General features: G+C 70.5%; 421 protein-coding genes, 5 tRNA genes, 3 rRNA genes, 1 pseudogene and 2 riboswitches (2 of these 432 only partly in view). Of the genes and pseudogenes, 122 read left to right on the top strand and 308 right to left on the bottom strand.

Translation table 11 applies throughout. The features are described 5' to 3' along the window. On the bottom strand, positions 1-1,164 hold the 5' portion of the coding sequence (locus ACYVC6_RS18695; protein ID WP_460715964.1) for a UDP-N-acetylglucosamine 1-carboxyvinyltransferase. It extends 408 nt beyond the left edge of the window; the window shows 1,164 of its 1,572 coding nt (coding positions 1-1,164); it begins with the start codon at positions 1,162-1,164; its stop codon lies beyond the left edge, outside the window. A 114-nt stretch (positions 1,165-1,278) separates the two neighbouring features. Here ACYVC6_RS18695 and ACYVC6_RS18690 point away from each other — a divergent pair, with 114 nt between their 5' ends. Further along, positions 1,279-2,295 (top strand): zinc-dependent alcohol dehydrogenase family protein, encoded by a 1,017-nt coding sequence (locus tag ACYVC6_RS18690; protein ID WP_460715963.1) that lies wholly within the window; start codon positions 1,279-1,281, stop codon positions 2,293-2,295. 31 nt (positions 2,296-2,326) lie between these two features. On the opposite strand, the gene ACYVC6_RS18685 is transcribed toward ACYVC6_RS18690, so the two are convergent. Beyond that, on the bottom strand, positions 2,327-2,482 hold the full coding sequence (locus ACYVC6_RS18685) for a hypothetical protein (protein WP_460715962.1): 156 nt from the start codon (positions 2,480-2,482) through the stop codon (positions 2,327-2,329). Positions 2,483-2,778: 296 nt separating this feature from the next. Here ACYVC6_RS18685 and ACYVC6_RS18680 point away from each other — a divergent pair. From ACYVC6_RS18680 to ACYVC6_RS18655, 6 genes and pseudogenes are all read left to right on the top strand, one after another. Then, positions 2,779-3,456, top strand: a pseudogene (locus ACYVC6_RS18680) (phosphatase PAP2 family protein); the annotation flags it as partial. A gap of 79 nt (positions 3,457-3,535) precedes the next feature. Further along, positions 3,536-3,934, top strand: coding sequence for a helix-turn-helix transcriptional regulator (locus ACYVC6_RS18675; RefSeq protein WP_460716515.1), 399 nt, complete (start codon positions 3,536-3,538; stop codon positions 3,932-3,934). A 10-nt stretch (positions 3,935-3,944) separates the two neighbouring features. Beyond that, positions 3,945-4,355 carry a VOC family protein gene (locus ACYVC6_RS18670; RefSeq protein WP_460715961.1) on the top strand — a complete coding sequence of 137 codons (411 nt, stop codon included), beginning with the start codon at positions 3,945-3,947 and terminating at the stop codon, positions 4,353-4,355. A gap of 1 nt (position 4,356) precedes the next feature. Then, positions 4,357-4,671 carry a hypothetical protein gene (locus ACYVC6_RS18665; RefSeq protein ID WP_460715960.1) on the top strand — a complete coding sequence of 105 codons (315 nt, stop codon included), beginning with the start codon at positions 4,357-4,359 and terminating at the stop codon, positions 4,669-4,671. A gap of 69 nt (positions 4,672-4,740) precedes the next feature. Continuing rightward, positions 4,741-7,113: an ATP-binding cassette domain-containing protein gene (locus ACYVC6_RS18660; protein ID WP_460715959.1), complete on the top strand. Its 2,373-nt coding sequence runs from the start codon at positions 4,741-4,743 to the stop codon at positions 7,111-7,113. A 10-nt stretch (positions 7,114-7,123) separates the two neighbouring features. Next, the gene (locus ACYVC6_RS18655; protein ID WP_460715958.1) at positions 7,124-7,258 is read left to right on the top strand and encodes a hypothetical protein; all 135 of its coding nucleotides are present in this window, start codon (positions 7,124-7,126) and stop codon (positions 7,256-7,258) included. Here ACYVC6_RS18655 and ACYVC6_RS18650 read toward each other — a convergent pair. From ACYVC6_RS18650 to ACYVC6_RS18640, 3 genes are all read right to left on the bottom strand, one after another. Continuing rightward, positions 7,255-7,707: an SRPBCC family protein gene (locus ACYVC6_RS18650; RefSeq protein WP_460715957.1), complete on the bottom strand. Its 453-nt coding sequence runs from the start codon at positions 7,705-7,707 to the stop codon at positions 7,255-7,257. The two genes, ACYVC6_RS18655 and ACYVC6_RS18650, sit on opposite strands and share 4 nt — an antisense overlap. Before the next feature lie 92 nt (positions 7,708-7,799). Beyond that, entirely contained in the window at positions 7,800-8,159 is a 360-nt protein-coding gene (locus ACYVC6_RS18645; protein ID WP_460715956.1) for an ArsR/SmtB family transcription factor, read from the bottom strand. Next, positions 8,156-8,602 carry an SRPBCC domain-containing protein gene (locus tag ACYVC6_RS18640; protein WP_460715955.1) on the bottom strand — a complete coding sequence of 149 codons (447 nt, stop codon included), beginning with the start codon at positions 8,600-8,602 and terminating at the stop codon, positions 8,156-8,158. The genes ACYVC6_RS18645 and ACYVC6_RS18640 overlap by 4 nt, the downstream gene beginning before the upstream one ends. 219 nt (positions 8,603-8,821) lie before the next feature. On the opposite strand from ACYVC6_RS18640, the gene ACYVC6_RS18635 reads away from it, so the two are divergent. Beyond that, complete coding sequence (locus tag ACYVC6_RS18635; protein ID WP_460715954.1) at positions 8,822-9,427, top strand: dihydrofolate reductase family protein; 606 nt, start codon at positions 8,822-8,824, stop codon at positions 9,425-9,427. 110 nt (positions 9,428-9,537) lie between these two features. On the opposite strand, the gene ACYVC6_RS18630 is transcribed toward ACYVC6_RS18635, so the two are convergent. The 4 genes from ACYVC6_RS18630 to ACYVC6_RS18615 all read right to left on the bottom strand — a co-directional run bounded on the left by ACYVC6_RS18630 (position 9,538) and on the right by ACYVC6_RS18615 (position 12,038). Next, entirely contained in the window at positions 9,538-9,849 is a 312-nt protein-coding gene (locus tag ACYVC6_RS18630; protein ID WP_460715953.1) for a type II toxin-antitoxin system PemK/MazF family toxin, read from the bottom strand. Next, on the bottom strand, positions 9,849-10,067 hold the full coding sequence (locus ACYVC6_RS18625; protein ID WP_460715952.1) for a YlcI/YnfO family protein: 219 nt from the start codon (positions 10,065-10,067) through the stop codon (positions 9,849-9,851). The genes ACYVC6_RS18630 and ACYVC6_RS18625 overlap by 1 nt, the downstream gene beginning before the upstream one ends. Before the next feature lie 62 nt (positions 10,068-10,129). Continuing rightward, positions 10,130-11,230, bottom strand: a complete 1,101-nt coding sequence (locus ACYVC6_RS18620) for an exonuclease/endonuclease/phosphatase family protein (RefSeq protein ID WP_460715950.1) — start codon at positions 11,228-11,230, stop codon at positions 10,130-10,132. 76 nt (positions 11,231-11,306) lie between these two features. Next, positions 11,307-12,038 carry a sortase domain-containing protein gene (locus ACYVC6_RS18615; RefSeq protein ID WP_460715949.1) on the bottom strand — a complete coding sequence of 244 codons (732 nt, stop codon included), beginning with the start codon at positions 12,036-12,038 and terminating at the stop codon, positions 11,307-11,309. 107 nt (positions 12,039-12,145) lie between these two features. Between ACYVC6_RS18615 and ACYVC6_RS18610 the strand changes: the two genes are divergently transcribed. Both ACYVC6_RS18610 and ACYVC6_RS18605 read left to right on the top strand, forming a co-directional pair. Then, positions 12,146-13,201, top strand: a complete 1,056-nt coding sequence (locus ACYVC6_RS18610; RefSeq protein WP_460715947.1) for an alanine racemase — start codon at positions 12,146-12,148, stop codon at positions 13,199-13,201. A gap of 25 nt (positions 13,202-13,226) precedes the next feature. Then, positions 13,227-13,919, top strand: a complete 693-nt coding sequence (locus ACYVC6_RS18605) for a peptidylprolyl isomerase (protein WP_460715946.1) — start codon at positions 13,227-13,229, stop codon at positions 13,917-13,919. A 6-nt stretch (positions 13,920-13,925) separates the two neighbouring features. Here ACYVC6_RS18605 and ACYVC6_RS18600 read toward each other — a convergent pair whose 3' ends face one another. The 4 genes from ACYVC6_RS18600 to ACYVC6_RS18585 all read right to left on the bottom strand — a co-directional run bounded on the left by ACYVC6_RS18600 (position 13,926) and on the right by ACYVC6_RS18585 (position 17,391). Then, positions 13,926-14,804, bottom strand: coding sequence for an oxidoreductase (locus ACYVC6_RS18600; RefSeq protein WP_460715945.1), 879 nt, complete (start codon positions 14,802-14,804; stop codon positions 13,926-13,928). Further along, on the bottom strand, positions 14,804-15,250 hold the full coding sequence (locus tag ACYVC6_RS18595) for an OsmC family protein (protein ID WP_460715944.1): 447 nt from the start codon (positions 15,248-15,250) through the stop codon (positions 14,804-14,806). The genes ACYVC6_RS18600 and ACYVC6_RS18595 overlap by 1 nt, the downstream gene beginning before the upstream one ends. Positions 15,251-15,291: 41 nt before the next feature. Further along, on the bottom strand, positions 15,292-15,435 hold the full coding sequence (locus ACYVC6_RS18590; RefSeq protein WP_460715943.1) for a hypothetical protein: 144 nt from the start codon (positions 15,433-15,435) through the stop codon (positions 15,292-15,294). Between the two features lie 147 nt (positions 15,436-15,582). After that, on the bottom strand, positions 15,583-17,391 hold the full coding sequence (locus tag ACYVC6_RS18585; protein ID WP_460715942.1) for a SpoIVB peptidase S55 domain-containing protein: 1,809 nt from the start codon (positions 17,389-17,391) through the stop codon (positions 15,583-15,585). 193 nt (positions 17,392-17,584) lie between these two features. Here ACYVC6_RS18585 and pepN (ACYVC6_RS18580) point away from each other — a divergent pair, with 193 nt between their 5' ends. From pepN (ACYVC6_RS18580) to ACYVC6_RS18570, 3 genes are read left to right on the top strand one after another with little or no spacing between them, the layout of a single operon-like run. Then, positions 17,585-20,056 carry an aminopeptidase N gene (gene pepN / locus ACYVC6_RS18580; RefSeq protein WP_460715941.1) on the top strand — a complete coding sequence of 824 codons (2,472 nt, stop codon included), beginning with the start codon at positions 17,585-17,587 and terminating at the stop codon, positions 20,054-20,056. Positions 20,057-20,062: 6 nt separating this feature from the next. Next, complete coding sequence (locus tag ACYVC6_RS18575; protein ID WP_460715940.1) at positions 20,063-20,875, top strand: formate dehydrogenase accessory sulfurtransferase FdhD; 813 nt, start codon at positions 20,063-20,065, stop codon at positions 20,873-20,875. A gap of 14 nt (positions 20,876-20,889) precedes the next feature. Continuing rightward, positions 20,890-21,852: a hypothetical protein gene (locus tag ACYVC6_RS18570; protein WP_460715939.1), complete on the top strand. Its 963-nt coding sequence runs from the start codon at positions 20,890-20,892 to the stop codon at positions 21,850-21,852. Here ACYVC6_RS18570 and ACYVC6_RS18565 read toward each other — a convergent pair. Next, the gene (locus ACYVC6_RS18565) at positions 21,825-23,279 is read right to left on the bottom strand and encodes a DUF222 domain-containing protein (RefSeq protein ID WP_460715938.1); all 1,455 of its coding nucleotides are present in this window, start codon (positions 23,277-23,279) and stop codon (positions 21,825-21,827) included. The genes ACYVC6_RS18570 and ACYVC6_RS18565 overlap by 28 nt on opposite strands. Positions 23,280-23,488: 209 nt before the next feature. Between ACYVC6_RS18565 and ACYVC6_RS18560 the strand changes: the two genes are divergently transcribed. Next, on the top strand, positions 23,489-24,274 hold the full coding sequence (locus tag ACYVC6_RS18560; RefSeq protein WP_460715937.1) for a DinB family protein: 786 nt from the start codon (positions 23,489-23,491) through the stop codon (positions 24,272-24,274). Here ACYVC6_RS18560 and mraY read toward each other — a convergent pair. Next, positions 24,224-25,309, bottom strand: a complete 1,086-nt coding sequence (gene mraY / locus ACYVC6_RS18555; RefSeq protein WP_460715936.1) for a phospho-N-acetylmuramoyl-pentapeptide-transferase — start codon at positions 25,307-25,309, stop codon at positions 24,224-24,226. The genes ACYVC6_RS18560 and mraY overlap by 51 nt on opposite strands. A 157-nt stretch (positions 25,310-25,466) precedes the next feature. On the opposite strand from mraY, the gene ACYVC6_RS18550 reads away from it, so the two are divergent. After that, complete coding sequence (locus tag ACYVC6_RS18550) at positions 25,467-26,906, top strand: DNA recombination protein RmuC (protein ID WP_460715935.1); 1,440 nt, start codon at positions 25,467-25,469, stop codon at positions 26,904-26,906. A gap of 1 nt (position 26,907) precedes the next feature. Further along, a complete protein-coding gene (locus ACYVC6_RS18545; protein ID WP_460715934.1) occupies positions 26,908-27,669 on the top strand; it encodes a class I SAM-dependent methyltransferase in 762 nt (253 codons plus the stop codon). Here the strand turns inward: ACYVC6_RS18545 and ACYVC6_RS18540 are convergent. Then, the gene (locus tag ACYVC6_RS18540) at positions 27,644-28,348 is read right to left on the bottom strand and encodes a sulfotransferase (protein ID WP_460715933.1); all 705 of its coding nucleotides are present in this window, start codon (positions 28,346-28,348) and stop codon (positions 27,644-27,646) included. The genes ACYVC6_RS18545 and ACYVC6_RS18540 overlap by 26 nt on opposite strands. Before the next feature lie 56 nt (positions 28,349-28,404). Here ACYVC6_RS18540 and ACYVC6_RS18535 point away from each other — a divergent pair, with 56 nt between their 5' ends. The 3 genes from ACYVC6_RS18535 to ACYVC6_RS18525 are packed head-to-tail and all read left to right on the top strand — an operon-like array spanning position 28,405 to position 32,065. Further along, on the top strand, positions 28,405-29,925 hold the full coding sequence (locus ACYVC6_RS18535) for a TldD/PmbA family protein (RefSeq protein WP_460715932.1): 1,521 nt from the start codon (positions 28,405-28,407) through the stop codon (positions 29,923-29,925). Next, the gene (locus tag ACYVC6_RS18530) at positions 29,922-31,343 is read left to right on the top strand and encodes a metallopeptidase TldD-related protein (protein WP_460715931.1); all 1,422 of its coding nucleotides are present in this window, start codon (positions 29,922-29,924) and stop codon (positions 31,341-31,343) included. Before ACYVC6_RS18535 ends, ACYVC6_RS18530 begins: the two co-directional genes overlap by 4 nt. A 17-nt stretch (positions 31,344-31,360) precedes the next feature. Then, a complete protein-coding gene (locus tag ACYVC6_RS18525) occupies positions 31,361-32,065 on the top strand; it encodes an Ig-like domain-containing protein (RefSeq protein WP_460715930.1) in 705 nt (234 codons plus the stop codon). A 12-nt stretch (positions 32,066-32,077) separates the two neighbouring features. Here ACYVC6_RS18525 and ACYVC6_RS18520 read toward each other — a convergent pair whose 3' ends face one another. The 14 genes from ACYVC6_RS18520 to ACYVC6_RS18455 form a co-directional block, all read right to left on the bottom strand. Next, complete coding sequence (locus tag ACYVC6_RS18520) at positions 32,078-32,980, bottom strand: CHAD domain-containing protein (protein ID WP_460715929.1); 903 nt, start codon at positions 32,978-32,980, stop codon at positions 32,078-32,080. Between the two features lie 6 nt (positions 32,981-32,986). Further along, entirely contained in the window at positions 32,987-35,821 is a 2,835-nt protein-coding gene (gene gcvP / locus ACYVC6_RS18515; protein WP_460715928.1) for an aminomethyl-transferring glycine dehydrogenase, read from the bottom strand. Positions 35,822-35,888: 67 nt separating this feature from the next. Then, positions 35,889-35,987, bottom strand: a riboswitch (glycine riboswitch). Positions 35,988-36,014: 27 nt separating this feature from the next. Next, the gene (locus tag ACYVC6_RS18510; protein WP_460716514.1) at positions 36,015-36,566 is read right to left on the bottom strand and encodes a MerR family transcriptional regulator; all 552 of its coding nucleotides are present in this window, start codon (positions 36,564-36,566) and stop codon (positions 36,015-36,017) included. A gap of 292 nt (positions 36,567-36,858) precedes the next feature. Further along, on the bottom strand, positions 36,859-37,326 hold the full coding sequence (locus ACYVC6_RS18505; RefSeq protein ID WP_460715927.1) for a bifunctional nuclease family protein: 468 nt from the start codon (positions 37,324-37,326) through the stop codon (positions 36,859-36,861). A gap of 30 nt (positions 37,327-37,356) precedes the next feature. Continuing rightward, the gene (gene ftsR, locus ACYVC6_RS18500) at positions 37,357-38,106 is read right to left on the bottom strand and encodes a transcriptional regulator FtsR (protein WP_460715926.1); all 750 of its coding nucleotides are present in this window, start codon (positions 38,104-38,106) and stop codon (positions 37,357-37,359) included. Continuing rightward, positions 38,103-38,627 carry an FHA domain-containing protein gene (locus tag ACYVC6_RS18495; protein WP_460716512.1) on the bottom strand — a complete coding sequence of 175 codons (525 nt, stop codon included), beginning with the start codon at positions 38,625-38,627 and terminating at the stop codon, positions 38,103-38,105. The genes ftsR and ACYVC6_RS18495 overlap by 4 nt, the downstream gene beginning before the upstream one ends. Positions 38,628-38,761: 134 nt before the next feature. After that, positions 38,762-39,148, bottom strand: a complete 387-nt coding sequence (gene gcvH / locus ACYVC6_RS18490) for a glycine cleavage system protein GcvH (protein WP_460715925.1) — start codon at positions 39,146-39,148, stop codon at positions 38,762-38,764. Positions 39,149-39,158: 10 nt separating this feature from the next. Next, on the bottom strand, positions 39,159-39,917 hold the full coding sequence (locus ACYVC6_RS18485) for a DUF881 domain-containing protein (RefSeq protein ID WP_460715924.1): 759 nt from the start codon (positions 39,915-39,917) through the stop codon (positions 39,159-39,161). Further along, the gene (locus ACYVC6_RS18480) at positions 39,910-40,242 is read right to left on the bottom strand and encodes a small basic family protein (RefSeq protein WP_460715923.1); all 333 of its coding nucleotides are present in this window, start codon (positions 40,240-40,242) and stop codon (positions 39,910-39,912) included. Before ACYVC6_RS18480 ends, ACYVC6_RS18485 begins: the two co-directional genes overlap by 8 nt. Continuing rightward, positions 40,239-41,102, bottom strand: coding sequence for a DUF881 domain-containing protein (locus ACYVC6_RS18475; protein ID WP_460715921.1), 864 nt, complete (start codon positions 41,100-41,102; stop codon positions 40,239-40,241). Before ACYVC6_RS18475 ends, ACYVC6_RS18480 begins: the two co-directional genes overlap by 4 nt. After that, entirely contained in the window at positions 41,095-41,766 is a 672-nt protein-coding gene (locus tag ACYVC6_RS18470; RefSeq protein WP_460715920.1) for a CDP-alcohol phosphatidyltransferase family protein, read from the bottom strand. Before ACYVC6_RS18470 ends, ACYVC6_RS18475 begins: the two co-directional genes overlap by 8 nt. Beyond that, positions 41,747-42,823 (bottom strand): hemolysin family protein, encoded by a 1,077-nt coding sequence (locus ACYVC6_RS18465; protein WP_460715919.1) that lies wholly within the window; start codon positions 42,821-42,823, stop codon positions 41,747-41,749. Before ACYVC6_RS18465 ends, ACYVC6_RS18470 begins: the two co-directional genes overlap by 20 nt. A gap of 8 nt (positions 42,824-42,831) precedes the next feature. Beyond that, a complete protein-coding gene (locus tag ACYVC6_RS18460; RefSeq protein WP_460715918.1) occupies positions 42,832-44,184 on the bottom strand; it encodes a hemolysin family protein in 1,353 nt (450 codons plus the stop codon). Between the two features lie 116 nt (positions 44,185-44,300). After that, positions 44,301-44,753, bottom strand: coding sequence for a hypothetical protein (locus ACYVC6_RS18455; protein ID WP_460715917.1), 453 nt, complete (start codon positions 44,751-44,753; stop codon positions 44,301-44,303). A gap of 140 nt (positions 44,754-44,893) precedes the next feature. Here ACYVC6_RS18455 and ACYVC6_RS18450 point away from each other — a divergent pair, with 140 nt between their 5' ends. The 7 genes from ACYVC6_RS18450 (at position 44,894) to ACYVC6_RS18420 (ending at position 51,752) form a co-directional block, all read left to right on the top strand. Beyond that, complete coding sequence (locus tag ACYVC6_RS18450) at positions 44,894-45,223, top strand: hypothetical protein (protein ID WP_460715915.1); 330 nt, start codon at positions 44,894-44,896, stop codon at positions 45,221-45,223. A 9-nt stretch (positions 45,224-45,232) separates the two neighbouring features. After that, positions 45,233-45,355 (top strand): hypothetical protein, encoded by a 123-nt coding sequence (locus tag ACYVC6_RS18445; RefSeq protein WP_460715913.1) that lies wholly within the window; start codon positions 45,233-45,235, stop codon positions 45,353-45,355. A gap of 95 nt (positions 45,356-45,450) precedes the next feature. Next, entirely contained in the window at positions 45,451-47,094 is a 1,644-nt protein-coding gene (locus tag ACYVC6_RS18440; protein WP_460715912.1) for a DUF1800 domain-containing protein, read from the top strand. 5 nt (positions 47,095-47,099) lie between these two features. Further along, a complete protein-coding gene (locus ACYVC6_RS18435; RefSeq protein WP_460715911.1) occupies positions 47,100-48,392 on the top strand; it encodes a DUF1501 domain-containing protein in 1,293 nt (430 codons plus the stop codon). Positions 48,393-48,418: 26 nt separating this feature from the next. Then, positions 48,419-49,090 (top strand): acyltransferase, encoded by a 672-nt coding sequence (locus ACYVC6_RS18430; RefSeq protein ID WP_460715910.1) that lies wholly within the window; start codon positions 48,419-48,421, stop codon positions 49,088-49,090. 72 nt (positions 49,091-49,162) lie between these two features. Next, the gene (locus ACYVC6_RS18425) at positions 49,163-49,777 is read left to right on the top strand and encodes a response regulator transcription factor (RefSeq protein ID WP_460715909.1); all 615 of its coding nucleotides are present in this window, start codon (positions 49,163-49,165) and stop codon (positions 49,775-49,777) included. Positions 49,778-49,790: 13 nt separating this feature from the next. Continuing rightward, the gene (locus ACYVC6_RS18420) at positions 49,791-51,752 is read left to right on the top strand and encodes an oxidoreductase (protein ID WP_460715908.1); all 1,962 of its coding nucleotides are present in this window, start codon (positions 49,791-49,793) and stop codon (positions 51,750-51,752) included. 24 nt (positions 51,753-51,776) lie between these two features. On the opposite strand, the gene ACYVC6_RS18415 is transcribed toward ACYVC6_RS18420, so the two are convergent. Further along, the gene (locus tag ACYVC6_RS18415) at positions 51,777-54,173 is read right to left on the bottom strand and encodes a hypothetical protein (protein ID WP_460716531.1); all 2,397 of its coding nucleotides are present in this window, start codon (positions 54,171-54,173) and stop codon (positions 51,777-51,779) included. A 236-nt stretch (positions 54,174-54,409) separates the two neighbouring features. Here ACYVC6_RS18415 and ACYVC6_RS18410 point away from each other — a divergent pair, with 236 nt between their 5' ends. After that, on the top strand, positions 54,410-56,203 hold the full coding sequence (locus tag ACYVC6_RS18410; protein WP_460715907.1) for a sigma-70 family RNA polymerase sigma factor: 1,794 nt from the start codon (positions 54,410-54,412) through the stop codon (positions 56,201-56,203). A 16-nt stretch (positions 56,204-56,219) separates the two neighbouring features. On the opposite strand, the gene ACYVC6_RS18405 is transcribed toward ACYVC6_RS18410, so the two are convergent. After that, on the bottom strand, positions 56,220-56,975 hold the full coding sequence (locus ACYVC6_RS18405; RefSeq protein WP_460715906.1) for a PIG-L deacetylase family protein: 756 nt from the start codon (positions 56,973-56,975) through the stop codon (positions 56,220-56,222). Between the two features lie 44 nt (positions 56,976-57,019). Between ACYVC6_RS18405 and ACYVC6_RS18400 the strand changes: the two genes are divergently transcribed. Together ACYVC6_RS18400 and ACYVC6_RS18395 are read left to right on the top strand one after the other, a co-directional pair. Further along, entirely contained in the window at positions 57,020-57,466 is a 447-nt protein-coding gene (locus ACYVC6_RS18400; RefSeq protein WP_460715905.1) for an SRPBCC family protein, read from the top strand. Further along, positions 57,463-58,101, top strand: a complete 639-nt coding sequence (locus tag ACYVC6_RS18395; protein ID WP_460715904.1) for a methyltransferase — start codon at positions 57,463-57,465, stop codon at positions 58,099-58,101. Before ACYVC6_RS18400 ends, ACYVC6_RS18395 begins: the two co-directional genes overlap by 4 nt. Here ACYVC6_RS18395 and ACYVC6_RS18390 read toward each other — a convergent pair. The 3 genes from ACYVC6_RS18390 to ACYVC6_RS18380 are packed head-to-tail and all read right to left on the bottom strand — an operon-like array spanning position 58,098 to position 60,693. Further along, positions 58,098-58,304, bottom strand: a complete 207-nt coding sequence (locus ACYVC6_RS18390) for a CDGSH iron-sulfur domain-containing protein (RefSeq protein ID WP_460715903.1) — start codon at positions 58,302-58,304, stop codon at positions 58,098-58,100. The two genes, ACYVC6_RS18395 and ACYVC6_RS18390, sit on opposite strands and share 4 nt — an antisense overlap. Then, entirely contained in the window at positions 58,301-59,251 is a 951-nt protein-coding gene (locus ACYVC6_RS18385) for an iron-containing redox enzyme family protein (protein WP_460715902.1), read from the bottom strand. The genes ACYVC6_RS18390 and ACYVC6_RS18385 overlap by 4 nt, the downstream gene beginning before the upstream one ends. Continuing rightward, positions 59,248-60,693 carry an FAD-dependent oxidoreductase gene (locus tag ACYVC6_RS18380; protein ID WP_460715901.1) on the bottom strand — a complete coding sequence of 482 codons (1,446 nt, stop codon included), beginning with the start codon at positions 60,691-60,693 and terminating at the stop codon, positions 59,248-59,250. The genes ACYVC6_RS18385 and ACYVC6_RS18380 overlap by 4 nt, the downstream gene beginning before the upstream one ends. 112 nt (positions 60,694-60,805) lie before the next feature. Here ACYVC6_RS18380 and ACYVC6_RS18375 point away from each other — a divergent pair, with 112 nt between their 5' ends. Continuing rightward, on the top strand, positions 60,806-61,756 hold the full coding sequence (locus tag ACYVC6_RS18375; RefSeq protein ID WP_460715900.1) for a TIGR03557 family F420-dependent LLM class oxidoreductase: 951 nt from the start codon (positions 60,806-60,808) through the stop codon (positions 61,754-61,756). Between the two features lie 291 nt (positions 61,757-62,047). Continuing rightward, positions 62,048-62,362: a hypothetical protein gene (locus ACYVC6_RS18370; protein ID WP_460715899.1), complete on the top strand. Its 315-nt coding sequence runs from the start codon at positions 62,048-62,050 to the stop codon at positions 62,360-62,362. A gap of 64 nt (positions 62,363-62,426) precedes the next feature. Here the strand turns inward: ACYVC6_RS18370 and ACYVC6_RS18365 are convergent, their stop codons facing one another. The 3 genes from ACYVC6_RS18365 to adhP form a co-directional block, all read right to left on the bottom strand. Continuing rightward, entirely contained in the window at positions 62,427-64,280 is a 1,854-nt protein-coding gene (locus ACYVC6_RS18365) for a bifunctional metallophosphatase/5'-nucleotidase (RefSeq protein WP_460715898.1), read from the bottom strand. Positions 64,281-64,384: 104 nt separating this feature from the next. Beyond that, positions 64,385-64,906: a protein-tyrosine phosphatase family protein gene (locus ACYVC6_RS18360; protein ID WP_460715897.1), complete on the bottom strand. Its 522-nt coding sequence runs from the start codon at positions 64,904-64,906 to the stop codon at positions 64,385-64,387. Between the two features lie 47 nt (positions 64,907-64,953). Continuing rightward, positions 64,954-65,970 (bottom strand): alcohol dehydrogenase AdhP, encoded by a 1,017-nt coding sequence (gene adhP, locus ACYVC6_RS18355; RefSeq protein WP_460715896.1) that lies wholly within the window; start codon positions 65,968-65,970, stop codon positions 64,954-64,956. A 140-nt stretch (positions 65,971-66,110) separates the two neighbouring features. On the opposite strand from adhP, the gene ACYVC6_RS18350 reads away from it, so the two are divergent. Further along, on the top strand, positions 66,111-67,442 hold the full coding sequence (locus ACYVC6_RS18350) for an acyltransferase family protein (RefSeq protein WP_460715895.1): 1,332 nt from the start codon (positions 66,111-66,113) through the stop codon (positions 67,440-67,442). A 1-nt stretch (position 67,443) separates the two neighbouring features. Here the strand turns inward: ACYVC6_RS18350 and ACYVC6_RS18345 are convergent, their stop codons facing one another. The 11 genes from ACYVC6_RS18345 to ACYVC6_RS18295 form a co-directional block, all read right to left on the bottom strand. Beyond that, positions 67,444-69,072 carry an NAD(P)-binding protein gene (locus ACYVC6_RS18345; RefSeq protein WP_460715894.1) on the bottom strand — a complete coding sequence of 543 codons (1,629 nt, stop codon included), beginning with the start codon at positions 69,070-69,072 and terminating at the stop codon, positions 67,444-67,446. Beyond that, positions 69,069-70,073: a thiamine pyrophosphate-dependent enzyme gene (locus ACYVC6_RS18340; RefSeq protein ID WP_460715893.1), complete on the bottom strand. Its 1,005-nt coding sequence runs from the start codon at positions 70,071-70,073 to the stop codon at positions 69,069-69,071. The genes ACYVC6_RS18345 and ACYVC6_RS18340 overlap by 4 nt, the downstream gene beginning before the upstream one ends. Then, complete coding sequence (locus tag ACYVC6_RS18335; protein WP_460715892.1) at positions 70,070-71,278, bottom strand: transketolase C-terminal domain-containing protein; 1,209 nt, start codon at positions 71,276-71,278, stop codon at positions 70,070-70,072. Before ACYVC6_RS18335 ends, ACYVC6_RS18340 begins: the two co-directional genes overlap by 4 nt. Continuing rightward, the gene (locus tag ACYVC6_RS18330; protein WP_460715891.1) at positions 71,271-71,858 is read right to left on the bottom strand and encodes a 2-oxoacid:acceptor oxidoreductase family protein; all 588 of its coding nucleotides are present in this window, start codon (positions 71,856-71,858) and stop codon (positions 71,271-71,273) included. The genes ACYVC6_RS18335 and ACYVC6_RS18330 overlap by 8 nt, the downstream gene beginning before the upstream one ends. Beyond that, positions 71,855-72,877, bottom strand: a complete 1,023-nt coding sequence (gap, locus tag ACYVC6_RS18325) for a type I glyceraldehyde-3-phosphate dehydrogenase (protein WP_460715890.1) — start codon at positions 72,875-72,877, stop codon at positions 71,855-71,857. The genes ACYVC6_RS18330 and gap overlap by 4 nt, the downstream gene beginning before the upstream one ends. A gap of 84 nt (positions 72,878-72,961) precedes the next feature. Further along, positions 72,962-74,257: a wax ester/triacylglycerol synthase domain-containing protein gene (locus tag ACYVC6_RS18320; RefSeq protein WP_460715889.1), complete on the bottom strand. Its 1,296-nt coding sequence runs from the start codon at positions 74,255-74,257 to the stop codon at positions 72,962-72,964. Positions 74,258-74,272: 15 nt separating this feature from the next. After that, entirely contained in the window at positions 74,273-75,253 is a 981-nt protein-coding gene (locus tag ACYVC6_RS18315) for a universal stress protein (protein WP_460715888.1), read from the bottom strand. Between the two features lie 98 nt (positions 75,254-75,351). Next, positions 75,352-76,221 (bottom strand): alpha/beta fold hydrolase, encoded by an 870-nt coding sequence (locus ACYVC6_RS18310; RefSeq protein WP_460715887.1) that lies wholly within the window; start codon positions 76,219-76,221, stop codon positions 75,352-75,354. Positions 76,222-76,224: 3 nt separating this feature from the next. Further along, positions 76,225-76,671 carry a pyridoxamine 5'-phosphate oxidase family protein gene (locus tag ACYVC6_RS18305; RefSeq protein WP_460715886.1) on the bottom strand — a complete coding sequence of 149 codons (447 nt, stop codon included), beginning with the start codon at positions 76,669-76,671 and terminating at the stop codon, positions 76,225-76,227. A gap of 114 nt (positions 76,672-76,785) precedes the next feature. After that, complete coding sequence (locus tag ACYVC6_RS18300; RefSeq protein ID WP_460715885.1) at positions 76,786-79,251, bottom strand: cation-translocating P-type ATPase; 2,466 nt, start codon at positions 79,249-79,251, stop codon at positions 76,786-76,788. Next, positions 79,248-80,189, bottom strand: a complete 942-nt coding sequence (locus tag ACYVC6_RS18295) for a universal stress protein (RefSeq protein ID WP_460715884.1) — start codon at positions 80,187-80,189, stop codon at positions 79,248-79,250. Before ACYVC6_RS18295 ends, ACYVC6_RS18300 begins: the two co-directional genes overlap by 4 nt. A 124-nt stretch (positions 80,190-80,313) precedes the next feature. Between ACYVC6_RS18295 and ACYVC6_RS18290 the strand changes: the two genes are divergently transcribed. The 4 genes from ACYVC6_RS18290 to ACYVC6_RS18275 are packed head-to-tail and all read left to right on the top strand — an operon-like array spanning position 80,314 to position 83,525. Further along, complete coding sequence (locus tag ACYVC6_RS18290; protein WP_460715883.1) at positions 80,314-81,219, top strand: universal stress protein; 906 nt, start codon at positions 80,314-80,316, stop codon at positions 81,217-81,219. Between the two features lie 34 nt (positions 81,220-81,253). Beyond that, positions 81,254-82,192 carry a universal stress protein gene (locus ACYVC6_RS18285; protein WP_460715882.1) on the top strand — a complete coding sequence of 313 codons (939 nt, stop codon included), beginning with the start codon at positions 81,254-81,256 and terminating at the stop codon, positions 82,190-82,192. 11 nt (positions 82,193-82,203) lie between these two features. Continuing rightward, a complete protein-coding gene (locus tag ACYVC6_RS18280) occupies positions 82,204-82,503 on the top strand; it encodes a dsRBD fold-containing protein (RefSeq protein WP_460715881.1) in 300 nt (99 codons plus the stop codon). 2 nt (positions 82,504-82,505) lie between these two features. Beyond that, positions 82,506-83,525, top strand: coding sequence for a class I fructose-bisphosphate aldolase (locus tag ACYVC6_RS18275; RefSeq protein ID WP_460715880.1), 1,020 nt, complete (start codon positions 82,506-82,508; stop codon positions 83,523-83,525). Positions 83,526-83,529: 4 nt separating this feature from the next. Here ACYVC6_RS18275 and ACYVC6_RS18270 read toward each other — a convergent pair whose 3' ends face one another. Continuing rightward, positions 83,530-84,912 carry an MBL fold metallo-hydrolase RNA specificity domain-containing protein gene (locus ACYVC6_RS18270; protein ID WP_460715879.1) on the bottom strand — a complete coding sequence of 461 codons (1,383 nt, stop codon included), beginning with the start codon at positions 84,910-84,912 and terminating at the stop codon, positions 83,530-83,532. An 84-nt stretch (positions 84,913-84,996) separates the two neighbouring features. Beyond that, on the bottom strand, positions 84,997-87,558 hold the full coding sequence (locus ACYVC6_RS18265) for a cation-translocating P-type ATPase (protein ID WP_460715878.1): 2,562 nt from the start codon (positions 87,556-87,558) through the stop codon (positions 84,997-84,999). A 150-nt stretch (positions 87,559-87,708) separates the two neighbouring features. On the opposite strand from ACYVC6_RS18265, the gene ACYVC6_RS18260 reads away from it, so the two are divergent. Next, positions 87,709-88,863, top strand: coding sequence for an alpha/beta hydrolase (locus tag ACYVC6_RS18260; protein ID WP_460715877.1), 1,155 nt, complete (start codon positions 87,709-87,711; stop codon positions 88,861-88,863). Here ACYVC6_RS18260 and ACYVC6_RS18255 read toward each other — a convergent pair. Beyond that, positions 88,845-88,918, bottom strand: a tRNA-Pro gene (locus tag ACYVC6_RS18255). The genes ACYVC6_RS18260 and ACYVC6_RS18255 overlap by 19 nt on opposite strands. A gap of 104 nt (positions 88,919-89,022) precedes the next feature. Between ACYVC6_RS18255 and ACYVC6_RS18250 the strand changes: the two genes are divergently transcribed. Beyond that, complete coding sequence (locus ACYVC6_RS18250) at positions 89,023-89,778, top strand: group I intron-associated PD-(D/E)XK endonuclease (protein ID WP_460715876.1); 756 nt, start codon at positions 89,023-89,025, stop codon at positions 89,776-89,778. On the opposite strand, the gene ACYVC6_RS18245 is transcribed toward ACYVC6_RS18250, so the two are convergent. From ACYVC6_RS18245 to ACYVC6_RS18170, 16 genes are all read right to left on the bottom strand, one after another. Further along, positions 89,766-90,749: a hypothetical protein gene (locus tag ACYVC6_RS18245; RefSeq protein ID WP_460715875.1), complete on the bottom strand. Its 984-nt coding sequence runs from the start codon at positions 90,747-90,749 to the stop codon at positions 89,766-89,768. The two genes, ACYVC6_RS18250 and ACYVC6_RS18245, sit on opposite strands and share 13 nt — an antisense overlap. A gap of 26 nt (positions 90,750-90,775) precedes the next feature. After that, entirely contained in the window at positions 90,776-92,134 is a 1,359-nt protein-coding gene (der, locus tag ACYVC6_RS18240) for a ribosome biogenesis GTPase Der (protein ID WP_460715874.1), read from the bottom strand. Further along, on the bottom strand, positions 92,131-92,880 hold the full coding sequence (locus ACYVC6_RS18235; protein ID WP_460715873.1) for a lysophospholipid acyltransferase family protein: 750 nt from the start codon (positions 92,878-92,880) through the stop codon (positions 92,131-92,133). The genes der and ACYVC6_RS18235 overlap by 4 nt, the downstream gene beginning before the upstream one ends. Then, positions 92,877-93,587, bottom strand: coding sequence for a (d)CMP kinase (gene cmk, locus ACYVC6_RS18230; protein ID WP_460715872.1), 711 nt, complete (start codon positions 93,585-93,587; stop codon positions 92,877-92,879). Before cmk ends, ACYVC6_RS18235 begins: the two co-directional genes overlap by 4 nt. Positions 93,588-93,598: 11 nt before the next feature. After that, positions 93,599-94,672 carry a prephenate dehydrogenase gene (locus tag ACYVC6_RS18225; protein WP_460715871.1) on the bottom strand — a complete coding sequence of 358 codons (1,074 nt, stop codon included), beginning with the start codon at positions 94,670-94,672 and terminating at the stop codon, positions 93,599-93,601. Beyond that, positions 94,665-95,048, bottom strand: a complete 384-nt coding sequence (gene aroH / locus ACYVC6_RS18220) for a chorismate mutase (RefSeq protein WP_460715870.1) — start codon at positions 95,046-95,048, stop codon at positions 94,665-94,667. Before aroH ends, ACYVC6_RS18225 begins: the two co-directional genes overlap by 8 nt. Before the next feature lie 27 nt (positions 95,049-95,075). Then, complete coding sequence (locus ACYVC6_RS18215) at positions 95,076-95,828, bottom strand: pseudouridine synthase (RefSeq protein WP_460715869.1); 753 nt, start codon at positions 95,826-95,828, stop codon at positions 95,076-95,078. Between the two features lie 70 nt (positions 95,829-95,898). Continuing rightward, entirely contained in the window at positions 95,899-96,549 is a 651-nt protein-coding gene (gene scpB, locus ACYVC6_RS18210; protein ID WP_460715868.1) for an SMC-Scp complex subunit ScpB, read from the bottom strand. Continuing rightward, positions 96,546-97,466, bottom strand: a complete 921-nt coding sequence (locus ACYVC6_RS18205; protein WP_460715867.1) for a segregation and condensation protein A — start codon at positions 97,464-97,466, stop codon at positions 96,546-96,548. The genes scpB and ACYVC6_RS18205 overlap by 4 nt, the downstream gene beginning before the upstream one ends. Next, entirely contained in the window at positions 97,463-97,801 is a 339-nt protein-coding gene (locus ACYVC6_RS18200) for a hypothetical protein (RefSeq protein WP_460716511.1), read from the bottom strand. Before ACYVC6_RS18200 ends, ACYVC6_RS18205 begins: the two co-directional genes overlap by 4 nt. Positions 97,802-97,811: 10 nt before the next feature. Further along, positions 97,812-98,927, bottom strand: coding sequence for a ParA family protein (locus tag ACYVC6_RS18195; RefSeq protein ID WP_460715866.1), 1,116 nt, complete (start codon positions 98,925-98,927; stop codon positions 97,812-97,814). A 263-nt stretch (positions 98,928-99,190) separates the two neighbouring features. Next, entirely contained in the window at positions 99,191-99,484 is a 294-nt protein-coding gene (locus ACYVC6_RS18190) for a GNAT family N-acetyltransferase (RefSeq protein WP_460715865.1), read from the bottom strand. 33 nt (positions 99,485-99,517) lie between these two features. Then, entirely contained in the window at positions 99,518-102,106 is a 2,589-nt protein-coding gene (locus tag ACYVC6_RS18185) for a DEAD/DEAH box helicase (RefSeq protein ID WP_460715864.1), read from the bottom strand. A 3-nt stretch (positions 102,107-102,109) separates the two neighbouring features. Then, positions 102,110-103,033 (bottom strand): site-specific tyrosine recombinase XerD, encoded by a 924-nt coding sequence (gene xerD / locus ACYVC6_RS18180; protein WP_460715863.1) that lies wholly within the window; start codon positions 103,031-103,033, stop codon positions 102,110-102,112. A gap of 18 nt (positions 103,034-103,051) precedes the next feature. After that, positions 103,052-104,167 carry an alanine dehydrogenase gene (gene ald / locus ACYVC6_RS18175; RefSeq protein ID WP_460715862.1) on the bottom strand — a complete coding sequence of 372 codons (1,116 nt, stop codon included), beginning with the start codon at positions 104,165-104,167 and terminating at the stop codon, positions 103,052-103,054. Positions 104,168-104,178: 11 nt separating this feature from the next. Continuing rightward, the gene (locus ACYVC6_RS18170) at positions 104,179-104,811 is read right to left on the bottom strand and encodes an NUDIX domain-containing protein (protein ID WP_460715861.1); all 633 of its coding nucleotides are present in this window, start codon (positions 104,809-104,811) and stop codon (positions 104,179-104,181) included. Between the two features lie 24 nt (positions 104,812-104,835). Here ACYVC6_RS18170 and pepN (ACYVC6_RS18165) point away from each other — a divergent pair, with 24 nt between their 5' ends. Then, complete coding sequence (gene pepN / locus ACYVC6_RS18165) at positions 104,836-107,319, top strand: aminopeptidase N (RefSeq protein WP_460715860.1); 2,484 nt, start codon at positions 104,836-104,838, stop codon at positions 107,317-107,319. A gap of 27 nt (positions 107,320-107,346) precedes the next feature. Here pepN (ACYVC6_RS18165) and ACYVC6_RS18160 read toward each other — a convergent pair whose 3' ends face one another. The 8 genes from ACYVC6_RS18160 to ACYVC6_RS18125 are packed head-to-tail and all read right to left on the bottom strand — an operon-like array spanning position 107,347 to position 115,893. Continuing rightward, on the bottom strand, positions 107,347-109,035 hold the full coding sequence (locus ACYVC6_RS18160; RefSeq protein ID WP_460715859.1) for a CTP synthase: 1,689 nt from the start codon (positions 109,033-109,035) through the stop codon (positions 107,347-107,349). A gap of 11 nt (positions 109,036-109,046) precedes the next feature. Next, the gene (locus ACYVC6_RS18155) at positions 109,047-110,006 is read right to left on the bottom strand and encodes a copper transporter (RefSeq protein ID WP_460715858.1); all 960 of its coding nucleotides are present in this window, start codon (positions 110,004-110,006) and stop codon (positions 109,047-109,049) included. Further along, positions 110,003-111,172, bottom strand: coding sequence for a putative cytokinetic ring protein SteA (gene steA / locus ACYVC6_RS18150; RefSeq protein ID WP_460715857.1), 1,170 nt, complete (start codon positions 111,170-111,172; stop codon positions 110,003-110,005). Before steA ends, ACYVC6_RS18155 begins: the two co-directional genes overlap by 4 nt. Before the next feature lie 54 nt (positions 111,173-111,226). Beyond that, positions 111,227-112,918, bottom strand: a complete 1,692-nt coding sequence (gene recN / locus ACYVC6_RS18145) for a DNA repair protein RecN (protein WP_460715856.1) — start codon at positions 112,916-112,918, stop codon at positions 111,227-111,229. Beyond that, complete coding sequence (locus tag ACYVC6_RS18140; protein WP_460715855.1) at positions 112,911-113,882, bottom strand: NAD kinase; 972 nt, start codon at positions 113,880-113,882, stop codon at positions 112,911-112,913. Before ACYVC6_RS18140 ends, recN begins: the two co-directional genes overlap by 8 nt. Continuing rightward, a complete protein-coding gene (locus tag ACYVC6_RS18135) occupies positions 113,879-114,718 on the bottom strand; it encodes a TlyA family RNA methyltransferase (protein WP_460715854.1) in 840 nt (279 codons plus the stop codon). Before ACYVC6_RS18135 ends, ACYVC6_RS18140 begins: the two co-directional genes overlap by 4 nt. Positions 114,719-114,720: 2 nt before the next feature. Then, positions 114,721-114,885: a hypothetical protein gene (locus ACYVC6_RS18130; RefSeq protein ID WP_460715853.1), complete on the bottom strand. Its 165-nt coding sequence runs from the start codon at positions 114,883-114,885 to the stop codon at positions 114,721-114,723. Positions 114,886-114,894: 9 nt separating this feature from the next. Beyond that, entirely contained in the window at positions 114,895-115,893 is a 999-nt protein-coding gene (locus ACYVC6_RS18125) for an HAD-IIA family hydrolase (protein ID WP_460715852.1), read from the bottom strand. A gap of 28 nt (positions 115,894-115,921) precedes the next feature. Here ACYVC6_RS18125 and ACYVC6_RS18120 point away from each other — a divergent pair, with 28 nt between their 5' ends. Beyond that, positions 115,922-117,046 (top strand): DUF1015 family protein, encoded by a 1,125-nt coding sequence (locus ACYVC6_RS18120; protein ID WP_460715851.1) that lies wholly within the window; start codon positions 115,922-115,924, stop codon positions 117,044-117,046. Here ACYVC6_RS18120 and ACYVC6_RS18115 read toward each other — a convergent pair. The 14 genes from ACYVC6_RS18115 to argC all read right to left on the bottom strand — a co-directional run bounded on the left by ACYVC6_RS18115 (position 117,021) and on the right by argC (position 133,027). Then, entirely contained in the window at positions 117,021-117,386 is a 366-nt protein-coding gene (locus ACYVC6_RS18115; RefSeq protein WP_460715850.1) for a single-stranded DNA-binding protein, read from the bottom strand. The two genes, ACYVC6_RS18120 and ACYVC6_RS18115, sit on opposite strands and share 26 nt — an antisense overlap. 182 nt (positions 117,387-117,568) lie before the next feature. Continuing rightward, positions 117,569-117,685, bottom strand: a 5S ribosomal RNA gene (gene rrf / locus ACYVC6_RS18110). Positions 117,686-117,803: 118 nt separating this feature from the next. Continuing rightward, positions 117,804-120,915 (bottom strand): 23S ribosomal RNA (locus tag ACYVC6_RS18105). 489 nt (positions 120,916-121,404) lie between these two features. Beyond that, positions 121,405-122,930, bottom strand: a 16S ribosomal RNA gene (locus ACYVC6_RS18100). Together the 16S, 23S and 5S rRNA genes form the textbook arrangement of a ribosomal RNA operon. A 427-nt stretch (positions 122,931-123,357) precedes the next feature. Continuing rightward, positions 123,358-123,963 (bottom strand): DNA-3-methyladenine glycosylase, encoded by a 606-nt coding sequence (locus ACYVC6_RS18095; protein WP_460715849.1) that lies wholly within the window; start codon positions 123,961-123,963, stop codon positions 123,358-123,360. Next, positions 123,956-125,392: an argininosuccinate lyase gene (argH, locus tag ACYVC6_RS18090; protein WP_460715848.1), complete on the bottom strand. Its 1,437-nt coding sequence runs from the start codon at positions 125,390-125,392 to the stop codon at positions 123,956-123,958. Before argH ends, ACYVC6_RS18095 begins: the two co-directional genes overlap by 8 nt. Beyond that, complete coding sequence (gene argG / locus ACYVC6_RS18085) at positions 125,392-126,837, bottom strand: argininosuccinate synthase (protein ID WP_460715847.1); 1,446 nt, start codon at positions 126,835-126,837, stop codon at positions 125,392-125,394. Before argG ends, argH begins: the two co-directional genes overlap by 1 nt. Continuing rightward, positions 126,837-127,370, bottom strand: a complete 534-nt coding sequence (locus ACYVC6_RS18080) for an arginine repressor (protein ID WP_460715845.1) — start codon at positions 127,368-127,370, stop codon at positions 126,837-126,839. Before ACYVC6_RS18080 ends, argG begins: the two co-directional genes overlap by 1 nt. Further along, a complete protein-coding gene (gene argF / locus ACYVC6_RS18075) occupies positions 127,367-128,317 on the bottom strand; it encodes an ornithine carbamoyltransferase (protein WP_460715844.1) in 951 nt (316 codons plus the stop codon). Before argF ends, ACYVC6_RS18080 begins: the two co-directional genes overlap by 4 nt. Beyond that, on the bottom strand, positions 128,314-129,495 hold the full coding sequence (locus ACYVC6_RS18070; RefSeq protein WP_460715843.1) for an acetylornithine transaminase: 1,182 nt from the start codon (positions 129,493-129,495) through the stop codon (positions 128,314-128,316). Before ACYVC6_RS18070 ends, argF begins: the two co-directional genes overlap by 4 nt. After that, complete coding sequence (argB, locus tag ACYVC6_RS18065; protein WP_460715841.1) at positions 129,492-130,409, bottom strand: acetylglutamate kinase; 918 nt, start codon at positions 130,407-130,409, stop codon at positions 129,492-129,494. Before argB ends, ACYVC6_RS18070 begins: the two co-directional genes overlap by 4 nt. Beyond that, positions 130,406-131,557, bottom strand: coding sequence for a bifunctional glutamate N-acetyltransferase/amino-acid acetyltransferase ArgJ (gene argJ / locus ACYVC6_RS18060; RefSeq protein ID WP_460715840.1), 1,152 nt, complete (start codon positions 131,555-131,557; stop codon positions 130,406-130,408). The genes argB and argJ overlap by 4 nt, the downstream gene beginning before the upstream one ends. Next, the gene (locus tag ACYVC6_RS18055) at positions 131,554-131,967 is read right to left on the bottom strand and encodes an ACT domain-containing protein (protein WP_460715839.1); all 414 of its coding nucleotides are present in this window, start codon (positions 131,965-131,967) and stop codon (positions 131,554-131,556) included. The genes argJ and ACYVC6_RS18055 overlap by 4 nt, the downstream gene beginning before the upstream one ends. Positions 131,968-131,977: 10 nt before the next feature. Then, entirely contained in the window at positions 131,978-133,027 is a 1,050-nt protein-coding gene (gene argC / locus ACYVC6_RS18050) for an N-acetyl-gamma-glutamyl-phosphate reductase (protein ID WP_460715838.1), read from the bottom strand. A gap of 78 nt (positions 133,028-133,105) precedes the next feature. Here argC and ACYVC6_RS18045 point away from each other — a divergent pair, with 78 nt between their 5' ends. Next, positions 133,106-133,906 carry a maleylpyruvate isomerase family mycothiol-dependent enzyme gene (locus tag ACYVC6_RS18045; protein ID WP_460715837.1) on the top strand — a complete coding sequence of 267 codons (801 nt, stop codon included), beginning with the start codon at positions 133,106-133,108 and terminating at the stop codon, positions 133,904-133,906. 1 nt (position 133,907) lies between these two features. Here the strand turns inward: ACYVC6_RS18045 and pheT are convergent, their stop codons facing one another. From pheT to infC, 7 genes are all read right to left on the bottom strand, one after another. Beyond that, a complete protein-coding gene (gene pheT / locus ACYVC6_RS18040) occupies positions 133,908-136,388 on the bottom strand; it encodes a phenylalanine--tRNA ligase subunit beta (RefSeq protein WP_460715835.1) in 2,481 nt (826 codons plus the stop codon). Further along, a complete protein-coding gene (pheS, locus tag ACYVC6_RS18035) occupies positions 136,385-137,494 on the bottom strand; it encodes a phenylalanine--tRNA ligase subunit alpha (RefSeq protein WP_460715834.1) in 1,110 nt (369 codons plus the stop codon). The genes pheT and pheS overlap by 4 nt, the downstream gene beginning before the upstream one ends. A gap of 61 nt (positions 137,495-137,555) precedes the next feature. Continuing rightward, on the bottom strand, positions 137,556-138,617 hold the full coding sequence (locus tag ACYVC6_RS18030) for a sensor histidine kinase (protein WP_460715833.1): 1,062 nt from the start codon (positions 138,615-138,617) through the stop codon (positions 137,556-137,558). A 27-nt stretch (positions 138,618-138,644) separates the two neighbouring features. Further along, a complete protein-coding gene (locus ACYVC6_RS18025; protein WP_460715832.1) occupies positions 138,645-139,439 on the bottom strand; it encodes a TrmH family RNA methyltransferase in 795 nt (264 codons plus the stop codon). A gap of 11 nt (positions 139,440-139,450) precedes the next feature. Beyond that, on the bottom strand, positions 139,451-139,843 hold the full coding sequence (gene rplT / locus ACYVC6_RS18020; RefSeq protein ID WP_460715831.1) for a 50S ribosomal protein L20: 393 nt from the start codon (positions 139,841-139,843) through the stop codon (positions 139,451-139,453). 54 nt (positions 139,844-139,897) lie between these two features. After that, positions 139,898-140,092 (bottom strand): 50S ribosomal protein L35, encoded by a 195-nt coding sequence (gene rpmI / locus ACYVC6_RS18015; RefSeq protein WP_460715830.1) that lies wholly within the window; start codon positions 140,090-140,092, stop codon positions 139,898-139,900. Between the two features lie 59 nt (positions 140,093-140,151). After that, a complete protein-coding gene (infC, locus tag ACYVC6_RS18010; protein WP_460716510.1) occupies positions 140,152-140,817 on the bottom strand; it encodes a translation initiation factor IF-3 in 666 nt (221 codons plus the stop codon). 362 nt (positions 140,818-141,179) lie between these two features. Here infC and ACYVC6_RS18005 point away from each other — a divergent pair, with 362 nt between their 5' ends. Genes ACYVC6_RS18005 through ACYVC6_RS17995 form a run of 3 tightly spaced genes read left to right on the top strand, consistent with a single transcriptional unit; the run spans position 141,180 to position 143,429 of the window. Continuing rightward, a complete protein-coding gene (locus ACYVC6_RS18005) occupies positions 141,180-141,635 on the top strand; it encodes a hypothetical protein (RefSeq protein WP_460715829.1) in 456 nt (151 codons plus the stop codon). Next, entirely contained in the window at positions 141,632-142,867 is a 1,236-nt protein-coding gene (locus ACYVC6_RS18000; protein WP_460715828.1) for an amino acid deaminase/aldolase, read from the top strand. The genes ACYVC6_RS18005 and ACYVC6_RS18000 overlap by 4 nt, the downstream gene beginning before the upstream one ends. After that, a complete protein-coding gene (locus ACYVC6_RS17995; RefSeq protein ID WP_460715827.1) occupies positions 142,845-143,429 on the top strand; it encodes a uridine kinase family protein in 585 nt (194 codons plus the stop codon). Before ACYVC6_RS18000 ends, ACYVC6_RS17995 begins: the two co-directional genes overlap by 23 nt. On the opposite strand, the gene ACYVC6_RS17990 is transcribed toward ACYVC6_RS17995, so the two are convergent. From ACYVC6_RS17990 to ACYVC6_RS17975, 4 genes are all read right to left on the bottom strand, one after another. Beyond that, a complete protein-coding gene (locus tag ACYVC6_RS17990; protein WP_460715826.1) occupies positions 143,426-144,520 on the bottom strand; it encodes a DEAD/DEAH box helicase family protein in 1,095 nt (364 codons plus the stop codon). The two genes, ACYVC6_RS17995 and ACYVC6_RS17990, sit on opposite strands and share 4 nt — an antisense overlap. Positions 144,521-144,953: 433 nt before the next feature. Beyond that, positions 144,954-145,430 (bottom strand): PH domain-containing protein, encoded by a 477-nt coding sequence (locus ACYVC6_RS17985; RefSeq protein WP_460715825.1) that lies wholly within the window; start codon positions 145,428-145,430, stop codon positions 144,954-144,956. Continuing rightward, positions 145,414-146,259 (bottom strand): ATP phosphoribosyltransferase, encoded by an 846-nt coding sequence (gene hisG / locus ACYVC6_RS17980; RefSeq protein ID WP_460715824.1) that lies wholly within the window; start codon positions 146,257-146,259, stop codon positions 145,414-145,416. Before hisG ends, ACYVC6_RS17985 begins: the two co-directional genes overlap by 17 nt. A 10-nt stretch (positions 146,260-146,269) precedes the next feature. Then, a complete protein-coding gene (locus tag ACYVC6_RS17975; RefSeq protein ID WP_460715823.1) occupies positions 146,270-146,533 on the bottom strand; it encodes a phosphoribosyl-ATP diphosphatase in 264 nt (87 codons plus the stop codon). 37 nt (positions 146,534-146,570) lie between these two features. On the opposite strand from ACYVC6_RS17975, the gene ACYVC6_RS17970 reads away from it, so the two are divergent. After that, complete coding sequence (locus tag ACYVC6_RS17970) at positions 146,571-147,146, top strand: GNAT family N-acetyltransferase (RefSeq protein WP_460715822.1); 576 nt, start codon at positions 146,571-146,573, stop codon at positions 147,144-147,146. Here ACYVC6_RS17970 and ribH read toward each other — a convergent pair. The 5 genes from ribH to ACYVC6_RS17945 all read right to left on the bottom strand — a co-directional run bounded on the left by ribH (position 147,133) and on the right by ACYVC6_RS17945 (position 151,823). Next, positions 147,133-147,612, bottom strand: a complete 480-nt coding sequence (ribH, locus tag ACYVC6_RS17965) for a 6,7-dimethyl-8-ribityllumazine synthase (RefSeq protein WP_460715821.1) — start codon at positions 147,610-147,612, stop codon at positions 147,133-147,135. The two genes, ACYVC6_RS17970 and ribH, sit on opposite strands and share 14 nt — an antisense overlap. Continuing rightward, complete coding sequence (locus tag ACYVC6_RS17960; RefSeq protein WP_460715820.1) at positions 147,609-148,874, bottom strand: bifunctional 3,4-dihydroxy-2-butanone-4-phosphate synthase/GTP cyclohydrolase II; 1,266 nt, start codon at positions 148,872-148,874, stop codon at positions 147,609-147,611. Before ACYVC6_RS17960 ends, ribH begins: the two co-directional genes overlap by 4 nt. Further along, a complete protein-coding gene (locus ACYVC6_RS17955; RefSeq protein ID WP_460715819.1) occupies positions 148,871-149,488 on the bottom strand; it encodes a riboflavin synthase in 618 nt (205 codons plus the stop codon). Before ACYVC6_RS17955 ends, ACYVC6_RS17960 begins: the two co-directional genes overlap by 4 nt. Beyond that, the gene (gene ribD / locus ACYVC6_RS17950) at positions 149,488-150,504 is read right to left on the bottom strand and encodes a bifunctional diaminohydroxyphosphoribosylaminopyrimidine deaminase/5-amino-6-(5-phosphoribosylamino)uracil reductase RibD (protein ID WP_460716509.1); all 1,017 of its coding nucleotides are present in this window, start codon (positions 150,502-150,504) and stop codon (positions 149,488-149,490) included. Before ribD ends, ACYVC6_RS17955 begins: the two co-directional genes overlap by 1 nt. A 133-nt stretch (positions 150,505-150,637) precedes the next feature. Further along, a riboswitch (FMN riboswitch) is annotated at positions 150,638-150,779 on the bottom strand. A gap of 117 nt (positions 150,780-150,896) precedes the next feature. Then, positions 150,897-151,823 carry a metallophosphoesterase gene (locus ACYVC6_RS17945; RefSeq protein ID WP_460715818.1) on the bottom strand — a complete coding sequence of 309 codons (927 nt, stop codon included), beginning with the start codon at positions 151,821-151,823 and terminating at the stop codon, positions 150,897-150,899. 37 nt (positions 151,824-151,860) lie between these two features. Between ACYVC6_RS17945 and ACYVC6_RS17940 the strand changes: the two genes are divergently transcribed. Continuing rightward, a complete protein-coding gene (locus ACYVC6_RS17940; RefSeq protein ID WP_460715817.1) occupies positions 151,861-152,574 on the top strand; it encodes a hypothetical protein in 714 nt (237 codons plus the stop codon). Here ACYVC6_RS17940 and rpe read toward each other — a convergent pair. Next, a complete protein-coding gene (rpe, locus tag ACYVC6_RS17935; protein WP_460715816.1) occupies positions 152,571-153,233 on the bottom strand; it encodes a ribulose-phosphate 3-epimerase in 663 nt (220 codons plus the stop codon). The two genes, ACYVC6_RS17940 and rpe, sit on opposite strands and share 4 nt — an antisense overlap. Before the next feature lie 9 nt (positions 153,234-153,242). After that, positions 153,243-153,806: a MarR family transcriptional regulator gene (locus ACYVC6_RS17930; RefSeq protein WP_460715815.1), complete on the bottom strand. Its 564-nt coding sequence runs from the start codon at positions 153,804-153,806 to the stop codon at positions 153,243-153,245. Between the two features lie 38 nt (positions 153,807-153,844). Here ACYVC6_RS17930 and ACYVC6_RS17925 point away from each other — a divergent pair, with 38 nt between their 5' ends. Further along, positions 153,845-154,291: an SRPBCC family protein gene (locus tag ACYVC6_RS17925; protein WP_460715814.1), complete on the top strand. Its 447-nt coding sequence runs from the start codon at positions 153,845-153,847 to the stop codon at positions 154,289-154,291. On the opposite strand, the gene ligD is transcribed toward ACYVC6_RS17925, so the two are convergent. Genes ligD through ACYVC6_RS17900 form a run of 5 tightly spaced genes read right to left on the bottom strand, consistent with a single transcriptional unit; the run spans position 154,288 to position 160,261 of the window. Further along, positions 154,288-155,250 (bottom strand): non-homologous end-joining DNA ligase, encoded by a 963-nt coding sequence (gene ligD / locus ACYVC6_RS17920; protein ID WP_460715812.1) that lies wholly within the window; start codon positions 155,248-155,250, stop codon positions 154,288-154,290. The two genes, ACYVC6_RS17925 and ligD, sit on opposite strands and share 4 nt — an antisense overlap. Positions 155,251-155,253: 3 nt before the next feature. Beyond that, positions 155,254-156,666: an RsmB/NOP family class I SAM-dependent RNA methyltransferase gene (locus ACYVC6_RS17915; RefSeq protein WP_460715811.1), complete on the bottom strand. Its 1,413-nt coding sequence runs from the start codon at positions 156,664-156,666 to the stop codon at positions 155,254-155,256. A 31-nt stretch (positions 156,667-156,697) separates the two neighbouring features. Beyond that, positions 156,698-157,618 (bottom strand): methionyl-tRNA formyltransferase, encoded by a 921-nt coding sequence (gene fmt, locus ACYVC6_RS17910; RefSeq protein WP_460715810.1) that lies wholly within the window; start codon positions 157,616-157,618, stop codon positions 156,698-156,700. Between the two features lie 10 nt (positions 157,619-157,628). Further along, positions 157,629-158,171: a peptide deformylase gene (gene def / locus ACYVC6_RS17905; RefSeq protein WP_460715809.1), complete on the bottom strand. Its 543-nt coding sequence runs from the start codon at positions 158,169-158,171 to the stop codon at positions 157,629-157,631. 20 nt (positions 158,172-158,191) lie between these two features. Then, entirely contained in the window at positions 158,192-160,261 is a 2,070-nt protein-coding gene (locus ACYVC6_RS17900; protein ID WP_460715808.1) for a primosomal protein N', read from the bottom strand. A gap of 273 nt (positions 160,262-160,534) precedes the next feature. Here ACYVC6_RS17900 and ACYVC6_RS17895 point away from each other — a divergent pair, with 273 nt between their 5' ends. Beyond that, positions 160,535-162,931, top strand: a complete 2,397-nt coding sequence (locus ACYVC6_RS17895; protein ID WP_460715807.1) for a M4 family metallopeptidase — start codon at positions 160,535-160,537, stop codon at positions 162,929-162,931. Between the two features lie 33 nt (positions 162,932-162,964). Here the strand turns inward: ACYVC6_RS17895 and metK are convergent, their stop codons facing one another. The 19 genes from metK to ACYVC6_RS17800 form a co-directional block, all read right to left on the bottom strand. Next, a complete protein-coding gene (metK, locus tag ACYVC6_RS17890) occupies positions 162,965-164,155 on the bottom strand; it encodes a methionine adenosyltransferase (protein WP_460715805.1) in 1,191 nt (396 codons plus the stop codon). A gap of 34 nt (positions 164,156-164,189) precedes the next feature. Beyond that, positions 164,190-165,431: a bifunctional phosphopantothenoylcysteine decarboxylase/phosphopantothenate--cysteine ligase CoaBC gene (gene coaBC / locus ACYVC6_RS17885; RefSeq protein ID WP_460715803.1), complete on the bottom strand. Its 1,242-nt coding sequence runs from the start codon at positions 165,429-165,431 to the stop codon at positions 164,190-164,192. Positions 165,432-165,434: 3 nt separating this feature from the next. Further along, positions 165,435-165,782: a DNA-directed RNA polymerase subunit omega gene (gene rpoZ / locus ACYVC6_RS17880; protein ID WP_460715802.1), complete on the bottom strand. Its 348-nt coding sequence runs from the start codon at positions 165,780-165,782 to the stop codon at positions 165,435-165,437. Positions 165,783-165,795: 13 nt separating this feature from the next. Next, positions 165,796-166,413, bottom strand: a complete 618-nt coding sequence (gene gmk / locus ACYVC6_RS17875; protein WP_460715801.1) for a guanylate kinase — start codon at positions 166,411-166,413, stop codon at positions 165,796-165,798. Further along, complete coding sequence (mihF, locus tag ACYVC6_RS17870; RefSeq protein WP_460715800.1) at positions 166,406-166,726, bottom strand: integration host factor, actinobacterial type; 321 nt, start codon at positions 166,724-166,726, stop codon at positions 166,406-166,408. The genes gmk and mihF overlap by 8 nt, the downstream gene beginning before the upstream one ends. A gap of 82 nt (positions 166,727-166,808) precedes the next feature. Next, positions 166,809-167,258, bottom strand: coding sequence for a hypothetical protein (locus tag ACYVC6_RS17865; protein WP_460715799.1), 450 nt, complete (start codon positions 167,256-167,258; stop codon positions 166,809-166,811). Further along, positions 167,255-168,088, bottom strand: a complete 834-nt coding sequence (gene pyrF / locus ACYVC6_RS17860) for an orotidine-5'-phosphate decarboxylase (RefSeq protein WP_460715798.1) — start codon at positions 168,086-168,088, stop codon at positions 167,255-167,257. The genes ACYVC6_RS17865 and pyrF overlap by 4 nt, the downstream gene beginning before the upstream one ends. Next, positions 168,085-169,149 carry a quinone-dependent dihydroorotate dehydrogenase gene (locus tag ACYVC6_RS17855; RefSeq protein WP_460715797.1) on the bottom strand — a complete coding sequence of 355 codons (1,065 nt, stop codon included), beginning with the start codon at positions 169,147-169,149 and terminating at the stop codon, positions 168,085-168,087. The genes pyrF and ACYVC6_RS17855 overlap by 4 nt, the downstream gene beginning before the upstream one ends. Positions 169,150-169,155: 6 nt before the next feature. Continuing rightward, positions 169,156-172,539 carry a carbamoyl-phosphate synthase large subunit gene (gene carB / locus ACYVC6_RS17850; protein WP_460715796.1) on the bottom strand — a complete coding sequence of 1,128 codons (3,384 nt, stop codon included), beginning with the start codon at positions 172,537-172,539 and terminating at the stop codon, positions 169,156-169,158. After that, complete coding sequence (gene carA, locus ACYVC6_RS17845; protein WP_460715795.1) at positions 172,532-173,668, bottom strand: glutamine-hydrolyzing carbamoyl-phosphate synthase small subunit; 1,137 nt, start codon at positions 173,666-173,668, stop codon at positions 172,532-172,534. Before carA ends, carB begins: the two co-directional genes overlap by 8 nt. Next, positions 173,665-174,954, bottom strand: a complete 1,290-nt coding sequence (locus tag ACYVC6_RS17840) for a dihydroorotase (RefSeq protein WP_460715794.1) — start codon at positions 174,952-174,954, stop codon at positions 173,665-173,667. The genes carA and ACYVC6_RS17840 overlap by 4 nt, the downstream gene beginning before the upstream one ends. Positions 174,955-174,956: 2 nt before the next feature. Next, positions 174,957-175,922 carry an aspartate carbamoyltransferase catalytic subunit gene (locus ACYVC6_RS17835; RefSeq protein ID WP_460715793.1) on the bottom strand — a complete coding sequence of 322 codons (966 nt, stop codon included), beginning with the start codon at positions 175,920-175,922 and terminating at the stop codon, positions 174,957-174,959. After that, positions 175,919-176,521, bottom strand: a complete 603-nt coding sequence (gene pyrR, locus ACYVC6_RS17830) for a bifunctional pyr operon transcriptional regulator/uracil phosphoribosyltransferase PyrR (protein ID WP_460715792.1) — start codon at positions 176,519-176,521, stop codon at positions 175,919-175,921. The genes ACYVC6_RS17835 and pyrR overlap by 4 nt, the downstream gene beginning before the upstream one ends. A 126-nt stretch (positions 176,522-176,647) precedes the next feature. After that, complete coding sequence (locus ACYVC6_RS17825; RefSeq protein WP_460715791.1) at positions 176,648-177,454, bottom strand: glucose 1-dehydrogenase; 807 nt, start codon at positions 177,452-177,454, stop codon at positions 176,648-176,650. Positions 177,455-177,461: 7 nt separating this feature from the next. Beyond that, positions 177,462-178,532, bottom strand: a complete 1,071-nt coding sequence (locus ACYVC6_RS17820; protein WP_460715790.1) for an NAD(P)H-dependent amine dehydrogenase family protein — start codon at positions 178,530-178,532, stop codon at positions 177,462-177,464. 68 nt (positions 178,533-178,600) lie between these two features. Then, complete coding sequence (locus ACYVC6_RS17815) at positions 178,601-179,881, bottom strand: MinD/ParA family ATP-binding protein (protein WP_460715789.1); 1,281 nt, start codon at positions 179,879-179,881, stop codon at positions 178,601-178,603. A gap of 45 nt (positions 179,882-179,926) precedes the next feature. After that, positions 179,927-181,321, bottom strand: a complete 1,395-nt coding sequence (locus tag ACYVC6_RS17810) for a dihydrolipoyl dehydrogenase family protein (protein ID WP_460715788.1) — start codon at positions 181,319-181,321, stop codon at positions 179,927-179,929. A gap of 279 nt (positions 181,322-181,600) precedes the next feature. Further along, the gene (locus ACYVC6_RS17805; protein WP_460715786.1) at positions 181,601-183,055 is read right to left on the bottom strand and encodes a phytoene desaturase family protein; all 1,455 of its coding nucleotides are present in this window, start codon (positions 183,053-183,055) and stop codon (positions 181,601-181,603) included. 4 nt (positions 183,056-183,059) lie between these two features. After that, positions 183,060-184,736, bottom strand: coding sequence for a DUF3556 domain-containing protein (locus ACYVC6_RS17800; protein ID WP_460715785.1), 1,677 nt, complete (start codon positions 184,734-184,736; stop codon positions 183,060-183,062). 54 nt (positions 184,737-184,790) lie between these two features. Here ACYVC6_RS17800 and ACYVC6_RS17795 point away from each other — a divergent pair, with 54 nt between their 5' ends. Together ACYVC6_RS17795 and ACYVC6_RS17790 are read left to right on the top strand one after the other, a co-directional pair. Further along, entirely contained in the window at positions 184,791-185,360 is a 570-nt protein-coding gene (locus ACYVC6_RS17795) for a TetR/AcrR family transcriptional regulator (protein ID WP_460715784.1), read from the top strand. 9 nt (positions 185,361-185,369) lie between these two features. After that, positions 185,370-186,221 (top strand): MOSC domain-containing protein, encoded by an 852-nt coding sequence (locus ACYVC6_RS17790; protein WP_460715783.1) that lies wholly within the window; start codon positions 185,370-185,372, stop codon positions 186,219-186,221. Here the strand turns inward: ACYVC6_RS17790 and nusB are convergent. The 22 genes from nusB to ACYVC6_RS17680 all read right to left on the bottom strand — a co-directional run bounded on the left by nusB (position 186,206) and on the right by ACYVC6_RS17680 (position 209,585). Beyond that, on the bottom strand, positions 186,206-186,607 hold the full coding sequence (gene nusB / locus ACYVC6_RS17785) for a transcription antitermination factor NusB (RefSeq protein WP_460715782.1): 402 nt from the start codon (positions 186,605-186,607) through the stop codon (positions 186,206-186,208). The two genes, ACYVC6_RS17790 and nusB, sit on opposite strands and share 16 nt — an antisense overlap. Continuing rightward, complete coding sequence (gene efp, locus ACYVC6_RS17780) at positions 186,604-187,167, bottom strand: elongation factor P (RefSeq protein ID WP_460715781.1); 564 nt, start codon at positions 187,165-187,167, stop codon at positions 186,604-186,606. Before efp ends, nusB begins: the two co-directional genes overlap by 4 nt. Positions 187,168-187,597: 430 nt before the next feature. Continuing rightward, entirely contained in the window at positions 187,598-188,026 is a 429-nt protein-coding gene (locus ACYVC6_RS17775; protein WP_460715780.1) for a type II 3-dehydroquinate dehydratase, read from the bottom strand. Further along, positions 188,023-189,168 carry a 3-dehydroquinate synthase gene (gene aroB, locus ACYVC6_RS17770; RefSeq protein ID WP_460715779.1) on the bottom strand — a complete coding sequence of 382 codons (1,146 nt, stop codon included), beginning with the start codon at positions 189,166-189,168 and terminating at the stop codon, positions 188,023-188,025. Before aroB ends, ACYVC6_RS17775 begins: the two co-directional genes overlap by 4 nt. Next, positions 189,165-189,635, bottom strand: a complete 471-nt coding sequence (locus ACYVC6_RS17765) for a shikimate kinase (RefSeq protein ID WP_460716508.1) — start codon at positions 189,633-189,635, stop codon at positions 189,165-189,167. The genes aroB and ACYVC6_RS17765 overlap by 4 nt, the downstream gene beginning before the upstream one ends. Before the next feature lie 37 nt (positions 189,636-189,672). Further along, positions 189,673-190,863 (bottom strand): chorismate synthase, encoded by a 1,191-nt coding sequence (gene aroC / locus ACYVC6_RS17760; RefSeq protein ID WP_460715778.1) that lies wholly within the window; start codon positions 190,861-190,863, stop codon positions 189,673-189,675. Between the two features lie 13 nt (positions 190,864-190,876). Beyond that, positions 190,877-191,626 carry a prepilin peptidase gene (locus tag ACYVC6_RS17755; protein WP_460715777.1) on the bottom strand — a complete coding sequence of 250 codons (750 nt, stop codon included), beginning with the start codon at positions 191,624-191,626 and terminating at the stop codon, positions 190,877-190,879. Beyond that, on the bottom strand, positions 191,623-192,459 hold the full coding sequence (locus ACYVC6_RS17750) for a shikimate dehydrogenase (RefSeq protein ID WP_460715776.1): 837 nt from the start codon (positions 192,457-192,459) through the stop codon (positions 191,623-191,625). Before ACYVC6_RS17750 ends, ACYVC6_RS17755 begins: the two co-directional genes overlap by 4 nt. A 13-nt stretch (positions 192,460-192,472) precedes the next feature. Then, complete coding sequence (gene mltG / locus ACYVC6_RS17745) at positions 192,473-193,654, bottom strand: endolytic transglycosylase MltG (protein ID WP_460715774.1); 1,182 nt, start codon at positions 193,652-193,654, stop codon at positions 192,473-192,475. Next, positions 193,651-194,130 (bottom strand): Holliday junction resolvase RuvX, encoded by a 480-nt coding sequence (gene ruvX / locus ACYVC6_RS17740; protein WP_460716507.1) that lies wholly within the window; start codon positions 194,128-194,130, stop codon positions 193,651-193,653. The genes mltG and ruvX overlap by 4 nt, the downstream gene beginning before the upstream one ends. Beyond that, on the bottom strand, positions 194,127-196,835 hold the full coding sequence (alaS, locus tag ACYVC6_RS17735) for an alanine--tRNA ligase (RefSeq protein WP_460715772.1): 2,709 nt from the start codon (positions 196,833-196,835) through the stop codon (positions 194,127-194,129). Before alaS ends, ruvX begins: the two co-directional genes overlap by 4 nt. An 11-nt stretch (positions 196,836-196,846) precedes the next feature. Further along, positions 196,847-197,092, bottom strand: a complete 246-nt coding sequence (locus tag ACYVC6_RS17730) for a DUF6167 family protein (RefSeq protein WP_460715770.1) — start codon at positions 197,090-197,092, stop codon at positions 196,847-196,849. A 10-nt stretch (positions 197,093-197,102) separates the two neighbouring features. Continuing rightward, the gene (locus ACYVC6_RS17725) at positions 197,103-197,642 is read right to left on the bottom strand and encodes a hypothetical protein (RefSeq protein ID WP_460715768.1); all 540 of its coding nucleotides are present in this window, start codon (positions 197,640-197,642) and stop codon (positions 197,103-197,105) included. Between the two features lie 11 nt (positions 197,643-197,653). Next, positions 197,654-199,039, bottom strand: coding sequence for a replication-associated recombination protein A (locus ACYVC6_RS17720; protein ID WP_460715766.1), 1,386 nt, complete (start codon positions 199,037-199,039; stop codon positions 197,654-197,656). Positions 199,040-199,136: 97 nt separating this feature from the next. Beyond that, on the bottom strand, positions 199,137-200,435 hold the full coding sequence (locus tag ACYVC6_RS17715) for an ABC transporter ATP-binding protein (RefSeq protein ID WP_460715764.1): 1,299 nt from the start codon (positions 200,433-200,435) through the stop codon (positions 199,137-199,139). Then, the gene (locus ACYVC6_RS17710) at positions 200,432-201,553 is read right to left on the bottom strand and encodes an ABC transporter ATP-binding protein (RefSeq protein WP_460715763.1); all 1,122 of its coding nucleotides are present in this window, start codon (positions 201,551-201,553) and stop codon (positions 200,432-200,434) included. Before ACYVC6_RS17710 ends, ACYVC6_RS17715 begins: the two co-directional genes overlap by 4 nt. 5 nt (positions 201,554-201,558) lie before the next feature. After that, the gene (locus tag ACYVC6_RS17705) at positions 201,559-202,560 is read right to left on the bottom strand and encodes an ABC transporter permease (RefSeq protein WP_460715762.1); all 1,002 of its coding nucleotides are present in this window, start codon (positions 202,558-202,560) and stop codon (positions 201,559-201,561) included. 156 nt (positions 202,561-202,716) lie between these two features. Beyond that, positions 202,717-204,471, bottom strand: coding sequence for an ABC transporter substrate-binding protein (locus ACYVC6_RS17700; protein ID WP_460715761.1), 1,755 nt, complete (start codon positions 204,469-204,471; stop codon positions 202,717-202,719). 71 nt (positions 204,472-204,542) lie between these two features. Then, a complete protein-coding gene (locus ACYVC6_RS17695) occupies positions 204,543-205,571 on the bottom strand; it encodes an ABC transporter permease (RefSeq protein WP_460715759.1) in 1,029 nt (342 codons plus the stop codon). A 206-nt stretch (positions 205,572-205,777) separates the two neighbouring features. After that, positions 205,778-207,550, bottom strand: a complete 1,773-nt coding sequence (aspS, locus tag ACYVC6_RS17690) for an aspartate--tRNA ligase (RefSeq protein ID WP_460715758.1) — start codon at positions 207,548-207,550, stop codon at positions 205,778-205,780. Then, positions 207,547-208,887, bottom strand: a complete 1,341-nt coding sequence (hisS, locus tag ACYVC6_RS17685; protein WP_460715757.1) for a histidine--tRNA ligase — start codon at positions 208,885-208,887, stop codon at positions 207,547-207,549. Before hisS ends, aspS begins: the two co-directional genes overlap by 4 nt. Next, positions 208,884-209,585, bottom strand: a complete 702-nt coding sequence (locus ACYVC6_RS17680) for an MBL fold metallo-hydrolase (protein ID WP_460715756.1) — start codon at positions 209,583-209,585, stop codon at positions 208,884-208,886. The genes hisS and ACYVC6_RS17680 overlap by 4 nt, the downstream gene beginning before the upstream one ends. A 140-nt stretch (positions 209,586-209,725) precedes the next feature. Between ACYVC6_RS17680 and ACYVC6_RS17675 the strand changes: the two genes are divergently transcribed. Next, positions 209,726-210,964 (top strand): DUF349 domain-containing protein, encoded by a 1,239-nt coding sequence (locus ACYVC6_RS17675; protein WP_460715755.1) that lies wholly within the window; start codon positions 209,726-209,728, stop codon positions 210,962-210,964. A 220-nt stretch (positions 210,965-211,184) separates the two neighbouring features. On the opposite strand, the gene ACYVC6_RS17670 is transcribed toward ACYVC6_RS17675, so the two are convergent. The 19 genes from ACYVC6_RS17670 to ACYVC6_RS17580 all read right to left on the bottom strand — a co-directional run bounded on the left by ACYVC6_RS17670 (position 211,185) and on the right by ACYVC6_RS17580 (position 232,840). Next, on the bottom strand, positions 211,185-213,428 hold the full coding sequence (locus ACYVC6_RS17670; protein ID WP_460716505.1) for a RelA/SpoT family protein: 2,244 nt from the start codon (positions 213,426-213,428) through the stop codon (positions 211,185-211,187). Between the two features lie 147 nt (positions 213,429-213,575). After that, a complete protein-coding gene (locus ACYVC6_RS17665) occupies positions 213,576-214,118 on the bottom strand; it encodes an adenine phosphoribosyltransferase (RefSeq protein WP_460715754.1) in 543 nt (180 codons plus the stop codon). Positions 214,119-214,123: 5 nt separating this feature from the next. Continuing rightward, positions 214,124-215,362, bottom strand: a complete 1,239-nt coding sequence (gene secF, locus ACYVC6_RS17660; RefSeq protein ID WP_460715753.1) for a protein translocase subunit SecF — start codon at positions 215,360-215,362, stop codon at positions 214,124-214,126. Next, a complete protein-coding gene (gene secD, locus ACYVC6_RS17655; protein WP_460715752.1) occupies positions 215,362-217,098 on the bottom strand; it encodes a protein translocase subunit SecD in 1,737 nt (578 codons plus the stop codon). The genes secF and secD overlap by 1 nt, the downstream gene beginning before the upstream one ends. Positions 217,099-217,101: 3 nt before the next feature. Beyond that, the gene (gene yajC / locus ACYVC6_RS17650) at positions 217,102-217,404 is read right to left on the bottom strand and encodes a preprotein translocase subunit YajC (RefSeq protein ID WP_460715751.1); all 303 of its coding nucleotides are present in this window, start codon (positions 217,402-217,404) and stop codon (positions 217,102-217,104) included. An 82-nt stretch (positions 217,405-217,486) separates the two neighbouring features. Further along, a complete protein-coding gene (gene ruvB / locus ACYVC6_RS17645) occupies positions 217,487-218,575 on the bottom strand; it encodes a Holliday junction branch migration DNA helicase RuvB (RefSeq protein ID WP_460715750.1) in 1,089 nt (362 codons plus the stop codon). A gap of 11 nt (positions 218,576-218,586) precedes the next feature. Then, complete coding sequence (gene ruvA, locus ACYVC6_RS17640; RefSeq protein WP_460715749.1) at positions 218,587-219,180, bottom strand: Holliday junction branch migration protein RuvA; 594 nt, start codon at positions 219,178-219,180, stop codon at positions 218,587-218,589. Next, positions 219,177-219,698: a crossover junction endodeoxyribonuclease RuvC gene (gene ruvC, locus ACYVC6_RS17635; protein WP_460715748.1), complete on the bottom strand. Its 522-nt coding sequence runs from the start codon at positions 219,696-219,698 to the stop codon at positions 219,177-219,179. Before ruvC ends, ruvA begins: the two co-directional genes overlap by 4 nt. Before the next feature lie 76 nt (positions 219,699-219,774). Then, positions 219,775-220,542 carry a YebC/PmpR family DNA-binding transcriptional regulator gene (locus tag ACYVC6_RS17630; protein WP_460715747.1) on the bottom strand — a complete coding sequence of 256 codons (768 nt, stop codon included), beginning with the start codon at positions 220,540-220,542 and terminating at the stop codon, positions 219,775-219,777. A 15-nt stretch (positions 220,543-220,557) separates the two neighbouring features. Next, positions 220,558-221,160: a pyridoxal 5'-phosphate synthase glutaminase subunit PdxT gene (pdxT, locus tag ACYVC6_RS17625; RefSeq protein WP_460715746.1), complete on the bottom strand. Its 603-nt coding sequence runs from the start codon at positions 221,158-221,160 to the stop codon at positions 220,558-220,560. Between the two features lie 30 nt (positions 221,161-221,190). Continuing rightward, positions 221,191-221,850, bottom strand: a complete 660-nt coding sequence (locus ACYVC6_RS17620) for a hypothetical protein (protein WP_460715745.1) — start codon at positions 221,848-221,850, stop codon at positions 221,191-221,193. A gap of 183 nt (positions 221,851-222,033) precedes the next feature. Further along, on the bottom strand, positions 222,034-227,313 hold the full coding sequence (locus tag ACYVC6_RS17615) for a LamG-like jellyroll fold domain-containing protein (protein WP_460715744.1): 5,280 nt from the start codon (positions 227,311-227,313) through the stop codon (positions 222,034-222,036). Beyond that, positions 227,310-227,804 carry a hypothetical protein gene (locus ACYVC6_RS17610; protein ID WP_460715743.1) on the bottom strand — a complete coding sequence of 165 codons (495 nt, stop codon included), beginning with the start codon at positions 227,802-227,804 and terminating at the stop codon, positions 227,310-227,312. The genes ACYVC6_RS17615 and ACYVC6_RS17610 overlap by 4 nt, the downstream gene beginning before the upstream one ends. Next, complete coding sequence (locus ACYVC6_RS17605) at positions 227,801-228,343, bottom strand: hypothetical protein (protein WP_460715742.1); 543 nt, start codon at positions 228,341-228,343, stop codon at positions 227,801-227,803. Before ACYVC6_RS17605 ends, ACYVC6_RS17610 begins: the two co-directional genes overlap by 4 nt. 78 nt (positions 228,344-228,421) lie before the next feature. Next, entirely contained in the window at positions 228,422-228,898 is a 477-nt protein-coding gene (locus ACYVC6_RS17600) for a hypothetical protein (RefSeq protein ID WP_460715741.1), read from the bottom strand. Positions 228,899-229,096: 198 nt separating this feature from the next. Continuing rightward, on the bottom strand, positions 229,097-230,614 hold the full coding sequence (locus tag ACYVC6_RS17595) for a carboxylesterase/lipase family protein (protein WP_460715740.1): 1,518 nt from the start codon (positions 230,612-230,614) through the stop codon (positions 229,097-229,099). After that, positions 230,615-231,520 carry a pyridoxal 5'-phosphate synthase lyase subunit PdxS gene (gene pdxS / locus ACYVC6_RS17590; RefSeq protein ID WP_460715739.1) on the bottom strand — a complete coding sequence of 302 codons (906 nt, stop codon included), beginning with the start codon at positions 231,518-231,520 and terminating at the stop codon, positions 230,615-230,617. A 9-nt stretch (positions 231,521-231,529) separates the two neighbouring features. Continuing rightward, complete coding sequence (pgsA, locus tag ACYVC6_RS17585) at positions 231,530-232,174, bottom strand: phosphatidylinositol phosphate synthase (RefSeq protein ID WP_460715738.1); 645 nt, start codon at positions 232,172-232,174, stop codon at positions 231,530-231,532. Between the two features lie 51 nt (positions 232,175-232,225). After that, positions 232,226-232,840 carry an antibiotic biosynthesis monooxygenase gene (locus ACYVC6_RS17580; protein ID WP_460715736.1) on the bottom strand — a complete coding sequence of 205 codons (615 nt, stop codon included), beginning with the start codon at positions 232,838-232,840 and terminating at the stop codon, positions 232,226-232,228. A gap of 169 nt (positions 232,841-233,009) precedes the next feature. Here ACYVC6_RS17580 and ACYVC6_RS17575 point away from each other — a divergent pair, with 169 nt between their 5' ends. Beyond that, entirely contained in the window at positions 233,010-233,150 is a 141-nt protein-coding gene (locus tag ACYVC6_RS17575; RefSeq protein WP_460715734.1) for a hypothetical protein, read from the top strand. 7 nt (positions 233,151-233,157) lie between these two features. Here the strand turns inward: ACYVC6_RS17575 and ACYVC6_RS17570 are convergent, their stop codons facing one another. Beyond that, complete coding sequence (locus ACYVC6_RS17570; RefSeq protein WP_460715733.1) at positions 233,158-233,697, bottom strand: HIT family protein; 540 nt, start codon at positions 233,695-233,697, stop codon at positions 233,158-233,160. 24 nt (positions 233,698-233,721) lie between these two features. On the opposite strand from ACYVC6_RS17570, the gene ACYVC6_RS17565 reads away from it, so the two are divergent. Further along, positions 233,722-234,201, top strand: coding sequence for a GNAT family N-acetyltransferase (locus ACYVC6_RS17565; RefSeq protein WP_460715732.1), 480 nt, complete (start codon positions 233,722-233,724; stop codon positions 234,199-234,201). Positions 234,202-234,235: 34 nt separating this feature from the next. Here ACYVC6_RS17565 and ACYVC6_RS17560 read toward each other — a convergent pair whose 3' ends face one another. Together ACYVC6_RS17560 and ACYVC6_RS17555 are read right to left on the bottom strand one after the other, a co-directional pair. Further along, positions 234,236-237,181 carry a BTAD domain-containing putative transcriptional regulator gene (locus tag ACYVC6_RS17560; RefSeq protein ID WP_460715731.1) on the bottom strand — a complete coding sequence of 982 codons (2,946 nt, stop codon included), beginning with the start codon at positions 237,179-237,181 and terminating at the stop codon, positions 234,236-234,238. 6 nt (positions 237,182-237,187) lie between these two features. After that, entirely contained in the window at positions 237,188-237,913 is a 726-nt protein-coding gene (locus tag ACYVC6_RS17555) for a PIG-L deacetylase family protein (RefSeq protein ID WP_460715730.1), read from the bottom strand. A 146-nt stretch (positions 237,914-238,059) separates the two neighbouring features. Here ACYVC6_RS17555 and ACYVC6_RS17550 point away from each other — a divergent pair, with 146 nt between their 5' ends. Then, the gene (locus ACYVC6_RS17550) at positions 238,060-239,187 is read left to right on the top strand and encodes a class I SAM-dependent methyltransferase (protein WP_460715729.1); all 1,128 of its coding nucleotides are present in this window, start codon (positions 238,060-238,062) and stop codon (positions 239,185-239,187) included. A gap of 21 nt (positions 239,188-239,208) precedes the next feature. Here the strand turns inward: ACYVC6_RS17550 and ACYVC6_RS17545 are convergent, their stop codons facing one another. Both ACYVC6_RS17545 and thrS read right to left on the bottom strand, forming a co-directional pair. Next, entirely contained in the window at positions 239,209-240,141 is a 933-nt protein-coding gene (locus ACYVC6_RS17545; RefSeq protein ID WP_460715728.1) for a hypothetical protein, read from the bottom strand. After that, positions 240,138-242,126 carry a threonine--tRNA ligase gene (thrS, locus tag ACYVC6_RS17540; protein WP_460715727.1) on the bottom strand — a complete coding sequence of 663 codons (1,989 nt, stop codon included), beginning with the start codon at positions 242,124-242,126 and terminating at the stop codon, positions 240,138-240,140. The genes ACYVC6_RS17545 and thrS overlap by 4 nt, the downstream gene beginning before the upstream one ends. 178 nt (positions 242,127-242,304) lie before the next feature. Between thrS and sqr the strand changes: the two genes are divergently transcribed. The 3 genes from sqr to ACYVC6_RS17525 are packed head-to-tail and all read left to right on the top strand — an operon-like array spanning position 242,305 to position 244,432. Continuing rightward, positions 242,305-243,582, top strand: a complete 1,278-nt coding sequence (gene sqr / locus ACYVC6_RS17535) for a type III sulfide quinone reductase, selenoprotein subtype (protein ID WP_460715726.1) — start codon at positions 242,305-242,307, stop codon at positions 243,580-243,582. Further along, a complete protein-coding gene (locus tag ACYVC6_RS17530) occupies positions 243,579-243,893 on the top strand; it encodes a TusE/DsrC/DsvC family sulfur relay protein (RefSeq protein WP_460715724.1) in 315 nt (104 codons plus the stop codon). The genes sqr and ACYVC6_RS17530 overlap by 4 nt, the downstream gene beginning before the upstream one ends. A 14-nt stretch (positions 243,894-243,907) precedes the next feature. After that, positions 243,908-244,432 (top strand): DsrE/DsrF/DrsH-like family protein, encoded by a 525-nt coding sequence (locus tag ACYVC6_RS17525; protein ID WP_460715723.1) that lies wholly within the window; start codon positions 243,908-243,910, stop codon positions 244,430-244,432. Positions 244,433-244,497: 65 nt separating this feature from the next. On the opposite strand, the gene ACYVC6_RS17520 is transcribed toward ACYVC6_RS17525, so the two are convergent. The 4 genes from ACYVC6_RS17520 to ACYVC6_RS17505 all read right to left on the bottom strand — a co-directional run bounded on the left by ACYVC6_RS17520 (position 244,498) and on the right by ACYVC6_RS17505 (position 246,950). After that, positions 244,498-244,806, bottom strand: coding sequence for a 2TM domain-containing protein (locus ACYVC6_RS17520; RefSeq protein ID WP_460715722.1), 309 nt, complete (start codon positions 244,804-244,806; stop codon positions 244,498-244,500). 37 nt (positions 244,807-244,843) lie between these two features. Further along, on the bottom strand, positions 244,844-245,797 hold the full coding sequence (locus tag ACYVC6_RS17515) for a DUF2157 domain-containing protein (RefSeq protein ID WP_460715721.1): 954 nt from the start codon (positions 245,795-245,797) through the stop codon (positions 244,844-244,846). Between the two features lie 223 nt (positions 245,798-246,020). Beyond that, positions 246,021-246,095 (bottom strand) — tRNA-Val (locus ACYVC6_RS17510). A gap of 30 nt (positions 246,096-246,125) precedes the next feature. Then, positions 246,126-246,950 (bottom strand): aminotransferase class IV, encoded by an 825-nt coding sequence (locus ACYVC6_RS17505; RefSeq protein WP_460715720.1) that lies wholly within the window; start codon positions 246,948-246,950, stop codon positions 246,126-246,128. A gap of 147 nt (positions 246,951-247,097) precedes the next feature. Here ACYVC6_RS17505 and ACYVC6_RS17500 point away from each other — a divergent pair. The 3 genes from ACYVC6_RS17500 (at position 247,098) to ACYVC6_RS17490 (ending at position 247,377) form a co-directional block, all read left to right on the top strand. Then, positions 247,098-247,170 (top strand) — tRNA-Gly (locus tag ACYVC6_RS17500). Positions 247,171-247,200: 30 nt separating this feature from the next. Beyond that, positions 247,201-247,274 (top strand) — tRNA-Cys (locus ACYVC6_RS17495). Between the two features lie 28 nt (positions 247,275-247,302). Next, a tRNA-Val gene (locus tag ACYVC6_RS17490) sits at positions 247,303-247,377 on the top strand. 143 nt (positions 247,378-247,520) lie between these two features. On the opposite strand, the gene ACYVC6_RS17485 is transcribed toward ACYVC6_RS17490, so the two are convergent. The 6 genes from ACYVC6_RS17485 to ACYVC6_RS17460 all read right to left on the bottom strand — a co-directional run bounded on the left by ACYVC6_RS17485 (position 247,521) and on the right by ACYVC6_RS17460 (position 255,224). Beyond that, a complete protein-coding gene (locus tag ACYVC6_RS17485; RefSeq protein WP_460715719.1) occupies positions 247,521-248,342 on the bottom strand; it encodes a nuclease-related domain-containing protein in 822 nt (273 codons plus the stop codon). A gap of 100 nt (positions 248,343-248,442) precedes the next feature. Then, positions 248,443-248,640, bottom strand: a complete 198-nt coding sequence (locus ACYVC6_RS17480) for a helix-turn-helix domain-containing protein (protein ID WP_395691508.1) — start codon at positions 248,638-248,640, stop codon at positions 248,443-248,445. 280 nt (positions 248,641-248,920) lie between these two features. Next, entirely contained in the window at positions 248,921-249,808 is an 888-nt protein-coding gene (locus ACYVC6_RS17475; RefSeq protein ID WP_460715718.1) for a DNA double-strand break repair nuclease NurA, read from the bottom strand. Between the two features lie 47 nt (positions 249,809-249,855). Beyond that, on the bottom strand, positions 249,856-252,300 hold the full coding sequence (locus ACYVC6_RS17470; protein WP_460715717.1) for an AAA family ATPase: 2,445 nt from the start codon (positions 252,298-252,300) through the stop codon (positions 249,856-249,858). Next, a complete protein-coding gene (locus ACYVC6_RS17465) occupies positions 252,300-253,460 on the bottom strand; it encodes an exonuclease SbcCD subunit D (RefSeq protein WP_460715716.1) in 1,161 nt (386 codons plus the stop codon). The genes ACYVC6_RS17470 and ACYVC6_RS17465 overlap by 1 nt, the downstream gene beginning before the upstream one ends. A gap of 18 nt (positions 253,461-253,478) precedes the next feature. After that, positions 253,479-255,224: an ATP-binding protein gene (locus ACYVC6_RS17460; RefSeq protein ID WP_460715715.1), complete on the bottom strand. Its 1,746-nt coding sequence runs from the start codon at positions 255,222-255,224 to the stop codon at positions 253,479-253,481. Positions 255,225-255,317: 93 nt separating this feature from the next. Between ACYVC6_RS17460 and ACYVC6_RS17455 the strand changes: the two genes are divergently transcribed. The 4 genes from ACYVC6_RS17455 (at position 255,318) to mobF (ending at position 262,863) form a co-directional block, all read left to right on the top strand. Then, positions 255,318-256,316 carry a DUF2510 domain-containing protein gene (locus ACYVC6_RS17455; RefSeq protein WP_460715714.1) on the top strand — a complete coding sequence of 333 codons (999 nt, stop codon included), beginning with the start codon at positions 255,318-255,320 and terminating at the stop codon, positions 256,314-256,316. Positions 256,317-256,401: 85 nt separating this feature from the next. Beyond that, the gene (locus ACYVC6_RS17450) at positions 256,402-258,009 is read left to right on the top strand and encodes an ATP-dependent nuclease (protein ID WP_460715713.1); all 1,608 of its coding nucleotides are present in this window, start codon (positions 256,402-256,404) and stop codon (positions 258,007-258,009) included. Then, positions 257,996-259,093: a UvrD-helicase domain-containing protein gene (locus tag ACYVC6_RS17445; protein ID WP_460715712.1), complete on the top strand. Its 1,098-nt coding sequence runs from the start codon at positions 257,996-257,998 to the stop codon at positions 259,091-259,093. Before ACYVC6_RS17450 ends, ACYVC6_RS17445 begins: the two co-directional genes overlap by 14 nt. A gap of 149 nt (positions 259,094-259,242) precedes the next feature. Beyond that, a complete protein-coding gene (gene mobF, locus ACYVC6_RS17440) occupies positions 259,243-262,863 on the top strand; it encodes a MobF family relaxase (RefSeq protein WP_460715711.1) in 3,621 nt (1,206 codons plus the stop codon). A gap of 44 nt (positions 262,864-262,907) precedes the next feature. Here the strand turns inward: mobF and ACYVC6_RS17435 are convergent, their stop codons facing one another. Both ACYVC6_RS17435 and ACYVC6_RS17430 read right to left on the bottom strand, forming a co-directional pair. Then, on the bottom strand, positions 262,908-263,267 hold the full coding sequence (locus tag ACYVC6_RS17435; RefSeq protein ID WP_460715710.1) for a hypothetical protein: 360 nt from the start codon (positions 263,265-263,267) through the stop codon (positions 262,908-262,910). A 125-nt stretch (positions 263,268-263,392) separates the two neighbouring features. Then, on the bottom strand, positions 263,393-264,343 hold the full coding sequence (locus tag ACYVC6_RS17430; RefSeq protein ID WP_460715709.1) for a hypothetical protein: 951 nt from the start codon (positions 264,341-264,343) through the stop codon (positions 263,393-263,395). Between the two features lie 98 nt (positions 264,344-264,441). Between ACYVC6_RS17430 and ACYVC6_RS17425 the strand changes: the two genes are divergently transcribed. The 4 genes from ACYVC6_RS17425 (at position 264,442) to ACYVC6_RS17410 (ending at position 266,875) form a co-directional block, all read left to right on the top strand. Next, positions 264,442-265,086: a helix-turn-helix transcriptional regulator gene (locus tag ACYVC6_RS17425; protein WP_460715708.1), complete on the top strand. Its 645-nt coding sequence runs from the start codon at positions 264,442-264,444 to the stop codon at positions 265,084-265,086. A gap of 197 nt (positions 265,087-265,283) precedes the next feature. Then, on the top strand, positions 265,284-266,063 hold the full coding sequence (locus ACYVC6_RS17420; protein WP_460715707.1) for an RNA polymerase sigma factor: 780 nt from the start codon (positions 265,284-265,286) through the stop codon (positions 266,061-266,063). 339 nt (positions 266,064-266,402) lie between these two features. Next, the gene (locus ACYVC6_RS17415) at positions 266,403-266,606 is read left to right on the top strand and encodes a hypothetical protein (RefSeq protein ID WP_460715706.1); all 204 of its coding nucleotides are present in this window, start codon (positions 266,403-266,405) and stop codon (positions 266,604-266,606) included. Positions 266,607-266,710: 104 nt separating this feature from the next. After that, complete coding sequence (locus ACYVC6_RS17410; RefSeq protein ID WP_460715705.1) at positions 266,711-266,875, top strand: zinc ribbon-containing protein; 165 nt, start codon at positions 266,711-266,713, stop codon at positions 266,873-266,875. 74 nt (positions 266,876-266,949) lie between these two features. Here ACYVC6_RS17410 and ACYVC6_RS17405 read toward each other — a convergent pair whose 3' ends face one another. Together ACYVC6_RS17405 and ACYVC6_RS17400 are read right to left on the bottom strand one after the other, a co-directional pair. Continuing rightward, complete coding sequence (locus ACYVC6_RS17405) at positions 266,950-267,552, bottom strand: hypothetical protein (RefSeq protein ID WP_460715704.1); 603 nt, start codon at positions 267,550-267,552, stop codon at positions 266,950-266,952. Positions 267,553-267,912: 360 nt separating this feature from the next. Beyond that, on the bottom strand, positions 267,913-268,788 hold the full coding sequence (locus ACYVC6_RS17400; RefSeq protein ID WP_460715703.1) for an NYN domain-containing protein: 876 nt from the start codon (positions 268,786-268,788) through the stop codon (positions 267,913-267,915). 234 nt (positions 268,789-269,022) lie between these two features. Here ACYVC6_RS17400 and ACYVC6_RS17395 point away from each other — a divergent pair, with 234 nt between their 5' ends. Next, positions 269,023-269,694 (top strand): hypothetical protein, encoded by a 672-nt coding sequence (locus ACYVC6_RS17395; RefSeq protein ID WP_460715702.1) that lies wholly within the window; start codon positions 269,023-269,025, stop codon positions 269,692-269,694. Here the strand turns inward: ACYVC6_RS17395 and ACYVC6_RS17390 are convergent. The 16 genes from ACYVC6_RS17390 to ACYVC6_RS17315 form a co-directional block, all read right to left on the bottom strand. Beyond that, entirely contained in the window at positions 269,684-270,025 is a 342-nt protein-coding gene (locus ACYVC6_RS17390) for a helix-turn-helix domain-containing protein (protein WP_460715701.1), read from the bottom strand. The two genes, ACYVC6_RS17395 and ACYVC6_RS17390, sit on opposite strands and share 11 nt — an antisense overlap. A 56-nt stretch (positions 270,026-270,081) precedes the next feature. Then, on the bottom strand, positions 270,082-270,786 hold the full coding sequence (locus ACYVC6_RS17385; RefSeq protein ID WP_460715700.1) for a nucleotidyl transferase AbiEii/AbiGii toxin family protein: 705 nt from the start codon (positions 270,784-270,786) through the stop codon (positions 270,082-270,084). A gap of 74 nt (positions 270,787-270,860) precedes the next feature. Continuing rightward, entirely contained in the window at positions 270,861-271,688 is an 828-nt protein-coding gene (locus ACYVC6_RS17380) for a type IV toxin-antitoxin system AbiEi family antitoxin domain-containing protein (RefSeq protein ID WP_460715698.1), read from the bottom strand. 523 nt (positions 271,689-272,211) lie between these two features. Beyond that, entirely contained in the window at positions 272,212-273,375 is a 1,164-nt protein-coding gene (locus ACYVC6_RS17375) for a tyrosine-type recombinase/integrase (protein ID WP_460715696.1), read from the bottom strand. A 732-nt stretch (positions 273,376-274,107) separates the two neighbouring features. Continuing rightward, entirely contained in the window at positions 274,108-274,644 is a 537-nt protein-coding gene (locus ACYVC6_RS17370) for a hypothetical protein (RefSeq protein ID WP_460715695.1), read from the bottom strand. A gap of 311 nt (positions 274,645-274,955) precedes the next feature. Next, positions 274,956-275,150, bottom strand: a complete 195-nt coding sequence (locus ACYVC6_RS17365) for a Flp family type IVb pilin (RefSeq protein ID WP_460715694.1) — start codon at positions 275,148-275,150, stop codon at positions 274,956-274,958. Between the two features lie 477 nt (positions 275,151-275,627). Then, positions 275,628-276,275, bottom strand: a complete 648-nt coding sequence (locus tag ACYVC6_RS17360; protein ID WP_460715693.1) for a response regulator — start codon at positions 276,273-276,275, stop codon at positions 275,628-275,630. Then, positions 276,247-277,857 (bottom strand): sensor histidine kinase, encoded by a 1,611-nt coding sequence (locus ACYVC6_RS17355; RefSeq protein ID WP_460715692.1) that lies wholly within the window; start codon positions 277,855-277,857, stop codon positions 276,247-276,249. The genes ACYVC6_RS17360 and ACYVC6_RS17355 overlap by 29 nt, the downstream gene beginning before the upstream one ends. Beyond that, entirely contained in the window at positions 277,857-278,786 is a 930-nt protein-coding gene (locus ACYVC6_RS17350) for a type II secretion system F family protein (protein ID WP_460715691.1), read from the bottom strand. Before ACYVC6_RS17350 ends, ACYVC6_RS17355 begins: the two co-directional genes overlap by 1 nt. A gap of 1 nt (position 278,787) precedes the next feature. Next, on the bottom strand, positions 278,788-280,671 hold the full coding sequence (locus ACYVC6_RS17345; RefSeq protein ID WP_460715690.1) for a type II secretion system F family protein: 1,884 nt from the start codon (positions 280,669-280,671) through the stop codon (positions 278,788-278,790). Next, the gene (locus tag ACYVC6_RS17340) at positions 280,668-282,065 is read right to left on the bottom strand and encodes a CpaF family protein (RefSeq protein WP_460715689.1); all 1,398 of its coding nucleotides are present in this window, start codon (positions 282,063-282,065) and stop codon (positions 280,668-280,670) included. Before ACYVC6_RS17340 ends, ACYVC6_RS17345 begins: the two co-directional genes overlap by 4 nt. 1 nt (position 282,066) lies before the next feature. Continuing rightward, positions 282,067-283,257 (bottom strand): AAA family ATPase, encoded by a 1,191-nt coding sequence (locus tag ACYVC6_RS17335; RefSeq protein WP_460715688.1) that lies wholly within the window; start codon positions 283,255-283,257, stop codon positions 282,067-282,069. Continuing rightward, complete coding sequence (gene cpaB, locus ACYVC6_RS17330; RefSeq protein WP_460715687.1) at positions 283,254-284,027, bottom strand: Flp pilus assembly protein CpaB; 774 nt, start codon at positions 284,025-284,027, stop codon at positions 283,254-283,256. Before cpaB ends, ACYVC6_RS17335 begins: the two co-directional genes overlap by 4 nt. A gap of 71 nt (positions 284,028-284,098) precedes the next feature. Then, positions 284,099-285,739: a TadE/TadG family type IV pilus assembly protein gene (locus tag ACYVC6_RS17325; RefSeq protein ID WP_460715686.1), complete on the bottom strand. Its 1,641-nt coding sequence runs from the start codon at positions 285,737-285,739 to the stop codon at positions 284,099-284,101. Between the two features lies 1 nt (position 285,740). Continuing rightward, a complete protein-coding gene (locus ACYVC6_RS17320) occupies positions 285,741-286,199 on the bottom strand; it encodes a TadE family protein (protein ID WP_460715685.1) in 459 nt (152 codons plus the stop codon). A 146-nt stretch (positions 286,200-286,345) separates the two neighbouring features. Then, complete coding sequence (locus ACYVC6_RS17315; protein ID WP_460715684.1) at positions 286,346-286,726, bottom strand: STAS domain-containing protein; 381 nt, start codon at positions 286,724-286,726, stop codon at positions 286,346-286,348. Positions 286,727-286,856: 130 nt separating this feature from the next. On the opposite strand from ACYVC6_RS17315, the gene ACYVC6_RS17310 reads away from it, so the two are divergent. After that, complete coding sequence (locus ACYVC6_RS17310) at positions 286,857-286,985, top strand: hypothetical protein (RefSeq protein WP_460715683.1); 129 nt, start codon at positions 286,857-286,859, stop codon at positions 286,983-286,985. 11 nt (positions 286,986-286,996) lie between these two features. Here ACYVC6_RS17310 and ACYVC6_RS17305 read toward each other — a convergent pair whose 3' ends face one another. Then, positions 286,997-287,230, bottom strand: a complete 234-nt coding sequence (locus tag ACYVC6_RS17305; protein ID WP_460715682.1) for a hypothetical protein — start codon at positions 287,228-287,230, stop codon at positions 286,997-286,999. 10 nt (positions 287,231-287,240) lie between these two features. Continuing rightward, positions 287,241-290,501: a tetratricopeptide repeat protein gene (locus tag ACYVC6_RS17300; RefSeq protein ID WP_460715681.1), complete on the bottom strand. Its 3,261-nt coding sequence runs from the start codon at positions 290,499-290,501 to the stop codon at positions 287,241-287,243. A 178-nt stretch (positions 290,502-290,679) separates the two neighbouring features. Between ACYVC6_RS17300 and ACYVC6_RS17295 the strand changes: the two genes are divergently transcribed. Further along, a complete protein-coding gene (locus ACYVC6_RS17295; RefSeq protein WP_460715680.1) occupies positions 290,680-290,907 on the top strand; it encodes a hypothetical protein in 228 nt (75 codons plus the stop codon). A gap of 2 nt (positions 290,908-290,909) precedes the next feature. Here the strand turns inward: ACYVC6_RS17295 and ACYVC6_RS17290 are convergent, their stop codons facing one another. The 3 genes from ACYVC6_RS17290 to ACYVC6_RS17280 form a co-directional block, all read right to left on the bottom strand. Then, complete coding sequence (locus ACYVC6_RS17290; protein WP_460715679.1) at positions 290,910-291,572, bottom strand: SDR family oxidoreductase; 663 nt, start codon at positions 291,570-291,572, stop codon at positions 290,910-290,912. A 104-nt stretch (positions 291,573-291,676) separates the two neighbouring features. Next, entirely contained in the window at positions 291,677-292,075 is a 399-nt protein-coding gene (locus ACYVC6_RS17285) for a response regulator (protein WP_460715678.1), read from the bottom strand. Between the two features lie 179 nt (positions 292,076-292,254). Next, complete coding sequence (locus tag ACYVC6_RS17280) at positions 292,255-293,088, bottom strand: glycosyltransferase family 2 protein (RefSeq protein WP_460715677.1); 834 nt, start codon at positions 293,086-293,088, stop codon at positions 292,255-292,257. Positions 293,089-293,313: 225 nt separating this feature from the next. Between ACYVC6_RS17280 and ACYVC6_RS17275 the strand changes: the two genes are divergently transcribed. Beyond that, the gene (locus tag ACYVC6_RS17275) at positions 293,314-293,559 is read left to right on the top strand and encodes a DUF3263 domain-containing protein (protein ID WP_460715676.1); all 246 of its coding nucleotides are present in this window, start codon (positions 293,314-293,316) and stop codon (positions 293,557-293,559) included. Between the two features lie 146 nt (positions 293,560-293,705). Here the strand turns inward: ACYVC6_RS17275 and ACYVC6_RS17270 are convergent, their stop codons facing one another. From ACYVC6_RS17270 to ACYVC6_RS17260, 3 genes are read right to left on the bottom strand one after another with little or no spacing between them, the layout of a single operon-like run. After that, positions 293,706-294,038, bottom strand: a complete 333-nt coding sequence (locus ACYVC6_RS17270) for a hypothetical protein (protein WP_460715675.1) — start codon at positions 294,036-294,038, stop codon at positions 293,706-293,708. Between the two features lie 39 nt (positions 294,039-294,077). After that, positions 294,078-295,175, bottom strand: coding sequence for a potassium channel family protein (locus ACYVC6_RS17265; RefSeq protein WP_460715674.1), 1,098 nt, complete (start codon positions 295,173-295,175; stop codon positions 294,078-294,080). Between the two features lie 9 nt (positions 295,176-295,184). Next, positions 295,185-296,042, bottom strand: a complete 858-nt coding sequence (locus ACYVC6_RS17260) for a YihY/virulence factor BrkB family protein (RefSeq protein ID WP_460715673.1) — start codon at positions 296,040-296,042, stop codon at positions 295,185-295,187. A gap of 202 nt (positions 296,043-296,244) precedes the next feature. On the opposite strand from ACYVC6_RS17260, the gene ACYVC6_RS17255 reads away from it, so the two are divergent. Next, the gene (locus tag ACYVC6_RS17255) at positions 296,245-297,909 is read left to right on the top strand and encodes an acyl-CoA dehydrogenase family protein (protein WP_460715672.1); all 1,665 of its coding nucleotides are present in this window, start codon (positions 296,245-296,247) and stop codon (positions 297,907-297,909) included. An 11-nt stretch (positions 297,910-297,920) separates the two neighbouring features. Here the strand turns inward: ACYVC6_RS17255 and ACYVC6_RS17250 are convergent, their stop codons facing one another. The 4 genes from ACYVC6_RS17250 to ACYVC6_RS17235 form a co-directional block, all read right to left on the bottom strand. Beyond that, complete coding sequence (locus ACYVC6_RS17250; RefSeq protein ID WP_460715671.1) at positions 297,921-298,628, bottom strand: hypothetical protein; 708 nt, start codon at positions 298,626-298,628, stop codon at positions 297,921-297,923. A 1-nt stretch (position 298,629) separates the two neighbouring features. Next, entirely contained in the window at positions 298,630-299,859 is a 1,230-nt protein-coding gene (locus ACYVC6_RS17245) for an NRAMP family divalent metal transporter (RefSeq protein WP_460715670.1), read from the bottom strand. Continuing rightward, positions 299,856-300,347 (bottom strand): hypothetical protein, encoded by a 492-nt coding sequence (locus ACYVC6_RS17240; protein ID WP_460715669.1) that lies wholly within the window; start codon positions 300,345-300,347, stop codon positions 299,856-299,858. Before ACYVC6_RS17240 ends, ACYVC6_RS17245 begins: the two co-directional genes overlap by 4 nt. Positions 300,348-300,533: 186 nt before the next feature. Beyond that, on the bottom strand, positions 300,534-301,922 hold the full coding sequence (locus tag ACYVC6_RS17235; RefSeq protein WP_460715668.1) for a cation:dicarboxylate symporter family transporter: 1,389 nt from the start codon (positions 301,920-301,922) through the stop codon (positions 300,534-300,536). Positions 301,923-302,035: 113 nt separating this feature from the next. On the opposite strand from ACYVC6_RS17235, the gene ACYVC6_RS17230 reads away from it, so the two are divergent. Together ACYVC6_RS17230 and ACYVC6_RS17225 are read left to right on the top strand one after the other, a co-directional pair. Beyond that, the gene (locus tag ACYVC6_RS17230; RefSeq protein ID WP_460715667.1) at positions 302,036-303,625 is read left to right on the top strand and encodes a sensor histidine kinase; all 1,590 of its coding nucleotides are present in this window, start codon (positions 302,036-302,038) and stop codon (positions 303,623-303,625) included. Further along, positions 303,622-304,296, top strand: a complete 675-nt coding sequence (locus ACYVC6_RS17225; RefSeq protein ID WP_460715666.1) for a response regulator — start codon at positions 303,622-303,624, stop codon at positions 304,294-304,296. Before ACYVC6_RS17230 ends, ACYVC6_RS17225 begins: the two co-directional genes overlap by 4 nt. Positions 304,297-304,315: 19 nt before the next feature. Here ACYVC6_RS17225 and ACYVC6_RS17220 read toward each other — a convergent pair whose 3' ends face one another. Further along, entirely contained in the window at positions 304,316-305,758 is a 1,443-nt protein-coding gene (locus ACYVC6_RS17220) for a glycine hydroxymethyltransferase (RefSeq protein ID WP_460715665.1), read from the bottom strand. A gap of 295 nt (positions 305,759-306,053) precedes the next feature. Between ACYVC6_RS17220 and ACYVC6_RS17215 the strand changes: the two genes are divergently transcribed. The 3 genes from ACYVC6_RS17215 to ACYVC6_RS17205 all read left to right on the top strand — a co-directional run bounded on the left by ACYVC6_RS17215 (position 306,054) and on the right by ACYVC6_RS17205 (position 309,523). Next, on the top strand, positions 306,054-307,799 hold the full coding sequence (locus ACYVC6_RS17215) for a nitrite/sulfite reductase (protein ID WP_460715664.1): 1,746 nt from the start codon (positions 306,054-306,056) through the stop codon (positions 307,797-307,799). Between the two features lie 172 nt (positions 307,800-307,971). Further along, complete coding sequence (locus ACYVC6_RS17210; protein WP_460715663.1) at positions 307,972-308,715, top strand: phosphoadenylyl-sulfate reductase; 744 nt, start codon at positions 307,972-307,974, stop codon at positions 308,713-308,715. Positions 308,716-308,779: 64 nt separating this feature from the next. Beyond that, positions 308,780-309,523 (top strand): sirohydrochlorin chelatase, encoded by a 744-nt coding sequence (locus ACYVC6_RS17205; protein WP_460715662.1) that lies wholly within the window; start codon positions 308,780-308,782, stop codon positions 309,521-309,523. A 115-nt stretch (positions 309,524-309,638) separates the two neighbouring features. On the opposite strand, the gene ACYVC6_RS17200 is transcribed toward ACYVC6_RS17205, so the two are convergent. From ACYVC6_RS17200 to ACYVC6_RS17145, 12 genes are all read right to left on the bottom strand, one after another. Further along, on the bottom strand, positions 309,639-310,028 hold the full coding sequence (locus tag ACYVC6_RS17200) for a DUF3037 domain-containing protein (protein WP_460715661.1): 390 nt from the start codon (positions 310,026-310,028) through the stop codon (positions 309,639-309,641). Next, positions 310,025-310,789: a HipA family kinase gene (locus tag ACYVC6_RS17195; RefSeq protein WP_460715660.1), complete on the bottom strand. Its 765-nt coding sequence runs from the start codon at positions 310,787-310,789 to the stop codon at positions 310,025-310,027. Before ACYVC6_RS17195 ends, ACYVC6_RS17200 begins: the two co-directional genes overlap by 4 nt. Positions 310,790-310,799: 10 nt before the next feature. Continuing rightward, positions 310,800-311,672, bottom strand: a complete 873-nt coding sequence (locus ACYVC6_RS17190) for a polyphosphate kinase 2 family protein (protein ID WP_460716503.1) — start codon at positions 311,670-311,672, stop codon at positions 310,800-310,802. Continuing rightward, positions 311,638-312,180, bottom strand: coding sequence for a regulatory protein RecX (locus ACYVC6_RS17185; protein ID WP_460715659.1), 543 nt, complete (start codon positions 312,178-312,180; stop codon positions 311,638-311,640). The genes ACYVC6_RS17190 and ACYVC6_RS17185 overlap by 35 nt, the downstream gene beginning before the upstream one ends. Then, positions 312,170-313,222 (bottom strand): recombinase RecA, encoded by a 1,053-nt coding sequence (recA, locus tag ACYVC6_RS17180; protein WP_460715658.1) that lies wholly within the window; start codon positions 313,220-313,222, stop codon positions 312,170-312,172. The genes ACYVC6_RS17185 and recA overlap by 11 nt, the downstream gene beginning before the upstream one ends. A gap of 176 nt (positions 313,223-313,398) precedes the next feature. Beyond that, positions 313,399-314,535, bottom strand: a complete 1,137-nt coding sequence (locus ACYVC6_RS17175; RefSeq protein WP_460715657.1) for a sensor histidine kinase — start codon at positions 314,533-314,535, stop codon at positions 313,399-313,401. Next, complete coding sequence (locus ACYVC6_RS17170) at positions 314,535-315,209, bottom strand: response regulator transcription factor (protein ID WP_460715656.1); 675 nt, start codon at positions 315,207-315,209, stop codon at positions 314,535-314,537. The genes ACYVC6_RS17175 and ACYVC6_RS17170 overlap by 1 nt, the downstream gene beginning before the upstream one ends. Positions 315,210-315,211: 2 nt before the next feature. Continuing rightward, entirely contained in the window at positions 315,212-315,622 is a 411-nt protein-coding gene (locus ACYVC6_RS17165) for a hypothetical protein (RefSeq protein ID WP_460715655.1), read from the bottom strand. After that, positions 315,622-316,779, bottom strand: a complete 1,158-nt coding sequence (locus ACYVC6_RS17160; RefSeq protein WP_460715654.1) for a molybdopterin-dependent oxidoreductase — start codon at positions 316,777-316,779, stop codon at positions 315,622-315,624. Before ACYVC6_RS17160 ends, ACYVC6_RS17165 begins: the two co-directional genes overlap by 1 nt. Further along, on the bottom strand, positions 316,776-317,366 hold the full coding sequence (locus ACYVC6_RS17155) for a class I SAM-dependent methyltransferase (RefSeq protein WP_460715653.1): 591 nt from the start codon (positions 317,364-317,366) through the stop codon (positions 316,776-316,778). Before ACYVC6_RS17155 ends, ACYVC6_RS17160 begins: the two co-directional genes overlap by 4 nt. After that, complete coding sequence (locus tag ACYVC6_RS17150) at positions 317,363-318,016, bottom strand: TIGR04282 family arsenosugar biosynthesis glycosyltransferase (RefSeq protein ID WP_460715652.1); 654 nt, start codon at positions 318,014-318,016, stop codon at positions 317,363-317,365. Before ACYVC6_RS17150 ends, ACYVC6_RS17155 begins: the two co-directional genes overlap by 4 nt. Continuing rightward, complete coding sequence (locus ACYVC6_RS17145; RefSeq protein ID WP_460715651.1) at positions 318,013-318,672, bottom strand: glycosyltransferase family 2 protein; 660 nt, start codon at positions 318,670-318,672, stop codon at positions 318,013-318,015. Before ACYVC6_RS17145 ends, ACYVC6_RS17150 begins: the two co-directional genes overlap by 4 nt. Positions 318,673-318,784: 112 nt before the next feature. Between ACYVC6_RS17145 and ACYVC6_RS17140 the strand changes: the two genes are divergently transcribed. Further along, positions 318,785-320,119, top strand: a complete 1,335-nt coding sequence (locus ACYVC6_RS17140; RefSeq protein WP_460715650.1) for a hypothetical protein — start codon at positions 318,785-318,787, stop codon at positions 320,117-320,119. Positions 320,120-320,750: 631 nt separating this feature from the next. Here ACYVC6_RS17140 and ACYVC6_RS17135 read toward each other — a convergent pair. The 9 genes from ACYVC6_RS17135 to ACYVC6_RS17095 form a co-directional block, all read right to left on the bottom strand. Then, positions 320,751-321,794 (bottom strand): NAD-dependent epimerase/dehydratase family protein, encoded by a 1,044-nt coding sequence (locus tag ACYVC6_RS17135; protein WP_460715649.1) that lies wholly within the window; start codon positions 321,792-321,794, stop codon positions 320,751-320,753. Next, the gene (locus ACYVC6_RS17130; protein ID WP_460715648.1) at positions 321,791-322,594 is read right to left on the bottom strand and encodes an S-methyl-5'-thioadenosine phosphorylase; all 804 of its coding nucleotides are present in this window, start codon (positions 322,592-322,594) and stop codon (positions 321,791-321,793) included. The genes ACYVC6_RS17135 and ACYVC6_RS17130 overlap by 4 nt, the downstream gene beginning before the upstream one ends. Continuing rightward, positions 322,591-323,895 (bottom strand): MFS transporter, encoded by a 1,305-nt coding sequence (locus ACYVC6_RS17125; protein WP_460715647.1) that lies wholly within the window; start codon positions 323,893-323,895, stop codon positions 322,591-322,593. The genes ACYVC6_RS17130 and ACYVC6_RS17125 overlap by 4 nt, the downstream gene beginning before the upstream one ends. Next, on the bottom strand, positions 323,892-324,086 hold the full coding sequence (locus tag ACYVC6_RS17120) for a DUF3046 domain-containing protein (protein WP_460715646.1): 195 nt from the start codon (positions 324,084-324,086) through the stop codon (positions 323,892-323,894). Before ACYVC6_RS17120 ends, ACYVC6_RS17125 begins: the two co-directional genes overlap by 4 nt. Positions 324,087-324,095: 9 nt before the next feature. Further along, a complete protein-coding gene (locus tag ACYVC6_RS17115; protein WP_460715645.1) occupies positions 324,096-325,226 on the bottom strand; it encodes a class I SAM-dependent methyltransferase in 1,131 nt (376 codons plus the stop codon). A gap of 62 nt (positions 325,227-325,288) precedes the next feature. Beyond that, positions 325,289-326,098, bottom strand: a complete 810-nt coding sequence (locus tag ACYVC6_RS17110; RefSeq protein WP_460715644.1) for an ABC transporter permease — start codon at positions 326,096-326,098, stop codon at positions 325,289-325,291. After that, positions 326,095-326,934: an ABC transporter permease gene (locus tag ACYVC6_RS17105; RefSeq protein WP_460715643.1), complete on the bottom strand. Its 840-nt coding sequence runs from the start codon at positions 326,932-326,934 to the stop codon at positions 326,095-326,097. Before ACYVC6_RS17105 ends, ACYVC6_RS17110 begins: the two co-directional genes overlap by 4 nt. Then, on the bottom strand, positions 326,934-327,896 hold the full coding sequence (locus ACYVC6_RS17100) for an ABC transporter ATP-binding protein (protein WP_460715642.1): 963 nt from the start codon (positions 327,894-327,896) through the stop codon (positions 326,934-326,936). The genes ACYVC6_RS17105 and ACYVC6_RS17100 overlap by 1 nt, the downstream gene beginning before the upstream one ends. A 55-nt stretch (positions 327,897-327,951) precedes the next feature. Then, the gene (locus ACYVC6_RS17095; RefSeq protein ID WP_460715641.1) at positions 327,952-328,563 is read right to left on the bottom strand and encodes a hypothetical protein; all 612 of its coding nucleotides are present in this window, start codon (positions 328,561-328,563) and stop codon (positions 327,952-327,954) included. A gap of 109 nt (positions 328,564-328,672) precedes the next feature. On the opposite strand from ACYVC6_RS17095, the gene ACYVC6_RS17090 reads away from it, so the two are divergent. Continuing rightward, positions 328,673-329,116, top strand: coding sequence for a VOC family protein (locus ACYVC6_RS17090; protein ID WP_460715640.1), 444 nt, complete (start codon positions 328,673-328,675; stop codon positions 329,114-329,116). Between the two features lie 206 nt (positions 329,117-329,322). Here the strand turns inward: ACYVC6_RS17090 and ACYVC6_RS17085 are convergent, their stop codons facing one another. The 10 genes from ACYVC6_RS17085 to ACYVC6_RS17040 are packed head-to-tail and all read right to left on the bottom strand — an operon-like array spanning position 329,323 to position 340,366. Then, the gene (locus ACYVC6_RS17085) at positions 329,323-329,499 is read right to left on the bottom strand and encodes a hypothetical protein (RefSeq protein WP_460715639.1); all 177 of its coding nucleotides are present in this window, start codon (positions 329,497-329,499) and stop codon (positions 329,323-329,325) included. Between the two features lie 9 nt (positions 329,500-329,508). Further along, positions 329,509-330,786: a guanine deaminase gene (locus tag ACYVC6_RS17080; protein ID WP_460715638.1), complete on the bottom strand. Its 1,278-nt coding sequence runs from the start codon at positions 330,784-330,786 to the stop codon at positions 329,509-329,511. A 10-nt stretch (positions 330,787-330,796) separates the two neighbouring features. Further along, positions 330,797-331,618, bottom strand: coding sequence for a xanthine dehydrogenase accessory protein XdhC (xdhC, locus tag ACYVC6_RS17075; protein WP_460715637.1), 822 nt, complete (start codon positions 331,616-331,618; stop codon positions 330,797-330,799). Next, positions 331,615-333,906: a xanthine dehydrogenase molybdopterin binding subunit gene (gene xdhB / locus ACYVC6_RS17070; RefSeq protein WP_460715636.1), complete on the bottom strand. Its 2,292-nt coding sequence runs from the start codon at positions 333,904-333,906 to the stop codon at positions 331,615-331,617. Before xdhB ends, xdhC begins: the two co-directional genes overlap by 4 nt. Continuing rightward, on the bottom strand, positions 333,903-335,396 hold the full coding sequence (locus tag ACYVC6_RS17065; RefSeq protein WP_460715635.1) for a xanthine dehydrogenase small subunit: 1,494 nt from the start codon (positions 335,394-335,396) through the stop codon (positions 333,903-333,905). Before ACYVC6_RS17065 ends, xdhB begins: the two co-directional genes overlap by 4 nt. A 9-nt stretch (positions 335,397-335,405) precedes the next feature. Further along, on the bottom strand, positions 335,406-336,227 hold the full coding sequence (locus tag ACYVC6_RS17060) for a bifunctional allantoicase/(S)-ureidoglycine aminohydrolase (protein WP_460715634.1): 822 nt from the start codon (positions 336,225-336,227) through the stop codon (positions 335,406-335,408). Next, positions 336,224-337,555 carry an allantoinase AllB gene (gene allB, locus ACYVC6_RS17055; protein WP_460715633.1) on the bottom strand — a complete coding sequence of 444 codons (1,332 nt, stop codon included), beginning with the start codon at positions 337,553-337,555 and terminating at the stop codon, positions 336,224-336,226. Before allB ends, ACYVC6_RS17060 begins: the two co-directional genes overlap by 4 nt. A gap of 2 nt (positions 337,556-337,557) precedes the next feature. Further along, positions 337,558-337,863 (bottom strand): hydroxyisourate hydrolase, encoded by a 306-nt coding sequence (gene uraH, locus ACYVC6_RS17050; RefSeq protein WP_460715632.1) that lies wholly within the window; start codon positions 337,861-337,863, stop codon positions 337,558-337,560. Continuing rightward, entirely contained in the window at positions 337,860-339,161 is a 1,302-nt protein-coding gene (pucL, locus tag ACYVC6_RS17045) for a factor-independent urate hydroxylase (RefSeq protein WP_460715631.1), read from the bottom strand. The genes uraH and pucL overlap by 4 nt, the downstream gene beginning before the upstream one ends. A gap of 20 nt (positions 339,162-339,181) precedes the next feature. Then, positions 339,182-340,366 carry a DUF6986 family protein gene (locus ACYVC6_RS17040; RefSeq protein WP_460715630.1) on the bottom strand — a complete coding sequence of 395 codons (1,185 nt, stop codon included), beginning with the start codon at positions 340,364-340,366 and terminating at the stop codon, positions 339,182-339,184. Positions 340,367-340,541: 175 nt separating this feature from the next. On the opposite strand from ACYVC6_RS17040, the gene ACYVC6_RS17035 reads away from it, so the two are divergent. Together ACYVC6_RS17035 and ACYVC6_RS17030 are read left to right on the top strand one after the other, a co-directional pair. After that, the gene (locus ACYVC6_RS17035) at positions 340,542-345,059 is read left to right on the top strand and encodes an ATP-dependent helicase (protein WP_460715629.1); all 4,518 of its coding nucleotides are present in this window, start codon (positions 340,542-340,544) and stop codon (positions 345,057-345,059) included. Further along, positions 345,052-345,861 carry a DNA-formamidopyrimidine glycosylase family protein gene (locus ACYVC6_RS17030; RefSeq protein WP_460715628.1) on the top strand — a complete coding sequence of 270 codons (810 nt, stop codon included), beginning with the start codon at positions 345,052-345,054 and terminating at the stop codon, positions 345,859-345,861. Before ACYVC6_RS17035 ends, ACYVC6_RS17030 begins: the two co-directional genes overlap by 8 nt. On the opposite strand, the gene ACYVC6_RS17025 is transcribed toward ACYVC6_RS17030, so the two are convergent. The 8 genes from ACYVC6_RS17025 to ACYVC6_RS16990 form a co-directional block, all read right to left on the bottom strand. Further along, positions 345,851-349,684, bottom strand: coding sequence for a M12 family metallo-peptidase (locus ACYVC6_RS17025; protein ID WP_460715626.1), 3,834 nt, complete (start codon positions 349,682-349,684; stop codon positions 345,851-345,853). The two genes, ACYVC6_RS17030 and ACYVC6_RS17025, sit on opposite strands and share 11 nt — an antisense overlap. Positions 349,685-349,713: 29 nt before the next feature. Further along, positions 349,714-350,046, bottom strand: coding sequence for a helix-turn-helix domain-containing protein (locus tag ACYVC6_RS17020; protein ID WP_460715625.1), 333 nt, complete (start codon positions 350,044-350,046; stop codon positions 349,714-349,716). A gap of 32 nt (positions 350,047-350,078) precedes the next feature. Further along, the gene (locus ACYVC6_RS17015) at positions 350,079-350,606 is read right to left on the bottom strand and encodes a CinA family protein (RefSeq protein WP_460715624.1); all 528 of its coding nucleotides are present in this window, start codon (positions 350,604-350,606) and stop codon (positions 350,079-350,081) included. Beyond that, positions 350,603-356,086 carry an ExeM/NucH family extracellular endonuclease gene (locus ACYVC6_RS17010; RefSeq protein ID WP_460715623.1) on the bottom strand — a complete coding sequence of 1,828 codons (5,484 nt, stop codon included), beginning with the start codon at positions 356,084-356,086 and terminating at the stop codon, positions 350,603-350,605. The genes ACYVC6_RS17015 and ACYVC6_RS17010 overlap by 4 nt, the downstream gene beginning before the upstream one ends. Positions 356,087-356,302: 216 nt before the next feature. Then, entirely contained in the window at positions 356,303-356,941 is a 639-nt protein-coding gene (gene pgsA / locus ACYVC6_RS17005) for a CDP-diacylglycerol--glycerol-3-phosphate 3-phosphatidyltransferase (protein ID WP_460715622.1), read from the bottom strand. After that, positions 356,938-358,305 (bottom strand): 30S ribosomal protein S12 methylthiotransferase RimO, encoded by a 1,368-nt coding sequence (gene rimO / locus ACYVC6_RS17000; RefSeq protein ID WP_460716502.1) that lies wholly within the window; start codon positions 358,303-358,305, stop codon positions 356,938-356,940. Before rimO ends, pgsA (ACYVC6_RS17005) begins: the two co-directional genes overlap by 4 nt. A 24-nt stretch (positions 358,306-358,329) precedes the next feature. Further along, the gene (locus ACYVC6_RS16995) at positions 358,330-359,772 is read right to left on the bottom strand and encodes a helix-turn-helix domain-containing protein (RefSeq protein ID WP_460715621.1); all 1,443 of its coding nucleotides are present in this window, start codon (positions 359,770-359,772) and stop codon (positions 358,330-358,332) included. After that, a complete protein-coding gene (locus ACYVC6_RS16990; protein ID WP_460715620.1) occupies positions 359,772-362,384 on the bottom strand; it encodes an FtsK/SpoIIIE family DNA translocase in 2,613 nt (870 codons plus the stop codon). Before ACYVC6_RS16990 ends, ACYVC6_RS16995 begins: the two co-directional genes overlap by 1 nt. A gap of 231 nt (positions 362,385-362,615) precedes the next feature. Here ACYVC6_RS16990 and ACYVC6_RS16985 point away from each other — a divergent pair, with 231 nt between their 5' ends. After that, positions 362,616-365,756, top strand: a complete 3,141-nt coding sequence (locus ACYVC6_RS16985) for a M4 family metallopeptidase (RefSeq protein ID WP_460715619.1) — start codon at positions 362,616-362,618, stop codon at positions 365,754-365,756. 304 nt (positions 365,757-366,060) lie between these two features. Here ACYVC6_RS16985 and ACYVC6_RS16980 read toward each other — a convergent pair whose 3' ends face one another. The 13 genes from ACYVC6_RS16980 to gcvT form a co-directional block, all read right to left on the bottom strand. Beyond that, the gene (locus tag ACYVC6_RS16980) at positions 366,061-367,740 is read right to left on the bottom strand and encodes a ribonuclease J (RefSeq protein ID WP_460715618.1); all 1,680 of its coding nucleotides are present in this window, start codon (positions 367,738-367,740) and stop codon (positions 366,061-366,063) included. A 21-nt stretch (positions 367,741-367,761) separates the two neighbouring features. Beyond that, positions 367,762-368,649: a 4-hydroxy-tetrahydrodipicolinate synthase gene (dapA, locus tag ACYVC6_RS16975; protein ID WP_460715617.1), complete on the bottom strand. Its 888-nt coding sequence runs from the start codon at positions 368,647-368,649 to the stop codon at positions 367,762-367,764. Continuing rightward, positions 368,646-369,596, bottom strand: a complete 951-nt coding sequence (locus tag ACYVC6_RS16970; RefSeq protein ID WP_460715615.1) for an LLM class F420-dependent oxidoreductase — start codon at positions 369,594-369,596, stop codon at positions 368,646-368,648. Before ACYVC6_RS16970 ends, dapA begins: the two co-directional genes overlap by 4 nt. Before the next feature lie 89 nt (positions 369,597-369,685). Continuing rightward, positions 369,686-370,144: a dihydrofolate reductase gene (locus ACYVC6_RS16965; RefSeq protein ID WP_460715614.1), complete on the bottom strand. Its 459-nt coding sequence runs from the start codon at positions 370,142-370,144 to the stop codon at positions 369,686-369,688. Continuing rightward, positions 370,141-370,950 (bottom strand): thymidylate synthase, encoded by an 810-nt coding sequence (locus ACYVC6_RS16960; RefSeq protein ID WP_460715613.1) that lies wholly within the window; start codon positions 370,948-370,950, stop codon positions 370,141-370,143. The genes ACYVC6_RS16965 and ACYVC6_RS16960 overlap by 4 nt, the downstream gene beginning before the upstream one ends. 47 nt (positions 370,951-370,997) lie before the next feature. Next, a complete protein-coding gene (locus ACYVC6_RS16955) occupies positions 370,998-371,738 on the bottom strand; it encodes an aminoglycoside phosphotransferase family protein (RefSeq protein ID WP_460715612.1) in 741 nt (246 codons plus the stop codon). 54 nt (positions 371,739-371,792) lie between these two features. Further along, on the bottom strand, positions 371,793-372,617 hold the full coding sequence (locus tag ACYVC6_RS16950; RefSeq protein ID WP_460715611.1) for a PhzF family phenazine biosynthesis protein: 825 nt from the start codon (positions 372,615-372,617) through the stop codon (positions 371,793-371,795). A gap of 15 nt (positions 372,618-372,632) precedes the next feature. Further along, on the bottom strand, positions 372,633-373,193 hold the full coding sequence (locus ACYVC6_RS16945) for a hypothetical protein (RefSeq protein ID WP_460715610.1): 561 nt from the start codon (positions 373,191-373,193) through the stop codon (positions 372,633-372,635). Beyond that, entirely contained in the window at positions 373,190-374,293 is a 1,104-nt protein-coding gene (locus ACYVC6_RS16940) for a hypothetical protein (RefSeq protein WP_460715609.1), read from the bottom strand. Before ACYVC6_RS16940 ends, ACYVC6_RS16945 begins: the two co-directional genes overlap by 4 nt. Further along, on the bottom strand, positions 374,290-374,919 hold the full coding sequence (locus ACYVC6_RS16935) for a hypothetical protein (RefSeq protein WP_460715608.1): 630 nt from the start codon (positions 374,917-374,919) through the stop codon (positions 374,290-374,292). The genes ACYVC6_RS16940 and ACYVC6_RS16935 overlap by 4 nt, the downstream gene beginning before the upstream one ends. Before the next feature lie 65 nt (positions 374,920-374,984). Continuing rightward, positions 374,985-376,517: a hypothetical protein gene (locus tag ACYVC6_RS16930; RefSeq protein WP_460715607.1), complete on the bottom strand. Its 1,533-nt coding sequence runs from the start codon at positions 376,515-376,517 to the stop codon at positions 374,985-374,987. A 10-nt stretch (positions 376,518-376,527) separates the two neighbouring features. Further along, positions 376,528-376,785 carry a hypothetical protein gene (locus ACYVC6_RS16925; protein WP_460715606.1) on the bottom strand — a complete coding sequence of 86 codons (258 nt, stop codon included), beginning with the start codon at positions 376,783-376,785 and terminating at the stop codon, positions 376,528-376,530. A 16-nt stretch (positions 376,786-376,801) separates the two neighbouring features. After that, positions 376,802-377,917: a glycine cleavage system aminomethyltransferase GcvT gene (gene gcvT, locus ACYVC6_RS16920; RefSeq protein WP_460715605.1), complete on the bottom strand. Its 1,116-nt coding sequence runs from the start codon at positions 377,915-377,917 to the stop codon at positions 376,802-376,804. 23 nt (positions 377,918-377,940) lie between these two features. On the opposite strand from gcvT, the gene ACYVC6_RS16915 reads away from it, so the two are divergent. Then, positions 377,941-379,473 (top strand): leucyl aminopeptidase, encoded by a 1,533-nt coding sequence (locus ACYVC6_RS16915; RefSeq protein WP_460715604.1) that lies wholly within the window; start codon positions 377,941-377,943, stop codon positions 379,471-379,473. 116 nt (positions 379,474-379,589) lie between these two features. Here the strand turns inward: ACYVC6_RS16915 and ACYVC6_RS16910 are convergent, their stop codons facing one another. After that, positions 379,590-379,955, bottom strand: coding sequence for a hypothetical protein (locus ACYVC6_RS16910; RefSeq protein WP_460715603.1), 366 nt, complete (start codon positions 379,953-379,955; stop codon positions 379,590-379,592). Between the two features lie 93 nt (positions 379,956-380,048). Here ACYVC6_RS16910 and lpdA point away from each other — a divergent pair, with 93 nt between their 5' ends. The 3 genes from lpdA (at position 380,049) to ACYVC6_RS16895 (ending at position 384,358) form a co-directional block, all read left to right on the top strand. Further along, positions 380,049-381,434, top strand: a complete 1,386-nt coding sequence (gene lpdA, locus ACYVC6_RS16905) for a dihydrolipoyl dehydrogenase (RefSeq protein WP_460715602.1) — start codon at positions 380,049-380,051, stop codon at positions 381,432-381,434. A 47-nt stretch (positions 381,435-381,481) separates the two neighbouring features. Continuing rightward, entirely contained in the window at positions 381,482-383,326 is a 1,845-nt protein-coding gene (gene sucB / locus ACYVC6_RS16900; protein ID WP_460715601.1) for a 2-oxoglutarate dehydrogenase, E2 component, dihydrolipoamide succinyltransferase, read from the top strand. Positions 383,327-383,455: 129 nt separating this feature from the next. Next, a complete protein-coding gene (locus ACYVC6_RS16895) occupies positions 383,456-384,358 on the top strand; it encodes a TIGR01777 family oxidoreductase (RefSeq protein ID WP_460715600.1) in 903 nt (300 codons plus the stop codon). Here ACYVC6_RS16895 and ACYVC6_RS16890 read toward each other — a convergent pair. Next, positions 384,347-384,871, bottom strand: coding sequence for a hypothetical protein (locus ACYVC6_RS16890; protein ID WP_460715599.1), 525 nt, complete (start codon positions 384,869-384,871; stop codon positions 384,347-384,349). The two genes, ACYVC6_RS16895 and ACYVC6_RS16890, sit on opposite strands and share 12 nt — an antisense overlap. A 63-nt stretch (positions 384,872-384,934) precedes the next feature. On the opposite strand from ACYVC6_RS16890, the gene ACYVC6_RS16885 reads away from it, so the two are divergent. Together ACYVC6_RS16885 and lipB are read left to right on the top strand one after the other, a co-directional pair. Then, positions 384,935-385,834, top strand: a complete 900-nt coding sequence (locus tag ACYVC6_RS16885; protein ID WP_460715598.1) for an alpha/beta hydrolase — start codon at positions 384,935-384,937, stop codon at positions 385,832-385,834. A gap of 10 nt (positions 385,835-385,844) precedes the next feature. Next, entirely contained in the window at positions 385,845-386,570 is a 726-nt protein-coding gene (gene lipB / locus ACYVC6_RS16880) for a lipoyl(octanoyl) transferase LipB (protein WP_460715597.1), read from the top strand. Between the two features lies 1 nt (position 386,571). On the opposite strand, the gene ACYVC6_RS16875 is transcribed toward lipB, so the two are convergent. Together ACYVC6_RS16875 and ACYVC6_RS16870 are read right to left on the bottom strand one after the other, a co-directional pair. Then, on the bottom strand, positions 386,572-387,081 hold the full coding sequence (locus ACYVC6_RS16875; protein ID WP_460715596.1) for an SRPBCC family protein: 510 nt from the start codon (positions 387,079-387,081) through the stop codon (positions 386,572-386,574). Next, positions 387,078-387,470, bottom strand: coding sequence for an ArsR/SmtB family transcription factor (locus ACYVC6_RS16870; protein WP_460715595.1), 393 nt, complete (start codon positions 387,468-387,470; stop codon positions 387,078-387,080). Before ACYVC6_RS16870 ends, ACYVC6_RS16875 begins: the two co-directional genes overlap by 4 nt. 47 nt (positions 387,471-387,517) lie before the next feature. On the opposite strand from ACYVC6_RS16870, the gene lipA reads away from it, so the two are divergent. Beyond that, entirely contained in the window at positions 387,518-388,471 is a 954-nt protein-coding gene (lipA, locus tag ACYVC6_RS16865) for a lipoyl synthase (RefSeq protein WP_460715594.1), read from the top strand. 44 nt (positions 388,472-388,515) lie between these two features. Continuing rightward, a complete protein-coding gene (locus ACYVC6_RS16860) occupies positions 388,516-389,265 on the top strand; it encodes a DUF4191 domain-containing protein (RefSeq protein WP_460715593.1) in 750 nt (249 codons plus the stop codon). A 209-nt stretch (positions 389,266-389,474) separates the two neighbouring features. On the opposite strand, the gene ACYVC6_RS16855 is transcribed toward ACYVC6_RS16860, so the two are convergent. Then, positions 389,475-389,912: an RDD family protein gene (locus tag ACYVC6_RS16855; RefSeq protein ID WP_460715592.1), complete on the bottom strand. Its 438-nt coding sequence runs from the start codon at positions 389,910-389,912 to the stop codon at positions 389,475-389,477. Between the two features lie 209 nt (positions 389,913-390,121). Here ACYVC6_RS16855 and glnA point away from each other — a divergent pair, with 209 nt between their 5' ends. After that, positions 390,122-391,540: a type I glutamate--ammonia ligase gene (gene glnA, locus ACYVC6_RS16850; RefSeq protein ID WP_460715591.1), complete on the top strand. Its 1,419-nt coding sequence runs from the start codon at positions 390,122-390,124 to the stop codon at positions 391,538-391,540. Between the two features lie 71 nt (positions 391,541-391,611). Here glnA and ACYVC6_RS16845 read toward each other — a convergent pair whose 3' ends face one another. Together ACYVC6_RS16845 and ACYVC6_RS16840 are read right to left on the bottom strand one after the other, a co-directional pair. Further along, positions 391,612-391,908, bottom strand: a complete 297-nt coding sequence (locus ACYVC6_RS16845) for a putative quinol monooxygenase (protein WP_460715590.1) — start codon at positions 391,906-391,908, stop codon at positions 391,612-391,614. A gap of 29 nt (positions 391,909-391,937) precedes the next feature. Further along, on the bottom strand, positions 391,938-392,204 hold the full coding sequence (locus tag ACYVC6_RS16840; protein ID WP_460715589.1) for a hypothetical protein: 267 nt from the start codon (positions 392,202-392,204) through the stop codon (positions 391,938-391,940). Between the two features lie 243 nt (positions 392,205-392,447). Here ACYVC6_RS16840 and ACYVC6_RS16835 point away from each other — a divergent pair, with 243 nt between their 5' ends. The 9 genes from ACYVC6_RS16835 to ACYVC6_RS16795 all read left to right on the top strand — a co-directional run bounded on the left by ACYVC6_RS16835 (position 392,448) and on the right by ACYVC6_RS16795 (position 405,120). Further along, positions 392,448-395,246 carry a helix-turn-helix transcriptional regulator gene (locus ACYVC6_RS16835; protein ID WP_460715588.1) on the top strand — a complete coding sequence of 933 codons (2,799 nt, stop codon included), beginning with the start codon at positions 392,448-392,450 and terminating at the stop codon, positions 395,244-395,246. A 96-nt stretch (positions 395,247-395,342) separates the two neighbouring features. Next, a complete protein-coding gene (locus ACYVC6_RS16830) occupies positions 395,343-395,744 on the top strand; it encodes an ester cyclase (RefSeq protein ID WP_460715586.1) in 402 nt (133 codons plus the stop codon). Between the two features lie 41 nt (positions 395,745-395,785). After that, positions 395,786-396,142 (top strand): hypothetical protein, encoded by a 357-nt coding sequence (locus tag ACYVC6_RS16825; protein ID WP_460715584.1) that lies wholly within the window; start codon positions 395,786-395,788, stop codon positions 396,140-396,142. Between the two features lie 640 nt (positions 396,143-396,782). Continuing rightward, the gene (locus tag ACYVC6_RS16820) at positions 396,783-397,496 is read left to right on the top strand and encodes a copper resistance CopC family protein (RefSeq protein ID WP_460715583.1); all 714 of its coding nucleotides are present in this window, start codon (positions 396,783-396,785) and stop codon (positions 397,494-397,496) included. Then, positions 397,493-398,500 (top strand): copper resistance D family protein, encoded by a 1,008-nt coding sequence (locus ACYVC6_RS16815; RefSeq protein WP_460715582.1) that lies wholly within the window; start codon positions 397,493-397,495, stop codon positions 398,498-398,500. The genes ACYVC6_RS16820 and ACYVC6_RS16815 overlap by 4 nt, the downstream gene beginning before the upstream one ends. 460 nt (positions 398,501-398,960) lie before the next feature. Continuing rightward, positions 398,961-401,147, top strand: coding sequence for a YncE family protein (locus ACYVC6_RS16810; protein WP_460715580.1), 2,187 nt, complete (start codon positions 398,961-398,963; stop codon positions 401,145-401,147). 155 nt (positions 401,148-401,302) lie between these two features. Next, on the top strand, positions 401,303-403,354 hold the full coding sequence (gene betT / locus ACYVC6_RS16805) for a choline BCCT transporter BetT (RefSeq protein ID WP_460715579.1): 2,052 nt from the start codon (positions 401,303-401,305) through the stop codon (positions 403,352-403,354). A gap of 90 nt (positions 403,355-403,444) precedes the next feature. Then, positions 403,445-404,995: a sodium-dependent transporter gene (locus tag ACYVC6_RS16800; RefSeq protein ID WP_460715578.1), complete on the top strand. Its 1,551-nt coding sequence runs from the start codon at positions 403,445-403,447 to the stop codon at positions 404,993-404,995. Next, a complete protein-coding gene (locus ACYVC6_RS16795; protein ID WP_460715577.1) occupies positions 404,992-405,120 on the top strand; it encodes a methionine/alanine import family NSS transporter small subunit in 129 nt (42 codons plus the stop codon). Before ACYVC6_RS16800 ends, ACYVC6_RS16795 begins: the two co-directional genes overlap by 4 nt. Before the next feature lies 1 nt (position 405,121). Here the strand turns inward: ACYVC6_RS16795 and ACYVC6_RS16790 are convergent, their stop codons facing one another. The 6 genes from ACYVC6_RS16790 to ACYVC6_RS16765 form a co-directional block, all read right to left on the bottom strand. After that, the gene (locus ACYVC6_RS16790) at positions 405,122-405,940 is read right to left on the bottom strand and encodes an ABC transporter ATP-binding protein (RefSeq protein WP_460715576.1); all 819 of its coding nucleotides are present in this window, start codon (positions 405,938-405,940) and stop codon (positions 405,122-405,124) included. Continuing rightward, positions 405,930-406,715, bottom strand: coding sequence for an ABC transporter permease (locus ACYVC6_RS16785; protein WP_460715575.1), 786 nt, complete (start codon positions 406,713-406,715; stop codon positions 405,930-405,932). The genes ACYVC6_RS16790 and ACYVC6_RS16785 overlap by 11 nt, the downstream gene beginning before the upstream one ends. Further along, positions 406,712-407,503, bottom strand: a complete 792-nt coding sequence (locus tag ACYVC6_RS16780; protein WP_460715574.1) for an ABC transporter permease — start codon at positions 407,501-407,503, stop codon at positions 406,712-406,714. The genes ACYVC6_RS16785 and ACYVC6_RS16780 overlap by 4 nt, the downstream gene beginning before the upstream one ends. Continuing rightward, complete coding sequence (locus ACYVC6_RS16775) at positions 407,503-407,958, bottom strand: MaoC family dehydratase (RefSeq protein WP_460715573.1); 456 nt, start codon at positions 407,956-407,958, stop codon at positions 407,503-407,505. Before ACYVC6_RS16775 ends, ACYVC6_RS16780 begins: the two co-directional genes overlap by 1 nt. Next, positions 407,955-408,896, bottom strand: coding sequence for an SDR family oxidoreductase (locus ACYVC6_RS16770; protein WP_460715572.1), 942 nt, complete (start codon positions 408,894-408,896; stop codon positions 407,955-407,957). The genes ACYVC6_RS16775 and ACYVC6_RS16770 overlap by 4 nt, the downstream gene beginning before the upstream one ends. Before the next feature lie 80 nt (positions 408,897-408,976). Next, the gene (locus ACYVC6_RS16765) at positions 408,977-409,432 is read right to left on the bottom strand and encodes a MarR family winged helix-turn-helix transcriptional regulator (protein ID WP_460715571.1); all 456 of its coding nucleotides are present in this window, start codon (positions 409,430-409,432) and stop codon (positions 408,977-408,979) included. Positions 409,433-409,613: 181 nt separating this feature from the next. On the opposite strand from ACYVC6_RS16765, the gene ACYVC6_RS16760 reads away from it, so the two are divergent. Both ACYVC6_RS16760 and ACYVC6_RS16755 read left to right on the top strand, forming a co-directional pair. Continuing rightward, positions 409,614-410,585 (top strand): ABC transporter substrate-binding protein, encoded by a 972-nt coding sequence (locus tag ACYVC6_RS16760; RefSeq protein ID WP_460715570.1) that lies wholly within the window; start codon positions 409,614-409,616, stop codon positions 410,583-410,585. A gap of 101 nt (positions 410,586-410,686) precedes the next feature. Beyond that, the gene (locus ACYVC6_RS16755; protein ID WP_460715569.1) at positions 410,687-412,387 is read left to right on the top strand and encodes a tannase/feruloyl esterase family alpha/beta hydrolase; all 1,701 of its coding nucleotides are present in this window, start codon (positions 410,687-410,689) and stop codon (positions 412,385-412,387) included. On the opposite strand, the gene ACYVC6_RS16750 is transcribed toward ACYVC6_RS16755, so the two are convergent. Both ACYVC6_RS16750 and ACYVC6_RS16745 read right to left on the bottom strand, forming a co-directional pair. After that, the gene (locus ACYVC6_RS16750; protein ID WP_460715568.1) at positions 412,348-413,016 is read right to left on the bottom strand and encodes a response regulator; all 669 of its coding nucleotides are present in this window, start codon (positions 413,014-413,016) and stop codon (positions 412,348-412,350) included. The genes ACYVC6_RS16755 and ACYVC6_RS16750 overlap by 40 nt on opposite strands. Beyond that, positions 413,013-414,179, bottom strand: coding sequence for a sensor histidine kinase (locus ACYVC6_RS16745; protein ID WP_460715567.1), 1,167 nt, complete (start codon positions 414,177-414,179; stop codon positions 413,013-413,015). The genes ACYVC6_RS16750 and ACYVC6_RS16745 overlap by 4 nt, the downstream gene beginning before the upstream one ends. A gap of 265 nt (positions 414,180-414,444) precedes the next feature. Here ACYVC6_RS16745 and ACYVC6_RS16740 point away from each other — a divergent pair, with 265 nt between their 5' ends. Then, the gene (locus ACYVC6_RS16740; RefSeq protein ID WP_460715566.1) at positions 414,445-415,164 is read left to right on the top strand and encodes an ABC transporter ATP-binding protein; all 720 of its coding nucleotides are present in this window, start codon (positions 414,445-414,447) and stop codon (positions 415,162-415,164) included. After that, the gene (locus ACYVC6_RS16735) at positions 415,161-415,901 is read left to right on the top strand and encodes an ABC transporter permease subunit (RefSeq protein WP_460715565.1); all 741 of its coding nucleotides are present in this window, start codon (positions 415,161-415,163) and stop codon (positions 415,899-415,901) included. Before ACYVC6_RS16740 ends, ACYVC6_RS16735 begins: the two co-directional genes overlap by 4 nt. 275 nt (positions 415,902-416,176) lie before the next feature. Here the strand turns inward: ACYVC6_RS16735 and ACYVC6_RS16730 are convergent, their stop codons facing one another. Together ACYVC6_RS16730 and ACYVC6_RS16725 are read right to left on the bottom strand one after the other, a co-directional pair. Further along, positions 416,177-418,288, bottom strand: coding sequence for a beta-galactosidase (locus tag ACYVC6_RS16730; RefSeq protein WP_460715564.1), 2,112 nt, complete (start codon positions 418,286-418,288; stop codon positions 416,177-416,179). A 74-nt stretch (positions 418,289-418,362) separates the two neighbouring features. Beyond that, the gene (locus tag ACYVC6_RS16725) at positions 418,363-419,118 is read right to left on the bottom strand and encodes a GntR family transcriptional regulator (protein WP_460715563.1); all 756 of its coding nucleotides are present in this window, start codon (positions 419,116-419,118) and stop codon (positions 418,363-418,365) included. A gap of 122 nt (positions 419,119-419,240) precedes the next feature. Here ACYVC6_RS16725 and ACYVC6_RS16720 point away from each other — a divergent pair, with 122 nt between their 5' ends. The 13 genes from ACYVC6_RS16720 to ACYVC6_RS16660 all read left to right on the top strand — a co-directional run bounded on the left by ACYVC6_RS16720 (position 419,241) and on the right by ACYVC6_RS16660 (position 432,959). Beyond that, the gene (locus ACYVC6_RS16720) at positions 419,241-420,353 is read left to right on the top strand and encodes an ABC transporter permease (protein ID WP_460715562.1); all 1,113 of its coding nucleotides are present in this window, start codon (positions 419,241-419,243) and stop codon (positions 420,351-420,353) included. Then, a complete protein-coding gene (locus ACYVC6_RS16715) occupies positions 420,350-421,147 on the top strand; it encodes an ATP-binding cassette domain-containing protein (RefSeq protein WP_460715561.1) in 798 nt (265 codons plus the stop codon). Before ACYVC6_RS16720 ends, ACYVC6_RS16715 begins: the two co-directional genes overlap by 4 nt. Before the next feature lie 59 nt (positions 421,148-421,206). Then, positions 421,207-422,181 (top strand): sugar ABC transporter substrate-binding protein, encoded by a 975-nt coding sequence (locus ACYVC6_RS16710; protein ID WP_460715560.1) that lies wholly within the window; start codon positions 421,207-421,209, stop codon positions 422,179-422,181. 154 nt (positions 422,182-422,335) lie between these two features. Continuing rightward, entirely contained in the window at positions 422,336-423,196 is an 861-nt protein-coding gene (locus ACYVC6_RS16705; protein WP_460715559.1) for an amidohydrolase family protein, read from the top strand. A 74-nt stretch (positions 423,197-423,270) separates the two neighbouring features. After that, positions 423,271-424,506, top strand: a complete 1,236-nt coding sequence (locus ACYVC6_RS16700; RefSeq protein WP_460715558.1) for an enolase C-terminal domain-like protein — start codon at positions 423,271-423,273, stop codon at positions 424,504-424,506. Positions 424,507-424,532: 26 nt separating this feature from the next. Further along, complete coding sequence (locus tag ACYVC6_RS16695) at positions 424,533-425,426, top strand: aldo/keto reductase (RefSeq protein WP_460715557.1); 894 nt, start codon at positions 424,533-424,535, stop codon at positions 425,424-425,426. A gap of 110 nt (positions 425,427-425,536) precedes the next feature. Continuing rightward, positions 425,537-427,792, top strand: a complete 2,256-nt coding sequence (locus ACYVC6_RS16690; protein WP_460715556.1) for a glycoside hydrolase family 3 N-terminal domain-containing protein — start codon at positions 425,537-425,539, stop codon at positions 427,790-427,792. Continuing rightward, on the top strand, positions 427,792-428,823 hold the full coding sequence (locus ACYVC6_RS16685) for a zinc-dependent alcohol dehydrogenase (protein WP_460715555.1): 1,032 nt from the start codon (positions 427,792-427,794) through the stop codon (positions 428,821-428,823). The genes ACYVC6_RS16690 and ACYVC6_RS16685 overlap by 1 nt, the downstream gene beginning before the upstream one ends. Beyond that, a complete protein-coding gene (locus ACYVC6_RS16680) occupies positions 428,820-429,605 on the top strand; it encodes an SDR family oxidoreductase (RefSeq protein WP_460715553.1) in 786 nt (261 codons plus the stop codon). The genes ACYVC6_RS16685 and ACYVC6_RS16680 overlap by 4 nt, the downstream gene beginning before the upstream one ends. Further along, positions 429,602-430,234 carry a bifunctional 4-hydroxy-2-oxoglutarate aldolase/2-dehydro-3-deoxy-phosphogluconate aldolase gene (locus ACYVC6_RS16675; RefSeq protein WP_460715552.1) on the top strand — a complete coding sequence of 211 codons (633 nt, stop codon included), beginning with the start codon at positions 429,602-429,604 and terminating at the stop codon, positions 430,232-430,234. The genes ACYVC6_RS16680 and ACYVC6_RS16675 overlap by 4 nt, the downstream gene beginning before the upstream one ends. Further along, entirely contained in the window at positions 430,231-431,331 is a 1,101-nt protein-coding gene (locus ACYVC6_RS16670) for a PfkB family carbohydrate kinase (RefSeq protein WP_460715550.1), read from the top strand. The genes ACYVC6_RS16675 and ACYVC6_RS16670 overlap by 4 nt, the downstream gene beginning before the upstream one ends. 30 nt (positions 431,332-431,361) lie before the next feature. Further along, positions 431,362-432,216 carry a fumarylacetoacetate hydrolase family protein gene (locus ACYVC6_RS16665; RefSeq protein ID WP_460715549.1) on the top strand — a complete coding sequence of 285 codons (855 nt, stop codon included), beginning with the start codon at positions 431,362-431,364 and terminating at the stop codon, positions 432,214-432,216. Further along, positions 432,213-432,959: an SDR family NAD(P)-dependent oxidoreductase gene (locus ACYVC6_RS16660; RefSeq protein WP_460715548.1), complete on the top strand. Its 747-nt coding sequence runs from the start codon at positions 432,213-432,215 to the stop codon at positions 432,957-432,959. The genes ACYVC6_RS16665 and ACYVC6_RS16660 overlap by 4 nt, the downstream gene beginning before the upstream one ends. A 12-nt stretch (positions 432,960-432,971) precedes the next feature. On the opposite strand, the gene ACYVC6_RS16655 is transcribed toward ACYVC6_RS16660, so the two are convergent. From ACYVC6_RS16655 to ACYVC6_RS16595, 13 genes are all read right to left on the bottom strand, one after another. Then, complete coding sequence (locus ACYVC6_RS16655) at positions 432,972-434,816, bottom strand: phosphoenolpyruvate carboxykinase (GTP) (protein WP_460715547.1); 1,845 nt, start codon at positions 434,814-434,816, stop codon at positions 432,972-432,974. A 178-nt stretch (positions 434,817-434,994) separates the two neighbouring features. Then, on the bottom strand, positions 434,995-436,518 hold the full coding sequence (locus ACYVC6_RS16650; RefSeq protein WP_460715546.1) for a hydrogenase large subunit: 1,524 nt from the start codon (positions 436,516-436,518) through the stop codon (positions 434,995-434,997). After that, positions 436,515-438,023: a proton-conducting transporter transmembrane domain-containing protein gene (locus ACYVC6_RS16645; RefSeq protein WP_460715545.1), complete on the bottom strand. Its 1,509-nt coding sequence runs from the start codon at positions 438,021-438,023 to the stop codon at positions 436,515-436,517. The genes ACYVC6_RS16650 and ACYVC6_RS16645 overlap by 4 nt, the downstream gene beginning before the upstream one ends. Next, positions 438,023-438,697: a hypothetical protein gene (locus ACYVC6_RS16640; protein ID WP_460715544.1), complete on the bottom strand. Its 675-nt coding sequence runs from the start codon at positions 438,695-438,697 to the stop codon at positions 438,023-438,025. The genes ACYVC6_RS16645 and ACYVC6_RS16640 overlap by 1 nt, the downstream gene beginning before the upstream one ends. Continuing rightward, positions 438,694-439,650 (bottom strand): respiratory chain complex I subunit 1 family protein, encoded by a 957-nt coding sequence (locus ACYVC6_RS16635; RefSeq protein WP_460715543.1) that lies wholly within the window; start codon positions 439,648-439,650, stop codon positions 438,694-438,696. Before ACYVC6_RS16635 ends, ACYVC6_RS16640 begins: the two co-directional genes overlap by 4 nt. Next, a complete protein-coding gene (locus tag ACYVC6_RS16630) occupies positions 439,647-441,719 on the bottom strand; it encodes a proton-conducting transporter transmembrane domain-containing protein (RefSeq protein ID WP_460715542.1) in 2,073 nt (690 codons plus the stop codon). Before ACYVC6_RS16630 ends, ACYVC6_RS16635 begins: the two co-directional genes overlap by 4 nt. Further along, positions 441,716-442,207: an NADH-quinone oxidoreductase subunit B family protein gene (locus ACYVC6_RS16625; RefSeq protein WP_460715540.1), complete on the bottom strand. Its 492-nt coding sequence runs from the start codon at positions 442,205-442,207 to the stop codon at positions 441,716-441,718. Before ACYVC6_RS16625 ends, ACYVC6_RS16630 begins: the two co-directional genes overlap by 4 nt. Further along, entirely contained in the window at positions 442,204-442,572 is a 369-nt protein-coding gene (locus ACYVC6_RS16620) for an ArsR/SmtB family transcription factor (RefSeq protein WP_460715539.1), read from the bottom strand. Before ACYVC6_RS16620 ends, ACYVC6_RS16625 begins: the two co-directional genes overlap by 4 nt. Positions 442,573-442,664: 92 nt before the next feature. Then, entirely contained in the window at positions 442,665-443,579 is a 915-nt protein-coding gene (locus ACYVC6_RS16615; RefSeq protein ID WP_460715538.1) for a patatin-like phospholipase family protein, read from the bottom strand. A 48-nt stretch (positions 443,580-443,627) separates the two neighbouring features. Beyond that, positions 443,628-445,163, bottom strand: a complete 1,536-nt coding sequence (gene mhpA, locus ACYVC6_RS16610; protein ID WP_460715537.1) for a bifunctional 3-(3-hydroxy-phenyl)propionate/3-hydroxycinnamic acid hydroxylase MhpA — start codon at positions 445,161-445,163, stop codon at positions 443,628-443,630. Further along, on the bottom strand, positions 445,160-445,513 hold the full coding sequence (locus ACYVC6_RS16605) for a DoxX family protein (RefSeq protein WP_460715536.1): 354 nt from the start codon (positions 445,511-445,513) through the stop codon (positions 445,160-445,162). Before ACYVC6_RS16605 ends, mhpA begins: the two co-directional genes overlap by 4 nt. Continuing rightward, complete coding sequence (locus ACYVC6_RS16600) at positions 445,510-446,466, bottom strand: fumarylacetoacetate hydrolase family protein (RefSeq protein ID WP_460715535.1); 957 nt, start codon at positions 446,464-446,466, stop codon at positions 445,510-445,512. The genes ACYVC6_RS16605 and ACYVC6_RS16600 overlap by 4 nt, the downstream gene beginning before the upstream one ends. Continuing rightward, positions 446,463-447,596 (bottom strand): VOC family protein, encoded by a 1,134-nt coding sequence (locus tag ACYVC6_RS16595; protein ID WP_460715534.1) that lies wholly within the window; start codon positions 447,594-447,596, stop codon positions 446,463-446,465. Before ACYVC6_RS16595 ends, ACYVC6_RS16600 begins: the two co-directional genes overlap by 4 nt. A gap of 141 nt (positions 447,597-447,737) precedes the next feature. On the opposite strand from ACYVC6_RS16595, the gene ACYVC6_RS16590 reads away from it, so the two are divergent. Further along, positions 447,738-448,406 (top strand): TetR/AcrR family transcriptional regulator, encoded by a 669-nt coding sequence (locus ACYVC6_RS16590; protein WP_460715533.1) that lies wholly within the window; start codon positions 447,738-447,740, stop codon positions 448,404-448,406. A gap of 6 nt (positions 448,407-448,412) precedes the next feature. Here the strand turns inward: ACYVC6_RS16590 and sulP are convergent, their stop codons facing one another. Then, a complete protein-coding gene (sulP, locus tag ACYVC6_RS16585; RefSeq protein WP_460715532.1) occupies positions 448,413-450,140 on the bottom strand; it encodes a sulfate permease in 1,728 nt (575 codons plus the stop codon). Positions 450,141-450,232: 92 nt separating this feature from the next. On the opposite strand from sulP, the gene ACYVC6_RS16580 reads away from it, so the two are divergent. Continuing rightward, positions 450,233-451,249 (top strand): zinc-dependent alcohol dehydrogenase family protein, encoded by a 1,017-nt coding sequence (locus ACYVC6_RS16580; protein ID WP_460715531.1) that lies wholly within the window; start codon positions 450,233-450,235, stop codon positions 451,247-451,249. A 7-nt stretch (positions 451,250-451,256) separates the two neighbouring features. On the opposite strand, the gene ACYVC6_RS16575 is transcribed toward ACYVC6_RS16580, so the two are convergent. From ACYVC6_RS16575 to ACYVC6_RS16560, 4 genes are all read right to left on the bottom strand, one after another. Then, positions 451,257-451,538: a hypothetical protein gene (locus tag ACYVC6_RS16575; protein ID WP_460715530.1), complete on the bottom strand. Its 282-nt coding sequence runs from the start codon at positions 451,536-451,538 to the stop codon at positions 451,257-451,259. 134 nt (positions 451,539-451,672) lie between these two features. Beyond that, entirely contained in the window at positions 451,673-452,482 is an 810-nt protein-coding gene (locus ACYVC6_RS16570) for a YwiC-like family protein (protein WP_460715529.1), read from the bottom strand. Beyond that, complete coding sequence (locus ACYVC6_RS16565; protein WP_460715528.1) at positions 452,479-453,600, bottom strand: HAMP domain-containing sensor histidine kinase; 1,122 nt, start codon at positions 453,598-453,600, stop codon at positions 452,479-452,481. The genes ACYVC6_RS16570 and ACYVC6_RS16565 overlap by 4 nt, the downstream gene beginning before the upstream one ends. Further along, a complete protein-coding gene (locus tag ACYVC6_RS16560; RefSeq protein ID WP_460715527.1) occupies positions 453,597-454,352 on the bottom strand; it encodes a response regulator in 756 nt (251 codons plus the stop codon). The genes ACYVC6_RS16565 and ACYVC6_RS16560 overlap by 4 nt, the downstream gene beginning before the upstream one ends. Positions 454,353-454,501: 149 nt before the next feature. On the opposite strand from ACYVC6_RS16560, the gene ACYVC6_RS16555 reads away from it, so the two are divergent. Continuing rightward, positions 454,502-454,759: an SHOCT domain-containing protein gene (locus tag ACYVC6_RS16555; protein ID WP_460715526.1), complete on the top strand. Its 258-nt coding sequence runs from the start codon at positions 454,502-454,504 to the stop codon at positions 454,757-454,759. 40 nt (positions 454,760-454,799) lie between these two features. Further along, positions 454,800-455,502, top strand: the start of a protein-coding gene (locus ACYVC6_RS16550) for a multicopper oxidase family protein (protein ID WP_460715525.1). The gene runs 821 nt beyond the window's last position; only the first 703 of its 1,524 coding nucleotides appear in the window; it begins with the start codon at positions 454,800-454,802; its stop codon lies off the right edge, out of view.

Genomic DNA, 455,502 nt, shown 5'->3' with positions numbered 1-455,502 from the left:
GTCCGATGGGTGGGTCGTGAGGTCGACCAGCCGGGTGCTGCCGTTGCGGGCGACGTACTCCTCGGAGAGGGAGTAGCGGAAGCCCATCTCGCTGAGGGTCGCCAGCTCGATCTCGAGGAACTCGATCGGCACCCGCCGAATGGTGATCTCCGAGCGGGTCACGATGGCTGCGGCGAGCAGCGACATCGCCTCGATGGGGTCCTCGCTCGGGGCGTAGTCGACGTCCACGTCGATCTCCTCCAGCCCGGTGATCGTCAGCGTCGTGGTGCCGATGCCGTCGACCTGGACGCCGAGCTTGAGCAGGTAGAAGCAGAGGTCCTGGACCATGTAGTTGGAGGACGCGTTGCGGATGATCGTGGTGCCCGGGTGGAGCGCCGCCGCCATCAGGGCGTTCTCGGTGACGGTGTCGCCGCGCTCGGTGAGCACGATCGGCACCTGCGGCTCGATGGCCCGGTTGACCTGTGCGTGGTAGGAACCGTCGGTGGCCTTGACCTCGAGCCCGAAGGGGCGGAGCGCGTACATGTGCGGCTCGACGGTCCGGGTGCCGAGGTTGCAGCCGCCGGCGTAGGGCAGCTCGAACACGTCCGCACGGTGCAGGAGCGGCCCGAGGAACATGATGATCGAGCGGGTGCGGCGAGCCGCCTCCTCGTCGATGTGGGCGAGGTCGAGCTCCTTCGGAGGGACGATCTCCAGGTCTTCCTTGTTGTCGGGGTCGTCGCCGATCCAGCGGGTCTGGACGCCCAGGCTGTTGAGCACCTCGAGCAGCCGGTTGACCTCCTCGATCCGGGCGACCTTGCGCAGCGTGGTGCGGCCGCGGTTGAGCAGCGAGGCGCAGAGCAGCGCCACCCCGGCGTTCTTGGAGGTCTTGACGTCGATGCTGCCGGACAGCGTCGTGGGGCCGGTGACCCGGAGGTGCGTGGGACCGGCGCCGAGCGCGACGATCTCGGAGTCCAGGGCGGCGCCGATCCTCGCGAGCATCTCGAGCGAGAGGTTCTGGTGACCCTTCTCGATCCGGTTGATGGCGCTCTGGCTGGTCGACAGCAGCTCGGCCAGCTGGGCCTGGGTCAGCCCGCGGTGCTTGCGGGCATCACGGATGATGTTGCCGATCCGGCCCTTGTAGTCGCCCGTGTAGCCGGCAACCGGTCCGAGTTGCGTGTCACTCATGACAGCCACGGTAACTCACATGTGAGATAGCGCAACTCCGCCCGGCCTCGGGCGAGTCGGGCACGCGGGAGGAGCGGGGGAGCGGGGGAACGCCGGGATGCAAGGATCGAGGACATGCGCGCCACGACCATCCACGGGATCCGTGACGTCCGCCTCTCCGAGGTCGCCGAGCCCACGATCGAGGCACCGACCGACGCGATCATCAAGGTGACGGCCGCCTGCATCTGCGGCTCGGACCTGTGGCCCTACCGCGGGGAGAACGACATCACCCCCGGCGACACCATCGGTCACGAGTGCATCGGCGTGGTGGAGGAGGTGGGCGCCGAGGTGCGGGACTTCGCCCCAGGCGACTTCGTCATTGTGCCGTTCTGCCACAGCGACAACACCTGCCCGCACTGCCTGGCCGGGTTCCACTCAGCCTGCACCCACGCCAGCATGACGAGCAGCGGCCAGGCGGAGTACGCGCGCGTCGGCCAGGCTGACGGCAGCCTGGTGCGGACCGACGGCGTGCCCGACCGCGACCTTTTCCCGTCGCTGCTGACCCTCAGCGATGTCATGGCCACCGGCTGGCATGCGGCGGTCGCGTCCGGAGTGCGCCAGGGCGGCACGGCGGTGGTCGTGGGCGACGGCGCCGTCGGGCTGTGCGGCGTCCTGGCCGCCTCCGTCATGGGGGCCGAGACGATCATCGCCATGTCCCACCACGAGCCCCGCCAGAAGATCGCGACCGAGTTCGGTGCGACCCACGTCGTCGCCGAACGGGGCAGGGAGGGCGGCCAGGAGGTCAAGGAGATCACCGGGGGAGTGGGGGCGGACGCCGTCTTGGAGTGCGTCGGTACCGGCGACGCGATGGACCTGGCGTTCGCGGTCGCGCGGCCGGGCGCCACCGTCGGCTTCGTCGGCGTACCCCACGGCGTCGAGCTGCCGCTGCGTCGGATGTTCGCAAAGAACATCGGGCTCGCCGGCGGGATCGCCCCCGTGCGCCGCTACCTGCCGGAGCTGCTGGACCTGGTGACCGCTGGGCGGATCGACCCGGGGAAGGTGTTCGACCTGACCCTGCCGCTGGACGAGGTGGCGGAGGGCTACCGGGCGATGGACGAGCGCCGGGCGATCAAGGTCATGCTGGAGCCCTGAGAGTCAGGGCTGAGCGATCTGGGCCGGGCGGTCAGGCGACCACGAGCTCCTTCTCGCCGGGCATCAGGGCCGGGGCGCAGCTGCAGTTGGCGTCGCACGTCAGGAACCTGTGCATGGCGTGGCCGCAGCGCGGGCAGGGCATGTCGTGTGACAGGTGCTCCCGGTGGGTCTCAACGGTGTCCCACATGATCATCGGCCTCCCTCATGGCCTCGAACCCGAGAAATCAACGGTTCGTACTCACGACGGTAACGAGACATGTCCTCCGGCGCGGGGGAACGGCCGAACCCGAGGGCATGTCTGACCGAACGTCTGCCGGGAGGATGGCCCGAACGGGCCATCTGATACCTGGGGACGGGTGACGACCGGCCCCGGGGACTCCGGGGCATCCCCGGGCCACCCCTGGGGCCGGCCCCTGATGCTTCGGGGCTCCGGGGGTGATGGCCCTGATTCCCGAAGGGCCGTGACGCTGGTCGGCTGGAGCCATGACGTTGCTGCTGCCCGCACCGGTCGTCCTGCGGTCCAGGTCGGTGGCGTTCGCCGCCCAGCAAGCGGTCCTGCTGGCGGCTGCTATGGCGACGTACTTCATGGTCCGGAGCCTCACCGCGGGCAGTGCCACGGTCGCCGAGGGAAACGCGGACCTGCTCGTCGAGCTGGAGCGGTCGCTGGGCGTGTTCGTGGAACGCGACGTGCAGCGGTGGATGCTCGACGTCGACGGGGCGGCGACCGTCCTCAACGCGATCTACATCTGGGGGCACTGGCCGGTCATCGCCGCGGTCCTCGGCTGGCTCGCGTGGCGTCGCCGCGACGCGTTCGTGGTCTATCGCAACGCGCTTCTGGTCTCGGGGCTGGTGGGGATGGTCATCGTGGCGACGTTCCCCGTCGCGCCGCCGCGGCTCATGGACTTCGGGTTCCTGGACACGGTCACGATGCACTCCGAGGCCTACCGCGTCCTGCAGCCCCCGTCGTTCACCAACCAGTACGCCGCCATGCCCAGCTTCCACGTCGGTTGGGACCTGCTCATGGGCATCGCCCTAGTGCGGGAAGGCGGCCGCGCGTCGCTGCGGGTCGTGGGCACCGCCCTGCCGCTCCTGATGCTGATCGCAGTCGTGGGGACCGGCAACCACTACCTGGTCGACGCAGTGGTCGGCGACGCCATCGTGCTGGCGTCCCTGCGACTGGCCACGTGGCACCATCGGACCCGTGACCGGGACACCGTCGGACCGCCTGCGCGACCTGGCGATGCTCCGGCGGGTCCGCGACCGGATGGACCGGGAGTACGCCCAGCCGCTCGACGTCGAGTCGCTGGCCCGCGGGGTGCACGTCTCGGCGGGGCACCTGAGCCGGGAGTTCAAGAAGGCGTACGGCGAGTCGCCGTACTCCTACCTGATGACCCGCCGGATCGAGCGGGCCATGACCCTGCTCCGGCGTGGCGACCTGAGCGTCACCGAGGTGTGCTTCGCGGTCGGCTGCCAGTCGCTCGGGACGTTCAGCACCCGGTTTACCGAGCTGGTAGGGACGTCACCGAGCGCATACCGGAAGCAGGCGACGGCCGAGCTGGGCGCCCTTCCGTCGTGCGAGACCAAGAAGGTCACCAGACCGATCAGGAATCGAGAAGCAACCTCTGTGAGCCGCCCCTAGCGTGATGGCCATGGACATCAGCATTCACACCACGTTCCTCCCGCACGACGACCCCGAGGCCGCGCTCGCCTTCTACCGGGACGTCCTCGGCTTCGAGCTGCGCAACGACGTCGGCTTCCAGGGCATGCGCTGGCTGACCGTCGGCCCGCCCGGCCAGCCCGAGGTCAACATCGTCCTGCACCCACCGGGCGCCGACCCGGGGATCACCGAGGAGGAGCGCCGGACCATCGCCGAGATGATGGCCAAGGGCACCTACGCCAGCATCATGCTCTCCACGCCCGACCTGGACGGCACCTTCGAGCAGCTCCAGGGCCAGGACGTCGACATCGTGCAGGAGCCGATCGAGCAGGACTGGGGGATGCGTGACTGCGCCGTCCGCGACCCCGCCGGCAACATGGTCCGCATCCAGGAGGTGAAGTGACATGGCCTCGACCGTGCACAGCAAGCCGACCAAGACCATGACCTGTGCCCAGCTCGGCGGCGTCTGCGACCTGCCCCTCACGGGCGAGAGCGCCGACGAGGTGATCAAGCTGCAGGACCGACACCTCCGCGAGGCCGTCCGGGCCGGCGACGCCGCGCACGAGCCCGCCCACGAGGACATGAAGAACCGCTGGCGGCACCCCTTCAAGAACCTCGGTTGGTACCGGGACACCAAGCGCGCCTTCGCTGCGCTTCCGGAGGACTGCCCCCGAGCGCGCACGCGATCGATGACTCGACGGGTCCGTCCGGGTCAGTAGGCTCGCCGGCCTGGACGGACCCGGCAGGCAGCTGCCCGTCCGCACTCCCACACGCCCGAGAAGGACACGATGCCCGGCAAGACCACCGCCCACGAGGCTGACCGCCACGACACCATCTCCGTCCAGGGGGCGCGCGAGAACAACCTCAAGGACATCAGCGTCGAGCTGCCAAAACGGCGGCTGACGGCCTTCACCGGCGTGTCCGGGTCCGGCAAGAGCTCGCTGGTCTTCGACACGATCGCCGCGGAGTCGCAGCGGCTGATCAACGAGACCTACAGCGCGTTCGTGCAGGGCTTCATGCCGTCCCTGGCGCGGCCCGACGTGGACCGTCTCGAGGGGCTCACCACAGCGATCATCGTCGACCAGGAGCGGATGGGCGCCAACCCGCGGTCGACGGTCGGCACTGCCACCGACGCCAATGCGATGCTCCGGATCCTCTACAGCCGCATCGGCAATCCGCACGTCGGTCCGCCGACGGCGTATTCGTTCAACGTGCCCACCCGCAAGGCCAGCGGGGTCATGTCCACCGAGAAGAGCGGTGGGCGCGTCGAGAAGAACGTGGTGAGCCAGGCCGTCTACCTCGGCGGCATGTGCCCGCGCTGCGAGGGCATGGGCAACGTCAGCGACATCGACCTCACCGCGCTCTACGACGAGACGAAGTCGCTCAGCGAGGGAGCGCTCACGATTCCCGGCTACTCGATGGACGGGTGGTACGGCCGGCTCTTCGAGGGCGTCGGGCTGCCGATGGACAAGCCCATCGCCGAGTTCACCAAGAAGCAACTCGACACGATGCTCTACGCCGAGCCGACCAAGATCAAGGTCGAGGGCATCAACCTCACCTTCGACGGGATCATCCCAAAGATCCAGAAGTCGATGCTGTCCAAGGACCCCGAGGCCATGCAGCCGCACGTGCGGCGGTTCGTCGAGCGCGCGGTGACCTTCCAGACCTGCCCCGATTGCGAGGGCACGAGGCTGACCAAGGAGGTGCTCGCGTCCAAGATCAAGGGCAAGAACATCGCCGAGGTCTGCCGCATGCAGATCACCGACCTCGCCGAGTGGCTGCGCGGGGTGAAGGAACCCGGCGTCGCGCCGCTCCTCGCCGGGCTGCAGCACCTGCTGGACTCGTTCGAGGCCATCGGCCTGGGCTACCTCTCGCTCGACCGGCCCGCCGGAACCCTGAGCGGGGGAGAGTCGCAGAGGACCAAGATGATCCGGCACCTCGGCTCGTCGCTCACCGACGTCACCTACGTCTTCGACGAGCCCACGATCGGGCTGCATCCGCACGACATCGAGCGGATGAACCAGCTGCTGCTGCAGCTGCGCGACAAGGGCAACACCGTGCTGGTCGTCGAACACAAGCCCGAGACGATCGCGATCGCCGACCACGTCGTCGACCTCGGTCCCGGCGCGGGGACCGCCGGCGGGGAGATCGTCTTCGAGGGATCGTTCGACGAGCTGCGCAGGAGCAAGACGATCACCGGGCGGCACCTCGACGACCGGGTGGCCCTCAAGGCCGAGGTGCGGCAGCCCGCCGGCACGATCGAGGTGCGCAAGGCCACGACCAACAACCTGAAGAAGGTCGACGTCGACATCCCGACCGGCGTCCTGTGCGTCCTCACCGGGGTCGCCGGGTCCGGGAAGAGCTCACTGGTGCACGGCTCGGTGGCCGGGCGCGAGGGCGTCGTGGTCGTCGACCAGGGCGCGATCAAGGGCTCACGGCGCAGCAACCCCGCGACGTACACCGGGCTCCTCGAGCCCATCCGCAAGGCGTTCGCCAAGGCGACCGGCGAGAAGGCCGCACTGTTCAGCGCCAACTCCGAGGGCGCCTGCCCGGCGTGCAAGGGCGCCGGCGTCATCTTCACCGAGCTCGGCGTGATGGCCACCGTGGAGTCGACGTGCGAGGAGTGCGAGGGGAGACGCTTCCAGCCCGCGGTACTCGAGCACCGGTTCGGCGGCAAGAACATCGCCGAGGTCCTGGCCATGCCTGTCTCGGAGGCGCTCGAGTTTTTCGGTGAGGGCGAGGCGGCCACGCCCGCCGCGCACCGGATCCTCGAGCGGCTGCAGGACGTGGGGCTGAGTTATGTCAGTCTGGGTCAGTCGCTCACGACCCTCTCCGGAGGGGAGCGGCAGCGGCTCAAGCTGGCCGTCCAGATGGCCGACAAGGGCGACGTCTACATCCTCGACGAGCCGACCACCGGCCTGCACCTCGCGGACGTGGAGCAACTGCTCGGGCTGCTGGACCGATTGGTGGACGCCGGGAGGTCGGTGATCGTCATCGAGCACCACCAGGCGGTGATGGCGCACGCCGACTGGATCATCGACCTCGGCCCGGGCGCGGGTCATGACGGCGGACGGGTGGTCTTCGAGGGCACGCCGGCCGACCTGGTCGCATCCCGCTCCACCCTCACCGGCAAGCACCTCGCCGAGTACGCCGCGGGCTGACGGTCCACTCGTGCGTCAGGTCGCGCTGCGCGGCGTCGAGGGCGTCCGCCTGGTCCCGGAGTCGGCCTGCGGCGTCGGCGGGGCCGCCTGGGCACACCTCGCCGAGCTGCTCGTCGCACCGCCCCCCGCCCGACCCTCCGACTAGTGCCAGTTGCTGATCCGGACGTCGTTCGGCGCCGGCCGGCCCTCCCCACCCTCGAGCAGCCCCTTGAGGCTCATCAGGAACGTCGCCCACTTGGTGCTGCAGTGGGACATGAACTCCACGGGCTCCCGCCAGCCGGCATGCTGGAACAGGACGATCGTCCACTCGTCCTCCTGCCTGAGCTCGAAGCGGACCGTGGTGCCGACCCACTCCTCGGGACCGGCCACGACCTCCCAGAGCACGAGCTTGTCGGGCACGGCCTCCCGGACCGACATGTCGAATCCGCCCGGCTCGGGAGCCCCGGCGAACCGGAACCGGATCACGCCACCAGGGGCCGGGTCGCCCGTGGTGTCCTCGGTCCACCAGCCCGCCAGTCCCTCCAGCGTGGTCAGGGCCGTATAGACCTCGCCGATCGGCCTCGTGACTCCGACCCTGTGCAGGATGTCGACCATGGCAGTACCTCTTTCCTGTGTCGTCTGCCGGCCCTTCGGGCGCGGCTCATCGACGGCGCCACGGGCGTGACGTCGTTGGTGCGGGGGAGGCCTCAGTCCCCGGCGTTCTCCTCTGACCGTCGCTCGGAGCGCTGGATCGCCTCCGCGATTCCCTTGATGCGCTGCAGCCGGGCGTCCCAGCTCGTCCCGACCCTCGCCAGCTGGGCGATGGCCCGGGCCAGCTGCCTCTCGTCGACGTCGTAACGGCGTTCGCGTCCGGCGGGCGTGGCGTGGACCAGGCCGGCCCGGTCGAGCACGCCCAGGTGCTTCGCGACCGCCTGCCGGGTGACCGGCAGCTGTGCGCTCAGCGTGGTCGCGGTGCCGCCGCCCTCGGAGAGCAGCAGGTCGAGCATGCGGCGCCGGGTCGGGTCGCCGACGGCCGACCAGAGGTCGTCGTCGATGGCGACGGTCATGGCGTGGCGACCAACCGGTCGATGTAGGAGACGAGACGGGGGAGGAAGTGGTCCCAGCCGCTGACGTGGTCGTGGAACTGCTCCTCGAGCACGGCCGCCTCCCAGCCCTTCTCCCGGAACCCGGTCTCGCTGAAGCGAAGCAGAGTGCCGGTGCCCGACGGCTCGAGGTCGAACGTGACCAGCAGCGAGCTGCCCGGCCCCAGCGGTTGGTCGTCGTCGGCAACCCAACGGAAAGAGAACCTGCGCGGCGGGTCGGCCTCGACCACGGACAGCGGCTCACCCACGTCGCCGAAGCGGATCACACCGGTGCCGCCGGGGACCGGCTCGAGCTCGGCCTCGTCGGGCCACCACTCCCGCAGGTGCTCGGGGCGGCTCACCACCTCGTAGACGATTTCGGGCGCCGCCTGGATGTGGATCTCGCGCTCGATGCTGCCCAGCTCCATGTGCCGCTCCCTATGAATCGCAACCGATGGTTGCACAAACGTACGCCAGCGCGAACCAACGCGCAACCTCTAGTTGCGTATGGACTCGGCGCGTCGCCGATGATCTGGGTGGACCCCGCCCGATGGCCTCCCCGCGAGCAGGGACCATCCCCTGTCGATGAGTTGGTGCTTCCAGGCCGGTCCAAGCTCGTGACGACCCACGCACGGAAGGAAACCGCCATGTCGGAGCTTCTCGTCGACTTCATCACCTCCCTCGATGGATATGCCTCGGGGGAGGGATGGCCCGGGTTCTGGGGCCTCGAGGGACCGGAGTACCTCGCCTGGCTCGGTGAGCAGCCCGAGGTCACCTACCTGATGGGATCGAACACCTACCGCCTGATGTCGGGCTTCTCCGCCGGTGACGTGCCGGACGGCGCAGACGAGTTCAGGCCCGAGGAGGAGGCGTCCCTCGACGAGCTCACGCAGGCGTCCAAGGTGGTGTTCTCCTCGTCACTCGAAGACCCACTGACGTGGGCCAACTCCACGCTCGTCCGCGACGACGCTGTCGAAGCGGTCCGCGCCATGAAGGCCACCAGCTCGGGCCTCCTCAGCACCCTGGGCAGCCTCAGCCTGGCCAGGTCCCTGCTGCGAGCCGGGCTCGTCGACCGCTTCCGGGTCGTGATGTTCCCGGTGATCACCGGGGCCACGGGTGCGGAACGCATCTACGACGGCTATCCGGACGTCGCGCTCGAGATGACCGATCAACGCACCTTCGACGGCCGCATCCAGCTGGTCGAGTACAAGCCCAGCGTGCTCGAGCACCCGCCGCTCGGCGCCCCCAGCTGAACCTGCAAGTGGCGGTTGAGGCGTCTTCTACTCCCGTCGCTTATCGCCGATAAGCGACATTATGTCAGTTAGTGCAGGTACAACCCTGCGGTGGCCCCACGACCGAGAGGCTAGAGATCGGCGGTGCGCAGCGCGAAGGCGTTGACGATCGCTGCCGTGAGCTCGCGTTCCTGGCGCTCGAAGAGGAACCCAAGGTGGCGGCCCAGCGCGGTCTTGTCGATGGTGATGATGTTGTCGCAGCTGACGACGCACGCCTGGTCCAGCCCGTTTGCAGGCCCGAGGGACACCTCGGTGCTGAGGCCTTTGATGGTCGAGGTGATCGGAGCGACGGTGACCCGGCGCATGGCGGCACGCACCGGCTCGCGTGTCAGCACCACGACCGGACGCGCCTTGTCGAGGTGCGCGATGTGAATGTCGCGCATCACTCGTCGATCAGCGAGTGGCCGACCAGGTCGTCGAAGTCGTCGTAGTCGCCCGTCTCCTCCAGGATCCGCGCATCCTCTTCGCCCCTCAGCTGCTGCTGGTAGAGGTTCAGCGCGCGAACGACGACCGCGGCGCGTGACCCGGCGCCGTCGCGCACCAGGCCGTCGACGTACTCGACGAGCTCATCGGGCAGGCGCACGCCGATTTGGGTGGTCATACCGATATGGTATCAGTTTGGGAGTCGTTCCACGGGTGTCTGACGCGGTCTCGCGACGGACCTCAGGACGGCTGGGGGCCGGTCCCGGCGAGGTCGAGCGTCGTCACGATCGCCGGGTGGTCGGAGGCGACCCGGACCTGTCGGTGGCTCACGACCTCGACGCCGTCGGGATAGAAGACGTACATCACCGCGCTGTCCTTGGCGTAGCCGTAGCCGGCCGCCGACAACCTGGCAGCTGCGGTCCAGGCTCCCTCGCGGCCGTGCGTGTTCATGTCGCCACCGACGATGACCGGCCCGTGGGCGGCCAGGGTGCGCACCGTCTGGACCAGGACGTCCATCCCGACGCCGTACTGCTGGGCCCGTGACATCCGCGGGCGACCGTGCTGGCCCGGGTAGCGCGCGGGGTTGGTCATCATGTGGGTCGAGACCACCGACACGATCGCGCCGTCCGGGCGCTGGAGCATGGCCCAGGTGGCGTAGCGGTCCCAGATGAAGGGCTTGCCCAGCCGGAAGCCCCGGTCGTCGTCGACCAGCTTCACCCGTCCGGCATCGATGAGCGACCAGTCTGCTGCGCGCCACATCACCACGTTGTTCATCGACTGCGACCCGCCGCCCTGGGTGCCGTCGGGGCGCTCGTCGCGGTAGGCGTCGTAGCCCGGCGCCATGGCCCGCAGCTCGTCGGTGTCGTGCCGGCTGACCTCGTTGAGCATGACGAAGTCCGGCCCGTCGGAGACCAGGGTGCGCATCGACCCCGCGAACGGCCCGTCGCCGGTCCGGTTGGGGATGTTGGCCACCGCAGTGGTGACCGTGCCGGTCACGGCGGGGCCTACCGGTGCCTCGACCGCGGTCAGCGGTCCGAGGGCGAACCCGGTGCCCACCCGCCCGGTGCTGGGTGGTGCCAGCACCGGCTCCGGCTCCACGGGCTTCTGGGGCCGTGGTTTCCGGAGCAGCACCTGGCCCTTCACGACCTGCTGCGGGACGGCGGGCGTGCTGATCTCGGCGGCGGGCGGCGCGGCGGCCGAGGGTCCCGCGTCCTGACCGTCCTCCGGCTCGGGACCCAGAGCGTCGTGGAGGAGGAGGCCTCCCAGCAGGAGCACAGTCACGACCCCGGCGACCGGGCGCAGCAGGCCGAGTCCGGCTCTGGACCTCGAGTGCTCCCCCACATCGTCGAGCGTAACGAGGGCGCCCGTGACCCGGGCCGTATCCGGTGAGACCTCGGCCGACCTGCGCAGCCGGGGATCAGCGGTGCCGGACCGCGACCAGCACCCCGATCTTGTCGATCCGGTGCTCCGGGTTGTCGAACTCGTCGGCCCAGTAGTTGCCCGCGGCGTGATCCTCCTGGGTGGCACAGGTCGACAACGTGATCATCGCCCTGGTGGGTGGGACACCCGGTCGTCCCGGGACCGGCGCCCGCTGCGCTCTCAGGGAGGCGGCTGACCGGAACGAGGTCACCCGGGTCCGGGTGACCAGGTAGACATAACGTGATGTGGCTCCCCCGGGCTCGGGTACGTCGACGACGACCCGTTCGCCTCGACGGACGTCGGGCAGGAACTCGAAGGCGCGGGTGGACGACGTCCGGTGGGCGGTCACCTGGTAGTTGCCGACGCCTCCGGGACCGACCCCTCCTCGTGGCCCGTGCGGACTGGCCGCCCTGCCGCCGTTCTGGATCTCCGTCCCCGGGGCGTCGTCGGTCCAGCCGACGTACGGAACGACGAGGACCCGTACGTCGATGGACGGAATCGACAGGACGGCCCGACGGGGTCGGCCGTCGCTGGGGGTCGGGCCGGCCGGCTCCGCCCCGGAAGGCGACATGGGGTTCGGGACGGGAACCGGCACACTGCTCGGCGCGGGAGCTGCTCCCGTGGACTTGGCCGCGGTCGTGGGTGTCGGGTCCGCCCGCGGCCCGGCCATCGCCGCGCAGCCCTGAACGGCAAGAGCCAAGGCGAGGCCCGCGACGACCCGGACGATCACCTCACCAGCATGACGCGCGGGTGGGCATCTGCCGGTGGGTCGGCCCCTGGATCGTGGCGAGAGGCTACTCACCTGGCATCGACCAAGGCGGGCTCTAGCCTGGCCGGGTGCCTGCACCCACGCCGTACCTCCAGGTCGATCTCGGCCGGATGCGTCGCAACGTGCGCGCGGCGGCCGAGCGCGCGAGCGTCGCCAAGGTCGCGCTGCGCCCGCACGCCAAGACGCACAAGAGCGTCGAGATCGCCCGGCTGCAGCTGGCCTCCGGAGCGGCCGGGCTGACCGTCGCCACCCTCGGCGAGGCGGAGGTCTTCGTCCGGCACGACTGCGACGACGTGTTCATCGCCTACCCCCTGTGGCTCGACGACCGAGCCGCCGGGCGGCTCCGCGACCTGTCCGAGCGCGCCACCATCGCCTTCGGGGTCGACTCGGTCGAGGCGGCCGCCAACGCCGGGCGGCTGCTGGGCGGGACCGGCATCGACGTCCTCGTCGAGGTCGACAGCGGCCAGCACCGCACCGGGTGTGCGCCCGCTGACGCCGGCGCCGTCGCGGCCGTGGCGGCGCGCGCAGGCCTGCGGGTGCGCGGTGTCTTCACCTTTCCCGGTCACGCCTACTCCCCCGGCGGACGTGCGAGCGCGGCGGGCGACGAGAGCCGCGCGCTGGCGGCGGCTCGGGACTCGATGCAGGCCCAGGGGCTCGAAGTGAGGGTCGTCAGCGGTGGCTCGACCCCGAGCCTGTGGGAGACCGACACCGGCACCGTCGACGAGCTGCGTCCCGGCGTCTACGTCTTCGGGGACGCTCAGCAGTGGGAGCTGGGTGCCATGCCTCGTGAGGACATCGCGCTGACCGCCGTCGCCACTGTGGTGAGCCACGCGGGTGGCCGGGCCGTCCTCGATGCGGGCAGCAAGGTTCTGGGCGCCGACCGGGCGGCGTACGCCACCGGCTACGGGCGGCTGCTCGACCAGCCCGCAGCCCGCATCGTCACGCTGTCCGAGCACCACGCGGTGGTCGACCTCGCCGGCGCCCCACTCCCCCGCCTCGGTGAGCCCGTCAAGGTCGTCCCCAACCACGTCTGCGCCGCGGTCAACCTGGTCGACAGCCTGTGGGTGGAGGAACACGGGACATTGCGCGCGTGGCCGGTCTCCGCACGCGGGCGCAACAGCTGAGTCACGCTGATCTAGCCTTTGCCCCATGTCTCGCCGCCTGATCGCTCTGCCCGCCGCGATGCTCGCGCTCACGTTCCTCGCCGGCTGTGGCGACGACGACAAGGCGACCGATGACGGCTCCGGCGAGGGCACGTCGGCCGGAGTCGCGCCGGACCGCCAGCCCACGGGCGTCACCTGCGACTACCCGGAGGACGGCACCGAGCCCGCCAAGGAGGTCGAGCCGCCTCCCGCCGACGCCACCGTCAGCGGTGAGGTTCCGGTGACCTTCGACACGAGCGTCGGCACGTTCAACGCGACGCTGGACGCCGACACCACGCCGTGCACCGCCAACTCGTTCGTGTCGTTGGCCGATCAGGGCTACTTCGACGACACCCAGTGCCACCGGATGACGACCGAGGGCATCTACGTCCTCCAGTGCGGCGACCCGACGGCGTCCGGCAGGGGCGGCCCCGGTTACTCCTTCGCCGACGAGCTCAGCGGCGAGGAGACCTACGGCGCCGGCACGCTGGCGATGGCGAACGCCGGCCCCAACACCAACGGCTCGCAGTTCTTCATCGTCTACGAGGAAACGCCCCTGCCCCCCAGCTACACGGTGTTCGGCAGCGTCGACGAGGCCACTGTCGAGCTGCTCAGGGACGTCGCGGAGGACGGGACGACGCCGGAGTTCGACGGCACGCCCAACACCGCGGTCGACATCGAGTCGGTCGCCGCCGGGTAGGAGACGTCACAGCGGGAAGGTCACGCCGCTCAGGCGCTCGGACTCGGCCCACAACGCCTTGGCGAGATCCGGGTCGAGCGCCCGGTCGCTGCGGCCCACGGGGGCCGGCCACCCGATCATCTCGCCCAGCCGGTGCGGCCCGAGGTAGGTGTTGCCCGGGACGTCCATGGTGGCGGCGTAGAGCGTCGGCAACGCGCCCTGCCACGCCGGCATCCCCACCAGTCGGTGTCCGTACTTGCCCACCATCTTCTTCGGCCAGCTCGCCGAGCCGGACGTGATCTGGGTCGAGGTCGTGCCGGGGTGCGCCCCAGTCACCCGCAGGGTCGAGCCGGCAGCGGTGAGACGGCGCTGCAGCTCGGCGAGGAAGAGCAGGTTGGCGAGCTTGGAGGCGCCGTACGCCGCGTAGCCGCTGTATCGCCGGCGCTCCCAGGTCAGGTCGTCGAGGTCGAGATCGCCGGACCGGTGCGAGGCCGAGCCGACGACGACGACCCGGTCCGTCAGCCGCGGGAGCAGGAGGTTGGCGAGCGCGAAGTGGCCGAGATGGTTGGTGGCGAAGTGCATCTCGACGCCGTCGGGCGACAGACCGAAGGGCAGGCCCAGCACCCCGGCATTGTTGATGAGCACGTCCACCGGGCCGGCGGCGTCTGCGAAGGCCCGCACCGAGGCGAGATCGGCGACATCGAGGGCAGCCACCTCGACATCGCCCGACATCTGGTCCGCTGCGGCCCTGCCCTTGTCGAGGTTGCGCACAGCGAGGACGACCTGCGCACCGGCCGCAGCGAGTGCCTTGGCGGTCTCCAAGCCGATCCCGCTGCTGGCACCGGTCACCACGAACCGTCGTCCGTCCTGCCTGGGCACCTCGCGCCAGGGCTTCACCCGAGGCATCAGCTCGGGAGCGCGCCGGCTCGGTAGCTGACCGGCTCGCCGAGGGCGACCGTCCGGCCCACCGTGCACAGCCGGTCCTGGATCTGCTGCAGCGTGCGGGGCACCACCTCGCGTGCCTGGTCGCCGGTCTCGCCGTCGGGGAACGCCACGTCCAGGGTCACCGACAGCTGGACGAGGTGGCTCCCCTGCTCGTCACGCACCTTGTGGCCCTCGGCGCGGGCGGCGAACGACGTGAACGGCGCGCGCTTCTTGGTCACCCACTCCAGGTCGATCGCGCCGCAGCCCGCCAGCGCCGCCAGCAGTAGCTCCACCGGTGTGAAGTCCGGATCCTCGCCCTGGCCGATCGGCAGGACGCCACCTCGGACGTTGGTCGCCTTGAAGCGACCCTCCCCCATGATGGTGAGGTCGACGGTGCGCAAGGTGCCGGGCGGCGGATGCTCACTCATGGGCACAGACTGCCAGAGCATCCGGGCCCGGCGACGCGGCCTCAGGCGGTCTTGCGGCGAAGCGCCCGAGCGGCTCGCCGCTGCTGGTGGCGGGCGAGCTCCACGGTCCGGACCAACGCGAGGTCCTGGTGCGTGTGAACTCGTCCCTCGACGATCCCGCGGGCCAGGTACAGCTGCGTGGTCATGGAGACTCATCCTCGTTTCTGATGTAACTAGTAGATCGCAGTTACGACCCTTACACCATAACCTCGCGCAGGGCGCGCGAATGCCCGTTCGGGCGGTGACGTCCACCACCACCCGAACGGGCCTCGCAGTGCCGGTTCGCGCCCGGGTCAGCCCTTGGCCTTGGGCGCCTTCACCACGATCTTGAGCCGCTTGAAACCGCTCACGACCTTGTCCGCCGGACCGGCGGTCGTGTCCTTCTGGATCTCACCGGAGCCCTTGCAGCCGATGCACTCCTCCTCGCCCGGCCCGCTCGGGTAGCTCCCGATGAACAGCTGCGCGGCAATCTCGTCGTTGCGCACCAGCCCGTCGATGTAGCCCTTGATGTCCGCCAGGCTCTTCGACCCACCGAACTCGCCGTAGAAGAAGTCCTCCGAGAAGTAGTCGTTGCCGCCGGTCAGGAAGACCTGGCCCTTGTTGCCGGCGGCCCGCTTCGGGATCTTGAACGAGTAGGGCACCTTGGCGGTGCTGCCGTCACTGCCGCGCAGCACTACGCGGAGCCGGAGCCGCTGGCCCGCGCGCACCGTGGCCGGGTTGCGGTTGTTGACCTTGTGCCACTCGCCCTTGCGGAACTGCTCGTTGCCGCCGACCGAGTAGGTCGCCGCGCTGTTGGTGACGTCGCCGTCGACGGCGACGCTGTCCAGGTCGATTCCCTCGACGCTGCTGAGCAGGTAGACGATGTCGGCCAGCTCGTAGGACGCGTCGAAGGAGATGTCGTAGCTCGAGGTGAACCGGTCGCTGTGGCTGAAGGTGAACGGGGTCCCACCCTGGGAGCCCTTGATGACCCAGGACTGGCTCTCCGAACCCTTGCGGATCGCGTCGACGACCCGATCGTGGTTGGCGAGCTGCTGGTAGAAGGTCACCGATGCCCAGGCGGCGGGCACCGTCACGTTCGAGCTGCCGAGCCGGTTGGTCCCGGCGTAGCTGACGTCGGAGCTGATAGTTGTGAAGGCTGGCTGCGGACCGAACACGCCGGTGATCCCGGTCAGGTGGTCCTCGCTGATGGTGCCCACGGGGTCCGCGAAGTTCGCCACCTTGAACGGCGCACCGAGCGAGTCGGGCTGGACGTAGAGGGCGTCGGCCGGGTGCAGGCTCATCGAGGTCTCACCGAGGAAGTCCATCGGGTGCCCGAAGCCCACGACCTTGCTGTTGCAGACGGAGGTCGCCGTGCCCACGCCGCCCATGGTGATGTCGCCGTAGGAGTAGGACGCGGCCAGGTTGCCGCCCGCCTCGACGTCGTCCTCGGTCGCGACACCGGGCGTGACCCGCCCTGCGGCGTAGGCGCTCTTGGGGAAGTAGGCGCGCTTGGCATGGGTCAGCTTGGCGAGCCGGGCCGCGCCCACGCCGGACACACCGGTCGGGACTCCGAGCGGCTCGAAGCCCTGCTCGGCCTGCGCGGCCGTGACGTCCGAGGCCTCGGCGATTGCCTGGGCCATGTCGCTGTCGACGTCGCCACGGGGCTTGGCGGCCGCCATGTAGTCGTCCATGTCCTCGAAGGGAGTCACCCCCGCGATCGGCGAGGGGCCCCAGGCAAGGCCGTAGGCGACGGCTCCGATGAGGTCGCCGTTGGTGTCGTAGACCGGAGAGCCGGACATCCCCTGCCAGATGCCGCCGGCCGCCTGGATCGCTGGTGAGTCCAGGTCGACGATGACCATGTCGAGGCCTGGGGCGATGCCGTCGTTGAGGACGCCGATGACCTCGCCGGTGAAGGGATCCGGCGTCACACCCTGGGAGACGGTCAGACCGTCGACCAGGTCACCTTGGTTGAGGGTGGAGACGTCGACCGGCACCGCGCAGTCGTTGGTGGGGGCCGCCTGAGCGGAGGAGCCGAGTGTGGCGGTCGCCGTGCTGGCCACGAGACCGGCTGCGGTGAGTACGGCGAGCGCGCGGCGTCGGCGACGGACGGACGGTGACGACATGAAGATGCCTTCCTGTTTCTGGACGAGGCGAGGAGACGGGTCGTCACCCTCACACGGTGGTGCCCTTGATGCTCGGTAGACGCGCTGGGAATGGGAATGGTTGCGGATACTCATCCACGTATCCGTTTCGCTGTCCATCGTGGTCCTGACCCGGTGCCCAGAGGCACTTCTGAGTCGGACATACGCTGACCCGGTGACCTCGCCGTACGCCTCCCTCCAGCACACCGAGGCGCTGGCGCGCCGCGAACTCCTTGCCGTGACGTCCTACGACGTGGAGCTCGACCTGTCCGGCGACGAGGCGACGTTCGGCTCGGTCACCACCATCGCCCTGGAGAGCCACGGCGGGACGACCTTCCTCGACCTCAAGCCGGTCTCGGTGCGAGCGGTCCGGCTGGACGGGCGGCCGCTCGACGTCGACCTGCTGGAGCGCGGCCGATTTCCGCTGGACCTGCCGCAGGGTCAGCACGAGCTCGTGGTGGAGGCGACGATGGCGTTCCGTCGCGACGGCGAGGGCCTGCATCGCAGTGTCGACCCCGCCGACGGCCTGGCCTACGTCTATGGCATGAGCTTCATGGACGCCGCCCCGAGCATCTTCGCCTGCTTCGACCAGCCGGACCTCAAGGCGCCGTACACGATGCACGTGACCGCGCCGTCGGACTGGGTGGTGATCTGCAACGCCGCGGCGGTGGAGCCGGTCTCGGCGGGCGACGGCATCTCGCGCTGGGACTTCGCCCCCACTCCCCCGCTCTCCACCTACTTCGTGACCCTGGTGGCGGGGCCCTACCACGTCATCCGTGACGAGCACGACGGCATCCCCCTCGGTCTCAGCTCCCGGCTAAGCCTCGCGTCGGCGCTCGACAAGGACGCCGAGGAAATCCTGACGGTCACCAAGCAGTCCTTCGACGAGCTGCACCGCTTGTTCGGTATCCGGTACCCGTTCGGTGACTACCACCAGGCGTTCGTGCCTGAGTTCAACGCCGGTGCGATGGAGAACCCGGGTTGCGTGACCTTCCGCGACCCGCTGGTCTTCTCGAGCCGGGCAACCCGAGCCCTTCACATCGCCCGCGCCGCCACGATCGCCCACGAGATGGCGCACCAGTGGTTCGGGGACATCGTGACGCCGTCGTGGTGGGACGACCTCTGGCTCAACGAGTCGTTCGCCGAATACCTCGGCAACCGGGTCACCGCCGACGTCACCGAGTTTGCCGACGTGTGGACCGACATGACCTACGCGCGGCGTCAGTGGGGACTGATCGCGGACCAGGGGCCGAGTACCCACCCGGTCGCCGGCAACGGCGCCTTCGACGCGTCGGCCGCGCTGCAGGACTTCGACGGCATCTCCTACGCCAAGGGCTCGAGCATCCTCAAGCAGCTCAACGCGTCCTTGGGCGACCAGGTCTTCTTCGACGGCGTCATCGACCACCTGACCCGGCACCGGTTCGGCAACGCGACGATGCTCGATCTCTTCGAGAGCTGGGAGCGGGCCGGTGCCGGCGAGCTCGACGACTTCACCACCAACTGGCTGCGCACGGCCGGCCCGGACGCGCTGACGCTCGACCGCGCGGCCGGTGTGGTGCGCCGTACGCCGCCGGCCGCACACCCGGCCGACCGGCCGCACACGATCCGGGCCGCAGTGGGCGTGGAGGGCGTGTGGACCGACCGGACGTTGGAGCTCGACTCTCCCGAGACCCCGTTCGGTGAACTTCCGGAGAACAGTGCGGTCATCCTCGACGCCTACGTCGAGAGCTGGGTCGCCTCCGTCCCCGACGCGACCACGGTGCGCGCCCTGGTCGACCTCCTCCCGAACGTCGAGGACGACCTGCTGCGCGCTGGGATCTGGGACAACCTACGCAGCGGCTACCACCACGGTGCACTGGACCCTGCGGACGTCCTCGACGTCGCTGTGGCCAGCCTGCCGGTCGAGGACACCGAGGACTCCGAACGACGCACGATGCGCTGGCTGCTGGGCTCGGTCGTCCCGTTGGCCGGCGTCGACGCGCTCAGCCGGGTTCACGCGGCAGCGGTAGCGAAGACCGAGGCCACACAGCCCGGATCCGGCCAGCAGCTCGCGGCGTTCCGCACCGTCGTCTCCACCGCCGTCGACAGCGGGGCACTCGAGCTGTGGGCCGGGGGCGCCAACCTGCCCCAGGGGATCGCCCTCGACGTCGACCTGAGGTGGCGGATCCTGGTGCGCCTGGCCACGCTGGGGGCCGTCGACCTCGACCGGCTCGACACCGAGCTCGCCTCCGAGCCGACCGGTGAAGCCCAGGTCAGCCACGCCAAGGCCCGGGCCTCCCTGCCGACACTGGAGGCCAAGGCCTGGGCGTGGTCCTGCTTCACCGGCGAGACCGAGGTGGCCAACTACGAGCTGACGGCGGCCGGGATCGGCCTGTGGCGCGGCGGCCAGGAGGCCGTCACCGCGTCGTACGTCGACAGATACTTCGCCGATCTCCCCGAGACCGTGCAGGTGCGCAGCGGCTGGATGCTCGCCGACGCCGCGCAGTACTTCTTCCCGACCACCTCCCTCGAGGACGAGACGTTGGCCAAGGCGCAGGCGCTGGTGGCGGACGGCTCCCTGGACCTGTCACTGCGCCGTCGCCTGGCCGACCAGGCCGCCGAGCTGGAGCGACTGCTGGCCGTGCGGCGCGCCTTCCCCCATGAGTGAACACCGATGAGCACGCGCAAACCCGCGGTCCGGACCACCGTCACCGTTGTCACCGATGAGGCGCAACGGCAGCACGAGGACCGGCTCGCGACCGAGGAACCGCTGGAGATCCGCCTCGCGTGGCCGGGCGCGACGGCCCGCCGGGTGTGGGTGACGATGCGGACCCCGGGCCACGACTTCGAGCTGGCTGCCGGGTGGGTCCGGCACGAGGGCCTCGCCGCGATGGTCCACACGGTCGCATACTGCACCGATCAGGAGCTGACCGAGGACGAGCAGTTCAACGTCGTCACGGTCACCCTCGATGGCGCACCCCTTCGGGACCCGGGCCACCGGCACGAGGCCGTCTCGAGCGGGTCGTCGGCCTGCGGCGTCTGCGGCAAGGACAGCATCGCCGAGGCGCTCGCGACGCCGGGAGCCGCTCGCTGGCCTGGCCCGCTGCCCGAGCCGGACGTCGTACGCCGCCTGCCGGACCTCGTGAGAGCACACCAGCCCGTCTTCGACCGGACCGGCGGAGTGCACGCAGCCGCCCTCGCCACCGCAGACGGCGAGGTGCTGGTCGTCCGTGAGGACGTCGGCCGACACAACGCGGTGGACAAGGTGACCGGCGCGCGGGTCCTGGCGGGCCTCTCCCCCGCCGAGGCATGCCTGGTCGTGAGCGGCCGGGCCGGCTTCGAGCTGGTGCAGAAGGCCGTCGCGGCCGGCGTGGGCACGCTGGTCGCGGTCGGTGCTCCGACCTCGCTCGCGGTCGACCTGGCACGCCGCGCCGGCCTGGCCGTCTATGGGTTCACCTCGGCCGACCGGACCGTCCGCTACACCTAGGCCTGGAGGCGCCCATGAGCGAACCGGACAGCAGCCGACGGACCCCCCGCTGGCGTCTGTTCGGCGCGAGCGTCCTGCTGGTCGCCGGCGTGCTGATCCTGCTCTCGGTGTTCCTCGCGGCCCAGGACGGCGACGGCGACGCGGCGCCGCCCACGACGGGACCGCCGTCCGACTGCGAGAAGGCCGCTCCGGTGGACCTGCCGGACCTGGAGGTGTCCCCGGACACGCCGTTCGACGTGTCCGCGCCCGAGTCACTGCCGGCCAGCTGCGAGCGGCTCTCCCTGCGGATCTTCCCGGACTCCGAGGCGGAGGTCATCCAGACCGACGCACGGCGATGGCGCGCGTCACTGCCTGCCGGGGTCTACGACTACGAGTTCGTCGCCCCGCCCCAGGTCAGCCTGGGCAGAGCCTCCATCTACGTCACCGACAACCAGGAGGCCGTGCTCCTCCACGAAGGCCTGCGAGGAATGGTGGCCGGCCTCGAGGTGGACGCGTCCGACCAGCCACGGCGGCTCGATCGCGGCGACGAGACCGAGTTCGTCCTCGACCTCACCATCCCGCCGATCGCGACCAGCCCCCAGACCGACCGCATCGTCTCGGTCACGACCTGCACCAGGGTTCGCGGCGCGGAGCTGGACGGCCCCGAGTGCAGCGACCGGTCGATCACGGTAGGGAGCGGCGACCGCTGGCAGCAGTCCGTGACCGTGGTTGCCGGTGAGGCCGACCGGATCTCCGTGACTGTCGAGGTCGAGGCCGTGGCCCAGGTGGGCGACATAGAGGTCCGGACGAGCGCCGTCTCCTCCCTGCCCGGCATCGACGTGTCGACGACCCTGTGGCAGCGGTCGAGCGCGGGCTGGAACGGCGCCATCGGGTTCCTCGGCGGCGTCATGACGCTGGTGGGAGCCGTGGGTGGAGTGCGAGAGCTCCGGCAACGCGTCACGAAGCAGGCTCAGGAAGCAGGCTCAGGCCGCCCGTGACGGGTGATGCCGGCCTCCGCGTGGACGACGTGTGTGCCTGACCCGTCGACAAGTCGCCAGAGTCCGTGGGGCGTGCGCCACAGGTAACGACCGAGGCCGAGCTGGTGGACCTGGTAGGCCTGGTGGGTCTTGGCCCGGTGGTGTCGGCGTCCGAGCGGGGCGTGGTTGTGGTCGCCGGTCTGGCCCGGTGGCCCGTTGGGCTCGTAGGGGCCGGGGTGGTCGTTGTCGAGCCGTCGGGACTGGCTCTGGGCGTGTGGGAAGACGTCGCCGGTGGTGCGCAGGTGGCCACGCTCTTTGACGTCGGCGGGGTGCTCGTACTGGTTGACCGAGCGGCCGGTGTTGAGGTCGATGACCGGCTTGAGGGTCAAGTCGGCGCGGCAGGTCAACGCCAGGAACGTCTCGAGCAGCATCGGGCCGAGCTCCTCGACGCGGACCACGATCCCGTCGGCCGACCCGCGGAGCCGAGCCTCGACGGCCGCCTGCGAAAGGTGGGCGTGCAGCACCACGCGGGGCCCAGGCACGCGGGTCGACTCGGGTGTCGCCTCGGGGCTTTCCTCGTCCAGCCCGTAGCTGCCGTCGAGGAGCGCGATCACCGCTTCGGGGTGCGCCAGCCAGCCGAACGCCTCGGCGCGCAGCTCGTCGCGGGTCTCGCACGTGGCCAGGTCGGGCCGACTCTCGAGCGCGTCGGCGATCCGCTCGACCATGGCGTCGAGCCAGGCGGCGTCCCCGGCGGCGATGCGGGCGAAGACCGCCCGCAGGCCGTCCTCGTCGGAGCGGCCGATCACCAGGCAGCGGCGTCGCCGGCGTTCCTCCTCCACCTGCCGCGCGTGCTCGGGATCGGCGCGGAGCACCGCTGCCTCGGCGATCGACAGGACCCGGCCCGGGGACTCGTCGATGGCCTCGGTCACCGCGACGTCGACGATCCGAACCCGCTCACGACCCAGATGGCGCGACATCCTCGCAATCCTGCGGCCGACCCACACCTCGCCCTGCCCGCGGCGGAGGCCGGCCCAGTAGCCGGGCAACCGGTGCGCGAGGTCGAGGACATCAGCAACCCGGCTGCGGGCCGAGGCCTCGGTGATGCCGCGCGCGATCGCCAGCTCACACAGCGGCAGGTCCTGGACCGGCGGCGCGCCGTCTCCGGACAGCTGGACCAGCTTGTTGCCAGCCACCTCCCACTGGGCCAGCGTCATCCCGCGACGGCCGGCCTCCCTCAGTGCCGGGCGCGGCCCCCGCTGTGCCTGCGGGTCATCGGAGTGGAGCGCTGCGAAGTGCAGGTCGACCTCGAGCTCCCTGACCTCGGCAGCGTGTCGAGCCGCAGTGGACTCCCCCGCTGCGGCCAGGGTCTGCGCCACGTCGAGCCCGTCCAGCCCGGCGAGCATGCGCTCCGAGCCAGCGTCGTAGCTGGGAACGGGGCCGAGGCTCATGGCGCACTCCGACAAGGAGAGAAGGTTCAGACCTGTGTCCGGAGCCAAAGCCCGGTTCTTTGTCCTGGTGTACGCCGTCCAGCTGCTCGTGTTCATTCATTAGAACATATGTTCGATTCCACGTCAAACGACCGTCCGGATGTGTTGAGACACAACAGACCGCCACCGCCTCCAGGTCGGCTGACGTCCCAACCGGTGATGATGGAGCGATGACGAGCTATACCGGCACGAAGGAGTTCGAAGGCGCGACCTTCGTCAAGGCCAGCTTCAAGGGCGCCACCCTGCGGTTCTCTGATGTCAGCGGTGTGACGATGCGCAGTGTCGACGTGGACGGACTCGACATCGACAGCCACGACCTGTTCTTCGGCAGCCTCATTGTCAACGGGATCGACGTGGTGCCCCTGGTGGACGCCGAGCTCAACCGGCAGTTCCCGGGTCGCGAGCTGCAGAAGGCGCAGTCGCCCGAAGGCCTACGCGAAGGTTGGGTCGCAGTGCAGTCAGCGTGGGAGACGACGGTGGCGGGTACGCCGCCGGACCTCGTGGACGCCCACGTCGAGGAGGAGTGGTCCTTGGCCGAGACCCTGCGGCACCTCATCCTGGCGACCGACGCCTGGCTCCGGGGCGGGATCCTGCGGATCCCGCAGCCGTTCCACGAGATCGGCCAGATCTTCACCGGCGCCGACGAGATGGGGTTCGACATGTCGATCTTCCGGGCAGACCCGCCGGCGTACGAGGAGATCCTCGCGGTGCGTGCCGAGCGCCAGCAGATCGTGACCGACTTCCTGGCCACGGCCACGACGGAGCTGCTCGCGGAAGAACGCGAGAACCCGTGGGGCGGCGATGACTGGCGCCCCAGCGTCGGTGACTGCATCCGCGTGATCCTGGAGGAGGAGTGGGCGCACCTGCGCTACATACGACGGGATCTCGCTCAGCTACGCGGCGAGTCAGCCCAGCCAATCGGCGTAGAAGATCCCGAGGCCGGCCACAACGCATAGACCGGCGATGATCCAGAAGCGGATGACCACGGTGACCTCGTCCCATCCCAGGTGCTCGAAATGATGGTGGATAGGGGCGATTCGGAAGATCCGGCGTCCTGTTCCCGTGATTCGCCTGGTCAGCTTGAAGTAGCTCATCTGCAGGAGCACGGACAACATCTCGAGCACGAACAATCCCGCGATGACGGTCATGAGGAGCTCGGTCCTCGACATGATCGCCAAGCCGGCCAGAGCACCTCCAATGGCGAGCGAGCCGACGTCGCCCATGATGATCTGGGCTGGTTTGGCGTTCCACCAGAGAAGGCCGACGCAGGCCATGGCGATGGCTGCTGAGAAGACCGCGAGGTCGAGGGGGTCGCGCGCCTGGTAGCGCTGGGACTCCACCGCAGTGGGCTCGAGGGATCCGCACAGATGGTTGTTCTGCCAGAAGTTCACGATCGTGTATGCGCCGAAGACCATGGCCGAGCTGCCGGCGAGCAAGCCGTCGGCGCCGTCCGCGAAGTTGGCGCCGTTGGAAGTCGCGGTCACGATGAACCAGATCACCACTAGGACCACGACCAGGGGCAGCTTGAACCCCCAGTCGTGAGTCGTCGAGATGTACTGCGATGCGGGCCTGATGCCTCGTTCATCGGCAAAGAAGCTAGTCGACAGGATCCCGAACCCGAGGGCGACCACCGTCTGTCCCGCCATCTTCGCGCGACTGGCCAGGCCCTGGTTGTTCTGGGTGTAGACCTTGATGAAGTCGTCGAGAAACCCCACCACTCCACAGCCGAGGAACAGGAGCAGGAGGAGCCCGACGCTGGCGCTGGGCCGACCACCGGTCACCATTGTGGCGACGACGTAGGCAGCCGTGGCGCTCATCAGGATCACCAGGCCGCCCATGGTCGGCGTGCCCCGTTTGATGTGATGTGTCGTGGGTCCGTCGTCCCTGATCGGCTGACCCAAGCCGTGGCTCGTGAACCAACCGATGGCGAGTCGGGTCCCGAACAGGGAGACGACCACTGCCAGTCCACTGCTCAGCAGGATTGCCCGCATCTAGTTCGCCTCTCGACCTTCCGGACTCGGGTCGCCGCGCGGGCAAAGGGGCCGCCCGGCGGACATTGTGCGGCATGAACGTCCGGCTCAACGACCCACGCACGTGGTTGGGCGTGGGATCCAGGGTTCTGTCGGTGCTGTGGGTGACGATGCCTGCATGACCACACCGCTTCTCCTGCTCCTCGCCCTGGCCGCCGGCCTGGCGGTCGGTGTGCTGCTCGGCCGTCAACAGTCCGCGAGCCGTGACGAGCGCGAGCTCGCCCGTGCCCGCGAGGAGCTCGCCAACTCGCGTGCTGACGCGGCCGAGGCCCGCACCGAGGCCGCCGAGGCGCGCACGGGCGCGGCTGAGGCCGAGGCGATGGTGGCCCACGCACAGGCGCAGGTGGCCAAGGCGGTGGCCGAGCGCGACGGTGCTGTAGCGCGTGCCCAGGAGATCGCGGCGGACCGTGAGGCGATGCTCGACCAGTTCAAGGTGCTGTCGGCCCAGACCGCCGAGCAGCAGGGCAAGTCGGTCAACGAGCTGACCGCCCACCGGCTCGAGGCCACCGAGCAGGTGCTCGCTCCAGTCAGGGCGAGCCTGGAGCAGTTCCAGGCTCGACTCACCCAGGTGGAGAAGGAGCGGGTCGCGATGACCACCGCGCTCCAGGCCCAGGTCACCGCCGTGCGGGAGACGGGCGAAGCCGTCCGCCGCGAGACCCAGACGCTCGTCACGGCGCTCCGCAAGCCCCAGGTCCGCGGCGCCTGGGGCGAGACGACGCTCCGGAACGTCGCGAGACTGGCGGGCATGGTCGAGCGTTGCGACTTCGACCTGCAGGTGACAGGCCAGTCGGACGGCCAGACCCAGCGCCCCGACATGGTGGTGCACCTCGCCGAGGGCAAGCACGTCGTCGTCGACTCCAAGGTGCCGCTCAGCGCGTTCCTCGATGCGGCCGAGACCGCCGACGAGCATGCGAAGGCGGCCTTCCTGAGCAGCTTCGCCAAGCACGTGCGTGGCCACGTCGACGGCCTTTCCGGCAAGCAGTACTGGAAGGCCGCGGGATCGCCGGAGTTCGTCGTGCTCTTCCTTCCCAACGAGGGCTTCTTCTCCGCCGCGCTCGACCAGATGCCCGACCTCTACGAATACGCGGCGACGAGGGATGTCGTCATCGCCACCCCGACGACGCTGATCGCGATGCTGCGTGCGATCTCCTACGGCTGGAAGCAGGCGGCGCTTGCCGAGGATGCCGCAGAAGTCGCTCGCCTGGGACGCGAGCTCTACGAACGCCTCGGCGTGATGGGCAACAGGTTCGACACCCTCGGCCGTGCCCTCGACCGGACGGTGAAGGCCTACAACGAGACGATCGGCACGGTCGAGGGTCGGGTCCTCCCTCAGGCCCGCAAGATGCGGGACCTCAAGGTCGCTGACAAGGAGCTGAAGTCGGTCGACCCCGTGGACCGCGGCGTTCGCCAGATCCAGGCCCCCGAGCTCGTCGAGGACGCGGCGAGAGTCGAGCCCATGCTCTCCCTGTGGCGCACCGACCCCGACCTCGAGGAGCTGGTCGCCCCCGAGGCCGACAGCGACCGGGGACAGGACGGGGAGTCCGCCGTAGGGTCCTGACGTGGCATTCAGCGACGCTGACTCCTACGCCCGCTTCATGGGCCGGTTCTCCGAGCCGCTCGCCCCGGCGTTCGCCGACCTGGTCGACCTCCCGCCGGACGGCCGGGTGCTCGACGTGGGCTGCGGCCCGGGGGTGCTGACCGCGGTCCTCGTCGAGCAGTACGGCGCCGACCGGGTCGACGCGATCGACCCGACCCCCGCCTTCGTCGAGGCCGCCCGAGCCCGGCTGCCGGGGGTCGACGTCCGGCAGGGCTCGGCCGAGGAGCTGCCCTGGCCGGACGTTTCCTACGCCGCGGTGCTGGCGCAGCTCGTCGTGCACTTCATGCGCGACCCCGCGCGCGGGCTGCGCGAGATGCACCGGGTGGCGAAGCCTGGCGCGTTGGTGGCCGCCAGCGTCTGGGACCACCCCGGCGGGCGTGGACCCCTCACGCCGTTTTGGTCGGCGGTGGAGGAGCTCGATCCCGGTGGTGTCGCCGAGGCCTCGGCCGGCTCACACCAGGGCGAGCTGGAGCAGATGTTCGAGGACGCCGGTCTCACCGACGTCCACGGCGGCGAGCTGTCCGTCACCGTGCCGATGGCTTCGTTCGAGGAGTGGTGGACGCCCTACCTCTCGCCGGCCGGCTCGGTCGGCGACTACCTCGCGACCCGGACGCCCGAAGAGGTGGCCGCGCTCCGCGAGCGGTGCCGGGCGCGGCTCGGCGACGGCCCGTTCGAGGTGACCGCCTGGACCTGGGTCGCTACTGGTGTGTCTGCCACGCGCTGAGGTCGAGGCCCCACTCGTCGGTGAGACGCGCGCGCTGCGGCGCGTAGAGGACCTCGAGCGACTCCTTCAGCCCCTCCGGCCAGTCCCAGTCCGCGCGGCTGCTCGACCCGGAGGCGCTGTCGACGTCGTGGAGCGGCACCGGCTCCAGGCCGAGGGACCGCCAGACGGCGTCGGCGTGGGTCTGCGGGTCGGCGCGGACCGTCTCGTAGACCATGACCCGCATCCGGTCGCGCCCGACGTGGTGCGCCCACGCCGCCAGCTGGTCGGCGTAGAAGCCGGTCCAGGTCTGCACCGTGATCGGCACGGGGTAGGGCCACGACGACTTCCCCGTTGCCGCGAGCCGCGTCGCGTGCAGCCGCATCGCAGACCTGAAGCGCTCCACCGGCTCACGCAGCAGGACCAGCACGAGCGAGTCCGGCACGTGGCGCGCGGCCGCGGCCGGGGCGGAGGCGTGTCGCAGCGACTGGGGGGTCCACTCCCCCCGCATCACGCCGTCGTCCGGGAACAGGTCGAGGTAGGCCGCGGCCGGCTCGCGGCCGTCGGCGACCTTGTGGAGCAGGTGCTGCTCCTTCTTGCCGTTGGTGCCGAGACCGACCTGCGGGTGCTGGGTCAGGAGATCGGTGAACCACGTCGTCCCGCTGCGCTGGGCACCGATGCCGAGCCACGCGGGAGCCGCCATGGAGCCAAACCTAATGGCCGCGCGACATCGATCAGGCACGGGATAGGTTCGGGCGCATGCCGGAGATCGACCCCACCTTCACCGCGCTGCCCTACCGCGAGCTGGGGGCCGCCGCACTCGCCCGCGCGCAGGAGCTCGGTGTCACCCACGCGGACTTCCGTTTCGAGCGGGTGCGCTACCAGCACGTCGGGGTCCGCGACGGCGCGCTCCAGGGCGCGAGCGACACCGAGGACCTGGGCTTCGCGGTCCGGGTGATCCACCGCGGAGCCTGGGGCTTCGCCTCCGGCGTCATCCTCACCAACGACGAGGCCGTGCGGCTCGCCGAGCGCGCGGTCGCGGTCGCCGCGGTCGCCGCAGAGATGACGACCGTTCCGGTCGAGCTCGCGCCCGAGCCGGTCTACGACGACGTCACCTGGGTCTCGTCGTACGTCGTCAACCCGCTCGACGTGCCGACCGCGGAGAAGGTCGACCTGCTCGTGGACTGGACCGACCGGCTGCGCCAGGGCGCCGCGGTCGACCACGCCTCCGCTTCCGCACAGCAGGTCCAGGAGAACAAGTACTACGCCGACCTGGCCGGGACGACGACGACCCAGCAGCGGATCCGCATCCACCCGACGTTCGAGGCCATGGGCGCCGGCGCCGACACGTTCGACTCGATGTCCAGCATCGCGCCCCCGGTCGGCAAGGGATGGGAGTACCTCACCGACCCCGCCTCGGCCGGCGGCTACGACTGGGACGTCGAGCTCGACGAGGTTCCGGAGCTGCTCGCCGAAAAGCTCAAGGCACCCAGCATCGAGGCCGGGCGCTACGACCTGGTGATCCATCCCTCCAACCTGTGGCTCACCATCCACGAGTCGATCGGCCACGCCACCGAGCTGGACCGGGCCCTCGGCTACGAGGCCAACTACGCCGGCACCTCGTTCGCGACCTACGACAAGCTGAACACGCTCCAGTACGGCTCGCGGGTGATGAACGTGACCGGCGACCGCACCATCGAGCACGGGCTCGCGACGGTCGGCTACGACGACGAGGGCGTCCAGACCCAGTCATGGGACATCGTGCGGAACGGGGTGTTGGTCGGCTACCAGCTCGACCGTCCGATGGGACACATGAAACCGGAACTCAACGCGGGCCGCTCCAACGGCTGCGCCTACGCCGACTCCCCCGGGCACATCCCCATCCAGCGGATGGCCAACGTCTCGCTCCAGCCGGCTCCCGACGGTCCCAGCTGCGAGGAGCTGATCAGCAGCGTCGGGCACGGCCTCTACGTCGTGGGCGACAAGTCGTGGTCGATCGACATGCAGCGCTTCAACTTCCAGTTCACCGCCCAGCGGTTCTACCGGATCGAGAAGGGCGAGCTCGTCGGCCAGGTGCGCGACGTCGCCTACCAGGCCACCACGACGGACTTCTGGGGCGCCATGGAGGCCGTCGGCGGCCCGGACACGTGGGAGCTGCACGGTGCCTTCAACTGCGGCAAGGCCCAGCCCGGGCAGGTCGCGGCGGTGAGCCACGGCGCACCGGTCTGCCTGTTCCGCGACATCCGGATCCTCAACACCACCGAGGAGGGCGGCCAGTGAGCTCCGCCATCGCCAGCAGCCCAGTCACGCCGCAGTCCCTGGTCGAGCACGCGCTCGCCACATCGGTCGCCGACGACACCGTCGTCATCGTCCGCGACGCCACCAGCGCCAACCTGCGCTGGGCCAACAACACCCTCACCACCAACGGCGTGATGCACGGCATCCAGGTGACCGTCATTGCCTTCGTCCACCGCGCTGGCGCAGATGCCGGAGGAACCTCGGTCGGTTCGGTCAGCGGCAGCGCAAGCACGCAGGCCCAGGTCACCGAGCTCGTCGAGGCGGCGTACGCCGCCGCCCGGGCGGCCGGTCCGGCCGAGGACGCGGCCGAGCTCGTCCGGGACCGCCAGTCGGGCGACTGGGACCTCGGGCCGGGGCGCACCGACATCACTGTCTACGACGAGTTCGCCCCCGCGCTCGGCGAGGCGTTCGGACGCGCGAGTGCCGAGGGTCGGGTGCTCTACGGGTTCGTCAACCACGAGGTCACCACCACCTACCTCGGGTCGTCCACCGGTCTGCGGCTGCGCCACGTCCAGCCCACCGGCCATTGGGCCTGCACCGGCAAGCCGGCGGACCTGAGCCAGAGCGCCTGGGTGGGCGGGGCCACCCGCGACTTCGCCGACGTCGACCCGCTCGCCTTCGACGCGGCGCTGGCCCAGCGGCTCGGCTGGGGCAAGCACCGCCTCCATCTCGAGGCGGGCCGCTACGACACGATCCTCCCGCCCAGCTCGGTCGCCGACGTGATGATCGACGCCTACTGGTACGCCGGCGCGCGGGTCGCCTGGGAGGGGCAGTCGGTCTACAGCCGCCGCCCGACGGGCACCCGGATCGGCGAGGTCATCACCCGACCGGAGGTCACCCTCTACTCCGACCCGGCGTTCCCCGGGCTGGAGTGCGCACCGTTCGCGATGGCGGCGTCCTCGTCCAACGAGAGCTCGGTGTTCGACAACGGCATCGGACTCGAGCGCACCGACTGGATCCGCGGGGGCGAGCTGACCTCCCTGGTGCAGACCCGGCACTCCGCGTCGATGACGAGCCAGCCGGTCACCCCTGCGATCGACAACCTCGTGCTCGACATCGACGGCGGGAGCGGCTCGGTCGACGATCTGGTGGCGGGCATGGACGACGGGCTCCTGGTCACGTGCTTCTGGTACATCCGGGAAGTGGACCCGCAGACCCTGCTCCTGACCGGCCTCACCCGCGACGGTGTCTACAAGGTCGAACGTGGCGAGATCGTGGGGGTGGTCAACAACTTCCGCTGGAACGAGAGCCCGGTCGACCTGCTCCGCCGGTTCTCGCACGCGTCGGCCACGGTGCCCAGCTTCAGCCGGGAGTGGGGCGACGACTACTTCTCCCGCACGGCGACTCCCGCGATCCGGGTGCCCGACTTCAACATGTCGAGCGTCTCCCCGGCCCAGTAGCGGGTTAGGCTCCGCCCATGACCCGGAGCCGTCGTGCCGCCGCCATCTTGCTGACCATCGCCACCTCGGCCCTCGGCTTGGTGGTGCTCGCCGCGCCGGCCCAGGCGGCGGCACCGGTCACCGTTGCCGACACTGCCTCGATGTACCCCGGCAACATCGTCGAGGTCGCGCCGCTGGCCAACGACACGGACGCCGACGGCGACGACCTGGCCATCTGCCGGATCGCCGAGTCGAGCTACAAGCGGGTCAGCCTGATCGCCGGGTTCGACGAGGAGGGCCAGCCGAGCGAGACGCTGCTGCTCATCTCGGGCACGAGGGCCAAGCCCGGCACCTACACGTTCACCTATTACGCCTGCGACTTCGAGACGCTGGTCGCCGGCACGATCACCCTGACCATCAACGAGCCGCCGGCGATCACCGCGAAGGCGCTGCCCGGCAAGCCCGGCAAGATCAAGGTGAAGAACCCGGCGGACTTCAAGATCCGCTTCCTCTACGGCTCGTTCAAGGAGCCCAACCCCGATGGCGTCGTCAGGATCGCCAGGAACAGCTCGGTCATCCTCACCGTGCGCCGCACCCGCATCGACTGGATCGCGCTCACCCGCAAGGGCGAGTTCCTCGTCCGGGGCAAGATCGAGAACATCGTGTTGCCGCCCGGCACCACCCCGCCCGCGGCTGGACGGTTCGGCCCTCGGGTGGCCCGTCTGTGGGACGCGGGCGTCTGATCCTCGCGGGGGTCACCAGTCAGCGAGGTCCATGGCGGCCTCGAGGTCGCGCCAGGCGCTCCGAGCCTGGGCGAGCAGCGAGGCCTCGTTGCGCTCCTCCTCCGCGTGGAGGCGCCCGTAGGTGAACGTGTCCTCCCCGGCGCTCGAGGCAGCACGGGAGAGGACCACCAAGGCTGACCGGGCGGTCACCGTGTCCTGTCGCGCGCCCAGGACCTCGGTGAGGGCCTGTGCCGCTTCGCGCGGACCAGCCGCTCGCGTCGGCCAGACCGGCTCGACGACCTCGAGCGCGTGGCGTAGCCGCTTGGCGGCCTTGCGCAGCTCGTGCGGGTCCTCCGTCTCCCGACGGACCCGTTGGGTCCGGACCCACTCCTTCCGGATCCGCCGCGGGAGCACCTGGTCGGCACGCGTCTCCGCATGCCCGGTCCAGGCGGGCTCGTCGACGAGCCCGTCGAGAGCGGTCCGGAGCTGGTGGTACCTGGCGGAGCCCAGGACCTCCAAGGCGGCGCGGCGCGTCAGGGTCGTCCCGGCCTCACCCCACGCCTGCAGGCGCGCATGCACCGGACCGACCACCAGCTCGTCGGGCTGCTCGTCGAGCAGCCGGTCTAGTCGCGTCCGGACCACCTCGTGGTCACGGGCCTCCCCCAGCTCGCCCGCGAACCAGCGCAGCTCGGCCCGGAGCGGCTCGGCCTGCCTCCGGTCGAGAAGCGGACCGTACGCGGCCAGCACGGCCCGGAGGCGGCGACATGCCTTCCGGATGCCGTGGACCCCACCCGGTCCGTCGCGCCGCACCTGTGGGTCCAGATGCTCGATCTCCCCGACCTGGGCGACCAGGTAGGGATGCAGGACCAGGCGCGCAGGCCCCCTCCGGGTGGCCGGATCGGGGGCGCTCGCTCGGGCGGGACAGCCCTGCACCATCGCGGTCTACTGCTCGGCGAAGGCCTCCGGGGGCGGGCAGGCGCAGACCAGATGGCGGTCGCCGTAGGCCTGATCGATGCGTGCCACCGGCGGCCAGTACTTGTCGGGGTCCGGTCCGGTGGGGAACACCGCGAGCTCACGGGAGTAGCCGCGGTCCCACTCGCCCACCAGGGCCCGGGAGGTGTGCGGTGCACCGCGCAGGGGTGAGTCCTCGGGAGTCCACTCCCCCGCACCGACCCGGTCGATCTCCGCCTTGATCGCGATCATCGCCTCGCAGAACCGGTCGAGCTCGCCGAGGTCCTCGGACTCGGTCGGCTCGACCATCAACGTGCCCGCGACCGGGAAGGACATCGTCGGCGCGTGGAAGCCGTAGTCGATGAGCCGCTTGGCCACGTCGTCGACGGTGACGCCGGTGTCCTTGGTGAGACCACGGACGTCCAGGATGCACTCGTGCGCCACCAGCCCCCCATGGCCGCGGTAGAGCACCGGGAAGTGCTCGCCGAGCCGGGCCGCGACGTAGTTGGCCGACAGCACGGCAACGGCGGTCGCGCGGGTCAGCCCCTCGGCGCCCATCAGCCGGACGTAGGCCCAGGAGATGGGCAGGATGCCCGCCGAGCCGTAGGGCGCGGCACTGATCGGTCCGATGCCCTCGCGCTTGGCCGGGTCGGGGTGCATCCCATGGGTTGGCAGGTAGGGCGCGAGGTGGGCGCGCACCGCGACCGGGCCGACGCCCGGTCCTCCACCGCCGTGCGGGATGCAGAACGTCTTGTGGAGGTTGAGGTGCGAGACGTCGCCGCCGAACTCGCCAGGTTTGGCGTAGCCGAGCAGGGCGTTGAGGTTGGCGCCGTCGACGTAGACCTGTCCCCCGTGGTCGTGGACGATCTTGCACAGGTCGCTGATCGTGTTCTCGTAGGCACCGTGGGTCGAGGGATAAGTGACCATGATCGCCGCGAGGTCCTGGGCATGGGTCTCGCACTGCGCGCGCAGGTCGTCGAGGTCGACCGACCCGTCGTCGTTCGCCTTGACCACGACCACGCGCATTCCGGCCATCACCGCGGAGGCGGCGTTGGTGCCATGCGCCGACGACGGGATGAGACAGACGTTGCGGGCGTGGTCGCCGTTGGCGCGGTGGTAGGCCCGGATGGCCAACAGGCCGGAGAGCTCGCCCTGGGAGCCGGCGTTGGGTTGGATCGAGACCGAGTCGTAGCCGGTCACCTCGGCCAGCCATGACTCCAGCTGGCCGACGAGCTCGGCGTAGCCCTGCGCGTCCTCGGCCGGGGCGAACGGGTGCAGGTCGGCGAACCCCGGCAGCGAGACCGGCTCCATCTCCGTGGTCGCGTTGAGCTTCATGGTGCACGAGCCGAGCGGGATCATCCCGCGGTCCAGTGCATAGTCACGGGCGGACAGCCGCCGCAGGTAGCGCAGCATCTGGGTCTCGCTGTGGTGGCTGGAGAACACCTCGTGGGTGAGGAAGGGGGTGCTGCGGACCAGGTCGCCGGGGAGCGCGTCCGCAGGCTCGGTCCGCTGGGGCGTGACCCCGAACGCGGCGTGCACCTTGCGCAGCGTGGCGGCCGTGCTCACCTCGGAGAAGGACAAGCCCACGGTGTCGTCGTCGACCAGGAGCAGGTGCAGGCCCTCCGCGCGGGCGACGGCCACGACCTCCGCGGCGCGGCCGGGGACGGACACCCGGAACGTGTCGAAGAACCGGTCGGTCAGGACCGTCAGCCCAGCGCCCGAGAGCGATGCCGCGGCGCGGGCGGCCAGGTCGTGGACCCGGCCCGCGATCGCCTTGAGGCCGTCGGGTCCGTGGTAGACGGCGTACATCGAGGCCACGACGGCCAGCAGCACCTGCGCGGTGCAGATGTTGGAGGTCGCCTTGTCGCGGCGGATGTGCTGCTCGCGGGTCTGCAGTGCGAGGCGGTAGGCCGGCCGCCCCTCGGCGTCGACCGACACGCCGACCAGCCGCCCGGGCAGGTGTCGCTCGAGCCCGGCCGCGACGGCCATGTAGCCGGCGTGCGGACCGCCGTAGAAGAGGGGCACACCGAAGCGCTGGGTCGACCCGACCACGACGTCCGCACCGAACGCTCCGGGGGCCTCGAGCAGCGTCAGGGCGAGCAGGTCGGCGGCGACCACCGCCAGCCCGTCGCGGGCGTGCGCCTCCTCGATGACCGGCCGCGGGTCGATGACCCGGCCTGAGGCACCGGGATACTGCAGCAGGACCCCACAGAGCTCGCCCTCGGGCAGCCCCTCGGCGAGGTCGGCCACCACGACGTCGATCCCCATCGCATCGGCCCTGGTGCGCACGACCTCGATGGTCTGCGGCAGTGCGTCGGCGTCGACGACGAAGGGGCCGGCCGCCTTACGGTTGCCGCGGCGGATCAGCGTCATCGCCTCCGCAGCCGCGGTGCCCTCGTCCAGCAGGGACGCGTTGGCGATCGGCAGCCCCGTCAGGTCGCCGACGACGGTCTGGAAGTTGAGCAGCGCCTCGAGCCGGCCCTGCGAGATCTCCGGCTGGTACGGCGTGTAGGCGGTGTACCAGCTCGGGTCCTCGAGCACGTTGCGCCGGATGACCGGCGGGGTCAGCGTGCCGTGGTAGCCCAGGCCGATCATCGGCTCGGCGACCCGGTTGCGCGCGGCCAGACCTCTGAGCTCGGCGGCGACGGCCTCCTCGGTCGCGGCGTGTGGCAGTTCCAGTGACGCGGCCGTCCTGATGCCTCCGGGGACCGCCGCGGACATCAGCCCGTCGAGCGACTCGTGGCCGACCACCTCGAGCATGTGGTCGATGTCGGCGCTGCGCAGCCCGATGTGACGCTCGGCGAACTGCGACTCCACGAATGACATGGGGGCTCCTGGGATCGGCTCGGAACCCTCCCCCTCTGTCGCCCCCACAGTGGGGCTTCAGAGTTGCCTGGCCCGCGCGGTCCTGGTGCCTGAGAGGTTCTGAGGAGGAGTTGCCCCTTCGGCGTCCCCCATCAGTGCAGCAGAGGGACTCTCCCGTGCGGGATTGTCAGCGAAGCCGAGTCTAACCCCGTGGCTAGCCGGTCTGACGCGCGGCGCGTCGAGCGGCGAGCTCGTCGCCTGCGACCGGCGACTCGTCAGTGGCGGTGCGCTCGCTGGGCAGCTCGGCGAGGGTGCCCTCGATCTCGCGCCACACGCCGCCGATGGCGATGCCGAAGACACCCTGACCGCCCTGGAGCAGGTCGATGACCTCGTCGTTGCTGGTGCACTCGTAGACCGAGGCCCCGTCACTCATCAAGGTGACGCGCGTGAGGTCGTCGGTGCCCCGCTCGCGCAGGTGGGAGACCGCGGTGCGGATCTGCTGGAGCGAGATGCCGGCGTCCAGCAGTCGCTTGATCACCTTGAGGATGAGGATGTCGCGGAAGGAGTAGAGCCGCTGCGAGCCCGACCCTGTCGCACTGCGTACGGTCGGCTCGACCAGACCGGTGCGCGCCCAGTAGTCGAGCTGTCGGTAGGTGATTCCCGCCGCGTTGCACGCCGTGGGACCCCGGTAGCCGGTGTCGCTGGGCAGGGGCGAGACGTCGTCGGTGAAGAGCAGACCCTGCTCACCGGCCGTCTCGGCCGCCAGCGCCGCGTCGACAGTCGTCTGTGGGTCCTGCTGCCCTTGCGTTCCGTGCTCGTTCACGGCTGCTCCTCTGAAGTCCCGATGGCCGCTCGCTCCACGTGGTCGTACAACAGCGTTGGAGTTACAACGGCGACAGTTCAAGGTACGTCGGGTGGGTGGCCGGGTCAACGAGGCTCGCGGGGTGTGTCTCACCCTGAGGTAGAGGTTGATGGTTGCGTTCGCTGCGCCACGTCGACCTGAGCTTCGGGCTCGGGCCCACTGCTCGCCCGACCCTCGCTTCGCTCGGGCCGGGCTCTCAGTGGGCGTCGAAGTCCTCGGGAGTGACCTGGTCGAGGAACTCCCGGAACTTCTCGACCTCGTCCTCCTGCTCGGCGGGCACCGCGAGCCCGGCCTCGTCGAGCACCTCCTCGGCACAGACGATGCGGGTCCCGGTCCGCAGGGCGAGGGCGATGGAGTCCGAAGGCCTGGCGCTGACCTCGGCGCCGGAGCCGAACACCAGGGTGGCGAAGAAGACCCCATCGCGGACCTCGGTGATGCGCACCTCGTCGAGGCTGTTGCCGGTCGCGTCGAGCATGTCCTTCATCAGGTCGTGGGTGAGCGGTCGCGGGGGGACGACGCCCTGCTGGGCGAACGCGATAGCAGTGGCCTCGACGGCGCCGATCCAGATCGGTAGGTAGCGCTCGCCGGTGACCTCGCGCAGAAGCACGATCGGCTGGTTGGAGGGCATCTCGACCCTGACTCCCATGACGTCGACTTCGCGCACGTCGCCAGACTACGCCGCTAGGCCCACCCGTCACAGGCGCTTGAGGCCGGACTTCACCAACGTCGCGTGCAGCTTCAGCGACAGAGCCGCGATCTGCGCGACGGTGTCCTCGGTCCGGGCTCGGGCGGCGGCATCGGTGGCGCGGCGTTGGGGCGCGACCACCTGCTCGACCAACCCCACCTCGCGGTCGGCTGCGGCCTTGAAGGCGCGCAGGTGCCGGGGCTCGAGGCCGTACGCCGCGAGCTCGCGGGCGGTGGTGCAGACGACCAGCGCGTCGGTGTCGAAATGTCCGGTGCCGGGCCTGGCTGCCACAAGCCCGAAATCCTCCAGCTGGCCGAGGAGCTCGTCGGAGATCTCGGCGATCTTGAGCACCTCCTTGCGCGAGAGACGCAGGTCGTCGTTGCGACGGAAGGACTCGGGGCTCGGCATCCCGTCGGACGACAGCGCCACCTCGGGCACGGTCGGGGTGAGTGACATCAACGGTGGTGGCTCCAGCCCCCGGTCGATCGCGTCGAGGATCTCCGCGATCCGCTTGTGCGGCTGGTGGTGGTCACGTTGCAGCACCAGCACGTAGCGCAGCCGCTCCACGTCGGCGTGGGAGTACTTGCGGTAGCCGGCCGGCGTCCGTTCGGGCGAGACGAGCCCCTGCTCCTCGAGAAAGCGGATCTTGGGGATGCTGATCGTCGGGTGCTCCGGGCGCAGCAGCTCAAGGACCTGCCCGATGTTCATCAGCCCGGAGGCCGGCTCTTCGGCGCCCGGCCGTGCGGCGCCCGAGGTCAAGGCGTGTGCCCCGCGAAGAAGACGAGCCGGTACTTGCCGACCTGGACCTCGTCGCCGTCGGTCAGGTGCACTGTGTCGATGCGGTCGCGGTTGACGTAGGTGCCGTTGAGGCTGCCGGAGTCGGTGACCGTGAACGAGTCTCCCGTGCGGTGGAACTCCGCGTGCTGACGCGAGACCGTCACGTCGTCGAGGAAGATGTCGCTGTCCGGGTTGCGTCCCGCGTGCACGACGTCCTTGTCGAGCAGGAACCTGCTGCCCGAGCCCGGGCCGCGCTGCACGACGAGCAGGGCGTGGCCGCTGGGCAGCGCATCGACTGCCGCCGCGTCCACCGGGTTGAGCTGGCGGTCGGAGGTGTCGGTCTTGGCCGCGGACTCCGGGACGCCGCCGATCTGGATGGTGGCGGTCGACTCTCCCGCGCCCTCGGGCACCGAACTGTCGGTCGCTTCGAGCCGGGTGCCGCACTGGGAGCAGAAGCGCGCGCTGTCGGGGTTGTGATGCCCGCAGTTGGTGCAGAACGGCATCGTGGCTCCCCTCATGACTGGCCTCGTAGGCGACCGGCTGGCCTGTCCTGCGAACCTATCAAGAACCCGGGCGTCCGCTCAGGGACACGCGGCTCGGCCAGGATCCCGGCCAGGAACTCGCCGGCGAGCCCGGCTCAGCCGCCGAGGGACTCCTCGTAGGTCGCCGCGTCGAGGAGCCCGTCGAGCTGGCTGGTGTCGCTCGGGACCACCTCGAAGAGCCACCCCCCGCCGTAGGGGTCGTTGTTGACCAGCTCGGGGGTGGCATCCAGCGAGTCGTTGCGGGCGACCACCTCGCCCGACACCGGGGCGTAGACGTCGCTGACCGACTTGGTGGACTCCAGCTCGCCGCAGGTCGAGCCCGCCTCGACGGTCTGGCCGAGCTCGGGCAGGGAGACGTAGACGATGTCGCCCAGCGCGTCCTGTGCGTAGTGGGTGATCCCGACCCGCACCGAGCCATCGGTCTCACCGGGACGGCGTAGCCATTCGTGCTCGGAGGTGTAGAGGAGGTCATCGGGGTACATGTCGGCAAACCTACTCATCGGTCTGGGGCTCGGCGACCTCCGGTGGGGTCGCTTGGTGCACGGACTCGATGTCGAGCGAGGTCAGCTCGTCGTAGGTCAGCTCGGCGACGTCGTCCTTGGCGAACTGGTCCGCCGGGCCGTCCGGGAACAGGAGCGCTGCTCCGAGCGCCTCCGGAGAGCCGATCACGTCGATGATGAATGGCGCCTTCTGGACCTGACCGCCCGCCAGGATCCCACCGCGGACGTCCTGGAACGACGTCGAGGCGACGACCCGGACAGAGCCGTTGATCTGGATGGCCTCCGCACCCGCGCTCCGCAGTGCCTGCACCATGTCGATGAACGGCTCGACGCGCACCTGTCCGGCGACCTCCTTGATGGTGATCCGCACTCCGGGGCCGGTCACTGCCACGGTCCCGGCGATGATCGACAGCGTCTCGAGCTCGTTGCGCGCCGCCTCGAGGGCCGCCTCGCGGGATCGGGTCTCCGACAACAGGTCGTCGCGGGTCTCCTCCAGGCGTTGGATCTCCGCCTGCGCCCGCTGCGCCGTCCCGGCGAGACCGTCGAGAATGTCGATGAGGTCCTGCTCCCGCAGCCCGGCGTAGGTGTCGTCGACTGTGTTGGTGCGCACCTGAGTCACACCTGCGAACCCGACGACCGCGAGGAGCACCGCAACGGTGAGCTGGACCCGGGTCGGGCGGAGCAGCGCGCGCCACAGCAGCCCCCGGCCACGATCCCCCGGCCGCTCCTCAGCGCGCTCTGTCTCAGGCATGGAAAAGGTGCCTGCGGATGGCGGCGACGTTGGCGAAGATCCGGATGCCGAGGACCACGATCACCCCTGTGGACAGCTGCCCACCGACCCCGAGCTGGTCGCCGAGGAAGACGATGCCGGCGGCGATCACGACGTTGCTGACGAAGGAGATGACGAAGACCTTGTCGTCGAAGATGCCGTCCAGGTAGGCACGCAACCCGCCGAACACCGCGTCCAGCGCGGCCACGACGGCGATCGGCAGGTAGGGCTCGAGGGCGAGCGGTACGTCGGGGCGCAGGAGCAGCCCCAGCACGATCCCGACGACGAGTCCGAGCACTGCGATCACGGGTTCGAGTCCCCCTGGTCTCCTGGTCCGTTGGCGGACGGCCGCTCCGCGAAGCGCAGCCGCTGCATCGCCGCCGGGGCCGCGGGCACCAGCAGCGACGACACAGTGTCACGTTCGACCACAAATCCGAACTGTTCGGCCAGGGCGAGGAAGGTCAGGCCGGACCCCGTCTCGACGAAGTCGGCGTCCAGGTTCTGCCCGCCGATGGCCTCGACGACGTAGGGCGGGGACAGCGGGCCCTTGTTGACCTGGATGGCGATGCTGGAGTTCACGATCGCGCTGAGGGAGGTCAGCCGCCGTCCATTGATGGCGATCGCCTCCGCTCCCGCCTGCCACAGTCCGTTGACCAGGACCCGAAGGTCGGTCGCTCGCACCAGGCCGTCAGGATCCCCTTGCGGCTGGTCGTCCACGGTCACCCGGAGCCCAGGGCCCTCGACCGCCACGAAGCCGGCGCCCAGCGCCAGGTCCTGGCGTGCCTCGTCGACGTTCTCGGTGGTCGCGACCAGGTCGACCACCCGGTCGACCAGGCGCTCGTTCGTCGCCCTCAGTTCCACGATCCGGTCCTGGATCGACGAAACGGCGTCCTTGCGCACCTCGATGCGCTCGACCAGTGCGTCCCGGCTGGCCTTGTCGACGTCGGCGTTGCGCGAGTTCTGGACAGCCGCGACCGCCACCAGCAGCCCGAAGACGCCAACCGCGACTGCGGCGCCCCGGTGGGGGGTGGGCCCGTTGACCGGGCCGGGCTTCGCGCGCCGGCTCGCGACCTCCTGGTAGTCGAGGTCGAGCGACTCGCGGGTGACCAGCTCGAGCAACGGGGTGCGTGCCCGGTCCCCGGCGGAACGCTCGCGGGTCTCAGTCATCGGGGGTTCTCGCGCGGACCTGACGCGGGCGGCGTTCGGTGGTCGCCAGCAGCCGATGGACCTGGTAGGCGTAGAGCACGCCCGCCCACCAGTAGAGCCCCACACCCCAGAAGGCGAACGCCCAGCCGAAGACCTCGGCCAACCGGGCGATCGTGCCCTCTCCGTCGCCCAGGAGCAGGAGCGGGAACGCGTAGAGCAGGTTGAACGTCGCGGCCTTGCCGAGGAAGTGCACGGGCAGCGCGCTGTAGCCGCGGGTGCGCAGGAGGGGCACCAGCCCCCACATGAGGAGGTCGCGAAGGGGCAGGGAGACCGCGAGCCACCACGGGATGACGTCGCGCAGCGCCAGCCCGATGACCACGGCCAGGATGTAGAGCCGGTCGGCGACCGGGTCGAGGATCTGTCCGACGACGGTCTGCTGGTTGAGCTTGCGGGCGAGGTAGCCGTCGAGGTAGTCGGTGACACCGGACACCATGAGGACGACCAGCGCCCATCCGTCGGCCTCCGGGCCGAGCACCAGGTAGAGGAAGACCGGCACCCCGGCCAGCCGCGCCATGCTGAGCAGGTTGGGGACGGTCCAGACGCGAGTGCTCGGCGGCTGCGTCACCCGGTCCGGCTCAGTCACGACCAAAGGGTAATGGTGCAGGTCATCGCGGGTCGTGAGCACGCTCGCTGGGGCGCTCGTCGGATCGTTCATCGAGGTGCGCGGCGTCGCGGATCTCCCCGACCAGCTCCTCGATGACGTCCTCGAGGGTCGCGAGCCCCAGCGTCGTACCGTCCCCGTCGACGACCACCGCCATATGCGCGCCCTTGCGCTGGAGCGTCTCCAGCGCGTCGTGGAGCAGGTCGTCCGCGGCGACCGGCGCGAACGGTCGCACCCACTTGTCCTCGATGACCCGGTGACGCAATGTCTCGTCGGTCTCGAGCACGTCCTTGATGTGCAGATAGCCGAGCAGCCCGCCGTCCCGGTCGTCGACCACGGGGAAGCGGCTGAAGCCGGTGGCGGCGCACAACGCCTCTACGTCCGCACCCGTCGACCCTCGACGCACCGTGGTGAGGGACTCCGGTGGCATGAGCACGGTCGCCACAGGTTTCTCGGTGAAGCCGAGGGCGCCGGCGAGCCGGTCGTACTCCTCCGGCTCGATGAGCCCTTCTCCTCGGGACTCCTCGACCAGGGCCGCGACCTCCTCGCGGGTGTAGGTCGAGCTGACCTCGTCCATCATCCTCACCCCGACCAGCCGCAGGACCACCGAGGCGCAGGCGTTGATCGCCAGGATGACAGGACGCAGGACTGTGACGATCGCCCAGATCGGGGGGCCGAGCACCAGCGCGGCCCGATCCGGGCCGGCGAGCGCGATGTTCTTGGGGATCATCTCGCCGAGCACGACGTGCAGATAGACGACGATCGACAGGGCGATCACGAACGCGATCGGGTGCAGCAGCGACTCCGGCACGTGCGCGGCGTGCAGCACCGGTTCGACGAGGTGTGCCACGGCGGGCTCGCCGACAGCTCCGAGGACCAGCGAGCAGACGGTGATGCCGAGCTGGTTGACGCCGATGACCAGGGACATGTTCTCCATGGCGCGCAGCGTGATCTGCGCCATCGCGGACCCGGCGTCGGCGCGCGGCTCGATCTGGGTGCGCCTGGCGGAGACAAGGGCGAACTCGGCGCCGACGAAGAAGGCGTTGCCCAGCAGGAGGAGGAAGGCGACCGTCAATGCCACGGGGCCACTCATCGCTCCTCCCCCGGCTCACCGTCGAGGACGTGCATCGCCACCCGGTCGACACGCAGCCCGTCCATGTGCTCGACGCTCAGCGTGACCAGTCGCTGGCGGGACGCGTCGTCGTCGGAGGCCTCCGGCACCGGCACCTCGGCGATGTCGCCGCGCTCAGGGATGCGGCCGAGCACCTGCAGGACCAGGCCTGCCACGGTGTCGTAGTCCTCGGACTCCGGCAGCGGCACGCCGGTGAGGTCCTCGACCTCGTCGGGCCGCAGCAGCCCAGACAGGAGCCACGAGCCGTCGCGGCGCTTCCGCGCCCGGGAGCCGAACCGGTCGTGCTCGTCGGCGATGTCCCCGACGATCTCCTCGACCACGTCCTCGAGCGTGACGATCCCGGCGTGGCCGCCGTACTCGTCCAGCACCACCGCCAGCTGGAATCCGTCACTGCGGAGCAGGGCCAGCAGCGGGTCGAGCCGCAGTGAGTCCGGCACGACGATCGGCTTGACCATGAGGTGCTTGACCCGGGTGGTCGCCCGCTCGTGGACCGGAAGGGCCACCGCGTTCTTGACGTGGACGGTACCGACGACCGTGTCGTCGGCGTCGAGGACCGGAAACCGCGAGTGGCCACTGCTTCGTGCCAGCTCGATCACCTGCAGCGCCCGGTCGCCCACCTCGAGCGACAGGGTCCGGACCCGCGGGGTCATGATCTCGCCGGCCGTGCGGGTGCCGAACTCGACCGAGCGTTCCATGAGCTCCGCCGTGTCGGGGTCGAGCGTCCCGACCGAGGCCGACCGCGAGATGAGAGAGGCCAGCTCGGTCGAGCTGCGCGCCGAGCGCAGCTCCTCCTGGGGCTCGAGCCCGATCCGGCGGATGAAGGCGTTCGCCGAGCCGTTGAGGAACCGGATGGGCAGCCGCATCGCCGCCGTGAACGCCCGCATCGCCCGCTGGGTGGCCCGGGCGGTCTGCATCGGCTTGGCGATCGCCAGGTTCTTCGGCACGAGCTCGCCGAAGACCATCGTGAGGATCGTGCCCAGGGCGAGCCCGATCGCAGTCGCAACCGGCCGGACCGCACCGCCGGGCACACCGGCCGACTCGAGCGGGCCCCGGATGAGGTGCGATACCGCAGGCTCGGCCAGGAAGCCGATCGCCAGGTTGGTCACGGTGATCCCGACCTGCGCCCCGGAGAGCTGGGTGGACAGCGAGCGCAGCGCGCTCTGCACACCCAGGGCCGCGTGGTCGCCGGCCAGCGCGTCGCGGTCGATCTGGGCCCGATCGACGGTGACGAATGCGAACTCAGCCGCGACGAACAACCCACAGGCCGCGATGAGCAGCAGCGCGAGGGCCAGAAGCAGCAGGTCGGTCACGGCGGGGTCAGTCTAGGGGCGGGGCGGTGCGCCCCGGACGGCTGTGGTGCCCGGGTGGGCACCACAGCCCGTGCCGGCCAGTGGTCTGAGACGGTCGGGGAATCCCCGCTCGGGGCTCAGGAAGTGCTGAGATCGATGTCGCACTCTTCCTTGGCGTGCTTCTCGATGTTCTCGGTGGCCTTCTGGAACTCCTCGCTGCCGAGCGCCTGCGCCTCGGTCATGGCCTCGGTGAGCGCCTCCATGTCGACGTCCTCGGGGATCTCCCCGCTGCTGAGACCCTCGAGGTCCTCGGGCTCGAGCCCGGCGTCCTCCAGCGCCTTCACGAAGGCCTTGAACGCCTCGGCCAGCACCTTCCAGTCGTCCTTCACCTCATCGGGCGCGTCGTCGGCGAACTCCTCGACCTGGTCCGTGAACTCCTCGAAGCTCGAGAAGTCGGAGCCCTCGAAGTTCTCGAAGTCCTTCTGGGTCTCCTTCAAGGCATCGCAGTAGCTGTCGGTCCCGCCGCCACAGCCGGACAGGAGGCTGGCTGCGATCGCGGTGGCAGCGAGCATGGATGTCAAACGCTTCACGGAGAACTCCTGTCGACAGGGTGTCGCCGCCGGCGATGGTGGCCGGTGGCCGGACCCGCGTGGACCGCGTGGACCGCGTGGCTCATCCTGCCAGTCGCGGGGTGCGTGTCAACGAACGCCGCAAGCGGTACGGTCCGGCTGTGTCGAGTACGAGAGACCATGCGACCGATGGTCACCCCGGCCTGCACAGGCCCCTCGCGTTGCTGGTGCTCGTCGCGGCCGGCGTGTTCAGCCTCCCCCTGTCGGCCGCCTTTCTGGACGGCGAGAACACGGAGAACTGGATCCTGCCCGCCGCACTCGTCGCGATGGCTGTGCTCGGTGCCATCGTCGGCTCGGTGCTGCCCGGCGTCGCCGGCCCGCACGCCAGCGTCAGCAGAGGCCGCTGGGTGGGCATGGGCATCGGGATCGCGATGGTCGTCCTGGGCACACTGATCTTCTTCCTGCTGCTCAACGGCTTCGACGGGGCCTGACCGCCGCACGTGGGCGACGCGACCGAGCCCGGCGAGCAGGTCGTCGGGCACGGGACGCCGGTCGCCCGGGAGGACACGGATCCCCTGACCGGCTCGTCCTCGTGGTTCCCGCGCCAGAGCGGGATTGCCTGAGACTCCTGCACAACCGGACCGGGCTGCCCTATGGTGCTGGGGCGGCTCTGCGGGGGGAGCCCGAACCCGTCCCCCATGCCTCGGGAGTTCCTCACATGGCCGCCACCCCCCGCGTCCACCCGGCTCCGCCGACCGCACCGCACACCACCGCCGGCGCCACTCGTGGCGCACCTGCTGCGGTGGGCCGCCGCTTCGCCGTGGCGGGTGCGCTCGCGTCGGCCGCGGTCGGCGGCTCGGCGGGAGCTGCGGCTGCCGACGACCTGTCGGACTACCTGCCCGCCCGGTTCAAGGGCGCGGACAAGCTGCTGTCGAGGCACGAACGTCACCTGGTCAGTCGCTTCTCCTACGGGGTGACACCCGACCTCGCGCGCGACGTCCGCAGGGCCGGAGGAGCACACGCCTGGTTCGAGCGGCAGCTCAAGCCGAAGTCGATCAAGGACCGCAAAGCCGGACAGCTCCAGGCCTGGTGGCCGAGCCTCAAGCGCGGCCCCAAGGAGCTCTGGCAGCGCCAGATCACCGGCGTCGAGGGCGGCTGGGAGGTCATGAACGACTACGCCCGCTGGTCGATGATGCGGCGGATGGTCTCGAAGAGACAGGTCTTCGAGGTCATGGCGGAGTTCTGGGAGAACCACCTGCACGTGCCGGCGCTCGGCGACGCCCAGTTCACGCATCGCGTCGACTACGGCAACAAGGTGCGCGAGCACGCGCTGGGGCGGTTCGAGGACATGCTCATGGCCGCCGCGACCCATCCGGCCATGCTCATCTACCTCGACGCCGCCGAGTCGACGAAGGAACACCCCAACGAGAACCTCGGCCGCGAGCTGCTCGAGCTGCACACGGTCGGCGACGGCAACTACAACGAGCGGGACGTCAAGGGCTCGGCGCGGATCTTGACCGGCTGGTCGGTCGACATGTGGGAGACGTGGCGTCCGGAGTACCACGAGGACGACCACTACCTGGGCACCGTCAAGGTCAAGGGCTTCAAGGACAAGAACCGCAAGGCCAACGGCAAGGCGCTGACCGCGGCCTACCTGCGCTACCTCGCCCACCACCCAGACACCGCCAGGCACCTCGCCACCAAGCTGTGCGAGAAGTTCATCGGCGATTCGGTGCCCAAGTCGCTGGTCAAGAAGCTGGCGAAGGTCTACCTCGACAACGACACGGAGATCGTGCCGGTGCTCCGGGCGCTCGTCGACTCCGACAAGTTCCGGCACTCGATCGACGACAAGGTGCGGGACCCCGCCGAGGACCTGGTGGCGACCTACCGCGCCCTGCGCATCGACGTTCGCCCGCCGCCAGACGACAAAGACACCTACAACGGCTCGGCTATCGCCGCCATGATCTGGCAGGTCCGGGGCATCGGCCTGGTCCCGTTCAGCTGGGCGACCCCCGACGGTCAGCCGATCGACAACGAATCCTGGTCCTCGCCAGGGCGGTTGATGGGCTCCATGGACGTGCACTGGCAGCTCGCGCACGGGCACTACCCGGACGAGGCCGTGCGCTACAAGGACCCGATGAAGTGGATGCCGGCGCCTGCGGTGCGCTTCGACGAGCTCGTCGACCACCTGAGCCAGCAGCTGCTGCACCGGCATTCAGATGCCCGACTTCTCAAGGCGTGCTCCAAGGCCACGGACGTGAAGCCCAAGGACTACATCATCGAGGACCACGAGCTCATCGAGTGGAAGTTCGGCCGCCTCCTCGCCACCATCCTCGACTCCCCCGCCCACTACAGCCGGTGACCGCGATGACGACTCCCTCCTCACCTCCGCCCACCTCCGCCCAGCCCTGTTGCGAGGAGTACGCCGCCATGCAGCGCGCCGCCGACGGCGCGCCCACCGGTGTCAGCCGGCGCGGCGTCCTGGGTGGCGCGCTCGCACTGGCCGGCGCCTCGACGATGGTCGGCGGTGCCGTGGTGACGGCCTCCCCCGCGATGGCCGCCAGCGCGGCTTCGGTCCTGGTCGTGGTCTCGCTGCGTGGCGGCTCCGACGGGCTCAACATGGTCGTCCCGCACGCGGACCCCGACTACTACCGGGCCCGCCCCAACATCGCGATCCCGTCCGACCGGCTGCTCGTCAAGGACGGGATGTTCGGGCTGCACCCCGCGATGGCCTCCCTGGTCCCGCTGTGGACGGCCGGCCAGATCGCCACCGTGCACGCGGCCGGACTGCCGGTGGCCAACCGGTCCCACTTCGACGCGATGGAGGAGGTCGAGGACGCGGATCCGGGGTCACGGGCCCGCGTCGGTTGGCTCAACCGGCTGATCGGCACGACTCCCGGCAGCGCGCCGCTGCAGGGCTTCAGCGCCGGCTCCAACATGATCCCCACCTCCTTGTTCGGGCCGCAGCCCGCGATGTCGGCGGACCGGGTCGAGGACGTCGGGCTCCCGGGCGCCGGCGACGAGGGATGGCGCGAGGCGTCGGTGCGCGAGCTGTGGTCGGGCAACCGGACCACCCTCGGCCGGAGCATGTCGGCGACGCTCACCGCGATCGACATGTTCGGCACCGTCGAGACCACCGAGGACAACCGGTCTCTCTACCCGGGCAACGACCTGGGTCGGGCCCTGTCCACCGCCGCGCGCATCATCCGCGGCGACGTCGGGGTCGAGGTGATCACCGTCGACCAGGGCGACTGGGACATGCACTCCGGTGCCGGCGGGCCCGACGGCGGCTGGATGTATGGCAACAACGAGGGGTTCGCCGACGCCATCGCCGCGTTCCTGGGCGACCTGGGCACGCAGGCTTCCAAGGTCACACTGGTCACCCTCAGCGAGTTCGGCAGGCGGGTCCAGGAGAACGACAACTACGGCACCGACCACGGCTATGGCAACGTCATGTTCGTGGCCGGCGCCGGGGTCCGGGGCGGCTACCACGGCCGCTGGCCGGGACTGGCCAACAGCTACGACTCCGACCTCACGGTGACTACCGACTACCGCCAGGTGCTCGCCGACATCGTCCAGGCCCGGTTCGGTGGCGCCTCCATCCCCAAGGTCTTCCCTGGGCTGAAGCGGCAGTCCACCGGCTGCATGCTCGGTGTCTGACCTGCCCTCACCACTAGAGTCACGCCGTGAACAGGGTGTCGGTGCTTCTCAACCGCGGCGTGCACGCGGCCCGGCGCTGGGTCGACCGGGTCGGTGAGATCGTCCCGGGCACTCATGCCGCTGCGCAGTTCGGCAGCTTCGGGGAGGGCAGCTGCATCGACTTCCCCCCAGCCACCCTGCTCAACGTCGAGGCGATCCACATCGGCTCGGGCACGCTGGTCGGACGCTACGCCACGCTCTCCGTCGGCTACGGCGTCGGAGACGTCCATCTCGCGGAACGAGGGCTGTTCATCGGCGACCGGTGCGTCCTGGGTGCCCGGACCACGATCACCGCGCACCAGCGCATCGAGATCGGCGACGCGGTGTTCTTCGGACAGGGCGTTTTCGTCACCGATGCCAGCCACGGCTATCAGGACCCCGGACTGCCGATCGGCAAGCAGCTCGGCGCCCACCAGCCGGTGACGATCGGGGCCGGCACCTGGGTCGGCCACGGCGCGGTCATCCTGCCCGGGGCCCGGATCGGCCGAAACGTCGTGGTGGCGGCCGGCGCCATCGTCCGCGGCGAGATCGAGGACTTCGCGGTCGTGGCAGGCAGCCCCGCCCGCGTGGTGCGGCGGCTCGAGCCTGGGGTCGGCTGGGTGGGCTCGGCCGACGTCCGCCCGGTCGTCGACCAGGCACAGCTGCTCGCTGACGGTTGACCCGCGGAAAGTCACCCCTTCGGGTGAAGGGTAGGTCCTTGCCAGAACGCCCGCCCAACAGAGAATGCGGGCATGGCCTCAGACCCACTCCAGGTGGCGGTCGTGAGTCCACAGCCGGTGGTCCGGCACGGTCTCGTCGACCTGCTCGCCCGGCATCCCGACCGGGTGGTGGTGGTGCCCTGCCCGGACGGCCACGAGCCGGACGTGGTCCTGTTCGACGTGGTCGACCTCGTCGACGGCGATGCCTCCGGGCTTCAGGACCTGCTCTCCTCGACAGCGGGGAAGGTGCTGGCGGTCGGACGCGACCTGAGACCCGACCTCGCCGCCCGGGCGCTCGCGGTCGGCGCCGACGGATTCTTCTCCATGGGGGTCAGTGAGTCCGAGCTCATCGACGCGGTCGAGTCGGCCGTGAGCGGCAACGGCCCGGACGGGCCCGAGGCGGCGGACGGACACCCCCGGCTCGGCGCCGAGGCCCGACTGACCACCCGGGAGGTGGAGGTGGTCACCCTGATCGCCCAAGGCCGGACCAACCGGGAGATCGCCGCGGAGCTCTATCTCAGCCCCAACTCGATCAAGACCTACGTGCGCACGGCCTACCGCAAGATCGGCGCCGCGAGCAGGTCCCAGGCGGTCGCCTGGGCGATCCGCAACGGCTTCCCGATCGAAGGAGAGCCGCCACAGTCCTAGTAGCGTCCGCGGCATGACGGGGTTCCCCCACCTGCTCCGCCCGGGCCGGATCGGGACGATGACACTTCGCAACCGCCTCGTGATGTCCCCGATGGAGACGCTGTACGGCACCCCCGAGGGGATCCCTTCGGATCGGACGCGGGCCTACTTCGCCGCCCGCGCCGTCGGCGGTGTCGGTCTGGTGACCGTCGGCGCGACCGGCATCGACCACCAACATCCCGAGACGCCTGGCGGCCTCCAGATCGCCACCGACGCCGCTGTCGGGGCGCACCGCGCGCTGGTCGAGGCCGTGCACGAGCACGGCGCGCGAATCCAGCCGCAGATCGTGCACGCCGGACCCGACGGCCTCGGACCCGAGATGTTCGGCGTCCAGTCGCTCGGCCCCTCGGTGATCCAGTCCTACCTGACCGGACGGGCCTCCACCGAGATCTCCCCGGAGCAGTGGTCGGGGGTCCTGGACCAGTACCGCGCCGCGGCTCGCCGGGTCCGGGAGGCGGGCTACGACGGCCTCGAGCTGCACGCCGCCCACGGCTACATGCTCCTGGGGTCCTTTCTCGCGCCGGTGCGCAACCGCCGCGTCGACGGCTACCGGGGCAGCTCGGTCCGGGGCCGGTGGCGCGCGGTGTTCGAGGCACTCGCGGCGGTCCGGAGCGAGGTCGGGACTGACTTCCCGATCACCCTGAGGGTCTCCGGTCACGAGCGGGTCGCCGGCGGCCGGCCGTCCTACGAGCTCGCCAGGGTCGCGCCCCGGCTCGCCTCGGCCGGCGTAGACGCGTTCCATGTCAGCGGCGGGGTCATCGACCGGTACGTGACCCAGATGGTCAACGGCGCGGACGACGGCGAGGCCCTCAACGTCGGGGCCGCGGCCGCCGTGCGCGAGGTCGTCGACGTCCCCGTGATCGCCGTGGGGCGGATCCATGATCCCGGGCTCGCCGAGCGGATCCTCGCCCAGGGGCGAGCCGACTTCGTCGCCATGGGCCGCCCGCTGCTGGCCGACCCCGACCTCCCGAGCAAGCTGGCGGCCGGCACGCCCGACCGCATCCGGCGCTGCATCTCCTGTGAGAACTGCATCGACGCCATGGAGCTGAGGTTCTCCGTCGACTGCGCGGTCAATCCGCGCACCGGCAAGGAGCTGGAGCTGACGCCAGTTGCCACACCGTCGCCGCGCAGCGTGGTGGTCGTGGGCGGGGGGCCGGCTGGGTTGGAGGCGGCCCGGGTGGCGGCCGGTCGCGGTCACCGGGTGACGCTGTTCGAGCGGTCGGCACAGCTCGGCGGCTCGATGGTCCTTGCCGCTGCCGTGCACCCGGAGAACCGGCCGTTCCTCGACTGGCTCGTCGCCGAGGTGGCCGGCCTGCCCGTCGACGTACGCCTGAACGCCCCGGTGGACGCCGCCGCGCTCGCAGAGCTCTCCCCGGACGCCGTCGTGGTGGCTGCCGGTGGCCGGGTCGTCCACCCGGAGCTGCCCGGCGCCGACCTCCCGCACGTCCTCAGGCTGCGCGACCTCGACCTCGACCTGGGCTCGGATCTCGGCTCGGAACTGGGGTCGGTCGGTCCGCGGGTGGCGGTGGTGGGCGGTGGGCTGGCCGGGATCCAGCTGGCCGAGGTCCTCGCGGCCCGCGGTCGCCAGGTCGCGGTCTTCGAGACCGGCGACACCGTCGCGCCGGAGATCGGGTGGAAGCGCAAGACCGAGCACCTGCTCCGGCTCGACCGGCTGGGCGTCACGCTGCACACCGAGGTGACCCTCCAGGAGGTGGTGAGCGACGGGCTGGCCTTCACGCCCGCCGAGGGCACCCGGCGGACCCATCAGGCCGACACCGTCCTGCTGGTCGGTGTCGTCGAGAAGGACTCGTCGCTGCACGACGACTTGGTCGCCCGGCTGCCGGGCGTCGAGGTGGTGCCGGTCGGTGACGGCGCCGGGCCAGGGCTCATCCAGAAAGCGGTCGAGGACGGCGCCCGGGCGGGCACCGTCCTCTGACCAGGGGCGCTGCCCAGGAGTCCGCTAGCCGACCCGGCGGGTCACCGAGTCGAGCACGCCCGCTCGATCCACCCAGACGATCCTCACCTTGTGCCTGCCGCGGCCGGCATCGAGCCGGAGGTTGAAGGCCGCGAGACCGAACGTCCGGTCGATGCGCTGCTTCTTCACCAGCTTGCCGTCCACGAACACCTTGACCCACTCTCGGGCAGGCAGGGGGCAACCGTTGGGGGTGCCCCCTGGCTTGTTCCTGCACTTGTCGGACTTGTCCGGGACCCCGTCGAGGTCGGCGTCCGGGCAGCCCGTCGGAGCCGGCCCCTTCTTCTTCCGGCACTGGTCGCCGGGATCGGTCAGGCCGTCCCGGTCCGAGTCGGGGCCGATCGGGGTGACCTTGGCCGTGAGGGTGTACGTCGCGCCGTTGGGGCTGACGAAGAAGGGCTTGACCGTGAGGTCGAGCAGCCCCCGGACCGAGTCGAGCACGACCTTCTCCGGCTTGCCCCCCTCTCCATACGTGGCGTCCGCGCCCTGTTTGCCGACGGTGAGGTCGAGGTCGGAGGCCTCGTCGTCCCAGTCCAGGGTGACCTCGACCTTGCTCGGCGACCGGACGTCCATCGCGTAGGCGACGTTGTCAGCGACCAGGGTCTCGCCGGCGTTGGTGCTGCTGACCGCGAACGAGTTGCCCCCCTGCTGCTTGAACTCCACGGTGTAGGGCTTTGTGCCCAGCGGCGGGTCGAAGGCGAGTGAGCTCTCCTTCACCGGCCGCAGCGCGGGGCCGGTGACCCCGATCGTCCGCTCACCCTCAGGCGCGCGGTCGTCGACGAAGCCGAAGCGCTTGCCGCTCTGCACGTTGGCCTGGCTGCCGACGTAGTAGGGCGCGGTGATCCCGTACTTCGCGAGGTAGGCGCGCGACAGGTGGAAGCGCACGGTGTTGGTCGCCGCGTCCCAGGTCGACGAGTCGGGCAGGTAGACCTCGCGGCCGTTGTCCCAGGTCATGACCTCGGACTCACCGGCGGGAATGAACGAGTCGAAACGGTGGCCGTTGATGACGACGCTGTAGCCGCCGACGCTGGTCACCTGCGTTGTCGGCCAGAGCTGGCCGAGCGTCACGAAGGCGTCCACGCTGGAGTCGGTGACCGACACCGTCAGCTTGCGTACGTCGTTGAACGGGCTGGTCGAGTCTCCACTGCGGTCCTCGGCCGAGGCAGTCGACTTGGTGGGCTGCGGGCCGGTCGGGGCATAACCGACGGTGCCGGCGAGCCGGAGGGAGCCGCGCTTGTTCTTCGCCGTGCCCAGCGTCAGGCGAGGTTCGCTGTTCGCGACCGGGGTAGGCGTCCAGTCGGTGGGGGTGCCCGGCAGCGTCCCGAGGTCGGGCTGGGGGCAGTCCATCGGCTGGCCCGTGTCCGAGGCATACAGGTGGTCGCTCGGACTCTGCACCTGGAACGGGTTCCTCCCGTCGCCCGGCACGTCGTTGACGGTGAGGACGTCGGTCTCGTTGACCGCGCCGTCGCCGTTGCGGTCGAGGTAGCGGCTCATCCGCACCGCGAACGCCTCGACGTCGAGCGTGGAGACGCACTTGGTCCGTCCGGGAGGGTCCTCGCTGTAGGACATGATGTCGTTGGTCGGCACCACTCCCCAGGAGCCCTCGGCGCCGTCGCCGACGTGACCCAGGGTCAGACAGTGACCGACCTCGTGGGTGATCAGGTCGAAGATGCCGAAGAAGTCCGTCGTCCCGGGGACGGGGTCGATGGCCCCGTTGACCGCGAAGCAGACGTTGCCACCCGCACCGCCGCAGTCCTCGACGTAGACGCCCTCGTCCTCGCTGTGGTGGCTGTCGAAACCGGGCATGGCCTGCCAGGTGCCGAAGTCGAACGGGTTCGTGACCCCGTGGCAGGGCACCCCGTCCGTGTCGTAGATCTCGAGCTCGTTGAGGAACTGGGTCGGGTCGATGCCGATCCCGATGCCGCCGACCGGGTTGCTCGCGATGACCACGATCTCAGGGTCGACGACCGGGTAGGTGTCGACGTTGCCGACGGCGTCCACGGTGATCCGGAAGTCCACCTCGGTGAGCCACGGCATACCCATCTCGTCGGCGAGGTAGTCGATCCCGCCTTCCCACATCTCGATGGCCTGCCGCATGATCCGCATGTCGCGCTCGGCGAACGGGGAGAGCGGCACGAGGATCAGGACGTCGACCTTGGGCGAGTCCAGGGCGTTCAGCCCGGTCCGCATGTGGAAGCAGAGGTTCTCCGGGTTGTCCGGGGACATGCTCCGGATGCACCCCGGTGGCAGGTTGCCGTCACCGAAGTGGGTGCCGGAGTAGGTCTGGGACGGGCTGGCGCTCGCCGTGACGTTGGCGACCAGCGTTGTCAGGACGACTGCGACGGCCACGACGGTGGACAGCAGCAGACCGAGCCACTTGCGCATGGGGGTCCTCTCCGCGACGGGGTACGCCGGAAGAACGACGCACCACCACCGGTGTTACGGGAGGTGCTCGTCTCACCCCGGGCGGCATCCGCAAGGATTCCCTGCGTCTTCCGGCGGATTTTTCTGCAAGGTTCGTCTCGGTCGGCCCTCCTACCTGTGCCCACACCAGAGCCGGAGGAGAACGATGTGCCCGCGATGCGCAGACCGAGCGGCCGCCCACGCCCTAGGCTTCGCGCATGATCGCGCCGTCGGACGCGCAGCTGGTCTCGGGGGTCCTCGCCGGCGACCCGGAGGCGTTCGCGCAGGTCTACGACCGCTACGCCGACCGGCTCCACGACTTCGCCTACTCGATGCTGCGCCACCGCGAGGACGCGGCGGACGCGGTGGCCGACGCCTTCGTGACGACCGCCGAACGACTGGACCAGCTGCGCGACCCCGAACGGCTTCGACCATGGTTGTACGCCGTCGTGAGGCGTGAGTGCCTGCGGCGGCTCAAGGCGCGCTCGCGCACGGCCTACGGCGGCGACGACGAGCTCCTCGACCTGCCGGACCAGACCGCCGCCCCGGAGACGGTCGCCGAGCAGGAGTCCCTGCGAGCGCTGGTGTGGGAGGCCGCGGGCGGACTCAACGAGCGGGACCGCGCGATGCTCGACCTGCACCTGCGCCAGGGGCTCGACGGCGCTGAGCTCGGCGAGGCGATGGGGATGAGCGCCGACAACGCCTACGTCGGCCTCAGCCGGCTCCGCGACCAGGTCGAGCGGTCGATCGGCGCGCTGCTGGTCGCCCGGACGTCCCGCGACGACTGCACCGAGCTGACCGCCGTCCTCGACGACTGGGACGGCGCCTTCACACCGCTGGTCCGCAAGCGGGTCGCCCGCCACGTCGACCGCTGCCGCAGCTGCACTGCCCGGCGGGTCGCGCTGGCCAGCCCGGCCGCACTGCTGGCCGGCGTGCCCGCCTTCGCCGCCCCCCTCGTGCTGCGCGACCGGGTGCTGCAGGACACCCGGCTCGTGTCCGCCCTGGCCTCCCGCCGGACCGACAACGACACCGACATCGACCTCGGTGCCGGACCCGGGTCTCGCCCTGGCAAGGGTGGTTGGCGGGACCGGCGGGCCGTGGGGGCGGTCCTCGCGCTGCTCCTCGCGGTCGCCGGAACGGTCGGAGTGGTCGCGTGGCACGACAGCTCAGCCGACGAGCCGGCCCGGGTCGGGGACGACCTGGGCGCCTCGGCCACCGACGACGCCCCCACCCCCGACGCCGATCAGTCACCCGTCCAGGAGGCGACGCAGGTCGAGCCGCCAACCCTTTCGCCCACCCTGTCGCCCTCGGGACAGCCCACCTCGTCGGTGAGCGTGACGCCCACCGAGGAGGTCAGCCCGGAGCCCACCGACCCCGCGACCGACCCGAGCCCCTCGGACCCGGCCGAGCCGACGGCCACCGCGGCCCCGGGTCGCCTGGTCGCGGCGCCGCGAACGCTGAGCCTGGGCACCTCGGGCGGCCGCAGCCTGACCGTCAGCAACACGGGCGGCACCACCGTGTCGTACGCCGTCGAGGCCGGGGACTCGTGGCTGTCGGCGTCTCCGGCGAAGGGCACCCTCAAGCCGGGTCAGTCACGCTCCGTGAGCGTGTCGGCCCAGCGAGCGGGGCTGCCGGAGGGCAGCTCGAGGGGACGGCTCACCGTGCGCTGGGACGACGGCACGGTGCCGATCGCGGTCACCGCCGCGCGTGAGACACCCCCGACGATCGGAGCGGTCTCCGTCGTACGCACCGACTGCGGTCAGGGTGGCCGGACGGTCGTCATCGCCGTGCCCGTCGACGACGAGTCCGGCGTCGCCTCGGCGTCCGTCGTGTGGAACGGCCCGACGGTCTCGGGCACGACCGCCCTGACGGCGTCAGGTGGGTCGTGGGCCGGGCCCATCGGCCCGTTCGCGGTCGGCGGCACCGTCCAGCTGACGTTCGTCGCGACGGACAGCCGGGGCAACACCGCGCGGCGGAACGCCGCGATCGAGGTCGACCCCTGCCCGCAGTGAGGTCCTGGTCCGAGTCCTAGTCGCCCCAGCCCATCGGGAACACCTCGAACGCGGCCCCGAAAGCGACCCCCAGCCGCTGGCCGGTGCCCCGCGCGAACCCCTCCAGGAACTCGCGCGGGTCGAAGTGCTCCCAACCCAAGCCGTCGATGTAGGCACGGTGCGCCTCCAGCGAGGCCACTCCGAGCTCGAACGTCTCGGACGTGTCGACGCCGTGGGTCGCCTGCGGTGAACCGAACGCCCAGACTGCCCGGACCCCACCCCAGGGCTCGGTCCCGTCGGTGAGCTGCTCGGGGAAGATCCACCGGTTCCCGGCGTCGCGTACGGCGTCGACCACGGCCTTGCCGACGGCGATGTGGTCGGCCTGGTTGAGGTTCGCCCCGCCCCACGTGTCGCGGAAGTTGCCGGTGACCACGATGTCCGGGCGGTGCCTGCGCACCACGGCCGCGATCGCGGCGCGGAGGGCGACGCCGTACTCGAGGATGCCGTCTGGGAGCCCGAGGAACTCGACCTCGTCGACGCCCACGATCCGGGCGGACTCGACCTGCTCCGCCTCCCGTACGACCCGGCACTCGTCGGGCGCCATGCCGTCGATCCCGGCCTCACCGCTGGTCACCATGCAGTAGACGACCCGCTTGCCCTGCCCGGTCCACCGAGCGACCGCCGCAGCCGCCCCGAACTCCAGGTCGTCCGGATGGGCCACGACGCACAGCGCCGCCTCCCAGTCCTCGTCGAGCGGCTCGAGCGGCGATGGGCGGTCGGGTGCGTCGGTCATGGGGACAGCGTGCCAGTTGTTCCCGCTCGGGGTACCTGTCCCAGGTGAGCTCCAACAAGCGACTGATGCATGCGACCCCCGGCCAGGTGTGGCAGGTGCTGTCCGACGGCTGGCTCTACCCGCTGTGGGTGGTGGGCGCCTCGCGGATGCGTGACGTCGACGACGGCTGGCCCGCGCCGGGGACCCGGCTGCACCACTCGGTCGGCACCTGGCCGCTGCTCATCGACGACGTGACCGAGTCGGTGGAGCAGCGGCCCGGCTCACGGCTCGTCCTGCACGCCCATGCCTGGCCGGCCGGCCGGGCGACCGTCACCCTGGGGCTCTCCCCCGTCGGAACGGACACCGAGGTGTCCATCGAGGAGCAGGCGACGGCCGGCCCCGGCGCCCTGGTCCCCCGCCTGCTGCAGGACCCGATGCTGGCGTGGCGCAACGTGGAGACCCTGCGCCGGCTCGCCTTCCTGGTCGAGCGGCGCCAGCAGGAGGCCGCATGACGACCGCTGCGCGCGGCACGTCCCGGACGGTGGACTTCGAGGGCCTCCGGATCGACTACGACGAGCGCGTGCTCGAGCCACGGCCCTGGACCGCCCGACAGTCCCACTGGGCCGCCGAGCTGATCAGGTCTGCGCCGCCCGGCCCCGTACTGGAGCTCTGCTCGGGGGCTGGACACATCGGGCTTCTCGCGGTCACGCTCTCACCGCGGTCGCTGGTGTGCGTGGACGCCGACGCCACTGCCTGCGCCTACCTGCGCAGGAACGCCGCCAACGCAGGCATCCGCGTCGATGTGCGGGAAGGGTCGATGGACGGAGTGCTCGACGCCGACGAGCGGTTCGCCGTGGTCATCGCCGACCCCCCGTGGGTGTCGAGCGACGAGGTCATGCGCTACCCCACCGACCCGCTCTCGGCCATCGACGGCGGTGTGGACGGTCTCGACCTGGTGCGCGCCTGCCTGGAGGTCATCGACGGCCACCTGGTCGACGGCGGCCACGCCCTGCTCCAGATCGGCCCCGACCAGGCCGAGGCAGTGGCCGCGCTGGTCTCGGCGTACCCCCTGCTCTCGGTGCGCGAGGTGCGCGGCGAGGAGCGCGGTGCGCTGGTCCGGATCGACCGTTCCTTGGCGGCGGACTAGGGCCGGAGCCGGGCCGGCAACAGCTTGTGGGTGCCGTCGCACCACGGCTTCGCGGCCGACTTGCCGCAGCGGCAGACCGCGGAGACCGGTCGGGTCGTGCGGTGCTCGACGCCGTCGTCGTCGCGCACGACATGGTCACCACGCAGCAGCATCGGTCCGCCCGGGCACAGCTCGACGCTGGGGCGGGGGGGCACCCCGGTCACGCCGCCACTCCCCAGGAGGTGAGGAGTCGGCGGGCGGTGCGGTTCTCCAGGTCCAGGCACGTCCAGGCCCCGAACCACACGTCCTCCTCCAAGTGGGGCTCGTCGGCGACAAGCGCGACACAGACGTCCCGCAACGCGACCTGCTCGTGCACCGCGTCGGCCTCGACATGCTCGGTGTAGTAGCCGACCAGCTCGGCGGGGAACCCGAGCCGCTGGAGACCCTGAGCCATCCGCCTCGACGGCAGCGAGCTCGTCGCCTCGAACGCGGCAAGGTGTCCGACCGCGGCCCCGCGCAGGCGCCGCTGCAGACCGAACATCGACAGGGCGTTGTTCTGCTCGAGGATTTCGACCGAGGCCTCGTCCACATAGGCACCTGGCTCGGGCCGCAGACCAGTGGCATCCAGGCCCCGTGCGAACAGGTGGCTGTGCAGCCGCGCCGGGTCGCCGACCCCGTACTCGTCGTACTGCAGCTCCACCAATGCGGCCTTGGCCGCCGCCGGGAGCCGCGGGATGACCCAGGTCGTGGGGTCGGCCTCCTTGAGGTGGTAGAGCGACCGCACCCGGAGCAGGTCGAGGACCTGGTCCGCGGTGGCGTGGGCCTGGACGTGCCGGGCGAGGGACGGCCCGTCCTGCCCGGCGACCCAGTCGAAGAAGCCGGTGGACAGGTCGACCTCGGGGACGCCGGGCCACCGGCCGCGCAGGCCCGCCTCGAGGTCCTGCTCGAGCCGACGACGGACGCGCAGGAGCTCGGGCTCGCACTCGGCCCGGTCGTCGACCTCGTCGAATCCGCCGTACGCCAGCTCGTGCAGAGCCCAGAGGGTGATCGCGGCGTCGTCACGCGACTCGGGGGGTAGGTCGATCCGCGGCAGGTCCCGCGCCGGGACGTCGACCAGAGCGTCCAGCACGGCCACGCTGAGCTCGCCGCGCGGCTTCGGAAGGGCGGTCATGCAGTTGCGGTACCCCGATGCGGAAGACACCGGACTGCTGGTCCCTCGAGCACCTCACCCTCCTCGTCGAAGCGGGACCCGTGCAGCGGGCAGTCCCAGCTCCGCTCGGCATCGTTCCACCGGAGCACTCCGCCCAGGTGGGTGCACACCCGGGTGATGCCTCGTCGGCGGAGCGACCGACCAGCCACCGCGCCCACCCAGCCGCGGGTCAGCTCCACGGCGACCTCGGCATTGGTCTTGGCCGCGGTCGGCAGGCCGCGCAGCTCGGTCGGTCCGTAGGTACGGAGCACCTCGGACCAGGAGGGTGTCGAGCCGTCGAGGATGCGGGCCGCCAGCGTCAGCGCCGCCGCCGGGGCGCCCGTCATCCCCCACTTCGAGAAGCCACCAGCCACCATGATCTCGTCGGCACCGGGCAGGATCGGACCTACGAACGGCAGCGCACGGTGCGGCACGTAGTCCTGGGCCGACCAGGCGTGCGTCTCCACGACCTCCGGCCACAGCTCGCGGGTCCAGGCCCGGAGGTCGTCGAGTCTGTCCTCGGTGGACCCGCCGCGGCCCGTCGTGTGGCCGTTCCCGCCGACCAGGAGGAGGTGCCCGTTCTCGATCGGCGCGTCGCGCAGGGAACGCGTCGGCTGGTCGGCGGACAGGTACATCGCGTCCACCACGGGCCGCTCGGTCCGGAAGGCCACGACGTAGGAGCGCGCAGGCTTCATCCGGGCGAAGAAGCCGCCCCGGTCGAGCACCGGCAGGTTGGTGGCGACGACGACGCGCCCCGCCTCGATGGAGCCGGCCTCGACACGACCGGACTCGGTGGTGAGTCGCACCGGGTCGGTCCCGCGCACCCGGATGACCCGCGTGTCCTCGACGACGCGGACGCCGTGAGCGACCGCCTCTCGCTGGAGGGCCTCGAGCACCTCGACCGGGTCGACCTGGGCCTGTCCGGCCAGGCGGACCGCCCCGCGCACCGGGAACGGCAGCGGCAGCTCGTCTAGCCACTCGACCTCGAGCCCCGCCCGGCCGGCGACTTCGAGCTCCGACCGGATCGCCCGCTCCCCCGACGCGTCCCGGGCGAAGGTGACGGCATCCCGGCGCTGCCGGGTCACGCCGTGGTCGTCGCAGAACCTCTCCAGCCACGCAGCCCCCTCACGCTGCGCCTCGACGTAGGCGTCCACGACGCCCTGCGGGTGCCGGGAGCGGATCGTGGAGAGCTGGGTGCCCTGGAGCAGGCTCAGCTTCGCGCTGCTCCGCCCGGTGGTCCCGTCGCCGATCCGACCCGCCTCCAGGACCACGACCGACCGACCGGCGCGGCCCAGGAGCAGGGCGGTGGTGAGCCCGGTCAGTCCCGCCCCGATCACCGCCACGTCATAGCGGCCCAAGGCCTCGGCCGCGGCGTCCGGCCTCGTGCGGGGTCTGCGGTCCTGCCAGAGGGACTGGAGCGTCACCGTGATCCTTCTTCCGGTTTGGGGGTCGACATGTGCCGGTACCCCGCGTTCCCGCGACCCTCACGTCCAGCACCACGTTGATGGCACGGGCAGCGCGGGGTACCTGCCCGGCATGAGATTCGGCTACTTCCTGTCCTGCGAGGAGTACACCCCGGCCCAGCTGGTCGAGCAGGCGATCGCCGCCGAGGACGCGGGGTTCGAGGCCCTGTGGGTCAGCGACCACTACCACCCCTGGAACGAGGCCCAGGCCCAGAGCCCCTTCGTCTGGGGCATCATCGGCGCCGTCTCCCAGGCCTGTTCGCTGCCGGTGACCACAGCCGTCACCTGCCCGACCGTCCGGATCCACCCAGCAGTCATCGCCCAGGCCGCAGCGACCGCGGCCGTCCAGCTCGAGGGCAGGTTCGTCCTCGGGGTCGGTAGCGGAGAGGCGCTCAACGAGCACGTCCTCGGCGGACCCTGGCCGTCCGCAGACGTCCGGCTCGAAATGCTCGAAGAGGCCGTCGAGCTGATCCGGGAGCTGTGGACGGGCGAGGTCGTGACCCGGGACGGCAAGCACTACAGGACCGACACGGCCCGCATCTACACCCGGCCCGACGAACCGCCGCCGATCTACGTGTCCGCGTTCGGCCCGAAGGCTCTCGACCTCGCGGCCCGGATCGGCGACGGCTTCATCAACACCGCCGACGATGCCGACGCGGTGGCCTCGTTCAAGGAGAAGTCCGGCGGCAAGCCCGCCCAGGGCGGGGTCAAGGTCGCGTGGGCCGAGACCGAGGACGAGGGCGTGGACCACGCCCACCGGCTGTGGGCCAACTCCGGACTGCCCGGCGAGCTCGCCCAGGTCCTGCCCAGCCCGCAGCACTTCGAGCAGGCGTCCGAGCTGGTGACCCGGGAGTCCACGGCCGAGAGCATCGTGGCCGGCAGCGACACCGACAAGCACGTCCAGCAGTTGCAGGACTACGTCGACGCCGGTTATGACGAGGTCTACGTCGCCAACATGGGCCCGAACTACGCCGCGATGATCGAGGCGTACGGCCGCGACGTCCTGCCGAGGCTGCGCGGCTGACCAATTCCGCCGGGCCAGGGTCGATCAAGAGTGTGGACCGGCGACTGCCTCCCGATGCGTGATCGGGAGCCGAGACGCCGGCACCCCATCTGTACCCCTGGCGGGGATCCGCCTTCTCCACCCGCACGGGTGAACTCTCTCCGTCCGCAATGACAACGGCTCCGCGTCAGCTGCTCGCGGACGGCATCACTTGGCCCGCCTTTCGTCCCGGCGACACCGTGGACCAAGGTCCCGACCGGGCGGGCCCGAGTCCCGTGGCCGCGGACGCCGGCGGGACCTCACGCTGACGACATGACAGACCGTGACCGGGACCGCGTGCTCAGCGTGGTACGCCACCCCTCCTTCGCGCCGGAGATCGCGGCCCGCGTCGTGGACGGGCTGAGCTGGCACGACCTGCAGAGCATCTGGGACGTGTCGGAGAAGGCCGTCCAGGCGACGCAGCCGCCGCGCGAGATGATGTCGTTCGTCCTGCTCCGGGACGCGCTGCTGGGCGAGATGGAACACCGCCATCCGGACCTGTTCCCCGGCTGGTACGACGCCCGGCTGCGCCGCCGGCAGCGGCGTGCCGGGCTGCCCGGCCGGCTGAGGGCCTTGCTCCGTCGATGAGTGGAGCAGGACGAGGGTCACCCGCTTGTCACGGGTGACCCTCGTCCCTGAGTCGAGCCTCGGGCTACGGCTGCTGGCTGATCCGGTCCGTCGGCGTCGGCGCCGTCGGGTCGTTGGGCGGCGCCAGGTAGGAGACCAGCGAGTCGATGTCCAGGCCACCGACCAGCTTGTTGGTTCCCTGCTTGAAGGTGGCGAAGTTGTCGCCACCGTCCGACAGGAAGATGTTGGCGACGACCCGGTAGGTCGTCCCGTTGTCCAACGGAACCATCGCCGTGTTGGAGTCGCCGTCATGGTCGATCAGCGGGATGCCGACGATCGCGTTCGCCGCCGGCAGGCCGGCGTCCGACACGTCCCAGGTGTAGCTCAGCCCGGAGACCTGCAGGATCTTGCGCGAGTTGGCCGGCTCGTTGTTGCCGTTCCACTGCTCGTTGAGGATCGCTGTGATCTGGGCGCCGGTGAGGTCCATGGAGACCACGTTGTTGTTGAACGGCTGCACCGAGAACGCGGCGCCGTAGGTGACGTCACCGTTGGCGTTCTCCACCAGGTCGGCCCGGATCCCACCCGGGTTCATCAGCGCGACGACCGGCTTCTGGCCGTTGCTGATCACGGTCGTGTCCGCCTTCTGGGCGTCCGCGATGAGGTTGCCCAGTGGTGAGTCTCCACCGTTGGCGTCAGCGGTGCGCACGATCGAGGTGCCGGTCAGGTGCCCGATCACCGCGTTGGCGATCGGCTCGACCAGGGTCTTGTAGACGTTGATCAGGGTGTTGATCTTCTTGGACTGCGCCTGACCCTCGCTGTTGCCGACGATGATGTTGTGGGCGTAGGCGGCCGGACGCACGATGTCGCGGGTCTTCGGGTCGATGAGGAAGTGCAGCTTGGTGACGATCCGGCCGAACGACGACGCGCTGGTCAACAGCCGCGGCTTGCCCGCCGGATCCTTGACCACGCAGTTGTAGGGCTGGTGGGTGTGGCCGCTGATGACCGCGTCGATCTTGGGGCTCAGGTTCTTGGCGATGTCCAGCGCTGGGCCGGTGGCGACGGTGCAGTCGTTGTAGGCCGTCGCGTCCGTGGGCGTCACACCCTCGTGCAGCAGCACGATGATCGACTTGACGCCCTTCTTGCGCAGCTTGGGCACCAGTGCGTTGGCGGTCTCGACCTCGTCGGCGAACTCGATCTCGGCGATGCCTGCCTGGGCGACGATCGTGTCGGTGTCCTCCAGGGTCATGCCGATGAAGGCGACCTTCTGGTCGCCGACCTTGACGATCTTGGTCGCCGGGAAGACCGAGCGCTTGCGCTTGGGGTCCTTCCACATCACGTTGGCGCCCAGGTACTTGAACTTGGCCCCCTCGAAGGTCTTGCCACCGGGGCAGGAGTTCTGGCCGTTGGCACCGTTGGGTCCGTCGGCGAGACAGCCGCCGTTCTGCATCCGCTTGAGCTCGCGCCATCCCTCGTCGAACTCATGGTTGCCCACGGAGGCGATGTCGAGCTTCATCTTGTTCATGGCCTCGATGGTGGGCTCGTCGTGGAACGCCGCGGAGAGCAGCGGCGAGGCGCCGATCAGGTCACCGGCGGCCACCGTCACCGTCTTGGCGCCCGCGGCCCGCGACTTCTTCCGCTCCTGGTTGAGCAGCGAGGCGAGGTAGGCGCCACCACCCGCGGGGGTGGAGTTGATCCGGCCACTCGAGCTCGATGACGGGATCACCTCGAGGTTGCCGTGGAAGTCATTGATGGCGAGGACGTCGAGCTTGACGTAGTCGGACTTCTTCGCGAGTGAGGCATAGGCCTTCTTGCCGTCCGTCCCCGAGCGTGAGTCGGGTGCGGTGGAGCTGGCCGTGGCGGTGAGGCCGAGGGTGAGTGCGACCGCTGACGCGGCCGCCGCGGCGATGGCGCGGCGTGGGGTGCGTGGAATGACGGACACTGGTGGTTCTCCTCCGGAAGGCGTGAACCCGCAAGGGCTTCGCTGCATGCTTACACGGCAGCATGTGACCTGGCTAACAGGGTCCGCTCGGCGCTTGCGTCACGTCAGGTCCGGGTCCGCAGGTGGGACACGAACCCGGGGTTCGTCAAGGCCCACGGTCCGCGGGCCCGGCGCACCAGCGCGATGGCGTCGTCGGGCGCGTGCCCGAGCCGCACCAAGCTCGACGCCACGACCAGTCCCGACCGGTTGAGGCCGCCCGAGCACCTCACCAGGACCCGTCGCCCGGCCCCGAGCGCCTCGGCGACGATGCCGGCGAGCTCGTCCACGCGGGCGGCGATGACGGCGTCCACCCCGGCGTCCGCCATCCTCGCGACGTGGTGCTCGACGCCCTCCTCCGGCCCGTAGCCCTCCCGAGTCGTCATGCTCACGACCAGGTCGAACTCGTCGGTGACCACGCACGCCGTCCATGACTGCGACCGGACGTCGTGGCCGCCTTGGAAGAGCCCCGGGACGACCTCGTTCCACGGGTCCTCGCACAGCGGGATCGAGCTCGCGCGCCCCGTCCCCCGGCAGGCCGGGCAGTCCGGCACTGCGTGGGGCTCGGCGTAGCAGGCGTGGCAGAGCACGCCTCAGTATCGCGGGCGGTCGAGCTGGGCTCAGCGTGGACCCAGGCTCAGAACTCGAAGACGAGCCGGGCCGGCGTCCGGCCCTGCAGGACCTCCTCGATGGCCTCGTTGACCTCGTCGAGCTTGCGGGTCTGGGCCACCACCCGGGTGCGCCCGAGCGCGTGCAGGGCGAACACCTCGGCGAGGTCCTGGCGGGTGCCGACGATCGAGCCGATCACCGAGATCCCCTTGAGGACGGTCGGGAAGATCGGCAGGCTCATCGGGCCCTCGGACTCCGGCGGGAGACCTACGCAGACCAGGCGACCACCTCGACGCAGCGAAGCGAAGGCTTGCTCGAACACCTGGGGGATGACGGCCGTCACGACGGCGACGTCGAGCCCGCCGAGCGCCTCGATGGCCGCCACGGGGTCGGTCGTCCGGGCGTTGACGGTGTGGTCGGCGCCGAGCTCGGTGGCCAGCTCGAGCTTCTCGTCCTCGACGTCGACGGCGACCACCTCGCCGCCCACCAGCCGGGCATACTGCACCGCGAGGTGCCCGAGGCCGCCGACACCGAAGATGCCGACCCGCTCGCTGGGCTCGATGCGCGCGACCTTGATCGCCTTGTAGGTCGTCACTCCGGCGCAGGTCAGCGGGGCAGCGTCGGTGGGCTCGACCGCGTCCGGGACGGGCACGACGTAGTCGGCGTCGGCGACGGCGTACTCGGCGAACGCGCCGTCGATGGAGTAGCCGCTGTTCTGCTGCTCCTCGCACAGCGTCTCCCAGCCACGGACGCAGGCGCGGCAGTGGCCGCAGGCGTGACCCAGCCAGGCGATCGCGACCCGGTCGCCGACCGCCCGGACGGTCACACCCGCACCGACCTGCTCGACGATGCCGACGCCCTCGTGTCCTGGGATGAACGGCGGGGTGGGCTTGACCGGCCAGTCACCGTGAGCCGCGTGGATGTCGGTGTGGCAGAGGCCACAGGCCTCCATCCGCACCAGCACCTGACCCGGGCCGGGCTCGGGCACCGCGAGCTCCTGGACCTCCAGCGGGGCGGTGAAGTCGGTGACGACTGCTGCTTTCATCGATGGGCCTCCTCAGGCCTGGGGGACTTGCCGGACGCCAGCCTTCTGCATCCGTGCCCTGTGCACCGGGGGCGAAGGACACCGATCCCCCGGGACCTAGTGCCATGTCGTCGAGGTCTGTCCCGGGTCATGGTCGAACCATGGCCGCCGACGGGACCTTCTCCAGGCGGGTGGAGGCGCTGGCGGCCAGGACTCCCGCCGACCGCAGCCGTGCTGTCGACCTGGTGCGCGTCCTCGCGCTGGGTGCCGTCGTGCTCGGCCACTGGCTCAAACAGGGGTGGTACGTCGACGCGGCCGGCGATCTGCATCGCGCGGGACTGCTCGGCATCGCGACCTGGACCCACCCCCTCACGTGGGTGTTCCAGGTGATCCCCGTCTTCTTCGTCGTGGGAGGCTTCGCCAATCTGCGCTCCTGGCGGACAGCCCAGGGCCGCGCGATCTCCTACGGCGCGTGGCTGGCCGGCCGCACCGAGCGGCTCACCCGCCCGGTCGTGCCCCTCCTGTTGTTCTGGGTCGTGACGACACCTCTGGCACCGGTGCTCGGGCTCGAAGATGACTGGCTGCGGATCGCCTCGGTGACCTCACTGGTGCCGACGTGGTTCCTCGCGACCTACGTCGTCATCGTCGCCCTCACCCCGCTCTCACTCGCCGCCTGGGACCGTTGGGGAGCTCGGGCACTGCTGGCCGGCCTCGTGGCGACGAGCCTGGTCGATCTGGCGAGCATCCGGACCGGCAGTACGGCGGTCGGGGCCCTCAACCTGCTGCTTGTCTACGGGACCCTGCAACAGGTCGGCTTCGCCTGGGCCGACGGCTGGTTCTCCGACCGGCGCCGGGCGGTGGCGTGCTCGCTGGTCGGACTCTCCGCGACCATGCTCCTGGTCTGGCTCGGGCCCTACGGCATGTCCATGGTGGGGGTCTCCGGCCACGGGCTCAACAACACCTATCCCCCGCGAGCCACCGTGCTGTTCATCGGCCTGTTCCTGGCCGGCGGCGCGATCGCCGTGGAGGCCCGGCTGACCCGGGTCGTCGCCGGACCGCGACGCTGGCGGGCGACCGTGGCGCTCGAGGGACGCCTGATGACCATCTACCTGTGGCACCTCACCGCCCTCGGCGTGCTGGGTGCTGCCGCTCTCTCCGTCGGCGGGTTCGGTCTCTCGGCCTATCCCAACACCCGGGACTGGTGGCTCACCCGGCCCGCCTGGCTGCTCGCGCTGGCCGCCACGACGGTGGCTCTCACCCTGGTCCTTGGCAGGTGGGAGGACCCCACCGCCCGCGAGGCGGCGTCCGGGACGGGCCCGCTGCTGCCCCTCCTGGAGGTGGCCGTGGCCAGCGCTGGCCTCGGCTACCTGGCCAGCGAGGGCATGACCCGGGGAGCGACCAGCTGGGCCGTGGCGGCCGCGACCGTCTCGGGCCTGGTGGTCCTGGACCGGCTACTGTGCCCGCCGCGGCACGGCGCACCGGCCCGCCGCTGACTCAGATGTCCTCCGGCACCATGCGAATGGCTCCTGCGGGGCACTCCTCGACGCAGATCCCGCATCCCTTGCAGTAGTCGAGGTCGATCTCGTACTCACCGGGCGGCCCGATCTTGAGGACCGCGTTGTCGGGGCACAGCGCATAGCAGTTGTCACACGAGAAGCAGCTGCCGCACGACAAGCAGCGGCGCGCCTCGAACAGCGCGGTGTCGGGGTCCAGACCATGCACGACCTCGTCGAAGGTGGAGCTGCGCCGCGCCTGCTCCAACATCGGGCGGTGGGTGCGCGCCGCGTCCTCGAAGTACCAGGTGTTGAGTGCGTCATAGGGCGCCAGGTCCGGCGCGGGAGGTGGCGGGCCGGGCCTGCCGGCCAGCCACGCGTCGATGCTCTCGGCGACCCTTCGGCCATGACCGATGGCCACGGTCACGGACCGGTCGCCCGCGACCACGTCGCCGCCCGCGAAGACGCCGGGCACGCCCGTGGCGAAGGTGTGGTCGGTCTCGACGGTGCCGTCGCTGACCCGGCAGCCGCTGTCCGGTCCCAGCAGGGACAGGTCGGTGTCCTGGCCGAGTGCCAGCAACACCGAGTCGGCGGCCAGTCGCTCCGTGCGTCCGGTCGGCTGGGGGAAGCCGGTCTCGTCCAGCTCCATCTGCTCGATGAGGATGCCGTCGGGCTCGACACGCTCGATCGTCGAAAGCCAGTGGAACTCGACGCCTTCCTGCTCGGCCTGGGTGACCTCGTCCTCGTGGGCCGGCATCCGGTCCCGGGTCCGGCGGTAGACGACGACGGCGTCCGAGGCGCCGAGCCGCTTGGCGGTCCGGGCCGCGTCGAGGGCGGTGTTGCCGCCCCCGTAGACCGCCACCCGACGACCCAGCAGGGGCCGCTCCCCCGCCTCGAGGCCGTGGAGCATGGACACGGCGTCGATCACCTTCGCAGCCGATGCAGCCGGCAGATAGGTGCGCCGCCCGAGCTGTGCGCCCACGGCCAGGAACACCGCGTCCCAACCCTCAGCCGTGGTGGCGTCGAGGTCGGTGACGGGTGAGTCCAGCTCGAGGGAGACACCGAGCGCCAGCACCCGCGCCACCTCGGCGTCGAGCACCTCGCGCGGCAGTCGGTAGCGAGGGATGCCGTAGCGCATCATCCCGCCCGCGGCCGGCGCGGACTCCCGCACGGTGACCGCGTGGCCGCGCCGGGCGAGGTGATAGGCCGCGGACAGGCCGGCCGGCCCGGAGCCGATGACCAGTACCCGGCGCCCCGTCGCCTCGACGCCGACCTGCACGTCCCAGCCCTGCTCCAGGGCCTCGTCTCCCAGGAACCGCTCCACCGAGTTGATCCCCACGGCCTCGTCGAGCTGACCACGGTTGCAGGCGGTCTCGCACGGGTGATAGCAGACCCGTCCCGTGATGGCCGGGAACGGGTTGGTCTCCATGATCTTGCGCCAGGCGGCCTCGTAACCGGCGCCCCCGCTCTCGGCCAGGTAGAGCCAGGTCCGCACGTCCTCGCCCGCCGGGCAGGCGTTCCCGCACGGCGCCACCAGCGTCTGGTAGACGGGTCGCTCGGTCCGCCAGCTGCCGGTCAGGTCCGCGGCGCTCGACCCAGGGCCGAGGCTGAGGGCGTACGGGAGCTTCATGGCGTCTCCTCCTCGACATCGGCCGCGTCCAGCAGGCCGAACCGGGCGATGTTGCGGTCCGCCCGCTCCTGGAGCGCCGCGACGACGTCCGGGCGGCCCTCCCCTCGGAACAGGTGGTCGAACCGGCGCTGAGGCCGCAGGTAGTCCTCGACCGGGACCTGTGACCGGATCAGGGTCCTGCTCGTGACCGCCCCATCCTTGGCCTCGAAGACCGGGAAGAGCCCGGACTGTGCCGCCAGACGGGCCACCCGGATCGTCTCCGACGACGCGGACCCCCAGCCGAGCGGGCAGGGCACCAGGACGTGCAGGTATCGGGCACCCTGCAACGACATCGCGGTCACGACCTTGGCCTCGAGGTCGTGGAGGTCGGCGACGGTCGCGGTGGCGACGTAGGGGATCTCGTGGGCCATCGCGATCAGGGGCAGGCTCTTGCCCGTCCCGAAGGCGTTGCCCACCGAGGTCCCGACCGGACGAGTGGTGGCGGTGCTGGCCGCGGGCGGGGTGGCCCCCGAGCGTTGCACGCCGGTGTTCATGTAGCCCTGGTTGTCGTAACAGACGAACAGCACGTCGTCGTTGCGCTCGAACATGCCGGAGAGGCAGCCCAGACCGATGTCCACGGTGCCGCCGTCACCCGCCTGCGCCACGACCCGGACGTCATCGCGCCCTGTGGCCCGGAGCGCTGCCGCGACGCCCGAGGCCACGGCGGCGGCGTTGCCGAAGAGGGAGTGGAGCCACGGCACCTGCCATGCCGACTCCGGGTAGGGGGTCGAGAACACCTCCAGGCAGCCGGTGGCGTTGACGGTCACCAGGCGGCCGGCGGCCGCGCGCGACGCCGCGTCGAGCACGACACGGGCCGCGAGGGCCTCCCCGCAGCCGCGGCACGCCCGGTGACCGGAGGTGATGGCGTTGCCGCGGTCGATGCTCGACTGGACGGCGTGCTCCGCGGGGTCGAGCAGCCGGTTGCCGGCCGCGAAGGTGCCGATCTGGTAGAGCGTGGTCATCGGGAGACCTCCGTCTCGAAGGCAGCCTCGCGAGCCAGCTCCCGCTCGACCGCCCCACGGTCGAGGTCGGCGAAATGCAGTGCCTGGTCCGGGACGCGGCCCGCAAGGACGTCGCGCACCAGGTCGCGGAGACCGGTCCGGGTCACCGGCCGTCCGCCGAGCCCGAGGACGACGTCGTGGACCACCGTCGACCTGGGCACGCTCAGCCGCACGTCGCGACCCACGATGCTCCCGGCCCCCACCTCGATCGCCCGGTTGACCACGACCACCCGCGGCGTGCCGGCCAGGGCCGCTCGCACCTCGTCGTAGGGCCAGGGCCGGTAGCAGCCGATGCCCAGCAACCCGACCGGGACACCTTCGGCGCGCAGCTCGTCGACCACGTCGCTGGCCGAGCCCAGGACCGAGCCCATGGCCACGAGGACCACGTCGGCGTCGTCGGTGCGGTAGGACCGAACCAGTCCGCCCGAGTCGCGGCCGAACGCGGAGCGGAACTGCGCGGAGACCTCTGCCACCGCATCGAGCGCCCGGAGCTGACGGTCGGCCATCAGGTACTTCACCTCGGTGAAGGCCTCGGGTCCGACCATGGCCCCGATGGTCACCGGGTCGTCCGGGTCCAGCCACTGCCTGGGCCGGAACGCGGGAAGGAACGCGTCGACCTCGGCCTGGTCCGGCACGTCGACCTCCTCCATGGCGTGGGTGAGCACGAAGCCGTCCATGTTGACCATGACCGGAAGAGACAGCCGCTCGGCCAGGGCGAATGCCTGCACGTGCAGGTCGACCGCCTCCTGGTTGGACGCCGCGAACAGCTGCACCCAGCCGGCGTCCCGCTGAGACAGCGCGTCTGAGTGGTCGTTCCAGATGTTGATCGGCGCCCCCAACGCGCGGTTGGCGACGGTCATGACGATCGGAAGGCCGAGCCCCGAGGCGTTGGGCAGGGCCTCGGCCATGAAGAGCAGCCCCTGGCTGGCGGTGGCGGTGTAGGCGCGGGCCCCTGCGGCGGAGGCACCGATGCACGCCGACATGGCACCGAACTCCGACTCGACCAGCAGGTACTCGCACGGCGCGAGCTCACCGGAGGTGACCAGGTCGGACAGCGCCTCCACGATGTGGGTCTGCGGGGAGATCGGGTATGCCGCGATGACGGCGGGGCGACAGCGCGCGACCGTCTCGGCGACCGCCTTCGAGCCCTCCAGCTGCTTAAGCACAGTGAGCCCCCCTGGTGCCGATGACCAGGTCATGGGCGTCCTCGGCGAGACGCAGGTTGCCGGCGACCATCAGCCTTCCGCGGGAGTCGAACCGGTCGGCGATGGCACGCCGCACGGCGGCCAGGCTGACGACTCCCGTGGCCGCCGCCACGGCGCCCAGGAGCGCGGTGTTGGGCAGCGGGTGGCCCAGGCGCTCGCGCGCCAGCTCGGTCGCCGGCACCGTCAGGGCGCGCTGTCCCGGCTCCAACCGGAGGCCGGCCTCGATGAGCTCGGCGACCGAACGGCTGGAGTTGATGACGACCAGACCGTCCTCGGCCAGCCCCAGCAACACCTCGCCTCCGGAGAGCAGGGTCGGGTCCTGCACGATGACGACGTCCGGCGTGTCCACGGGGTCGTGCGCCCGGATCGGCTGGTCGTCGACCCGGCAGAAGGCGACGACGGGCGCTCCCGTGCGCTCCGAGCCGAAACTCGGCAGGGCCTGGGCGTGGAGACCCTGGTCGAACGCGGCGAGCGACAGCAGCTCGGCAGCGGTGACGACGCCCTGGCCGCCGCGGCCGTGGATCCGGACGTCCAGCCTCATGACCGGGCCCCGCCCCCGGCCTCCCGGCCGACGAGCCGCACCAGCTCGGCGAGACGGCACACGTAGCCCCACTCGTTGTCGTACCAGCCGAAGACCTTGACGAGACGACCGGCCGCCTGCGTGAGGGACGAGTCGAAGACGCACGAGGCATCGTCGCCCACCACGTCGACGGACACGAACGGCTCGTTCTCGTAGCGAAGCCGCCCGGCGAAGGCCTCGGTGTGCGTGGCCGCCTCGAAGGCGGCGTTGACCTCCCCGACGGTGACGTCACGCTCCAGGAGCACTGCCAGGTCGACCAGCGACCCGGTCACGACGGGCACCCGCAGGGCCACCCCGTCCAGGCGGCCGTCGAGCTCGGGCAGCACCTGGCCCACCGCCCGCGCGGCGCCGGTGGTGGTGGGGATGATGTTGACCGCGGCCGACCGGGCCCGGCGCAGGTCCTTGTGTGGGCCGTCGAGCAGGTTCTGGTCGGCCGTGTAGGCGTGCACCGTGGTCATGAAGCCCTGCTGGATGCCGAACGCGTCGTGCAGGACCTTCACCATGGGCGCCACGCAGTTGGTGGTGCAGGAGGCGTTGGAGACCACGTCGTGGTGAGCCGGGTCGTAGCTGCCGTCGTTGATACCCATCACCACCGTCACGTCCACGCCCTTGCCGGGCGCCGAGATGACGACCTTGCGGGCACCGGCCTCCAGGTGGCCGCCCGCCGTGTCGGCGGTGCGGAACCTGCCAGTGCACTCGACGGCGACGTCGACCGCCAGCTCTCCCCACGGGAGGTCCGCGGGGGTCGTGTTGCTGGAGCACGGGATCTTGTGCCCGTCGATGACCAGGCAGTCGTCGGTCGCCTCGACCTCGACCGGGAACCGTCCGTAGGTGGAGTCCCGGCGCAACAGGGCCCGCAGTGTCTTGGGGTCGGCGACGTCGTTGACACCGACCACGTCGAGGTCGTCGCTCAGCACCGCCTGCCGCAGGAGCGCCCGGCCGACCCTGCCCAGCCCGTTGATGGCGATCCTCGTGGTCATGTCCTACCTCCTCGGCGGGCCACCGTGGCCCGACCCACGTCGAGCCTCCGACACGTGGCGACGACCGGGCAGGGTCGCAGGTCCTCAGGAGGCGGGGACCTTGGTGCCGGCCAGCTCCCACCACGCGGCCTCGATCCCGTCGACGAGGACGTGGAGGTCGCTGACGGCTCGGTCACCCGTGACGCCGAAGGTGAGCTGGCCGTCGTAGGTGAACATCGCGACCCCGATGGGCACCCGGTCGGCGATCGGCACGTACGGCAGCATCTGCTCCACCTCGCTGCCCAGGCAGGACAACCTGCGGCGCGGACCTGGGACGTTGGTGGTCACCGTGCTGAGGTGGTGGTGCGGGAACCGCAGGGCCCAGCGGGTGGCGGCGCCGACGATCGCGTAGGGCATCGCGCCCAGCAGCTGCTGGGCCAGAACGCCGGCCTCCGGCTCGCCGGCGTGCCGGAGCTGGGCCACCAGCTCGTGCACGGCACGAACCCGCGCGACCGGCTCGGCGACATGCACGGGCAGATCCGCCAGCATGAGGGTCACGTGGTTGTCGGGCCCGTCCGTGGGACTGCCGGTCCACGCCGAGACCGGGACCAGCGAACGCACGGCCCGCGGGTGCGGGTCGAGCCCCCGATGCTCGAGCAGGGCACGGAATCCGCCGGTCGCGGCCGCCAGGGCGACGTCGTTCACGGTGACCCCGAGGTCGTGCCGGACCGCCCGGGCCGAGCTCAGGGGCACAGTGGTCCAGCAGTAGCGACGCCTGGGACCCACGTGACCCGACACGGACGCCCCGTGCACCGGGACGATCGCGGACCCCAGGGCGAGACCGCCGCGGCCCGCCGAGAACGACGCCGTGACAGCTCGTTGGAGCCGGGACCCGGGCCGTTGACGCACCCCGACCTGCGGGGGTGCCGCCTCGTCCGGGATGTCGTAGAGCACCCGCAGCAGCTCGGTGCCCGAGACACCGTCGGCGAGCGCGTGGTGCACCCGGCACAGCAGTCCCCAACGGCCACCCTCGAGATCTCGGCACACGGTGACGTCCCAGAGGGGGTGCTCGCGGTCCATCCGGACGGCCATCCTCCGGCCGATCAGCTCGGCCACCTGCCGCTCACCACCCGGCGCCGGGACCGACATCCGCTGCACGTGCCGGGCGATGGCGAAGTCGGGGTCGTCCTCCCAGACCGGGGCCTTCAGGTCGAAGGGGGTGCGCCGGACCCGCTGTCGGTATCGCGACGGAAGTCGCCGCTCGACGTGACGACGCAGCTCCGCGAGCGTCGGGACCGGCCCGTTCAGCACGGAGAACGAGCCGATCACCAGTGAGACGCCCGGGTCGACGTCCTCCGCGACGAGGAACGCGGAGGACAGGGCGTTGAGGGTGTCGGTCACTGCGCGGTCACTGCGTCAGACAGCGGTCGGCGTCGCCGGGACGGGGACCGCTCCGGGCGCGGGCGAGGGCTCGACCACGAGGACCGGGCACTTCGCCTCATGCAGCACGTGGCGCAGGACGGGACCCAGGTGCGAGCCGAAGGGCAGGACGGGATCGCGCCGCGCGACCACGAGCAGGGACGAGCGTTGCGTGGCCGCGACCAGGACGTCGGCGGGGCGGCCCCACCGCACGGCGAAGGTGCACGGCACGCGCTCGCGGATCTCGGCGGGCAGGTCCACGTCGTGCTCCAGCTCGTCGCGCGCCGCGACCAGCATCTCCTCGTGGCTGACCTGGTGGCGCAGCATCTCCTCGAAGGCGGGGGCGAGGTAGGTCGCCCGGAGCACGACGACCGGTGCGTCGTTGACCGCGGCGAGGCCGAGGGCGGTCCAGATCTCCGCTGCCCCCCTCGGGGCGTCCTCCACAGCCACGGTGATCGGCCGCGGCCTGGTGCTCGGCCGCCAGGACGCGGGGACGGAGACCACAGGGGCGTGCGCGCGGGCCGCCACGGCTGCCGTCACCGAACCGGACCCCCAGCGCTCCCGGCGGTCGAGGTCCCGGTGCTCGAGCACCACGAGCTGGGCGAGGGCGCTCTGCTCGATCAGGTTGTCGATCACGTCTCCCCGCAGCAGCTGTCCGTGCACTGCTTGGGACCCTGCCACTCGGTCGCGGACCCGGCGTACCGCATCGTCCAGAAGTGCCTGGCCCCGAGGGACCATCTCGTCGAGCGCCAGGTCCTGCGCAGCGACGTCCCACGTCGCCGGCGCCTGGCTGGCGAGGTCGGGGACGACGTGCAGGAGCTCGACGTCGAGACCCAGCTGGGTCGCGGTTGTCGCGGCGAAGTCGATCGTGCCCTCAGACAGGTGGCTGTCGGGGCCTACACCGATGAGGACGGGTCCTTCCTGGCCGGAGCCGGTGAGGACGGACGAGCCGGCCCGGGTCATGCTGTGGCGCTTCATGACTGACCTCCTACGTACGACGATCACACCGACAGGCCCGGTCGCGTCAGGGTCCTTGGTCCTCCGATCGGGAGACCCCGGACCGGAGGCGACGGCGCTCAGGCGACCCGGCCGTCACCATCGGTGTCGGCCACGGCCAGCACGTTGGTCAGCAGCTCCACGAAGCGCTTCGGGTCACTGATCAGCCAGCCGTGGTCACCCGGGACGGTCACGACCTCGGGGTCGCCCAGAGCGGTGATCAGCGACTGTGCGCACGCCCAGGGCACGACGGTGTCCTCGCGACCCCACAGCACCGCGACGGGTAGGCGACGCCGTTTCAGCTCCTCGAGCTCGACGCCCAGCGATGCCTGGCGGGCCAGCCGTCCGACCCGCCACATGGTGGCGGGCCGGGTGAGGGCATGGCGCAGCGCGTCGGAGGCCACCACGGGCAGGACCCGGGTCAGGCCGCGGGCCGACATCAGCTCACTCCCCAGGTGCACGCCCCAGTCACCGAGCGGGCGGTCGGACATCGAGCGCAGCCTGCCGTCGGTGGACCAGGTGGCACCCCCGATGGAGTTCACCAGCACCAGCTGGGAGACCCGCTCGGGGAACGCATAGGCGAACTTGATGGCCACCGCGCCCCCGAAGGAGTGACCGACCACGGCCACCGGACCATCAACGCCAACGGCCTCGAGGAATGCCTCCAGCCACGCGGCGTACCCACCCAGCGAGAGCTGGTCCTCGGGCAGCGGCGCCGTCCCCCGGAAGCTCGGCAGAGCGGGAGCGAGGACCACATGGCCGGCGCGCGCCAGCCGGTTCAGGCTGCCCCGGTAGGTGCGGTCGGACAGGGCCCATCCGTGCAGGAACACCACCGTCCTGCCGCCCCCGCCCTCAGGCCGGACAGCCTCCCCGTAGACGGCGGACCGACCGTCGACCACCATGCGCCGCCACACCATGGTGGCCGCCGTGCCGGGCGGGGTGGTGCTCATCGTTCATCCGCTGTTCGCGTGCGCCTGGTGGTCGGGCTCGGGCACGTTGAGCCGGAACCGCCGGCCGGTCACGACTTCGGGCGCGAGCTCGACGACGTCGTACTTCAAGGTCGGCACCCACGGCTGGAGAGGCAGGTCGTCGACTCGTTCGGCCTCGTCCTCGGGCAGTCGGCGGAGCCGACCGCGCGCGACGACGGACCAGGCGGCGAGATCGTCGTGCCAGTCGATCTCGAGCGCGACGTCCGAGTGCAGCGCCGCGGCGAGCAGCTTGTTGCCGGACGTCGTGCGGAACAGCAGTGTCCGTCCGTCGACCAGGTAGTTGATGGGCACCAGATGGACCTCGTCGACGAGTCGGTAGGCGAGGCGGCCGAACTGTTCTTCCTCGAGCAGCTCCCAGCACTCCTCGGTCGTCAGCACGACCACGGGCTCCTCGTCCGTGGGAAGCGTCATCGTCACCACCGTCTCTCCGGATGCTGTCTCCCGATCGGGACCGTTGTGCCCGGTCGACTTGGGACGACGCTAGGTCGCGTCCGGTGCTCGAGATCAGGGCCCTTGGTCACCAGTTCACGGGACCGTACGGCGGAGACGTCGTCCGGTGAGCGCGACCAGGATCCCGGGCAGCGCGGCCAGGGACAACAGCAGGAGCATGGTGGTCCCGCCCACCGGCTCGGTCCCGAGGAGCTCGCGCACTCCCGGGATCGCGACCCCGGTCAGCTGGCACGCCGCCGCCAGGAGCACGGCCACCTCGAGGCCGCGTTCGCGCCAGTCCCACCCGGTCCGCGGAGCACGCAGGGCCAACGCGACCGCCAGCTGCCCGAGACCGAGGGTGAGGAACACCGCGGTGCGCACGTCCTCGCCCAGGTAGGACGCGAGCAGCCCGGCCGCCAGCGAGGCGATCGACACCATCACACCGGCCGCCACGATCTGGCCGATCAGGCCGTGGTCCAGTACGGACCGCTGGGGCGGGGGCGAGGGCCGGCGCATCAGATCGGGGTCCATCGGCTCGCCACCGAACGCCACCCCCGGCAGGCCGTGGGTGACCATGTTGACCCACAGGATCATCGCCGGGGTCAACGGGATGGGCATCCCCAGGAAGGGGGCGACGAGCAGGACGACGATCTCGGCGAAGCCTCCGGCAAGCCCGTAGCGGAGGAACGTGCGGATGTTGGCGTGGATCCGCCGGCCCTCCCCCACGGCGGCCACCAACGTGCGCAGGTCGTCGTCCAGGAGTACCAGGTCAGCGGCCTGCCGGGCGACCTCGGTCCCGCCTCGACCCATCGCGACCCCGATGTCGGCCCGTCGCAGCGCGGGGGCGTCGTTGACGCCGTCACCGGTCATCGCGACCACGTCACCGTGAGCCTGCCACGCATCCACGATGCCGACCTTCTGCTCGGGCCGGACCCGGGCGTAGACATCGATGACCTCCACCCGGTCGACGTGCTCGCCCCGGGCGACCGCGTCACCCTCGACCACCTCACCACCTTCCCCGAGGATGCCGAGCTCGCCGGCCACGACCCGGGCCGTCGCCGGGTGGTCACCGGTGACCAGCACGATCCGGATGCCGGCCGCGCGGCACTGCTCGACGACCTCGGCGGCGTCGGGCTGCGGTGGGTCGGTGACGGCGACCAGGCCCACGGTGCGGCGGTCCTCCACAACCGCGAGCACCCGGTGACCACCGGCCGCCCACAGTTCTGCCTGAGCCTGGGCGGCGGCCTGGTCCGGTCCCGGCGGGAGCATGGGCAGCAGCTTCTCCGGGGCGCCCTTGTGGACCTCCACCTCGCCGCCGTCGGGCGTGTGGTGCACCGTGCGCGAGAAGCCGACATCGCTGTCGAACGGGGACTCCTCGATCCGGTGCCAGCGCGTGAGCGAGCCTGGATCGACACCCCCCTTGGCCGCAGCCACGAGCAGGGCGACGTCGAATGGGTCACCCACCGCGGTCCAGTCCCCGTCGGCCCCCTTGCTCAGGGCCGCGTCGTTGCACAGTGCGGCGTTGCGGAGCAGCCGCTCAGCCGCGACCAGCGCTACCGGCGAACCGATGACCCGGCCGTCGACGGCGTACGCCGTGCCGCTGATCTCGCACGACCCGGCCGGCGTCCAGAGCATCCGCGCGGTGAGGATCCCTTGCGTCAGGGTGCCGGTCTTGTCGGAGGCCAGGACGGTGACCGAGCCCAGCGTCTCGACCGCCGGCAGCCGGCGCACGACCGCGGAGCGGCGTGCCATCCGGCGGGCGCCCATGGCCAGGGAGATCGTCACCACGGCGGGCAGGGACTCGGGGACCGCGGCCACACCCAGGCTGACCGCGAGCACCGACGCCCCGGTCCAGGACATCCCTTGCGCCACCGCCAGCACGAACACCCCGACACAGATCACGCTGGTGACCAGCACCAGCTGACGCGACAGGCGGGCCAGTCGGAGCTGTAGCGGCGTCGGCCGGATGCCCGCGCCGGCCACGAGCGCCGCGATCTGGCCGAGGCCGCTGTTGGCGCCGGTGCGGACCACCCGTCCGATGCCTCGCCCCCGGGTGACCACGGTCCCCGAGACGACCTCCTCGGCGGCGTCGCGGGGAACCGGCATCGACTCCCCCGTCATGGTGGACTCGTCCACCTGGAGCGACGACGCCTCCACGAGGAGCAGGTCCGCCGGGACGATGTCGCCCGCTTCGAGCCGGACACTGTCGCCGGGCACCAGCTCACCTGCGGGCAGGTCGACCAGGACGCCGTCTCGCCACACGTGCGCCCGGGGCGCCGCCATCCGGGACAGCGCGTCGACCGCGTGCTGGGCGCGGACGTCCTGGATGACCCCGATGGCGGTGTTGAGCACGATCACGGCGGCGATGATCACCGCGTCGGCGTGGTCACCAACGGCGACCACCAGCACCAGCGCGCCGCACAGCAGCAGGATCATCGGGTCGCGCAGCTGCTGGCCGATCCGGGCTGCCAGCCCCATCGTCTGTTCGTGGGGCAGCTCGTTGGCGCCGTGCTCGACCAGCCGACGCGAGGCCTCCAGCGTCGTCAGGCCGCTGGTGGTCACTTGACCGGAGCCCCCGACTCCTCGAGGACGAGAGTGTCCTCGCCAGACTCCGCCGCAGCGCCCAGGAAGGGGACCACGAGGACCGGGACGTCACTCGTCCTCAGCACCGCGTGCGTGACGCCGCCGAGGTGCCCGAACGGCGGCACGGCGTGGCGCCGACGGGAGAGGACCAGGAGATCGCTGTCCCGGCTGGCCGCGAGCAGGACGTCGGCGGCGCGTCCGTGCTGGACCCGGACGTCGATCTCGACGTCGGCGAAGTCGGCGCGGTAGGGGGCCACCACGTCCTCGATGACCCGTCGGCCCTCCGCCTCCCACTCGTCGGCGTGGGTGCGCAGCTCGATCCGGTCCAGGTAGGGATCCGGTAGCTCCCAGGCGGTGACGATGGTGAGCCGGGCACCGCGGGCGCGGGCCTGGGTGAAGGCCTCCCCGAGCACCGCGGGCGCGTTCGAGCGCGACTTGAGCGCAACGACCACCCGGGCTCGTGCGTGCTCGCCGGACCAGAACGACGGCACGACGGCGACCTCGCACGGGGCGTGCGCGGCCACCCCGGCGGTCACCGCGCCCACCAGGATCCTGTCGACGCCGTGCTGGGTCTCGCGTCCGACCACGACCAGCTGGGCGTCCTGGGCCGCCTCGATGATCGCCCCACTCCGGGAACCGGCGCTCAGGCGGGTGGACACCTCGAGGTCCGGCGCGATGTCACGCACCACCCTGACGGCACCGTCGAGGATCGACGCCGCCACCTCGCGCAGGTCGTCTCCCGCGACACCACTCATGGGCACCCCGGGCCACACGGGGGCGTTCACCGGCAACGCGTGCACCAGCCGCACGGGGGCGTTTCGACGTAGCGCCTCGGCGACCGCGTAGCGCAACGCGCCGGCACTGCCGGGCGTGCCGTCCACGCCGACGACGACCGGACCGGTCTGGGGAACCTTCATGGAAGACCTCCTTCGGCCACCTCAATCCTGGTCGCAGGGGTGCGCCGCGAGGAGGGCCCTAGGTCCCCCCGCCCCGGGCCCCAAGGCCGTACGCCGGCCCGGCTCGGCGGCCGAGAGTGGAGACGTGACCAGAGAGATCCCCGCAGGCAGCGTCGTGGTCGGCACCGACGGCTCGCCGCACGCCGAGCGCGCGGTCGTGTGGGCGACCCACCAGGCAGTGGCCGAGAGACGTGCCCTGGACGTCGTGCACGCCTACGGCCGGGTCGGCGTGGGTGAGCTCGCCTGGCTCGGGACGCCGGGTCTCGACCAGAGCCAGCTGGCCAGGGCGTTGCGTGCTGCCGGCGAGACCCTGGTGGAGGAGGCACGGCAGCTCGCCCTCGCCGAGGCCCCGCGTCTCGACGTGCGGACCCACGTGCTGGATGGCGACGCCCGCGACGCCCTCGTGGAGGCCTCTGCGTCGGCCCACCTCGTCGTGGTCGGCTCCCGCGGCCGCGGTCCACTGCGCTCGATGCTGCTCGGCTCGGTCAGCGAGTCGGTGGCCCGGCTGGGCAGGTGCCCGGTCGTGGTCTGCCGCCCACCCGAGCAGCACGACACAGGCCACGAGGTTCTCGTCGGGGCCGACGGAAACGTCGCCTCGCTCCCCGTCATCGAGTTCGCCTTCCAGCAGGCCTCCGTGCACCGCCTGCCCCTGGTGGTGATGCACACGTTCGTCGACCCGACCCTGGCGAGGCGTCCTGGCGACGGCGCCGGCCCGGCGGAACCCAGCGACATCGTCGAGCTGAGGATGCTGCTCTCGGAGTCGGTCGCCGGTCTGCGCGAGAAGTACCCCGACGTGCAGGTCGACCTCCAGCTGTCGCGCGGGCTCGTCGACCAGTGCCTGCTCAACGAGGCACCCGAGGCTCGCCTGCTCGTCGTCGGTCGCAGCGACGTCACCGGCTGGTCGCGGTTCCTGTACTCGTCCAGCGCGCTGGCCGTCCTCGAGCGCGCCAGGACCACCGTCGTCGTGGTGCCCGAGCACCCCACCAAGTGACGCGGGCACACGCCCGCGCAGAGAGGAGACCCCGATGAGCGCACCGAGCGACGTCATCGTCGTAGGGGTCGGCGACGACTCATCCGGCTCCGGCGTACGGTTCGCCGTCGACGAGGCCCGCCGTTCGGGTCGGCCTGTGCACCTGGTCCACGTCCTGCAGGTCCCGCCGGGCGAGGCCTACGCCGGCCTCTACGGCGGTGCCCTCGAGGACGCTCGCGCGACCCTGGATGCCGCGGTGACCCACGCTGACCACCTCGCCGAAGGCGACTTCGCCGTGACCTCCGAGCTGGTCGACAGCGGGCGCGCGGTCGACGAGCTGGTGGCGCGCTCCGCGGACGGCCAGCTGCTGGTGCTCGAGCACCGCTCACTGGGCCGGCTGCGCCGCGCGGTCGGCGGGTCCGTCGTCCAGAGCGTCGCCGGGCGGGCGCACGGGCCGGTCGTCTCGGTCCCTGAGGACTGGTCACCCCGGGCCGGCCGGCCCCCGGTGGTGACGGCCGCCGTCCAGGACCCCGTCGAGGCACCGGTGGTCCTGCGCGCCGCCTTCGAGGGGGCTCGGGCCCGCGGCGCCTCGCTCGTCGTGCTGCACGCCTGGTGGCTCGCTTCGGGCTTCGACTCAGTGCTGCTCGACGAGACCTCGCTCAGCGAGTGGACGGCGCGCTGGCGTCGAGACCTCGACCCCGTGCTCGCGCCGCTGCACTCGGCGTTCTCCGACGTGGACGTCGAGGTCGAGGTGCGCCACGCCCCGGCCGCGGAGGCGGTGCTCGACGCGGCGGAGGTCTCCGACCTGCTCGTCCTCGGGCGGCGTCATCACCTGCTCCCCCTGCGCACGCACCTCGGCCCTGTGGCCAGGGCGGCGCTGAGCCATGCCACCTCTCCCGTGCTCATCACCCCGGAGGCTCCGGTGACCGCCAAGGACGTGCGGCGTTCGGATCGCGAGCACCGCCTCCTCGAGACGTTGGCTCCCATCGAGTGAGAGGAACGACCATGGACATCGAGCAGCACGTCACCACCTGGACGGTGAAGCTGCACCTGAGCGACCAGGAAGGTCATACCCACGCCGAGGCACGGCTGATGGCCGGCAACCACGCCTGGCCGGCCGTCACCGGCCGGGCGGAACTGTCGCCACAGGACCCGGAGGACGTGGCGGAGGTGGGCTACGAGCTTGCCGCCGGCCGCGCGCTGCTAGAGCTGGGCCGCCAGCTCGTCGAGGCCGGACTGGCGGATGCCGCAGACGTCCCCGAGACAGAGGTCGGCGGCTGGAGGGTCTCCGACCTGGAGTCCTAGTCATGGACACTCCGGTCCGGACTGCGCAGGAGCTGGTGGCACCCGGGAAGGGGATCCTGGCCGCGGACGAGAGCACCCCGACGATGGCCAAGCGGCTGGCGGCCATCGGCGTCGAGTCCACTGAACCGGTGCGCCGCTCCTACCGCGAGATGCTCGTGACCACCGAGGGCCTCGCCGAGCACGTCAGCGGCGTCATCCTCTTCGACGAGACGCTCCGCCAGCGTGCGGCCGACGGGCGCCGGTTCGCCGACGTCGTCAGCGAGGCCGGCATGGTGCCCGGCATCAAGGTCGACGGCGGGACCCGGCCGATGGCCGGCTTCCCCGGCGAGGTCGTCACCGAGGGTCTCGACGGCCTGCGCGACCGCTTCACCGAGTACGTCGGCCTGGGCGCGCGGTTCGCCAAGTGGCGAGCGGTCATCCGCATCGACGACGGACTCCCGACGCGGGCCTGCATCGAGTCCCATGCGCACGCTCTGGCGCGGTACGCGGCCCTGGCCCAGGAGGCCGGCCTCACTCCGATCGTCGAGCCGGAAGTGCTGATGGACGGCGCACACCCGCTGGACCGCTGCGCAAGCGTGACCGCGGACGTGCTCCGAGAGGTCTACGCCCAGCTCGCCCGGCACCGGGTCGTCCTCGAAGGCACCCTCCTCAAGCCCAACATGGTCGTCCCCGGGGCGGAGGCCACGGAACCCGTCGACGACGACCGGATCGCGAGGGCCACCGTGGACGTCCTGCGCGCGGCCGTCCCGGCCGCCGTGCCCGGCATCCTCTTCCTCTCCGGCGGGATGAGCGACACGCAGGCCACCTCGCGGCTCAACGCGATCAACAGGCTCGGGCGGCAACCCTGGGAGCTGAGCTTCTCCTTCGGGCGGGCCCTGCAGGGCCCGGTCCTGCGGGCCTGGGCCGGCGACGACGCGAACTGGGACGCGGCCCAGGCCGCCCTCCGGCACCGGGCAAACCTCAATGGAGCGGCCCGCCACGGCAGCTATCGATCCGACCTGGAGAACCGGCAGCCGACCTGAGCCTTCAGTCGAGCCGAACCCGCTCACCAGGCGCCGGAACGACCGCGCACCAGCCGAGCTCGTCCCGGATCCGACCGGCCAGCGCCTCGGACGAGGCCGTCTCGCCGTGCACCACGTAGACGATCTCAGGGGGCTCGGGCGCCGAGGCCAGCCACGTGCAGATCTCGCCGCTGTCCGCGTGGACCGAGAAGTCCTGCACGTCGACCACCTCGGCGCGCACCGGGACGTATCGACCGTGGATCTTGACCTGCCGGGCGCCCTCGAGGAGCTGTCGGCCACGCGTGCCGACCGCCTGGTAGCCGGTGAGCACCACGACGTTCCGCGGGTCGGGGAGCTGACTGGCGAGGTGATGGATCACGCGTCCTCCGGTGGCCATCCCGGAGGCGGAGATCACGATGCACGGCATCTCCGGACGGTTCAGCCGCATCGATCCCGCTGCGTCCGTGACCCCGTGCGCGTCGACGGCGTCCAAGGCAGCCCGCATCTCATCGAGATCCGGACGAAGCTGTGGTGACGGCGAACGGAGCGCGCGACGGTAGACGTTCAGCGCGGCGATGGCCATCGGACTGTCCACGAAGAGCGGGAGCCGGGGGATCCGCCCCTCAGCCATCAGCCGGTCGATGGTCAGGACCACCAGCTCGGTCCGGTCCACGGCGAACGCCGGGATCAACACCGACCCGCCACGGTGTGCGGCCCGTCGGATCGCCTCGGCGAGCACGTCGGGGGTGGCCGGTGCGTGGGTCCGGTCGCCGTACGTCGACTCGACGACCACGGAGTGTGCCGCCGGCGGTGGTGCGGGCGGCCTCAGGAGCGGGTGGGTGGGACGGCCCAGGTCGCCGCTGAACAGGGTCCGGCGGCCGGCGGTCTCGACGAGGACGGTCGCCGAGCCCAGGATGTGGCCGGCCGGGTGCAACGTCATGCGCGCCTCCGGCCCGAGCTCGACCGTGGCCCCGAACTCGACCGGGCGCAGGAGCGGCAAGGTCCGTTCGACGTCCTCTCCGTCGTACAGCGGGAGCGCCGGCCGGTGCTTCGAGTACCCCCCGAAGTTGGCGTGCTGGGCGTCCTCCTCCTGCAGGTGCGCACTGTCGCGCAGCACGATCTCCACCAGCTCGGCGGTGTCCGCCGTACAGAGGATGGGGCCCGAGAACCCCTCGCGCACCAGCCGGGGCAGGTGTCCGCAGTGGTCGAGGTGCGCGTGGCTCACGATCACCGAGTCGACGGTCGCGGCCGGCACCGGGAACGGTTCCCAGTTGCGACGGCGCAGGTCCGGCGGCCCCTGGAACAGCCCGGCGTCGACGAGGAGGCGCGAGTCACCGACGTCGACCAGGAACTTGCTGCCGGTCACGGTGGCGGTCGCGCCCAGGAAGGTCAGGACTGGACTGGTCACGATCTCCACCTCCGCGCCCTCGCTGATCCGGCCTGCCCAGCATCGGCCCCCACGAGATCCGGACGTCAGGGGTGCAGGTCCCCGTCAGAGCTGACCTTCGACCCTGCCGTGGTGCCGAGCGCGCTTGGCGGCCGCGTCGACCAGCAGCAGCACGAGGGCGCCGGCACCCGCGGCGAGCCAGCCCAGCGGCGAGGGCCAGCCGCCACCAAGCAGCCCGGCCAGGCTCGGGACGCCCAGGAACACGACCAGCAGCACCAGCTCCGCACCCACGGCCGCCAGGACCAGCCGATTGCCGAGGAACGGCATCCGCCAGGCGGGCAGGACGGCACTGCGACAGGCGAACGCGTTCGCCATCTGCGCGACCGCGATCGTGGCGAAGGTGGAGCCCGATGCGACGGCGAGCAGTCGCGAGGACGGCACCTCCCCCCACGACCAGCCTCCGGAGAGCAGCACCAGCGTGCACACGCTCATGGCCAGTGCTGCCTCGGTGAGCCCGAGGACCCCGAGCGCCCGCAGGAGCAGGGGACGGTCGACCAGCCTTCTCCCCGACCGTCCTCGCATGATTCCTTGGCGGGGGGGCTCGGCCCCCAGGGCCAGCGCCGGCAGCATGTCGGTGCCGATGTCCAGGGCGAGGACCTGCAGGACCGTGATCGCGAGAGGGTAGTTACCGCCGCTCAGGGCCCACACCGCGAACGGCGTCAGCTCGGCCACGTTGTCGGTGAGGTGGTAGGTGAGGAACCTCCGGATGTTGCGGAAGGTGGCCCGCCCGAGCTCGATCGCCGCCACGATCGTCGCGAAGTGGTCGTCGAGGAGGACGAGGTCCGCAGCTTCGCGCGCGACATCGGATCCGCTGGCCCCCATCGCGATCCCGACATCGGCCTCCCGGAGTGCTGGGGCGTCGTTGACGCCGTCACCAGTCATCGCAACCACGTGGCCGCGTCCGCGCAGGGCCGCGGCGATGCGGAACTTGTCAGCCGGGGACACCCGGGCGACGACCACTCCGCCGCGTCGGTCGAGGAGCGCACCCAGGGCGGCGTCGTCCAGAGGCAGCTGGTCACCCGAGACGACCAGTCCGCCCTCGTCCAGGAGCCCGACCTCACGGGCGATGGCTTCCGCGGTGCGGGGGTGGTCGCCGGTGATCATCGCCACCCTGATGTCGGCCTCGCGACAGGCGGCCAGGGCCTCCCGGACGTCGGGTCGCGGCGGGTCCTCGAGGGCGACCAGCCCGAGGAGCTCCAGGTCCGCCTCCATCTCGGGAGAGGCGGCACCGGTCCAGGTGCGCCTCGCCACCGCGAGGACGCGCTGACCGCTCACCGTGAGTCTGTCGAGGTCTTCCTCGAACACCGCGGCGAGGTCGGCGGCGCAGCGCCCGAGCACTCCTTCCGGCGCTCCCAGCACCGACACCTCCCCCTGTCGGTCCAGGGCCGAGGTGAGCATCCGGTCACTCGTGTAGGGGCGCCGCTGGGTGGTGTCGTGGTCGGGCACCTCCGCCGCCGCGCGCAGCGCGAAACAGTGGAGAGCCGCCTCCATCGGGTCGCCGAGCGGGTGCCACCCGCCATGCTCCGCGGCCCCTTCGACCACTCGTCCCGTGACGCAGGCGACGGCCGCCAGCGCCGCGGCGCGCGCCAGGCCGACGGCCTCGGGAGGGCCGTGCAGCGTGGCGACCGGCTCGTAGCCGGCCCCGCTGATGGTCACCGAGCCGGCGGGCGTGACCACCTCGACGACGTTCATCCGGTTCTGGGTCAGGGTCCCCGTCTTGTCCGTGCAGATGAACGTGGTCGCACCCAGGGTCTCGACCGCATCCAGCCGGCGCACGAGTGCCCGGCGGGCGGCCATGTTCTGCGCCCCCCGGGCCAGGGACAGCGTGACGGACGGCAGCATCCCCTCCGGCACCAGGGCGACCGCGACACCGACACCGAACAGGAACGCGTCGGTGGTCGACAGTCCGAGCCCGATCGCAGCGGCGCCCAGACCGACCCCCGTGCCGGTGGCGATGACGGCGAGGACACGGACGACGCGGTCGAGCTGGCGGGTCAGCGGGCTCGGCGGCCGGTCGGCGCTCTCGGCGAGCTCGGCGATCCCGGCGAGCTCGGTCTCGCGCCCCGTCGCCACGACCAGGCAGGTCGCCTCCCCCTGGACCACGAAGCTCCCGCCCAACAGGCCGTCTCCCTCGTGGCGCGGGACCGAACCGCTCTCGCCGGTCACCAGCGACTCGTCCATGCCGAGCCCCCGGGCCGAGAGGACCACGAGGTCGGCGGCCACCCGGTCCCCTGCCTCCAGGAGGACGACGTCGTCGACGACCAGGTCGGCGGCGTCGACGAGGACCCGCCGACCGTCCCGGAGCACCCGGGTGGACGACGGGAGCAGTGCCTTGAGCTTCTGCGCGGATCGGTCGGCCCGGAACTCCTGCCAGAACGCGAAGACGCCGTTGAGCAGGATGATCACGACGATGGCTGCCGACAGCTGCGGCATCCCGGCCAGCAGTGCGAGACCGGCCGCGACCCACAGCAGCAGGGCCAGCAGGTGGGTGAGCTGAGCGGTCAGCAGCCGCAGCGGCGAGGGCCGTCTGGGCTCGGGGAGGAGGTTCGGGCCGTCCCGCTGCAACCGGTCCTCGACCTGCGCACTCGTGAGTCCGACCTGTCCCACACGAACGACGATGCCACCGACGAACGACGCAGGGAGAGAGTCGTTGGTCCCAGCCCGCCGAGACCTCGGTCCGAGGGTGATGACCGACGACCGAACGGGCGAGGTCGTTCGGCCCTGTCCGCGCCCCGGCGTACGCAGCAACCTGGCGGCGTGACTGGTCGACGTGTGCTTCTGGTGCCCGCCTGCCTGCTCTCCCTGGTCAGCTTCGCGGCAGGACTCGGCCTCGCCCTGCCACGACTGAGCAAGGACGACGGCGGGGTGGTCGCCTGGCTCGGCCTGCTGGCTCTGGCTGGGGGCGGGTCGGCCACCATCTGGTGCTGCTGGCGGCTGCTGCGGGCCGTGCGCCGACGCTGGTGGCTGCTGGTCCTCCCGGCTCTCCTCGTCGCCGCCTACCTCGTCCTGTGGACGGTCACCCAAGGCGTCATGGCTGGCCTGCCGGCACACCCTGCCCTGGGTTCGCGCACCCCGGCCGATGTCGGCCTGGGCTACGAGTCCGTGGCTGTGCGGACCGACGACGGTGTCGAGCTTGCCGCGTGGTGGGTGCCCGGTGAGAACGGAGCGGCCATCGTGCTCCTCCACGGTGCCGGGTCAACCAGGACCGCCGTCCTGGCCCACGCCGACGTGCTCGCCACGCACGGCTACGGAGTCCTCCTGCTCGACGCCCGAGGCCACGGTGGCAGCGAGGGTCGGGGCATGGACTTCGGGTGGTACGGCGAGCTGGACGTCGCCGCGGCCCTGGACTTCCTCGGCGACCAGCCGGAGGTCGCGCCGGACGGTCTCGGTGTGGTCGGGCTGTCGATGGGCGGCGAGGAGGCCATCGGGGCCGCCGGTGCCGACCCGCGCGTGCGCGTCGTGGTGGCCGAGGGTGCGACCCACCGGGTGGCGGCGGACAAGGCCTACCTGTCCGAGTACGGCGTCCGCGGGGACATCCAGCGCGCCATCGACCGGGGCACCTACGGCGTCGCCGCACTGCTCAGCCCGGCACCCGAGCCGCCACCCCTGCGGGAGTCGGTCGCGGACGCCCAGGCGGACGGCTCAGCCACCCCGATCCTGCTGGTGGTCGCCGGCGAGGTCGAGACGGAGGGTCTCGCCGCGAGGCTCCTGGACCGGGCGGCCCCTGAAGCGGTCCAGATCTGGACCGTCCCGGGCGCCGGGCACACCGCCGGCCTGCGGACCGAGCCGGAGGAGTGGCAACGCCGGGTGCTGGAGTTCCTGGACGCCGCCCTCGTCCGAACGGGCGAAGGCCGCCTCCGGCTTGGAGACGCCTCTGACCTGCGAAAACTCTGTCGGGCTGACAGGATTTGAACCTGCGACCCCTTCACCCCCAGTGAAGTGCGCTACCAAACTGCGCCACAGCCCGATGGCCCTCACCAGGGACGGCCAGCGAGCAGGCTACCGCAGTGCGCAGGGCCCTCCGAATCGGGTCCGAGCGGATTGTCCGCGGCCGGAACTAGCGTGCCGAGCATGACCGGCAGCACCTACACCGACGGCGAGCTGGCTCGCGCCGTCGCGATTTCCCGTTCGTGGCGGGGAGTGCTTCGTGAGCTCGGTCTCAACGACAACTCCGCGTCGGCGTGTCGCTCTGCACGCAGGCGCGCCGCCAGGCTGGGGCTCGACGTGGATCACTTCACCGGCGGTCGGCGTTGGACGGTGGACGAGCTCGCCGCAGCAGTCGCTGCGTCGACCACCTGGGCGGAGGTCGTGTCGGCGCTCGGCTTGTCCGGAGCGTCCAGCCAGATAGCCCTCAAGGGTCATGCGGTTCGGATGGGCATCGACATCACCCACCTCGGACGAGGCCCCCAGCCGCCCACTGACATGGCCCGCCTTCGACCGGACCCAGCGCACCTCGCCAGGTCCGGCTCGCTCCTGGCGGCCGCCTGGTTCAGCCTGTGCGGCTACGAGATCGCCTGGCCACTCGAGCCCTGTCACTACGACATCATCGCCAGTCGCGACGGGGAGCTCTTGCGCGTGCAGGTCAAGACCACGAGGTCCCGTCCAGCCAACAGCTGGCTGGTGTCTCTCGGGAGCACCAGCCGCAGTGCGCGCGGCTACGACCCGGACGAGATCGACTACTTCTTCCTGATCGACGGCGACCTCGAGTACTACCTGATCCCCGTTGCTGTCGTGGGCGGACTCCTCCAGATCAGTCTCTCCAAGTACCACCGGTTCCGACTTGACCGGAGCGTGCCCTCCACGAGCGCGCGGCTTCAGCCCACCTGAGCCGAGTCCGGGGAGACCTGCAGCGACGAGGTGTCGACCGCGACGAACTGGTCAGCCGGGATCTGCTTGAGGTCCTCGATGAGCTGGTCGGGCCACTTGCGGTGCTGCTCGCCCTGGAAGAACCACGGTGAGCCGTTGTCGGCGAGGACCAGGCCGTACTTCTTCATCGCCGCGACGACCCGCTGGGCGTAGGGCGAGAGGCCCGAGGCGTCGTAGGACGCGTTGAGCCGGAACCGCGCGCCCATCGGCGGGTAGTTGGGGTCGTCGGTGGAGCCGGCGTGGTGGCGCGCCGGCCACAGGTGATGGTTCGAGGTCTCGTCGGTGGTGAAGCGGATGGCGTGGTCGATCCGGTCGGTGCGGACCTCGTTCCAGCGCAGCAGACCGGGCAGGATCGGCAGGCCGGCGGCGTCCGCGGAGGTCCAGCCGTCCGGGCGGAGGTTGTTCCTCTTCAGCGACCACACCGCTCCGGAGCCGGCCCGCCACCTGCCGGCGACCTTGCGGGTGTCGTAGACCTCGTAGAGCTTGCACCGCGACTTGTCGACGATGATGGCGTGCCGGTCGCCGTCGCTGTTGCGGCCGCCCTCGATCCGGGTGTCCTTGCCGAGCGGGTAGCGGACCTTGTCGCTCTCCGAGCCGTAGTAGAACGACACCTTGACCTTGCGGTGGGTCCTGTCGACGACGGTGATGGGGATCCCGTAGTTGGGTCCGTCGCCGTAGGACGGACCGAAGTCCGGGTGCAGGTCGACGTCGGTCGACATGCGCGAGAGCCAGGAGGCGCTGCGCGCATGCACCGGCAGGCCGCTGACGTCGGCGTGCCACCAGTTGTCTGCCGGGAACTCCGAGCACTGCGTCTTGGCGATCGGCTTGTGCGGGGTCGGCGGGACGGCCGCGGAGGGGACGACGAACGTCGAGACGCCGAGCCCGCCCGCGAAGAGCAGTGCCGGCAGAACCGTACGCAGAGCGGGGGGCATCCCTCGAGGTTAGAAGATGCGGAGCATCAGCGCTTGCGCTTCTCGCGCACCCGCTGGGTGATCACGATCGGGGTGCCGACGAACCCGTACTCCTCGCGCAGCCGGCGCTCGACGTAGCGCTCGTAGGACGCCTCCAGCTTGCCGCTGGTGAAGAGCACGAAGGTCGGTGGTGCGGTCGACGGCTGGGTCGCGAAGAGGATCTTGGGCTGCTTGCCGCCGCGGACCGGGTGCGGGTGCTCGGCGACCAGACGGCCGAGGAACGCGTTGAGCGTGCCGGTGCCGACCCGGGTCTCCCACCCCTCCAACGCCCGGTCCAGGGCGGGGACCAGCCGGTCGACGTGCCAGCCGGTCCGCGCGGTGACGTTGATGCGCGGCGCCCATTGCACCTGCACCAGGTCGCGCTCGATCTCCCGCTCCAGGTAGTAGCGGCGCTCCTCGTCGACCAGGTCCCACTTGTTGAACGCGATGACCAGAGCGCGACCCGCCTCCCGGACCGTCTGCAGGATCCGGACGTCCTGCTCGGCGACCGATTGGGAGGCGTCGAGGACCAGGACGGCCACCTCGGCGCGGTCGATCGCGGTGGAGGTGCGCAGCGAGGCGTAGTACTCGTGGCCGGACGCCTCCTTGACGCGCTTGCGGATGCCGGCAGTGTCGATGAAGCGCCAGGTGCGGCCGCCGAGCTCGACCAGCTCGTCGACGGGGTCCACGGTCGTCCCGGCGACATCGTCGACGACGACCCGCTCGGCCCCGGCCAGCCGGTTGAGCAGCGAGGACTTGCCGACGTTGGGCCGGCCGACGATGGCGATCCGCCGGGGTCCGCCGACCACGGTCTCCTGCTCGGGGGGCGGTTCGGGGAGCGCAGCGAGGATGGCGTCGAGCATGTCGCCGGACCCGCGGCCGTGCAGCGCCGAGACGGGCATCGGCTCGCCCAGGCCGAGGTTCCACAGGCCGTAGGCCTCGGCCTCGGTGCGCTGGTCGTCGACCTTGTTGGCCGCGAGGACGACGGGCTTGCCCGACTTGCGCAGGATCTTGACGACCGCCTCGTCGATGTCGGTGATCCCGACCGTCGCGTCGACGACGAAGAGCACGGCGTCGGCCAGTGAGACCGCGATCTCGGCCTGTCCGGCGATCCGTTCGGCCAGCCCGCGAGCATCGGGGTCCCAGCCGCCGGTGTCCACGACGGTGAACGCGCGGCCGTTCCACTGCGCGTCGTAGGAGACCCGGTCGCGGGTCACGCCGGGCACGTCCTCGACCACCGCCTCGCGGCGGCCGATGATCCGGTTGACCAGGGTCGACTTGCCGACGTTGGGGCGGCCGACCACGGCCAGCACGGGCACCACCACGGATGCCTCGTCAGGGGTGTCGAATTCCTGGGAGTCACTCACGTCGGGATGCTCGTGTCCGGGTCTGGGTCCTTGTCCTTGGCCGCGGGGATCGGGCCTGGGAGCGTGCGGCCGGTCAGCTGCTTGGCATGCTCGAGGTGGTCGACCATGAACTCGCGCAGCCTGCGCGAGGCATCCTCGACCGCCTGCTTGGTGCGCGGCCAGTGGATGGGCTCGAAGGTGTAGGGCGCGCCGTAGACGAGATGCACCTGCCCGCCCTTCTTGGGCAGCGCGCTGCTCCCGTCGCCCGGCTCGCGGGTGCCGAACTGGATGACCGGGACGATCGGGGCGCCGGAGACCAGGCCCAGGTAGGCGGCGCCGCGGTGGAAGCGATGGAACTCACCGGAGCCGCGTGACCCCTCCGGGAAGATCCCCACCACTCCCCCGTCGCGAAGGACCCGGAGGCAGACCTTCACGGCCGCGGGGTCGGAGTTGAAGCGATCCAGCGGGACCTGCCCGGACCGGAGGAGGAAGCCTCCGAGCCGGCCCTCGAACATCTCCTGCTTGGTGAGCGCGTGGACCGGGCGCGGGCCGTAGATCGCCAGCAGCGGCCCGTCGGCGATGCCGACGTGGTTGCTCGCCAGGATCACCGGTCCGGCGGCAGGGAAGTGCTCGACCCCGTGCAGGGTCACGGAGATGCGGCGCTGGACGACGAGCCTGGCCGGCCGGCGCAGGTTGTGGAGCAGGAACCGGCTGGGATGCTTCGAGGCGCTGGCCGGGAGCAGGCTGCGGTCGCGGACGTCGTTCACGGCGCGTTCACCCCGTCCCGGGCGTCCGCGACCATGCGCACGATGCGGTCGATGGCCTGGTCCAGGGTGAGGTCTGTTGTGTCGAGGTGGACGGCTCCCTCGGCAAGGACCAGCGGCGAGACGGCGCGTCCGGAGTCGATCTTGTCGCGGGCGAGCAGCGACTCGCGGGTGGCATCGACGTCGCTGCCACCCTCCTCAAGGGCGCGTCGGTGGGCACGCGCCGCGGCGTCCGCGGAGAGGTAGATCTTGACGGCGGCGTCCGGCCAGACCACGGACCCGATGTCGCGGCCCTCGACGACGATCCCGCCGTCCGCGAGCGCAGCCTCGATGATCTGGCGCTGCATGACCTGCATCCGGGCGCGCACCCGCGGCACCGCGCTGACCGGCGACACCGCGGCGTTGACGTCGTCCCCGCGGATCTCGACGGCGACGTCCTCGCCGTCGACGGTGATCGTGGGGGCCACCGGGTCCGTGCCGGACTCGATCCGGGCTTCCTCGCAGCGTGCGGCGACCGCGGCGGCGTCGTGCACGTCGACACCGTGGCGGAGCATCCACCAGGTGACCGCGCGGTACATGGCCCCGGTGTCGAGGTAGCGCAGACCGAGCCGCCTGGCGACGCCGCGGGAGGTGCTCGACTTGCCCGATCCCGACGTGCCGTCGACGGCGACGACGACCCCGTCTCCGGGGCCTGGACCAGCGTTGTTCACGAGGGGCGAGCCTACCGGTGGGTCACCCATTCCTTGGCTTCCAGGGACGAGAGCAGGTGCTCGGCCAGGTCCTCCTCGACGACCAGCTCGACCAGACCGGTGTCGCGGCCCGGGTCGTGGTCGATGCGCACGTCCTCGATGTTGACCCCACTCTCGCCGGCGTCGGCGAACAGCCGGGCGAGCTCGCCGGGGTGGTCGGGCACCGAGACGAACACCGAGCGGGTCGGGCGGACGGGTCCTCCGTGCTTGCCGGGGATCGCGCGGGTGCCGGCGACTCCGTCGCGCAGCAACGACTCCAGCCAGACTCGGTCGCGCCCGTCCAGGGCCTGGATGACATCGTCCAGGCGGTCCCGGACGTCGAGCAGCAGAGCCAGCACCTGGTCGCCGTTCGCCGCGACGATCTGGCCGTAGAGCGCGGGGTCACCGCCCGCCACGCGGGTGACGTCGCGGACGCCCTGTCCTGAGAGCGTCAGGTGGTCGGCGGGCGCGTTGAGCAGCTGTCCGGCGACCAGCGAGGCGAGCACATGGGGCACGTGCGAGGTCCGGGCGACCGCCGCGTCGTGCTCGACGGGACTCAGCCGCACCGGGACCGCCCCGCAGAGCCGAGCCAGCGCCTCCACCACCTCGACGGCACCGGGCTCGGAGGTCTCGTGCGGGGTGACCGCCCAGGGTCGGCCGTCGAACAGCGCCGGGCTCGCGGCCAGGGGTCCGGAGCGTTCGCTGCCCGCCATCGGATGGCCCCCGACGTAGCGTTCGAGCCCGGGCGTGCCGAGCACGGCTGCCAAAGGGCCCGACTTGACGCTTCCCACGTCGGTCACCACCGCGCGGGTCCGCTCGAGGGCGTTCCTGATCACCGTACCGAGGTGGTCCGGGGGAACCGCGACCACCACCAGCCGCGGCTGGTCCTCGGCCGTCGCAGGCCGCCCGGCGCCGAGGCCCGAGGCCGTCCGCAGGTGGTCGGTGTTCTCGTCGGCCAGGATCACGTCGACCCCGGCCCGGCGCAGCGCCAGCCCGATGGACGTGCCGACCAACCCCGCCCCGATGATCTCGACGGGTCCCGTGAGAGGTGTCGTCGTCTCACTCATCGGGCGTCGACCGGGTGCGAGTCAGGTCGCTGCGCAGCGCGGCCGCGCCGTGTAGGTAGACGTGGGTGATGTCGGCGCGCGGCAGGTCGGTCTCCACGTGGGCGAGCATCCGCACCACCCGCGGCATCGAGCCGGCGATCTCGAGCTCACGGGCACACAGCAGCGGCACCTCGCCGAACCCGAGCTGGCGGGCGGCGTACGCCGGGAACTCCGAGACCAGGTCGGAGGTCGCGGTGAAGATCACCGAGATGAAGTCGTCGACCTCGAGGCCGTTGGCGCTCATCGAGTCCAGCACCATCTCCGCGACCCGGTCGAGCATGTGCTCACGGACGTCCTGATCGAGCTGGGTCGCCCCGCGCACCGCCCTGACCGCCACAGGCGACAAGGCTAGTGGTTGCCCGCCTCAGAGCTCCGCGCTGTCCAGCAGCACGCCCAGCTCGTCGCGGGTCAGCTCGCGCAGCTCGCCCTCGGGCAGCCGCCCGAGGCGCACCGGTCCGATGGCCGTTCGGGTCAGCCGCTTGACCGGGTGGCCCACCTGGTCGAGGAGCCGACGAACGATCCGGTTGCGGCCCTCGTGGATGACCAGCTCGACGATGGACTTGCCCTTGCCGTGCTGCACGACCCTGGCCCTGGAGACGGTCACCGGACCGTCCTCGAGGGTGACGCCCTCGCGCAGGGTGCGCAGCGTCGCCTTCGTGACCTCGCCGTCGACCTCGGCGACGTAGGTCTTGTCCACCTCGTAGGACGGGTGGGCGAGCCGCTGGGCGAAGTCGCCGTCGTTGGTGAGCACGATCAAGCCGGAGGTGTCGGTGTCGAGGCGGCCCACGTGGAAGAGCCGCTCGGGCCGGTCCGCGACCAGGTCTCCCAGCGTCCGGCGCCCCTGCGGGTCGGACATCGTGGAGACCACGCCGCGCGGCTTGTTGAGCACCAGGTAGACGTGGGGCGAGACCGGTGGCAGGCGCCGGCCGCTGACCCTGATCACGGCGGTCGCCGGGTCGACCTTGGTGCCGAGCCGGGTGACGACCTCCCCGTCGACCTCGACCTCCCCGGCGAGCATCAGCTCCTCGCACTTGCGGCGGGAGGCGACGCCCGAGGTCGCCAGCAGCTTCTGGAGGCGGATGAGCCCGTCGTCGTCGACCGCGGGGCCGGTGATCATGTTTTTCGGGGTCCCCGCCGGATCGTGGGCGGAGGAGCGAAGCGGGGGAGCTCGCGATCTGGTGGGGTGATCATGTGGGCTCGGTGCCGCCGTCGGGCTCCGTGCTGGGCCCTTCGTCCGGAGTGGGCAGGTTCTCGCCGCCGAGCACGGCCTCCATCCCGTCCATGTCCTCCATGTCTGCCAGGTCCGGGAGGTAGGGCGCGAGCTCGGGGAGCTCCTCGATGCTGGTCACGCCGATCCGCTCGAGGAAGTAGCTGGTCGTCCGGAACAGCGTCGCCCCCGAGGACTCGTCCTGGCCGGCCTCCTCGACCAGGCCGCGGGTGAGCAGGGTGCGCATGACCCCGTCGACGTTGACGCCTCGGATCGCGGACACCCGGGCCCGCGAGACCGGCTGCTTGTAGGCGACCACGGCCAGGGTCTCGAGCGCGGCCTGCGTGAGCCGGGCCTGCTGCCCCTCGAGCACGAACCCCTCGACCACCGAGGCGTACTCCTCGCGGGTGTAGTAGCGCCATCCCCCGGCGACGTTGCGCAGCTCGAAGCCGCGCCCCTGCTCGTCGTACTCCTCGGTCAGCGTCTGCAGCGCCGCCACGACCTCGTCGACGGGGTAGCCGACCGCGGTGGCCAGGCTGGTCGCGTCCAGAGGCTCGTCGGCCACCATCAGCACCGCTTCGAGCGCCGGGGCGAGCTCGGTCGTCGCCACCGCGAGCGTGTCCTGGGTCATTCGGGGTCCTCTTCTCGGCCCTCGTCCTGTGGTTGTTCCGACGGTACGCCGGGGGGCGCGCCGTCGAACTCGTCGTCGATGACGTGGTCGACCCAGTCCTCGGCGTCGGCGTCGTCGGACCCGGTCCAGCGGACGGTCAGCTCGCCGAGCGGGCTGACCTGGTCGAAGGCCACCGCTCCCTCGCGGAACAGCTCGAGCAGCGAGAGGAACCGGGCGACGGTGGTGAGGGTGTCGGGTGAGTCGCCACACAGCGCCCGGAAGGTCATCGCGCCGCTGCGCCGCAACCGGTCGACCACGAGCGCGGCCTGCTCGCGCACGCTGACCCGCGGCGCGTGGATGTGGTGCAGGGTCAGCTCGGCCTCGGTCCGGGGCTCCAGCGCCTTGGCCGCGAGTTGGGCGAACTGGTCGAGACCGATGCCGATGAGCACCTCGGGCAGCAGGGTCGCGAACCGGTCCTCGAGCCCGACCGCCCGCGGGTGGCGGCGCGACTCCCCCGCCAGCCGCTTCTCCAGGACCCCGGCGACCTGCTTGAACGCGCGGTACTGGAGCAGGCGGGCGAACAGCAGGTCGCGCGCCTCGAGCAGCGCGAGGTCCTCCTCGTCCTCGACGTCGCCCTGCGGGAGCAGCCGCGCCGCCTTGAGGTCGAGCAGGGTGGCCGCCACGAGGAGGAACGACGAGGTCTGTTCGAGGTCCCACTCTCCCTCCCCCTCGGCGGTGTCGCGCGCCGAGGCGCCCGCCTTGACGTGGGCGATGAACTCGTCGGTGACCTGCGAGAGCGAGACCTCGGTGATGTCGAGCTTGTGCTTGGAGATGAGGCTGAGGAGCAGGTCGAACGGGCCCTCGAAGTTGTCCAGGTGGAGCGCGAACGACGCCTCGGCGAGGTCAGGACTCTCACCCGACATGAGGGTCGCGGTCATCCCTCGCTCAGCCGGCGGACCAGGGCGCTCTTCTCGCCGTTCTCCTCGAGGTCGGCGAGGACCAGCGAGACCGCCTCGCGCAACAGGCGTCCCCGGTCGACCGCGAGACCGTGCGCGCTGCGCAGCGCCAGCCGGGCGTGCTCGATGTCGAGAAGCTCCTGCGAGGTGACGTAGACGGTCACCTTCTCGTCGTGCCGGATCCGCCCGCTGGGCTTCTTCGCCATCGACTCCTGCTCGGGAGCCGGGTCGGGCACGGCACGGACGGCGCGCTTCCCCGACGCGCCTTCCTTCGCCGGGTCGTCGGTGGACCGGAACAGGTCGTCGGCCGCAGGCAGGTTCACCCGCCTACTCACGCGGGGTCCCCGCGGAGTCATCGGCGGAGGAGCGCAGCGGAGGAGCCGAGGAGTCCGTGGGGTGCAGACACCTTGCGAGCACCTCCTTGGCCAGCAGGCGGTAGGAGTCCGCGCCCTGCGAGGTCGCCGCGTAGGTCGTGATCGGCTCACCGGCGACGGTGGAGTCGGAGAACTTCACGGTCCGGCGGATGACGGTGTGGAAGACCTTGTCACCCCACGCCTCGACCAGCCGGTCCATCACCTCACGGCTGTGCAGGGTGCGGCCGTCGAACATGGTGCCGAGCACACCGTCGATCTCCAGGGCCGGGTTGAGACGCTCGCGCACCTTGTCGATCGTGGTCTTGAGCAGCGCCACCCCGCGCAGCGCGAAGTATTCGCACTCGAGTGGCACGATCACGCCCTGAGAGGCGGTCAGCGCGTTGACGGTGAGCAGGCCGAGCGACGGCTGGCAGTCGATGAGGATGACGTCGTACTCGTCCATGGCGTCGGCCAGGGCCCGCTGGAGCGTCTGCTCGCGGCCGACCTCGTGCACCAGCTGCACCTCGGCGGCCGCGAGGTCGATGTTGGAGGGCAGCAGGTCCATCCCCGGGACGACCGTGGGCACCACGACGTCGTGCAGGCCGACGTCCTTCTGCATGAGCAGGTTGTAGACGGTCAGGTCCATCTCGTGCGGGTTGAGACCGAGACCGACCGACAGCGACCCCTGCGGGTCGAAGTCGACGAGCAGGACCTTGCGGCCGTACTCCACCAGGGAGGCACCCAGGTTGATGGTCGTCGTGGTCTTGCCCACACCGCCCTTCTGGTTGCACATCGAGATCACCCGGGCGTTGCCGTGGGTGGTGAGCGCGCGTGGCTCGGGGATGAACGGCATGGGCCGGCCGGTCGGGCCGAGCGGCTCGTCGGGGGCCACCGGCTCGACGGGAGCGAGGGGCTCGTCGAGCAGCGCCAGCTCCTCCGCAGGGGTCGGTGACGTCTCGTCCTGACGGCGCTGGAAGGGCAGGTGCACGGCGTCTCCCTGGGTGTGGACCGGGTCCGGGACCGGCGGACGGGTCAGCGGTGGCATCTCCGGGGCACTCGAGCCTGCGTGCTCCTGGAAGCTGTCGGTCATCCGCTGTTCCTCCCGGGCCGGTCCGGCCAGAATCGTTCTGTTGTCCGCACCGTAATTTGTCGACACGGCGACATGTGGGCGACGCGCGGAAGGACTCTAGGTCGGTCCGGCGAGGACCGACAAGGCGCCCCCCGGTTACCCCCAGGCACTGGCCTGGATCTGTGCAGGACGTGTGCACTCGCTCCCGCTGGGGTGCACAGGCATCCCGGGGCTGTGCAGCAATCTGTGGACAGTGAGCTGGCGGGTCAACCGGCCGGAGCCGGTCAGACCATCGAGCCGACCAGGTCCTGGTAGTCCGGGTGCTTCTCGATCCAGCGCCGGATGAACGGACACCTGGGCAGCACCTTTCGGGTGCCATCGGCGTGTACGGCGTCCAGAGCACTCCGGGCCAGCGCAGACCCGACGCCCTGCCCCTCGAAGGCGTCGAAGATCTCGGTGTGGGTGAACACGATCAGGTCGTCGGTGTTGTCGTAGGCCGCGAAGCCGGCGAGCTCACCGTCCACGTGGGCCTCGAAGCGGGACTCGCCTGGATTGTCGGACACCTGGACGTCGCTCATGTTCCCGACCCTACGCAGCCCATCCCATGGGCGTCACAGCTGCCTCAGGGCCTCGGTCGCCAGCACCAGCTCCCCCGCCTCGTCCGAGGCGTCGAGGTCCGCGACCGCGTCGATCACCCAGTCGTGGTGGCCCTCGGGGTCGCTGAGGGTCTGCCGGACCCGCCAGGCCCGTCCGCCTGCCTCGGGGTGGGGTTCGATCCGCAGCAGCGCCGGTCCCCGCGCGTCCGCGCCGAGGTCGACCCGGTCGTGCTCGCCGTAGTAGGCCTCGATCGCCTCGTCCCACCGCGACCGGGTCATCACGACCTCCCCCGGCGGGTCGGTCCGGTCGGCCGCCGCCCGCTCCAGCGCCATCAGCCCGTCGAGGTCGTCGCGGGCGACGAGCTCCACGCGCCGCCACATCGCGTTGCGGATCATCACCCGGAACGCCCGATCCTGCTTCGAGATCGGCCGCGGTGAGGCCGGCAGCTGGTTGGTCGCCAACTGGGCGGCCCGCCGGGCGACCGCCTCAGGGTCGGTGAGTGCCTCCCATTCGTCCAGCAACGACGAGTCGGTCTGCCTGATGGTCTCCCCCAGCCACTCGGCGAGGTCGTCGAGCTCGGGAGTGCGGTGCGAGTCCGGCACCGTCTGGCGGAGCGTCCGGTAGGCGTCGGTCAGGTAGCGCAGCACCAGGCCCTCGGACCGGGCCAGCTGGTAGCGGCCCACGAAGTCGGTGAAGCTCATCCCCTGCTCGTACATCTCGCGGACGATCGACTTGGGCTGCAGCGCGTCCGCGTGGAGCCACGGATGGCTGCGCCGGTAGAGCTCGTACGTCGCCTCGAGGAGCTCCGCCAGCGGCTGCGGCCAGGTCACCTGGTCGAGCAACGCCATCCGCTCCTCGTAGTCGATGCCGTCGGCCTTCATCTCGTTGACCGCCTCCCCGCGGGCGGCGTACTGCTGGGCGAACAGGATCTGCCGCGGGCCCTCCAGCACCGACTCGATCACCGAGACGATGTCGAGCGTGTGCTCCTCCGCCTCCGGGTCGAGCACGTCCAGGGCCGCGAGGGCGAAGTGCGCGAGCTCCTGGTTGAGGGCGAAGTCCTCGGGCAGGTCGACAGTGAGCACGTAGCGCCGGCCGAACTCGTCGGGCTGGTCCAGGCGGGTGAGCGTGCCGGACTGCCGCAGGCTGCGCGCCAGGCGGACCGCGCGCCGCGCGAGCCGGCGCTTGTCGCGCTCGGACTCGTGGTTGTCGGTGAGGATCCGGCGCAGGACCGGGAACGCGTCCTCCTCGCGGCCGAGCACGTTGATGAGCATCGAGTTGTCGACCCGCATCCGCGACACCAGCTGCTCGGGTGTGCCGTTGACCAGCCGGTCGAAGGTCTGCTCGGTCCACACGACTGTGCCCTCGGGCGGCTTGCGGAGCTGGGCCTTGCTCTTGCGCTTGGCCTGCTTCTCCACGCTCATCGCAGCGTTCTTGGCGTCCGCCTTGGCCTTTGCCTTCTCGTTCTCGATCGTGTGCGGCGGCGCCTGGACGACGACGTTGCCGGCGGTGTCGAAGCCGGCTCGGCCGGCCCGGCCGGCGATCTGGTGGAACTCCCTGATCCGCAGGATCCGGCTGCGGTTGCCGTCGTACTTCGCCAGACCGGTGAAGAGCACGGTCCGGATCGGCACGTTGATGCCGACGCCCAGGGTGTCGGTGCCGCAGATGACGGTGAGCAGGCCCGCCTGGGCCAGCTGCTCGACCAACCGCCGGTAGCGCGGCAGTAGCCCGGCGTGGTGGACCCCGATGCCGCGGCGCAGCAGCTTCGACAGCGTCTTGCCGAACCCGGCCCCGAACCGGAACCCCGCCAACCGTTCCTTCAGCTGGTCGAGTGCGGCGCCGGACGCTCCAAGCTTGGCGTTGAGCAACCCGGTGGCGTGCTCGACGGCGTCCTTCTGGGTGAAGTGCACGACGTAGACCGGGGCCTGGTGGGTGTGCACCAGCTCCTCCAGCGTCTCGGCGAGGGGGGTGAGCGCCCACGTGAACGTCAGCGGCACCGGGCGCTCGGCATCGGTCACCAGCGCCGTCTCGCGGCCGTTGCGCCGGGAGATGTCGGCGGCGAGCTCGGTGACGTCGCCGAGGGTGGCCGACATCAGCACGAACTGGGCCTGTGTGAGCTCGATGAGCGGGACCTGCCAGGCCCAGCCGCGGTCGGGCTCGGCGTAGAAGTGGAACTCGTCCATCACCACGAGCCCGACGTCGGCCTTGGTCCCCTCGCGCAGGGCGATGTTGGCGAGGATCTCGGCGGTGCAGCAGATGACCGGCGCGTCGGCGTTGACCGAGGCGTCGCCGGTGAGCATGCCGACGTCCTGCGCCCCGAAGACCTCGCAGAGTGCGAAGAACTTCTCGCTCACCAGCGCCTTGATCGGGGCCGTGTAGTAGGTGACCTGGTCCTGCGCCAGCGCCGCGGCATGGGCGGCCACGGCGACCAGCGACTTGCCTGACCCCGTGGGGGTCGACAGCACCACGTTGGAGCCGCCGAGCAGCTCGATCACCGCCTCGTCCTGGTGCGGGTAGAGCTCCAGCCCCTCCTCCGCCGCCCAGTCGACGACCGCGGAGTAGACGTCGTCGGGTGAGTCTCCCGCGGAGACCTTCAGCCGGGTCACCGGCTAGTCCCGCGCCCGCGGGTGCGCGCTGGCGAAGACCTCGCGCAGGCTGTCGACGGTGACCAGCGTGTAGATCTGGGTGGTCGTGACCGACGCATGGCCGAGCAGCTCCTGCACCACGCGGACGTCGGCGCCGCCGTCCAGCAAGTGGGTGGCGAACGAGTGGCGCAGTGTGTGCGGGGAGACGTCGGCCGTGACTCCCGCGCGCTCGGCGGCCTTGACCAGGATCGCCCAGGCGGACTGGCGTGAGAGCCGGCCACCCCGGGCGTTGAGGAAGAGGGCGGGTCCACCCTTGCCCGTGGACACCAGCTCCGGGCGGCCGCGCACCAGGTAGGCGTCGACCGCCTCGAGCGCGTAGGAGCCGATCGGCACGACGCGCTCCTTGCCGCCCTTGCCGCGCAGCTTGACCACCGCGTCCACCGTGTCGAGATCGTCGACGTCGAGGCCCACGGCCTCCGAGATGCGCGCCCCGGTGCCGTAGAGCACCTCGAGCAGCGCGCGGTCGCGGAGCGCGAGCGTGGTGCCGGGCTCACCCGCGACCTCGAGGATCGACTCGACGTCGCTGAGCGGCAGTGCCTTGGGCAGCCGTTTCGTCGGCGTCGGCGGCTTCACCGCGCCGGCCGGGTCGGTCGAGGCCAGACCGTCGGCGAGCGCGAACCGGTGGAACCCCCGCACCGCCACGACGGTCCGGGCGGCCGAGGTCGAGCTGAGCGGCGGGTGGTCGGCGTCGCCCTCACGCAGCCGGACCAGGAAGTCCGCGACCGTCTGCTCGGTGACCCGGTCCAGGTCTTCGACGCCGAGGCCGGCCAGGTGGTCGAGGTAGCGCCGCAGGTCCCGCCGGTAGGAGGAGAGGGTGTTCGACGCCAGCCCGCGCTCGACGGCCAGGTGGTCGAGATAGGTGCGGACCGCCCGCCCTGGATCAGCCATGAGCGTCAGCCATCGCGGTCAGCCAAGCACGGACTCCAGCGAGACGGCCTCGATGCCGACCGCCTCACCCACCGGGGCGTTGGTCAGCTGCCCGGCGTAGGTGTTGAGGCCCAGGGCGAGGCTGTGGTCGTCGCGGCAGGCCTGCTCCCAGCCCTTGTTGGCCAGCGCGACGGCGTAGGGCATGGTCGCGTTGGTCAGGGCGTAGGTCGACGTGTTGGGCACCGCGCCCGGCATGTTGGCCACGCAGTAGAAGATCGAGTTGTGGACCGGGAACGTCGGGTCCGAGTGCGTGGTCGGGTGCGTGTCCTCGAAGCACCCGCCCTGGTCGACCGCGATGTCCACGAGCACCGAGCCGGGCTTCATCCGCGAGACCAGGTCGTTGCTGACCAGCTTGGGCGCCGCCGCGCCCGGGATGAGCACCGCGCCGATGACCATGTCGGCCTGCGTCACGTGCTGCTCGACGGCCAGCTTGGACGACGCCAGTCCGTGGACCTGGTTGTTGTAGCGCCAGAACGACATCCGCAGCTTGTCCAGGTCGGTGTCGAGCAGGGTCACGTCCGCGCCCATGCCGAGCGCGATGTTGGCCGCGTTCTGCCCGGAGACCCCCGCGCCGATGATGACCACCTTGGCGTTGGCGACCCCGCCTACACCGCCCAGCAGCACCCCGCTGCCGCCCTGGGCCTTGAGCAGCGCGTGCGCACCGACCTGGGGCGCCAGGCAGCCGGCCACCTCCGACATCGGGTAGAGCAGCGGTAGCGCACCGCCCGGCGTCTGCACGGTCTCGTAGGCGATGCCGGTGACCTTGCGGGCGAGCAGCTCCTCGGTCAGCGGCTTGTCCGCCGCCAGGTGCAGGTAGGTGAAGAGCGTCTGCCCCTCCCGCATCCGCGCGTACTCCTCGGCGACGGGTTCCTTGACCTTGAGGATCATCTCGGCCTCGCCCCACACGGCGTCCGCGTCCGGCAGGATCTTCGCCCCCGCCGCGACGTACTCCTCGTCAGGGATGCCCGAGCCGACACCCGCCTCGGTCTGGATCACCACCTCGTGATCGTGGGCGACCAGCTCGTGGACGCCGATCGGGGTGATGGCCACGCGGTACTCGTGGTCCTTGACTTCCTTCGGGATGCCGACCTTCACGAGAACCGACCCTAGCCCCCGGCGGTCCCGCCCACGAGGCCACGGGCCCGAGCCAGCAGCACCGCGTTGATCAGCGGCGCGTTCGCCACCCGCCCGGCCAGGACCCCCCGCACGAGATCGTCGAACGGCATCCACAGCAGGTGCATGTCGGCCTCCTCGTGCTCGGGCTCGAAATCGCCGCGGTCGGCCGGGGTGAGGTCGCGGGCCAAGTAGAGGTGGATGACCTCCCCGGTGATGCCCGGAGAGCTGTACGTCGAGCCGAGGTGGGTCCAGGAGCGGGCGTCGTACCCCGCCTCCTCGACGAGCTCGCGCCGGGCCGCCTCCTCGGGGTCCTCGCCGGGCATGTCGAGCAGGCCGGCGGGCAGCTCGACCAGCCGCTGGCCCACCGGATGGCGGTACTGACGCACGACGAGCACGCGGTCCCGTTCGTCCACGGCGAGCACCACCGCCGCCCCCGGGTGCTCGAGCACCACCCGGTCGAACGCCTCCTCGTCCGAGTGGTCCCGGTGACGGAGACGGTCCGAGCGCACCGCGAAGGGAGCCGCGCCCCGGTAGAGGTCCTCGGACCCGACCACCGGCCACTCCTCGGCAGCGTCCGACAGATCGGGGGGTGCGTCGTCCGGTGCTCCGTTGTCCGAGGGCATGGCCGGTGAGGCTACCGTTCCGGTGTGCCGGACTCCTCGCCGCTCAGCCTCACCCATGACGAGGCCCGGGCCCGCGCCGCGATGCTGGAGGTCGAGCGCTACGACATCGAGGTCGACCTGCGCGGCATGCTCGACGGGCCTGACTGGGTCGCCACCTCGACGGTGAGGTTCCGGTGCCACCAACCCGGGTCGTCGACGTTCGTCGACTGCGACGCAGACGTCCAGCGGGCCACGCTCAACGGCGTGGACCTCGACGTCTCCACCTGCGCAGAGGGCCGGCTGCCGCTGCTCGACCTGGCCGATCACAACGTCCTGGTCGTCTCGTCGGTCCAGCGCGACACCGGCCGTGGGGCCGCCATCCTGCGCAGCGTCGACCCCTCCGACAAGCAGGTCTACGTCTGGAGCTCTTTCGAGCCCGACGGCGCCCGCCGCGCGTGGGCCTGTTTCGACCAGCCGGATCTCAAGGCCCCCCACCGCTTCACCGTGACCGCCCCGGAGTCGTGGGTGGTCACGAGCAACACCGCACCCGACTCGGTCGAGGACCGGGAGGACGGGTGCCGTGTGTGGTCGTTCCCGGACACGCCGCGCCTGTCGACCTACGTCGTCGTGGTCAACGCCGGACCGTTCCACGAGATCCGCGAGCAGCGGGGCGAGCACAGCCTGGGCCTCTACTGCCGTCAGTCGCTGCGCCGCTTCCTCGAGCGGGACTCCACCGAGCTGTTCCGGTTGACCGAGCAGGGGCTCGCGTTCTTCGGGGAGCGCTTCGGCGCCCCGTTCCCCCAGGAGCGCTACGACCAGGTCTTCGTCCCGGACCTCGGGGGCGCCATGGAGAACTGGGGCTGTGTCACCTGGAGTGACACCTTCCTCCACCGCAGCCGACCCACTCACGGTCAGCGGGAGTTCGCCGCCACCGTGCTGCTCCACGAGATGGCCCACCAGTGGTTCGGCGACCTGGTGACCATGCGCTGGTGGGACGACCTGTGGCTCAACGAGGCGTTCGCGTCATGGGCCGCCACCTGGGCGGCCGAACGGGCGACGGACTACACCGACGCCGACGCGACCATCCTCGCCACGCTGGAGCTGCGCGGATATCAGGCGGACATGGGCCCGGGCAGCCACCCCATCCGCTCCGAGGTGGCCGATGTCGGGGCGGCGTTCGCCAACTTCGACGAGATCACCTACGAGAAGGGCCAGGCCGTCCTCCGGCAGCTCGTCGCCTACGTCGGCGAGGACCAGTTCGTCAACGGACTGCGCGCCTACTTCCGCGACCACGCGTGGGGCAACACGACTCTCGAGGACCTGATGCACGCCGTCGGCGCCGCCGCGGGCCGGGACCTCACGAGCTGGCAGGCGGGCTGGCTGGACCGGCCCGGGACCGACACGATCGTCCTGCTGCCGGACCCACGGAGCCCGCTGGGGAGTCGCCAGCTGCTCACGACGAGCGCCGACGGCGCAGAGCCCAGGCCCCACCGCCTGCGCATCGGCTCCTACCGTCGCACCGGCGGCGACCCTGGCGACCCGCCCGTCGAGCTGGTGGCGACCACCGACGTGGAGACGACCGGGCCCACGACCCCGGTCGACCTCCCCGCCGCCGACCTCCACCTGCTCAACGACGGCGACCTGACCTTCGCCGCGGTGCGAACCGACGAGGAGTCGCTGGAGGCGATGCTGACCCTCGCCCCGGGCCTGCCGGACGCCGTCTCGCGGGCGCAGGCGGTCACGACCGCCTGGGACATGCTGGCCAAGGGTGAGCTGTCGGCGGGCGACTTCCTGGACTGCGTGCTGGCCGTGCTGGCGACCGAGCGCGCCGCCGGACTCGTCGAGCCGTTCTTCTCCCTGGCCCTGCAGGCCGCCGAACGCTGGAGCCCGACCGCGCTGGTGCCTCGCCGGCTGGCCCGAGTGGCGGAGCTGGCCGCGCGCCGGGCCGCGGAGACCGACCATCGCACCGCCTCCCTCAACGCCCTGGCCCGGTCCGCAGCGCTACCCGCGCACTTCGAGCTCCTGGACCGCGAGTCGGCGTCCAACCTCGACCTGGCCTGGCGGGTGTTGATCCGTCGCGCGTCACTGGGGAGGTTCGACGAGCGGGCGGTCGCGGCGCTGCTCGAGCGTGACCCCGACCCGGACGCCGCCGTACGTGCCTTCGCCGTCCGGGCGGCGTTGCCGACGGTCGAGGCCAAGGCGGAAGCCTGGTCCAGGGTGTTCGAGGAGCGGGCCGTGCCTCCCGGCCCACCGCTGCAGGAGATGGCCGGAGCCTTCTGGCGGCCCGTCCAGCACCACCTGCTCACGCCGTGGGCCGACCGCTACCTCGACGTGGTCACCTCACTGCGCGGGGAAGGGATGCTGGCGACCCTCAGCCTGGTCAAGACGATGGTGCCGGTCACCGCCTCGGACGACTGGCCCGACCGGGCCAGCAGCGCGGCGCGGGCCGACGGAGTCGACCCGCTGGTCCGCAACGCTCTGCTCACGGCCGCCGACACGCTCGGCCGGATGCTCCGGGCGAGGTCCTAGCGTTCTGGCTGGCTACCGCCTGCAGTCCTAGATCGTGTCCTCCTCGACCGCGGCGGGCTCGACCTCGATCGGGAAGCGCAGCTCCTTCTGGCGCTCGATCGCCGCGCCCACCAGGCCCGCGAACAGCGGGTGCGGACGGGTCGGCCGGGACCGCAGCTCGGGGTGCGCCTGGGTGGCCACGTAGTAGGGGTGCACGTCGCGCGGCAGCTCGACGAACTCGACCAGGTTGTTGTCGGGCGAGGTGCCCGAGAACACCAGCCCGGACTCCTCGAGTTGGTCGCGGTAGATGTTGTTGACCTCGTAGCGGTGCCGGTGCCGTTCCTCGATGAGGTCTGCGCCGTACGCCTCTCGGACCACAGATCCCGGCTTGAGTGCCGCCGGGTAGAGCCCCAGCCGCATCGTCCCGCCCAGGTCCCCCGCGCCCTCGACGTAGGCCACCTGCTCGGCCATGGTTGCGATCACCGGTTCCGGGCTGTCGGGGTCGAACTCGGTCGAGTCGGCCTTCTCCAGCCCGGCCACGCTGCGGGCGTACTCGATGACCATGCACTGCAGGCCGAGGCAGAGACCCAGCGTCGGGATCCCGTGGGTGCGTGCATAGGTCAGGGCGCCGATCTTGCCGTCGAGGCCGCGGACGCCGAACCCGCCGGGCACGCAGATCGCGTCCACGTCCTGGAGGAGCCGAGCGGCTCCCTGCGGCGAGGCACACTCGTCGGAGGCGATCCAGCGGATGTCGACCTTCGCCTCGTGGGCGAACCCGCCGGCGCGGAGCGCCTCGGCCACCGAGAGGTAGGCGTCATGCAGGTCGACGTACTTGCCGACCAGGCCGACGGTCACCTCCTCGGCCGGGTGGTGGACGCGCCGGAGCAGGTCGTCCCACGCGGTCCAGTCGACGTCACGGAACGGCAGCCCCAGCCTGCGCACGACGTAGGCGTCGAGTCCCTGACGGTGCAGCACCTTGGGGATGTCGTAGATCGACGGGGCGTCGGCGGCGGTGACCACCGCCTCCTCGTCGACATCGCACATCAGCGAGATCTTGCGCTTGATGGAGTCGGGCAGCTCGCGGTCGGCACGGCAGACGATGGCGTCGGGCTGGATGCCCACCTGGCGCAACGCGGCCACCGAGTGCTGGGTCGGCTTGGTCTTGAGCTCCCCAGACGGACCGATGTAGGGCACCAGGGAGATGTGCAGGAAGAAGCAGTTGTCGCGGCCGATGTCGTGGCGGACCTGGCGGGCCGCCTCGAGGAACGGCAGCGACTCGATGTCGCCGACGGTGCCGCCCACCTCGGTGATGACGACGTCGACGTCGTCGCTCCCCATGGCCCGGATCCGGTCCTTGATCTCGTTGGTGATGTGGGGGATCACCTGCACGGTGTCACCGAGGTAGTCGCCGCGCCGCTCCTTGGCGATCACGCTGGAGTAGACCTGCCCGGTGGTGACGTTGGCGATCTGGCCGAGATCGGTGTCGAGGAACCGCTCGTAGTGCCCGATGTCGAGGTCGGTCTCGGCCCCGTCGTTGGTCACGAACACCTCGCCGTGCTGGAACGGGTTCATCGTCCCGGGGTCGACGTTGAGGTAGGGGTCCAGCTTCTGCATGGTGACCCGCAGCCCGCGCGAGCGCAGCAGCCGCCCGAGGCTCGAAGCAGTGAGGCCCTTGCCGAGCGAGGAGGCGACCCCTCCGGTGACGAACACGTGCTTGGTCGGCATCGGGTGCTTCATGGACCTCTAGCCTACGAGATAGGTACGGCTCCGTCCGAACCCGACGCACCGTAGGCGCCCACACTTCCGTCGAGAGAGTCGATCAGCGCCAGCATGGCGGTCACCTGGCCGATGACGGTGTCCCCTCCGTCGACCGTCGCGATCGTGCTCGTCACGAGCTCGTCGCGGCGCAGCTCGGTCAGCAGCCCTGCCTCCCCGGACCTGGTGTCGCCGAGCAGCACGACGCCGGCGGCGTCGACCCGCAGACCGGTCGTCAGCCCCTGGTAGATCGCCGCCTCGGCCAAGGCCTCCTCCGGCACAGGGTCGCCGCCGGCGGGCAGCAGGACCATCACCAGTGGGGCCAGCCGCGCGTCGGCCGGCCCGGTCAGCAGGCCGCCCGCGGACAGGCTGGCTCGCACGGTCTCGGCAGGGGCGTCCGCCCGGCGCCCGTCCTTGACCGGGGTGGCGACCGCGAGGCTCACCAGCTGGCCCAGCCGCACGTACGTCGAGGCGGCGGGGTCGATCCGGGTGTCGCCCAGCTGGGTCATCAGCTGGCTGCCCAGGCTGTCGACCAGTGAGGTCTCGCCGCGATCGACCGTCTGCGCAGTGATCTCGAAGACCCCGGTGAGACCGCCACCCGCGGCGGCCACCTGGGTGACCATCGTGTCGACGAGTCCTGGAGGCACGCCGGGCATGGCGACGATCACGGTGGGGTGACCCCTCAGGGCAGAGTCGTAGAGCCGGGCCGCGGCCGCGGCGGCGAAGGCGTCCGCGAACCCGCCCTCGGCGGGAGGCGGCGCCTCGTCGTCTGTGGACTCCGACTCCTCGGTGTCGGGCGGCGGCTCGTCCCGCGCGGTTGTCTGAGGAGTGTCGTCATCCGGGACATAGCTGAGCGGCCCCCCACCGAGGGCGATCCCCACGGCCAACGCGAACAGGGCGGCCACGACGGCGAGGACGTGGCGACGGAGACCGATCATGAACGCATCGGTCACAGCAGGGATCCCAGGTTGTCGGCAAGGGACTCGAGCATCGCCTGGCCGGCCGGTGTGACGGCCACCGCTGTCCCCACCGCCAACAGTCCCGCCAGTAGCAGTGTCACGACCTGTCCGGTGGTGGCACCATTGGTGTGCAGAGCCGGGACCGCGCTGGCATCCACCAACCGCGACCCCACCTTGAGTCGAGTGGCGAAGGTGCTGGCCAGGCCCGCTTGCCGCCGGTCGAGGAAGTCCTCGAGACGGGCGTTGAGGCCGACCCCGACCAGGGGGACGACGTCGTAGCGGTCCGCCAGCAGCAGCGCGAGGTCCTCGGGCGTGGCCGAGGACTCGACCAAGGTCGGTGAGATCCCGAGGCGCACGACACCGGTCACCGCCTCGACCTCCTCGGGTCCCGCGCCGTGCGTGCAGACCAGGACGACGTCGGAGGCGGCCTGGAGCGCGTCCGCGGACGGCAGCCCCCCTGGCTCCTTGACCGACGCGACGACCACGTCGGCCACCCAGCCGAAGCCCATCAGGTCGTCGGCGGCGGTCCCAACAGCCAGGATCGCGGGATCCTGCTCGGCCACGTAGCGCCGTAGCGGCACCAGCTCGTCGTGCTCGAAGCCGACGACGACCAGCGCGGGCCGACGGCTCAGCGGGGTGACCAGGTCGGGGAGGCCCCGGCCGTCCAGCAGCAGGTCCTGCTCGCGGCGCAGGAACTCGCCGGCGTTCTGGGTGAGGGTGTCGAGCTGCACCGCCAGGCCCGAGCGAGCCTGCTCCATCTCGGCGCGCAGCTGGCTCAACGTGACCACCCGGCCGTGTGCGACCGCGGTGTCGTCGGCGTAGACCACCCCGTCGTCGATGCGCACCGGCAGGTTGTCGGGCACCGCGGCCCAGCCACCTTCGCCCACCTGGTCCACCAGCACGAGACCGGCCTCGGCCAGCACCTCCGGTCCGAGGTTGGCGTAGCGCCCGGAGATCATCGGCGCGGCGTTGACGACCCCGACGACTCCCTTGTCGACCAGGCGCAACGCCGTCTCCCGGTCGAGGTCGTGGTGGTCGATCACCACGATGTCACCCTCCCGGAGTCGCGAGAGCAGCTGGGGAGCGCGGCGCGCCACCCGGGCGGTGCCACTGACGCCCGGGAGCGTGGTGATCTGCGTGCGTCGGGAGTTGAACTTCATCCCAGCACCCTCATCCCGGCACTCTCATCCCAGCGCTCTCCTCCCAGGTGTCCATCACGCGGAGCGCGCCTCGCGGGCCACCGTGAGCAGCTCGCGGGCGTGGGCCAGGGCGGTGTCGGAGTCGGCCAGACCGGCCAGCATCCGCGACAGCTCACGCTCGCGCGACGCGTCGTCCAGGACGCTCAGTCCCGAGCTCGTCACTGACCCGTCGTCGGACTTCTCCACCAGCACGTGCCGGTCGGCGTAGGCGGCGACCTGCGGAAGGTGCGTGACGACGAGGACCTGGGCGGTGCGGGCCAGCTGGGCCAGCCGCCGCCCGACCTCGACCGCGGCCGCGCCCCCGACGCCGGCATCGACCTCGTCGAACACGAACGTCGGCACGGGGCTGGTGCCCGCCAGCGCCACCTCCAGCGCGAGCATCACCCGGGACAGCTCTCCGCCCGAGGCCCCCTTGTGAAGGGGCCGGGGACCGGAGCCGACGTTGGCGGCGAGCCGGAACTCCACCTCGTCGACGCCTGACGCCGTGGCGCCGGTCCGGGTGATCTCGATCTCGAAGGTCGCATCCGGCATGGCCAGCAGGCCGAGCTCGTCGGTGACCTGCGCAGAGAGCCGCTCCGCGGCCTCGCTGCGGGCGCTCGACAGGGCTTCCGCCGCGGCCGCGAGCTCGGCGGCCAGGTGCTGCTGTTCGGTCCTCAGGGCCTCGATGCGCTCGTCGGTTCCGTCGAGGTCGAGCAGCCGGGCCGCGGAGGACTGCGCCCAGGCGAGCACGTCATCGATCGTCTCGCCGTACTTCCGGGTGAGCGCGGTCAGGGCCGCCCGGCGTTCAGACACTGCGGCGAGACGGTGGGGGTCGGTCTCGAGCCGCGAGGCGTAGGACGCCACATCCGCGGCGACGTCGGAGAGCAGGTAGGTGACCTCCGCGAGCCGGTCGGCGAGCTCGCCGGCCTCCGGATCGTGGTCGCGGACCCCCTCGAGCAGCGTGCGCGCGGCTGATGTGGTCGACAGCGCGTCGTCGGCGGTGGGGTCGTCGCTGGACAGCGACTCGCGGGCGGACTCCGCAGCCGTGCGCAGGGTGTCGGCGAACCCCAGCCGGGACTCCTCGGCCGCCAGTGCGACGTCCTCGCCGCTGGCCGGGTCCACGGCCTCGATCTCCCCAAGGCCGAACCTGAGCACGTCGGCCTCGCGGGCGCGCTCGCGGGAGCTGCTGACGACGTCAGCGAGCTCGCGTTCGGTGGTCTTGAGGCGGTGGTAGACACCTGAGTAGGTCGTCAGCAGGTCTGCGACGCGTGGCCCGCCGAACCTGTCCAGCGCCTCACGCTGGGCACGTTGCTGGAGCAGCCGGTGCTGGTCGGACTGTCCGTGCACCGCGACGAGCACTTCGGTCACCTCGGCGAGCTTGGCGACCGGCACCGACGCGCCGCCGACGAACGCCCGGGAACGGCCCTCCGCTGTGAGGTTGCGTGCCAGGACAACCCGCCCGTCCTCGACCTCACCCCCGGCCTCGTCGACCGCGTCCGCGAAGCCCTCCAGGCCGGAGACGTCCACGACCCCCTCGATCCGCGCGGTCCGGGCGCCGGTGCGCACCGCGCCCGAGTCGGCGCGCGCACCGAGCAGGAGTCCGAGCGCGGTCACGACCATGGTCTTGCCGGCGCCGGTCTCCCCCGTGATCACCGTGAGGCCCGGTCCGAGCTCCAGCGTCGACGACTCGATCACCCCGAGCTGCACGATCCGGATCTCCTCAAGCACCAGCCCCTCCGCTCGACGAGCCGTCTGCTGCGGAGCCCTCGCCCCGCCGACGGCGTTCGGCGGACCCGCGCCAGCCGTCCACGGGCAGGTCGAACTTGGCCACCAGCCGGTCGGTGAACGGTCCACGATGCAGCCGAGCCAGGCGGACCGGCCGATCACCGCGGCGCACCTCGATCCGGGCGCCTGGAGGTAGGTCCACCGCCCGGCGGCCGTCGCACCAGAGCACCCCGGCACCGTCGGTCCGCGCGATGACCTCGACGGCGACCACCGAGTCGGGCGAGACCACCAGGGGCCGGGCGAAGAGCGCATGCGCGCTGATCGGCACGACGACCAGCGCCTCGACCCCCGGCCACACCACCGGACCGCCCGCGCTGAAGTTGTAGGCGGTGGACCCCGTGGGTGTCGACAGCACCACTCCGTCGCAGCCCCACCGGGACAGCGGCCGGTTGTCGATCTCCACGACCACCTCGATCATCCGCTCGCGCGCGGCCTTCTCGACGCTGGCCTCGTTGAGCGCGAAGGTCTGGGTCACCAGCTCGCCGTCCCGGAACGCCCGGACGTCGAGGGTGAGCCGGTCCTCGGGGGTCCACGTGCGGTCCACGATCGCCTCGATCGTGGTCTCGACGTCGTCCGACTCGGCCTCGGCCAGGAAGCCGACGTGTCCCAGGTTGACGCCCAGGACAGGGGTCCCGCTCGCCCGAGTCACCTCGGCCGCCCTCAGGATCGACCCGTCGCCGCCCACGACGACCGCGATCTCGCAGTCGGCACCCGCGTCCGCGTCCGGACCGACGAGCTCGAGCGGCGGGTCGTAGGAGGCGGGATCGAGCTCGAGATCGGCGACCTCCGAGGCCAGCATCCGCACGCTCAGCCCGTGGCCGGTCAGCGCCTTGCAGAACGCGAGCGTCACCTCACGCGCGGCGTCGCGGCCGGTGTGGGCGAGCAGCAGCACCCGGCGCACGGTCATGGGTCAAGCCTGTCAGACGGCTCCCCCACGGAGGTGGCGCCATGCACAACCCGAGCGATGTCATCCGGCCCGACCTCTGCCGGTCCGTGGCGCAGCCACAGGAAGAACTCCACGTTGCCCGCCGGCCCGGGCAGCGGGCTGGTGGCCACTGCACGTGCTCCCCACCCTCGGCGGGCGGCCGCCTCGGCGACCGTGGTCACCGCCTCGGACCTCAGCGTGGGGTCGCGGACCACCCCACCCTTGCCGAGCCGGTCCTTCCCGACCTCGAACTGCGGCTTGACCATCAGTGCCAGGTCGCCGTCCTCGCGGGTCACCCCGATCAGCGGCTCGAGTACGAGAAGCAGCGAGATGAACGACAGGTCCCCCACGACCACGTCGACGGGACCGCCGATCATCTCGGTGGTGAGCTCGCGGACGTTGGTGCGGTCGTGCACCGTCACCCTCTCGTCCTGACGCAGCGGCCAGGCGAGCTGGCCGTAGCCCACGTCGACCGCGACCACCTGCGCGGCTCCTGCCCTCAGCAGCACGTCGGTGAACCCGCCTGTCGACGCCCCGGCGTCCAGACAACGCCGCCCCTCCACCCGGAAGCCCAGCGGGCCGAAGACCCTCAGCGCGCCGGCGAGCTTGTGCCCGCCACGGGAGACATACTCCTCGCCGTCGGGGTCCTCACGTACCACGATCGCGACGTCGGTGGTCACGGCGGTGGCCGGCTTGGTCGCGGCGCCGCCGGAGACGGTGACGCGCCCCGACGCCACCAGCTCGGCCGCGTGGTCGCGTGACCGCGCCAGCCCCCGGCGGACCAGCTCGGCGTCGAGGCGGAGGCGACGCGGCGGCACTGCTAGTCGTCCGAGGTGTCGTCCAGCGCTCGGCGCAGCTGCTCGTGGGCGTCCTCGAGGACGGCCACATGCTCCACGACGGGCCGGTCTTCCAGGGCCGCCAGGGACTCGACCACCGCGTCCACGCTCGCCAGGCCGGTGGTGTGCTCGGTCGCGCCCTCAGACATGCTGCGAGGCTATCGCGGCGGCTGGAGGCCCTCGATGGCGACATGCTGTCCGCAGCGGTCGTAGTGGTCCCAGGCCACCACTGCCACCACCCGCCACCAGTCGTCGGGATCGCCGCCACCTCGGACGACGAGCCTCCCCGCGTCGACGCGGGCGGTCCACCCACCAAGCGTCGCGACGCCCTCCACGGCAGTGACCGCCGGGTGGGCGACCGCCATGCCGCCGAGGTCGGCCGAGAGGAACGTCGGCCGCTCCCCCGGGCGGGCGGCCACCAGCTCAGGCAGGCCGGTCACCCCGGTCAGGACGAGCAGCGAGTCGATGCCGGCGTTGGCGGCGCCCTCGATGTCGGTGTCGAGGCGGTCGCCGACCATCAGCGGTCGGTCACCCCCCACTCGGCGGACCGTCTCGTCCAGCAACGGCCGTGCGGGCTTTCCGGCGACCTCCGCCTCGACACCACTGAACCTGCTGATCGTCTCGACCAGGACGCCATGGCCCGGAGCCACGCCGTAGGACGTGGGGATCGTCATGTCGCCGTTCGTCGCTACCCACCAGAGGCCGGCGCGGACTCGCACTGCGGCCCGCATGATGTCGCGCCAACGCACGTCCGGGCCGTAGCCGGTCACCAGAGCCTCGGCATCGTCGGTCACGCCCACCGGCTCCAGGCCGGCCGCGACCATCGCCTCCGCCAGCCCGTCGGCACCGAGCAGGACGACACGGGCACCTGGGCTCAGCCGGTCGGCGAGGAGCTGGGCAGCCGCCTGCGCCGAGGTCACCACGTCCGCGGCCTGTGCCGCGATGCCGAGGCCGCTCAGGTGTGCGGCGACCGCCGCGGGAGGCCGCCGGGCGTTGTTGGTGATGAACGCGACTCGCATCCCTGCCGCCCGGGCCCGGTCCACGTGTTCTGGAGCTCCAGGCACGGCGGCGGCGCCGACGTAGACCACACCGTCGAGGTCGAGCATCGCCAGGTCGTAGAGCTGGGACAACGGCCGTTCGGAGCGTTCAAGGCTCACCGGTTTGCTGCGCTCCTAGACTCGACTGATGGACTCGAGCGCGGTGGTGACCCCTCCGTACGTCGGTCGCCCCCTGCGCCTCGAGCCGTTCCACGCCCTGAGGCTGAACCCCCGACGGGTCGGGGACCCCGCCTCGCGGCGGCTCTTCGCCCGACCGTACCGGGCGGTCGCCGCGCGTCTCATCCAGTGGCAGGAACGCGGCCAGCTGCGCCGCGACGCCGACCCCGCACTGTGGCTGCACGAGTACACCGAGGCCGGGCTGACCGTGCGCGGCCTGGTCGGCGCACTCGACGTGTCCCACCGGGCCTCCAGCCCCAGCGACCGGGCCGTGCTCCCCCACGAGGGCATCCACCCTGCGCAGGCGGACTCGCTCGCCGACCGGATGACCCAGCTCGCGCTCAACCCCGCGCCGATCCTCCTGGTGCACAGGGGCCCGGAGGCGGTCCGGCGTCTTGTGCACCAGGTCGTGGCCACTGCGCCAACCGACGACTTCGTGGACCGCAACGACCAGCGCCACCGCATCTGGGCGATCCGGGACGCAGACCTGCTCGGCGGGCTCGCCGAGGGCCTCGCCGGCTGCCAGGCGCTGATCGCCGACGGACACCACCGCTATGCGGCATACCTCCGCATGCAGGCACGCGACCCCGGAGGCGCGTTCGACCGCGGCCTGGCGATGCTGGTCGACCAGGAGGACACGCCGTTGTTCCTCGGCCCCATCCACCGCGTGCTGACGGGGGTGAGCCTCGACGACCTTGCCGCGGCCGCCGAGATCGCCGGCGCCGGATACGACGTGAGGGACCAGACCTCCGCGTTCGAGGCGCTGGGGCCGCACACCCTGGTCGCGACCGACGGGCGGACGTGGGCGACGCTCAAGCTGGACCTGCCCCCCGACCGGGCCGCGGTCGAGGCCCTGCACGACGACGTGGTGCCCTCACTGGGACGTGGGCCCGCCCGGATCCACCACCACCACTCGGTCGAGGCCACGCTCAGCCAGCTGCGGCGCTCGGGAGGCGTCGCCGTGCTGATGCCGGCGCCTGACGTCGACGTCGTGCTCCGCGTCGCCGCGGCCGACCGGCTGCTGCCTGAGAAGGCCACCTCCTTCCAGCCCAAGCCGAGCCCCGGCGTGCTCATCCGCTCGCTGCGCGACGAATGACCCGGCCGCCGACCACCTCCACCTGGTAGCGCGACACCTTCGCCGCCCCGGCGGCGTAGAACCTTCGTCGGACCGCGCCGGTCACCTCCACCAGGTCCCCCTCGGACCAGGTCGGCACGGACCGTTTGACCCGCCCTCCCCACACCGCGCAGTCCAGCGTGTCGAACTGCTGGCCCCGCCGGGTGCCCGCGCCTGATCGCTCCACGACCAAGCGGAAGGTCCAGAGCGTGTCGCCGCTGGACAGGCTCACCTCGGCAGGGTCGGCCGACAGCCGGCCGACCAGCCGCACCTCGTTGACGTGTGAGAAGTCCTTCGTGCCTGAGCTCGTGGCTGTTGTCATGTCACCACCTCCGCGGACAACGCTCGCGGCAGGCGTCGACGGTCCCGTCGGTATGCGGAGCGCCCCTGTGGACACGTGGGCGGCCCGGAGGCTTGTGGACAGGAGGTGGCCGGGAATGGTCGCATAACGTCCCGAAATGACACCAGGGCCACCCCGTAATGGGGTGGCCCTGGCAAAAGAATGTCCGGCGGCGTCCTACTCTCCCACAGCCTCGCGACTGCAGTACCATCGGCGCTGAAGGGCTTGACTTCCGGGTTCGGGATGGGACCGGGTATTTCCCCTTCGCTGTGGCCGCCGTAACTCTTGAGCGAAATGCATCGAGGCCCAGAAGATCATGGAGCCCTGATGCACCCGCAAAATCGTGGGTGACTCTTGTTAGTGGACGCGAGCGCGTGTGTGGTCTTGGTTGAGCATTTGTGGGACAAGCCCTCGGCCTATTAGTACCGGTCGGCTAGGCATTACTGCTGTACACCTCCGGCCTATCAACCCAGTGTTCTGCTGGGGGCCTTACCTACTTAACGTAGTGGGAAACCTCATCTTGAAACGTGCTTCCCGCTTAGATGCATTCAGCGGTTATCACTTCCGAACGTAGCCAACCAGCCGTGCTCCTGGCGGAACAACTGGCACACCAGAGGTTCGTCCATCCCGGTCCTCTCGTACTAGGGACAGCCTTTCTCAAGTTTCCTGCGCGCGCGGCGGATAGGGACCGAACTGTCTCACGACGTTCTAAACCCAGCTCGCGTGCCGCTTTAATGGGCGAACAGCCCAACCCTTGGGACCTACTCCAGCCCCAGGATGCGACGAGCCGACATCGAGGTGCCAAACCATCCCGTCGATATGGACTCTTGGGGAAGATCAGCCTGTTATCCCCGGGGTACCTTTTATCCGTTGAGCGACGCCGCTTCCACGTGCCGGCGCCGGATCACTAGTTCCGACTTTCGTCCCTGCTCGACATGTACGTCTCACAGTCAAGCTCCCTTGTGCACTTACACTCAACACCTGATTGCCAACCAGGCTGAGGGAACCTTTGAGCGCCTCCGTTACATTTTAGGAGGCAACCGCCCCAGTTAAACTACCCATCAGGCACTGTCCCTGATCCGGATTACGGACCTAGGTTAGACATCTAGTACGACCAGAGTGGTATTTCAACGTTGACTCCACCTGAACTGGCGTCCAAGCTTCAAAGTCTCCCACCTATCCTACACAAGCCGAACCAAACACCAATACCAAACTATAGTAAAGGTCCCGGGGTCTTTCCGTCCTGCCGCGCGTAACGAGCATCTTTACTCGTAGTGCAATTTCGCCGAGTCCACGGTTGAGACAGCGCCCAAGTCGTTACTCCATTCGTGCAGGTCGGAACTTACCCGACAAGGAATTTCGCTACCTTAGGATGGTTATAGTTACCACCGCCGTTTACTGGGGCTTAAGTTCTGAGCTTCGCCACCGAAGTGGCTGACCCGTCCCCTTAACCTTCCAGCACCGGGCAGGAGTCAGTCCGTATACATCGTCTTACGACTTCGCACGGACCTGTGTTTTTAGTAAACAGTCGCTTGGGCCTGGTCTCTGCGGCCATCACCGCTTCACACCGCAAGGGTGTTAACGGATCCGGCCCCCCTTCTCCCGAAGTTACGGGGGCATTTTGCCGAGTTCCTTAACCATGGTTCACTCGATCGCCTTGGTATTCTCTACCTGATCACCTGAGTCGGTTTGGGGTACGGGCGGCGCGTAGCTCGCTAGAGGTTTTTCTCGACAGCATAGGATCATCCACTTCGCCAATAATGGCTCCCTGTCCCGTCTCAGGCATGTGAGTGACGGATTTGCCTATCACTCGCCCTACGCGGTTAGCCGTGGTCAACCATCGCCACGGTTGGACTACCTTCCTGCGTCACCCCATCGCTTGACTACTACCGGTTCGGGTCCCGCGCTCCGCCATGCCCCATCCCCCCGAAGGGTTCAGTAAGCATGGTTTCGGGCGGTTAGCATCACCGGGTTCGTCATGGGCGCTACTTTGCCGGTACGGGAATATCAACCCGTTGTCCATCGACTACGCCTGTCGGCCTCGCCTTAGGTCCCGACTTACCCAGGGCAGATTAGCTTGACCCTGGAACCCTTGATCATTCGGCGGAGGAGTTTCTCACTCCTCATTCGCTACTCATGCCTGCATTCTCACTCGTGTCGCGTCCACCCCTGGATCACTCCGAGGCTTCACTCGCGACACGACGCTCCCCTACCCATCCACGCACCTGAACCACAAGGGCTTGGCTTACGCGTGAATGCCATAGCTTCGGCGGATGACTTGAGCCCCGCTACATTGTCGGCGCGGAATCACTTGACCAGTGAGCTATTACGCACTCTTTCAAGGGTGGCTGCTTCCAAGCCAACCTCCTGGTTGTCACTGCAACTCCACATCCTTTTCCACTTAGTCACCGCTTAGGGGCCTTAGCTGATGGTCTGGGCTGTTTCCCTCTCGACTACGGAGCTTATCCCCCGCAGTCTCACTGCTGCGCTCTCACTTACCGGCATTCGGAGTTTGGCTAACGTCAGTAACCTGGTCGGGCCCATCGGCTATCCAGTGCTCTACCTCCGGTAAGAAACACGCAACGCTGCACCTAAATGCATTTCGGGGAGAACCAGCTATCACGGAGTTTGATTGGCCTTTCACCCCTATCCACAGGTCATCCCCTCAGTTTTCAACCTAAGTGGGTTCGGTCCTCCACGCGGTCTTACCCGCGCTTCAACCTGCCCATGGATAGATCACTCCGCTTCGGGTCTTGATCGTGCTACTCAGTCGCCCTATTCGGACTCGCTTTCGCTACGGCTTCCCCACACGGGTTAACCTCGCAACACAACGCAAACTCGCAGGCTCATTCTTCAAAAGGCACGCTGTCACCCGACACAAGGTCAGGCTCCAACGGATTGTAGGCACATGGTTTCAGGTACTATTTCACTCCCCGCCAGGGGTACTTTTCACCTTTCCCTCACGGTACTTGTCCGCTATCGGTCATCAAGGAGTATTTAGGCTTAACGGGTGGTCCCGCCAGATTCACACGGAATTTCAGGGGTTCCGTGTTACTTGGGATACCAGACCGAAGGCTCGGGCTTACGCATACGGGGCTATCACCCTCTATGGCGTGGCTTTCCAGCCAGCTTCGACTTCCTCCGAGCTTTGTGACTTCGTGACCGACCGGCAGATCGATCTGTCTGGTCCCACAACCCCCCAACTGCAACCCCTGCCGGGTATCACACAGATGAGGTTTGGCCTCTTCCGATTTCGCTCGCCACTACTCTCGGAATCACTATTGTTTTCTCTTCCTGTGGGTACTGAGATGTTTCACTTCCCCACGTTCCCTCCTCACGCCCTATACATTCAGGCGCGGGTAACTGGACATGACTCCAGCTGGGTTTCCCCATTCGGAAATCCCCGGATCACAGCTCGTTTGCCAACTCCCCAGGGCTTATCGCAGGCTACTACGTCCTTCATCGGCTCTTGATGCCAAGGCATCCACCATGTGCCCTTCATAGCTTGTCTCACAAATACTCAACGAAGACCACACGCCGCTTCTGAGGGCGTCGTGCTTCACTTCGACGAGCTGAACTCTTACTCAGCTACAAAAGACCAGTCGTCTCTCACACATCAAAACATGCAAGAGAGACTGAAAATCGCGACACCCTCACCCGCAAGGGTAGGAATGCCGCGAAGATGCTCGCGTCCACTATTAAGAGATCAATGTGCGGGTCCGCGCGGGCCGGCCACCGGTAGGTGAACGGTCCCGTGGGACGGAGAGCTCGAGGCTCTGCTAGACGCAGGGGCCTGATGTCTCAGGACCCAACAGTGTGTCAGGACTCCGCTCTTCCTTGCGGTGCGCACTTTCCACGCCTGGTCCCCTGCAAGAAGCAGAGGGGGCAGTACTGAGCGACCGTTCGGTCGAACGGTGTCATTCATCGACGATTCCACTAGTGAGTAGCACCATCAGGCCAGCCCTTATGGCTGAACCATTCATGGCCACTGACTCCTTAGAAAGGAGGTGATCCAGCCGCACCTTCCGGTACGGCTACCTTGTTACGACTTCGTCCCAATCGCCAGCCCCACCTTCGACGGCTCCCTCCACAAGGGTTGGGCCACCGGCTTCGGGTGTTGCCGACTTTCGTGACGTGACGGGCGGTGTGTACAAGGCCCGGGAACGTATTCACCGCAGCGTTGCTGATCTGCGATTACTAGCGACTCCGACTTCATGGGGTCGAGTTGCAGACCCCAATCCGAACTGAGACCGGCTTTTTGGGATTCGCTCCACCTTGCGGTATCGCAGCCCTTTGTACCGGCCATTGTAGCATGCGTGAAGCCCTGGACATAAGGGGCATGATGACTTGACGTCATCCCCACCTTCCTCCGAGTTGACCCCGGCAGTCTCCTATGAGTCCCCACCATTACGTGCTGGCAACATAGGACGAGGGTTGCGCTCGTTGCGGGACTTAACCCAACATCTCACGACACGAGCTGACGACAGCCATGCACCACCTGTATACCGACAAAAGGGGCTCTATCTCTAGAGCTTTCCGGCATATGTCAAACCCAGGTAAGGTTCTTCGCGTTGCATCGAATTAATCCGCATGCTCCGCCGCTTGTGCGGGCCCCCGTCAATTCCTTTGAGTTTTAGCCTTGCGGCCGTACTCCCCAGGCGGGGCGCTTAATGCGTTAGCTGCGGCACGGAACCCATGGAATAGGCCCCACACCTAGCGCCCAACGTTTACGGTGTGGACTACCAGGGTATCTAATCCTGTTCGCTCCCCACACTTTCGCTCCTCAGCGTCAGAACATTCCCAGAGAACCGCCTTCGCCACCGGTGTTCCTCCTGATATCTGCGCATTTCACCGCTACACCAGGAATTCCGTTCTCCCCTGAATGCCTCAAGTCTGCCCGTATCGAAAGCAAGTTCACAGTTAAGCTGTAAGATTTCACTCCCGACGTGACAAACCGCCTACGAGCCCTTTACGCCCAATAATTCCGGACAACGCTCGGACCCTACGTATTACCGCGGCTGCTGGCACGTAGTTGGCCGGTCCTTCTTCTGTATCTACCGTCACCACCCGACAGGGCGCTTCGTCGATACTGAAAGAGGTTTACAACCCGAAGGCCGTCATCCCTCACGCGGCGTTGCTGGATCAGGCTTTCGCCCATTGTCCAATATTCCCCACTGCTGCCTCCCGTAGGAGTCTGGGCCGTGTCTCAGTCCCAGTGTGGCCGGTCACCCTCTCAGGCCGGCTACCCGTCGAAGCCTTGGTAGGCCATTACCCCACCAACAAGCTGATAGGCCGCGAGCACATCCTTCACCGAAAAGACTTTCCACCAGCACCTCATGCGAGGACTGGTCGTATTCGGTATTAGCCACCGTTTCCGGTGGTTATCCCGAAGTGAAGGGCAGATTACTCACGTGTTACTCACCCGTTCGCCGCTCGTGTACTCCCGAAGGAGCCTTACCGCTCGACTTGCATGTGTTAAGCACGCCGCCAGCGTTCGTCCTGAGCCAGGATCAAACTCTCCATTGAAATTTTGCAGCCGACTCCACCAAGGTGGTGCCGACAAGAAGAGATGCCTGACAAGAGAACGAGACTGACTATTGTCAGAATCATTGTCTCACCAAAAGAACCGTCTCTGATCTCTGCTCCGAAGAGCTTCGACACAGAGGACGGGGCATAACAAACTAATTCGTCGACTATGACACACTGTTGAGTTCTCAAACATCAGACGCGCACCGCCTCCGTCCCTCTCGGGATCGGCCTCGGGGCAACCTGCAAAAACTTACCGGAACCGCCTGACTCGGTCAACTCGACGAGTGGAGCGTGTCGGGCTGGTCCTGGCTGCCGCTCGGGCTGCTCCCACTTGTTCGGGCCGAAGGCCCCAGATTGGGGGAGCCGCGCTGTGCGACGTGGAGAAACTTAGCAACCCCATCCGCCCCATGCCAAATCGGGGGTCCTAGGCCGTCGCCGGGCCCGATCCACGCCTGCGCAGGGGCGCCGCCGGGCGGTAGACGGACACCGTCGGGTCCCCCGTCACCCAGAATCTCCAGGCCCGGTCCGGGGCGCCGCGGAGGCCAACCCTGGGGCCAGTCGACACGGTCGTGACGGGCTCCCCCGCCTCCAGGCGAACCGCACCGGTGCCCAGGTCGACACCGTCGTGCTCCAGACCGATGCCGAGCGCTCGGCACAGCCGGGCGGGGCCCCGGGCCAGGTCGCGATCGGAGGCGGCCGGTCTCCGCGAGCGGGCGAGCTCGACTCCGGACACCACCTCGCCGGCTCGCACCAGGACCGCTCCCGGGTCGCCCGTCTCCCCGACCACGACGTTGGCGCAGACGTGCATCCCGTAGGTGAAGTAGCAGTAGAGGTGGCCGCGCGGACCGAACATCACCGCGTTGCGCCGGGTCTGGCCTCGGAAGGCGTGAGACCCCGGGTCGTCCGGACCGGCGTAGGCCTCGACCTCGGTGAGCCGGACCGCCACGTCACCGTGCCGCAGGACGGCACCGAGCAGACGGGGCGCCACCTCCACCGAGGTGCCGTCCAGCAGTGCGGCGAGCTCAGGCAAGCGGCCCCCGCGCCGCAGCGACCGCCGCGGTCAGCTCGGCCAGCTGGTCGGCGACCCGCACCGGTGCGGTGCCGCCCCGCCCGTCCCGCGACGCGACCGAGCCCTCGACCGTGAGCACCTCGCGCACGGCGGGGGTCAGGGCGGGATGGATCTCCGCGAGCGTTTCGTCGGTGAGCCCCTCGAGCTCGACCCCGAGCTCCTCACAACGGCGCACACATGCGCCGGCCACCTCGTGGGCGACCCGGAACGGCACGTCCTGGCGCACCAACCACTCCGCGACGTCCGTGGCGAGCGAGAAGCCCTGCGGGGCGAGCTCGGCCATCCGTGCGGTGTCGAAGTCGAGGGTCGCCACCAGGCCCGTCACCGCGGGCAGGAGGACCTCCAGGGTGTCGACGGAGTCGAAGACCGGCTCCTTGTCCTCCTGCAGGTCTCGGTTGTAGGCGAGAGGCAGAGCCTTGAGCGTCGCCATCAGACCGGTGAGGTTGCCGATCACCCGGCCGGCCTTGCCGCGCGCGAGCTCAGCGATGTCGGGGTTCTTCTTCTGCGGCATGATGCTCGACCCCGTCGACCAGGAGTCGTGGAGCGTCACGAAGCCGAACTCCCTGGTCGACCAGAGGATCACCTCCTCCGCCAGCCTGCTCACGTCGACACCGATCTGCGCACACACGAAGGCGAACTCAGCGGCGAAGTCTCGGGCCGACGTGCCGTCGATCGAGTTGGCTGACGGACCGGCGAACCCGAGCTCCGCGGCGACCAGGGCGGGATCGAGACCGAGGCTCGAGCCGGCCAGGGCTCCCCCGCCGTACGGCGACTCGGCGGAGGTACGGCGGCGCCAGTCCGCCAGCCGGTCGACGTCGCGCAGCAGCGGCCAGGCGTGCGCGAGCAGGTGGTGGCTCAGCAGGACCGGTTGGGCGTGCTGCAGGTGAGTTCGGCCGGGCATGACCGCGCCGAGGTGCGCCTTCGCCTGGGCGGCCAGGGCGTCCACGAGGTCGAGCACGACGGCGGCGATCGTGAGTGAGTGGTCGAGGAGGTAGCAGCGCAGCAGCGTGGCGATCTGGTCGTTGCGGGAGCGGCCGGCTCGCAGCCGTCCGCCGAGGTCGGCGCCGACCTCCTCGAGCAGCAGCCGCTCCAGCGCGCCGTGCACGTCCTCGTCGGAGGGGTCAGGGTGCAGCTGCCCCGCCTCGAAGCGCCGGGCCAGCGCGTCCAGCCCTGCGTGGAGCGCCACCTCGTCGTCCGGGGTGAGCAGGCCGGCCGCCGCGAGTGCCTTGGCGTGGGCGTGCGAGCCGGCGATGTCGTAGAGCGTCAGTCGCCAGTCGAAGTGGGTGGACCGGGACAGCGCCTCGAGCTCCAGGGAGGGGCCGCCGGCGAAGCGAGCGCCCCAGAGCATGCCGGTGTTGGTCCCCTGCGGTCCCGTCGGTTCGCTGCTCATCAGTCGGTGCCGGCCTCCATGGCCGCGGCGTCGAGCGCCTTGTCCACGGCGTCGTCCTCGGTGCTGCCTTCGAGCTCGGGGTTGGCGGTGATCCGGTCGGCACCGCCGGCGGGCAGCGCGCCGAACAGTGTCCCGTGCTCCACGAGCACCTGCCCCTGGTCGAGCGGCTGCGTGGCGTAGAGCTCGAGCATCGCGCGCGAGTCGGCGATGTCGAGGTTGCGCATGGTGAGCTGGCCGATGCGGTCGGTGGGTCCGAAGACGGCGTTCTCGGTGCGCTCCATCGACAGCTTGTCGGGGTGGTAGGAGAAGTTCGGGCCGTCCGTGCGCAGGATCGAGTAGTCCTCACCGCGCCGCAGCCGCAGGGTCACCTCACCGGTGACCACCGACGCGACCCAACGCTGGAGCGACTCCCGCATCATCAGCGCCTGGGGGTCCAGCCAGCGGCCCTCGTAGAGGAGCCGGCCGAGCCGGCGGCCCTCGGCGTGGTAGTTGGCGACGGTGTCCTCGTTGTGGGTCGCGTTGAGTAGTCGCTCGTAGGCGATCCACAGCAGGGCCATCCCGGGCGCCTCGTAGATGCCGCGGGACTTGGCCTCGATGATCCGGTTCTCGATCTGGTCCGACATCCCGAGCCCGTGCCGGCCACCGACCGCGTTGGCCTCCTGGACCAGGGCGACCGGGTCGTCGAAGCGGACGCCGTTGATGGTCACGGGGCGGCCCTGGACGAAGCCGACCGTGACGTCCTCGGGCGCGATCTCGACGGCCGGGTCCCAGAACCGCACCCCCATGATGGGCTGCACCGACTCCAGCGAGACGTCGAGATGCTCCAGGGTCTTGGCCTCGTGGGTGGCGCCCCAGATGTTGGCGTCGGTGGAGTAGGCCTTCTCCGCGCTGTCCCGGTAGGGCAGGTCGTGCTCGGTCAGCCAGGCGCTCATCTCGGCCCGCCCGCCCAGCTCGTGCACGAAGTCGGCGTCGAGCCACGGCTTGTAGATACGCAGGTCCGGGTTGGCCAGCAGTCCGTAGCGGTAGAACCGCTCGATGTCGTTGCCCTTGAACGTCGACCCGTCGCCCCAGATGTCGACGCCGTCGTCGTGCATGGCCCGCACCAGCATCGTCCCGGTGACGGCCCGGCCGAGCGGGGTGGTGTTGAAGTAGGCGCGGCCACCGGAGCGGACGTGGAACGCCCCACAGGCGAGCGCGGCCAGACCCTCCTCGACCAGGGGACGCCGGCAGTCGATGGCACGGGCGATCTCGGCGCCGTACTCCTTCGCACGCGCCGGCACGCCGGAGATGTCGGGCTCGTCGTACTGCCCGATGTCCGCGGTGTATGTGCACGGAATGGCGCCCTTGTCGCGCATCCACGCGACGGCGACCGAGGTGTCGAGGCCGCCGGAGAACGCGATACCGACCCGCTCCCCCTTCGGGAGGGTGGTCAGGACCTTGCTCATCAGTCTTCCTTCGGGTCTGGGTGGGGGTGGTCGGCCAGTGCGAGGAATCGTCGCACCAGCTCATCGCCACCCTGCGGGTCCCGGCCGATCACCAGGACGGTGTCGTCGCCGGCGATCGTGCCGAGGATGTCAGGCAGCTCGGCCTTGTCGAACGCCGAGGCCAGGAACTGCGCGGCCCCCGGCGGGGTGCGCAGGACGACCAGGTTGGCGCTCGCCTCGGCGCTGACGAGCAGCTCGGAGCACAGGCGCGCGAGCCGCGTGGTGCCGGCCGCGGTCTCTCCGGGGACGGTGGGGCGCCGGTCGCCACCTTCGCCGGGCACGGCATAGACGAGCGCACCGGAGACGGAGCGCACCTTGACCGCGTCGAGCTCGTCGAGGTCACGCGAGAGGGTCGCCTGGGTGACGTGCACCCCCTGGTCGGCGAGCAGCGCGGCGAGCTCGCCCTGCGAGTGCACCTCGTGATGGGTGACCAGCTCGACGATCTGCTGGTGCCGGGCGTTCTTGGTGGCGGGCCGGAGCGCCGACTCGGTCATGACTGCCCTCCTGACGCCGGCGCCGAGGCCTGCATCAAGAACGTCAGGATCGCCTTCTGCGCGTGCCTGCGGTTCTCCGCCTCGTCCCACACGACGCTCTGCGGGCCGTCGATCACCGCCGCCGAGATCTCCTTGCCGCGGTAGGCCGGCAGGCAGTGGAGCACGATCGCGTCGGGCTCGGCGTGGGACAGGAGCTCCTCGGTCAGGGAGTACGGCGCGAACACGGCCGCGCGGGCCGCCTCCTCGTCCTCCTTGCCCATCGAAACCCAGGTGTCGGTGACGACCACGTCGGCGCCCTGCACGGCGGCGACCGGGTCCGGGAGACCAGTCACCGAGCCGCCGGTCGTAGCGGCGATCCCGGCGGCGCGCGCGAACATCTCGTCGGTCGGGAGGTAGCCGCTCGGCCCGGCGAGACGAAGGTGCATGCCGGCGGTGGCTCCGGCGAGCAGCCAGGAGTTGCCCATGTTGTTGGCCGCGTCGCCGACGAACGCCACGGTCAGCCCGGCCAGGGTGCTCTTGTGCTCGCGCACCGTCAGTAGGTCGGCGATGAGCTGGCACGGGTGGAACTCGTCGGTGAGGGCGTTGACCACGGGCACGCCCGCGTGCTGGGCCATCAGCTCGAGACTGGCCTGCTCGAAGGTCCGCCACACGACGGTCGCGACCTGCCGGCCCAGGACCCGGGCCACGTCCTCCACGGACTCACGGACGCCGATGCCGGCGAGCCTGCCCTCGACGAGCATCGGGTAGCCCCCCAGCTCGGCGATCCCGGCCGCGAAGGACACCTGGGTGCGCAGCGTCGGCTTGTCGAAGACCAGGGCGACCGACTGTGGCCCCTCGTAGGGACGGGCGTCGTAGGGCGCCGCCTTCAGCCGCGCCGCCAGGTCGAGCACCTGCGCCTGCTCCTCGGCAGTGAGGTCGTCGTCGGCCAGGAAGTGCCGCACCGTCATGACAGCCCCGCCTCGTCCAGGATGCCCGGCCACGCCGCCAGGAACGCCGCGGCGTCGTCGTCCCCCAGGACCAGCGGGGGCGCCAGCCGGATCCGGCCGGGCGTGGGGTTGTTGACGATGAACCCGGCGGCCAGCGCGGCGGCGGCCACCTCGGCCGACCGGTCCTCGGTCAGGTCGAGCCCGATCAGCAGTCCCTCGCCGCGGACCTCGGTGACCCGCGGGTCGGCGGCCAGGCCGTCGCGGAGCTTGTGGCCGAGCACCGTCACGTGGTCGAGCAGCCCCTCCCCCTCGATGGTGGCCAGGACGGCGAGGGCCGCGGCGCAGGCGACCGGGTTGCCGCCGAAGGTCGTGCCGTGGTTGCCGGGCTCGAGCAGGTCGCCGGCCGCGCCGACGCCGATGCAGGCACCGATCGGAAAGCCGCCGCCGAGCCCCTTCGCCAAGGTGACCACGTCCGGCTTCACGCCGCCCCCGATGTGGTCGGCCTGGTGCGCGAACCACCGACCGGTGCGGCCCATGCCGGACTGCACCTCGTCGAGCCACAGGAGCGCGCCGTGCGCGTCCGCGGCCGCGCGCGCCGCCGTGAGGTAGCCCTCGGGTGGCACCACGACACCGGCCTCGCCCTGGATGGGTTCCAGAAGGATGGCCGCGGTCTCGTCGGTCACCGCGGCCGCCAGCGCCTCCGCGTCGCCGTAGGGCACGAACGTGACCTCGCCGGGGAGCGGAGCGAACGGCGTCCGGTAGGCCTCCTTGGACGTCAGCGCGAGCGAACCCATGGTGCGGCCGTGGAAGCCGCCCTCGGCTGCGACGACGTGCGTCCGGCCGGTGCGCCGGGTGAGCTTGAACGCCGCCTCGTTGGCCTCGGTGCCGGAGTTGGTGAGGAACACCTTCGCCGGGCCGGCATCCAGGAGTGCGACGAGCTTCTCGGCGAGCTCGACCTGGGCCGGGCTGGTGAAGAAGTTGGAGATGTGCCCCAGCGTCTGCAGCTGGGTCGTCACAGCGTCGACGAGTGCGGGGTGGCCGTGACCGAGAGCGTTGACCGCGATGCCGCCGAGGAGGTCGACGTACTCGTTGCCCTGGTCGTCCCACACGTGGGCGCCCTCGCCCCGCACCAGCGTCAGCTTGGGCGGGCCGAAGGTGTTCATCAGGCTGGCGGCGTAGCGCTCCTTGAAGCTGGTCATGACCGTGCCTCTCCGAAGTCCCGTGCCTTCCGGGTCTTGGTCTCGACGCCGGGCAGGACCTGCGTGCCGACGCCCTCCTTGGTGAACAGCTCGACGAGGACGGCGTGCGGCTCGCGGCCGTCGACGACGGTGGCCCGGGGTACGCCGCCGCGCACCGCGTCGAGGCAGGCGGACATCTTGGGGATCATCCCGGCGTCGAGCGTGGGGAGCACCTCGGCCAGCGCCTCCGGGCTGATCTCGCCCACGACGTCCTGGACGTCCGGCCACTCGAGGAAGAGCCCCTCGACGTCGGTGAGGACCAGCAGCTTCTCGGCCCCGAGCGCGACCGCGAGGGCGGCCGCCGCCGAGTCGGCGTTGACGTTGTGCACGATGCCGCTGACGTCCGGCGCGACGCTGGAGACGACCGGGATCCGGCCGGCCTCGATCAGGTCGAGCACCGACTCCGGGCGCACGTGCGCGACCTCGCCGACCAGGCCGAGGTCGACCTCCTCGCCGTCCACCACGGTGTTGGTCTGCGTGGCGGTGAACAATCCGGCATCCTCGCCGGACAGCCCGACCGCGAGCGGGCCGTGCTCGTTGATGAGGCCCACGAGCTCGCGCTGCACCTGGCCGACCAGCACCATCCGGACGACGTCCATGGCCTCGGGGGTGGTGACCCGCAGTCCGCCCCGGAACTCCGACTCGATGCCGAGCCGGTCGAGCATCCGCGAGATCTGCGGCCCGCCACCGTGCACCACGACCGGCTTGAAGCCGGCGAACCGCAGGAACGCGATGTCCTCGGCGAACGCGCGCTTGAGCACGTCGTCGGTCATGGCGTTGCCGCCGTACTTCACCACGACGATCTTGCCGTGGTAGGTCTTCAGCCAGGGCAGGGCAGCGGCCAGGACGTCGGCCTTGATCGTCTTGTCGGTCATGAGGAGTACGCGCTGTTCTCGTGGACGTAGGCGTGGGTCAGGTCGTTGGTCCACACCGTCGCTCGCTCGGTGCCGGACTTGAGGTCGATGGTCACCGTGACCTCGCGCCCCGACAGGTCGACATCGGCCGGGTCGGCGTGCGGCTCGGAGCCCTTGCAGACCCAGACGCCGTTCATGGCGACGTCGAGGTCGGCAGGGTCGAACGTCGCATGGGTGGTGCCGATGCTGGCCAGCACCCGCCCCCAGTTGGGGTCCTTGCCGAACACCGCGGCCTTGAACAGGTTGCTGCGCGCCACGCTGCGCGAGACCTCGACGGCGTCGTCCTCGCTGACCGCGTTGAGGGTCGTGATGGCGATGTCGTGGTCGGCGCCCTCGGCGTCGCGGAGCAGCTGCATGGCCAGGTCGGTGCAGAGCTGGGTGAGTGCCTCGGTGAAGTCCGGCAGCGACGGGGTGATGCCGCTCGCGCCGCTCGCCATCAGGGTCACCGTGTCGTTGGTCGACATGCAGCCGTCGGAGTCGAGCCGGTCGAAGCTGACCCGGGTCGCGGCCCGCAGCGCGGTATCGAGGTCCGCGGCGTCGACCACGGCGTCCGTGGTGAGCACCACGAGCATCGTGGCGAGCTGGGGCGCGAGCATCCCGGCGCCCTTGGCCATCCCGCCCAGGCTCCAGCCGGCGCCCTGGACGACGGCCTGCTTGCTCACCGAGTCCGTGGTCATGATCGCCTCGGCGGCGGCCTGGCCGCCCTCGGCCGACAGGCCGTCGTACGCCGCGTCGACGCCGGCCAGCAGCGCGTCACGGTCGTTGGCCAGGCCGATCAGGCCGGTCGAGCAGACGACCACGTCGATGGCGCCGATGCCGAGCCTCTCGGCCACCCGCTCGGCCACCGCATGCGTGGTCTGGAAGCCCTGGGGGCCGGTGTAGCAGTTGGCGCCGCCGGAGTTGAGGACGACCGCCCGGACGACACCGTCCTTGACGACCTCCTTGCTCCACAGCACGGGGTTGGCCTGGCAGCGATTGGCGGTGAAGACGCTCGCGGAGTCGAACCGCGGGCCGTCGTTGACGACCAGCGCGACGTCCTTGCCGCCGGAGGTCTTGAGCCCGGCGGTGACGCCGTGGGCCCGGAAACCTGCGGGGGTGGTGACTGTCATGGGTGCTTCTTCTTCCTGGACGGAGTGGCGGGGACGGCGGGGCTGACCTCGTGCCCCGATCGTCGCCACTCCTCCTCGGCCCGGTCGGCGTCGCCGGCGGGAACGAGGATCCAGTCGGTGTCGAACGTCGACAGCGTGAAGACGCTGATCTCGGCGGCGGCCAGCGGCGTGAGCAGGCCGGCGAGGACACCCGTCAGCGCGAAGTCGAGGGGCCCCTCGACCTCGAAGGCGGTGAACGGCCGTTGGTGGACCGACTTCTTCGGCACGCTCCGCGCGGCGCAGACGACCGACGTCTCGGTGGCGGTCGCGGTGACCGAGAGGATCGAGGACGACTCCGCCCAGGCGGGCAGGTCGGTCCCGGGACCGAGCTTCACCACGGCCAGGGTCTCCGGGTAGCGGGACAGCTTCATGACACGGCTTTCACGGCGCCAGCCCCACGGTGGAGAGGCCGAGCGCCTCGTCCAGGCCCAGCGCGAGGTTCATGCACTGCACGGCAGCACCGGCGGTCCCCTTGGCGAGGTTGTCCACGGCACCGACCGCGACCATCCGGTTCGCCGCGGCGTCGGCGGTCACCTGGACGTGCACGGCGTTGGAGCCGGTGACCGACTTGGTCTGCGGCCACTGCCCCTCGGGCAGCAGGTGCACGAACGGCTCGTCGGCATAGGCCTTGACGTAGGTCGCGCGCAGGTCCGCCTCCGTCACCCCGTCCGTGAGCGGCGCGGAGCAGGTGGCGAGAATGCCGCGGGGCATCGGCACCAGGAGCGGGGTGAAGCTCACCCGGACGGTGGCCGACGGGCCGGGCAGGAGCGCGGAGAGGTTCTGGGTGATCTCGGGCGTGTGCCGGTGCGTCCCGCCGACGGCGTACGCCGTGACGTTGCCCATCACCTCGCTGCCGAGGAGGTTGGTCTTCGCGGCCTTCCCGGCACCGCTGGTGCCCGACGCGGCCACCACCACGACGTCGGGCTCGACCAGCCCGGCGGCCACCGCGGGCGCCAGGGTCAGCGTCGAGACGGTCGGGTAGCAGCCGGGGACGGCGATCCGGGTGGCGGCACGCAGGACGTCGCGCTGGCCGGGGAGCTCGGGGAGGCCGTAGGGCCAGGTGCCGGCGTGGGTGCCCCCGTAGAACCGCTCCCACTCCCCCGCGTCGGCGAGCCGGAAGTCGGCGCCGCAGTCGATGACGACGGTCCCCGCGGAGACCTCCGCGAGCGCCGCGGCGAGCTCGCCGGACTGGCCGTGCGGGAGCGCCAGGAACACCACGTCGTGGCCGGCGAGGATCTCGAGCTCGGTGGGCTCGAGGACCCGCTCCGCCAGTGGCACCAGGTGTGGCTGGAGCGTGCCAAGGAGCTCCCCGGCGTTGCTGGCTCCGGTCAGGGCGCCGATCTCGACCTGGGGGTGACCCAGCAGGAGACGCAGCAGCTCACCACCGGCGTACCCGCTGGCTCCGGCGATCGCGACGGTCTTCCTGCTCATGTCGCATGACTATACATATATCTGCATGTCTATGAAATCGAGGGGTGTCCGTCGGTGGTCGTGCGTAGCGTCGCCGGCATGGCGCCCCTGTCGTTCCCTGTCTACCTCGACCACATCCGCACCGAGTCCGCTCGCTTCCGAGCGGTGCTGGCCGACTGCGACCCGGCGGCCCGGGTTCCCGCCTGCCCCGACTGGGACGCGGCCGACCTGCTGTGGCACCTGACCACCGTGCAGGCGTTCTGGGCGAAGGTGATCCGCACGCGTCCCGAGCCCGCCGACGAGGGCGACGAGGGACGTCTGGAGCGCCCCGAGGCCTACGACCCCCTGCTGGCTGCCTTCGACGAGCACTCCGCCGCGCTGGTGGACGCGCTCACGGGAGCCGATCCCGCCGACGAGGCGTGGCACTGGTCGAGCGACCGAACCGTCGGCGCCAGCTATCGCCGGCAGGCGCACGAGGCACTCATCCACCGGCTCGATGCCGAGGAGACCGCCGGGTCGGTGACCGGTCTCGACCCGGAGCTGGCGGCGGACGGGGTCCTCGAGGCCCTCACCGTGATGTACGGCGGCTGCCCGCCCTGGGGCACGATCACCCCCTCCGAGCGGGTCGTCGCGATCCGGCTGACCGACACCGGCGACGAGCTGCGGGTCGCGCTGGCCCGGTTCACCGGCACCGACCCCGACGGCAAGAGCTACGACGAGCCCGACCTCGCCGTGGTGGGCGACGACGGCATATCCCCCCTCGCGACGATCAGCGGCAGCGCCGGTGACCTCGACACCTGGCTGTGGCACCGCGGTCAGGGTCGCGTGGAGCCTGTGTTCGACGGCGACCAAACGACCCTCGACGAGCTCCGCGGGATCCTGGCCCAGCCGATCAACTGAGTCAGCGCTGGACGGCGCCGCATCGCTGCGCGGCGACGGCCACCGCGGCGTCGCGGGCGGCACCCGCCTCGGCCTCGGTCAGGGTGCGGTCTGGCGCGCGGAAGCGCAGCGCGAACGCGAGCGACTTGTGTCCCTCGCCCACCTGCGCACCGGTGTAGACGTCGAACAGCCGCACCGACTCGAGCAGCTCGCCGGCCCCCTCGCGCAGCGCCGCCTCCACCTCGGCCGAGGTGACCGAGTCGGCGACGACCAGCGCGACGTCCTCCTTGGCGACCGGGTAGGTCGAGAAGGCCGGCCCGCTGACGACCTCGGGCGCGCTGAGCATGAGCACGTCCAGGTCGATCTCGAGGGCCGCCGTGCGGGCGGGTACGCCGACCGCCCGGCAGACCTGCGGATGCAGCTCACCGGCGTGCCCGAGGGCGGCTCCGTCCACGAAGAGCGCGGCACAGCGCCCGGGGTGCCAGGGCGCGTAGGCCGCCGACCGGACCTCGAGGGACACGGACAGCTCCTCGGCCAGGCGGCGCACCAGGGCGATGGCATCGGACCAGCCGGCCTGCCGCCCGCTCCCCCACCAGCCCGAGCGCTCGCGCTCGCCGGCGAGCACCACGGCCAGGTGCAGCGGCTGCTCGGGGATGGTGCTGAGCATCTTGGCGAGCTCGTCCTCGCTGGGCCGCCAGTCGACTCCGTAGATCGGCGTCGGACCGCGGTCGACCGGGAACGCCACGGTCCCGGTCTCGAACAGCGCGACGCCGGGGGCGCCCCGGCCGAGGTTGCGCGCGGCTGCCTCCAGCAGGCCAGGGAGCAACGTCGTCGTGTAGGCCGGCTCCTCGCTCGACAGTGGGTTGGCCAGCCGCACGGTGCGGCGACGCCGGTCGTCCGCCGGCAGCCCGAGCCTGTCGAACGCCGCGTCCCCGACGAACGGGAAGCTGACGACCTCGACACAGCCGGCGCCCGCCAGCGAGTGGCCGATCCGGCGCCGGAGCCGCTGCGTGCGGGTCAGCCCCCGGCCCGTCGCCTCGCGCGGAAGCACCGAGGGCACCTGGTCGTAGCCGACGATCCGGGCGACCTCCTCGACCAGGTCGTAGGGGTCGGTGAGGTCGGGACGCCAGGTGGGCGGTGTGACGCCGATGCCGTCGGGGTCGGCGTCGACACGGCACCCGATCGCCTGCAGGCACGCCACGGTGTCCTCGGACTCGATCGGTATGCCGGTGATCCGGGCCGGGAGGTCGTAGGCGATGCGGATGGACTCGCGCGGCGGCGCCGCGCCGACGACAGTGACGCCGGGCTCGGCGGTGCCGCCGCCGTGGGCGACCAGGAGCTCGACCACCCGGTCGGCGGCGGCGGCGGTGATCGCCGGGTCGACCCCGCGCTCGTTGCGCTTGCCCGCCTCGGAGGTGAGCTTGTGGCGCTTGCCGGTGCGGAACATCGAGACGGCGTCCCAGTGGGCCGCCTCGACGAGGACCCGCGTGGTCGTCTCCGACATCTCGGTCGTCTCGCCGCCCATGACGCCACCGAGGCCGATGATCCCGCTGTCGTCGGTGACGACCAGGTCCTCGGGAGACAGCGCGCGGTCCACGCCGTCGAGGGTCGTGAGCCGCTCGCCGTCGACCGCCCGGCGGACCCGGATCGGCCCGGACAGCTTGTCGGCGTCGTAGCCGTGGATGGGGCGCCCCAGCTCGAGCATCACGTAGTTGGTGACGTCGACGGCCAATGAGATCGAGCGCTGGCCGCACTGGGCCAGCCGCTGGACCATCCACTCAGGGGTCGGCGCACCGGGATCGAAGCCACTGACCGTCCTGGCCACGAACACCGGGCAGCCCGCCGGGTCTTCGATGATGACCGGGTAGCCGTCGCCGTCGGGCTCCGGCACGTCGCGGTTCGCCGGGTCGGTGTAGGCCGCGTCGAACCCGAGCGCCGCCTCGCGGGCGATCCCGCGCAGCGACATCGCGTAGGCCCGGTCGGGGTTGATCTCGAACTCGATGACCTCCTCGCGCAGGCCGAGCACGTCGCGGGCGTCCTCACCGGGCTCGCCGGCGTCCAGCGGCAGCACGATGATCCCTTCGTGGTCCTCGCCGAGGCCGAGCTCGCGGGCCGAGCAGATCATCCCCGCGGAGACGTGGCCATAGGTCTTGCGCGCGGTGATCTCGAAGTCACCCGGGAGGACGCCGCCGGGAAGGATCACCACGACGAGGTCGCCGGGCGCGAAGTTGTGGGCGCCGCAGACGATGCCCTGGGGCTCGCCGGTGCCGTTGGCGTCGCCGACATCGACCTGACACCACTCGATGGTCTTGCCGTTCTTCTGCGGCTCGGGCTCCATGCTCAGCACCCGCCCGACGACGAGCGGCCCGCGGATCTGGTCGCCCGGCTTCTCGATCGCCTCGAGCTTGAGCCCGAGCGCGGTCAGCCGCGCGGCCAGCTGCTCGGCCGTCAGGTCGGCCGGCAGGTCGACGTACTCACGGATCCAGGAGACGGGCGCCTTCATGCGAGCTCCGATCCGAACGCCGTGGTGAACCGGACGTCGCCCTCGAAGAGCTCGCGCAGGTCCTCGATCCCGTGGCGGAACATCAGCGTCCGGTCGATGCCCATGCCGAAGGCGAAGCCGGTGTAACGGTCGGGGTCCACCCCGCAGGCGCGCAGCACCCGCGGGTTGACGATCCCGCAGCCACCCCACTCGATCCAGCCCTCACCTCTGCAGGTGCGGCAGGTGGCGCCGTCGAGGGCGCCCGTGCCACGGCAGACGAAGCAGACCAGGTCGACCTCGGCGGACGGCTCGGTGAACGGGAAGTAGGACGGCCGGAACCGGGTCGTGATGCCGTCGCCGAACATCTGTGTCGCAAAGTGGTCGAGCGTGCCCTTGAGGTGGGCCATCGTGATGCCCTCGTCGACGGCCAGCCCCTCCACCTGGTGGAAGACCGGGCTGTGCGTCGCGTCGTACTCGTCGGTGCGGAACACCCGGCCTGGGCAGACGACGTAGATCGGCGGCGTGCGGCTGAGCATGGTGCGGGCCTGGACGGGCGAGGTGTGCGTGCGCAGCACCAGCCCGTGGTCCTCGGGCTCGGTCCAGAACGTGTCCTGCATGGTCCGCGCCGGGTGGTCGGGGCCCAGGTTGAGCGCGTCGAAGTTGAGCCACTCGGCCTCGATGACGGGACCCTCGGCCACCTCCCAGCCCATGGCCACAAAGATGTCGGCGATCAGCTCGGACCCGGTGGTGATCGGGTGGCGGGCGCCCGCGGGGGTGCGGTCCGTGGGCAGGGTGACGTCAACGGTCTCCTCCGCCAGCATCCGCGCCTCGGCCTCCGCCTCGAGCTCGGCCTGTCGCGCGGCGAGTGCCTGACCCACGGCACCCTTGGCCTGGCCGATGCGCTGCCCGGCCTCCTTGCGCGCCTGCGGCGGCAGGGCGCCGATCTCCCGGTTGGCCAGCGCGAGCGGCGAGCGGTCGCCGATGTGGTCGATCCGGACCTGTTTCAGCTCCTCGAGATCCCGCGCGGCGGCGATCGCGGCGAGCGCGGCGTCGCGCGCGGCGTCGACCTCCTGGGGCTGCACGGCGTTGACCTCCACGGGGTCGTAGTCGGTGTTGGGTCCGGACACGGTGCCTAACTGTATGGAGGGGCCGGGATTTGCCGCGACAGGGTTCCGAGCCTCGGCCCGATTACGCCTGGTCCAGAGAGGCCGCCGGCCAGGTGACCACGATCCGCGCGCCGCCCCCGGGCGCGTCCACGATGGCGACGGAGCCACCGTGGGCCTTCGTCAGCCCGCCGACGATGTAGAGCCCGAGGCCCGAGCCGCCGCGAGCCCCGCCCTTCCAGAACTTCGTGAAGACCTGGCGGCGCAGATCCGAGGCGATCCCCTCACCCTCGTCGTCCACGAGCACGACCACGCCCTCGGCAAAGGGGGCGTCGTCGCTCGCCTCGACCGCGCGGACGCGCACCGAGACGGTGCCCTCCCCATGGCGTACGCCGTTTTCGACCAGGTTCATGAACACCTGGGTGAACTTGTCGGGGTCGGCCCACAGCTCGGGCAGACCTTCGTCGACCTGGAGGACGATCGGGCGAGCGGTGCCGGCCGCGACGGACTCGACGATCCGGGTGATGAGGACACCGGCGTCGCAGGGGCGCGGATGCAGCTGGAGACGCCCGGTGTCGATGCGGGCGACGTCGAGGAGCTCGGCGATCAACCGGCTCAGCCGGTCGCTGTCGGCCGAGACCGTCTGGAGCATCAGCTTCTTCTGCTCGTCGCTGAGCTTGTCCCAGCGGTTGAGCAGCGCCTGGACGAAGCCCTTGACGCCGGTGAGCGGTGAGCGCAGCTCGTGGGCCACCGTGGCCACAAGGTCCGAACGCTCGCGGTCCAGCCGGGCTCGCCCACGACCGGACCGCAGGGTCACCGCGACCTGCTCGACCGGCTGGTCGAGCGAGGGCCGGTGCAGCTTGGCGGCGACGAGGACCTCGGTCCCGTTGGGCAGCAGCCAGGTCTGCTCCGGGATCGCGGTGCGAGTCGGCAGGCCCTCGTAGGGCCGGTTGTGGCTCATCCAGTCGTTGCCGTCGTGGTCGGTCAGGGCGAGCACGAACTCCAGCGGCTGGCCGACCGGTTGGCCCTCCACGCCCAGCATCCGCACCGCGAGGGCGGAGACCAGCTCGACACGCCCGCGGCGATCCGCGATGACCACGCCGTCGGGCAGCGCGTCGACGACCTGCTGCGCGTCCGGAGGCCCCACGCGGCCACCTTGGCACACCCGACTGGGTCAGCGAGGGGTGCGGCGCGCGGACTCGTAGAGGCAGAGCGCGGCCGCCGTCGACAGGTTGAGGCTCTCGGCGCGGCCGTGGATCGGGATCGACACCCGGTGGTCGGCGAGCGAGGCCAGCTCGGGTGGCAGACCGTGGGCCTCGTTGCCGAACAGCCACGCGGTCCGACCGTCGAACGGCGCGACGGCGTCGAACAGCGACAGCTCGCCATCGCCTGCGGCGGCCAGGACCGTCAGCCCGGCGTGGCGGAGCGCGGTCACGACGTCGGCCGCGTCGGACTCCACGGCGATCGGCACGTGGAACAGGCTGCCGACGCTGGCCCGGACGGTCTTGGGGTTGTAGGCGTCGACCGAGGTGCCGGCCAGTACGACGAGGTCGGCGCCGGCCGCGTCCGCGCAGCGGATGACCGTCCCGGCGTTGCCGGGGTCGCGGACATCGGCGCAGACGGCGACCAGCCGCGGTGCGGCGGCGAGCAGGTCGGCCAGCGGTCGGTCCAGGGACCGGCACACTGCGACGACGCCGGCCGGGGTCACGCTGTCGCTCAGCGAGGCCAGGGCGCGCTCGTCGACCGGGATCCAGGCGGCGCCTACCGAGGCGGCGGCGTCGGCCAGCGCGGCGTACCTGTGGGTGGCGTCCGGCGTGGCGTAGACCTCGACGACGCAGCCCGGTGTGGCCAGGGCCGCCTCGACGGCTTTCGGGCCGTCGGCGAGGAACAGCCGTCGCTCGGTTCGCACCGAGCGACGGCTGAGCTTGCGTGCCTCCTTGACCCGGGTCGACCCGGACGTCAGAGGCACCGCGGGGGAAGTCAGGCGGTGGCCTCGGCCTTGGGGGCGTTGACGTCCTCGGGCAGGGCCGCCTTGGCGACCTCGACGAGCGCGTTGAACGCGGCGACGTCGTTGACCGCCAGCTCGGCGAGGACCTTGCGGTCGACCTCGACGCCGGCCAGGCCGAGACCCTGGATGAAGCGGTTGTAGGTCATCCCCTGCGCGCGGGCCGCGGCGTTGATCCGCTGGATCCACAGGCGCCGGAAGTTGCCCTTGTTCTTGCGCCGGTCGTTGTAGGAGTAGACCAGCGAGTGGGTGACCTGCTCCTTCGCCTTGCGGTAGAGGCGCGAGCGCTGGCCGCGGTAGCCGCTGGCGCGCTCGAGGGTGGTACGGCGCTTCTTCTGGGCGTTGACCGCCCGCTTGACGCGTGCCATGAGTGTGCTCCTTGGTGCTGTGAGGAAGTTCGGGTCGGGAGAGTCAGCAGTCGGTCAGAGACCGAGAAGCTTCTTGGCGCGCGGAACATCGTTCTTCGCGACCTCGGTGGTGCCGGACATCCGGCGGGTCACCTTCGACGGCTTCTTCTCCAGGTTGTGGCGCAGACCCGTCTTCTGGCGGCGGATCTTGCCTGACCCGGTCACCCGGAAGCGCTTGCTGGCACCGGAGTGGGTCTTGTTCTTCGGCATGGCGTTCTCCTACGTCGTGCTGCGTCGTACGTGGTGGTCTGGTGGGCCTGGGGCCTCGGTCAGGCTTCGATCTCCGGATCGAGGTTCTCGGAGCGGCCGCGCTCCTTCTTCTGGGCGACCGGGCGCTTGACCAGGGCCGCCTCGCGGGCTGCTTGCTCCTCGGCCTCCTCGGCGGCACGCTCGGCGGCGCGCTCCTCCTTGGCTGCCTTCATCTCGACCTTGGCGTCGGCCTTCTTCTTGTGCGGGCCGAGCACCATGATCATGTTGCGGCCGTCCTGCTTGGGCGAGGACTCCACGAAGCCCAGCTCGGTGACGTCCTCCGCCAGGCGCTGGAGCAGCCGGAACCCGAGCTCGGGGCGGTGCTGCTCGCGGCCGCGGAACATGATCGTGATCTTGACCTTGTCGCCGGCCTTGAGGAACCGCACGACGTGACCCTTCTTGGTCTCGTAGTCGTGCGCGTCGATCTTGGGACGAAGCTTCATCTCCTTGATGATCACGTTCGTCTGGTTCCGGCGAGCCTCACGGGCCTTCTGGGCGTTCTCGTACTTGAACTTCCCGTAGTCCATGAGCTTGCAGACCGGGGGCTTGCCCTGCGGCGCGATCTCGACCAGGTCCAGGTCGGCCTCCTGGGCCAGCTTGAGTGCCTGGTCGGTCGGCACGATGCCGACGGTCTCGCCGTTGGGGCCCACGAGGCGCACCTCGGGGACCCTGATCCGGTCGTTGATACGGAGCTCGGTGCTGATGTGTCCTCCTGCTGTCGGTGACTGGGTCCGGTGGCCCTGCCCCCCAAAAGGAGAAAGGCCTCCGCTTGCAAGCGGAGGCCTTGGTCTGCCTCCATTTCCATGCCGTAGCACGGGTGGCGGAGGCCACCGGGACCTGGACCCGACGACCTGTCGATGATGCTGGTGCTGCTGGCGGTCGATGCGGGTGGGAGACGATGGAACCTTGTCTCCGCTTGCGTGATCGGCTTCCCAGACGTGCTGGGTCACTGATCGGTCAACACCGCATGCTATCCGGACATTCCGGTCCCTGCCCAATCGACTCCGTCCCATCGATGGCAGACCGGGGTGGGACCTAGGCTGAGCTCATGGACGAGGCCGCCTGGGGAGCATTGGCGATCACGCTGACACTCCTGGGCGGGCTCTACACCTACGTCGCCTACCAACGGCGCGGCCTCCCGGCCGCCGTCCGGGGCGGCGCGATCACCTTGTTGCCCGTCGCCGCGTGGCTCACCGGGGTCCTCGAGCTGCTCACCGAGATGGGCGGCGCCGTCGGCAGCTGGGCCGCTGACCTCGCCTTCAGCCCGACGATGTGGCTCGGGGCCGGTCTGGCCGGCCTGGCGGCCGTGCTCTTCGTAGTCTCCGGCTTCCTGGCCAACCGGGAGATCGGCGAGAGGCCGAAGGAGTCGAGAAGGGCCCCGAAGGAACTGCGTGCCCCTCGGACGCCCGCGCAGGCGCCCGTCGTGGACAGCGGCGCAGGCTCCGATGTCGACGCCGAGATGGCCGAGATCGAGGCGATCCTGCGCAAGCGCGGGATCACGTGAGCTCCCCGGCGGACAGCATCGAGCGCAACCGCCTCTGGTCCCGGCTCCAGCACGCGGTCGACGCGCACGAGGCCCCGCTGCCGACCCCGCTCATGGTGGTGGACCTGGACGCCTTCGACGCGAACGCCAACGACCTGGTCCGCCGGGCGCACGGACTGCCGATCCGGGTGGCTTCGAAGTCCCTGCGGGTGCCGGCGCTGATCCGACGGGCGCTGGCCCACGACGGGTTCGCGGGCGTCCTGTCATACACCTTGGCCGAGGCCTTGTGGCTGGAGCAGGAGAGCGTCACCGACGACCTGGTGGTCGCCTACCCGACCGTCGACCGGTCTGCCCTGAGCCGGCTGGTCGCCTCGCCCGCGGCCGCGGACCGGATCACCCTCATGGTCGACGATGTGGCCCACCTCGACGTGATCGACTCGGTCCGGGCCTCGCAGGCGGTGCAGGTGCGGGTCGCGATCGACGTCGACGCCGGGTTGTGGGTGGGCGGTCAGCATGTCGGGCCCAAGCGGTCCCCCCTCCACGACGCCTCCGCGGTGCTCGACCTGGCCCGCACCATCACCGAGCGCCACGGCTTCCAGCTGGTCGGGGTGATGACCTACGAGGGCCAGGTCGCCGGGGTTGCCGACGACGTACCCACCCAGCGCGCCAGGTCCGCCGTCATCCGCCGCCTCAAGGCGCTGTCGCTGACGCAGCTCGAGACGCGGCGGGCCGAGATCGCGGCGGCTCTGCGCGATCTGGTCAAGCTCGAGTTCTGGAACGCCGGCGGGTCCGGCTCGGTCGAGGCCACCGCGGCCGACCCCGTCGTCACCGAGATCGCCGCCGGCTCGGGCCTGCTGGTCCCCACGCTGTTCGACCACTACCGCAGCTTCGAGCCGCGCCCAGCGGCGTACGTCGGCCTGCCGGTCACCCGCCGACCCTCCCCCACCATCGCGACCGTCCACGGCGGCGGGCTGGTGGCCTCCGGGCCTGCGGGCGCGGACCGGCTGCCGACCCCGTGGGCGCCCGCAGGCCTGCATCTGACCGGCCTCGAGGGGGCCGGCGAGGTGCAGACCCCGCTGACCGGCCGCGCCGCGGCGATGCTGGAGGTCGGCGACCTGGTGTGGTTCCGGCACGCGAAGTCGGGCGAGCCGTTCGAGCACGCCAACACCGTGCAGCTGCTCGTCGGCGAGGGCGCCGAGGCGCGGTTCGTCGACGAGGCGCTCACCTACCGTGGCCACGGGCTCGCCACCTGACGTCGCGGGCCTGGTCGTCGAGCTCGCGGCGTCCCGGGCTCCGACGCTCGGCGCGGGACGGCTGATCTGCATCGACGGCCCCGCCGGGTCGGGCAAGACCACGCTCGCCGCCGCGATCGCCGAGCGCACCGGCGCGGCGGTTGTCAACACCGATGAGCTCATGGAGGGCTGGGGCGGCTTCGACACGGTCACGACCCAGCTGACCGCCCTTGTGGCGGCGCTGGCCGATGGCTGGACCGGCGACTACCACCGCTACCTCTGGGGCCAGGGGCGCTTCGACGACGCGCTGACCTACGTGGCGCCGGGACCGTGGCTCGTCGTCGAGGGGGTGGGCAGCGCCGAGCCGGCGATCGCCACCCACATCACCGTGCTGGTGTGGGTCGAGGTGGACGACGACCTGCGCCTGGCCAGGGGGTTGCACCGCGACGGCGCCCACCTGGAGCCCGAGTGGCGGGAGTTCATGCCCGCCGAGCGGGAGATCTTCGCTCGTGACCGGACCTTCGAGCGGGCCGACGTACTGGTCGACGGGACAGGTGCCCGGCCGCCCGTGGTTCGTTCCTAGACCACGGAGCTGATGACGTGCCCCGTCGCGTCGACGCTGGCAGCGGGAGTCAGGTCGTCCACGTCGATCACGAGGTCGCCGATGCCGTCGTCGTCCATCTGCTGTTGGTCACGGAGGGCCCGGGCCAGCACCCGCTGTCGGTGGTTCGCCGTCGCGTCTGCGAGATCGTCGCCAGTGAGCCGGGCCTCGTTGCCGCCCAGCCGGTCGAGGATGTGGTGCTCCAGGGTGTCGGCGTCAGCGCGGAGACGGACGACGACGACCCCGGGGAGATGGCGTCGCAGGCGGGCGATCTCGTCCTCCTGGCGCAGGTGGCCGTTGGCGATGAACAGCCGGGCGCCCTTGCTGGCGAACAGCGACGCCATGGCGGCGAGGTTGGAGATGCCGAGACTTTGGTGCGTCCGTGTGGTCCCGGTGGCGCGCACGAACGAGAGCTGCTCGAGGTCGGCGAACCCGGCCCGCGTTCCCACGGACCACGCGCGGCGGGCCAGGCCGAACCCCACGGTCGAACAGCCGACCCCGCGGGGTCCGGTGATGAAGACCGTCCGTTCGGGGAGGACGGTGACCGGCTCGCCATCGACCTGTCCGCAGTCCACGTCGGGCATGGCCGAAAGCTCAGCGCGCACTCGCTCGGCGGCCGCGGCGACCGGCTGGTCGGTCGTGTCGATGATGCTGTCGGCAAAGCCCATCGCGCTGAGATGGGCTTGCTCGGCGGCCATCTCGTCGGCGTCCGACTCGTCCCAGCCGCGCTCCAGAAGGCGGCGGCGCAGCTCCTGGTCGTCAACGATGAGCAGGCAGTAGCGCAGGCCGGCCCGTTCGAGTCTGACCGTCTCGCCGGGTTCGCGCGGATCCACGACTCCGGACACCAGCAGACGTCCTGCGCCTGCCGCGGTGAGGTTCGACGCGATCGCGTGGACGGCCTCGTTCTTGAGCGAATAGCCGTACTCGTCGGTCTCGTCGTCGGGGTAGAGCATCCCGACCTGGTCGACATCGAGGTAGGCGAGCGCCTCGGACCCAGGGCCGGTGAAGGCCTGCCAGGCTGTGACGGACTTGCCCACGCCAGCGACGCCTGTGAGCCAGAGGATGGACGTCACCGACCGATCCTGCGTTGCCGGCGCCCCGGGCGTCCATCGGATTGAGCGATCAGCCGCATATCGGCACGAGCCAGTGCTTCGGAAGGGGCCTCGGTTGGTCAGAACGGCCGCCGCCGTGGTCACCGCACCGCACCGCAACCGGACGGACACGGCCGTCTCGGCGAGACGCGCCCAGCCATAGAGGACTGGGTGGCCCCGTTGGCGGCGCCTGTAGTTGAGCAGCGCCAGTCGCAGCTGCAGGCCGAGGAGCGCCGCCTCAGCCTGTCGAAGACGGCGAGCGCAATCCGCGGCACAAGCCAGAAGCTCTTCCTTGGTCATCCGAGACAGGTCGGTCTTCGCGTTCATGCGAGCACCTCAGCAGCGCGCACCTACCCGACCGGGCGATCACCGACTGCCCGTCCACAGCCAGTCCAAGCGCACGAGGCTGTGAGTTCTAGCTGGATCCCTCAGCGGGGTCCGACAACCTCGCCACCAGCCGGCGCAGCTCACGGGCCGCCTGCTGCGCTCGCGCGCCGTCCGAGCCCTGGATCCCCATCGCGGACGCCGTATCACCGTCGGCCAGGTCGAGCGTCACCCAGGGCGCGCCGGGAGGCAGGTTGACCGCGACGATCTGCGCCCAGGCGTACTCGCGCCGGCGGTAGCCGTTGACGACCACGAGCCGGTCGTGGTGTGCCTCCACCCGGGAGCGGATCAGCCCCAGGAGGAGCGCGAACGCCAGCAGCCCGAGCGCGATCAGCGTGCCTCGCTGGAACGGCGTGAACCGCTGCCGGGTCTCCTCGTCGAAGGTGAACCACGAGAACACGCAGATCACGAGGAGGCCGGCGCCCACGGCGATGCCCACCACCCGCGGCCCGAGCGGCCGCCAGGTGATCGGCAGCTCGGGGAGCTGGGGCTCAGAGTCGGCAGGCATGGATGTCGGTGACCAGGATCCCGCGGGCGCCGACCTCGTAGAGCTCGTCCATGAGCCGCTGGGAACCGGCCCGCGGCACCATCGCCCGGACCGCGACCCAGCCTTCACGGCGCAGCGGCGAGATGGTCGGACCCTCGATCCCGGGCGTGAGCTCGACGGCGCGGGCCACGTGCTCCTCGGCGATGTCGTAGTCCATCATCACGTAGGCGCGGGCCACGAGGACGCCCTCGATGCGCCGCCGGAAGACCTCGAAGCCGGGGGGCTCCTGGCCGTCGCGGGTGATCAGGACGGCCTCGGAGTCGAGGATCGTCTCCCCGAACACCTCCAGCCCGGCCTGCCGCAGCGTGCTGCCGGTCTCGACGACGTCGGCGATGGCGTCGGCGACCCCGAGCTGGACACTCGTCTCCACGGCACCGTCGAGGCGCACGACCTCGGCGACGATGCCGCGCTGCGCCAGGAACTGCGAGACGACGCCGACGTACGACGTCGCGACCCGCTTGCCGGCGAGCTGGTCGATGGCCGTGAAGGCCCCGACCGGTCCGGCGAACCGGAACCGGCTGCGGCCGAAGCCGAGCGCCAGCGTCTCGGCAGCATGGGCACCCGAGTCGCGCAGCAGGTCACGACCGGTGATCCCGAGGTCCAGGGTGCCCTCCCCGACGTAGATCGCGATGTCGCGAGGACGGAGGTAGAAGAACTCGACCCCGTTGTCGGGGTCGCTCAGGGTGAGCTGCTTGGCGTCGTCACGCTGGCGGTAGCCGGACTCGCGCAGGATCTCGGCGGCCGACTGGGCCAGCGACCCCTTGTTGGGGACCGCGATCTTGAGGGTCATGGTGTGGCTCTCAGAGGTGGGCGTAGACGTCGTCGAGCTCGATGCCGGTCGCCAGCATGAGCACCTGGGCGTGGTAGAGCAGCTGGCTGATCTCCTCGGCCGCCCGGTCGGCGCCCTCGTGCTCGGCGGCCATCCAGGACTCGGCGGCCTCCTCGACCAGCTTCTTGCCGATGGCATGGACGCCGGCGTCGAGCTGTGCGACGGTGCCGGACCCGTCGGGACGGGTCCGGGCCTTCTCGCTGAGCTCGGACCAGAGCTCGTCGAACGTCTTCACGGGCGACAAGGCTACGGGCTGCGTAAGGATGGCTCCCGTGACCCCTACCGTCCCCGAGATCGGCTGGCCGCTCCATACCGAGCGGCTCACCCTCCGCATGGCCACCCCCGAGGACCTGCCTGCGGTCTTCGAGATCCGTTCGCTACCCGCGGTGGGCCAGTGGATGCCGGACCTGCCGACCTCATACGACGCCTGGGTGCTGGCCCAGGGCGAACGCGGAGGCGTGGAGCGGATGGTCGTGGTGCTCCTGGGCGAGGTGCTCATCGGCCACCTCTACCTGCACGTCGAGGACGCCTGGTCACAGACCGAGGTGCGCGACCAGGCCACTCGCAGCCAGGCCGAGATCGGCTGGGCCTTCGACCCGGCCCACCAGGGCGAGGGCTACGCCACCGAAGCCGTCCGCGAGCTGCTGCGGGTCTGCTTCGAGGATCTCGGCGTACGCCGGGTCGTGGCGCTGGCCTTCGCCGACAACGCCCCGTCGCTGAGGGTGATGGAGAAGGTCGGGATGCGCCGTGAGGCGCTGATGGTGCGGGAGTCGCTGCACCGCGAGCTCGGCTGGGTCGACGGCGTGTCGTACGCCCTGCTGGCCGACGAGTGGGTCAGCCGGCGCTGATCCCGCGGATCGCCCGCACCGTCGCGAGCGCCGCCGCCGCGGCCTCGTAGCCCTTGTCCTCGACCGAACCCTCGAGCCCCGCGCGGTCCAGGGCCTGCTGCTCGGTGTCGCACGTGAGCAGCCCGAAGCCCACGGGCACCCCGTGGTCGAGGGCCACCCGGCCGAGCCCGTCGGTCGCGGCGCTGCAGACGTAGTCGAAGTGCGGAGTGCCGCCGCGGATGACCACGCCGAGCGCAACGACGGCGTCGTAGCCCTGCTCGGCGAGTGCCCCGGCAGCCACCGGCAGCTCGAACGCGCCGGGGACCCGCACCACCGCTGCGTCGGGCAGGCCGTGGTCGGCCAGGGCTCGCCGGGCTCCGGCGATCAGCCCGTCCATGACGACCGTGTGCCAGCTCGCCGCCACCACGGCGACGCGCAGGCCGCTGGCGTCGAACGGCTCGACGGCGGCCGCGCCCTCGCCGCTCACTTGCGCGTCTCCACGGCCTCGAGGTCCGGCAGGTGGTGGCCCATCCGGTCCCGCTTGGTGAGCAGGTAGGCCAGGTTGTGGTCGTTGGGGTGCGGGGTCAGGGGCACGCGCTCGGTGACGGCGATGCCGTACTCCTCGAGGTTGGTGACCTTGTCGGGGTTGTTGGTGAGCAGCCGGACCTTGTGGACGTCGAGGTCCTTGAGGATCTGGGTTGCGGCGCCGTAGTGACGGGCGTCGGCCGGCAGGCCCAGGTCGAGGTTGGCGTCGACGGTGTCGCGGCCGCCGTCCTGCAGCTGGTAGGCCTGCAGCTTCGCGACCAACCCGATGCCGCGGCCCTCGTGACCGCGCAGGTAGACCACGACGCCGCGGCCCTCCGCGACGATCCGCTCGAGCGCCTCGTCCAGCTGCGGGCCACAGTCGCACCGACTGCTGCCGAAGACGTCGCCGGTCAGGCACTCGGAATGGACCCGGGTCAGCACCGGCACCCCCTCGGGACCCGACGAGCCGCTGACGTCGCCGTAGACCAGGGCGACGTGCTCGGAGTCGTCCACGGTGATCTGGTAGCCGTAGGCGGTGAAGTCACCGTGCCGCGTCGGCAGCCGGGTCTCGGCGACCCGGTCGACCAGCACCTCGTAGCGACGGCGGTAGCGCACCAGGTCCTCGATCGAGATCATGGCCAGCCCGTGCTCGTCGGCGAACTCGCGCAGCTCGGGGGCGCGCTTGAGGGTGCCGTCGTCGTTGACGATCTCGACCAGGACGCCGGCGGGTGTGAGCCCGGCCAGCCGGGCCAGGTCGACCGCGGCCTCGGTGTGCCCTCGCCGCGCCAGCACGCCGCCCTCGCGGTAGCGCAGCGGGAAGACGTGACCCGGCCGGGTGATCTCCCACGGCTCGGTCGCCGAGTCGGCCAGGACCCGCGCGGTGTGCGCCCGGTCGGCGGCCGAGATGCCGGTCGAGACGCCGTCGCGGGCGTCGACCGAGATCGTGTACGCCGTCCGCATCCGGTCCTTGTTGTGCGGCGTCATCAGCGGGATCTCCAGGCGGTCGAGCATGGAGCCCGGCATCGGCACGCAGATCACGCCGCTGCTGTGGCGGATGGTGAAGCCCATCAGCTCCGGAGTCGCCTTGGCGGCGGCGAAGATCAGGTCGCCCTCGTTCTCGCGGTTCTCGTCGTCCACGACGACGACCGCCTTGCCGGCGGCGATGTCCTCGATGGCCCGCTCGATGGGGTCCATCCGGACGCCGGCGTGCTGCGGCTCTGTCATGAGAGGTCCTTCCGGTGTGCCAGCAGCTTCTCGACGTGCTTGGCGATGACGTCCACCTCCAGGTTGACCCGGTCGCCGGGCTGCCGGCTCCCGAGGGTGGTGCGGGCCAGCGTCTCGGGGATCAGGCTGACCGTGAACCGGTCGTCCCCCGCCTCGACGACGGTCAGGCTCACGCCGTCCACGGTGATCGAGCCCTTGTCGACGAGATAGCGCGCGAGGCCCCCCTGTTCATCTGGGGCCGGCAACGACACCTCGACGACCTCCCAGTGCTCACTGGGGGTGCGGCTCAGGATCGTGCCGACGCCGTCGACGTGCCCCTGCACGATGTGGCCGCCGAGCCGGGCCTGCGGGGTCACTGCCCGCTCGAGGTTGACCCGGTCACCCGGCTGGACGCCGGCGAGGCTGGTCTTGTCGAGGGTCTCCTGCATGACGTCGGCGGTCCACGTGTCGCCGTCGCGCTCGGCGACGGTCAGGCAGCAGCCGTTGACGGCGATCGAGTCGCCCAACCCGGCGTCCGCGAGCACGTGGGGCGAGTGGACGGTGAGCCGGAGCGCGTCGCCCTGGTCCTCGATCCCGGCCACGGTGCCGAGCTCCTCGACGATCCCGGTGAACATCAGTGGGTTCCCTTCGCTGGGGTGAGCATGAGGCGTACGTCGGTCTGGCCGTCCTCGGCCGGCGGCAGGACGGTCACATCGGCGACCTGCAGGCGCAGCGCCTCAGACATCGTGGTGATTCCCAGGTCCCCGACCGCCGAGGCCCCAGCGCCCAGCAGCAGCGGGGCGACGTAGGCGACCACCTCGTCCACGAGCCCGGCGTCGAGGAAGGCGGCGGCCAGCGTCGGACCGCCCTCGAGGAACACGTGCTGCCGGTCGCGGGCGAACAGGTCGGCGAGCGCCTCGTGCGGGTCCCTGGTGCGCAGGTGGAGGGTCTCCGCCGCGTCGTCGAAGACCCGGCGGCCGGGGTCGAGGTCGCGCTCCCCCATCACCACGCGCAGCGGCTGGTGCGGGAGGTCCTCTCCGGCGTCGTCGCGCACGGTGAGGCGGGGGTCGTCGACGGCCACGGTGTTGGCGCCCACCAGCATCACGTCGCAGACCGCGCGCAGGCGGTGGGTGTCCCGGCGCGAAGCCAGCCCGGAGACCCAGCGGCTGGTGCCGTCGGCGGCGGCGCTGCGGCCGTCGAGAGTGGTGGCGAACTTCCAGGTGACGAAGGGCCGGCCGTGTTCGACGGCGAACGTCCAGACCCTGTTGAGCGCCCGTGCCTCGGCGTGCGCGAGGCCCCCGACGACCTCGATGCCGGCCTCTCGCAGCCGGTCGGCACCGCCCCCGGCGACCGGGTTGGGGTCGCCCTGCGCGAAGACCACGCGGCGTACGCCGGCGGCGACCAGGGCCTCGGTGCACGGGCCGGTGCGACCGGTGTGGCTGCACGGCTCGAGCGTGACGACGGCGGTCGCCCCGCGGGCCGCCTCGCCGGCCCGGGCCAGCGCGTCCACCTCGGCGTGCGCCGAGCCGGCGCCGCGGTGGTAGCCCTCGGCGACCGTGAGGCCGTCCGGGGTCAGGAGCACGCACCCGACCCTTGGGTTGGGGCCGAGCGGCACGCCCGGGGTCGCGGCCAGCTCGAGCGCGCGCGACATCGCCGACCGCTCGGCAGCCGTGGTCTCCGCCGTCGTACTCACTGTGGTGTCGCCTCTCCGGTCCGCTCACGGACTCCGGGGCGACGGCGCGTCCCACGTGCCCGCCGAACCGGCGGGACGTCGCGGACCACGCCTGCGTGCGCTTCCCATCCGGACTTTGACCGTCGGTCCAGGATTTCCACCTGGTCAACCGATGACTGGCTGCCATCGGGTCGCGGACTTCTGATGACTCAGTTACCGCCGGTGCGGAATTTCACCGCCCCCAGAGCACGCGAGCTTGTCTGCTCGTCGGTTCGAGTCTGCCACAGGAGGCGGGTGCGGGTCCCGGTGACGTCGCCCACATGGCAACCGGACTTGCCTGCCACCAGGGCGAGGTCGCCCCGGCGCGCCAGTCAGTCGGCCACCGGGGCCAGGGGGCGCGCCGGCTCGCACCACTGCCGCTCGGCGGGTACGTCGACGATCTCGCGCTCGGGGTAGCGCAGCGCGGTCAGCCGGCCGCCGAACACCACGCCGGTGTCGAGGCACAGCGTGTTGTTGACCCACACCGCCTCGGTCACGGGCGTGTGCCCGTAGACCACCGTCGCCGCACCGCGGTAGGACTGCTGCCACGGCAGCCGGACCGGCAGGCCGTGGGCGTCACGCTGGCCGTTGGTATCGCCGTAGAGCGCGAACGAGCGGGCCCGCGGCGAGTCGACGCCGTGCAGGTCCTCGCGCAGTCCGGCGTGCGCCACCACGAGGCGACCCTCGTCGAGGACCAGCTGGTGCGGGAGGCCCACCATGAACTCGACGACGGCGTCGCGGAACGGCGGGGACTCCGCGGCGAGCTGCTCCATGGACTCGGCGAGGCCGTGGCTCATCCGCACGGGTGCGCCGCGCAGGGCGCGGACCAGCTTGGCCTCGTGGTTGCCGGCCACGCAGAGCGCGGTGCCGGCCTCGGCCATCGCCATGACCTGGCGCAGCACGCCCGGGGTGTCGGGACCGCGGTCGACCAGATCGCCGACGAAGACTGCAACCCGTCCCTCGGGATGGCTCGTCTCCTCCCAGCCGAGCCGGCCGAGCAGGGAGTCCAGCTCGGAGCGGCAGCCGTGGACGTCACCGATCAGGTCGTAGCGCGGCTGCACCGGTCCAGTGTGCCGGTCGCAACCTTCGGGCGGCTCCGGGAGTCCCACGATCGTGACCACTCGGGCCTTGCTCACCGCCATGCTGGCGATCAGCCTGTTGGGCTGCGCCGACCCGGCACCTCGCGGCGCACCCGAGGTCGGTCCGAGTCCGACGGCGACGGCGACGGCGACGGCGACGGCGACGGCAATTGCACCCACTCCCGCCGGACCGCGGCGACCCACGCCGGAGGCGATCGTGGCGGACCCCCGGTCCGTCCTGACGGGCGCCCGGCTGCGGCGCTCCGTGGACGGCTTCCTCGTGGTGGCTGCCTGGAGTCTCGCCAAGGAGCAGGGGGGAGCCTGGCAGGCACTCGCCACGAGCGACGACGGGTTCCAGACCGCGTCGTACGAGCGCTGGACCCACGACGGCTTCTACGAACTGATCCCGTTCGAGGAACCCTCGGAGCCCGGGCCTCCGACAGACGGTCTCCTGGCTTCCCCCGCAGTCTCTCTCCACGCGGGGATCGTCGGCTACGTCCTGGGTGGCGACGGCGCCACCTTGTTCCCGTTCCAGCGAACCGCGCGCTCCACCGACGGAGGGAGGTCCTGGACGACCTTCGACGTCGCTCGTGTGGAAGGCGAGATGGGCTATCTCACCGGCCAGGTCGTGCTGAGCGACGGCCGTCTCCTCGTCAACCTCACCAACTGGAGCGGCGACCGGCGGGGCCACCCCAGCCGGGCGCATCACGGGCTCTGGATCAGCGATGGGCAGGACTGGGGCCGCTTCACGCCCTACGAGCCGCCGTTCTCCCCGCCCGCGCCAACGACACCCTCCGCGGAGCCGGCCCACCAGTCACTCTCGGCCACCCGTTCGTCGGCTGGGTCGGTCGTCTGGACCTCCGGCCCGGAGGGTCTCCTCTACGTCTCCACCGACGAGGCGAAGACCTTCACCGCGATCCCGGCTCGCTAGCCGACGACCGCCTCCGCCGCCGCACGGAGCTCGGCGACCATCCGGTCCGGGTCATCGGCGGAGTAGACGGCCGACCCGGCGACGAACACGTCCGCGCCGGCCTCGACGCAGCGCTCGATGGTCTCCATGGAGATGCCGCCGTCGACCTGGAGCCAGGTCTCGACGCCATGCTTCTCCATGAGCTGGCGGGCGGTGCGGATCTTGGGCAGGCAGAGCTCGAGGAACTTCTGGCCGCCGAAGCCCGGCTCGACAGTCATGATCAGCAGCATGTCGAGCTCGGGGAGCAGCTCCTCGTAGGGCTCGACCGCGGTCGCCGGCTTGAGCGCCATGGCCGCCCGGGCGCCGGCCTTGCGGATCTCCCGGGCCAGGCGGACCGGGGCGCCGGCGGCCTCGACGTGGAACGTGACCGAGCCGCAGCCGGCGTCGACGTAGTCCAGGGCCCGGCGGTCGGGGTCGTCGATCATGAGGTGCGCGTCCAGCGGCACCGACGTCCGCCGCGACAGCGCCTCGACCATGGTGGGCCCGAACGTGAGGTTGGGGACGAAGTGGTCGTCCATCACGTCGACATGCACCCAGTCGGCGCTGCCGATCCGCGCCACCTCGTCGCCGAGGGACGCGAAGTCGGCGTTGAGGATGCTCGGCGTGATCTGGATGCCCACGGGTCCAGACTATTGACCGAGAAGCCGCTGGGCGGTCACCTGGGCCGGGCAGCGCCCCGCGGGTCGGCCGCACGCCGAGAAGTCACAGGTGCGGCACCACCACGCCGGGGAGTCGCCGTGGTCGCGGCGGCGCTTGACGCGCACGGCGACCCTGGCCTCGACGAGCTTGGAGAGCAGGCCCTCGAGGTGAGCAGCCTCGGCTTCGCTCAGAGCGCTGGTCGTCTCGCGCACCACGGCGTCCCGCGCGGCTCGGGCCGCTGCCGCCGTACGCCGCCCCGCGGCCGTCAGCCGCACCTCGACGCGGCGGCGGTCAGCGCCGGTCCGTCGCTCCGCCAGCCTCTCCCCCTCGAGCTGGGTGACCAGCCGCACCGCTCCCGAGTGGGTCAGCCCCATGACCTCGGCGAGGCGGCCGACATGTGAGTCGCCGAGGAACTCGTCCAGCGCCAGCAGCGCCAACGCGGCGTTGCCGGCCAGCCCGGAGGCTTCCGCCATGGCGAAGCGCGACTCCTCGGCGAGGTTGAGCGAGAGCGACGCCAACAGGTTGTCCAGGCGGGGGTTTACGGGAGCGGCCACCTGGTTATTGTATGAGTGCCTCATACAATTTCGAGGAGATGAGCACGATGACCGGATTCGTCGCCACTGCGGAGGTCCACGTCGCCGCCGGCCCCGAGCGGGTCTGGGCCGCCCTGACCGAGCCGGACCAGATCGCCGGCTACATGTACGGCTCCCGGGTCGAGACCACCTGGGCTGTCGGCTCCCCCATCACGTGGGAGGGGGAGTACGAGGGCCGGCCCTACCAGGACAAGGGCGAGGTCCTGGCCTACGACGAGCCGCACGGGCTCTCGGTCACCCACTACAGCCCGATGCTGGGCCAGCCGGACGAACCGGAGAACTACCACACGCTGGTCTACACGCTCACCGAGAGGGACGGCGGCACACAGCTCGAGCTGACCCAGGACGGCAACGAGTCGGAGGAGCAGGCCGCGCAGTTCAGCCGGACCTGGCAGCAGATGCTCGACGGTCTGAAGGCGCAGGTCGAGGGCGGGCAGAACGACTAGGACACCTCGGGCTCGACGGGAGTCTCCGCTCCCTCGGCCTCGTCCCGCTCTGCCCACTCCAGCAACGGCCGGAAGTCGAAGGCGTGGCCGTCGATCTCGGCGTGCAGGTCGCCGAGCTCGGCGAACCGCGCGGGCATCGTCGCGATCGTGAAGTCGTGCGGGTCGGCGATGTCGACCTCGTCCCAGCGGATCGGCGCGGACACCCGGGCGTCGGGCAGGCCGCGCACCGAGTAGGCCGCGGCGATCGTGTGGTCGCGTGCGTTCTGGTTGTAGTCGACGAAGACCTTGCGCGGGTCCCGGTCCCTGCGCCACCAGGTGGTGGTGACGTCGTCGGTCCGGCGCTCGACCTCGCGGGCGAACGCGAGCGCGCCGCGGCGTACGTCCTTGAAGCCGTGCTCGGGGTGGATGCGCACGTAGATGTGCAGCCCGCTGCCGCCACTGGTCTTGGGGAAGCCGGTGGCACCCAGCTCGTCGAGCACCTCGTGGGCGACGTGGGCGACCCGCTGGACGGTCGCGTAGTCGCAGTCGTCGCCGGGGTCGAGGTCGATGCGCCACTCGTCGGGCTTCTCGGTGTCGGCGCGGCGGCTGTTCCAGGGGTGGAACTCGACCGTCGACATCTGCACCGCCCAGATCACTGACCCCAGCTCCGTCACGCAGAGCTCGTCGGCGGTGCGGCCCCAGCGCGGGAAGTAGAGCTGCACGGTCTCGACCCAGTCGGGCGCGCCCGCGGGCAGCCGCTTCTGGTGGACCTTCTTGTCGGCCAACCCCTTGGGAAACCGGTGGAGCATGCACGGCCGCTCGAAGAGCGCGTTGACGATGCCGGGACCGACGGCCAGGTAGTAGTCGACGAGGTCGAGCTTGGTGGCTCCCGTCTCCGGGAAGTAGACACGGTCGGGATTGCTGACCCGGACGACGCGGTCGTCGACCTCGATCTCGACCGACGGCGGCTTCGAGGCCACGGGTCAGGCCTCGAGGCGCCGGAAGAGCGCCATGAACATCGCGTCCGTGCCGTGCCGGTGCGGCCACAGCTGCAGGGTGCCGGGGATCGGTCCGGCGCAGTCCGGGACCTGGCTCAGCAACGGTGCGGCGTCCTCGAGCACCACGTCGTGCCGGGTCTGCGCGATGGCGCCGACGACGCTCGCCGTCTCCGAGAGAACCGGGGAGCAGGTGGCATATAGGAGCACTCCACCCGGGCGCACCAGGTCCAGCGCCGCGCTGGTCAGGGAGCGCTGGAGCATCACCAGGGTCAGCAGGTCGTCGGGCTTTCGCGCCCAGCGTGCCTCCGGCCGCCGGCGGAGAGCACCGAGGCCGGTGCAGGGAGCGTCGACCAGGACCCGGTCGAAGCTGCCGGCCCGGTAGGGCGGCCTGGTGCCGTCGCCCGTGACGATGCCTCCCACGCCGTCAGCACCGCGCAGCGCCCGGGCCACGAGGCCGGTTCGGTGCGGCTGCAGCTCGTTGGCGACCAGGGTTGCACCCCGTTCCGTGGCGAGGCCGGCCAGCAGAGCCGACTTGCCTCCCGGTCCGGCGCACAGGTCGAGCCAGAGCCGGTCCTGCCCCACCAGCGGCGCGGCGGCGAGCACGGCTGCGACCAGCTGGGACCCCTCGTCCTGGACGCCGGCCCGACCCTCGGCGACCGCGGGCACGGCCCCGGGGTCGCCACCGGCCATCACGACGCCGTACGGCGAGTAGCGCGTCGGCTCACCGGGCAGCTCCTCGCGGGTGGACCGGCCTGGCCGCGCCACCAACGTGACGGCGGGCGCGACGTTGTCGGCGGCGAGCAGCTCGGGGAGCTCGACCGCGCCGACGGCGCCCCGCAGCTCGTCGATGATCCAGTCCGGATGGCTGTAGGCGATCGAGTCGTGCCGGGTCGGCGAGGTCTTCGGGTCAGGGGCGACCCGGGCGATCCACTCGTCGAGGTCGTGCTGCGCGACCCTGCGCAGGACGGCGTTGGCGAAGCCGGCAGCGCCCGATCCGGTACGCAGGTGCACGATGTCGACGGTGGTGCTGATGGCCGCGTGCGAAGGCACCCGCATCGACAGGAGCTGGTGGGCACCGAGGCGGAGGGCGTCGAGCACCCGGGCCTCGATCTTGGTCATCGGGCGGTCCGAGCAGGCGGCGATGATGGCGTCATAGGTGCCGCGCAGCCGGATAGTCCCCGAGGCGAGCTCGGTGGTGAGGGCCGCGTCGCGTCCGGCGAGCTTGTAGTGAGTGATCGCTGCGGGCAGGACCAGGTTGGTGTAGGCCTTGTCGACCCGCACTGTCTTGAGCACGTCGAACGCGGCGAGCCGGGCCGGGTCGACCTCGATGCGGCGAGTGCCCCCACGACCCTCGACCGCGACGGCCGGCTGCTTCCCCCGTGGTCGGGGCTCAGCCATCGCGCCCCCGGCTGATGCTCATGCCACGAACCTAACGGAAGCGGACGATCGTCTCGCGCCGCAACCCGCGGGCCCAGTCGGCCGCGGGCATCTGCCGGGACCCGAACGCCTTGACCTCGCCGAGGCGCACCGCGGTCGTGCCGGTGCCGACCAGCACCTCGGACTTGCCGACCCGCACCTCCCCCGGCGGCAGGACCTCGTCGGTGACCGTCACCGGCCCGAGCTTGACCCGCTGCTCGTCGTACGTCGTCCACGCGCCTGGCGCCGGAGTGCAGGCCCGGACCCGGCGGTCGACGAGGTCGGCCGGCTCGGACCACGACACGTGCGCGTCCTCGACGGTGATCTTGGGCGCGAGCGACACCCCGTCGACGGGCTGGTCGCGCGCCTCCAGGGAGCCGTCCTCGATGCCGTCGAGCGTGGCGACGAGGAGCCCCGCGCCCCCCTCGGCCAAGCGGGCGAGCAGGTCGCCGGCAGTGTCGGTCGGCCGGATCCGTTCGGTCATCACGCCGAAGGTCGGTCCGGCGTCGAGCTCGCGGACGATCCGGAACGTGGTGGCCCCGGTGACCTCGTCGCCGGCCCAGATCGCGTGCTGCACCGGGGCGGCGCCGCGCCAGGCGGGCAGACACGAGAAGTGCAGGTTGACCCAGCCGTGCTGCGGGATGTCGAGCGCAGACTGGGGCAGCAGCGCGCCGTAGGCCACGACGGGGCAGCAGTCGGGCGCGAGAGCCCGCAGCGCTTCCTGGAACTCCGGGTCCCGGGGGTGGTCGGGCTTGAGGACGGGGACGCCGAGCTCCTCGGCCCGCGTGGCCACCGGGCTGGGGGTGAGCCGCCGGCCCCGGCCGGCCGGCGCGTCCGGTCGGGTGACCACGCCGACCAGGTCGTGGCCGGAGTCGGCGATGGCCTGGAGCGAGGGCAGGGCCGGCTCTGGCGTGCCTGCGAAGACGACCCTCATCGGCTGCCGCTCACCGGCCGAGCCCGCCGGTGGCGTGCGGGCTGACCTTGATGGTGGGCTGCTCGGCGGCGAACCAGTCGGACTCGCGGATCTCCCTCATCGCCGTCCGGCGGGCCTCCCGGTCCAGCCGGTCGAGGAACAGGATGCCGTCGAGGTGGTCGGTCTCGTGCTGGATCGCCCGGGCCAGCCGCTCGCTGCCCTCCACGACGACCGGCTCACCGTGCATGTCGTAGCCGTGGGCGACCACCGAGAGCGCGCGGCGGCAGTCGATGACCAGGCCAGGGATCGACAGGCAGCCCTCCGGCCCGTCCTGGACCTCCTCGGAGAGGGTGAGGGTCGGGTTGACGAGGTGGCCGACCTCGTCGTCGACGTACCAGGTGAACACCCGGAGCCCGACCCCGATCTGCGGCGCGGCGAGTCCGGCGCCGGGCGCGTCCAGCATGGTCTCGGTGAGGTCCTGCACCAGCCGGCGCAGCTCCTTGTCGAAGTCGACGACCTCGGTGGCGCGGCTGCGCAGCACCGGGTCGCCCAGGAGCCGGATGGGGACGATCACGGCGGCAGTCTAGGGACGCGTCACAACGTGGGCGGGTCGACCTGGATGCGCACCGGGTCGAGCTTGCGCGCCGAGCGGAGGCGTTGGACCTCGCCCAGGGCGTCGGACAGGGCGCCCCCGTGGATGCGCGGCACCCGGACCACGGCTCGCACCTGCCCGGCATCGAGCCCGGGGACCGGTGCCGGTCCGAGCACCTCGGTGCCCTCGGGGCGGTCGAGCAGGGTCAGCACGTCGTCGACCGCGCCCAGCTCTCCGGTCAGCGTCGCCAGCCGGGACGCCGGCGGCAGGTGCACCTCGCGGCGGGCCTCGGCCTCCCGCTCGGCGAACCCCGGCTGGTCCCAGCGCACCAGCGCCTGAAGCGCCGGATGTCCGGGGTCGCCGACCGCGATCGCGCGCCCGCCGGGACGCAGCAGGCCGACCGCGTTGCTCCACCGGCGCAGAGCCTCCTCGTCAGCGCGCAGGTGCTCGAGGCCGAGGGTGAGCCAGGTGTCCAGCAGAACGACCGCGGCGTAGCCGCCTGCGGCCACCGGCTCTGCGCCCGGCGTCGCCACCACGACGCCGGGGGTCGCCTCCACGTGGGCCAGCACGTGCTCGCCCGCCGACATCCGGACCACGGCTCCGGGGAACGCGCGGCCGAGCTCCTCGGCGGTGCGCGCCTCACCGACGACGGGCGCCCGCAGTCCACGGTCGCCACACTCGGGGCAGGCCCAGGCCTCGGCCACCGTCCCGCACCAGCGACAGCTGGGCGGGCTGGTCGCGGAGGTGAGGGCCAGCGGCCCGCGACAGGCGGTGCAGCGCGCAGGGGTGTGGCACCGGACGCAGGCGAGCGAGGTGACGTAGCCCGCGCGTGGGTTCTGCACCAGCACCGGCCCCGCCGCCAAGGCGTCGCGCACCAGGCGGTGCACCTGGCTCGGCAGGCGCGCGGCGCGGGCGAACGGGTCGCGGTCGAGGCTGTGGTCGTCGGCGCCTGCGATCTCGATGCGCGCACGGGTGCGCAGCTCACCCCGCTCCAGCGCGAGCGGCCGAGCCCAGCCGGTGCGCAGCAGCTGCTGCCCCTCCACGGTCCGGGCGAACCCACCGACCAGCATCGCGGCGCCCTCGCGCTCGGCCCGGATGAGCAGCACCTCGCGAGCGTGGGGGTAGGGAGCGCGCGGTTCGGCGTGGAGGTCGTCGCCGTCGTCCCAGATCACGACCAGCCCGAGGTCGTGGACCGGAGCGAACGCGGCAGCACGAGTGCCCACGACGACCCGGCGCTGGCCGCGCACGACCTGCAGGAACTCCCGGTAGCGCCGGGCCGGACCGGCGTCGGCCGTCAGCACGACGTGCTGCCCGTCACCGAGCACCGCCGCGAGAGCCGCATCGACGCGGGCGACATCGGCGTGGTCCGGCACGACGACCAGCGCTCCCCGCCCGCTGGCACAGGTCGCCGCGACCGCATGTGCGACGAGCGCCGGCCAGTCCGTGCCCGGTCCGGCCCCCCACACCGCGCGCGGTGCGCCACCCTCGGCGAGATGGCGCAGGAAGGCCGGGGCGGCGGTGTAGCCCGCCCACGCCCGGTCTCCCGCGGCGAGGTCCGCGTCGTGGGGTCCGGCGACCGACTGCGGGTCCTGCTTCTCGACCGTCGCGTGCCGTGGCGGGATGGCCAGCCTCAGCACGTCGGCGCGGGTCCCCGCGTAGCGCCGTGCGACCTCCTCGCAGAGCGCCGCCACCGCCGGAGAGAGCACCGGCTCGGGGCTGACGATCCGGCGCAGTGCGGTGAGCGTGCCCGTGTGGTCACTCGTCGCGCAGCGCTCCACGAGGAAGCCGTCGACGTCCTGCCCGGCGAACCGCACCTTGACGCGCACCCCCGGCCGTGCGGCCTCGGCCAGCGCGGCCGGCACCGCGTAGTCGAAGGCCCGGTCGAGGTGGGCCAGCGGCAGGTCGACCAGGACCCGGGCCACCGGGTCGTCGGCGGCGACCGGCGCCGCGGCGGCCTTGCGCGCCCGGGTCGCCGAGGCCTTCCGGGCCCGGGCGACCTCGGCACGCACCAGCCCGGGGAGCAGCTCGGCCTGCTCCCCGGACTCGTCGCGTTGCTGATCGGGCCGGGACACGGCGACATGGATATCACTCGCCACCCCTCGTCCCCGGGGCCCGACCACGTGCGGCCCCAGTATCTGTTGACCTTCGCAACGGCTGGGGCGAAGGTGGGGGTCGCGGATGCAGCGGGCATTCGCATCCCCCTTGGAGGCAGTCCGATGGCACCTTCGCGCAACCGACAGCGCGTCCTAGCGGCGACGGGAGCACTTGCCGCCGTTCTCGTGGCGGCGACCCTCAGCGGCATCACACAGGCCTCCGCCAGCGGAACCGACGGGTTCGGTCCTGGTGTGACCCTCGACCGCCAGGACGAGACCGGCAAGGTCGGCTTCATCGGCACCGCAGCGGGCAAACCGATCGACTCCGGCTTCGGGGCCGGTGCCAACGCGACGACTGTCGCCCGCTCGTTCCTGGCCGCACACGCAGGCCAGCTCGGCCTCAGCGGGTCCGACCTGAGACTGATCGAGAAGCACGCAACCCCGGGTGGCGGGACCGCCGTCCGCATGGGCCAGACCTACTCCGGCGTGCCCGTGCTCGGCGGTGAGTTCGTCGTCACCCTCGACGGTGCCAACGACGTGCTGTCCGTGCTCGGCGAGGCGAGCCCGATCCGTGCGGTGTCGACCAAGCCCGCCGTGTCCGCCGCCGCCGCCGCGAGGACCGCGGTCGCAGCCGTGGCCAAGGAGACCGGGGCGAAGGCCGCCAGCCTCGCCACCTCCACCGCCCCGCAGCTGATGCTCTACGACCCGAGGCTGCTCAGCGCCCCCGGGCCGTTCCAGACCGCGCGGCTCGCCTGGGTCACCGAGGTCCGCGGAGCCGGCAAGGTGACCGACATCGGCCGACGTGTCGTCGTGGACGCCGCGTCAGGCACCGTCGCCCTGAGCTTCGAGACCATCCACGCCGCCAAGGACCGGGAGGTCTGCGACGCGAACGAGGTCATAGGAGCGGACTACCCGTGCGTCGCCCCGGACCGCACCGAGGCCAGCCCGCCGGTGCCGGCCGACGACGACGACATGGAGCTGGCCTTCGAATTCGCCGGCGACACCTACGACTTCTTCTTCACCCGGTTCGGCCGGGACAGCCTCGACGGCGCGGGCCTGACACTGACCTCGACCACCGACTACTGCCCCGACGCGCCGAACTGCCCCTACGAGAACGCGTTCTGGGACGGCGCGCAGATGGTGTACGGCAACGGATTCGCCAGCGCAGACGACGTGGTCGGCCACGAGCTGACCCATGGCTTCACCGACTTCAGCTCGAGCCTCTTCTACTACCAGCAGTCCGGCGCCATCAACGAGTCGATGTCCGACGTCTTCGGTGAGTACATCGACCTGGTCAACGGGGCCGGCACCGACACCCCGGCCGTCCGCTGGCTGATGGGCGAGGACATCCCCGGGTTCGGCGCGATCCGCGACATGGAGGACCCCCCGGCGTTCGGTGACCCCGACCGGATGCTCAGCCCGAACTACACCTCCGACCCTGGTGAAGGGGACGGCGGTGGCGTCCACTCCAACAGCGGCGTCAACAACAAGGCAGCCTTCCTGATGGTTGACGGCGGCAACTTCAACGGCCAGACGATCACCGGCCTCGGCATCACGAAGGCCGCACGGATCTACTACACGGTCAACAACAGCATGCTGATCTCGGGCTCGGACTACGCCGACCTGGCCAACGCGCTGCGTCAGGCGTGCACCAACCTGATCGGGACCGACGGGATCATCGCGGCGGACTGCACCGAGGTCAACGAGATCGTGCAGGCCACCGAGATGGACCAGAACCCGACGAACTCGCCGACCCGCACGGCCACGCCGTGCCCGACCGGCACCAACCTGACCTCCACCGTGCTCTCGGACAACCTGGAGACGCCTGCGGGCCAGTTCACCACGGGCGCGATCACCGGGGCGAACGCCTGGTCCTACCCGCAGAACCCGAACCCGCTGTCCGGCTTCGGTTTCGACGCGACCTACGCGACGAGCGGCAGCACCAACGCGTGGGGCTACAACCGGCCGACGGTCAGCGACTCCTTCATCAGGATGACCAACCCGGTGGTGCTCCCCGCGAACGCGCACCTGCACTTCAACCACTCGTTCGGCTTCGAGGACGACCCGAGCTTCGCCTACGACGGTGGCGTGTTGGAGTACTCGACCACCGGGGCCGGCGGCCCGTGGACCGACGCCGGGTCGTTGTTCGCTGCGCCCGGCGGCGCGAACGGCTACACCGGGGCCATCGCCGCGCCCTTCACCAACCCCCTTGCTGGGCGGTCGGCGTTCGTCCGGGAGAGCAACGGCTACGGGTCCAGCCGAGCCGATCTCGCCTCTCTCGCTGGTCAGAGCGTGATGTTCCGCTGGCGGATCGGCACGGACAACGTGGCCGACGACTACGGCTGGTTCCTCGACGACATCCGGATCGTCACGTGTGTCACGCCTGACACCACGCCGCCGCAGACGACCATCACCAAACACCCGAAGAAGAAGACCTTCAGCCACAAGGCGAAGTTCCGCTTCACCTCGAGCGAGCCGGGCTCGACGTTCAAGTGCAAGCTGGACAAGAAGAAGTGGAAGCCCTGCACCTCGCCCAAGAAGTACAAGAACCTGAAGGTCGGGAAGCACAAGTTCCAGGTCTACGCCATCGACGCCGCCGGCAACGCCGACCCGACGCCGGCCAAGTGGAGGTGGAAGATCCTGCCCTAGCGGCCTGCGGGCGCGTGGCGCGCCGTCGGGGGCTCAGCCCCCGACGGCCGCCTTCAGCTCCTCGACGCGGTCGGTGCGCTCCCAGGTGAACTCGGGGAGCTCGCGGCCGAAGTGGCCGTAGGCGGCTGTCTTGGCATAGATCGGGCGGAGCAGGTCGAGGTCGCGGATGATCGCGGCCGGCCGCAGGTCGAAGACCTCGAGCACGGCCTCCTGGATCGCCTCGTCGGAGGCGGTGCCGGTGCCGAAGGTCTCGATGAAGACACCGACCGGCTGGGCCTTGCCGATCGCGTAGGCGACCTGGGCCTCGCACCGGCGGGCGAGCCCGGCGGCGACGACGTTCTTGGCGACCCAACGCATGGCATAGGCCGCGGAGCGGTCGACCTTCGACGGGTCCTTGCCCGAGAAGGCCCCACCACCGTGGCGGGCCATGCCGCCGTAGGTGTCCACGATGATCTTGCGGCCGGTGAGGCCGGCGTCGCCCATCGGGCCGCCGACCACGAACCGCCCGGTCGGGTTCACCAGCAGCCGGTAGCCCTCCGACGGCAGGTCGAAGGTGGCGAGCACGGGGTCGATCACGTGCTTCTTGACGTCGGCCTCGAGGGTCGAGAGGTCGGTCTCCTCGTCGTGCTGGGTGGAGAGCACGACGGTGTCGACGCGGACCGGACGGTTGTCCGCGTCGTACTCGATGGTGACCTGGGTCTTCCCGTCGGGGCGCAGGTAGGGCAGCGTGCCGTCCTTGCGCACCTCGGTGAGCTTCTCGGCGAGCAGCTGGGCCATCACGATCGGGAGCGGCATGAGCACGTCGGTGTCGTCGCAGGCGTAACCGAACATCAGCCCCTGGTCACCGGCGCCCTGCTTGTCCATCGCGTCGACCGAGCCGGTGCGGGCCTCGTGGCCACTGTCGACACCCTGGGCGATGTCGCCCGACTGGCCGCCGATGGCGACCAGGACGCCGCAGGAGTGCCCGTCGAAGCCCTTGTGGGACGAGTCGTAGCCGATCTCGATGATCCGCTTGCGGACCACGTCCTTGACGTCGACGTAGCCGTTGGTGGTCACCTCGCCGGCGACCACCACCAGTCCGGTGGTGAGCAGGGTCTCGACCGCCACCCGGCTGTAGGGGTCGTTGCGCAGCATCTCGTCGAGGACGGAGTCGCTGATCTGGTCGGCGATCTTGTCCGGGTGACCCTCGGTCACGGACTCCGAGGTGAACAAGCGTCCAGGCACAGGTCTACTCCGATCGGTGTGCGGGGTGAGCAGGTCAATCTTGCAGTCTGGCGACCACTTCGTCCCAAATGGCATGCGCCACCTGGGTCTTGGAGCCTCGTGGCACGTCGCGGCTGCCGCCGTCGGCGGCGAGGATCACGGCCTCGTTGTCAGCGCTGCCGAACACCGCTCCCCCGCTCACGTCGTTGACCACGAGCAGGTCGCAGCCCTTGCGGGCGAGCTTGGCGCGGGCCAGCTCGAGGACCGACCCGGAGGCATCGCCGGTCTCGGCGGCGAACCCGACCACGACCTGCCCGGCCCGTGACCGGTTCGAGCTCAGCTCGTGGAGGATGTCGGGGTTCTGCGCGAGCTCGATGGCCGGCGCCGAGCCGTCGTCGGCCTTCTTGATCTTGGCGTCACTCACCGACGTCGGCCGGAAGTCCGCCGGGGCGGCGGCCATCACGACGGCGTCGGCGGACGCTGCGGCGGCGAGCACCTCGACGCGGAGCTGTTGGGTCGTCTCGACGCGCACGACCTTGACCCCGGCGGGCTCGGGCAGCGTGGTGTTGGCCGCGACCAAGGTCACCTCGGCACCCCGAGATGCCGCGGCGCGGGCCAGGGCGTATCCCTGCCGACCACTGGAGCGGTTGCCGAGGAACCGGACGGGGTCGAGGTATTCGCGGGTCCCACCAGCCGACACGACCACCTGGCGGCCGGCGAGGTCTTGGACGGCGATCCCCCGGGCCAGCACGTCGAGACAGACATCGAAGATCTCGGCGGCCTCGGGGAGCCGGCCCTTGCCGGAGTCGGCGCCGGTCAACCTGCCCTCGGCAGGCTCGAGGACCAGCACGCCTCGGTCACGCAGCGTCGCGACGTTGGCCTGCGTGGCGGCGTGCTCCCACATCTCCGTGTGCATGGCCGGCGCGAGGACGACCGGGCAACGGGCGGTGAGCAGGGTGTTGGTCAGGAGGTCGTCGGCCAGCCCGTGTGCGGCCTTGGCGAGCAGGTCCGCGGTCGCCGGAGCCACCACGACCAGGTCGGCGGACTGGCCGATCCGGACGTGCGGCACCTCATGCACCTCGTCCCACACCTCGGTGGACACGGGCTTGCCGGAGAGCGCTGACCACGTGGGCGCACCCACGAACCGCAGGGCGGCGGCCGTCGGCACGACGGTCACGTCGTGGCCGGACTCGGTCAGGAGCCGCAGCAGCTCACAGGCCTTGTACGCCGCGATGCCGCCGGAGACCCCCAGGACGACCCGGGGCTTCGGCTGTGCGCTCTGCTCGGCGTCAGCCAAGCTCTACTCCGCGGCGGGGCCGGCGTCGAAGGACTTGGAGCCGTCGGCGACAGCGGCCTTGGCGGCGGCCTCCTCGGCGGCGAGCTCGGCCGGGTCGACGTCCTCGCAGGTCAGCAGGTCGCCGTTGATCTCGCGCAGCGCGATCGAGAGCGGCTTCTCCTGGACGTGGGTCTCGACGAGCGGGCCGACGTACTCCAGCAGACCCTCGCCGAGCTGGGAGTAGTAGGCGTTGATCTGCCGGGCGCGCTTGGCGCTGTAGAGGACCAGCTTGTACTTGCTGTCGGTCTTGGTGAGCAGGTCGTCGATCGAGGGGTTGGTGACGCCCTCGGCCGCGATGTTGGGTGCAGACACGCAGAAGCCTCGCTCAGTCAGTCAGGTCGCTCGGATGGCCGCTCAGATGATCCGGACCAGAAATGTCCCGATCGAGCCTCATCAAGGCTACCAACTCCTCCGCGGAAGCGTGAACTTCGTGGTTGACGATGCTCACGTCGAACTCGGGCTCGGCGGCCAGTTCCTCGATCGCGGTCGCCAGCCGGCGCTCCCGCTCGGCCTCGTCCTCGGTGCCGCGACCGACCAGCCTGCGGACCAGCTCCTCCCACGACGGCGGGGCGAGGAAGACGAACAGCGCCTCCGGCATCGAGGCACGCACCTGGCGCGCGCCCTGGAGGTCTATCTCCAACAGGGCCGGCCGGCCGGCGGCGAGCACCTGCTCGACGGCGCCCCGGGGAGTCCCGTAGCGGGCGGAGTTGTGCACGACCGCCCACTCGAGCAGCTCGTCGTCGGCGACCATCCGGTCGAACTCCTCGTCGGAGACGAACCAGTAGTGGACGCCGTCCTCCTCGCCGGGTCGCGGAGCCCGGGTCGTCACCGACACCGAGATCCACACCTCCGGGTGGTGCGCGCGGATGTCGGCCGAGACGCTGCCCTTGCCGACCGCGGTCGGCCCCGCAAGCACTGTCAGGCGGCTGGGAGCCTCACTCACCTGGGGCGAACTCACGCTCCAGGGCGGCGACCTGCTTGGTGCCGAGCCCCCGGACCCGGCGGCTCTCGGCGATCTCGAGCCGCTCCATGAGCTGGCGGGCGCGGACCTTGCCGAGGCCCGGCATCGACTGGAGCAGGTCGATGACCCGCATCTTGCCGATCACCTCGTTGGTGTGGCCCTCGGCGAGGACCTCGCTGATGGTGGCGCCGTTGTGCTTCAGCCGGTTCTTGACCTCGGCGCGCTCACGACGGGAGGCCGCAGCCTTCTCGAGCGCCGCCTGGCGCTGCTCGGGCGTGAGCGGGGGCAGGGCCACGTTGCAGAGTCCTCGTCGTCGGCGGTGAGAGAGCGTGGTCAATCTAGTCGTGCCCTCGTGGCGCCACAACGGGGAGTGGCCCTCAGAGCCGGAGAGGCGTCTTGCAGACGTCTCGCGCCTGCTGCTCCACCGCGGCGAAGGCGGCCACCGAGTCCTCGGTGGTGAGCTCCTGGGCCGCGGCGTCGATCCGGTCGCGCTCCTCCTCGCTCACACCCTCCGGCGGGTTGTCGCGGTCGTAGGTCGCGGGGTCGACCCCGGCGTCGTCGAGCGCGGACTCGAGGGCCTCCAGCCCGGTGACGACGACCTTCCAGTCGTCGCGGATGTCCGGGGGCGCGGCGTCCTCGAGCTCGCGGAAGACCGGGAGGGCCCGTAGCAGGACGTCGGGTCCGCCTTCGCCGAGGATCCGGGTGAGCTCCTCCTGGTTGTCGGTGACGACCTCGCAGTAGTCAGCGTGCGGGTCGTCGGAGCACGACACCGACACTCCGGCCAGCAGTGCCAGGGCCACCACGGCTCCCCTCCACGGACGCGTCATGACCGGAGCTCGTCGTTGAGGCGCACCGCCTCGATCCGCAGCGCCTCCACCGAGGGCCCCTTGCGCAGGAGCTCGCGCGACGAGCTCGGGGTGACCGCGGCCACCGCACTGCCGAAGATCCGCCGGATGTCGGCGACGGTGCCCCCCTGCGCGCCGAAGCCGGGCGCCAGGATCGGTCCGTTGAAGGCGAAGTCGAGCTCGGCTCCGGACTCGGGGAGCGAGCCGATCGTCGCCCCGATCACCGCGCCGAACGAGCCGAGCGGCTCGGCTCCGGCGTTGAGCGCCCGCAAGTGGTCCAGCATCCGGCCGGCGACGAGCGCACCGTCCTCGGTGCGTGCGTGCTGCACCTCGGCGCCCTCCTTGTTGGAGGTCAGCGCCAGGACGAACACCCCGGCGTCGAACCGCCTTGCGGTGTCGATCATCGGCTCCAGCGAGCCGAACCCGAGGTAGGGGCTCGCCGTGATCGCGTCGGCGGCCAGCGGCGAGGCGGGATCGAGGTAGGCGTCCGCGTAGGCCTGGGTCGTCGAGCCGATGTCGCCGCGCTTGACGTCCAGGAGCACCAGCGCACCCGCGGCGCGCGAGGCCGCGATCACCCGCTCCAGGACGGCGACGCCCTTGCTTCCGAACCGTTCGTAGAACGCGGACTGCGGTTTGACCAGCGCGACGTGGGGCGCCAACCCCTCGACCGCGGTCAGCGCGAACCGCTCCAGCCCGGACACGTCGTCAGGCAGCCCCCAGGCCGCGAGCAGCCCGGAGTGGGGGTCGATGCCGGCGCACAGCGGGCCCCGGGCCTCGAGGGCGGCGGCGAAGCGAGCACCGAAATGCGTCATTGAGCACCTTCCCCGGAGATCCCCCGCAGGATCCGGCGGGGCCAACCCGGCCCCTCGTAGACGAACGCGGTGTAGCCCTGGAGCAGGTCCGCGCCGGCATCGAGGCGGGCGCGGGCGTCCGCGGCCGTGGTGATGCCGCCGACGCCGATGAGCGTCAGCCGGTCGCCGACCCGGCCGCGCAGCAGCCGCAGCACCTCCAAGGACCGGGCAGCGAGGGGCCGCCCGGACAACCCGCCGGCGCCGGCCGCCTCGATCTCGGCCGGGGTGGAGGTGAGCCCGGCCCGCGAGACGGTGGTGTTGGTGGCGATGATCCCGTCGAGGTCGATCGCCTGGGCCAGGTCGGCCACGGCGAGGACGTCCTCGTCGGCGAGGTCCGGGGCGATCTTGACCAGCAGGGGCACCCGCCGGTCGGCCCCGGACCGGCTGAGCTCCCGGTCCGCGGTGAGCCGGACGTGCGTGAGCAGCGGCTCGAGCTTCTCGACTGCCTGCAGCGTGCGCAGACCCGGGGTGTTGGGCGAGCTGACGTTGACCACGAGGTAGTCGGCGTACGGCGCCAGCAGCCCGGCGCTGAGCCCGTAGTCCTCGAGGACCGCCGCCTCGTCGTCCTCCGGCACGAGCTTGGTCTTGCCGATGTTGACCCCGAGGACGGGCCCCGCCCCACGACCGCCCCGCGAGCGACGGAGTGCCAGGCGACGGGCCACCACCTCGGCACCGTCGTTGTTGAAGCCCATCCGGTTGACCACCGCCCGGTCGCTCGGCAGCCGGAAGAGGCGCGGCCGCTCGTTGCCGGGCTGCGGCCGCCCGGTGACGGTGCCCACCTCCACGTGTCCGAACCCGAGAGCACCCAGGGCGTCGATGCCGACGCCGTTCTTGTCGAAGCCGGCCGCCAGGCCCAGCACGTTGGGGAACGTCAGACCCATCGCGGAGACGGGCGCACCCGGCGTACGCCGTCGCGACAGGAGGGGACGTGCCGCCCGCACGGCCCTGAAGCCGAGATGGTGCGCCCGCTCGGGGTCGACGTGGGTGAAGCCGTGGTCGAACAGGAGGGAGTAGGCAGTCACGTGGTGTCAGAACCCCTGGGTTGAGGAGGTCGTGCTGCGACCGTCTCGAAACCAGTCCTGGAGGGACCGCACCCCGATCGAGCCGCGGATGGACGCCTCGATCCCCTGCACGGCTGCCCCGAGGCCCTGCACCGTGGTGATGCACGGGATGTTGGCCATCACCGCCGCGGTGCGGATCTCGTAGCCGTCGATACGCGCCGAGCCGCCACCGGTCGAGCCGTGGGGGGTGTTGATCACCAGGTCGATGTCGCCGTCGAGGATCCGCTGGACGGTGGTGCGCTGGTCGCCCTCCCCCGGGCCCTCGAAGTGCTTGCGCACGATGGTGGCCTGGACCCCGTTGCGGCGGAGTGCCTCGGCCGTGCCCTGGGTCGCCAGGATCTCGAAGCCCATGTCGGCCAGCACCTTGATCGGGAAGATCATGGTGCGCTTGTCGCGGTTGGCCATCGAGACGAAGACCCGGCCCGCCCGATCGTCCTGGACAGGCAGTGGGAGCGAGCCGTAGGCCGCCGCCTGGGACTTCGCGAACGCCGAGCCGAAGTCCGCGTCGAGCCCCATGACCTCGCCGGTCGACTTCATCTCCGGGCCCAGCACGGTGTCGACCTGCTTGCCGTCGGGGGTGCGGAACCGGTTGAACGGCATCACGGCCTCCTTGACCGCGATCGGCTGGTCCGCGGGCAGGGTGCCGCCGTCGCCGTCGGCGGGGAGGAGCCCGGAGGCCCGCAGGTCCGCGACGGTCTCGCCGAGCATGATCCGCGCCGCGGCCTTGGCCAGGGGGGTCGCAGTCGCCTTGGAGACGAACGGCACGGTCCGCGAGGCGCGGGGGTTGGCCTCGAGGACGTAGAGGACGTCGGAGCCGAGGGCGTACTGGATGTTGATGAGGCCCCGCACGCCGACGCCGCGGGCGATCGCTTCGGTGGCCTCCCGGATCCGCTGGATCTCCGACTCGCCGAGGGTGATCGGCGGCAGGGCGCACGAGGAGTCACCGGAGTGGATGCCCGCCTCCTCGATGTGCTCCATGACACCGCCGAGGAACAGCTCCTTCCCGTCGTAGAGCGCGTCGACGTCGATCTCGACCGCGTCGTCGATGAAGCGGTCGACCAGCACGGGGTGCTCGGGGCTGATCTCTGTGGCGCGGTGGATGTAGCCCTCGAGCGCCTGGTCGCCGTAGACGATCTCCATGCCCCGGCCACCCAGGACGTAGGACGGCCGCACCAGCACGGGGTAGCCGATCATGGCGGCGATCGCGATCGCCTCGCTGTAGGACGACGCCATACCGTGCTTGGGGGCGTTGAGCCCCGCCTCGTGGAGCACCCGGCCGAAGGAGCCGCGCTCCTCGGCGAGGTGGATCGCGGCCGGTGAGGTGCCGACGATGGGTACGCCGTTGTCCTCGAGGCCCTGCGCCAGACCGAGCGGCGTCTGCCCGCCGAGCTGGCAGATCACGCCTGCGACCGGGCCGGCCTGCTGCTCGGCGTGCACGACCTCGAGCACGTCCTCCAGCGTCAGCGGCTCGAAGTAGAGCCGGTCGGAGGTGTCGTAGTCGGTCGAGACCGTCTCGGGGTTGCAGTTGACCATCACGGTCTCGTAGCCCCCACCCGGAATCGCCTGAGGGCCCTCGTCCTGCCCGAGCGCCATCGAGGCATGCACGCAGGAGTAGTCGAACTCGATGCCCTGCCCGATCCGGTTGGGTCCCGAGCCCAGGATGATCACCGCCGGCCGCTCCCGCGGCTGCACCTCGGTCTCCTCGTCGTAGGACGAGTAGTGGTAGGGCGTCGCCGCTGCGAACTCGGCGGCGCAGGTGTCCACGGTCTTGTAGACCGGCCGGATGCCGAGGGCATGGCGAACGCCGCGGACGACGTCCGCGGTCATCCCGCGGATCTTGCCGATCTGGGCGTCGGAGAAGCCGTGCCGCTTGGCCTTGCGCAGGATCTCGGGGGTCAGCTCGGCGGCGGCGGTGACCTCGACGGCCACCTCGTTGATGAGCAGCAGCTGGTCGACGAACCACGGGTCGATGTGGGTGGCGGCGAAGATCTCCTCGGGGGACGCCCCGGCGCGGAGCGCGTCCATGACCTTCTTGAGCCGGCCGTCGTGGGGGACCTTGATCTCCTCGAGCAGCGCGGCCTTGTCGAGGTCCACCCACTCCTGGTGCCAGTCGAACGGCGCGTCCTTGCTCTCCAGCGAGCGCAGCGCCTTCTGGAGCGCCTCGGTGAAGTTGCGCCCGATCGCCATCGCCTCGCCGACGGACTTCATGTGGGTGGTGAGCTCGTGGTCGGCGCCGGGGAACTTCTCGAACGCGAACCGCGGCACCTTCACCACGACGTAGTCCAGCGTCGGTTCGAAGGCCGCCGGCGTCGAGCCGCCGTCGGCTCGGGTGGTGATGTCGTTGGGGATCTCATCGAGGGTGTAGCCGATGGCGACCTTGGCGGCGATCTTGGCGATCGGGAAGCCGGTGGCCTTCGACGCCAGCGCGCTGGAGCGCGAGACACGGGGGTTCATCTCGATGACGACGATCCGGCCGTCGCGCGGGTTGACCGCGAACTGGATGTTGCAGCCGCCGGTGTCGACACCGACCGAGCGGATGATGCCGATCGAGAGGTCGCGCAGCTTCTGGTACTCCCGGTCGGTCAGCGTCATGGCCGGCGCGACCGTGATCGAGTCGCCGGTGTGCACGCCCATCGGGTCGAGGTTTTCGATCGAGCACACGATCACCACGTTGTCCTTGGTGTCGCGCATGACCTCGAGCTCGTACTCCTTCCAGCCGAGGATCGACTCCTCGAGGAGCACCTCGGTGGTGGGGCTGGCCTGGAGCCCGGCGCCGGCGATCCGGCGCAGGTCGGTCTCGTCGTGCGCCATCCCGGAGCCGGTGCCGCCCATGGTGAACGACGGGCGCACCACGACCGGGTAGCCGAGGTCCTCGGCCGCGGCCAGGCAGTCCTCCATCGAGTGGCAGATGGCGCTGCGGGCCACCTCGCCGCCGAGGTCCTCGACGATCTTCTTGAAGATCTGCCGGTTCTCGCCGCGGTCGATGGCCTCGATGGACGCACCGATCAGCTCGACGCCGTACTTGTCCAGCACGCCCGCGGCGTCCAGCGCCATCGCGGTGTTGAGCGCGGTCTGCCCGCCCAGGGTGGCGAGCAGCGCGTCCGGGCGCTCCTTCTCGATGACCTTCTCGACGAACTCGGGGGTGATCGGCTCGACGTAGGTCGCGTCTGCGAACTCCGGGTCGGTCATGATCGTGGCCGGGTTGGAGTTGACCAGCACGACCCGGATGCCCTCGGCGCGCAGCACCCGGCAGGCCTGGGTGCCGGAGTAGTCGAACTCGCACGCCTGCCCGATGATGATCGGCCCGGAGCCGATCACCAGCACGCTCCTGATGTCCTCGCGCTTAGGCACGCGCACCCTCCAAGCGACTGTGCTGCATGAGCTCCACGAACCGGTCGAAGAGGTAGGCCGCGTCGTGCGGGCCGGCCGCGGCCTCGGGGTGGTACTGCACCGAGAACGCCTTGAGGTCGCCGCCCGGGGAGCGCAGCTCGAGCCCCTCGACCACGTCGTCGTTGAGGCACACGTGGCTGACCGTCGCGACGCCGTAGGGCGTCTCGGTGGGGACGTCGAGCGGGGCGTCCACGGCGAAGCCGTGGTTGTGGGCGGTGACCTCGACCTTGCCGGTGGTGCGGTCCATGACCGGCTGGTTGATGCCGCGGTGGCCGTACTTCAGCTTGTAGGTGCCGAAACCGAGGGCCCGGCCGAAGAGCTGGTTGCCGAAGCAGATGCCGAAGTAGGGCATCCCGTCGGCGAGGGCGGCCCGCAGCAGGTCGACCTGGCTGGTCGTCGCCGCCGGGTCGCCGGGACCGTTGGAGTAGAAGATCCCGTCGGCCCCGAGAGCCAGGATGTCGTCGTAGGTCGAGGTGGCGGGCAGCACATGCACCTCGATGCCGCGCTCGGCCATCCGGTAGGGCGTCATCGTCTTGATGCCCAGGTCGAGGGCCGCGACCGTCAGCGTCTTCTCACCGTGGGCGGGGACGACGTATGCCTCCTTGGTGGAGACCTCCCCGGCCAGCTCGGCGCCGGCCATCTCTGCACTGGCCCGGACCCTGCCCAGCAGAGCCTCGGCGTCGGTCTCGGTCGAGGAGATGCCGACCCGCATCGCGCCGCGCTCGCGCAGGTGGCGGGTCAGGGCGCGGGTGTCGACCCCACTGATGCCGACCACGCCCTGTGCCTTGAGCTCGTCGTCCAGGCTGCGCACGCTCCGCCAGCTGGACGGGACCCGGGCCGGGTCGCGGACGACGTAGCCGGCCACCCAGATCCGCGATGACTCCGGGTCCTCGTCGTTGACCCCGGTGTTGCCGATGTGAGGCGCGGTCATCACCACGACCTGGCGGTGGTAGGACGGGTCGGTCAGGGTCTCCTGGTAGCCGGTCATGCCGGTGTTGAAGACCGCCTCCCCGAAGGTCTCCCCCTCGGCGCCGTAGGCATCTCCGCGGAACGTGCGGCCGTCCTCCAGCACCAGGATCGCGGCGGTCACTGGAGCTTCCCGTCCAGGACCGTGGGCCGGCCTCGCAGGAAGGTGGCGACGACCCGGCCCGGCAGCTCCATGCCCCGGTAGGGCGTGTTGCGGGACAGGCTGGCGGACTCGGTCGGGTCGACCACGCGGCGTACGCCGGGGTCATAGAGCACCACGTTGGCAGGCTCGCCGACCACGAGCGGCCGGCCCTGGTCGGCGACCCGGCCGATCCGCGCCGGGGCGTGGGACATCCGCTCTGCCACGCCGGCCCAGTCGAGAAGGCCGGGGTCGACCATCGTCTCCTGGACGATCGACAGCGCGGTCTCGAGACCGAGCATCCCGAAGGCCGCCGCGGCCCACTCGCAGTCCTTGTCCTCGTGCGGGTGCGGGGCGTGGTCGGTGGCGACGCAGTCGATGGTGCCGTCGGCGAGCCCGGCCCGCAGCGCCTCGACGTCGGCGGCCGAGCGGAGCGGCGGGTTGACCTTGTAGATCGGGTCGTAGGTCGCGGCCAGGTCATCGGTGAGCAGCAGGTGGTGGGGGCAGGCCTCGGCGGTGACGTTCCAGCCCTTCGACTTCGCCCAGCGGACGATCTCGACCGAGCCGGCGGTCGACACGTGGCAGACGTGCAGGCGCGAGCCGACGTGGGCGGCGAGCAGGCAGTCGCGGGCGATGATCGCCTCCTCGGCGACCGCCGGCCAACCGGCCAGCCCGAGGCGGCCGGACAGCTCACCCTCGTTCATCTGGGCGTCCTCGGTCAGTCGCGGCTCCTGCGCGTGCTGGGCCACGACCCCGTCGAAGGCCTTGACGTACTCCAGCGCGCGGCGCATCAGCACCGCGTCGCTCACGCACTTGCCGTCGTCGGAGAAGACCCGGACCTGTGCGGCGGAGTCGGCCATCGCCCCGAGCTCGGCGAGCCGCTCGCCGCCGAGGCCGACGGTGACCGCACCCACCGGGCGGACGTCGCAGTAGCCCGCCTCCCGCCCGAGGCGCCAGACCTGCTCGACCACGCCCGCGGTGTCGGCGACCGGGTCGGTGTTGGCCATCGCGTGCACCGCGGTGAAGCCACCCAGGGCCGCGGCCCGGGTGCCGGTCTCCACGGTCTCCGCGTCCTCCCGGCCCGGCTCGCGCAGGTGGGTGTGCAGGTCGACGAGGCCGGGCAGCGCGATGAGGCCCGACGCGTCGAGGACCTCGGCACCGTCGCCGGACAGGCCGGAACCGATCTCGGCGATGACGCCGTCGCGCAGCACGACGTCTGTGGGCGCGCCGCCGAGGACGGAGACGCCCTGGATCAGGTAGCCCGATGTCATGGTCACTCTTCTCCCTCGGTGGTGCCGACTGCGGGCTCGCTGCCCCCAAGCAGCAGGTAGAGCACGGCCATCCGGACAGCCACGCCGTTGGTGACCTGCTCGACGATCACCGAGCGGGGCGAGTCGGCCACGTCGGCGGTGATCTCCATGCCGCGCACCATGGGTCCGGGGTGCATGACGATCGTGTGGTCCTGGAGCGTCGCCATCCGGCGGCCGTCGAGGCCGTAGCGCCGGCTGTACTCCCGCGCGGTGGGGAAGAACGCGGCGTTCATCCGCTCCCGCTGCACCCGCAGCATCATCACGGCGTCCGCCTTGGGGATCACCGCGTCGAGGTCGTAGGACGTCTCGACCGGCCAGGACTCGATGCCGACCGGCAGCAGGGTCGGCGGGGCGACCAGCGTCACCTCGGCGCCCAGCGTGCGGAGCAGCAGCGCGTTGGAGCGGGCGACCCGGCTGTGCAGGACGTCGCCGACGATCGCGACCCGGCGGCCCTCCAGCCCGCCGGGCTTGGACTCACCCAGGTGGGTCCACATGGTGAAGGCGTCGAGGAGCGCTTGCGTGGGGTGCTCGTGGGTGCCGTCACCGGCGTTGACCACGCTCGACTTCACCCAGCCGGAGTGCGCGAGCCGGTGCGGCGCCCCGCTGGAGCCGTGGCGCACGACCACCGCGTCCGCGCCCATCGCCTCGAGGGTGAGCGCCGTGTCCTTGAGGCTCTCCCCCTTGCTCAGCGAGGAACCCTTGGCGGCGAAGTTGATGACGTCGGCCGACAGCCGCTTGGCGGCCGCCTCGAAGGAGATCCGGGTGCGGGTCGAGTCCTCGAAGAACAGGTTGACGACCGTGCGGCCGCGCAGTGCGGGCAGCTTCTTGATGGGCCGGTCGGCCAGCGCCCGCATCTCGGCGGCGGTGGAGAGGACGAGCTCGGCGTCGTCGCGGGTCAGGTCGGCCGCGCTGAGCAGGTGGCGCTTCACTGTCCGCTCCTCTCGTCCTCGATGGTCACCGCGTCGACGCCGTCGAGGTCGGCGACGCTGACCTTGACCCGCTCGACCAGCGAGGTCGGGAGGTTCTTGCCGACGAAGTCGGCCCGGATCGGCAGCTCGCGGTGGCCGCGGTCCACCAGCACAGCGAGACGGACGGCAGCGGGCCGGCCGACGTCGTTGAGGGCGTCGAGCGCCGACCTGATGGTGCGTCCGGAGAAGAGCACGTCGTCGACGAGGACCACGACCTTGCCGTCGACCCCGCCGGAGGGGATGTCGGTCCTCATCAGGGTCCGGGCGGGCTTGAGCCGCAGGTCGTCGCGGTACATCGTCACGTCGAGCGACCCGACCGGCACGTCGTAGCCCTCCACGGCGGCGATCCGCTCGGCGATCCGCCGGGCCAGCGGCACGCCACGACTCGGGATCCCGAGCAGGACGAGGTCATGGGCGCCCTTGTTGCGCTCGAGGATCTCGTGGGCGATGCGGGTGAGGGCCCGGGTGACGTCACCCTGGTCGAGGACGGTGCGGCCGTCGCTGGAGGATGAGCTGGCGGCCGTCTGAGGGGCCGTCTCTTGGGCAGGGCGCGCTGTCATGCGTGCTCCGACCTCCTTCTCCGCCTCTCTGGACGGCTCGTTAAAGGATGTCGATCGAGGTGAACCCTACCTCGCCCCACGAACCGGTGGCGCACCGGACGTCCGCGATTCCGCTGACCCGCGTCATCAGCCCCGTGGCCGCAGCGGGGGCACCGGCACGTCGATGGCCGGGCGTTCGGTGCCGCCGTCGACCTGAAGCAGCTTGCCGGTGACCCACGACGACGCCGGCGAGGCGAAGTAGAGCGCGGCCGCAGCGATGTCCTCGGGCGTGCCCGGCCGCTTCATCGGGGTGTTGGCGTCGAACTCGCGGCGCAGGTTCTCGTCGGTCAGCACGACCTCGAGGCTCTTGGTGGCGACGCCACCGACCCCGATCGCGTTGACCCGGACCAGCGGTGCGAGCTCGACCGCCAGGTTGCGGGTCACCTGGTTGAGCGCAGCCTTGCCGGCGGCGTAGGCCGCGAACGAGCTCAGCACCAGGTCGGCGGACCTGGACGAGATGTTGACGATCGAACCCGAGCCGGCCGTGTCGACCATTGCCCGGGCGGCGAGCTGGCTCATCAGGAACGGCTGGGTGACGTTGAAGCGCATCGCCCGCTCGAAGAACGCCTCGGACGTGTCCATCGCCGGCCGCGGACCGCTGCCGCCGGCGTTGTTGACCAGCACGTCGAGCCGGCCGTACGCCGACACGGCGGTGTCGACGAGCCGCGCCCGGTCCTCGGCGACCAGCACGTCGGTGACGACCGCCTTCGCACGGCGGCCGGTCTCCTCGATGCGGGCGACGACCTCGTCGAGGTCGCGCTGGGTGCGCGACCCGACCACCACGTCGGCGCCCGCCTCGGCCAGGGCGATCGCGATGCCCCGGCCGATGCCCTGGCCGGCGCCGGTGACGACGGCAACCCTCCCGTCGAGCCGGAAGAGGTCGAGGATGCTCACGCGAGGATCACCGGGCCAGGTGCGGCGCGGCGCGACCGGCGATCAGCGGCAGGTCGAGGTAGGTCTTGATGCCGGGCTCCGCGGCGACGACGTAGGGGATCGCGCTGACGCAGTGGTTGGCGGTCGAGACGACACCGGGGTTGCGGACGAGCCCCTCCTCGATCGTCTCGGGCTGCAGGCCCTTGAAGGTGAGCTTCACGGACGGGTCGCCCGTGACCTCCACCTCGAATCGCTCCCCCTCGGGACCGATCTCCCACGCCGGGTCGAGGGCACCCTCCCCCATCAGCCAGTTGACGGTCGCGGTCACGACCGGTTCTCCCCTGACGGTGGCCCGCCAGCTGAAACGCTGGCCGGCCACCAGGCCCGGCTCGATGACCCCGATCGGGGACTCGATCGGGGCGGTCGCCACCGCGACGTCGTGGACGGTGGTCAGCTCGGGGTCGATGTCGAACCCCATCTCGTCGGCGACCATCCGGACGGACTGCTTGAACCCGCCGCTGAGCAGCCCGACGATCATCCCGCCCTTCGCCTCCTCGGGCGTGGCACCGAAGGCCATGATGTGGCGGATCACGTCGGGCGCGCCATAGGTGCGGATGTCGGAGAACTCCTCGGCCCGCACGTGCGTGACGCCGGCCGAGAGCGCGGAGATCATCAGCGGGAACCGCTCGGTGATGCCGCCCGGGTGGATGCCGGTGCCGTGCAGCGTGGCGTTGCCCGCCGCGCAGGCGGCCTGGAGCTCACCGGTCGTCGCCGGGTCGGGGTTGACCCAGCCCACCGGCGTGACCACGTTCTTGCCGGCCCGGAGCAGCGCGACGACCTCGCCCTCGTCGGGCATCAGTGGTGAGTAGACGACGCAGTCGGCCTCGCCGTCGAGGATCTCCTGCCGGCTGGTGGTGGCGAGCACGCCGACCGGTTCCCCGCCGATGATCTCGCCGACGTCCGCACCGTGCTTGCTCTCGCTGTGCACCCAGGCCCCCACCAGCTCGAGGTCGGGGTGCGCGAGCACGTCCTGCATGGCGGCCTTGCCGACCCCGCCGGTGGCCCACTGCGCGACCTTGATCCGTGCCCGGTTCGTCATGAGCGGAACCTAGAACAGGTTCTAGTCTTCTGCAACGGCCCTCGGCTGGCGCCGAGTCCGGACGCTGGCTACAGCGCCGCGGCCATGGCGGCACACGCGTGCAGCCACGAACGCCGGGTGCCCTCGGACAGCTGGTTGTAGGGCAGGACCGACCCGGCCACGAGCGCCGGGTCGTAGGGCACCCGGAACACTCCGCGGGTCCGCTGCTGGTAGACCTCGACCAGGTCGGCGGCGAGCTTGTTGTCCACCTGGGCCGAGGGGTCCGAGAGCACCGTGATCGTCTTGTACTTGAGGTTCTGGTAGCCGGCGTCCTGAAGGGCGTCGAGCATCCACAACCCGCTGTAGCCGGTGTCCTCGCGGACCGTCGAGGTGACGACGAGCAGGTCGGCCGCGTCGGCGGCGGCCAGCCAGTTCTCCGCCCTCATGTTGTTGCCCGTGTCGACGAGGATGATCCGGTAGAAGCGCTCGAGCAGGGAGTGGACGGCGTTGAAGTCGTCGGCGTGGATCTGGCCGGTGACGTGGGGCCGCTCGTCGGAGGCGAGCACGTCGAAGTGCGCGTCGCCCTGGGAGCGCACGAAGGCGCCGAGGTCGCCGATCCGCGACTGGTAGACGTCCTTGAAGCGGCCGAGGTCGTCGAGCAGCTCGCGGGTGGTGTTGCGATGGCTGCTCCTGGACCCGCGGATCCCCAGCGTGCCGCGGGTCTCGTTGTTGTCCCAGGCGATGACGCCTCCGCCGCGGACCGTCCCGAACGTGTAGCCCGCGGCGAGGACGCCAGTGGTCTTGGCCGCCCCGCCCTTGGGGTTGATGAACGCGATCGTGCGCGGGCCGTCGAAGTCGCGCTGGATGGTCGCCCGGTCATTGGCGTGCTGGCGCTCGGCCGGGCCCATCCGCGGCTTGATCAGGCCGCCGGTCATCCGGCGCACCCCGCCACGCCAGCCCCAGGTGGCCGGACCGTGGTCCTCGTGACCGGCGCGCCGGTCGAGGAAGTCCGAGGCCGTCATGAAGCGGCGGACCTCGGGCTCGGCGTCACCGGCCGGAACGGCCGCGGGCGTCGCGGTCGCCGGCCTGAGCGCCGGCACCGCCGACGGCGGCGGCGCGGTCGGACGTGGGCCCAGGGTCGGGCGTGGGTCGGGGGCCGGGCTCGACGTCACCGAGGTCGCCGGCGTGATCGTTCGCGGTGGGGGTGGCAGCGCCTCGGCCGGGGGCAGTGGGTCCGTCAGCGGGTCGGCCAGCGGGTCGACCAGCGCGTCGGCACGCGCCTGCTCCGCGGCGTAGGCGGCGAGCTCCTCGGGCGTGTAGAGCCGGTCGCTGGTGTCATCGGCAGTGTCAACAGCAGGGGACTCCGACATGTGTCGCATCCTTCGGTTCCGAGTTCCGACGGGGTATGCCGCACCCTACGCGGTCGTGGCCTGGTGAAGCTTGCCGAGCGCGACCTGGATGGTCCGATGGAAGGTCGGGTAGGCGAAGTGCATCCGGCGCAGGACCGGGAGCGGGACCTCCGCGTGCACGGCGGTCACGAGCATCCCCAGCACCTCGCCGCCGTAGGGCGAGGCGACGCACGCCCCGACCAGGACGTCACGGTCCAGGTCGCCGACGAGCTTGACCACGCCGGTCGTACCCGGGCCGTGGATCCAGCCCCGGCTCGACCTGTCCACGTCAGCGGTGGCGACGGCCACTCGCAGCCCCTGCTCGCGGGCCTGGACCTCGGTCAGCCCGACCGAGGCGACCTCGGGGTCGGTGAAGGTCACCCGGCTCACCGCGCGGTAGTCGGCCCGGACGTCCTCGGTCCCGAGGATGTCGGCGACCGCGACGAACGCCTGGTAGCGCGAGACGTGGGTGAACGCCCCCCGGCCGGTGATGTCGCCCAGCGCCCAGAGCCGCTCGCCCGCCCGCGAACGGTCGTCGACCTCCACCACGTCGGCGTCGGGGTCGAGACCGACGGTCTCCAGACCGACGTCCGCCAGGTTGTGGGAGCGGCCGGTGGCCACCAGCAGCTGGTCGGTGACGAGGTCCTCACCGTTGACGACCGAGGTGAAGCGGCCGTCGTGGCTCACCCGCTCGATCTCGACCCCGCACCGCACCGCCACCCCGTCCGCGCGCAGCGCGGCGGTCAACACCTGGCTCGCCTCCGGCTCCTCGGCCGCGAGGAGCCGGTCCTCGACCTCGAGCACCGTCACCCGGGTGCCGAACCGGGCGAAGGCCTGCGCCAGCTCGACGCCGTTGGGTCCACCCCCGATGACCGCCAGCGTGGCGGGCATCTCGGTGACCTTCATGGCCTCGCGGTTGGTCCAGTACGGCGTCTCCGCGAGCCCCTCGATCGGCGGCCGGGCAGGTTCCGTGCCGGTGTTGAGCACCACCCCGCGGGCAGCCTCGAAGGTCTCCCGCCCCTGCCCGGTGTCCACCGCGACCCGGCCGACGCCGTCGAGCCGGCCATGGCCGCGGATGATCCGCACGCCCGCCTCCTCAAGTGGACCGGCGTGGTGGTGGTCGGTCCAGTCGTGGTTGGCCTCCCGGATCCGGCCCGCGACCAGCGACCAGTCCGGCCGGACGTCGACCTCACCGCCGAGACCCGACGCCCGGCGCGCCTCGGCCAGCACGTCGGCGGCCCGCACCATCAGCTTCGACGGGGTGCAGCCCCAGAAGGGGCACTCGCCGCCCACCAGCGCCCGATCGATCCCGACCACGTCGAGGCCCGCCTCGGCGAGCTTGCGCGCGGCGTACTCACCTCCGGGGCCGAGCCCGAGCACGACGACGTCGACCTGCTGCACCCGTCCCCGCGAGGTCTCCATGGCGCCACCCTGACATCCGACCCGTGATCCGGCCCATGATGGGCCGGTGACCACGACGCGACGCGGCCTCCTGGAGCCGGCCTGGCGAGCGGCGCGGCGGTCGCGCTGACCGGCTGCAGCGACGACGCTCCCGAGGAGAAGCTGGGCGCGACGCGAGCGCGCGGTGCGCGCGGCCGCGGCGGCCTATCACGGCGGCGTCGCGGGGCAGTACGCGCTCACCGACAGCACCACCATGGGGCTGGGCCTGATGTACGGCGGACTCTCGCTCGCGCGAGGCGGTCAGCTCACTCGTCTGAGGTGGGCCAGCGCCCGGGTGGCGGCCCAGTAGCCGCACATGCCGTGGACGCCGGCACCCGGCGGGGTCGCCGACGAGCACAGGTAGTAGCCGGGCGCACCGGTGGCGTAGGGGTCGCCCAGGACCTTGGGCCGGCCGAGGAGCTGGCGCAGGTGGTTGGCCCCGCCCGCGATGTCACCGCCGACGTAGTTGGGGTTGTCGGCCGCGAAGCCGGCCGGGTCGCGCACAGCGGTGGCCACCACGTGGTCGCGGACCCCCGGCGCGAAGCGCTCGATCTGGTCGAGCACGACCTGCTCCCCCGGTCCGCTCCACGCCGACGGCACGTGGGCGTAGGCCCACACCGGCTGGATGTCGCCCGCGGCCCGGGTCGGGTCGGCCAGCGACTGTTGGGCGAGCAGGACGAACGGGCGCTCGGGCATCCGGCCGGCACAGACGGCCGCCTCGGCCTCGGCGATCTCCTCGAAGGTGCCCCCGAGGTGCACGGCGCCGGCCCGGCGCGCGGCCTCGTTGGTCCAGGGGATGCCGCCGCGGACCGCGAGGTCGACCTTGTAGGAACCGGGGCCGTACTGCCAACGGCGGTAGGCCCGCCTCGTGCCGCGCGGCAGGTCGTCGCCGAGGATGTCCGCGACCGCGCCGGGCCCGGTGTCGAACAGGGTGACCCGCGCCGCGGGCAGGTCCGCCCGCGAGGTGACCGGGTGTCCGGTGACGATCGAGCCGCCCAGCGACCGGAGCAGCGAGGCGAGCGCGTGGGTGATGCTCGCCGACCCGCCCGCGGCGACCGGCCAGCCGTGGACGTGGCCGGCCGCGAACAGCATCATCGCCACCGAGGCCGTCGCGGGCCGGTCGAGCGGCCGGAACACGTGCGCCGCCGAGCCGCCGAACAGCGCCTTGGCCTGCGGTGTCCTGAACCGCTTCACGAACAGGTTGGCCGGCAGCCCGGCCCGCAGCCCGAACCGGGCCATCCGGACCGGGTGGTCCGGCCAGCGGAGCACCGGGCGCAGCACGTCCCGGGCGAGGTCGTCGAAGTCCTTCACAAGCGGCTCGAAGGCGCGTCGCCAGGCCCGGCCGTCGACGCCGAGCCCCGCGCACGTCTCGTCGAGCGAGCGCACCATCACCCCGGCCGAGCCGTCGTCGAGCGGGTGCGCCAGGTCGATCTCGGGGTAGCGCCAGACCAGGCCGTGCTCGGCGAGCGGGAGCGAGGACAGGAACGGCGAGGCGAGCCCGAACGGGTGCACGGCCGAGCACAGGTCGTGGATGACGCCCGGCACCGTCAGCTCTTCGCTGCGGGTCCCTCCCCCGATCGTGTCCGCACCCTCCAGCACGGTCACCGACAGTCCGGTCCGGGCCAGCGCCACGGCGGCCGCCAGCCCGTTGGGGCCCGAGCCGACTACCACCGCGTCGAGGGAGGAGCTCACTGGCCGGCTCACAGCATCACTCACGACGTCACGGTGTCACGTGGACCGGGATGTCGAGGTCGGTGGGCTGCCGGCTCACCATGTCTGCCACCTCGACGTAGCCGCGCTCGAGCTCCCCGGTCGCTGCGTCCACGAGCCGGTAGCGCTGGGTTCCCTTGTGGAACGGCTGGGCCTCCAGCATCACCACCCGCACCTCACCCGGCTCGAACCGGCAGCGCCGCTGCAGTGCCGCCACGAGCCGCTCGTCGTGCAGGTGCCCGTCGCCGAAGTTCCAGCCGAGCGCCGTGCCCGCCACCATCTCGCCGTCGATGACCAGGTAGTCCTCGTGCTCGGTCCCACAGGCGCGCTCGACGAGCGCGAACAGGGCCCGGCCGTGGGTGTGCATGCCACGGAAGGCGTAGCCGAGGTTCATGGTCATCGCGACGACGTCCTCGTCGCCGTACATCTTCTCCAGCTGCTGGTGGGGCATCAGCGATGCCTTGACCAAGTTGGCGTCCATCTTGTCGAGGGCGTCACCGCGGAAGCACCACAGGGAGGTGTCCCAGTTGCCCGCGTAGTAGCGCATCGCCGGCAGGAAGGACACGAGGTCCGGGCGCAGGTTGCCGAGGACGACCACCCCGGCGACGACCGCCATGAGCAGGACCACCGGCACCGGCTCGGCCAGGTCGGTCACGCCGAGGTCGGCATTGCCGATGAACAGGTTGACGATGCCGATCATCATGAACACGTTCCACTCCAGCGGCACGCCCATCGGCAGGCTCGACAGGATGTGGAAGTGGAAGGCGAGCATGCCCGCCGCGGCGACCTTGGTGACGACGCCGCCGTCGCCCAGCAGGAGCAGCAGCGGGACGGCGTACTCGAAGACGGTGCCGCCGTGGGCGAGTGCCCGGGACAGCCCGGAGGGACGCAGGTCGTCGGGGAAGTCCCGGTGGAACTTCCGCTTGATGCGCTTGGAGCGCCAGACCGGGCTGTTGCTCTCCATCGCGGCCACCACGAATGGGAAGTGCCGGTTGACCTTCGAGGTCGCCGCCCCCCACCAGATCGCGACCATGACCAGCTGCGCGGCGACCAGGGCGTCGGCCCCGGTGAAGAGGTAGGTCACCGCGAGCGTGCCGTAGACCTCGGACCGGGCCGCCAGGAAGACGACCTTGTCCCGGAGCCCCACCAGCGCCAGGACGACGAGCACGGCGACGACCTGCTCCTTCGGCAGGGCGCCCCAGACCGCGACGGACAGCAAGACCAGCAGCCCGGCGTACAGCGCGACGTCGACGGGCGTGCGCGTGTCGCCCCCGGTCAGGGGGACCCGGGAAGCCCACGGCGCCAGCCGGATCGTGCCTGGGCGCAGCCAGTAGAGGAACGAACCGAGCGGCGGGGTCATCCGAAGGTTGAGCGGGCCGAACCCGCAGCCGAGGCCGAGGACCTCGAAGAGCATCGTCCAGAGCACGAACTTGTAGAACACCGCCGGCGACTCCCACCACCGGCCCAGCTCGGTGAAGCCGTCGATGCCGGGCGTGGAGAGCACGAAGAGCCAGCCGACGAGCAGGTAGAGGGCGATCTTGACGACGTAGACGATCGTCACCGCGTCGGGCGAGCCGAAACCCACCTCGCAGAAGTGCCGGACCAGCGGCTTCATCCGCTCCTGTCGCGTGCCCTGGCGCCAGACGGGGAGGTCGAGGTCCGGGTGGTTCGGCTGGATGAAACCCACGCGGAGACGGTAGGGCTGTAGACACTTTCTCGCAAGTGTCTACACTCGGACGCGATGACCGCCCGTGACCGGATCCTCGACGCCGCCGAGGCGTGCCTGCGCCGCGACGGCATCCGCCGGACGACGGTGGCCGGGGTGGCCGCCGAGGCAGGGCTCTCCCGGGCGTATGTGCACCGGCTCTTCTCCGACAAGGCGACGCTCGTCTCGGCCGCGCTAATCCGTCGCGACGAGCAGTTCTGGGACGACGCGCACGCGCGCATCTCCGCGGCCGACGACGTCGCCGGGATGGTCGCCGAGGCGGTGCTGCTCTCCCGCGCGGCACCCCTGGGCCCCCTCGCGCTCGAGCTCGCTGAGGCCGAGCCGGAGGCCTACGCACAGGTCATGGGCACCTACGTCCACGACATCGTCCCCGGGCTTCTCGACTTCTGGGTCGCCGAGCTCGGCGCGGCCAAGGACCGTGGGCTGGTCCGGGCTGACCTCGACGTACAGGACGCGGCCGAGTGGGTGATCAGGGTGCTGGTGTCCCTGGTCGGCATCCCCGGCCGCCGGGTCGACGCCGACGACCGGGAGTCCCTGCTGACCCACCTGCGGACGTTCCTCTCCCCGGCCCTGGAGGAGCCCTAGGCTCGACCCGTGCCTGTGGTCGTCACCGAGCTCCGCCGTTTCCCCGTGAAGTCGTGCCGCGGCGAGATGCTCGACGAGGGCCTCGTGGAGCCGTGGGGCCTTCAGGGCGACCGCCGCTGGATGCTCGTCGACGACCACGGTGAGGCGGTGACGATCCGCGAGCGCAAGGGCATGCTGCTGGTCCACCCTGAGCTGCGCCCCGACGGCGGGCTGATCGTGCGTGACACCTCCGGTTCCGGGCTCGACGAGCTCGTCGTCGACATCCCGTCAGGGGGCGACACGACACCCGTGAGCCTCTTCAGCGGTACGCCGTTCGAGGCGGCGGTCGCCGCTGCGTCGGCGCACGAGTGGTTCAGCAAGGCGGTCGGCGAGCCCGTCCGGCTCGTCCACGCCGAGGACCCGTCGCGCAGACCCGCCGACCCGGCCCACGCCGGCCCCGGCGTGCCGGTGGCCTTCGCCGACGGTTTCCCCCTGCACCTCGCGGCCGAGGAGTCGCTGGCCGACCTCAACGATCGGATCCTCGCCGGGCCCATGGCCGACCAGGGCCCGCTGCCGATGGTGCGGTTCCGGCCCAACGTCGTCGTGTCCGGCGCGCCCGCCTGGGCCGAGGACGGGTGGCGCCGGCTGCGGATCGGCGACGGGATCTATCGGTCGGTCAAGGGTTGTGCGCGCTGCACCATTCCGACCACCGACGCGGTGACCGCCGAGCGGGGCAAGGAGCCGACCGCGACGCTGGCCCGGTTCCGGCGTTGGGACGGTGCCGTCTGGTTCGGCACGAACCTGGTGTGTGACACCCCGGGGGTGACGATCCGGGTGGGCGACGAGGTCGAGGTGCTCGAGGAGGTTCAGCCGGCCGTCTGACGCAGGACCGCGCCCAGCACTCCGTTGACGAAGGACGGCGACTCGTCGGTCGACAGCTCCCGGGCCAGCGCCACCGCCTCGGAGACCGCGACCGCGTCGGGCACGTCGTCGACGTAGAGCATCTCGTAGACGCCCATGCGCAGCACGTTGCGGTCGACGCCGGGCATCCGGTCCAAGGTCCACCCCTGGGCGTGCTCGGCGAGCAGCGCGTCGATCCGCTCCTGCTCCGCGACGACGCCGCGCACCAGGGTCTCGGTGTAGGAGTTGGTCGGGCCCTCGCCGTCGGCGATGGCCGCCTCCAGCGCCTCGACCGCGGACTCCCCGCGCAGGTCTGCGGCGAAGAGCACGTCCAGGGCCCTTTTGCGGGCCTTCGAACGTGCCGTCACGAGGAAATGCGGCCCAGGTATGACGAGTCGCGCGTGTCCACCTTGATCCGCTCGCCGGTGGTGATGAACAGCGGCACCTGGACGGTCGCGCCGGTCTCGACGGTGGCGGGCTTGGTGCCGCCGGTCGAACGGTCGCCCTGCAGGCCCGGCTCGGTGTAGGTGACCTCGAGCTCGACCGAGGCCGGGAGCTCGATGTAGAGGACGCGGCCGTCGTTGCTGGCCACGATCGCCTCCTGGTTCTCGAGCAGGAAGTTCTTGGCGTCACCGACGATCTCGGGCGCGACCTCGACCTGGTCGTAGGTCTGCACGTCCATGAAGACGTAGGACGTGCCGTCGTTGTAGAGGTACTGCATCGTGCGCTTGTCGACGTTGGCGACCTCGACCTTGACGTCGGCGTTGAAGGTCTTGTCGACGGTCTTGCCGGACTCGACGTTCTTGAGCTTGGAGCGCACCACGGCGCCGCCCTTGCCGGGCTTGTGGTGCTGGAACCAGATGACCTGCCAGAGCTGGCCGTCGAGGTTGAGCACCATGCCGTTCTTCAGGTCGTTGGTCGTTGCCATGTGCGCGGATCAGCCTTCGGGTCTAGGGGCGTTCGGTAGCCGCCGGTTGTCCGGGCGGCAGCCGCCGAGTCTAGTGCGCCTGGCGTGGCGAGCCCGATTCAGCGATCATGCGCGGCTCGGGCCGAGACTTGGGTTGGTCCGTGGCTGCCGCATCCGCGGCCGCCGCCCTTAACGCATGGATTGCACGCGCCTGGTGCGTGCAATCCATGACCTAAGCCCGAGATGGGGCCAGTGTGGCGGGTGCGCTGACCAGTGTGGAGCCCGCGCACGCGGGCGGCGGGGCGGAGCCCTGCCGCCAAGCGCGCCGCCAGCAGGCCGACAGAGGCTCGGAGTCAAGGACGGCCGAAGGCCGCCGCGAAGCGGTGCGAAGCATCCTTGACGCCGAGCGCCGGCCTGCTACGCGCGCGGGCACCACGCCCAGCACCAAAGGTCAGCCGGCCGCGATCCGCTCGAGCGCCGTCCGGTAGCCCTCGATCCCGTGCCCGGCCACCACCTCCACGGCGTACGCCGTGACGACCGAGTGGTGCCGAAACTCCTCGGGCCGCTGGTGCGGGTCGCTGATGTGCACCTCGACCAGCGGCGCGGTCAGCTGGGCACAGGCGTCGAGGATCGCGTACGAGTAGTGGGTCCAGGCGGCGGCGTTGAGCACGACGGGGGTCTCGTCGTCGGCGGCGCCGTTGAGCCAGTCGAGCATCTCGCCCTCGTGGTTGGTCTGGCGCACCTCGACGTCCAGCCCGAGCCCGCGGCCCCACTCCACGCACAGCGCAGCCAGGTCGGCGTACGTCGTGGTGCCGTAGATCTCCGGCTGGCGCTTGCCGAGCCGGCCCAGGTTGGGGCCGTTGAGGACGAGGACCTTCATGCCAGCTCCTCGTAGGCCGCCCGCAGCAGGTCCTCCGCCGGACCCTCGAGCACCGCCGGCTGCGCGAGGCCGTCGAGCACGAGGAAGCGGAGGGTGTTGCCGCGGGCCTTCTTGTCCACCCGCATCACGGCGAGCACCTCCTCGAACGTCGCGTCGTGCCACCGGGTCGGCAGGCCGAGCGACGCGAGCACGCTCGTGTGCCGGGCCGCGGTGTGGTCGTCGAGGCGTCCGGCCAGCCGGGCCAGGGCGGCCGCGAAGACCATCCCGATCGAGACCGCCTCGCCGTGCCGCACCGTGTAGCCGGTGACCTTCTCGATCGCGTGCGCCAGCGTGTGGCCGTAGTTGAGCACCTCGCGGCCCGGATGACCGCCGCTGCCCCCGGCCTCCTTGAGGTCACCCGCGACGACGTCGGCCTTGACCTGCACGGCCCGCTCGACGAGCTCGCCCAGGACCTCGGACGCGGGGTCGAGGACGACCGCCGGGTCCTTCTCGACGAGGTCCAGGATCACCGGGTCCGCGATGAAGCCGCACTTGACCACCTCGCCGAGGCCGCTGACCAGCTCCGCCGGGGGCAGCGTGGCCAGCAGGTCGAGGTCGCACAGCACACCGGCGGGTTCGTGGAACGAGCCGACGAGGTTCTTCCCCGCGCCCGTGTCGATGCCCGTCTTGCCGCCGACCGCGGCGTCGACCATGCCCAGCAGGGACGTCGGGACGTGGACGACGGGCACCCCGCGCAGCCAGGTGGCCGCGATGAAGCCACCGACGTCGGTGGTGGCCCCGCCGCCGAGGGTCACGACGGCGTCGGAGCGGGTGAAGCCGGCCGCGCCGAGCCGCTCCCACGCGTCGGCGACGACGGCCGCGGTCTTGGCCGCCTCGCCGTCGGGCAGCTCCAGGTCGAGGACCTCGTAGTCAGCGAGATGGTCGGACAGGTCCACGGTCAGACCGGGCGCGTGCACCAGGGCGACGCGTCGGACCGCGTCACCCAGCAGGGACGCCACCCGGTGGCGCGCTCCCCGGCCGATGACGACGTCGTACGGCGCCGGCCCGGCGACCCGGATGGTGTTCAGCTTTTCGGGATCCCCGCGGCGTTGTTCGGCGGAGGAGCGAAGCGGGGGAGACGAAGAACGTCGTGGGGTGTTCATGCGAGCGCCTCGAGGACCGCGGCGGCGACCTCGTCGGGCGAACGACCGTCGGTCTCCACGGTCACCGTGGCGACGGACTCATAGACCGGCGTCCGCTCGTCGAGCAGCGCCTTGATCCGGGACCGGACGTTGCCGAGCAGCAACGGGCGTGACGAGCCGAGCCCGACACGCTTCACGGCCTCGGCGAGCCCGACCTTGAGGAACACCACCTGGTGGCCGGCGAGCAGCGCGCGGGTCTCGGGGTCGAGCACCGCTCCCCCGCCCAGCGACAGGACGCCGTCGTGGGTGGCGAGCGCCTCGGCGACCGCCTTGCGCTCGAGGTCGCGGAAGTGGGCCTCCCCCGAGTCCACGAAGATGTCGGAGATCGACCGGCCCTCGAGTGCCTCGATGTCGGCGTCGGTGTCGCGGGCCGACACGCCCCACGCGTCGGCAAGCCGGGCGCCGACGGTGGACTTGCCGGCCCCCATCGGCCCGACCAGCACGACTCGAACGCTCACCGGGAGCTCACTTGAACCTCAGGGTGTCCAGGTAGGACTCGGCGTTGCGGCGGGTCTCCTGGACCGAGTCGCCCCCGAACTTCTCCAGGACGGCGTCCGCGAGCACCAGGGCCACCATCGCCTCGGCCACGATGCCGGCGGCGGGGACGGCGCAGACGTCGGAGCGCTGGTGGTGGGCGACGGCCTCCTCGCCGGTGGCGACGTCGACGGTCCGCAGGGCGCGAGGCACCGTGGCGATGGGCTTCATGGCGGCGCGGACCCGGAGCACCTCGCCGGTGGTCATGCCGCCCTCGGTGCCGCCCGAGCGCCCGCTGACCCGGCGGATGCCGTCGGGGGTGGGGACCATCTCGTCATGGGCCAGCGAACCCGGGGTGGCGGCCAGCGCGAAGCCGTCGCCGACCTCGACGCCCTTGATCGCCTGGATGCCCATCAGCGCACCGGCCAGCCGGGAGTCCAGCCGGCGGTCCCAGTGCACGTGCGAGCCGAGCCCGGGCGGCAGCCCGTGGACGACCACCTCGACGACGCCGCCGAGCGTGTCGCCGTCCTCGTGGGCCAGGTCGATCCGCTCGACCATCTGCTTGCTGGTATCCCCGTCCAGGCAGCGCACCGGGTCGTCATCGAGCCGCGACACGTCGCCGGGCTCGGGCCACAGTCCGTCGGGCGCGCGGACGCCGCCCAGCTCGATGACGTGCGAGACGATCCGGGCGCCGACCGCCTGCTCGAGGAAGTTGGACGCGACCCGGCCCAGCGCGACCCGAGCGGCCGTCTCGCGCGCCGAGGCCCGCTCCAGCACCGGACGCGCCTCGTCGAAGGCGTACTTCTGCATGCCCGCGAGGTCGGCGTGGCCCGGCCGGGGCCGGGTCAGGGCGGCGTTCCGGGCCGAGCCCTCCAGCTCCGCGCGGGCGTCGTCGTCCAGGGGGTCGGCCGACATGACCTTCTGCCACTTGGGCCACTCGGTGTTGCCGACCTCGATCGCCACCGGCCCGCCCTGGGTCTGCCCGTGCCGGACCCCGCCCACGATGGTGACCTCGTCCTGCTCGAACTTCATCCGGGCGCCGCGGCCATAGCCGAGCCGGCGCCGGGCCAGCGCGTCACGGATGTCGTCGGAGGTCACCGAGACGTGCGCAGGCAGCCCCTCGAGGATCGCCACCAGGGAGGGGCCGTGGGACTCACCCGCGGTCAGCCAGCGCAACGTCATGAAGGGGATTGTTTCAGGAGTAGAGGGCGTCGATGAGCGGCTGTCCGGCCAGGACGCCGATCAGAGCCCCCAGGAGCATGAACGGTCCGAACGGGTAGCCCTTGCGGTCGACCACCTTGAGCAGCGACAGCACGCCGCCGATGACGGCTCCGAGCAGGAAGCCGCCGTAGAGGCCGACCAGCCACTCGCTCCAGCCCAGGTAGCCCAGAACCAGCCCCAGCAGGGCGGACAGCCGGACGTCACCGAACCCCATCCCGCGCGGGTAGATGAACCACAGCACGAAGAACACGACGAACGCCGCCGCGCAGCCGACCAGGGTGCGCACGACCGCGCCCGTCCCGCCGTCGAACCCCTCCAGCGCCCAGGCCGCCGTGATCGTGACCAGGGACCCCGCCAGGGCGGGCAGGATGATCTTGCGGGGCAGCAGCCTGGTGCGCCAGTCGATGACGGCCAGCGCCACCGACACCGGGACCAGCGGCAGGACCACCAGGAGCGCCCACGACCAGCCCAGGAACAGGCCGAGCAGGGCCGCCGCGGCGCCGCCGGCGACCGCGGCCTTCACCGCCAGGCCGGGCAGCCCGGCGATGTCGGCGTACAGCTCCTTGGGCTCTGGCTCGGACTCTGCCTCCGGCTCGGGTTCTGGGTCCGGCTCGGGTTCTGGGTCCGGCTCGGGCACCCGGCCGATCAGCCAGGGCACCAGCGGCCCGGACGCCAGGCCGAGCGCGGCCGTCACTGCGGCGCTGACCGGATGGAGGTCGGTCACCGGGCCTGCCTCGAACCGAGCGCGTCCTCGGCGGCCCGGCGCATCGCACCGACCGGGATGTCGAACCGGCCCGTCATGGCCACGACCTGGTTGACCGCCTGCGCGACCAACAGGTCGAGTCCACTGAGGACCGTGCGGCCCGACTGCTGCGCCGACGCGGCGAGCGGGGTGGGCCAGGGCTCGTAGACGACCTCGAAGACCAGCGGGATCCCCGAGACCGCCGCCACCAGCTCGGGCACCTGAGCGGAGGCGGGGACCGTGGACACCAGGACGTCTGCGTCGAGCACGCCCGAGGTCACCTCGTCGATGGCGTGCACCTCGACCTCCGGTGCCCGTGGGTGGCCGAGCACCACCCGGACGGTCTCGTCGGCGCGGGCCGGGTCACGGACCACCAGGATGGCGCGCCGGGTCCCGCGCTCGGCCAGCGCGAGGAGCAGCGAGGCCGCCGTGGCTCCTCCGCCGATCACTACGGCCCGGTCGACCGGGAGGTCGTCGTGCTCGCCGAGCACCATCAGCGCCCCGGTCACGTCGGTGTTGAGCCCGTGGCGTCGGCCGTCGGGGTCAAGCACGATCGTGTTGCACGCGGCGGACAACCGCACCCAGTCGTCTTTGGTGTCGAGCAGGGGCAGAGCCTCACGCTTGAGCGGCATGGTCAGCGAGAGCCCGCGCCACGTCGCCGGGTCCAGCCCCTGCACGAAGTCGGCGAGGCCGCCGCCGGGCACCCGCACGGCGTCGTACTGCCATCCCTGCAACCCGAGCGACTCGTACGCCGCCCGGTGGATCACCGGCGACAGCGAGTGGCCGATCGGGTCGCCGAGGACGGCGCACCTCATCGTCCGCCCCTGGTCAGCACCGGTCGGACTGGGTCGCGCAGTATTCGTCCAGCTCCGCCTTGTATTCCAGGAACTCGGCCTCGGTGCTGGCGAACTTCGTCTCACCCGTCGCCAGGTTGACCGTGACGTAGAAGAGCCAGTCGCCGTCCGCCGGGTTGAGAGCGGCCTCCATGGCGGCCTGGCCGGGCGCCTCGATCGGCCCCGGTGGCAGGCCCGGCTGGTAGTAGGTGTTGTAGGGGTTGTCCGCGACGGAGTCGATCTCCTCCTGCGTCAGACGAGCGATCCCGGCCTTGCCCAGGGCGTAGTTGACCGTCGCGTCGATCTGCAGCAGGCCGTTGGTGACGCCGTTGTCCGGGTTGTCCAAGCGGTTGTAGATGACCCGGGCGATCTTGGGCGTGTAGTCGCCGCGGCCCTCCGCCTCGAGGAGGGCGGCGATCGTCATCATCTCGTGGGGCGTGTAGCCGAGCGCCTTCGCCTTCGCCTCGAGATCGACGTCGGCGGCCGCCTGCTGCCAGCGCACGACCATCGCTCTCAGCATGTCCACCGGCTGCGCCTCGGGGCCGAACTCGTAGGTCGCCGGGAAGAGATAGCCCTCCGGGTTGCCCTCGGCGTACGCCGGGAGGCCCAGGGCGGCGGTGTCGGCGAGTGCGGCCTCGAAGTCCTGCTTGGAGAACTCGGTCTCCTTGGCCAGGATCTTCACGATGTCGACCACCCGCAGACCCTCGGGGATCGGGACCGCGGCGTTGACCGCGTTGGCCGGGTCGACGAGCAGCGCGACGGCGTCCTCGGCCTTCATCTGCAGCCGCATCGTGTAGGAGCCGACCTGGATCTTGGTCGAGTCGGGGTTGGCCGAAGCCGCCTCCGTGAAGGCGTCGACGGACTTGACCACGTCGAGCTCCTTGAGGTTGCGGCCCATCTCGGTGACGCTGTCACCCTTCTTGACCTCGAAGACCACCTCGCCGGTGCCCGGCCCCGGGTAGTCGGGCGTGCCCTCGAACTGGTCCTTGACGAAGTCGACGCCCTTGGTGACGCCGAAGTAGAGGCCCCCGAAGAGCAGCGCCAGGACGACCAGCCCGATCAGGCAGCCCGGTCCACGGCGGCGGGACCTCTCCGCGCGCCGTCCCCCGGCGGGGGTGGCGGCGCCGTCGAGAAAGCCGGGTGGCTCGGTCGGAGGGCCCGTCTGGTAGTCGGTCATGGCGTCCTCTCGACGATCTCTCCGGGGGCGGTGCCCGTCTCACGCTCGGCGTCCAGCACGTGTTGCAGGATCAGCACGGCCGCCACCTGGTCAACGACCGCGCGCCTGGCGGCGCCCTTCCGGCCCCGGTCGCGCAGCATAGCCTCCGCGCCTACAGTGGTGAGCCGCTCGTCGGCGAGCCGCACGGGCACCGGGTCGACGGCCCGGGCCAGCTCGCCGGCCCACTCACGCACCTTGGCGGCCGCCGGCCCCTCGCCGCCCGACAGTGATCGGGGCAGTCCGACGACCACCTCGAGGACTCCCTCGGGCCCGGTCTCCTCGATGATCTCGGCCAGGATCTCGCGGATCCGCGTCAGGTCGCCGCGCCCACGCTTCACCGTCTCGACCGGGGTCGCGAGGAACCCGGTCGGGTCGCTGCGAGCCACGCCGATCCGAGCGTCGCCGGGGTCGAGGCCGAGCCGTACGCCGTGCCTCAGGAGTGTGCCTTTCCTACCTCGGCGCGGACCAGTGTCAAGGCCTCGTCGATCCGCGACGCGTCGGTGCCGCCGCCCTGGGCGACGTCGTCCTTGCCGCCGCCCTTGCCGCCGACCAGCGGACCGACGGCCCGGACCAGCTCGTTGGCGCTCAGGCCCCGGGCCCGCGCGTCGTCGTTGACGGCCGCCACGACCGCCACCTTGCCGTCGGACTCACCGATGACCACGACAACGCCGGGCTGGCCGGCCGGCAGCCGCCCGCGCACGTCGAGCGCCAGGGTGCGGACGTCAGCGCCTCCGGCCCCCGGGGCGGACGTGGCCACCAGGGCGACCCCGTCGACCTGCTCGGCAGCGGCCGCGAGCTCGCCCGCGCGCGCCAGCAGTCCGGCGACGCGGACCTTCTCGAGCTCCTTCTCGGCCGCGCGCAGCTTCTCCAGGATGTCGTTGACCCGCGAGGGGAGCTCCTCCGGCCGGGCCTTCAGCGCCTCGGACAGCTGGGCCACGAGCACGTGCTCGCGGGCCAGGAACTGGTAGGCGTCGGTCCCGACCAGCGCCTCCACGCGGCGTACGCCGGACCCGATCGACGACTCGCCCAGCAGCTTGATCACGCCCAGCTTGCCGGAGCTGCCCGCGTGCGTCCCGCCGCACAGCTCGCGGGCCCAGTCACCGACCGAGACGACGCGCACCCGGTCGCCGTACTTCTCGCCGAAGAGCGCCATCGCGCCGGACTTCACCGCCTCGGCCTGGGTCATCACCTCGGCGTGGACCAGCAGGTCGTCGAGGATCACGTCGTTGACCCGGGCCTCGACGTCGGCGAGCACCGACTCGGGGACCGCGCCGGACGCAGAGAAGTCGAAGCGGAACCGGCCGGGGGCGTTCTCCGAGCCCGCCTGGGTGGCGGTCTCCCCCAGCGCCTCGCGAAACGCCTTGTGCACCATGTGGGTGGCCGTGTGGGCGCGCGAGATCGACATCCGGCGCTGCAGGTCGACCAGGGAGTGGGCCTGCAGACCGGGGGTCACCTCGCCGTCGAGGACCGTCGCCTGGTGGACGATCAGTCCCGTGATCGGCGACTGGACGTCGTTGACCCGCAGCCGGGCCCCGTTGGCGAGCTCGATGACGCCCTCGTCCGCGAGCTGGCCGCCGCCCTCGGCGTAGAACGGGGTCCGGTCGAGGACCACCTCGACCTCGTCGCCCGCGCGGACGCTGTCGACCACCCCATCGGCGGTCACCAGACCGCGGACCGTGCCGTCCGAGACCACCTCGCCGTAGCCGGTGAACTCCACGGGTGCCCCCATGGAGTCGGCGACGGCCCGGTAGGCGGTGGCGTCGCGATGGGCGCCCTTCTTGGCGCGGGCGTCGGCCTTCGCCCGGTCGCGCTGCTCCTGCATGAGCCGCCGGAACCCGACCTCGTCGACCGAGAGTCCCTGTTCGGAGGCCATCTCCAGCGTGAGGTCGATCGGGAACCCGTAGGTGTCGTGCAGCGCGAACGCCCGCTCGCCGGACAGCTCCGTGCCGCCCGCCTTCTTCAGCTGGGCAGTCGCGGTGTCGAAGATCGTGGTCCCAGCCCGCAGCGTGTGGCGGAACGCCTCCTCCTCGGCGTACGCCACAGTGGCGATCCGCTCCCAGTCTCGATGCAGCTCGGCGTAGGTCTCACCCATCCGGTCCCGGCTGACCGGGAGCAGCTCGGGCAGCGCTGGGTCCTCGTAGCCCAGGAGCCGCACCGAGCGCACCGCCCGGCGCAGCAGCCGCCGCAGGACGTAGCCACGGCCCTCGTTGCCGGGCGTGACCCCGTCACCGATGAGCATCAGCGAGCTGCGGACGTGGTCGGCGACCACCCGGAAGCGCACGTCGTCCCCGTGGTCAGCGCCATAGCGGCGACCGGTGAGCTCCTCGGCGCGCTGGATGACCGGCAACATCACGTCGATCTCGTACATGTTGGCGACGCCCTGGCTCAGGAACGCGACCCGCTCGAGGCCCATGCCGGTGTCGATGTTCTTGTTGGGCAGAGAGCCGGCGATGTCGAAGTCCTCCTTGGACCGCACCGCGCTGAGCTCGTCCTGCATGAAGACCAGGTTCCAGATCTCGAGGAGCCGATCCTCCAGCTTGGTGGGCATGTCCGGCCCCAGCAACGACGGCTCGAAGTCGGGCCCGTGCTCGCTGCCCCGGTCGTAGAGGATCTCCGAGCACGGACCTCCGGGTCCGGGGACGCCCATGGACCAGTAGTTCTCCTTGCGACCCAGCTTGAGGATCCGCTCGTCGGGCAGCCCCGTGACCTTCTTCCAGAGACCGAGCGCCTCGTCGTCGCCGACGAGGATCGAGGGGTAGAGCCGGCTCTCCTCGAAACCGAAGCCGCCGTCGGCCACCGGCTTGGTGACCAGGTCCCAGGCCAGCTCGATGGCGCCTTCCTTGAAGTAGTCGCCGAAGGAGAAGTTGCCGCACATCTCGAAGAACGTGCCGTGCCGGGTCGTCTTGCCGACGTCCTCGATGTCGGGGGTCCGTACGCACTTCTGCACGCTGACCGCGCGCGGGTAGGGCGGCGTCTCCTGACCGAGGAAGTAGGGCTTGAACGGCACCATGCCGGCGTTGACGAACAGCAGGTTGGGGTCGTCGAGGAGCAGCGGCGCCGACGGCACCGAGGTGTGTGCGCCGTAGGCGCCACCGTGCTCGAAGTGCGCGACGAAGCGTCGGCGGATCTCCGCGGTGCTCATTCCCCGATCCATCAGTTGCCTTCCTCGAGCTCTTTGGGCCCTCCATGGGGCAGCAACGCGAAGCGCTCGCGCAACTCGGTTTCCTTCTCGACCTTGCCGGTGGCGACCTCCTCGCGGAACAGCTGCCAGCCCACCTGCGCGCCCTTGAGCCGGTCGGTCATCCCGTCGACGGTCAGCACCTCGGCGGCACGACGGCCGCGGATCACCGCGTAGATCCCGACCCCGGCCCCGGCGACGAACCAGAGGCCGCCCCTCACGATGTCTCAGTCATGCCGCGCTGCCTGCCGGCTCGTCGACCATCGCCGCCCGCCGGCGGGCCTCCCACTCGCGACGGGCCTCGCGCAGGTCGGCGCGCCGCTGCTTGCGCGACCGCTTGACCTCGCGCCGCATCTCGAACCTGATCCGGTTGCGGGTCTCCGGGCTCAGTGCCCGGCGCAGTCCGTGGAGGAGCGAGGCGGTCTGCACCACCGTCTCGCGGAGCACGATGTCGGCGAACAGGGTCGGTGCCACGGTCGGCACACCCTCGATCTCCGGCTCGACCTCCGGCTCGGGCTCGCCCAGGTGGGTGATGACGTACTCGGTCTGCGCCGGGCTGGGTTCGGGGCTGGGCTCGAGGCTCGGGGGCGGGGCGTCGAGACCCACGGAATGGCTGTCCTGGGACTCCGGAGGCGACCAATCCGTGTGGCTCGACGCCGCCAGCCGCGTCTCGAGCTGCCCCACCCGGCGCCACAGCCCGATGGCCAAGGCACCCACTCCGACCACCAGCAGCGTGAGCACGCCGGTCAGGGCCAGGAGGAGCGCGGTCATGGGCACCGAGCCTAGTCGGTTGACCCCGAGCTCTCCGAGGGCGTCTGCTCGGTGCCACGCACGATCCGCCGCACCCGCTCCCAGCGCTCCCTGACCGCGGCCTCGGCGCCGAGGGAGGTGGGCTGGTAGTACTCCGCGTCGGCGACGACGTCCGGGGCGTACTGCTGGGTCGCCAGGCCGAAGGGCTCGTCGTGGCTGTAGACGTAGGACGAGCCGTGGCCGAGCTTCTGGGAGCCCGCGTAGTGGGCGTCGCGCAGGTGGGGCGGCACCTGCCCGATCCGGCCCGCCTTGACATCGGCGACGGCCGCGCCGATGGCCGTGGTCACCGCATTGGACTTCGGGGCGACCGCCAGGGCGATGGTCGCCTGCGCGAGGTTGAGGCGGGCCTCGGGCATGCCGATCAGCTGGACTGCCTGGGCTGCGGCCACCGCGGTCGGCAGGGCCGTCGGGTCGGCCAGACCGACGTCCTCCGAGGCGAGGATCACCAGCCGCCGGGCGATGAAGCGCGGGTCCTCGCCCGCCTCGAACATCCTGGCCAGGTAGTGCAGGGCCGCGTCGACATCGGAGCCGCGGACCGACTTGATGAACGCGCTGATCACGTCGTAGTGCTGGTCGCCCTGCCGGTCGTATCGGACCGCGGCCTGGTCGACGGCGGTCTCCGCCGTCTCCAGGTCGATCACCGTCGAGTCCCGGGCCGACGCCGCGCCTGCGGCCGCCTCGAGATAGGTGAGCGACCGACGTGCGTCTCCCCCGGCGAGCCGCACCAGGTGGTCGAGCGCCTCGGGCGCGACCTCGAAGCGACCAGCCAGCCCACGCTCGTCGGAGAGCGCGCGGTCGAGGACCGCTCGGATGTCGTCGTCGGTCAGCGACTCCAACCGGACCAGCAGGCTGCGTGAGAGGAGCGGTGAGATCACCGAGAAGAACGGGTTCTCGGTCGTGGCCGCCACCAGGTTGACCCAGCGGTTCTCCACACCCGGGAGCAGCGCGTCCTGCTGGGCCTTGCTGAAACGGTGCACCTCGTCGACGAAGAGCACGGTCTCCTGGCCGGTGGCCGCGAGCGTCGAGCGGGCGGCATCGATGGCCGCGCGCACCTCCTTGACCCCCGCCGACACCGCGGACACCTCGACGAACCTGCGGTCGGTCCCGAGGCTCAGGATCGAGGCGATGGTGGTCTTCCCGGTGCCGGGTGGCCCCCACAGGAGCAGCGACATCGACTGGTCGCCGTCGATCAGCTGTCGCAGGGGTGCCCCGGGTGCCCTCAGCTGCTCCTGCCCCGCCAGCTCGTCGAGCGTGCGCGGTCTCATGCGTACGGCGAGCGGCGCGGACTCACCGACGGCACCCGACAGCGTGCCGCCGCCGGGCGCGGGCGCGCCCAGCTCGAACAGGCCGTCGGTCACCCGGCCAACCTATGCGTACGCGGTGACAGGGTCAGGCCCTGCGAGCGGAGCGAGCGTCCGTCGTGGGTGCCGGGCCGAAGCTCGCGGGGGTAGACAACTAGGCACGGACCGCGTCGAGGCGGATCCAGTCGTCGTCGTATCCGGGGTGGGTCGTGACCACGTCGGACGGGTGCGCGGACGGGTCCGCGTTGCCCTGGTCGTCGACTCCCAGGAACTGCGCCGTCACTGGCCGGGACGGAGCCTTGGCGAGCTCGCCCGCGAAGTGACAGGCGACCTTGTGCCTCTTGCCGATCTGCAGCAGCGGCGGCTCGACCTTGGCACAGATCTCCTGCGCCAGGTGGCAGCGGGTGCGGAAACGGCAGCCGGACGGGGGGTTGACCGGGCTGGGTACGTCGCCCTCGAGCCGGATCCGCTCGCGACGACCGCCGATCACGGCCTGCTTGACGTCGGGGACGGCGGACAGCAGGGCCTGCGTGTAGGGGTGGTGGGGCGAGCCGTAGATCGTCTCGCGGTCGCCGATCTCGACGATCTTGCCGAGATACATCACCGCCACCTCGGGGCAGAAGTGACGCACCACGGCAAGGTCGTGGGCGATGAACAGGAACGCGATGTCGAACTCCCGCTGCAGGTCCTGCAGGAGGTTGACCACCTGGGCCTGGATCGAGACGTCCAGCGCGGACACCGGCTCGTCGGCCACGAGCAGCTTCGGCTGGAGGGCCAAGGCCCGGGCGATGCCGATGCGCTGGCGCTGGCCGCCCGAGAACTCGCTCGGGTAGCGGTTGTAGTGCTCCGGGTTGAGCCCGACCACCTCGAGCAGCTGCTGGACCCGGCTCAGGACCTGCTTCTTGGGCACGACGTTGTGCACGATCAGCGGCGCCCCGACGATCGACCCGACGGTGTGCCGCGGGTTGAGCGAGCTGTAGGGGTCCTGGAAGATCATCTGGACGTCCTGCCGCAGGGGCTTCATCTCGCGGTTGGACAGCTTCACCAGGTCGTGCTCGCCGTGTTCGCCGAAGCGGATCGAGCCGCCGGTCGGCTTGTAGAGCCGGGTGATCATCCGGCCCGTCGTCGACTTGCCGCAGCCGGACTCGCCGACCAGGCCGAGGGCACCACCGGCGGGAACCTGGAACGAGATCCCGTCAACCGCCTGCACCTGGCCGACCGTGCGGCGGATGAGGCCGCCGGACTTGACCGGGAAGTACATCCGCAGGTTCTCGACCTCGAGGATTGGGGGCCGGCTCACGTCGAGCTCGGTGGCCGCGTGCGGCGCGATGACGTTGGCCTGGATCTGCTCGATGAGGTCGCCGGTGATCTGCGGGATCCTCCCCGAGTCGTCCGTGGCGTCGGGAGCCTTGCTGGCCGCGGGCTCACCCGTGGGGGACGTGGGGTCGCTCATCGGTGCGCCTCACCCTCGGTCGTCGGTTCGGACATCTGTGCCACGAGGTCCGGGGCGATCTCGGGCAGCACCTCCTGCTGGTAGATCTGGTCGGCGTTGGCCAGGTGGCACCGCTTGAGGTGGTGCCCGGCACGTCCCGGCAGGAACTCCGGCAGCTCAGTGCGGCACAGGTCGCCTGGCACCTTGTCCTTGTGCAGACAGCGGGGGTGGAAGGGGCACCCGGTCGGCGGGTTGAGCAGGCTGGGCGGGGTGCCCGGGATCGGGATCAGCCGCGCGTCGGTGCTGGCGGTCACGTCCGGGACGCTGGAGAGCAGGCCCCAGGTGTAGGGCATCTCCGGGTGGCTCAGGATCTCCCGGCACGCGCCGTACTCGACTGCTCGCCCGGCGTACATGACCAGGACGTCGTCGGCCATCTCGGCGATGACGCCCAGGTCATGGGTGATGATGATGATCGCCGAGTTGAACTCACGCTGGAGATCCTGGAGCAGGTCGAGGATCTGCGCCTGCACCGTCACGTCGAGGGCGGTGGTCGGCTCGTCGGCGATGAGCAAGGACGGCGAGTTGATGAGTCCCATCGCGATCATCACGCGCTGTCGCATGCCACCCGAGAACTGGTGCGGGAAGTCGTCCACACGGGCGTCCGCCTGCGGGATCCCCACCCGGTCGAGCGCCTCCACAGCCTTGCGACGGGCGTCGCGCTTGGACGCGCTGGGGTGGTGCAGCGTGTAGGCCTCGATCAGTTGGTCGCCGACCCGGAAGAAGGGATGAAGGGACGCCAAGGCGTCCTGGAAGATCATCGCGACCTCGTTGCCGCGCATGTTGCCGAGCCGCTTCTCGGACAGCCCGATGATCTCGGTGCCGCCCACCCGGATCGACCCCTGGACCCGCGAGCGCTTCACGTCGTGGAGTCCCAGGACGGCCATGCTCGACACGGACTTGCCGGAGCCGGACTCGCCCACGATCCCCAGCGTCTTGCCGAGCTCGAGTGTGTAGCTCAGGTCGGTGACGGCGTGGACCAGGCCGCCCTCTGTGGGGAACTTGACGGTGAGGTTCTCGACGACGAGGTAGGGCTCGCCAGCCTCGATCCCCGCGGCCCCAGTGGGTCGCGGTTGGGTCATCGCGCTCACGCCAGCCTCACCCGCGGGTCGAGGAAGCTGTAGACGATGTCGACGATCAGGTTGGACACGACGATGAACGAGGCCGCGACCAGGACCGTGGCGGTGACGACCGGGATGTCCGGCACGCCCTGGATCGCGCCGAGCGCCCAGCGGCCCATGCCCTCGATGTCGAAGATGTATTCGGTGAAGATGGTTCCCCCCAGCAGGAAGGCGAAGTCGAGGCCGAAGATCGTGACCACCGGGATGATCGCGGCCCGGAGCGCGTGCCGGAAGACCACGACCCGCTCCTTCTGGCCCTTGGCCACAGCGGTGCGGATGTAGTCCTCGCCCAGGGTCTCGACCATCTGGCCCCGGGTGTAGCGCGCGTAGGCCGTGACGCCGTAGAGCCCCAGCACCAACCAGGGCAAGGACAGTGCTCCGGCCCACGCGACGGGGTTGTCCAGGAGCGGGTGGTACTCGGTGTCCGGGAACCAGTTGTTCTGCTGGGTCAGGAAGATCCAGGCCAGCAGTGCGACGAGGTAGTAGGGGATCGCCGAGACCACCAACGTGGTGGTGACCAGGGCACGGTCGATGAAGGAGCCCCGATATCGGGCCGCGAAGACGCCGGTAACCACACCGACGCTCAGATAGATCAGTGAGCCCCCGATCGCCAGCGACAGGGTGGCGGGGTAGCGCTGGGCCAGCTCGGAGGCGACCTCGCGGTTGTTGCGGTAGGAGATGCCGAGGCAGGGCGCGCCGCACTCGTAGCTCTCGGTTGCCGAGTATTCGACGGTCCGGCCCACGAACAGGCCCTTGGCCCACTCCCCGTAGGCGACTGTCACGGGCTTGTCGAGCCCCATAGAGCGCTCGAGGCGTTCGAGCTTCTCCGGTGTGCACCGCTGCTGCTTCTCGCACAGCGGCTTGGCCGGGTTCTTCGGACCCAGGTAGAAGATCGCGAACACCGTCATCGACGTCACGATCAGGACCAGCAGGGCCGCTAGCAGCCTCCGCACGATGTATCCGAACACGAGTCTTGCCTCTCTCCGCAACCTTCAGTTCACCACGGGTGAGCGCCCCCGCGGAAGTGGTACCGGCCGGGCGGAGCCGCAGCTCGCGACCCCGTCCCGGCCGGTTCCGTTCATCTGGCGGTCGGTGCCCCGGGGTCCCGGGGCACCGACCTCACCTCACTGGGTCAGCCAGATGTCCTTGAAGGTGGGCATGCCGATCGTCGGGTCGTTGAGGTGACCGTTGACGTTCGAGCCGTGCGCCTGGATGACGCCGTCGTAGGTGAGCGGGATCAGCGGGAGGTAGGTCTCGCTGATGTACTTGTCCAGCTCGCCCCAGGCATCGGCCTGGTCCTCGATCGGCAGCGACAGCACGTCGTCGATCCGGTCGTCGACGTCGGTCTCCGAGAACAGGGCGTAGTTCTGGCTGATCTGGCCCAGCGTTTCCACGTCCTCGGTCTTGTGAAGCACCGGGAACCACGAGCCACCCGACGGCCAGTCGGCGCACCAGCCGGCGCTACGGATGTTGAGGTCGTTGTTCGGGTTCTCACGATCGGTGGTGAGGTTCTCGAGCGTGGTGGGCACCGGCGTCGCCTTGAAGCCGGCCTCCTCCAGACCCTTGGCGATCGCGTCCTTCGCGTTGACCGCGTCCGGGTCGTCGGTCGGGAACAGGAACTTCAGCTCGTAGCCGACCGCGCCGGCCTGCTCGAGCAGCGCCTTTGCCGCGGCCGGGTCAGGCGTGCCGGGCGTCATGCCCTCGACCACCGTGTAGTCGACGCGACCCGGGGTGCCGGGCGGCAGGAGGGAGGTGGCCGGGTAGCGGTTGACACCCTCGATGAGCCCGCCGGCCTTGATCGCCGACCGGGTCGGGTAGGCCAGGGCGATCGCCCGGCGGACGTTGATGTCGGTGATCGTCCGGTAGTCCGGCGCCCAGTAACGGGTGCACGGCGTGGGACCGGCCACCAAGCGGTCAGGAGCCTTCTCCTGGAACTTGCGGTAGTCGGTGCCGAGCACGTCGTCGAACGTCAGGCTGTTGGCAGCGTCACCCTGGTCGTTGAGCAGCAGCGTGTCGATCTTCTCGTTGGGAACGGTGAAGTCGAAGTCGTAGCCGTCGGGGTACTGCGTGCGGCCCGGGTCGGTCGCCGGGTCCCACTGGTCGTTGCGAACCAGGACCAGCTTCTCCTTGGGCGTGTAGTCGGCCATCTTGTAGGGACCGGTCGCCAGCGGCGCCGTCGCGTACTTGGCCGGGTCAGCGGCCTTGTCGGCCGGGATCGGGCCGTTGGCCGGGAAGGCGCCCCAGTAAGGCATGTCCGGGAACGGCTTGGACATCGTGATGGTCAGGGTGTTGCCGTCCACGGCGATCGAGTCGAGCGTGGCGCCCTTGCCGGTGTAGGGACCCTTGTAGTCCGCGCCGCCCTCGAAGTACTCGGTGGAGTAGAAGCCGGGGGACTCGGGGAACGTCTCGAGGTCCATCGACGACTCCATGCCGTACTTCACGTCCTCGGCGGTGACCGGGGTGCCGTCCTCGTACTTCACGCCGTCGCGGATGGTGAACGTCCACTCGGTGTAGTCCTCGTTGGGCGTGCCGGTGTCCGTGGCCAGGTCGGGCACGAGCACGGGAACGCCGTCCTCGATGACGTACTGGGTCAGCGACCGGTAGAGCAGGCCACTGCCGATGCCGTAGGTGTGGGTGTAGTAGATCTCGCTCGGGTGCATGGTCTCGAGCGGCGTCAGCGAGATGACCTTGACCGTGCCGCCCTCCTGGGCGCCCTCGATCTCGCGCGGACCTTGACGGTCCGGGTCCTGCGCGTCGCCGGTGTCGCCGCCCGCTTGGGTCGCGGACGGGCTGGAATCCGGGGAGTCGTCGCTTTCTGGGTCGTCGCCGTCCCCGCCGCAGGCGCTCAGTGCGAGCGCTCCAGCGGCGGACAAAGCCACGAGGGCTCGAGTTGTCCTTCGCATATTGCTTGCCACCCTTTCCGTGGTGTTTCCCGAACGGTGAACCTTCGTCACCGGCGAGTCTTGGGGTCGAACGCGTCGCGGACCGAGTCGCCCAGCAGGTTGAGGGCGAGCACCAGGACGGCGATCACGGCGACAGGTGCGAACAGGTAGAGCGGGTACTGGTCGTAGTAGTTGCGCGCGCTCTCGACGATCTGGCCGAGCGACGGCTCGCCGGTCAGCCCGATGCCGAGGAACGACAGGCCAGCCTCGAGTGCGACGAACGCCGGCAGCGAGAGGGAGATGGAGATGACGATCGGCGCCACCAGGTTTGGCAGCAGCTCGCGGAACAGGATCCGCGACGTCGGCGCGCCGATCACCTGAGCGGCCTGGATGAACTCGCGCTCCCGTAGCGAGAGCACCTGGCCGCGGATCAGGCGGGCCAGACCCATCCAGCCGAAGATCACCAGGATCCCGATCAGGGCCAGCTTCTGGGCGTAGGCGAGCGTGTCGGCGTTCTGCCCGAACCGCTCGACCAGGATCGGCGCCACGGTGAGCGCACCGAGCAGGAACGGGAACACCAGGAAGACGTCGGTGACGAACGAGATGATCCGGTCGAGCCAGCCGCGCGAGAAGCCCGCCATCAGCCCGATGACGACGCCGAGCACGGTGCTGACGACCGTGGCGACCGTGGCGATGAGCAGTGAGGTGCGCAGGCCGAGCAGCAGGCGCGCCAGGTTGTCGTCTGCGGTGGCCGGCGCGATGCCCAGCGGGTGGTCCCAGGTGAAGTCACCGAGCGGTGGGCCGACGATCGGGAGCCCGTCGAAGTCCGTCGCCGTGACGTTGTCGAGGGAGTATTTCTCACCCTGTGTGCCCGAGATCTGCAGCGCCTCGTTGATGAGGGGCGCGAAGATCCCGAGGACCACAAGGATCAGCACCACGATGGCGCAGATGACCGCGACGGGGTCGCGGAACAGCCGGCCCATCGCGATCTGCATCGGCGAACGGCCGTGGAAGTCCTTGTCGTTCTTGTCGCGGGGTCGAGGAGCCTCCTCCTCCAGCGGCGGCGGCGCCACTGATTCCGTTGCCGGAATACCCATGTCCACCTCGAGATGAGCCGTGTGTGTGCGTCGGACTGTGTGCGTCGGACCAGGAGCGTCAGACGATGTGTGGCTGGTGCGTGGCCATCCAGGCATCGCCCGGACAACCGTGGGCGACTGTATGTGAAACAGACAGCACCGGGGGTCTCCCCGGGGTAACAATCTGGTCTCGACACCTTGCCCCGAACAGGAAGCCTTGCCGCTGCTCAGACGTCCGGCGAGACATCCTCCGCAGGAGCGGCGTCCACGCCAGCCTCCTTGCGCTGGGCCGGCGTGATCGGTGCCGGGGCGTCCGTCAGCGGGTCGACCCCGCCGCCAGACTTGGGGAACGCGATGACCTCGCGGATCGAGTCGGTGCCGGCCAGCAGTGCCGTCACCCGGTCCCAGCCGAACGCGATACCGCCGTGGGGTGGGGCGCCGAAGCGGAACGCGTCGAGCAGGAACCCGAACTTCTCCTGGGCCTCCTCCTCCCCCAGTCCCATCACGGCGAACACTCGCTTCTGGACCTCCGAGGAGTGGATACGGATGGACCCGCCACCGATCTCGTTGCCGTTGCACACGATGTCGTAGGCCCAGGCCACCGCGCTGCCCGGTTCGCTGTCGAAGGAGGCCAGGTCCTGGGGAGAGGTGAATGCGTGGTGCACGGCGGTCCACGCACCAGCTCCGACCGCGACGTCGCCCGCGGCGGTCGCCTCGTCGGCGGGCTCGAAGAGCGGCGCGTCGACGACCCAGACGAAGCTCCACGCGGACTCGTCGATCAGGCCGCAACGCCGGCCGATCTCGAGGCGGGCGGCGCCCAGCAGGGCGCGGCTGCTCTTGACCGGCCCCGCGCCGAAGAAGACGCAGTCGCCCGGCTGGGCACCGACGTGGGCCGCCAGGCCGGCGCGCTCCTCGTCGGAGAGGTTCTTGGCCACCGGACCGCCGAGCTCGCCGTCCTCCTGCACGAGAACGTAGGCGAGACCCCGGGCGCCGCGCTGCTTGGCCCACTCCTGCCAGGCGTCGAGCTGCTTGCGCGGCTGGCTCGCGCCGCCCGGCATCACCACCGCGCCGACGTACGGCGCCTGGAAGACCCGGAACGGGGTGTCCCTGAAGTAGTCGGTGCAGTCGACGAGCTCCCGGCCCATCCGCAGGTCCGGCTTGTCGGTCCCGTAGCGGGCCATGGCGTCGGCATAGGTGATCCGCGGGATCGGCGTCTGGACCTGGTGGCCGACCAGGGACCACAGCGCAACCAGGATCTCCTCGGAGACCGCGATGACGTCGTCCTGGTCGACGAAGCTCATCTCGATGTCGAGCTGGGTGAACTCCGGCTGTCGGTCCGCGCGGAAGTCCTCGTCGCGGTAGCAGCGCGCGATCTGGAAGTAGCGCTCCATGCCGGCCACCATGAGCAGCTGCTTGAACAGCTGCGGGCTCTGCGGCAAGGCGTACCAGCTGCCGGGCCGGAGTCGGGCCGGCACCAGGAAGTCGCGGGCCCCCTCGGGAGTGGACCTGGTCAGGGTCGGCGTCTCGATCTCGATGAAGTCGTGCCGGTCGAGGACGTCGCGGGCAGCCTTGTTGACCTTGCTGCGCAACACCATCGCGGCCCGCGGGCCCTCCCGGCGCAGGTCGAGGTAGCGATGCTTGAGCCGCGCCTCCTCGCCGACCTCGACGCGGTCGTCGATCGGGAAGGGCAGCGGGTCGGCTGAGCTCAGCACCTCGACCGAGGCCGCCACGACCTCGACGTCGCCGGTGGCGAGGTTGGGGTTCTTGTTCTTGTCGTCGCGCGCCGCCACGTCGCCCGTGACCTTGAGGCAGAATTCGTCTCGCAGCCGGTGCGCCACCTCGTCCTCACGGATGACCACCTGCACGACGCCGCTGGCCTCGCGAAGGTCGATGAACGTCACCCCGCCGTGGTCGCGGCGACTGGCGACCCAGCCGGCGAGGGTCACGGTCTGGCCGACGTGTTCGGCGCGCAGGGCGCCGGCGTCGTGGGTGCGGATCACGGTTCAACCTTTCGTACGACGTGCGGTCGCACGTCGGCTGCGGGGGGTGTCCAGGTGGCGGCGTCCGCCGCCACCTGCTCGCCGGTGCGGATGTCCTTGACCTCGTGTCCCTGCGGCGACGCGAACCACACGAACGGGATGCCCCTGCGCTCGGCGGTGCGGATCTGCTTGCCGAACCTCTGGGGCGAGGCGGCCACCTCGCACGGGATGCCGCGCGCCCGCAGCTCGGTGGCCACGGCGTCGCTGACCGGCCGGGACTCCTCGTCGGTCAGGGCGACCAGAACAGCGCTCGGCACCGACCGGCTGCCGGCCAGGACACCGTCGGCGAGGAGCGGGACGAGCGTGCGCGAGACGCCAAAGGACACGCCGACGCCGGGGTAGACGTTCTTGCCGTCGTCGGCCAGCGCGTCGTACCGGCCGCCACCGCCGACAGACTTGAGGTGCTCGTAGCCGCTCATGAAGATCTCGACGACGGTGCCGGTGTAGTAGTCCAGGCCGCGGGCGATGCGCAGGTTGGCCTCGACGGAGACCCTGTCGGTGGCGACGGCGGCGCACCCCTCGATCACGGCGGCGAGCTCGGTGAGCCCGGTCTCCAGCAGGTCGTCCTCGACGCCCAGCGCGCGCACTTGCGCGACGAACGAGCCGTCGGGGACCCGGATCGAGGCGAGCCGAAGGCAGCGCTCAGCCTGCTCGGGGGTGGCTCCGGCCTGATCGACCAGCTGCTGGGCGACCACCTCGGCAGGCAGCTTGTCGAGCTTGTCGATCACCCGGATGGCGCCCGTCACGTCCGCGATCCCGAGTCCGCGGTAGAAACCCTGGATCAGCTTGCGGTTGTTGAACTGGAAGGACACTGGGGGAAGCGGTAGCGCGGCCAGCGCATGGACCATCACCCGCATCACCTCGACGTCGTGGTGGAAGGCGAGCTCGCCCTGCCCCACGATGTCGACGTCGGCCTGGGTGAACTGCCGGTAGCGGCCGATCTGCGGCCGCTCGCCCCGCCAGGCCGGCTGGATCTGGTAGCGCCGGAAGGGGAACTCGAGCTTGCCGGAGTTCTCCAGTACATAGCGCGCGAACGGCACGGTGAGGTCGAAGTGCAGGCCCAGCCCGGAGTCCGACCCGTCGTCGTCGGACAGGGCGCGGCGCAGGACGTAGATCTCCTTGTCGATCTCACCGCCCTTGGCGAGCCGCTCCATCGGCTCGACCACGCGGGTCTCGATCCCGGCGAAGCCGTGCAGCTCGAAGACGCGGCGCAGGGTGTCGATCGTCTCCTGCTCGACGACGCGTTCTGCGGGCAGCAGCTCAGGGAACCCGCTCAGCGGGGTGGGCTTCGCGCTCATCCGACCGGCAGGTCCTGGAGGAACGGGTTGGTCGCCCGCTCCTTGCCGATCGAGGTCTGCTCGCCGTGCCCAGGGAGGACGACGACGTCGTCGGCGAGCGGGAGCACCTTGGTGGCCAGGCTGCGCAGCATCGTCGCGTGGTCCCCGCCGGGCAGGTCGGTGCGGCCGATCGACCCGGCGAACAGCAGGTCGCCCGAGAACATCACCTCGGACACGTCCCCCGTCGCGGATGTCGAGCCTGTCGAGACGTAGGGCGTCCGGAAGGTGACCGAGCCCTCGGTGTGGCCCGGGGTGTGGTCGACCACGAACCGGAGGCCGGCCAGCTCGAGCTGCTGCAGGTCACCCAGCTCCTGCACGTCGTCTGGCTCGGCCCACGAGTAGTCACCGCCGAGGAGCATGCGCGCCGTCTCCGGCGACATGCCCGCCATCGGGTCGGCGAGCAGGTGCCGGTCGGCGGGGTGGATCCAGGCGGTGGCGTCGTACGTCCCGGCCACCGGGGCGACACACCACATGTGGTCGACGTGGCCGTGGGTGACCAGCACCGAGACTGGCTTGAGCTTGTGCTGCCGGACCACCTCGGCCACGCCGTCGGTCGCCTCCATGCCCGGGTCGACGATCACGCACTCCGCGCCGGGGGCCGTCGCCACGACGTAGCAGTTGGTGCCCCACGGTCCTGCGGGGAAGCCGGCGATGAGCACCGGCTCAGGCTATCCAGGGTGAGGTCACTAAGTCGCATCGGTATTGCCTCCGCATCCGCACCCGCGAAGGACACCTCTTAGAGTGGGGCCTTGTGTCTGCGAAGTCCCCGGACGAAGTGACAACCAGCGGTGAGGGTGCAGTGACCACGGACAAGTCAGGCCACGAGTGGGGCCGCGTCGACGCCGACGGGACGGTCTACGTCCGCACGGCTGACGGCGAGCGCATCGTCGGCCAGTACCCCATCGGTTCCGCCGAGGAGGCGATGTCGTTCTTCACCAAGCGCTTCGAGGCGCTCGCGGTGGAGGTCGAGCTGTTGGAGCAGCGGGTCCGCTCGGGGGTGATGACCCCCGAGGAGGCCTCCGAGTCGGTCAAGACCGTGTCCGCCCAGGTGGCGGAGGCCAATGCGGTCGGCGACCTCGCCTCGCTCGTCGGTCGGCTGGACTCGCTCCGCCCGGTGATCGCCTCCCAGCGCGAGGCGCGCAAGGCGGAGAAGGCCCAGCGGATCGTGGAGTCCAAGGCGGCCAAGGAGAAGATCGTCGCCGAGGCCGAGACCCTGGCCACCGGTAGCGACTGGCGCGCCGGGGCCAACCGGCTGCGGACCCTGCTGGACGAATGGAAGGCACTCCCCCGGATCGACCGCGCCTCCGACGACGAGCTGTGGAAGCGGTTCTCCTCGGCCCGGACGACCTACACCCGCCGCCGCAAGACGCACTTCGCCGAGCAGAACGAGAAGCGCGAGGGCGCCCGGGTGGTCAAGGAGCGCCTGGTCAAGGAGGCCGAGGCCCTCGCCGACTCCACCGACTGGGGTCCGACCGCCGGCAAGTATCGCGACCTGATGAGCCAGTGGAAGGCCGCCGGTGCCGCTCCGAAGGACGTCGACGACGAGCTCTGGAAGCGGTTCCGCGCTGCCCAGGACACGTTCTTCGGTGCCCGGGACGCGGCAAACGCCGCCCTGGACGCCGAGTTCGCCGCCAACGCCGAGGTCAAGGAGAAGATCCTGGCCGAGGCCGAGGCGCTGGTCCCGGTCACCGACCTCGATGCCGCCAAGAAGGCCCTGCGTGACCTCGCCGACAGGTGGGAGGCCGCCGGCAAGGTGCCCCGCGACCGGATGAAGGAGCTGGAGGGCCGCATGCGCGCGGTCGAGCAGGCCGTCCGGTCGGTCGAGGACGAGCGCTGGCGTGCCTCCGACCCGGAGAAGTCCGCTCGCGCGGACGACATGGTGTCCAAGCTCGAGACCGCCATCGCCAAAGCCGAGGCCGACCTCGAGGTGGCCAAGGCAGCCGGCAACGAGAAGAAGATCGCCGAGCTGGAGGCCGACCTCGCCTCACGCCGGTCGTTCCTCGACATGGCCAAGCAGGTCAGCGCCGACTACAGCTAGCCCGCGCGTGGCGAGCGCAGCGAGACACTCGCGGGCGGCGGTGGTCGAGGAGGCGCGTCAGCGCCGTCACGAGACCAGACGAGACCAGGCTGCGACCCAACCGATCCCGGTCACATTCCAGCATTGGCTCCCCCGGTCTCGTGACGGTCGCTGCGCGACCTCCTCGACCAGCGCCGCCCTCGCACGTCTCGTTCGCTGCGCTCACTCGCCGCGCGCGGGGCTACTGGGTGACGCGGTAGGCGTCGAACACGCCCGGGACGGAGCGGACAGCCTTGAGCACCGTGTCGAGGTGCTTGGCCTCCGCCATCTCGAAGGTGAAGCGGGACTTGGCGACCCGGTTGCGGGTGGTCTGCAGGTTGGCGCTCAGGATGTTGACGTGTGCGTCGGACAGCACCATCGTGATGTCGGCGAGGAGACGGGCTCGGTCCAGCGCCTCGACCTGGATGTTGACCAGGAACGTCGACTGGGCGGTCGGTGCCCATTCGACCTCGAGCAGCTTCTCCGGGTGTGACCGCAGCTCCGCGGCGTTCGTGCAGTCCTGGCGGTGGACCGAGACCCCGCCGCCCTTGGTGACGAAGCCCAGGATCTCGTCGGGCGGCACCGGGGTGCAGCACTTGGCCAGCTTGACCCAGATGTCGGGCGCGCCCTTGACGACGACGCCGACGTCGGTGCCGGCGCTGATCTTGCTGCGCTGCCGGCGGCCGGTGATCGTGACGGCCTCGGCCAGGTCCTCCTGGGCGCCCTCGTTGCCGCCGTGCATCTCGACGACGCGGCGTACGACGGCCTGCGCGGAGACGTTGCCCTCACCGACCGCGGCGTAGAGCGCGGTGATGTCGGCGAGCTTGAAGTGCTCCGCGGCCTGGGTCAGAGACTCCTGCGAGAGAAGCCGTTTGAGGGGTAGGCCCTCCTTGCGCATGAGCTTGGCGATCTGCTCCTTGCCGTGCTCGATGGCCTCATCGCGCCGCTCCTTGGTGAACCACTGGCGGATCTTGGAGCGAGCCCGCGGCGACTTCACGAACGTCAGCCAGTCACGCGACGGGCCTGCGGTGGCCGACTTGGAGGTGAAGACCTCGACCACGTCGCCGTTGTCGAGCGTCGACTCCAGCGGCACCAGCCGTCCGTTGACCCGCGCCCCGATGGTGTGGTGGCCCACCTCGGTGTGCACGGCGTAGGCGAAGTCGACGGGCGTGGCCCCGGCCGGCAGCGCGATGACGTCTCCGCGCGGGGTGAAGACATAGGTCTCCGCCCGGTTGATCTCGAAGCGCAGCGACTCGAGGAACTCCCCCGGGTCCTCGACCTCGCTCTGCCAGTCGAGGAGCTGCTTGACCCACGTCATGTCATCGACGTCGCCGGCCTTGCCTGATCCACGGTCGGTGTCGACGCCGGCCCGGCCGTCCTCCTTGTACTTCCAGTGCGCGGCGACGCCGTACTCCGCACGCCGGTGCATCCCGAAGGTGCGGATCTGCATCTCGACCGGCTTGCCCTGCGGCCCGATCACCGTCGTGTGCAGGGACTGGTACATGTTGAACTTCGGCATCGCGACGTAGTCCTTGAACCGGCCCAGGACCGGGTTCCAGCGCGAGTGCAGCACGCCGAGGACCGAGTAGCAGTCGCGGTCGTCGGCGACCAGGATGCGGATGCCGACCAGGTCGTAGATGTCGGAGAACTCGCGGCCGCCGACGATCATCTTCTGGTAGATCGAGTAGTAGTGCTTCGGCCGCCCGGTCACCGTGGCCTTGATCTTGGCCTCGCGCAGGTCGGCCTCGACAGCCGTGATGACCTCGGCCAGGAACTGGTCACGCGACGGCGCCCGCTCGGCGACCATCCGGACAATCTCGTCGTAGATCTTGGGGTGCAGCGTCGCGAAGGCGAGGTCCTCGAGCTCCCACTTGATCGTGTTCATGCCCAGCCGGTGGGCCAGCGGGGCGTAGATGTCGAGCGTCTCGCGGGCGACCCGTTCCTGGGTCTCCTGCCGCACGTAGCGCAGGGTCCGCATGTTGTGGAGGCGGTCGGCGAGCTTGATGACCAGCACCCGGATGTCGCGCGACATCGCGACGATCATCTTGCGGATGGTCTCGGCCTGAGCCGAGTCGCCGTACTTGACCTTGTCGAGCTTGGTCACGCCGTCGACGAGCCGGGCGACCTCGTCGCCGAAGTCGGCTCGGACCTGGTCGAGCGTGTAGGGGGTGTCCTCGACGGTGTCGTGCAGCAGCGCCGCGACCAGCGTCGACTCCGTCATCCCGATGTCGGCGAGGATCGTCGTGACCGCGAGCGGATGAGTGATGTAGGGGTCGCCGCTCTTGCGCATCTGGGTGCCATGCATCTCGGCGGCCACGTTGTAGGCGCGCTCGAGCAGTGCCAGGTCGGCCTTGGGGTGGTTGGCGCGTACCGCGCGGAACAGCGAGTCCAGCACCGGGTTGCCGACCTGGGTGCGGGAGGCGACCCGGGCCAGTCGGGCGCGCATCGACCGGGGCGGGACCGGCGGGGTGGTCGGGGCCTTCGGGGCCTTCTGCTCGTTCGGACTCTTCGGACTCTTCGGGCTCGCCGGTGCCGCGGGCGGCGCGGTGCGCTCCTCGGTCACCACGTCAGTCTAGGCGCGGACGGGTCGTCGTCAGACCGTCATGAGAGCGGTCAGCGCCAGGTCGCCGATCGCCTCGCGCCCCGGGAGGAAGCCGAGCTCCATCAGTACGGCGACGCCGACCGCCTCCCCGCCGCAGCTCTCGACCAGCTGGCGGGTGGCCGCGACCGTGCCGCCCGTGGCCAGCACGTCGTCGACGAGGAGCACCCGCTCCCCCGGCGCGATGCCGTCGCGGTGCAGCTCGAGCGTGGCCTCGCCGTACTCCAGGGCATAGGAGACCGCATGGGTCACCCGGGGCAGCTTGCCCGCCTTGCGCACGGGGACGAAGCCGGCCCCGAGCGCCAGGGCGACCGGGGCCGCCAGGATGAACCCGCGGGCCTCCATGCCGACGACCTTGTCGACGATCGTCGTCCCCGAGGCGTCCTGACCCGCGACGGCGAGGGCTCGGACGACGGCGGTGAAGGCGTCGTGGTCGGCCAGCATCGGGGTGATGTCCTTGAAGACGATCCCGGGCTCGGGGTAGTCGGGCACGTCGATGACGAGCCGCTCCAGCGCCTCCCGCGCGACGACGGTCATCCGGGCTACTTCTTGCCCCGCTTGGACCTCGGCTGCCGGCTCGGCTGCTGCCGGCCCGACGCCGAGCTGTTGCCGATCGGCCGCGCCGGGGCCGGCGTCACCCGGCCGCGGCCCACCGCTTCAGCGGCGCGTGGCGCTGCCGGGGTGTCCGACGGCTCGGCCTCGTCCGGCTCCAGCGCCTCGGGCAGGTCCTCGCCCTCGTCGTAGACCGGCATGTCCTCCTTGAACGACGGCACCGAGGCGTAGGGGTCGGCGGCGCGCCGGGCGCGTGCCTTGGCCCGGCGCTCGGCCAGCTTGACCTCGTCCTCGCTGGACTTCAGGTGCACCAACAGCGGCGTGGCGATGAACACCGAGGAGTAGACACCGGCGGCCATACCGACGAACAGCGCCAGCGCCAGGTCCTTCAGCGAGGACGCGCCGAGCTGGACGGCACCGACGTAGAGGATCGCCCCCACCGGCAGGAGCGCAACGATCGAGGTGTTGACCGAGCGGACGAGGGTCTGGTTGACGGCGAGGTTGGCGGCGTGGGCGTAGGTCGTCCGCGACCCGCGCAGGTCCTTGGTGTTCTCCCGGACCTTGTCGAAGACCACCACGGTGTCGTAGAGCGAGAACCCGAGGATGGTCAGCACGCCGGTCACGGTGGCCGGGCTGACCTCGAAGCCCGAGAGCGAGTAGATGCCGACGGTCACCGTGACGTCGTGGGCCAGCGCGACCATCGCCGCGACGGACATCTTCCACTGCCGGAAGTACATCCAGATGAACAGCACGACCAGGACCAGGAACACGATGAGACCGAGCACGGCCCGGTCCCGGACCTCTTGGCCCCAGCTGGCCCCGATCTTCTCCTGCGACAAGCTGTCCGCGGGCGCCCCGACGGTGTCGAGGACGACCTGGGAGACCTCGGCGGCCTCGGAGCTGTCGAGCTCGGCGACCTGGATGAGGATGGCGCTGTCGCCTGAGGTGGTGACGGTGGGGTTGGCGGCCGCCTCGACGCCGGCGGCCGCGACCGCTTCGCGCAGCTCGTCGGCGGTTTCCTGGGTGACCTCGTCGGAGTCCAGGGAGACCCGGATCTGGGTCCCGCCGGTGAACTCGATGCTGTAGTCGAGCCCGCGCACGAAGAGACAGAGCACGGCGGCTGCGACCACCAGGACCGAGATGGCGTACCAGAGCCACTTGCGGCCGACGAAGTCGACCGACCTGCGTCCGCTGTAGAGGTCGTTGCCGAGCCGCGACATCCTGCCCATCAGGCTCTCCCTCCCACGGGGATCCGGTCGACACCGAGCGCCTCGGCGCTGAGCCCCGAGATCGGTCGACCCTGGTTGAACATGGCGAACCTGGCCAGCCACGAGACCATCGGCTTGGTGAACCAGAAGAACACGACGAGGTCGATCAGGGTGGACAGGCCCAGGGCGAACGCGAAGCCCTTCACGACGCCGGCCGCGAAGATGTAGAGCACCGTCGCGGCGAGCAGCGAGACCGCGTCGGCGGCCAGGCAGGTGTTCCGGGCCCGGACCCAGCCCGCCTCGACGGCGACCCGCATCGACTTGCCGTCGCGCATCTCGTCACGGATCCGCTCGAAGTAGACGACGAACGAGTCGGCGGTGATCCCCACCGCCACGATGAGGCCGGCGATGCCGGGCAGGGTGAGCGTGAAGTTCGCGGTCTTGCTCAGAAGCAGGACCATCGCGTACGTCGAGCCGCCGGCGATCAGGAGCGAGGCGATGACGACCAGGCCCAGGCCGCGGTAGTAGGCCAGGCAGTAGAGCATCACCAGCGCCAGGCCGATGGCGCCGGCGATCAGGCCCGCGGAGAGCTGGTCGCCGGCCAGGGACGGACCCACCGTCTCCACCGTGGTGCCCTTGTCGTCGAATGAGATCGGCAGGGCTCCGAACCGCAGGCTGGTGGCCAGGCTCTCGGCGCTGGCCTGGGTGAAGTCACCGCTGATCATGGCGCGGCCGTCGAGGATCAACGCGTCCATCGTGGGCGCCGACAGGACCTGGCCGTCGAGCACGATCGCGAACTGCTTCTCGGTGTTGACCAGCGCCCGGGAGATCTCGCCGAAGGTGTCGGTGCCCTCGCCGTTGAACTCGAGCGTGACGACGTAGTTGACCTGGCCCTGTGGGATCTGCGCCGCGGCGTCGTTGAGGTCGGTGCCCTCGATCATCGAGGCCGACAAGAGGTACTTGACACCCTCGAAACGGCCGGTGCCGCAGGTGATCAGCGGCTTGTCGGGGTCGTCCACCACGTTGGGCGGGGACCCGTCCGGTGGGCAGCTGAACGCGTTGTAGGCGTCGACCGCTTCCTGGTTGGGGTTGTCGATCCAGGTGAGCGGGTCGTCGACACCCTCGCCGCCCTCGGGGGGCTGGATCTGCTCAGGCCCCTCGGTCGGCTCGGTGGCCGGGCTCTCAGCCGGGCTCCCGGTCGGCTCGGGGGTCGGGGACGGGGTCTCGTCCTGGTAGTGCACCGGTCCGCGGTTGGCGGTGCCGGACGGCGACGCGTCGTCGGTCGGAGCCGGCGACTCCTCGGGGGCCGGGGCGTCGGTGGGGGCGATGACGCCGTCGCCCGGCTCGGCCTCCGTGGGGATCTCGGGCACGACCGACGCCCCACAGGGCGTGACGCCGTCGTCGATGCAAGCGACCAGCCGGAACCGCAGCTGCGCCTGGCGCTTGACGGTCTCCTCGAGGTCTGGGCGGCTCGAGCCGGGGATCTCCACGACGACGTAGCGGTTGCCCTGGACGGTGACCTCGGCCTCGGCGACACCGGAGCCGTTGACCCGCTGGTCGATGATCTTGCGCGCCTGCTCGAGCGAGTCCTCGCTGGGCGACCCCTCTGCGATGAGGCGGATGCTGGTCCCGCCCTGCAGGTCCAGACCGAGCTCCGGCTTCCAGGTGCCGCCTAGGGCCACCAGGCCGTAGGCGATGCCCAGGCCCACGAAGAACACGATGAGTGTCCGGCCCGGGCGTGCCCTCTTCGCTGCCACTGCTCAGATCTCCTCTTCGCCCTGGTCGGGCAGTGCCTCGGTGTTCGGCGGCATCACGATCCCGATCGCCGCCCGCGCGACCCGGATGGTCACGCCAGTGGCCACCTCGACCTGGGCCACGTCGCTGTCGACGCCGCGGACCACGCCGTGGATGCCCGAGGTGAGGACCACCTCGTCACCGACAGACAACGCGGCCTGCATGTCGCGGAGTTCCCGCTGGCGGCGGCTCTGGGGCCGGATGATGAGAAGCCAGAAGACCAGCGCGATGGCGATCAGCGGCAGCAGGGTCGATGCCAGGTCTTGCACGAAAGGACCTCACGAACAACGGTCGAGGGCTTGAGTGTCACCGGAAGAGAAGGACCCGCGAGGGCCGACCGGTGAGTCTAGATCAGTCCTCGAACAGAGTCGCATCGCCGTGGGGCCCCGCACCGCGGCTCGGCGTCCCCAGTCCGAGATGCGCCCAGGCCGCCGGTGTCGCGACCCGGCCTCGAGGCGTCCTGGCGAGGAAGCCGCTGCGCACGAGGAACGGCTCGGCGACCTCCTCGACGGTCTCGCGCTCCTCGCCGACGGCGACCGCCAGGGTCGAGACGCCGACCGGCCCACCGTCGAAATGGACGCACAGCGCGTCGAGGACAGCCCGGTCGAGCCGGTCGAGGCCGATCTCGTCGACCTCGTAGAGCTGCAGGGCGGCCCGGGCGACGTCGAGGGTGACGACGCCGTCGGCGCGCACCTGGGCATAGTCGCGCACCCGGCGCAGGAGCCGGTTGGCGATCCGCGGCGTGCCTCGGGACCGGGACGCGATCTCGGCGGCGCCGTCGGCCTCGAGGGGTACGTCGAGCAGCCCGGCCGAGCGGTGCACGATCAGGTCGAGCTCGGCGGCCTCGTAGAACTCGAGGTGGCCGGTGAACCCGAAGCGGTCGCGCAACGGTCCGGGCAGCAGGCCGGCCCGGGTCGTGGCGCCGACGAGCGTGAACGGCGGGATGTCCAGCGGGATCGCGGTGGCCCCTGGGCCCTTGCCGATGACCACGTCGACACGGAAGTCCTCCATCGCGAGGTAGAGCATCTCCTCGGCTGGCCGGGACATCCGGTGCAGCTCGTCGACGAACAGCACGTCACCGTGGTTGAGCCCGGACAGGATGGCGGCCAGGTCACCGGCATGGGTGATCGCGGGGCCGCTGGTGAGCCGAAGCGGCGCGCCCATCTCGCCGGCGATGATCATCGCCAGCGTGGTCTTGCCGAGCCCGGGCGGCCCCGACAGCAGCACGTGGTCCGGCGGACGCTCGCGCCGACGGGCCGCCTCGAGGACCAGCCCGAGCTGGGTGCGGACCCGGGCCTGGCCCACCAGCTCGTCGAGAGACCTTGGGCGCAGGGCGGCCTCCACCACCCGCTCGTCGCCCTCGGCGTCGGCCGCGGTCAACGAGACCTCCAGGTCTCGCAGGTGGGCCGTCTCGGCGGCGACCAACTCGTCCTCGTGCATGTCGGGGCCCGTCACGCCTTCGACAACGTCCGCAGGGCGGCCCGCAGCAGGGCCGGCACGTCGGGGCTGTCCCCGGCCTGGTCTGCGACGGCGTCGACGGCTCGCTCGGCCTCACGCACCGGCCAGCCCAGCCCGACCAGGCCCTGGTGGACCTGCTCACGCCAGACGGCGCCCGGCGTCGTCGACGCCTGGCGGACGCCGACGGGCGGTCCGATCCGGTCCTTGAGCTCGAGGATGATCCGCTGGGCGCCCTTCTGCCCGATGCCCGGCACCCGGGTCAGTGTCTTGACGTCGTCGGTGGCGATCGCCCGGCGTAGGTCGTCGGGAGGCAGCACCGCGGTGATCGCCTGCGCCACCTTGGGTCCCACGCCGGAGGCGGTCTGCACGAGCTCGAAGACCTGCTTCTCGTCCTCGTCGACGAAGCCGAACAGCGTCAGCGAGTCCTCGCGCACGACCATGCTGGTCGGCAGCGTCGCGGTCTGCCCGGTGCGCAGCGTGGCGAGCGTGCCGGGCGTGCACATCACCTCCAGGCCCACCCCGCCGACCTCGAGCACGGCGCTGGACAGGGTCACCGCGGCCACCTGGCCGCGCACGAACGCGATCATCGCTTCACTCCGCTGGCCGCGAGCGCGGCGTCGAGCCGGGCCTGGGCGCCGCCACGCCAGATGTGGGTGATGGCCAGCGCGAGCGCGTCGGCGGCGTCGGCCGGCTTGGGCAGGGCGTCGAGTCGCAGGATCCGGGTGACCATGAAGCCGACCTGGGCCTTGTCGGCGCGCCCGCTCCCCGAGACCGCGGCCTTGACCTCGCTGGGGGTGTGCAGCGCCACGGTCAGACCGCGGCGCGCCGCGACGACCATGGCGATCCCGCTGGCCTGGGCGGTGCCCATCACGGTGCTGACGTCGGAGCGCGCGAAGACCCGCTCGATCGCGACCGCGTCGGGCCGGTGCTCCTCGATCCACGCCTCGATCCCCCGCTCGATGCTGACCAGCCGATCGGGCACGGGCAGCGACGAGGACGTGCGGATGACTCCGACGTCGACCAGGGTCAGCGGTCGACCGACCTCTCCCTCGACCACGCCGACTCCACAACGGGTCAGGCCTGGGTCGATGCCGAGCACGCGCATGGGAGCCTCTCGTCCGAACAGATGTTCGTACGAACGCTAACGTCGCGCGCCGACGGATCGGCGCACGACACGCGGGTCAGGCGTCCTGCAGCTCACCCATCACATCGTCGGAGACGTCGTAGTTGGCGAAGATGTTCTGCACGTCGTCGAGGTCCTCGAGGGCGTCGACGAGCCGGAACATCTTGGCCGCGGCGTCCTTGTCGAGCTCGACCTGCATGTCGGGCACGAACGAGGCCTCGGCAGAGTCGTAGTCGATGCCGGCCGCCTGGAGGGCGGTGCGCACCGCCACCAGGTCGGAGGCCTCCGCGATGACCTCGAAGCTCTCGCCCAGGTCGTTGACCGCGTCGGCGCCTGCCTCCAGCGTCGCCTCGAGGATGTCGTCCTCGGTCACTGTGCGGGACTCCTGCTCCGTGGGGACGAGCACGACGCCCTTGCGGTTGAACAGGAACGACACGGAGCCCGGGTCGGCGAGCGAGCCGCCGTTGCGGCTCATCGCGGTCCGGACCTCCATCGCGGCGCGGTTCTTGTTGTCGGTGAGGCACTCGATCAACATGGCGACGCCCGAGGGGCCGTAGCCCTCGTACATGATCGTCTGGTAGTCGGCGCCGCCGGTCTCGGCACCGGAGCCGCGCTTGACCGCCCGGTCGATGTTGTCGTTGGGTACCGACGACTTCTTGGCCTTCTGGATGGCGTCGTAGAGCGTCGGGTTGCCGGCCGGGTCACCGCCGCCCATTCGGGCCGCGACCTCGATGTTCTTGATCAGCTTGGCGAACATCTTGCCGCGCTTGGCGTCGATGACGGCCTTCTTGTGCTTGGTGGTCGCCCACTTGGAGTGGCCAGACATGCGTCTCTCTCAACCTCACGTAAGTCCCGCGCCGGACAGGAACAGCGCGTGGATCCGGGAATCGCCGCCCACCTCCGGGTGGAACGACGTAGCCATCAGCGGTCCTTGGCGGACCGCGACGATCCTACCGGCGGCCGGACCGGCCTCGACGTGCGCGAGCACCTCGACGCCGTCGCCCACCTGCTCGACCCACGGCGCGCGGATGAAGACCGCGTGCACCGAGCCCTCGACGCCGGCGACGTGCAGGTCCTCCTCGAACGAGTCGACCTGGCGCCCGAAGGCGTTGCGGCGCACCGTGATGTCGAGCCCGCCGATGGTCTCCTGGCCGACGACACCGTCCTCGACCCGGTCGGCGAGCAGGATCATGCCGGCGCAGGTGCCGAGCACGGGGAGCCCGGCCGCCACCCGGGCGCGGAGCGGGTCGAGCAGCTCGAAGGTGCGGGCCAGCTTGGCCATGGTGGTCGACTCGCCACCGGGCAGCACCAGGGCGTCGACGGCGGCGAGCTCGCCGGGACGGCGTACGGCGTCGGCCTGGAACCCCAGGCGGGTCAGCGCCTGCAGGTGCTCGCGTACGTCGCCCTGCAGCGCGAGGACGCCGACCCGGGCTGCTGTGCTCACCGGCCGATCGTAGGGACCGGGTGCCAGGGCTCAGGAACGGGTGTCGCGACTTCCGGGCGGACCGGGACTCCGGCCGGCCTGGCCGACCAGGGCGACACCGGCCCCGACGACGAGCAGGATCGGGGCCAGCCAGAGCTGGGCGCCGGTCGCGTCCAGCAGCGAGGGTGGCCCGGACTCCTCGGTGCGCATCCCGGTGACCGACAGCCGGACGTCGACGGCGCGGCCGTCGAGCCTCGAGCCGATCGGTGCCGTGTCGGCGAGAGTGACCTCGAGGGTGATCGGCACGACCTCCTCGCTCCCCAGGCCGTCGACGTGCACGTCGTGGGCCTCGCCATAGACCGGCAGCTCCTCGGGACTCGCCTCGTCGACCTGGGCGGTCATCGTCAGGTAGCGGTCGGTGACCACCTCGTCGGTGGAGCGGCAGAGCACGGCCACGTCGGCGTCGACCGGGTCTGGGCCGGCGTTCTTGAGGTAGACGATGGCGCTGCGGGACTCGCCCGGCTCCCACGACTCCCGGGAGGCGAGCAGCGCGCCGTGCAGACCCTTCTCCCAATGGACCCCGTCGAGGCTCAACCTGATGGAGTCGGCCGAGTCGTCCTCGAAGAGCGACAGGACGGCGAAGAGGGTGAGCGGCGCGACGACCAGCAGCATGAGCACGACGAAGCCCAGGCCGCGGTACGACCTGCCCATGACGCTCCCTCCCCTCCTGTGCGCGACGCGCCTCCCAGCCCGCCCCTCCTTCGCACCAGGTCCCGAGCCCCACCACATGGAACGTGCGAAACGGGCCTGGGACACGGATGACCAGCGGAAATGGGTCGTTCGTGGGCCGGATTCCGCCTCAAGGACATCTAGACCACCTAGGGTGCGGAGCTCTCAGGGCGTCCCGGCGGCGTAGTGGTCCGCGACAGTGCCGGCGGTCAGGACGGTGTTGTAGATCGCGACCTCGTCCAGCGACCCCGCGTAATACTGGGTCCCGGTCGCGAGTCGTCCGAAGTTGATGTTGGCCGGGGCCGTGAGGGACGTCGTGCCGCCGGTCGCCGTTCCTGCAGAGACGCCGTCGACGTACAACGCCAGGGCACCGGTGGACCTGGTGCGGGTGAACACGACGTGGTGCCAGGCACCGTTGTTGAGCGCCCCGGACACGACGCTCACTTCCGAGGTGCCGCCGACACCGCCGATGACCTTGCCCTGGCACAGGGAGACGCCGAAGTCGTTTGTCATCCCACCGACTTCAGCGTCGACGAGGCCGGCCCCCTGCCACCACTGGGTGCAGGTCGACCCGAAGTTCTGGGTGGACTTGAACCAGAATTCGATCGAGAAGTCGTCGGCGATCTGCCTGGTCACCGTTCCGAAATCGTTGGACCCGTCGAAGGTCGCGGCGGTGTTGGAGTCGCCGGAGATGGCTCCGGCCACGCCAAGGGTCACGCCACTGAAGTAGTCGCCGTGGTTGGTGCCCTTGCTGTCCGCCAGTGGTGGGCTGATTCGGAAGTTGTCGAGGTGGTAGCCGGTGGTGTTGGTGATGGTCGTTCCCGAGTTGCCGAACCCGAAGCTCACGCCTCCGAAGCCCTTGTCGGTGATGCCGCCGTCAGTGACCGAGATGCGCTGAACGCCGTCGACCAGGACCCGGATCGTGGTGCCGTTCATGTCGAGGGCGAGCCGGTACGTCGCTCCCTGCGTCAGTGTCTGTGCATACTCACCCAGCCAGTCCCACGAGCCGTTGAGCCTCTTGTACAGGATCCACTTCTGGGCGACCTGCTCGTAGCGCGCCAGGTAGTAGGTGCCGTTGGCCACGTTCGGGTCCATCCGGCCAACCACGCCGACCCTGTCGTCGGGGACGTGGGACGCCACGTAGAAGTCCGCTTCGACCGTGTAGTCGGGGGATGCCGGCACCCCGGAGGCGTGATAGAGAGAGTTCCAGGTCGACGAGCCGCCCTTGCGGAGCCGGCCAGCACTGGTCAAGACGGCGTCCCCTGCCGCATCCGAGAGTCCGTGCTTGGTCCAGGCCGCGCCCGTCTCACCGTTGCGGCTCTGGAGGGTGGCACCCGCGGTCCCGGCCATCGCATCGGCGGAGGTGGTCGTCTCGCCGAGCCGGTAGTGGCTCAGCAACCCCGCGGTCGCCTGGACCGAGTCGAAGTAGCTCACGGCAGGGACCAGGTCGTCGATCTCGCTCGCGGAGAGGGGACGGTCGTAGAGGCGGACGTCGTCGATGGCGCCGGTGAAGAAGTCGACGTTGGCACCGTTCCACTTGGCCCGGCCGACCGCCGTGACGCCGTTGGCCGTCCACGGCGAGTTGAACGCGACGGTGCTGCGCAGCACGCCGTTGACGTAGAGGGAGATGGTGTTGGCTGCGTTGTCATGCACCGCGGCGAGGTGTGCCCAGGTGCCGGCAGTGGCGGCCACCCCGGTCGCCGTCGCCAGGGTCGAGCCGGTGCTGTCGGACCCACGAGCTGCGAAAAGATACTGCCCCCCTTCGATCTTCAGGAAGAAGGGGCTGATCGAGTTGCCGTCGAGAGCGACGACCGTCTGGTGGTAGGCCGCGAGCGAACTCGGGCGCGCCCACGCGGTGACGGTATAGCTCTGGCTGGTGTCGATCACCGGCGCCGGGGTGCTCGCCCAGCTGTTGGTCGCTCCCGTCAGGTTGAGCGCGTTGGCGCCGACCTTGCCGGCCGTGCGCGACGCCCCCGCTTGCAGCGTGGCGGTGTTGCCGTTGCCGGTGCTGTCGGCGGCGTTGCCGCTGGCCTCGTCGAAGGTCCAGTGGGCACCGAACGCCGTGTGCGCCACGTTGTTGCTGCTGGCGACGTGCTCGTTGCCGACGTTGTCGCGCACGACGTACTGGTACTTGTAACAGCTGCCGGCGGCGATGGTGTCGGTGACCGGCGAGGTGGGGTTGGTGCCGTTGGTGACGGTCGTGAACGCGCCGTAGGTCCCGCAGGTGATGCCGGTCAACGGCGCCGAGGCGCGCTGCAGCAACCGGGTCCCGACGCCCGAACCGCCGTCCGTGCCGGTCGTGAACGAGACGCTGACCGTCGTCCCGGAGGTGCTGCCGTCGGTGTAGCTGATGGTCCCGGCAGTCGGCGCGGTGTTGTCCGCGGTCATCGTGAAGGGCGCGTTGGCCGAGGTCAGCCCGGCGTTGTTGCTGGCGGTGACGTTCTTGGTGTCCGGTGGGGCAGGGCTGGCAGCCGTCCAGGAGTAGGTGTTCACACCGAGAGCGCCGGGCGTCGAGGTCCAGTTGGTGCCGAGGGACGGGAAGGTGTAGCTCGCAATACCGGACGCCGAGTCGCTCGCGGACGCGGTGGTGGTGAAAGAGCCGGTGGTGGCGTTCGAGCGGTAGTAGACCGTGGTCCCCGACCCGCTCCAGTAGGTGTTGGTGAAAGCTGAGTGGGTCAGGGTCGGCGCCGTGGGGGCCGTGGTGTCGACCTTGATGTCCGGGCTGGTGTAGGTCGTGGCGTTGCCCACCGTGTCCTGGACGACGTACTCGTACCTGAAGCAGGCCTGGTCGGCGACGGTGTCGGCGAGCGGCGACGACGGGTCGTTGCCACCGGTGACCAGCGTGGAGGAGCCGAAGGTGCCGCAGACGCCGTTGGTGAGCGTGGCGGTAGCCCGGAGCACCTGGTTGCCCGAGGTGGCGATGCCGCTGGGGTCAGTGCCCGTGGTGAAGGCGAGGCTCAACGTGGTCGACGTCGAGTAGCGGGATCCGGTGCCGGTCAGGCCGGTGGCGTCGATCGACCCGCCGGTGGGTCCGCTCGCGTCGACCGGGGGTGCGCCGCCGAGCTGGTAGTGGTCGGTGACCTGGGTCTGGGTGAGCACCGATGTGTAGAAGGAGACCTCGTCGATCGAGCCCTGGAAGTAGCCGCCGGAGTTGCCGTCGTTGGGCCGGATCACCGCGCCGATGCCGAACCCGTACTGGTCCATGACGGTGGATCGCGTGACCGTCACCGGGTTGCCCACAGCGGCGCCGTCGACGTAGAGCCTGAGCGACGTGCCGTCATAGGTCTTGACCACGTGGTGCCAGTTGCCGTCGTTGACCGCGCTGGACAATGTGAACTGGATGTCGTTGCCGCCGCCCCAGCCCCAAGCGGTCATCGCGGTGCCGCCGGCGTTGATCCACAGGCCGTACTCCTGGGCAGTGGTTCCGGAGCCGTAGCGGAAGAGCACCTGACGATTCGAGCTCGAAGTCTTGAACCACAGCTCGGTGGAGCGGATGGAGGCGTTTGTTGGGATCCCGGTGGTGCCGGTCATCTGCACGTAGTCGTTGACGCCGTCGAACGTCGCCGCCGTGTTGGTCCCGGCCGCGAGGGCGCCCGCTGCTCCCAGTGTCACGCCGTTCTTGTAGTCGCCGGTGTTAGTCCCCTTGCTGTCGGCCGCCCGCGGGTAGCTGGCCGGGGTCACCTGGAAGTTCTCGAAGTGCAGCCCGGTCGTGCTGGTCTTGGTCGTCGAGGCCGCGCTGTTGCCGTCCATGATCCCAGCCACACCGGCGCCCGTGTACGGGGAGGAGCTGTCGGTTGCGGTCACCGTGAGAACGCCGTTGACGTAGAGCCTGAGCGTCGTCGTCGCGCCACCCGACATCTCCAGTCTGACCCGGTAGGCGTGATCGACGAGGAGGTCGGGCTGGTTGGCGACGTAGTTCGGCCAGCTGATGGAACCGTTGTTGAACTTCACGATGTTCCAGCTGTTGTCGGCCTCCTCCCACCGGGCCATGTAGAACTGGTTGGTGGCCGTGTTCAGGCGGCCGATTACGCCGGCCATCTCCCCTGAGAGCGTCGTCGGGAGGCTCGACTTGACGACCAGGTCGGCCTCGACCGAGTAGTCCGCCGACGAGGGGGCGCCCGATGCCCGGTAGATCGCGTAGCCGGCCCCGTTGCGGTAGGCCTGGCCCTGGGCGCTGATCGTCTCCGAGTTCGTGCCCGACTGGAGCGCCCAGGAGGCGCCGATCTCGCCGGTCCGGCTGGTCAGCAGGGCCCCGGTGGAACCGGTGAACGAGTCGGAGGAGGTGAGACTGGCGGAGGCCTCGCCCAGCCGCCAGTGGCTGAGCAGCCCGGTGGTGGTGTTGACAGCCCCGGCGTAGCCGATCTTGGCGACGTTGGCGCTGGTCGCGACGTGCTGGTTGCCGACCCGGTCGGTGACGACGTAGCGGTACATGTAGCAGGCACTGGCCAGCGAGCCATCGAGGTACGGCGAGGTGGGGGCGTCTGCGCCGATGCTGTTGAAGGCGCCGAAAGTGCCACAAGTCTGGTCGCTGTTCAGGGACGCTTGGGCGCGCTGGAGCCGTCTGGTCGCGATGCCGGAGCCGGTGTCGGTGCCGGTCGTGAAGCTGACGCTCACCGAGCGCCCGGACGCGAAGCCGTCGGCGTAGGTGATCGTGCCCGCGGTCGGCGCGGCCGAGTCGTTGCTGAAGCTGAGGTTGGTGACGGCGGTGTTGCCGGCCACGTCGCGGCCGGTGACCGCCTCACCGGGGTTGCTGGCGGTGCCGGCGTTCCAGGAGAACGGGTTGGAGACGTAGGGACCCCCGGCCGGGGTCGAGACGGTGGACGGGCTGTGCGTCCAGCCCGACGCCGTGCCGGTGAGGGCTGCGGTCTGGCTGCTGGCCGGGCCGGAGCCGGCGTCGGCGACCGCGTTGGTGATGCGGAAGCTCCCGGCGGCTGTGCCGCGGTAGAACACCGTGGTCCCGGAGAGGAACGCCCCACCCGTGACCGACGACAGTGAGAGGTTGTTGGTCGGCGGTGTGATGTCGAGGCCGACCACGACGACGGGACTGCTGCGGGTGCTCTCGGCGCCCCGCCAGTTGCTGCCGATCACCGGGGTGACGCTGTAGCGCCACGTCCCACCCGGCACGTTCGCCTCCACACACGAGGTCGAGGCGACCACACCCGCGCAGGCACTGCCGATGGTCTGCTCGGCGAGGGTGATCGAGTCGAAGCGCTTGATCAGGTATCCGGCCACCGGCTGGCCGTTGGCCAGGGTCGACGCCGCCCAGCTGACGGTGACCGACTGTCCGACCGCGCTCGCAGTGGGTTGAGCACCCGGGTTGACGGACGTGGCTGCCGTAGCGCCGTTGCCCCCGGGTGTCGAGTCGGCGGTCCAGTAGGCCCACGCGGTGCCGGCGACCAGGGTCATCGTGACCGAGGCCGCGAGCGTCGCGACGCGCCCGTTCACTGGGACGCCCTCAGGTAGACGGTGAAGCTCGCGCCTTGGCAGGCGTTGGCGGCCGAGGTCGCCATCGACAGGGCGTTGGTGAGGGTGACGGAGAGGACCTGTCCCCCGGTGAGTGTCCAGCCGTTGCCGCCGTTGCTCTGGGTGACGTAGGAGAGGCTGCTGACCCCACAGGTCGAGTGCCCACCGTCCACGGCGAACCCGCCGGTCCCCTGGGTGGTGTCCAGCGCCAAGGAGGTGACGCGGACACTGCCGGGGTTCGGGTTCGTGATGGTCAGGACAACCGAGGCCTGGCCTCCTGGGTAGAGCTGGGCCGTCGGTGTGGCCGGGCTCAGCGTCACCGGCTGGATGGTGCCGGTGGACGCGGCTCCCGTGCCGGATCCGCCGCTCAACCAGTAGGCGACCGCCACGCCGGCCACAACGAGGGTCAGGACGGTGGCCGAAACGAGGATGGGGGTCCGCCCGCGCGGGGCGCGCCTCGTGACGGTGCTCATGGCCACCGCGCTCCGCGGGCTCGGTAGCCGAGGGTGAGGCGGGCGCCCTTGCAGCCGTCCTGGTTGACCGGGCGGTTGATCATCGTCAGTCGCGGCCACTCACGGCGGCGGACGCCGAGGTCCCAGAGCGTGGTCACCCTGCCGCGGGGCACCTGGAGCATGCGTGGCTCCATCTGCCGGATCCGGAAGTCGGCGCGACTGCACGGATGCGTGGCGTCGGCGTTGGGCGCCTCGATGCTGATGATGCGGACCCGCACCCGGTGGAGGACGACGGTCCTGGAGGACGTGGCGACGAAGCGCAGGCCGATCCGCGACGAGGTCCCCGGGGCGACGGGTCGACGGGTCGACCCGGTGATCCGCACCGGGGCGCCCTGGGACACCCGGGCGATGCGCTCGCGCGCCGCCCAGCCGTCGGTGTTGTCCGAGGTCAGCCGACCGTCGATCAGCCGCCACGCCAGCGCCGGCAGCGCTCCCATCAGGAGCACCAGCACGCCGACGAGCAGGCCGACGGCCCTCGTGTGCCGTCGCGTGGCTCGCATGACGCCTCCAGACGATGCTGCCGCGGGGCGGCCCGCCACTCAGGTCGGACCGCCACCGATCGTTCAGCTAGTCGTGGATCAGCTGCTGGCGTAGGTGATGGTGACGATCGCGCCCTTGCAGGCGTCCTGGTTGGTGGCGAGGTTGTTCATAGTGATCGTCAGGCCAGTCCACGAGCCCACTCCGTTGCCAGGAGGAACGTCCCCAGGAGTGTTGGAGGTGCCGCCAAGCGTGTAGTGACCGCCAGCAACGGTGCAGCCGGCTGTGACATGGGCTTCGTCGATGGTGTATCCGGTGGCGGTCACGGCGGTGACATAGGTGTTGCCTGGGTTCGGGTTGTCGAAATCACCGGACAGGGTCTGCGTCTGGCCGGGGTACAGGCCGGTGATGGGGTCCTGGTTGACAGTGACGGCGGCGTTGGTGCCGGTCTCAGCCTGGCCCGTGCCCGAGCCACTGTTAGTCCAGTACGCGAAGGCGATGCCGCCGCCGATGAGCATCAGGGCGGCGGTGATCAGACCGATCCGCTTGGAGCGTCCCCGGATGGATGTGGTGGCCATTGCCACTCCTTCTTTGAATGGTGAGGGGCGTGTGCGCGCCCTGTGCTGTTGCCCTCGCTGGAGGACCCCGAGCCCCGTGGCCCAGCAACCACAAGTCAAGCGTCACCCCTGGGGGTATGTAGCCGTTTTGCGCCAACAGGCCCAGGTCGGCACCAAATTCATCCGATCGGATGATTCGTGTAGCCCGGTATAGACCGGTCAGTCCGCCTGAACGGCTGCTGTGACAGCCGCGAAGGCTGCTTCGACCACGTCGAGACGCGCGGTCCATGGGTCGGGCCCGGTGACCGGGCCGTCGACGGTGAAGGTCATGACCTGTCCGGTGTCCGCGGTCGGCCACCCGTCGGGCTCACCGTCGGAGGCGAAGTCCACCCACAGCGCCGAGACCTGGTCGGCCAGCGCGTCGGCGTCGGGCACGGGGGTCCCCTGTCGCGCGGTGTCGTCGAGCACGAAGGGCAGCTCCGCACCGTGTGGGGCTCCGCCGGCGGCCAGCACGGCGTCGGGGGCGATGCCGAAGTAGTAGCGGTAGGTGGGCGCGTCGTCTGCGTGCTCGCGGGCCAGGAGGCGGGCGGGCTCGGTGAGCAGCACGTCCGAGGTGACGTGGCGCTCGAGCTCCTCGTCACTCCCGTAGGCCGCGCGCGCCTGCGGACGGTCCTGCGCCAACAGGCGGGCGCGCACCGGGTCGGCCACCGCGCCGGCACCGGCCGGGATGTCCGGGACCTCGAGGGTGGTGACGCCGTTGAGGTAGGGCACGTCGGCCTCGTCGCCGGCCATGAACGCCGCGGGCACGGGGCTGGGCAGCACGTCGTCCAGCAAGGGGACGTTGCCGCTGTAGATGTTGATCGGGAGGTCCATGACCTGCTCACCGTCGAGCGTGCGCAGGTCCGCGGCCGTGGGTGAGGGACCCACCAGCGGCTCCAGCGCCGCACTGGCGTCGGTCACCGCGTCGTCCCAAGCCAGCGTCGCCTCCCGGCCGAAGCCGGACTGGGAGATCGCCCTGTCGAACAGCCCCTCCGCGGACGGCGACGCCATCAGGGCGTTGACCGCGATCCCGCCGGCCGACTCGCCGAACACCGTCACGTTGTCCGGGTCGCCACCGAACGCCGCGATGTTGTCCCGCACCCACGCCAGGGCGGCCACCTGGTCCAGAAGACCGTAGTTGCCGATCCGGCTGCCGTCGTCCTGCAGGGCCGGGTGGGCGAGGAAGCCGAGCCGCCCGAGCCGGTAGTTGAGGGTCACCAGCACGACGCCTCGACGGACGAGCGCGGCACTGTTGTACGTCGCCTGGCTGCCCGCCCCGTAGGCGAACCCACCACCGTGGATCCACACCATCACCGGCAGCGCTTCGTCGACGCCGGCCGGCCCGTGGACGTTGAGGTTGAGGCAGTCCTCGCTGCTGTCATGGAGCTCGGGCACGAGCTCGGCCGGCGGCGGTCCCTGCAGGCAGACTGGCCCGTAGTCACGGCCGTCACGCACCTCGGACCACGGCTCGACCGGCTGCGGCGGACGCCAGCGGAAGTCATCGACCGGCGGGGCGGCGTAGGGCACGCCCAGCCAGGACTCGATACCGTCGTGGGCCAGGCCGCGGACTGGTCCCGCCGCCGTCTCCACGACCGGCGCCGCGTCGGCGCTCGCGCCAGTGGTTTCCCGACAACCAGCCACCGCGGCCAGGACCACGAGGATCGCGAGGATCGCGAGGGGGCCCCGGTGGAGGTGCACCTACCAGCCGCGTTCGGCCAACCGGTGGGGTTGGGGGATGTCCTCGACGTTGATGCCGACCATGGCCTCACCGAGCCCGCGGGACACCTTGGCCACCACGTCGGGGTCGTCGTGGAACGTCGTCGCCTTGACGATCGCCTCCGCCCGCTGGGCGGGGTTGCCGGACTTGAAGATGCCCGAGCCGACGAAGACGCCCTCGGCGCCGAGCTGCATCATCATCGCGGCGTCCGCGGGCGTGGCGATGCCACCGGCGGTGAAGAGCACGACGGGGAGCTTGCCGCGCCGCGCGACCTCCACGACCAGGTCATAGGGCGCCTGCAGCTCCTTGGCGGCGACGTAGAGCTCGTCGTCGGCCAGCGAGGTGAGCCGACGGATCTCGGCGCGGATGGTCCGCATGTGGGTCACGGCGTTGGAGACGTCGCCGGTGCCGGCCTCACCCTTGGAACGGATCATCGCCGCGCCCTCGGTGATCCGGCGCAGCGCCTCACCGAGGTTGGTGGCACCGCAGACGAACGGCACGGTGAACGCCCACTTGTCGATGTGGTTGGCGTAGTCGGCGGGCGTGAGGACCTCGGACTCGTCGACGTAGTCGACGCCGAGGCTCTGGAGGATCTGGGCCTCGGCGAAGTGGCCGATCCGCGCCTTGGCCATCACCGGGATCGACACCGACTCGATGATCGAGTCGATCATGTCGGGGTCGCTCATCCGGCTGACGCCGCCTTGCGCACGGATGTCCGCCGGCACTCGCTCGAGCGCCATCACCGCCACCGCGCCGGCGTCCTCGGCGATCTTGGCCTGCTCGGCCGTGACCACGTCCATGATCACGCCGCCCTTGAGCATCTCGGCCATGCCGCGCTTGACCCGGGTGGTGCCGGTGACGATCTCTTCAGAGGACTGCTCGGACATGCTCCGAGTCTAGGTCTGCCGAGGCCCGGAAGCCGATTCGGTATCGACCCCGGCAACCGCCTGGCGGCGCACCTTGAGGATCCGCTGCACGACGGTGACCGTGCTGAGCACCGCGATCAGCCAGAGCGCGACCTCGTAGACGACCGGGGCGTCGAAGAGGTCACCGAAGAACGCCGGCACCAGCAGCCCGACCAGCCGGTCCGGACGCTCGGCCAGGCCGGTCTTGGCGTCGTAGCCGAGCTGTTCGCCCTTGGCCCGGGCGTACGACGTCACGCTGCCCATGACGAGGCAGACCAGGGTGACCACGAGATAGACCCGGTCCTCGGCCTGCCAGGCGAAGAACAGCGCCATGCCCCCGAACAGCGCGGCGTCGGCGACTCGGTCGAGCGTGGAGTCGAGGAACGCCCCGAAGCTGCTCGTCCGGCCCAGCTTGCGCGCCATCCCGCCGTCGATCAGGTCGCTGAAGACGAACGCGGTGACCACCAGCACGCCCTGCCAGAGCATCCCCTGAGGGAAGAACACCAGCGCGCCGGCGGAGGCGCCGACCGTGCCGACGACGGTGACGGCGTCGGGGCTGAAGCCGAGCCTGATGAACAGGTTGATGAACGGCGCCAGCATGACGCCCTGCCAGAAGGCCTTGAATCTGTCCAACATGGTGGGGGCAGGCTAACCGTCGGCCCCCACCACTGCGCGCATGTGGCCTGCTCAGACCAGCTCTGGCACGTGCAGGTGTGCGAGGACGAGCTCGAACTCCCCGATGTCGAGGAACTCGATCCCCGTCGCGGCCCTGGCCTGCTCACGCAACATGGCTGCGCGCTCCCTGGTCGCCTCGAGCGCGGACTGGGAGTCGAAGGTCATCGTTCCGCACATGCGGCCGCCCGACCGGTCAACGAACATGCTGGCGCTGCAGAAGCCCTCCGTCTCCTCCATGCGCGGCAGGATCTCCGAACGGAACATCTCGATGTGCCGGTCCATGTCAGGCGGGCGACCCCAGGTGATCCGGCAGCACGCCTCCGGCGCGCTCGAGTGGTCGCGGTGCATGATCGCGATCTCCCACTCGTCGATCATCGGTTCGCCGCCCATGATCTCGGCACCGCGTGAGCGCAGCGGTGCGAGCCGATCGGCAGCTTCCTGCATGGCCTCCCGGGTCTCCCAGGAGCTGGTCACGATGCACCGGCCGCTGCTGCGGTCGACCACCAGCGACATTCCTGCACACCCATCCATCTGGGTGACCGTGGGCTGCACCTCATCCCGGATGTAGGTGATGCCTTCGTCAATGGCACCGGGGCTGCCGGTGACCGTGACGGAACGAGCGAACATGGGTCCTCCCCCTCCTGAGGCAGTGCCCGAGCGGCACCGCCGCTCCTGGCCACCTTCCTCGCCTCACTGCCCATGCGCAAGGCACTCAGTCGACCCGACACCGCGGGTGGGCGCACAGGCGTACGGTCGAGCCAAGGAGCCAGTCAGGCTGCCAACCGAGGGATCCCCCATGAGCGACAAGTCGCCACGCCAGAGCAAGTCCGCGAAGTCAGGGAAGTCCATCAAGGAGAAGCGCGCCGACAAGCGCGCGAAGGCCTCCGGTGAGTCCACCAGCTCGATGGAGGAGCTGACCACCAAGAAGCGCCGTTAGCGGCCGGTCAGCCCCAGGCCTCGGCCAGCAGGGCCCGGGTGTCCACCAGGAGCTCGGGCAGGGTCTTGGTGCGCCCGATGATCGGCATGAAGTTCTGGTCGCCCAGCCAGCGCGGGACGACGTGCTGGTGCAGATGGGCGGCGATGCCGGCGCCGGCGATGTGGCCCTGGTTCATGCCGATGTTGAAGCCGTCGGCCCCCGAGACCGACCGGACCACCCGCATGGCCTGCCGGGTGAGGTCGGCCATCTCGGTCGCCTCCGCGTCCGTGGTCTCGGTGTAGTCGGCGATGTGGCGGTAGGGGCACACCATCAGGTGTCCCGGCGCGTAGGGGTAGAGGTTGAGGACGGCGTAGGTGACCTCGCCGCGGTGCACCACCAGCCCTTCCTCGTCGCCCAGGCTGGGGATCCGGCAGAACGGGCACTCCCCCGCCGTGCCGTCCGTGGGCTTGTTCTCGCCGCGGATGTAGGCCATCCGGTGCGGGGTCCACAGCCGCTCCAGCTCGTCGGGCCCGCCCACGCCGTCCTGCTGCATGGTCTCGTCGCTCATCGCGCCCACCCTAGGGTGGCGAGCATGGCGGTTCCGATCCTGCGCCCCGCCACCGCCGCGGACATGGCCGCCGTGGCCGAGATCTGGCACGCGGCGTGGCACGTGGCTCATCCGGGCCACGTCCCGGACGGTCTCACCGCGGCGCGCACCCTGGCGGCCTTCCGCGAGCGGACGCCGGCCCGGGTGGCCGACACCACCGTCGCGGAGGTCGACGGGACGATCGTCGGGTTCACGATGACCGTGGGCGACGAGGTCGAGCAGGTCTTCGTCGACCCCGCCCACCACGGCACCGGGGTCGCCGGCCCGCTGCTCGAGGAGGCCGAACGCCGGGTGCGAGCCGCCGGGTATGCGCAGGCGTGGCTGGCCGTGGTCGTCGGCAACGCCCGGGCCCGCCGCTTCTACGAGCGGCACGGCTGGGTCGACGAGGGCGACCTGCCCTACGTCGTGACCGCGGGCGGCGCGACGTACACCTCGCCCTGCCGGCGCTACGTCAAGCGGCTGTGAACCACCGGATGCCGGCCCCGGGAAGGTCCAGCCATCAGGTCGCCGCGATTCTGGACAGCGCCTCGCGGGCGAGCTCGACGACGTCCTTGGTGCTCATGGTGGCGACCGCCGCTCGGAGTGCGCGCAGCTCCTCGGCGTCGATCACCGACTCCACGGCGACGAAGCTGCGACCGCTGTGCCGGGCGATCTCGGGATCGACCACTGCCGCGTCCGGAGTGGAATCGGCGCGAAGCAGGAGCAGGGCCGCCTCGCGCGAGTGACCGTGGGTGAGCAGCAGCGTCGCTGCGTTGCGCGCGGTCGTCCACAGCTGGGGTCCGTGGCCACTGGTTCGCCAGGCGTCGAGCAGACGTCGGTAGGCCGCCGCAGCCGTGGCCGGATCGCCGACGCGGGCCTGGAGGGAGGCCAGCGCCACCTCGGCCACGCCGGCCACGAACGTGGCACCCACGCTGCGGCCTTCCTCGATGGCTGCGGTGTAGAGGCCGATCGCCGCCTCAGGGTCGTCGGTGGCGGCCAGCTCGCCCTCGACGTACGTCACGAACGCATGGTTGCTGCCGTTCGGCCGCAGCGACACGTGCGCGCGCGCCTCGTCGAGGAGCTCCGCCGCGCGCACCCGATCGCCGCCGTACGCCGCCGCCAGCGCCGCGCTCGCGAGCAGGCCGGCTGCCGTCGCACCCACGGCGCGGGCGCTCCGCTCCCAGTCCCGGGTGGCCGAGGCGAAGTCTCCTCGGTAGTGGGCGACTGCCGCCAGGGCCGACCAGCACCGTGCCGTCGCCGCCGAGACGTGACCCGCCTCTCCGGCGATCTCGAGCCCCCGGGTCGCCAGCTCGGCGGCACGGTCGTAGTCCCCTGCCTGTCTGGCGGCCTCCGCTCCTGCGCCGAGGATCTCCACCTCGCGGCGGTGACCGGTGGTCTCCGGAGCGGCGGCGAGCTCGAGGCACCAGGACCAGACCTCGCGGAGGTCGCGCCAGATCGAAGGCTGGTCGAGCGCCAACGTGATCTCCACCCGCTCGTCCAGCAGTCCGCGGCTGCGTGCCAGGTCGCGGGCGGCTCGTAGGTTGTCGAGCTCGGCACGGAGACGACGGTCGGCCATCCCCTCGGTCGAGGTGTACAGGCCGGCACCGATCTCCTCCGCCGCCCGGACCGCCCAGCGCAGGAACCCGTCCTCGGCGTCCGCGGACTCACCGAGGGCCACGACCTCCTCCTGCAGGAAGGTCCGCACCGTGTAGAGCAGTCGGTAACGGGTGCGACCGGGGTCCACGTCGATCAGCGACGCGTCCACCAGGCCGTGCAGGAGGCGCATCGGGTCGTGCCCGGGAGCAACCTCGTCGGCGATCTCCTCCACCGTCGTCAGGTCGACACCGCCCGGATGTGCTGCGACAGCCCGCAGCAGTGCTTGCTGCGCCGAGGTCAGGCGGTCGTAGGACCACCGGATCGTGAGCCGCAACGTGCGCTGCCGGTCGTTCTCGTGCCCGTCGCCCAGGGTGGCCAGGTCGAGGGACCGGCTCAAGCGGTCGCGCACAGCGGTGAGTGGCAGCATCGCCACCTGCCCGGCGACCAGTTCGATGGCGAGGGGCAGGCCGTCGAGGTGCTGCAGGATCTCGACCAGCGGTGTGGCGTCGACGGCGGTCAGCTCGAAGCCGCGGTCCCGGCGTCGGGCGTGCTCGAGGAACGCCCGCACGCTCGGCTGCCGCTCGAGGGACGCGAGGTCGCCGACGTCACGTGGCGTCGGCAGCGGCTGCAGGCGGATGACGTACTCGCTCGTCGCGTGCAGCGTCACGCGTGAGGTCACCAGCACCCGGACCGCAGGAGCGTGCCGGTCGATGGCGTCGACGAGGTCGCGGCAGGCCTCGGCCAGGTGCTCGGCGTTGTCGAGCAGGAGCAGGAGATGACTCTCGGCCAAGGCGGCGGCAACCTCGAGCGGGGTGGACGGCTCCGCAGCGATGAGACGCAGCCCGACGGTCGAGGCCACGGCCTGGAGGAGGCGGCTGGCATCCTCGACGGCGGCGAGGTCCACCACGACCGCGTCGACCTGCTCGGCCTCGGCGAGCCCGGCAGTGACCTCGAGCGCGAGCCGGGTCTTGCCCACGCCGCCCGGGCCGGTGACCGTGACCACCCGGTGGCCGGCGAGCAGCCGCAACACCTCGTCGTAGTCCTGCTGGCGTCCGACCAAAGGCCCGGACGGACGGGCCACGGTGCGGCGCGCAGGTCCTGCGCTCGGCTGCCCGCGCGGGGCGAGGCCGCCCGCCGCGATGTCCTGCTCGAGTCTCCCCAGCGCAGGCCCCGGGTCCAGACCGGTCTCCTCGGCCAGGCGACGTCGGTAGGTGGAGCCGGCTGCCAGCGCCTCCGCCGCACGGCCCTCACCGGCCAGCGCTCGCATGAGCAGCAGCACGCTGCGTTCGCGCAGCGGGTTTGCCGCGACCGCCGCGCTCGCGTCCGCGACGGCGGTCCCGTCACCGACCTCGATCCGAGCCCGCACCATCTCGTCGTGCAGGCGCAGCCGCAGCTCGTCGAGCGCCACTGCCTCGACACCGAGCTCGGGGTGGCCCCGGAACTCCTCGAGCGCGGGGCCGCGCCACAGGTCCAGCGCCTCCTGGGCCTCGGCGAGGACGCGTTCGGGCGACTGCCCGGCCAGCCCGTCCGATGCCACCCGGACCACGTTCGCGTCGAGCTCGTCGTCGGCGAGCTCGAGCACGTAGCCGGCGCCACGGCGGATGAGCCGCCGCGCGCCTGGCCCCAGGTCACCACGCAGCCGGGAGATGTGGTTGTAGAGCGCCTGGGCGGCGTCCTCGGGTGGGTCGTCGGGCCAGAGCGCGTCGATGAGCCGATCGACTCCGACCACCCGGCCCTGCGCCAGCGCCAGGGTGGCGAGCAGCGTGCGGCGGCGGACGCCCGGGACATTGACATCGGCCCCGTCCACCCGCAGCGCGAGAGGGCCGAGGACACCCACCCACACCTCGGGCGACCGGGGGTGGGAGTCCATGCGACCTCAGTCTGCCGCGACCGCGGCCGGCTCCGCGAACGCCTCGACCGCGACCCATGCCGAGAACCGGTCCAGGCCGACCGCCTCGATCAGTCTGCCCGTCTGCGAGGCCTGCGCCTGCAGGGCAGTCACCTTGCGCCGCAGCGACGCAGCGTCGAGGGCCAGCCGCAGGGCCAGCTCGCCCGGCTCGACGATTCGCGGCTGGCCGAGCTCGTAGACGCCGAAGTCCTGGTCGAGCTGCGGGTCGACGCGGTCCTGCTCGGTGGCCACAGCGTGCAGCAACCGGGGCGAGGCCGTGCTGCGAGACAGCGCGAGGTCGACCCACCCGCTCACTGCGCGATGGTCCGGGTGCCCGGTGAACCCGTCCGGCCCGAAGGTCAGAACCGTGTCCGGGTGCACGTCGTCGAGAAGATCGGCCAGGCAGCTTACGGCGGGCTCCGGGTCGGCCTCCGCACACCGCCCGTCCTCGTAGCCCAGCCAGTAGTGCTCGGTCACGCCGAGGACGTGGAGGGCCTGCTCGAGCTCCGTGGTGCGTAGCTCCGCGGTCACTGCCCGGCCTGCCGGTGTGGTGTCCTCACCACCGGCGTCGCCGCGGGTCGCGGTGACGGCGACGACTCGGTGACCGAGGTCCACAAGAGCTGCCGCGGTCCCTCCGCTCAGGTAGGTCTCGTCGTCCGGGTGGGCCCACACCACCATCGTGGTGCCCAGCCAGGCGAAGTCGGTGACGGTCATGGCTCCATCCTGCTGGCCGCGACTGTCACGCCGCTGTCACGGCCCACGGACAGGTGAGTGCGCCACGACAGCGTCGTGCCAGACGGATACCCGAGCGTGGACGGCGTCGGCGGGCCATCCGGGTCCGCCACGACGAGAGGACCATCATGAGCACAATCGCCACCCACGACCAGACCACGACGGAGGTCTCGAACGAGCTCGCGGAGCACGAGGCCCCGGCGGCCCCGATCGACGAGGCCAAGGTCGAGGAGTTCGCCGGGAAGATCGTCAACGACCTCGGCATCGGGCACAACACCCTGCTCGCCTACCTGGGCTACCGGATCGGTCTGTGGCGCGATCTCGCGGCGCATCCCGGGAGCACCAGCGTCGAGCTGGCCCAGCGCCTCGGCTACACCGAGCGCTACGTGCGGGAGTGGCTCGCCGCGCAGGCCGCCGCCGGCTACGTCACGTACGACCCCGCCACCCAGTCGTTCACCCTGCCGCCCGAGCACGCCCTGGTCCTCGCCGACGAGGACGGCCCGGCGTTCATGGCCTCCGGGTTCGAAGTGCTCGCCTCGGTCTGGCCGACCGTCGACGAGCTGGCGCACGGCTACGCCAGCGGCGAGGGCCTCGGGTGGCACGAGCACGACTCGCGGCTGTTCGTGGGGTTCGAGCGGTTCTTCCGCCCGGCGTTCCGCAACGTGCTGGTCCCGGAGTGGCTGGCGGCCGAGCCGGAGCTGGCCGCCCGCCTGGAGTCGGGGATCCGCGTCCTCGACGTGGGTTGCGGGCTGGGTACCGCGACCATCGCACTGGCCGAGGCGTTCCCGGCCTCGACCTTCGTGGGGATCGACCTCCACGAGGAGTCCGTGCGCCGCGCCCAGATCGCAGCGAACGGCGCGGGCGTGGCCGACCGGGTCACCTTCGAGGTCGCCGAGGCCCAGGCCTACGACGGCACCTACGACCTCATCTGCATGTTCGACACCCTGCACGACCTGGGTGACCCCGTGGGTGCCCTGGCGCACGCCAAGGCCCACCTCGCCGAGGACGGTTGGTTCTTCGCCGTGGAGCCCAACGCCGGCGACCGGCTGGAGGACAACCTCCACCCTCTCGGCCTGGTCTGGTACGCGTCGGGCCACAACCTGTGCGTCCCCAACGCGATGTCCCAGGGCGGCCCGGCACTGGGCAACCAGGCCGGCCCCAAGCGGACGCTGAAGGCGTTCGCCGACGGTGGGTTCCCGAACGCCAAGAAGGTCACCGAGTCGGCCTTCAACATGGTGATCACCGCCCGCGCCTGAGGCGGAGAGCCGGGATCGGGGTCAGCCGCGGGCGAACCAACGCCCGAGGTCGGCCTCGATCCCGGGACAGGTGATGTTCTTGTCGCGGCCGTCCTGGACCCACTGTCCGAGCACGGCACGACCACCCTGGATCGACCAGTCGTCGCCGCACCGGTCCAAGGCCTCCGCCTGGGAGGTCTGACCGGCCGCCCGCCACTCCGGCACCCCGAAGGCCAGGTCGCCGACGAGCGACTCCCAGATGTAGGGCGTGGAGTAGACGCCGACCCGGAAGCCGGCGTCGAGGTAGCCCTGGGCAGCGCCCACGACCACCTGCGCGTTGGCGGCGGTGTCGGCGCTCCACTCGTTGAACGGCACCTGCTCGACGTCGAGCCAGACGAGGGGCGAGTCGAGCCCCGCCGCCTCCATCGACGCCACGTTGAACTGCGCCTGCGCATACCCGGCTCCCCGCAGACCGCCGTACTCGGCCTGGGCTGCTTCGTCGGGCCAGCTGATGACCGAGTACGCCGCGAGCAGCAGGCCGCGCTGCTTCACCCAGGCGACCTGGTCGGCCAGGCACGGGTTGGCGTGGAACCCCGGCCCGTTGGTGAGGCCGACCACGACGTACTCCGCCTCGGCGGTGGGCATCGGCTGGCCCGAGGTCTCCTTGTGTTCGATGCCCATACCCGGCGGGCACTGGGGCCAGCTGATGTCAGCGCCGAGAACCGGGCCGTCCCGCGGCGGGATCGCGTCCTCCTGCGCGTTGAGGATGGCGGCCTGCTCCTGCGCTGCCGCGGCCAGCTGGACCAGCTCTTCCTGACGTTGCAGCTCGGCTTCGTCGACCGGCGGGGCCGTGGGCAGCTCGGTCGCGGTGGTGGACGCGCTGGGCGACGCGGCCGGTGGGTCCTCCGCGGAGCACGCGGCGAGCAGACCCAGGCAGCCCAGAGCCGCCAGGGCACGCCTCGCGCCGGTGCTCACACCTGCTCGCGCGACTCCACAGCGGCGACCACCCGGGCGATCGCCTCCTCGACCGAGACACCGTTGTCCTGGCGCCCGTCGCGGTAGCGGAACGAGACCGCACCGGCGGCCACGTCGTCGTCGCCCGCGATCATCATGAACGGCACCTTCTGGACCTGGGCGTTGCGGATCTTCTTCTGCATCCGGTCGTCGGAGTCGTCGACCTCGACCCGGATCCCGGCCGCCCGCAGCCGCCGGGCCACGTCGTACAGGTAGTCAGCGTGCCGCTCGGCGATCGGGATGCCTTGCACCTGCACGGGCGCCAGCCACGGCGGGAAGGCACCGGCGTAGTGCTCCACCAGAACGCCGAGGAACCGCTCGATGGAGCCGAACTTCGCGGAGTGGATCATCACCGGTCGCTGCCGGGAGCCGTCGGCCGCTTGGTATTCCAGCTCGAACCGCTCGGGCTGGTTGAAGTCGTACTGGATGGTCGAAAGCTGCCAGGTCCGGCCGATGGCGTCCTTGGCCTGGACCGAGATCTTGGGGCCGTAGAACGCCGCGCCGCCCGGGTCGGGCACCAGCTCGAGTCCGGACTCGTCGGCGGCCTCCTGCAGGACCCGGGTGGCGACCTCCCACTGCTCGTCGCTGCCGATGAACTTCTCGGGCCTGGAGTCGTCGCGCGTCGACATCTCCAGATAGAAGTCGTCGAGCCCGAAGTCGCGGAACAGCCCGAGGCAGAAGTTGAGCAGGTGCTTGATCTCGGCGTTCGCCTGCTCGGGGGTGACATAGGAGTGGGAGTCGTCCTGGGTCATGCCCCGGACCCGGGTCAGGCCGTGGACGACGCCGGACTTCTCGAACCGATAGACCCCGCCGAACTCGAAGAGCCGCAGCGGCAGCTCGCGATAGGACCGCCCACGCGCGGCGTAGATCAGGTTGTGCATCGGGCAGCTCATCGCCTTGAGCTGGTACTTCGCGCCCTCGAGCTCCATGGGCGGATACATGGTGTCGGCGTAGTAGGGCAGGTGGCCGGAGGTGTGGAACAGCCCGTCCTTGGAGATGTGGGGGGTGCCGACGTAGGAGAACCCCTCCTCGATGTGCCGGCGCCGGACGTAGTCCTCCATCTCCCGCTTGATCACGCCGCCCTTGGGGTGGAAGACCACGAGGCCGGAGCCGAGCTCGTCGGGGAAGGAGTAGAGGTCGAGGTCGCGACCGAGGCGGCGGTGGTCGCGGCGCTCGGCCTCCTCGAGCCGGTGCAGGTGCGCCTCCAACGCCTCCTTGGACTCCCAGGCGGTGCCGTAGATGCGCTGGAGCTGTTTGTTCTTCTCGTCGCCGCGCCAGTAGGCCGCCGCGGATCGCATCAGCTTGAACGCCGGGATCCGCTTGGTGGTCGGCAGGTGCGGGCCGCGGCACAGGTCGCTCCAGGCGACCTCGCCGTCGCGCCGGATGTTGTCGTAGATGGTCAGCTCGCCGGCCCCGACCTCGACACTCGCGCCCTCGGCCGCGTCGTCGCTCTTGCCGGATCCCTTGAGGCCGATCAGCTCGACCTTGTAGGGCTCGTCCTTGAGCTCGCCGAGCGCGTCGGCGTCGGTGGTGACGCGTCGGGAGAACCGCTGCCCCTCCTTGATGATCTTGCGCATCCGGGTCTCGATCTTGTCGAGGTCCTCGGGATGGAACGGGGTCGCCACGTCGAAGTCGTAGTAGAAGCCGTCGGTGATCGGCGGGCCGATGCCGAGCTTGGCGTCCGGGAACAGGTCCTGCACGGCCTGAGCGAGCACGTGCGCGGTCGAGTGACGCAGGATGTCGTGGCCGTCGCTGCTGTCGATGGCCACGCCCTCGAGCTCGTCGCCGTCCTGGAGCTCGTAGGACAGGTCCTTGAGCTCGCCGTTGACGCGCGCGGCGATGACGTCCGCCTGCTCCTTGAACGGCTCCCAGGCCTTGGTGCCCGTCGTGACCGCGACGTCCTCACGCTGACCTGCGTGGACGAGGGCGATCTTGAGCTCGGACATGTGTCGATCGTAACGACGGGGGCGCCGCCGACGCCCGGGGGTTTCGCCGGGGCCCGACGCCGTCCCGAGCGGTGTGGCGAAGGTATCCCCCCAGGGGGACCTTTGGCCCTGCTCCCGAGGGGCAGGCGTTCGTAGCGTGAAGCACGAAGCAAGCCTGAGACAGAGCGAGGAGAACGCCGTGACGAGACGACTGGTGGTCCTGGGAGCCGGAACAGCCGGCACGATGATCGTCAACAAGCTGCGCCGCAAGCTCCCCCGCGACGAGTGGGAGATCACCGTCGTCGACCAGGACGACGTCCACCCCTACCAGCCCGGCTTCCTCTTCCTGCCGTTCGGCATGTACGACGTCGGCCAGCTGAGCCGCCCGCGGCACGAGTTCGTGCCGGAGGGCGTGGACCTCGTCCTAGGCGAGATCGACCGCGTCGACGTGGACCAGGACACCGTCCACCTCAGCGACGGGCGCTCCCTGGGCTACGACTACCTGGTCGTCGCCACCGGCACCTCGCCGCGTCCGGACCAGACGCCCGGGATGCTCGGCCCCGAGTGGCGCCGGAGCATCTTCGACTTCTACAGCCTCGAGGGCGCCCAGTCGCTGGCGAAGGCCCTCGCTGACTTCGACCACGGCCGGCTCGTCGTGCACGTGACCGACATGCCCATCAAGTGCCCCGTGGCGCCGCTGGAATTCACCTTCCTGGCCGAGGCGTGGCTCCGCGAGCACCACCTGCGCGACCGGGTGGAACTGGTGTTCGTGACGCCCTTGCCCGGCGCCTTCACCAAGCCGGTGGCCTCCGAGCACCTCGGCGGCCTGCTCGAGGAGCGCAAGGTCGTCGTCGAGAGCGACTTCCTGGTCGAGAGCATCGACAACGAGCGCAAGTGCCTCGTCTCCTACGACGAGCGGGAGGTCCCGTTCGACCTGCTGGTGACCGTGCCGCTCAACATGGGCGCCGACTTCGTCGCCCGATCCGGGCTGGGGGCCGACGAGCTCAACTACGTGCCGGTCGACAAGCACACCCTGCTCAGCACCGTCCGGCCCAACGTGTTCGCCGTGGGCGACGCCTCCAACATCCCCACCTCGAAGGCCGGCTCGGTCGCGCACTTCTCGGTGGAGGTCTTCGTCGACAACTTCCTCGAGCACGTCGAGGGCCGCCCGATGACCGGGTCGTTCGACGGGCACGCCAACTGCTTCATCGAGTCGGGAGACAAGAAAGCCCTGCTGATCGACTTCAACTACGACACAGAGCCGCTCACCGGCACCTACCCGGTGCCGTACGCCGGCCCGCTCGGGCTGCTGAAGGAGACCCGCGCCAACCACCTCGGCAAGCTCGCGTTCCGCTGGATCTACTGGAACGTGCTGCTCCCGGGCCGCCCCATCCCGCTGCCCGCCCACATGTCCATGGCCGGCAAGCACCCGGTCGACACGCCCGACCAGACACAGAAGAAGGAGAGCAGCACATGACCACCGCAACGCTCGCTGGGCACGAGTTCCACGTCAACGAGGAGGGGTTCATGACCGACCCCACCGAGTGGACCGAGGAACTCGCCCCCGCCCTGGCCGCCCAGATCGGCATCACGCTGACCGACCAGCACTGGGAGGTCCTGCGGTTCCTCCGCACGGACTTCGCGGAGACGGGTGAGACCGCGACGTTGCGCCGCCTGTCCACGCGCAGCGGCATCCCCGTCAAGCAGCTGTTCGTCCTGTTCCCCCAGAAGCCGGCCAAGAAGATGGCCTACGTCGCCGGGCTGCCCAAGCCGCACGGCTGCGTCTGACCGAGGAGACCCTCATGACTGTCACCGACACCCCTGTCACCGCCACCGCGCCCGTCCCCGACTTCGGGGACACGCAGAGCGAGGGACGCAAGCTCGCGATCATCTGCTCCAAGGGCAACCTCGACATGGCCTACCCGGGCCTGATCCTCGCCAACGCCGCCCTCGGTGAGGGGGTCGAGACCCATCTGTTCTTCACGTTCTGGGGCTTCGACATGATCACCAAGGAGACGATGGGCCACCTCAAGTTCACGATGCTCGGTAACACCGCCACGCACATGCCCCAGGGCCTGGGCGGTCTGCCCGGGATGACCGCCATGGCCACCTCGAAGCTCAAGAAGTCGATCGCGGCCCTGGACGTCCCGGAGGTCCCGGAGTTCCTCGAGCAGATCGTCGCCTCGGGTGGGCACCTGTGGGCCTGCCGGCTGTCGGCGGACATGAACCACCTGACCGAGGACGACCTCTATGAGGACGTCGAGGGAATCATCAGCGCTGGCGACTTCATCGAGAAGACCGACGGCGCCCAGCTGCTCTTCATCTGAGCGCTGGGATCTGAGTCCCGAGACAACCAGGACCGGGGGCGGAGGCGCCCCCGGTCCTGGTGTGTTCAGCGACGACGCTGCAACCGGGCGACCTCGCGTTCGATGTCGGCGTCGGAGAAGTCGCCCTGCCAGACGTCCCACGCGTTCATCAACAGTCCGATCCCCCAAGCGCCCATCACGATGCCCGGCCAGAAGAAGCCACTGGACGTGATCCACCAGATGACGACCAGGAAGCTGTTGACCGCGAGGTAGATGAGCACGTGCCCGTAGAACTCGCGCTTCTTCTTCAGACGCGTCAGGGCACGCCCGCGCAGGTCACTGTCGGGGTTCGTTGCGGCCGCGGGTGTGGGCGGCGGCATCTGGAACTGGGTCATCGAAATTCCTCCCTCTTCTCGCACTCTCGAGCTGACGTCAGGTGGCCGGCCGTTCTCCGTGGTGCTGGTGGCGAGCGACCCAGACGGCTGCGGCGACCAGCAGTCCGCCGACGACGATCAGCGTCAGCGACGCCGACAGTCGGCCGGGGAACCACTCGATCGCGGCCCGCGGGGCGGCCTGGAGCATGCCCAGTGCGGCGACGGCGAGCAGCGGCAGGCTGCGCTCGAGGAGCGCCAGTGCCAGCAGCACCACGGCGGTCACGAGTCCGAGGACGATCCCGAGGTCCCAACCGGTCGTCATCGCTCCGAAGATCGCGGCCAGCCCACCGAAGGCCACCCCCGTCGCGCGGGGCTGGATCCAGCCGGTCCACGCCACCGCGGTCCAGGCGACGGCGAGAGTCCACACAGCGAGTCCCGGCGCCGATTCGGAGTCGGTGACCTGCACCCCGACGGCGGTGGCCGACATGGCCAGCGACACGAGCAGGGCGAGCTGCTGGGGCCAGGTGCGGCGCATCCACCACAGCGCGGCCGCGACAACGGCCGTGGGCGGGAAGACCACCAGGAGCGCGTCCTCGTCGTACCGGTCCAGCACGTCCACGGACAGGACCGTCAGGAAGCCGGCAGTCGCCGCGACGGCCAGCACCCACAGCACCGAGCGCAACCGGCCGGCGGCCTCACCGAGCCGATCGGGTACGGCGAGCCCGGCCGCGACCAGGGCGAGCGCGGTGAGGCCGACCAGGGCCAGCCGCACCGCGACCGGCAGGTCGTCCCAGAGGAGACCGACCAAGATGCCGGCCCCTGTCAGCATGATGACGCCACCGATGTAGCCGAGCGCCTCCACGACCAGCGAGGTCCCCGGGGCACCGGGTCGGTTCGCCTCGTAGCTGCGGATGGCGGCTGCCTGGTCCGGCGTCATGAGTCCAGCTGCCACCCACTCGTCGAGCAGGCCAGGCGGGCGAGTGCCCACCTCGACCGGGAGCTTGACCTTCACAGCGACCCCCTCCCACACGCGAGCCCGGGAGATTCGGCTCTCTGCCCCCAGCCTTCTGCGGCGGGTGCGGGTGCGGTAGAGGCGAAAGGCCGCCCGATCTCGGACGTTCTTGCCGAACCGCGCTGCCACGCTGTCGCCTAGAACTGGTGGGCGATGCTGGGTTCGAACCAGTCACCTCTTCGGTGCGAACGGCAGAGCCGCGCTACCACTCTGGGGAAAGATCTGGTGGGCGATACTGGGTTCGAACCAGTGACCTCTTCGGTGTGAACGAAGCGCGCTACCACTGCGCCAATCGCCCGGGATGAACCGGATTCTGCGACCGCCGATGCTAGCCCATCCCCAGCAGGCTTCCCTCATTCGCGCGCCAGGCCTCCTGGGCGGCCCTGGTCACCGGGCCGGGCACGTCGAGCACCCGGTCGTCCCACCGCGAGACCGGCTGGACGTCGCGGGTGGTCGAGGCCAGGAAGATCTCGGCGGCCCCGTCGACGACCTCGATCGGCTCGTCGATCTCGACTCCCCCGCACCACTCGAGGACCAGGGCCCGGGTGACGCCGGCCAGGCAGCCGCTCCTCAGCGACGGCGTCCGCAGCTCACCGTCGACGACGTAGAACACGTTGGACCCCGTGCCCTCGCACAGGTGTCCGGCCAGGTTGGCGAAGACCGCCTCGGTCGCCCCGCGGCGGTGGGCCTCGGCCAGGGCGACGACGTTCTCGGCGTACGACGTCGTCTTCAGCCCCGCCAGCGCCCCCCGCTCGTTGCGGGGCCAGGGCACCGTCGCCACCGCCACGGCGTCCGCGGCCGGGGCCAACTCGTCGGCAACGATGATCAGGGTGGGCGGAGCCTGGCCCCGCCCGGAACCCAGCGGCGCCGGCCCGGCGGTGTAGGTGACCCGCAGCCGGGCCATCGGCCACGACGTGCCCGCGAGGACCTCGCTGATCCCCTGGCGCACCGCGTCCTGGTCCGGCTCGACGAGACCGAGGCCCTCGGCGCTGCGCGCCAACCGGTCGAGGTGAAGCTGCAGAGCGAACGGCTGCCCGTCGTAGAGCTTGATCGTCTCGAAGACGCCGTCGCCGACGGTGAGCCCGTGGTCGCTCACCGCGACAGCCGGCTGTGAAGCCTCAGCCAGCAGCCGACCGTTCACCCAGGCGCGCACGAGTGCATTGTGCCTGCTGCTCCCAGGCCGGATTCCGCCGCCCGCGGCGCGCCGGAGATGGACCGCCGAGTTTGTGCCTCCGACCTCATCGGCTACTGTTTCCACGCGCTCAGCCGCCCCGGGAGATCGGGTCGGAGGGGATCGCAGGCGGACGTAGCTCAGTTGGTAGAGCGCAACCTTGCCAAGGTTGAGGTCGCGAGTTCGAGCCTCGTCGTCCGCTCGGAGAGGTCTCTCAGTGTTTGGCCTCCACGGTGGGTTGGCCGAGAGGCGAGGCAACGGACTGCAAATCCGTGTACACGGGTTCAAATCCCGTACCCACCTCCACACCTCCACCAGGACAACTCAAGATCTAGGGCGATTGGCGCAGCGGTAGCGCGCTTCCTTGACACGGAAGAGGTCACTGGTTCAAACCCAGTATCGCCCACCAGATAACCGCAGGTCAGAGGCCCTTTCGAGGGTCTCTTTCCAATTCGGGGAACAATCGGGGAACAACGAACCGGCCCTTCTGACCGGGTCTGACCGCTCCCTGGTGGTTGAGGTGCGAGAGAAGCGAGCCTCGAAACACGACAGTCAGGCCGGTGGGAAGGCCGCAGCAATCCGGTCGCGGACGGCGGTGACGTCGACCTCTCCGGTCGCTTCGTCGAGGATCTTGCTCAGCCTCTTGGGCCAGACGACCCGTACGCCGCGGACGGAGAATGCTCCCCCGACCAGGGGCCAGTCCGCATCGATGAAGCAGAGCACGCCAGACACATCGATGGTCTCGTCGGCAAGCGCGGCACGCACGTGCTCGACCTGGCCGAGCACACCGTCGACCAGCGTGGTGCGATCTCTCCCCCCGACCGTCAGTTTCTCCACTCGCGGCCGCAGGATGCCGCCCTCGACCCGCGACTCAGGTCGCTTGTCGACGTAGCGCTTCGCGTCGACCACAAACACCCCGGCACGCGTCACGACGATATGGTCGATGTTGGCCCTCGTCCTAGGGATGCACCGATCGTGCAGGACTGCGATCGAGTCCAACGTGTGCTTGTCGAGCCTTGCGCCCAGCGCGGCCTCTCCCTTGGCGCCCGACGCCCACGCCTTCGTGCTCTGCGGATCGTCGGACAGCGCAAGAATCAGACCTCCGAGCCTCGGATGTTCGGTCCGGATCTGCTCTTCGCGCCTCGTCTTGCGCCGCTCGTACTCTCGCAGCGCCGAGGCGCCGGCAGCCCCACTCTCCTGGGAGGCCGACTTCGGCTCTACCCCGAGCTCGCCCAGCGCCTCCTCTGCGACATCAGGCTCGGTCGGGCACTCCGCGCACCGGACCGTCTTGGAGGCGCGCTCGTAGATGGCCTCCTGGCGTGCGACCAGCTCAGCACCGCAAATACGACAGACGCCCGGATAGCGGAGTTTCATCCGCCTCTCGTTCGTAGTCTCAGCCGGCTCCATTCATGCCCTCTCACTCAAGTCGTTCGACCGTAGCGAGCCAGTCCCCCGCAAGGAGCGGAATCGCTGATCAGCGCCAGTTGCCGACCGGCCTGGCGTCGATGAACCTCTCGATCGAGTCGACCTTGATACGCAGCGTCTTGCGGCCGAGCCGTACGGCGTCGAGCTGCCCGTCTGCGATGTAACGGCGGACCGTCCGCGTCGACACGGCGAGCGCATCGGCCGCGTCGGCGAGTGAGACGAGGCGTCGAGTGATCGTGGCAGGCATGAATATCCCCTCGGTAGGTGGGCGGCCCCGGTGGCCGCCTGCATACCCCAAGGTCAGGATCTGGCCCCCAGTGGCCACTCCGCCCGCCCGGCTGTCTCGGCCTGGCGCGTCGGACTCGGCGCGACAGATGCGACCAAGTTGACCGTGTGCGAGAACCTCTTGCGGTCGAGTTCGGAGATGGCGGTCAACCGATCGCTCGATCCGACTCCGGAGCTCCGTGGACGATCATGCGCCCACATTGACCTCATCCACGCCCGCGGACCTGATCTGGTCTACGCACTCAGGTCGTCGCGGCATATTGGCTCAGACAACGATGGAGCTTCACGGCGTCGCCCAGTCGATGGCGGAGCGTCTTCTCCAAGCCCCCGATAGGAATGAGGTTCTGCGGGGCGCGCGGGTCCTTATGCGCTTGCGAGGCGAGTGGCGGCAGCACCTGGGTCGACGCATCGGCGAGAGCGACCACCTCGGCTCTTGTCAACGAGTCCGATACCTCGCATCGGACAATGCCGGCCCACGGAGAAGCTGACGCGACCGGGAGTTTGAGATACCAGGTGTGCCGGGACCAAGTCGTACCAATTGAGAACGCTGGAGTTCGTTCACCAGGCGCTAGAGCCGCGACCACGGCATTCAGCTCCACCGGCAGGTACGCGGCTTGGTGGGTCTTGATGTAGCCGATCGTCCGCGGGATGGTCGTGCGGCCGCGAAGAGGACCGTCGACAACGAGAAGGTCATCCTCGCTGGTGCGGGTCGACAGTGCCGCCTGCAGCTCGAGGTCGCGCATGTGGCCTTGCACCGCGAGGATGAGGTCGTCGTACTCACCTCCGGCTGTGTGCCTTACTGGGTAGGTCGCGAGTGGCGATACAAGGTCTTCCGCCTGGGGGCAACTCGTGTAGACCCCGCGCGACTGGGTAATCGCCTCAACGCGTGCGCGGCCATCGATGCGCACCACGCCAGCGGCATAGCTCGCTGCGATGCCCATCACGGGCACTGGTTCGCCCGGAGGGGTGAACCACACTCGCGCATCGATGCGGCGCACGCCGTCAACAATCAGCACCTCTGCTGGGCGCCAGACGCCGCTCGCCACCGAGACCGGCGCCCACGACTCCGGAGGTGTCTCCAAGTCGAGTGTCAGCGTCGCCGTCGAGTCATCAAGCGCCGACTCGCTCAAGGCAGAACCGTATGACGGATCCCACGGATCTACAGCAACGCGAATGGTCACGCCCAGACCTTTTCGATACTGGAGCGAGAGCCTTCGCGTTTGACCTTGAACTGCACCGGAACTCGCTCGGCAAGCGCCGCGACATGGGTAACGAGGCCAACCGTGCGCTCGCCGCCACCTGCCAGCTGCTCAAGGGTGCTGGCAACGACGTCGAGTGTCGAGGGGTCGAGGGTGCCGAAACCCTCGTCGAGCAGGATCGTGTCGAGCTGGCCGGTGTGGGGCGAGAGGGCAGCGATCTGCGAGCTAAGCGCAAGCGCGAGAGCGAGCGAGGCCTGAAACGTCTCACCACCGGACAGAGTCTGCACGGGGCGCAGGCTGCTCGCGTCGTTGTGGTCAACAACCAGGATGTCCTGCTTGTCGTCAATGACCAGCTCGAACTGTCCGCCGGAGAGCTGGCTGAGGTTGGCAGATGCCTCGACCATCATCGCCTGAAGCGCCTCTTCGACCATCCAGCGCTCGAAGTTGCGGGCGTTGAGTAGGTTGCCAAGCTCCTTGTGGAGAACCTCCGAGGCCCGCTGCTTCTCGATCTCCTTCTCCAGGCGTTTCGCACCCGCCCGTCGCTCCTTGACCCGGGTCACCGCGGCGGCGGCGTCGGAGACGGCTTTCGCCACGGCCGAATGGACGGTCACTTCGGTGAAGCGTTCCGGTGCATCCACTCCCGCGCGCTGCAGCACCTTGAGGACGGAGGCTCGCTGCCGCGCCTCCTCCTGCTCGGCGAGCAGTCGCTGCTTGTCGAGCTCGGCGCTCAGAACGGCCACCTCGTCAGCCTTGGCCCGCGCCCAGGTGGTCAAGGTCTCCCAGTCGGCAATGTGGTCGCCCGTGGCTTCTGGCGGGGCGAGCTGGGCCACCCGGTCGCGGGTCTGGCCAAGCAGGCGCCCGGCGTCGGCCCACCTGTCATCGAGCGCTTTGAGCGCCTCTCGTGCCTTCCGTGCCGCCTCGCGCGCTGTGCGGGCGACCTGCGTGGCGGTCGTGAGCGCGCCAGTGGCCTCGACCGCCGCGGCGTACGAGGTCTGGGCCGCCGCCGCATCTGGCTGACCGTCCAGAGTAGGGCCGAGCGCGGCGAGGTCGTCGCCGAGGTGCGCCAACGCGTCCAACGCGCGTTGGTTGGCGAGCTGGGCGTCGCTCAGCGCAGTGTGTGCCACTTTCCGGGCTGTCTCGGTCGCGGCGACTCTCACATCTGCCTCGGCAAGGCCCTCGTGGGCGAACCGGTCAGGCAGGGTCGCGACGGTCTGCAGGCACACCGGGCACGGCTCCCCGGGGACGAGAGTCGCGGCGAGGTCATCCGCCTGATGGGCGATGCGCACCTTCTCCCGGAGAGCACGAGCCGCCTCGAGGTCTCCGTCGGCCGCCTGCGCGGTCGAGCGCGCCTGCTCGAGGGCCGAGGCCGTAGCCGCGGCCTCGCCGGCGGCCCCAGCCTCCCTCGCCGTCAGGTCCCCGAACTGGGCGTGAGCGTCAATGAGTTGCTTCCAGGTCCCCACGTCCCCTGCCTCAGCTGCTGTCGCCTCGGCCGCCTCGACGCTGGCGTCGGCCACGCTCTCGGCCTTCTCGGCAGAGGTGAGACCCGCGGTGGCAGCGGCCCGGTCGTCGGCAAGGGCGGTGAGCCCGGCAGGAGCCACTACCGTGCTCAGTGCCGTCAGGCTCGCTTCGTGGGCCGCCGCCGCCTCCTTGGTCTTGGCTCGGGAAGCGTCGGCGTCGTGCCACGGCTTCAGCATGGCTTCGAGCCCCTCCTCCAGCGTCGTGAGCTCCCTATGCCTGTCGGCGGCCGCCTGCTCAGCGGCCTCGGTCGCGTCGGCGTACGTCCGGAGTTCCTCGGTCAGGGTGCCGGCTCGGATGCCTGCGTCCTTAGCGAGCTGGTTGGCGCGTTGCGCGACCTTCTCGTAGACACTGAGGCCGAGCAGCGAAACGAGCAGGTCCTGCCGCTCCCGCTTCTCCGCGTGCAGAAACTTCGCGAAGCCGCCCTGCGGGAGAACGACGCTCTGTGTGAAGTGCTCGAAGGTCAGTCCGAGGATTCTCGCGACCGCCTCGTCCATTGTCGCCGGGGAGTCGGCAAAGGACTCGAGCTCCTCGCTGAGGAGGTCGCCCAGGTTCCCCTCGAGGGAGATGTCGGCCGGGAGCGAGATGAGTCGGCTCTGCTTGGTCGACACCTGGCCGCGAGCAGCGCGAGCGAGGACGCGCACCGCGGCGTACGTCTTCCCGGCGACCACAAAGACCAGCGCAACGCGGGCATGGCTCGTGGATGGCGCGAGGGCGAGTGAAACCTGGTTCTTGCGTGGCCAGCGCGGAGCGGAGCCGTAGAGCGCAAAGCAGATCGCGTCGATGACGGTGGTCTTCCCAGAGCCGGTAGGACCGACCAGAGCGAAGAAGTCGGTGTCGGAAAAATCGAGGGTCACCGGATCACGGAACGTGCCGAAGCCCTCGATGTCGAGACGCAGCGGGCGCATCAGGTACTCACCCCTTGGACCTCATCGAGGAGCTCCGCGAACCGCTTCGTGAGCACTTCCGTGTCGCCTCGATTCTGGGAGGTGAGGTAATCACCGAAGAGCTCGACCGGGCTGCGACCGGCGGTCCGGGTCGTCGTCGTCGTTGCCGTTGGTCGGTCGAACTCCGGGTCGATCCGGACCTCGAGCGTGCCTGGGAGCAGGTCGCGTACGTCGTCCGCCAAACCGGCCCGCGGCTTCTCGCTCACGACCACGCGCAGCCAGTCCTCAGGCGAGACGTCGAGCGTCGCAAGGTCGTCGAGCGTGCCCCATACGGTCCGGAGCCGGCGTCCTCCGGTGACCGCGACGTCCCGCGTTCGGGCCGGTGTATCCGCGGTGACGTCGACGATCACGACGAGGGAGAGGTTGTCGCCTTCGCCGAAGTCGATCTGCAGCGGCGAACCGGAGTAGTGCAGCGGGGCCGGCCCGGGGATTGTCTGGCGACGGTGTAGGTGGCCAAGAGCGGCGTAGTGAAGGTGGCTGGGAAAGAGGGTCGCCGGGAGGGCGTACTCGAACACGGTCTGCGACTCGCGCTCTCCGCCACCACGGGCGCCTCCAACGAGGGTGGCGTGCGTCATCAACAGGTTGACGGCACCGGCTGCGTCGAAGCCTTCCGTGAGGGCGTCGATCATCGCCTTCAGGTTGTCGGCGTAGACACGGTTGTTGTCCGCCTCGGTCTGCGTCATCGTCTGGCTCGCGCTGATCGCGTTGCGTTGCGAAATGAACGGGAGCACCGCCACGCGCGCCCGTTCGCCCGAACGAGTCGTAAGCTCCAGTCGGCCGCCGTCCGACGGTCGGCGCGGCTGACCGACAACGGTGATGCCGAGCTCGCCGAGGATCGGCCGGAAGACGTCGAGCTGACGGGGATTGTCATGGTTGCCGGCTTCAACGATGACGTGCCGGCCGTCCTCCCGCATGCCGAGAAGAGTGCGGATCACGAGGGTCTGCGCGTCTGGGGTCGGGGTCGATGTGTCGAAGACGTCACCGGCCACGACGACGAGGTCGACGTCCTCCTCACGAGCGACACGGATGAGGTCGCGTAGCACTGCATCGTGCTCTTCAAGGCGCGGGCGGCCCTTGAGGACCTTGCCCACGTGCCAGTCAGCGGTGTGGAGGATACGCATCGGAGTCCCCTCGCATGCTCAGAACGGAGCTGGCTCGTCGTCGGGACTTGGAGCGGCAACCCGGGCGAACGGATCGGCGGATACGGCCCTCCCGACGGATGGAGGCTCGCCCGCCTCGGCCACGCGAGTAGCCCAAGCAGGAAACGGGAACTCCACGCTCAACGGAACCGGAATGTCGGGCTGAGACACGAACATCGAGCCTGGCTTCGCAAGGACGGCACGCTGACGGAAGGCCGTGGGCAAGAAGCCATACTCTGGGCGACCCGCCTCAGCGGAGTCGAGACGCCCTGCTACTCGTAGTGCGCAGTTGGACACGATCCGACGCTCGACCTCGGAGGCGGTCTGCTGCGCGCCGATGAGGATCACCCCGAGCGAGCGTCCACGCTCGGCCACGTCAAGCAGGATCTCCTTGATCGGGTGTGAGCCCTCTCTCGGCGCGTACTTGTTCAACTCATCCAGCACGATAAAGGTCAGTGGATCAGCTGACCCACTCGCCTCTTTCGACGACAACTCGCGACGGAGCGTAGTCCCGACGACGAACCGCTGGGCCCGGTCAGGCAATGCGTGCAGGTCCACAACAGTCACCTGGGCCTCTGACGTAGTCACCTGAGTGCGACCGCGGAGGTCCAGATCTCCCCGGATTAGCGGACCCAATGGACGCACCGAAGAGTGCAGACGCCGGAGGAATGCGTTGACCGAGCCGAGTGCCGTCGACGCCGGCACCCAATTGACCCGTGCCACGTCGTCTGTGAGCTGCGTGTCGAGCAGATCCACCAATGCAGCCCAGTCGCGCACGATGGTGCCGTCGATGCTCACCGCACCCGAGTCACCCACCGACGCAGCGTCACGCCTCAGGCGTGCCGCCACCTGCCCGATTAGGAGGGTGTACTGCGCCCGGTCGTCTTCAGCGTCGGCAAAGCAGAACGGCAGCAACTCATCACGACAGAACTCCTGCAGTGTCCAGAACATCGCTGACACCGCTCCTCCCGCACGTCCGCTGACGTTGGGAGTTCCGGCTGAGTCACCTGGCCGCGGCGGAGCGAAGACGTGGACGGATCTGAATGGCTCCGCGGGAAGCCCTAAGTCGGCGTACTTGGCGGCCGCTTCCGACGTGAGCATGGTGTTCGGATAGTCGAGGTAGAGGAGGTCCTCACCCTTGACGCAATAGACCAGCGCCTTGGTGTTGACGGCCTTGGCGCCAAGGACCTTGGATGTGAAGACCGAGTGCAGCAGGAAGAGCGCGTAACTGGTCTTGGTGGCAACACCGGAGATGCCGGAGATCGAGACGTGCGCGCCCTTGGTGCCGTCTACGAAATCGAAGTTCGCGTAGAGGGGGAGGCCGTCCCGGCCGATGCCGATCGGGAGGCGTCGTTCCATGGAGTCGAAGTAGAGAGCGACGTCACGCTCCTTGCCCTCCGCGCGCCGAACGGACGCGCCTGGCGTCGGCGGTACGAACACTTCCGGCTCGACCCGGGTCACAGTCACTTCCGCAGACTCCACGACCTCGCCCGGTAGTGCGCCTTCAGCAATTACGTGCACATCGGACTCGAAACTCGCACCTTCGTGCCGGGCCTGCACTTGCGTTACCACCCCCGATGTCGTCACCTCGCCACGCCCGGGTACCTCGCGCCGAGTGACGACGACGTCGTCGAGCTGGAGCCACTCATCAGGCAGCAGCGCCGTCCAGAACGTGAGCGGGGATGCCGGCTGCGTCCCGAGTACCCGTCCGACGCCGTTTTGCCCTGTGGAGTCGATTTCCGCCATGCATGGCAATCTAGGCGAACCCGCCGACGCAAACAGGAGAACCTACTAGCGTGGCATTCCTGACTGCTGGATCTATGTGCAGGGGATTTCGGGATGGGCCTCTTCAATACGCGTCGGGTTGGCGCCGGATCTACATTTGAGATCTGGGGCCAACGAGGTTGGGGACAAGTCGACGTCGTCGGCGAATCCCACTACTCCAGAGAGCTTCAGGCACTCCTGCCCAGGCCCCTCCCCGCAGACGGTGCTGAGGTCCTGGTGCCGGTCACCGTCGTTCATGACCCCTCCAACAAGTACGACTCGAATGCGGTGGAGATCCGAGCGTCGAGCGGGGTGATCGGCTTTCTTGCCCGCGAGGACGCAAAGCGCTACGCCGCCGCGCTTGACGCGATCCAGGCTGATGGATTGACCCCGTCAACCATGGCCCGGGTCTGGGGCTCGAACCAAGAGGATTGGGACTCGCGAGGAAAGCGATTCTTCGGCTCGGTACGGATCGATCTCCCCGAGCCCCACATGCTTCGCCCCGCCAACCAGGCCCCGGGCATTCCGCACCAGATCCTCCCTCTGGGATCAGCGATCCAAGTCACGGGAGAAGAGAACTACCCCGAAGCAACGTCGAGGTACTTGACCCCTCATGGCGAGTGCTGGGTGCACGCCACGCTGCAGGAGGCGGTCGACGAATCCGGGCGTACGCCAAAGCCGTTCGTCGAGGTCCGAATCGACGGCCAGACAGCGGGTCGCCTTACGCCGAAAATGTCGGGTGATCTGGAACCCGCCATCCGGTTCCTCCGCGACCGCGGCCAGGCGTGCGCCGTGCGAGCGATCGTCAAAGGTAACCAGCTGAAGGCAGAGGTCGTCCTCTACACAAAGCGCGCTCACGAGCTAGACCAGGCATGGTTCGACTCTCTGCCGCAAACCACCGGTGAACTTTCGCCGGAAGCCGCCGACGACGGCGGTGCGTCCGCCCAAGCGGAGGACGCGTCGCCCGCGGCACCTCCACCCTTGCCTCCAGCGGATTGGTATGCAGATCCGCACGGCGTCGCCCGTCTTCGGTATTGGGATGGTCAGGCCTGGACCGAGCACACCGCCGACTGATGGGACACATCAATGCGGACTCTGCGAGTAATCCGCGCCGCACCGAGAGGTCTAGCCCCGGTGGGCACCGGGCGAGGGTTGAAACATGATTCGCCAGGTCGTGCTGAGGAACTTCAAGCGTTTTCAAGCGAGCACGATCGAACTCACTCCCGGACTCAACACGCTCGTCGGCGACAACGAAGCGGGCAAGTCGACGCTGCTAGAGGCGATCAACCTTGGGCTGACCAAGCGCTGGAACGGTCGGTTCTTCGAATCGGCGTTCACCCACCACTTCATCACCGCTTCCGTGGCTGCATCCTTCATCGCCGACGTCCAAGCGGGCCAAGCGCCAAAGCCACCCGAGGTACTAATCGAGCTCTACTTCGACGACGACCCATCGGTCGCTCGAATGAAGGGCGAGAACAACTCGCTGCGCGAGGACTCGCCCGGGTACCGACTGCACGCAGCACTCGACCTGGAATTCGAGGATGAGTACCAGGCCTTCTTGGAGAGGCCCGCCGACGTAACCAGTGTTCCAACCGAGTTCTACAAGATCGATTGGACTGACTTCGCTGGACAGCCCGTCAACGTCAGGGCCCAGCGTGTGAAGTCCTCCCTCATCGATGCCTCTCGCATCCGGCTATCCTCTGGGGCCGACTTCCACCTCCAGCGAATTATTGGAGACACGCTTGACGCGAAGGATCGAGCGCAGCTAGCGCGGAGTTATCGACTGCATCAGGAACAATTCGGCAGCAATCCCACCATCGCAAGCATCAACGCATCAGTCGCTGCCTCGAGCGCAGGCGTCACTAGCAAGGCGTTTTCGCTGGAGATCGACACATCCGGGAGCAACGGATGGGAGTCGGCCCTTGGGCCACATCTCGACCGCCTTCCTTTCCACTTCGCTGGTAGCGGCGAACAGAACCGCATCAAGATCCTGTTGGCCTTGGCTCGCAGGGTCGACGAATCGCACGTCATTCTTGTCGAGGAGCCTGAGAACCATCTGTCGTTCTCGAGCCTCAACGAGCTCGTCGAGCGCATCGATTCGCAGCGCAATGGGCGGCAAGTCATCATTGCCACGCACAGCTCGTTCGTTGTCAACAAGCTCGGACTCGACCAGCTGTTGCTGCTTGGCGAGGGCCAACCCATCCGTCTCCGCTCCGTACCAGGTGACACTCAGCGCTACTTCAAGAAGCTCGCTGGATACGACACGCTCCGACTCGTTCTGGCTAAGAAGGTCGTCCTTGTCGAAGGCCCAAGCGATGAGCTGATCTTCCAGCGGGCCTACCACGACAGACTCGGCAGACGGCCGATCGATGACGGCATCGATGTCATCAGCGTGCGCGGGCTCTCCGCGAAGAGGTACCTGGATCTTGCCATTCCGCTACAGCGCACCGTCGTCGTTCTTGCTGACAACGACGGGGATCACGCCACCAAGGTCGATGCCCGCTTCGCCGACTACACGGTGCACGACTTCATAAAGGTGGCTCGAAGCGACCAGGACGCTGCACCGACGCTCGAGCCCCAGATGCTCCTCGCGAACGGTCGCGACAGGGTCAACATCATCCTTGGCACCAGCTACACCACGGACGAAGACCTGTTGAGACACATGATGAGCAACAAGACCGAGGCAGCCCTGCTGTTTCACGACGCACCACCAGACTCCGTCACCTGGCCTCAGTACATCCAGGATGCGATCGATGGCGTCGCATAACGAATTCGTGATGGCGGCGGCCGGCTCGGGCAAGACCAAGCTGCTGCTCGACGAGGCACTGGTGGACCGGAGCAGACGTGTACTCATCACGACTTACACACGTGAGAACTTGCGTGAGATCCGGACTCGCCTCTGGGAAGAAGCTAGAGCAGAGCATCGGATAACGACGATGTCCTGGTTCGAGTTCTTGCTGCGGGAAGGTGTCAAGCCCTATCAGGCCTACAAGACGGACATCCTCAGCATCCGCTCGATCAATTTTCATGTCCGCAGGAGCGGCGTCCCAGCACTTCGATACGCCAAGAAGGACGACTTCCGTCAGTACTACACCGATAAGGGGCTCGACCTTTACCAAGATGTCGTGAGCGACCTCGTCTGTGCACTCGATCAGGCCTCGGGCGGAAAGGTCGTGCGTCGCCTCGCTAGCTGTTACGACGCCATCTTCATCGACGAACTTCAAGATCTCGCGGGACCGGACCTAGACCTGCTCATACGCCTGATGGACTCGGATCTGCGCGTGCTCGGAGTCGGTGACCCTCGACAATCCGTCTACGTCACCAACACGGCCAATCGGAACCGTCAGCATCGCCGCGCCGCGATCATGGGCTGGATTGAGCGGCAAGTCCATGATGGGCGACTGACGACTCGAGCGTTGACCGAGAGCTACCGCTGCAACCAGTTGATCTGTGACTTCGCTGACGGCCTATATCCAGAAATGCCTGCGACCACCTCCAAGAACGCCGAGACTCCACCCGACAGCGGAGTGCATCTCGTCAACGTCGATCACTTGGATTCATACCGCGCCGTTCATGCGCCACAGGAGCTTCGGTGGGACAAGCGGTCAAGGTGGGCGTCGAATGGCGCGCTCAACATGGGCGAGGTCAAGGGTATGTCGTTCGATCGTGTCCTGATTCATCCCACTGGGACGATCACGGCCGCTATCGAGAACGGCGCGGAGCTGGCGCCCGCCACTCGGGCTAAGTACTACGTCGCCATCACCCGTGCGCGCCACAGCGTGGGCATAGTGACTGAGAAGTCCACGACCAAGTCGCAACTCACGTTCTGGACACCGCCCACGACCTCGTAATATCCGCACCGCCACAACACCGAGCACCGCACTTCCCCAGCACCCCGCATATCCCCAGCACCCCGCACATCCCCAGCGCCCGACACACCTCTTTCATTGGTCCGCCCGTCCTGGCCACTCGTGCCAGGCCCGCGGCCTTGGGGCGTGTGATGACGCTGCACAAGCTGTCGGCCGGGTCGGGCTACGAGTACCTGACCACCCAGGTCGCGGCGCTCGACTCGACGGAGAAGGGCGCCACTCCCCTGGCCGACTACTACGCAGCGAAGGGCGAGGCGCCAGGTCGCTGGGTCGGCTCGGGGCTCGATGGGGTCGACGGACTCGAGGCCGGGGACGGAGTCACAGCCGAGCAGATGAAGCACCTGTTCGGCTCCGGTTCGCATCCGCTGACGGGTGAGCCGCTCGGGTCGCCGTACAAGGTCTATGGGACCGAGGGCGTCGACGGGTTCAACGCCGAGGTGCAGCGGCGGATTTGGACAAGCTCAACCTCCGCGGCCGGTCGTCCGCCCGACGACCTCGTAGCCCGGATCAAGTCGGAGGTCGCGCGGGAGTGGTTCGTCCGGGAGCACGCTCGCGAGCCGGCCTCGGAGCGCGAGCTGTCGGCTGCGCTGGCGCGCTACTCCCGGCCACGGCAGACCGCGGTCGCCGGGTACGATCTCACGTTCAGCCCGATGAAGTCGGTCTCGACGCTCTGGGCTGTCGCGCTGCCCGAGGTGGCCAAGCTGATCGAGCAGGCCCACGACGCAGCAGTGGCCGACGCGCTCACCTACCTCGAACGCGAGGTGATCTTCACCCGCGAGGGCACGAACGGTGCCCGGCAGGTCGAAACCCGCGGGCTGATCGCGACCGCGTTCACCCACCGCGACTCCCGCGCCGGCGACCCAGACCTGCACACCCACGTCGCCGTCGCCAACAAAGTGCAGACCCGCGAGGGCAAGTGGCTCTCGATCTACGGCCGGGTGCTTCACCAGCACGTCGTGGCCGCCTCGGAGACCTACAACACTGCGCTGGAGCACCACCTGCGCGCGCTCCTCGGCGTCCGCTTCGCGCCTCGACCGACCCTGCCGGGGGGTAAGCGGCCGGTGCGCGAGATCGTCGGGGTCGACCCGAGCCTCTGTCGGCTCTGGTCGACACGTCGAGCCGACATCACCAAGCGCCAGCGCGAGCTGGCACGCGACTTCACCCGCGCGCAGGGGCGGCCACCGACGCCGGTCGAGGCCGTCGCGCTGGCGCAACAGGCAAACCTGGAGACGCGCCAGTCCAAGCACGAGCCGCGATCGGAGGCCCAGCAGCGCGACGCGTGGCTGCGGCAGGCCACGGACCTCCTCGGCCCGGCGAGGCTCGACGCGATGATCCGCGCCGCGCTGCACCCGAACGCTCCCGAGCCGCAGCAGGTGTCGGCAGATTGGGTGAACGCGACGGCGCAGCGCGTGCTGAGCGAGCTCGAAGCGCATCAGGCGACCTGGCAGTCCTGGCACGTGTACGCCGAGGCGCAGCGCCAGGTCCGCGACGTCGCCGTACCTCCCGAGCGGGTCAGTGAGGTCGTGCGGTGGGTCGTCGACGCCGCTGAGCAGCTGTTCGTGAACCTGACCCCCGATCGCGACCCGATCACCGAGCCCGACGCGCTGCGGCGCTCGGACGGCACCAGCGTCTACCGCCACACCGGCCGCGACCACTTCACCAGCGCCCGCGTCCTCGACGCCGAGGAGCGCCTGGTCGCGGCGGCCGGGATGAACGGTGCGTTCTCCTTCGACCCCGAGGAGGTCGAGATCACCATCCGCGCCGCCGCGGTCGAGGGCGACCGGCTCAACCGCGGTCAGCGCGACCTGGTGCTGGAGATGGCCAGCAGCGACCGCCGGGTCCGGCTCGCGCTCGCGCCCGCCGGGTCGGGCAAGACCACCGCGATGAAGGTGCTCGCGCAGGTGTGGACCGAGCGCGGGTACGACGCGATCGGCCTCACCCCCTCGGCCGCGGCAGCCGCCGTGCTCACCGACGCCGCCGAGATCTTCAGCGAAACGCTGGCCAAGCTCGACCACCAGATCATCACGGGTCAGTTCGAGGGCTGGGCCGCATGCATCGGCCCGCACACCCTGATCGTCATCGACGAGGCCGGGATGGCCGACACCCTCACCCTCGACCGCATCGTCGGTTACTGCCTGGCCCGCGGCGCCACCGTCCGGATGATCGGCGACGACCAGCAGCTCGCCGCGATCGGCTCCGGCGGCGCACTCCGCGACATCGCCCACCAGCACGGCGCCGACCGGCTCGACGAGGTCGTCCGGTTCGCCGACCCCGCCGAGGCAGCCGCCTCCCTCGACCTGCGCGATGGCGACCCCGCCGCGCTCGGGTACTACCTCGACCACGACCGCGTCCACGTCGGAGACACCGAGACCTGCGTCGAGGCCGTCTTCGACTCCTGGACCCGCGGGACCGCCGACAGCCGCGACTGCCTCATGCTCGCCCCCACCCGCGACATCGTCGCCGAGCTCAACGCCCGCGCCCGCGCCGTACGCCTCAACGGGACGACGCCACGCACCGAGGTGGCCCTCCGTGACGGCAACCAGGCCTCGGTCGGCGACACGATCATCACCCGCCACAACGACCGCCGCCTCGGCCTCAGCGGCACAGACTGGGTCAAGAACGGCGACCGCTGGACCGTCACCGGCGTCCACGCCGGCGCCCTGACCGTGCGGCATACCCGCTCCGGGCTGACGACGACCCTGCCCGCGGAGTACGTCGCCGCGCACGTCGACCTCGGCTACGCCAGCACCGTGCACACGGCACAGGGCCTCACCGCCGACGCGATGCACGGCATCGTCACCGGCGAGGAGTCCCGGCAGCTGCTCTACACGATGCTCACCCGTGGCCGCAGCGAGAACCACGCCCACGTCGTGCTCGCCGCCCCCACCGACCCGCACCAGCTCGCCCTGCCCGGCCTCGGCGACCAGCTCACCGCCACCGAGATGCTCGAAGGCATCCTCGCCCGCGACGGCGCCGCCGTCTCCGCCACCACCACCGCCGCCTCGTCCGCTCGGGTCGAGGCGCAGCTGCACGACGCGGTCGTCCGGTACGCCGACGCCATCGCCCTCGGCGCCCACCGCGTGCTCGGTTCGGGCTGGGAGGACGAGCTGGACGCCGCCGGCGCCGGCCCACTCCCGTGGCTCCCCGGCATCCCGGCCGACCTCACGCGTCACGAGACCTGGGGCCCCTACCTCGAGGCCCGCGCCCAACGGGTCCGCACCCTGGCCAACGGTGTCCGCTCCCAGCCGCGGGACACTCTGCCGACGTGGGCCGAGCGGTACGCCGACGTACTCGACGGCGCGCTGCACGGCGAGGTCGTTCTGTGGCGGGCGGCTCAGGGCATCCCTGACGACGACCGCCGCCTCGCCGGTCCGCCACCGGAATCTGACGCGGCCGCGGCGTACCACCGCACCCTCACCAACCGGATCAACCAGCGCTACACCGACATCGTTCGCAGCTGGGAGTCGAAGATCGTCGAGTACGTCGGCCGCAGCGACGACCAGACCCTGCAGCTGGCGCGCGAGCTCGACCGGCTGCAGCGGACCGGGCACGACGCGGAACGGCTGCTTGCCCGCGCTGCCGCCCGCAAGGCGCTGCCCGACGACCACCCGACCGCCGCACTGGCGTACCGGATCCGCAACCAGCTCAAGCCCGCTCACGTCGCGCGACCAAGCTGGGAGCGCGATCGAGACCCAGTCGGCTTCGGTGATCAGCGGGACTTCCCGCCATCCTCGAACGGGCTCAGACTCTGACGACCTCGCCGCCAGAGTCCGGGCCAGCCAAGGCGCTTCCCGAGCTACTCGGGGCAGACGAGGGCACGAATCTGACGAACGACGTCGGCGCCCTCTCCAGCATCCTCGCGCAGCAACCGGTCGCCCGCGACGGTAGGTGCGGTTACAGCCTCAATCAGACGACCAACGCCCTTCCCGCGCCTGTAGATGCGAACCTCCTGCCACTGCCGAGGTTCCGGATTGTTCTTGAGAATCTCGACCGGGAAGCAGCCCAACCCTTCCCCCTCGAGCCCGGAAGCCACCTCGTCGAGGACGTACTTGCCCAGCCGGTCGTACCCAATCGCCTTGCGCAGGTCGCCGAGCGTCGTCACCACGATTGTGTCTTGGTCCACCTGTTCCCCGAGGTCCGTCAGGTCCTTATACATAGTTCAATCTCCTATCTTCTCCTCCTTCTCCTTGGAAGGTCTTGATACCAAGCCTACGCTTCTGTCGCTCCGTTGTCTACACCTTGTTTTTTAATCGTATAATAATTCTCGAATGGCCTCGCTACTCACGCCGAGGCGCGCAGCACCAGCGGAACCCCATCCGTCCCGATCGGCTCCCAGTCAGGGCCCTGGCCTCGGCTGGTGAGGAACTCGTCGTAGACCCGCTCGGTCTCGAGCAGCTCCTTCTCGGTGGGCAGCCGGTGCGGATGGTCGGCGCGCCACTGCGCGAGGCGGGCGTCGTCCTGCCAGCAGTCGACGTACGCCGCGAGCTGGTCGACCGCGCTGCCGAGCCGACGTCGTAGCGTGCGGGCTGCTTCCGGACGCCTGCGGGCGATCTGGTCGACAATCGCCGGCGACGTGAGTCCGCACCGGCCGCGGCGCATCGGCGCGTCCGCGGCGTGGGCGGCCACCGCCAGCTCGTGCAGCAGCCAGATGTCGATGCCCCCGACGGCGTTGTCGCGTAGTGCAGCGTCGAGCACCTCGACCAGATCGTCGTACGGGTCGAAGCGCTCGGGCTCGAGCTGCACCGCCTGATCCTCGAACCGGTCCAGCAGGACCGTCTGGCTCCACGCCCGGTCGCGTTGCCTCCCGTGGCTGCCGACTCCCAGCTCGGCCAGCACGGCACGGCGGGTGCTGTTGAGGACGGCCTTCGCCAGCCCGTACGGCGAGTGCAGGTGGCTGCGGGAGACCTCGATCCAGAGCTGGCTGGCGACCAGCGAGTCGATGTCCGGGGTCAGGTCGCGCAATCCGTCGGCCAGGTTGATCGCGCCGGGTAGGAGCAGCCAGACGAGCGCAGCCCGCGACGCATCCTCGGTCCGTGCGACCTCGGCCAAGCGACCGAAGACGCGCCCCTTCGCCTCGCGCTCGGCGCGCCAGGTCCAGGCCCGGAGGTCGGTCAGGTCCTCGACCACCGCGAGAGCCGGGTCCTCTGCGCACCACCGGACCCACCCGGCCCGCGCCTCGGTCATCAGTGCGGACTCCGGGTCGTCGAGTCCGAAGTAGCCAGCCACGCTCAAGTCGCGCTCCTTCAGGTCAGCGGGTGCCTTTGGAGGACAGGTGTGCAGACCATCGTCGCTCTATGGGCGTGCCAGATCCTTTTGGATATGTTCTGGATGTGGACCGCCGCTCACTCCTCGAGGTCGCCCGAGTCGCCCGCGGGCTGACCCAGGAAGCCGTCGCGCGCCGCTCCGGGACGTCTCAGCCCACGCTGTCGGCGTACGAGCGGGGCGCGAAGTCCCCGACCCTCGCGGTGGCCGAGCGCATCCTCCACTCACTCGGCTTCGACCTCGGCCTCCAGCCGCGGGTGACCTTCCGCGAGGTCCACGGCGAACGCGGCGGGACCTATCTGGTGCCCGACCAGCTCTGGCGCGTCGACCAACCCGCCTGCTTCGCCCCCATCGACACCCGCGACGCCGACCGAACTCTCCGCACGTCCGACCTGCTCAACCGCGAGGGCCGCGTCGAGGCGTACGCGTGGCTGCTCACCCACGGCGACGAGGAACAGCTCTTCAACCACCTCGACGGCGCCCTTCTCGTCGACGCCTGGGTAAACCTGGCCCCTAGGCTGCCGGCGGAGCTACGTAGCGAGTGGCAGCCGCTCGTGCGCGAGGCCGCCTTGGGGTGGCTGGCCGATGAACGCGCCAGACGGCAGGACGAGCACGGGAAGCCGATCAGCCGGCGTGCTCGAGAACGCGCGATCCGCCAACTCGCCAGCCGCGGGCTCACGGCGGAGGAGATCCGACGCACACTCCGTGGCTGAGGCCCGAACGCCCTCCGAGCACTCGACGCGCCGAGCGAACCCATCGAAGCTGTCGGTGTCACGGCGGACAATGAGCCAGCAATGGGAACACGCCCGAAAGAAGTTCGAGAAAAGTTGGGGGGTGGTCCTGGCAGGTGCACTTATGAGGGAACAACCATCGACGGAGTCGCTGGTCGTCCCCGAGAGAAGAGACGGTTATGGCCCCGCAGCCGGAGAGCGAGCCGGAACAGTCCGGCGCCTCTGGCGCGCACATACAACCTGATCCAGCGGTCCCGGAAGCATGGCTTGTCGAAGCCGGACAGGCCGACCTCGCCGACTCGGTGGACCGCATGGCCGGCGATGTCGACCTGAACATGGACCTCGCGCTCGAGAGATACCAGGGCCCGCTCTGGGACTACTTCTCGAACGAGCTCGCTAAGTACGGCTACGCGGTGATCGCGAGCTGGATCGGCCGGAGAATGATCTTCGAGCGCTGCAAGAGCAGGGGCTTCGGCGGGCTCCCTGCGATGGACCGTCCGTTCACGGAGGACGAGAACGCCGAGCTGACCAACGAGACGGTGGCGAAGGCGCTGGCCCATTTCCGCACCGACGTGTTGATGAAGCGCAAGTGGGACCACCGCCGAGGAGCAACCCTCCGCACGTACTTCATCGGCCAGTGCCTGATCAGGTTTCCGAACGTCTACCGTCGCTGGTTGGCAGGAGAGAACCGCAATCGGTATCTGATCACGGATGACGACGGACTGATCGATTCGATCGGAGGTTCCTCGAAGAGTCCTGAATCGCAGGTGGTCGCCGGCGTCACGGCCGCTGACGCCATGTCCACCGTGAAGAATCCCAGAGTCCGGAAGGTCATGCACCTGAGGGCTGCTGACTGGACGCACGCCGAGATTGCAGACTTCCTCGGGGTCACCGAGAAGGCCGTGGAACGCATGCTCGCGAACGAGCGAGGTCGACTGAAGAAGAGGGGTATCGCGTGACCAGTAGAGAGATCAGAGCGAAGGTGAACAACAGTTCACTCGGAACGAAGTCGGCAAGGGCAGCTCGACGTTCCGTGCCGAACGAGACGTCGCGGAGGATCGTCGCGCGTGCGGAGGGACAGTGGAAGAGCAAGGGCTCGGCTGCAAGAAAGTCTGGGGGGTAATCGAGGACCCTGGACTTATACACAGACAGCAGTCAGGTCGAACAGAGGAACTGACTGTGGGGCCCACAGAAGTGAGGCTCCTCAACCAGCAGAAGCCAGTCGAAGAGCCGTCACGGGTAGCAACGGGAAGACTACTCGACAAAGCTTCTGTGCGAGGGACTTGGAGGTCCCAAACATGGCCAAGGGCCACGCACGCAGCGCAATCACGGGGCGCTACATCTCGAGGGCGGCTGCCGCCCGTCACCCCCGCACCTCCGTCGTCGAGTCCGGCGGCAACAAGGGGTCGGGCAAGGCGTACCGGTCGGCGATCAGCGGCCGGTACGTGACCAAGGGAACGGCTCAGCGGAGCCCGAACACCACCGTCACCGAGAACGGGTAACCGACGGGCAAGGCTGCGGGCATCGACTCACGGCGCCCGCAGCCTTGTCACGATTCAAGGCCACTGGGTCCGACGGATGTGTCGGAGCCCCGCGGCGAAGTTGCGTGAAGGAGGTGATCGAGATGTACGACATCGGTGAGAAGCCCGGCATCGGCCGCTACTGCTGCACGAACTGCGGCTGGTCCGTCAACCTTGACGACGCCAGCGACCGCCTGCCCCCGTGCAGGAGCTGCGGCAAGGGCCAGGACACGACCTACAACCGCTGCTGACCGAGTGCCAAGGCCGGTCCCGTCTGCACCAGACGGTGGGCGGGACCGGCCGTACTCGCACGCAGTCCAGGCAGTCAGCGCGTTCGGATAGTCCGCACGAGCGCATGCATCGCCGCGACCGCCTGCTGGCCCAACTTAATGGGGTTGTCCGTCTTGCTGGGCGCAGAGGAGGTCTCTTTGAGGACGTGATCTGGGTGGAGAAGGAAGGGCTCTGAGTAGTTCGACCCGTCTGGCCCTTCGTAGGACAGTGTCACAGTTATCGGCTCCAGAGAGTCCTGACCGCTACGGATCACATTGCTAGTCGTCCATCCCGGCCCCCAAACCGGGACAGGCACAGCGAACCGCTGATAAAGCCACTTCTTCATGTCGCTGTCGGCGAGCGCGGCGACTTCGTCAGCGGGCGGTGCCGGCGGATCGAAGTCGACACGGACGTCGGTTGCGGTCGAAGCTCCGAAGTTCTTCACCACAAGCAAGATGGTGCCGGGGGATAACAGCTCCCGTTCGAGGTAGGCCACCAGCACCGGGCGGGTGCGCGAACGGCTGTCCTCCCTGGTGGCCACGAGGGTGCGCTTCGCGTAGATCGCCGTCACGACGATTGCGACAGCCATCGCTGCCGTGAACAGCGCAGTAATCGCGGCAGCGACCGCCCCGATCGCGATCCAGTCTGTATCGGTCACGTCGCAAGGGTAAGTTGCGGCGCCGGGAGCGAGCTCGCCGAAGCCATCCTCGCCCCCGCCGTGCACGACTCGCCCGACGGCTCCCAAGGCGCTGTCCCGGGCACATCAGCGCCGACCTGGACATGCCCGAGACCATCCTGACCGGCAACCCCCGACGCGCGCTCCACGTCTGAGCGCACGCAACGGGCCAGATCCAGTCTCACTTGCGCGAACGAACGGTGAGCGCCCACTCGACGGTTAACCGGGCTCGCTGCCAGGGGGTCGGACTTACGGCTGGAGAGATGGCCAGCAGCATCACTCCCAGACAGATGAGCGCGACGGACGCAACCTGACGGCCAAGGCTGTCCTGATCGCTCATCATCACTCCTCAAGGCCGTTCTCGGAGGGACCTGATGGATTTACAAGCTCCCGAACGACGGTCACAAATGCACCTCGAACCGCGCGCATCTCCGCTTGGGAGAAGCGAATTCCCCCCATCACACGGGCAGTCGTTGCGATCAGTCGACGGTCATACTCGAGCGGCACGGTCTGCCCCAACTGGAATACGGCGTCGAGCTGCTGGAGGCCCCGGTCGTCGAGTGCTGCGAGCAACTCGCGAGATACCCGATCAGCTGCCGCTTCAATCGACTCACCCTCCACGGCCTCCACGACAAGCCGTGGCTCTACGGGGGCGTCTGTGCTGGCGTTCACATCCGCCACTCGTTCAAAGGCATGCGCAAACCAGTCGTTCTCGATCGCGGTGAAGGTATCGGCTTCCATGCGAAGCGTCCGACTGACATTCCGGGAGGTATCACCGACGCCCCAGAGATGAACGCGCAGCCCGTAAGATTGAGCGATCTGAACTCCGACCCGAACATCTTCGTCGCCGGACAGAAGGACAGCGTCGGTGACCGCCCGGTTGCGCGCGAGTTCAATCAGATCCGTGACGACGAGCGAGTCGACACCCTTCTGCTGCCCTACGTTGTTGAGGACACCCAGCCGCAACTTCAGTCCGGACTGTAGCGCCAACTCTGACTGCTCGAGCGAAAGTGAAGGACCCGGCATCGCGTCGTACCAGTAGACACGGAGGAGTTGGACGTCTCCGCACAAGGCAGCCGCCTGCTGATGCAGTTCGCTGACAGCGAGAGCGGGATCAACAAGACGGATCTCGCGACGGGACACCGCAGATCCGAAGGCCGCCTCGGCTCCGGCGGCGAAGAAGTAGCCCGCATCAACGAGCAGTGCAAAACGTTCCATTGGACGCCTCTCTATATGGGGTTTTCGATAAATAAGTGCGGGAGCCCCGTACGGGGCTCCCGATAGGCAGCGAATGCGATAGCTAATAGAGCACCCACTGCAACGCGACCAGGATAGCACGACTGAGGGAGCCCCAGGCACCGAACCGGGTGGCTCTCCCCACGTACCAGAGCACGCGACCTCGCATCACCTCGGCGAGCTGACAGCCAACCCAAGCCTGGGAGGATCTTCCGCATGGTCGATCCCCGCCTTTCCTCCCCGGAGCCGCCCTGGAGCGGTCCCAAGATCGTGCACACGCCAGGGATGGCCGACGACCTGATGCGCGAGCTCGCGCCGATCCTCGCCGAGGACGGTATCGACCTCGACGACCCGGACACCATTCCCGACACGGAGACTCTCCAGGCGGCGCTCGATCGAGCCGTCGAGCGTCGCAACATGGAGCTGTTCACGCCCGTCGGGGAAGCGCGGTCGCTCGCGCTCACCACGCTCCGACTGTTCGTTGGGGCGATCGCCGGGGACGAGACTGAGCTCGCCGGAGCCATCCTCGCCACCGCCGTACCCGAGTCACCCGACGGCTCGCAGGCCACCGTCGCCGGCACCATCGGCGTCGCCCTCGATCTGCTCGACACCATCCTGACCGGCAACCACCCGGACGCACCGCCAGGGATCGGAGCGAAGGCTCGGATCCCCCAGGGCCACTGGTACGGCGAGCGCGCGGCCCGCGACATTCTCGACCTCGCCCGGCGCAGACGAGCCCACAGCGCACTGGGAGCACTCATCACCAAGCAGGGCAGCCACGCCGTGCAGTCCGGTGCCGCCATCGCACTCGCGGGCACGCTGCAGGCGTGGGCAACCATCGTCGGCAAACCGGTCGACCAGGTGACCCTAGACGCGTTCAGTCAGTGAGCACCGTCAAAGTCACGAGGTCCCGCCGGTCGTCAACCAGCTCATCATCGGGCAGGAGCACGAACCGGAGTTGAGCGTCCAGCGCCTCAACAAGCTTGAGCAGCGTGGTCACCTTCGGCACGATCATGCCGCGCTCGATGCGACTGATGTCGGCCTGAGTGACTCCGCTGGACTCGGCGAGGTCGACCTGCCGGAGGTTCCGTACCCTGCGGGCCTTGTAGAGGACCGAGCCGAACATCGCGGCCGCATCGAATGCTCGGCTCAACTCGCGTGCTTCGGAGCTCATGGTCGCCTCGCGCTCGCGGGCGTACTCGGCGAATGTCTTGGCCATGGGGCCCCTTCGCCGCCGAGCGAATGTCTCTAGGCACATACGCTCAACAAGTCGGCTCAGATCTTGCGGAGCACTTCCCCGATCACGAGCTCGGCCGCCTGGTCGATGTCGTAGCCCTCCGGCCACTCGGCTACGAGCGCGTTGAGGTCGTTGCGGAAGGCGTCGTCACTGAGCTTCGCCCGCAGGTTCGCCTCGGACAGCGCGGCGGCGATCCCCGCAGGTCGATACGGCGAGAACGCGCCCACGATGTCGTCGCCCGCGATGCCCAACTCCGTGAGGGCGAGCCACATGTCGAAGAGGTCGCGGCCCTTCTTGCGCTGGTAGAGCGCGCGGATCTTGGTGGCGATCAACTCCGGCGAGGCGAAGGTCCGCACTTCCGCGTGTCCGCTGAACCATTCGGTCCCCACCTCGAACGGCCTCGCCAGGATCGGGAGGGCGGGCGACGTCTCGTGGGTGTTGATCTCCACCTTGATCTTCAGTGAGGCGGTCGGCTCAGTCTCGCTCGCTGCCCGCAGGAACACCTTGGGGTGTTCGCCGATCTTCGTGCCGGCGACATCGAGGCCGACGTGGGCGGCAACGTCACGCACGGAATCGAGGATGCTGCCGATGCCGGAATGCGTGGAACGCACGTAGTCGAGATCTTCACTGTACCGGCGTGGCCGATCCATCACGAGCTGGTGCAAACAAGTGCCGCCGCGGAAGACGAGCTCCTCACCCAGGACCGGATGCTCGCTGATCTCCACAATGAGACGTGCGAGCACGAGGTCCTGTTCGACCTGAACGAGAGTGGACCACGGCTTCTCGCTCGCCCACGCCTGGACCACGGCCCTTGGGATCACAGGTCGGGCTCCACATCGGCATTCACGACGAGACCCCAGGTGGCATCGGACTTGCCCCGCCTCGGTCCACCCGCTGCAAGCAGGTCGACTGCTCGTCGACCCTCTTGGGAGTGGGCGAGGACGAACTCGTGCAGGGACGCCGACAAAACCGACGTATCGGCGTACGACGACACACGGTCGAGCAGCCACCCCACGCGTCGCACCACCGCGAGCGGGTACAGCGGAGCGACCTCGACGAGCTTGGCGGCATCGAGCTTCGACTCCTCGACGAGTTCGCCGAAGATCGTGGCCACGTTGTCGAGGGAGCCGCTGTCCCTGGGCCGTTCCGCGAGATCGAACACCGTCGTCTCCGGGGATGACACCCGCACCTGCGCCGTCCGTGAGTTGCGCAGCACGACGGGTACGCCGTCAAGGTGCGCGCGCTCGTAGAAGCGCAGGCGCACCCGCTCGATGTCACGGTCGGCGAGCGGACGGTCGACCATCACCTGGAAGACCTGCGGCCGCTGATGCGCGGCGCCGTGCAGCTCTGCCGCCGAAAGCAGGCCGACGTAGTACGACCTGTCGAGGAAGCCCATCAGCTGATCGATGAAGTCCATTGCCGGCACTACCCCCCACGAGGAGAACTCCGAGGGGATCGGGACATAGAGGCCTGGTGCGGGCGCGAAGAAGTGGCCGGCGACGCGCGCGCGCCGCATCGCCTCTCGGGCGGCGCCGCGAGAGAGTCGGGTCAGTTCGATGACCTGGTCGAGCGTGAGCGCACTGATGCCTCGCCCAACCACCTCATCGCGCAGCCGCCCGATGGGCACTGCAGAGAGCGTGCGCATGGCCATCTCCCAACGTGTATCTAACCTGAGCGAAATCATATCAGACATGATTCTGCGGATTCTTGTTACGCACCAGGGAACGGGTCACTGACGATCTGCCGAACGAAGTTCGTCGTGCGCAATGTCGTGATCCCGACACCTCGGACATCGATGTGGAGGCGCCAGGGCCGGCCGACAGTCGGGACCTCCGCCCACAGCACCGCGACCTCGTCACGATCCCCGCGTAGGTCGACGGCAATGGGCGGCGGAAGTTCGGCGGCTTCGGGCGCTACGCCTTCGCCCTCCCCCGGATGACGGACCAGGTGCCCTTGGCCATTCGAGTCCAACTCCAAGAGGTACGACGCCGTCTCGGTGACGATCAGCCATCGGCCAGGGCCTACGAGCAGTTCGAACTCCGACGACATCTCCGTGCCTCCCTCTGCTTGGCGCGACGCGACCCCGCTCGATCGACCCGCCTCTCACTCCACCAGCAACGTCCGACAACTCCCGCACTGTTCGGCGTTCGGTATTGACCGAACACCGATCACCTGGGTGCCTCCTCGGCCATCTCCGAGAGCCGCCGAGCGATCTCAGCGTCCCGATCCGCCGCCGCGTGTTGGTAGCGCATGGCCGCCCCAGGAGTGGTGTGGCCGAGCCTCCCCATCAGCTCGGCCAGGGTTGCTCCTGTTTGCGCAGCGAGTACAGCCCCGGTGTGGCGGAGGTCGTGCCAGCGCAGGTCTTCGCGGCCCGCGGCCTTCCGGGCTGGGTAGTAGACCTTGTAGAGCGTCGAGGGCTGCAGGTGCGTGGTCCCGTCGGACGCCGGGAACAACAGCGCATCCTGTCCCGGCCCGACATGGGTCTCCAGGTGCTGCTCGACGGCAGGGATCAGGTGCGGCGGGATCGCGACGTCCCGGATGCCGGCGTCGGTCTTCGGGGGGCCGACGATCATCTCGCCGCGCACCCGCACCACTCCGCGGCGGATCTTCACGCGGTTCGTCTTCAGGTCGAGATCACCGCGGCGCAGCTCGGCCAGCTCACCGAAGCGCATCGCACACCACGCAGCCAGCAGCGCCATCAGCCGATACCGGTCCGGGAGCTCTCGTACGACGGTCTCGAGCTCGGCGAGGCTCGCCGGCCTGACCTTGTGCGCCGGCGCCACGGTGCCCGCGCCGCGGATATGCGCCGGGTTGAAGGAAATCAACGGCCGCGGGCGCTGCGCGGCAGCCGTGCCGAGGATCGTGCGAAGCAGGCTGTAGGCGTGTGCACGCTGGGACTCCCGGCCCTTGGCCACCGTCTCGTACCAGTCGTTGACGTCCTCGACCGTGATCTCGTCGAGCGGGAGCTTGCCGAACGTCGGGAACAAGGTGCTCTCGAGCAGGTACTCGTAGTGGTCCCGGGTCGTCGGACGCAGCGGCTGCCCGCGGGTCTTTCGGGTCCGGACCCAGCGCTCGGCGTACTCCTGGAAGGTCGGCATCGCCTTCCTCGCAACGCTGCGCTCCACCACCTCCGGCGCCCAGACGTTCAGCTGGATCTCCGCCCGCCGCGCCGCCAACCAGGCAGTCGCGTCGTCCTTGCTGTCGAACGTCGACGGCGCCCGGTAGAGCCGGCCGTCAGGGCCGGTGAAGGCCGCGCGATAGCGACCGGAGGCTCGCTGCTCGATCCGCCCGAAGCTCCGCCGCCTGCTGCGCCTGGTCCGCGAAGGCGTCATAAGGTGCCGCTGTTCCCCATAGTTCCCCAAAGGCCGAGGCGATACTGGAAGGACATTGTTGGGGAACATACGGGGAACAGTGAAGGCCAGATCTGACCTCGTCTGACGCGGCTTGTCACAGCACCCGAGACCCGCAACATCCCCTATTTTACGGGGGAAACTCGATCAGAGGAAGCAACGAGCCACCGAAATTCAGGCTCACGCTCCATTGGGGTTCAAACCCAGTATCGCCCACCAGAGATTCCGCAGGTGAGAGGCCCTTTCAGGGGCTTCTTCCTCGTTCTTGTGCTATCCGCGCAGATCGAGCCGGCGCGTAGCCCCAGCAGAACGAACGCCCTCCCGGAGTTCTCGGGGAGGGCGTTCGTCATTCTCGGAAAGGGTGTTGCGACGCCCCGCCGCCGAACGGGAGGAGGGTTGTCAAGCGGAGGGGCGTCTCCTAGGAGGCGTGTCGGGCGCGACCCGTGGGCCGCGACCGACTTCCGCCGAGAGACTATGGACGGCAAGGAGACCTGGTGGTCGTCGTCTCGGGGTACGTGCAAGTAACCATCAGCGTGTGGGCCACTTCACGGAATCGCCCGCCCCAGCGGTTGATGCCGAGGCGTTCTGCTTCTCGGTGAGAAGCGGACGCCGGACAGCGGCGGAGCGGAGTCCGATGTGTCCACGCCCGACCCGCTCTGCTGTTCGGCCACGTCGCAGGTCAGAGGCCAACGTTCCTACGGCGATGGTCACTCGTCAGCCATGTGACACCCAGGGGCTGAAGGTCAGGAACTTGTTCGGGACCCTCTCTCGCCTCTGGGTGACGCTCACGATCCTGACGTTCGCTCGGACTCGTTCGTCATGGGCTTTGCTCATGCAGGAACGTGGGAGGCGGATGTCGGCCCGGTCCTTGGTCCAGGCCAGCCTCAGCCGGGCACACCGGGGCAGGGTCGTGCCGCCCTCGGAGTAGAGCCGCACCCACGACAGCCGCTTGGTGAACCCGCCGGATGCACGTCGCTCGAAGACGATCACGTAGCCCCGACCGAGCAGTTTGCCGACATCCATCTCCACGGTGACCGATCGGACGCGCGACCTGCGCAGGTCGCCGAAGTGCAGGCGGATCCGTACGGCGTGCTGTGCGTTGTCCACGCGCATCCCGGTGGCGTCTATGGCCCGTGGTGCGTCGCCTGTGGGGTCCGGCACGTCGACGGACTCCGCAGAGGCAGCGGCCGTCGTCGTGACCAGGACGGTCGTGGCGAGCAGGCTGACTGCCAGGTTCTTCAGGAAACGCATGGTCTTCCTCCTCGTCCTGTCGACGCCTTGCCTCCGGCTGCGTGTTCCGAGGGCACGGCCGTCCTCGCATTTCGGCCACGCTAAGGCGGAAGAGCCGGACGGGAAGAGAGCCGAAAGTCCCGTGCCGCCAACGTTGCCCGTCGGCGACGTCGCGGCGCACGGCCGGTGGAGACGAGGAGTGGCCAGAGCCTCAGGCACACGAGGCCGGTGGTGGTCCCGGCTTGCTGGGCTCCGCTAGAAGTGACGACACAGCAGAGAGCCGGTGCCGCGCACGTGCGCGGCACCGGCTCTCGGTCGTGTCAGGTCAAGCCTTACGGCAGCTCGTCTTCGATGGTGGTGAAGGCGGTGAGGACGTCCTGGCCGACGAGTCCCACCATGACGACGATCACGGCGGCGATCAGGGCCACGAGCAGGCCGTACTCCACCGCGGTCGCCCCCCGGTCGTCCCGCTTGGCCTGGCGGTCGGAGATGAACATCAGGGTCATGAACTGGATCTTCTCGAGCATTGTCTTTCCCCTCCGGAACGGTGGAATCGGACCTTTCCGATCCTGATTTCCGGGCCCCATGTGGGAACCCTTGTGTGACGATCCTGCGCCGGCCCTCGCATTTGCGAGTCAAACTCGAGTCTCGTCGGGTGTAGTCATTTAGGACTATGTCTAAGGAATCCAGGTGGCAGCGTCCTGGAACACCGCCTGGAGATCGGTCCCGACCGTCACGGCGATCGCGCTAATGGCTACGGTGATCAGGGCTACGAGCATGCTGTACTCCACTGAGGAGGCCGCCCGGTCCTCCCCTTCGAGCTCGTTCTCGGAGATGGATGTCCGCGTCATGAGATGGTTCCCCTCGAATAGGCGACTCTCCCCCGGAACGGGCGGAGTCGGAGATTTCCGAACCCCATTCCGGTCTCAGGCGACGAGCGTTTCGGGACAATTCTTGCGATAGCGACAGGAGCCCGAGTCAAACCGCGGTCTCGCCCGACCTAGTCATTTGTGACTAGGTTCCTTCGCCTCGACCAGCAGGCCGAGCCGGATCGCCGCAGCCAGCGCCTGCGTGCGGTTGCTGACCCCGAGCTTGCGGAAGATCCGGTTGAGGTGGGTCTTGAGCGTCGACTCCCCCAGGTAGAGCCGGGCCGCGATGTCGCTGGTCCCCAACCCGTCGGCGACGAGCCGGAGGACCTCCTGCTCCCGTGGCGTCAGCCGGGTCGCCACCGAGGCGCCCCTGCGGAGCAGGCTTCCGGTCAGGCCGGGAGCGACGAAGCTCCGGGGGGCGGCGACGGCGTGCGCCACGATCCGGGCGACCTCGTCGCCCCGGGTCTCCTTGCCGAGGAAGGCCGAGGCCCCCGCCTCCATCGCCGCGAACACCTGGGCATCGGCCGTGTGCATCGTCAGCAGCACGAGTCCGACGGCGTCGCTGTCCTGCCGGACGGCACGCACGACGTCGAGACCGGTGCCGTCCGGCAGCTGCAGGTCGGTCACGACCGCGTCCGGCCGGTGCGCGGCGTAGGTCGCCAGCGCTTCCGACACGGTGGCAGCCTGGGCAACGACCTCGAGACCTCCGGTCCGCTCGAAGGCGCGGGCCAGTCCCTGCCGGATCAGCTCGTGGTCATCGACGAGCAAGACGGTGGTCGCCATCGCGCACCCCCTCCTCCTCGGAGGTGGCGGCTGCCCGGGACCGCAGGGCCACCACCGTGCCGCCGTCCTGACGCCCGCCGATCCGGAGGTCGGCGCCGATCCGCTCGGCGCGCTCGCGCATCGTGTGCAGCCCGACGTGACCCGCGCGCGCCCCGGCGTGCCCGATCCCGTCGTCCTCGACCACCAGGCGCACGTCGGCGCCGTCGGTGGCCAGCGTGACCCAGAGGTTGATCGCCTGCGCGTGGCGGTGCGCGTTGCCGATGGCCTCCTGGGCGATCCGGACCACCTCCGCCTCGATGCGCCGGGGCAGCCGGGCACCGCGCTCGTCGAGCGAGAGATGCACCCGCAGGTCGCTGTGGCGGCTGAGCTCGTGCACGTACTCCGACAGTGCGGCCGAGGCGCCGCCCGGCCGCTCGTCACGGAGGTCGAGGACCGAGAACCGGAGCTCCTCGACGACCCTGTCCACCTCGGCGCGCAGCTCCTCGGCCACGTGGGCGACCCCGGCGCCTGGCGCCTCGGCCACGATCTCGTCGGCCAGGTAGGCCAGTGCGACGATCCGCTGGGCGACGCCGTCGTGGATGTCACGGGCCAGCCGCCGGCGCTCCTCGGCGGTGGCCCGGCACCGCACGCAGTCCAGGAGCAGCGCGGTCTCGAGCCGGAACGCGACCTCGTCCGCTCCCGACTGGGCCAGCGCGAGCCCCGCCGGCGTGACCTCCTGCAGGGTCTCCAGCAGGACGGCACCGAACGTGGTCCCGCCGGCCCGGAGCGGCACCGCCACCAGCCCGCCGGAGGAGATGACCTGCCCGCGTTGGAGGCAGTCGTCCACGACCACCTCGTCATCGGGGCCAGGGGCTCCGTGGGTGGTGAGCACCTCCGCGTCACCGTCCGGGTCTCGCACCCACACCCCGGAGCGGTGAGCACCGGTCGCGGCGCGCGCACCCTCCTGCAGGGCTCGGGCCAGCGACCCGACGTCGAGGTCGAGGTCCTGGGTCGCCTCCAGTGCGTGCCACTCGGCCACCAGCCGCTGCGCAGCGGCGTACGGCGCCTGGCTGGCCGCGAGGTCCCGGGTGGTCCGGGTCAGCAGCGCGGAGAGCACGCCGGCACCCAGGCCGACGACCAGCCAGGACAGAGCGTTCGTGAAACCAGGACCGTCGTGCCCGGCTGCTCGGGTCAGGCTGCCGAGCAGGACGGCCGTCGCGACCGCGAGGCCCGAGACCGCGAGGACCGAACGAGTGCCGCGGCGAACCCCGGTGACGAGCGCTGGCAGCACCAGGTAGACGAGGAGCGCCTCTCCCGCCCGGGGACCGAGCGCGAGGACGACCGCGGCGGTCAGAGCCTCTGCCACCGGCACGACGGGCGTGTGCGGTGCGGTCGGCGGCAGCTCCGCGACGCAACAGGCGGCCGCGACGATGGCGAGCGCGACCAGGCCCCACAACGCGGCACCCGAGCCGCTCGCGAGGAGCTGGCCGCCGGCCAGCGCGAGCACGAACACGCGCGCCGCGGTGGTGATCCGCCAGAGGTGCACCGAGGTCGGGTCCGGCGCCGGGGCCGGGCCCCGGCGGAGGACCTCCACGGCGGACATCAGAAGAGGTCCATCATCTGCACGGCCGCCGGGCCGCCGACCACGATCAGCAGGCAGGGCATGATGAAGAGCACGAGCGGGATCATGATCTTGACCGGCACCTTCTGGGCCTCCTCCTCGGCCCGCTGCCGCCTCTTGATCCGCATCTCGCTGCTCTGGACCCGCAGCACCCGCCCGATCGGGACACCGAGCTGGTCGGCCTGGACGATGGCGAGACTGAACGACTTGAGGTCCTTGAGGCTGCTCCGCTCGGCCAGCGCGCGCAGCGCCTCGCCACGACCGACCCCCAACCGCATCTCCTGCAGGAGGCGGGCGAACTCCTCGGCCAGGGGGCCGTGGGTGTTCTTGGCCACCTTCATCACCGCGGCGTCGAAGGCGAGACCGGCCTCGACCGACACCGTGAGGAGATCCAGCGCGTCCGGGAGGGCGCGTTGCATCAGGGCCTCCCGCTTCTGTCCGGCGTTGTAGAGCAGGACGTTAGGGAGGACGAAGCCGAAGCCGCCGACGGCGGCGACCACCAGCGCCGCCCTCGGGAGTGCTGTTCCGTTGCCCAGCGTGTAGACGGCGGCGAGGCCACCCAGCACCACCATCGAGAGCGCCTTGGCGCCGATGATTCGGGACACATCCCACCCAGCCGGGTTCCCTGCGATGTCGAGCCGGTGCCGGAGCCGCTCCGCAGTGTCTGCTCGGGTCAGCCGGCGGCCCAGGCTCACGAGCCGGTCGGTCAGGGGCGCCAGGACCCGCTCGGTGAAGGGCCGGTCGGTCTCCGACTCCCCCGGGGCCAGGTCCGTCCCCAGCGAGCGGACGATGGTCAGGGAGCGGGCCGTCGCAGACCGCTCCCCGGCCACCGTGGTGGCGGTCGCCAGCACGAGGACGACGGCGACGAAGACGAGGACGCCGCCCACGACGAGCATCAGGTCCGGGGACATGTCACACCTGCACCTTCACGAGACGGGACATGACCAAGATCCCGGACCCGAGCAGGACCACCGCGACGGCGGACATCACCAGGCCCACCGTCTCGGTGTAGAGCATGCTCACGTAGGTCCGGTTGGCCACCATCATGTAGGCGAACATCACGACGGGAATGAGGCTCAGGATCCAGGCCGAGAGCCGACCCTCGGCGCTGAGGCTGTGCACCTGGCGCCGTAGGTACTCCCGTTCTCGGAGCGTGTCGGCGACGGTGTGCAGGATCTCGGCGAGGTTGCCTCCCACCTCGTGCTGGATGCGGACGGCCATCACCACCCACCCGAAGTCCTCGCTGCCCATCCGGTCGGCGACCGAGTCGAGCGCGTCCTCGATCTCCACGCCAAGCCGCTGCTCGACGAGCGCCCGCCGCAGCTCCCCCGCCATCGGCTCGTGGCCCTCGCTGACGACCGTGTCGACCGACTGCGGTAGCGACAGCCCGGCCGACAGGCCACCAGCGATCAGACCCAGCGTCTCGGGGAGCTGCGCGCCGAAGGCCCGCAACCGCCGTGCATGCCGGTGCTGGAGGAACGCCGCCGGGAGCGCCGTCCCGACCAGCAGGCCGGCCAGCATCAGGATGGGGCCGCCGAAGACGAAGGCCACGAACCCGCCGAGCACGGTGAAGCCTGCGTGGATCAGCGCCCACTCGCCCGGCGTGACCGACAGGCCGGCGCCCCCCAGGCGGCGTACGAGCCGGGTCTCGAGCCCGCCCTCGACCATCTTGCCCGCGAAGGCCACGGCGGACTCGCGGAGCCCGTCGGTGGTAGCGGGTCCGGTTTCCCCGAGGTAGGCCGCCAGCTGCCGCTGCCCGGCGGTGGGTCCGCGACGTCCCAGCAGCACGACGCCGAGAAGCATGGCCAGACCGAGCCCGATGCCCGCGGCACCGAGCAGCAGTCCGGTCCGACCTAGGAGGGCGTCCTCGAGGACGACCTCACCGGCCTCGTCGGCCGCGCCCGGCAGGGCCACGAACGCGCCGTCGGTGAAGACCGCTCCTCCGGCAGCCACCGACACCTCCAGCGCCACCTCCTGGGCCGCATCGTCGGGCCGCGCGAACCGCACCAGCACCTGTTGGCTCAGGGCGTCCGCCTGGGCGGTGAAGACCTGGGCCAGCGACGCCGGATCGGAGGCCTTGACGACCGCACCGCCGCTGCCGTCGGCGATCTCCCCGAGCAGGGCGCGGTAGGCACGGTCCTGCTCGAGGGCCACGACGTCCACGACGACCCCGCCGTCCACGGCTGCGGCGGCGGCCTCCGTGACCGACGCCCCGCCCCCCTTGTCCTTGCCGTCGGACAGCAGCAGCACGGACCGGGCACCGTCCTGGCCGGCGAGCCGCACCGCGTGCACGACGGCGTCGTAGACCCGAGTGCCTCCGGACAGCGTCAGCCCGTCCACCACGCCGGCCAGCTGTTCGCGGTCGGTCGTGGGTGACACGACCTCGCGCACCCGGCCGGAGAAGGTCACCAGACCCACCCGGATGTCGGGTGGCGCCGCCGCGAGGAACGCATGAGCGGCAGCGCGGGCGGCCTCGATCCGCTCCCCCTTCATGCTCAGGCTCACGTCGAGGGCGAGCACCGTGGTCCGGCGGACCTGGCCGGCCTCGACGCCCTCGGCGGTCACGTCCACCGGGCGCCCGTCCACGGTCACCTCGACCCCGGTCAGGTCCGGCGTGCTGGCGGCCGGCAGCCGGTCGGTCCCGAGGAGCACCGAGACCGTCCCGTCCTCGGCCACCTCGACGTGGTCGATGTCGATCCCCGGCTCGGGTTCGGCCGCCGAGGCGCCGACCGGGAGGAGGCCGAGCCCCAGGGCGGCGGCGATGCCGAGGAACCCGGCTCGACGCCGGGAGCTCATCGCACGACCCCGAGCGCGGCGAAGATCGCCGGGTCGACGGTCACGTTGCGCTCGGTCAGTTGGTCGAGGAAGCGAGGCCGCAGCCCGGTGGCCCGCAACCCACCGAGTGCCTTGTCGTTGGCGTCGTAGCCGGCGGAGAAGTCGAACCGGAAGACGTCCTGGAGGGTGACGACGTCGCCCTCCATGCCGACGACCTCGGTGACCGCGGTGATCCGGCGGGTGCCGTCCTTGAGCCGGGTCTGCTGGATCACCAGGTCGATCGCGCTCGAGACCTGCTCCCGGATCGCCCGCACCGGGAGGTCGAACCCGGACATCAGGACCATCGTCTCGATCCTCGCCAGTGCGTCCCGCGGGCTGTTGGCGTGCACGGTCGACAGCGAGCCGTCGTGGCCGGTGTTCATCGCCTGGAGCATGTCGAGGGCGGCCGCGTCCCGGATCTCGCCCACCAGGATCCGGTCGGGACGCATGCGCAGCGAGTTGCGGACCAGGTCGCGGATGGTGACCGCGCCCTTGCCCTCGATGTTCGGCGGGCGGGCCTCGAGGCGGAGCACGTGCTCCTGGTTGAGCCGCAGCTCCGCGGCGTCCTCGATCGTCACGATGCGCTCCTCGGGCGGGATGAACGAGGACAGCACGTTCAACGTGGTGGTCTTGCCCGCGCCGGTCCCCCCGGAGACGAGGATGTTGAGGCGACCCCGGACGCAGGCGGACAGGAGCTCGGCCGCGGGTCGCGACAGCGTCCCGAAGGCGATCAGGTCGTCGACCGTGAAGGGGTCGGCGGAGAACATCCGGATCGTCAGCATCGAGCCGTCCAGCGCCAGCGGCGGGATCACCGCGTTGACGCGGCTGCCGTCGGGGAGCCGGGCGTCGACCATCGGGCTGGTCTCGTCCACGCGCCGACCGATCCGGGCGACGATCTTGTCGATAGTGCGACGCAGGTGCGCCTCGTCCGCGAAGGACGCGGGCACCTGGTAGAGCCGGCCGGCCCGCTCGACGTAGATCTCGTCCGCCCGGTTGACCATGACCTCGGTCAGCTCGGGGTCGTGGAGGTAGGGCTCGAGCGGGCCGTAGCCCAGGATGTCGTCGGCGATCTCCTGGGTGAGCCGGGTCCGGTCCGCACCGGACATCGGTCGGTCGGTGCCGGCGATCGCGAGCTGCAGCGCGGACCGCACCTCCCGCTCGAGCTCGGAAGCGGTCAGGTTGACGTCGTAGAGCTTCGGTCCCAGGCTGCCGACGAGCTGGGTGTGCACCAGCCGCTTGAGCTGCGCGAAGGGGTCGCGTACGGCGCCGCGGCGCTGCGGCCGGTCGGCGGGCGCCGGCTCGGACGGGGCGCCGCCCGGTGCGGGTGCGTGGAGCCGGTCCTGCTCGGCCGCCACGAGGCGTTCGGCGAGGGTCATGTCAGGTCACCTTCCGGGAACGGCGGCGCGGGCCGCGACGGGACGGTTCGGGTTCGGAGACGGAGGCCATCTGGAGGTCGTCGACCAGCGCGGCGGCCAGACCCCGCAGCGCCTTGCTGACCTGGTGGCCGCGCTGGCACCGGGCGATGAGCTCGCCTCGGTTGACGGCGGCGAGCACGTCCCTGCTCGAGGAGAGGCTCGCGGCTATCGGCAGCCCCAGGGTCTCCTCGAACTCCGCCGCCGACAGGCCCACCTTCGGGTCGGCCCGGTTCAGCAGCACCCGCCACCGGTCCCGGGGCAGGTTGAGCAGGTCGAGTGTGCCGGTTGCCAGCTTGAGGCTCTTGAGGGACGGGATGTCGAGCGTCCCGACGAGGAGCAGCAGGTCGCTGTGGTCCAGCGCGTGCAGGGCGAACTCGTCGAAGGCGCCCGAGGTGTCCACGACCACGATGTCGAAGAGCTGCTTGAGCGTGTCCAGGACCGTGCCCACCGGCTCGACGGGAACGGGCGAGGCCAGGTGCACCGGAGCGGCCAGGACCGTGAGGCCCGCGCCGTCCCGGACCAGCAGCGACTGGATTCCACTGGTGTCCAGGTCGGCGGCGATGCCGGCCAGGTCCGCCAGCGTGTGCTGGGGGCTCAGCTGCAGCATGAGCGCCACGTCTCCGCCGTTGATGTCGAGGTCGACGACACACACCTGCTTGCCGAGGTCGGTCAGCACCGCCGCGAGGTTCGTGGCCACCAGCGTCTTGCCCACGCCACCCTTGGTCGAGAAGACGGTGAGCAGGCGTCCGCGCCGGCCGCCCGAGCCCTCCGGCCTGCCGTGCGCGCCGGTGTTCTCGCTCATCGCCTCGGCCAGGATCCGGACCCGGTCGAGCGCCTGCCGAAGACCGGCGGCGTCGTCGGTCGCGACCACCTCGCGCATGCCGGACCGGAGCGCCTCGGTCAGGACCTCGTTGTCCACCTCCGGGCGGACCAGGATGATCCCGACGGCGGGTCGGGCGATGCGCTGCCGCTCGGCGACAGACGCCGCCCGCGCGTCGTCGACCGACGGGCCGAGGACCACGGCGTACTCCTCGGGGTGCCGCTGCAGGTGCTCTTCGAGGCGGTCGGCGGACGAGAGCACGGTCGTCGGCTCGCCCACGGCCGAGCGGAGCAGGTCGACCAGCACCGGGTCGTTCTCGACGATGGCGGTCATCGCGCACCCGCGAAGATCTCGGGCATGATGTCGGCCGCGGTGACGCCTGCTTTGTCGACCGCCTGGGAGTTCTCGGTCCGCAGCGCGAACGCGAGGTCACCGTTGCGGGCCGCGTAGATCACCCGCTCGGCCTGCTCCTGGGTGACCGCGAGGGTCAGGATGGTCCGCGGGATCTGCTCTGTGGTCTGCTCGCCGTCACTGGTGGTGGTCCGGGCCGCCATCGTGGTGGCGCCCACACCGATCACCTGCACGCGGGCCAGCAACAGGCGGGTGTAGGGCGCCAGCTTGCGGGTGGTGCCGTCGGGCCGGTAGACCTCCGGGTCGCCCGAGGCGAAGATGGCCACCTCGGAGCCCGGGGTGACGAACCCCGCGACCCGGGCCGGGTCGGTCAGCTCGACGCTGACGGCCAGCAGGTCGTCGGGGATCGTGAGGCTCTCCTCGTCGCCGGGGTCCCCGAAGTTCTGCGCTATCACCTGCTCCCCGGGGTAGATGTTGTCGAGAGCCACCGCGTCGTCGACCGACGCGGTCGAGGTCAGCGAGCCGTCGACCCGGCTTTCGCGCACGACCCGGGTGAGCTCGAACTTGCCGGCGGAGCGGGCCTCGGCGACGGACTCGCCGGCCTCGATGGTCTCGGTGACGGTCAGGACCTCCACCAGCTCCTGGCCCTCGCTCGCCCGGGCGTCGATGCCCTGGACGTAGAGGAGAACCATCGCGGTGCCGAGACCTGCGATCAGGAAGGAGATGACGAGGATGATGGGTCGTCGTGCCATGGGCCGTGTCCTTGCTCGAGGTGGCGGGCCCCGAGGCCCCCGTGTGGATGGATGGTGCGGATGGAACCCCGTCACTCGACGAGGACGATGGCTTTGGGGCCCGAGCCCGAGTAGTCCTCCTCGCCGCCGGTGGCAGGAGCGAACTCGGGGAGGGCCAGCTCGTCGAAGAGGACGACCCTGACGTCGCGGATGCCCGCGGGCTCCTCCTCGAGGCCGTTGAAGGCGCTGATCGACCCCGGTGCGTCATGGGTGGCGCTGAGGGCCTGGTCGGTGATGAACCCCGGGCGGAAGTCGACGATCGGCCAGGACTTCGTGCCCATCCCAGGGTCCGTGTCCAGCACCGGGAGCCAGAAGAACCGCGGGGACTGGTAGATGTCGGCGGACAGTGCCTGGATGCCGGCGGGGGTCGCGTGGACCAGGTCACCGATGCTCGCCCCGTTGACGATGAAGCAGCTGAGCACGTCGTCGTTGATGTGCTTGCCCTTGATGGTGCCGGGCGTGCGGCTGCTGGAACCACTCCGGCTGCAGTTGCTCGTCGAGTCGGTGTCGAGGCGGCCGGGGAGCCCGTCCTTCCCCTGGATCAGGCCCTCGTTGGTCTTGGCGGGGTCAAGGCCGGTCTGGGTCTCCACGCAGTTGGTGCCGTCGACGGGCGTCGTCGTCGACTCCACGCTGCCGGCCTGACCGTCGCACTCGCCGTTCGGCGAAGGGTGCAGGGCCAGCGTGGGTTCGATCCCCTTGATCATGTTCCACTGGAGCGAGAACGAGTTGGTGTCGGTCCGCGGCATGTCGAGGGTGCCGAAGTTGCCCTGGTTGGAGTCGTCGCAGTAGAGCCTCTCCTCGCCCACCGTGAAGGGCTGCGCCTCCGGGGTCGGGGACCATTCCTGCGTGCCCTGGTTGTCGGTGGTGTGCGCCCGGACCCACCACACGCCCTCCACGGCCAGGACCCCGCTGGGGACCGAGACGGTGATCGAGTGGGTGCTCGGCGTTGCGACCGGCGAGACCGGCACGAGGTAGTGGTACGGCGGCCCGCCGGCACCGGTGAACCCGACGCCGTCGACGTCCCTGAAGCCGTTGCCCGTCAGTGTGATCGACATCGACGTGGTGCCTGGGGGGGCTTCGGTGGGGTTGATCGTGAACGTCGCGTTGTTGTTCGTGGCGGAGGTGGGGGCCAGGCTCGGCGGAGGCGGGGGCGAGGAGTTACCGCTGTCGTTGCGGATGCTCTGTGGACCGTAGTCGCAGCCCTGCGCCGCGAAGAACGGCAGGGTCGCGCCGCCGTTCGCGGCCTTGATCTGGGCGGCAGCGTGCGCCTGGACGTCGAGGCCGTCGTTCGCGGAGATCACCCGGCCCAGTCCGTACTCCACGTGGCTCTTGGGCGCCCACAGGTCGACCCGCCAGTTGTTGCAGGTGATGTAGCCGTCCTGGTCGCCGGCCGAGCCACCCAGGTCGACGGCGTACTGCCCGGGCACGGCGTTCTCGGACTTCTCCAGGAACTCTTCGGCCTTGGCGACCACCTCTGGGTTGCAGGCCCCACCACTGGTGAGCTCGGCGGTCGCGGCCATCACTGCGAGGTCCACGTCAGTCTGGAGCAGCGAACGCTTGGCGTAGGCGTGGCCGATGTCGACGGCCAGGGCGCCGACGCCGATCAGCACGACGGCCAGCATCGCGAACAGGACGGCCGTGGCCCCGGTGTCGTCACGGCGCATCGCTGTCATGTCAGCACCCCCCTGCCGGGACGTTTTCCACGCGGGACGTGGCGCTCTTGTCGACGATCCCGTCGAAGCCGGGGAAGAAGCCGAGGTCGACGGTCGTGAAGTGGACGTGCACCGTGATCTCGTCACCGACCTTGACGTCGGCCGGCGTGTCCACGTCGATGTCCGGCGCCGCGCCGCTGACAGGTGCACCGTCCAGCGCAGCGCTGGCCTTGCCGGCGATCCCGCTCTCGTCACAGGGCTCCACCGCCGCGAAGCGAGCCGCCTCGCGGGCGGCGTGGGCGCCGGTCTGCCAGGACCAGAACCAGATCCCGAACTGGAGGATCCCGAACAGCAGCGTGAACAGGATCACCGCGATCAGGCCGAACTCGACGGCGACGGCGCCGTGCTCGGCGGCGTGCCGGCCCGCGACGCGACGTGTGCTCCCGGTCCGTGTGCTCCCGGTCCCCGCTGTGCTCCCCATGACCCCCCCTGGCCGGTCACGCTAGGAGCCCAATGGGGCCTGAGGGCGGCAGTCGAGGTCGCCTTACCCAGTTCAGGTGACGGGCTGCGGCCAGGTCTCAGCGTCCGCTGACGTCTGCGGTCGACCTCCCGGACCGGCCGCGGACCTCAGCCCCCGACGACCAGGGCGTCCAGGGCAGCCTGGGTCGTGGGGTAGGTCGGCAGCTCGCCGTCGAGTCCGGAGGCCTCCAGCAGCCGGTGGACCCGGCCGCCTTCGGCACACACCAGGGACAGGTGGGCGGCCCGTCCGGCTAGCGCCCGGCGGCACTGGAGAAGCGCTCCGATCCCTGCGGAGTCGAGGAACGCCACCTGGGTGAGGTCGAGGACCACCTCGGTCTGCGCGACCTGCGTGGCGTCACTGATCGCGCTCTGCAGTGCTCGGTGGTGGTGGACGTCCAGGTCACCGGTCACCGTGACCACGTCGACCCCGGGATGGCGGGCGACATCGACTCTGCCCGCGCCGGATCGCGCGACACCCCCCCTGGTCACGGCGGCGAGTGTGTCAGAAACCGGGCCCGGAGGGGACCACCCAGATGGGCTATCTGCCAAGTGGCGCGCCCCGGACGCACCCACCCCTGAGGGGGTGACGCACGCCGGCGATCTGGAGGAGTGTCGAGGGGTGACCACCGACGCAGGACTCCACGACGGCTCCGAGCAGCTCGAGACCGTCCTCGACGAGGTCATCAACCACCTCCGCGATGAGCTCCTCCACGGCGAATGGCCGGCCGCCCCCATGAGCGGGCGGTAGCTGACCCGCGGCTACCTGAAGATCGCCCTGAAGATCGCGCGGATGATGAGCGGCAGCAACAGGCGGATCGCCCACTTCCCGGCGGTGCCGGCCACCGACTGCCTGGACAGGTCGATGCTGATCGCCGCGTCCGGGACCGACGACCCCCCTTCCGTCACCGGCGGACCGTAGGGCACGACCGGCGTCGAGGCCGCGGGCGTGGTGCCGGCGGGATCGGCCGGTGGTGGCGTCGGGGTGGAGGTCATGGGGCCATTGTCAGACCCAACCCACCGAAAGCGCGACCGTCAGGCCCCCCAGCAGCACAGCCGCCGCGAGACCGGCCGACCGGTTGGTGAGGCGCGAGCCGTCGAGAGGCGGGACCGGGACGAGCACGGACGCCAGCACCACGGCGCACAACGCCGTCATCCGGTGCGCCACCGGCGTGCCGGCCAACGCCGACTCGACGGCGAAGGCCACCAAGGCCGCAGAGACGACCAGCGCCGGCAGGTGGACCCGCCAGCGGGTGGGGCGCTGCCGCGACGCCACCAGGTTGGGATAAGGCACGAACGGGCTCCCGAGCGGCGCCAGCGCGACGCCGACCGCCATCGCGGGGACCCAGGACCTGTGGCGCGCCGCGCCGCGGAGCACGAGGGGCACCGTGACCAGGCCGACCGCGCAGAGCGTGACGAGCACCGCCGCCCAGTCCAGGCCCTTCGCGAGCACCGTGCCGGTCAGCAACGCCACGCAGAGCGCCCCCGCGCCCCAGGCCGGAAGGGTGGTCGCCAGGAACGACAGCCGGCCGCCCCGGGCGAGCACACCTTCGGCGCCCCGGCCGACGATCGTGTCCAGACCGAGCGACCAGGCCACCCGCAGCAGCACGAGCAGCAGGAGGATCGCGGTGAACGACGGTCCGCGGTCCTCGACCGACGTCGCGAACTGCCAGTCCGGGTCGAGCGACCGGGACACGTCCAGGTCGAGGTCACGGATCTGGGCGTCCATCTCGTAGCCCGGCTCGACGTCACGGAACGACGAGTCCAGGCGGACAGCCTCGGCGAAGGCCGCCTGGGAGGCGACGTACGCCGCAGGCGCCCAGGACTCGCGGAGCACGCTGCCCAGGTGGTGCCAGGCCTGGGCATACCCCTGCTCGGTGGCGACCGCCCGGCGGAACCAGACCTCCGCCTCCTGCGGCTCACCGGACTCGGCCAGCAGCACGCCGAGGTTGTTGGCCGAGACGTAGGCCGACGGGTCGGCGCGCACCACCCGGCGGTAGGCGGCGACCGCCTTCTCGTCCTCGCCGGCCCGTTGGTAGGCGAACGCGAGCGTGTCGGTGAAGACGCTGCTCGCCGGGTCCTCGAACAGCGCAGCCTCGGCCATCTCGATCGCTTCGTCGTCCTGCCCGTCGAGGCTGAGCAGGAGGGAGAGGTTGTTGGTCTGAGCCCCCGACAGCACCCCGCCCGGCAACGCCTCGGAGAGGAACTCCTCGTCGTCCGGCGTCCACAGCTGGAAGGGCTCGAAAGGTGTGCCCGCGGCGATGGCCAGGCGATATTCCTCGATCGCCCGCTCCGACTGGTCGCGGCCAGCCAGGACCGCCCCGGCCTGGCTGTGCGCGTAGGCCTCCAGGTCGCCGGGGTAGGCGCCGCTGCCCGGCGGGAGTCCGGTCGCTGCCTCCTGGAGCGGTGCCAGCGCGGTCACGGCGGAGGCGTAGTGGGCGAGGGCCTGGCCCTCCTCCCCCAGTCGCTCCAGGGCCAGTCCCAGCTGGAGCTCCGCGACCGCCAGGTCCTTCACCGGGTTGGGCTCGAAGGTCGCGTTCGCGACGTCGTACGCCGCGGCCGCGGGCCGGAGCAGCGGCAGCGCCGTCTCGAGCTCGGGCCGGGCCCGTCCCGGGTGGCCGGCAAGGAGGTGGATCTCGGCGAGGCGCTGGAGAGCGAGACCGTCCTCCGGGTGTGCCTCCACCCACGCGTGAGCGACCTCCTCGGCGCCCCCGAGGTCCCCGGCGTCGCGGAGGAAGTCCTGGGCGAGCTCGTAGGACGCCGACTCCGTGCTGGCGCCCGCGAGGACCCCGAGCGCCGGCTCGAGTGCGCCGCGGAAGTAGTCGAGCGAGCCGCCGAGGCAGAGCCTGGTGATGCCGGCTGACGCCGGCGGGGGCGCGTCCAGAGCGGCGGCGGCCTCCGCCAGCCGGCCGGCCCGCATCAGCTCACGGACCCGCACGTCACGCCGGCACTCCGGCGACGCGAACTGGGCGCGAGACTGCGGAAGGAAGCCGAGGTCGCTGACGAAGCCACCGCCGTAGGCGCCGACGCTGGCGTCGACGAGCCACACCGCAGGCACGACCCGCTGGGCATAGTCGCGGTAGAGGTCGCTGGACGTCGTCGCGCCGAACCCCAGCCACCACGGCTCGGCGAGCCCCAGCTCGACCTCGACGGACTCCGCGGCGGCCTCGTGGTCCCCGGCGGCGGCCAGGACGTCGGAGAGCGCCATCCGGGCGATGACGTCCTCGGCGAGCTCGTCGGCGGCCGCCCGGGCCCGCGCCGAACCGGCGGCCTTCTCGCCCACCTGCACCAGCACCTCGGCCGCCCGCGACTCAAGCAGTGGGTCGTCCACGAGGGAGGACGCGGCGGCGTACGAGGCGAGCGCCTCCCGCCGCCAGGCCAGGACCTGGAACGGTGAGGCACCGACGCCAGCGGCCTGGTCGGCCCAGCGGGCCTCCAGGTCCGCCAGTCCCGCGAAACCCCAGGGACTGGCCGGGAACCGCTGCTGCAGCTCGAGCCACGCGTCACGCGCCTCGCGTCGGATCCGGCTCGGCTCGACCCGAGGCGCGGCGAGCTTCTCCACCACCGACGCGTGGCGGGACAGCCAGTGGGCACGCACCAGGGCCGGCGTCGCGTCGTCCGGGCCGCAGGCCTCGGTCGCCCGGCGGGTCTCCTCGTCGATGGCGTCGGAGTGGGGCCGGTCCCCGAGGCTGACGAGGTAGACGACGGTGAGGGCGAGGTCGCAGGTCTCGTGGACCTCCCGGGCCGCGGACAGCAGGGAGTAGGCCGTCGCGGCTGCGGCCGGACCCTCGGTGAAGTCCTCGGTCCTGCCCGCGCCGAGCACCGCGAGCAGGCCGGCCAGCTCGACGACCGCATCCCGGTTCGCGAGCACCACCCCCGGGTCGAGGTTGCCGGCGACGATGGAGTCGCTCACCGGGTAGACGTAGGGGTAGGTGCTCCCGGCGTAGTCGTACGTCGACAACAGCTCGTCGATCCAGCCACCCAGCCCGAGCGTTCCGGCCAGGACGCGCACGCCCGCCTCGACGGCGGCCGGGTCGGCGAGGTCTGCGCGGGAGACGGTTCCGAGTGGCAACAACGGCAGCTCGCGCACGGCAGCCTCTGCACCGTCTGGATCGGCCTCCACCGCCAGGCTCGTGGTGGCCTCGGCCTCCGGTTCGTCCACGGCGAGCCCGGCCAGCGGCGTCGCCAGGACCGCGAGTAGCGCCACGGCACCCAACAGCGCCAGCACTGTCGCCCCGCGGCTGGCCCACTCACGGAGGCCCAACATGGCCGGACAGTAGTCCCGCCGTGCCCGCTGGGTCAGCCCCAGACGTCCGACCGACCGCCGTCAGTAGTCCTCTCGGGTGGCACCCCAGGGAGCACACGGTGGAACTTCGGGCGGAGCCGTGTCCTCACCCTCCGGACTCACGTTGGCTCTACGTCGGGGGTTCCAGGGGAAGGATGAGATGAGCAACAAGGAACAGCCGGTCCCGAGTGCTCTGCAGGCCTGGGCGTCGACGGTGATGTCCGGCAGTGACGGCGCCGACCCCGAGAAGGTCGGCGAGGTCGACCGCGCTCCGGGGCAAGCGCACTACGACCCGGCCGATGTGATCTCGGTCTTCATGAGCGCGCGCGAGTCAGCGAAGCAGCGCCTCGCGAACTCCCGCCGTCCTCCGCGGGCGACGGGTCGCTGACCTCAACCCTCTGAGCCCTCGTAGGGGATCTCCGTACGCCAGGACGCCTCGTCCTGCCGGCTGGCCGCCAGCAGCGCCGCGGCGACCCGGTCCGGGGTGAACGGACCCTCCTTCGCGAGGCTGCCGCGCACCGTCACGGACACGGCCCGGATGCCCTGGTCCTTCAGGGTCGCGTCGAGCGAGTGCACGAGATTGCGGACTCCCGCCTTCTGGACGCCGAGGGACGCGGCCTTGTGCCACGGCTGCTCGGCGGCCATCGACCCGGTCACCGTGACCCGCGACCCGGTGGACATGAAGGGCCGGAGCGCCTGAACTGCCGTGAGCAGTGCCCCGACACCGAGCGCGACGTCGCGGAGCAGCTCGTCCACGGTCAGCTCCAGCGGGTCCTTCTCGCGGAACGCGCTCGGGTTGAAGTGCAGCAGGTCGACCCGCCCGGTGTGCTCGGCCATCCGGGTCAGTGCCGCGGTGGCGACCTCGGTGTCGGTCACGTCGGCCAGCGCGGTGCCGACGGTGGCACCCCGTTCCTCGAGGTCCTTGGCCAGGTCGTCCAGCACGGCCTGGTCCGCCCCGACCAGTCCGATGTCCCAGCCGTCGTCGGCCAGGAGCCGCGCGAACGACCCGCTCACCCCTGGACCGGCCCCCACGATGATCGCGACCTGGTTCATGCAGTGAGCCTAGACAGAGGCGCGATCATGGCGTCGAGACAGATGGGCTCGTCGGCTGGCCACAGATGGGGGTATGCGGCCGGCCGACGAGCCCGGCATGGCGGTCAGGCGGGGACGGGCTGGCGGCTGCGGCCGGCCGCATCGGCGAGCAGCGCGCTCGCGAACGAGGTGAGGAAACCGAGCGTGAACGGCTTGACCACGAACTCGTCGACGCCGAGCTCGTAGGCCAGGGCCGCCTCGCCCTTGCGATGGCCGTCCGTCATCAGCACCACTGTCGGTCGGTCGGCTGACTCGGAGTCGCGGACCGCCCGCAGGACGTCGAGGCCGCCGACACGCGGCAGGTCCATGTCCAGCAAGGTCAGGTCGTAGTGCTCCTCCCGCAGGGCGTGCAGCGCCGACAGACCGTCGGCGAAGGAGACGACGTCGTGTCCCCACGCCGTGAGGCGCAGGCGGACGAGATCGCGCACGGACTTGTCCGTGTCGGCGACGAGGATGCGGGCCATGCGGTCGGCTCCTGAACTCGGTGACGGACGCCCCCTCCAGGCGGTATGACGACTCAACGTCCAATTACCCCGGGGGGTAACCTCGTACACCGGAAACCATGCGTCCGTCCCTCGGGTCCTGGCCCGAGACGACTACCGCGACCTGGCCGATCGGATGATGCCGCGCAGTCGCAGACGCGTCAGGCGGCGACCTTGTTGGCGACCGCCCGCTCGCTGGCCACCGGTATCTGTCGCGCCCGCCCATAGCCCAGCCGCCCGCGCAGCGAGCGGGCGCGTCGCCACTCCACGAGCATCGTCCGCAGCACGCGCAGGCCGTCGGCGACCGCGTGCAGGTTGGACTCACCGAAGATCCGCACCTTCTCGACCGAGGGGACCTCCACGATCTCCGCTCCGGACGCCGCGAACCGGCAGTGGACGAGGGTCTCGATCTCGAACCCGTCGCCCCACTGCATGCGGTCGCTGCCGCTCGGCGTGACGTGGTCGGGGAGATCGAGCACCGGAAGGAGATCGGCCCAGAAGGCGTTGAAGCCGTAGCACAGGTCGGTGTAGCGCGTCCGGAAGCCGAGGTTGAAGAGCGTGCTGAGGAACAGGTTGCCGATCCGGCGTACGACCGTGATGTCGGCCGAGCCGCCGCCTGCGGCGAACCGCGAGCCCTTGGCGAAGTCGGCACCGCCCTGGAGTACCTGCACGAAGCGGTCGATCTCGACCGGGTTGGCGGAGCCATCGGCGTCGAACATGACCACGATGTCGCCGGTGACCCGAGCGAAACCGGCAGCCAGCGCATTGCCCTTGCCCTGGCGGGACTGCGCGACGGTCACGATGCCAGGCAGTGCGCGGCGGGCGGTGGCGATGGTGCCGTCGACCGAGCCACCGTCGACGAGGATGACCTCGTGCACCTCCGGCAGCTGCGGCAGGACGACCGAGAGGTTGAGCGCCTCGTTGAGCGCGGGAATGACGATGCTGACTCGCGGCGCCGCGATGTTGCGCCGCCTTGCGTGGTTGAACACCGACACGTGTTGAATCCCCCAAGGATTCAGCCGACCCCCCGGACGGCTGCAGCCGACCCCCCGGACGGCTTGAGCACACGATATGCCACAGGGGGTATGCGTGCAATTGTGGCGCGCCGTGGTCTGGATCACCCACGAGAACCGCCTCCGGGCGACGGAATCCGTCGTGGGGCCCAGCGGCATTGGCGCCCCCGTGGTGGCCGGCGAGGCGCCGAATGACAGGATCGGACCATGGCCGAGCTGACCGACCTGGAGCGGGAGATCCTCGCCTTCGAGCGCGAGTGGTGGCGCTACGCGACGGCGAAGGAGCAGGCCTGCCGGGAGCGCTTCGGCCTCACGGCGGGTGACTACTACCAGCGCCTCTCCCGGCTCATCGACAGCGACGCGGCGCTCGAGCACGACCCCTTGCTGGTGCGTCGGCTACGGCGCCTTCGGGCCACCCGCCGGCGCCACCGCGCCACCCGCCGGACTAGTTAGCCACTAGTTGGAATGGTCCGTTCGGGTGATATTCCGCCGAAGAGCGGCGAACCACTTCCAAGCGGCCTCAGCGATCAGTAATCTTCCCCTCGTTGAACCGCTGGTGACCCGAGACGCCAGCGGTTCAGCCATTTCCGGGGAGATCTTCAGCAGGGCGTGAGCAGCTCCGCCGGCACCCACTCCTCCACCAGCACCCAGGCGCCGTGCCGCAGCCGCGCCGCGTAGACCACGCGCCCCTCCCAGCGAGTCCCCGCTGCTCGCCACTCGACGAGAAGCCCCGGGCGTTTGACCCCGAGGCCGTCAACGGCCTCGGTGACCCAGCAGTGCCGGGCGGGACAGTCGTCCGACGGCGCGTCGGGCTGGGGGGCCGGCGCCGCCCGCCCGGCGCGAACGCGTTGGGCGAGCGGGACGCCGGTGCCGCGCTTGCCCCAGCCACCACCGACACCACCACCACCTCCACCACCCATGCCACCGGCCACTCCGTCATGGTGACACAGGTTCGAACACCTGTTCGACTCTCAGGCGGAGTCGTCGACTGCCACGTCCTCGTTGTGGGTCCCCGGGCGTGGAGCCCAGGGCAGCTCCTTCGCCGGACGTACGACGATCAGCCGGTCTCCTCGGGCGAGCTGGGTGACGGTCGGGTCGAAGTAGCGGTGGACCCTCTCGTCGCGCACCACCGCGATCACCTGGTCCGGGAGCTGCTGCGGCTGCTTGCCCACCTCGCTGACGAGCAGGTCGCGCTCGGCCACCTCGAGTCCCTCGCCGTAGGTCAGCAGGTCCTCCATCACGGCCCCGAGGGTCGGCGACAACGAGGAAAGGCCGAGCAGTCGGCCGACGGCGTCGGAGGACGTGATCACCGAGTTGGCTCCGGACTGCTTCATCAGCGGCGCGTTCTCGTGCTCCCGCGCCGAGGCGACGATGTGGACGTCGGGGTTGAGCTGCCGGACGGTGAGCGTGGCGAGCACGTTGGAGTCGTCGCGGTCGGTCGTGATGATCACCTGGTCCGCCTCACCGACGCCGGCGCGGCGCAGCACCTCGCGCCGGGTCGCGTCGCCGGTGACGACCGCGAACCCGTCGGCGTGCGCGTCCTGCAGCGCGGTCGCGCTCGGGTCCACGACGACGATCGAGTCCCGGTCCCAGCCGTTGCTGACCAGCGTCTCCACAGCGCTCCGGCCCTTGGTGCCGTAGCCGACGACGACGACGTGACGTCCCATTTTTCTCCTCCAGCGAGCGACCCGTAGCTGGTCCCGGCCCTGCGAGGCCAGCACCTCGAGAGTGGTCCCGATCAGGAGGACCAGGAAGGCGATGCGGGCCGGGGTGATGATGAACGCGTTGATCAGCCGCGCGTGGTCCTCGTACGGCGCGATGTCGCCGTAGCCGGTCGTGCTGAGCGTGACCGTCGTGTAGTAGATGGCGTCGACCAGCGTGATCTCGCCGGTGGGGTCGTTGTTGTCGACGTACGCCTCGCCGTCGAAGTAGACCAGCGCGCAGGTGCCGACGAGGATGCCCACCGCTGCCAGCACCCGCTTGCCGAGCTCCCACCACGGCGAACGGGCGCGGTCCGGGAGCGCGACCCGGCCGCGACCCAGGACACCCTCGCTGATCGCCTCCGGCACGTGTGAAAACTAGTCCACGGGACGCCCGGGGATGCGGCTGCGGGCGCGCGTCGTGCCCTTCTGTGGGAAGACGGTGTCGAACGACGCGTTGACAGCGGCTCCGATGAGCACTGCGATCGCGACGAGGTAGAGCCACAGCAGGATCGCGATCGGGGCCGCGAGCGGGCCGTAGATCGAGCGCGAGTCGGCCGCGGTCACGGTCAGCACCCAGCGCAGCAGGTAGGACCCGAGAACCCAGGCGACCAGCGAGAACACCGCCCCTGGAAGGTTGAACCGCCAGCTGGTCCGGACGGGGACCGAGAGGTGGTAGAGCGTGGCCAGGAAGCAGATGCAGATCACGCCGACCACCGGCCAGTAGAACCGGAGCAGGAAGTCGGCGTTGTCGGGCAGCCACTCCCCCAGCAGGGTCGGTCCGGCCACCATCAGCGGGATCGCCGCGATGCCCGTGATGAGAGCGAGGATGTAGAGGACGAAGGAGAGCGCCCGGGTCCGGATGATCCCTCGGTGCCCGCCGAGCCCGTGCATCACGGTGATGGTGTCGATGAAGACGTTGAGAGCCCGCGAGCCGGACCACAGGGCGAGCACGAAGCCGAGCGAGATGACGTCGAACCGCCCGCCGCGCAGGACGCTGTTGAGCGTGGGCTCGATGATGCTGTCGACGGCTCGGTCGGTGAGCAGTCGGCTGGAGAGATCCAGGACGGCGGCGCGGATGTCGTCGATCTGGCCCGGGTCGAGCTGGTCGGTGACGTAGCCGATCGCCCCGGCCAGGGCGAACACCAGCGGCGGCACGGACAGCACCGCGAAGAACGCCGCCTCGGCGGCCAGCCCCGTGACCCGGTAGCGCAGACAGCTGCTGACCGTGGTCACGACGAGCCGCCACACCAGATCGCGGGCCCGAATGAGCCTGTCCGACAGCGGAGCCGGTGCTCGGTCCGCACGCTCGGGTTTCGAGACGGCTGACGCAGCCCCTCGCAAGCTCGGGTCTGCGTCCAGCCTCCTCAACCTCCTCGCCATGCGCGGCCCTCGCAAGCTCGGTCCGCACGCTCGGACATGCGATTACGGTAACTGCATGACCGACGCCCGCCGCGCAGACATCCGCAGTGCCACCAACCAGGTGCCGCTGCTCGCCGGACACAACGTCGTCACGGCCGACGCCGCGCTGGTCGAGGCAGTCACCAGGCACGCCGGCCCCGAGGTGCTCGAGTCCCTCGTCGGCATCGGGGCCGAGGCGGGCACGGAGGAGGCGCGCGAGCACGGGCGGTTGGCCAACGACCACCATCCGGTGCTGCGCGCCTACGACCGCTACGGCAACCGGGTCGACGAGGTCGACTTCCACCCGTCCTGGCACTGGCTGATGGAGCGCGCGATCGGGCACGGCCTCGGCGCGACCCCGTGGGAGCGCCAGGCCGACGGCGACGCTCACGCTCATGTCCGCCGCGCGGCGGGGTTCATGGCGTGGTCCCACACCGAGCCCGGCCACGGGTGCCCCGTCTCCATGACCTACGCCGCCATCCCGGCACTGCGTGTCGACGACGCGGTCGCCAAGGAATGGACGCCCCTGCTGGCGTCGACCACCTACGACCCGGGCCTCCGGGTGCCGTCGACCAAGGCGGGCGCCCTGGCCGGCATGGGCATGACCGAGAAGCAGGGCGGCTCGGACGTGCGCGCCAACGTCACCGAGGCACGTCCGACCGGGGTCGACGGCGAATACACCCTGCACGGCCACAAGTGGTTCACCTCCGCACCCATGAACGACGTGTTCCTGGTGCTCGCCCAGGCCGAGGCAGGTGTGACCTGCTTGCTGGTGCCTCGGGTCCTGCCCGACGGCACCCGCAACCCGATCGACGTGGTGCGGCTCAAGGACAAGCTCGGCAACCGGTCCAACGCGTCCTCGGAGCTGGAGTTCGACGGCACTCTCGCCGTACGCCTCGGCGACGAGGGGCGCGGCGTGCGCACCATCATCGAGATGGTCGCGGCGACCAGGCTCGACTGCGTCGCGGGCTCGGCGTCGCTGATGCGGCGCGCCGTCTCGGAGGCGGCCTGGCACGCGGCACACCGGTCGGCGTTCGGGTCGCTCCTGGCCGAGAAGCCGCTCATGCAGAACGTCCTGGCCGACCTCGCCGTCGAGTCGGAGGCGGCCACCGTCGTGGCGCTGCGGCTCGCCGCGGCGGTCGACGACCTGGCCGACCCACAGGAGGCGGCGCTGCGCCGGATCGCCCTGCCACTGGCCAAGTTCTGGGTGTGCAAGCGCACGCCGTCCGTCACGGCCGAGGCGCTCGAGTGCCTGGGCGGAAACGGCTACGTCGAGGAGTCGCTGATGCCGCTCCTCTACCGCGAGGCCCCGCTCAACTCGGTGTGGGAAGGCTCCGGCAACGTCAACGCCCTCGACGTGCTGCGCGCGCTGTCACGGGAGCCCGAGGCGCTGGACGCGTGGATCACCGAGGTGGGGCTCGCCAGGGGCTCGGACGCACGCCTCGACCGGGCCATCGACGACACGCTGGCGCTGCTGGGCTCGATGCTGGGCGACCCCACGACCCTGGAAGTCGGCGCCCGCCGGCTGGCCGGCCGGATGGCCGCCGTGCTGCAGGGCTCGCTGCTGGTCCGCTTCTCCCCCGCCGAGGTGGCCGACGTGTTCTGCGCCTCCCGGCTCGGGACGTCCTACGACGGCACGTTCGGCGCCCTCGAGGGCGGCGACCTGCGCGGCATCGTCGAGCGGGCCATGCCCCACGCCTGACGGCCCGGACCTTACGAGCCGGCGGGCTCCAGAGAGCGCAGCCGGGCAGAGTCGACACGGACGACGCCGGCGTCCCAGTCCAGCTCGTCGACATCCGGCAGCGCGACGTACGCCGAGTGCCGGTGCAGGCGGCGCACCATCTGGTTGACCAGCCAGGGACCCATGTCAGGTCGCCGGTCGTAGCCGAAGTAGGAGCCCGGCCTGCCGTGGCCCACGACGAGCCCGACGACCCGGATGCGCTCCCCCGGCTCGGTGCGCTCGGGCTCGACCCGGACGTCGATGGGGCGACCCAGCCTGAGGCCGTCGGGCGTCTGCACCGTCATCTGGAGCAGGTCGTTGAGGCGGCGGGCCCGCAGTCCCTGGCGCACGAGCACCCCGTCGCGCGGCACGCTGAGCTGGACACCGCTCCCCAGCCGCGCCACCAGCTCGAGGTCGATGCGGTGGGGGTCGTCGTGGTCGGCCGAGGCGGAGCCCAGCCGGCGCCAGTAGTCGTGCAGCCTCCGCCCGAGTCCGTCGTCGCCCAGTCTCGGCACCAGCGCCGCGGGGCCGCACAGCAGGCCGGTGACCCCCAGCACGCCGTCGTCGAAGACGGTCAACTCGACGTCGTCGACCTTGCAGACCAGCAAACCGTCCACGTCCACGACCTGCCGGTCGAGCAGGTGCAGGACGGCGTCGAGGGAGTCCTCGAGCCGGTTCGTCCCGTTCTTGCCTTGCTCCATGTCAGGCTCCCATCCGGGTGACGACCATCAGCGGGATCGCGGCCAAGGCGGCGAGCCCGATGACGACCAGGAAGACCGAGCCGAGACCGTTGGCCAGCCGGCCGTTCACGTGCTCCCCCATGTAGTCGGGGTCGTTGGCCACCACGAGGATCGGGAAGTAGGTCAGTGGGAGTGCGACCGCCGAGAACACCACCGAGAACTCCGTCACCAGGATGGGGTCGACCTTGGTCAGCAGCACCCCGGTGGCCAGCACCGTGACCAGCGCCAGCACCAGGTGAAACCGGGCGGCGACGTCGGGCCGGACGTACTTGCCCCACTGCCAGCCGGCGTACTGCGCGATGCTGTAGCCGACCGAGAGCCCGGTCTCGCAGGCAGCGCCGAGGGTGGCGCCCACGAAGCCGACGATGGCGATCGCGAGCCCGATCTTGCCGAGCGCGAGCGCGACGGGGAGGCCGACCTGGCCGAGGGTGTCGATGCTGGTGTCCAGCGGCCCGAAGACCACCGCCGTCGAGCCGGCGATCGCCAGCGAGAGCATCCCGCCCAGCGGGAAGCCGATGAAGACGTTGGCGCGCATGGTCGAGAGGTCCTTGACCGTCCAGCGCTCCTCGACCCCACCGGAGGAGAAGAAGAACACCTCGTAGGGCGTGAGCGCGGCGCCGAACAGCGCGACGCTGTAGTAGGCCAAGGTCCGCCACTGCTCGTCGCCCGGCTTGTCCACGACCGCCATCTGCTGCAGCAGCGAGCTCCAGTCTGGTCCGAGCTGCCACAGCCCGACCGCGAAGACGACGAGGGCGAGGCCCATCAGGCCGAGCACGTTCTCCATGACCGAGAACCTCGCCCGCCACAGGATCAACCAGACCACGAACCCGACGAACGGGACGATGAGGACGTGGCTGACCGACGACACGAGCTGGAGCGCGAGCGCCACGCCGCCGATCTCCGCGATGAAGGTCAGCGTGGTCACGGCCATCGATGCGACGAGGTTGGCCATCCCGACCCGCGGTCCGAGCCGCTCCCGCACGATGTCGAAGGTGGCCCGGCCGCTGACGGCGGCGACCCGGCCGGACATCTCCGCGAACACGCAGATGCCCAGCACGCCGAGCAAGACGACCCAGCCGAGGGACAGCCCGAACCGGGCACCCACCTGGGCGTTGGTGACGAGGTCGCCGATGTCGACGAAGCCCCCGATGGCGGTCAGGATGCCGAGCGCGACCGCGAAGAACCTCTTCATCCGGACACCGCCGGCGCAGGGGGGTGCTGGAGGTCGGCCTCCAGCTCGGTCAGCGCGGTCGCCGCTTCCGCGAGGCGGTCGGCCAGGGCGTCGTAACGCTCGGACTCACGGTCGACGACCGCGATTCGGGTGGTCGCGACCAGGCTGGTCGCCTCGTCGATCTGCCCCGTCACCACGCCGTAGCGTTCTCGCTCGGTCTGCGGCGGCTGCTTGCGGGCGATGGCGTCGCCCGCGATCCCGACCGCTTCCTCGGCGTCGACGAGCACGGTCTGCAGGTAGCGGCCGTAGACCCTGCCCTCGTCGTGCAGGCGCAGCGCGAGCTCAGCTGTGTGCACCGCGGAGGCGGCGTCGGACACCGCCCGCTGAGCGTCGATCCGCCACGAGTCCCCGTCGGGGGTGCCGGGCGCGCAGCCGGAGACCATGGTGGCGAGGCCGACGGCGAGGATGACGACGAGGGACGGCAGCGGTCGCCGGGCGGATCGCGTCATCCGGCTCAGCCGTTCTTCGTGGTGCTGGGCATTGCCGTTCCTCCTTCTGGCCTCCTGTTGGCCTCCATCCGGTACCCCTCACTGGGGTTGACGACTTCGACGGCCTGCTGTTCCCCGGAAAAGCTCGACGCCACGGCGTGCTGCCGTGGCGTCGAGTCCCCCCGGGGGGTGGGGGTTGGGGAAGGGTCAGTGCGTCGCGACCGGGACCCTCGCGGGTTCGTCGGCGGGTGCGTCGTCGAACTCAGGTCCCGACTCGAACTCCCGCTCGTCGTCGTCAAGCATCGTGGTCTCGTCGAACGGGTCGTCCCCGTCGAGCACCCGGTCGAGCTTCGCGTGGTCGAGACCGCCGGTCCAGTGGCCGATGAGCACCGTGGCGACCGAGTTGCCCGCGAAGTTGGTCAGTGCCCGGGCCTCGGACATGAATCGGTCGATGCCGACGATCAGGCCGACGCCGTCGACGAGCTCGGGGCGGTGTGAGCTGAGGCCGCCGGCCAGGGTGGCCATGCCGGCCCCCGTCACACCGGCCGCACCCTTGGATGCGATGACCATGAAGACCAGCAGCGAGATCTGCTCGCCGATCGACAGGGGGTCACCGAGCGCCTCGGCGATGAACAGCGACGCCATGGTCAGGTAGATCGCGGTGCCGTCCAGGTTGAACGAGTAGCCGGTGGGGACCACCACGCCGACCGTGGGCTTGTCCACGCCCGCGTGCTCCATCTTGGCGATCAGCCGCGGCAGGGCCGACTCGGACGACGACGTCGAGAGGATCAGCAGGAACTCCCGGCCCAGGTAGCGGAACAGCTTGAGCAGGTTGACCCCGGTGGCCGCCTTGAGCAGCGCGCCGAGGACGACGAAGACGAACACGAAGCAGGTCAGGTAGAACGCGACCATCAGCACTGCCAGGCTCTTGAGCGCGCCGATACCGGTCTCACCGACCACGGCCGCGATCGCCCCGAAGGCTCCGACCGGGGCCACCCACATGATCATCGCCAGCACCCGGAAGACCAGCCGCTGGATGTGGCTCACACCTCGCAGGATGGGCTTGCCCGCCGCACCCATCTGCTGCAGGGCGAACCCGACCAGCAGCGCCACGAGCAGGGTCTGCAGCACCTCACCGCTGGTCAGCGACGAGACCATCGAGTCCGGGATGATGCCCAGCAGGAAGTCGGTCGTGCTGCCGTGGCCGGCGGCCGCGGCCTCCTGGCCCGCCGAGGCTGCGTCCTCGTCCAGCCTGAGCCCGTCACCGGGCTTGATGAGGTTGCCGACCACCAGCCCGATGCCCAGCGCGACCGTCGACATGGTGAGGAAGTAGCCCAGCGCCAGCCCGCCGACGCGGCCGACGCGCGCCGCGCTCGCGACCGAGCCGACGCCCAGCACGATCGTGCAGAAGATGACCGGCTGGATCATCATCTTGATGAGGGCGACGAAGCCGGTGCCGAGCGGCTTGAGCTCCTTGGCGAAGCCAGGCGCCGCGACACCGACCAGCACACCGAGCGCCACCGCGACGACGACGGCGATGTAGAGGTAGTGGGTCCGGTTCTTGGGGGGACTCTGCTGTGTTGACGTGCTGCTCATCTGTCCTCCAGTGAGACGGGGGTGATGGACCTCACTGTCGGCGACCCTGTGACCGCGGTCACCGTTGTGGTCGTTGAGTTCGCGGCGGGCCCCGTTGGTGGACAATCCGCTGCATGCGTAGGCGCACCAGCGAGCCGTCGGTCGCTCGCCAGGTGCTGCTCCTGCAGGTCTGCGTGGTCGTCACGCTGGTCGTCGCCTCGATGGCGCTGGCGGCGTACGACGCCCGGCGCGACGCCCGCGACAGCGCCACCGACAGCGCCCTGGTCGTCGCCCGATCGGTCGCCGACTCACCCACTGTCGTCGAGGCAATGGCGCAGCCGAGCACCTGCAGCTCGCTCCAGCCGTTCGCCGAGCGGGTGCGCCACGACACCGGCGTCGACTTCGTGGTCGTCATGGAGCTCGACCGCACCCGCTGCACCCACCCGAACCCCGACAACATCGGCAAGCCGTTCGTGGGCGACCTGGGCAGGGCGCCGGAGGGCGAGGTGTTCACGCAGGAGAACACCGGGACGCTGGGCCCCTCGATGCGAGCGGTGGTGCCGGTGTTCGACGGCGATGACGTGGTGGCCCTGGTCTCCGTGGGCATCAAGATCGAGGAGATCGACCGGCGGCTGCGCGACGACCTGGGCCTGGTCCTGCTGGCGGCGTTCGCGGTCCTGGCGGTCGGTCTGGCCGGCGCCGCGCTGGTGAGCCGCCGGCTCCGCCGGCAGACCCATGGGCTGGGCGAGGGCGAGATCACCCGGATGTACGAGTACTACACGGCCGTCCTCGGCGCCGTGCGCGAGGGGCTGGTCCTGCTCGACACCGACGGCCGGGTGGCGCTGGTCAACGACGAGGCGACCCGGCTCCTCGACCTCCCGGCCGACGTGGTCGGACGTCCGTTCGCCGAGCTCGGGCTCGCCCCCGGACTCGTGGCGGCAGCCCTGGGTCGGACGGCCGAGGCCGACGACATCTACCTCGCCGGAGACCGGGTGCTGGTGGTCAGCTCGTCGCCGGCCCGGTGGGAAGGCCGTGACGTCGGTGCCGTGGTCAGCCTGCGCGACGCCACCGAGCTGCGCACGGTCACCGGGGAGCTCGACGTGGTCCGCGGGCTGAGCGAGTCGCTGCGGGCCCAGAACCACGAGTCCGCCAACCGGCTCCACACCGTGGTGTCGCTCATCGAGATGGGCCGGGTCGACGAGGCGGTCGAGTTCGCGACCGAGGAGCTACAGCTGGCCCAGTCGCTCGCGGACCAGGTGCTCGGTGCGGTGGGCGACCCAGTGGTCGAGGCCCTGCTGCTCGGCAAGTCTGCTGACGCCGCGGAGCGTGGTATCACCCTCGTGGTCGAGGGCGGCTTCCCCGACGTCGAGGTGGGGTCGCGCGACCTGGTCACCGTGCTCGGCAACCTGGTCGACAACGCCTTCGAGGCGGTGGCTGCGGCGCCGGTCGGGGCCCGGCAGGTGCGCGTCGCCCTCGGCGGCGGTGACGGCGAGCTCGTCGTGTCGGTGGAGGACAGCGGCACCGGCCTGGACGACGACGCGGTGGCGCACGCCCTCGAGCGCGGCTGGAGCACGAAGGGATCCCCCGACTCCGGCCGGGGCGTCGGCCTGGCCCTGGTCGCCCAGGTCGCCCGTCGGCACGGGGGCGAGGTCGAGATCGGCCGCTCGGCGCTCGGCGGCGCCGAGGTCACGGTCACGCTGCGCCCCACGGCGGTGCCGTCGTGACCGTCCGGGTCCTCGTGGTCGAGGACGAGGCCCGAGCCGCGGAGGCCCACGCGTCGTACGTCGGCAGGGTTCCCGGGTTCGAGCTCGCCGGCGTCGCCCGCTCGGCCCAGGAGGCGGCCCGGTTCCTGGGGTCGGACGCGGACGTCGACCTCGTCCTCCTCGACATGCACCTCCCTGACGGCCACGGACTGTCCTTGCTGCAGCGGCTGCGCGCGGCCGGACACCTCTGCGACGTCATCGCGGTCACCTCCGCCCGCGACGCCGACGTGGTGCGCTCAGCGGTGGCTCAGGGCGTCGTCCTCTACCTGGTCAAGCCGTTCGCGTTCGCCACGTTCCGGGCCAAGCTCGAGCAGTACGCCGCCTACCGGGCCGAGCTCAAGGACGGCCCGGTGGCCCAGGACGACGTCGACCGGATGTTCGGCTCCCTGCGCGCCTCCGGACCCGGCCACCTCCCCAAGGGGATGAGCGCCGACACCCTGCGCGAGGTCACCGCGGCGCTGCGTGCGAGCGACGACCCGCTGTCCGCGAGCCAGGTCGCCGCGCAGGTGGGCGCCTCCCGGGTGACCGCCCGCCGCTACCTGGAGTACCTCGCCGACGCCGGTCAGCTGGAGCGACGGCCTCGCTATGGCGGCTCGGGACGGCCCGAGGTGGAGTATCGGCCGCGCGAATGACCTCAGCTGGGAGCCTGGGTCAGGTGAGCTCGAGCCCGGGGTAGAGCGGGTGCTTGTCGAGCATCTCGGCGGAGGCGTCTTTGACCTTGTCGGCCACGCCGTCGGCCAGCACGTAGGACGCCTTGGAGGTCTTGCCGTCCTTCGTCGTGCCCGGCTGGGTGTTCTGCAGGACATGGACGATCAGCTCGGCGGTCCGGTCGAACTCGTCGTGGCCGAAGCCCCGGGTGGTGAGTGCCGGGGTGCCCAGGCGGATGCCCGAGGTGTACCAGGCACCGTTGGGGTCGCGCGGGACCGAGTTGCGGTTGGTCACCACGCCCGCGTCGAGAAGGGCCGACTCGGCCTGGCGGCCGGTGAGGCCGAACGACGACACGTCGAGGAGCACGAGGTGGTTGTCGGTCCCTCCGGTGACCAGGCTCGCCCCCCGGCTCAGGAAGCCCTCCGCGAGCGACTTGGCGTTGTCGGCGACCTGCTGGGCGTAGGTGCGGAACGAGTCCTGTCTGGCCTCGGCGAGCGCCACGGCCTTGGCCGCGATGATGTGCGACAGCGGCCCGCCCAGGACCATCGGGCAGCCGCGGTCGACCGACGGGGCGTACTCCCCCGTGGCCAGCACCAGGCCGCCGCGCGGACCCCGCAGCGACTTGTGCGTCGTCGTGGTCGTGACGTGCGCGTGCGGCACCGGGTCCTCGTCGCCGGTGAAGACCTTGCCGGCCACCAGGCCGGCGAAGTGGGCCATGTCCACCATCAGCGTGGCGCCGACCTCGTCGGCGATCTCGCGCATCTTCGCGAAGTCGATCCGGCGCGGGTAGGCCGAGTAGCCCCCGACCAGGATGAGGGGCTTGAACTCGCGCGCCTTCGCCGCCAGCAGGTCGTAGTCGAGCAGCCCGGTCTCCGGGTCGGTGCCGTACTGCTGCTGGTGGAACATCTTGCCGCTGATGTTGGGGCGGAAGCCGTGGGTCAGGTGGCCGCCGGCGTCCAGCGCCATGCCGAGCAGCCGCTGGTTGCCGAGCTCCTTGCGCAGGTCCTCCCACTGCCCGTCGGTGAGGTCGTTGACGTTCTTGGCCGCCAGCCGCTCCAGGGCGGGCGACTCGATGCGGTGGGCCAGGATCGCCCAGAACGCCACCAGGTTGGCGTCGATGCCGGAGTGGGGCTGGACGTAGGCGTACTCGGCGCCGAACAGCTCGCGGGCGTGCTCGGCGGCGACCGACTCGACAGTGTCGACGTTCTGGCAACCGGCGTAGAAGCGGTGGCCGACCGTGCCCTCGGCGTACTTGTCCGAGAGCCAGGTGCCCATGGTCAGCAGCACCGCCGGGGAGGCGTAGTTCTCGCTCGCGATGAGCTTGAGCGAGCCGCGCTGGTCCGCGAGCTCCTGGCGGGTCGCGTCGGCGATCCGGGGCTCGACCGAGGCGATGACCTCGAGGATGTCGGAGTAGGCGCTGCTGATCTGGGAGTTGAGGTCGGCCACGGCCCCAGCCTAATGGGGCCGCCGTGCGTCTCACATCACAGACACAGATCCCACATCATGAGATTCGCGTTTGTGGACAGACAGTCCGAGGGCTGAGACTGCTTGACATGATCTCCGCTGCGACGCACGCGCACCTCGTGGTCCGACGCCACGTGGACCTCATGCGCACGCGCAGCATGTTGTGTCGCCATCGCTGAGCCTGACCTCCTCCAGAGTCCACAGAGCTCGCGCCGGCGCCCGTCCAGCGACGTACGGGACCAGGGTCGCGACCAGCCAGCGAAGGACCCGCTTCTCCATGACCGACCAGCGCTTCTCCGCCAAGCGTGCCCAGCACACCGAGATCCCGCGCCCCAAGCGCGGGGAGGGCCAGTGGTCGCTCGGCTACACCGAGCCGCTCAACAAGAACGAGCAGTCGAAGAAGGACGACGACCCGCTCAATGTGCGGGACCGGATCCTCCACATCTACTCCAAGCGGGGCTTCGCCTCGATCGACCCGGCCGACCTGCGTGGCCGGTTCCGGTGGATGGGGCTCTACACCCAGCGGGCGCCGGGCTTCGACGGCGGCAAGACCGCGATGCTCGAGGAGGAGGAGCTCGACGACGAGTTCTTCATGATGCGGGTGCGCTCGGACGGCGCGCTGCTCTCCGCGGACGCGGTCCGGGCGCTCGGTGAGATCGGCCGCGACTACGCCCGGGACACCGCCGACGTCACCGACCGGGAGAACATCCAATACCACTGGATCCGGGTCGAGGACGTGCCCGCGATCTGGGAGAAGCTCGAGGCGGCCGGGCTCGACACCACGGAGGCCTGCGGTGACTCCCCGCGGCCGTTCCTGGGCTCGCCGGTCGCCGGGGTCTCCGCCGAGGAGATCATCGACGGCAGCGAGGCGCTGGCCGAGATCAAGCGGCGCTACGTCGGCGATCCGGCGTTCTCCAACCTCCCCCGGAAGTTCAAGACCGCCCTCACCGGGCACCCCAGCCACGATGTGTCCCCCGAGACGCACGACGTCGCCTTCGTCGGCACGACCCATCCCGAGCACGGGCCGGGCTTCGACCTGTGGGTCGGCGGCGGGCTCTCGACCAACCCGATGCTCGCCCAGAAGATGGGCGTCTGGATCCCGCTCGACGAGGTGGCCGACGCCTGGGCGGGCGTGGCCTCGATCTTCCGCGACTACGGCTACCGCCGGCTGCGCTCCCGGGCCCGGCTGAAGTTCCTGGTCGCCGACTGGGGTGTCGAGAAGTTCCGCGAGGTGCTCGAGAACGAGTACCTCGGGCGCAAGCTCGTCAGCTGCGTCTCACCACCTTCCCCGGTCGGCCACCGCGACCACGTCGGCGTACACCCGCAGAAGGACGGCAAGAACTACGTCGGCGTCGCGCCGGTCGCGGGCCGGGTGTCCGGCACGATCCTGGTCGGTCTGGCCGACCTGATGGAGCGGCACGGCATCGCCGGCGCCCGGCTCACGCCCTACCAGAAGATCGTGCTCATCGGCGTCGAGCCGGCCTTGACCGAGCAGGTCGTGAGCGAGCTCGACGCGCTGGGGCTGCAGGCGCGGCCGTCCAACTGGCGGCAGAACACGATGGCCTGCACCGGCATCGAGTTCTGCAAGCTCGCCATCGTCGAGACCAAGGGCCGGGCCCGTGACCTGGTGGCCGAGCTCGAGCGCCGGTTCCCCGAGCTGGACGTGCCGATCACGGTCAACGTCAATGGCTGCCCCAACGCCTGCGCGCGCACCCAGGTCGCCGACATCGGCCTCAAGGGCCAGCTCGTCATGCACGAAGGCCAGCAGGTCGACGGCTACCAGGTGCACCTCGGCGGCGCGACCGGCCTGCAGGCGAACTTCGGCCGCAAGCTGCGCGCCCACAAGGTGACCAGCGAAGGCCTCGACGACTACGTCACCGTGGTCGTGTCCAACTTCCTGGCCGACCGCGCCGGCGACGAGTCCTTCGCGACCTGGGTCGCGCGCGCCGACGAGCAGCTGCTGCGCGGCGAGTATCTCGACAGGCTCGATAACCAGCCTGTGTGGGAAGCCGTTCCGTCATGACGACTCGCGGCGTTCCCTTCCACTGCCCCTACTGCGGCGGTGAGGACCTGTGGCCGCACGAGGCCGCGGACGGCCCCGGACACGGGGCCTGGGAATGCCGCGCCTGCCTGCGGGCCTTCTCCCTGAAGATGCTCGGCCTCGTTCGGCCAAGCGCCGGACAGGAGAGCACCTCATGAGCGCCACCACCGCCACCGCTCGCAAGTCACGCGGCATCGCCACCGAGGGCCGCAACCCCGAGGAGCTGCGCGAGCTCGTATCGCACTGGGGTGCCGAGCTCGAGCTGGCCCCGGCCACCGACATCATCGAGTGGGCGGCCGCGACGTTCGGCGAGCGGTTCTGCGTGACGTCCTCGATGGGCGACGCCGTGCTTGCGGACCTCGCCGCCAAGGTCGTGCCCGGCATCGACGTGGTCTTCCTCGACACCGGCTACCACTTCGTCGAGACGATCGGCACCCGCGACGCGGTCGCCGGGACCCTCGACGTCAACCTCATCACCATCACGCCCGTCCAGTCCGTGGCCGAGCAGGACGCGGCGTACGGCAAGGACCTCTTCAAGACCGACCCCGACCTGTGCTGCAAGCTGCGCAAGGTCCAGCCCCTCGCCGACTCCCTCGCCAACTACGACGCCTGGGCGACCGGCCTGCGCCGTGCCGAGACCCATAACCGGGTCATCGCGCCGGTCATCGGCTGGGACGCCAAGAAGGGCAAGGTCAAGGTCTCCCCCCTGGCTCGCTGGTCCGACGAGCAGGTCGAGCGCTACATCGCGGACAACGGCGTCCTGGTCAACCCGCTCGTCTACGACGGCTACCCCTCCATCGGCTGCGCGCCGTGCACGCGCCGGGTCGCGCCCGGCGAGGACGCACGCAGCGGCCGCTGGGCCGGCACCAACAAGACCGAGTGCGGGATCCATTCATGACCGCACCCCCGCCCCCGACACCCAGAACCAGCAACACCCGCAGCACACGAAAGGTGGTCACCCCATGACCGCTCCCGCCCTGGTGGCACTGGCCCACGGAAGCCGCGATCGGCGCTCCGCCGCGACGATCAAGGCGCTGGTCGCCGAGGTCCGGGCGATGCGCCCCGATCTGAAGGTCGAGGCGGCGTTCCTCGAGCTGTCCAAGCCGTCCTTCGAGACGGTCGTGGACCGCCTGGTGAAGAAGGGCCACGACGAGATCGTCGTCGTCCCGCTCCTTCTCACCGAGGCCTACCACGCGACGGTCGACGTGCCGGGCGCCATCGCCGAGATGACGGCCAGGCACGAGGGACTGCAGATCCGGGCCACCTCGATCCTCGGCCTCGAGCCCTGCTTCCTCGAGGTGCTCGACATCCGGATGCGGGAGGCGCTGAGCCAGGCTCGGGCGCGAGAGCTGGACGCGCTGGTGCTCGCCGCCGCGGGCTCCAGCGACCCGCTCGCCAACCAGGCGGTGGCCAGGCTGGCCAGGCTCTGGGGCTCGCACCACAAGCTGCCCGTCACCGCGGCGTTCGCTTCCAGCGCCCCGCCGGCCACCGGCGAGGCGGTCCGGGCTTTCCGCGCCGAGGGCCGCCGGCACATCGCGGTTGCCTCGCTGTTCCTGGCGCCGGGCTTCCTGCCCGACCGGGCCAAGGAGCTCGCGCTCGAGGCCGGCGCCGTCGCGGTGTCCGAGCCACTCGGCGCCCACCCCGAGCTCGCCCGGACGATCCTGGCCCGCTACGCCGTCGGCGCCGTCGAGCTGGTGCCTGTTTAGGTTCCAGCGCAGGCTGCGGAGGTCTCGACACGGCCGGTCGCGGCCTCGTTCTCGGCCGCGCGGCCTGCTCGACCACCATCAGTCGGGTCCGGCCTCGTTCCTCGGCCGTCCCCGACTAACCCACGAGCTGCTCGAGCAGCCGCTCCAGCTGGCGGCCGGGGTCGGCCGTGACGCCGCCATGCACCGGTCCGGGTTGGAGGACCGTGCTGCGCGGTGCCTTGAGGAACCCGAAGCGCTGGCTGATCGAGGCCCCGGCCGGAGCCCCCGCGCGCTCGTTGCCGGCACACACGTCCTCGACGAACGACAGCGCCTCGCAGACCTGGTCGAGGTCGATCCGTGCGTCCAGGGCGCGGAGCCGGTCCCGGTCGACGTGCCAGGCGGCGCGCAGGAAGTCGGCGGCCTGGCAGTGCAGCACCACGCCGACGTTGAGGAACTCCTCGCGGTCGACCCTGGGCACGCAGCGCAGCACGACGTACTCGTAGGAGAGCTTGTCCAGGACGGTCACGAGGCCACCACCTGCGGCAGCCACTGACGTGACTCGAGCCGCGCGGTCAGGAACGCGGCGTACGCCGCCCGCACGGCGTCCGGGGAGTCGGCGCCGGGCACCGGCTCGAGCCAGGCGTCCGGGACCTCGGCCAGGACCTCGGCGAACACGTCGGGGCCGAGGAAGGCACGCACCTCGGCGTCGACCCGGCCCAGCTCGGCGGCGTGCCTGAGGAAGACGTGGTCCTCGGGCGACCAGGGCTGCTGGGCGAACCGCTGTGGGTCGCCGACGCCGCCCGGCCAGGCGTGGTGGAAGTAGAGGCACGCCCCGTGGTCGATCACCCACAGGTCGCCGTGCCAGATCAGCAGGTTGGGGTTGCGCCAGGTGCGGTCGACGTTGGCGGTGAACGCATCGAGCCAGAGGACCCGCGCCGGGTCGTCCCTTTCGGGGCTCTCGCCGTCGTAGCCGAAGGCGCCCGGCAGGAAGTCCGTGCCGAGGTTGAGACCGGGACTCGCGTTGAGCAGGTCCTGGACCTCCTCGTCGGCCTCGTAGCGGGCGATCTCCGGGTCGAGGTCGAGTGCGACCATCCGAGGCGTGTTGAGGCCGAGCCGCTCGGCCAGCCCGCCGACGACCACCTCCGCCACCAGGACCCGGACACCCTGTCCCGCGCCGCGGAACTTGCACACGTAGGTGCCGAGGTCATCGGCCTCGACGAGGCCGGGCAGGCTGCCGCCCTCGCGCAGCGGGGTGACGTAGCGGGTCACGCCGATGGTCTGGATCACGGGATCGGGGTCACTTGATCGGGGCCTCGTTCTCGAGCCGCTGCCGCTGCTCGGCGACGTCGAAGTCGGCCTCGGGCCACTGCGGGTCGAGCCCGGTGAGAGCCTCGTGGAGGAGGCTGCCGATGGCCAGGTTGCGGAACCACTTCTTGTCGGCGGGGATCACGTGCCACGGCGCATGCTCGGTGTTGGTGCGCTCCAGAGCGATCTCGTAGGCCTCGCGGTAGGCCGGCCAGAGGGCGCGCTCGTCGAGGTCGCCGGGGTTGAACTTCCAGTGCTTGGTGGGGTCGTCGAGGCGGGCCAGCAGGCGCTCCTTCTGCTCCTGCGGGGAGATGTGCAGCATGCACTTGACGATCGTGGTGCCGTCGGCGACCAGCCGCTCCTCGAACTCGTTGATCGCCCCGTAGCGCCGCTCGATCTCCTCGGCCGGCGCCAGCGAGCGGACCCGGACGATCAGCACGTCCTCGTAGTGGGACCGGTCGAACACCCCGACGTAGCCGGGTCCGGGCAGCGCCCTCTCGATCCGCCACAGGAAGTCGTGGCTGAGCTCCTCCTTGGTCGGCGCCTTGAAGGAGGTGATCCGCACGCCCTGCGGGTCCATCAGGCCGACCGTGTGCTCGAGCGTCCCACCCTTGCCCGAGGTGTCCATGCCTTGGAGCACCAGCAGCACCCGACGATGGGACCCCGAGCTGCCCTCGGCGAAGAGCCGCTCCTGCAGCTCGTCGAGGTCGGCCCCCAGCGTCTGCAGAGCCGCCACCCCCGCGTCCTTGTCGCCGGTGAACCCCGGCGTCCCGTCCGCCGGGATGGCCGAGAGGTCGACCGGGCCCGGGGACAGGCGCAGGAGAGAAGCGTCAATCGTGGAGGTCACCGGGGCATTGTCGCCCAGCGGTGGCCAGCTCCTCCCGCACCACCCCGAACGCCAGCCCCGGAGGGTAGCCCTTGCGGGCCAGCATGCCGACCAGCCGCCGGGTGGCGACCTGGTCGTCGAGGCCCCGCATGGAGCGCAGCCGCTTGCGGACCAACTCGTGGGCGGCCGCCGCCTCGTCGGCCGGGTCGATCTCGTCGAGCGCCTCCTTGGCGACCTCGTCGTCGACACCCTTGCGACGCAGCTCCTGGGCCAGCACCCGCCGCGACAGCCCCTTGCCCTGCTGTCGCTGGCTCACCCACGTGCGGGCGAACGCGCCGTCGTCGACCAGCCCTACCTCCTCGAACCGGTCGAGCAGGGCGGTCGCGATCTCGCCGGGCACGTTGCGGCTGGCCAGCTTGTCGCTGAGCTCCTTGCGACTGCGCGCCCGACCGGTCAGCTGGTCGAGCAGGATGCGGCGGGCCACCGACTCCGGGTCGGCGTCGGGGCCGGCCGCATCCTCGTCCTCTGGAAGGTGCTCAGAAGGCATCGACGCCGACCGGCTCGACCGCGACCACGTCGGCCTCCGCGTCGACCGTCGGACCGACACCGAGCTTCTCCAGGATCTTCTTCTCCAGCTCGTCGGCCAGGTCAGGGTTGTCCTTGAGGAACTGGCGGGAGTTCTCCTTGCCCTGACCGAGCTGGTCGCCCTCGTAGGTGTACCAAGCGCCGGCCTTGCGGACCAGGCCCGCCTCGACGCCCACGTCGATCAGACCGCCCTCGCGGCTGATGCCCAGGCCGTACATGATGTCGAACTCGGCCTGCTTGAACGGGCTCGCGACCTTGTTCTTGACGACCTTGACCCGGGTGCGGTTGCCGACCATGTCGGTGCCGTCCTTGAGCGTCTCGATGCGGCGGACGTCGAGCCGCACCGAGGAGTAGAACTTCAGCGCCCGGCCACCGGTGGTCGTCTCAGGTGAACCGAACATCACACCGATCTTTTCCCGCAGCTGGTTGATGAAGATCGCGGTCGTGCCGGAGTTGTTGAGGGCGCCGGTGATCTTGCGCAGCGCCTGGCTCATCAGCCGGGCCTGGAGGCCGACGTGGCTGTCGCCCATCTCGCCCTCGATCTCGGCCCGTGGCACCAAGGCTGCGACGGAGTCGATGACCACCAGGTCGAGGGCACCGGAGCGGATCAGCATGTCGGTGATCTCGAGCGCCTGCTCACCCGAGTCGGGCTGGGAGACCAGGAGCGCGTCGGTGTCGACCCCGAGGGCCTTGGCGTAGTCGGGGTCGAGGGCGTGCTCGGCGTCGATGAAGGCGACGATGCCGCCGGCCTTCTGCGCGTTGGCGACGGCGTGCAGGGCCACGGTGGTCTTGCCGCTCGACTCGGGACCGTAAATCTCGACCACCCGGCCGCGCGGCAGGCCGCCGATGCCGAGGGCGACGTCGAGCGCGATGGAACCCGTGGGGATCACCTCGAGCGGGGCACGCACCTCGTCACCGAGGCGCATCACCGACCCCTTGCCGAAGGACTTCTCGATGTTGGCGAGGGCGGCGTCGAGGGCCTTCTCGCGGTCTGCTGCAGCCATGCTTGGTGCCTTCCTGATCGGGTCGGGTCGGTGCTCCTTCGACGCTAGGGAGGGCCACCGACACCGGGTCCGAGCTCACGGCCGGCTGTGGAGGGCACCTCCTGCGTCACACCTGTGGACAGGAACGTACCGAACAGATGTTCGATCCCCCGCGCGACACGCCGGGCCAGCCGGGGTCAGGCCGGAAGGGTCACCAGGAACCGGCAGCCGGCGTGACCGCCGGGGCTCTCGGGCGAGACGTTCTCGACCGTCACGACGCCACGATGCGCCTCGACGATCCCCTTCACGATGGCCAGGCCCAGGCCGGCACCCCCGCCCATGTGGACGTCGGGGGTCCGGGCCGGCGCGCCACGCCAGGCCACGTCGAAGACCCGGTGCATGTCCTCCTCCGACATCCCCCCGCACTCGTCGGTGACGCTGAGCTCCACGCCGTCGGCGACCGCCCGGGCCTGGATCTCGACGCTGCCGTCGGCCGGGGTGTGCCGGATGGCGTTCATCAGCAGGTTGGTCATCACCCGGGAGAGGCCGACCGCGTCGGCGACGACCTCGACGCCCTCCTCGACCCGGCCTCCCAGCCGCACCGACCGCGCGCGGGCCACCGGGTCGGCGCCGGCGATCGCCTCGCTGATCACGTCGTGCAGCGCCACCGGCTCGGGCGACATGGTGAGCACGCCGGCATGGATCCTGGAGAGCTCGAAAAGGTCGTCGACCATCCGGACCATCCGGTCGACCTCGGCCCGGATCTGACGGTGGTAACGCGCGGGGTCCTCGGCCATGCCGTCCTCGAGCGCCTCGGTCATCGCCCGCATGCCGGCCAGCGGGGTGCGCAGGTCGTGGGAGACCCAGGAGACCAGCTCGCGCCGGGACGCCTCGAGCTGCGTCTCCCGTCGACGGGACTCCTCCAGCCGCTCGCTCGTCCTGGCGAGCTCCTCCGAGAGCGCCTGCAGCTCACTGGGGCCGCGGTGGCCCCCGACGTAGGAGCCGTGGGCGTCGAGGCTGCGGACATCGCGACGCAACGCCTCCGACCATCGCCCGATCGCGGCACCGACGGTGAGCGCGACGAGCAGCGCGACGGTGCCGGAAGCGGCGGTCACCAGGGTGACCACCTCCCGGTCGTGGTCGGAGAGGAACATCAGCCGCGCGATGGCGATGACTCCGGCGAGCACGGACCCGATGGCCACAGCGACGACCAGCGCAAGCTGCCACAGGATCGACCGGCGGCGGATCGACCAGGCGACGGCGAGACCGACGATGCCCACGCCGAGCGCGCAGGCGACCGCCACGAGCAGGATCTGCAGCTGGTCGCTGGTCATCAGACGGTCTCCCACCGGTAGCCGACGCCCCACACGGTCTGGAGCCGGACAGGACGGGTCGGGTCTGCCTCGATCTTCTCCCGCAGGCGCCGCACGTGCACCGTCACCGTCGACTGGTCACCGAACGACCAGCCCCACACCTTCTCGAGCAGCTCCTCACGCGAGTACGCCTTACCCGGGTGCGCGATCAGGAAGCGCAGCAGGTCGAACTCACGCCCGGTCAGCGCGAGGACCTCGCCGTCGCGGTAGGCCTCGTGCCGACCCTCGTCGACGAGGAGATCCCCGTCGACGAGCCGCCGCGGTGACACCGGCGAGCTCACCCGGCGCAGCACCGAGTCCACCCGCAGCGCCAGCTCCCGCGGGCTGAACGGCTTGGTGACGTAGTCGTCGGCACCCACCTCCAGGCCCACCACGCGGTCGGTCTCCTCGCCGAGGGCGGTCAGCATGATGACCGGGACGTCGCCGTCCTGACGCAGCTGCCGGCACACCTCGATCCCGTCGATGCCGGGCAGCATCAGGTCGAGGACGACCAGGTCGTGCGGTTCCTCGCGCTGGCGGGCCAGGGCGGTCTCGCCGTCCTCGGCCTCGACGACCTCGTGATCGTGGGCGCGCAGGTAGGACACGACGACCTCGCGCACGGTCGCGTCGTCGTCGACCACGAGCACTCTGGCCACGGTCACTCTCCCTGCTGCCGTCGCGAGCGTACGAGGGTGGCCACGACGGTGGCGAGGAGGACGACCCCGGCGAGGGCCAGCCAGCCCGCGGTGTAGTCGCGGTCGAGCAGCGTGGGGTTGTCGGGACGGGCGCCGAATCGGCCCAGCACGGGGGTCGCGAGGAGCGTGGCCGCGCCCAGCACCACCAGGGCGCCGGCCGCCGGCACGCGCGCCGCGACCGGGGCCACCCGTCCGCCGACCACCACCAGCCCGACCACCACGGGTGCCAGCACGAAGTCGTGCAGCACGACCCCCGACACGAGCCAGGTCGCGGCGTTCAGGATCTGGCCGGGGTCCTGCCGGCTCAGCAGCAGGAACGCGCCGTAGGCGCCGAGCAGCCCGCCGACGCCGCCGAGGAGGATCCGGAGCCGCATCACAGCACCTCGATCCGGGTGACCCACTTGGTCTGGAGCACGCCGGGCCGGTTGGGCGCGATGATCCGCGCCGGGTAGCCGTGGTCGAGCGACAGGGTCTCCCCGTCCAGCCCGAGCGCCAGCAATGTGCGGTCGTCATCGGCGAAGCTGTCCTGCAGCGTGCTCCGCCGGAAGGCACCCTTCTCCTGGAGCGAGACCACGAGCACGTCGCTCCCCTGCGGTGCGCCGACCAGGTCGAGCAGGTCCCGCACCCGGACGCCGGTCCACGTCCCGCCGGCGCTCCAGCCTTCGACGCAGGCGATCGGCAGGTCGACGGTGCGTTGGGTCATCCCGAGCAGGGCCTCCCGGGTCAGGGTGATCTCGCGGTCGCCGGACGCGACCGAGAGCGCGTACGACGAGCTCACTGCCGTCGAGGTCACACCGGCTGCCTTGGCGGACTTGTTGATGGGGATGCCACCGGGTCCGTCACCCGAACGGACGCCGAGCACCGAGACCTTGCGTAGGAACGGCACGGTGCTGCCCGCGCTGGCCAGCACCGCCACGCCGGCGGCGAGCCAGGTCGTCCGCAGCAGTCCCCGTCGCGACATCGGGCTCTCGCGGGTCGCCGACTCCCGGTCGTACGTCGTCTCGTCGACGTCCCCCTTCAAGGCGCCGCGGATGGTCGGGAGCTTGACCGCGACGTGCACGACCAGGGCGCCGATGGCGACCCACGCCATGGCGTAGTGGGTGGTGCGGAAGGAGAAGCTCCAGGGATACCACTGCGCCGAGTTGGCCAGTCCGCTCGCCAGCTGGAAGATCGCGGACGCGACCAGGACACCGATCGAGGCCCGCTCCAGACCCTCGACGGCCAAGGCCCTCAGCTGCTTCGGGGGCCGGATGAACAGCCGCGGGAAGACGCTCCAGAGCTTCACCAGCAGCAGCGGGACCGCGGCCGTGCCGGTGGTGACGTGCAGCCCCTGGGTGACCCGGTAGCCCCACGACGGGCTGGCCGGGAACGGGATCGGCTGGACCGGGTTCTGGGCGTAGTGGCTGAGGAGCCCGGTCAGGAAGCAGATGCCGAAGCAGACGCCGAGCCACAGGCCCACCCGCGCGGCGACCGTCGCGCTGCGCAGCCGGGAGGTGAAGTCGGCCTCGGTCGGCGGGGCCGGGACCCTCACGCCGCAGCCTCGAGGACGGCGCACCAGCGGTGCGCGAACCGGTGCATCCCGGTGGCCTCGAGACCGGCGTCCCAGGCGATTCGGGGGATGTCGTCGACTCCGACGACCGACCATGGGAAGGCCTCGGTCAGCAGGCCGCGGTCGCTCAGCGTCGCCCAGCCGGTGCACGGCTCGGTCCCGGGCTCCGCGAGCTCGACCACGACCCGGCCGCGCGGGTCGAGGACCTGGCGCAGCCGGTGGAGCAGCGCCACCGGGTCACCGCCGATCCCCACGTTGCCGTCGGCGAGCAGTGCAGTGAACCACCGTCCCTCCCCCGGCAGCGGCGCGAACACGTCACGGCGGATGGCCGCACCACCCCGGCGCACGGTCCGGCCGACCGCCTCCGGGGTCACGTCGATGCCGAGGACGACGTGCCCGCGCAGGCCCAACGCCTCGGTCAGCCGCCCAGGACCGCAGCCCACGTCGAGGGTCGGCCCGTCGCACAGGTCGAGGATGGCCAGGTCCTCGTCGTCGGCCGGATGGGTCCAGTCGTCCAGGTGCAGTGTGATCAGCTCTGACTCTGCCCAGTCCACCCAGTCGGCGCTCATCGGCCCACCACCCCGGTCCAGGCCCGGGCGAACTCGGTGTCGCGGTGACCAGCGGCCACCAGGTCCGCGTCCGCCACGGTGTCGACGTCGCGCAGGACCGTCCCGGTGGCGACCTCGAGGCCGACGTCCTCCAGGGCACGCCGGGTGTCGTCGTACGTCGTGGGCGTGGACATCGGGACGCCGATGAGCGCCGCGGCGGCCGCCGGGTCCCGCAGCCCGAGCAGCCACCAGCCGCCGTCCTCCGCGGGGCCGAGCAGCGCATCGGCCTCGTCGAGCGTCGCCGCGGCACCGTGCAGGTGCTCGGCCGCGAGCTGAGGTGTGTCCATACCGACCTGCAGCACCGGACGGCCTCCGGGAGCGTCGGCGTGTGCGTGGGCGAGCCGGGCGCCGAGGCCGTCCCCGCGCTGCGGGAAGACGTGCCAGCCGGCGAGCGCGGCCTCGATCTCCAGGCTGCGCGCCGCCCGAGACAGGTCGCCCGACAAGGCCAGGAGACAGTCGGCCGCGCCGAACGCGGCGCGGCAGGCGGCGAGGGTGTCGAGCAGCGCGGCCGCGGCCACCTCCGCGGCCGCGACCATGCCGACGTCCGCGCCGAGGCGGGTCTTCACCCGGCCCGGGACCGGCGCCTTGGCGACGACCAGGGCGCGGGTCACGTCAGCACCTGCCAGAAGTCGCGGGCGGCGCGGGCGGTGCCGCGGACCGACCCGGAGACCTTCGACCGGGTGCCGGCCGCCCGTGGGTGGTAGGCGACGTCGCGTTCCGCGACCCGCCAGCCGGCGTTCGTGGCCTTCTGCAGCAGCTCCACCGGGTAGCCGAACCGGCGGTCTCGGACGCCGAGCTCCAGCAGGGCGTCCCGGCGGCACACCCGGATCGGCGCGATGTCGTGGGCGGCCATCCCGATCCGGCGCCGGAGCCACCAGACGACCAGGTTGTTACCGAGCCGCGCGTGCCACGGCCAGACGCCGCGACGGACCGGTCGGCGCCGGCCGACGGCGAGGTCGGCCCGCCCGGACCGCACGTCGTCGAGCAGGGGCACCAGGTCGACGGCGTCGAAGGAGCCGTCGCCGTCCATGAAGGCGACGTGGTCACCGGTGGCGGCGAGCAGCCCAGCGTGCACGGCCGCGCCGTACCCCGGCACGGGCTCGTGGACGACGGTTGCTCCCAGACCACGGGCCACGTCGGCGGTCCCGTCCGTCGAGCCGTTGTCGACGACGACCACCTTGAACCCGTCCGGCACTCGGCTCAGCAGGTCCGGCAGCGCAGCCGCCTCGTCCCGGCACGGGAGCACCAGGTCGCAGTGGATCTTCACGTCATCGACCGTAGGTGCGGGACGGGCTGATGCGGGGCTGTGACTCCTTACGGTCCAGTGACGCCCCGCCGTCCGAGCCCCCGTCGTCTCGTCGGGACCTAGGGTCGTCTCCATGATGTCGGCGGCGGTCCCGCGCCGTTGGGCACCGGTCGCCGGGCTGGCACTCACCGCGGTCGTCCTCGTCCTGGCGTTCGGCCTTCCGCACTGGCTGGACTGGGAGGTGTTCGCACGAGCTCCCCGCAACGCCTCGCCCGACGAGGTGCCGCCGCTGCACGGCCGTTGGGAACCGAAGCTGTTCGGACCAGGCACTCTGCCCGCAGTGGCCGTCGCCCTGCTGGGGTGGCGCTACGCCGCCGACCTGGCCGCCCGGCTGCCGTGGCGACTGCTGTTGCTGGCGTCGTACGCCGCGAGCCTGGCGTGGCTGTTGTCGATGGCCCTCGTCGACGGGACCGACGGTCTCTCCCGGGTGCTGGGAAACCCTTACGAGTACCTCGTGACCGCCCGCGAGGTCGACGACGTGTCCGTGCTGCTGGACACCTACGTCGATCGGATCCCCTACTCCGCCGACGACAACTGGCCGACCCACGTCGCCGGGCACCCACCGGCGATGCTGCTGTTCTTCGTGACGCTGGTGCGGCTCGGGCTGGGCGGCGACCTGGCGGCCGGGGTCGTGGTCACCCTGCTGGCGGCGTCTGTCGCCGCCGCGGTGCTGGTGACGCTGCGGGCGCTCGGCGCCGAGGACCTGGCCCGTCGGGCGGCGCCGTTCCTCGTCCTGACCCCGGCCGCCGTGTTCCTGGCGGTGTCCGCCGATGCGGTGATCACGGTCGTCACCGCGTGGGGCATCGCGGCGCTGGCGCTGGCCGCGACTGCTGCCGACCGCAGGTCGGTCGGCTGGGCAGGGCTGGCCGGTCTGCTCCTCGGTCTGAGCGTGCTGATGTCCTACGGCATGCCGCTGATGGGCGTGCTGGCGGTCGCCGTCCTGGTCGCAGCCCGCTCCTGGCGCCCGCTCCTGGCCGCGGTGCCAGCCGCCCTGGCGGTGGTCCTGACCTTCGCGGCGCTGGGGTTCGCGTGGTGGGACGCCTACCCGGTGCTGCGGGAGCGCTACTTCGACGGCATCGCCGCCGACCGGCCATTCGCCTACTGGTCGTGGGCCAACCTCGCTGCGCTCGCCGTCTCCGCCGGCCCACTGCTCGGTGCCGGCTTGGCGGCTCTCCGCCGGTCGAGTGACCGGGTCGGACTGCTGCTCGTCGGTGCGGCGGTCCTGATGGTCGCCCTCGCCGACGCCTCCGGGATGAGCAGGGCCGAGGTCGAGCGAATCTGGTTGCCGTTCATCCCGTGGCTGACCCTGTCGTGCGCCCTGCTGCCCGACGGCTGGCGGCGCTGGGGACTGGGTCTCCAGGTCCTGACCGCCCTGGTCGTCCAGCACCTCTTCTACACCGCGTGGTGAGGCGCGGCTAGATCGAGACGGAGACCATCGGTTCGCCCGGATCTGCCGAGTTGAGGTCGCCGCAGTTTCATCAAGGGATGTCGCTCAACCCGCACTCCCCGGGGTGAACTCGGCATGGGAACGGCAGGTCCGTCAGCATCCCTTGATGAACCGTCGGGGAGCCGACCGTCCTCATCTGCCGCGTTGAGTGCGGTCATGCCGACGAGCCGGACATCTGGCGGGCAGCCGATATGTCCGTTATGGCGCCGGTACTACCCGGGACTGAGACCATCGACCTCGTGAGTCGGCACAGGTTGAACTGGGTGATCGTTGTTGCACCCTTCGTGCCTGCGTTCGCCGCGGGTGCCGTGCTGGCATCAGCAGCCGCGTTGAGAGACGAGGCCAAGCTTCGTGCCGCAATCGCAATGTGGGCCGTCGTCACCCTGCTCTCGCTAGCAGTCGCTGCCTTCGGCGGGTGGCGCATCTACCAGGGGTACAAGCGGTCAAACAGACTTTGGTGACCGACCGGAAACGTCGAGGTCCTCCGACCCGTGACCGACCGCAACCAGGTCTGGGGGTGGGCGACCTGCTCGACGAGCTCGACGACCTCAATGTCCGGATCGGCGTGGCTGCCCGTGCGGACGTCTGACGTCTACTCCCGTAGCGGAGCGGTGGCGAACGCCGGCAGACCGACGTCCGGCAGCACCTCGGCAGTGAAACCGAGCTCGGCCGCAGCCCGCTCCGGCGAGGCGACGATGTGCCGGACGTCGCCCAGCCGGTAGCCACCAGTCACCTGCGGAGCCAGGTCGCTGCCGGTCCCCCGGGCGACGAGCCGGGCGACGTCGAGGATCCCGACCGGGTGGCCAGAGGCGACGTTGTAGGCGGCGTACGAGCCGGGGGACGCGTCGGCCACGGCCCGGAGCGCCGCGAGATTGGCCCGCGCGACGTCGTCGACGTGCACGAAGTCGCGCATCTGCCCGCCGTCCTCGAACACCTGCGGCGGCTCACCGCGTTGGAGCGAGGAGCGGAACATGGCCGCGACGCCGGAGTAGGGCGTGTCCCGCGGCATGCCGGGGCCGTAGACGTTGTGGTAGCGCAGCGCGACCGCCGCCGCCCCGGCCTGCCGGGCCCAGGACGAGGTGTAGTGCTCCTGGGCCACCTTGCTGGCGGCGTAGGAGCTGCGCGGGTCGAGCCGCGCGTCCTCGTCGACGAGTGCCCAGGTGAGCGCCGCCCCGCAGGCCGGGCAGTGGTTGTCGAAGTCCCCCGCGTCGAGAGCCGCGGTGCTCCGCGGGCCGGGCACCTGCTCGCCGTGCTCGGCACAGGCGTAGCGCCCCTCGCCGTAGACGACCATCGACGACGCCAGCACCAGACGGTCGACACCGGCCTCGTTCATCGCGGCCAGCAGCACCGCCGTACCGAGGTCGTTGTGCGAGGCGTACGCCGGCAGGTCGGCGACCGTGACGCCCGCACCGACCACCGCGGCCTGGTGGCAGACGACGTCGACGCCCTCGAGCAGGTGGGGCCACGTGCCGGCGTCGCGGACGTCGACCTGGTGGGTCCCCTCGGGCGGCTCGGTCGTGCCGTGCGCCTTGTCGAGCATCAGGTCGACCCTCACGACCTCGTGCCCGTCGGCGTCCAGCAGCCGCCCGATGGCACTGCCGATGAAACCGGCCGAGCCGGTGAGCAGGACCTTCACTCGCCGGGGATCTCGTAGGTCAGCTCGATCGAGTCGGCCCAGCTCGAGCAGGTGCAACCGTCCGGCGCGGGCAGCCCCGCGATCGTCTGCGTAAGCAGGCCGGTGAGCCGCTCGAGGTTGCGCCGGAAGAGCGCGAAGACCTCCTCCTGGCCGACCCCCTCCCCGCTCTCGGCACCCGCGTCCATGTCGGTGACCAGGGCGATCGACGAGTAGCACATGCGCAGCTCGCGGGCGAGGACGGCCTCGGGCATCGCCGTCATGTTGATGAGCGTCCAGCCCTCGGCGGCGAAGGCCCGGGACTCCGCCCTGGTGGAGAAGCGCGGCCCCTCGACCACCACCATCGTCCCGCCGGCCTCGACGCTGTCGTCGGCGGCGAGGACGGCGCCGGAGATCCGGGCGCAGTAGGGGTCGGCGAACGGGAGGTGGACCGCGCCCCTCTCGACGTAGGACGACACCCGGCGGTGGGTCCGGTCGACGAGCTGGTCGGGGACGACGACGTCGCCGGGGTCGACGCCGCCGTCGTCACGGCTGCGGAGCCCGCCGACCGCGCACGGCGCGAGGACCTGCCGGACGCCGAGCGAGCGCAGCGCCCACAGGTTCGCGCGGTAGTTGATGGCGTGCGGCGGGAAGTCGTGGTGGGCGCCGTGCCGCGGCAGGAACGCCACCCGGCGGCCCGCGACGGTGCCGACCGCGAGCGGCGCGGACGGGTCGCCGTAGGGCGTGGTGACGGCGTGCTCCTCCGGGTCCTGGATGAAGGAGTAGAAGCCGGTGCCGCCGATGACTCCGATGTCCGCTGTCACGACGGCAACTCTGCCAGCCGCTCCTCCGGCCGTCCGGCGACGTGTCGCGCCCGGAACGCCGCGAGGACGACGAGCAGCGCCAGCGCCACGGTGGCCAGGGCCAGGGCCGGATAGCCGAAGGCGCCGGTGACCAGGCCCGCGAGCCCGCCGGCGACCGCGGCGGTCAGGCCCATGACCAGGTCGGCACTCCCCTGGACGTCGGTGCGCGCCTCCAACGGGGCGTGGTCGGCGATCATCGTCGAGGCCGCCACGGTGGCGAACGACCAGCCGAGGCCCAGCAGGAACAGGCCGGCGAAGATGCGCATCGAGCTGCCCTCCGGGGCGGCAGCGCACAGCACGAGCGACACCAGCAGGGTCACCCCACCCGCGCCGAGCACGAACGCCCGGCCGAGGCGGTCGGCGAGCGTGCCGACCAGCGGCGAGAAGGCGAACATCCCGAGCACGTGGACGCTGACGACGACGCCGATGATCCGCAGGTCGGCGCCGCCGTGCTCCATGTGGAGCGGGGTCATGATCATGACCCCGACCATCGCGGCGTGGCTGCCCGCCAGCCCCACCACCGCCCAGCCGAGGACCGGGCGAGCGCGGACCGCGGCGAGGGTGCGCCGCCACGACGCCTTGTGGACCGGGGCGGCTTCGACGCCGGCGTCCGGCTCCTCGGGTCTCAGCGCGGCGGTCTCGCGCGCCAGCAGCAGCGGGTCGGGGCGCAGCCGCACCGCGAGCACGAGAGCCGCGAGGACCAGGCCCACGGCGCCGAGCGCGAACGGCCCGGTGAGCTCGGGGATCCCGAGGGCGTCCGCGAGGGCTCCCGAGGGACCGGAGAGGTTGGGGCCGGCGACGGCGCCGATCGTGGTCGCCCAGACGACCGTCGACAGGGCCCGGGCCCGGTGGGCCTCCGTGGCGAGGTCGGTCGCGGCGTAGCGGGCCGCGCTGTTGGCCGCCGCCCCCGCGCCGAGCAGCGCCGCGCCCACGAGCAGGAGAGGCATCGACCCGACGGTGCCGGCGACCACGGCGAGGAGACTGCCCGCCGCGGCGATCAGGTAGCCGACGGCCAGGCCGAACCGGCGACCGCGCGCGGACATGACCCGGGCGAGGAGGTAGGCCGCGACCGCGGCGCCCAGCACCTGGGCGGTCTGGGCGAGCCCGGCCTGCTCCTCCGAGCCCGACACGTCGCGGGCCAGCAGGGACGCGGTGGCGATGCCGATGGTGATGCCGACCGCGCCGACCGCCTGGGCCACGACGAGGGTCGCGACCGTACGCCGCTGGGCCGCCTCGAGCTCGACCTCCCGGACGCCGCTCAACGGTCGTGTGGCGGCAGGTCCAGCGCCTTCCACACCGCTGCCCACACCTGCTTGGGCGGGATGCCTGCGTCGAGGGCCTCAGCCGCGGTGCGGCCGCCGAGGTCGGCCATCACGAACTGGCCGGCCCACACCCGGTAGTAGGACACGCCGAGGGCGCCCTCCAGCCGGGACCAGAACTCCGTGTGCCGCACGGCGCCACTCTAGGAGTGGGGGCGCGACGCGCGAACCATGAGCCACGTCTCGTCGCGCAACCCCGCGCGGCGCTTCACCTCGTCAACCTGCCAACCAGCCGCGCTCAGCACCTTCGCCAGGTCCTGCTCGCGCCACAGCACGAACCGGCGTGGAGCAGAGACCGTCCCGTGGGTCGACCACACCTCACCGTCGCCCTCCTTGACCGAGAGGGCGAGCACTCCCCCGGCCCGGGTGGCGTCGGCGAGACGTCCCAGCACGACCGGCAGCTCGGCGCGCTCGACGTGCAGCAGGCAGGCGTTGGCCCAGACCCCGTCGTAGGGCCCGCCGAGGTCGTCGGACAACGGGTCGAGCAGCTCGGCCTCGTGCCCCTGGCTGCGCAGCAGGTCGACGAAGGCCGGTGTGACGTCGGTACGCCGAACCCGCACGCCGCGTTCCTCCAACGCGCGCGCGTCCCTGCCGCCACCCGAGCCGATCTCCAGCACGTGCGCGCCGGCACCGACCGCGGCGGCGAACGCCTCGAGCCAGTCGAGCACCTCGTCGTGCAGCGTGGACGTGGCCTCGGCGTAGGCGGCCGACTGGGCGTCATAGGCGTCCACGACAGCCCGGGCGACCTCGGCGCGGACGTCCCACGCGTGGTGGACGATGTCGTGGAGGTGGTAGCGGCCGAGCGTGTCGACGGTGAACTCGCTGCCGTCGCTGCGCAGACCGCTCCGGCCCCAGGTCGCGTCGTCGTCGACGGCCACCGCGTCGTAGCGCGCCGCGACCGCGTCCGCGGCCTCGGCCAGCTCACTCGCCACGGTGGCGGGGTCCTGCTCGGCGTACCTCTGCTCCACCGCTGTCTCGTCCTGGTCCCAGTTGGCGAAGTGGGGTGCGTCCTCCTCCAGCATCGAACCGAGCCGCTCGCCGAAGATCCGGTGCACGTCGCGCACGTGGCAGGCGTACTCCAGGGGCGACCACGTGGACGGTTCGGGCCGGGTCCGGGCGCTCGGGAGGCCGAGCACCGCGGCCCACGTCGACGCGTTCTGCCGGATGCGCGCCCCGAACGAGCCGCGCTCGATCGCCTGGGCGTCGTAGCCGCACTCGGGACAGGGCTCGCGCAGCACCCAGGTCCAGTCCTTGGTGTCGGGGACGATCGTCATGCCCGGATCCTCCCAACCGCGCCGCGCGTGCGCCGCCGAGATCGTGCCGAAACTCGTCGACTTCAGGTCAGCAGCAGGGTGTCGAGCCGCCGGCGGACGACCAGCAGCCCGAGCACGCCCATCGCGACCAGGTAGGCCACCGACACCGCCGAGCCCCACGACAGCGCGCCGGTGGTGAGCTCGCGGCACAGCACGACGCCCCGGTAGAGCGGGGTGCACTCGACGACCCAGCGCACGGCCTCGGGGTAGGCCGACATGGGGAAGAACGTGGCCGAGAACAGGAACAGGGGGAGCTGGACCAGGGTGATCTTGTCGAAGTCCTGCCACGACGTCATGTAGGTCGTGGCCGCCATGAACACCGCGGAGAAGGCGAAGCCGATCAGCAACGCCGCCGGCAGCGCGAGCAGCGCCCACCACGAGCTGATCAGTCCCATCGCCCACATGACCAGCAGGAACGCCGCCGAGTAGCTGCCGCCACGAAGCTGACCCCAGACGATCTCGCTGACCGCGATGTCCCGGGTGGTGAGCGGCGTCGCCAGCATCTGGTCGTAGAGCCGGTCGTACTTGAGCTTGAAGAACACGTTGTAGGTCGAGTCGAGCAGGGCGCCGTTGAACGCGGACGCGGCGAGCATGCCGGGGGCGACGAACTCGGCGTAGGGGATCTCCTGCCCGTTGAAGGTGAAGGTGTCGATGAGCGCCCCGACGCCGATGCCGATCGAGAAGAGGTAGAAGACGGGCTCGAGGAAGCCGGTGAGGAACAGCTTCCAGGCCGCCTTGTAGACCATGTAGTTGCGCAGCACGAGGAGCCGCAGCGCCTGCCAGCGGGTGAGCGGACTGACGAGGCGACCGGGCGCGCCGACCGTGGTAGTCACGTGACCAGCCGTTTGGCGAGACCGGTGACCGACCACCGCCAGCCGAGGAGCAGCAGGACGAGCAGGTAGCCCGCGTTGAGCGCCGCCATCGACCAGTCGATGCCGCCGAACGAGGGGGTCACGCAGAACATCCGGGACAGGTTGACGCCGTGCCACAGCGGGGTGAGTCGAGCCAGGAACGCGCCGATGTCGCCGAGGTTGCCGACCGGGAAGAACGCGCCGGAGAAGAGGAAGAGCGGGAACACGCCGAGCCGGAACAGCACGCCGAACGACGCCTCGGACCGGATCCGGGTCGTGTAGGCGTAGACGAGGGCAGCGAAGGCCATGCCGACCAGCACCTGGCTCGCGAACGCGAGCAGCGGGCCCCACCAGCTCTCGAACACCCCGAACGGCGCCAGCACGAGCATGAACACCGCACAGGTCGTCGCCAGCCGGAACGCGACGAAGCCGAGGTGGGCGGTCACCACGTGCCGGATCTGCAGCGGTGTGGCGATCATCGAGTCGTAGACCTTGTTCCACTTGAACAGACCCATGACCGGGTAGGTCGTCTCGCCGACCCCGGTCTGCATCGCGTGGGCGGCGATCAGCCCGGGGACCACGAAGGCCAGGTAGGTCGGGGCGCCCTCGAGCAGGTCCGGGTCGCCGGGGATGAAGCCGCCGAGCAGCACTCCCATCGCGAGCACGTAGAACAGCGGGGACGCGAAGGACGAGATGACCGAGGCCTTCCACGTCCGCTTGTAGACCGTGAGCCAGTAGTCGAAGAGCCGCCCGAGGCCCTCGCCGATCGGGAGGCCGCGGAGCTGGACGTCGAGCTTGTCGGCCCGGATCGCGGCCATCAGTCCACCAGCGTCCGGCCGGTGAGGCGGAGGAAGACGTCCTCGAGCGTGGAGCGCCGGACCAAGGTGGCGACGGGCTCGAGACCGCGCTCGTGCACCTTGGCCAGCACCTCCTCGCCGTTGTCGCTGTAGACGAGCAGCCGGTCCGGCAACACCTCGACCCGGTCACCCAGGCCGTCGACCAACTCCGTGACCTTCTCGGCCAGACGCTCGTGGTGCTCGTCCTCCTCGGCCACCCCGAATCTGAGCTCGGCGACCTCGCGGGTCGAGTGCTCCCGGATGAGGGCCAGCGGTGACCCCTCCGCGACGATCAGGCCCTTGTCCATGACCACGAGCCGGTCGCAGAGCTGCTCGGCCTCGTCCATGTAGTGCGTCGTGATCACCAAGGTCACGCCGGTCTGCTTGAGCCGGAACAGCTTGTCCCACAGCACGTGCCGCGCCTGCGGGTCGAGACCCGTGGTCGGTTCGTCGAGCAGCAGCAGGTCGGGCCGGTTGATGAGGCTCCGGGCGATCGTGAGCCGCCGCTTCATCCCGCCCGAGAGGTCCTCGACCTTGCTCTTCTGCTTGTCCTGGAGACTGACGAACTCCAGCAGCTCGTCGACCCGCTCGTGCACCTCGGCCTTGGGGATCCCGAAGTAGCGGCCGTAGATGTAGAGGTTGTCGCGGACGTTGAGCTCGTTGTCGAGCGTGTCCTCCTGGGGACACACGCCGAGCCGGCCACGGATCGCCGGCCCGTCGACGGCTGGGTCCATGCCGAGGATGCGCAGCTCTCCCCCGCTGACCGGACTGACCGCCGCGATCATCCGCATCGTGCTCGACTTGCCCGCACCGTTGGGCCCGAGGAACCCGAACGCCTCGCCCTTGCGGACCTCCACGTCGATGCCCTTGACCGCCTCGAACGCGCGCTCGGCCTCGCCGAAAGTCTTGCGGAGCCCGCGGGCGAGGATCATCGGCTCGGTCACGACCGCGACCCTAGGCGAATACGTGCCCTCGTGGCCGGGGACGACGGGCCACGGATCAGGCCCTCGGCGTGAGCACGAACCATCCGCTGTCGGTGTGGGTCGCGCTCGTGGGCACGCCGGTCGGGCAGTCGATGGAGACCGACGCGGTGTGCGACCCGGGCGTCAATTGCGTCGAGGCGCTCAGGAGAACTGGTCGCTCGGTCGGCAGCGCGGGTGCGCGCATCAGGGTCTGGGGCACCGGGAGTCCGTCCAGGTAGAGACCGACTTCAGCCGAGCCCGCGCTGCAGGTCACCCCGATCCGGTTGAACACGAACTGGAGGTAGGTCTCGCCGCCTCCACTCGTGAACACATGGGTGCGGAGGTCCGCCAAGTCCGGCACCGCCGGCGGAAGAGCACCGTCAGGTCCGGTGCTGATGTCGTAGTCCGGGGGCAGGGCGGGGATGACGCCTGGCGCGAGGTCGATGGTCCTGAGGCTCCCGTCCTTCACGTCGGCCGACTTCACTGCGCCCTTCTTGATCTTCGGGCTCGTGACCGCGTTCTTTGCCAGCTTGGGGGTCGTCACGGACCCGTCGGCGATCTTGTCGGCGGCGTACGCCGTCCCAGTCGACAGGGCCAGGGTCAGGGCGAGGTAAGCGACGGCGTTGGCACGTAGGTGGCTCAGGATCATGAGCACAGCCTGTCCCACGATCCCGGAACACCGGAAGATGCCACGCGGGAGACTCCTGGCTGTCGGCGCGCCATGGCAGTCTGCCCCGACCCGACTCCCGGAGGACACGATGACCGTGAGATTCCAGCTGGCGATCGACTGCGCCGACACCCAGACCATGGCCGACTTCTGGGCGGCCGCGCTCCACTACCAGGTCGCTCCACCGCCGGGTGGCTTCCAGACCTGGGACGACTGGTACCGGTCGGTCGGGGTGCCCGAGGAGGAGCTGGGCCTCGGCGACGACCGGATCGTCGACCCACACGGCGAGGGCCCGGCCATCTGGTTCCAGGTCGTCCCCGAGGCGAAGTCGGTGAAGAACCGGCTCCACATCGACGTCGACGCCGGCGGGGGCCGCGGCACCCCGCTCGACGTCCGGCGCGAACGGGTCGAGGCCGAGGCCGAGCGGCTCGTGTCCCTTGGCGCCACCCGGCTGCGCATCGTCTCCGAGGAGGGCACGGACCACTACGCCGTGGCGATGCTCGACCCGGAGGGCAACGAGTTCGACGTCTTCTAACCAGGGTCACTTGGAAGCAGCCGCGCGCACGGTCGACTGGGCGCCCCCTCCGGCCACGGGGAGAGCCGGAGGGGGCGCGTTCACAACCTATGCAGCCCGCGGCGCGGGCGCCGAGCCTCGATCCGCAGGATCACAAGAACTGATGATGTCCTGACGTGATCACCGCACGAGCGACCCGTCGCGGCAGCCGTTCGCGAAGGCCCTGATCAGTCCGGGGTCTGCGTCGACTCGGCCTGGGTGCCCTCCGGGCCCTGGGTGCGCTGGTCGGACTCCTCCAGGATCGCTTGAGCCTGGGCGTGGGGGTCGTCGCTACCGGCGGCCTCCTCCTCCGGGAGGAGCTCGGCACGGGTCTCGACGCGGTCGTCGTCCGGGGTCTGCGACATGCGAGGAGGCTACGCCGTCACGACGCGCTCGCCGGCCACCCAGGACGCGGCCACGTCGGCGGGGCCGGCCAGCGCGAAGGTCTTGGCGACCGCGTCCTCCGTCGACCCGGCGTGCCGCAGCGCCATGGCGAGCGTCGAGCCGGACGACGGCCGCAACCACAGGGCGTCGAACTCCTTGCCGACGGTGAAGTCACCGACCGTGTCGGCGAGCCCGAGCGCGTCGGCGCCCGCCGCGGAGGCCAGCCAGAGCAGGTGTGCCGCGGAGAGCCGGTGGCCCTCCCTCCCGAGGAGCTGCTGGGCGAAGTAGGCCTGCAGGCCCTCCTTGAACAGCGAGAAGCCGGTGCCCGCGCCGACGTCGGTCCCGAGCGCGACCCGGACACCGAGAGCGAGGTGCGAGCCGAGCGGGAAGAGCCCGCTGCCGAGCGCGGCGTTGGAGGTGGGGCAGTGGGCGACCGCGACGCCGTGCCGGGCGAGCTGCATGAGCTCCTGCAGGGTCGGGTGGACGTTGTGGGCCAGCACGCTGCGTGGCCCGAGGAGCCCGGCCCGCTCGTAGGACGTCGTGTAGTCACAGCCGAACAGCTGGCGCACCCCCTCGATCTCCTCGATGTTCTCGTTGAGGTGTGAGGTGAACCAGAGGTCCGGCACCTGCGCGAGCAGGGCGCCCGCGGACTCGAGCATCGGCTCGGTGCACGACAGCGAGAAGCGCGGGGTCACCGCATAGCGGGTGCAGCCCTGGCCGTGCCAGCGCTTCGCGAGCTCGAGGCCCTCGTCGTAGGCGCGGTCCGGGGTGGTGAACAGGTCCTCGCGCAGGATCCGGTCCGACAGGACCAGGCCCGACGTGACCCGCAGCCCCACCCGGGTGGCCTCGGTGAACAGCGCGTCGACGGCACCGGGGAAGTGCGACCCGAACACCAGCGCCGTCGTGGTGCCGGCCTGGGCCAGCCCGGAGACGAAGTCGGTGGCCACCGAGGCGGCGTACGACGCGTCGGCGAGTCGGGCCTCCTCGGGAAGCGCGCACCTCTCAAGCCAGTCGAGCAGCGGCATGCCGAGCCCGCCGATCGCCCGCACCTGGGGGAAGTGCACGTGCGTGTCGACGAACCCGGGGAACACCAACCCCTCGCGCAGGTCCACCACGTCCTCGGTGTCGTGGTCCGCCGCGGACCAGGGCTCGCGGGAGACGATCACGCCCTCCTCGACGACCAGGGCGAGGTCCGTGCCCTCGCGCAGCCGTCCACCGGTGAACGGGCTGTGCGGAGTGTCGATGAACGTGCCGCGGAAAACTGTCACTTCTGGCCAGTCACCGTTGCCGAGCGCTCTCGCGCTCGAAGGCGGCGAGCAGCTCGGCGGTCACCGAGACGGCGATGGCGGCCGGCTCCTTGCTCGTCGTGATGCCGGGCAGCCCGATCGGCGTCCGGATCCGGTCGACCCGCTCGGGCGTGTGCCCCGAGGACAGCAGCTGGGACCGGAAGCGGGCCCACTTGGCCGACGAGCCGATCAGCCCGATCGGCCCGAGGTGGTCGGCCCGGATCGCCGCGTCGCAGATCGCGAGGTCCTCGGCGTGGTCGTGGGTGAGCACCAGCACGTGGGTGCCAGGAGGCAGCTCCGCCAGCACCAGCTCGGGCAGCACCGGGACCTGGTGCACGTGCACCGCGGCGACCGCGTCGTCGAACGGCGCAAGCACCTTGGGCGAGAGATGGTCAGGCCGGGAGTCGACCAGGTGCAGCTCCAGGTCGTGCCGGGCCAGGATCCGGGCCAGCTCGAGCCCGACGTGGCCGACGCCGAAGATCGCGACCGACGGGACGACGTCCAGCGGCTCGAGCAGCACCGTCACCTCTCCCCCGCAGCACTGCACGCCGTGCTGGAACGGCGCCTTGTCGGACAGGTGCGCGACGAACGTCTCCGGCGCCACCTCGTCGGCCGAGATGAGGTCACGCGCCCGGCGTACGGCCTCCTCCTCGAGGTTGCCGCCGCCGATCGAGCCCCAGGTCGCGGTGGCCGAGACGACCATCTTGGCGCCGGCCTCCCGGGGCGCGTGGCCGCGCACGTCGGTCACCGTGACCAGCACGCCCGCCTCCCGGGCCGACCGCAGCGCCGCGACTGCCTCGAACCACGTGGTCACGTGCTCACCGCCGAGGGTGCGGGGGCGGCCGCGCGGGCCGCGGTCAGCGCCCAGTAGACCGCCTCCGGCGTCGCGGGCGAGGCGAGTTCGACGACCGTCCCCGGCGCCGCGAACGCCGCGCAGGCGTCGCGCAGCGCCTCGCGGACGCTGAACGCCAGCATCAGCGGCGGCTCGCCGACCGCCTTGGAGCCATAGACGGCGCCGTCCTCGTGGGCCCGCTCCAGGAGGGCGACGTTGAGCTCGGTCGGCATCTCCGACAGCGACGGCAACTTGTAGGTCGAGGCGGACTGCGTGGTGAGCCGGCCTCGACCGGGACCGTCGGAGGTGTCCCAGCGCAGGTCCTCGAGCGTCAGCCAGCCGGCGCCCTGGACGAAGCCGCCCTCGATCTGGCCGAGGTCGACCAGCGGCGAGAGGCTGTCGCCGACGTCGTGGACGATGTCGACCCGCCGGGTCGTGTAGCCGCCGGTGAAGCCGTCGACCTCCACCTCGGCGACCGCCGCGCCGTAGGCGAAGTACTTGAACGGCGTCCCGGTCATCGTGGTGACGTCCCAGCTCAGGCCCTCGGTCTTGTAGAAGCCGGCCGCCCACAGCTGCACCCGCTGGTGGTAGGCCGCCGCGACCAGCTCCTCCCACGACGCGTCCGGCAGCGAGCCGCGCACCGGGACCAGCCGCTCGAGGATCTGCTCGCAGGCGTTCTTGATCGCGCCGCCGTTGAGGTCGGCGCCCGCGCTGGCCGCGGTCGCCGAGGTGTTGGGCACCTTGTCGGTGCGGGTCGGCGCCAGCCGGACCTTCTCCAGCGGCAGCCCCAGCGCGGTCGCCGCGACCTGGAGCATCTTGGTGTGCAGGCCCTGGCCCATCTCGGTGCCGCCGTGGTTGACCAGCACCGACCCGTCCTTGTAGACGTGCACGAGCGCGCCGGCCTGGTTGAACGTCGTGAAGTTGAAGGAAATGCCGAACTTGACCGGTGTGACGGCGAGGCCTCTCTTGGCATGGGGCGACGCGGCGTTGAACGACTCGATCTCCGCCCGCCGCTGCGCGTACGACGACGACTCGAGCACCTGGTCCCAAGCGGCCACCATCCGCTCGGGGTGCCGCACCGCCTGGCCGTAGGGCGTGGACTGGCCGTCGACGTAGAAGTTGCGCCGGCGCAGGTCCGCCGGGTCCATCCCCAGCTGCGGAGCGCAGCGCCCGATGATGTCCTCGATCACGAGCATCCCCTGGGGGCCCCCGAACCCACGGAACGCCGTCTGCGACGTCTTGTTGGTCCGGGCGATCCGGCCGTGGACGAGGACGTCGGGGATCCAGTAGGCGTTGTCGACGTGGCACAGCGCCCGCGACAGCACCGGCTCGGACAGGTCGAGGCTCCATCCGCCGTCGGAGGTGAGCGTCGCCTCCAGCGCGGTGAGCAGGCCACCGTCGTCGAAGCCGACCCTCCACGTCGCGTGGAAGCCGTGCCGCTTGCCGGTCATCGTCATGTCCTGGGTGCGGGTCAGCCGCAGCCGCACCGGCCGACCGGTCAGCGTCGAACCCAGCGCGGCGACGGCGGCGAGCCCGTGCGGCTGCATCTCCTTGCCGCCGAAGCCGCCGCCCATCCGCAGGCACTGCACGGTCACGGCGTGGCTGGGCACCCCGAGGATATGGGCGACGATCTCCTGCGTCTCGGTCGGGTGCTGGGTGCTGGACTGGACGAAGACCTGCCCGTTCTCGTCGACGAGCGCGAGCGAGCAGTGCGTCTCGAGGTAGAAGTGCTCCTGCCCCGCCATGGTGGTGACGCCCTCGAAGACGTGCGCCGACCGGGCGAGGCTCGCGGCCGCGTCGCCGCGCACCACGGTCGGGCGCGCCCCTTGGAAGCTCTCGGCCGCGATCGCCTCCTCGACGGTCAGGACCGCGGGGAGCTCGTCGTAGTCGACCTCGACAGCCGCCGCGCCCCGCCGGGCCGCCTCCAGGGTCTCGCCGAGCACCCAGCAGACCGCGTGGCCGTGATACATGACCTCGCTCGGGAACAGCGGCTCGTCGTGCTTGACCCCGGCGTCGTTGAGGCCGGGCACGTCGTCGGCGGTCAGCACCTTGACCACGCCCGGGACGGCGTACGCCGGGGTCGGGTCGAGCCGGGTCACCTGGGCGTGTGCGTGCGGAGCCTGGACGGGGTGGGCGTGCAGGCAGTCCTGGGTGCGCAGGACCAGGTCGTCGGTGTAGAGGGCCTGGCCGGTGACGTGCAGGGCCGCGCTCTCGTGGGGGATCGTGCGGCCGACGACGGCGTCGTCGGGGCGCTCGCTCAGCGTGCTCATGACCGACCCCCGGTGGTCGAGGTACGAGCGGAGCGAGCCTCGAAACCACCCTCAGCGAACAGCTTGCGCAACGACTGCCCGAGCATCGCCGCCCGGTAGTCGGCGCTGGCCCGCTGGTCGGAGATCGGCGTCCCCTCCCCGGCCAGCACGGCGGCGGCCTCGTCGACGGTCTCGGCCGACCACGGAAGACCCTCGAGCGCCGCCTCTGTGTCCAGCGCCCGGACCGGCGTCGCGGCGACGCCGCCCAGCCCGATCCGCGCCTTCCGCACCAGCGGCCCCTCGGCAGAGTCGGCGATGTCGAGGGAGTAGCCGACGGCCACCGACGAGATGTCGTCGAACGGCCGCTTCGCGATCTTGTGGAACGCGGTCAGCGCGCTCGCCGGGATCGGCACGACCACCTCGGTGATCAGCTCGCCGGGCTCGCGGACCGACTCTCGGTAGCCGGTGAAGTAGTCCGTCAGCGGCACGGTGCGCTCTCCCGTGGCCGAGGCAAGCACCACCGACGCCTCGAGGGCGAGGAGCACCGGGAGGGCGTCGCCGATGGGCGAGCCGGTGCCGAGGTTGCCGCCGAGGGTGGCGCCGTTGCGGATCAGGGGCGAGGCGAACTGCGGCATCAGCGCGGCCAGCAGCGGCAGCCGCCCGTCGAGTCGCCGTTCGACCTCGGTCAGGGTCAGCGCGGCGCCGATCCTGACCTCCTCGGCGCCCACGGTGAACCCCCGCAGCTCCGGCAGCCGGTCGACGGCGACCACGGCCGGGGCGCGCACGCCCTTGAGGTTGACCTCGACACCCCAGTCGGTGCTGCCCGCGACGACGACCGCGTCGGGATGCTCGTCGAGCAGTCGCCAGGCCTCGGCCAGGGTCTGCGGCCGCGCGAACATCGCGTCGCCGTCGTCGAGCCGGGTGGCCACCGCCGCGGGGGCCGGCGTCGTACGCCTGGCGGCGAGCGGGTCGTGGGCGGTCGGGAACCCGAGCGCGAACGCGGCGTCCCTGATCGGCCGGTAGCCGGTGCACCGGCACAGGTTGCCGCTGATCGCATGCAGGTCGAAGCCGTTGTCGCCGTGGTAGTCGTCGTGCCCGTCGGTCGGGCTCGTGCCGTTGGTGGAGGCCCGTCCGGAGCGGTAGAACTCCGCGGCCATGCTGCAGACGAACCCCGGCGTGCAGTAGCCGCACTGCGAGCCGCCGCGAACCGCCATCTCGTGCTGGACGGGGTGCAGTGCCGCCGGGGAGCCGAGCCCCTCCGACGTGACGACCTCCTGGCCGTCGAGGGACGCAGCGGGAACCAGGCAGGAGTTGATCGCCGTCCACTCGGTCGCCTCGGAGCCGTCGGCAGCCGGCCGGGCCACCAGCACCGAGCAGGCGCCGCACTCCCCCTCCGCGCAGCCCTCCTTGGCGCCGGTCAAGCCGCAGCCGCGCAGGAAGTCCAGCGCGTTGGTGTGGAGCGGCACGCCGTGGAGGTCGCGCGGCGTTCCGTTGACCAGGATGCCCGCCATCTGGCTACTTTACGAGGCTCCGCCGAGAGCAGCGTGGCGGTTCACGTCTTTGTAGAGCAGGTAGCGGAAGAGGCCCGGGCCGCCGGCGTAGCAGGCCTGCGGGCAGAAGGCGCGCAGCCACATGAAGTCGCCCGCCTCGACCTCCACCCAGTCCTTGTTGAGCAGGTAGACGGCCTTGCCCTCGAGGACGTAGAGGCCGTGCTCCATCACGTGTGTCTCCGGGAACGGGATGGTCCCGCCGGGCTGGAAGGTGACGATGTTGACGTGCATGTCGTGGCGCAGGTCGGCGACGTCGACGAACCTCGTGGTCGACCAGGCGCCGTCCGTCCCCGGCATCTCGACCGGCTCGACATCTCGCTCATTGGTGACGAACGCCGTCGGCGCCTCCACCCCGTCGGCCTTCTGGTACCGCTTGCGCAGCCAGTGGAACGTGGTCGTCGCGTCGGTGGTGTTGCGCAGCGACCACGCCACGCCGGGAGGGAGGAACGCGTAGCCGCCAGGCTCAAGGATGTGCTCGGTCCCGTCGAGAGTCAGGGTGAGTCCGCCGTCCACGACGAACAGCACACCCTCGGCGCCGGGGTCGTTCTCGGGTCGGTCGGAGCCCCCGCCGGGCGACACCTCCACGACGTACTGGCTGAAGGTCTCGGCGAAGCCGGACAGCGGCCGGGCCAGCACCCACATGCGCATGCCCTCCCACCCGGGGAGGTAGGACGCGGTGATGTCGCTGAGCGTGCGAGCCGGGATCACGGCGTAGGCCTCGGTGAAGACCGCCCGGTCGGTAGTCAGCGCGGTCTGGGGCGGCAGCCCGCCCCTCGGCACGTAGTAGGTCATCGCTCGCCCCTCCTGAGCAGTCGTCCCCGAGGAGCATCCTCGGTCACCGGTGTGCCGCGGAGCCAGGTCTGTCGGACCACGCCGGCGAGCCGGCGGCCGGCGTAGGCCGAGACCGGGTTGCGGTGGTGCAGCCGGGCGACATCGACGGTGACCTCCTCGTCGGGCGCGAACCGGACCAGATCGGCGTCCGCGCCGACCTCGATCCGGCCCTTGTGCGTCAGCCCGACCCGGTCCGCGGGGGCCTGCGCCATCCAGCGGACGACGTCGACCAGCGAGTGACCCCGCTCGCGGGCACCGGTCCACACGGCCGGCAGCCCGACCTGGACCGACGCGATCCCGCCCCACGCGGCACCGAAGTCGCCGCCACCCCGCTGCTTGAGGTCGGCGGTGCACGGCGAGTGGTCGGAGACCACGAAGTCGATGTCGCCGGCGGCGAGCGCGGCCCAGAGCCGCTCGCGGTTGGTCGCCTCGCGGATCGGCGGGCAGCACTTGAGCTCCGTGGCGCCGTCGGGGATGTCCTCGGCGGCGAAGGTGAGGTAGTGGGGGCAGGTCTCCACGCTCACGTCGACGCCGGCCGCGCGCGCCGCGTGCAGGGCCGGCGCCGCGTCGGCGCAGCTCAGGTGCACGACGTGGGCCCGCCCTCCGGTCGTCCTGGCCTGCTCGATGACCAGGCCGATGGCCGACTGCTCCGCACTGCCGGGGCGGGAGGCCAGGAAACCGGCGTAGCTGGCGCCGGCCAGCGCCGACTCGTCGATCAGGTCGCCGTCCTCGGCGTGCACGATCATCAGCGCGCCGAGCCGGGCGGTCTCCGCCATCGCCGCGGCGAACGCGGCCGGCTCGAGGTGGGGGAACTCCGCCACGCCCGAGTCGAGCAGGAAGCACTTGAAGCCGAACACCCCCGCCTCGTGCAGCGGCTCGAGGTCAGCCACGTTGCCGGGGACCGCGCCACCCCAGAAGCCGACGTCGACCCGCACCTGTCCCTCCGCGGCCCGGCGCTTCTCCTCCAGCGCCGCCACCGTGGTGGTCGCCGGGACCGAGTTGAGCGGCATGTCGACGATCGTCGTGACGCCGCCCGCGGCCGCGGCCCGGGTCGCGCTGGCGAAGCCCTCCCACTCGGTGCGGCCCGGCTCGTTGACGTGCACGTGGGTGTCGACCAGGCCCGGTAGCAGCACCTCGTCGTCGGCCAGGTCGATGATGTGATGACCGGCGGGCGGGTCGTCGTACGCCGTGACCGCAGTGATGCGCTCACCTGTCACCGCGACGCAGGCGCCGACCTCGGCCCCGCCGATCACCGCGCGGCGAGCGCGGACGACGACGTCGACCGGCACAGTCAGCTGCCCCGGTAGGTCGAGTAGCCGAACGGGCTCAGCAGCAGCGGTACGTGGTGGTGCCGCTCGTCGGCAAACGTGAAGACCACGATCACCTCGGGGAAGAACCCCGGCGCGTAGGCCGCGGTGTCGAAGCGCAGGACGTAGTCGCCGGGGCCGAGCTCACCCCCGATCGCGCCGAGGCGGCCGTCGGCGTCGGTGAGGCCTTGGTCGAGGTGCTCGCCGGCCCGGGTCTCGAGGCGGATCGGAACCCCCGCCGCCGGGGTGCCGGTCGCGGTGTCGAGGACGTGGGTGGAGAGCGTGCTCACCGGAGGGCTCCTTCGAGGCGCAGGAGGGCGATCTGGCGCAGGTTGTCGACGGTCTCGGCCCGCTCGGTCGCGTCGTCGTTGTGTAGACGCCGGTCCAGCTCGCCCAGGATCTCCTCGGCGCCGCGGCCGGCGGCCCGGATGAGAAAGACCCGGCCGAACCGCTCCTCGTAGGCCGCGTTGCCGGCGGCCAGGCGGGCACCAGTGTCTCCGGCCCTCGGGTCGACCCCGGACTGTTCCTGCTGGGACTGCGCACTCATCCCGGGGGCACCGCCCCGCTCGCCGATCCGTGGATGCCCGGACAGCGCCTGGTCGAGCTCCTCGTCGGTGAGCCGCGCCGCGGCCGCGGAGGCGGCGGCGAGGAGGGCGTCCCGGCCTGCGTAGGGCTGGCCGGCGAGCACGTCGTCGGCCCAGCGCGGGACGGACAGACAGCCCAGGAGCACCTCGCGGGTCGTCTCGACCTCACGGACGACGGTCGCCTCGATCAGGCCGTAGGGGCGGTCGGCCGCGATGAACACCTCGCCGTCGTTGGTGAGCCCCTCGACCCGGAAGCCGGAGAAGTCGACGAGGAAGTGGTGCTTGTTGGGTGCTGCGAAGGAGATGTCGGCGATCCCGGGCTGTGCCTCGAGGACTGCGGTGCCCATCGCGTAGAGCGTCTCCTGCAGGGCCCGGGAGTAGGTGCCGGCGAACGTGTCCAGGACCTGGGCCAGCACCGCGTCGTACGACGCGTTCCAGTCGACGTCGGTGGACGTGTGGTTCCAGGTCGCCACCAGCGACGTGGCCAGGATCCGGTCGTCGGCCTCGGGCAGGGTCGTGAACTCGTCCTTGAGGAACCCCTTGAACTCCGAGTCGGTGGAGTTGAGCACGACGAGCTCCTTGACGCCCGACTGCACGTGCGCGCCGCCGCGGCCGACGGTGACCACGCAGGTGCGCACCGCCCCGCCGCGCCGGACGAACGAGTGGTCGTGGTCGCCGATCCGGTCCCAGGCGTACTCCTCGATCCGGACCTCGGCCTCGGTGGCCGCCGGGGTGGCCTCGACGAGCCGGCGGCCGAGGGCCAGGCCGTAGTCCTCGATCGAGTCGATGCCGTGGAGCTTGGCGTAGGCGAACGCGGTGTTCTTCTGGGTGTCGGTCGGCAGCACCTGCGACTGGTCGCCCTTGACGTGGGCGTCGGCGAAACCACCGCGCAGCGAGGTCGACACGTTGAGGTCACGGATCTCGTGGCGGGGCGTGTCGCGGACGATCCGCACGACCCGGCTCTCCGCCTTGCCGTACTGGTTGGCTCCCAACACCGTGGCCATCCGCCGACCCTAGAGGAACCCTAGAGAAACCCGCGGAGGTCGAGCCCGCGCACTTCGGCGGTGTCGACCGCCCCGCAGTCCAGACCCCGAAGCACGTAGCCGGCGAGGGCGCGGGCGGTGGCCGGCTCGTCCGCGACCCCGCCGTGGCTCGCGTGCCCGGCATAGGCCTCGAGCCGGTCCAGCGCGTCGACCAGACCCTCGCGGTAGAACGCGTACGTCGCGGCGTACCGGGTCGGCAGCTGCGCCGGGTGCAGGTCCCAGCCCTGGTAGTAGCCGCGCTCCAGGCTGCGCCGGACCAGGCGGTGGTGCTCGGCCCAGCCGGCGACGACCGTGTCGTGGTCGCCGACCGGGAGCCTGTTGGTCGAGCCGTCCGACAGCCGGACACCGGTCCCGGCGGCCGCCGCCTGCATGACGAGCTTGGCGTGGTCGGCGACCGGGTGCTCAAGCGACTGGTGAGCCGCGACGATGCCCACGAACGCCGAGTAGTCGTAGGTGCCGTAGTGCAGCCCGGTCAACCGGTCCCCGCCCGCGTGCACCATCCGGGCGACCAGGGCGGTGCCGTCGGGGCCGAGGATCGACTGCGGGGTCTCGACCTGGATCTCGAAACCCAGGTCGAGGGCCTCGGCCACGTGGACCATCGCCTCGACCTGGTCGACGCTGGTCACCTTCGGCAGTGTCACGACCCAGCCGTCCAACGTCCCCCGGGCTTCGCGCAGCGTCGCGACGTAGGACGTGAGGGTCCTGATGCTGCGGCTCCGGGTCGCGGCCTCGAAGCACTTGACCCGGATGCCACCGAACGGCGCCGCGGTGTCGTCCTGCTGGCTCTGAGCCAGTGCGCGAGCGGTCCGCTCCACGTCGGCCGTCTCGTCCTCGTCGGACGTGCCGACGTAGCCGTCCTCGAAGTCGATGCGCAGGTCCTCGACCGGCTCGCTGGTGAGCTTGGCGCGCACCCGTTCGACGATGTCGTCGTCCTGCACCAGGTCCGCGAACGCGTCGGCGTGGTCGTCCATGGCCTTGAGGGCCGCGGCGCCGTAGGCCGGCACCAGCCCGGCGTCGTACCGGTCGGCCGGGACGTAGACCGTGTGCACCGGCTGCCGGCCCGGCCGTTCGCCGGGATACAGCGCGACGAGCCTGGCGTCGGCCTCGGCCAGCCGCTCGTCGAGCTCCCTTGTCAGCCGCTCGGCGAGCTCTGCGGGATCGGGCATGCCCACATCCAACAGGAGACCGTGCGCTGACGAGCGGCGGCGGTTCATCAAGGGATGTCGCCGCACCGTCACTTCCCCTGCCGAGCTCACCTAGGGAAGAGCTGCCCGAGCAACATCCCTTGATGAACCTGCCGACGGCCCGACGACTGTCGGTGCCGTCGGACAAGATGGAGAGGTGAGCACGACGTCCGACGCGCTGAGTCGCTTCAGCGAGCCCACGCGCACGTGGTTCGCGGCGGCGTTCGCGGAGCCAACGCCGGCGCAGGTCGGCGCCTGGGACGCGATCGCCCACGGCAAGCACGCGTTGGTGGTGGCGCCCACCGGGTCCGGCAAGACTCTGAGCGCGTTCCTGTGGAGCATCGACCGGCTGCTGAGCGAGGACCGGCCGGCAGACAAGACCAGGCGCACCAGGGTCCTCTACGTCAGCCCGCTCAAGGCGCTGGCGGTCGACGTCGAGCGCAACCTGCGCTCACCCCTGGTCGGGATCAAGCACACCGCCGAGCGGCTCGGCCAGCAGGTCCCGGACGTCACGGTCGGCGTGCGGTCCGGCGACACCACCGCAGCCGACCGCCGCAAACTGGTGAGCGCCCCGCCCGACGTGCTGATCACGACCCCCGAGTCCCTGTTCCTCATGCTCACCAGCCAGGCCCGCGAGTCGTTGCGTGGGGTCGAGACGGTGATCGTCGACGAGGTCCACGCGGTGGCCGGCACCAAGCGGGGGGCGCATCTCGCGATCAGTCTCGAGCGCCTCGACGCCCTGCTCGACCGGCCCGCCCAGCGGATCGGGCTGAGCGCCACCGTCCGCCCACTGGAGGAGGTGGCCCGGTTCCTCGGCGGCCACGCCCCGGTCGAGATCGTGGCGCCGCCGAGCAGCAAGGAGTGGGACCTCAAGGTCGTCGTGCCCGTCGAGGACATGACGACCCCCAACCAGTACGACGACGAGTCGGAGGACGACGAGCGCAGCCAGTCGATCTGGCCGCACGTCGAGGAGTCGGTGGTCGACCTCATCGAGGCCCACCGGTCCACGATCGTCTTCGCCAACTCCCGGCGGCTGAGCGAACGGCTCACCGCCAGGCTCAACGAGATCGCCACCGCCCGAGCGGGCGCGCAGCTCGACCAGCACCCCCGGTCGCCCGCGGAGGTCATGGCCCAGTCCGGAGCCAGCCTCGGCGCCGAGACGGTCATCGCCAAGGCCCACCACGGCTCGGTCAGCAAGGAGCAGCGCGCGCTCATCGAGGACGACCTCAAGCGCGGTCGGCTGCCAGCCGTGGTCGCGACCAGCAGCCTCGAGCTCGGCATCGACATGGGTGCGGTCGACCTGGTCGTGCAGATCGAGTCGCCGCCGAGCGTGGCCAGCGCCCTGCAGAGAGTGGGCCGGGCCGGACACCAGGTCGGCGAGGTGAGCCGCGGGGTGCTCTACCCCAAGCATCGCGGCGACCTCGCCCAGACCGCGGTGGCGGTGCAGCGGATGCGCACCGGCGCCATCGAGAGCCTGCGCATCCCCAGCAACCCGCTCGACGTCCTGGCCCAACAGGTCGTCGCCACGGTCGCCCTCGAGGCATGGCAGGTCGACGACCTCTACGACCTGGTCCGGCGCACCGCCCCGTTCGCCCAGCTCCCGCGCGCGGCGTACGACGCCACGCTCGACCTGCTCGCCGGCCGCTACCCCTCCGACGAGTTCGCCGAGCTCCGGCCCCGGGTCGTCTGGGACCGGGTGACCGGCACCCTCACCGCCCGTCCCGGCGCGCAGCGGCTCGCCGTGACCAGCGGCGGCACCATCCCCGACCGCGGGCTGTTCGGCGTCTTCCTGGTCGGCGAGGGCACCGGGCGCCGGGTCGGCGAGCTCGACGAGGAGATGGTCTACGAGTCTCGCGTCGGCGACATCTTCGCGCTCGGCGCCACGAGTTGGCGGATCGAGGACATCACCCACGACCGGGTCCTGGTGACGCCGGCCCCGGGCATCCCCGGCCGGCTGCCGTTCTGGAAGGGCGACACCCTCGGCCGCCCGGCCGAGCTGGGTCAGGCCATCGGCGCGTTCACCCGCGAGCTCGGTGCGCTGCCGCCGAAGAAGGCCACCGCGCAGGCGCAGCAGCACGGGCTCGACGAGTGGGCCGCCGACAACCTGGTCTCCTACCTCCACGAGCAGCTCGAGGCCACCAACGTGCTGCCCAGCGACTCGACCCTGGTCGTCGAACGGTTCCGCGACGAGCTGGGTGACTGGCGGCTCGTGGTGCACTCCCCCTACGGCACCCCGGTCCACGCGCCCTGGGCGCTGGCCATCAACGCCCGGCTGCGCGAGCGCTACGGCATCGACGGGCAGGCGATGGCCTCTGACGACGGCATCGTGATCCGGATCCCCGACACCGACGCCGAGCCACCCGGCGGCGAGCTGGTCGTGTTCGCGGCCGACGAGATCGACGACCTCGTCACCTCGGAGGTCGGCGGCTCCGCGTTGTTCGCCTCGCGGTTCCGCGAGTGCGCCGCCCGGGCGCTGCTGCTCCCCCGCCGCGACCCCGGCCGTCGTTCGCCGCTCTGGCAGCAGCGCCAGCGCTCGGCCGCGCTGCTCGAGGTGGCGTCCAAGTACCCGTCGTTCCCGATCGTCCTCGAGGCCGTCCGCGAGTGCCTGCAGGACGTCTACGACCTCCCAGCACTCGTGGCCCTGATGAAGGCCGTCGACCGGCGTGAGGTCCAGGTCGTCGACGTGGCCACCCACGCTCCCTCGCCCTACGCCCGCAGCCTCCTGTTCGGCTACGTCGCCCAGTTCATGTACGAGGGTGACTCGCCCATCGCCGAACGCCGGGCCGCCGCCCTGTCGCTCGACCAGGGCCTGCTCGCCGAGCTGCTCGGCCGCGCCGAGCTCCGCGAGCTGCTCGATCCCGAGGTCCTGGCCGAGGTCGAGGCCGAGCTCCAGCGGCTGGCCCCGGACCGGCGGGCCCGCGGCGCCGAGGGCGTGGCCGACCTGCTGCGGCTGCTCGGACCGCTCACCACCGACGAGGTGCAGGCCCGGTGTGCGGACGGCGTCGACGCCGACGAGGCGCTGGCCACCCTCGACCGCCGGGTAGTCCAGGTCCGGATCGCCGGCGTCGACTGCTGGGCCGCGATCGAGGACGTCTCCCGGCTCCGCGACGGGCTCGGGGTCGCGGTGCCGCCCGGCACACCCGAGGCCTTCACCGACCCGGTCGATGACCCCCTCGCCGACCTGGTCTCCCGCTACGCCCGCACCCACGGGCCGTTCACCACGGACCAGGCCGCGGCCCGGCTGGGCCTGGGCGCCGCCGTTGTCAGACACACCCTGCAACGTCTGGCGGCGCAGGGCCGGGTCCTCGACGGCGAGTTCCGGCCCTCGGGCTCCGGGTCGGAGTGGTGCGACGCCGAGGTCCTGCGGTCACTCCGCCGCCGGTCGCTGGCCCGGCTGCGCAAGGAGGTCGAGCCGGTGCCACCCGCGGCGCTCGGCCGGTTCCTCCCCGCCTGGCAGCACATCGGGGGGCGCCTGCGGGGCGTGGAGGGGGTGCTCTCAGCGGTCGACCAGCTGGCCGGTGCTCCGGTGCCCGCGTCCGCCCTGGAGTCGCTGGTGCTGCCGGCCCGGGTGCGTGACTACGAGCCGTCCTACCTCGACGAGCTCACCGCCGCCGGCGAGGTGCTCTGGGCCGGCCACGCTTCGCTGCCCGGTGCCGACGGCTGGGTCTCTCTGCACCTCGCCGACCAGGCGCCGCTGACGCTGCCCGAGCACGCGCCTTTCCAGCACTCCGAACTGCACCAGCAAGTGCTGGAAGCGCTGGCACCGGGCGGCGCCTGGTTCTTCCGCCAGCTGGCCGACGCAGTCGGTTCGACCGACGACAAGGCGCTCTCTGCCGCACTCTGGGAGCTGGTGTGGGCCGGCCGGATCAGCAACGACACCCTCACCCCGCTCCGCGCGCTCACCCGAGGCGGTCGCGCGACCCACCGCACCAGGGCGGCCCCGGCCCGACCCCGGATGGCGTCGACGACCGGCGGCCGGATGCGAGTCACAGCCCGCACCGGCCCGCCCGAGACGGCCGGCCGCTGGGCGCTGCTGCCCACCCTCGACACCGACCCGACCCGGCGCGCGCACGCCACGGCGGAGCGCCTGCTCGACCGGCACGGCGTGGTGATCCGCGGCGCCGTGGTCAGCGAGCGCACCCCCGGCGGCTTCGCCGCGGCCTACAAGGTGCTCTCCGCGTTCGAGGAGACCGGCCGCTGCCGGCGCGGCTACTTCGTCGACGGTCTCGGCGCGGCGCAGTTCGGCACGGCGGGCGCCGTCGACCGGCTGCGCACCTTCGCCGAGACCGACCCGCACGACAAGGTCACGGCCCTGTGTCTCGCGGCGACCGACCCGGCCAACCCCTACGGCGCGGCACTGCCGTGGCCGGAGAGCGGCGGCGGCCACCGGCCGGGCCGCAAGGCAGGGTCGCTGGTCGTGCTGGTCGACGGCGACCTGACCATCTACGTCGAACGCGGCGGCAAGACCCTGCTCACCTGGTCCGAAGACGCCGAACGGCTCGCGCCGGCCGCCGAGGCGCTGGCCGAGGCGGCCCGCCGGGGCTCACTGGGCCGGATGACCGTGGAGAGCGCCGACGGGACCCACCTCCTCGGGTCGGGCTCGACCCCCGTCCGCGAGGCGCTTCAGGGCGCCGGCTTCCTGGTCACGCCCCGAGGACTCCGCCTCCGTGCCTGAAGGCGACACCGTCTACCGCACCGCCCGGCTCCTCGACCGCGCCCTGACCGGGCACGTCCTCATGGCCACCGACTTCCGGGTGCCGCAGCACGCCACCGCCGACCTCGCCGGCGGCACCGTCGTCGGCACGGTCTCCCGCGGCAAGCACCTGCTCACCCGGGTCGAGCGCGACTCCCCCGACGGCACCGAGGCCTGGACACTGCACACCCACCTGAAGATGGAGGGCATCTGGCGGGTGCTCGACCGCGACCAGCGCTGGCCCCGGCCGGCCCACCAGGCGCGGGTCGTCCTCACCACAGACGACGCCGTCGCAGTGGGCTTCTCCCTCGGCGTCGTCGAGCTCGTCGACCGCGCCGACGAAGAGTCAGTCGTCGGTCACCTGGGTCCCGATCTCCTCGGCCCGGACTGGGATGCCGACGAGGCCGTGCGCCGCCTGCTCACCGACCCGGACCGCCCGCTGCGCGAGGCACTGCTCGACCAGCGCAACCTGGCCGGCATCGGCAACATGTACGCCGCCGAGCTGTGTTTCGTCGCCGGCGTCCACCCCGAGACACCCGTCGGGCAGGTCGCCGACCTGCGCCGGCTCGTCCTCCGGGCGCACCAGATGCTCGACCTCAACAAGGAGCGCGCGTTCCAGTCCACGACCGGCAACCTGCGCGAACGCGAGCGGCTGTGGGTCTACCGCCGTGACAAGTCACTGTGCCGACGCTGCCGCACCCCCATCGCGGTGGAGATGCAGGGACCGGCCGGACGGGACCGGGCGTCCTACTGGTGCCCGTCCTGCCAGCCCGCTATCCCTTGAGCTTGGTCAGGAGCCCGAGCCCGTCGATCCGCACCGGCTTGTCGTCCAGGGTCCGGATCGACACCCTTCCCGAGCGCTTCCCCTTGAACGAGGCCACCTTGATCAGGACCTTCTTGGCCAGCGACGGACTGCTCAGGTCGATCACCCTGAGCGGCTTCCCGTTGAAGAGCACCACCACGCGACCGAAGCCCGGACCGGTGTGTGCCACCAGGGCCACCTTCTTGACCGCCTTGACGTTTCGCGTGAGCAGCTGGCCCTTCGACTTGGTGAACAGGAAGCCGCCCCGGTAGGACGCTTTGTCCTTGATCCGCTTCCAGCCCTGGGTCTGCCGCACGAGCTGGCCGTCGTTGAAGGGTGCGGCGAACACCCGCGTCGCGGGTGTGGGGTCGAGGACGCCCGACGGCGACCTGGCCGCCACCGAGAAGAGGTGGGTGCCGGGCTTGACCCTGAGCCTGGTGCGGGCGTCGCAGGCGACCGACTTGCCGTCCAGGGAGCACACGAACGTCGAGCCCGGCACCGTGGATGATGCCCGGAAGGTCGCCCTGCGCGTGAGCACGAAGCTCTTGTGCCTGGGCCCCTTGGTGATCGTGGTCCGCGGCGCGGGTCCACTCGGGGGGATGACCACGTCGTCGGCCGCGTTGTCCCGGGAGTAGCGACCCAGCACCACCATGCCGATGGTGTAGGTCGGCTTCTCTGCGCTGGTCGTCACCACGGCGTTGCAGGACGCGGTCCCCTGCAGTGGACCGCCCGTCACCGGCGCCACACAGAGCCGGGCCCCGGTGGCCCGGTCGACGAAACGGACGATCGCCGTGGTGATGTCACCGCGGGACCCGTCGTCGTTGTCGGTGACCGTGGCGGCCAGGCGCAGCCGCGGGGCCGCCGGATCGCTGCTCGGGTTGCGGTCCCCGGTGTAGACGACAGACGCGTCCTCCTGGGCGACGACGACGTCGAACACCGAGGTCGCCGTCTGTCCGCCGGGCGCCGACAGCGAGACGTCGACCGGGTAGGTCCCCGGCGCGGACGTCACCGGCCCGTCGAGCCGGAACGACGCGGTGCCGGGGCGGACACCGTCGGCCGACGCGCCGGTGGAGACCAGCGAGACCCCGGGCAGGCCGGTGAGCGATGCGGCGATCTGGTCACCATCGTTGTCCACTGAGCTTGCGGTCACCGTCACCGGGGACGTCGCGTTGAACGTGTCGCTGTATTGGATCGTGGGGTTGCTCGGGGTCGTCGAGGTCAAGGGCCCGACGATGGTGAAGTCGGCGTCGTTGACGTCGAAGAAGTAGTTGCCCACCGCCTCGACCTTGATCCGCGCCCGGGTGGTGCTGGCCTGCGGGATGGTCACGTCCTCGCTGCCGTCGTTGGGGGTCGAGGCGACCAGCACGGTGGGGAAGGTCTTGCCGCCGTCGGTGGACAGCGAGATCGTCACGTTGGGAGCCAGGGACACCCCGTCGGTGCCCGCCACGTCCCAGGTGACGTTCTCGGAGTCCCCTGAGTTGACGGGGCTGCCCGCGGTGTCGCGGGAGGTCACCAGGAAGGGGCCCGCCGCCGGGTCGAGCGTCAGCGTGACGTCGTCGAAGGCGTAGCCGCCTCCGACGGCCTGCTGGTCGCGCGCGCTCAGCCGGAAGTTGAGCTCACCCCCGGTGAGGATGTTGTTGGCGTAGGCCGCGGTGGGGAGGAACTCCGAGTAGCAGTCGACCGTGGGCACCGGCACCTCGGCCGGTGCCGCCGGTGGGGCCGGGCAGGTGCCGGTCTCGGCGTTGGTGTTGTCGGCCACGACCTGAGCCAGGTCGGGGAAGGTGCGCGAGGGATCGGACGTCGCCAGGTTGAGGTCGGGGGACGGTGACTGGAGCGACTCCTCCAGGCTCACGTCGGCGCGGGTCCCGAACATCCGGAACAGCGGGCCGTCGACCTTGTTGTTGTCGACCAGCCCGGTGCCGGCGCCGGACCCGGAGTCGGTCTGCTCCCACAGGTAGATCAGCGAGTCGCCGTCGTCGTCGGCGCCCGACCCGGTCAACGTGAACGGCGTCCGGATCGGGATGGTCATGTCGGCGGGCGCGGTCACGGTCGGGTTGGTGTTGGCCACCGTGGTGCTGGTGAAGCCCTGATTGGTCTCCGGCCCTCCGTTGACCGTGACCCCGGTGAATGTGGTGAACGTGCCGGCGGCGGGGGTGATGACCAGCGTAGGGATGTCCAGTCCGGCCGCGGCGAGGGTGAAGTCGACGGTGAAACCGTTGTCGGACGGGAAGGACCCCGGCGCAGGGAAGCCGCCACTGTCGTAGTCGCTCACCTCGAGGGCCGTGACGTTCTCGCCTGTGGCCGCCGAGATGGCATTGGCGACCGTCAGTGGCGTGTAGGTCAGGGCTCCGCGGGTCACGGTGTTGGCGCCGTTGGGGCAGCCCGCGCAGGAGATCGTGAACGCGTCCGTGCCGTCGAAGCCCGCGAGGTTGACGACCTGCTGCTCGTCGTAGTCGAACGGGGTAGCCGTCACCGTGTCGGTGATCTCTTGAACGCTGATGAACGAGAAGTAGGGGTCGCTGTGCGGCTGCAGGTTGTCCTGCTGGCAGATGCCGGCGTAGGCCATCACCGAGGATCCCGAGCCCGGCTCCACCAGTGTCGTGTCGGTGTTGCGGTTGGGTGCCGCGCAGTTGGCCTGGGTGCCGTTGAACGTGTGGTTGGCGCCCATCTGGTGACCGATCTCGTGGGCCACGTAGTCGATGGCGAAGAAGTCGCCCTCGGGGAAGGGCAGGCCGGTGCAGCCACGGGCCTTGCCGCTGCCCCCGACGACGCCGAGCCCGGCCACGCCACCGCCGTTGATCCCGAGGCCTATGTGGCCGATGTCGTAGTTGTCGGCGCCGATGATCTGGCCGATCACGAAGACGTTGCGGTTGAGCAGGTCGCCCGTGCACCCGTCCGCGAGCTGGGTCTCGGTGTAGCAGGCGTTCGCTCCGCAGGGACCGCCGGGTGTGGTCGCCAGGGCCGCGGTATTGAGGTTGAGCAGGTCGTTGTCGGCGACCAGGAGGAACTGGATGGCCATGTCGTCCATGTAGACCTGGTTGACCCGGTTGACCAGGGTGGCCTTCTCGGCCGTGACGTTGGCGGCTCCGAAGTAGGACGCGTAGGTGGGGTCGGTGACCAGCGCGAGTCGGTAGTCCTTCTGGGTCACCGGCGCGTCCGCGGCTCCGATCTGCTCGGTTGCCGCGGCGACCGCTTCCTCCGTGTCCTTGGGGTCGCGCTCGACGAACAGGTCCTCCGACCTGGGTACGGCGGCGCCGTAGTAGCTGAGGTGGCGGGTCTCCCCCCGCCGGCTGAAGGCGGGGTCGACATACCACGCGCCCACACCACCCGGGCGGCGCACCGAGGCGTGGAAGCCCATCGGCGTGACGTCCATCCGGACGCTGAGGCTGGTGTCGTCGATGGCGTTGCCGGCGTAGGTGCGGATCTCGGGGTGCCTCGCCTCGAAACCGGGCTCGCCCACGGCGGTCTCGACCACCGCGAACCGCTGCAGCTCGCCGCTCGGGTCCGGGATCTCGACCTCGAACGCGGCATCACCACCGACGCCGGCGGCCTCCGCGGTCGGCGCCTGCGCGAGCTCGGTGCGGAGCCCGGCGACATCGAGCCGGAACGCGGAGTAGGACGTCGGCTCCACCCTGACCTTGGGGCCCGTCAGCGAAAGACCCCCCAGCGGGGTGAAGAGGTCGTCGACGGCCGGGGCCGCGGCGGGGGACGCGGAGCCGGCCGCGGTCGGGACTGCGCCGAGCATCGAGGCGGTCAGCCCCAGGGCGAGGCTGGTGAGGAGGAGTCGGGCCGGCCGAAGGGTCATGCCCCTCAAACTAGTGCCGGTCGGTCGGGTTATGCCGCGGACGCGACCACATCAGGTCCACGTAGGCCGGTGCTTGCGACCTCCAGGCTCGCGACATCGAGCGAGGCGACCTCCAGCGCCATCGCGGCCTCCTCGAGGGCGACCGCATCGGACACCTCGCGCAGCACGTCGGAGAGCGGCATGTCCAGCGCCCCGCACAGCGAGGCCAGGAGCTCGGAGGAGGCTTCCTTCTGCCCGCGCTCGATCTCGGAGATGTAGCCGAGGCTGACCCGGGCCTCGGCGGAGACTTCGCGCAGCGTCATGCCACGGCGCATCCGCTGGGCACGCAGCACGTCGCCGAGAAGTCGGCGGAACAGCACCATGCGGGTCTCCTTCCGGGTCGGTGGGTCAAACGCTACCCGAGCGCCGGTTTCTTCCCGCGCAGCATGTCAGCGAGCGCCGACAGGGCCTCTGCGCAGGTCCGGTCGCGGACGTCGAACCGGGACCCGGCCAGCTCCAGGGCGACGATGGACTCCTCGTCCGGGCCGACCACGGCCACGAACACGGTGCCGGCGGGTTTGCCCTCCTGCCGCTCGGGACCCGCGACACCGGTGGTGCTCACCCCGAACGAGGCACCGGTCAGTGCCCGCACCCCCTGCGCCATCGCTCTCGCACACTCTGCGGAGACGACCCCGTGGGCCTCGACCAGACTCTCGGGGACGCCCAGGACCGCGACCTTGAGAGCGGTCGCGTAGGCGACCACCCCGCCGACGTAGGTCGCCGACGACCCGGGGGTCTCGGTCAGGAGCATCCCGAGGCGCCCTCCGGTCAGCGACTCCGCCGTGGCCACGGTCTGCTCCCGTTCGAGGAGCAGACCGTGGACCACCGCGGCTTCGCGGAGGGCGTCCCGCTTCGGGTCCTTCGTGGTCCTCCCGGCCGTCATGCGATGACGGTAAGGGATCCCTTCTTCGTCGCGGTCTCGACGAAGTCGCTGCCCAGGAACTTGACCCTGACCTTGCGCTTGCCGGGGTTGTTGAACACGTCCAGCTTGCGCTTGGCCTTGCCGTTCACGAGCGTGACCGTCTCGGCGCCCTGGCCCTTGACGAAGATCCGGACCGTTCCGTCGACCGGGACGACCCCGTCGGCGGTGACGACCACCTTGATCCTGGCCTTGGTCAGGCCCGCCTTGATCGTGTCGGGCTTGACGGTGAAGCTCACCACCGGTGTCGCCTTGACGACGGTCTGGCTGAAGCTCGCCGTCTTCCCCGCCACGTTCGCGTCACCGGAGTAGACCGCGGTCAGCGCCGCCGTACCCGGCGGCAGCGAGCGGGCGGGCAGCGTGATCGAGGCGGTGCCCGCGACCACCGGTCCGCTGCCGAGGACCGTGGCGCCGTTCTTGACCTCCACGGTGCCGGTCGGCGTCTGACCGGTCGCGGTCACGTTGACCGTCACCACCGACGACTTGCCGTAGGTCATCGTCGGCGCGGACACCGACAGCACCGGCTCGACCGGGTCCCCGCCTTCCACGTTCACGACCACGGGGAACTCCGACCCTGTCGTCGCGCCCGACAGGGTGAGGGTCGTGGCCCCCTCGGGCGTGCCGGCCGGGAGGACGACGTCGACGGTGGCCGCGCCGATGGTGTCGAACGGCGGGTTCGCCGTCGGCGCGGTGTTGTCGAGCGGGAACGATCCCAAGGTGGTACCGCCGAGAGCCACGACGACCTCGGTGTCGCGCGGGTCGCTCGGACTGGCGAAGGACCAACCGCTCACGTCGAAGGTGACTGTCTCACCGGGCGCGTACGACGCCGGAGCGCCGGCCGGGAACGCGACCCCGATGCCGTTCTGCTTCGACGGCACGGGCAGCGGGTCGTCGCCCTCACCGGTGTTGGCGAACTCGTCCATGTAGTCGACCATCGCCTGCAGGTCGGTCTGACCCGTGTCCTGCTTGCCGGACCCGGCGGTGAACACGCCGAAGTTGTCGCCACCCGAAGCCAGGAAAGAGTTCACGGTCACCGAGTAGAGAGTCGCTGGCTCGATCGCCGTGCCGTCCAGCCACATCCCCGTGATCCGCGCGCCGACCGCGGCGGTCGGGTCCGAGGTGTAGGTGAAGCCTTCGGAGATCCCCAGCTTCAGGAACGGACGCGACGAGCCGACCGGCTGCCATTGCTGCTCCAGCGCCGTCTTGATCTGAGCACCGGTCAGGTCCATGTTGACCAGGGTGTTGGCGAACGGCTGGACGACAGCGGCCTGCTTGTAGGTCAGCGTCCGCGGGTAGTCCGGGTCGCCGGCGCCCGGCGGCACACCAAGCATGTCGTCACGCAGACCACCGGGGTTCATGAACGCGATCTCCGCAGCCCCCGCGGTCGGGGTCGAGGTGGCCCAACGCTGGACCTCTGCGACAAGGTTGCCGAGGTTGGACTCCCCACCGCGGTTCTCGGTGGTGCCATTGGCGAACTTGGCCCGCTTCAGCGGACCGTCGATCTCGCCGAGCGGCGCCGCCCCGAGCACCTCGGACTCCGCGACCGCCGCGTCCACGATCGCCTGCGTCGGCGCGTCGACCGGGTAGTTGAACGGACCACCGTTGGCGGCCTTCAGCTTCAGCACCGACTGCGTCTTCGCTACGACCTGACCGGTGGTGCTGCTGACGGTGAAGACGATCCGGTTCAGCGCCGCGCCGTACTGCCCGGCGGAGACCACAGGCCGCTCGGTCACGGCCCGACCCTGGCTCACCCAGGTGGGCACCGGGAAGGAGCAGTTGTACTCCAGGTGCGTGTGCCCTGACACGATCGCGTCCACGTCGTCGCTGACACCCTGGACGATCGAGCCGAAGTCCGTCTCGGGACCCAGTGCCGCGATGTCGGCGCAGTTGGTGTTGGGCGCACCCTCGTGCACGAGCATCACCACGATGTCCGCGCCGTCCGCCTTGAGATCGTCAGCCGCGTCGTTGACCTCGTCGACGACGTCGGTCACGTAGATCTCCTCGATCCCAGCCGGGCTGACGAGCTCCGGCAGGTGCTCGGTCACCGCCCCGACGAACCCGACCTCGATGGTGCCGAACTGCTGGGTCCAGGTCGGCGCCAGCGCGTGGCTGTCGTCCACGTCCTTGCGGACGTTGGCCGCGATGTACTCCCACTCCGCGCCACCATCGGGGTTGGTCGTCGGGTCGTAGGCGGCCATGACCCGGTTGACCAGGTCGTCATAGCCCTGGTCGAACTCGTGGTTGCCCGCGGCCGAGACTTCGAGACCCGCCTCGTTGAGCGCGTCGATCGTCGGCTTGTCGTTGGCGATGAAGGACTCGAACGTCGAGGCGCCGATCAGGTCACCGGCCGCCGCGAACACCGTGTTGGGCTTGTCCGCGCGTAGCTGCTTGACCGCACCCGCCATCACACCCGCCCCGGCAGCCGCCGAGAACGGGTCGTTGGCGATCCGGCCATGGAAGTCGTTGGTGCCCAGGATCTGGATCTCGGTCGTGGCACCCGGCTCGGGTGTGTCGATGCCGACGATCTCGGGGTTGTGGTCGGAGGACCGGAACGGGCCGGTGTCGTAGAGGTTGGTGATGTTGGTGTTGAACCGGCTGTACTCGTAGTAGACCGACTCGTTGGCGTTGATCTCCCACACGTCAACGTCCTCGACGTCGGCGAGTGCGGCAGCGTTGACGAGCACGTGGTCGAGGGAGCCCATCTGCCCGTCGAAGTTGTAGCTCTTCTCGCTCGGGTCGAAGGTCGACCCCAGGTTGGTGTAACCGGCAGCCTCGAGGACCTGGATCGGGTCCTCCTTTGAGTACGCGTTGAAGTCGCCGGCCAGGAACACCCGGCTGATCCCGCGCTGCGCCTTGAACGAGTCGGCGAAGACCGCCAAGGCCTGGGCCTGAAGGATCCGCGAGTCGTTGGAGTTGCCCTGCCCATCGGGGTCCGGCGTGCCGGAGCCCTTGGACTTGAAGTGGTTGACGATCACCGCGAACGCGTCGACGTCGGAGGTGCCCACCCGCTTGAACGCCTGGGCCAGCGGCTCGCGGGCGTCCTCGAAGGCCTCGCCCGGGGACGACTGGTCGGCCAGCACGACCGAACCACCCACGAGGGCCACAGTGGCGGGCTTGTAGATGAAGCCGTTGCGGATGACGTCCTGCTCGGCAAGCGGCGGCAGGCCTGCGGCTGCGGGCGAGGGCACCGCGGCCCAGGTGCCGGGACCGGCGTCCGCGTTGAGCGCGGCGACCAGCGCGTCGATCGCGAAGTCCCGCGGCTTCCCGAACTTCTCGGAGTTCTCGAGCTCCTCCAGGGACACGATGTCGGCGTCGGCGGTGTTGATGGCCGCGACGATCTTGTCCCGCTGGCGCTCGAGGTTGATCTCGTTGGCGGCACCTCGGGGTCCGTTGCCGTCGCTGGCTGCCGGGCTCCCGCACCGGTTGTTGGTGATCTGGTTGCCTTCGCGATCGGTGAAGTAGGTGCACTGGCCGAGGCCGGAGGTGACGTACTCGTTGCCGGTGGTCGGGAAGAAGTTCAAGACGTTGAACGTCGCCAGCTTGAGGTCGCCGCCCACGTTCTGGGGAGCGAGGTCGTCGGCGCGGGTCTGCTCGAACTGGGGTTGGCTCGGGCCGGGGGCGCCGACCACCTGTGAGCTCGGCAGCAACCGCCAGGTGTTGAACCCGAACGTGAAGATCACCGGTTCCGGGAAGGTCACCGCAGCCCCGACCCGCACCTGGTGGGAGGAGGTGAGCCAGGGGAACGGCAGACCGGTGTTGGCGGCCTGCCGGTAGTTGAGGCTCGACCCGTCGTCGAGGACGATCCGGTGCGCGTTGTTGTAAGCGATGCGCTTGTTCTTCGCCGCCGTGGCCTGGGCATCGATGATCTCGGTCGGGGTCACCAGCGGCTTGTCGCTGTTGGCGGCCAGCCCGATCTCGCCGAACATGGAGCTGGAGTTGGAGCTGCCGCCGTCGAAGGCGATGTAGGGCCCGAAGTCGTAGACGTCGGTGGCGGTGTAGTCACCGGCGGGCTGCATGGCCTCGCCCTCGACCTTCTCGCGGGCCGCATTGAGCGCCGGGAAGGCGTCACAGGCGGTACCAGGCAGGGCGCAGTCCGCGCCCGGGATCTGGGTCTTGAGGACCACGTCGCCGGGCAGGTCGGCAATCGTTGACACGCCGCCGTCGGCCGCGGTGATCTGCGTCTGGCCCGAGAACTCGCCGGCGGTGCCGATGACTCGCACGGAGTCGCCGACCGCAGGGTAGGACGTGAAGCCGCCCGAGCCGCCGTAGACGAAGATGCCGTCCGAGGCGTCCGGGGTCGTGTCCGGGCCCGGGGTCTGGATGTAGAAGCCGTTGAGGCCGCCCGTCGGGTAGGCCGCGGTCACCTCGCCCTCCACCTTCACGAGCTGGCCTTCGACCGGCGTGGTGGCACCGGTGCCCTGGACCTCCGCAATCGTGGACAGGCTGGGCGACGCCGCGATGTCGAAGGAGAACGTCTCGGTGTCGGAGAGGGCAGGAGTGCCGGAGTCGGTGGCCTCGACGACCGGGTCGTAGTTGCCCGCGGTGGTGGGGGTGCCCGAGACGGTGCCGTCCGCGGCCAGGGTCACACCTGGGGGCATGCCCACCTTCGTCCAGGTGTAGGGCGGGGTGCCGCCGGTGGCCGACAGCTCGAACGGCGTGATCTCGATGCCCACGATGCCGGTCTTGTCGCCGGGCGACGCGACCGTGACTGGCGCGGGCGCGGCGTTCAGAGTGATCGCGACGTTGTCGATCCCGATCCACTCGTCGGAGCCCGCTGCATCGGCAGTGATCACACGGACGAACACGTCCGCCTGGCCGTCGGTGGCGGCCGGAAGTGCGACGTCCCGGTGGGTCACGAGGGTGGCCAGGAGCGGACCGGTCGAGGCATCGGCGATGTAGCCAGCGGGCAGGTTCGTGTAGTCGCCGACGGTGCCGACCCGGTACTGCACCGCAACCTGCTGGACCGAGTTGTCCGCCGAGCCGTCGATGTCCTTCGCGTCGAAGGAGAACTGCGCGTCGGCCTGACCGCTCAGATCGAGGTGGAACACCACGTGGGGAGCGTCTGCAGTGCCACTGCCCTGCAGCGCGACGGTCTGCTCGACTGCGGCCTCGAGGATCCCGCCCGACGTGCTGGTTGACAGGCCGTTCGCGATGACGTCGGTCGGCGTGGCGCTTCCGTCCGCCGTCACGGTCTGCGGGTCGGTACCGGATGTGGTGAGCGCGTCCCCGCGGTAGCCCTGGACGCCGCTCACACCAGACCAGTCGTCGTCCGTCGTGATCAGACCCGCGTCCGACCAGTCCTGTGTGTAGGGGAACGTCGCGATCTTGGTCGAGACGTCCGCCTGGGCCGGCGAGGCCAGGAAGGCCTGCGAGCCGGTGAAGGCGATGGCGAGAGCTACGAGGACAGAGAGACGGCCGCGGGTGCGCGTCCGGAATGCCTGCATCAAGGGTCTCCGACTATGTGGAAGTAGGCCCCGTCGAGCCTGGGAAGGGCTCGGCCGAGGCCGGGTTGGGGAACGGTTCCGTGCTCCCGAGCGGTGAAACCGTATGGGGTGTAACCCGGCTCACACCCGAGTAGAGGATGAACTCTCGGTGACGATCCAGCGCCCGTCAAGTCCCTCACCCTTCAGGATGCGGATGGAACGGTACTGACTGCGGAATCAGTTGTGGCTGGTGCTTCTGAGCTGGTCGCGCTGGCGCCAGACGCCCTGGAAGAACTGCGCGCCGGACACCATGGTGAGCACGACGGCCACCCCGACGAGGACGACCGCGACGTAGTAGAGGAGCTCGCCCGGCGTCTCCATCCAGCCCAGCAGGTCCGGGTCGCGGAACGGCAGGACCAGACCGCTCAGGCCGATGACCTGGAAGGTCGTCTTCCACTTGCCAAGGGTGTCGGCAGCGACCACCATCCGCTTGAGGATCGAGAGCCGCAGGAGCGTCACGCTCCACTCGCGGACCAGGACCGCGATCGTCCCCACCCACCACCAGGGGCTGTCGAAGATGACGGCGAGTCCGACGAACGCCATCCCCGTCATCGCTTTGTCCGCGATCGGGTCGGCGATCTTGCCGAAGTCTGTGATCAGGCCGCGGGACCTGGCGATGTCGCCGTCGATCTTGTCGGTGATCATGGCGATCACGAAGATCGCGAACGCCGTCATCCGCCAGGCGATGGACTCGCCACCGTCCATCAACAGCGCGGCACCGAAGAACGGCACCAGCACGATCCGCAACGTCGTCAGCGCGTTGGGCAGGTTGTAGTTGCTCGGCTTTGCCGGCACCACCGGGCTGTTGTCGGTCACAGCGGTGCCGCCACGAGGTCGATGCCCTCGGTCCCGAACACCCTGGCGCGCACGATGTCGCCCACCTGGGCCCGGCCGGTCAACGAAGTCGCCCCGTCGACCTCGGGTCCCTGATGCTCGGCCCGGCCGATGACCTCCTCGTCGGTGACCTCCTCGACCAGGACCGAAACCTCCTCGCCGACGCGTTCCTCGGCGCGCTGGCCGTTGAGCTCCTCCACCAGCGAGGACACGTGCTCGGCGCGGGCCCGGATCTCGTCCTCGTCCAGCTTGTCGTCGTACGACGCGGCCTCGGTGCCGTCCTCGTCGGAGTAGCCGAACACGCCGGTCACGTCCATGCGCGCGGCGACCAGGAAGTCGCACAGGACCTCGAGGTCCCGCTCGGTCTCCCCCGGGAAGCCGACGATCACGTTGGACCGGACGCCCGCGGTCGGGGCGAGCGACCGCACCTGGCCGAGCAGGTCCAGGAAGCTGTCGGCGTCGCCGAAACGCCGCATCCGGCGCAGGACCGGGTTGCTGGCGTGCTGGAAGGAGAGGTCGAAGTAGGGCACCACCCCCGGGGTGCCCGCGATCGCCTGGATGAGCCCCGGCCTGGTCTCGGCGGGCTGCAGGTAGGACACGCGCACCCGCGCGATGCCGTCGACGGCGGCGAGCTCGGGCAGCAGCGTCTCCAGCAGCCGCAGGTCGCCGAGGTCCTTGCCGTACGACGTCGAGTTCTCGCTGACCAGGAAGAGCTCGCGCACACCCTCGTCGGCCAGCCACCGCGCCTCGTCCAGCACCTCGCTGGGGCGGCGGCTGACGAACGAGCCGCGGAACATCGGGATCGCGCAGAAGGTGCAGCGGCGGTCACATCCGTTGGCCAGCTTGAGTGGCGCCGTCGGGGCGCGGTCGAGCCGCTTGCGGTGGGACGAGGCCGTTGGCACCTCGGCACCAGCGCGTTCCACCGGCGAGATGGGCAGCAGACGCCGACGGTCCTGCGGGGTGTGCGGGTGATGGGTCTCCCCCGCCACGATCGAGCGCAGCCGCGCGGCGATGTCCGGGTAGTCGTCGAAGCCGAGCACGGCGTCGGCCTCCGGCAGCGACTCGGCGAGCTCAGCTCCGTAGCGCTCAGCCAGGCAGCCCACCGCGACCACGGCCCGGGCCTTGCCGCCGTGACCCGCGGTGTCACGCAGGTCCGCGGCCTCGAGGATCGCATCGACGGAGTCCTTTTTGGCCGCCTCCACGAATCCGCAGGTGTTGACCAGCACGGTGTCCGCGGACTCGGGGTCCGCGACAAGCTGGAACCCGTCCGCCTCGAGACGGCCGGCCAGCTCCTCGGAGTCGACCTCGTTGCGGGCACACCCGAGGGTCACCAACGCAACGGACAGCACCGAACGAGACTACCCATCGGCCTACCTGGCAGTGAAAACGTCCTGGGCGGTCTGGCCGGTCTCCCCGAGGGCACCGTGCTCGCGACCGTCGACGGTCACCTCGAGCGACCCGTCGCTGGACTGCACCCGGACCGGTGGACTCACCTTGAGGGCCTGGGTGGCTCCGAACGCGATCGAGTCCTTGAACACGACCTGCCCACCACCGTCGCGGACCACCACATGGGCGCCGCCGCCGGCAGCCGTGAGCAGCACCTCGACCGGCGGTGCGAGCTCACCACCGCTGGTGAGCCCGGCGGAGCCGTTGGCCAGGCTCGGGGTGGCCGGGGTCACCGAGGGTGGCTGGTCCATCACCAGACGCGCGATCGACCAGACCAGGATCACCGCCATCACGGCGGCGACCAGGACCGACCAGTTGGGTCCGCCGCGGATGCCTTTGATCGGACCACCTCGTCCGGTGGCGAGCTCGGTTTCGAAAACCCGACGCGGGTCGACGGGGGCATCGGCGTAGCGCTCGGCATAGGTCTCGAGCAGCGGTGCGGCGTCCAGACCGAGCACCCGGGCGAGGGTGCGCAGGTGGCCACGGGCGTAGAAGTCGCCACCGCACGGCACGAAGTCGTCGATCTCCAGGGCCTCGATGACGTGGGGACGGATCCGGGTGCGCTCGGCGAGCTGGTCGATGCTCAGGCGCAGCCGCTCGCGCGCAGCCCGGAGCTGAGGACCGATCACGGGGTCGACGACGGGCACGTGCGCGAGGTCGTCGATGAGCACGGTCGATGCGCGCCACACACCGGTGTCGCCGGCCTGGACCCTTTCGATCGCCACGGTCGCTTCGGGCTCGTAGGGCACCTCGGCCCGGACCGCGGTGACCGTCTCCCGCAGCGGGCTCGGCGTCGGGCTCGCCACGACGACCGAGGTCTCCGCCGTGTCGTCGTCTCCCTCGAGCACTTCCACCTCGTGTCCGACCTCGTGCCCGACCTCGTGCTCGGCCTCGTGCTCGGCCTCGTCCTCGATCCCGGGAACAACCTCGACGATGGCGCTGCGGTCCCTCGCCAACCCGGCGAGGGCCGCGGTCAGGTCGTCGCCGGCGCCGGTCACCGATGTCACCAGGCCGAGCGGAGTCGCGACGTGGTCGCTCCCGTCCCGCGGGAAGAGGATGAGCCGGCCGTCGCGCAGCAGTCCCCGCCGCGGCAGGTGCTCGACCTCCTCGATGTCGGCCCACGGCATGCCGCGCCAGGTCCAGCCGGACCGCACCCGGACGCCGAGGTCGTCGGCCACGAACAAGGGAGTGCGGGCGTCGCGCCAGGTGTAGAGGTGTGCTGCCGTGAGGAGCGCGAGCAGGACGAACACCAGCCAGTCCACGATGCTGCCACCGCCGGCGGCCCGGACGAAGTAGGCGGAGGCAACGAGACCCGAGAGCCCGGCGGCGACTGCCGCGACCCGGGGATTGCGCCGGACCTCGATCATCACGCTTCTCCCTGCAGGGTCATGATGACGGCGTCGATCTCGTCCGGCTTGACGAGCACGTCGCGGGCCTTGGACCCCTCGCTGGGCCCGACGACGCCGCGGCTCTCGAGGATGTCCATGAGCCGCCCGGCCTTGGCGAAGCCGACCCGCAGCTTGCGTTGCAGCATCGAGGTCGACCCGAACTGGGTCGACACCACGAGCTCGACGGCCTGGATCACCAGGTCCATGTCGTCGCCGATGTCGTCGTCGAGCTCACGCTTGCTCGCCGTCGGCGCGGTGACATCCTCTCGGTAGCTCGGCTCGAGCTGGGCCTTGCAGTGCTTGACCACCGCGTGGATCTCGCTCTCGGTGACCCACGACCCCTGCACGCGCACGGGCTTGGAGGCGCCCATGGGGAGGAACAGCCCGTCACCCTGGCCGACCAGCTTCTCCGCCCCGGGCTGGTCGAGGATGACCCGGCTGTCGGCGAGCGAGGAGGTCGCGAACGCCAGTCGGGACGGCACGTTGGCCTTGATCAAACCGGTCACGACGTCGACGCTCGGCCGCTGGGTCGCCAGCACCAGGTGGATGCCGGCGGCCCGGGCGAGCTGGGTGATCCGGACGATCGCGTCCTCGACGTCGCGCGGCGCGACCATCATCAGGTCGGCCAGCTCGTCGACGATGACGAGGAGATAGGGGTAGGGCGTGAGCTCGCGCTCCGAGCCCGGGGGCACGGTGACCTTGCCGCCCCGGACCGCCTTGTTGAAGTCGTCGATGTGCCGGAACCCGAAGTTGGCGAGGTCGTCGTAGCGCATGTCCATCTCGCGCACGACCCAGGCCAGCGCCTCGGCGGCCTTCTTGGGGTTGGTGATGATCGGCGTGATCAGGTGCGGCACGCCTTCGTAGGCGTTCAGCTCGACCCGCTTCGGGTCGACCATGATCATCCGCACCTCGTCGGGGGTCGAGCGCATCAGGATCGAGGTGATCATCGAGTTGATGAAGCTCGACTTGCCGGAGCCGGTCGCGCCGGCCACCAGCAGGTGCGGCATCTTCGCGAGGTTGGCGACCACGAAGCCGCCCTCGACGTCCTTGCCGAGGCCACAGACCATCGGGTGGTGGTCGGTGCGCGCCGCCCCGGAGCGCAGCACGTCACCCAGCGACACGATCTCCTTGTCGAGGTTGGGTATCTCGATGCCGATGGCGGACTTGCCAGGGATCGGGCTCAGGATGCGCACGTCGGCCGAGGCCACGGCGTAGGAGATGTTCTTGGCGAGCGCGGTGACCTTCTCGACCTTGACCGCGGCACCGAGCTCGACCTCGTAACGGGTGACGGTCGGACCCCGGGTGTAGCCGGTGACCTGGGCGTCGATGTCGAACTCCTCGAGCACCGTGGTCAGCCGGTGCACGACGTCGTCGCTGAGCTTGGACCTCGCCTTGTGCGGCGATCCCGGCTTGAGCATCTCGTTGCCGGGCAGGCTGTAGACGATGTCGCCCGAGAGGGCCAGCTGCTCGACGCGCTGCGGGATCGGCGAGTGCGGGGGCGGCTCGAGGTCCACCCCGCTGTTCGGTCTGAGCGCCTCGTCCTCGACACGCACGTCTGCCACCGGCTCGAGGGCGTCCGTGGCGCCCGTCTCGTCAACCGCTGCGCCCTTGCGCCTGCGCCGCTTGACCTCGCGGTCCTCGAGCACGGGGCTGTCGTACGCCGGGTCGTGGGCGTAGACGTCGAGGCCGGAGTCGTCCAGGGCTCGCCCGCGGCCGCGGGCCCGGATCGGCCGGGTCGGAAGGGCGTCGTCGCCCTCGTCTGCCGGTGTCCGGCCGAGGGCGCGGTCGCGCACCTCGCCGAGCCGGGAGGGGAGCCGGTAGAGAGGAGTGCCGGTGATGACCAGGATCCCGAAGAACGCCAGCAGCATCAGCACGGGCACCACGACCGCCGGCGACCGCAGGAGGTCGAGCAGCAGGGACGAGACGACGTAGCCGATCGCGCCACCGCCCTCGCGCAGCGGGCCGGCGTCACCGGCCACCGGCTGGGGGCTGCCGTTCGCGATGTGCACCACCCCGAGCACGCCCAGCGCCAGCGACAGCCAGCCGACGACCTGTCGGCCGGCGGGGCCGTTGTGCACGGGGTCACGCAGGTTGCGCCAGGACGCGACGACCAGGGCGAGGGGGACGAGCCAACCCACCTTGCCGACAGTGCCCGTCACGGCGACCCGCATCGCTCCCATCACGTCGCCGCCGAGCTGGAACCACACCGCCGCCGCGGTCACCAGAGCCACCGCCAGGATCAGCAGACCCACTCCGTCCCGGCGGTGCTCCGGGTCGAGGTCTCGAGCGCTCCGGCCGATGCTCCGGGCCACGCCTCCGATGGCGTGTGCAGCCGCCAGCCAGATCGCGGCCAGGCCGCGGAAGAGCACGTCGAAGAAGCGGGCGACCGGACCCCGTCCGTTGCGCACCGCGCGCGGGGCGGGACGGCGCTTCGCGGATGAGCCGCGCTTCTTCTGCGGGGACTTCCGCGCCGCCGCGGAGCCGCTCCGTTGCCTCGACCTTGCGCTCGCAGCCCGGGACGTGCTGCGTGCCTTGGTCTGGGTGGTGGCTCGGCTTCGCTGACCCGGCGGGGAAGACGTACGGGTCGCCATGGTCACCAACGTAGGTGACAGTCACTCCTGCCACACGCACCACACGAGTGCGTGTTGCCCACGCCCGTCGCATGGCAGCGACAAAGCTTCCTCCTCCGGGGTGAAAGAACCGGCGATCCTCCGATCGCTCTTTACCCCGGCAGGACGCGGTGACTAGGGTGCGACCACGTGCACCGGTCTGGGCGCGCGTAGTCACACGGGGAACACGTCAACTCGGGATAGGACACCTTCGTGAGAGTGCTCAAGAGCGCAATCTGTCTGGTCATGCTTGGCGCCGGCATCACCGCCGTGCCACCACAGCTGGCCGGAGCCGCGGCGCCGGCCGCCGCGGCCGACAAGAGCTTGATCCAGCAGATCAAGGACGGGGCCGACGGAACCGTCACCACCACGACCGAGACTGCGACCGGCAAGGTCGGCTTCATCACCACACGCGGCGCAGACGCGGATCTGCTGCCGGGCAGGAGTGCCGACTCGGCAGCCAGCGCGGCGGCCAAGGCCGACGCCTTCCTGGACAGGTACGCGCGTGCGTTCGGCGCGCGGCCGGGTGAGCTCGTGCGCCAGCAGGTGAGTGCCGACAAGCTCGGCTGGACCGTCGACTACGTGCAGCGCTACCGCGGGGTCCCGGTGTTCGCGGCGATGCTCCGTGCCCACGTGGACCGCGACGGCAACCTGACCGCCGTCAACGGCTATGCGGCACCCAATCTCGACCTCAGCGTCTCGCCCCGGCTGTCCCCAGCTGCGGTCGGCCGAGCCGCGGTCGCGGCCGTCAAGGCCGACCCGCCCGGGCACGACGGCGACGCCGACGTCAGCGGGATCAAGGCGGTGCAGACCGACCTGGTCGTCTACCGCCACGGTGTGCCGCGCGGAGACCGAGGCAAGGCCGTCCTGGCGTACGTCGTCGAAGTGAGCAACCGAGCCAACGTCCGCGACATGGTCTTCCTCGACGCCAACACGGGCAAGCTCGTCAACCGCTACTCGCTGGTGCACGACGCCCTCGACCGCGAGCTCTACGAGATCAGCCCGGCCACGACGCCCGTCTGGGCGGAGGGCGACGCCTTCCCGGGGACGCTCAACCAGGGGCAGCAGGACCTCGTCGAGGGCACCGGTGAGTCCTACTGGCTCTTCATGAACTCCTTCGGCCGGGACTCCTACGACGGTGCGGGCGCCACGATGAAGACGGTCAACAACGATCCCAACATCGACTGCCCCAACGCCAACTGGAACGGCGTGACCACCAACTACTGCGACGGGGTGACCTCCGACGACGTGGTCGCCCACGAGTGGGGACACGCCTACACCGAGCACACCTGGGACGGCATCTACCAGTGGCAGCCCGGGGCGCTCAACGAGTCCTACTCCGACATCTGGGGTGAGACGGTCGACCTGATCAACGGCCGGCAGGACGCTGACGAGGGCAACATCGACACCCCGCGCACGGTCGGCCAGTGCTCGACGCACTCCCCCGCGACCCCCGTCGTCGTGATCAACTCGCCGGCTGAGATCGCCAAGGACTGCGAGGCCGGAGCCGCGCAGTTCGGTGCCCAGCTGGACGGCACGGGGATCACCGGCAACGTGGTCCTCGGCATCGACACCGGAGGAGCGTCGACGACCGATGCCTGCGAACCCCTGACCAACGGCGCGGAGGTCGACGGCAACATCGCCCTGGTCGACCGCGGCACCTGCGCGTTCACCATCAAGGTCAAGAACGCCCAGGACGCCGGTGCCGTGGCCGTGCTCGTGGCCGACAACGTCGAGGCTCCTCCGAGCCCGATGTCCGGCACCGACGCCACGATCACGATCCCGTCGGTCCGGATCCGCCTCAGCGACGGCAACCTGATCAAGTCCGAGCTCTCCCCCGGGCCGGTCAACGTCACCATGAAGGACGCCGCCGGCACCCGTCAGGACTCCTACCGCTGGCTCATGGGTGAGGACAGCACCGCCTTCGGCGGGGCGATCCGCGACATGTGGCACCCCAACTGTTACGGCGACCCGGGCAAGGTCTCGGACGCGCAGTACTACTGCGCGACCGACGACGGCGGCGGCGTGCACAGCAACTCCGGAGTGCCCAACCACGGCTACTCACTGCTGGTGGACGGCGGGACGTTCAACGGCCAGACGGTCGCCGGGATCGGACTCACCAAGGCGGCGCACATCTACTGGCGGGCACAGTCGGTCTACCAGACCCCGACGACCGACTTCGTCGACCACGCGAACGCGCTCGAGACCTCGTGCACCGACCTCGTCGGTGACGTCGTCAACGGTCTGAGCACAGCCGGGTCCCCGGAGGACACGGATGCGCCGGCACCGCTGCCCGACGAGACCATCGAGGCCGCGGACTGCGCCGAGGTGACGAAGATGATCGCCGCGGTCGAGCTGCGCATGGAGCCGACCCAGTGCAACTTCCAGCCGCTGCTCAAGCCGGGTGGGCCGTCGCTGTGCGGCACCGGGTTCTCCACCAACACCGTCTTCAAGGAGGACTTCGAGGACGGGCTCGCAGGCTGGGGCACCGACGTCCAGTACGCCAACCCCGGCAACAACTCCCTGCCTTGGGTGGCCGACTCCACGGCACCCGGCGGGCACGCCGGCGGCACCGCCAGGGGCGTCGGGACGGGCGAGGGTGACTGCAGCGGCGGGGTGACCGACTACTCGTCTCGTGACTCCATCACCAGTCCGGTGGTGGCCATGCCTGCGACGTTGACGACCCCGATGCTCACGTTCGAGCACTATGTCGCCACCGAGGCCGGCTACGACGGCGGCAACGTCAAGATCAGCATCAACGGTGGTGCGTTCACGCTGATCCCGACCGCGGCCTACGTCTTCAACCAGCCCAACGCCACGATGGCGGCCGCACCGGGCAACACCAGCCCGCTGGCCGGTCAGCCGGGCTTCACCGGCACCGATGGCGGCAGCGTCACCAGCACGTGGGGCACGTCCTTCGTCGACCTCGCCGCGGCCGGCGTCAAGGGCGGCGACCAGGTGCGCTTCCGGTTCGACTACGGACGCGACGGTTGCGGTGGTCTCGACGGCTGGTACGTCGACAACGTGACGGTGAGCAACTGTGTGGCCCCACCCGCCGGGAAGGTCGACTCGACGACCAAGCTGCGGATCCGGCCGAAGCACCTCGAGTTCAAGGAGGACTTCAAGGCCAAGATCCGGGTCAAGGCCGAGGGTGGCGTCGTGCCGACGGGCAAGGTCAAGCTGTTGGCCAACGGAGAGCGCATCGGCAAGGGCACGCTCAACGCCAAGGGCAGGCTCGTTCTGATCATCAAGCGCAACCTCCCGCCCGGCCTGTACAAGATGGTGGCGAAGTACCTCGGCTCGGCCACCGTGAAGAAGAGCAGCGACAAGGTGATGGTGACGATCACGCCGTAGCGCTGAGCGGCACCTGAAGTCAGGAGGCCTCGTCGGACCATCGGTCCGGCGGGGCCTCCTGTCTACCCCCGCGAGTTCCGGCCCCGGCCCACGGGTTGTCTACCCCCGCGAGCGCGGCTCGACAACGCACGAAGGTTCGTGCTGACCGGGACGGCCCCGCGAAGCCACGGACGCTTGAATCTGCGAGCGCAGCGAGCGCGCCCCGCGATCGGTCCCGCGCGCACGATGGACGGCGGAGCTCCGCGGAGCGGAGCGGAGCGTCCGTCGTGGGCCGGGGCCGAAGCTCACGGGGGTAGACAGCCAGTCAGGCCTCGATGACGACGGGGATGATCATCGGGCGGCGCCGGTGGGTGCCGCTCACCCAGCGGCCGATGACCCGACGCACGGTCTGCTGGAGCTGGTAGGCGTCGTTGTTGCCCTCGGCGATCGCCTTGTCGAGCGCGTCGACGATCGGCTGGCGGATCGCGTCGAAGTCGACGTCGACGAAACCCCGGGCGTGGATCTCCGGGCCGGCGGCCACCTTGCCGCTCACCGAGTCGACAACGACGATCACGGAGATGAAGCCCTCCTCGCCCAGGATCCGTCGGTCCTTGAGGTCGGACTCGGTGATGTCACCGACCGAGCTCCCGTCGACGAAGACGTAGCCGCAGGGGACCTTGCCGGCGATCTTGGCCACGCCGTCCACGAGGTCGACGACCACGCCGTCCTCGGCGATCACCACGTTGTCGACGCCGGTCGCCGTGGCGAGCGCACCGTTGGCGAGCAGGTGCCGGATCTCACCGTGCACCGGCAGCACGTTGCGCGGGGCGACGATGTTGTAGCAGTAGAGGAGCTCGCCGGCACTGGCGTGGCCGCTGACGTGCACCAGGGCGTTGCCCTTGTGCACGACCCGGGCGCCCCACCGGGCCAGCCCGTTGATGACCCGATAGACGGCGTTCTCGTTGCCGGGGATCAGGCTCGAGGCGAGCAGGACGGTGTCGCCCTCCTCGATGTGCACGATGTGGTGGTCACGCTGGGCGATCCGGCTGAGCGCGCTCATGGGCTCGCCCTGGGACCCGGTGGAGATCAGCACCTGCCGCTCGGGCGGGAGGCTGGCGAGGTCCTTGGGGTCGATCAGCACGCCCGGTGGCACCGTGAGGTAGCCGAGCTCCTGGGCGATGGCCATGTTGCGGACCATCGACCGGCCGACGTACGCCGCCTTGCGGCCGTGCGCCGCGGTCGCGTCCAGGATCTGCTGGACCCGGTGGATGTGCGAGGCGAAGCAGGCCACCACGATCTTCTGTTTCGAGTCGCGGAAGACCTGGTCGATGACCGGGGTGATCGACTTCTCCAGCGCCGTGAAGCCCGGGGTCTCGGCGTTGGTGGAGTCGGTGAGGAAGAGGTCGACGCCCTCCTCGCCCAGCCGGGCGAACGCCCGCAGGTCGGTGATCCGGCCGTCGAGCGGGAGCTGGTCCATCTTGAAGTCGCCGGTGTGCAGGACGAGCTGGCCGCCCGCGCGGATCGCGACCGCGAGGGCGTCGGGGATCGAGTGGTTGACCGCGACGAACTCCAGGTCGAAGGGCCCGAACGCGAGGCGGTCGCCCTCGCGCACGACGTGGTGCACGGTCTCCTTCAGCCGGTGTTCGCGCAGCTTGCCGTCCAGCAGGGCCAGGGTGAGCTCGGAGCCGACGAGCGGGATGTCCTGGCGCTCGCGGAGCAGGTAGGGCGTCGCGCCGATGTGGTCCTCGTGCCCGTGGGTCAGGACCAGGGCCTCGACGTTGTCGAGCCGGTCCCGGATCGACTCGAAGTCCGGGAGGATCAGGTCGACGCCGGGGTGGTGGTCCTCGGGGAAGAGGACACCGCAGTCGACGATCAGCAGCCGGCCGTCGTGCTCGAACACCGTCATGTTGCGGCCGACGTCGCCCAGCCCGCCCAGCGGAGTCACCCGGAGGCCGCCCTTGGCCAGCGGGGCAGGCTCGGACAGCTCGGGGTGGGAATGGCTCACTTAGGTCCTTGTCGTGGTGCGTCAGAGGAGCCCGGAGGCGGTCAGCCCGATGCGCAGCGCCTCGACCTCGTCGTCGTCGAGCGGGACCAGCGGCCCGCGGACGTTGCGGTTGTCGAGGACGCCGAGCAGCTGAAGACCAGCCTTCGCGGTGGTGGCTCCGTAGTTGGGCACGCCCATCACGGCGTCGATCGCCGGCAGGAGCCGGGTGAAGATCGCGAGCGCCTCGGCGTGGTCGCCACGCTCGAAGGCCTCCAGCATCGCGCGGGTGTCGTCGCCGGCCACGTGGCCCACCACGGAGACGAAGCCGGCGGCGCCGTGGGCGAGCCAGGCCAGGTTGGAGACGTCATCGCCGGAGTAGACGGCATAGCCCATCTCGCGCAGCTTGACGCCGCGGGCGAAGTCGCCGACGGCGTCCTTGACCGCCACCACGGTGTCGATCTCCTTGGCCGCGGCGTAGGTCTCGAGCGAGATCTGCGTGCCGGTGCGCCCCGGGACGTCGTAGAGCATCACCGGCACACCCGTCGCCTCGGCGACGGTGCGGAAGTGGTGGAGGACGCCGGCCTGGCCGGGCTTGTTGTAGTAGGGCGTCACGAGCAGCAGGCCGTCGGCGCCGATCTTCTCGGCCTGCAACGCGAGCTCAAGGGAGTGTGCGGTGCTGTTGGTGCCGACCCCGGCCACGACCGTCGCCCGGTCTCCGACGGCGTCGATAACCGCGGCCAGGATCTCGCCGTCCTCGGGCACGGTCGTGGTGGGACTCTCGCCGGTCGTCCCGCTCACCACCACGCCGTCATGACCGTGGTCGACGAGGTGGCGCGCGATCGCCGCGGTGCCGTCGAGGTCGACCGATCCGTCGTCGCGGAACGCCGTCGCCATCGCCGTGAGGACACGGCCGAACGGGGCGTAGGTCATGAGGTCAGGCTAGCGGGATTCACCTGCGGCATGACGTCCGAGGCCACGAGGCGCAGGTGGTCGAGGTCCTGGAGGTCCAGGGTCTGGAGATAGAGCCGGGTCTGTCCGGACTCCGCGTAGCGGCCGATCCGGTCGACCACCTCGGGCACGGTGCCGCCGAGCTGCTCGGCGCGCAGCTCGTCGGGGTCGTGGCCGATGGCCTCGGCCCGCCTGCGGAACTCCTGCTCGTCCGCGCCCACGCACAGGACCAGTGCGCTCGAGAAACGCATCGAGCCCGGGTCGCGGCCGATCGCCTCGCACGCCTGCCGGACCCGGTCGAGCTGGGGCAGCCCTGCATCGAAGGGGACGAACGGCAGGTTGAACTCGTCGGCGTAGCGCGCGGCGAGCGCGGGCGTGCGCTTCGGACCACGGCCACCGACCAGCACCGGAACCCGTTCCTGCGTCGGTTTCGGCAGCCCGGGCGAGTCGACGACCCGGTAGTGCGCCCCCTCGTGGGTGAAGCCGCCCGTGCTCGCCCAGAGACCGGTGATGACCTCGAGCTGCTCCTCGAGGATGTCGAAGCGCTCCCGAGTGCCAGGGAACGGGATGCCGTACGCCGTGTGCTCGGCCTCGTACCAGCCGGCGCCGATGCCCAGCTCGACCCGGCCACCGCTCATCTGGTCGACCCCGGCCACCGTGATCGCCAGCGGCCCCGGGTGGCGGAACGTCGCGCTGGTCATCAGCGTCCCGAGACGGATCGTGGTGGTCTCACGGGCAATCCCGGCCAGCGTGATCCATGCGTCGCTCGGGCCGGGCGCGCCATCGGTGCCCATGGCCAGGTAGTGGTCGGACCGGAAGAACGCGCCGAAGCCGAGCTGCTCGGCCTCCTGCGCGATCCGGAGGAGGTCGTCGTACGTCGCGCCCTGCTGGGGTTCGGTGAAGACCCTGAGCTCCATCTCGTCAGCCATGGCTCCCAGCCTGCCAGCCAGCCACCCGCGCCTACACCTGCAGCCCGTCGTGGGCAATGCCTCTGATCAGCTGAGCCACCGGTCCGGCGTCACCTGCGGCGCCAGGTGACCACCGTGAACCCGTCGTGCGGCACCCGCCCGGTCTCGACCCACTCTGTGCGGTCGAACTCCGGGTAGAAGGTGTCGCCGGCGGGTTCTTGGTCTATCTCGCTGATCACCTGGGCGTCGGCGTAGGGCAGGGCGGCCTCATAGACGGCCGCTCCCCCAGCGACGAACACATCACCCTCAGTCATGGCCAGCGCCTCCTCGAGCGTGTGGGCGACCAGCACGCCGTCGGCCGACCAGTCCCGGTCGCGGGTCAGCACGATGGTGGTGCGGCCGGGGAGCGGCCGCCCGATCGAGTCGTACGTCGCCCGCCCCATCAGCAACGTGTGCCCGAGCGTGGTGGCCTTGAAGTGCGCGAAGTCCTCCGGCAGGTGCCACGGGATCCCGCCCTCGGCGCCGATCACCCCGTTGCGGGCGACCGCCGCGATGAGCGTCACCGTCATACGGCGATGGGTGCCTTGATCCCCGGGTGCGGGTCGTATCCCTGGACCGCGACGTGCTCGAGGTCGAAGGCGTCGAGCTCGGTGACCGCCGGGTCGAGCCACAGGGTCGGCAGCGGCCGGGGGTCGCGGGTCAGCTGCAGCCGCGCCTGGTCGAGGTGGTTGGCGTAGAGGTGGGCGTCGCCGAGGGTGTGCACGAAGTCTCCGACCTCGAGCCCGGTCACCTGGGCGACCATGTGGGTGAGCAGTGCGTAGGACGCGATGTTGAACGGCACGCCCAGGAAGACGTCCGCCGAGCGCTGGTAGAGCTGGCAGGACAGCCGGCCCGGCCCGTGCTCCTGCGGAGCGACGTAGAACTGGAACATCGTGTGGCACGGAGCCAGCGCCATGTCGGGGATGTCGGCGACGTTCCAGGCCGAGACGATGTGGCGGCGGGAGTCGGGGTTTTCCCGGATCTGCTGGACGACCTGGGCGATCTGGTCGACGTGCCGACCATCGGGAGTGGGCCAGGACCGCCACTGGTAGCCGTAGACGGGACCGAGGTCACCGTCGGCGTCGGCCCACTCGTCCCAGATCGTCACGCCGCGGTCCTGGAGCCACTTGACGTTGGTGTCGCCGCGCAGGAACCAGAGCAGCTCGGCGAACACCGAGCGGGTGTGGACCTTCTTGGTGGTGACCAGCGGGAAGCCCTCGCGCAGGTCGAACCGCATCTGGTGGCCGAAGACCGACAGGGTCCCGGTGCCGGTGCGATCGGACTTCTCGACCCCCTCGTCGAGGATGCGGGTGAGGAGGTCCAGGTACTGCTGCACGGCGACGATCCTAGTCGCGTCGGGACGCCGCGGTCGGCGTCCCACGCTCAGAGCTGCGCCCTCAGCACGTCGATCTCGCAGCCCGGAGCGGCCGGGTCGAAGCCGTGCTCGACCAGCCAACGGATCGCCGTCAGGCTGCGCAGCGACCACCATCCGCGGATCACGTCGAGGTCGACGTCGGAGCCGTAGCCGGCGATGACGTCGCTGAGGCGTTCTCGGTGGCCGAGGGTCAGGCTGGCGAGGTCGTACATCGCGTCGCCCTGACCCGCCTCGGACCAGTCGAGCACGCCGGTGATCTCGTCACCATCGACGAACACGTGGGCGACCTGCAGGTCGCCGTGCATGAAGACCGGTGTCCACGGTCCGAGCGCAGGCTCGGCGAGCTCGCGGTTGCGCATGACCAAGTCGGGAGGAAGAACGTCGTGGGCCACGAGCCAGGCGCACTCGACGTCCAGGCTTGCGGCGCGGTCCGAGCCACGACGAGACGGCCACGGCGGCAGGGGCGCGTCATGCAGCCGCCGTACGGCGGCACCCGCCGCGGCCCACGCTGTCGGCGACGCGGCTGAGGGCTCGCCGAGGCGGCCGAGCGCCGTCCCGGGGAGGGCGGCGAGCGCGAGCACGGGCGGCTTCCGCCACAGGATCTCCGGGGTCCGGATCGGAGCGATGGTCATCGCCTGAACCTCGAGGTCGGTGCGCGACTGATCGGCGTCGATCTTCAAGAAGACGTCGCCGACGCGGAGCGTCGCCCGCTCGTGATGAGCGACCACGACTTCGACCTCCTCCTCCACGACCACCAGTGTCACGAGGGCACTGCCCCGTCTCCACGGGTTTAGGGGGTGGTCTCAGAGGTCGACCTCGCCGCGCACCGTGGTTCGGGTGTCGCCTCCCACCCACACGCTGTCCCCGTCCCGCCTCACGTGCACCCGTCCACGCCGGCCGATGGCCGTGCCCTGGGCGGCGACGTACCGCTGCGGGAGGACCGTGCCGGCGAGCCACTGGCCGAGACTGGCGTTGAGGCTGCCGGTGACGGGGTCCTCCCCGATGCCGTCGCCAGGGACGAATGCGCGGATCTCGACATCGGCATCGCTACCGCCGTCACGCCACGGGCCGGCTACCCCGATCTCGAGGCCACCGAACCGGGTCGTGTCGGGTTCGAGCTCCAGCACGTCGTGCGCGTCGTTGAGCAGGACACCGACCCAGCCGGGACCGTTGTCGACCCACTTGGTGTCGACGATGTCCGTGCGGCTGATGCGCAGGGCGTCACAGACGGTGGCCAGGTCTCTCTCGTCGACCGGGCCGTCCTTGACCAGCGGCGGTGCCTGGAACGCGAGGAGCTCACCGCGCTCGACCTCCACCAGCCCAGCGCCGCACTCCTGGACGAGGCGCTCGCCCCGGGGGACTCCCCCGGCCTCGAGCCACGCGTGGGCGCTGCCGAGCGTCGGGTGACCGGCGAACGGCAGCTCGCGGCTCGGGGTGAAGATCCGCAGCCGGTAGTCGGCCTCGGCGGTCGTGGGTCGCAGCAGGAACGTCGTCTCGGAGAGGTTGGTCCACTGGGCGAACAGCTGCATCCGTTCGTCGTCCAGGTCGTCGGCGCCGTGGACGACGGCGACCGGGTTGCCGGTCAGCGGACCTGAGCCGAACACGTCGACCTGGCTGAACCGGTGCATGCCGCGAACGTAGCCTCAGCCTGGATCGAGAACGTCAGCGACGGCGGCGTCCAGCGCGTCGGCCACACTGCGGGCCTCGGCTTGCCGCCCGTCGGTCGGGCCTTCCGCCGGGGTGCCCACCAGCTGAAGCCGCAGCGTGAGGGTGCCGTCGTGGACCAGGTCTGTGAGCCGCACCGACCCGGCTTCGACCGCCTCGAACCGCCGACCCTCCGACCACCACCCGGTCGGCTCGGTGGCGACCGGGTCGTCGAAACCTGTGAACCCGTCCTCGAGCTCGCTCAGCGTGTGGTCGAACTGCTCCCGCGCCTGCTCGCCGGAGTGGACCACCAGGTCGACCCGGCCACTGGGGCTGGTGAGAACGCAGGTCGCCGAGATGTCGGCGCCGTCCCCCTCCACCGTCTCCTCCACCGACCACTCCACGAGGCCGGCGCGCTCCGTCACGTCGTCGCAGAAGCCGTGTTCCGGCGTCGACCACCTCGAGTCAGGCTGGTTGGCCTTGGACGGTTCGTCGTCGCACGACACTGTCGCTGCGAGCCCGGTGGCCACGATGGCCCAGGCCGCCAGTCGGCCCCTCACGAGGCGCTCTCGTGATGGAAGGAGCCAGGCGACACGTCGCCGTCGGCGAGCCGCGGGCGCCGGGGATAGAGCAGGTGCTCGCCCTCGATCTGGGCCACGAGGCCGCGCAGCTCGCCCACGCTGTCCGCGAGCTGCGTCCAGTGCGTCGCGCAGTGGTCACGGATCTGCGTGGTGCGGTCGAAGAGCTGGCCCATCGCCTCGTCCGCCGAGATCGCCTCGAACGTGACGGTCTGGCCGTCCTCCACCTGCGAGGCGGCGAACTCCAGCAGCGCGCTGGACGCGCTCGCCGCGGCGACTCCGGCGGTGGCGATGCTCAGTGAGCCTCCGCCGGTCGGGATCGCCGCGGCGAGGGCCAGGAAGGTGGCCCCGATCAGCAGCCAGTCGGAGGTCGAGGGGCCGGTGGCCGCGTGCGCGGCCTGACGCTGCCTGAGCTGGTCGTCGAGGACGTCATGTGCGCTCAGGACCATGCCCATCAGGCTGTGCTGTCCGAGATGGACGATCGCCTTGCTTCCGGCCAGACCCACGCAGACCGACTCCGCAACGAACGCCTGGTTGCGGACGCTCACCTCGACCTGGTTGTAGAAGTAGTCCGCGAACTCGTCGGCCGCAACGCCCTCCCAGTCGCTGAGATGGCTGGCCAGGTGTGCGAAGTCGTCGGCGATGAGCGTGGACAGCGGGTTGGTCAACGTGCCTCGCAGCGTCTCCACGGCGTCCTGGAAGGCGCCGGGCACGGGACGCACGAGGTCCTGGACGGCCGAACGGATCGACTCCGCCACCGAAGAGCCCCACTCGCGGCCCCGGTCGGCGAGCTCGTCGACGAGCTGTTGCGCGCCGTCGTGTCGGTCGCCGACGCCGGGGAACGTGCCTGGCGACGAGGACTGCTCCGGAGCGGTGTAGAAGATGCTCGCCCGGAAGGAATGGTGACGGCCGATGTCGACGCCGACCCGTCCGTAGGGGGAAACCGGGCCACCGCTCTGGCGCACGTGGTCCGGGTCTGCGAGCTTGAGGGCCTCGTCGACCGCCCACAGGTCACCGAGCAGCAGGCCGACCTTGTCGAGCGTGGACTCGAAAGCACCCCGTTCGAACGTCGCGCCGGTCATCCGTCCGGCCCCCGCCGGTCGACGAGCGCGTCGCCGACGTCACCGATCCCGTCCAGCACGTCGTCCACGACCTCGTCGACCTGGTCGCCGAGCCACGAGACCGGCCACCACGGTTCCGGCTCGGGCGCCTCGAGCGATGGTCCGTCGTACGGCGTGTCGTAGGGGTCCTCGCTGCCGGGCGGCGGTGGCACGTGGGGCGTCGGCTGGTCGAAGAGCTGGGGGTTGTTGTCGACCAGCCGCACGAACTCCTCGCGGGCCGCCTGGTCGGTGGTGGCGTAGTCGGTCGAGATCGCCACCATGGCGGCGCCGACGTCCCGCATCGCGACCGCCGTCTGCCGCAGTGCGAAGTGCAGGTCGGTGCGCAGCGCCTCGGTCACCGTGCGGGCGTATTCGTTGCCGACGCTGGAGTTGAGGTAGTCGATGCGCTGGGCGAAGTCGTGCGCGGTGCTCGTCCACTCGCTGAACTGGATCGCCCTTTCCGGGAAGTACACGCGCCCGGCTCGGTAGAGCGCGAACAGATCGGCGCCGAACCCTTTGCCGGAACCGAGGTCGCGGGAGTCGCTCGGGTCGATCCCAGGCCTGTAGCCCGGTCGGTTCGGGTCTTCAACCGGCTCACCTACCGCCATGCTCGCCTCCTTCGGTGCGCGCAGCGTTCCCTGCCGACGAACGATCAAACTCGGCTGGCCCTCCGCTAGCGGGCCAGGATCGGCGCCTCGGAGTCCACCGCGAAGGACGCCAGCGTCTCGCAGCTGCCGTCGTCGAGCTGGCAGGTGACCAGCTCGCCCTTCTGCGGGTTGCTGTCACTGCCCTCCTGCGTGGCGAACCCCTCGGGGTCGACCGTCAGGTAGGTGATCGCCCCCTCCGGTGCCAGGACGACATCGGACACGGTGAGGTCCTCGGGGGGCTGCACGTCGACGCGTGCCCCGCTGCGCGTGTCGTAGACAAGCACCGAGCCGTCCTCGGGGCTGCGCGTCAACGCGTAGTCACCGTCCGCCGACAGCTCCCCACCGCGGCCTGGCACGTCGTGCACCACGGAGAAGAACGGCTGGTCCAGCCGGATCCGCTGGTTGTCGATCTGGTACATCCGGTTGGCCGACGAGACGTCGACCAGAGCCGGCAGCTCTAGCTCCTCGACGAAGCCCGGGTCGCGCGTCGGGCGCCAGGCCCGGGCTCCCGCCGAGGTCACGAAGTAGACGGCCTGCTGGTCGATGGCGACCGGATGCGTGTCCGGCTCCTCCTGTGGACCGGCCGTGCTGGGCGGCAGGTCCAGCTCGCTGATGATGTCGGCCTGAGCGATGTCGTAGACGAGGAGCCGCGGGTTGGCCCCCGCGGGGTCCACCCAGGCGACCCAACCCAGCGAGTCGGAGGCGGCAAGCGGGGCACGCGGGTCCTTGGTGCCCAGCAAAGTGCGCACGCCGTCGTCGGCCAGGTGGACGACGCGGCCGGCGGAGTCGCCGTAGACCGCTCCGGCTCCCATGACGGCGAGGTCCCGGAGGGGCGGGAGCACGTAGGTCGCGTTGGAGAGGTGGAGGACGTCGTCGGCGTACCAGGCCACCTCGGCGGAGTTGGCAGAGCGTTGCGGGGCCACGGTGGACAGGCCCACGGGCTGGCGATCACCGTCCTCGGTTCCCGGCCGGGCCAGCCAGGCCCAGCCACCGAGGGCGAGCGCGAGGGCCACGAGCCCCGCGACTGCCCTGCCCTGCCGGTGCCGCCACCAGGGAGCCGTGTCGACCGCCGGGTCGTCGGGTGTCGGGGCCAGCACCACCACGTTCTCGCCCAGTGCCCGCAGCTCCGTGGCGTCGGGCCCCGGCGGCAGGTCGTCGCCGGCCGCCTGCCCCGCGACCGAAACCGCCTGGTGCCGGTCGAGCCCGGCGAACCGCCGGAGCACCAGCCCGGTGCGCACCTCGGACGTCAGCCGGTCCAGTGCCGTCAGGTCCGGCGTCGGCCAGTCCCGCTCCGAGGCGGGGCGCAACCCTTCCCACCACGCCCCCCGCCGCCGTTCGTCCCAGGCGGCGATGACCGCGCGGTGGACGACGACGTCGGGGTCGTCGCTCTCGACGGTCGCGGCCCAGGCCTTGCGGCACCTGCTCAGACCGTCGGTCACCACGTCGGGGGCGAGCCCGGCGGGGCAGCCGAGCAGGACCATCGTGCGGACGAGCCCCGGCCACCGCGCTCCCACGAAGCGGTGGAAGTCACCCTCGTCGGCCGACCGGGCGTCCGGCATCGCGTGCTGACTAGGCGTGGAGCGACATGGGGCCGTAGACGGCCCGCTCCTGCTCGAACAGGGTCACGGCGTCCACACCCTCGGCGGCCAGGCCGGACCAGATCTCGCCGACCCAGGACTCGGCGTCGGCCTGGGTGGCGAAGCGCCTGCCGGCGTAGGCGCTCGGGACCTCCACCTCGGCACCGGAGGCGTCCTCGAGCCGCCACCACCAGGGACGTTCGGCAGGCCCGGGCTGACGGAAGGTGCTCGGCTGGTCGGGGAGGTTCATGGCTGGTGCGAGCCGGTCACGACTCGCGGGTGGACGGGTCCACGAACGGCGGTTTGGTGACCTGGAAGATCTCGCGGCGGCCACGCACGTCGACACCGACCTCGGCGTCGGGGGCGACCTGCGAGGAGATGAGCGCGAGACCGACGCCCTTCTTCAGCGTCGGCGAGAAGGTGCCCGAGGTGACCTCGCCGACCATGAGGTCGTGGGTGAGGCTCACGCTCATGTGCGGACGGGGGATCGCGCGGCCGGTCGCGACGATCCCACGCAGGATGCGGTCGGGACCGGCCTCCTTCTCGCGCAGCAGCGCGTCGCGCCCCCAGAACTCCGCCTTGCCCCAGCCCACGGCCCACCCGAGCCGGGCCTGGTTGGGCGTGACGTCCAGCGAGATGTCCTGGCCGTGCAGCGGGTAGCCCATCTCGGTCCGCAGGGTGTCGCGCGCGCCGAGGCCGCAGGGCAGCATGCCGAGGTCGGCACCGGCCGCCATCAGCGCGTCCCACAGGGTCGTCGCCACGTCGTTGGCCGCGATCAGCTCGTAGCCGCGCTCTCCGGTGTAGCCGGTGCGGCACACGACCACGCCGACTCCGTCGTCGACGCCGGGCACCTCGGCCTCGACGAAGGACATGTAGTCGTGCCCGGTCGGCAGCCCAACGGCCTCCAGCACCTCGTCGGACCTGGTCCCCTGGACGGCGAGCACGGCGTAGTCGTCGTGGTGGTCGGCCACCGTGACGCCCTCCGGTGCCGACTCCGCCAGGCGCCTGACCACCTCGGCGGTGTTGGCGGCGTTGGGGACCAGGAGCACCCGTTCGTCGGTGTGGAGGTAGGCGATCAGGTCGTCGACGATCCCCCCGGTCTCCGGGTCGCAGCAGAGGGTGTACTGCGCCTGGCCGTGCCCGATCTTGCGCAGGTCGTTGGTCAGCGTGGCGTTGACGTAGTCGGCAGCACCCGGACCCGCCACCACCGCCTTGCCGAGGTGGCTGACGTCGAAGATGCCCACCGCCTCCCGGACCGCGGTGTGCTCCTTGACGACTCCGGAGGGGTATTCGAGCGGCATCGACCAACCGCCGAACTCCGCGAACTTCGCACCCAGCGCCTCGTGGCGCTCGTGCAACGGCGACTGCTTGCCCGCGCTCATGATTCGGACCCTAGTGTGGCCGGGTGCCCTCGTACACGCTGCGAAACGCCAACCCGGCCAAGATCCGTTGCGACGCCGTCGTCGTCGGGCTGGTGTCGACGGCCAAGGGCGCCGTCGTCGCCGAGGGCGGCGAGGAGGTGGCCAAGGCCTTCGGCCGCAAGCTGCGTCCCCTGCTGGTGACCTTCGGTGCGACGGGCAAGGCCGGCGAGGTGGTCCGGGTGCCCGGCGGTGCCGCGACGAAGGCCGGGCTGGTCGTGTTCGTGGGACTCGGCAAGCCCGCCCGGGGTGGGGCCGTCCCGTCCCAAGCGGTACGCCGGGCCGCCGGCGCGGCCGCCCGGGCGGTCACCAACGCCGCCTCGGTGGCGCTCGCGCTTCCCGCTGAGTCCCCGGAGCAGCTCCGCGCCGTCGTCGAGGGCTACGCCCTGGGCGGCTACACCTACACGACGTACAAGAAGCCGGCGCCGGACGACGACGCGCAGGGGCACCCGGGTGAGGTCGTGGTGGTGACCTCGGGCGCGCGCCGCGCCGAGATGCAGACGGTGGCCGACGAGGCCCAGGTCGTCGCCGAGGCCGTCTCCCGGGCCCGCGACTGGGTCAACACCCCACCCGGTGACTTCACACCCCCGGCGTTCGCCGACGCGGTGGTCGAGGCGGCCAAGGAGACGTCCAAGGGCCGCGGCGCCCGCAAGGTCAGCGCGCGGGTGATCGACGAGAAGGAGCTGCTCGCGATGGGCTGTGGCGGCATCCTGGGCGTCGGCAACGGCTCGGACGCCCCGCCGCGCCTGGTCGAGCTGACCTATGCGCCTGCCAAGCCCGTGGCCCACCTCGCGCTGGTCGGCAAGGGCGTCACCTTCGACTCCGGCGGCCTGACCATCAAGCCGGCGGCCTCGATGAACGAGATGAAGTCCGACATGGCCGGCGCCGCCGCGGTCGTCCAGGCGACCTGCGCGATCGCCCGGCTCAAGCTCCCACTCAAGGTCAGCACGTTCGTGCCGATGGCGGAGAACATGGTGTCGGGCTCCTCGGTCCGCCCCGGTGACGTGCTGACGATGTATCGCGGCACGACCGTCGAGGTGCTCAACACCGACGCCGAGGGGCGCCTGATCCTGGGTGACGCGCTGGTGCGGGCCACCGAGGTCGAGCCGGACGTGATCCTGGACGTGGCGACCCTGACCGGCCACATGGTCGTCGCGCTCGGCGACAAGGTCGCCGGCGTGATGGGCTCCGACGAGGTCGTCGAGGCGGTGCTCGCCGCGTCCGAGACGGCGGGCGAGGCGCACTGGCACATGCCGATCCCCGAGGTCATGGACGAGCGGATCCGCTCCAGCAAGATCGCCGACCTCTCCCAGCACGACTGGATCCGCTGGGGCGGTGGTCTCTTCGCCGCGGCGTTCCTGCGCGAGTTCACCGGCGGCCTGCCCTGGGCACACCTGGACATCGCCGGCCCGGCCTGGAACTCCGGCGGGCCGTCGGGTCACGTCACGTTCGGCGGCACCGGCTGGGCGGTCGCGACGCTCGTCGACTACGCGAGGTCGTTGGCCACCGACGCTGGTTGAGGTGCGAGCGCAGCGAGCCTCGAAACCACGCAAGCCGTTGCTGGGACGCGACCTGGTGCCATCCCTGCGGAGGTCTCGAGGCTCGTCGCTGGCGCTCTTCGCACCTCGACCAGCGATCAGAGACCCTGCTGCTTCTTCCTGCGGTTGAAGTCCCGCATCCGCTGCGGGATACCCACGACCGCGGCGTCGTAGGACGGGATCTGGTGCTTGTTGCAGAACGTGTGGGCCCAGTCCACGGACGGCACCCGCCGCCGGGTCCACTCGCCGTCGTGGGCGACGAGCAAGAGGGTCACGTCGCTGACCGCGGTGCGCGGCTCGACGAATCCCTCCACACCCTTCCGCTCGACGACCCACGAGTGCAGGTGGTCCTTGTCGACGCCGTCCGAGGCCCGCACCCGGGTGGAGCCGGTCCGGAGGGTGTCGCCCTTCGGGCGGCTCAGCTTGGTCCCGGGGCTGCGCCGGAAGCGGTCCATCCACGACATGGCGACAAGTGTGCCTTGTGGCACTGAGCGATGCCTGATGTCACCGGGGGTCCACGGGCGCGAAGCCCTCGCGTGTAGTGCAAGGATGGGTGAATGGCCGACTTCGACGTACTCGTCCTCGGGGCCGGGTCCGGAGGCTACGCGTGCGCGCTGCGCGCCGCGCAGCTCGGACTGAGCGTCGGGCTGGTGGAGCGGGACAAGGTCGGAGGGACCTGCCTGCACGTCGGGTGCATCCCGACGAAGGCGCTGCTGCACGCGGCCGAGGTCGCCGACAGTGCGCGGGAGGCGTCCGAGTTCGGGGTCAACGCGACGCTGGAGGGGATCGACGTGCCCGGCGTCAACGCCTACGCCGACGGCGTTGTGTCCCGGCTCCACAAGGGCCTCACCGGCCTCATCAAGGGCCGCGGCATCACCGTGGTCGAGGGGCGCGGGCGACTGAGCGGCCCGCGGGAGGTCACGGTTGCCGGCGAGTCCGGCGAGCGGACCTACTCCGGCAGCCACGTGGTCCTGGCGAGCGGCTCCTACGCCAAGACGCTGCCGGGTCTCGACATCGACGGGGAACGCGTCATCACCTCCGAGCACGCGCTGCGGCTCGACCGGGTCCCTGCGTCGGTGATCGTGCTCGGCGGAGGGGTCATCGGTTGCGAGTTCGCGAGCGTGTGGCGCAGCTTCGGCGCCGAGGTGACCATCGTGGAGGCGCTGCCGCGGCTGGTGCCGCTGGAGGACGAGGCGTCGTCCAAGGCCCTGGAACGCGCCTTCCGGAAGCGCAAGATCGCGATGCGCACCTCGACGCCCTTCCAGAGCGCGAAGGCCACCGACGACGGGGTCGCCGTGACCGTCGAGGGCGGGGACGTGTTGGAGGCTGAGCTGCTGCTGGTGGCCGTCGGCCGAGGACCGTCGACCGACGGTCTGGGTTACGAGGAGCAAGGCATACGCATGGACCGCGGCTTCGTGGTCACCGACGAGAGGTGCCGCACCGGAGTCGAGAACGTGTGGGCCGTGGGCGACATCGTCCCGGGCCTCCAGCTGGCGCACCGCGGCTTCCAGCAGGGCATCTTCGTGGCCGAGGAGATCGCCGGCCTCGCGCCCGCGACCATCGACGAGACTGCGATCCCACGGGTGACCTACTGCCGACCCGAGGTGGCGTCGGTCGGTCTGACCGAGGCCCAGGCGGCGGAGACGCACGGCGCGGAGGCCATCGAGACGCTGACCTACGACCTCGGCGGCAACGGCAAGAGCCAGATCCTCAAGACGCAGGGCTTCGTCAAGCTGGTGCGGCAGCGCGGCGGCCCGGTCGTCGGCATCCACCTCGTCGGCGACCGAGTGGGCGAGCTGATCGGCGAGGCACAGCTCATCTACGGCTGGGAGGCGCACGCCGAGGACGTCGCGCCGCTCGTCCACGCGCACCCCACCCAGAACGAGGCGCTCGGTGAGGCTCACCTGGCGTTGGCCGGCAAACCCCTGCACGCGCATTCCTGACCACGTGAACCACTGACCACCCCCCTGACAAGAGAGCAAGGAGCTCCATGGCCACCGAAGTCACCCTCCCGGCACTGGGCGAGTCCGTCACCGAGGGCACCGTCACCCGCTGGCTGAAGTCCGTGGGCGACGAGGTCGCGGTCGACGAGCCGCTGCTGGAGGTGTCCACCGACAAGGTCGACACCGAGATCCCGTCCCCGGTCGCCGGCACGCTGCTGGAGATCAAGGCGGAGGAGGACGAGACCGTCGAGGTCGGTGCCGTGCTCGCGATGATCGGTGACTCCAACGAGTCGGGCGGGTCCGACGCCGGTGGCGATGACAGTGGCGGCGAGGCGGAGGCCGCGCCCGAGCCGGAGGCTGAGAAGGAGCCAGAACCGGAGCCGGAGCCCGAGCCGGAGCCCGAGCCGGAGCCCGAGCCCGAGCCGGCCGCCGAGGAGGCGCCCCAGCCGGAGCAGTCCGCACCGTCGTCCGACGGCTCTGGCGGCGGCACTCCGGTGACGCTGCCTGCCCTGGGTGAGTCGGTCACCGAGGGCACCGTGACCCGCTGGCTCAAGCAGGTCGGTGACGACGTGGCCGTCGACGAGCCGCTGCTCGAGGTCTCCACCGACAAGGTCGATACCGAGATCCCGTCTCCAGTCGCGGGCAAGCTCCTCGAGATCAAGGTCCAGGAGGACGAGACCGTCGAGGTGGGCGCCGAGCTCGCCGTCGTCGGGTCGGGTGACGCGGCACCGGCCGCCAAGCAGCCGGAGCCCGAGCCGGAGGCCGAGCAGGAGAAGGCGCCGGAGCCCGAGAAGGCGCCGGAGCCCGAGCCGGAGGCCAAGCAGGAGGAGGCGCCCGAGCCCGAGGCGGAGAAGGAGCCCGAGCCGAAGCCGGAGCCCGAGCCGAAGCCGGCACCCGAGGCCAAGCAGGAGAAGGCGCCTGAACCCGCCAAGGCACCCGCGCACGCCGCGCCGCCGGCCGCGGAGCCGGGTGACGACGGCCCCGGCTACGTCACCCCGCTGGTACGCAAGCTCGCGTCCCAGCACGGTGTCGACCTCGCGTCGGTGACCGGCACCGGGGTGGGCGGCCGGATCCGCAAGCAGGACGTCCTCGAGGCGGCCAAGGCCGCGGAGGCGCCGGCCGTGGCTCCCCCGACCTCGACCGGACAGCCCGCGCCGGCCGCCGCGCCGTCGCCGTCCCCACTGCGCGGGACCACCGAGAAGGTCTCCCGGCTGCGCAGGATCATCGCCGAGCGGATGGTGGACTCGCTGCAGACCTCGGCCCAGCTCACCCAGGTCGTCGAGGTCGACGTCACCAACGTCGCGCGGCTGCGGGACGCCGAGAAGGACGCGTTCCTGGCACGCGAGGGCGTCAAGCTCAGCTACCTGCCGTTCTTCGCCAAGGCGGCGATCGACGCGCTCAAGGAGCACCCCAAGCTCAACGCGACCATCGACACCGAGGCCGGCGAGATCACCTACTACGACCGCGAGAACCTCGCGTTCGCCGTGGACACCGAGAAGGGCCTGCTGACGCCGGTCGTCAAGGACGCGGGTGACCTCTCGATCGCCGGACTGGCGAAGAAGATCGCCGACGTCGCCGAGCGCACCCGGACCAACAAGATCGGTCCCGACGAGCTCGCCGGCGGCACCTTCACGATCACCAACCTGGGCAGCGTCGGAGCCTTGTGGGACACCCCGATCATCAACAAGCCCCAGGTCGCGATCCTCGGTCCCGGCACGGTGGTGAAGCGCCCGGTCGTGATCGACGACCCCAACCTCGGCGAGACGATCGCGGTGCGCTACATGGTCTACCTGGCGCTGACCTACGACCACCGCCTCGTCGACGGTGCGGACGCGGGCCGCTTCCTCCAGGACGTCAAGAAGCGGCTCGAAGGTGGTCAGTTCGAGGTTTGAGCCTGACTCCTGCGACGAAGGAGCAGGAGTCAGTAGCGAATAGGTTGAGGAGGCTGCGCGCAGGTTCCGAGCTTCCGAGGAAGCTGCGTCCAGCCGTCTCGAAACCAGGCGAGGGAGGCTGGGACTGACGTGGTGAGGTTTCTGATCGCCGGCTCCTCCGGTTTCCTCGGCGGTGCCCTGACGGACGCTCTGGTCGAGCGCGGCCACTCGGTGGTCGGGCTCGTCCGGCGTCCGACCTCGGCGCCGGACGAGTCGACCTGGGACCCCTACGCCGGCACCTACGACCGGGAGGTCATCGAGACCGCGGACGTGGTGGTCAACCTCGCCGGCACGTCCCTCGCCGGCAACGTGCACTCCGACAAGTGGTCACGCGACCTGCGGGAGAGCAGGGTGCGCACCACCGCGACCCTTGCCGAGGCCATCGCGACCTCTGATCGGCGCCCGGCTTTCCTGGCCGGCAACGGGTCCAGCTACTACGGCGACCACGGAAGCGCGGTGGTGGACGAGACGAGTGACACCAGGGGCGAGGCGCTGTTCACGCGTGTGTGCCGGGACTGGCAGGCCGCCACGGAACCGGCTGCCGAGGCCGGGGCGCGGGTGTGCATCCTGCGCACCTCGCCGGTGATGGACCGACGAGGACTCACGCTGAGGCTGCTGCGTGGCCTGACGCTCGCCGGGCTCGGGACCCGGCTCGGTGACGGGCGGCAGTACATGCCGATGATCTCGCTGCGCGACTGGCTCGGCGCTGTGATCCACCTCGCGGAGCACGAGACCACCGGCGGCCCGTTCAACCTGGTCTGTCCTCAGACCCCCACGAACGGCGAGTTCACCAAGGAGCTGGCCCGCCAGCTCGGTCGTCCCGCCTTCCTGGTCGCCCCCGCCCCGGTGATCCGTCTCGCGGCGGGTGCGGCGGCGCCCGAGCTGCTGAACTCCATCAACGCCCGCCCAGCCGCCCTCGAAGCCGCCGGCTACGAGTTCAAGGACCGCAACGTCGCCGAGGTGCTCCGGGTCGGGCTCGCCTCAACGGACTGAGCTGACCAGCCAGCGGCCGCCCACCAGCCGTAGCGCGACCGTCCGAGTGGTGGCCGAGTCGGCAGGGAGACGCCGAGTCGTCGTCCCATCACGGGCCAGGCCGTCGACGAGCCGGTCAGTGACCTCGAGGACCCAGTGGTCGGAGGAACGGCGCAGCTCGCGCAGGGCGAGCACCTGCGTACGCAGGTCGGTGACGATCAGTCCGCGCTCGAGCCAGCGACGCAGCATGGCGATGTCGCGCTCCCCCGCGACCGAGCCGGGCGTGTAGAGCGAGCGCAGGCGGCGTACGTCTCCCGCTGCCCAGGCCGCTGAGCGGTCGGCGTCCCAGGCGGCCAGCACGGCGGCGGCCTCCACCTCCGGCCGTTGCTGGGTCGTCGACTTCGGCTCCGATGCATGGTCGACCTGCGGCGCCGGGTCACGGCGGAGCCCCAGCACCGTCGTCGCGATGGACGCGAGGGCGACCGCGACCAGGACCGCGATGAGCAGCCCGGGGGCGGCGCGGTGCGAGGTCATGTCCCCAGTCCTACCCGGGAGCGGCTGCCGAGGGGGCTGGTCATCCACAGGCAGACTGGACGGATGCCGTCCCGCCGCGCCGTGCTCCTCGGCGTCGCAGGCGTGCTGGGTGCGGGAGCCGCGACCGCGGCCGGGGTCTACGAGGGGGTGCTGCCCGGACGGCCGCAGGCGCAGTCGCTGCTCGGTCTCAACGGTGAGGCCGGCAAGGTGCCCGACGTCGAGCCCGCGCACGTCGAGCACGGGTCGTTCGTCTCCGAGCGCCGCGGCGGCCTCGAGACCGGGTTTTCGGTCGTTACCCCGCTCGGTGCGCCGGCCGGGCTCCCGGTCGTCGTCGCGCTGCACGGTCGCGGCAGCGACCACCGCTCGCTCGTGGGGCCGAGGTTCCGGATCGAGCGGTTCCTGGAGGACCACGTCGAGCGCGGCGGTGCGCCGTTCGCGGTGGGCACGGTCGACGGCGGCCAGTCCTACTGGCACGAGCGGCCGAGCGGCGAGGACGCCGGCGCCATGGTGGTCGAGGAGTTCCTGCCGATGCTCGCCGAGCGTGGCCTGCGCGCCGGGCCGACCCACCGGATCGGGCTGCTCGGCTGGTCGATGGGCGGGTACGGCGCGCTGCGGCTGGGCGGCCTCCTGGGACCGGATCGGGTGGCGGCAGTCTGTGCCGTCAGCCCGGCGATGTGGTCCGACCCGGAGGACGCGTCGAGGTCCGGGTTCGCGAACGCCGCGGAGTACGAACGGTTCACCGTGCAGGGCCACCAGGAGGACCTCGGCGGCATCCCGGTCCGGATCGACTGCGGCACCGGTGACCAGTTCTACCGAGCGGTCGAGGACTACGTCGACGGATTCCCGGCCGGCGCCGGCGTGGTGGGCACCTTCGAGCCGGGGGCGCACGACCCGGACTACTGGCGACGGATGATGCCGGCGGAGCTCGAGTTCCTGGGCGGCCATCTCGCGGGCGAGCGGTAGCCTCGATCAGGTGAGCACCCCGCAGTTCGAGGTCGTCGGCCTCGGCGACCGAGCCGTCGACTACCTCGAGGCCTGGGAGCTGCAGCGACGGGTGCACCAGGAGGTCGTCGACGGCGAGCGGCCGGACACGGTGCTGCTGCTCGAGCACCCGCCGACCTACACCGCCGGCAAGCGCACCGAACCGCACGAGCGCCCCAGCGACTCCGGCGGCGCCCCGGTGATCGAGGTCGACCGCGGCGGCAAGATCACCTTCCACGGGCCCGGGCAGGTCGTGGCCTACCCGATCGTCCGGCTGCCCGAGCACGTGCTGGTCGTGGACTTCGTCCGGCGTCTCGAGGAGGCGATGATCGCGACCTGCCGTGACTTCGGCGTCACCACCGCCCGCATCCCGGGGCGCAGCGGCGCCTGGCTCCGGGCGGACGACCGAGGCCCCGAGCGCAAGATCGGCGCGATCGGACTGCGGGTCAGCCGCGGCGTGACGATGCACGGGATCGCGCTCAACTGCGACGTGGACCTGGGCTGGTACGACCGGTTCGTCCCGTGCGGCATCGCCGACGCCGGCGTCACGACCTTGTCGCGGGAGCTGGGCCGGGACGTCCCGGTGACCGAGGTGCTGCCGGTCCTCCAGCGCCACCTCACCGAGCTGCTCGCCTGGGCGCCGTACGCCGCCACGAAGGACTACGAGGCGCGGCCCGAGCCGGGCCGTGGCCCGCGCGTCGAGGTCCTGACGCCCTGACTCAGAACTGGCCGCGGTAGTAGTCGGACATGGCCGGGTAGTAGTCGCGCTCGAAGTCCCGCGCAGCGGGGTCGGCACCGGTCTCGGCGGCGACGAGGCGGTCGAGGTAGTACTCCCACCCGGGCCCCACTCCGGACGCCTGCTCGGCGGTCACCCCGGGCTGCGACAAGGTCAGCGTGGTGACACCGTCGGCGTGGGTCAGGTCCACGTCGAGGAGCCACACCTCGTCGCCCGCCTGCGAGGTCAGGTGCAGCCGGTGCGGCGGCTCACAGACCCGGATCGTCATCGTCTCGCCGGGCTGGTCCTCTTCGAACAGCATCTGGAACCGGACGCTGCCCGACTCCGGGTCGCCGGTCCACGAGCCGATCCAGCGCGCGAGCCGGTCGGGCTCGGTCACGGCGGCCCAGACGTCCTCGATCGGCGCCCGGAACTCGCGGGTCTGGACGAGGACGTGCCGGCCATCCCTCAGCTCGATGGTGCCGGTGGGTCGGACGTCTGCCGGGGTGCTCATGCCGTCTCCTCTGTCGGTTGCTGGGTCGAGCGGGTTCGCCGCTCGCGGGTCGTCCTGTGGACCTCTGTCTCGAGCGCGTCGAGGGCGTTGTCGGCGATCGGCCGCGACGCCAGCCCCGCGGCGTACGACAGCACGGGTGTCATCGCGGTGCGCTCGAGCGCGTAGTAGCGCTCCCGACCGCGGTCGGTGACGGTGACCGCGCCCGCCTCGAGCAGCAGCCTCAGGTGCTTGCTGACGGCCGGCCGGCTGATCGACCGGTCCGCGGCGAGGTCGACCACGCGCCGAGGCCCGACGACCAGGTCGGCCAGGAGCGAGCGACGGACCGGGTCCGCGATCGCCCCGAAGATGTCGACATCAGATAGGTAACCATTCGGATACCAATTGCGCAAGCCCGCGAATCCCGGTGGCGTGGGCCCACGGCGTACGCTCGATGCTTGTGAGCGCCGCCCCCGACTCCCCCACTGCACCGGCCGGTCGCAAGCTGCTCCGGCTCGAGGTCCGCAACGCCGAGACCCCGATCGAACGCAAGCCGGAGTGGATCAAGACGCGGGCGAAGATGGGCCCGGAATACAAGCACCTGCAGAACCTGGTGAAGTCCGAAGGCCTGCACACGGTCTGCCAGGAGGCGGCCTGCCCCAACATCTTCGAGTGCTGGGAGGACCGCGAGGCGACGTTCCTCATCGGCGGCGACCAGTGCACCCGCCGCTGCGACTTCTGCCAGATCGACACCGGCAAGCCGGAGCCACTGGATCGCGACGAGCCGCGCCGGGTCGCCGAGTCGGTGCGGACCATGGAGCTGCGCTACGCCACGATCACCGGCGTCGCCCGTGACGACCTGCCCGACGGCGGCGCGTGGCTCTACGCCGAGACGGTCCGCGCCATCCACGAGCTCAACCCCGGCACCGGCGTCGAGAACCTCATCCCCGACTTCAACGGCAAGCCGGACCTGTTGGCCGAGGTGTTCGAGTCGCGCCCCGAGGTGCTGGCCCACAACGTCGAGACGGTGCCGCGGATCTTCAAGCGGATCCGGCCGGCGTTCCGCTACGACCGGTCTCTGGACGTGCTGACCCAGGCCCGCGACTTCGGCCTGGTGACCAAGTCCAACCTGATCCTCGGCATGGGTGAGACTCGCGAGGAGGTGTCCCAGGCGCTGCGCGACCTGCACGCGGCCGGCACCGAGCTGGTGACGATCACCCAGTATCTCCGCCCCTCGGCGCGTCATCACCCCGTGGAGCGCTGGGTCAAGCCCGAGGAGTTCGTCGAGCTGGCAGCCGAGGCCGAGGAGGTCGGCTTCGCCGGCGTCCTGTCCGGCCCGCTGGTGCGTTCGTCCTACCGCGCCGGTCGCCTGTACCGTCAGGCGATGGACGCCCGCCAGGGCGCCTCCGCCTGACTCTCCCATCCACGGCAGACCACAGATAGGCAGCACGCACGCGTATGGCCAGGAACGCCCGCAAGAAGGCGGCCGCTGACGCCGCCCCCGTCTCCCCGACCGCCGCTGCGGAGATGAGCCGCACGCGGCAGTTCATCGAGACCTACCGGATGACCAAGAAGTCGGACCGGTGGATCGGGCTGATCCTGCTGGTCGCCTTCCTGGTCGTCGGCGCCCTGGGCTTCGTGATCTTCAAGGTGCTGCCCGGCGGCGGCACCATCGAGTGGATCATGGCCGTTGTCGGTGGCCTGATGACCGGCGTACTGGCAGCACTCCTCATCTTCGGCAGACGCGCCCAGAGCGCGGCCTACAGCCAGATGGAGGGACAGCCGGGCGCCGCCGCGGCCGCGCTGCGGATGCTGCGCCGGGGTTGGAAGACCGACCCGGCGATCGCGTTCACCAAGCAGCAGGACATCCTGCACCGGGTGGTGGGCCCGCCCGGCATCGTGCTGATCGGCGAGGGCAACCCCAACCGGCTGCGCCAGCTGATGGCCACCGAGCGCCGCAAGCACGAGCGGGTCGCCGCCGAGACCCCGATCCACGAAGTCATGTGCGGCAACGGCGAGGGCGAGGTGCCCCTCCCCAAGCTGGTCCGCCACGTGCAGAAGCTCGGCCGGCAGGTCAAGGGCGCCGAACTCACCGACGTCATCAACCGGCTCAAGGCGCTCGACGCCCAGCGCACCAACCTCCCCATCCCCAAGGGACCGGTGCCGACCAGCATGAAGGGCATGCGCGGCAACCTGCGCGGTCGCTGAACCTGCTGTCAGGCATCGGCCCTGGAGAGCCGCACGTCCGGACGAGGCTCTCCAGGACCGTCCTGTGGTGACCGCTTCTCGTACCCGTTCATGGGCCCTGCGGCCGAGGTCTGGAGGCTCCAGCCTGACGCCCGGCGGCCGGGGTCACCAGCGACGCAGGTCCCCTCTCTTCCGGGATGTTGGGCCCGGCGGTCCCGGGACCGCGGACCTCAGCGCGTCGACAGCCCCCTGCGCGCCCGGAAGGTCTGCAGTGTGACGGTGACCGAGCCGGCCGCGATGTCGTGCAGCCCACGCCCGTCGGCCCGGTAGACCAGGGGCGGGATGACCAGCGCGATCAGCGCCTGGCGCGCGAGGGCGCGCAGCGGGTCGATGTTGCGCGGTGAACCGTCGACGGGTACGACGCGCAGTCGGGTGACGAGCTGGCCGAACGAGCCACCGACCAGCGCGGTGCCCACCGCAGACTCCACGACGAAGACTCCCAGCACGATGAAGCCGCTGGCGTTGCCTGCCTCGGTGTAGTCCTCGAGGCCGATGACGGCGACCACGGCGAGGGTGCTGGCCACCCAGTCGACGAACAGGGCGAGGATCCGCCGGCCCCACGACGCGGTCTCGAATCCGATGTCGGGTGAGTCGTCGGGGCCGGGCACGCAGGTCAGGGTAGCGACCGTCGTCCGCGGCCTCGGACACCTGTTACATCCCCGAAACAATCGCGATACGGTCGAGAAACTGCCACCGCCTTGGATGGCGGACAGACCCCGGCGCAACGCCGCGTCGGGCGTTCCACCCCGAGAACTTTCCGGCTGTGTGCGGGCGCAGGAGCGTGGCTCCGCGTCCGGCGTACAGCCAAGGAGGATGAATGTTCAGCAACAGCGACGAGCTGCTCAAGTACGTCAAGGACGAGGGCATCGAGATGGTCGACGTCCGCTTCGTCGACCTGCCCGGCATCGAGCAGCACTTCACCGTCCCGGTGTCGTCGTTCGGCCAGGACGTCTTCGACAACGGGCTCGCCTTCGACGGATCGTCGATCCGCGGCTTCCAGGCCATCAACGAGTCCGACATGGCGCTGTTCCCGGACCCGACCACGGCGTTCCTTGACCCGTTCCGGACCGCCAAGACGCTCAACGTGAGCTTCTTCATCCACGACCCGATCACCGGTGAGGCCTACTCGCGCGACCCCCGAAACATCGCCCGCAAGGCGCTCGCCTACCTCGGCACGACCGGCATCGCCGACACCGCCTACTTCGCCCCCGAGGCCGAGTTCTACATCTTCGACTCGGTCCGCTACTCCACCGGCGCCAACGAGGGCTACTACCACATCGACTCCGTCGAGGGCTGGTGGAACTCGGGCTCGGAGCACGACAACCGCGGCTACAAGACCCGCTTCAAGGGCGGCTACTTCCCGGTCTCTCCCTACGACCACTACGGCGACCTGCGCGACGCCATGGTCAAGAACCTCGAGGCCTGCGGCCTGCTCGTCGAGCGGTCCCACCACGAGGTCGGCACCGCCGGGCAGGCGGAGATCAACTACCGCTTCGACACACTGCTCAAGGCCGCCGACGACGTGATGAAGTTCAAGTACCTCATCAAGAACACCGCCTGGGAGGCCGGCAAGTCGGTCACCTTCATGCCCAAGCCGATCTTCGGTGACAACGGCTCGGGCATGCACGTCCACCAGTCGCTGTGGTCCGGCGGCGAGCCGCTGTTCTACGACGAGACCGGCTACGGCGGCCTGTCCGACATCGCCCGCTGGTACATCGGCGGCATCCTCAAGCACGCACCGGCCCTGCTGGCGTTCACCAACCCGACGGTGAACTCCTACCACCGCCTGGTGCCGGGCTTCGAGGCGCCGATCTCGCTGGTCTACTCCTCGCGCAACCGGTCCGCCTCGGTCCGGATCCCGATCACCGGCTCCAACCCGAAGGCCAAGCGCATCGAGACCCGGTTCCCCGACCCGTCGGCGAACCCCTACCTCGCGTTCTCGGCCCTCATGCTCGCCGGTGTCGACGGCATCAAGAACAAGATCGAGCCGGCCGCGCCGATCGACAAGGACATCTACGAGCTGCCGCCGGACGAGATGGCCGAGATCGAGCAGGTCCCGACCTCGCTCAACGCGGTCCTCGACGCCCTCGAGGACGACCACGACTTCCTGACGGTCGGCAACGTCTTCACGCCCGACCTGATCGACACGTGGGTCTCCTACAAGCGCGAGAACGAGATCGCCCCCGTGCAGCTGCGCCCGCACCCGCACGAGTTCGAGCTCTACTACGACATCTAGGGGACACGTTCGCTCATCTCTGCCTCACGTCGGCCTCGGGTTCGCCCGGGGCCGACGTGGTCGTTCGGCGGTCAAGCGAGCTGGACGACCGTGGCCTTGAAGGGCTCGGCCAACAGTTCGAGTAGCGGCGCCATGGCCTCGGCGGTCGCCGGGTCGCGCATGACGGCGTCGCGCGCCTCGGTCGTCTCCCAGTCGGCGATCTCCACCAGGGTGTCGGGGTCGTCGAGCACCTCGTAGAAGGCGCCGCCCAGGGAGCCCCTCTCCCTCAGGGCGGGCCCGAGCTCGGCCATCAGCGTCTGGAGCACGTTCGTGAGCTCGTCGCGCCGGCTGGGCTTGGCCCTCAGCTGGACGATCACCTTGATGGCCATTCACTTCCTCCTCGTAGCCGCTGTCCGGGCTACTTCTCGATGTAGACGATGAGCGGCGGCACTACGCCGTGGGCTTCCATCTGGGCGGCCACCTCGGGCGGAGGCGAGTCGAGCAGCGCCTGTATGGCGTCCATGTCGTGGATGTCGGCGGTCACGGCGATGCGGTTGCTGCCGTCCATGGCGACGTGGTCGGTGACGTTCGAGCCGACCGACCCGATGGCTGCCGCCCGCTCGTTCTTGCCCGTGAGCCAGCGGTCGATGTCGACGACCTCATGGGTGATGACCATTCGTGGCATGCCTCGCCCCTTTGCGCGGATTGGGTTCGTGGTCCCGCCGACGGCGCGCCTGTGCGGTCGACGGGTCAGCTGGTGGCGCGGGTCGATCGTGCTGCCGACCGGCGGCGAAGACATCACTCGATCGTGTGATGAAGAAGGGCTTCCTGCCCCGAGGGACGGATCTACCAGTCTGGACCGCCGGCGATAGCGGGAGCAGACTCGGCGCGTGGCGGGGTCGTTGTGAGAGCGCATGCGGAGGGGCTGGTGGGGCGAGCTGCCGAGCTCGCTCTCACCGCTGCTGAAGTCGACCGGCTCGACGACCGCCGGGCGGGTGTGCTGGTGATCGAGGGGGAAGCCGGCATCGGCAAGACCCGCCTGGTGCAGAGCATGGTCGATGACGCGCGATCCCGCGGACTGGCGGTGTTCTGCGGCCGGGCTCATCCCTTCGAGCGAACGCGACCGTTCGGTGTGGTCGCTGCCGCCTTGGGGCTGAATGCGCGTTCACCCGACCCGAGCAGCGCCGCGATCGGCGCGACGCTGACCGGCCAGGACGCACGCGGGCCCGTCGGCGACATTCAGTACCGCGTCGTCGAGGAGATCGTCGAGCTGGTGGAGACGGCGTGCGGCGAGCGCCCGGTGTTGCTGGTCGCGGAGGACATCCATTGGGCCGACGCCGCGAGCCTGTTGACCATCTTGTCGATTGCGCGGCAGCTGCCGCTCGCTCCCCTGCTCGCCGTGGTGACCACCCGGCCGTCCCCGCTCTCGGGCGACGTGGTCCGGCTGCTCGACGACCTGGCGGCCGGAGGCGGGCGCACCCTGCGCCTGCAGCCGCTCACGCCCGACGACGTCGCGGCTCTCGCGTTCCACGAGCTCGGGGCGCCCCCCGGGCCCGGCCTGACCGCCATGCTCGACAAGGCCGGCGGCAACCCGCTGTGGGCAACCGCCATGCTGCGCTCCCTGGCCGACGAAGGGGCCTTGACTCGCACGTCCGACGAGATAGAGGTGACGAGCTCGGAGCTGCCGCCGGCGCTTGGCGAGTTGGTGACTCGCCGCTTGCGGGACCTGCCGGCGTCGACGCTTGAACTGCTCCAGGTCACGGCCGTGCTCGGCGACGCGGTGTCGCTCCGCGACGTGGCCGCTGTCGCGCACCGCACGCCGGCCGACGTCGCCGGGCAGCTGGGCGAGGCGTTCGACGCCCAGCTCCTCGACGACGTCGACGAACGCGTCGTGTTCCGCCACCAGCTCGTCCACGACGCGATCTACCAGCACGTGCCTGCCCCGGCTCGACGCATCCTGCACCGCGAGGCCGCGGTCGCGCTGATGACCGCGGGCGCGGATCCCCTGGACGTGGCCGATCATCTGGTGCTCGGCGCCGAGCGTGGCGACGAACAGGTCGTCGGGTGGCTGCGCGACGCCGCCCGCAAGGCGTCGGGACAGGCGCCGCTCGTCACCCTCGACCTCCTCCGCCGCGCGGAGGCGCTGCTGCCAGGCGGCCACCGCGACGCGGATCTCGTGTCGGCGGAGGTGGTGCAGGCGCTGCTGCGTGCCGGGAACGTCGCCGAGGCGTCGGCCAGAGCGGAAGCGGTGCTCGCCCGGCGGCATGTCGCCGAGGTCGACAGCCCGTTGCGGGTCGCCCTGGTCGGCGCCCTGGCGCTGCAGAACCGTGCCGACGAGGTCACCGCCGTGGTCGAGGCCAGCCTCCGGGTCTCTGACCGGCTCGGACCTGCGGAACAGGCGCTGATGCTGGCCCAGCAGAGCTGGGCCCTCACCTACACCGGAGACCCCCGAGCGGGCGAGTCGGCCGCGGCCCGGGCGCTTGCCATCGCCGAGCAGGCGAGCGACAGGGCGATGTCGGTGTGGGCGTTGACCGCGTTGCTGGTGGCGGTGGGGCGGCAGGCCCGCTTCGACGAGGCGCTTACACATGCCCGGCGGGCCGCCACCCTTGCGGCCGACTCACCCGACGCGAGGTTGCTGCCGCTGCAGCCGAAGTTCTTCCTGGGCCTGGCGCTGTTCGACTGTGACCAGGTCGGCGAGGCGCGGGCCGCATTCCGGGAGGCTCTGGACGACGAGTTCGGCTCAGCATGGTGGCTCTCGGACGCCCTGATGGCCGACGCCCAGGCGTCGTACGCCATCGGCGAGTGGGACGACGCCGTGCCCGGCCTGATCGCCGGCGGCCAGGCGGCGCAGGAGAAGGGCAACCAGCTCCTCGCGACCCAGTCGCTCGCCTATCGCACCGTCATCGCGACGGCCATGGGAGACCTCCGGGCCGCGCGCGAGCTGGCCGACGGGTTCACCGGATCGCTGGAGGGAGAGCAACTGAGCTACAACGCGGGGATCCTGACGTTCGCGGCGGCGGGACTGACTGCGGCCGAGGGCGACCCGCAGGGGGCCTTCGACCTGTTGCTGCGGTGCTGGCGTTTCGATGCGGCCAGGCAGAGCCACTTCTACCACCGCTGTCTCGCCCCTGACCTCGTGCGCCAGGCCCTGGCCCTGGGTCACCGCGATGTCGCCACCGGGGTGGCCGACAGCGTCGCGGCCGGAGTGGCACTGGCGCCCGAGGTGCCCACGGTGCGGAGCCTGGCGCTGCGCTGCCGGGGACTGGTCGACGGTGATGTCGAGCCTCTGATCGAGGCAGTCGAGATCGCCCGCCAGGCGCCCCTCCTGGTGGAGCACGCCGGCGCCTGCGAGGACGCGGCGAGCCTGCTGGCGCACCGCGGCCGGAGCGACGAGGCAGCGACGCTGCTGCGCGAAGCACTGGACCGCTACGAGCAAGCCGGCGCCGACGCCTGGGCCGGCCGGGTCCGGGCCGGGCTGCGGTCCATCGGCGCCCATCCCGGCGCGCGCGGGCCGCGGCGCCGGCCCACGGAGGGCTGGGAGAGTCTCACCACCACGGAGCGGGCGGTGTCCCTGCTCGTTGCCGAGGGTCTCACGAACGGCGCGGTGGCCCGGCGGATGTACGTCTCGCCGCACACCGTGAACACCCACCTGCGACACGTGTTTGGGAAGCTCGGCGTGTCCAACCGGGTCGAGCTCGCCGCTGTGGTGCATCACTCGATCGAGTGATGTTGGGCACGCCGGACTCCTGCACATTCGATGGCATGCAGCCACACAGGCTGCGAGACGACGACTGGGAGGGCCATCGTGGACCACGCTGCGACGATGCGGAACACCTATGAGCTGATCAGCGCCGGAGACATCGCAGGGTTCGGCGACCTGGTCGCTGATGACTTCGTCGAGCACCAGGGCGGTCCGGGGTTTCCTGCCACCAAGGCGGGCACGCTGGACTTCTTCCGCGCCCTGCTGGAGGCGTTCCCTGACCTCCACATGAACGTCGAGGACGTGGTCGCCGACGGGGACAAGGCCGTCGCCCGGGTCACGACGACGGGAACCCACCGGGGCGACTTCATGGGAATCCCGCCCACGGGCAGCACCGTCGACATGCAGCTCATCGACATCATGCGGTTCGACGGAGCCGGCCAGGTCTGCGAGCACTGGGGGGTCGCGGACATGCTGTCACTCATGCAGCAGCTCGGCGTCGTCCCCGCCGACGCTCCGGCCTAGCCCTGCCCGCGGAATGGCCGGCGACGGAGTCATCACATCGCATGCAGAGCCTCGCGTTCGCCGTACTCCTGCCGCCTGATCAGACCGGGGCGAGTGTCGAATCGCTCACCTCATGTTGGGCGGGTGCACGTAAGGAGGCCTTCCAGGACGCCCGGCGCCGCGCGGGCATCGTCCGGGAGTCGGTCTGGATCCAGTCCGCCCCGGGCGTTGATCTCGCCATCGTCCACCTGGAGGCCGACGACCTCGACATCGCGCTCACAGTACTGGCGACCTCGGCCGAGCCCTTCGATCGCTGGTTCCGTGACGCCGTCCGCGATGTCTACGGCATGGCCCTGGCAGAAGGATTCAGGGCGCCCGCCCTCGTGCTCGATCTCGACGCGAACCGAACTCAGCCTTGAGAAGGGCATGAGACATGTCATCCGTTGGCGGTGGCCCGCCGCCGTCGACGAGCACGACGAACGTGGGGATCAGGACGTCGAGGATGACCGCACCGGCCGCACCGGCGGCCGCGACGACTGCAGACAAGGACCACAGCCGACGGCGCGTCGACGATGACGCCGCGGTGAGATGTTGCTGTGACCCTTCGACCTGTCCATCGTGCGCATGATGCGGATTTCCCGGCGTCCAGCACACCTCTTCTGCCCGCTGTCGAGCACCGGCCCTGCGGTGCACATCTGAACGGCCGACCCGAGTTGGCCACTCCCCGGGGGCCTCGGGGCCTCGAGGTGGATGACGCCACGCTCACAACACCGAATGTCGAGTGCTCAGACCAACAACGGTGGTAGGGGGATTACTGCCAACAAGGCGTTACGGGGGTGTTGCAGCCCCCCCATTCCCCGGAACTCCAGCGTAAGAGGAACTTCACTCACCGTTTTGTTACAAGGGACATGCGCAGACGTAGCCGCACCGCAACCCGTAAGAGTTCAACTTCAAGGGCTAGCTGTTCGGGCCAAACCAAATGCCATCGTCGTGAGCGTTCGCGAACACAAAAATGTAGTCACCAGGCGAACTCTCGGGGAACTCACTTAGGTGGAAGCAATGTCGAATGCTTCAATACGCGGATCGCAACGCCTCGCCGCGGCGTTCGCAGCAACGATCCTCGCGCTCTCTTTCTTGACCTCCACGCTATTCACATCGGCGCCGGCGTCCGCGCACGCCCACTTGGTCGAGAGCTTTCCGCGCGCCGGCTCCGTGCTCGCCGCCCGCCCTTCGGAGGTGGTGCTCACCTTCGACCAGCCGATCCAGGCATTTCCCGGCGCCAACGGCATTGTGGTGACCGGACCAAAGAGCAGCCACTGGCCGTGTGGTCCTGCTCGCATCGACGGGAACACCCTGACCGCCTCGATGAGTGAGGTGGGGCGTCACGGGCGCTACCAGATCGACTACCGGGTGCTCGGAGCAGACGGTCACCCGATCACCGGGTCAGTGCCAATCCGGATCCAGCGGGCTGCGTTCTCCGCGTCCCCCAAGTCCACCAAGTCCACCAAGACCACCAAGTCCACGAAGTCCACCAAGCCCGCCAAGCCCGCCAAGTCCACCAAGACCACGAAGTCCACCAAGCCCGCCAAGTCCACCAAGACCACCAAACCCGCCGCGTCCGACGTTTCCCCGATGGCGGCGTTCGACGTGGACCAGCCGCATGGTCTGGCAGCGATGCCCACGTGGCTGTGGATCGCGCTGCTGGCCGCGCTCGCGGTGTACGTCGGGGCCGCCGTCCGTCGCCGGACCGGACACCCGGCGGATGCGCGATGAACGATCGTCCCCGGCTCCTGCATGCTTCGGCACTCGTCGGCGCGAGCCTCGTCGCGCTCGCCGTCGGGATCCTGGTCACGCTGCCCGAGCCGGTCGTCGGCATTCCCGAGCCGTCGCTCGTGGTGCGCACCGGGATCCCGCTGCTCCGCTGGATCGCCAACGTGTCCGCGATCGGAGCCGTGGGCGCCGTGCTCGTGTCGGTGCTTCTGGGTGCGGCTGGTCGCGACCGCGCTCCGGCCCTGGCCCGACGTGCTTCAGCGGCGGCGGTGAGCGCCGCAGCGGTGTGGGCGGTCGCGGCGGTCCTGGGCCTCTGGTTCAACGCCGCGGAGCTCTCGCTTCGTCAGCTCTGGCTTCCGGTCGGCGGCGTGCTCGACTACGGCCGAGACGTCAGCCTAGGTGTCGCGCTGCTCACCAGCGCCGGGTCGGCGGGAGCGTTGACCGCCTACTCCGCTGCCCGGTTGCGGCGGCCGTCGCTGCCGCCGGCACTGGGCCTGCTGATCGCGCTGCCGGGCCTGACGGCCGTGTCGATGAGCGGGCACGCGTCGCAGGCTGCGCAGCCGTGGCTACTGATGACGGCCACCGCCCTCCACGTGTGCGGAGCGGCACTCTGGGTGGGCGGACTGGCAATGACCTCTCTGATCGTCGCCATCGACCGGCAGGCCCTGGCCGTCGTTCTTCCCCGGTTCTCACATGTCGCCGGGGCGAGCTTCGCGCTGGTCGGGGCCAGCGGCCTGTTGCTGGGAGCGGCCCGGCTGACCGGCGACGTGACCCCGTCCCTCGGACAGGCGGTCGACGCATTGACGGGGACCGGCGCCGGCTGGCTCGTCATGGGCAAGCTCGCCTGCATCGTCGTGCTGGGCTGCTCGGGGGCTTACATCCGGGCTGCGATCGTCGGCCGGGTGGCGCGCCAGCAGCCCACGCCACTGACCGCGTGGGCCGGGCTCGAGCTCGGCGTGATGGCGGTCGCGGTCTCGCTGGCCACGGCGCTCGGGCGTCCCCTCTAGATCTGGCCGCCGTCCCGGTAACCGTAGGTAGGGCCGGCACGGTCTCTCCTCATCAATCCAGTTGATATGGACCTTTCGGACGCTCGTAGAAGGGCGTTGGGATTTGTCGCGACAACGCAACGTGAGAGTCAAGCGGATCTCACCTTTTCTGTATCTGTTGACAACGGACATGCGATCGCTTGTCGCCTCATTTTCTCCGCCGCCTTGAAAGTGAGGAGCATTTAACGACCAAGTAGCACTCAACGTCCCGGGCATTTAACAAGCACATGATTTGCTGGTCCTATCTCCACGGGGAAGGGGAATTGTCACAGTGGAGCTCGGAAATGAAGGTGGGAAAAGAGAGGCAATTCTCATGTCTGAATCAGCCCCCCAAGGCTTCTTGGGGTCCAGGAAGCGACGGAGGCTCGCCGCAGTGGCCGTGGTGGCGGCCTCGGCGATCACAGCAACGAGTCTGGTCACGATGCCGGCAGAAGGCCACGAGCAGCCGATCGGGGTGGGCCCACTCCCCATCAACTTCGACCTGACCGACGAGAACGGAGGATGGTTCGACTCCGGTCTCGACCTCTTCGGCAGCAAGTCCCTCGCGGTCGCCGTGCTCCCCCGGGTCGGCGCACCCGCCGTCGGTGGCCCGGCGCTGCCGGCCGACGCGTCGTTGGTGGAGAACCTCGTCGGCGGGCTCGGCACCGCCCGCGGGGCGGGCGCCCCGTCCGACCCGCTGTCCCTCGACTCGACCCTGGCCACCGTGCGGGGCATCGCGAAGTCCTCGCCGGAGGCGGCAGGCAAGGCCGCCGAAGCCGCGACGCTGATCGGCCAGCTCAAGGCGACCGTCGCCGGCATGCCTGCGGGCACGCCGGTCGACCTGACGTCGCTGCCGGTCGGCGTGGACCTGATGGGTGTCCTGGCCTCCCTCGAGGAGTTCGCGGTCGAGGGGCCTCCGGTCACCGTCACGTTCAACGTGGACCCGGCCAAGTCGGAGGGAATCCGCAACCCGATCGGGCTGATCGCCCCCGAGGGGGCGGACGAGTTCCCGTACATGGACGCGGGAGGCGCCTTCTTCGGCGAGAAGACGATCCAGCTCACCGAGCCGGGGCTGTACGCGTTCACCGACTCGGTCGCGCCCTACATGCTCGGCGCGGTCGTGGTCGACGACCCGCTCACGTTGGGTCTCGACTTCGGCGAGAAGCTGGTGGTCAACGGCAAGCCCCAGGCCGTTCCGTCCAACGCCGACATCATCCAGCGACTGGTGAACGCCTTCTTCACCATCACCAACCCGAACAACTGGCAGCAGTTCAGCGCCACTGAGGACGTGTCCTGGAACCCGGTCCAGCCCCCCGCCCCGATCCTGCAGTACGACGCAGACGGCAGGCCGGTGCTGATCCCCAACCTGGACGCGTACTTCGACCAGAAGTTCGGGTACCCGAAGACGCTGAAGGCCTTGAAGGCGCCGACCACCCCTGGTGTGGGCGAGGTGTGGATCGCCACTCAGATGGAGGACTTCGCAGGGAAGGAGAAGCACGGCTCCATCACCAAGATCAACGTCGAGGACTGGACGATCGATCGGAAGATCGCAGCCCCCGGGATCAACATGAACAACGTCCACAACATGTGGGCGAGCAAGACCTATCGGTACCTGTACGGCAACGAGTGGTTCGACAACGAGACCGACGTGTTCAACCGGAAGACCGGCAAGTTCGTACGGAGCCTCGAGGTCGGGCCCAACCCGGCGCACGTGATGACCCGTCCGGACAACGGCAACCTCACGATCGGCGTCAACGCCGGGACGGACATCGTCGAGGCGTCACCGGGCGCCAAGAAGGTCGTTCAGCGCGTCCACGCCGACCCGGAGGGCGGCATGACCCCACACCCGCACGCGCACTGGACGAGCCATGACGGCAAGACGGTCGTCGCGCCGAACACGATGACCAATGAGGCCGTGATCGCCAACCTGGACACGGGGACCGTCAGGCACAAGCCGGTCGGGGCGTTCCCGATCGCCACGTCGATGACGCCGAACTCGAAGAAGGCGTACCTGTCCAACTTCCTGGGCATGAGCGTGTCGTGTGTGTCATTGAAGAAGAAGAAGGCCGCGTGTGCGACCCCCGGCGGCGGTAAGGCCAAGACCTCCACGATCGACCTGTGGGAGAACTACGACCCGCAGACCGGTCCCGAGGCGGGCAAGTCGTGGGGCGGACTGACCATCCAGCTCCCGGTGAGCCCGGACGGCAAGGCGCTGCTGGCGGTGAACACCCTGTCCCAGACGGTCAACGTGATCGACCCGAAGACGAACAAGGTGATCAAGGACCTGCCGTGCAACGCCGGTTGCCACGGCGCCAACTTCGGCGCCAAGCGGGGTGGCGGCTACTACGCCTACGTCTCCAACAAGTTCTCCAACGCCATGCAGGTCATCGACATCGACCCGAACAACGACGGCGACATCTCGGATGCCGCCATCGCCGGCCAGCTGCCGCTGGGGCCGACGTCGGACACCAAGATGGACGACGAGCTCGTCGCCCATCCCGGTCAGGGTGGACAGGGCGTCCTGCCACTCCCGCTGGTCTACAACGGCTGGTCACAGAAGATCCCGAAGGCCTGGCGAAAGGGTCTGACCTGCGAGCAGATCAACCCGATCAGCAAGTCGGCCTGCTGATCACCACGTGACACCACCGACGGTCCGGGGCTGCGCAGCGCGGCACAGCCCCGGACCGTCTCTGTCGGGCCCGTAGGGGCCATGATGTCCGGGATGTCCAGCCACGCAGTCCCGGTTCAGCTCCAGCCTGAGCCGCCGGAGCCGAGGAGCCCATGGTGACGACGACCAGGACCGACGAGTCTGTCGCGAAGCGCAGCAGGTGGGCGTTCCTCACCGACGGGCCACCGGTCCGCAAGCCGGTGTTCTTCTCAGCGGTGGTCGGAGTCCTGGTCATGGCGACCTGGGCGATCCTCGCCCCCGACCAGGCCGAGCGGGTCATCGGCGAGGCGGTGGCCAGGGTCGTCGACTGGTTCGGCTGGTTCTACGTGGCGCTGACCACGGCAGTGCTGGTCTTCGTGATCTACCTGGCCGTCTCTCGCCACGGCTCGGTCAGGCTCGGTCCCGACGACTCCAAGCCGCAGTTCTCCACGTTCGCCTGGACCGCGATGCTTTTCGCCGCCGGGATCAGCACCGACGTGATGTTCTACGCGGTGGCTGAGCCCGTCAGCCAGTACATGGTGCCCCCGAGTGGCGACCCCGAGACCGTCTCCGCGGCCCGCGAGGCGACGGTGTGGACCCTGTTCCACTACGGGATCTCCGGCTGGGGGCTCTACGCGCTGATGGGGATAGCGCTGGGCTACTTCACGTACCGGATGAACCTCCGGCTCGCGGTGCGCTCAGCGCTCTACCCCATCTTCGGGCGGCGCGTCGACGGCGGCCTCGGTCACGCAGTCGACACCGCCGCCGTGCTCGGCACCATCTTCGGGGTCGCGACCAGCCTCGGCATCGGGGTGGTGTTCCTCAACCAGGGGCTCAATGTCTTGTTCGACGTGCCCGTCGACCTCGGCGCCCAGATCGCACTCGTGGTCCTCGCCGTCGCGATGTCCGCTGTCTCGGCCACGACCGGCGTCGACAAGGGCATCCGCTTCCTGTCCCAGCTCAACGTCACCCTGGCGCTCGGCCTCGCCGCCTGGGTCCTCCTGACGGGTCGGACGAGTCTCATCCTCAACGCCGTGGTCATGAATATCGGCGACTACGCCCAGACCTTCCCCCGCAAGACGATGGAGACCTTCGCGTTCGAGGGGGCGACCGAATGGATGTCGCTGTGGACCCTGTTCTTCTGGGCCTGGTGGATCACCTGGGCATCCTTCGTGGGTCTGTTCCTGGCCCGGATCTCCCGCGGCCGGACGATCCGGCAGCTGGTCGCCGGGACGATGATCATCCCGTTCTCCTACATCCTCATGTGGGTCTCGATCTTCGGCAACGCCGCCCTCGACCGGATCCGGGGAGGCGACGACGCGTTCGCCGAGACAGCGCTGGCCTCGCCCGAGTCGGGCTTCTACGCACTGCTGGAGGACTACCCACTGTCCGGCGTTGTTATCGCCGTCTCGGTGTTCGTCGGCCTGCTCTTCTACGTCACCTCGGCCGACTCGGGCGCGCTGGTGATGGGCAACCTCTCGTCCGAGCTGCGGTCGGCCCAGGACGACGCGGCCCCCTGGCTGCGCATCGTGTGGGCCGCGGCCACCGGCCTGCTGACCATCGCTGTGCTGGCCGCGGGTGGGATCTATGCCCTCCAGTACGCCACGGTGATCTTCGGCCTGCCCTTCGCATTCGTCATCGTGCTGGTCATGCTGAGCCTGCACAAGGCACTGAGGGCCGAGCTCCGGCGCACCGGGGCCGCACCACACGGGCTGCCGATCGTGACGAGGGTCCGCGCTCCGGAGGCCGGTACGGATCACACGGCCGAGTCGTTGTGGAAGGCCCGCCTGGCGCGGGCGGTCAGCTTCGTGGACGTCGAGGCCGCGACCGCCTACCTCGACGCCGTGGTGCGACCCGCCCTGGAGGAGGTGGCCCAGGAGCTGGAGGACCAAGGGGTGCCGACCCACGTCACCCGGACGCCCGAGGCCGGCGTGGTGGGCGACCTGGCGCGGGTGGAGCTGCACACCCTGGGGGACGACCCGTTCGTCTACCGGGTGCAGGTCAGCGAGTCACCGGTCCCGACGTACGGCGGCCGGATGATCGGCGACCGCGACCAGTACGCCCGTCTGGAGGTCCACACCGCTGAGGGTGGACAGGCCTACGACGTGATGGGCTACTCCACCACCCAGGTCATCCACGACTGCCTCGACCACTACGAAGGGCACCTGGAGTCCCTGCGGCTCGGGTGACGGCCACCGGCCGACCCGGCCAGTGAGATCGGACGGGTAGCGGTGGCCGCTGCTGGTCTAGCCTGCTGTGACAGCGAGCGAAGGAGACCGATGTCCACGCAAGCCCAGCCGTCCGGCGCCTCCCAGGAGCAGCGTTCACGGGGCCACTTCACCAGCCGGAAAGTGTTCATCCTGGCGGCGATCGGGTCCGCCGTGGGCCTGGGCAACATCTGGCGGTTCCCGTATGTCGCCTACGAGAACGGGGGTGGTGCGTTCGTCATCCCCTACCTGGTGGCACTGCTGGTGGCCGGGCTGCCCTTCCTGCTCCTCGACTACGGCATCGGGCACCGCTATCGCGGCTCCGCCCCCCTGTCGTTCAGGCGTCTCGGCGGCGCGACGGCCGAAACCCTCGGCTGGTGGCAGGTCGGGATCTGCTCGGTCATCGCCATCTACTACGCGGTGATCATCGCCTGGGCGGTGCGCTACACGTTCTTCTCGATCGACAAGTCCTGGGGCTCGGCCCCGGACGAGTTCTTCTTCGGCGACTTCCTGGAGATGGCCTCACCCGGCATCGGGCTCGACTTCGTCGGCGGCGTGCTGTGGCCCTTGTTGCTGGTGTGGGTCGCCGTCGTCGGGGTCATGGTGGCCGGCGTCCAGAAGGGCATCGGCGGGCTCTCGGTGGTGTTCATCCCGCTGCTGGTCATCGCCTTCCTGGCGCTCGTGGTCCGGTCGCTGTTCCTGCCGGGAGCCGGGGACGGGCTCGATGCCCTCTTCACTCCTGACTGGGGCGCGCTCACCGACGCCGGGGTGTGGGCGGCGGCGTTCGGCCAGATCTTCTTCTCGCTGTCGGTCGGCTTCGGGATCATGATCACCTACGCCTCCTACGTGGGTCGCAGGACCGACATGACGGGGTCCGGCCTGGTGGTCGGACTGGCCAACTCGTCCTTCGAACTGCTTGCCGGCATCGGGGTGTTCGCCGCCCTGGGCTTCATGGCACAGGCCAACGGGGTGGCCGTCGACGAGGTGGCCACCTCGGGCCTCGGCCTGGCCTTCGTCGCGTTCCCGGCGATCATCTCCGAGGCTCCGGCAGGAGCTCTGATCGGTGTGCTCTTCTTCGGATCGCTCGTGGTGGCAGGCCTCACCTCGCTGGTCAGCGTCATCGAGGTCGTGATCTCCGCGGTCCGCGACAAGCTGGACCTGGGCCGGGCCGCGGCGTCGCTCGTCGTCGGAGGGCCGGCCGCGGCCGCCAGCATCCTGCTCTTCGCCACCACCACCGGCGTGCCGATCCTGGACACCGCCGACCACTTCATCAACCGCTTCGGCATCCTGCTGGTCGCCGTGGTCAGCATGCTCGCCGTCACGTGGGTCTACCGCGACCTCGACCACCTGCGGGACCACCTCAACAGCACGGGATCGGTGCAGCTGGGCAGCTGGTGGCTCGTGCTGGTGGGCGTGGTCACCCCGGCTGCCCTCGTCTACGTCCTGATCGACGAGCTCAGGGCCGTGCTCGACGAGCCGTACGGCGGCTATCCGGACTGGCTGATCTACTGGATCGGCTGGGGCTCGGCGGCGCTGGTGGTCGTGGTGGCCCTGGTGCTCGCCCGGCTCCCCTGGCGGCGCACCGTCGACCTGACCGCACCAGCTGAGGAGGTCTCCCGATGACGACATCCGCCATCGTCATGATGCTCGTCGCGATGGCGGTGGTGTGGGGTGGTCTCGCGCTGGCCATCCGCAGCCTCAACCGCACCACCCGCGAGGAGCCGGACGAGGTCCACCGCGACCTGTGACCTAAGGAGCGGTGGGAGTCGTGGGCATCTGGCCGGGCTCGGCACGTTTCGCCAGCTGGATCTGCTCGTAGACGTGTGCGCGCAGCTCGGTGAAGCGCGGCATCGAGCGGGTCGTGAGCTGGTCGCGCTCGGCGGGCAGGTCGATCGTCAGATCCTCCTGGACGACCGTCGGCCGGTTGGACAGCACCAGCACCCTCTCCCCGAGGTAGACCGACTCGTCGATGTCGTGGGTCACGAAGAGCACCGTCACGCCCAACCGCTTCCACACCTCGCGGATCAGGTCCTCCAGGTCGGCCCGCGTCTGTGCGTCCACCGCGGCGAACGGCTCGTCCATCAGGAGCACTTCCGGCTGGTAGGCGACCGCGCGCGCGATGGCGACGCGCTGCTGCATGCCACCCGAGAGCTGCCATGGGTAGGAGTCGGCTGCGTCGGTGAGACCGACCGCCTCCAACGCCTCGTCCACCAGGCGGCGACGTTCGGGCTTGGCGAGGCGCGCGTTCTTGAGCGGGAGCTCAACGTTGGCGCGCACCGTCATCCACGCGAACAGGCTGCGGCCGTACTCCTGGAAGACCACGGCCATCCCCTTCGGAGGGCCCGTGACCGGGACACCATCCAGGGCGATCTCACCCCCGCTGGGTTCGAGCAGGCCGGCGATGCAGCGCAGGAGCGTCGTCTTGCCGCAGCCGGAGGGACCGACCAGGCACACGAGCTCACCTCGGCGCAGGTCGAACGTCAGGTCCCGGATCGCCTCCACTCCCCCGGAGTCCGACCGGTACACCTTCTGCAGCCCGCGCACCGACAGGGTGACGTCATCGGCCATGTTGGACCTCTCTCTGACCGTGGTACCAGGCAAGCACCCGGCGTTCGGTCACCTGGAAGACGAAGGACACGGCGAGTCCGAGCAGCCCCAGCAGGAGCACGCCGCTCCACATCTCCGGGACCGCGAAGGTCCGCTGGAACGTCACGATGGTGAAGCCGAGCCCCGAGGACGACGCGAACATCTCGGAGATCACCATGAGGATCAAGCCGACCGACAGTGCCTGCCGGATACCGGTGAAGATCCGCGGGGCAGCCGCCGGAAGCAGCACGAAGCGCAACCGGGTGAAGCCACTGATCCGGTAGGTGCGGGCGGTGTCGCGCAGCACTGGGTCGACCGCGCGGATCCCCTCCACCGTGTTGAGCAGCACCGGCCAGATCGCACCCGAGACGATCACCAGGATCTTCATCGAGTTGTTGACGCCGACCACCAGCATCAGGACGGGGACCAGGACCGGGGGCGGGATCGCCCGGAAGAACTCGAACAGCGGCTCGGTGAAGCGGCGCAGCCACCTGACCAACCCGATGGGGACGCCGAGCGTGATGCCCAGGGCGATGGCGAGCGCGGTGCCGATCGCGAAGCGCGCGACGCTCGGCAGCACGTCGGAACCGAAGCGGTCGCCGAACCAGGTGTCGACGAACGTCGTCCACAGCTCGTCGGGCGTCGTCACGTAGAAGTTCGTCGTGTCGCGAGCCGCCACCCACCACCCCAGGACCAGCAGCAGGGGCAGGCCGACGACGTAACCGCCCTGGACCAGGATCTTCGGAGCCCTCCTCACAGCGGAACCTCACCGCGGACCGAGACGTGCCAGGACAGGGTGGCGCGTTCGACGGACCGGGCCAGCAGGTTGATGGCGATCCCGATCAGCCCGGTGACGATGACCAACGCATAGACCAGGGGGACCGCCCCACCCGTCTTGGCGAGCGCGATCTGCTCGCCCAGCCCGCCACCCCCGATGACCAGCTCACCGGTGATCTCGAGGATCAGGGCGACCGCCGCGCCGAGGCGAAGGCCGGTCATGACATACGGGAGCGCGGTCGGCCACACCACGTGGCGGATCCGGGCCAGCCGGCCCAGCCCGAAGCTGCGTGCCGTGTCGTCGGCGACCGGATCGACGTCGACGGCGCCGTACAGAGTCTGGATGAGCACCTGCCAGAAGGTCGCGTAGATGACGAGCAGGAGGGTCGCGCGCATCGAGGTGCCGTACAACAGGACCGCCGCCGGCACCAGGGCCACCGACGGGATCGGACGCAGGAACTCGATCGTCGAGCGGGTGGTGAGGCGCAGGAACCGGCTCATGCCGATCACGACGCCCAGCACCGTCCCCGCAGTCGCCGCGATCGCCAGCCCGACCGCCCAGCCCCGCAGTGTGTAGGCCACCGCGGACCAGAGCCGCGAGGTCCCGAAGGCGTCGACCAGTGACCCGAACACCTCCGTCGGCGGGGGCAGGTAGCGACTGTTGACCACTCCCGCCCTCGACACTAGCTCCCAGATCGTCAGGAACGTCAGGATGCCGGCGATCCCGAGGAGGAGGCCGCCCAGGTCACGCCGAGGGGCAGCGGCCATCAGGCGTACTGCCGGTAGATGGCCTCCGCGACGCAGGCAGGCTTGGCACTGCCCTCGATCTCCACCGTGAAGCCCACCTGCATCTGCACGCCGCCAGGGATGTCGTCGACGTCGCCGACCTTGCCGACCAGTCGGATCTTGGAGCCGACCGGCACCGGGGCCGGGAAGCGCACCTTGTCGAGCCCGTAGTTGACGCCCATGGAGACACCTTCGATCCTCAGCAGCTCGTTGAACAGCGGGATGATCAACGACAACGTCAGGTAGCCGTGGGCGATGGCGACACCGAACGGCCCCTGGGCGGCGCGCTCCGGGTCGACGTGGATCCACTGGTGGTCGTCGGTGGCGTCGGCGAAGGTGTCGACACGCTCCTGGGTGATCTCGAGCCAGTCGCTCGCGCCGAGGTCGGAGCCGGAGAGGGCCTTGATCCCCTCGATGCCGGTCGCAGTGATGGTCATGGCGTGCCTTTCGAGGGCGAGGTCGGTGACGAGTCAGGCACCTTGGGCGCAGGGATCCCGTAGGTCTCGGCCTGGTCGCCAAGGCTCGACGCCCACTCCGCCGCGATCGCGTCCGCGCTCCAGCCGCCGTCATGGAAACGCACGACCTTCTCGCTCGGATGAGCCCAGAGGGCGAGCCGGTCGCCTCCGATGCCGATGGCCTGGCCGGTCACTCCCTTCGCGGCGTCCGAGGCGAGGAACACCACGAGCGCAGCCACGTCCTCGACGGTGCCGAGGCCCTCGTCCTTGCGCAGCCACTCCGGGAACGGGCTCCCGGTGCGTTCTGCCTCCTCGATGACGGGGCCGAAGGCGGGAATGGTCTTGGTCATCTCGGTGGCGGCCACTGGGACGATGGCGTTGACGTCGATACCGGACCTGGCCAGCTCCATCGCCCAGGTGCGGGCGAAGGCGACCACGCCGGCCTTGGTGGCCGCATAGTTGGTCTGCCCGAAGTTGCCTCGCTGCCCGGCCGGAGAGGAGACGAGGATGATGCGGCCGCCCCCGTCCTGCTCGCGCATGCGCACGGCGGCCGCCCGCGCACAGGTGAACGTGCCGCGGAGGTTGACCTCGACCACGGCGTCGAAGTCCTCGTCCGACATCTTCCACAGCACGCGGTCGCGCAGGATCCCGGCGTTGGTGACCATCACGTCGAGGCGGCCGTGGGCGTCCACCGCGTGGCCGACGATCTCGTCTGCGGCTCGAGCGGTTCCGACGGCTGCCACGACCCCGCTCGCGGTCCCGCCCTGAGCCCTGATGGCCGCCACCACCTCGTCCACCGCCTCGGCCTGCAGGTCGTTGACGACGACCGCGGCTCCGGCCGCCGCCAGCGCCTCGGCGTAGGCGCGGCCCAGGCCGCGGCCACTCCCGGTCACCACGGCGACCTTGCCGTCCAGATCCATCCCGAGACTCCACATCGTTCAACTTCTGAACGATGACCGTAGGCATCGGGTCAGCGGTCGTCAAGGACCAGCGACCGGTATCAGTCGGGCTCGCTCGCGTGCACGACGACCGAGAGCATCTGGTGGAGCAACGCCCTTTCGGGCGGTGTGAGGTCGCGCAGCGTGCGATCGAGGGCGCCGTCCGCGAGCTCGCGCGCCTTGGCCCAGCGCCTCTCGCCCTCCTCGGTGGGACACACGAGCCGGGCTCGCCGGTCCTCGTCGTCCTGCCGCCGCTCGACCAGGCCGTCGCCGACCAGGGTGTCGACGAGGGCGACCATCTGGCTCGGGTTCAACCGCAGCTTGTCGGCCAGGTTGCGCTGGTTGACCCCACCCGTGCGGACCACGAGCTCGAGGATCGAGAACGTCCGGGCGCGCAGCCCGACCGCGTCGAGAACCGCGTTGGCGTTGCGGATCGCCATGGCGCCGGCGACCGACAGCAGAAGCCCGGTGTCGCCCAGGGTCTCGATGGCCGGGTCCTCGGTGTCACCGATGCTCATCGTCGCCTCCTCGTCGCCTGTGCCCGGGTCGCCATCGTGCCATCCGGCCACACAGCCGCACGGCCGCAGGGGCCGCTCCCCCGACCCTCGCCATCTGCCGACAGGATGTCAGAAACGTAATCGTTGACATTCTGAACAACCTTGAAGATGCTGTGACACACGGCACACTCGGGAGGACGACATGAGGCGAATCCTCACAGCGCAGGCCCTCGCACTTCTTCTGCTCCCCGCGCTCTACGGCTGCGGCGACGACAACGACGGGGGCGACGACGACGGCGGGATGCGCACCGTCACCGTCGGCATGCTCCCGATCGTTCCGACGGCGGCGATGTACGCCGGCATCGAGGAGGGCTTCTTCGCAGACCACGACATCGAGCTGAAGATCGAGACCGGGCAGGGGGGCGCCGCCCTGCTCCCCGCGGTCATGTCGCAGGAGCTCGACTTCTCGTCCAGCAACCCGGTCTCCTTGATCACCGCGAAGGAGCAGGGACTGGACGTCCGGGTCATCAGCAACTGGTCGACCGAGAAGGACACGCCCGAAGAGGCCGTCAACGCGGTGGTGGCGAAGGCGGACTCCGGCATGGACAGTGCTGCGGACCTCGAGGGCAAGACGGTCGCCATCAACACCCTGCGCAGCATGGGCGATCTGGTGATCCGCGAGGCGGTCCGCCAGGACGGCGGCGACCCGGACGCCGTCACGTTCATCGAGCTGCCGTTCCCGGACATGCCGGCCGCCCTCGCCGAGGGCACCGCTGACGCGGTCTGGGTCCCCGAACCATTCATGGGCGGACTGGTGGCCGAGGGCAACGTGATCGTGACGACGCCGTGCGCGCTCGCCGTGCCGGGCATGGCACTGCAGCTGATGTTCACCTCGGGTGCGCTGGTCGAGTCCGACCCCGACCTGGTCGCGGACATGACCGCTGCGCTCAACGAGACGCTGGAGTTCGCCGAGCAGAACCCCGACGCCGTGCGGGCGCAGATCACCACGGTCAACCCGAACATCCCGGAGGAGGCGGCTGCCAACCTCCGGCTCGAGGGCTTCGGCACCGACCTGCACATCGAGGAGACGACCCGGGTCGGCGAGCTGATGCTGGACGAGGGCTGGATCGAGGAAGAGCCGGACATCGAAGGGCTCTACGAGGGCGCCGAGTAGTCACCACGGACGGGGCAGAGACGATGACGAAGCGAATGCTCCCAGCGGTCTCGGCCGCGATCGGATGCCTGGCACTGCTCGGTGGCAGCCTGTCAACGCCCATGGCGGGAGCAGTGGCACCGAGCCACTCCGTCCGGACAGCTGGCCTGCCACAGCTCTCCCCCGCGACACCCGGGACCCTGCAGAACTGCGAGTCCCTGCTGACCTTCGCGTGGCCGAGCACGGTCATCACCAAGGCTGAGATGGTGCCCGCGGGCACGCTGACCAACGCCGGCAATCCGGTCGGGGAACACTGCCTCGTCGAAGGCAGCATGCACCAGCGAGTCAGCGTCGTCGACGGCCAGGCCTACGCCATCGGCTTCCAGATGAGACTGCCGACCGACTGGTCGGGGCGCTTCCTCCACCAGGGCAACGGCGGACTCGACGGCTTCGTGGCGCCCGCCACGGGCACCGTCACCGCCGGCCAGCTGCGCAACGGCCTCCAGATGGGGTTCGCGGTCCTCAGCTCCGACGCCGGTCACGGCACGCACCAGCTGCCCCTGTTCGGCCTCGACCCCCAGGCCAGGCTCGACTACGGCTACCAGGCGGTCGGCAAGCTCACCCCGATGGCCAAGGGCCTGGTCGGCGCCGCGTACGGGCGCGGTCCCGACCGCTCCTACTTCGCCGGCGGGTCCAACGGAGGTCGGCACACGATGGTCGCCTCGGCCCGCTACGCCGACGACTACGACGGTTTCCTCGCCGTGGCGCCCGGGTTCAACCTGCCCAAGGCCGCAGTCGCCCAGCTGTGGGGAGCGCAGCAGTATGCCCAGGTCGCGGCCTCCACCGACGACCTCTCGACCGCCCTCACCCTGCCGGAGCGTCAGCTCATCGCGAGCGCGATCCTGCGCCGCTGCGACCGCCTGGACCGCCTTCGCGACGGGATGGTGCAGGCCGTGGCCCTCTGCCAGAAGAAGTTCCACCTGAGGAAGGCCGTGCCCACCTGCGCCGCCGGGCGGGACGGCACCTGCCTGACCCGGAAGCAGAAGGCGGTCGTCCGGAGTGTCTTCGCCGGCGCTCGCAACAGCCAGGGCGAGCGGCTCTACAGCTCGTTCTCCTTCGACCCGGGGCTCGTCCAGCCCGACTGGGCGGCCTGGGAGTTCGACCTGTCGGTCCTGCTCGACCCGATGGCGGTCGGCTTCGTCTTCTCGACACCGCCCGAGAGTCCCGCGATCCTCGCAGACCTGCGTGGCTACGCACTGAGCTACGACGTCGACACCCAGGCGCCGAACATCTACGCCACCGACGACACCTTCACCGAGAGCGCGATGTCCTTCATGACGCCGCCGAACCCGTCCCGCCTCGACACCCTCCGCAACCGGGGCGGCAAGATGATCGTGGTGCACGGTGTCTCCGACGCGGTCTTCTCCTCCGACGACACCGCGCGCTGGTACCGGCGCCTCGACAAGAGCTACAAGGGCAAGGCGGAGGCGTTCGCCCGCTACTTCGAGGTGCCGGGCATGGGGCACGTTCAGCGTGGCCCGTCGACGGACCAGTTCGACGGCCTGGGTGCCCTGATCAGGTGGGTGGAGTACGGCGTCGCCCCGGACCGCATCGTCGCCTCCGCCCGCGGCGCGGGAAACCCGGGGGGCGTCAACCCCGACCTGCCGGCGGCCTGGGCACCTGACCGCACCCGCCCGCTGTGCCCGTATCCCAAGATCGCGACCTACCGCGGCGGAGACCCGGAGCGGGCCAGCAGCTTCACCTGCCGCACGGCTCCGCCTGGTCACGGCCGTGCGCCCGGCTGGTTGATGCCGTTCTCGTAGGCGAAGATCACCGCCTGGATCCGGTCGCGGAGATCGAGCTTGAACAGGACTCGCTTGACGTGCGTCCGGATCGTTGATTCCTCGACCACGAGGCTGTCGGCGATCTCGCGGTTGGAGAGCCCCTGCGCCAGGAACCCGAGGACCTCGCGTTCTCGCGGGGTCAGTCTGTCGAGGACCCCGTCCCCGGCCAGGTCCGGCACGGGTTGTCGGGCCATCCGGTCTATGACGCGGCGAGTGACGGACGGTGACAGCAACGACTCGCCCGTGGCGATCGTGTGGACGCCGGCGATGAGCTCCTCCGGCCGGGTCCGTTTGAGCAGGAAGCCGGCTGCACCGGCCCTGAGGGCGCCGAAGACGTAGTCGTCGAGCTCGAAGGTCGTCAGGATCAGGATGCGCGTGTCTGGGGCCTCGTTCACGAGTTCCTGCGTCGCAGTGATGCCGTCCAGATCGGGCATCTGCACGTCCATGAGGACGACGTCCGGCCGGTGTCGCCGGGTGAGGGTGATGGCTTCGCGACCCGTGGCGGCCTGGGCCACCACCTCGATGGAGGGGTCGATCGCCAGCAGCTCGGCCAGGCCGGCGCGCATCAGGTGGTCGTCGTCGACGAGCAGGACCCTGACCTTGCTCATTGCTGGTCATCCCGTCGGGGAAGGCGCAGCTCGACGCGGAACCGGCCGTCGTGCTCCTCGGCCGACAGCGACCCGCCGAGCAGGCCGGCCCGCTCGCGCATGCCGGCGATGCCGTGTCCCCCACCAGCCGAGCGCCGGGGTTCCGCGATCGGGTTCTGGACGGTGATCACTGCCCAGCCGGCAGCCGTCGAGAGGGAGACCGTGGTCGAGCCACAGCCGTAGCGGGCGGCGTTGGTCAGCGACTCCTGCAGGATCCGGTAGGCGCCCTGGTCGGCAGCCACGGTCAGCCCACCGATCTCTCGCCCCTGCGTCAGGACGACGTCGTGGCCGGCCGCGCGGAACTGGTCGACCAGCGCTCCCGCCGAGGCGAGTCCGACCGGCGACCTGTCCACCTCCGTGGGACCGCGGAGCGGGTTCACGATCTGCTCGATGTCGGCCGTGGTCTCGCGAGCGAGGGTCTCGATGTCCGTGAGCGCCGCCAGTGAGGCCGCGTCGTCCTGGCGCAGGCGTGCGGCACCGGCCCGCACGGCGATCAGGGTGAGCGCATGGCCGACGGAGTCGTGCAGGTCGCGCGCGATCTGCGTCCGCTCCTCGGCGACCGCGAGCCGCAGCCCCGCCGCCGCCGACTCCTCTGCCTGTCGCATCCGCTCGTGCAGGTCGACGAGCTGTTGGCGGCGTAGCCGGGTCCGCTCGCCGGCGAACCAGGCCACCGCACCGGCGAGCACGGCGTGGCCCAGGTCGGTCGCGACCCAGTCCGAGGCGGTCATCACCACGCCCAGGTAGAGCGCGAGGAGCCCGAGGACCACCGCGGTGGTGCGCCACGTCCACGGAGACCTGGCGTCACGGCTGGCCGCAAGGAGGTAGAGCGCGACGCACGGACCGATCGGCGGCCAGACGACCTCGCCCCGTCCGGCCAGGAAGAGCGCGGCGACGCCGGTCACGGCGTACACGAGCAACGGGGCCGAGCGCCACGCTGCCAGCGGCGCCGAGGCCAGGACGAGGAGACCGATGTCGAGCGGGTCGACGCTTCCCTGTCGGGTCAGCAGCGCCAGCCACATCGCGAAGCTGCCGAGGGCCAGCAGGGCGTCGAGGCCCAGGGTGCGCCACCTGCTCGTCGCACTAGTGCGCACCGTGTAGCCGCGCACTGCCATCACTGCCGACACCGCGTGAGCGTAGCCATCTCGCGAATGCCTCGAATCCCCCTGCAGGGGGACATCGGTCCACATCACGAGGACCTCCAGGATCCACCGCGCTGGCGTTTCGGAGAAGACGGCCGATTCCTAGCGTTGCCGACGTGATGACCTCCGTTGCCCTCAGCTCCGAGTCCCGTCTCTCCGACGCCGGATCGCAGCCACTCGCGCACCTCGCCATCCTCGCCGTTGTCGTGGGTGTCGGAGTGGCCGTCTACCTCGTTCGCCGGGGCAGGTCGTGACCCCGGGTCCTGTGGTCGAGGTGAGCGGACTGACCAAGACCTACGGCGGCGTCCGTGCGGTCGACGACATCAGCTTCACCCTCGAGGCCGGGCAGATCACCGGGTTCCTCGGGCCCAACGGGGCCGGGAAGTCGACGACGTTGCGGCTGCTGCTCGGGCTGGCATCACCGACCAGCGGCACCGCGCTGGTCCTCGGCAGGAGGTACGCCGACCTCGCCGAGCCGGCCAGGAGCGTCGGCGCGGTGCTGGAGCACGCCGACTTCCACCCCGACCGGTCCGGCCGTGCTCATCTGCACGTGCTCGCCCTCGCTTCTGGCATCGACCCGACTCGTGTCGACGAGGTCATCGACCTCGTCGAGCTGACCGCGTCCGCCGACCGCAAGGTTCGCGGCTACTCCCTGGGAATGGGGCAGCGCCTGGGACTCGCCGCAGCACTGCTCGGCGACCCCGCACTCCTCATCCTCGACGAGCCGATCAACGGCCTCGACCCGGCGGGCGTCCACTGGCTGCGCGCGTTCCTGCGACGGTTCGCCGACCGTGGCGGCGCCGCGCTCGTGTCCAGCCACGTGCTCGCCGAGGTCGAGCAGTCGGTCGACCGGGTGCTCATCATCGACGCGGGCCGTCTCCTGGGGGACTTCTCCATGACCGAGATCTCCCGGACCGGCCAGTCGTTGGAGCAGACCTATCTGACGCTCACCACGGCGGTGGCCTCGTGATCCGTCAGCTGCGCTCCGAGGTCGCCAAGGTCACCACGACCAGGACCTTGGCCGGCATGCTGGCCGCCTCGGCCGGCCTGGTCGCCGTGGCCATCGTCGTGCACACCTTCGCCCTGCCCGCCGACCGCCTCGGCACCCGCACGGGGCAGCGCGAGCTGCTCACGGATGTCGGTGTCGGCCTCGGCGGTCTCTTCGCCGCCCTCATCGGAGGGTTGTCGATCACCGCCGAGTTCCGCACCGGCACCATTCGACCGACCTTGCTCGCGGCCCCTCGCCGTTGGGAGGTGATCGCGGCCAAGGCGCTCACCGCCTTCGCCACCGGTGCCGTCGCTGCCCTCGCCTCGATCGGCACGGCCTCGCTGACCGCCACGGCCACCCTGAAGGTCCGTGACCTCACCCAGATGCCGACGACCGGTGACTACGTCGGCCTGTTCGCCGCAGGCGCGGTCGGTGGTGGGCTCCTCGGAGTCATCGGGCTCTCGGTCGGCGCCGTCATCCGATCCCAGGTGCCCACGTTCGTCGTCCTGTTCACCTGGCTGCTGTTCATCGAGAACGTGCTGGCCGAGGTGCCCGAAGCTCACCGCTTCGTCCCCGGCGCACTCGCTCAGGGCCTGGCGGCGCAGGATCGCGACGGCATCGTCCAGACCGTGTGGCTGGCGGCAGCCCTCCTGACGGTCTACGCGCTCGCCGCGCTGGTGGTATCCATGACCGCGACCAGCCGCCGCGACGTCGTCTGACGCTCGGCCCGACCACATCAGTTGCCGGTTCAACCATGGTTGCGACTTCGCCGAGACCGGAGTAGACCAAGCATTGGCTGTCGAGCGCCTCCCCACCTACTCACGCAGCCTGGTGCCAGGAGGCGCATCGCACTCTCTGGCCGCGGCTCGCAGCCGCGGCCAGGACTCTTCCGCCGTCCCCGTCGATGAACTGGTTCTCCCAGCCGTGGTGATGACGTCGGCAGTCACTTTCGACCCGATCCGTTGTCGCCGGCTGGTCGGGAATCTGAGTCGCGTCACTCGCGATCGGTGAACACTCGGACGTCCCAGGGCCCCAGATCGATGCTGTCGCCGACCGAGAAGTCCTGACTGGACAGGACGTCACGCAGGGCGACCGGCGCGGCTAGCGAGCGCGGCTGCCAGTTCCAGTTGTGGACGAATGTCAGGTGCGCCCCGTCCCTCGCCGTCGCGCCTGTGACGGTGACTTCGGCCGGGAGGCCCCTCCAACGGCGCGGCTGACCGGCGCTTGCCCATGCGAACAACGACTGGGCGAGTGCGGGATTCGGCACAGTCCCGACGTACGTCACTCGCCCGGTGCCCGCGGCTCGCGAGGTGATCGCGGGCCATCTGCCGAAGTGCGGGTGGTCGTATTCGAGGAGCACGTCGGCGCCGGTGACGAGCAGGCCGTCGACCCAGCGCGTGGCTGCGGCTGACTGGGGCGGATGCAGGTCTGAGCCGTTGCTGGCTCGGACCGGCACCGGTGTCAGGAGGTTGCTGAACTCGGCGTACCAGACGCCGGCCCGCTCGTTGAGACCAGCCGGGTGGACGCCCGTTCTTGCTCGTGCTTCAAGGTCGGCGTAGCCCGTTCGAGGGCCGACGATGAGGTGCCCGCCGGCATCCACGTAGGCGCGAAACCAGTTGAGCAGTTCATCGCTGGCCACATACACGCCGGCGGCGACCAGGATGGGAAGGGTGGCGGCCACCTGGTCCGGTGACAACGTCGGTAGTGCGGCGGCTCCGACCAGCTGACGGTCGTGCAGGATCCGGGCTTGGAGTCCGGCGTCAAAAGCTCCGCGGTAGAAGGGTTCCAGCAGACCCTGGTAGGCGCGGTCGTCGGGCGAGCCGTCTGCGTGGCACAGCGCGGGATGTCGCTGCATGAGCCACTTGCTCGGTCCGGAGTAGACGACGGCGACGTCGGCGTCGGGGGTCAGCCCTGCCACGAGGTCGCCGGCGGCGCGCAGCTCACGGCCCAGCCCTGACACCTCGTCATACGTGCGACCGGGTTCGCCGCTATGCGGCAGCACCCCTCCCCAGTACATCTCAGTCCCGAAGGGCAATGTGTGCCAGTGCCAGTACTCGATCATCGAGGCGCCGCGGGAGATGAGACCCCAGGCTGCCTGGCGCCACTGGCCGTCGTAGGCGGGCCTGTTGTCCCAGGCCATGCCGATGGTTGCCGCGTTGGTCTCGGTGACGAAGTATGGCTCCTGCCGTGATGAGTACATGCGGTCCGCGCTGAGGTAGAACGCCCAGGTGCCGTCCGTCTTCCAGGTCTGCGTCTCTTCGCGAGCGTCCGGGAGCTGCAGACCGTCTTGCATCACGTAGTAGGCGTTCGCGGACGTCACGTCCAAGGAACGGGTGACGCCGAGGTCGTCCATCGCCGGCCGGTCGTATGCCAGGCAGGTGGTCACGAACTGATGCTCGAGCGCGTACTCCCGCACGATCCCGGCTTGCCACGCGATGAACTCGTCCGTCAGACGAGCCTGAAAGCGCCGCCACGCCAGCTCGTACTGCGGCTGGGCGTTCCCATCCGGTGTCCAGAGGTCAGCCCACGTCGTCAACCGGTGCGACCAGTAGACGAGCCCCCACTCCTGGTTGAGCCGCTCGACCGTGCCGTACTCGAGCCGCAGGTGGTCGACGAAGCGTTGGAAGGTGCCGTGGTTGTGGAAGATCTGCAGGCCCGGTTCGTTGTCCACCTGGAATCCGATGACGGCTGGATGGTGGGCATAGCGGTCGACGATCTTCCGGATCACGCGTTCTGCGTGGAAGAGGAACCCAGCATGCGTGTAGTCGACCTCCTGACGCGCGCCCCAACCCATCCGGTGCCCACTCGCGCGTTCGGCGTTGATCTCGGGGTGGAGCCGAGCCAGCCACGGTGGTACCGCGTAGGTCGGCGTTCCGAGCACGACCGCGATTCCGCGCGCGTGTGCCTCGTCGAGGACTGGAGCCAGCCACTCGAGATCGAAGACGCCATTGTCTGGCTCCCACGTCGACCAGACCGACTCGCCGACGCGGATGACCGTGAAGTTGGCATCGCGCATGAGGTCGAGATCCGTCTTGAGCCTGTCTGTCGTCTGGTACTCGTGGTAGTAGGCGGCTCCGAAGAGCACCTGCCGAGGCAGTTCAGCCATGGGATCTCCACCGTGGGGCGTTCGGGGGATGAGTTCGGCCGGGTACCAGCGCAACCTGGCCGCTGAGCGTCCCCTCACCCATCGACAGCGCCGCCCTCCTTCGGGATGCGCCTGGCTTCCTCGGTCGCGATCCCGCCGTCGACAAACGTCTCCAGCCGCTCCAGCGCTGACACCAGGTGGGCACGCATCGCTTCCTCGGCCCCGTCGGGATCCTTCCGGGCGACCGCATCGACCACCGCCAGGTGCTCGTTCTTCGTCACCGAGTGCAGGCCAGCGTGGTAGTACAGCCGGAAGGTGTGCACGTGGCTGCGCAGTCGGGTCAGCATGTTGCTGATCATCTGATTGCCGGCGAGGTCCGCGACCATGGCGTGGAAGGTCGCGTCGTAGACCATGTCCAACCGGTTCGCCGCAGCCGTGATCTCGCCGCCGGCTCCACCGGACCGGGCAACGCGGCGCAGCTCCTTGATCTCGTTCGACTCCGCGTGGACGGCGGCCTTGGCAGCCAGTGCGGGTTCGACGAGCAACCGCAGCTCGATGAGCTCGCGCACCTGCTCGATCCCCATGAGGGGCGCCACCGTGTAGCTGCGTCCTGGCTGCTTCATGATCAAACCGTCGGCCTCGACGCGCGCCAGCGCCTCCCGCACGGGTGTCGGCGACACGCCGAGGGTGCGCGCGAGCTCTTCGATGTTGAGGCGGGCGCCCGGTTCGAACGTGTGGGTCATGAGCATGTCGGTGACGATTTCGTACACCGAACCCGGCAGCGCCTGGCGTTGCGCCAGGCGCTGGCCGGCCGCGGACTCGCGGATTGCTTCGATTTGATAACGGTCCATCTCGGCCTTCGCGTGTCGAGTACGTGGGATTACGCTACAGCATTCATATCTTCCATATCCTATAGGTTCTAGGATATGTTGCCGCTGCAGCCGTCCCGATGCTGCCGGAAAGGAGGCGCGACGTGATCGACGACGAGTCGGCTAGTCGCCTCGCCATCAGCGTCGACGGGGCGACCCCTCAGCCCGAGTTCGGAGAGGTGTCGGATGCGAGCAACGCCCGATCGTCACGAGCGATCAAGGTTGTCCTGCTCGCGCTGAAGACAGGCCCGCTGTTCATTCTGGCGCTGATGATGTTGTTCCTCTGGGCGGCCACCGAGGGCCACGTCTTCATGACGTTCGGGAACATCGGCAACGTCCTCGAGCAGACCAGCGGTGTCTGCGTCATCGCCTTGGGTCAGCTTCTGGTGATCCTCACCCGCGGCATCGACTTGTCGATCGGCTCCAACGTCTCGTTGTGCTGCGTGATGGTCACCGTCGTCTACCGCGACACCAACTCGGCGGGGCTGGCCATCGGGGCCACCTTGCTGACGGGGTTGTCCGTCGGTCTGGTCAACGGGCTGCTGCTGGTGTGGGGGCGTCTGCCGCATCCCTTCATCGCCACCCTCGCCACCTTGAGCGTCTGCGCAGGGCTCGCCCTCTACATCGCCGGTGGCTCCACCGTCCTGGGCTCCCCGTCGATCGTGCACACGCTCGGCGGCGGACGTATCACTGAGATCCCGGGTGCGGACCCCATCGGATGGTTCCCCTACGCCACGCTCGTGGTGATCGTCTTCGCGGTCATCTGTGCCGTCATCCTGCACAAGCTCGTGTGGGGCCGCTGGATCTACGCCGTCGGTGGCAGCCCCGAGGCCGCGGTCCGCACGGGCGTGCCGACGAACTGGACGTTGATATCGGTCTACGCCATGAGCGGCCTGTCCGGGGCCATCGGCGGGATGCTCTTCGTCGGAACCGCTAACGCCGGCTCGCCGTTCACGGGCGCGGGCATGGAGCTCACCGCCATCGCCGCGGTGATCATCGGCGGCGGCAGCTTCCTGGGCGGCCGCGGCGGCGTCCTGAACGCCCTGACAGGTGCGCTGATCCTCGGGGTCATGAAAAACGGCCTCAACCTGCTCGGTCTCGACCCGAACTTCCAGTACATCGCCGTGGGAGTGGTCGTCATCGTCGCCGTCGAGCTCGACGTCTTGCGGGCCTACGTCGAGAACCGGTTCCGAAGCATGCAGGCGAGGCTCGCATGACTGACGCCGTCCACGCCGTCGTTCCCTCCGGGGTAGAACCTGTCCTGAGCGTTCGTGGTGCCACCAAGACCTTCGGGGCAGTGGTCGCACTCGACGCCGTCGACCTCGAGGTCCGCTCCGGTGAGGTCCTCGCCCTCCTCGGCGACAACGGCGCCGGCAAGTCGACCCTCATCAAGTGCATCAGCGGCGTCCACAAGCTCGACCGAGGCGAGATCCAGATCGACGGGTCCCCCGTCCACATCACCTCGTCGGCCGATGCGCGAACAAACGGGATCGAGACCGTCTACCAAGACCTGGCCCTGTTCGACAACCTCAACCCGACCGCGAACTTCTTCGCCGGCCGCGAAGTGGCGGGGCCGTCCTGGTTGCCACGCGGTCTGCAGTGGATGAAACAGAAGGAGATGTCCACCCGCACCAAGGACCTTCTCGACCGTCTGCAGATCCGGCTCCCTGACTTCGATGCTGACGTAGCACTGATGTCGGGAGGCCAACGCCAGGCAGTGGCGGTCGCGCGAGCAGTGGCGTTCTCCTCGAAGCTCGTCATCCTCGACGAGCCGACCGCTGCCCTCGGGCTTCGGGAGTCTGCGCGGGTCCTGCAGCTGGTCGATCGGCTCAGAACCTCCGGCGTCGCGGTCATCTTGATCTCTCACAGCATGGACCACGTGATGGCGGTCGCGGACCGGGCAATGGTCATGCGCGGCGGACGCAAGATCGGCGAAGCGCCGGCAACTGCGGACAACCAAGAACAACTCGTGTCCTGGATCGTCGGGGCTCGAGGGAGCACAACCGTTTGAAGCCTCACCACCTGGACGCACGACACGTGCGGCAGATCCGACTAGAAGGAGCAACACACATGTCGACTCGACTGAAAGCGTTGGTCGTGCTCGCAGCGGGGGCGATGCTCATCTCCGCGTGCGGCGACGACGGGGGGGGAACCGAGGAACCGTCCGGGAGTGGAAGCGGGGCCACCAACGAGAAGTTCAAGGTCACTCTTCTCACCAAGGCCACGGGCGGATTCTGGGATGCGATGATCGCCGGCGCCAAGCAGTACGCGACCGATCACCCGGACGACATCGAGCTCACGACCAACGCCTGCAAGACCAACGACGACACGCCCTGCCAGATCGCGCAGATCCAGGACGCCGTCACCAATGGAGCGCAGGCGATCGTCGTCTCGCCCATGGGCGTCGGCGTCGCCGACGCACTGAACGAGGCTCAGGCGCAGGGCGTCCGCATCGTCTTCGTGGACAACACCATCCCCGGTGTCGTCGCGGATGCGGTCGCCGCGACGGACAACATCGCGGGCGGCGAGGCAGCCGGCGAATACATCAAGTCCCAGCTGAAGTCCGGCGACACCATCGGCCTCCTGGAGGCCGTCCGCGGGGTGCCGAACCTCGACCAGCGCATCGACGGCGTCGAGGCGGCCCTCGAAGGCACCGGCGTCAACGTCGTGATCGGTGCGGAGCAAACCCTGTGTGACACCAAGACCGGTGCCGCGGTCACGCAGGATCTCCTCACCAAGCACCCGGACCTCACTGCGATCTACTCGGCGTGCGACTCCCCCGCGATGGGTGCCGTGGCCGTGGCGGAGTCCAAGAACCACCCGCTGTTGATCTTCGGATACGACGGTGACCCGGAGATGGCCAAGCTCATCGAGGCCGGCAAGACCACGGCCACGATGGCCCAGTCGCCGTTCAAGATGACGAACCTCGGTGTCGAGGCGGCAATCAAGTCGCTCAGGGGCGAGGACTACGTGAAGTCCATCGACACAGGGACCACGCTGGTGACGGCGGAGAACGCGGCTGACTTCACCTCGGCCTGGCAGTAGGCCTTCCGCGTGCGAGCACGCTTCGGACGCCGGCTGAACGACATCCGAAGGGCCCGGCACTCCCGGTGAGTGCCGGGCCACGTGCTCCGCCCGAGACAGACATCGGCATACATCCCGTCGACGACCTCGTCGGCCTAGCTCCGGAGTGCGACTCGTGACAACAGCACAGGCCGTGGTGGACAGCCACATCCACTTCTGGGACACCCATCGATTCGACTACCCGTGGCTCCAAGGCTTCAGCGAGCTGAACCGACCCTTCGTCCCAGCGGACCTTGAGGTGGGCGACGTCCAGATCGAAGCCCTGGTCTTCGTCCAGGCCAACCCCGTGTGGGAGGCGGTGGACCAGGAGACCGCGTGGGTCCAGCACCTGCGCGGGCGCGATGGGCGGATCCAGGCGTTGGTGACCGGTGTGCCACTCGACCGCGGCGCAGCCGCAGTCAGCACCTCGCTCGAACGACTCAGTCACGAGTCTGGGGTCGCGGGGGTACGCCAGCTCATTCAGGACGAACCTGAAGGTTTTGCGCTGCAGGCCCGGTTCGTCGACGCGGTCCGACTGGCTGGCCAGTTCGGGCTGACCGTCGACCTGTGCGTGCGGTCCCACCAGATCGCGGAGGTGACGAAGCTCGCCGAACACTGCCCGGAGGTGGTTTTCGTCCTCGACCACCTGGGCAAGCCGGACGTCGCAGCCGGCCAATGGACCGGCTGGCTCCAAGACATCAAGGCCATGGCACAACTGGACAACGTCCGCTGCAAGCTGTCCGGACTGACCACAGAGGCAGACGAAGGCACCCGTGGCACCGACAACATCGGTCGGTACCTGCGGGCAGCCGTCGACGCATTCGGACCGGACCGCTGCATGTTCGGCAGCGACTGGCCGAACGCCAGTCTCCAGATCTCCTACGCAGGGTGGGTCTCCCTCGTCCTTCACTCGGTGTCGGACCTCGCCGAGCGCGAACGGGACCGAGTCATGCGGGGCACAGCGCTAGAGGTCTACGCGCGGGCCTGGGCGTCCTGATGACGCGATTCGTCAGCTTGGAGACACGGGACGTTCGATTCCCCACATCGGTCGGCCTGCACGGCTCGGATGCCATGAACCCTGCCCCGGACTACTCCGCGGCCTACGTCGTGATCACCACCGACGCCGACGACGGGCACGAGGGTCACGGCTTCGTCTTTACCACCGGACGCGGCAACGACATCCAGACCGTGGCCATCCGGGCGCTCAGCAGCTGGATCGTGGGTCGCGACGTCGAGGAGACGCTGAACGCCCTCGGGGACCTCGGTCGTGAGCTGACCGGCGACGCCCAGCTGCGTTGGCTCGGCCCCGAGAAGGGCGTCGTGCACATGGCGGCCGGAGCGGTCCTCAACGCCTTGTGGGACCTGCGCGCCAAACGCGCCGGACAACCGCTATGGGCGCTGCTCGCGAGCCTGTCCCCCGAGGAGATCGTCGACCTGGTCGACTTCCGCTACCTCAGCGATGCGCTCACCCGCGATGAGGCCCTGGGCATCCTTCGTGCGGCCGAGCCCGGCCGCGCGACCCGCACCACACACCTCCTGACCACCGGATACCCCGCCTACACCACGACCCCAGGATGGCTCGGCTACGACGACGAAAAGCTGGCCCGGCTCTCCGTCGAGGCCGTCAAGGACGGCTTTCAGTTCATCAAGCTCAAGGTCGGTCGCGACCTCGAAGAGGACGTCCGACGGATGGCGATCGCCCGCGCTGCCGTCGGCCCGGACATCGCCATCGCCGTGGACGCAAACCAACGGTGGGAGGTCGCCGAGGCCATCGACTGGATCAACAAGCTCTCCCCGTTCGACCCGTACTGGATCGAGGAGCCGACCAGCCCGGATGACATCCTGGGCCACGTCGCCATCCGCGCTGGGGTCGCCCCGGTGCTCGTCGCGACCGGTGAGCACGTCGCCAATCGCATCGTCTTCAAGCAGATGCTCGCCGCCGGCTCCCTCGACATCCTGCAGATCGACGCCACCAGGGTCGGCGGAGTCAACGAGAACATCGCCATCCTGCTGCTCGCGGCGAAGTTCGGGGTCCGGGTCTGCCCGCATGCGGGTGGCGTCGGGCTGTGCGAGCTCGTGCGGCACCTGTCGATGTTCGACCTCGTCGCCGTCAGTGGAAGCAGCGAAGGGCGCGTCATCGAATACGTCGACCACCTCCACGAGCACTTCCTCGACCCCGCGCGCATCCAGAACGGGCACTACCTCGCCCCGACGATGCCGGGGTTCAGCAGCCAGATGCACCCCGCCACCCTCGAGGACTACCAGTTCCCTGACGGACGCGTGTGGACGACTCAGGGGAAGTCGTGAACTTGTCCGAGCTAGACGGTCTCTCGATGCCGAGCATCTGCCTAGGGACGAGCCCGCTCGGCGGTATGCCTGACACGTACGGCTACGACGTAGACGAGGCTCAAGCGGTGGCGACGATCCGTCACGCCCTCCATCGCGGTCTCACGTTCATCGACACCTCGAACGAATATGGTGACGGCGAGAGCGAACGCCGAATCGGTACCGTGCTGCGTGAGTTGGGGGCCAGCGGGCAGCGGGTCGTCATCGCCTCCAAGGCAGACCCCGCGCCGGCACAACGCATTCTCGACGGCGACCGGGTACGCGAATCGTTCGCTGAGAGCGCCGCCCGCCTGGGCGTTGATCGCCTCGACGTCTACTACCTCCATGACCCGGAGAGGTTCGACTTCGCCGACATGGTCAAACCCGGCGGCCCCCTGGACGCGATCCGGGAGCTCAAAGCCCAAGGACTGGTCGGTCTCATCGGTGTTGCCGGCGGTGATCTGGGCGAGATGCGTCGCTACCTCGACACCGGCCTGATGGACATAATCTTGAACCACAACCATTTCACTCTTCTGGACCGTTCGGCGAGTCCGCTGATCACGGACTGTGTCTCCGCCGGTGTGGCGTTTGTCAATGCCGCGCCCTATGCGAGCGGGATCCTGGCGAAGCCCCTTGCGTCAAGCCCGCGCTACGGATACCGAGCACCGTCTCCTCTGGTGGTGGAGACGGTCGAGTGGTTGCACCAGACCTGCGGCAAGTTCGGTGTCCCGCTGGCCGCGCTCGCGCTCCAGTTCTCGACCCGCGATCCGCGCATTCGTTCAACCGTCGTCGGCGTCAGCGCACCACAGCGGATCGACGAGCTCGTGGGCAACGCCACCCTCTCCATCCCACCGGAGCTGTGGGAGCTTGTTGAGGATCGGCTAGCTCCTGATGCCGGATGAGTGCTGACCTCATGAGTCTCACGAACGATAGCGGCGAGGTTCCGATGTCCCGTTCGTGGCAGGACTCCTCACGTCCGCGGGATGAGCGCCTCAGCGACCTCCTTGCAGAGATGACGCTTGAGGAGAAGGTCGCGCAGCTGGGGAGTGCCTTTGTCGGGTTCAGCTTCGAGGCCAATCCTGCGACGGACCAGCAGCTGGTGGCCCCGTTCCAGGACGCCTTCGAGGAGACCCCCTGGGACAAGTCGATCGTCGACGGGCTCGGTCAGATCACCCGGGCCTTCGGCACCGCGCCGGTGTCGGCGGCCGAGGGCGTCGCGAGGCTCGCCGCCATGCAGCGCGACCTCGTGGACGAGACTCGCCTCGGCATCCCCGCCATCGCCCATGAAGAGTGTCTGACGGGTTTCACGACGTACCAGGCGACGATCTACCCGACACCGCTTGCCCTCGCCGCCACCTTCAACCCGGACCTGGTCCGACGCATCGGCCGCCGTATCGGCGACGACCTGCGCAGCGTCGGTGTCCATCAGGGCCTTGCCCCGGTGCTCGACGTCGTGCGCGACTACCGCTGGGGCCGGGTCGAGGAGACCTTCGGCGAGGACCCCTACCTGGTCGCCATCATGGGGGCGGCCTACGTGCGGGGCCTTGAGTCCGGCGGGGTGATCGCCACGCTCAAGCACTTCGTCGGCTACTCAGCCTCGCGCGCGGCTCGCAACCACGCACCGGTGAGCATGGGACCTCGGGAACTGCGTGACGTGATGCTCCCACCGTTCGAGGTCGCGATCCGCGAGGGCGGCGCCCGCTCGGTGATGAACGCCTACACCGACATCGACGGCGTCCCGGTCGCCGCCGATCGGGAACTGCTCACCACCCTGCTGCGTGACGAGATGGGCTTCACCGGGGTCACGGTGTCCGACTACTGGTCCATCAGCCTGCTGTCAGACGTGCACAAGGTGGCTGCCTCGCCCGCGGCCTCTGGCGCGCTCGCCCTCGATGCGGGTGTGGACGTGGAGCTGCCAGCAAGCCGCTGTTACGGCGCCGGACTCGTCGACCTGGTGCGGGGCGGGCAGCTGGACGAGGCCGTCGTGGACCGGTCCGTCCGGAGGGTTCTGGATCAGAAGCTCGACCTCGGACTTCTCGATGCTGACTACGACCCGCTCAGTGGGGTGGATCCGGCCCCCGACCTCGACAACCCCGAGAATCGGGCCGCCGCGCAGCTCGCAGCCGAAGAATCGGTGATCCTCCTGGCGAACCGCGGAATCCTCCCGTTGACCGGCCCGTCGAGGCTCGCCGTCGTCGGCCCGACCGCCGCAGAGGCCCGGTCCTTCCTCGGGTGCTACTCCTACCCCAACCACCTACTCCCCCGCTTCCCAGAGCTCGGCCTGGGCGTGCCCGTTACAACCCTGGCCGATGCGGTCGTCGCGGAGTTCCCGACGACGCAGGTCACCACGACCCCCGGCTGCGCCATCAACGGTGCTGACACGAGCGGGATCGCCGAGGCCGTCACGGTGGTCACACGGGCAGACGTCGCCCTGGTGGCAGTCGGGGACTTGGCTGGGATGTTCGGCGGTGGCACCTCAGGCGAGGGGTGCGACGCACCTGACCTAGCCCTCCCCGGGGTGCAGGCAGAACTTGTGCGAGCCGTTTTGGCGACCGGGACCCCCACCGTCCTGGTCTGCGTGTCCGGTCGCCCTTATGCCCTCGGCGAGTTCTCGGACGCAGCTTCCGCCATCGTGCAGGCATTCATGCCCGGACAAGGCGCAGGGTCGGCGATCGCCGGCGTCATGTCCGGTCGCGTGAACCCGAGTGGTCGTCTTCCCGTCCAGATTCCGGCTGTGGCCCACGGACAGCCCTCGACCTACCTGCAGTCCGCCTACGGCCTTCCGGGACTCGCTGCCAGCTCGATCTCGGTACCGGTCCTCTACCCCTTCGGGCACGGGCTCTCATACAGCAGCTTCGAGATCTCCGACCCCTGCCTCAGCGCCACTACTGTCGACACCGACGGCCGACTCTCCGTCTCCGCCACGATCACGAATACGGGAGCGCGCCGGGGTGCGGACGTAGTCCAGCTCTACTACAGCGATCCGGTGGCCGAGGTGGCCCGGCCGGTGATCATGCTTCTCGGCTTCGCCCGAGTCGACCTCGACGCCGGCGAACAGGTCAAGGTTGCGTTCGAGGTCTCCGCCGACCGTTTCGCATACTGCGGACGACAGGGGCGCATCGTCGATTCGGGGGCCATCGAGCTGATGTTCGGCCACTCCAGCAGCGACATCGCCCACCGGGCGCTACTAGAGGTGACGGGCACGACTCGCAAGGTCGGCAGCGAGCGCACCCTGACGACTCCCGTCACCGTCTGGAGTGAGGGCTGATGCTGGCCGCGCAGTACGTCGCAGGGACGGGCATCGAGGTCGCCGAGGTCCAGCCCCGTCCTCCCGGACCGGGCGAGGTCCAGCTCGAGGTGGCCTACGTGGGGATCTGCGGCACCGACCTGCACATCCTGGCCGGGCACATGGACGAGCGGGTCGCCGACCACGGGGTGATCGGACACGAGATGTCCGGGCGCGTGGTGACGACGGGAGAGGGCGTGACCGACTGGTCGGCCGGAGACCCGGTGACCGTGATGCCGCTGCGCTGGTGCGGCGAGTGCCCGACCTGCCGCGCGGGCCACGCGCACATCTGCGACCGGCTGGACTTCGTCGGGATCGACTCCCCCGGCGCGATGCAGCAGCGGTGGAACGTCCCCCAGGACCTCCTCGTGCGGCTGCCGCCTGACCTGCCGCTGCGCGATGCGGCGCTCGTCGAACCGGTGGCGGTCGCCCACCACGACGTGGCACGCGCCGGACTGTCGGCCCGCGAGCCGGTGCTGGTCGTCGGCGGCGGCCCCATCGGGGTGCTCATCGCCATCGTGGCCCGAGCCCGCGGTGCGCACGTCCTGGTGGCCGAGCCGGATCCCTACCGGCGCTCGGTCGTGGAGGGACTGGGGTTGGACGTCGTCGATAGCGGTGCGGCGGACCTGGTCTCCAGGCTCGACTCGTGGTCGCAAGGCGCGGGCGCCGCAGTGTCCTTCGAGGTGTCCGGGGTCCAGGCGGGCCTCGACCTCGCGCTGACCGCGCTCGGCGCCCGGGGACGGCTGGTGGCGGTCGGCATCCACCCGGAGCCTCGGCAGGTCGACATGAAGCGGGTGTTCTGGAAGGAGCTCACGGTCCTAGGTGCCCGGGTCTACGAGCGCTCTGACTTCACGGCTGCCGTCGACCTCCTGGCCGCAGGGACCATCCCGGTCGACGCGTTGGTCTCCACGACGACCGCGCTGGCAGACGCGCCGGCCGCCTTCGAGAGCCTGGCCGGGGGTGGCCGCGTGATGAAGGTCCTCATCGACTGTGGAACAGGAGGGGACGGATGACGACTCCCGCGCGGCAGGCGGGCCTGTCGAGCTTCGACCTGCACGGCCGCGTCGCCCTGGTGACCGGCGCCCGCCGTGGGCTGGGCCGCGCGATGGCCACGGCTCTGGCGTCCGCGGGCGCCGACATCATCGGCGTCAGCGCGTCGTTGGAGCCGTCGGGAAGCCTGGTGCAGGCCGACGTCGAGGTCCTGGGTCGGACGTTCGAGGGCTATCGCGTCGACTTCGCCGACCGCGCCGCGGTGACCCGCTTCGCCCAACGGGTGGTCGGCGACCGTCACATCGACATCCTCGTTAACAACGCGGGCACCATCGAGCGGGCCCCGGCCGTCGACCACACCGACGCCTCCTGGGACCGGGTCATCGAGGTCGACCTGTCGAGCCAGTTCGTGCTGACCCGAGAGGTGGGACGCCAGATGGTCGAGCGCGGCGCGGGAAAGGTCATCTTCACCGCGTCGATGCTGAGCTACCAGGGCGGGGTCAACGTGGTGAGCTATACGGCGGCCAAGAGCGCCGTCGCCGGACTGACCCGGGCGCTCGCCAACGAGTGGGCGCCCCACGGGGTCAACGTCAACGCCATCGCTCCCGGCTACTTCGCCACCGACAACACCGACGCCCTGCGTCGCGACCCGCACCGTCACCGGGCGATCCTCGAGCGGATCCCAGCCGGCCGCTGGGGACTGCCGGAGGACCTCCATGGCGCCGCGGTGTTCCTGGCGAGCCGGGCGTCGGACTACGTGCACGGCACCGTGCTGGCCGTCGACGGCGGGTGGCTCGGACGGTGAGCGAGGTCTTCGACGTCCACGCCGCCCATCGCCTGCTGCCGGTGGTCGTGGTCGACCGGGTCGACCGGGCGGTCCCGCTGGCCCAGACGCTGAGCGGCTGCGGGCTGCCCTCGGCCGAGGTCACGTTGCGGACCCCCGACGCCCTCTCGGTCATCTCGGCCATGGCGGCACTTCCGGGGTTCATGGTCGGAGCGGGCACCGTCCTCGGGCCGGAGCAGGCGGCCCACGCCGTGGCCGCCGGGGCGCGCTATCTGGTCTCGCCGGGCTTCAGCCCGGCCGTCGACCGGGAGTGCCGCCTGCTCGACGTCCCCTACGTCCCCGGCGTGGCCACGGCCACCGAGGTGCAGACGGCCCTGGACGCCGGTCGTGACGTGGTCAAGCTGTTCCCGGCCGCGGTCGTCGGCGGCGCGCGGCTGGTGGCGGCGCTCTCGGCGCCGTTCCCGACGGTCCGGTTCGTCCCCACGGGCGGCATCCGGGCGGCCGACCTCGCCGACTACCTGAGCCTCCCGGCGGTCCTCGCCGTCGGGGGCACCTGGCTGGCCCCACCCGATGTCGTCGAGACGGGTGACTGGGCCCGCGTCGCCGACGAGACCCGCGCGGCGACCGCCGTCCTGGAGCAGTTCCGATGACCCTCGACCTCCGGCCCCCCGAGGAGTGCGCCTACGACGCGATCGCACTCGGCGAGGTGATGCTGCGCCTCGACCCCGGCGAGGGACGGATCCGCACGGCGCGCGAGTTCCGCGTCTGGGAGGGCGGCGGCGAGTACAACGTCGCCCGGGGACTGGCCCGATGCTTCGGGCTCCGGACCGCGGTCGTGACCGCCCTGGTCGACAACGAGGTCGGCCACCTGGTCGAGGGCCTGGTGCTGGCCGGCGGGGTCGACGCGAGCATGATCACCTGGGTCACAGGGGACGGTGCGGGACGCGACGTCCGCAACGGGCTCAACTTCACCGAGCGTGGGTACGGCGTCCGCGGCGCCAAGGGCGTCTCGGACCGGGGCCGCAGCGCGGCGAGCCAGATGCGGCCCGGGGACACCGACTGGGAGCACCTGTTCGGCACGATGGGCGTGCGGTGGTTCCACACCGGTGGGGTCTACGCAGGCCTCTCGTCCGGGACCGCAGACGTCGTGGTGGCCGCGATGGAGGCCGCCCGCAGGCACGGCACCGTGGTGTCCTACGACCTCAACTACCGACCCAGCCTGTGGGACTCGGTGGGCGGGCCAGCCCGAGCCCAGCAGGTGAACACCAGGATCGCCGGTCTCGTGGACGTCCTCATCGGCAACGAGGAGGACTTCACCGCCGCGCTCGGCTACGCCGTCCAGGGAGCGTCGCCCGACCTGACGGAGCTACGCCCGGAGGCGTACGCCGCGATGCTGGCCGCCGTCGCCCGAGGCCTGCCTCAGCTCCGGGCGGCGGCGGTCACGCTCCGGAGCGTGCGCTCGGCGACCCGTAACGACTGGGGGGCCCTCGCCTGGTCGCCGGAGGACGGGCTCGTGCGGGCAACCCAGCGCGACGACCTGGAGATCCTCGACCGGGTGGGCGGAGGCGACAGCTTCGCCTCGGGCCTGGCCTACGCGCTGCTGACCGGCCGGGACCTCCAGACCGCGGTCGACTACGGCGCGGCGCACGGCGCCCTGGCCATGACCACCCCCGGGGACACGTCGATGGCGACCCTCGCCGAGGTCGAGGCGCTGGTGCGCGGCGCCGGAGCCCGCGTCCAGCGATGACCGCGTCCCTGGTCGACGAAGGGAACCGAGGTGCGCTACCGCAGACTGGGTGAACCCGGGCGGGAGATACCGGTCGCCTGCACGGACCGGGGCCTGTTCGACCTCCGTCCGCTGACCGACGACGTCGACGGCGCCTTCCTCAGCCGGCTGCACCCGGCCGACGTGCAGCAGGCGATCGAGTGGGGCGACCTGCCCGCCGTCGAGGGCGGCGACAGCCTCCGGGTGGGGGCGCCGATCGCCAGACCCGGCAAGGTGGTGTGCATCGGGCTCAACTACCGGGACCACGCGCGGGAGACGGGGGCGGAGCTGCCCCAGGAACCGGTCGTCTTCATGAAGGACCCGTCCACGGTCGTGGGTCCCTTCGACACCGTGCTCATCCCGCGCGGATCCACGAAGACGGACTGGGAGGTCGAGCTCGGGGTCGTGGTCGGTGCCGAGGCGCGCTATCTCGACGACCTCACGGACGCGGCCTCGCGCATCGGGGGCTACCTGCTGTCGCACGACGTCTCCGAGCGAGCCTTCCAGCTGGAGCGCGGTGGCCAGTGGGACAAGGGCAAGAGCTGTGAGACCTTCAACCCGGTGGGCCCGGACCTGGTGACACCCGACGAGGTCCCGGACGTCCAGAGGCTGGAGCTGGGGCTCGCGGTCAACGGGGTCCCGCGCCAGCGCGGCAACACCGCCGAGATGCAGTTCGGGGTGCTCCATCTGATCTGGTATCTCAGCCAGTTCATGGTCCTGCACCCGGGCGACCTCATCAACACGGGGACCCCGGCCGGTGTCGCCATGGCAACGCCTGGCGAGCCCTACCTGTCACCCGGTGACGTGGTCGAGCTGTGGATCACCGGGCTGGGTGCGGCGCGGCAGTCGTTCGAGGCGGCCCCGTGACCGACGCGGACTTCGCCGGGCTGGTCGCCCTGGTCACCGGCGGTGGCGCGGGGATCGGTGCCGCGGTCACCGCGGAGCTGCGCTCGCGCGGCGCCAGGGTGACGGTCCTCGACGTGGCGGACGGCCCCGGGGAGGACTGGCTCGGGTGCGACGTCACCGACCGAGCCCAGGTCGTGGCGGCGGTCGAGGCGCTGCTGGGCCGCTGCGGGCGTCTGGACATCGTGGTCAACAACGCCGGGATCTCCGCGGTGGGCACGGTCGAGGACAACGACGACGACGAGTGGCGCCGTGTCCTGGACGTCAACGTCGTGGGCATGGCCCGGGTCTCGGCCGCCGCCCTGCCGGCGCTGCGGCGCTCCCCTGCCGCCGCCATCGTCAACGTCTGCTCCATCGCCGCCCTCAACGGGCTGCCGCAGCGCGCGCTCTACAGCGCCTCCAAAGGCGCGGTCCTCTCGCTGACCTTCGCCATGGCGGCCGACCACGTGCGGGAGGGGATCCGGGTCAACGCGGTGAGTCCCGGCACGGTCCACACCGCGTTCGTCGACCGGATGGTGCAGCAGTTCGCGGACCCGGTCGCCGAGCGCGCCGCTCTCGATGCGCGACAGGCGACCGGCCGGATGGTCACCCCCGAGGAGGTGGCCGGTGCGGTCGCCTACCTGGCCAGCCCGCGGTCGGGGTCGACGACAGGGACGGCGCTGGAGGTCGACGGCGGGGTGACCCACCTCCGGGTCAGGCCCGAGTGACGCACGCGGGTCCTACGGCGTCGGCTCGTCGTCCAGGGCTGCGGTCACGCGCCGGTGGGCTTCCCAGATCTCCTCGGGCAGGTTGTCGAACTGCTTGAGGTGCTCCTCGCGGAAGCCCATCTCCTGCTTCCAGCGCTCGACGTCGATCGTGAGGATCCGCTCGAGGTCCTCGGGCTTGGTCGCCATGCCCTCGAGGTCGAGCTCGTCCTCGGTCGGGATGATCCCGACCGGCGTCTGCCGGCCCTTGACCTCGCCGTTCCTGAGCTGGAGCAGCCACAGCAGCGGACGCAGGTTGTCGCGGTAGCCGGCCCACAGGAAGTGGCCGTCCTCCGGGTCGCGCTGGAACCAGTTGACGTGGGCGAAGATCGGCTGGTCCTTGGCGGCGCCGACGATCTTCAGGTAGTGCGCGGCGTAGTCGCCCTCGCCGTAGGCCATGAACGGCCGGTTGGACATCGGGTCGTAGCGCAGCATCCCCTCGACGCCCTCGGCGGCCGCGGTCGCCTCGGCGCCGAGGGTGAGGCCGTCGTAGACGCCCTCGGCGAGGTCGGTGATCGCCCGGATCAGCGGCTCCCGGTCGCGGGTGCGGCCGCCGAAGATGATCGCGTCGATCGGCACCCCGGTCGCGGCGTTGTAGTCGGGTGCGATGTTGGGGACGTTGTCCAGGGTGGTGGTGAACCGGCTGTTGGGGTGGGCCCAGTGGCTGTCGTCGCCGTTCTCGCGGTCGGCGATCGGGGCACCCCTCCAGTCCAGCCAGCCGTGCGGGTCGGCCGGAGGCTGCGGAGTCCGGCCCTCCCACCACACCTCCTGCGTCGTGGGGTTGTAGGCCACGTTGGTGAAGATCGTGCCGGTGCCCTCGGCCACCGACTCCAGGGCCGTGGGGTTGGTGCCCTCGTTGGTGTCCTTGGCGACGCCGAAGACGCCGTACTCCGGGTTCATCCCGTAGAGCCGGCCGTCGGCCTCGTTGACCCACAGCCATGCGATGTCGTCGCCGTAGAACGAGACGTGGTAGCGCTCACCGAGGGAGTCGGGCGCCAGCATCATCGCCAGGTTGGTCTTGCCCGAGGCACTCGGGAAGCCGCCACAGATGTGGTAGGTCTTGCCGGTCTCCTTGTCGTGGATCCCGATGAGCATGTATTGCTCGGCGAGGAACTTCTTCGAGGCCCACCCGTCGTAGGCGCCCTGGCGCAGGCCGTGGGCGATCTTGCCGAGCAGCGCGTTGCCGCCGTAGGACGAGCCGAAGTGGAGGATCGTGCGCTCGTCGGCGATGGTGACGAAGTAGCGCTGGTCGGCGTCGGTGCCCTGGCCGAGGTTGTGCAGGTCGCCGGTGACGTGGACCGCGCGCACGAAGTGGTCGGGGTCCTCGAGGTCGTTGACGAACTCGACCCCCACGCGGGACATCCGGATCATGTGCAGGACGACCGTGCGGGCGTCGGTGAGCTGGACACCAGCGGCCCACGGGGCGAGCTCGTTGCCGGGCGGTGCCATCAGGTAGGGGATGACGTACATGGTCTTGCCCTGTGACGCCCCCCGCATGCGGTCCTCGACGAGCGGCCGCATCTCCGCCGCGGGGCGCCAGTTGTTGTAGACGCCCTTGTCCTTGGGGTCGTTGGTGGCCACGATCGTGCGCTCCTCGGAGCGCGCGGTGTCCTTGTGATAGCTGCGGGAGTAGTAGCGCCCTTCGCCGGCCGGCTGGAGCTCACCTGCGTCGAGTGCTTCGCGGATCAGTCGCGCATCGTCGGCGGATGCCACCACCTCGACGCGCTCGACTCCCGTCAGGTCCGCGTAGTAGCGAACGTACTCGCGGACCGCGGGATTCGTGACCCCGCCGGCGTCCAGGGCTGCCTCAACGTTTGTCATTGTCAATCCACCTTCGACGAAAGGAGCGATGCGGTCCTGATGGTCTCACCACTGGCTGACCTGGCGGGCCGTCGACCCTGACGACACGTCCTCGTTGCGCAGGCTACATAACTTGAAGAATTCTGTAAGTGACGCATCTCGCAGGGCTACGGACGGCGGCAGGACGCCCAGCGGTGCCTCACAGGTCGTTGCCGGCGTAGGAGAGGTTGAAGCTCTTGTTGGTCAGCGGGAAGTCCGGGACGATGGTGTCCACCAGCGAAACGGGCAGCGCGGGCCAGTTCAAGAACGACGGATCCACGATCTTGAGCCGGCTGACGCACGTCGCCCGGTCGACCTCGACACGGTGGGCGATGGTGCCGCGCCAACCTTCGACCAGGGCCACCCCCGAGGCCGACTGCCCCCGATAGGTGGGCATGCCGCTGGCGATCTCGCCGGGACCCCGGTCCTCGAGCAGCTGCGTGAGCAGGGCGACCGAGGCCTGGACCTCCGCCGCGCGCACCAGGAACCGCGCCATCACGTCCCCGCCGGTCTCGGTGACCACCGTCAGGCCCGCCGTGGCCGGGGTGAAGGGATGGTCGCGGCGGGCGTCGATGTCGACGCCGCTGGCGCGGGCGGCGGGGCCGACCACCCCGATGTCGGTGACCTGTTGCGCGGAGAGGACCGCCGTCCCGCTGAAGCGGTCGTGGACGACGCTGTGCCCCAGCGCGAGGTCCACGATCTCGGCGACGTCACGGGCGACCTCCTCGAGCTCGGTCGCCGACGGCAGCTCTCGCACGCGCGCTCCCCCGGGAAAGACCGCGCCGCGCAGCAGCCGGTGTCCGGCGACGCGTCCGTTGATCCGCAGCAACCGCTCCCGGACGCGCAGCGCGTGCGTGTTCAGGAGTCCTTGGCCCGCGTCGTTGCACAGGGCGCCGATGTCGGACACGTGGTTGTAGAGGCGCTCCAGCTCGAGGAGGGCGGCCCGGGTGATGTTCGCCCGCGCCGGGACCGGCCAGTCGAGCGCTTCTTCGACGGCGAGGCAGTAGGCCAGCGTGTGCCCGACGGCCGTGTCACCCGAGACCCGTTCCACCAGCGGGACCACGTCGGTCACGGGGACGCCTTCGGCGAGCTTCTCGATGCCGCGATGGACGAACCACAGGCGGGCCTTGAGCTTGAGGATGGTCTCGCCCACCACGGAGAAACGGAAGTGCCCCGGCTCGATCAGGCCGGCGTGGATGGGGCCGACGGGGATCTCGTAGACGCCCGGGCCCTCGACGGTGAGGAACGGGTAGGGCTCCTCGGTCGAGCCGAAGGGCGGGGGCGGCCCGGCGTCGCGGAGCATGGGGTACCAGCCGCGCGGCCAGTGGTTGTGCCGCACCAACCGGTGCGGGAGCGGATGGTCGAGCGGAGTCACGCCGTGCAGGTCCCTCATCTCGCGCTCGAAACGGCCGGCCGGGTAGGAGAGGCCGGCGAGGCTGGGCACCTCGGGGGCTGCGTGTGCCGTGGGCAGCACGAGCTCGACCCGTCGGTCGGGTCGGGCCGCGACGAAGACGTAGACGACTCGGAAGCGGTTCAGGTCCTCGTGAGCCGCCGTCATGGCGAGACGGAACCCCTGCGCCAGAAGGGCCTGAGCCTGCGGTGCGAGAGTCTTGGCAGTGACCTCGATCTGGCGCCGGTCGCGGTAGCGGCGTTGCTCGGTGGCACGGACGGGCGGTGGGGTCACGGGGTGCCTCCGATCAGGCTCGCCGCGTCCAGCACCTGGTCGACGGGCCACGCCACGACGCCCAGCACCGCCAGCACCAGGAGGCCGACGACGAGCGGAGCTGTGCCCGAGGCCGCTGCAACACCGGCGACGCGGCCAGTGGCTCCTGAGCCGGACCCGGACCCGGACCCGAGGATCATCGGCCCCAGGTGCGCGGCGATGGCCACGAAGACGACCACGAGCATGGCCAGGGCCGCTCCGATCACCCAGCCCAGGCCTGCGTCGGCCGCGGCGCGCGCCAGCCCGAGCTCGCTCACGAAGAGGCTGAACGGCGGCAGCCCCAGGAGCGCCAGGAAGCCGAGGCCGAAGGTGCCCGCCAGCACCGGTTGCCTGGCCAGGAGGCCGCGGACCCCCGCGATCCTGCTGGTCCCCTCGCAGATCAGCACCTGGCCCGCGCCACAGAAGAGCACGGCCTTGCCCAGGCCGTGTCCCAGGATGTGCAGCAGACCCGCGGCGATCGCCAGCGGGGTGCCGATGGCCAGCCCGATCACGATCAGCCCCATGTGCTCGATGCTCGAGTAGGCAAGCAACCGCTTGTAGTCGCGCTGGGCGATGATCAGCGACGTGGCGAGCGCCAAGGAACCCAACCCGACCACCAGCAGGAGTGACCGGACGAAGTCCGGATCCAGGGCGCCGACGGCGATCACTCGATAGCGGATGAGCGCGTAGACCGCGACCGGGAGCAGCACGCCCGACATGAGGGCCGACACCGGAGCCGGGGCCTGGCTGTGCGCATCCGGCAGCCAGCTGTGGAGCGGGATCATGCCCGCCTTGGCGCCGAACCCCAGCAGCAGCAGGGCGAACGCGATCCGCATCACGCCTGGATCGAGCTCGTGGGCGTGGGCGGCGAGCTGGCTCCAGTCCAGCGCTTCGTGCTCCGGGATGCTGGTCTGTCGGGCCGCGTAGTAGACGAGGATCGTGCCGAGGTAGGCGAGGGCGATCCCCACCGAGCAGATGATCACGTACTTCCAGGTCGCCTCGACCGAGCCGCGGCTGCGCCGGTGACCGACGAGGAACGCGGTGACGATCGTCGTCGCCTCCACCGCGGCCCAGAGCACACCCAGGTTGTTGGCCAGCACCGCGAGGACCATCGCCGCCAGGAACGCCGGCACCAGCGTCGCGTAGCGCCGGACCTCAGGTCCGGTCGCCTCGCCGGACGCCAGCTCGGAGTCCATGAACGTGACGCTGGCCCAGGTCGCGATCACCCCGACCGACCCGATCACGACCAGCATCACCGCGGAGAGCGCGTCGACCCGCAGCACCGAGCCCGCGGTGAAGCTGCTTCCGTCCACCGTGAGCGTCGCCGCCCACACCCCACTGACCAGGATCGCCGCGGCCGCGGCCACGGTCACCCAGGCCGCGGCACGGCTGGGCTCGCGGCGCGCCCGCGCCACCACGCCGGCCACGACCGGTGCGGTGAGCGGAGCCCCCATGACCACGAGCTCGACGAGCCGCCCCGAAGCCATCAGTCCCTCAGCTCTCTGAGCTCGTCGAGGTCGGTGTCACCGAACGTCGCCACGAGCCGGGCCGTGAGCACCTGGAGGACCAGCACGACGAGCAGCAGGTCCATGGAGACGGCGAGCTCGACGATGACCGGCACGCCCGAGGTCACCAGGAACGCCGTGGCGGCGATGCCGTTGTCCAGCAGCAGGAACCCGGCCACCTGGGACAGGGCTCGACGTCGGGTGACGAGCATGAAGAACCCGAGCAGGACCATCGCGATGCCGACGGGCACGGCATGGGTGGTCGGCGTCGGGTCGAGCTCGACGAGGGGCTGGCTCACGGCGTAGGCCGTCAGGGTCAGCAGGGCGGCGGCGAGGAGGGAGGCGGGCACGTTGACCAGCGGTTGGGTCTCGCGGGCCGCACCGCTGTCGGCGAGGGCACGACGCAGAACAGCGGGCAGCGCGACGCCCTTGAGGGCGAGGACTCCGAGAGCCACCACATAGAGCTCCACACCACCGGCCTGGGTGCCGAGCAGCGCGGCCATTCCTGCGAGGAGCACACCCTGAACTGCCAGTAGGCCGATCAGCGCGGCCAGCTGTCGGCGCCACAGCATCAGGACGGAGGAGAGCAGCAGACCGCCGCACAGCAGGTAGAGCAGCTGCGCGTACAGGTCGGATGACACAAGCTCGCCGTTCATGCGAGGAAGAAGGAGGAGGAGACGGCCAGGACGCCGAACAGGAAGGAGCCGGCGAGCAGCTCCGGCACCCGGAACAGGCGCCACTTCGCCATGAAGACCTCGGCGGCCGCGAGCACGACCCCGAGCACGCCGACCTTCAGGACGAACACCGCCGCGCCGACGGCCAGCGCAGCCGGGCCCGCTGACGTGGCCACCCCCCAGGGCAGGAAGAGGTTTGCCCACAGACCCAGGAGGATCGTCAGGCGCACCGCCGAGCCCAGCTCAACCACGGCCAGGTCCCGGCCGGCGTACTCGAGGATCGTCGCCTCGTGGATCATCGTGAGCTCGAGATGGGTCGACGGGTTGTCGACGGGTAGTCGGCCGGCCTCGGCGACCACCACGATCCACAAGGCGACCGCAGCCAGCAGGACCGCCGGCGACAGGATCGCGCTCGGCTCGCGCTGGCCGTGCTCGACCAGGCTCGCCAGGTTGGATGATCCGACCCTGACGGACAGGGCGAAGCCGGCGACCAGGAGGGTCGGCTCGGCCAGGGCCGCGACGGTTACCGTCCGGCTCGACCCCATGCCGCCGAACGCCGACCCGGTGTCGAGACCGGCCAGGGCCAGCGCGATCGAGCCCACCAGGAGCAGCGAGACGACCGCGTAGAGGTCCGCCACGCCGTCGAGCGGGGACGTCGTCCCCAGGAACGGTGCGGCCGCCGAGATCAGCAACAACGAGCTCAAGGCCACCGCCGGCGCAGCGGTGAAGACCATGGTCGAGCCCTCGGGCGCGATGGGCTCCTTGCGCAGCAGCTTGCGCAGGTCGCGCCACGGCTGCCCCAGGCCGGCGCCGACGCGGCCCTCGAGCCGCGCCCGGACCTGTCGCATCAGGGCCACCAGCAGCGGGGCGCCGCCCACGACCACCGCCACCTGGACGACGACTCCCGCAACCGACCATGCCGTGCTGCTGCTCACGCCGTCACCCCCACGGCGATCAGCACGATGAGGAGGCCCACCAGGCCGTAGGCGAGGTAGCGGTGCAGGCTCCCGTTCTGCAGGCGCCGTGCCACGTCGGCCCAGCGGTTCGCCGCGGTCAGCAACGGCGGGTAGAGCCGGTGTTCGATGCGGTCGGACACCGTCTGCCGGTAGCGGACGCTCTCGACGAGATAGCGCGACTCGACGTGGTGGGTGACGTCGATGTCGTTCTCGGGCCGCAGCACGTCGTCGAAGACCCGGGTCAGCGGCTCGGCGTACGCCGTCGCCGTGTATTGCATGCGCGGACTCAGCCGGGTGCCACCACAGCCCCAGACCAGGGCGGCCCGACGCTTCTGTCGCCCGCCCGAGAGACGCACGAGCAGCGCGACCAGGACCGCGCCTCCCGCCAGCCCGAGGGCGATCAGGACCGGAGACATCGACCCGGTGATCCCCGACAGCTCCAGGGCCACCGCGCCACGGACGGGCTCCCGCTCACCGATCGACGGCATCGTCGAGAACAGCCGTTCCAGCGACCGGACGAGCGCGAGCGGGGCCAGCGCCAGGACCGCGATGGTCAGCGCCGCGAGCCCCATGCCCGCCCGGAGGGTGCGCGGCACCTCGGTGGCGGCCACCGCCTCCTCGGACCGCGGCCTGGCCAGGAAGCCGACCCCGAACGCCTTGACGAACATCGCGACGCCTAGTCCGGCGGTCAGCGCCACCGCGCCCACAGCCACGGGCATCGCGATCGCCACCGCCGCGTCCGGCTCGCCGGACGCCGACAGGCTGTGGATCAGTCCCTGCAGCAACAGCCACTCCGAGACGAAGCCGTTGCCCGGAGGGAGTCCCGAGGCCCCCAGCGCGCCGAACCCGAACAGCACGGCCGTCACGGGCATCCGGCGGGCCAGGCCGCCCATCTTGTCCAGATCTCGCAGGCCGGTGTTGCGCAGGACGGCCCCCGCACCCAGGAACAGCAGCGTCTTGAACGCCGCGTGGTTCACGGTGTGCAGCACCGCGGCCATCATCAGCAGACTCGCCAGCGGGGCGTCGCCCGTGGCCGCGAACATCCCCGCGGCCCCCACCGCGATGAAGATCAGGCCGAGGTTCTCGGTCGTCGAGTAGGCCAGCAGGCGCTTGAGGTCAGTGGCCGCCCCGGCCTGCAGGACGCCGTAGAGCGCGGACACGACGCCCACGGCCAGCACCAGGAGCCACCACCACCGCGGGCCGCCGCCCAGCAGGTCGAAGCCGACCCGCAGTACGCCGTACAGACCGAGGTTGACCATGGCCGCGGACATCAGCGCCGAGACATAGCTCGGCGCCTCGGGATGAGCACGCGGCAGCCAGACGTGCAGCGGCACCAGACCGGCCTTGGACCCGAACCCGGCGAACGCGAGGAGGAACACCAGTGACTGCGTGCTCGGCGACAGCTCTGCGGCGGCGGCGCGCATCCCGGCGAACGACTCGTCACCGGACGCGTTGGACAGGATCACCAGGCTGAGCAGGATGGCGACCAGGCCCGCATGCGTCATCGCGGCGTACCAGACCCCGGCGACACCGACCTCGGGCCGCGACCGGTGCTCGGCGAGCACCAGCACCAGGGACACCACGGCCATCAGCTCCCAGGCCACCAGGAACGTGGTCACGTTGCCCGCCGCGGGCACCAACACCATGGTCGCCGCGAAGATCGGGAGCGCTGACTGCGCCGTCCTCGACCCGGCGCCGCCGGCGGCCTGCCCGGTCTCCTGCCCGGCCTCGTGCCCGGGCGGGTGTTGGTAGCCGACGCTGTAGGTCCCGGTGGCGATGGCCACGCCGCCCACCACGGCCATGAACAGCCCCGACAAGGGGTCGACTGCGACCACCGCGGCGCTCAGCGGCAGCAGATGCGTCGCCGTCCCGGTCCACGTCTCACCGCCGAGGGCGGCAACCCCTGCCAGCAGGCCCCCGACGCCGACCACGCACGTCAGGGCGCCGGTCGCCCCGGCCCGACGCCGGGTGGACCCGAGGAGCGCACTCCCCAGAGCCGCCGCCGACGCACCGGCGACCAGCAGCAGGCCGAGACCGATCAGGCTCATCGACCGGTCAGCTGGCGAAGCGCACTGATGATGACCTCCGGTTCGGGAGGGCAGCCCGGAACGGTCAGGTCCACGGGGATGAAGTCGGAGACGGCACCCTGCACGCCGTAGGCCCCCGCGAAGACCCCACAGTCGCGGGCGCAGTCGCCCAGGGCGACGACCCGCTTCGGCGACGGCGTCGCCTCGTAGGCCTTGATCAGCGGGTCCACCATGTTGCGGGTCACCGGTCCGGTCACCAACAGCACGTCGGCATGGCGGGGCGAGGCCACCAGCCGCACGCCGTAGCGCTCGAGGTCGTAGACGGGGCCGAAGGCCGAGCCGATCTCGATCTCACATCCGTTGCAGGACCCCGCATCCACGTGCCGGACCTGGATCGAGCCCCCGAACACCTCCGCCGTGGAGCGCAGCCCGGGCGCTACCTCCGGCCGGTCCAGGGCGGGTTCCGCGATGCGTCCGGTGGTGCGGATCAGCCGGAGCAGACCGCTCACCGGCTGCCTCGACGGATCTGGCTTCCCCGGGACGCCCGGGCATCGGTCTGCAGCGTGGTCAGGATGTCGGCCTGTTCGGACAGCACACTCGTCAGGATCGAGCGCGCCACCGCCATCAGCTCCGCGATCTGCGGACTGACCAGCGAGTAGTAGACCGACGACCCCTCCTTGCGCGTGGTCACCAGACCGGAGCGGCGCAGCACCGCCAGCTGTTGGGACAGGTTCGAGGCCTCGGCGTCCACGTTGCTGAGGAGGGCGCCCACCGAGTGCTCGCCCTCGCTCAGCAGCTCGAGCACCCGGATCCGCATGGGGTGGCTCAGCGTCTTGAAGAACTCCGCCTTCAGCTGATGCAGCGGGGTCGTCATCGCATCTCTCCCAGGGTTCACAGATGAGCGATTGCAGAAGTTTGAAACTACTGTATCAGTCAATGCTGCCGGGCCGGGAGGAGGTCCGGACGTCAGCGGCCCGCGTCGTCGAGGGCCGCGGCCGCCAGGTTTCGGCCCAGGTCGATCAGCTCCACGGCCCGGTGGAAGTCCAGCGTCCTGGCCGCGCTCAGCGGCACGGTCACCAGGACGTCGGGCGGCAGGGCGGCCAGGCGGTAGCGCGTGATGAGGCTCTGCATTGCGTCGAAGGACTGGGAGATCACCTCAGAGGTCCGCATCTCGGGGTCCGGCCCCGATCGGTGCGGGTCGCCCGGGACGGCCTCCTCGTCCGACTGGTTCTCAGCGCCGGCATCCCCTCGCCCGAAGCGCCGCCGCAGGTCCATCGCCCACTCCGCCGGCCGGACTGCCAGTCCACGCGCCGGGGACACCGGCTCGTGCGGCTCCCGGGGGCCCTGGAGGGAAACCGCGAAGGTGAAGTCGGCCGCCGCGGCCGCGGTCGGGTCCAGCGGGAGCGGGTTCAGCAGACCACCGTCGACCAGCACCCGGCCCCCGATGACGGCCGGTGTGAAGAGGCCCGGAATGGCGATAGAGGCCCGGATCGCCGGGATCAGCGGGCCCTGCTGGAACCACACCTCCCGCCGGGCCACCAGGTCCGTCGCCACGGCGGTGTAGGGCATCGGCAGATCCTCGATGAGGACGTCGCCGACCATCTCCTCGAGGGTGCGGATCAGCCGGTTGAGGGAGACCGCGCCCGCGCCGGTCCAGGCCGGGTCGAGCAGCCGGATCACGCGTGGCTGGGTGAGCGACTCCACCCAGGCGACGAAGTCCTTCTCCCGGGCGGCCGCGACCAAGCCACCCACCAGCGCCCCCATCGACGTGCCGGACACCGCGACGATCTCGTGTCCTCGGTCGCGCAGCTCCTGGACCGCGCCCAGGTGTGCGTATCCACGCGCTCCACCCGAACCGAGGACGACAGCGACGCGGGCCATGCCGTCATCCTCGCCGACGACGAGTGCCGGCGGAACGTGCTCCGCCCCTCAGCACCCGGAGAAGCGGGGGGCGACCCTGGTCAGCGCGTCCAGGTCTCGGCCCGCCTGCATCACCGTGCCGTCGGGTCTCACCAGGGCGGCAGCGGCCCGGCCGCTCGTCAGCCAGACGCCCAGCGCCGAGGTCGGGCCGACCTCGAGGACGCGGGTCCCCCGCTCGGCGAGCCCATGCCGCTGCTCACCGCTGGGTGCGGCGGTCGTGACCAGCAGGAAGCCGGCCCCCGCCGCCTCGTCCAGCCGGCGGCCGTCCTCGAGCAAGGCGTTGGGGCAGAGCCGACCGGCCAGGGACCTGGCGAACCGGGCGCGCTGCACGAGCTCGCACCGATGAAGAGGTGGGGTCTCGCTGTCGAGGATCCGGTCGCGCACTCCCGGCAGCAGGTGCATCCGCGGCGCGACCAGCCTCCTCAAGGCGTTGCCCGCCCGGCCGCCCTGCGTCATCGCCGCGCCGATGAGCTTGGCGAGCCTGATCATCGCCAGCGCATGCGGTTTGCGCTCTGACTCGTAGGAGTCCAGCACCGAGTCGGGCAGGTCCCCCGAGAGGACTCCGGCGAGCTTCCAGCTCAGGTTCATCGAGTCACGCAGTCCGGCGCACAGGCCCTGCCCGACGAAGGGTGGAGTGAGGTGGGCGGCGTCGCCGAGGAGGAACACGTTGCGGTCGCGCCAGCGGTCGGCGATCTGGGCGCGGAACGTGTATTCGGCGACCCGGACCAGCTCCAGCGCCTGCTGCGGCACGCCCCGGACCCACGGGTCGAGCAACGGCAGCAGGGCATCGACCGACTCGTAGTCCGCCGCGGTCTCTCCTTCGAGCAGCCGGAACTCCCACCGGTAGCGGTGGGCGCCGATGCGCATGTAGGTCGCAGCCCGGCCGGGGTCGCAGACCTGGTGCACCCCGTCCCACTGGTCCAGCTCGACCTCGCTCGCGACGTCGATGACCAGCCAGCGCTGCTCGAACCTCAGGTCCCTCATCGTCGAGCCGATCGCCCCGCGGACCACGCTGTTGGCGCCGTCGCAGCCGAGGACGTACGTCGCCAGGACGGATTCATGAGTGCCGCTGAGCCGGTCAGTGAAGTCGACGCGCACCCGTCCGTGACCGTCCTGGGCGACGTCGGAGACGTCGACGTTGCCGCGGAGGGTGACGGTCGGCTGGTCTTTGAGGTTCACCCGCAGCAGATGCTCGAGCTCCGGCTGGTCGAACATGTTCGCCTGCGGAAAGCCGTGCCGGCCGGCGTCCCCCTCGCGATGGAAGACGGCCATGACCCGGTGGTCCCGGTCGACCAGCTGCAGGCCCCGGGTCGGGCGTGACAGGGCTGCGAACTCCTCGCCGACGCCGACCCGGGCAAGGATCCGGTGCACCTCGTCGTCCACGTGGACGGCGCGCGGCTGGGGGTAGACCCCGTCCCACCGGTCCAGGACGAGGCACTCGACGCCGTACTGCCCGAGCAGGGTGGCTGCGGTGACACCTACGGGGCCGGCACCCACGATGACGACCGGGACCGGCTCGGCCCCTCGCTCGTTCGACGCGGTCATCGGAGCCCCGCGAATATCAGCCCGGCGTAGACCGCCGCGACGATCCCGAGCACGACGGCCGGAACCACCTCACGGACGGCGTCGCCGTTGCGGAGGTGGGTGACCACGGCGCCTCCGAGCAGCAGGACCAGCCCGGTCGCCGCGAGGGCCCCGACCATGGGCACGGCCACGCCGACGAGGATGCCGACGACGGCCAGGATCTCCAGCACGCCGATGCGGCGGTAGGCGTCCACGCTGAACCCGACGTGCGCCGCGCGGGCGCGCATGGAGGGGAGGGCGGCCAGCTTGGCCGAGCCCAGGAGCACGAAGGCGACCACGAGGACTACCGCGAGGATGGGTGCTGCGGTCATGACTTCTCCGTCGCTGTCGCACTGCGCACGACGGTGCGCTGGCGGCCGAGGTCGAGGGCGCCGTCGTCGGTGCCGACCGCGATCTCCACGACGTCGCCATGCTTGAGATAGCTGGGGTTCTGGGCCTGGCGCTCGAAGAAGAGCCTCCACTTCAGCGCGGTCGGGAGGAACCTGGCGACGAGCTCCACCGGTTTGGGCGGTGCGCTCAGCGCGGTGCCCACCGGCGTACCGGTGAGGAGCAGGTCACCCGCGTCGAGCCGCTGGAACCGGGTGAGCGCCTGGAGCGCCTCGAGCGGGGAGTAGATCATGTCCCCGTCGACGACCGCGTCCTGCCGAAGCTCGCCGTTGACCCATAGCCGCAGGCGCAGATCGCCGAACCGCTTGAGCTCGTCGTCGTCGAGCAGCACCAGGGCGGGCCCCACCGGAGTGAAGGTCGGGTAGGACTTGGACTCGTAGAACTGCGTCTTCGGCAGCTGGACGTCGCGTGCCGACACGTCGTTGGTGACCACCAGGCCGGCCACCAACGAGGTCCAGCCCTCCTCGGTGACCTCAGTGCCCACCGGGACCTCGCGCCCCATGACCAGGCCGATCTCCACCTCGTAGTCAAGGCAACGGACGTGGTCGGGACATACGATGTCGTCATACGGTCCGCTGACCGAACCCGAGGACTTGCGGAAGAAGGTCAACGGGATGCTCTCGGGCTTGAGCCCGGCGTCCTTCACGTGGCTCGCGTAGTTGGTCATCTGCGCCACGACCCGGCAGGGCGCGGTCACCGGCGAGACGAGGTCGAGGGTGACGGGGTCGACCACCTGTTTGCTCCCCCGGGCGGCCTCGATCGCCTCGGGGTCGGCGAGCAGCTCGCCGGTGGTCACGGCATCGGTGGCGATCCGGGCGGCACCCCGCGGGGTGCGGACCCACCAGTCGTCGGCGGTGCGCAGGATTGTGAGACTCATGAGGTGGCTACTTTCAGGAGGCCGCGAAGGCGGGTCAGGTCGAACTCGTTGTCGTCGCGTCGCACGCCGCGGGCGAACGACGCCAGGTCTCGCAGGGCCTCGGGGGGCGTCAGCCCGAGGAAGTTCCTGGTCGCCGGCGGCCCCCACTGGGCCAGGCCGGAGGCCCGCATCGGCGCCCAGCCGGGCTCGAGGGTGCAGTCGAAGAGGTCGCCGTCGGTGAAGTGCTCGACGAGCAAGCCATCGGGGTCGCGCCAGTAGTCGAAGATCTGGCTGCCCTCGATATGCCGGCCGATCCCCCACGAGCGCCGGAAGCCGCGCTCGCGGAGATACTCCCCACCCGCGGCGAGCGCGTCCAGGTCGGCCACCTGGAACGCCGCATGGAGGTACTTGTTCCGTGGCCCGAGCGCCATGGCCAGGGTGTGGTGGTCGGTCGGGGTCTCACCGCGGTCGCAGCGGATGAAGCTCATCGTCGGGCCGCGCTCGCGCTGCCCCTCGTAGTAGTTGAAGTCACTGACGATCAGGCCCAGGTGGTCCAGGTACCAGTCGAGCGTCCGGAGGTAGGTCGGGGTCTGCAGGGCCACGTGACCCAGTCGCTGGACCCTCGCCGGCTCCAGCGGTGGCCGCCTGGTGGCGTTGGCGCGGCGCACCTCGTGGCCGAAGTTGAGCTCCTGCGTCGGCTGCGCCGGAAGGGCGCCGAGCTCGTGGGTGTCGGCCACGACCCGCACCGGCACCCCGCTGGGGTCGGTCAGGTCGACCACGACGCCGCCGATGCTCTCGGGGAGCTTCTCGACCTTGGCACCGGTGGCGTCGGCCAGGCGCATCACGTCCACGGCGTCCCCGGCTCGGAACGCGGCGCCGACATACCTCGACCGGGCGCCACGACGTACGACGACGCATGGTGAGCCCGGGTCGGTCCCCCGCAGCTGGAGCTCGTCGGCCGTCCGGCTCACGGGGGTGAGCCCGAAGGCCCTGGCGAACTGCTCGGTGCCGGCCAGGTCGGGCTTCTCGAACTCGAGCCAGGCCAGGTCGTGGACCTTGATGACGGGGTTCTTCGCGCGACCGGGATGCTCGCCGGCCAGTGCGCCCTGCTCGCTGTGGAGGTCGCTGTGCGTCCCGTGCTGTGTGGTCATCCGTGCCCCTCGGATCGATAGTGACGATATCGTCACTTACGAACGGATGCTCAGTCAAGAGAAGTTGAAGATTCCGTCACTTCTGAACCATCGGCGGTATGCTCTGGTCCACCGACCTGCCGAGAACGCCGAGGAGCGGCCGTGACCAGCGCACCGACATCACCCGGCAACCGGCTCGACCGACGCAAGGCCCGGACCCGCGCGGCTCTCATCCGGGCGGCCCAGACGCTCATCGCCGAGGGCAGGACCCACGTCCCCATCCTGGAGATCACCCAGGCGGCGGACGTGGGGATGGGCTCGTTCTACAACCACTTCGAGACCAAGGAGCAGCTGTTCGAGGCGGCGATCGAGACCGTGATGGACGCCTACGGCCAGCTCCTCGACCGGATGACCGGCTCGATCGAGGATCCCGCCGAGGTGTTCGCCGCGTGCTTCCGCCTCACCGGCAGGCTCCACCGGCGCGAGCCCGAGCTGAGCAAGGTGCTGCTCAACAACGCACTGCGGCTGCTGAGCGCGCCCAACGGCCTGGCGCCCCGGGCGCGGCGCGACATCGAGGCCGCCACCCTGGCCGGGCGCTTCGACGTCACCGACCTCGACGTCGCCGTGACCATGGCCGCGGGTGCCCTCATCGCGCTGGGCCAGCTGCTCCACGACCAGCCCGACCGCGACGTCGACGAGACGACGGACCGGATCACCGAGGACCTGCTGCGCGTGTTCGGACTCCCCCGCCGCCAGGCCCAGCGGATCTGCGCACTGCCGCTCCCCGAGGTGGCCGTGGCCGGCGCCGACGGCTCGGCGGCCCAAGCCTGAATCAGCTCAGGCCGCCGGCGGAGCCCCGGACGGCGCCCGGCCGTGCTCGTCCTCGAACCAGCGGACGTAGGCCTGGACCGCTGTCGGCAGCGTCATGAAGACGTGGTCCTCACCCACCCGGTCGAGGAAGCCGGACGGGCGCAGGTCGTCCTGCAGGTCCTGCTTGACCCGGGCCATCGCGAAGACAATGCCTCGACGGTCGAGCTCCTCGCGCACCTCGTCGAGGGCGTCGATCGCGGTGATGTCCACCTGGACGTTGGCCTCGGCGTTGAGCAGGAACCACTCGGTGGGGGTGTCGGCGATGTCGACGGAGCCCAGCGCCCGCCGCTTGAAGTCCTCGACGTTGGCGAAGAACAGTGGTGAGTCGTAGCGATAGACGACCAGCCCCTCGACCGCCTGCGCGTCCGGGTAGTCGTCGAGGTCGTGCATGCCGGCGATCCCCGGCGCGAAACCGAGGATCCCGTCGTGGGGGCGCGCCACCCGGCGCAGCAGGTCGAGGATGGACAGCCCGATCGCGACCAGCACGCCGTAGAGGACCCCGAAGGTGAGCACCGCGCCCGTCGTCGTCAGTGCCAGCAGGAGCTCACTGCGGCGGAACCGGCCGAACCGTCGGAACTCCCCGACGTCGACCAAGCGGGTGGCGGCGTAGACCACGACCGCACCCAGCGCGGCGGCCGGGAACGCGGCGAGGACGGGTCGCAGGAACACCACGGTCAGCAGGACCGCCGCCACCGCGACCAGGGAGAACAGCTGGCTGCGGCTGCCGAGCGAGTCACCGATCGCGGTGCGGCTGCCGCTGCTGCTCACCGGGAACCCCTGCATCACACCGGACGCCAGGTTGGCCGCACCGAGGGCGAGCAGCTCCTGGTTGCCGTCGATGGCGTAGCCGTTGCGCGCCGCGAACAGGCGCGCGTCCAGCACGTTGTCGGAGTAGGCCACGATCGCCACCCCGACCGCCGGGAGCAGCAGCGCCCCCACGTCGCTCGCGGAGACCGAAGGCAGGGAAGGAGTCGGCAGCCCTGCGGGGATCTGCCCTACGACGGCGACCCCTCGACTCTCGAGGTCGAACACCGCGACCGTCGCCGCGGCCACGAGCATCCCCACCAGCGGCATCGGCGAACGGGGCATCAGGTGGCTCCCCACCAGGAGCAGCGTCAGCACCGCGGTCGCGAGGGCAAAGGTCGGCCCATGGGTCTCTTCCAGGTGCCCGACGACGTAGGCGACCTCGGCGAAGAACGAGTCGGCGTCGACGTCGATGCCGGTGAGCTTGCCGAGCTGGCTGCCGACCATGATCGCGGCGATGCCGGCGATGTAGCCGACGAGCACCGGTTTGGACAGCAGGTCCGCGAGGAACCCGAGCCCGCCGGCCCAGCCCACGACGCACCACACACCGGCCACCAGGGCCAGCGCCGCCGCGAGCGCGGCATAACGGTCCGGGTCGCCGGCGGCGATCGAGCCCACCGCGGCCGCGGTGATCAGCGCGGTCGTGGACTCGGGCCCGACCGACAGCTGCCGCGACGACCCCAGCACGGCGTAGACGAGCAGCGGGCCGAGGATGGCCCACAGCCCGACGACGGGAGGCAGCCCGGCCAGCTCCGCGTACGCCATCACCTGGGGGATCAGGTAGGCAGCGACGGTGACGCCGGCCAGGACGTCGTAGCGGAGCCACGAGCGTTCGTAGCGCCGGAGCCGGGCAAGGCCGGGCAGCAGCCGACTCGCGTCCGGACCAGGCACCCGCCAACGCTATCGGTGGCACTGCGTCCACGTGGTCAGACGGCGAACGGCGGGGCGCACCCGACACCCCCACCATGCGTTAGGAAGGTGGCATGTCGGACTCGATGCGTTCATGGGCTGTGCGGCGACCCGGACCCGTGGCGGAGCGCCCTGTCGTAGTCGGCGCCCGCCCGGTCCCGGAGCCGGGCGGCGACGAGATCCTGGTGCACGTCGACGTCTGCGGCCTGTGCCGCACCGACCTGCACCTCGCCGAAGGCGACCTCGAGCCCCGCCGGCCGGGGGTGGTGCCGGGCCACCAGGTCGTGGGCCGCGTCGTCGATCGCGGAGCCGACGCAGACCGGTTCGCGCCCGGCGACCGGGTCGGCATCGCCTGGCTCCACCGCACCTGTGGCGCCTGCCGCTGGTGCCGCACCGGGGCGGAGAACCTCTGCCCTGACTCTCGCTACACGGGGTGGGACGTGGACGGCGGTTTCGCCGAGTACGCCGTGGTGCCGGCCGCCTACGCCTACGCGCTGCCCGACTCGATCGACGACGAGCGGGTCGCTCCGCTGCTGTGCGCCGGCATCATCGGCTACCGGGCGCTACGCCGGGCCCAGCTGCCACCGGGTGGCCGGCTCGGCATCCTCGGCTTCGGTTCGAGCGCCCACATCACCGCACAGATCGCGATCGCTCAGGGAGCAGAGGTGCATGTCATGACCCGTGGCGAGGGTGCCCGGGCACTCGCCCTGGAGCTGGGCGCCGCGTGGGCCGGCGGACCTCGAGAACGTCCGCCGGTGCCCCTGGACTCCGCGATCCTGTTCGCGCCGGCCGGCGACCTGGTCCCGGTCGCGCTCCGCTCCCTCGATCGCGGCGGGACCCTGGCGCTGGCCGGGATCCACATGAGCCCGATCCCGGAGCTCGACTACGACCGCGACCTCTTCCTCGAGCGCTCGGTCCGCTCGGTGACCGCCAACACCCGGTCCGACGGTGAGGAGCTCCTGGCGCTCGCCTCCCGCCTCCCCCTCGCCGTCCGCACGACGGCTTACGCCTTCGACCAGGTGGACCAGGCCCTTGTCGACCTGGCGGCCGGGCTGGTGACGGGATCCGTCGTGATCACGGGGGCGAGCTGAGCTGGGCCTACTCGGTCCCCAGACCGGGCATCGTCGCCTCCGCGATGGGGCGGCCCTCCTCGCTGTCCGCGAGGAAGGGCTCCTCGGGCGCGAGGATGTCGTCAGGCCCGTGCTTCGACGAGAGGTCGTCGACCACCACCGCGACGTCCGCTACGTCCCGCCACCGCTCGGCGACCGAGGCAGCGTCCTCCTCGCTCTCGCAGAGCTCGCGGGTCAAGAGCCGGCCGTGGCGGTAGACGAGCACCTCCAGGGTCGGTGCGCCAGTGTCGTAAGGCGATCCTCCGGACATCGTGTCTGCCTCCTCGGTCGTCGACCTGTGGCCAGCCTCGTCCGGCCCAGCTCGCGCGGGCAGGGCCCAAGGTCCCACTGGGTGTGGACGACGGTCCCCCGGCGTGCGCTGCGAGCGAGCAGCGGCCGCGGACATCAGACGGCGAGAGACGCGCACACCGCCAGCAGGATGAGGCAGGCGAGCTCGACCAGGCCGATCTTCGCGGGCCGCATCCGCGGGTCCCGGACCACGAAGGCCCGGCCGCCGAGGACGACGAACGGCAGGACCAGGGGCCAGCCCACCTCGGTGACGGCGACGGCCGTGGCCACGGCGCTGACGCTCGCCACGGCGAACCACCGGGACACCCGGGCATAGCGCGGGTTGCGTCGCTCCCGGATGAGGGACTTCACGTGCAGGGTGGAGCCGACCAGGGTGAGCGCACACGCCAGGGCGAGCACCAGCACGGCCGGCTCGGTCATCACCGAGACCGGGACGGCCCCACCACCGGCTGCGGCGACACCGGCCACCACGGGGACCATCGCGGTGCACTCCACCACCAGCAGGAGGTCGTTGGCGAGCGCGCGCTCCCGCCGGTGGCGGGCGAACCACAGGTTGACCAGGAAGAGCGCGACGTACGCCGCGCCGACGTAGAGCAGCCACGGCCGCAGGACCACCGTGGCCACCGCCGCCGGGACGGCCACGACCGACCAGACGACCAGCGCGCGCCGGAACCGCTGTGGCCGAGGCGCGGCAAGGGTGCCGGTCAGCGCCCACGTCAGCGGGTAGGCGGCGACCCAGGCCACGACCAGCGCGAGCACCGCCGGGGACCAGCCGCCGACCACCAGACCAAGCACCACGGGCAGCAGCAGGAACCCCCAGGCGCCGTGCTGGTCGGGCAGGACGCGGTCGCTCCTGCGAGCCTCGTGGCCCGGTCTGCGGGCAGCGGTGGCGGTGTTGTTCCTCATCTCCCCTCCTGGATATCAGGAAGGCGGACGACGAACCTCGCCCCGAGCCCCGGGCCGTCGCTGTGGGCGGAGATCTCGCCTCCCTGGGCCTCGACGAGCGCCTTGGAGATGGTCAGGCCGATGCCGCTGCCGCCGTTGATGCTGTTGCGGGCGGGGTCGGCCCGGTAGAACCGGTCGAAGACGTGGGAGAGGTGGGCGGCTTGGATGCCCTCACCGGAGTCGCTGACCTCGATCTCGACCCCGCGGTCCGTGCGGTGACACGAGACCTGCACGGAGCCACCCTCGGGCGTGTGCCGCAACGCGTTGTCGAGCAGGTTGGCGAGCACCTGGCCCATCCTGGCCGGATCGGCCAGGACGGTGAGCTCGGCGTCCAGGTCCGTGCTCAGGTCGACGCCCGCGCCGCGGTAGCGGTCCGCGCAGGCTCCCGTGGCGGCCTCGACCAGGTCGCCCGGGTCGGTCGGCTCGAGGTGGATCTCCAGCTCGCCCTCCTGCGCCCGGGAGACCGCGCCGATGTCGTCCGCCAGGCGTCGCAGCCGCTCGGTGCTGCCGCTGAGGACGTCGAAGGTCGCCTCGTCGAGCTGACGAACCCCGTCCTGGAGGGCCTCGAGGTGCGCCTCGAGCGTCGCCAGCGGGGTGCGCATCTCGTGCGCCAGGTCGGCCAGCATCCGCCGGCGGGTGCTCTCGACCGCCTCGAGCCGCTCGGCCAGCGCGTTGAAGGTGTCGGCGAACTGGTCGAACTCCCCACCGAGCCCGGGTCGCGGGACCCGGGAGCCGTAGTCCCCGGCGCCCACCGTCGCGGCGGCCTGGGCCAACCGGGAGATCGAGGCCTGGGTCCGGCGGCTGAAGTACCAGGTCACGACCATGGCCAGGACGATCGCGATGAGGAGCGCCGCGGTCAGGGCGAGCAGCAAGGCCGACGCGAAGGCCTCCTCGATGTGCTGGGACTCCGAGGGCGTGTGGTCGACGCCGGCCCGGTGGAGATGGTCCTGGAAGATCCCCGGCCCGACCGCGGACGCCACGACCCATGCGGTCAGCGACATGGCCACGAGCACCAGTGCCTGGGCCGCCAGCAGCCGAGTCGCGAACCCGGGCCGCCGGCGGCGAGGGCGAGCGCTCATTCGCCGGGTCCCATCCGGTACCCCACTCCCCGGACCGTGCGGATGAACCGGGCCTGCGCGGCGTCGTCCCCGAGCTTGCGGCGCAGGTGGCCGATGTGGACGTCGACCAGGTGTTCGTCCCCGACCCACGCCGGCCCCCAGACCGTGTCGATGAGCTGGCGCCGGGTGAACGCCATCCGGGGCCGGTGGGACAGAGCGGCCAGCAGGTCGAACTCGGTGCGGGTCAGGGCCACGGGCTCACTGTCGAGCCACACGTCCCGGCCGACGGGGTCGATCCTCAGCGGCCCGAAGCTCCGACTCTCCCCCGCCTCCTCGTCCCCCCGTGCCGAGGACCTGGGCCGCCGCAGCATCGCCTGCACCCGCGCCATCAGCTCGCGCGGGCTGAAGGGCTTGGTCATGTAGTCGTCGGCGCCCACCGACAGGCCGATGAGCGTGTCCACCTCGTCGGTGCGGGCGGTCAGCATGACCACGTAGGCGTCGGAGAACGTCCGGAACCTGCGACACACCTCCACCCCGTCCAGGCGCGGCAGCCCCAGGTCCAGCACCAGGAGGTCGGGGTCGACACGGTGGGCCAGCTCCACGGCCTCCTCACCGTCGTGGGCCACGGTCACCTCGAACCCGGCCTGCTCGAGATAGCTGCCCAGGAGGGAAGCGAGCGCCACCTCGTCCTCCACCACCAGGGCGCGCATCCCAGCAGCCGCGGTGCCGGCGTACGCGCGACCCGCCGCAGGCGGAGGTGAGCTGTCCGACATGGGATCCATGGTGGCAGCCGAGCGCTCCGGAGCCGGCCGGCGCGAGGCCGGCGGCGGGCTTCTTCAGCGAACCTTCACACGACCACCATCGCACCCGCCGGGTTCCGGGCGGATCGTCGTGGTGAGGCGAGAGGAGCTGACTTCAGATGATGGACTGGAACGACGGTTGGAACGACGGGATGGGTGCCGGGGGCTGGATCATGATGACCCTGGTGATGGTGGCCTTCTGGGCTCTGGTGATCGTCGGCATCATCGCCCTCTTCCGCGGGATGAGCCGGGAGGGTCAGGCCTCCGGGCCAGCGGCCCCGCGTGATCCCCAACGGATCCTCGACGAGCGCTTCGCCAGGGGCGAGATCGACGCCGACGAGTACCACGCCCGCCAGCAGGTCCTGCGGGGGTCGCCCTGACCGCGACCCCCGGCATCCCACAGAGCCCGAGGAGTCCGAGGTGACCGCTCCGACCCGCCGCGGCCTGCTCATCGCAGCGGCCGGCGCCGGCACCCTGGGGACGCTCAGCGCGCTCGGTGTCGGCCGTCTGATCGCCGGCGCCGACGCCGGATCCCCCGTCCTGGCCACCTCGGACGCGGTCGCACGCGCCGAGGCCGCACGCCGCAGCGTCGGCCAGCGGACCGTCACCGCGCGCCTGGTGGCCCGTCCGCTGACCGTGGACCTCGGCGGCGTGGTCGTGGACACCTGGGCGTACGGCGACACCGTGCCCGGCCCGGTCATCCGGGCCACGGCAGGCGACCAGATCCGGGTCGTGGTCGACAACCGGCTCGAGACCGAGACCAGCGTGCACTGGCACGGGCTGGCCCTGCGCAACGACATGGACGGCGTCCCGGGCATCACCCAGGACCCCATCGCGGCCGGGGACCGATTCACCTACGAGTTCACCGCACCGGATCCCGGCACGTACTTCTACCACCCGCACTCCGGGGTGCAGCTCGACCGCGGCCTGCACGGCGTCCTGGTCGTCGACGACCCTGCCGAGCCGGGCGACCACGACGCGGAGTGGATCGTCGTCCTGGACGACTGGGTCGACGGCACCGGGCGTTCCCCCGACCAGGTCCTGGAGCAGCTGCTGGCCGCGGCAGGCGAGGGTGGCATGGACATGGGCGGCATGGACCACGGGTCGATGGGCCACGGATCCA

The sequence above is a fragment of the Nocardioides dilutus genome (genome assembly GCF_054779555.1).
The sequence above is the reverse complement of the archived record's forward strand: the minus strand, read 5'-3'. Positions and strand labels throughout refer to the sequence as shown.

Coding starts and splice junctions, on each gene's coding strand:
- ACYVC6_RS18690 (WP_460715963.1), top strand. CDS start 1,279: ATGCGCGCCACGACCATCCACGGGATCCGTGACGTCCGCCTCTCCGAG.
- ACYVC6_RS18685 (WP_460715962.1), bottom strand. CDS start 2,482: ATGTGGGACACCGTTGAGACCCACCGGGAGCACCTGTCACACGACATG.
- ACYVC6_RS18675 (WP_460716515.1), top strand. CDS start 3,536: ATGCTCCGGCGGGTCCGCGACCGGATGGACCGGGAGTACGCCCAGCCG.
- ACYVC6_RS18670 (WP_460715961.1), top strand. CDS start 3,945: ATGGACATCAGCATTCACACCACGTTCCTCCCGCACGACGACCCCGAG.
- ACYVC6_RS18665 (WP_460715960.1), top strand. CDS start 4,357: ATGGCCTCGACCGTGCACAGCAAGCCGACCAAGACCATGACCTGTGCC.
- ACYVC6_RS18660 (WP_460715959.1), top strand. CDS start 4,741: ATGCCCGGCAAGACCACCGCCCACGAGGCTGACCGCCACGACACCATC.
- ACYVC6_RS18650 (WP_460715957.1), bottom strand. CDS start 7,707: ATGGTCGACATCCTGCACAGGGTCGGAGTCACGAGGCCGATCGGCGAG.
- ACYVC6_RS18645 (WP_460715956.1), bottom strand. CDS start 8,159: ATGACCGTCGCCATCGACGACGACCTCTGGTCGGCCGTCGGCGACCCG.
- ACYVC6_RS18640 (WP_460715955.1), bottom strand. CDS start 8,602: ATGGAGCTGGGCAGCATCGAGCGCGAGATCCACATCCAGGCGGCGCCC.
- ACYVC6_RS18635 (WP_460715954.1), top strand. CDS start 8,822: ATGTCGGAGCTTCTCGTCGACTTCATCACCTCCCTCGATGGATATGCC.
- ACYVC6_RS18630 (WP_460715953.1), bottom strand. CDS start 9,849: ATGCGCGACATTCACATCGCGCACCTCGACAAGGCGCGTCCGGTCGTG.
- ACYVC6_RS18625 (WP_460715952.1), bottom strand. CDS start 10,067: ATGACCACCCAAATCGGCGTGCGCCTGCCCGATGAGCTCGTCGAGTAC.
- ACYVC6_RS18605 (WP_460715946.1), top strand. CDS start 13,227: ATGTCTCGCCGCCTGATCGCTCTGCCCGCCGCGATGCTCGCGCTCACG.
- ACYVC6_RS18600 (WP_460715945.1), bottom strand. CDS start 14,804: ATGCCTCGGGTGAAGCCCTGGCGCGAGGTGCCCAGGCAGGACGGACGA.
- ACYVC6_RS18595 (WP_460715944.1), bottom strand. CDS start 15,250: ATGAGTGAGCATCCGCCGCCCGGCACCTTGCGCACCGTCGACCTCACC.
- ACYVC6_RS18590 (WP_460715943.1), bottom strand. CDS start 15,435: ATGACCACGCAGCTGTACCTGGCCCGCGGGATCGTCGAGGGACGAGTT.
- ACYVC6_RS18585 (WP_460715942.1), bottom strand. CDS start 17,391: ATGTCGTCACCGTCCGTCCGTCGCCGACGCCGCGCGCTCGCCGTACTC.
- ACYVC6_RS18575 (WP_460715940.1), top strand. CDS start 20,063: ATGAGCACGCGCAAACCCGCGGTCCGGACCACCGTCACCGTTGTCACC.
- ACYVC6_RS18570 (WP_460715939.1), top strand. CDS start 20,890: ATGAGCGAACCGGACAGCAGCCGACGGACCCCCCGCTGGCGTCTGTTC.
- ACYVC6_RS18565 (WP_460715938.1), bottom strand. CDS start 23,279: ATGAGCCTCGGCCCCGTTCCCAGCTACGACGCTGGCTCGGAGCGCATG.
- ACYVC6_RS18560 (WP_460715937.1), top strand. CDS start 23,489: ATGACGAGCTATACCGGCACGAAGGAGTTCGAAGGCGCGACCTTCGTC.
- mraY (WP_460715936.1), bottom strand. CDS start 25,309: ATGCGGGCAATCCTGCTGAGCAGTGGACTGGCAGTGGTCGTCTCCCTG.
- ACYVC6_RS18550 (WP_460715935.1), top strand. CDS start 25,467: ATGACCACACCGCTTCTCCTGCTCCTCGCCCTGGCCGCCGGCCTGGCG.
- ACYVC6_RS18540 (WP_460715933.1), bottom strand. CDS start 28,348: ATGGCGGCTCCCGCGTGGCTCGGCATCGGTGCCCAGCGCAGCGGGACG.
- ACYVC6_RS18535 (WP_460715932.1), top strand. CDS start 28,405: ATGCCGGAGATCGACCCCACCTTCACCGCGCTGCCCTACCGCGAGCTG.
- ACYVC6_RS18525 (WP_460715930.1), top strand. CDS start 31,361: ATGACCCGGAGCCGTCGTGCCGCCGCCATCTTGCTGACCATCGCCACC.
- ACYVC6_RS18520 (WP_460715929.1), bottom strand. CDS start 32,980: ATGGTGCAGGGCTGTCCCGCCCGAGCGAGCGCCCCCGATCCGGCCACC.
- gcvP (WP_460715928.1), bottom strand. CDS start 35,821: ATGTCATTCGTGGAGTCGCAGTTCGCCGAGCGTCACATCGGGCTGCGC.
- ACYVC6_RS18495 (WP_460716512.1), bottom strand. CDS start 38,627: ATGCCGTTCTGCACCAACTGCGGGCATCACAACCCCGACAGCGCGCGC.
- gcvH (WP_460715925.1), bottom strand. CDS start 39,148: ATGTACCCCGATGACCTCCTCTACACCTCCGAGCACGAATGGCTACGC.
- ACYVC6_RS18485 (WP_460715924.1), bottom strand. CDS start 39,917: ATGCCTGAGACAGAGCGCGCTGAGGAGCGGCCGGGGGATCGTGGCCGG.
- ACYVC6_RS18475 (WP_460715921.1), bottom strand. CDS start 41,102: ATGACTGAGACCCGCGAGCGTTCCGCCGGGGACCGGGCACGCACCCCG.
- ACYVC6_RS18440 (WP_460715912.1), top strand. CDS start 45,451: ATGGCCGCCACCCCCCGCGTCCACCCGGCTCCGCCGACCGCACCGCAC.
- ACYVC6_RS18435 (WP_460715911.1), top strand. CDS start 47,100: ATGACGACTCCCTCCTCACCTCCGCCCACCTCCGCCCAGCCCTGTTGC.
- ACYVC6_RS18425 (WP_460715909.1), top strand. CDS start 49,163: ATGGCCTCAGACCCACTCCAGGTGGCGGTCGTGAGTCCACAGCCGGTG.
- ACYVC6_RS18420 (WP_460715908.1), top strand. CDS start 49,791: ATGACGGGGTTCCCCCACCTGCTCCGCCCGGGCCGGATCGGGACGATG.
- ACYVC6_RS18415 (WP_460716531.1), bottom strand. CDS start 54,173: ATGCGCAAGTGGCTCGGTCTGCTGCTGTCCACCGTCGTGGCCGTCGCA.
- ACYVC6_RS18410 (WP_460715907.1), top strand. CDS start 54,410: ATGATCGCGCCGTCGGACGCGCAGCTGGTCTCGGGGGTCCTCGCCGGC.
- ACYVC6_RS18405 (WP_460715906.1), bottom strand. CDS start 56,975: ATGACCGACGCACCCGACCGCCCATCGCCGCTCGAGCCGCTCGACGAG.
- ACYVC6_RS18395 (WP_460715904.1), top strand. CDS start 57,463: ATGACGACCGCTGCGCGCGGCACGTCCCGGACGGTGGACTTCGAGGGC.
- ACYVC6_RS18385 (WP_460715902.1), bottom strand. CDS start 59,251: ATGACCGCCCTTCCGAAGCCGCGCGGCGAGCTCAGCGTGGCCGTGCTG.
- ACYVC6_RS18375 (WP_460715900.1), top strand. CDS start 60,806: ATGAGATTCGGCTACTTCCTGTCCTGCGAGGAGTACACCCCGGCCCAG.
- ACYVC6_RS18370 (WP_460715899.1), top strand. CDS start 62,048: ATGACAGACCGTGACCGGGACCGCGTGCTCAGCGTGGTACGCCACCCC.
- adhP (WP_460715896.1), bottom strand. CDS start 65,970: ATGAAAGCAGCAGTCGTCACCGACTTCACCGCCCCGCTGGAGGTCCAG.
- ACYVC6_RS18350 (WP_460715895.1), top strand. CDS start 66,111: ATGGCCGCCGACGGGACCTTCTCCAGGCGGGTGGAGGCGCTGGCGGCC.
- ACYVC6_RS18345 (WP_460715894.1), bottom strand. CDS start 69,072: ATGAAGCTCCCGTACGCCCTCAGCCTCGGCCCTGGGTCGAGCGCCGCG.
- ACYVC6_RS18340 (WP_460715893.1), bottom strand. CDS start 70,073: ATGACCACGCTCTACCAGATCGGCACCTTCGCGGCCGGCAACCGGCTG.
- ACYVC6_RS18330 (WP_460715891.1), bottom strand. CDS start 71,858: ATGAGGCTGGACGTCCGGATCCACGGCCGCGGCGGCCAGGGCGTCGTC.
- gap (WP_460715890.1), bottom strand. CDS start 72,877: ATGACCACGAGGATCGCCATCAACGGGCTGGGCAGGGTCGGCCGGGCG.
- ACYVC6_RS18315 (WP_460715888.1), bottom strand. CDS start 75,253: ATGAAGCGCCACAGCATGACCCGGGCCGGCTCGTCCGTCCTCACCGGC.
- ACYVC6_RS18310 (WP_460715887.1), bottom strand. CDS start 76,221: ATGAGCACCACCCCGCCCGGCACGGCGGCCACCATGGTGTGGCGGCGC.
- ACYVC6_RS18305 (WP_460715886.1), bottom strand. CDS start 76,671: ATGACGCTTCCCACGGACGAGGAGCCCGTGGTCGTGCTGACGACCGAG.
- ACYVC6_RS18295 (WP_460715884.1), bottom strand. CDS start 80,189: ATGAAGGTTCCCCAGACCGGTCCGGTCGTCGTCGGCGTGGACGGCACG.
- ACYVC6_RS18285 (WP_460715882.1), top strand. CDS start 81,254: ATGAGCGCACCGAGCGACGTCATCGTCGTAGGGGTCGGCGACGACTCA.
- ACYVC6_RS18280 (WP_460715881.1), top strand. CDS start 82,204: ATGGACATCGAGCAGCACGTCACCACCTGGACGGTGAAGCTGCACCTG.
- ACYVC6_RS18275 (WP_460715880.1), top strand. CDS start 82,506: ATGGACACTCCGGTCCGGACTGCGCAGGAGCTGGTGGCACCCGGGAAG.
- ACYVC6_RS18250 (WP_460715876.1), top strand. CDS start 89,023: ATGACCGGCAGCACCTACACCGACGGCGAGCTGGCTCGCGCCGTCGCG.
- ACYVC6_RS18245 (WP_460715875.1), bottom strand. CDS start 90,749: ATGCCCCCCGCTCTGCGTACGGTTCTGCCGGCACTGCTCTTCGCGGGC.
- ACYVC6_RS18225 (WP_460715871.1), bottom strand. CDS start 94,672: ATGAGTGAGACGACGACACCTCTCACGGGACCCGTCGAGATCATCGGG.
- ACYVC6_RS18215 (WP_460715869.1), bottom strand. CDS start 95,828: ATGATCACCGGCCCCGCGGTCGACGACGACGGGCTCATCCGCCTCCAG.
- scpB (WP_460715868.1), bottom strand. CDS start 96,549: ATGACCCAGGACACGCTCGCGGTGGCGACGACCGAGCTCGCCCCGGCG.
- ACYVC6_RS18205 (WP_460715867.1), bottom strand. CDS start 97,466: ATGACCGCGACCCTCATGTCGGGTGAGAGTCCTGACCTCGCCGAGGCG.
- ACYVC6_RS18195 (WP_460715866.1), bottom strand. CDS start 98,927: ATGACCGACAGCTTCCAGGAGCACGCAGGCTCGAGTGCCCCGGAGATG.
- ACYVC6_RS18190 (WP_460715865.1), bottom strand. CDS start 99,484: ATGAGCGACGTCCAGGTGTCCGACAATCCAGGCGAGTCCCGCTTCGAG.
- xerD (WP_460715863.1), bottom strand. CDS start 103,033: ATGGCTGATCCAGGGCGGGCGGTCCGCACCTATCTCGACCACCTGGCC.
- ACYVC6_RS18170 (WP_460715861.1), bottom strand. CDS start 104,811: ATGCCCTCGGACAACGGAGCACCGGACGACGCACCCCCCGATCTGTCG.
- ACYVC6_RS18160 (WP_460715859.1), bottom strand. CDS start 109,035: ATGAAGCACCCGATGCCGACCAAGCACGTGTTCGTCACCGGAGGGGTC.
- steA (WP_460715857.1), bottom strand. CDS start 111,172: ATGAAGTTCAACTCCCGACGCACGCAGATCACCACGCTCCCGGGCGTC.
- ACYVC6_RS18140 (WP_460715855.1), bottom strand. CDS start 113,882: ATGACCGTGCGCCGGGTGCTGCTGCTCGCCCACACCGGCCGCGACGCC.
- ACYVC6_RS18130 (WP_460715853.1), bottom strand. CDS start 114,885: ATGTCTGAGGGCGCGACCGAGCACACCACCGGCCTGGCGAGCGTGGAC.
- ACYVC6_RS18120 (WP_460715851.1), top strand. CDS start 115,922: ATGGACTCGAGCGCGGTGGTGACCCCTCCGTACGTCGGTCGCCCCCTG.
- ACYVC6_RS18115 (WP_460715850.1), bottom strand. CDS start 117,386: ATGACAACAGCCACGAGCTCAGGCACGAAGGACTTCTCACACGTCAAC.
- argH (WP_460715848.1), bottom strand. CDS start 125,392: ATGAGCAGCGAACCGACGGGACCGCAGGGGACCAACACCGGCATGCTC.
- argG (WP_460715847.1), bottom strand. CDS start 126,837: ATGAGCAAGGTCCTGACCACCCTCCCGAAGGGGGAGCGGGTCGGTATC.
- ACYVC6_RS18080 (WP_460715845.1), bottom strand. CDS start 127,370: ATGACCGAGTCGGCGCTCCGGCCCGCCACCAAGAACGCCCGGCACCAG.
- argF (WP_460715844.1), bottom strand. CDS start 128,317: ATGACGGTGCGGCACTTCCTGGCCGACGACGACCTCACTGCCGAGGAG.
- ACYVC6_RS18070 (WP_460715843.1), bottom strand. CDS start 129,495: ATGACCAGCTTCAAGGAGCGCTACGCCGCCAGCCTGATGAACACCTTC.
- argB (WP_460715841.1), bottom strand. CDS start 130,409: ATGACCGACAAGACGATCAAGGCCGACGTCCTGGCCGCTGCCCTGCCC.
- argJ (WP_460715840.1), bottom strand. CDS start 131,557: ATGACAGTCACCACCCCCGCAGGTTTCCGGGCCCACGGCGTCACCGCC.
- ACYVC6_RS18055 (WP_460715839.1), bottom strand. CDS start 131,967: ATGAAGCTGTCCCGCTACCCGGAGACCCTGGCCGTGGTGAAGCTCGGT.
- argC (WP_460715838.1), bottom strand. CDS start 133,027: ATGAGCAGGAAGACCGTCGCGATCGCCGGAGCCAGCGGGTACGCCGGT.
- ACYVC6_RS18045 (WP_460715837.1), top strand. CDS start 133,106: ATGGCGCCCCTGTCGTTCCCTGTCTACCTCGACCACATCCGCACCGAG.
- pheT (WP_460715835.1), bottom strand. CDS start 136,388: ATGAAGGCGCCCGTCTCCTGGATCCGTGAGTACGTCGACCTGCCGGCC.
- rplT (WP_460715831.1), bottom strand. CDS start 139,843: ATGGCACGCGTCAAGCGGGCGGTCAACGCCCAGAAGAAGCGCCGTACC.
- rpmI (WP_460715830.1), bottom strand. CDS start 140,092: ATGCCGAAGAACAAGACCCACTCCGGTGCCAGCAAGCGCTTCCGGGTG.
- ACYVC6_RS18005 (WP_460715829.1), top strand. CDS start 141,180: ATGGACGAGGCCGCCTGGGGAGCATTGGCGATCACGCTGACACTCCTG.
- ACYVC6_RS17985 (WP_460715825.1), bottom strand. CDS start 145,430: ATGCCTGCCGACTCTGAGCCCCAGCTCCCCGAGCTGCCGATCACCTGG.
- hisG (WP_460715824.1), bottom strand. CDS start 146,259: ATGACCCTCAAGATCGCGGTCCCCAACAAGGGGTCGCTGGCCCAGTCG.
- ACYVC6_RS17960 (WP_460715820.1), bottom strand. CDS start 148,874: ATGACAGAGCCGCAGCACGCCGGCGTCCGGATGGACCCCATCGAGCGG.
- ACYVC6_RS17955 (WP_460715819.1), bottom strand. CDS start 149,488: ATGTTCACCGGGATCGTCGAGGAGCTCGGCACCGTGGCCGGGATCGAG.
- ribD (WP_460716509.1), bottom strand. CDS start 150,504: ATGTCGCGCGCGCTCGAGCTGGCCGCGACCCCGGGCGTGCCGCTCGGC.
- ACYVC6_RS17925 (WP_460715814.1), top strand. CDS start 153,845: ATGAGCACGATGACCGGATTCGTCGCCACTGCGGAGGTCCACGTCGCC.
- ACYVC6_RS17915 (WP_460715811.1), bottom strand. CDS start 156,666: ATGGCTGAGCCCCGACCACGGGGGAAGCAGCCGGCCGTCGCGGTCGAG.
- fmt (WP_460715810.1), bottom strand. CDS start 157,618: ATGAGGGTCGTCTTCGCAGGCACGCCAGAGCCGGCCCTGCCCTCGCTC.
- ACYVC6_RS17865 (WP_460715799.1), bottom strand. CDS start 167,258: ATGACGCGTCCGTGGAGGGGAGCCGTGGTGGCCCTGGCACTGCTGGCC.
- pyrF (WP_460715798.1), bottom strand. CDS start 168,088: ATGACGCATTTCGGTGCTCGCTTCGCCGCCGCCCTCGAGGCCCGGGGC.
- ACYVC6_RS17840 (WP_460715794.1), bottom strand. CDS start 174,954: ATGACATCGGGCTACCTGATCCAGGGCGTCTCCGTCCTCGGCGGCGCG.
- pyrR (WP_460715792.1), bottom strand. CDS start 176,521: ATGACAGCGCGCCCTGCCCAAGAGACGGCCCCTCAGACGGCCGCCAGC.
- ACYVC6_RS17820 (WP_460715790.1), bottom strand. CDS start 178,532: ATGACGAACCGGGCACGGATCAAGGTCGCGCAGTGGGCCACCGGCGGG.
- ACYVC6_RS17815 (WP_460715789.1), bottom strand. CDS start 179,881: ATGTCGGAGTCCCCTGCTGTTGACACTGCCGATGACACCAGCGACCGG.
- ACYVC6_RS17810 (WP_460715788.1), bottom strand. CDS start 181,321: ATGGAGACCTCGCGGGGACGGGTGCAGCAGGTCGACGTCGTCGTGCTC.
- ACYVC6_RS17795 (WP_460715784.1), top strand. CDS start 184,791: ATGACCGCCCGTGACCGGATCCTCGACGCCGCCGAGGCGTGCCTGCGC.
- efp (WP_460715781.1), bottom strand. CDS start 187,167: ATGGCAACGACCAACGACCTGAAGAACGGCATGGTGCTCAACCTCGAC.
- ACYVC6_RS17775 (WP_460715780.1), bottom strand. CDS start 188,026: ATGAAGGTCCTCGTCCTCAACGGCCCCAACCTGGGCCGGCTCGGCAAG.
- aroB (WP_460715779.1), bottom strand. CDS start 189,168: ATGAACACCCCACGACGTTCTTCGTCTCCCCCGCTTCGCTCCTCCGCC.
- ACYVC6_RS17765 (WP_460716508.1), bottom strand. CDS start 189,635: ATGGGGGCCGGCAAGTCCACCGTCGGCGCCCGGCTTGCCGACGCGTGG.
- aroC (WP_460715778.1), bottom strand. CDS start 190,863: ATGACGTTGCGCTGGCTGACCGCGGGTGAGTCCCACGGCCCCTCCCTG.
- ACYVC6_RS17750 (WP_460715776.1), bottom strand. CDS start 192,459: ATGAGGTGCGCCGTCCTCGGCGACCCGATCGGCCACTCGCTGTCGCCG.
- mltG (WP_460715774.1), bottom strand. CDS start 193,654: ATGACCGACTACCAGACGGGCCCTCCGACCGAGCCACCCGGCTTTCTC.
- alaS (WP_460715772.1), bottom strand. CDS start 196,835: ATGAGCACCGCGGAGATCCGCCGACGCTTCGTCGCGCACTTCGAGCAC.
- ACYVC6_RS17725 (WP_460715768.1), bottom strand. CDS start 197,642: ATGACCGCGCTCCTCCTGGCCCTGACCGGCGTGCTCACGCTGCTGGTG.
- ACYVC6_RS17715 (WP_460715764.1), bottom strand. CDS start 200,435: ATGAGCGACCCCACGTCCCCCACGGGTGAGCCCGCGGCCAGCAAGGCT.
- ACYVC6_RS17710 (WP_460715763.1), bottom strand. CDS start 201,553: ATGACCCAACCGCGACCCACTGGGGCCGCGGGGATCGAGGCTGGCGAG.
- ACYVC6_RS17695 (WP_460715759.1), bottom strand. CDS start 205,571: ATGGGTATTCCGGCAACGGAATCAGTGGCGCCGCCGCCGCTGGAGGAG.
- hisS (WP_460715757.1), bottom strand. CDS start 208,887: ATGAGCGCGAAGCCCACCCCGCTGAGCGGGTTCCCTGAGCTGCTGCCC.
- ACYVC6_RS17670 (WP_460716505.1), bottom strand. CDS start 213,428: ATGCGCGCCCGACTGGCCCGGGTCGCCTCCCGCACCCAGGTCGGCAAC.
- ACYVC6_RS17665 (WP_460715754.1), bottom strand. CDS start 214,118: ATGACCGTCGTCGCGCGGGAGGCGCTGGAGCGGCTCGTCATCGACGTG.
- secF (WP_460715753.1), bottom strand. CDS start 215,362: ATGGGCAGGATGTCGCGGCTCGGCAACGACCTCTACAGCGGACGCAGG.
- ruvB (WP_460715750.1), bottom strand. CDS start 218,575: ATGCACGAGGACGAGTTGGTCGCCGCCGAGACGGCCCACCTGCGAGAC.
- ruvA (WP_460715749.1), bottom strand. CDS start 219,180: ATGATCGCGTTCGTGCGCGGCCAGGTGGCCGCGGTGACCCTGTCCAGC.
- ruvC (WP_460715748.1), bottom strand. CDS start 219,698: ATGCGCGTGCTCGGCATCGACCCAGGCCTGACCCGTTGTGGAGTCGGC.
- ACYVC6_RS17630 (WP_460715747.1), bottom strand. CDS start 220,542: ATGTCTGGCCACTCCAAGTGGGCGACCACCAAGCACAAGAAGGCCGTC.
- ACYVC6_RS17620 (WP_460715745.1), bottom strand. CDS start 221,850: ATGGGCAGGTCGTACCGCGGCCTGGGCTTCGTCGTGCTCATGCTGCTG.
- ACYVC6_RS17610 (WP_460715743.1), bottom strand. CDS start 227,804: ATGAGCACCGTCACGAGGCGCGCCCCGCGCGGGCGGACCCCCATCCTC.
- ACYVC6_RS17605 (WP_460715742.1), bottom strand. CDS start 228,343: ATGCGAGCCACGCGACGGCACACGAGGGCCGTCGGCCTGCTCGTCGGC.
- ACYVC6_RS17600 (WP_460715741.1), bottom strand. CDS start 228,898: ATGGCCACCACATCCATCCGGGGACGCTCCAAGCGGATCGGTCTGATC.
- pdxS (WP_460715739.1), bottom strand. CDS start 231,520: ATGTCCGAGCAGTCCTCTGAAGAGATCGTCACCGGCACCACCCGGGTC.
- pgsA (WP_460715738.1), bottom strand. CDS start 232,174: ATGTTGGACAGATTCAAGGCCTTCTGGCAGGGCGTCATGCTGGCGCCG.
- ACYVC6_RS17580 (WP_460715736.1), bottom strand. CDS start 232,840: ATGTTCGCTCGTTCCGTCACGGTCACCGGCAGCCCCGGTGCCATTGAC.
- ACYVC6_RS17575 (WP_460715734.1), top strand. CDS start 233,010: ATGAGCGACAAGTCGCCACGCCAGAGCAAGTCCGCGAAGTCAGGGAAG.
- ACYVC6_RS17570 (WP_460715733.1), bottom strand. CDS start 233,697: ATGAGCGACGAGACCATGCAGCAGGACGGCGTGGGCGGGCCCGACGAG.
- ACYVC6_RS17565 (WP_460715732.1), top strand. CDS start 233,722: ATGGCGGTTCCGATCCTGCGCCCCGCCACCGCCGCGGACATGGCCGCC.
- ACYVC6_RS17560 (WP_460715731.1), bottom strand. CDS start 237,181: ATGGACTCCCACCCCCGGTCGCCCGAGGTGTGGGTGGGTGTCCTCGGC.
- ACYVC6_RS17555 (WP_460715730.1), bottom strand. CDS start 237,913: ATGACCGTCACCGACTTCGCCTGGCTGGGCACCACGATGGTGGTGTGG.
- ACYVC6_RS17550 (WP_460715729.1), top strand. CDS start 238,060: ATGAGCACAATCGCCACCCACGACCAGACCACGACGGAGGTCTCGAAC.
- thrS (WP_460715727.1), bottom strand. CDS start 242,126: ATGTCCGAGCTCAAGATCGCCCTCGTCCACGCAGGTCAGCGTGAGGAC.
- ACYVC6_RS17530 (WP_460715724.1), top strand. CDS start 243,579: ATGACCACCGCAACGCTCGCTGGGCACGAGTTCCACGTCAACGAGGAG.
- ACYVC6_RS17525 (WP_460715723.1), top strand. CDS start 243,908: ATGACTGTCACCGACACCCCTGTCACCGCCACCGCGCCCGTCCCCGAC.
- ACYVC6_RS17520 (WP_460715722.1), bottom strand. CDS start 244,806: ATGACCCAGTTCCAGATGCCGCCGCCCACACCCGCGGCCGCAACGAAC.
- ACYVC6_RS17485 (WP_460715719.1), bottom strand. CDS start 248,342: ATGAAACTCCGCTATCCGGGCGTCTGTCGTATTTGCGGTGCTGAGCTG.
- ACYVC6_RS17480 (WP_395691508.1), bottom strand. CDS start 248,640: ATGCCTGCCACGATCACTCGACGCCTCGTCTCACTCGCCGACGCGGCC.
- ACYVC6_RS17470 (WP_460715717.1), bottom strand. CDS start 252,300: ATGCGCCCGCTGCGTCTCGACATCGAGGGCTTCGGCACGTTCCGTGAT.
- ACYVC6_RS17465 (WP_460715716.1), bottom strand. CDS start 253,460: ATGCGTATCCTCCACACCGCTGACTGGCACGTGGGCAAGGTCCTCAAG.
- ACYVC6_RS17460 (WP_460715715.1), bottom strand. CDS start 255,224: ATGGCGGAAATCGACTCCACAGGGCAAAACGGCGTCGGACGGGTACTC.
- ACYVC6_RS17455 (WP_460715714.1), top strand. CDS start 255,318: ATGGGCCTCTTCAATACGCGTCGGGTTGGCGCCGGATCTACATTTGAG.
- ACYVC6_RS17450 (WP_460715713.1), top strand. CDS start 256,402: ATGATTCGCCAGGTCGTGCTGAGGAACTTCAAGCGTTTTCAAGCGAGC.
- ACYVC6_RS17445 (WP_460715712.1), top strand. CDS start 257,996: ATGGCGTCGCATAACGAATTCGTGATGGCGGCGGCCGGCTCGGGCAAG.
- mobF (WP_460715711.1), top strand. CDS start 259,243: ATGACGCTGCACAAGCTGTCGGCCGGGTCGGGCTACGAGTACCTGACC.
- ACYVC6_RS17435 (WP_460715710.1), bottom strand. CDS start 263,267: ATGTATAAGGACCTGACGGACCTCGGGGAACAGGTGGACCAAGACACA.
- ACYVC6_RS17420 (WP_460715707.1), top strand. CDS start 265,284: ATGGCCCCGCAGCCGGAGAGCGAGCCGGAACAGTCCGGCGCCTCTGGC.
- ACYVC6_RS17415 (WP_460715706.1), top strand. CDS start 266,403: ATGGCCAAGGGCCACGCACGCAGCGCAATCACGGGGCGCTACATCTCG.
- ACYVC6_RS17400 (WP_460715703.1), bottom strand. CDS start 268,788: ATGGAACGTTTTGCACTGCTCGTTGATGCGGGCTACTTCTTCGCCGCC.
- ACYVC6_RS17395 (WP_460715702.1), top strand. CDS start 269,023: ATGGTCGATCCCCGCCTTTCCTCCCCGGAGCCGCCCTGGAGCGGTCCC.
- ACYVC6_RS17390 (WP_460715701.1), bottom strand. CDS start 270,025: ATGGCCAAGACATTCGCCGAGTACGCCCGCGAGCGCGAGGCGACCATG.
- ACYVC6_RS17380 (WP_460715698.1), bottom strand. CDS start 271,688: ATGCGCACGCTCTCTGCAGTGCCCATCGGGCGGCTGCGCGATGAGGTG.
- ACYVC6_RS17375 (WP_460715696.1), bottom strand. CDS start 273,375: ATGACGCCTTCGCGGACCAGGCGCAGCAGGCGGCGGAGCTTCGGGCGG.
- ACYVC6_RS17370 (WP_460715695.1), bottom strand. CDS start 274,644: ATGCGTTTCCTGAAGAACCTGGCAGTCAGCCTGCTCGCCACGACCGTC.
- ACYVC6_RS17365 (WP_460715694.1), bottom strand. CDS start 275,150: ATGCTCGAGAAGATCCAGTTCATGACCCTGATGTTCATCTCCGACCGC.
- ACYVC6_RS17360 (WP_460715693.1), bottom strand. CDS start 276,275: ATGGCGACCACCGTCTTGCTCGTCGATGACCACGAGCTGATCCGGCAG.
- ACYVC6_RS17355 (WP_460715692.1), bottom strand. CDS start 277,857: ATGTCCGCCGTGGAGGTCCTCCGCCGGGGCCCGGCCCCGGCGCCGGAC.
- ACYVC6_RS17350 (WP_460715691.1), bottom strand. CDS start 278,786: ATGTCCCCGGACCTGATGCTCGTCGTGGGCGGCGTCCTCGTCTTCGTC.
- ACYVC6_RS17345 (WP_460715690.1), bottom strand. CDS start 280,671: ATGAGCTCCCGGCGTCGAGCCGGGTTCCTCGGCATCGCCGCCGCCCTG.
- ACYVC6_RS17340 (WP_460715689.1), bottom strand. CDS start 282,065: ATGACCCTCGCCGAACGCCTCGTGGCGGCCGAGCAGGACCGGCTCCAC.
- ACYVC6_RS17335 (WP_460715688.1), bottom strand. CDS start 283,257: ATGACCGCCATCGTCGAGAACGACCCGGTGCTGGTCGACCTGCTCCGC.
- cpaB (WP_460715687.1), bottom strand. CDS start 284,027: ATGGCACGACGACCCATCATCCTCGTCATCTCCTTCCTGATCGCAGGT.
- ACYVC6_RS17325 (WP_460715686.1), bottom strand. CDS start 285,739: ATGACAGCGATGCGCCGTGACGACACCGGGGCCACGGCCGTCCTGTTC.
- ACYVC6_RS17320 (WP_460715685.1), bottom strand. CDS start 286,199: ATGGGGAGCACAGCGGGGACCGGGAGCACACGGACCGGGAGCACACGT.
- ACYVC6_RS17305 (WP_460715682.1), bottom strand. CDS start 287,230: ATGACCTCCACCCCGACGCCACCACCGGCCGATCCCGCCGGCACCACG.
- ACYVC6_RS17300 (WP_460715681.1), bottom strand. CDS start 290,501: ATGTTGGGCCTCCGTGAGTGGGCCAGCCGCGGGGCGACAGTGCTGGCG.
- ACYVC6_RS17295 (WP_460715680.1), top strand. CDS start 290,680: ATGAGCAACAAGGAACAGCCGGTCCCGAGTGCTCTGCAGGCCTGGGCG.
- ACYVC6_RS17290 (WP_460715679.1), bottom strand. CDS start 291,572: ATGAACCAGGTCGCGATCATCGTGGGGGCCGGTCCAGGGGTGAGCGGG.
- ACYVC6_RS17285 (WP_460715678.1), bottom strand. CDS start 292,075: ATGGCCCGCATCCTCGTCGCCGACACGGACAAGTCCGTGCGCGATCTC.
- ACYVC6_RS17275 (WP_460715676.1), top strand. CDS start 293,314: ATGGCCGAGCTGACCGACCTGGAGCGGGAGATCCTCGCCTTCGAGCGC.
- ACYVC6_RS17255 (WP_460715672.1), top strand. CDS start 296,245: ATGACCGACGCCCGCCGCGCAGACATCCGCAGTGCCACCAACCAGGTG.
- ACYVC6_RS17250 (WP_460715671.1), bottom strand. CDS start 298,628: ATGGAGCAAGGCAAGAACGGGACGAACCGGCTCGAGGACTCCCTCGAC.
- ACYVC6_RS17245 (WP_460715670.1), bottom strand. CDS start 299,859: ATGAAGAGGTTCTTCGCGGTCGCGCTCGGCATCCTGACCGCCATCGGG.
- ACYVC6_RS17240 (WP_460715669.1), bottom strand. CDS start 300,347: ATGACGCGATCCGCCCGGCGACCGCTGCCGTCCCTCGTCGTCATCCTC.
- ACYVC6_RS17235 (WP_460715668.1), bottom strand. CDS start 301,922: ATGAGCAGCACGTCAACACAGCAGAGTCCCCCCAAGAACCGGACCCAC.
- ACYVC6_RS17230 (WP_460715667.1), top strand. CDS start 302,036: ATGCGTAGGCGCACCAGCGAGCCGTCGGTCGCTCGCCAGGTGCTGCTC.
- ACYVC6_RS17215 (WP_460715664.1), top strand. CDS start 306,054: ATGACCGACCAGCGCTTCTCCGCCAAGCGTGCCCAGCACACCGAGATC.
- ACYVC6_RS17210 (WP_460715663.1), top strand. CDS start 307,972: ATGAGCGCCACCACCGCCACCGCTCGCAAGTCACGCGGCATCGCCACC.
- ACYVC6_RS17205 (WP_460715662.1), top strand. CDS start 308,780: ATGACCGCTCCCGCCCTGGTGGCACTGGCCCACGGAAGCCGCGATCGG.
- ACYVC6_RS17185 (WP_460715659.1), bottom strand. CDS start 312,180: ATGCCTTCTGAGCACCTTCCAGAGGACGAGGATGCGGCCGGCCCCGAC.
- recA (WP_460715658.1), bottom strand. CDS start 313,222: ATGGCTGCAGCAGACCGCGAGAAGGCCCTCGACGCCGCCCTCGCCAAC.
- ACYVC6_RS17175 (WP_460715657.1), bottom strand. CDS start 314,535: ATGACCAGCGACCAGCTGCAGATCCTGCTCGTGGCGGTCGCCTGCGCG.
- ACYVC6_RS17165 (WP_460715655.1), bottom strand. CDS start 315,622: ATGCGGCTCCGGATCCTCCTCGGCGGCGTCGGCGGGCTGCTCGGCGCC.
- ACYVC6_RS17155 (WP_460715653.1), bottom strand. CDS start 317,366: ATGAGCGCCGACTGGGTGGACTGGGCAGAGTCAGAGCTGATCACACTG.
- ACYVC6_RS17140 (WP_460715650.1), top strand. CDS start 318,785: ATGATGTCGGCGGCGGTCCCGCGCCGTTGGGCACCGGTCGCCGGGCTG.
- ACYVC6_RS17115 (WP_460715645.1), bottom strand. CDS start 325,226: ATGACGATCGTCCCCGACACCAAGGACTGGACCTGGGTGCTGCGCGAG.
- ACYVC6_RS17105 (WP_460715643.1), bottom strand. CDS start 326,934: ATGGCCGCGATCCGGGCCGACAAGCTCGACGTCCAGCTCCGCGGCCTC.
- ACYVC6_RS17095 (WP_460715641.1), bottom strand. CDS start 328,563: ATGATCCTGAGCCACCTACGTGCCAACGCCGTCGCTTACCTCGCCCTG.
- ACYVC6_RS17090 (WP_460715640.1), top strand. CDS start 328,673: ATGACCGTGAGATTCCAGCTGGCGATCGACTGCGCCGACACCCAGACC.
- ACYVC6_RS17085 (WP_460715639.1), bottom strand. CDS start 329,499: ATGTCGCAGACCCCGGACGACGACCGCGTCGAGACCCGTGCCGAGCTC.
- xdhB (WP_460715636.1), bottom strand. CDS start 333,906: ATGAGCACGCTGAGCGAGCGCCCCGACGACGCCGTCGTCGGCCGCACG.
- ACYVC6_RS17065 (WP_460715635.1), bottom strand. CDS start 335,396: ATGGCGGGCATCCTGGTCAACGGAACGCCGCGCGACCTCCACGGCGTG.
- ACYVC6_RS17060 (WP_460715634.1), bottom strand. CDS start 336,227: ATGACCTACTACGTGCCGAGGGGCGGGCTGCCGCCCCAGACCGCGCTG.
- pucL (WP_460715631.1), bottom strand. CDS start 339,161: ATGGCCACGGTGTTGGGAGCCAACCAGTACGGCAAGGCGGAGAGCCGG.
- ACYVC6_RS17040 (WP_460715630.1), bottom strand. CDS start 340,366: ATGCCCGATCCCGCAGAGCTCGCCGAGCGGCTGACAAGGGAGCTCGAC.
- ACYVC6_RS17025 (WP_460715626.1), bottom strand. CDS start 349,684: ATGACCCTTCGGCCGGCCCGACTCCTCCTCACCAGCCTCGCCCTGGGG.
- ACYVC6_RS17020 (WP_460715625.1), bottom strand. CDS start 350,046: ATGGTGCTGTTCCGCCGACTTCTCGGCGACGTGCTGCGTGCCCAGCGG.
- ACYVC6_RS17015 (WP_460715624.1), bottom strand. CDS start 350,606: ATGACGGCCGGGAGGACCACGAAGGACCCGAAGCGGGACGCCCTCCGC.
- ACYVC6_RS17010 (WP_460715623.1), bottom strand. CDS start 356,086: ATGCAGGCATTCCGGACGCGCACCCGCGGCCGTCTCTCTGTCCTCGTA.
- ACYVC6_RS16995 (WP_460715621.1), bottom strand. CDS start 359,772: ATGATCGAGGTCCGGCGCAATCCCCGGGTCGCGGCAGTCGCCGCCGGG.
- ACYVC6_RS16990 (WP_460715620.1), bottom strand. CDS start 362,384: ATGGCGACCCGTACGTCTTCCCCGCCGGGTCAGCGAAGCCGAGCCACC.
- dapA (WP_460715617.1), bottom strand. CDS start 368,649: ATGACCTACGCCCCGTTCGGCCGTGTCCTCACGGCGATGGCGACGGCG.
- ACYVC6_RS16970 (WP_460715615.1), bottom strand. CDS start 369,596: ATGGCTGACGAGATGGAGCTCAGGGTCTTCACCGAACCCCAGCAGGGC.
- ACYVC6_RS16965 (WP_460715614.1), bottom strand. CDS start 370,144: ATGACGGTGACGCTCATCGCGGCGGTCGCCCGCAACGGGGTGATCGGC.
- ACYVC6_RS16950 (WP_460715611.1), bottom strand. CDS start 372,617: ATGCACCGGTTCAGCCAGGTCGACGTGTTCGGCTCAGGTCCGCTGACC.
- ACYVC6_RS16940 (WP_460715609.1), bottom strand. CDS start 374,293: ATGACCGGCGCGACGTTCGAACGGGGTGCTTTCGAGTCCACGCTCGAC.
- ACYVC6_RS16935 (WP_460715608.1), bottom strand. CDS start 374,919: ATGGCGGTAGGTGAGCCGGTTGAAGACCCGAACCGACCGGGCTACAGG.
- ACYVC6_RS16930 (WP_460715607.1), bottom strand. CDS start 376,517: ATGCCGGACGCCCGGTCGGCCGACGAGGGTGACTTCCACCGCTTCGTG.
- ACYVC6_RS16925 (WP_460715606.1), bottom strand. CDS start 376,785: ATGAACCTCCCCGACCAGCCGAGCACCTTCCGTCAGCCCGGGCCTGCC.
- gcvT (WP_460715605.1), bottom strand. CDS start 377,917: ATGAGCGCGGGCAAGCAGTCGCCGTTGCACGAGCGCCACGAGGCGCTG.
- ACYVC6_RS16910 (WP_460715603.1), bottom strand. CDS start 379,955: ATGTCGTGGATGGACCGCTTCCGGCGCAGCCCCGGGACCAAGCTGAGC.
- lpdA (WP_460715602.1), top strand. CDS start 380,049: ATGGCCGACTTCGACGTACTCGTCCTCGGGGCCGGGTCCGGAGGCTAC.
- sucB (WP_460715601.1), top strand. CDS start 381,482: ATGGCCACCGAAGTCACCCTCCCGGCACTGGGCGAGTCCGTCACCGAG.
- ACYVC6_RS16890 (WP_460715599.1), bottom strand. CDS start 384,871: ATGACCTCGCACCGCGCCGCCCCCGGGCTGCTCATCGCGGTCCTGGTC.
- ACYVC6_RS16885 (WP_460715598.1), top strand. CDS start 384,935: ATGCCGTCCCGCCGCGCCGTGCTCCTCGGCGTCGCAGGCGTGCTGGGT.
- ACYVC6_RS16875 (WP_460715596.1), bottom strand. CDS start 387,081: ATGAGCACCCCGGCAGACGTCCGACCCACCGGCACCATCGAGCTGAGG.
- ACYVC6_RS16860 (WP_460715593.1), top strand. CDS start 388,516: ATGGCCAGGAACGCCCGCAAGAAGGCGGCCGCTGACGCCGCCCCCGTC.
- glnA (WP_460715591.1), top strand. CDS start 390,122: ATGTTCAGCAACAGCGACGAGCTGCTCAAGTACGTCAAGGACGAGGGC.
- ACYVC6_RS16845 (WP_460715590.1), bottom strand. CDS start 391,908: ATGGCCATCAAGGTGATCGTCCAGCTGAGGGCCAAGCCCAGCCGGCGC.
- ACYVC6_RS16840 (WP_460715589.1), bottom strand. CDS start 392,204: ATGCCACGAATGGTCATCACCCATGAGGTCGTCGACATCGACCGCTGG.
- ACYVC6_RS16830 (WP_460715586.1), top strand. CDS start 395,343: ATGCGGAACACCTATGAGCTGATCAGCGCCGGAGACATCGCAGGGTTC.
- ACYVC6_RS16825 (WP_460715584.1), top strand. CDS start 395,786: ATGCAGAGCCTCGCGTTCGCCGTACTCCTGCCGCCTGATCAGACCGGG.
- ACYVC6_RS16820 (WP_460715583.1), top strand. CDS start 396,783: ATGTCGAATGCTTCAATACGCGGATCGCAACGCCTCGCCGCGGCGTTC.
- ACYVC6_RS16815 (WP_460715582.1), top strand. CDS start 397,493: ATGAACGATCGTCCCCGGCTCCTGCATGCTTCGGCACTCGTCGGCGCG.
- ACYVC6_RS16810 (WP_460715580.1), top strand. CDS start 398,961: ATGCCGGCAGAAGGCCACGAGCAGCCGATCGGGGTGGGCCCACTCCCC.
- ACYVC6_RS16800 (WP_460715578.1), top strand. CDS start 403,445: ATGTCCACGCAAGCCCAGCCGTCCGGCGCCTCCCAGGAGCAGCGTTCA.
- ACYVC6_RS16795 (WP_460715577.1), top strand. CDS start 404,992: ATGACGACATCCGCCATCGTCATGATGCTCGTCGCGATGGCGGTGGTG.
- ACYVC6_RS16790 (WP_460715576.1), bottom strand. CDS start 405,940: ATGGCCGATGACGTCACCCTGTCGGTGCGCGGGCTGCAGAAGGTGTAC.
- ACYVC6_RS16780 (WP_460715574.1), bottom strand. CDS start 407,503: ATGGCCGCTGCCCCTCGGCGTGACCTGGGCGGCCTCCTCCTCGGGATC.
- ACYVC6_RS16775 (WP_460715573.1), bottom strand. CDS start 407,958: ATGACCATCACTGCGACCGGCATCGAGGGGATCAAGGCCCTCTCCGGC.
- ACYVC6_RS16770 (WP_460715572.1), bottom strand. CDS start 408,896: ATGGATCTGGACGGCAAGGTCGCCGTGGTGACCGGGAGTGGCCGCGGC.
- ACYVC6_RS16765 (WP_460715571.1), bottom strand. CDS start 409,432: ATGAGCATCGGTGACACCGAGGACCCGGCCATCGAGACCCTGGGCGAC.
- ACYVC6_RS16760 (WP_460715570.1), top strand. CDS start 409,614: ATGAGGCGAATCCTCACAGCGCAGGCCCTCGCACTTCTTCTGCTCCCC.
- ACYVC6_RS16755 (WP_460715569.1), top strand. CDS start 410,687: ATGGCGGGAGCAGTGGCACCGAGCCACTCCGTCCGGACAGCTGGCCTG.
- ACYVC6_RS16750 (WP_460715568.1), bottom strand. CDS start 413,016: ATGAGCAAGGTCAGGGTCCTGCTCGTCGACGACGACCACCTGATGCGC.
- ACYVC6_RS16730 (WP_460715564.1), bottom strand. CDS start 418,288: ATGGCTGAACTGCCTCGGCAGGTGCTCTTCGGAGCCGCCTACTACCAC.
- ACYVC6_RS16725 (WP_460715563.1), bottom strand. CDS start 419,118: ATGGACCGTTATCAAATCGAAGCAATCCGCGAGTCCGCGGCCGGCCAG.
- ACYVC6_RS16715 (WP_460715561.1), top strand. CDS start 420,350: ATGACTGACGCCGTCCACGCCGTCGTTCCCTCCGGGGTAGAACCTGTC.
- ACYVC6_RS16710 (WP_460715560.1), top strand. CDS start 421,207: ATGTCGACTCGACTGAAAGCGTTGGTCGTGCTCGCAGCGGGGGCGATG.
- ACYVC6_RS16700 (WP_460715558.1), top strand. CDS start 423,271: ATGAACCCTGCCCCGGACTACTCCGCGGCCTACGTCGTGATCACCACC.
- ACYVC6_RS16695 (WP_460715557.1), top strand. CDS start 424,533: ATGCCGAGCATCTGCCTAGGGACGAGCCCGCTCGGCGGTATGCCTGAC.
- ACYVC6_RS16690 (WP_460715556.1), top strand. CDS start 425,537: ATGACGCTTGAGGAGAAGGTCGCGCAGCTGGGGAGTGCCTTTGTCGGG.
- ACYVC6_RS16685 (WP_460715555.1), top strand. CDS start 427,792: ATGCTGGCCGCGCAGTACGTCGCAGGGACGGGCATCGAGGTCGCCGAG.
- ACYVC6_RS16680 (WP_460715553.1), top strand. CDS start 428,820: ATGACGACTCCCGCGCGGCAGGCGGGCCTGTCGAGCTTCGACCTGCAC.
- ACYVC6_RS16670 (WP_460715550.1), top strand. CDS start 430,231: ATGACCCTCGACCTCCGGCCCCCCGAGGAGTGCGCCTACGACGCGATC.
- ACYVC6_RS16655 (WP_460715547.1), bottom strand. CDS start 434,816: ATGACAAACGTTGAGGCAGCCCTGGACGCCGGCGGGGTCACGAATCCC.
- ACYVC6_RS16645 (WP_460715545.1), bottom strand. CDS start 438,023: ATGGCTTCGGGGCGGCTCGTCGAGCTCGTGGTCATGGGGGCTCCGCTC.
- ACYVC6_RS16640 (WP_460715544.1), bottom strand. CDS start 438,697: ATGAACGGCGAGCTTGTGTCATCCGACCTGTACGCGCAGCTGCTCTAC.
- ACYVC6_RS16630 (WP_460715542.1), bottom strand. CDS start 441,719: ATGAGCCTGATCGGTCTCGGCCTGCTGCTGGTCGCCGGTGCGTCGGCG.
- ACYVC6_RS16620 (WP_460715539.1), bottom strand. CDS start 442,572: ATGACGACCCCGCTGCATCAGCTGAAGGCGGAGTTCTTCAAGACGCTG.
- ACYVC6_RS16615 (WP_460715538.1), bottom strand. CDS start 443,579: ATGGCCCGCGTCGCTGTCGTCCTCGGTTCGGGTGGAGCGCGTGGATAC.
- mhpA (WP_460715537.1), bottom strand. CDS start 445,163: ATGACCGCGTCGAACGAGCGAGGGGCCGAGCCGGTCCCGGTCGTCATC.
- ACYVC6_RS16605 (WP_460715536.1), bottom strand. CDS start 445,513: ATGACCGCAGCACCCATCCTCGCGGTAGTCCTCGTGGTCGCCTTCGTG.
- ACYVC6_RS16600 (WP_460715535.1), bottom strand. CDS start 446,466: ATGAGTCTCACAATCCTGCGCACCGCCGACGACTGGTGGGTCCGCACC.
- ACYVC6_RS16595 (WP_460715534.1), bottom strand. CDS start 447,596: ATGACCACACAGCACGGGACGCACAGCGACCTCCACAGCGAGCAGGGC.
- ACYVC6_RS16580 (WP_460715531.1), top strand. CDS start 450,233: ATGTCGGACTCGATGCGTTCATGGGCTGTGCGGCGACCCGGACCCGTG.
- ACYVC6_RS16575 (WP_460715530.1), bottom strand. CDS start 451,538: ATGTCCGGAGGATCGCCTTACGACACTGGCGCACCGACCCTGGAGGTG.
- ACYVC6_RS16570 (WP_460715529.1), bottom strand. CDS start 452,482: ATGAGGAACAACACCGCCACCGCTGCCCGCAGACCGGGCCACGAGGCT.
- ACYVC6_RS16565 (WP_460715528.1), bottom strand. CDS start 453,600: ATGAGCGCTCGCCCTCGCCGCCGGCGGCCCGGGTTCGCGACTCGGCTG.
- ACYVC6_RS16560 (WP_460715527.1), bottom strand. CDS start 454,352: ATGTCGGACAGCTCACCTCCGCCTGCGGCGGGTCGCGCGTACGCCGGC.
- ACYVC6_RS16555 (WP_460715526.1), top strand. CDS start 454,502: ATGGACTGGAACGACGGTTGGAACGACGGGATGGGTGCCGGGGGCTGG.